Annotated in this window: 417 protein-coding genes, 2 tRNA genes, 13 pseudogenes and 1 riboswitch (1 of these 433 cut by a window edge); of the genes and pseudogenes, 190 read left to right on the top strand and 242 right to left on the bottom strand. The window is 62.9% G+C overall.

Features of this window, described 5'->3' with window-relative positions; genetic code table 11:
• Positions 1–392 precede the first annotated feature (392 nt).
• The 8 genes from ACNJX9_RS09675 to ACNJX9_RS09640 all read right to left on the bottom strand — a co-directional run bounded on the left by ACNJX9_RS09675 (position 393) and on the right by ACNJX9_RS09640 (position 5,980).
• Positions 393–653: a hypothetical protein gene (locus ACNJX9_RS09675; RefSeq protein ID WP_439408584.1), complete on the bottom strand. Its 261-nt coding sequence runs from the start codon at positions 651–653 to the stop codon at positions 393–395.
• A complete protein-coding gene (locus ACNJX9_RS09670) occupies positions 650–1,363 on the bottom strand; it encodes a DUF5677 domain-containing protein (protein ID WP_439408583.1) in 714 nt (237 codons plus the stop codon). The genes ACNJX9_RS09675 and ACNJX9_RS09670 overlap by 4 nt, the downstream gene beginning before the upstream one ends.
• 191 nt (positions 1,364–1,554) lie before the next feature.
• Positions 1,555–1,740 (bottom strand): hypothetical protein, encoded by a 186-nt coding sequence (locus ACNJX9_RS09665; protein ID WP_439408582.1) that lies wholly within the window; start codon positions 1,738–1,740, stop codon positions 1,555–1,557.
• 23 nt (positions 1,741–1,763) lie between these two features.
• The gene (locus ACNJX9_RS09660; RefSeq protein ID WP_439408581.1) at positions 1,764–2,648 is read right to left on the bottom strand and encodes a nucleotidyl transferase AbiEii/AbiGii toxin family protein; all 885 of its coding nucleotides are present in this window, start codon (positions 2,646–2,648) and stop codon (positions 1,764–1,766) included.
• On the bottom strand, positions 2,641–3,285 hold the full coding sequence (locus ACNJX9_RS09655) for a type IV toxin-antitoxin system AbiEi family antitoxin domain-containing protein (RefSeq protein WP_057744779.1): 645 nt from the start codon (positions 3,283–3,285) through the stop codon (positions 2,641–2,643). Before ACNJX9_RS09655 ends, ACNJX9_RS09660 begins: the two co-directional genes overlap by 8 nt.
• Positions 3,286–3,380: 95 nt before the next feature.
• Positions 3,381–4,727, bottom strand: coding sequence for a YiiX/YebB-like N1pC/P60 family cysteine hydrolase (locus tag ACNJX9_RS09650; protein ID WP_439408580.1), 1,347 nt, complete (start codon positions 4,725–4,727; stop codon positions 3,381–3,383).
• Position 4,728: 1 nt separating this feature from the next.
• Positions 4,729–5,556, bottom strand: coding sequence for a hypothetical protein (locus ACNJX9_RS09645; protein ID WP_439408579.1), 828 nt, complete (start codon positions 5,554–5,556; stop codon positions 4,729–4,731).
• Positions 5,557–5,569: 13 nt separating this feature from the next.
• Positions 5,570–5,980 (bottom strand): hypothetical protein, encoded by a 411-nt coding sequence (locus tag ACNJX9_RS09640; RefSeq protein WP_439408578.1) that lies wholly within the window; start codon positions 5,978–5,980, stop codon positions 5,570–5,572.
• A 323-nt stretch (positions 5,981–6,303) separates the two neighbouring features.
• Here ACNJX9_RS09640 and ACNJX9_RS09635 point away from each other — a divergent pair, with 323 nt between their 5' ends.
• The 3 genes from ACNJX9_RS09635 to ACNJX9_RS09625 all read left to right on the top strand — a co-directional run bounded on the left by ACNJX9_RS09635 (position 6,304) and on the right by ACNJX9_RS09625 (position 8,543).
• A complete protein-coding gene (locus ACNJX9_RS09635) occupies positions 6,304–6,645 on the top strand; it encodes a hypothetical protein (protein ID WP_057744766.1) in 342 nt (113 codons plus the stop codon).
• Positions 6,635–7,900, top strand: a complete 1,266-nt coding sequence (locus ACNJX9_RS09630) for a type II toxin-antitoxin system HipA family toxin (RefSeq protein ID WP_439408577.1) — start codon at positions 6,635–6,637, stop codon at positions 7,898–7,900. Before ACNJX9_RS09635 ends, ACNJX9_RS09630 begins: the two co-directional genes overlap by 11 nt.
• Positions 7,901–8,081: 181 nt before the next feature.
• Positions 8,082–8,543 carry a hypothetical protein gene (locus tag ACNJX9_RS09625; protein ID WP_439408576.1) on the top strand — a complete coding sequence of 154 codons (462 nt, stop codon included), beginning with the start codon at positions 8,082–8,084 and terminating at the stop codon, positions 8,541–8,543.
• Between the two features lie 409 nt (positions 8,544–8,952).
• On the opposite strand, the gene ACNJX9_RS09620 is transcribed toward ACNJX9_RS09625, so the two are convergent.
• Both ACNJX9_RS09620 and ACNJX9_RS09615 read right to left on the bottom strand, forming a co-directional pair.
• The gene (locus tag ACNJX9_RS09620) at positions 8,953–9,693 is read right to left on the bottom strand and encodes a hypothetical protein (RefSeq protein ID WP_439408575.1); all 741 of its coding nucleotides are present in this window, start codon (positions 9,691–9,693) and stop codon (positions 8,953–8,955) included.
• On the bottom strand, positions 9,674–9,784 hold the full coding sequence (locus ACNJX9_RS09615; protein WP_439410036.1) for a hypothetical protein: 111 nt from the start codon (positions 9,782–9,784) through the stop codon (positions 9,674–9,676). The genes ACNJX9_RS09620 and ACNJX9_RS09615 overlap by 20 nt, the downstream gene beginning before the upstream one ends.
• Between ACNJX9_RS09615 and ACNJX9_RS09610 the strand changes: the two genes are divergently transcribed.
• The gene (locus tag ACNJX9_RS09610; RefSeq protein WP_439410268.1) at positions 9,743–9,913 is read left to right on the top strand and encodes a hypothetical protein; all 171 of its coding nucleotides are present in this window, start codon (positions 9,743–9,745) and stop codon (positions 9,911–9,913) included. The genes ACNJX9_RS09615 and ACNJX9_RS09610 overlap by 42 nt on opposite strands.
• Before the next feature lie 199 nt (positions 9,914–10,112).
• Here ACNJX9_RS09610 and ACNJX9_RS09605 read toward each other — a convergent pair whose 3' ends face one another.
• Both ACNJX9_RS09605 and ACNJX9_RS09600 read right to left on the bottom strand, forming a co-directional pair.
• Positions 10,113–10,370, bottom strand: a complete 258-nt coding sequence (locus tag ACNJX9_RS09605; RefSeq protein WP_439410035.1) for a DUF6894 family protein — start codon at positions 10,368–10,370, stop codon at positions 10,113–10,115.
• 1,256 nt (positions 10,371–11,626) lie between these two features.
• Positions 11,627–11,860 (bottom strand): hypothetical protein, encoded by a 234-nt coding sequence (locus ACNJX9_RS09600; RefSeq protein ID WP_439408574.1) that lies wholly within the window; start codon positions 11,858–11,860, stop codon positions 11,627–11,629.
• 92 nt (positions 11,861–11,952) lie between these two features.
• Here ACNJX9_RS09600 and sorB (ACNJX9_RS09595) point away from each other — a divergent pair.
• A pseudogene (sorB, locus tag ACNJX9_RS09595) lies at positions 11,953–12,208 on the top strand (SorB family sulfite dehydrogenase c-type cytochrome subunit).
• Positions 12,209–12,478: 270 nt separating this feature from the next.
• Here the strand turns inward: sorB (ACNJX9_RS09595) and ACNJX9_RS09590 are convergent.
• Entirely contained in the window at positions 12,479–12,661 is a 183-nt protein-coding gene (locus ACNJX9_RS09590) for a hypothetical protein (RefSeq protein WP_439408573.1), read from the bottom strand.
• Positions 12,662–13,061: 400 nt separating this feature from the next.
• Between ACNJX9_RS09590 and ACNJX9_RS09585 the strand changes: the two are divergent.
• A pseudogene (locus tag ACNJX9_RS09585) lies at positions 13,062–13,502 on the top strand (transposase); the annotation flags it as partial.
• Positions 13,503–13,577: 75 nt separating this feature from the next.
• On the opposite strand, the gene ltrA (ACNJX9_RS09580) reads toward ACNJX9_RS09585, so the two are convergent.
• The gene (gene ltrA, locus ACNJX9_RS09580; RefSeq protein WP_439408572.1) at positions 13,578–14,831 is read right to left on the bottom strand and encodes a group II intron reverse transcriptase/maturase; all 1,254 of its coding nucleotides are present in this window, start codon (positions 14,829–14,831) and stop codon (positions 13,578–13,580) included.
• 556 nt (positions 14,832–15,387) lie between these two features.
• Here ltrA (ACNJX9_RS09580) and ACNJX9_RS09575 point away from each other — a divergent pair.
• A pseudogene (locus ACNJX9_RS09575) lies at positions 15,388–16,296 on the top strand (IS5 family transposase); the annotation flags it as partial.
• Between the two features lie 72 nt (positions 16,297–16,368).
• Here the strand turns inward: ACNJX9_RS09575 and ACNJX9_RS09570 are convergent.
• From ACNJX9_RS09570 to ACNJX9_RS09540, 7 genes are all read right to left on the bottom strand, one after another.
• Positions 16,369–16,797, bottom strand: a complete 429-nt coding sequence (locus ACNJX9_RS09570; RefSeq protein WP_083514073.1) for a DUF6527 family protein — start codon at positions 16,795–16,797, stop codon at positions 16,369–16,371.
• Positions 16,794–17,975 carry a ThiF family adenylyltransferase gene (locus tag ACNJX9_RS09565; protein ID WP_439408571.1) on the bottom strand — a complete coding sequence of 394 codons (1,182 nt, stop codon included), beginning with the start codon at positions 17,973–17,975 and terminating at the stop codon, positions 16,794–16,796. The genes ACNJX9_RS09570 and ACNJX9_RS09565 overlap by 4 nt, the downstream gene beginning before the upstream one ends.
• The gene (locus tag ACNJX9_RS09560) at positions 17,950–18,414 is read right to left on the bottom strand and encodes a multiubiquitin domain-containing protein (RefSeq protein ID WP_057744745.1); all 465 of its coding nucleotides are present in this window, start codon (positions 18,412–18,414) and stop codon (positions 17,950–17,952) included. The genes ACNJX9_RS09565 and ACNJX9_RS09560 overlap by 26 nt, the downstream gene beginning before the upstream one ends.
• Positions 18,415–18,416: 2 nt before the next feature.
• Positions 18,417–18,629 carry a hypothetical protein gene (locus ACNJX9_RS09555; RefSeq protein WP_245316817.1) on the bottom strand — a complete coding sequence of 71 codons (213 nt, stop codon included), beginning with the start codon at positions 18,627–18,629 and terminating at the stop codon, positions 18,417–18,419.
• A gap of 103 nt (positions 18,630–18,732) precedes the next feature.
• Complete coding sequence (locus tag ACNJX9_RS09550) at positions 18,733–19,452, bottom strand: ImmA/IrrE family metallo-endopeptidase (RefSeq protein WP_057744817.1); 720 nt, start codon at positions 19,450–19,452, stop codon at positions 18,733–18,735.
• A 1-nt stretch (position 19,453) separates the two neighbouring features.
• A complete protein-coding gene (locus tag ACNJX9_RS09545) occupies positions 19,454–19,789 on the bottom strand; it encodes a helix-turn-helix domain-containing protein (RefSeq protein WP_057744742.1) in 336 nt (111 codons plus the stop codon).
• 792 nt (positions 19,790–20,581) lie between these two features.
• A complete protein-coding gene (locus ACNJX9_RS09540; RefSeq protein WP_439408570.1) occupies positions 20,582–21,913 on the bottom strand; it encodes a tyrosine-type recombinase/integrase in 1,332 nt (443 codons plus the stop codon).
• 898 nt (positions 21,914–22,811) lie between these two features.
• Between ACNJX9_RS09540 and ACNJX9_RS09535 the strand changes: the two genes are divergently transcribed.
• The gene (locus ACNJX9_RS09535; protein ID WP_439408569.1) at positions 22,812–24,299 is read left to right on the top strand and encodes a hypothetical protein; all 1,488 of its coding nucleotides are present in this window, start codon (positions 22,812–22,814) and stop codon (positions 24,297–24,299) included.
• 2,399 nt (positions 24,300–26,698) lie between these two features.
• On the opposite strand, the gene ACNJX9_RS09530 is transcribed toward ACNJX9_RS09535, so the two are convergent.
• From ACNJX9_RS09530 to ACNJX9_RS09500, 7 genes are all read right to left on the bottom strand, one after another.
• The gene (locus ACNJX9_RS09530) at positions 26,699–27,610 is read right to left on the bottom strand and encodes a plasmid partitioning protein RepB C-terminal domain-containing protein (RefSeq protein WP_439408568.1); all 912 of its coding nucleotides are present in this window, start codon (positions 27,608–27,610) and stop codon (positions 26,699–26,701) included.
• A 1-nt stretch (position 27,611) separates the two neighbouring features.
• Complete coding sequence (locus ACNJX9_RS09525) at positions 27,612–28,493, bottom strand: plasmid partitioning protein RepB C-terminal domain-containing protein (RefSeq protein WP_439408567.1); 882 nt, start codon at positions 28,491–28,493, stop codon at positions 27,612–27,614.
• On the bottom strand, positions 28,490–30,046 hold the full coding sequence (locus ACNJX9_RS09520) for a recombinase family protein (RefSeq protein ID WP_439408566.1): 1,557 nt from the start codon (positions 30,044–30,046) through the stop codon (positions 28,490–28,492). Before ACNJX9_RS09520 ends, ACNJX9_RS09525 begins: the two co-directional genes overlap by 4 nt.
• A gap of 614 nt (positions 30,047–30,660) precedes the next feature.
• Positions 30,661–32,085 (bottom strand): nucleotidyl transferase AbiEii/AbiGii toxin family protein, encoded by a 1,425-nt coding sequence (locus ACNJX9_RS09515; protein ID WP_439408565.1) that lies wholly within the window; start codon positions 32,083–32,085, stop codon positions 30,661–30,663.
• Positions 32,082–32,894, bottom strand: a complete 813-nt coding sequence (locus ACNJX9_RS09510; protein WP_439408564.1) for a type IV toxin-antitoxin system AbiEi family antitoxin domain-containing protein — start codon at positions 32,892–32,894, stop codon at positions 32,082–32,084. The genes ACNJX9_RS09515 and ACNJX9_RS09510 overlap by 4 nt, the downstream gene beginning before the upstream one ends.
• A gap of 226 nt (positions 32,895–33,120) precedes the next feature.
• Positions 33,121–33,540: a hypothetical protein gene (locus ACNJX9_RS09505; protein ID WP_439408563.1), complete on the bottom strand. Its 420-nt coding sequence runs from the start codon at positions 33,538–33,540 to the stop codon at positions 33,121–33,123.
• A gap of 125 nt (positions 33,541–33,665) precedes the next feature.
• A complete protein-coding gene (locus ACNJX9_RS09500) occupies positions 33,666–35,096 on the bottom strand; it encodes a caspase family protein (RefSeq protein WP_439408562.1) in 1,431 nt (476 codons plus the stop codon).
• Positions 35,097–35,422: 326 nt separating this feature from the next.
• Between ACNJX9_RS09500 and ACNJX9_RS09495 the strand changes: the two genes are divergently transcribed.
• Positions 35,423–35,851 (top strand): GNAT family N-acetyltransferase, encoded by a 429-nt coding sequence (locus ACNJX9_RS09495; RefSeq protein WP_439408561.1) that lies wholly within the window; start codon positions 35,423–35,425, stop codon positions 35,849–35,851.
• A gap of 333 nt (positions 35,852–36,184) precedes the next feature.
• Here the strand turns inward: ACNJX9_RS09495 and ACNJX9_RS09490 are convergent, their stop codons facing one another.
• From ACNJX9_RS09490 to ACNJX9_RS09480, 3 genes and pseudogenes are all read right to left on the bottom strand, one after another.
• The gene (locus ACNJX9_RS09490; protein WP_439408560.1) at positions 36,185–36,541 is read right to left on the bottom strand and encodes a hypothetical protein; all 357 of its coding nucleotides are present in this window, start codon (positions 36,539–36,541) and stop codon (positions 36,185–36,187) included.
• A 155-nt stretch (positions 36,542–36,696) separates the two neighbouring features.
• The gene (locus ACNJX9_RS09485) at positions 36,697–38,055 is read right to left on the bottom strand and encodes a tyrosine-type recombinase/integrase (protein WP_439408559.1); all 1,359 of its coding nucleotides are present in this window, start codon (positions 38,053–38,055) and stop codon (positions 36,697–36,699) included.
• A 218-nt stretch (positions 38,056–38,273) separates the two neighbouring features.
• Positions 38,274–38,822 (bottom strand): annotated as a pseudogene (locus tag ACNJX9_RS09480) (IS5 family transposase); the annotation flags it as partial.
• 177 nt (positions 38,823–38,999) lie between these two features.
• Between ACNJX9_RS09480 and ACNJX9_RS09475 the strand changes: the two are divergent.
• Positions 39,000–40,430, top strand: coding sequence for an IS1182 family transposase (locus ACNJX9_RS09475; RefSeq protein WP_439408558.1), 1,431 nt, complete (start codon positions 39,000–39,002; stop codon positions 40,428–40,430).
• Between the two features lie 721 nt (positions 40,431–41,151).
• On the opposite strand, the gene ACNJX9_RS09470 is transcribed toward ACNJX9_RS09475, so the two are convergent.
• Both ACNJX9_RS09470 and ACNJX9_RS09465 read right to left on the bottom strand, forming a co-directional pair.
• Complete coding sequence (locus tag ACNJX9_RS09470; protein ID WP_439408557.1) at positions 41,152–42,174, bottom strand: IS110 family transposase; 1,023 nt, start codon at positions 42,172–42,174, stop codon at positions 41,152–41,154.
• A gap of 277 nt (positions 42,175–42,451) precedes the next feature.
• On the bottom strand, positions 42,452–42,943 hold the full coding sequence (locus tag ACNJX9_RS09465; protein WP_439408556.1) for a lipocalin-like domain-containing protein: 492 nt from the start codon (positions 42,941–42,943) through the stop codon (positions 42,452–42,454).
• A 271-nt stretch (positions 42,944–43,214) separates the two neighbouring features.
• On the opposite strand from ACNJX9_RS09465, the gene ACNJX9_RS09460 reads away from it, so the two are divergent.
• Together ACNJX9_RS09460 and ACNJX9_RS09455 are read left to right on the top strand one after the other, a co-directional pair.
• Positions 43,215–43,694, top strand: a complete 480-nt coding sequence (locus tag ACNJX9_RS09460; RefSeq protein ID WP_439408555.1) for a lipocalin-like domain-containing protein — start codon at positions 43,215–43,217, stop codon at positions 43,692–43,694.
• A gap of 154 nt (positions 43,695–43,848) precedes the next feature.
• The gene (locus ACNJX9_RS09455; protein ID WP_439408554.1) at positions 43,849–44,337 is read left to right on the top strand and encodes a lipocalin-like domain-containing protein; all 489 of its coding nucleotides are present in this window, start codon (positions 43,849–43,851) and stop codon (positions 44,335–44,337) included.
• A 236-nt stretch (positions 44,338–44,573) separates the two neighbouring features.
• Here the strand turns inward: ACNJX9_RS09455 and ACNJX9_RS09450 are convergent.
• From ACNJX9_RS09450 to ACNJX9_RS09430, 5 genes and pseudogenes are all read right to left on the bottom strand, one after another.
• A pseudogene (locus ACNJX9_RS09450) lies at positions 44,574–45,053 on the bottom strand (transposase); the annotation flags it as partial.
• Positions 45,054–45,349: 296 nt separating this feature from the next.
• Positions 45,350–46,156: pseudogene (locus ACNJX9_RS09445) on the bottom strand (IS110 family transposase); the annotation flags it as partial.
• A 117-nt stretch (positions 46,157–46,273) separates the two neighbouring features.
• On the bottom strand, positions 46,274–47,599 hold the full coding sequence (gene ltrA, locus ACNJX9_RS09440) for a group II intron reverse transcriptase/maturase (protein WP_271597919.1): 1,326 nt from the start codon (positions 47,597–47,599) through the stop codon (positions 46,274–46,276).
• A 582-nt stretch (positions 47,600–48,181) separates the two neighbouring features.
• On the bottom strand, positions 48,182–49,498 hold the full coding sequence (gene ltrA, locus ACNJX9_RS09435; protein WP_439410034.1) for a group II intron reverse transcriptase/maturase: 1,317 nt from the start codon (positions 49,496–49,498) through the stop codon (positions 48,182–48,184).
• 490 nt (positions 49,499–49,988) lie between these two features.
• Positions 49,989–50,237: pseudogene (locus tag ACNJX9_RS09430) on the bottom strand (IS110 family transposase); the annotation flags it as partial.
• A gap of 141 nt (positions 50,238–50,378) precedes the next feature.
• Here ACNJX9_RS09430 and ACNJX9_RS09425 point away from each other — a divergent pair.
• Positions 50,379–51,935, top strand: a pseudogene (locus ACNJX9_RS09425) (ISL3 family transposase).
• A gap of 130 nt (positions 51,936–52,065) precedes the next feature.
• Here the strand turns inward: ACNJX9_RS09425 and ACNJX9_RS09420 are convergent.
• From ACNJX9_RS09420 to ACNJX9_RS09400, 5 genes are all read right to left on the bottom strand, one after another.
• On the bottom strand, positions 52,066–53,535 hold the full coding sequence (locus ACNJX9_RS09420; RefSeq protein WP_439408553.1) for an amidohydrolase family protein: 1,470 nt from the start codon (positions 53,533–53,535) through the stop codon (positions 52,066–52,068).
• A 550-nt stretch (positions 53,536–54,085) separates the two neighbouring features.
• Entirely contained in the window at positions 54,086–54,268 is a 183-nt protein-coding gene (locus tag ACNJX9_RS09415) for a hypothetical protein (RefSeq protein ID WP_439408552.1), read from the bottom strand.
• A 132-nt stretch (positions 54,269–54,400) separates the two neighbouring features.
• Entirely contained in the window at positions 54,401–54,694 is a 294-nt protein-coding gene (locus ACNJX9_RS09410; protein WP_439410033.1) for a thermonuclease family protein, read from the bottom strand.
• Entirely contained in the window at positions 54,589–54,900 is a 312-nt protein-coding gene (locus ACNJX9_RS09405; RefSeq protein WP_439410267.1) for a thermonuclease family protein, read from the bottom strand. The genes ACNJX9_RS09410 and ACNJX9_RS09405 overlap by 106 nt, the downstream gene beginning before the upstream one ends.
• Before the next feature lie 42 nt (positions 54,901–54,942).
• Positions 54,943–55,437, bottom strand: a complete 495-nt coding sequence (locus tag ACNJX9_RS09400; protein WP_439408551.1) for a hypothetical protein — start codon at positions 55,435–55,437, stop codon at positions 54,943–54,945.
• 113 nt (positions 55,438–55,550) lie between these two features.
• Between ACNJX9_RS09400 and ACNJX9_RS09395 the strand changes: the two genes are divergently transcribed.
• The 4 genes from ACNJX9_RS09395 to ACNJX9_RS09380 all read left to right on the top strand — a co-directional run bounded on the left by ACNJX9_RS09395 (position 55,551) and on the right by ACNJX9_RS09380 (position 58,928).
• Positions 55,551–55,757: a hypothetical protein gene (locus ACNJX9_RS09395; RefSeq protein WP_439408550.1), complete on the top strand. Its 207-nt coding sequence runs from the start codon at positions 55,551–55,553 to the stop codon at positions 55,755–55,757.
• A gap of 86 nt (positions 55,758–55,843) precedes the next feature.
• Positions 55,844–56,875, top strand: a complete 1,032-nt coding sequence (locus ACNJX9_RS09390; RefSeq protein WP_439408549.1) for an IS110 family transposase — start codon at positions 55,844–55,846, stop codon at positions 56,873–56,875.
• A 261-nt stretch (positions 56,876–57,136) separates the two neighbouring features.
• A complete protein-coding gene (locus ACNJX9_RS09385) occupies positions 57,137–57,799 on the top strand; it encodes an SOS response-associated peptidase (RefSeq protein ID WP_439410032.1) in 663 nt (220 codons plus the stop codon).
• Positions 57,800–58,034: 235 nt separating this feature from the next.
• On the top strand, positions 58,035–58,928 hold the full coding sequence (locus tag ACNJX9_RS09380) for a 3'-5' exonuclease (protein ID WP_439408548.1): 894 nt from the start codon (positions 58,035–58,037) through the stop codon (positions 58,926–58,928).
• Positions 58,929–59,115: 187 nt separating this feature from the next.
• Here the strand turns inward: ACNJX9_RS09380 and ACNJX9_RS09375 are convergent, their stop codons facing one another.
• On the bottom strand, positions 59,116–60,432 hold the full coding sequence (locus ACNJX9_RS09375; protein ID WP_439408547.1) for a DUF5623 domain-containing protein: 1,317 nt from the start codon (positions 60,430–60,432) through the stop codon (positions 59,116–59,118).
• Positions 60,433–60,727: 295 nt separating this feature from the next.
• Between ACNJX9_RS09375 and ACNJX9_RS09370 the strand changes: the two genes are divergently transcribed.
• From ACNJX9_RS09370 to ACNJX9_RS09360, 3 genes are read left to right on the top strand one after another with little or no spacing between them, the layout of a single operon-like run.
• Positions 60,728–62,458, top strand: coding sequence for an ATP-dependent nuclease (locus ACNJX9_RS09370; protein ID WP_439408546.1), 1,731 nt, complete (start codon positions 60,728–60,730; stop codon positions 62,456–62,458).
• Positions 62,448–63,605 carry a UvrD-helicase domain-containing protein gene (locus tag ACNJX9_RS09365; RefSeq protein WP_439408545.1) on the top strand — a complete coding sequence of 386 codons (1,158 nt, stop codon included), beginning with the start codon at positions 62,448–62,450 and terminating at the stop codon, positions 63,603–63,605. The genes ACNJX9_RS09370 and ACNJX9_RS09365 overlap by 11 nt, the downstream gene beginning before the upstream one ends.
• Positions 63,606–63,618: 13 nt before the next feature.
• The gene (locus tag ACNJX9_RS09360) at positions 63,619–63,918 is read left to right on the top strand and encodes a hypothetical protein (protein WP_439408544.1); all 300 of its coding nucleotides are present in this window, start codon (positions 63,619–63,621) and stop codon (positions 63,916–63,918) included.
• 193 nt (positions 63,919–64,111) lie between these two features.
• Here the strand turns inward: ACNJX9_RS09360 and ACNJX9_RS09355 are convergent, their stop codons facing one another.
• The 9 genes from ACNJX9_RS09355 to ACNJX9_RS09315 form a co-directional block, all read right to left on the bottom strand.
• Positions 64,112–64,708, bottom strand: coding sequence for a hypothetical protein (locus ACNJX9_RS09355; protein WP_439408543.1), 597 nt, complete (start codon positions 64,706–64,708; stop codon positions 64,112–64,114).
• A gap of 582 nt (positions 64,709–65,290) precedes the next feature.
• A complete protein-coding gene (locus ACNJX9_RS09350; RefSeq protein WP_439408542.1) occupies positions 65,291–65,875 on the bottom strand; it encodes a hypothetical protein in 585 nt (194 codons plus the stop codon).
• Positions 65,844–67,451: a hypothetical protein gene (locus ACNJX9_RS09345; RefSeq protein WP_439408541.1), complete on the bottom strand. Its 1,608-nt coding sequence runs from the start codon at positions 67,449–67,451 to the stop codon at positions 65,844–65,846. The genes ACNJX9_RS09350 and ACNJX9_RS09345 overlap by 32 nt, the downstream gene beginning before the upstream one ends.
• A gap of 17 nt (positions 67,452–67,468) precedes the next feature.
• Complete coding sequence (locus tag ACNJX9_RS09340; RefSeq protein WP_439408540.1) at positions 67,469–69,613, bottom strand: B12-binding domain-containing radical SAM protein; 2,145 nt, start codon at positions 69,611–69,613, stop codon at positions 67,469–67,471.
• A gap of 581 nt (positions 69,614–70,194) precedes the next feature.
• Positions 70,195–70,668: a TIR domain-containing protein gene (locus ACNJX9_RS09335; protein WP_439408539.1), complete on the bottom strand. Its 474-nt coding sequence runs from the start codon at positions 70,666–70,668 to the stop codon at positions 70,195–70,197.
• A gap of 5 nt (positions 70,669–70,673) precedes the next feature.
• Complete coding sequence (locus ACNJX9_RS09330; RefSeq protein WP_439408538.1) at positions 70,674–71,261, bottom strand: 7-cyano-7-deazaguanine synthase; 588 nt, start codon at positions 71,259–71,261, stop codon at positions 70,674–70,676.
• Positions 71,258–71,971 (bottom strand): 8-oxoguanine DNA glycosylase, encoded by a 714-nt coding sequence (locus ACNJX9_RS09325; RefSeq protein ID WP_439408537.1) that lies wholly within the window; start codon positions 71,969–71,971, stop codon positions 71,258–71,260. The genes ACNJX9_RS09330 and ACNJX9_RS09325 overlap by 4 nt, the downstream gene beginning before the upstream one ends.
• Complete coding sequence (locus tag ACNJX9_RS09320; RefSeq protein ID WP_439408536.1) at positions 71,971–73,389, bottom strand: toll/interleukin-1 receptor domain-containing protein; 1,419 nt, start codon at positions 73,387–73,389, stop codon at positions 71,971–71,973. The genes ACNJX9_RS09325 and ACNJX9_RS09320 overlap by 1 nt, the downstream gene beginning before the upstream one ends.
• Before the next feature lies 1 nt (position 73,390).
• Positions 73,391–74,476, bottom strand: coding sequence for a PfkB family carbohydrate kinase (locus ACNJX9_RS09315; protein WP_439408535.1), 1,086 nt, complete (start codon positions 74,474–74,476; stop codon positions 73,391–73,393).
• A 348-nt stretch (positions 74,477–74,824) separates the two neighbouring features.
• Between ACNJX9_RS09315 and ACNJX9_RS09310 the strand changes: the two genes are divergently transcribed.
• Complete coding sequence (locus ACNJX9_RS09310) at positions 74,825–76,165, top strand: tetratricopeptide repeat protein (RefSeq protein ID WP_439408534.1); 1,341 nt, start codon at positions 74,825–74,827, stop codon at positions 76,163–76,165.
• Between the two features lie 112 nt (positions 76,166–76,277).
• Here ACNJX9_RS09310 and ACNJX9_RS09305 read toward each other — a convergent pair whose 3' ends face one another.
• A complete protein-coding gene (locus ACNJX9_RS09305; RefSeq protein ID WP_439408533.1) occupies positions 76,278–77,078 on the bottom strand; it encodes a hypothetical protein in 801 nt (266 codons plus the stop codon).
• 314 nt (positions 77,079–77,392) lie between these two features.
• On the opposite strand from ACNJX9_RS09305, the gene ACNJX9_RS09300 reads away from it, so the two are divergent.
• Together ACNJX9_RS09300 and ACNJX9_RS09295 are read left to right on the top strand one after the other, a co-directional pair.
• Positions 77,393–78,562: a patatin-like phospholipase family protein gene (locus ACNJX9_RS09300; RefSeq protein WP_439408532.1), complete on the top strand. Its 1,170-nt coding sequence runs from the start codon at positions 77,393–77,395 to the stop codon at positions 78,560–78,562.
• A 79-nt stretch (positions 78,563–78,641) separates the two neighbouring features.
• Positions 78,642–80,180, top strand: a complete 1,539-nt coding sequence (locus tag ACNJX9_RS09295) for a toll/interleukin-1 receptor domain-containing protein (protein ID WP_439408531.1) — start codon at positions 78,642–78,644, stop codon at positions 80,178–80,180.
• A gap of 136 nt (positions 80,181–80,316) precedes the next feature.
• On the opposite strand, the gene ACNJX9_RS09290 is transcribed toward ACNJX9_RS09295, so the two are convergent.
• From ACNJX9_RS09290 to ACNJX9_RS09275, 4 genes are all read right to left on the bottom strand, one after another.
• Positions 80,317–82,503, bottom strand: coding sequence for a KGGVGR-motif variant AAA ATPase (locus ACNJX9_RS09290; protein ID WP_439408530.1), 2,187 nt, complete (start codon positions 82,501–82,503; stop codon positions 80,317–80,319).
• Positions 82,500–83,141, bottom strand: a complete 642-nt coding sequence (locus ACNJX9_RS09285; protein WP_439408529.1) for a toll/interleukin-1 receptor domain-containing protein — start codon at positions 83,139–83,141, stop codon at positions 82,500–82,502. The genes ACNJX9_RS09290 and ACNJX9_RS09285 overlap by 4 nt, the downstream gene beginning before the upstream one ends.
• A gap of 189 nt (positions 83,142–83,330) precedes the next feature.
• Complete coding sequence (locus ACNJX9_RS09280; protein WP_439408528.1) at positions 83,331–84,656, bottom strand: tetratricopeptide repeat-containing protein; 1,326 nt, start codon at positions 84,654–84,656, stop codon at positions 83,331–83,333.
• A gap of 24 nt (positions 84,657–84,680) precedes the next feature.
• Entirely contained in the window at positions 84,681–85,265 is a 585-nt protein-coding gene (locus ACNJX9_RS09275; RefSeq protein ID WP_439408527.1) for a hypothetical protein, read from the bottom strand.
• 310 nt (positions 85,266–85,575) lie between these two features.
• Between ACNJX9_RS09275 and ACNJX9_RS09270 the strand changes: the two genes are divergently transcribed.
• Complete coding sequence (locus tag ACNJX9_RS09270; protein ID WP_439408526.1) at positions 85,576–86,583, top strand: TIR domain-containing protein; 1,008 nt, start codon at positions 85,576–85,578, stop codon at positions 86,581–86,583.
• A gap of 48 nt (positions 86,584–86,631) precedes the next feature.
• Here ACNJX9_RS09270 and ACNJX9_RS09265 read toward each other — a convergent pair whose 3' ends face one another.
• Positions 86,632–88,377, bottom strand: coding sequence for a TIR domain-containing protein (locus ACNJX9_RS09265; protein WP_439408525.1), 1,746 nt, complete (start codon positions 88,375–88,377; stop codon positions 86,632–86,634).
• A gap of 180 nt (positions 88,378–88,557) precedes the next feature.
• On the opposite strand from ACNJX9_RS09265, the gene ACNJX9_RS09260 reads away from it, so the two are divergent.
• Entirely contained in the window at positions 88,558–88,956 is a 399-nt protein-coding gene (locus tag ACNJX9_RS09260; RefSeq protein ID WP_439408524.1) for a TIR domain-containing protein, read from the top strand.
• A gap of 259 nt (positions 88,957–89,215) precedes the next feature.
• Here the strand turns inward: ACNJX9_RS09260 and ACNJX9_RS09255 are convergent, their stop codons facing one another.
• Together ACNJX9_RS09255 and ACNJX9_RS09250 are read right to left on the bottom strand one after the other, a co-directional pair.
• A complete protein-coding gene (locus ACNJX9_RS09255; protein WP_439408523.1) occupies positions 89,216–89,692 on the bottom strand; it encodes a hypothetical protein in 477 nt (158 codons plus the stop codon).
• Position 89,693: 1 nt separating this feature from the next.
• Positions 89,694–90,629, bottom strand: coding sequence for a toll/interleukin-1 receptor domain-containing protein (locus ACNJX9_RS09250; RefSeq protein ID WP_439408522.1), 936 nt, complete (start codon positions 90,627–90,629; stop codon positions 89,694–89,696).
• A 378-nt stretch (positions 90,630–91,007) separates the two neighbouring features.
• On the opposite strand from ACNJX9_RS09250, the gene ACNJX9_RS09245 reads away from it, so the two are divergent.
• Positions 91,008–91,376, top strand: coding sequence for a hypothetical protein (locus tag ACNJX9_RS09245; protein ID WP_439408521.1), 369 nt, complete (start codon positions 91,008–91,010; stop codon positions 91,374–91,376).
• Here the strand turns inward: ACNJX9_RS09245 and ACNJX9_RS09240 are convergent.
• From ACNJX9_RS09240 to ACNJX9_RS09225, 4 genes are all read right to left on the bottom strand, one after another.
• Positions 91,321–92,652, bottom strand: coding sequence for a tyrosine-type recombinase/integrase (locus ACNJX9_RS09240; protein ID WP_439408520.1), 1,332 nt, complete (start codon positions 92,650–92,652; stop codon positions 91,321–91,323). The two genes, ACNJX9_RS09245 and ACNJX9_RS09240, sit on opposite strands and share 56 nt — an antisense overlap.
• Positions 92,653–93,295: 643 nt before the next feature.
• Positions 93,296–93,778, bottom strand: a complete 483-nt coding sequence (greA, locus tag ACNJX9_RS09235; protein ID WP_439408519.1) for a transcription elongation factor GreA — start codon at positions 93,776–93,778, stop codon at positions 93,296–93,298.
• Positions 93,779–93,873: 95 nt separating this feature from the next.
• Entirely contained in the window at positions 93,874–94,380 is a 507-nt protein-coding gene (locus ACNJX9_RS09230) for a hypothetical protein (RefSeq protein WP_439408518.1), read from the bottom strand.
• 152 nt (positions 94,381–94,532) lie between these two features.
• Positions 94,533–94,904 (bottom strand): hypothetical protein, encoded by a 372-nt coding sequence (locus ACNJX9_RS09225; RefSeq protein ID WP_057744729.1) that lies wholly within the window; start codon positions 94,902–94,904, stop codon positions 94,533–94,535.
• A gap of 495 nt (positions 94,905–95,399) precedes the next feature.
• On the opposite strand from ACNJX9_RS09225, the gene ACNJX9_RS09220 reads away from it, so the two are divergent.
• Positions 95,400–96,941: a peroxidase family protein gene (locus ACNJX9_RS09220; RefSeq protein WP_057744726.1), complete on the top strand. Its 1,542-nt coding sequence runs from the start codon at positions 95,400–95,402 to the stop codon at positions 96,939–96,941.
• Positions 96,942–97,228: 287 nt separating this feature from the next.
• Here ACNJX9_RS09220 and ACNJX9_RS09215 read toward each other — a convergent pair whose 3' ends face one another.
• Together ACNJX9_RS09215 and ACNJX9_RS09210 are read right to left on the bottom strand one after the other, a co-directional pair.
• The gene (locus tag ACNJX9_RS09215) at positions 97,229–97,759 is read right to left on the bottom strand and encodes a hypothetical protein (protein ID WP_439408517.1); all 531 of its coding nucleotides are present in this window, start codon (positions 97,757–97,759) and stop codon (positions 97,229–97,231) included.
• Between the two features lie 180 nt (positions 97,760–97,939).
• Complete coding sequence (locus ACNJX9_RS09210; protein ID WP_439408516.1) at positions 97,940–99,487, bottom strand: acetolactate synthase large subunit; 1,548 nt, start codon at positions 99,485–99,487, stop codon at positions 97,940–97,942.
• A 329-nt stretch (positions 99,488–99,816) separates the two neighbouring features.
• Here ACNJX9_RS09210 and ACNJX9_RS09205 point away from each other — a divergent pair, with 329 nt between their 5' ends.
• Positions 99,817–100,314: a L,D-transpeptidase gene (locus ACNJX9_RS09205; protein ID WP_430648614.1), complete on the top strand. Its 498-nt coding sequence runs from the start codon at positions 99,817–99,819 to the stop codon at positions 100,312–100,314.
• 195 nt (positions 100,315–100,509) lie between these two features.
• Positions 100,510–101,319 carry a DUF2927 domain-containing protein gene (locus ACNJX9_RS09200; protein WP_057744716.1) on the top strand — a complete coding sequence of 270 codons (810 nt, stop codon included), beginning with the start codon at positions 100,510–100,512 and terminating at the stop codon, positions 101,317–101,319.
• A gap of 36 nt (positions 101,320–101,355) precedes the next feature.
• On the opposite strand, the gene ACNJX9_RS09195 is transcribed toward ACNJX9_RS09200, so the two are convergent.
• Positions 101,356–102,483, bottom strand: a complete 1,128-nt coding sequence (locus ACNJX9_RS09195; protein WP_057744808.1) for a threonine synthase — start codon at positions 102,481–102,483, stop codon at positions 101,356–101,358.
• Between the two features lie 302 nt (positions 102,484–102,785).
• Here ACNJX9_RS09195 and ACNJX9_RS09190 point away from each other — a divergent pair, with 302 nt between their 5' ends.
• The 3 genes from ACNJX9_RS09190 to upp all read left to right on the top strand — a co-directional run bounded on the left by ACNJX9_RS09190 (position 102,786) and on the right by upp (position 105,993).
• The gene (locus tag ACNJX9_RS09190) at positions 102,786–104,042 is read left to right on the top strand and encodes a GTP cyclohydrolase II (protein ID WP_057744712.1); all 1,257 of its coding nucleotides are present in this window, start codon (positions 102,786–102,788) and stop codon (positions 104,040–104,042) included.
• Positions 104,043–104,049: 7 nt separating this feature from the next.
• A complete protein-coding gene (locus tag ACNJX9_RS09185; RefSeq protein WP_439408515.1) occupies positions 104,050–105,288 on the top strand; it encodes a URC4/urg3 family protein in 1,239 nt (412 codons plus the stop codon).
• 75 nt (positions 105,289–105,363) lie between these two features.
• Positions 105,364–105,993: a uracil phosphoribosyltransferase gene (gene upp / locus ACNJX9_RS09180; RefSeq protein ID WP_057744709.1), complete on the top strand. Its 630-nt coding sequence runs from the start codon at positions 105,364–105,366 to the stop codon at positions 105,991–105,993.
• A gap of 8 nt (positions 105,994–106,001) precedes the next feature.
• On the opposite strand, the gene ACNJX9_RS09175 is transcribed toward upp, so the two are convergent.
• On the bottom strand, positions 106,002–107,135 hold the full coding sequence (locus ACNJX9_RS09175) for a M48 family metallopeptidase (RefSeq protein WP_057744706.1): 1,134 nt from the start codon (positions 107,133–107,135) through the stop codon (positions 106,002–106,004).
• Between the two features lie 3 nt (positions 107,136–107,138).
• The gene (locus ACNJX9_RS09170) at positions 107,139–108,287 is read right to left on the bottom strand and encodes a YjgN family protein (RefSeq protein WP_439410031.1); all 1,149 of its coding nucleotides are present in this window, start codon (positions 108,285–108,287) and stop codon (positions 107,139–107,141) included.
• 374 nt (positions 108,288–108,661) lie between these two features.
• Here ACNJX9_RS09170 and ACNJX9_RS09165 point away from each other — a divergent pair, with 374 nt between their 5' ends.
• Positions 108,662–109,927, top strand: coding sequence for a cytochrome P450 (locus tag ACNJX9_RS09165; RefSeq protein WP_057744703.1), 1,266 nt, complete (start codon positions 108,662–108,664; stop codon positions 109,925–109,927).
• A gap of 68 nt (positions 109,928–109,995) precedes the next feature.
• On the top strand, positions 109,996–111,270 hold the full coding sequence (locus tag ACNJX9_RS09160; protein WP_439408514.1) for a cytochrome P450: 1,275 nt from the start codon (positions 109,996–109,998) through the stop codon (positions 111,268–111,270).
• 229 nt (positions 111,271–111,499) lie between these two features.
• On the opposite strand, the gene ACNJX9_RS09155 is transcribed toward ACNJX9_RS09160, so the two are convergent.
• Positions 111,500–112,420 carry a LysR substrate-binding domain-containing protein gene (locus tag ACNJX9_RS09155; protein ID WP_439408513.1) on the bottom strand — a complete coding sequence of 307 codons (921 nt, stop codon included), beginning with the start codon at positions 112,418–112,420 and terminating at the stop codon, positions 111,500–111,502.
• Positions 112,421–112,545: 125 nt separating this feature from the next.
• On the opposite strand from ACNJX9_RS09155, the gene ACNJX9_RS09150 reads away from it, so the two are divergent.
• From ACNJX9_RS09150 to mdlC, 4 genes are all read left to right on the top strand, one after another.
• On the top strand, positions 112,546–113,715 hold the full coding sequence (locus ACNJX9_RS09150; RefSeq protein WP_057744694.1) for an acyl-CoA dehydrogenase family protein: 1,170 nt from the start codon (positions 112,546–112,548) through the stop codon (positions 113,713–113,715).
• Between the two features lie 9 nt (positions 113,716–113,724).
• Entirely contained in the window at positions 113,725–114,822 is a 1,098-nt protein-coding gene (locus tag ACNJX9_RS09145) for a CaiB/BaiF CoA transferase family protein (protein ID WP_439408512.1), read from the top strand.
• A 15-nt stretch (positions 114,823–114,837) separates the two neighbouring features.
• Positions 114,838–115,689, top strand: a complete 852-nt coding sequence (locus ACNJX9_RS09140) for an FAS1-like dehydratase domain-containing protein (RefSeq protein ID WP_439408511.1) — start codon at positions 114,838–114,840, stop codon at positions 115,687–115,689.
• Positions 115,690–115,839: 150 nt separating this feature from the next.
• Entirely contained in the window at positions 115,840–117,462 is a 1,623-nt protein-coding gene (mdlC, locus tag ACNJX9_RS09135; protein ID WP_439408510.1) for a benzoylformate decarboxylase, read from the top strand.
• A gap of 122 nt (positions 117,463–117,584) precedes the next feature.
• Here mdlC and ACNJX9_RS09130 read toward each other — a convergent pair whose 3' ends face one another.
• Together ACNJX9_RS09130 and trhA are read right to left on the bottom strand one after the other, a co-directional pair.
• Positions 117,585–118,379 carry an SDR family oxidoreductase gene (locus ACNJX9_RS09130; protein ID WP_057744682.1) on the bottom strand — a complete coding sequence of 265 codons (795 nt, stop codon included), beginning with the start codon at positions 118,377–118,379 and terminating at the stop codon, positions 117,585–117,587.
• 51 nt (positions 118,380–118,430) lie between these two features.
• The gene (gene trhA, locus ACNJX9_RS09125; protein WP_439408509.1) at positions 118,431–119,126 is read right to left on the bottom strand and encodes a PAQR family membrane homeostasis protein TrhA; all 696 of its coding nucleotides are present in this window, start codon (positions 119,124–119,126) and stop codon (positions 118,431–118,433) included.
• 197 nt (positions 119,127–119,323) lie between these two features.
• On the opposite strand from trhA, the gene ACNJX9_RS09120 reads away from it, so the two are divergent.
• A complete protein-coding gene (locus tag ACNJX9_RS09120; protein WP_057744680.1) occupies positions 119,324–120,793 on the top strand; it encodes a YcjX family protein in 1,470 nt (489 codons plus the stop codon).
• A complete protein-coding gene (locus tag ACNJX9_RS09115) occupies positions 120,790–121,818 on the top strand; it encodes a YcjF family protein (RefSeq protein WP_439408508.1) in 1,029 nt (342 codons plus the stop codon). The genes ACNJX9_RS09120 and ACNJX9_RS09115 overlap by 4 nt, the downstream gene beginning before the upstream one ends.
• On the opposite strand, the gene ACNJX9_RS09110 is transcribed toward ACNJX9_RS09115, so the two are convergent.
• Positions 121,727–123,301 (bottom strand): glycosyltransferase family 39 protein, encoded by a 1,575-nt coding sequence (locus ACNJX9_RS09110; RefSeq protein ID WP_439410030.1) that lies wholly within the window; start codon positions 123,299–123,301, stop codon positions 121,727–121,729. The two genes, ACNJX9_RS09115 and ACNJX9_RS09110, sit on opposite strands and share 92 nt — an antisense overlap.
• 444 nt (positions 123,302–123,745) lie before the next feature.
• On the opposite strand from ACNJX9_RS09110, the gene ACNJX9_RS09105 reads away from it, so the two are divergent.
• From ACNJX9_RS09105 to ACNJX9_RS09090, 4 genes are all read left to right on the top strand, one after another.
• The gene (locus tag ACNJX9_RS09105) at positions 123,746–125,482 is read left to right on the top strand and encodes an adenylate/guanylate cyclase domain-containing protein (protein ID WP_439408507.1); all 1,737 of its coding nucleotides are present in this window, start codon (positions 123,746–123,748) and stop codon (positions 125,480–125,482) included.
• A gap of 240 nt (positions 125,483–125,722) precedes the next feature.
• Positions 125,723–126,922, top strand: coding sequence for a SorA family sulfite dehydrogenase catalytic subunit (gene sorA / locus ACNJX9_RS09100; RefSeq protein WP_439408506.1), 1,200 nt, complete (start codon positions 125,723–125,725; stop codon positions 126,920–126,922).
• 12 nt (positions 126,923–126,934) lie between these two features.
• Positions 126,935–127,243: a SorB family sulfite dehydrogenase c-type cytochrome subunit gene (gene sorB / locus ACNJX9_RS09095; RefSeq protein WP_439408505.1), complete on the top strand. Its 309-nt coding sequence runs from the start codon at positions 126,935–126,937 to the stop codon at positions 127,241–127,243.
• Positions 127,244–127,438: 195 nt separating this feature from the next.
• Positions 127,439–127,639, top strand: coding sequence for a cold-shock protein (locus tag ACNJX9_RS09090; protein WP_008134691.1), 201 nt, complete (start codon positions 127,439–127,441; stop codon positions 127,637–127,639).
• A 167-nt stretch (positions 127,640–127,806) separates the two neighbouring features.
• Here ACNJX9_RS09090 and ACNJX9_RS09085 read toward each other — a convergent pair whose 3' ends face one another.
• Positions 127,807–128,268, bottom strand: coding sequence for an Lrp/AsnC ligand binding domain-containing protein (locus tag ACNJX9_RS09085; protein WP_057744667.1), 462 nt, complete (start codon positions 128,266–128,268; stop codon positions 127,807–127,809).
• A gap of 116 nt (positions 128,269–128,384) precedes the next feature.
• On the opposite strand from ACNJX9_RS09085, the gene putA reads away from it, so the two are divergent.
• Together putA and ACNJX9_RS09075 are read left to right on the top strand one after the other, a co-directional pair.
• A complete protein-coding gene (gene putA / locus ACNJX9_RS09080) occupies positions 128,385–131,384 on the top strand; it encodes a bifunctional proline dehydrogenase/L-glutamate gamma-semialdehyde dehydrogenase PutA (protein WP_439408504.1) in 3,000 nt (999 codons plus the stop codon).
• Between the two features lie 115 nt (positions 131,385–131,499).
• Positions 131,500–132,705: a CaiB/BaiF CoA transferase family protein gene (locus ACNJX9_RS09075; RefSeq protein WP_057744661.1), complete on the top strand. Its 1,206-nt coding sequence runs from the start codon at positions 131,500–131,502 to the stop codon at positions 132,703–132,705.
• 120 nt (positions 132,706–132,825) lie between these two features.
• On the opposite strand, the gene ACNJX9_RS09070 is transcribed toward ACNJX9_RS09075, so the two are convergent.
• From ACNJX9_RS09070 to ACNJX9_RS09045, 6 genes are all read right to left on the bottom strand, one after another.
• Positions 132,826–132,990: a hypothetical protein gene (locus tag ACNJX9_RS09070; protein ID WP_439408503.1), complete on the bottom strand. Its 165-nt coding sequence runs from the start codon at positions 132,988–132,990 to the stop codon at positions 132,826–132,828.
• A 26-nt stretch (positions 132,991–133,016) separates the two neighbouring features.
• Positions 133,017–134,555, bottom strand: coding sequence for a hypothetical protein (locus ACNJX9_RS09065; RefSeq protein WP_439408502.1), 1,539 nt, complete (start codon positions 134,553–134,555; stop codon positions 133,017–133,019).
• Between the two features lie 93 nt (positions 134,556–134,648).
• Complete coding sequence (locus ACNJX9_RS09060) at positions 134,649–135,686, bottom strand: hypothetical protein (protein ID WP_439410029.1); 1,038 nt, start codon at positions 135,684–135,686, stop codon at positions 134,649–134,651.
• A 264-nt stretch (positions 135,687–135,950) separates the two neighbouring features.
• Positions 135,951–136,448: a TPM domain-containing protein gene (locus tag ACNJX9_RS09055; RefSeq protein WP_439408501.1), complete on the bottom strand. Its 498-nt coding sequence runs from the start codon at positions 136,446–136,448 to the stop codon at positions 135,951–135,953.
• Positions 136,449–136,450: 2 nt separating this feature from the next.
• Positions 136,451–137,338: a TPM domain-containing protein gene (locus ACNJX9_RS09050; protein WP_439408500.1), complete on the bottom strand. Its 888-nt coding sequence runs from the start codon at positions 137,336–137,338 to the stop codon at positions 136,451–136,453.
• Positions 137,339–137,538: 200 nt separating this feature from the next.
• Positions 137,539–138,147: a LemA family protein gene (locus ACNJX9_RS09045; protein WP_057744646.1), complete on the bottom strand. Its 609-nt coding sequence runs from the start codon at positions 138,145–138,147 to the stop codon at positions 137,539–137,541.
• A 174-nt stretch (positions 138,148–138,321) separates the two neighbouring features.
• Here ACNJX9_RS09045 and ACNJX9_RS09040 point away from each other — a divergent pair, with 174 nt between their 5' ends.
• Genes ACNJX9_RS09040 through ACNJX9_RS09030 form a run of 3 tightly spaced genes read left to right on the top strand, consistent with a single transcriptional unit; the run spans position 138,322 to position 141,536 of the window.
• A complete protein-coding gene (locus ACNJX9_RS09040) occupies positions 138,322–139,173 on the top strand; it encodes an enoyl-CoA hydratase (protein ID WP_439408499.1) in 852 nt (283 codons plus the stop codon).
• 5 nt (positions 139,174–139,178) lie between these two features.
• Positions 139,179–140,327 (top strand): acyl-CoA dehydrogenase family protein, encoded by a 1,149-nt coding sequence (locus ACNJX9_RS09035; RefSeq protein WP_439408498.1) that lies wholly within the window; start codon positions 139,179–139,181, stop codon positions 140,325–140,327.
• 12 nt (positions 140,328–140,339) lie between these two features.
• Complete coding sequence (locus tag ACNJX9_RS09030) at positions 140,340–141,536, top strand: acyl-CoA dehydrogenase family protein (protein ID WP_439408497.1); 1,197 nt, start codon at positions 140,340–140,342, stop codon at positions 141,534–141,536.
• Positions 141,537–141,656: 120 nt separating this feature from the next.
• Here the strand turns inward: ACNJX9_RS09030 and ACNJX9_RS09025 are convergent, their stop codons facing one another.
• The 3 genes from ACNJX9_RS09025 to ACNJX9_RS09015 form a co-directional block, all read right to left on the bottom strand.
• Entirely contained in the window at positions 141,657–143,978 is a 2,322-nt protein-coding gene (locus tag ACNJX9_RS09025) for a xanthine dehydrogenase family protein molybdopterin-binding subunit (protein WP_439408496.1), read from the bottom strand.
• A 199-nt stretch (positions 143,979–144,177) separates the two neighbouring features.
• A complete protein-coding gene (locus ACNJX9_RS09020) occupies positions 144,178–145,053 on the bottom strand; it encodes a dihydrodipicolinate synthase family protein (RefSeq protein ID WP_439408495.1) in 876 nt (291 codons plus the stop codon).
• Between the two features lie 98 nt (positions 145,054–145,151).
• Positions 145,152–146,117, bottom strand: coding sequence for a VOC family protein (locus ACNJX9_RS09015; RefSeq protein ID WP_439408494.1), 966 nt, complete (start codon positions 146,115–146,117; stop codon positions 145,152–145,154).
• Between the two features lie 180 nt (positions 146,118–146,297).
• Between ACNJX9_RS09015 and ACNJX9_RS09010 the strand changes: the two genes are divergently transcribed.
• A complete protein-coding gene (locus ACNJX9_RS09010) occupies positions 146,298–147,164 on the top strand; it encodes a S1C family serine protease (RefSeq protein WP_439408493.1) in 867 nt (288 codons plus the stop codon).
• On the top strand, positions 147,161–147,532 hold the full coding sequence (locus ACNJX9_RS09005; RefSeq protein WP_439408492.1) for a response regulator transcription factor: 372 nt from the start codon (positions 147,161–147,163) through the stop codon (positions 147,530–147,532). Before ACNJX9_RS09010 ends, ACNJX9_RS09005 begins: the two co-directional genes overlap by 4 nt.
• A gap of 10 nt (positions 147,533–147,542) precedes the next feature.
• Here the strand turns inward: ACNJX9_RS09005 and ACNJX9_RS09000 are convergent, their stop codons facing one another.
• From ACNJX9_RS09000 to ACNJX9_RS08980, 5 genes are all read right to left on the bottom strand, one after another.
• Complete coding sequence (locus tag ACNJX9_RS09000; RefSeq protein ID WP_439408491.1) at positions 147,543–148,784, bottom strand: amidohydrolase family protein; 1,242 nt, start codon at positions 148,782–148,784, stop codon at positions 147,543–147,545.
• A 29-nt stretch (positions 148,785–148,813) separates the two neighbouring features.
• Positions 148,814–149,902: a sensor histidine kinase gene (locus tag ACNJX9_RS08995; RefSeq protein ID WP_271598397.1), complete on the bottom strand. Its 1,089-nt coding sequence runs from the start codon at positions 149,900–149,902 to the stop codon at positions 148,814–148,816.
• Complete coding sequence (locus ACNJX9_RS08990; protein WP_439408490.1) at positions 149,889–150,581, bottom strand: response regulator transcription factor; 693 nt, start codon at positions 150,579–150,581, stop codon at positions 149,889–149,891. The genes ACNJX9_RS08995 and ACNJX9_RS08990 overlap by 14 nt, the downstream gene beginning before the upstream one ends.
• Positions 150,582–150,678: 97 nt before the next feature.
• On the bottom strand, positions 150,679–151,179 hold the full coding sequence (locus tag ACNJX9_RS08985) for a hypothetical protein (RefSeq protein ID WP_439408489.1): 501 nt from the start codon (positions 151,177–151,179) through the stop codon (positions 150,679–150,681).
• Positions 151,180–151,444: 265 nt separating this feature from the next.
• Entirely contained in the window at positions 151,445–153,778 is a 2,334-nt protein-coding gene (locus tag ACNJX9_RS08980) for a Tex family protein (protein WP_439408488.1), read from the bottom strand.
• 700 nt (positions 153,779–154,478) lie between these two features.
• Between ACNJX9_RS08980 and ACNJX9_RS08975 the strand changes: the two genes are divergently transcribed.
• Both ACNJX9_RS08975 and ACNJX9_RS08970 read left to right on the top strand, forming a co-directional pair.
• The gene (locus tag ACNJX9_RS08975) at positions 154,479–155,588 is read left to right on the top strand and encodes a ring-opening amidohydrolase (RefSeq protein ID WP_057744603.1); all 1,110 of its coding nucleotides are present in this window, start codon (positions 154,479–154,481) and stop codon (positions 155,586–155,588) included.
• Positions 155,589–155,829: 241 nt separating this feature from the next.
• On the top strand, positions 155,830–157,299 hold the full coding sequence (locus tag ACNJX9_RS08970; RefSeq protein ID WP_439408487.1) for an amidase: 1,470 nt from the start codon (positions 155,830–155,832) through the stop codon (positions 157,297–157,299).
• 136 nt (positions 157,300–157,435) lie between these two features.
• Here the strand turns inward: ACNJX9_RS08970 and ACNJX9_RS08965 are convergent, their stop codons facing one another.
• Positions 157,436–157,753: a hypothetical protein gene (locus tag ACNJX9_RS08965; RefSeq protein ID WP_057744597.1), complete on the bottom strand. Its 318-nt coding sequence runs from the start codon at positions 157,751–157,753 to the stop codon at positions 157,436–157,438.
• A 132-nt stretch (positions 157,754–157,885) separates the two neighbouring features.
• Here ACNJX9_RS08965 and ACNJX9_RS08960 point away from each other — a divergent pair, with 132 nt between their 5' ends.
• Together ACNJX9_RS08960 and ACNJX9_RS08955 are read left to right on the top strand one after the other, a co-directional pair.
• Positions 157,886–158,794, top strand: a complete 909-nt coding sequence (locus tag ACNJX9_RS08960; RefSeq protein WP_057744594.1) for a PaaI family thioesterase — start codon at positions 157,886–157,888, stop codon at positions 158,792–158,794.
• 79 nt (positions 158,795–158,873) lie between these two features.
• On the top strand, positions 158,874–159,239 hold the full coding sequence (locus ACNJX9_RS08955) for a hypothetical protein (protein ID WP_271598390.1): 366 nt from the start codon (positions 158,874–158,876) through the stop codon (positions 159,237–159,239).
• Positions 159,240–159,248: 9 nt separating this feature from the next.
• Here ACNJX9_RS08955 and ACNJX9_RS08950 read toward each other — a convergent pair whose 3' ends face one another.
• A complete protein-coding gene (locus ACNJX9_RS08950; protein ID WP_439408486.1) occupies positions 159,249–159,881 on the bottom strand; it encodes a 2-dehydro-3-deoxy-6-phosphogalactonate aldolase in 633 nt (210 codons plus the stop codon).
• 13 nt (positions 159,882–159,894) lie between these two features.
• Positions 159,895–160,809 (bottom strand): 2-dehydro-3-deoxygalactonokinase, encoded by a 915-nt coding sequence (locus ACNJX9_RS08945; RefSeq protein ID WP_439408485.1) that lies wholly within the window; start codon positions 160,807–160,809, stop codon positions 159,895–159,897.
• Positions 160,810–161,028: 219 nt separating this feature from the next.
• Here ACNJX9_RS08945 and ACNJX9_RS08940 point away from each other — a divergent pair, with 219 nt between their 5' ends.
• Both ACNJX9_RS08940 and ACNJX9_RS08935 read left to right on the top strand, forming a co-directional pair.
• Positions 161,029–162,126: an LLM class flavin-dependent oxidoreductase gene (locus ACNJX9_RS08940; protein ID WP_439408484.1), complete on the top strand. Its 1,098-nt coding sequence runs from the start codon at positions 161,029–161,031 to the stop codon at positions 162,124–162,126.
• 55 nt (positions 162,127–162,181) lie between these two features.
• Entirely contained in the window at positions 162,182–162,736 is a 555-nt protein-coding gene (locus ACNJX9_RS08935) for a flavin reductase family protein (RefSeq protein WP_439408483.1), read from the top strand.
• A gap of 227 nt (positions 162,737–162,963) precedes the next feature.
• Here ACNJX9_RS08935 and ACNJX9_RS08930 read toward each other — a convergent pair whose 3' ends face one another.
• From ACNJX9_RS08930 to ACNJX9_RS08910, 5 genes are all read right to left on the bottom strand, one after another.
• Positions 162,964–164,814: a sigma-54-dependent Fis family transcriptional regulator gene (locus ACNJX9_RS08930; RefSeq protein WP_439408482.1), complete on the bottom strand. Its 1,851-nt coding sequence runs from the start codon at positions 164,812–164,814 to the stop codon at positions 162,964–162,966.
• 184 nt (positions 164,815–164,998) lie between these two features.
• Complete coding sequence (locus ACNJX9_RS08925) at positions 164,999–168,304, bottom strand: carboxyl transferase domain-containing protein (protein WP_439408481.1); 3,306 nt, start codon at positions 168,302–168,304, stop codon at positions 164,999–165,001.
• A 12-nt stretch (positions 168,305–168,316) separates the two neighbouring features.
• A complete protein-coding gene (locus ACNJX9_RS08920; RefSeq protein WP_439408480.1) occupies positions 168,317–170,038 on the bottom strand; it encodes an AMP-binding protein in 1,722 nt (573 codons plus the stop codon).
• A 153-nt stretch (positions 170,039–170,191) separates the two neighbouring features.
• The gene (locus tag ACNJX9_RS08915) at positions 170,192–171,874 is read right to left on the bottom strand and encodes a methyl-accepting chemotaxis protein (protein ID WP_439408479.1); all 1,683 of its coding nucleotides are present in this window, start codon (positions 171,872–171,874) and stop codon (positions 170,192–170,194) included.
• Positions 171,875–172,013: 139 nt separating this feature from the next.
• Positions 172,014–172,613, bottom strand: coding sequence for a TetR/AcrR family transcriptional regulator (locus tag ACNJX9_RS08910; RefSeq protein ID WP_439408478.1), 600 nt, complete (start codon positions 172,611–172,613; stop codon positions 172,014–172,016).
• A 156-nt stretch (positions 172,614–172,769) separates the two neighbouring features.
• On the opposite strand from ACNJX9_RS08910, the gene ACNJX9_RS08905 reads away from it, so the two are divergent.
• Positions 172,770–173,147, top strand: coding sequence for a tautomerase family protein (locus ACNJX9_RS08905; RefSeq protein WP_439408477.1), 378 nt, complete (start codon positions 172,770–172,772; stop codon positions 173,145–173,147).
• Positions 173,148–173,236: 89 nt separating this feature from the next.
• Here the strand turns inward: ACNJX9_RS08905 and ACNJX9_RS08900 are convergent, their stop codons facing one another.
• The 7 genes from ACNJX9_RS08900 to ACNJX9_RS08870 form a co-directional block, all read right to left on the bottom strand.
• Positions 173,237–174,106, bottom strand: a complete 870-nt coding sequence (locus tag ACNJX9_RS08900; protein ID WP_439408476.1) for an urea carboxylase-associated family protein — start codon at positions 174,104–174,106, stop codon at positions 173,237–173,239.
• Between the two features lie 67 nt (positions 174,107–174,173).
• Positions 174,174–175,100 carry a CobW family GTP-binding protein gene (locus tag ACNJX9_RS08895; RefSeq protein WP_439408475.1) on the bottom strand — a complete coding sequence of 309 codons (927 nt, stop codon included), beginning with the start codon at positions 175,098–175,100 and terminating at the stop codon, positions 174,174–174,176.
• Positions 175,101–175,103: 3 nt separating this feature from the next.
• Positions 175,104–176,594, bottom strand: a complete 1,491-nt coding sequence (locus tag ACNJX9_RS08890) for an amidohydrolase family protein (RefSeq protein WP_439408474.1) — start codon at positions 176,592–176,594, stop codon at positions 175,104–175,106.
• A gap of 457 nt (positions 176,595–177,051) precedes the next feature.
• Positions 177,052–177,822 (bottom strand): amino acid ABC transporter ATP-binding protein, encoded by a 771-nt coding sequence (locus tag ACNJX9_RS08885; RefSeq protein ID WP_057747007.1) that lies wholly within the window; start codon positions 177,820–177,822, stop codon positions 177,052–177,054.
• 13 nt (positions 177,823–177,835) lie between these two features.
• Positions 177,836–178,498 (bottom strand): amino acid ABC transporter permease, encoded by a 663-nt coding sequence (locus ACNJX9_RS08880; RefSeq protein WP_439408473.1) that lies wholly within the window; start codon positions 178,496–178,498, stop codon positions 177,836–177,838.
• A 6-nt stretch (positions 178,499–178,504) separates the two neighbouring features.
• Positions 178,505–179,167 (bottom strand): amino acid ABC transporter permease, encoded by a 663-nt coding sequence (locus ACNJX9_RS08875; RefSeq protein WP_439408472.1) that lies wholly within the window; start codon positions 179,165–179,167, stop codon positions 178,505–178,507.
• A 63-nt stretch (positions 179,168–179,230) separates the two neighbouring features.
• Positions 179,231–180,037, bottom strand: coding sequence for a transporter substrate-binding domain-containing protein (locus ACNJX9_RS08870; protein WP_439410028.1), 807 nt, complete (start codon positions 180,035–180,037; stop codon positions 179,231–179,233).
• Between the two features lie 1,053 nt (positions 180,038–181,090).
• Here ACNJX9_RS08870 and ACNJX9_RS08865 point away from each other — a divergent pair.
• A pseudogene (locus tag ACNJX9_RS08865) lies at positions 181,091–181,156 on the top strand (SEC-C metal-binding domain-containing protein); the annotation flags it as partial.
• A 516-nt stretch (positions 181,157–181,672) separates the two neighbouring features.
• On the opposite strand, the gene ACNJX9_RS08860 reads toward ACNJX9_RS08865, so the two are convergent.
• Both ACNJX9_RS08860 and ACNJX9_RS08855 read right to left on the bottom strand, forming a co-directional pair.
• Positions 181,673–181,747: transfer RNA gene (locus ACNJX9_RS08860), tRNA-Glu, on the bottom strand.
• A 229-nt stretch (positions 181,748–181,976) separates the two neighbouring features.
• Positions 181,977–182,321 carry a hypothetical protein gene (locus ACNJX9_RS08855; protein WP_439408471.1) on the bottom strand — a complete coding sequence of 115 codons (345 nt, stop codon included), beginning with the start codon at positions 182,319–182,321 and terminating at the stop codon, positions 181,977–181,979.
• Here ACNJX9_RS08855 and ACNJX9_RS08850 point away from each other — a divergent pair.
• From ACNJX9_RS08850 to ACNJX9_RS08840, 3 genes are all read left to right on the top strand, one after another.
• Entirely contained in the window at positions 182,320–183,327 is a 1,008-nt protein-coding gene (locus tag ACNJX9_RS08850) for an RluA family pseudouridine synthase (RefSeq protein ID WP_439408470.1), read from the top strand. The genes ACNJX9_RS08855 and ACNJX9_RS08850 overlap by 2 nt on opposite strands.
• Before the next feature lie 219 nt (positions 183,328–183,546).
• Entirely contained in the window at positions 183,547–184,446 is a 900-nt protein-coding gene (gene rpoH, locus ACNJX9_RS08845) for an RNA polymerase sigma factor RpoH (RefSeq protein ID WP_057747064.1), read from the top strand.
• 183 nt (positions 184,447–184,629) lie between these two features.
• The gene (locus ACNJX9_RS08840; RefSeq protein WP_439408469.1) at positions 184,630–184,971 is read left to right on the top strand and encodes a hypothetical protein; all 342 of its coding nucleotides are present in this window, start codon (positions 184,630–184,632) and stop codon (positions 184,969–184,971) included.
• A gap of 131 nt (positions 184,972–185,102) precedes the next feature.
• Here ACNJX9_RS08840 and ACNJX9_RS08835 read toward each other — a convergent pair whose 3' ends face one another.
• The 4 genes from ACNJX9_RS08835 to ACNJX9_RS08820 all read right to left on the bottom strand — a co-directional run bounded on the left by ACNJX9_RS08835 (position 185,103) and on the right by ACNJX9_RS08820 (position 188,623).
• On the bottom strand, positions 185,103–185,723 hold the full coding sequence (locus ACNJX9_RS08835; protein WP_439408468.1) for a peptidoglycan recognition protein family protein: 621 nt from the start codon (positions 185,721–185,723) through the stop codon (positions 185,103–185,105).
• A gap of 35 nt (positions 185,724–185,758) precedes the next feature.
• Positions 185,759–186,961 (bottom strand): GGDEF domain-containing protein, encoded by a 1,203-nt coding sequence (locus tag ACNJX9_RS08830; protein ID WP_439408467.1) that lies wholly within the window; start codon positions 186,959–186,961, stop codon positions 185,759–185,761.
• Between the two features lie 603 nt (positions 186,962–187,564).
• Positions 187,565–188,176 carry a LysE family translocator gene (locus tag ACNJX9_RS08825; RefSeq protein ID WP_220004634.1) on the bottom strand — a complete coding sequence of 204 codons (612 nt, stop codon included), beginning with the start codon at positions 188,174–188,176 and terminating at the stop codon, positions 187,565–187,567.
• Positions 188,177–188,248: 72 nt separating this feature from the next.
• Positions 188,249–188,623, bottom strand: a complete 375-nt coding sequence (locus ACNJX9_RS08820) for a response regulator (protein ID WP_057747088.1) — start codon at positions 188,621–188,623, stop codon at positions 188,249–188,251.
• A gap of 127 nt (positions 188,624–188,750) precedes the next feature.
• Here ACNJX9_RS08820 and ACNJX9_RS08815 point away from each other — a divergent pair, with 127 nt between their 5' ends.
• The gene (locus tag ACNJX9_RS08815; protein ID WP_439408466.1) at positions 188,751–189,575 is read left to right on the top strand and encodes an SDR family NAD(P)-dependent oxidoreductase; all 825 of its coding nucleotides are present in this window, start codon (positions 188,751–188,753) and stop codon (positions 189,573–189,575) included.
• 134 nt (positions 189,576–189,709) lie between these two features.
• Here the strand turns inward: ACNJX9_RS08815 and ACNJX9_RS08810 are convergent, their stop codons facing one another.
• Positions 189,710–190,516 carry a lytic murein transglycosylase gene (locus tag ACNJX9_RS08810; protein WP_057747076.1) on the bottom strand — a complete coding sequence of 269 codons (807 nt, stop codon included), beginning with the start codon at positions 190,514–190,516 and terminating at the stop codon, positions 189,710–189,712.
• Between the two features lie 156 nt (positions 190,517–190,672).
• On the opposite strand from ACNJX9_RS08810, the gene ACNJX9_RS08805 reads away from it, so the two are divergent.
• On the top strand, positions 190,673–191,197 hold the full coding sequence (locus ACNJX9_RS08805) for a hypothetical protein (RefSeq protein WP_439408465.1): 525 nt from the start codon (positions 190,673–190,675) through the stop codon (positions 191,195–191,197).
• 697 nt (positions 191,198–191,894) lie between these two features.
• Positions 191,895–192,131: a hypothetical protein gene (locus ACNJX9_RS08800; RefSeq protein WP_057747080.1), complete on the top strand. Its 237-nt coding sequence runs from the start codon at positions 191,895–191,897 to the stop codon at positions 192,129–192,131.
• Positions 192,132–192,299: 168 nt separating this feature from the next.
• On the opposite strand, the gene ACNJX9_RS08795 is transcribed toward ACNJX9_RS08800, so the two are convergent.
• Positions 192,300–193,049: a hypothetical protein gene (locus ACNJX9_RS08795; RefSeq protein ID WP_439408464.1), complete on the bottom strand. Its 750-nt coding sequence runs from the start codon at positions 193,047–193,049 to the stop codon at positions 192,300–192,302.
• A 230-nt stretch (positions 193,050–193,279) separates the two neighbouring features.
• Between ACNJX9_RS08795 and ACNJX9_RS08790 the strand changes: the two genes are divergently transcribed.
• Complete coding sequence (locus tag ACNJX9_RS08790) at positions 193,280–193,474, top strand: hypothetical protein (protein WP_439410266.1); 195 nt, start codon at positions 193,280–193,282, stop codon at positions 193,472–193,474.
• Here ACNJX9_RS08790 and ACNJX9_RS08785 read toward each other — a convergent pair.
• Positions 193,379–193,759, bottom strand: a pseudogene (locus ACNJX9_RS08785) (thiol-disulfide oxidoreductase DCC family protein). The gene ACNJX9_RS08790 and the pseudogene ACNJX9_RS08785 overlap by 96 nt on opposite strands.
• Before the next feature lie 564 nt (positions 193,760–194,323).
• On the opposite strand from ACNJX9_RS08785, the gene ACNJX9_RS08780 reads away from it, so the two are divergent.
• Positions 194,324–197,239 (top strand): HD domain-containing protein, encoded by a 2,916-nt coding sequence (locus ACNJX9_RS08780; RefSeq protein ID WP_439408463.1) that lies wholly within the window; start codon positions 194,324–194,326, stop codon positions 197,237–197,239.
• A 105-nt stretch (positions 197,240–197,344) separates the two neighbouring features.
• On the opposite strand, the gene rpoD is transcribed toward ACNJX9_RS08780, so the two are convergent.
• Positions 197,345–199,483: an RNA polymerase sigma factor RpoD gene (gene rpoD, locus ACNJX9_RS08775; protein WP_057753130.1), complete on the bottom strand. Its 2,139-nt coding sequence runs from the start codon at positions 199,481–199,483 to the stop codon at positions 197,345–197,347.
• A gap of 369 nt (positions 199,484–199,852) precedes the next feature.
• Positions 199,853–201,871: a DNA primase gene (dnaG, locus tag ACNJX9_RS08770; RefSeq protein WP_439410027.1), complete on the bottom strand. Its 2,019-nt coding sequence runs from the start codon at positions 201,869–201,871 to the stop codon at positions 199,853–199,855.
• 293 nt (positions 201,872–202,164) lie between these two features.
• Here dnaG and ACNJX9_RS08765 point away from each other — a divergent pair, with 293 nt between their 5' ends.
• Positions 202,165–202,728, top strand: coding sequence for a chlorite dismutase family protein (locus ACNJX9_RS08765; protein ID WP_439408462.1), 564 nt, complete (start codon positions 202,165–202,167; stop codon positions 202,726–202,728).
• A 79-nt stretch (positions 202,729–202,807) separates the two neighbouring features.
• Here ACNJX9_RS08765 and ACNJX9_RS08760 read toward each other — a convergent pair whose 3' ends face one another.
• Positions 202,808–203,206, bottom strand: a complete 399-nt coding sequence (locus ACNJX9_RS08760) for a gamma-glutamylcyclotransferase family protein (protein ID WP_439408461.1) — start codon at positions 203,204–203,206, stop codon at positions 202,808–202,810.
• Positions 203,207–203,213: 7 nt separating this feature from the next.
• Positions 203,214–204,239: a transglutaminase family protein gene (locus ACNJX9_RS08755; RefSeq protein ID WP_439408460.1), complete on the bottom strand. Its 1,026-nt coding sequence runs from the start codon at positions 204,237–204,239 to the stop codon at positions 203,214–203,216.
• Between the two features lie 89 nt (positions 204,240–204,328).
• Here ACNJX9_RS08755 and ACNJX9_RS08750 point away from each other — a divergent pair, with 89 nt between their 5' ends.
• Positions 204,329–205,135 (top strand): N-formylglutamate amidohydrolase, encoded by an 807-nt coding sequence (locus ACNJX9_RS08750; protein WP_439408459.1) that lies wholly within the window; start codon positions 204,329–204,331, stop codon positions 205,133–205,135.
• Between the two features lie 5 nt (positions 205,136–205,140).
• Here the strand turns inward: ACNJX9_RS08750 and ACNJX9_RS08745 are convergent, their stop codons facing one another.
• Together ACNJX9_RS08745 and ACNJX9_RS08740 are read right to left on the bottom strand one after the other, a co-directional pair.
• Positions 205,141–205,758, bottom strand: a complete 618-nt coding sequence (locus ACNJX9_RS08745) for a LysE family translocator (protein ID WP_057753136.1) — start codon at positions 205,756–205,758, stop codon at positions 205,141–205,143.
• Positions 205,759–205,856: 98 nt separating this feature from the next.
• Positions 205,857–207,302, bottom strand: coding sequence for an LVIVD repeat-containing protein (locus ACNJX9_RS08740; protein WP_271619470.1), 1,446 nt, complete (start codon positions 207,300–207,302; stop codon positions 205,857–205,859).
• A gap of 117 nt (positions 207,303–207,419) precedes the next feature.
• On the opposite strand from ACNJX9_RS08740, the gene ACNJX9_RS08735 reads away from it, so the two are divergent.
• Together ACNJX9_RS08735 and ACNJX9_RS08730 are read left to right on the top strand one after the other, a co-directional pair.
• Complete coding sequence (locus ACNJX9_RS08735; RefSeq protein WP_439410026.1) at positions 207,420–207,734, top strand: ArsR/SmtB family transcription factor; 315 nt, start codon at positions 207,420–207,422, stop codon at positions 207,732–207,734.
• Between the two features lie 63 nt (positions 207,735–207,797).
• Positions 207,798–208,310: an SRPBCC family protein gene (locus ACNJX9_RS08730; protein ID WP_057753123.1), complete on the top strand. Its 513-nt coding sequence runs from the start codon at positions 207,798–207,800 to the stop codon at positions 208,308–208,310.
• 106 nt (positions 208,311–208,416) lie between these two features.
• On the opposite strand, the gene ACNJX9_RS08725 is transcribed toward ACNJX9_RS08730, so the two are convergent.
• The gene (locus ACNJX9_RS08725; RefSeq protein WP_439408458.1) at positions 208,417–209,190 is read right to left on the bottom strand and encodes a DUF2189 domain-containing protein; all 774 of its coding nucleotides are present in this window, start codon (positions 209,188–209,190) and stop codon (positions 208,417–208,419) included.
• A gap of 241 nt (positions 209,191–209,431) precedes the next feature.
• Between ACNJX9_RS08725 and ACNJX9_RS08720 the strand changes: the two genes are divergently transcribed.
• Positions 209,432–211,660 carry an ATP-binding protein gene (locus ACNJX9_RS08720; RefSeq protein WP_439408457.1) on the top strand — a complete coding sequence of 743 codons (2,229 nt, stop codon included), beginning with the start codon at positions 209,432–209,434 and terminating at the stop codon, positions 211,658–211,660.
• Between the two features lie 8 nt (positions 211,661–211,668).
• On the opposite strand, the gene ACNJX9_RS08715 is transcribed toward ACNJX9_RS08720, so the two are convergent.
• The 3 genes from ACNJX9_RS08715 to ACNJX9_RS08705 form a co-directional block, all read right to left on the bottom strand.
• Complete coding sequence (locus ACNJX9_RS08715; RefSeq protein WP_057753120.1) at positions 211,669–213,279, bottom strand: acyl-CoA synthetase; 1,611 nt, start codon at positions 213,277–213,279, stop codon at positions 211,669–211,671.
• 150 nt (positions 213,280–213,429) lie between these two features.
• Positions 213,430–214,566, bottom strand: coding sequence for an epoxide hydrolase family protein (locus ACNJX9_RS08710; protein WP_439408456.1), 1,137 nt, complete (start codon positions 214,564–214,566; stop codon positions 213,430–213,432).
• 155 nt (positions 214,567–214,721) lie between these two features.
• Positions 214,722–215,177 carry a GatB/YqeY domain-containing protein gene (locus ACNJX9_RS08705; protein ID WP_271596891.1) on the bottom strand — a complete coding sequence of 152 codons (456 nt, stop codon included), beginning with the start codon at positions 215,175–215,177 and terminating at the stop codon, positions 214,722–214,724.
• 239 nt (positions 215,178–215,416) lie between these two features.
• Here ACNJX9_RS08705 and carA point away from each other — a divergent pair, with 239 nt between their 5' ends.
• Complete coding sequence (gene carA / locus ACNJX9_RS08700) at positions 215,417–216,607, top strand: glutamine-hydrolyzing carbamoyl-phosphate synthase small subunit (protein WP_271596890.1); 1,191 nt, start codon at positions 215,417–215,419, stop codon at positions 216,605–216,607.
• Positions 216,608–216,766: 159 nt separating this feature from the next.
• Positions 216,767–217,288, top strand: coding sequence for a cupin domain-containing protein (locus tag ACNJX9_RS08695; RefSeq protein WP_439408455.1), 522 nt, complete (start codon positions 216,767–216,769; stop codon positions 217,286–217,288).
• A gap of 139 nt (positions 217,289–217,427) precedes the next feature.
• Here the strand turns inward: ACNJX9_RS08695 and ACNJX9_RS08690 are convergent, their stop codons facing one another.
• Entirely contained in the window at positions 217,428–217,952 is a 525-nt protein-coding gene (locus ACNJX9_RS08690) for a Dps family protein (RefSeq protein ID WP_057741289.1), read from the bottom strand.
• Positions 217,953–218,056: 104 nt separating this feature from the next.
• Between ACNJX9_RS08690 and ACNJX9_RS08685 the strand changes: the two genes are divergently transcribed.
• Positions 218,057–218,758 (top strand): class I SAM-dependent methyltransferase, encoded by a 702-nt coding sequence (locus ACNJX9_RS08685; protein WP_439408454.1) that lies wholly within the window; start codon positions 218,057–218,059, stop codon positions 218,756–218,758.
• Between the two features lie 236 nt (positions 218,759–218,994).
• Here ACNJX9_RS08685 and ACNJX9_RS08680 read toward each other — a convergent pair whose 3' ends face one another.
• Complete coding sequence (locus ACNJX9_RS08680; protein ID WP_439408453.1) at positions 218,995–219,366, bottom strand: ArsR/SmtB family transcription factor; 372 nt, start codon at positions 219,364–219,366, stop codon at positions 218,995–218,997.
• A 113-nt stretch (positions 219,367–219,479) separates the two neighbouring features.
• On the opposite strand from ACNJX9_RS08680, the gene ACNJX9_RS08675 reads away from it, so the two are divergent.
• The 4 genes from ACNJX9_RS08675 to ACNJX9_RS08660 all read left to right on the top strand — a co-directional run bounded on the left by ACNJX9_RS08675 (position 219,480) and on the right by ACNJX9_RS08660 (position 225,502).
• On the top strand, positions 219,480–220,649 hold the full coding sequence (locus ACNJX9_RS08675; protein ID WP_439408452.1) for an MFS transporter: 1,170 nt from the start codon (positions 219,480–219,482) through the stop codon (positions 220,647–220,649).
• A gap of 142 nt (positions 220,650–220,791) precedes the next feature.
• Positions 220,792–224,256, top strand: coding sequence for a carbamoyl-phosphate synthase large subunit (carB, locus tag ACNJX9_RS08670; protein WP_439408451.1), 3,465 nt, complete (start codon positions 220,792–220,794; stop codon positions 224,254–224,256).
• A gap of 224 nt (positions 224,257–224,480) precedes the next feature.
• On the top strand, positions 224,481–224,954 hold the full coding sequence (gene greA, locus ACNJX9_RS08665) for a transcription elongation factor GreA (protein WP_018318257.1): 474 nt from the start codon (positions 224,481–224,483) through the stop codon (positions 224,952–224,954).
• Between the two features lie 152 nt (positions 224,955–225,106).
• Complete coding sequence (locus ACNJX9_RS08660; RefSeq protein WP_057741906.1) at positions 225,107–225,502, top strand: DoxX family protein; 396 nt, start codon at positions 225,107–225,109, stop codon at positions 225,500–225,502.
• Positions 225,503–225,513: 11 nt separating this feature from the next.
• On the opposite strand, the gene ACNJX9_RS08655 is transcribed toward ACNJX9_RS08660, so the two are convergent.
• A complete protein-coding gene (locus tag ACNJX9_RS08655; protein ID WP_057741909.1) occupies positions 225,514–225,993 on the bottom strand; it encodes an Lrp/AsnC family transcriptional regulator in 480 nt (159 codons plus the stop codon).
• 266 nt (positions 225,994–226,259) lie between these two features.
• On the opposite strand from ACNJX9_RS08655, the gene trxB reads away from it, so the two are divergent.
• The 5 genes from trxB to ACNJX9_RS08630 all read left to right on the top strand — a co-directional run bounded on the left by trxB (position 226,260) and on the right by ACNJX9_RS08630 (position 230,074).
• A complete protein-coding gene (gene trxB, locus ACNJX9_RS08650; protein WP_057741300.1) occupies positions 226,260–227,225 on the top strand; it encodes a thioredoxin-disulfide reductase in 966 nt (321 codons plus the stop codon).
• A 5-nt stretch (positions 227,226–227,230) separates the two neighbouring features.
• Positions 227,231–228,154 (top strand): LysR family transcriptional regulator, encoded by a 924-nt coding sequence (locus ACNJX9_RS08645; RefSeq protein WP_057741302.1) that lies wholly within the window; start codon positions 227,231–227,233, stop codon positions 228,152–228,154.
• A 432-nt stretch (positions 228,155–228,586) separates the two neighbouring features.
• Positions 228,587–229,474, top strand: coding sequence for a 4-hydroxy-tetrahydrodipicolinate synthase family protein (locus tag ACNJX9_RS08640; RefSeq protein ID WP_439408450.1), 888 nt, complete (start codon positions 228,587–228,589; stop codon positions 229,472–229,474).
• Between the two features lie 153 nt (positions 229,475–229,627).
• Complete coding sequence (locus tag ACNJX9_RS08635; protein ID WP_167353956.1) at positions 229,628–229,774, top strand: hypothetical protein; 147 nt, start codon at positions 229,628–229,630, stop codon at positions 229,772–229,774.
• A 132-nt stretch (positions 229,775–229,906) separates the two neighbouring features.
• Positions 229,907–230,074, top strand: coding sequence for a hypothetical protein (locus ACNJX9_RS08630; protein WP_157083341.1), 168 nt, complete (start codon positions 229,907–229,909; stop codon positions 230,072–230,074).
• A gap of 75 nt (positions 230,075–230,149) precedes the next feature.
• Here the strand turns inward: ACNJX9_RS08630 and ACNJX9_RS08625 are convergent, their stop codons facing one another.
• Positions 230,150–230,827 (bottom strand): ParA family protein, encoded by a 678-nt coding sequence (locus tag ACNJX9_RS08625; RefSeq protein WP_027575286.1) that lies wholly within the window; start codon positions 230,825–230,827, stop codon positions 230,150–230,152.
• A gap of 391 nt (positions 230,828–231,218) precedes the next feature.
• Positions 231,219–231,566, bottom strand: coding sequence for a hypothetical protein (locus tag ACNJX9_RS08620; RefSeq protein WP_439408449.1), 348 nt, complete (start codon positions 231,564–231,566; stop codon positions 231,219–231,221).
• A gap of 296 nt (positions 231,567–231,862) precedes the next feature.
• On the opposite strand from ACNJX9_RS08620, the gene ACNJX9_RS08615 reads away from it, so the two are divergent.
• Positions 231,863–232,807 carry an AEC family transporter gene (locus tag ACNJX9_RS08615; RefSeq protein ID WP_439408448.1) on the top strand — a complete coding sequence of 315 codons (945 nt, stop codon included), beginning with the start codon at positions 231,863–231,865 and terminating at the stop codon, positions 232,805–232,807.
• Positions 232,808–232,832: 25 nt separating this feature from the next.
• On the opposite strand, the gene tenA is transcribed toward ACNJX9_RS08615, so the two are convergent.
• Positions 232,833–233,507: a thiaminase II gene (tenA, locus tag ACNJX9_RS08610; RefSeq protein WP_439408447.1), complete on the bottom strand. Its 675-nt coding sequence runs from the start codon at positions 233,505–233,507 to the stop codon at positions 232,833–232,835.
• Positions 233,508–233,740: 233 nt separating this feature from the next.
• Between tenA and ACNJX9_RS08605 the strand changes: the two genes are divergently transcribed.
• From ACNJX9_RS08605 to ACNJX9_RS08595, 3 genes are all read left to right on the top strand, one after another.
• A complete protein-coding gene (locus ACNJX9_RS08605; protein ID WP_439408446.1) occupies positions 233,741–234,088 on the top strand; it encodes a hypothetical protein in 348 nt (115 codons plus the stop codon).
• Between the two features lie 247 nt (positions 234,089–234,335).
• Entirely contained in the window at positions 234,336–235,175 is an 840-nt protein-coding gene (locus tag ACNJX9_RS08600; RefSeq protein WP_439408445.1) for a hypothetical protein, read from the top strand.
• A 99-nt stretch (positions 235,176–235,274) separates the two neighbouring features.
• Positions 235,275–236,354 (top strand): C45 family autoproteolytic acyltransferase/hydolase, encoded by a 1,080-nt coding sequence (locus tag ACNJX9_RS08595; RefSeq protein ID WP_439408444.1) that lies wholly within the window; start codon positions 235,275–235,277, stop codon positions 236,352–236,354.
• Between the two features lie 91 nt (positions 236,355–236,445).
• Here the strand turns inward: ACNJX9_RS08595 and ACNJX9_RS08590 are convergent.
• Together ACNJX9_RS08590 and ACNJX9_RS08585 are read right to left on the bottom strand one after the other, a co-directional pair.
• A tRNA-His gene (locus ACNJX9_RS08590) sits at positions 236,446–236,522 on the bottom strand.
• Between the two features lie 332 nt (positions 236,523–236,854).
• A complete protein-coding gene (locus tag ACNJX9_RS08585) occupies positions 236,855–237,286 on the bottom strand; it encodes a phasin (protein WP_057741497.1) in 432 nt (143 codons plus the stop codon).
• A 657-nt stretch (positions 237,287–237,943) separates the two neighbouring features.
• Between ACNJX9_RS08585 and ACNJX9_RS08580 the strand changes: the two genes are divergently transcribed.
• A complete protein-coding gene (locus ACNJX9_RS08580) occupies positions 237,944–241,531 on the top strand; it encodes a PAS domain S-box protein (RefSeq protein WP_439408443.1) in 3,588 nt (1,195 codons plus the stop codon).
• 8 nt (positions 241,532–241,539) lie between these two features.
• On the opposite strand, the gene ACNJX9_RS08575 is transcribed toward ACNJX9_RS08580, so the two are convergent.
• The 13 genes from ACNJX9_RS08575 to ACNJX9_RS08515 all read right to left on the bottom strand — a co-directional run bounded on the left by ACNJX9_RS08575 (position 241,540) and on the right by ACNJX9_RS08515 (position 255,629).
• A complete protein-coding gene (locus ACNJX9_RS08575; protein WP_245316665.1) occupies positions 241,540–241,761 on the bottom strand; it encodes a hypothetical protein in 222 nt (73 codons plus the stop codon).
• A 259-nt stretch (positions 241,762–242,020) separates the two neighbouring features.
• Entirely contained in the window at positions 242,021–243,994 is a 1,974-nt protein-coding gene (locus tag ACNJX9_RS08570) for a methyl-accepting chemotaxis protein (protein ID WP_439408442.1), read from the bottom strand.
• Positions 243,995–244,190: 196 nt separating this feature from the next.
• Entirely contained in the window at positions 244,191–245,363 is a 1,173-nt protein-coding gene (locus ACNJX9_RS08565) for a thiolase family protein (RefSeq protein WP_439408441.1), read from the bottom strand.
• Positions 245,364–245,631: 268 nt separating this feature from the next.
• The gene (gene serA / locus ACNJX9_RS08560) at positions 245,632–247,221 is read right to left on the bottom strand and encodes a phosphoglycerate dehydrogenase (protein WP_057741507.1); all 1,590 of its coding nucleotides are present in this window, start codon (positions 247,219–247,221) and stop codon (positions 245,632–245,634) included.
• 152 nt (positions 247,222–247,373) lie between these two features.
• Positions 247,374–248,546 (bottom strand): phosphoserine transaminase, encoded by a 1,173-nt coding sequence (locus ACNJX9_RS08555; protein ID WP_271600613.1) that lies wholly within the window; start codon positions 248,544–248,546, stop codon positions 247,374–247,376.
• A 79-nt stretch (positions 248,547–248,625) separates the two neighbouring features.
• Positions 248,626–248,817, bottom strand: coding sequence for a hypothetical protein (locus ACNJX9_RS08550; RefSeq protein ID WP_439408440.1), 192 nt, complete (start codon positions 248,815–248,817; stop codon positions 248,626–248,628).
• 169 nt (positions 248,818–248,986) lie between these two features.
• Entirely contained in the window at positions 248,987–249,451 is a 465-nt protein-coding gene (locus ACNJX9_RS08545) for a GNAT family N-acetyltransferase (RefSeq protein ID WP_057741516.1), read from the bottom strand.
• 17 nt (positions 249,452–249,468) lie between these two features.
• Entirely contained in the window at positions 249,469–250,059 is a 591-nt protein-coding gene (locus ACNJX9_RS08540; protein ID WP_439408439.1) for a glutathione S-transferase family protein, read from the bottom strand.
• 74 nt (positions 250,060–250,133) lie between these two features.
• Positions 250,134–251,018: an outer membrane protein gene (locus ACNJX9_RS08535; protein WP_439408438.1), complete on the bottom strand. Its 885-nt coding sequence runs from the start codon at positions 251,016–251,018 to the stop codon at positions 250,134–250,136.
• Positions 251,019–251,185: 167 nt separating this feature from the next.
• A complete protein-coding gene (locus tag ACNJX9_RS08530; RefSeq protein ID WP_439410025.1) occupies positions 251,186–252,022 on the bottom strand; it encodes an outer membrane protein in 837 nt (278 codons plus the stop codon).
• A gap of 218 nt (positions 252,023–252,240) precedes the next feature.
• Positions 252,241–253,485, bottom strand: coding sequence for an MFS transporter (locus ACNJX9_RS08525; RefSeq protein ID WP_439408437.1), 1,245 nt, complete (start codon positions 253,483–253,485; stop codon positions 252,241–252,243).
• 409 nt (positions 253,486–253,894) lie between these two features.
• Positions 253,895–255,238 carry a phosphoglucosamine mutase gene (gene glmM / locus ACNJX9_RS08520; protein WP_439410024.1) on the bottom strand — a complete coding sequence of 448 codons (1,344 nt, stop codon included), beginning with the start codon at positions 255,236–255,238 and terminating at the stop codon, positions 253,895–253,897.
• Between the two features lie 220 nt (positions 255,239–255,458).
• The gene (locus ACNJX9_RS08515) at positions 255,459–255,629 is read right to left on the bottom strand and encodes a hypothetical protein (RefSeq protein WP_157083350.1); all 171 of its coding nucleotides are present in this window, start codon (positions 255,627–255,629) and stop codon (positions 255,459–255,461) included.
• 101 nt (positions 255,630–255,730) lie between these two features.
• On the opposite strand from ACNJX9_RS08515, the gene ACNJX9_RS08510 reads away from it, so the two are divergent.
• The gene (locus ACNJX9_RS08510) at positions 255,731–256,867 is read left to right on the top strand and encodes an alpha-hydroxy acid oxidase (RefSeq protein ID WP_057741527.1); all 1,137 of its coding nucleotides are present in this window, start codon (positions 255,731–255,733) and stop codon (positions 256,865–256,867) included.
• A 170-nt stretch (positions 256,868–257,037) separates the two neighbouring features.
• On the opposite strand, the gene ACNJX9_RS08505 is transcribed toward ACNJX9_RS08510, so the two are convergent.
• From ACNJX9_RS08505 to ACNJX9_RS08485, 5 genes are all read right to left on the bottom strand, one after another.
• Positions 257,038–257,664 carry a hypothetical protein gene (locus tag ACNJX9_RS08505; RefSeq protein ID WP_439408436.1) on the bottom strand — a complete coding sequence of 209 codons (627 nt, stop codon included), beginning with the start codon at positions 257,662–257,664 and terminating at the stop codon, positions 257,038–257,040.
• Between the two features lie 55 nt (positions 257,665–257,719).
• Positions 257,720–258,559, bottom strand: a complete 840-nt coding sequence (locus ACNJX9_RS08500) for a shikimate dehydrogenase (protein WP_439408435.1) — start codon at positions 258,557–258,559, stop codon at positions 257,720–257,722.
• A gap of 323 nt (positions 258,560–258,882) precedes the next feature.
• Entirely contained in the window at positions 258,883–260,931 is a 2,049-nt protein-coding gene (locus tag ACNJX9_RS08495; protein ID WP_439408434.1) for an elongation factor G, read from the bottom strand.
• 191 nt (positions 260,932–261,122) lie between these two features.
• Positions 261,123–261,605 (bottom strand): DUF992 domain-containing protein, encoded by a 483-nt coding sequence (locus ACNJX9_RS08490; protein WP_271600624.1) that lies wholly within the window; start codon positions 261,603–261,605, stop codon positions 261,123–261,125.
• 169 nt (positions 261,606–261,774) lie between these two features.
• Positions 261,775–262,977, bottom strand: coding sequence for a pyridoxal phosphate-dependent aminotransferase (locus ACNJX9_RS08485; protein ID WP_057741950.1), 1,203 nt, complete (start codon positions 262,975–262,977; stop codon positions 261,775–261,777).
• A 611-nt stretch (positions 262,978–263,588) separates the two neighbouring features.
• Between ACNJX9_RS08485 and ACNJX9_RS08480 the strand changes: the two genes are divergently transcribed.
• From ACNJX9_RS08480 to ACNJX9_RS08455, 6 genes are all read left to right on the top strand, one after another.
• Positions 263,589–264,239 carry a glutathione S-transferase family protein gene (locus ACNJX9_RS08480; RefSeq protein ID WP_057741539.1) on the top strand — a complete coding sequence of 217 codons (651 nt, stop codon included), beginning with the start codon at positions 263,589–263,591 and terminating at the stop codon, positions 264,237–264,239.
• Positions 264,240–264,394: 155 nt separating this feature from the next.
• Positions 264,395–264,571, top strand: coding sequence for a hypothetical protein (locus ACNJX9_RS08475; RefSeq protein WP_167353959.1), 177 nt, complete (start codon positions 264,395–264,397; stop codon positions 264,569–264,571).
• Positions 264,572–264,643: 72 nt separating this feature from the next.
• A complete protein-coding gene (locus ACNJX9_RS08470; protein WP_083513889.1) occupies positions 264,644–264,799 on the top strand; it encodes a hypothetical protein in 156 nt (51 codons plus the stop codon).
• Positions 264,800–264,928: 129 nt separating this feature from the next.
• The gene (locus tag ACNJX9_RS08465) at positions 264,929–265,741 is read left to right on the top strand and encodes a PAS domain-containing protein (protein ID WP_439408433.1); all 813 of its coding nucleotides are present in this window, start codon (positions 264,929–264,931) and stop codon (positions 265,739–265,741) included.
• Between the two features lie 78 nt (positions 265,742–265,819).
• Positions 265,820–266,275 carry a GNAT family N-acetyltransferase gene (locus ACNJX9_RS08460; RefSeq protein WP_439408432.1) on the top strand — a complete coding sequence of 152 codons (456 nt, stop codon included), beginning with the start codon at positions 265,820–265,822 and terminating at the stop codon, positions 266,273–266,275.
• 255 nt (positions 266,276–266,530) lie between these two features.
• A complete protein-coding gene (locus ACNJX9_RS08455; RefSeq protein ID WP_439408431.1) occupies positions 266,531–267,472 on the top strand; it encodes an aldo/keto reductase in 942 nt (313 codons plus the stop codon).
• Between the two features lie 35 nt (positions 267,473–267,507).
• On the opposite strand, the gene ACNJX9_RS08450 is transcribed toward ACNJX9_RS08455, so the two are convergent.
• The 3 genes from ACNJX9_RS08450 to ACNJX9_RS08440 form a co-directional block, all read right to left on the bottom strand.
• On the bottom strand, positions 267,508–267,831 hold the full coding sequence (locus ACNJX9_RS08450) for an antibiotic biosynthesis monooxygenase family protein (RefSeq protein WP_057741548.1): 324 nt from the start codon (positions 267,829–267,831) through the stop codon (positions 267,508–267,510).
• Positions 267,832–267,970: 139 nt separating this feature from the next.
• Entirely contained in the window at positions 267,971–269,188 is a 1,218-nt protein-coding gene (locus tag ACNJX9_RS08445; protein ID WP_439408430.1) for a DUF1501 domain-containing protein, read from the bottom strand.
• 2 nt (positions 269,189–269,190) lie between these two features.
• Complete coding sequence (locus tag ACNJX9_RS08440; RefSeq protein ID WP_439408429.1) at positions 269,191–270,738, bottom strand: DUF1800 domain-containing protein; 1,548 nt, start codon at positions 270,736–270,738, stop codon at positions 269,191–269,193.
• 114 nt (positions 270,739–270,852) lie between these two features.
• Here ACNJX9_RS08440 and ACNJX9_RS08435 point away from each other — a divergent pair, with 114 nt between their 5' ends.
• Positions 270,853–271,068 carry a cysteine-rich CWC family protein gene (locus ACNJX9_RS08435; protein WP_439408428.1) on the top strand — a complete coding sequence of 72 codons (216 nt, stop codon included), beginning with the start codon at positions 270,853–270,855 and terminating at the stop codon, positions 271,066–271,068.
• Between the two features lie 66 nt (positions 271,069–271,134).
• On the opposite strand, the gene ACNJX9_RS08430 is transcribed toward ACNJX9_RS08435, so the two are convergent.
• From ACNJX9_RS08430 to ACNJX9_RS08420, 3 genes are all read right to left on the bottom strand, one after another.
• Entirely contained in the window at positions 271,135–271,833 is a 699-nt protein-coding gene (locus tag ACNJX9_RS08430) for a glutathione S-transferase family protein (protein WP_439408427.1), read from the bottom strand.
• A 133-nt stretch (positions 271,834–271,966) separates the two neighbouring features.
• Positions 271,967–272,197 (bottom strand): hypothetical protein, encoded by a 231-nt coding sequence (locus tag ACNJX9_RS08425; protein WP_057741557.1) that lies wholly within the window; start codon positions 272,195–272,197, stop codon positions 271,967–271,969.
• Positions 272,194–272,973 (bottom strand): TSUP family transporter, encoded by a 780-nt coding sequence (locus ACNJX9_RS08420; RefSeq protein WP_439408426.1) that lies wholly within the window; start codon positions 272,971–272,973, stop codon positions 272,194–272,196. Before ACNJX9_RS08420 ends, ACNJX9_RS08425 begins: the two co-directional genes overlap by 4 nt.
• A gap of 171 nt (positions 272,974–273,144) precedes the next feature.
• Here ACNJX9_RS08420 and ACNJX9_RS08415 point away from each other — a divergent pair, with 171 nt between their 5' ends.
• The 4 genes from ACNJX9_RS08415 to uvrB all read left to right on the top strand — a co-directional run bounded on the left by ACNJX9_RS08415 (position 273,145) and on the right by uvrB (position 277,677).
• Entirely contained in the window at positions 273,145–274,056 is a 912-nt protein-coding gene (locus ACNJX9_RS08415; protein ID WP_439408425.1) for a LysR substrate-binding domain-containing protein, read from the top strand.
• A 111-nt stretch (positions 274,057–274,167) separates the two neighbouring features.
• On the top strand, positions 274,168–274,392 hold the full coding sequence (locus ACNJX9_RS08410; protein ID WP_057741560.1) for a hypothetical protein: 225 nt from the start codon (positions 274,168–274,170) through the stop codon (positions 274,390–274,392).
• Between the two features lie 59 nt (positions 274,393–274,451).
• Positions 274,452–274,682 carry a hypothetical protein gene (locus ACNJX9_RS08405; RefSeq protein ID WP_439408424.1) on the top strand — a complete coding sequence of 77 codons (231 nt, stop codon included), beginning with the start codon at positions 274,452–274,454 and terminating at the stop codon, positions 274,680–274,682.
• Between the two features lie 91 nt (positions 274,683–274,773).
• The gene (uvrB, locus tag ACNJX9_RS08400; protein ID WP_439408423.1) at positions 274,774–277,677 is read left to right on the top strand and encodes an excinuclease ABC subunit UvrB; all 2,904 of its coding nucleotides are present in this window, start codon (positions 274,774–274,776) and stop codon (positions 277,675–277,677) included.
• Positions 277,678–277,706: 29 nt separating this feature from the next.
• Here uvrB and ACNJX9_RS08395 read toward each other — a convergent pair whose 3' ends face one another.
• Together ACNJX9_RS08395 and ACNJX9_RS08390 are read right to left on the bottom strand one after the other, a co-directional pair.
• Entirely contained in the window at positions 277,707–278,093 is a 387-nt protein-coding gene (locus ACNJX9_RS08395; protein WP_439408422.1) for a hypothetical protein, read from the bottom strand.
• Positions 278,094–278,240: 147 nt separating this feature from the next.
• Complete coding sequence (locus ACNJX9_RS08390) at positions 278,241–278,477, bottom strand: hypothetical protein (protein WP_439408421.1); 237 nt, start codon at positions 278,475–278,477, stop codon at positions 278,241–278,243.
• Positions 278,478–278,756: 279 nt separating this feature from the next.
• Between ACNJX9_RS08390 and ACNJX9_RS08385 the strand changes: the two genes are divergently transcribed.
• The 5 genes from ACNJX9_RS08385 to ACNJX9_RS08365 all read left to right on the top strand — a co-directional run bounded on the left by ACNJX9_RS08385 (position 278,757) and on the right by ACNJX9_RS08365 (position 282,108).
• A complete protein-coding gene (locus tag ACNJX9_RS08385; protein WP_439408420.1) occupies positions 278,757–279,209 on the top strand; it encodes a nuclear transport factor 2 family protein in 453 nt (150 codons plus the stop codon).
• A 279-nt stretch (positions 279,210–279,488) separates the two neighbouring features.
• Positions 279,489–279,929, top strand: coding sequence for a nuclear transport factor 2 family protein (locus tag ACNJX9_RS08380; protein ID WP_439408419.1), 441 nt, complete (start codon positions 279,489–279,491; stop codon positions 279,927–279,929).
• Positions 279,930–280,140: 211 nt separating this feature from the next.
• Positions 280,141–281,061 (top strand): hypothetical protein, encoded by a 921-nt coding sequence (locus ACNJX9_RS08375; RefSeq protein WP_271600641.1) that lies wholly within the window; start codon positions 280,141–280,143, stop codon positions 281,059–281,061.
• A gap of 172 nt (positions 281,062–281,233) precedes the next feature.
• Entirely contained in the window at positions 281,234–281,659 is a 426-nt protein-coding gene (locus ACNJX9_RS08370; RefSeq protein ID WP_057741573.1) for a hypothetical protein, read from the top strand.
• 311 nt (positions 281,660–281,970) lie between these two features.
• On the top strand, positions 281,971–282,108 hold the full coding sequence (locus ACNJX9_RS08365; RefSeq protein ID WP_164933651.1) for a hypothetical protein: 138 nt from the start codon (positions 281,971–281,973) through the stop codon (positions 282,106–282,108).
• Positions 282,109–282,144: 36 nt separating this feature from the next.
• Here the strand turns inward: ACNJX9_RS08365 and ACNJX9_RS08360 are convergent, their stop codons facing one another.
• The 3 genes from ACNJX9_RS08360 to ACNJX9_RS08350 form a co-directional block, all read right to left on the bottom strand.
• Entirely contained in the window at positions 282,145–282,291 is a 147-nt protein-coding gene (locus ACNJX9_RS08360) for a hypothetical protein (protein WP_164938884.1), read from the bottom strand.
• A gap of 201 nt (positions 282,292–282,492) precedes the next feature.
• On the bottom strand, positions 282,493–282,972 hold the full coding sequence (locus ACNJX9_RS08355; RefSeq protein ID WP_057741575.1) for a MaoC family dehydratase: 480 nt from the start codon (positions 282,970–282,972) through the stop codon (positions 282,493–282,495).
• Positions 282,972–283,424 carry a MaoC family dehydratase gene (locus ACNJX9_RS08350; RefSeq protein WP_439408418.1) on the bottom strand — a complete coding sequence of 151 codons (453 nt, stop codon included), beginning with the start codon at positions 283,422–283,424 and terminating at the stop codon, positions 282,972–282,974. The genes ACNJX9_RS08355 and ACNJX9_RS08350 overlap by 1 nt, the downstream gene beginning before the upstream one ends.
• 153 nt (positions 283,425–283,577) lie before the next feature.
• On the opposite strand from ACNJX9_RS08350, the gene ACNJX9_RS08345 reads away from it, so the two are divergent.
• On the top strand, positions 283,578–283,874 hold the full coding sequence (locus ACNJX9_RS08345; RefSeq protein WP_092230128.1) for a DUF4282 domain-containing protein: 297 nt from the start codon (positions 283,578–283,580) through the stop codon (positions 283,872–283,874).
• 275 nt (positions 283,875–284,149) lie between these two features.
• Entirely contained in the window at positions 284,150–284,710 is a 561-nt protein-coding gene (locus tag ACNJX9_RS08340) for an acyltransferase (protein WP_271600644.1), read from the top strand.
• 186 nt (positions 284,711–284,896) lie between these two features.
• Here the strand turns inward: ACNJX9_RS08340 and ychF are convergent, their stop codons facing one another.
• The 4 genes from ychF to ACNJX9_RS08320 all read right to left on the bottom strand — a co-directional run bounded on the left by ychF (position 284,897) and on the right by ACNJX9_RS08320 (position 288,022).
• A complete protein-coding gene (gene ychF / locus ACNJX9_RS08335; protein WP_057741581.1) occupies positions 284,897–285,994 on the bottom strand; it encodes a redox-regulated ATPase YchF in 1,098 nt (365 codons plus the stop codon).
• A gap of 123 nt (positions 285,995–286,117) precedes the next feature.
• Entirely contained in the window at positions 286,118–286,723 is a 606-nt protein-coding gene (gene pth / locus ACNJX9_RS08330) for an aminoacyl-tRNA hydrolase (RefSeq protein WP_057741584.1), read from the bottom strand.
• Between the two features lie 62 nt (positions 286,724–286,785).
• Complete coding sequence (locus ACNJX9_RS08325; protein ID WP_057741585.1) at positions 286,786–287,511, bottom strand: 50S ribosomal protein L25/general stress protein Ctc; 726 nt, start codon at positions 287,509–287,511, stop codon at positions 286,786–286,788.
• A 259-nt stretch (positions 287,512–287,770) separates the two neighbouring features.
• The gene (locus tag ACNJX9_RS08320; protein WP_057741966.1) at positions 287,771–288,022 is read right to left on the bottom strand and encodes an accessory factor UbiK family protein; all 252 of its coding nucleotides are present in this window, start codon (positions 288,020–288,022) and stop codon (positions 287,771–287,773) included.
• A gap of 176 nt (positions 288,023–288,198) precedes the next feature.
• On the opposite strand from ACNJX9_RS08320, the gene ACNJX9_RS08315 reads away from it, so the two are divergent.
• The 8 genes from ACNJX9_RS08315 (at position 288,199) to ACNJX9_RS08280 (ending at position 295,918) form a co-directional block, all read left to right on the top strand.
• Positions 288,199–288,930 (top strand): dienelactone hydrolase family protein, encoded by a 732-nt coding sequence (locus tag ACNJX9_RS08315; RefSeq protein WP_439408417.1) that lies wholly within the window; start codon positions 288,199–288,201, stop codon positions 288,928–288,930.
• A 14-nt stretch (positions 288,931–288,944) separates the two neighbouring features.
• A complete protein-coding gene (gene lgt / locus ACNJX9_RS08310; RefSeq protein ID WP_057741589.1) occupies positions 288,945–289,790 on the top strand; it encodes a prolipoprotein diacylglyceryl transferase in 846 nt (281 codons plus the stop codon).
• Positions 289,791–289,811: 21 nt separating this feature from the next.
• Positions 289,812–290,930 (top strand): class I SAM-dependent methyltransferase, encoded by a 1,119-nt coding sequence (locus ACNJX9_RS08305; protein WP_439408416.1) that lies wholly within the window; start codon positions 289,812–289,814, stop codon positions 290,928–290,930.
• Positions 290,930–291,697, top strand: a complete 768-nt coding sequence (gene pgeF, locus ACNJX9_RS08300; protein ID WP_057741594.1) for a peptidoglycan editing factor PgeF — start codon at positions 290,930–290,932, stop codon at positions 291,695–291,697. Before ACNJX9_RS08305 ends, pgeF begins: the two co-directional genes overlap by 1 nt.
• A gap of 183 nt (positions 291,698–291,880) precedes the next feature.
• Entirely contained in the window at positions 291,881–292,498 is a 618-nt protein-coding gene (locus tag ACNJX9_RS08295; RefSeq protein ID WP_439408415.1) for a hypothetical protein, read from the top strand.
• Between the two features lie 215 nt (positions 292,499–292,713).
• On the top strand, positions 292,714–293,667 hold the full coding sequence (locus tag ACNJX9_RS08290; protein ID WP_057741970.1) for a ribose-phosphate pyrophosphokinase: 954 nt from the start codon (positions 292,714–292,716) through the stop codon (positions 293,665–293,667).
• Positions 293,668–293,858: 191 nt separating this feature from the next.
• Positions 293,859–294,887 (top strand): putative zinc-binding metallopeptidase, encoded by a 1,029-nt coding sequence (locus ACNJX9_RS08285; RefSeq protein ID WP_057741601.1) that lies wholly within the window; start codon positions 293,859–293,861, stop codon positions 294,885–294,887.
• Positions 294,884–295,918: a D-alanine--D-alanine ligase family protein gene (locus ACNJX9_RS08280; protein ID WP_439408414.1), complete on the top strand. Its 1,035-nt coding sequence runs from the start codon at positions 294,884–294,886 to the stop codon at positions 295,916–295,918. Before ACNJX9_RS08285 ends, ACNJX9_RS08280 begins: the two co-directional genes overlap by 4 nt.
• Positions 295,919–295,990: 72 nt before the next feature.
• Here ACNJX9_RS08280 and ACNJX9_RS08275 read toward each other — a convergent pair whose 3' ends face one another.
• The gene (locus tag ACNJX9_RS08275) at positions 295,991–296,539 is read right to left on the bottom strand and encodes a 6,7-dimethyl-8-ribityllumazine synthase (protein WP_057741973.1); all 549 of its coding nucleotides are present in this window, start codon (positions 296,537–296,539) and stop codon (positions 295,991–295,993) included.
• A 74-nt stretch (positions 296,540–296,613) separates the two neighbouring features.
• Positions 296,614–296,772: riboswitch (FMN riboswitch) on the bottom strand.
• A gap of 410 nt (positions 296,773–297,182) precedes the next feature.
• Here ACNJX9_RS08275 and ACNJX9_RS08270 point away from each other — a divergent pair.
• Positions 297,183–297,683, top strand: a complete 501-nt coding sequence (locus ACNJX9_RS08270; protein ID WP_057741605.1) for a YbjN domain-containing protein — start codon at positions 297,183–297,185, stop codon at positions 297,681–297,683.
• Between the two features lie 216 nt (positions 297,684–297,899).
• Positions 297,900–298,724: a pyrroline-5-carboxylate reductase gene (proC, locus tag ACNJX9_RS08265; RefSeq protein WP_057741607.1), complete on the top strand. Its 825-nt coding sequence runs from the start codon at positions 297,900–297,902 to the stop codon at positions 298,722–298,724.
• Positions 298,725–298,846: 122 nt separating this feature from the next.
• On the opposite strand, the gene ACNJX9_RS08260 is transcribed toward proC, so the two are convergent.
• The 5 genes from ACNJX9_RS08260 to ACNJX9_RS08240 all read right to left on the bottom strand — a co-directional run bounded on the left by ACNJX9_RS08260 (position 298,847) and on the right by ACNJX9_RS08240 (position 303,942).
• Positions 298,847–300,178 carry an IS1182 family transposase gene (locus ACNJX9_RS08260; protein WP_439408413.1) on the bottom strand — a complete coding sequence of 444 codons (1,332 nt, stop codon included), beginning with the start codon at positions 300,176–300,178 and terminating at the stop codon, positions 298,847–298,849.
• Positions 300,179–300,352: 174 nt separating this feature from the next.
• Entirely contained in the window at positions 300,353–300,745 is a 393-nt protein-coding gene (locus ACNJX9_RS08255; protein WP_439408412.1) for a thioesterase family protein, read from the bottom strand.
• Positions 300,746–300,857: 112 nt separating this feature from the next.
• Entirely contained in the window at positions 300,858–301,100 is a 243-nt protein-coding gene (locus tag ACNJX9_RS08250; protein ID WP_083513895.1) for a tautomerase family protein, read from the bottom strand.
• An 80-nt stretch (positions 301,101–301,180) separates the two neighbouring features.
• Positions 301,181–302,701 carry a histidine--tRNA ligase gene (gene hisS / locus ACNJX9_RS08245; protein WP_439408411.1) on the bottom strand — a complete coding sequence of 507 codons (1,521 nt, stop codon included), beginning with the start codon at positions 302,699–302,701 and terminating at the stop codon, positions 301,181–301,183.
• Between the two features lie 158 nt (positions 302,702–302,859).
• Positions 302,860–303,942, bottom strand: a complete 1,083-nt coding sequence (locus ACNJX9_RS08240) for a branched-chain amino acid aminotransferase (protein ID WP_439408410.1) — start codon at positions 303,940–303,942, stop codon at positions 302,860–302,862.
• Positions 303,943–304,282: 340 nt separating this feature from the next.
• Between ACNJX9_RS08240 and ACNJX9_RS08235 the strand changes: the two genes are divergently transcribed.
• From ACNJX9_RS08235 to ACNJX9_RS08225, 3 genes are read left to right on the top strand one after another with little or no spacing between them, the layout of a single operon-like run.
• Positions 304,283–304,822, top strand: a complete 540-nt coding sequence (locus ACNJX9_RS08235) for a MarR family winged helix-turn-helix transcriptional regulator (RefSeq protein ID WP_057741615.1) — start codon at positions 304,283–304,285, stop codon at positions 304,820–304,822.
• Positions 304,819–305,550: a response regulator gene (locus ACNJX9_RS08230; RefSeq protein ID WP_220006464.1), complete on the top strand. Its 732-nt coding sequence runs from the start codon at positions 304,819–304,821 to the stop codon at positions 305,548–305,550. The genes ACNJX9_RS08235 and ACNJX9_RS08230 overlap by 4 nt, the downstream gene beginning before the upstream one ends.
• 18 nt (positions 305,551–305,568) lie before the next feature.
• Entirely contained in the window at positions 305,569–306,957 is a 1,389-nt protein-coding gene (locus ACNJX9_RS08225; protein ID WP_439408409.1) for an ATP-binding protein, read from the top strand.
• A gap of 97 nt (positions 306,958–307,054) precedes the next feature.
• Here the strand turns inward: ACNJX9_RS08225 and ACNJX9_RS08220 are convergent, their stop codons facing one another.
• Positions 307,055–307,585, bottom strand: a complete 531-nt coding sequence (locus ACNJX9_RS08220; RefSeq protein ID WP_439408408.1) for a DUF3617 domain-containing protein — start codon at positions 307,583–307,585, stop codon at positions 307,055–307,057.
• A gap of 51 nt (positions 307,586–307,636) precedes the next feature.
• Complete coding sequence (locus tag ACNJX9_RS08215) at positions 307,637–307,942, bottom strand: hypothetical protein (protein WP_057741623.1); 306 nt, start codon at positions 307,940–307,942, stop codon at positions 307,637–307,639.
• Between the two features lie 182 nt (positions 307,943–308,124).
• Between ACNJX9_RS08215 and ACNJX9_RS08210 the strand changes: the two genes are divergently transcribed.
• The 4 genes from ACNJX9_RS08210 to ACNJX9_RS08195 all read left to right on the top strand — a co-directional run bounded on the left by ACNJX9_RS08210 (position 308,125) and on the right by ACNJX9_RS08195 (position 310,941).
• Entirely contained in the window at positions 308,125–308,586 is a 462-nt protein-coding gene (locus ACNJX9_RS08210; RefSeq protein ID WP_439408407.1) for a hypothetical protein, read from the top strand.
• A 162-nt stretch (positions 308,587–308,748) separates the two neighbouring features.
• Positions 308,749–309,450 carry a ribonuclease T2 family protein gene (locus ACNJX9_RS08205; RefSeq protein WP_057741630.1) on the top strand — a complete coding sequence of 234 codons (702 nt, stop codon included), beginning with the start codon at positions 308,749–308,751 and terminating at the stop codon, positions 309,448–309,450.
• A 161-nt stretch (positions 309,451–309,611) separates the two neighbouring features.
• Complete coding sequence (locus ACNJX9_RS08200; protein ID WP_439408406.1) at positions 309,612–310,472, top strand: 23S rRNA (adenine(2030)-N(6))-methyltransferase RlmJ; 861 nt, start codon at positions 309,612–309,614, stop codon at positions 310,470–310,472.
• Between the two features lie 253 nt (positions 310,473–310,725).
• The gene (locus ACNJX9_RS08195) at positions 310,726–310,941 is read left to right on the top strand and encodes a cold-shock protein (RefSeq protein ID WP_027534220.1); all 216 of its coding nucleotides are present in this window, start codon (positions 310,726–310,728) and stop codon (positions 310,939–310,941) included.
• A gap of 86 nt (positions 310,942–311,027) precedes the next feature.
• On the opposite strand, the gene ACNJX9_RS08190 is transcribed toward ACNJX9_RS08195, so the two are convergent.
• The gene (locus tag ACNJX9_RS08190) at positions 311,028–311,651 is read right to left on the bottom strand and encodes an outer membrane protein (RefSeq protein ID WP_439408405.1); all 624 of its coding nucleotides are present in this window, start codon (positions 311,649–311,651) and stop codon (positions 311,028–311,030) included.
• Between the two features lie 244 nt (positions 311,652–311,895).
• Here ACNJX9_RS08190 and uvrC point away from each other — a divergent pair, with 244 nt between their 5' ends.
• The 9 genes and pseudogenes from uvrC (at position 311,896) to ACNJX9_RS08145 (ending at position 320,694) form a co-directional block, all read left to right on the top strand.
• On the top strand, positions 311,896–313,980 hold the full coding sequence (gene uvrC, locus ACNJX9_RS08185; RefSeq protein ID WP_439408404.1) for an excinuclease ABC subunit UvrC: 2,085 nt from the start codon (positions 311,896–311,898) through the stop codon (positions 313,978–313,980).
• A 93-nt stretch (positions 313,981–314,073) separates the two neighbouring features.
• Positions 314,074–314,690 (top strand): annotated as a pseudogene (gene pgsA, locus ACNJX9_RS08180) (CDP-diacylglycerol--glycerol-3-phosphate 3-phosphatidyltransferase).
• Positions 314,687–314,938 carry a molybdopterin converting factor subunit 1 gene (gene moaD, locus ACNJX9_RS08175; protein ID WP_057741647.1) on the top strand — a complete coding sequence of 84 codons (252 nt, stop codon included), beginning with the start codon at positions 314,687–314,689 and terminating at the stop codon, positions 314,936–314,938. The pseudogene pgsA and the gene moaD overlap by 4 nt, the downstream one beginning before the upstream one ends.
• A 3-nt stretch (positions 314,939–314,941) precedes the next feature.
• Positions 314,942–315,424, top strand: a complete 483-nt coding sequence (locus tag ACNJX9_RS08170; protein WP_439408403.1) for a molybdenum cofactor biosynthesis protein MoaE — start codon at positions 314,942–314,944, stop codon at positions 315,422–315,424.
• Positions 315,424–316,383, top strand: coding sequence for a 50S ribosomal protein L3 N(5)-glutamine methyltransferase (gene prmB / locus ACNJX9_RS08165; protein ID WP_439408402.1), 960 nt, complete (start codon positions 315,424–315,426; stop codon positions 316,381–316,383). Before ACNJX9_RS08170 ends, prmB begins: the two co-directional genes overlap by 1 nt.
• Before the next feature lie 79 nt (positions 316,384–316,462).
• Complete coding sequence (locus ACNJX9_RS08160) at positions 316,463–317,050, top strand: phage holin family protein (protein ID WP_439408401.1); 588 nt, start codon at positions 316,463–316,465, stop codon at positions 317,048–317,050.
• Complete coding sequence (locus ACNJX9_RS08155; RefSeq protein WP_057741980.1) at positions 317,050–318,180, top strand: YihY/virulence factor BrkB family protein; 1,131 nt, start codon at positions 317,050–317,052, stop codon at positions 318,178–318,180. Before ACNJX9_RS08160 ends, ACNJX9_RS08155 begins: the two co-directional genes overlap by 1 nt.
• Positions 318,181–318,333: 153 nt before the next feature.
• A complete protein-coding gene (locus tag ACNJX9_RS08150) occupies positions 318,334–319,824 on the top strand; it encodes an EAL domain-containing protein (protein ID WP_439408400.1) in 1,491 nt (496 codons plus the stop codon).
• Positions 319,825–319,839: 15 nt separating this feature from the next.
• Positions 319,840–320,694 carry a TIGR01459 family HAD-type hydrolase gene (locus tag ACNJX9_RS08145; RefSeq protein ID WP_439408399.1) on the top strand — a complete coding sequence of 285 codons (855 nt, stop codon included), beginning with the start codon at positions 319,840–319,842 and terminating at the stop codon, positions 320,692–320,694.
• Between the two features lie 182 nt (positions 320,695–320,876).
• Here ACNJX9_RS08145 and ACNJX9_RS08140 read toward each other — a convergent pair whose 3' ends face one another.
• The gene (locus ACNJX9_RS08140) at positions 320,877–321,272 is read right to left on the bottom strand and encodes a response regulator (protein ID WP_027551917.1); all 396 of its coding nucleotides are present in this window, start codon (positions 321,270–321,272) and stop codon (positions 320,877–320,879) included.
• Between the two features lie 229 nt (positions 321,273–321,501).
• On the opposite strand from ACNJX9_RS08140, the gene ACNJX9_RS08135 reads away from it, so the two are divergent.
• From ACNJX9_RS08135 to arfB, 7 genes are all read left to right on the top strand, one after another.
• Entirely contained in the window at positions 321,502–322,473 is a 972-nt protein-coding gene (locus ACNJX9_RS08135) for a bifunctional riboflavin kinase/FAD synthetase (RefSeq protein WP_439408398.1), read from the top strand.
• Positions 322,474–322,692: 219 nt separating this feature from the next.
• Positions 322,693–325,701, top strand: coding sequence for an isoleucine--tRNA ligase (ileS, locus tag ACNJX9_RS08130; protein WP_439408397.1), 3,009 nt, complete (start codon positions 322,693–322,695; stop codon positions 325,699–325,701).
• Positions 325,702–325,709: 8 nt separating this feature from the next.
• Positions 325,710–326,204, top strand: coding sequence for a signal peptidase II (gene lspA, locus ACNJX9_RS08125; RefSeq protein ID WP_439408396.1), 495 nt, complete (start codon positions 325,710–325,712; stop codon positions 326,202–326,204).
• 109 nt (positions 326,205–326,313) lie between these two features.
• Positions 326,314–327,042, top strand: a complete 729-nt coding sequence (locus ACNJX9_RS08120; RefSeq protein WP_057741672.1) for a hypothetical protein — start codon at positions 326,314–326,316, stop codon at positions 327,040–327,042.
• 196 nt (positions 327,043–327,238) lie between these two features.
• The gene (locus ACNJX9_RS08115; protein WP_439408395.1) at positions 327,239–328,633 is read left to right on the top strand and encodes a M16 family metallopeptidase; all 1,395 of its coding nucleotides are present in this window, start codon (positions 327,239–327,241) and stop codon (positions 328,631–328,633) included.
• Positions 328,630–330,003 carry a M16 family metallopeptidase gene (locus tag ACNJX9_RS08110; protein ID WP_439408394.1) on the top strand — a complete coding sequence of 458 codons (1,374 nt, stop codon included), beginning with the start codon at positions 328,630–328,632 and terminating at the stop codon, positions 330,001–330,003. The genes ACNJX9_RS08115 and ACNJX9_RS08110 overlap by 4 nt, the downstream gene beginning before the upstream one ends.
• Positions 330,004–330,123: 120 nt before the next feature.
• Positions 330,124–330,540: an alternative ribosome rescue aminoacyl-tRNA hydrolase ArfB gene (gene arfB / locus ACNJX9_RS08105; RefSeq protein WP_057741683.1), complete on the top strand. Its 417-nt coding sequence runs from the start codon at positions 330,124–330,126 to the stop codon at positions 330,538–330,540.
• 170 nt (positions 330,541–330,710) lie between these two features.
• On the opposite strand, the gene ACNJX9_RS08100 is transcribed toward arfB, so the two are convergent.
• Entirely contained in the window at positions 330,711–330,902 is a 192-nt protein-coding gene (locus ACNJX9_RS08100) for a hypothetical protein (protein ID WP_439408393.1), read from the bottom strand.
• Positions 330,903–331,194: 292 nt separating this feature from the next.
• Here ACNJX9_RS08100 and mutL point away from each other — a divergent pair, with 292 nt between their 5' ends.
• Positions 331,195–333,009: a DNA mismatch repair endonuclease MutL gene (gene mutL, locus ACNJX9_RS08095; RefSeq protein ID WP_439408392.1), complete on the top strand. Its 1,815-nt coding sequence runs from the start codon at positions 331,195–331,197 to the stop codon at positions 333,007–333,009.
• A gap of 76 nt (positions 333,010–333,085) precedes the next feature.
• Here the strand turns inward: mutL and rsmD are convergent, their stop codons facing one another.
• Both rsmD and ACNJX9_RS08085 read right to left on the bottom strand, forming a co-directional pair.
• Positions 333,086–333,643, bottom strand: coding sequence for a 16S rRNA (guanine(966)-N(2))-methyltransferase RsmD (rsmD, locus tag ACNJX9_RS08090; protein WP_439408391.1), 558 nt, complete (start codon positions 333,641–333,643; stop codon positions 333,086–333,088).
• Position 333,644: 1 nt separating this feature from the next.
• Positions 333,645–335,564, bottom strand: a complete 1,920-nt coding sequence (locus ACNJX9_RS08085) for a pseudouridine synthase (RefSeq protein WP_439408390.1) — start codon at positions 335,562–335,564, stop codon at positions 333,645–333,647.
• A gap of 120 nt (positions 335,565–335,684) precedes the next feature.
• On the opposite strand from ACNJX9_RS08085, the gene ACNJX9_RS08080 reads away from it, so the two are divergent.
• Entirely contained in the window at positions 335,685–336,143 is a 459-nt protein-coding gene (locus tag ACNJX9_RS08080) for a nucleoside deaminase (RefSeq protein WP_057741698.1), read from the top strand.
• Between the two features lie 105 nt (positions 336,144–336,248).
• On the opposite strand, the gene ACNJX9_RS08075 is transcribed toward ACNJX9_RS08080, so the two are convergent.
• Positions 336,249–337,151 (bottom strand): alpha/beta fold hydrolase, encoded by a 903-nt coding sequence (locus ACNJX9_RS08075; protein ID WP_439408389.1) that lies wholly within the window; start codon positions 337,149–337,151, stop codon positions 336,249–336,251.
• Positions 337,152–337,346: 195 nt separating this feature from the next.
• Positions 337,347–338,630, bottom strand: a complete 1,284-nt coding sequence (gene purD, locus ACNJX9_RS08070; protein ID WP_439408388.1) for a phosphoribosylamine--glycine ligase — start codon at positions 338,628–338,630, stop codon at positions 337,347–337,349.
• 199 nt (positions 338,631–338,829) lie between these two features.
• Here purD and ACNJX9_RS08065 point away from each other — a divergent pair, with 199 nt between their 5' ends.
• The 3 genes from ACNJX9_RS08065 to ACNJX9_RS08055 all read left to right on the top strand — a co-directional run bounded on the left by ACNJX9_RS08065 (position 338,830) and on the right by ACNJX9_RS08055 (position 342,221).
• The gene (locus ACNJX9_RS08065; protein ID WP_439408387.1) at positions 338,830–340,323 is read left to right on the top strand and encodes a DUF5677 domain-containing protein; all 1,494 of its coding nucleotides are present in this window, start codon (positions 338,830–338,832) and stop codon (positions 340,321–340,323) included.
• Complete coding sequence (locus ACNJX9_RS08060; RefSeq protein WP_439408386.1) at positions 340,320–340,979, top strand: hypothetical protein; 660 nt, start codon at positions 340,320–340,322, stop codon at positions 340,977–340,979. Before ACNJX9_RS08065 ends, ACNJX9_RS08060 begins: the two co-directional genes overlap by 4 nt.
• Positions 340,980–341,879: 900 nt before the next feature.
• Entirely contained in the window at positions 341,880–342,221 is a 342-nt protein-coding gene (locus ACNJX9_RS08055; protein WP_439408385.1) for a hypothetical protein, read from the top strand.
• 155 nt (positions 342,222–342,376) lie between these two features.
• Here the strand turns inward: ACNJX9_RS08055 and ACNJX9_RS08050 are convergent, their stop codons facing one another.
• From ACNJX9_RS08050 to ACNJX9_RS08025, 6 genes are all read right to left on the bottom strand, one after another.
• Complete coding sequence (locus tag ACNJX9_RS08050) at positions 342,377–342,697, bottom strand: hypothetical protein (protein ID WP_439408384.1); 321 nt, start codon at positions 342,695–342,697, stop codon at positions 342,377–342,379.
• A 4-nt stretch (positions 342,698–342,701) separates the two neighbouring features.
• Positions 342,702–342,890: a DUF3606 domain-containing protein gene (locus tag ACNJX9_RS08045; RefSeq protein ID WP_439408383.1), complete on the bottom strand. Its 189-nt coding sequence runs from the start codon at positions 342,888–342,890 to the stop codon at positions 342,702–342,704.
• A 1,154-nt stretch (positions 342,891–344,044) separates the two neighbouring features.
• Positions 344,045–344,344, bottom strand: a complete 300-nt coding sequence (locus ACNJX9_RS08040) for a winged helix-turn-helix domain-containing protein (RefSeq protein ID WP_439408382.1) — start codon at positions 344,342–344,344, stop codon at positions 344,045–344,047.
• On the bottom strand, positions 344,344–344,898 hold the full coding sequence (locus tag ACNJX9_RS08035; protein WP_057741995.1) for a hypothetical protein: 555 nt from the start codon (positions 344,896–344,898) through the stop codon (positions 344,344–344,346). The genes ACNJX9_RS08040 and ACNJX9_RS08035 overlap by 1 nt, the downstream gene beginning before the upstream one ends.
• A gap of 11 nt (positions 344,899–344,909) precedes the next feature.
• Entirely contained in the window at positions 344,910–345,500 is a 591-nt protein-coding gene (locus ACNJX9_RS08030; protein ID WP_439408381.1) for an inner membrane-spanning protein YciB, read from the bottom strand.
• Positions 345,497–346,507, bottom strand: coding sequence for an alpha/beta hydrolase (locus ACNJX9_RS08025; RefSeq protein ID WP_439408380.1), 1,011 nt, complete (start codon positions 346,505–346,507; stop codon positions 345,497–345,499). The genes ACNJX9_RS08030 and ACNJX9_RS08025 overlap by 4 nt, the downstream gene beginning before the upstream one ends.
• A gap of 136 nt (positions 346,508–346,643) precedes the next feature.
• Here ACNJX9_RS08025 and xseA point away from each other — a divergent pair, with 136 nt between their 5' ends.
• Positions 346,644–348,266, top strand: coding sequence for an exodeoxyribonuclease VII large subunit (gene xseA, locus ACNJX9_RS08020; RefSeq protein ID WP_439408379.1), 1,623 nt, complete (start codon positions 346,644–346,646; stop codon positions 348,264–348,266).
• Positions 348,267–348,559: 293 nt separating this feature from the next.
• Here xseA and ACNJX9_RS08015 read toward each other — a convergent pair whose 3' ends face one another.
• Positions 348,560–348,787: a hypothetical protein gene (locus ACNJX9_RS08015; protein WP_439408378.1), complete on the bottom strand. Its 228-nt coding sequence runs from the start codon at positions 348,785–348,787 to the stop codon at positions 348,560–348,562.
• A gap of 69 nt (positions 348,788–348,856) precedes the next feature.
• On the bottom strand, positions 348,857–349,687 hold the full coding sequence (locus ACNJX9_RS08010) for a dienelactone hydrolase family protein (RefSeq protein ID WP_057741737.1): 831 nt from the start codon (positions 349,685–349,687) through the stop codon (positions 348,857–348,859).
• Positions 349,688–349,897: 210 nt separating this feature from the next.
• Here ACNJX9_RS08010 and ACNJX9_RS08005 point away from each other — a divergent pair, with 210 nt between their 5' ends.
• Positions 349,898–350,119 (top strand): DUF2093 domain-containing protein, encoded by a 222-nt coding sequence (locus ACNJX9_RS08005; RefSeq protein WP_057741740.1) that lies wholly within the window; start codon positions 349,898–349,900, stop codon positions 350,117–350,119.
• A 193-nt stretch (positions 350,120–350,312) separates the two neighbouring features.
• Here the strand turns inward: ACNJX9_RS08005 and lpxK are convergent, their stop codons facing one another.
• From lpxK to ACNJX9_RS07975, 6 genes are all read right to left on the bottom strand, one after another.
• Positions 350,313–351,329 carry a tetraacyldisaccharide 4'-kinase gene (lpxK, locus tag ACNJX9_RS08000; RefSeq protein ID WP_439408377.1) on the bottom strand — a complete coding sequence of 339 codons (1,017 nt, stop codon included), beginning with the start codon at positions 351,327–351,329 and terminating at the stop codon, positions 350,313–350,315.
• Positions 351,322–352,680 (bottom strand): 3-deoxy-D-manno-octulosonic acid transferase, encoded by a 1,359-nt coding sequence (locus ACNJX9_RS07995; RefSeq protein ID WP_439408376.1) that lies wholly within the window; start codon positions 352,678–352,680, stop codon positions 351,322–351,324. Before ACNJX9_RS07995 ends, lpxK begins: the two co-directional genes overlap by 8 nt.
• The gene (locus ACNJX9_RS07990; RefSeq protein WP_439408375.1) at positions 352,643–353,356 is read right to left on the bottom strand and encodes a lysophospholipid acyltransferase family protein; all 714 of its coding nucleotides are present in this window, start codon (positions 353,354–353,356) and stop codon (positions 352,643–352,645) included. The genes ACNJX9_RS07995 and ACNJX9_RS07990 overlap by 38 nt, the downstream gene beginning before the upstream one ends.
• On the bottom strand, positions 353,353–353,601 hold the full coding sequence (locus tag ACNJX9_RS07985; protein WP_057741752.1) for a DUF4170 domain-containing protein: 249 nt from the start codon (positions 353,599–353,601) through the stop codon (positions 353,353–353,355). Before ACNJX9_RS07985 ends, ACNJX9_RS07990 begins: the two co-directional genes overlap by 4 nt.
• A 62-nt stretch (positions 353,602–353,663) precedes the next feature.
• Complete coding sequence (locus ACNJX9_RS07980) at positions 353,664–354,476, bottom strand: 3'(2'),5'-bisphosphate nucleotidase CysQ (RefSeq protein WP_057741755.1); 813 nt, start codon at positions 354,474–354,476, stop codon at positions 353,664–353,666.
• Positions 354,463–355,860, bottom strand: a complete 1,398-nt coding sequence (locus tag ACNJX9_RS07975) for a TldD/PmbA family protein (protein WP_057741758.1) — start codon at positions 355,858–355,860, stop codon at positions 354,463–354,465. The genes ACNJX9_RS07980 and ACNJX9_RS07975 overlap by 14 nt, the downstream gene beginning before the upstream one ends.
• Before the next feature lie 281 nt (positions 355,861–356,141).
• Here ACNJX9_RS07975 and ACNJX9_RS07970 point away from each other — a divergent pair, with 281 nt between their 5' ends.
• Positions 356,142–356,660 carry a DUF6101 family protein gene (locus tag ACNJX9_RS07970; protein ID WP_439408374.1) on the top strand — a complete coding sequence of 173 codons (519 nt, stop codon included), beginning with the start codon at positions 356,142–356,144 and terminating at the stop codon, positions 356,658–356,660.
• Positions 356,661–356,764: 104 nt separating this feature from the next.
• Here ACNJX9_RS07970 and ubiA read toward each other — a convergent pair whose 3' ends face one another.
• Positions 356,765–357,697, bottom strand: coding sequence for a 4-hydroxybenzoate octaprenyltransferase (ubiA, locus tag ACNJX9_RS07965; RefSeq protein ID WP_439408373.1), 933 nt, complete (start codon positions 357,695–357,697; stop codon positions 356,765–356,767).
• Complete coding sequence (locus ACNJX9_RS07960) at positions 357,694–358,353, bottom strand: hypothetical protein (RefSeq protein WP_439408372.1); 660 nt, start codon at positions 358,351–358,353, stop codon at positions 357,694–357,696. Before ACNJX9_RS07960 ends, ubiA begins: the two co-directional genes overlap by 4 nt.
• A 207-nt stretch (positions 358,354–358,560) precedes the next feature.
• Between ACNJX9_RS07960 and ACNJX9_RS07955 the strand changes: the two genes are divergently transcribed.
• Positions 358,561–359,316, top strand: coding sequence for a 16S rRNA (uracil(1498)-N(3))-methyltransferase (locus ACNJX9_RS07955; RefSeq protein WP_439408371.1), 756 nt, complete (start codon positions 358,561–358,563; stop codon positions 359,314–359,316).
• A 25-nt stretch (positions 359,317–359,341) separates the two neighbouring features.
• On the opposite strand, the gene ACNJX9_RS07950 is transcribed toward ACNJX9_RS07955, so the two are convergent.
• A complete protein-coding gene (locus ACNJX9_RS07950; RefSeq protein WP_439408370.1) occupies positions 359,342–360,349 on the bottom strand; it encodes a helix-turn-helix domain-containing protein in 1,008 nt (335 codons plus the stop codon).
• A 10-nt stretch (positions 360,350–360,359) separates the two neighbouring features.
• Complete coding sequence (locus ACNJX9_RS07945) at positions 360,360–360,866, bottom strand: hypothetical protein (protein ID WP_057742001.1); 507 nt, start codon at positions 360,864–360,866, stop codon at positions 360,360–360,362.
• Positions 360,867–361,144: 278 nt separating this feature from the next.
• Between ACNJX9_RS07945 and ACNJX9_RS07940 the strand changes: the two genes are divergently transcribed.
• The 6 genes from ACNJX9_RS07940 (at position 361,145) to ACNJX9_RS07915 (ending at position 366,738) form a co-directional block, all read left to right on the top strand.
• Positions 361,145–361,336 carry a hypothetical protein gene (locus ACNJX9_RS07940; RefSeq protein WP_439408369.1) on the top strand — a complete coding sequence of 64 codons (192 nt, stop codon included), beginning with the start codon at positions 361,145–361,147 and terminating at the stop codon, positions 361,334–361,336.
• Positions 361,337–361,611: 275 nt separating this feature from the next.
• A complete protein-coding gene (locus ACNJX9_RS07935) occupies positions 361,612–362,763 on the top strand; it encodes an ATP phosphoribosyltransferase regulatory subunit (RefSeq protein WP_057742004.1) in 1,152 nt (383 codons plus the stop codon).
• Between the two features lie 3 nt (positions 362,764–362,766).
• Positions 362,767–363,744, top strand: a complete 978-nt coding sequence (gene hisG / locus ACNJX9_RS07930) for an ATP phosphoribosyltransferase (RefSeq protein ID WP_057741773.1) — start codon at positions 362,767–362,769, stop codon at positions 363,742–363,744.
• Between the two features lie 101 nt (positions 363,745–363,845).
• Positions 363,846–364,937 carry a glycosyltransferase family 2 protein gene (locus ACNJX9_RS07925; RefSeq protein ID WP_439408368.1) on the top strand — a complete coding sequence of 364 codons (1,092 nt, stop codon included), beginning with the start codon at positions 363,846–363,848 and terminating at the stop codon, positions 364,935–364,937.
• Positions 364,934–365,779 carry a ChbG/HpnK family deacetylase gene (locus tag ACNJX9_RS07920; RefSeq protein WP_439408367.1) on the top strand — a complete coding sequence of 282 codons (846 nt, stop codon included), beginning with the start codon at positions 364,934–364,936 and terminating at the stop codon, positions 365,777–365,779. The genes ACNJX9_RS07925 and ACNJX9_RS07920 overlap by 4 nt, the downstream gene beginning before the upstream one ends.
• 125 nt (positions 365,780–365,904) lie before the next feature.
• A complete protein-coding gene (locus ACNJX9_RS07915; RefSeq protein ID WP_439408366.1) occupies positions 365,905–366,738 on the top strand; it encodes a DUF2076 domain-containing protein in 834 nt (277 codons plus the stop codon).
• 586 nt (positions 366,739–367,324) lie between these two features.
• Here the strand turns inward: ACNJX9_RS07915 and ACNJX9_RS07910 are convergent.
• Positions 367,325–368,155, bottom strand: coding sequence for a L,D-transpeptidase (locus tag ACNJX9_RS07910; RefSeq protein ID WP_439408365.1), 831 nt, complete (start codon positions 368,153–368,155; stop codon positions 367,325–367,327).
• Between the two features lie 312 nt (positions 368,156–368,467).
• Here ACNJX9_RS07910 and ACNJX9_RS07905 point away from each other — a divergent pair, with 312 nt between their 5' ends.
• Positions 368,468–369,232, top strand: a complete 765-nt coding sequence (locus ACNJX9_RS07905) for a protein phosphatase CheZ (protein WP_057741789.1) — start codon at positions 368,468–368,470, stop codon at positions 369,230–369,232.
• Positions 369,233–369,395: 163 nt separating this feature from the next.
• On the opposite strand, the gene ACNJX9_RS07900 is transcribed toward ACNJX9_RS07905, so the two are convergent.
• Positions 369,396–369,914 carry a hypothetical protein gene (locus ACNJX9_RS07900; RefSeq protein ID WP_057741793.1) on the bottom strand — a complete coding sequence of 173 codons (519 nt, stop codon included), beginning with the start codon at positions 369,912–369,914 and terminating at the stop codon, positions 369,396–369,398.
• Between the two features lie 317 nt (positions 369,915–370,231).
• On the opposite strand from ACNJX9_RS07900, the gene ACNJX9_RS07895 reads away from it, so the two are divergent.
• The 3 genes from ACNJX9_RS07895 (at position 370,232) to ACNJX9_RS07885 (ending at position 373,728) form a co-directional block, all read left to right on the top strand.
• A complete protein-coding gene (locus ACNJX9_RS07895; RefSeq protein WP_014491914.1) occupies positions 370,232–370,528 on the top strand; it encodes a co-chaperone GroES in 297 nt (98 codons plus the stop codon).
• Between the two features lie 225 nt (positions 370,529–370,753).
• A complete protein-coding gene (gene groL / locus ACNJX9_RS07890) occupies positions 370,754–372,385 on the top strand; it encodes a chaperonin GroEL (RefSeq protein WP_057741796.1) in 1,632 nt (543 codons plus the stop codon).
• Positions 372,386–372,522: 137 nt separating this feature from the next.
• A complete protein-coding gene (locus ACNJX9_RS07885) occupies positions 372,523–373,728 on the top strand; it encodes a hypothetical protein (protein WP_439408364.1) in 1,206 nt (401 codons plus the stop codon).
• A gap of 116 nt (positions 373,729–373,844) precedes the next feature.
• Here ACNJX9_RS07885 and ACNJX9_RS07880 read toward each other — a convergent pair whose 3' ends face one another.
• Both ACNJX9_RS07880 and ACNJX9_RS07875 read right to left on the bottom strand, forming a co-directional pair.
• Complete coding sequence (locus tag ACNJX9_RS07880; protein WP_439408363.1) at positions 373,845–374,243, bottom strand: META domain-containing protein; 399 nt, start codon at positions 374,241–374,243, stop codon at positions 373,845–373,847.
• A gap of 135 nt (positions 374,244–374,378) precedes the next feature.
• Entirely contained in the window at positions 374,379–376,043 is a 1,665-nt protein-coding gene (locus ACNJX9_RS07875; protein WP_271600718.1) for an L-lactate permease, read from the bottom strand.
• A 313-nt stretch (positions 376,044–376,356) separates the two neighbouring features.
• Between ACNJX9_RS07875 and ACNJX9_RS07870 the strand changes: the two genes are divergently transcribed.
• Positions 376,357–378,120: an ABC transporter ATP-binding protein/permease gene (locus ACNJX9_RS07870; RefSeq protein WP_439408362.1), complete on the top strand. Its 1,764-nt coding sequence runs from the start codon at positions 376,357–376,359 to the stop codon at positions 378,118–378,120.
• A 150-nt stretch (positions 378,121–378,270) separates the two neighbouring features.
• Here the strand turns inward: ACNJX9_RS07870 and ACNJX9_RS07865 are convergent, their stop codons facing one another.
• From ACNJX9_RS07865 to ACNJX9_RS07845, 5 genes are all read right to left on the bottom strand, one after another.
• Positions 378,271–379,275 (bottom strand): TorF family putative porin, encoded by a 1,005-nt coding sequence (locus ACNJX9_RS07865; protein WP_439408361.1) that lies wholly within the window; start codon positions 379,273–379,275, stop codon positions 378,271–378,273.
• A gap of 416 nt (positions 379,276–379,691) precedes the next feature.
• Positions 379,692–380,066 (bottom strand): histone, encoded by a 375-nt coding sequence (locus tag ACNJX9_RS07860; RefSeq protein ID WP_439408360.1) that lies wholly within the window; start codon positions 380,064–380,066, stop codon positions 379,692–379,694.
• 69 nt (positions 380,067–380,135) lie between these two features.
• Positions 380,136–381,458, bottom strand: coding sequence for a glycolate oxidase subunit GlcF (gene glcF, locus ACNJX9_RS07855; protein ID WP_439408359.1), 1,323 nt, complete (start codon positions 381,456–381,458; stop codon positions 380,136–380,138).
• On the bottom strand, positions 381,455–382,690 hold the full coding sequence (locus tag ACNJX9_RS07850; protein WP_057741822.1) for an FAD-binding protein: 1,236 nt from the start codon (positions 382,688–382,690) through the stop codon (positions 381,455–381,457). Before ACNJX9_RS07850 ends, glcF begins: the two co-directional genes overlap by 4 nt.
• Positions 382,691–382,856: 166 nt before the next feature.
• A complete protein-coding gene (locus ACNJX9_RS07845) occupies positions 382,857–384,350 on the bottom strand; it encodes an FAD-linked oxidase C-terminal domain-containing protein (RefSeq protein WP_439408358.1) in 1,494 nt (497 codons plus the stop codon).
• A 226-nt stretch (positions 384,351–384,576) separates the two neighbouring features.
• On the opposite strand from ACNJX9_RS07845, the gene cycA reads away from it, so the two are divergent.
• Positions 384,577–384,972, top strand: a complete 396-nt coding sequence (cycA, locus tag ACNJX9_RS07840) for a cytochrome c-550 CycA (RefSeq protein ID WP_057741831.1) — start codon at positions 384,577–384,579, stop codon at positions 384,970–384,972.
• Between the two features lie 18 nt (positions 384,973–384,990).
• Here the strand turns inward: cycA and ACNJX9_RS07835 are convergent, their stop codons facing one another.
• On the bottom strand, positions 384,991–385,947 hold the full coding sequence (locus tag ACNJX9_RS07835; RefSeq protein ID WP_439408357.1) for an alpha/beta fold hydrolase: 957 nt from the start codon (positions 385,945–385,947) through the stop codon (positions 384,991–384,993).
• Between the two features lie 329 nt (positions 385,948–386,276).
• Here ACNJX9_RS07835 and ACNJX9_RS07830 point away from each other — a divergent pair, with 329 nt between their 5' ends.
• Entirely contained in the window at positions 386,277–386,459 is a 183-nt protein-coding gene (locus tag ACNJX9_RS07830) for a hypothetical protein (RefSeq protein ID WP_439408356.1), read from the top strand.
• A gap of 6 nt (positions 386,460–386,465) precedes the next feature.
• On the opposite strand, the gene ACNJX9_RS07825 is transcribed toward ACNJX9_RS07830, so the two are convergent.
• The 3 genes from ACNJX9_RS07825 to ykgO form a co-directional block, all read right to left on the bottom strand.
• Positions 386,466–386,726 (bottom strand): hypothetical protein, encoded by a 261-nt coding sequence (locus ACNJX9_RS07825; RefSeq protein WP_220002451.1) that lies wholly within the window; start codon positions 386,724–386,726, stop codon positions 386,466–386,468.
• A 125-nt stretch (positions 386,727–386,851) separates the two neighbouring features.
• The gene (locus ACNJX9_RS07820) at positions 386,852–387,490 is read right to left on the bottom strand and encodes a tetratricopeptide repeat protein (protein ID WP_439408355.1); all 639 of its coding nucleotides are present in this window, start codon (positions 387,488–387,490) and stop codon (positions 386,852–386,854) included.
• Between the two features lie 118 nt (positions 387,491–387,608).
• On the bottom strand, positions 387,609–387,734 hold the full coding sequence (gene ykgO / locus ACNJX9_RS07815; RefSeq protein WP_006611362.1) for a type B 50S ribosomal protein L36: 126 nt from the start codon (positions 387,732–387,734) through the stop codon (positions 387,609–387,611).
• 340 nt (positions 387,735–388,074) lie between these two features.
• Here ykgO and ACNJX9_RS07810 point away from each other — a divergent pair, with 340 nt between their 5' ends.
• Positions 388,075–388,959 carry an amidohydrolase family protein gene (locus ACNJX9_RS07810; protein WP_057741849.1) on the top strand — a complete coding sequence of 295 codons (885 nt, stop codon included), beginning with the start codon at positions 388,075–388,077 and terminating at the stop codon, positions 388,957–388,959.
• Positions 388,960–389,017: 58 nt separating this feature from the next.
• On the opposite strand, the gene ACNJX9_RS07805 is transcribed toward ACNJX9_RS07810, so the two are convergent.
• Positions 389,018–389,365 carry a MerR family transcriptional regulator gene (locus ACNJX9_RS07805; RefSeq protein WP_057741851.1) on the bottom strand — a complete coding sequence of 116 codons (348 nt, stop codon included), beginning with the start codon at positions 389,363–389,365 and terminating at the stop codon, positions 389,018–389,020.
• A gap of 84 nt (positions 389,366–389,449) precedes the next feature.
• On the opposite strand from ACNJX9_RS07805, the gene ACNJX9_RS07800 reads away from it, so the two are divergent.
• Complete coding sequence (locus ACNJX9_RS07800) at positions 389,450–390,460, top strand: zinc-dependent alcohol dehydrogenase family protein (protein ID WP_439408354.1); 1,011 nt, start codon at positions 389,450–389,452, stop codon at positions 390,458–390,460.
• Positions 390,461–390,562: 102 nt separating this feature from the next.
• A pseudogene (locus ACNJX9_RS07795) lies at positions 390,563–390,959 on the top strand (GFA family protein).
• A gap of 110 nt (positions 390,960–391,069) precedes the next feature.
• Here ACNJX9_RS07795 and ACNJX9_RS07790 read toward each other — a convergent pair.
• Both ACNJX9_RS07790 and ACNJX9_RS07785 read right to left on the bottom strand, forming a co-directional pair.
• Entirely contained in the window at positions 391,070–391,771 is a 702-nt protein-coding gene (locus tag ACNJX9_RS07790; protein WP_439408353.1) for an alpha/beta hydrolase, read from the bottom strand.
• Positions 391,772–391,929: 158 nt separating this feature from the next.
• Entirely contained in the window at positions 391,930–392,256 is a 327-nt protein-coding gene (locus ACNJX9_RS07785; protein WP_439408352.1) for a hypothetical protein, read from the bottom strand.
• Positions 392,257–392,520: 264 nt separating this feature from the next.
• Here ACNJX9_RS07785 and ACNJX9_RS07780 point away from each other — a divergent pair, with 264 nt between their 5' ends.
• Positions 392,521–393,258: a haloacid dehalogenase type II gene (locus ACNJX9_RS07780; protein WP_439408351.1), complete on the top strand. Its 738-nt coding sequence runs from the start codon at positions 392,521–392,523 to the stop codon at positions 393,256–393,258.
• A gap of 46 nt (positions 393,259–393,304) precedes the next feature.
• Positions 393,305–393,772, top strand: coding sequence for a YbaK/EbsC family protein (locus tag ACNJX9_RS07775; RefSeq protein WP_057741872.1), 468 nt, complete (start codon positions 393,305–393,307; stop codon positions 393,770–393,772).
• Between the two features lie 21 nt (positions 393,773–393,793).
• Here ACNJX9_RS07775 and ACNJX9_RS07770 read toward each other — a convergent pair whose 3' ends face one another.
• Positions 393,794–394,027, bottom strand: a complete 234-nt coding sequence (locus ACNJX9_RS07770; RefSeq protein ID WP_439408350.1) for a hypothetical protein — start codon at positions 394,025–394,027, stop codon at positions 393,794–393,796.
• A gap of 135 nt (positions 394,028–394,162) precedes the next feature.
• On the opposite strand from ACNJX9_RS07770, the gene ACNJX9_RS07765 reads away from it, so the two are divergent.
• Positions 394,163–394,987 carry an adenylate/guanylate cyclase domain-containing protein gene (locus ACNJX9_RS07765; protein WP_439408349.1) on the top strand — a complete coding sequence of 275 codons (825 nt, stop codon included), beginning with the start codon at positions 394,163–394,165 and terminating at the stop codon, positions 394,985–394,987.
• A 6-nt stretch (positions 394,988–394,993) separates the two neighbouring features.
• Here ACNJX9_RS07765 and ACNJX9_RS07760 read toward each other — a convergent pair whose 3' ends face one another.
• On the bottom strand, positions 394,994–395,341 hold the full coding sequence (locus ACNJX9_RS07760) for a hypothetical protein (protein ID WP_439408348.1): 348 nt from the start codon (positions 395,339–395,341) through the stop codon (positions 394,994–394,996).
• A 276-nt stretch (positions 395,342–395,617) separates the two neighbouring features.
• Here ACNJX9_RS07760 and ACNJX9_RS07755 point away from each other — a divergent pair, with 276 nt between their 5' ends.
• On the top strand, positions 395,618–395,875 hold the full coding sequence (locus tag ACNJX9_RS07755; protein ID WP_439408347.1) for a hypothetical protein: 258 nt from the start codon (positions 395,618–395,620) through the stop codon (positions 395,873–395,875).
• A 52-nt stretch (positions 395,876–395,927) separates the two neighbouring features.
• Here ACNJX9_RS07755 and ACNJX9_RS07750 read toward each other — a convergent pair whose 3' ends face one another.
• Entirely contained in the window at positions 395,928–396,449 is a 522-nt protein-coding gene (locus tag ACNJX9_RS07750) for an REP-associated tyrosine transposase (protein ID WP_057741892.1), read from the bottom strand.
• An 898-nt stretch (positions 396,450–397,347) separates the two neighbouring features.
• Between ACNJX9_RS07750 and ACNJX9_RS07745 the strand changes: the two genes are divergently transcribed.
• Positions 397,348–398,601, top strand: a complete 1,254-nt coding sequence (locus tag ACNJX9_RS07745; protein ID WP_439405121.1) for an IS110 family transposase — start codon at positions 397,348–397,350, stop codon at positions 398,599–398,601.
• Positions 398,602–398,837: 236 nt separating this feature from the next.
• Here ACNJX9_RS07745 and ACNJX9_RS07740 read toward each other — a convergent pair whose 3' ends face one another.
• Positions 398,838–399,773 carry a LysR family transcriptional regulator gene (locus ACNJX9_RS07740; protein ID WP_057752528.1) on the bottom strand — a complete coding sequence of 312 codons (936 nt, stop codon included), beginning with the start codon at positions 399,771–399,773 and terminating at the stop codon, positions 398,838–398,840.
• A gap of 128 nt (positions 399,774–399,901) precedes the next feature.
• On the opposite strand from ACNJX9_RS07740, the gene ACNJX9_RS07735 reads away from it, so the two are divergent.
• The 3 genes from ACNJX9_RS07735 (at position 399,902) to ACNJX9_RS07725 (ending at position 401,619) form a co-directional block, all read left to right on the top strand.
• Entirely contained in the window at positions 399,902–400,600 is a 699-nt protein-coding gene (locus ACNJX9_RS07735) for a pirin family protein (protein ID WP_439408346.1), read from the top strand.
• A 147-nt stretch (positions 400,601–400,747) separates the two neighbouring features.
• On the top strand, positions 400,748–401,347 hold the full coding sequence (gene wrbA, locus ACNJX9_RS07730; RefSeq protein ID WP_439408345.1) for an NAD(P)H:quinone oxidoreductase: 600 nt from the start codon (positions 400,748–400,750) through the stop codon (positions 401,345–401,347).
• Between the two features lie 119 nt (positions 401,348–401,466).
• Positions 401,467–401,619 carry a hypothetical protein gene (locus ACNJX9_RS07725; RefSeq protein ID WP_439408344.1) on the top strand — a complete coding sequence of 51 codons (153 nt, stop codon included), beginning with the start codon at positions 401,467–401,469 and terminating at the stop codon, positions 401,617–401,619.
• On the opposite strand, the gene ACNJX9_RS07720 is transcribed toward ACNJX9_RS07725, so the two are convergent.
• The 4 genes from ACNJX9_RS07720 to ACNJX9_RS07705 form a co-directional block, all read right to left on the bottom strand.
• Positions 401,606–402,490, bottom strand: coding sequence for a protein-L-isoaspartate O-methyltransferase family protein (locus ACNJX9_RS07720; protein WP_439408343.1), 885 nt, complete (start codon positions 402,488–402,490; stop codon positions 401,606–401,608). The two genes, ACNJX9_RS07725 and ACNJX9_RS07720, sit on opposite strands and share 14 nt — an antisense overlap.
• A gap of 75 nt (positions 402,491–402,565) precedes the next feature.
• On the bottom strand, positions 402,566–403,708 hold the full coding sequence (locus ACNJX9_RS07715) for a GNAT family N-acetyltransferase (RefSeq protein WP_439408342.1): 1,143 nt from the start codon (positions 403,706–403,708) through the stop codon (positions 402,566–402,568).
• Between the two features lie 93 nt (positions 403,709–403,801).
• Complete coding sequence (locus ACNJX9_RS07710; RefSeq protein ID WP_439408341.1) at positions 403,802–405,214, bottom strand: O-antigen ligase family protein; 1,413 nt, start codon at positions 405,212–405,214, stop codon at positions 403,802–403,804.
• A 60-nt stretch (positions 405,215–405,274) separates the two neighbouring features.
• Entirely contained in the window at positions 405,275–406,342 is a 1,068-nt protein-coding gene (locus tag ACNJX9_RS07705; protein WP_439408340.1) for a glycosyltransferase, read from the bottom strand.
• A gap of 250 nt (positions 406,343–406,592) precedes the next feature.
• On the opposite strand from ACNJX9_RS07705, the gene ACNJX9_RS07700 reads away from it, so the two are divergent.
• Entirely contained in the window at positions 406,593–407,546 is a 954-nt protein-coding gene (locus ACNJX9_RS07700) for a glycosyltransferase (RefSeq protein WP_439410023.1), read from the top strand.
• An 18-nt stretch (positions 407,547–407,564) separates the two neighbouring features.
• Here ACNJX9_RS07700 and ACNJX9_RS07695 read toward each other — a convergent pair whose 3' ends face one another.
• Positions 407,565–408,593, bottom strand: coding sequence for a glycosyltransferase family 2 protein (locus ACNJX9_RS07695; protein WP_439408339.1), 1,029 nt, complete (start codon positions 408,591–408,593; stop codon positions 407,565–407,567).
• 804 nt (positions 408,594–409,397) lie between these two features.
• Here ACNJX9_RS07695 and ACNJX9_RS07690 point away from each other — a divergent pair.
• Both ACNJX9_RS07690 and ACNJX9_RS07685 read left to right on the top strand, forming a co-directional pair.
• Positions 409,398–411,689 (top strand): exopolysaccharide transport family protein, encoded by a 2,292-nt coding sequence (locus ACNJX9_RS07690; protein WP_439408338.1) that lies wholly within the window; start codon positions 409,398–409,400, stop codon positions 411,687–411,689.
• Entirely contained in the window at positions 411,682–412,488 is an 807-nt protein-coding gene (locus ACNJX9_RS07685; RefSeq protein ID WP_439408337.1) for a WecB/TagA/CpsF family glycosyltransferase, read from the top strand. The genes ACNJX9_RS07690 and ACNJX9_RS07685 overlap by 8 nt, the downstream gene beginning before the upstream one ends.
• A gap of 140 nt (positions 412,489–412,628) precedes the next feature.
• On the opposite strand, the gene ACNJX9_RS07680 is transcribed toward ACNJX9_RS07685, so the two are convergent.
• A complete protein-coding gene (locus ACNJX9_RS07680; protein WP_057752557.1) occupies positions 412,629–416,192 on the bottom strand; it encodes a bifunctional diguanylate cyclase/phosphodiesterase in 3,564 nt (1,187 codons plus the stop codon).
• A gap of 417 nt (positions 416,193–416,609) precedes the next feature.
• Here ACNJX9_RS07680 and ACNJX9_RS07675 point away from each other — a divergent pair, with 417 nt between their 5' ends.
• Entirely contained in the window at positions 416,610–417,977 is a 1,368-nt protein-coding gene (locus tag ACNJX9_RS07675) for an LLM class flavin-dependent oxidoreductase (protein WP_439408336.1), read from the top strand.
• A gap of 15 nt (positions 417,978–417,992) precedes the next feature.
• Positions 417,993–418,778, top strand: coding sequence for a fumarylacetoacetate hydrolase family protein (locus tag ACNJX9_RS07670; protein ID WP_439408335.1), 786 nt, complete (start codon positions 417,993–417,995; stop codon positions 418,776–418,778).
• A 107-nt stretch (positions 418,779–418,885) separates the two neighbouring features.
• Here the strand turns inward: ACNJX9_RS07670 and ACNJX9_RS07665 are convergent, their stop codons facing one another.
• Entirely contained in the window at positions 418,886–419,341 is a 456-nt protein-coding gene (locus ACNJX9_RS07665) for an Lrp/AsnC family transcriptional regulator (RefSeq protein ID WP_439408334.1), read from the bottom strand.
• 150 nt (positions 419,342–419,491) lie between these two features.
• On the opposite strand from ACNJX9_RS07665, the gene ACNJX9_RS07660 reads away from it, so the two are divergent.
• Positions 419,492–422,941, top strand: a complete 3,450-nt coding sequence (locus ACNJX9_RS07660) for an indolepyruvate ferredoxin oxidoreductase family protein (RefSeq protein ID WP_439408333.1) — start codon at positions 419,492–419,494, stop codon at positions 422,939–422,941.
• 115 nt (positions 422,942–423,056) lie between these two features.
• On the opposite strand, the gene ACNJX9_RS07655 is transcribed toward ACNJX9_RS07660, so the two are convergent.
• Positions 423,057–423,968 carry a LysR family transcriptional regulator gene (locus ACNJX9_RS07655; protein WP_439408332.1) on the bottom strand — a complete coding sequence of 304 codons (912 nt, stop codon included), beginning with the start codon at positions 423,966–423,968 and terminating at the stop codon, positions 423,057–423,059.
• Positions 423,969–424,164: 196 nt separating this feature from the next.
• On the opposite strand from ACNJX9_RS07655, the gene ACNJX9_RS07650 reads away from it, so the two are divergent.
• The 4 genes from ACNJX9_RS07650 (at position 424,165) to ACNJX9_RS07635 (ending at position 429,085) form a co-directional block, all read left to right on the top strand.
• Complete coding sequence (locus tag ACNJX9_RS07650; RefSeq protein WP_439408331.1) at positions 424,165–425,346, top strand: HlyD family secretion protein; 1,182 nt, start codon at positions 424,165–424,167, stop codon at positions 425,344–425,346.
• Positions 425,347–425,466: 120 nt separating this feature from the next.
• The gene (locus ACNJX9_RS07645; protein ID WP_439408330.1) at positions 425,467–427,086 is read left to right on the top strand and encodes an MDR family MFS transporter; all 1,620 of its coding nucleotides are present in this window, start codon (positions 425,467–425,469) and stop codon (positions 427,084–427,086) included.
• 23 nt (positions 427,087–427,109) lie between these two features.
• On the top strand, positions 427,110–427,571 hold the full coding sequence (locus tag ACNJX9_RS07640; RefSeq protein WP_057752577.1) for a carboxymuconolactone decarboxylase family protein: 462 nt from the start codon (positions 427,110–427,112) through the stop codon (positions 427,569–427,571).
• Between the two features lie 182 nt (positions 427,572–427,753).
• A complete protein-coding gene (locus ACNJX9_RS07635; protein WP_439407697.1) occupies positions 427,754–429,085 on the top strand; it encodes an IS1182 family transposase in 1,332 nt (443 codons plus the stop codon).
• A gap of 132 nt (positions 429,086–429,217) precedes the next feature.
• Here ACNJX9_RS07635 and ACNJX9_RS07630 read toward each other — a convergent pair.
• The 6 genes and pseudogenes from ACNJX9_RS07630 to ACNJX9_RS07605 form a co-directional block, all read right to left on the bottom strand.
• Positions 429,218–430,077, bottom strand: a pseudogene (locus ACNJX9_RS07630) (D-amino-acid transaminase).
• Positions 430,078–430,259: 182 nt separating this feature from the next.
• Positions 430,260–430,991, bottom strand: coding sequence for an amino acid ABC transporter ATP-binding protein (locus ACNJX9_RS07625; protein ID WP_439408329.1), 732 nt, complete (start codon positions 430,989–430,991; stop codon positions 430,260–430,262).
• Positions 430,992–431,004: 13 nt separating this feature from the next.
• Positions 431,005–431,697, bottom strand: coding sequence for an amino acid ABC transporter permease (locus ACNJX9_RS07620; RefSeq protein WP_057752587.1), 693 nt, complete (start codon positions 431,695–431,697; stop codon positions 431,005–431,007).
• A 4-nt stretch (positions 431,698–431,701) separates the two neighbouring features.
• Positions 431,702–432,433 (bottom strand): amino acid ABC transporter permease, encoded by a 732-nt coding sequence (locus ACNJX9_RS07615; protein WP_439408328.1) that lies wholly within the window; start codon positions 432,431–432,433, stop codon positions 431,702–431,704.
• 155 nt (positions 432,434–432,588) lie between these two features.
• On the bottom strand, positions 432,589–433,542 hold the full coding sequence (locus tag ACNJX9_RS07610) for an amino acid ABC transporter substrate-binding protein (RefSeq protein ID WP_228749366.1): 954 nt from the start codon (positions 433,540–433,542) through the stop codon (positions 432,589–432,591).
• Between the two features lie 41 nt (positions 433,543–433,583).
• Positions 433,584–434,969 (bottom strand): M20 family metallopeptidase, encoded by a 1,386-nt coding sequence (locus tag ACNJX9_RS07605; RefSeq protein WP_271620632.1) that lies wholly within the window; start codon positions 434,967–434,969, stop codon positions 433,584–433,586.
• A gap of 262 nt (positions 434,970–435,231) precedes the next feature.
• Between ACNJX9_RS07605 and ACNJX9_RS07600 the strand changes: the two genes are divergently transcribed.
• A complete protein-coding gene (locus ACNJX9_RS07600; protein ID WP_439408327.1) occupies positions 435,232–436,611 on the top strand; it encodes an LLM class flavin-dependent oxidoreductase in 1,380 nt (459 codons plus the stop codon).
• A gap of 116 nt (positions 436,612–436,727) precedes the next feature.
• Here ACNJX9_RS07600 and ACNJX9_RS07595 read toward each other — a convergent pair whose 3' ends face one another.
• The 4 genes from ACNJX9_RS07595 to ACNJX9_RS07580 all read right to left on the bottom strand — a co-directional run bounded on the left by ACNJX9_RS07595 (position 436,728) and on the right by ACNJX9_RS07580 (position 442,024).
• A complete protein-coding gene (locus tag ACNJX9_RS07595; RefSeq protein ID WP_439408326.1) occupies positions 436,728–438,389 on the bottom strand; it encodes a thiamine pyrophosphate-binding protein in 1,662 nt (553 codons plus the stop codon).
• Between the two features lie 143 nt (positions 438,390–438,532).
• Positions 438,533–439,036 carry a GFA family protein gene (locus tag ACNJX9_RS07590; protein ID WP_057752601.1) on the bottom strand — a complete coding sequence of 168 codons (504 nt, stop codon included), beginning with the start codon at positions 439,034–439,036 and terminating at the stop codon, positions 438,533–438,535.
• A 246-nt stretch (positions 439,037–439,282) separates the two neighbouring features.
• Positions 439,283–440,410, bottom strand: a complete 1,128-nt coding sequence (locus tag ACNJX9_RS07585) for an alkene reductase (RefSeq protein ID WP_439408325.1) — start codon at positions 440,408–440,410, stop codon at positions 439,283–439,285.
• 117 nt (positions 440,411–440,527) lie between these two features.
• Positions 440,528–442,024 carry an aldehyde dehydrogenase family protein gene (locus ACNJX9_RS07580; RefSeq protein WP_057752604.1) on the bottom strand — a complete coding sequence of 499 codons (1,497 nt, stop codon included), beginning with the start codon at positions 442,022–442,024 and terminating at the stop codon, positions 440,528–440,530.
• A 186-nt stretch (positions 442,025–442,210) separates the two neighbouring features.
• Between ACNJX9_RS07580 and ACNJX9_RS07575 the strand changes: the two genes are divergently transcribed.
• Positions 442,211–443,056, top strand: coding sequence for an SDR family NAD(P)-dependent oxidoreductase (locus ACNJX9_RS07575; protein ID WP_439408324.1), 846 nt, complete (start codon positions 442,211–442,213; stop codon positions 443,054–443,056).
• A 9-nt stretch (positions 443,057–443,065) separates the two neighbouring features.
• Here the strand turns inward: ACNJX9_RS07575 and ACNJX9_RS07570 are convergent, their stop codons facing one another.
• From ACNJX9_RS07570 to ACNJX9_RS07545, 6 genes are all read right to left on the bottom strand, one after another.
• Entirely contained in the window at positions 443,066–443,272 is a 207-nt protein-coding gene (locus ACNJX9_RS07570; RefSeq protein WP_027562959.1) for a hypothetical protein, read from the bottom strand.
• 175 nt (positions 443,273–443,447) lie between these two features.
• Positions 443,448–443,861 (bottom strand): Rieske (2Fe-2S) protein, encoded by a 414-nt coding sequence (locus tag ACNJX9_RS07565; protein ID WP_271620637.1) that lies wholly within the window; start codon positions 443,859–443,861, stop codon positions 443,448–443,450.
• A gap of 7 nt (positions 443,862–443,868) precedes the next feature.
• On the bottom strand, positions 443,869–444,981 hold the full coding sequence (locus ACNJX9_RS07560; RefSeq protein WP_439408323.1) for an amidohydrolase family protein: 1,113 nt from the start codon (positions 444,979–444,981) through the stop codon (positions 443,869–443,871).
• A gap of 14 nt (positions 444,982–444,995) precedes the next feature.
• The gene (locus tag ACNJX9_RS07555) at positions 444,996–446,060 is read right to left on the bottom strand and encodes an amidohydrolase family protein (RefSeq protein WP_057752613.1); all 1,065 of its coding nucleotides are present in this window, start codon (positions 446,058–446,060) and stop codon (positions 444,996–444,998) included.
• Between the two features lie 208 nt (positions 446,061–446,268).
• Positions 446,269–446,544 (bottom strand): YiaA/YiaB family inner membrane protein, encoded by a 276-nt coding sequence (locus ACNJX9_RS07550; RefSeq protein WP_057752617.1) that lies wholly within the window; start codon positions 446,542–446,544, stop codon positions 446,269–446,271.
• 40 nt (positions 446,545–446,584) lie between these two features.
• Complete coding sequence (locus tag ACNJX9_RS07545) at positions 446,585–447,280, bottom strand: PspA/IM30 family protein (RefSeq protein ID WP_439408322.1); 696 nt, start codon at positions 447,278–447,280, stop codon at positions 446,585–446,587.
• 100 nt (positions 447,281–447,380) lie between these two features.
• On the opposite strand from ACNJX9_RS07545, the gene ACNJX9_RS07540 reads away from it, so the two are divergent.
• The 3 genes from ACNJX9_RS07540 (at position 447,381) to ACNJX9_RS07530 (ending at position 451,351) form a co-directional block, all read left to right on the top strand.
• Entirely contained in the window at positions 447,381–447,989 is a 609-nt protein-coding gene (locus ACNJX9_RS07540; protein ID WP_439408321.1) for a TetR/AcrR family transcriptional regulator, read from the top strand.
• Positions 447,990–448,120: 131 nt separating this feature from the next.
• On the top strand, positions 448,121–449,575 hold the full coding sequence (gene hydA, locus ACNJX9_RS07535; protein WP_220002399.1) for a dihydropyrimidinase: 1,455 nt from the start codon (positions 448,121–448,123) through the stop codon (positions 449,573–449,575).
• 153 nt (positions 449,576–449,728) lie between these two features.
• A complete protein-coding gene (locus tag ACNJX9_RS07530) occupies positions 449,729–451,351 on the top strand; it encodes an ABC transporter substrate-binding protein (protein ID WP_439408320.1) in 1,623 nt (540 codons plus the stop codon).
• On the opposite strand, the gene ACNJX9_RS07525 is transcribed toward ACNJX9_RS07530, so the two are convergent.
• Positions 451,348–452,691, bottom strand: coding sequence for a glycoside hydrolase family 3 N-terminal domain-containing protein (locus ACNJX9_RS07525; RefSeq protein WP_439408319.1), 1,344 nt, complete (start codon positions 452,689–452,691; stop codon positions 451,348–451,350). The genes ACNJX9_RS07530 and ACNJX9_RS07525 overlap by 4 nt on opposite strands.
• Before the next feature lie 188 nt (positions 452,692–452,879).
• Between ACNJX9_RS07525 and ACNJX9_RS07520 the strand changes: the two genes are divergently transcribed.
• Positions 452,880–453,670, top strand: partial view of a DUF4153 domain-containing protein gene (locus ACNJX9_RS07520; RefSeq protein WP_439408318.1) — the 5' portion only. Its footprint extends 712 nt past the window's final position; only the first 791 of its 1,503 coding nucleotides appear in the window; it begins with the start codon at positions 452,880–452,882; the stop codon falls past the right edge of the window.

Genomic DNA, 453,670 nt, shown 5'->3' with positions numbered 1-453,670 from the left:
AACCCATAATCGCCGCCGCCTTCACCGAATTTGGGCCGTCTGATATTCCTCAACTCCAGTCGCTTGACCCTGGATACTCACTTCGGTCTCGCATGCACCAGTCGCCGCCCAAAATTCGATGCATATCTGCTCTGGAGTATCCTTCACTACCGTCCACCTGGCTCGCCCAACGACAGCCTGATTGGTCACGCTGCCACTACCAGTCACGAGGCGCCCTCCCTTCTGCGGCATAACGCAGTCCTGCACAGTTCGCTTCTGACAATATGGACTATGACCGTCTGACGTACCGCCCGATATGATTCTGGACAACTTCGGGGAGACAACGACGCTGCGCGTGTACGGGGGAATCTCAGGCGTCTTTTCAGGAACAATCTTTGGCTTACCTATTGGTTCTACCAACAACGTTGATGGGTCAAATAAATATAAAGCGGGTGCCCTTCGATCTTCTGGGCAAAGCGGTGGTGGAACGTATAGCCGCACTGCGCGCTGCCACGGTCCTCAGCAATCTTGCGCGCGACGTTGCGAAAGCAATCGGTCGGCAGAGCCCATGGCTTGGGCTGGTGAGTCACCAGTTCGATTGGCTGCTGGCTCACTTCCTTGCCAATCGCGGCAAGAGTGGCGTCTGAGAGCGATCTGACGAGCATGGAGATCACGCGGCCTTCGGCGGCATATTGGGAAAGGCTCCTGGCAATGTCGCGAAGCGCTGCACCTCTTGCTTGATCCTGGCGGTGATGTCGGGACGGCCCGCGCTGCCCGCAAAGGGATCGGCCGCCCAGAGAAACAGCAGACAAGCCGCGCTCAGCGTCTCCACAAGCCCTTCCGGTCCCGGCGCGGACTTGAAAGAGGTTATCTGCCCCTTGGTGTCAGCTAAGACATAGCGGTCGAGAGTATTGAGGGTCGTGTGCGTGCCGTCGGATAACAGCGAGCGACACATCAACTGGTAAAGGTCGGGGCAGCATTTCAGCGCCACATCGGCCCAGTTGACATCCCGCAGCTTCGCGCCCTTTGCTTTTTCCATGGCGTCCACCGATGCGACCACGGCCTTCATTGCGGCCACATCCTCGGCCCTGTAAGCGGCAAGATAGGCTGGGTCGTCGAGAAGCACGCGCGCGGCGTTGCCCTGGTTGTAGTGGTGGGCCTCGATCAGCCGGTCGACGAAGGCGGCATCGGAATGCAGCGCATAGATCGCTACGGTCCCCTCGACGCCTGATCGGAGAACCGTTCGCGCATCACCGATTGCGAGCAGGAGCGCCGACTGGAATGACTGGTGAACCCGCACAAACAACCCGTGTATGGCGAAGGCTGCATTTTCTGAGCGCGCGGTGGTCGCGTTCCGCAGCAGATCGAACCCGATGCGGTTCAAGTCGAGCGCGTAGTCGAACCATGCCTTGGTCGGCGCGGTGGTGTGCGTACCGCGCGCTGAAACGGCTCAAGGTCGGGCGAGAAAAATCCATCAACTTCAAACGACATTCGAGCCTCCGGCCCACCGATGTAACTCCCCTAGATAGGACGATGGGGACCGCCTTCAAGGTCCAGCCGCCGGGATTTCAACGGTCATGCCGTGATGCCGATTATCGACATGTCGATGATGATCGGCATCCTGATGCTGATCATGATCCCGATGCCGGTAGTGCTGCTGGTCCGGCGGGCGCTGGTGATGCCGCCGGTGCCGATGATGATGATATTGATGCTGATCGTGCTGCTGGTGCTGCTGCTGGTCATCATGATGATCATCGGCATGATCATCATCATGGTCATTCCAGTTAGATCGCCTTCTCCCCGTCCTTCAGGGCGAGGGCTTCTTTCGCCTGCGGCATCAAGAACTCCGTGAGCGTCTTGGTGACTTCCGTCAACGAGCCGGGGTCAACGGCGACCTGCTTGGTGAACGCCGCCCACTGATCCTTCTTGCCGGCGTCCTCGGTGAAGGCCGCGGTGAACGCGTCCGGCAGCGCGGTCGGAATCTCGGTCTTACGGCGTTCGAATGTCGCCTTGATGGCGCTGGCCAGCGCGTCGCCCTCGAACTTGTAGGAGCGGGTCAGCACCCAGACGTCATAGAAGTCTTTCAGACGGCTGTTCGCGAGGCCAAGCGCGACCATCGCCTGGAACTTCTCGGCGATGACGGTCTCGCGCGGATAGGAGCGCAGCTTCGGCGCCGGAAAGTCCAACAGCACCGGCAGGTCGGCTTCCTGCACGCCCGGTTCCACGGCATCGCCAAAGGCGATGTCGATCACGACGCGAACGCGCGCGTTATCGACCGTGGCATTACCCTTGATCCGGACGCCGCCGTATTCGTTTTCGTCGCGGATGCGGTCGACGGTGAAGCTGGCCGGGTCGAAGATGACGCCGTCGGCGGCGTCGACGGCGGCGATCTCCTTGAAGATCGCCAACAGCACGTCGGGGTCGGGATCGCCAGAGCCGAGAAGGTCGAGGTCGCGCGTCGGCCGGAACTGGTTGTCGACCCAGGTCGCGAGCAACATCGCGCCCTTGAGAACGAAGCGGTTGCGATAATCCGTCGAGCCAAGGCGATAAAGAAGCCGCTCCAACACGTAGCGGGTGAGGAGAAGGTCGAATGGCTGGTTGCGCTCCTTGGAGAGCGTGAGCAGCCGCGCGCGAACCGAAGCCGCGACATTCTTGGGTGGGTTAGCCATTGGCGGTCATCGCGTCCATATAAGGTTGCATGGCCTTCCAAACCCCGGCCTTGCGCGCGAAATCCGCGATCTCCGAAGGCTTGGCCTTGCGGGTTCGCAGGGCCTCGCGCAGGCCTTCGAGCGCGAGGTTGAGGCCAGTACTGTGACGATAACGTGTCCCGGCGCTCCGCCGGTAGCGAAAAAGATCGACGACGGTCTTGGCGGGGCTGAAGATCTTCACCGGGCAACCTTCGATCGTATGAATCTCCACGCCTTCCTGAAGCCGCTCCGGGTTGAAGCGAACGAACTGCATGGGCGGGTTGGTCGGAAGCGGTTGCCGGTCTTTGGGACCGATGGCGAGCCAAACCATCGACGGAATGGTGTCGGTCAGGTCATGGAAAGCGAGCGCGGAGATCAGCGCGACGACCCCTTTGGGCACGCGCTTGGCGGCTTCGGCGAGGGAATGATGCGTGTCGATGGGCGCGTCGGGAAGTTGATAGAGGCCGCGGCCGAGTTGCACGACGAGGCCCTTTTGTTTCATGCGGGCGATGGTCGCCGCCGTGACGCCCGCCGTGGCAAGCTCAGAAAGGCGCGCAATACCGCGTTCCTTGAGGAACTCAATGGCGCGGTCCTGTTGTGTCGAAGATGGCTTGGCCATGGCTTATGATCCGATTTGTCGGATATGATCTATTTATATCCGACATTTCATATCATACGGAACTTCCGCTAACAACACGTAAACCACCACCCAAGCTAATGATAATATAAGACTTTTATCGAAACCCGAGCAAAACGAAAGAGAGCGGCGACGCTTCGATCAATGGCCGCCGTCCACGGGCGGGAGCCGTCGCTATAGTTTCTCATAGGGCTCTCCCATCGCCCTGCGGATTTCCAGACAATCGTCGCAGAGGCGCAACGTGCCCGTGGTGCCCGCCGGCCGAAACGGCTTTGCAAGTCGATAGTCTCATCCGCAGGATCATCGCCGCAGATCGAACAAACATCCTCGCGGCCGGCGGCGTCGACCACGAATTTCGTTTGCGCGGCTTGAACCGGGTCCCATTGATGAAGCGTGGCGAACCATTCGGACGTGTGTGGGACGTGAAAGCGCTCGATTGCAGGGGCGATAAGGCCGTTCGCTTCCAACCATCGGCGAGCCACCGTTACCCGCTGTCGATGCTCCGACGAAAGAAGATCGTAAAGCTCGAAGAACAGTTTGAAGGTCGCAAGGGGAAAACGGTGGCGGAGCCCTTTAAAGGCGCCACGGTTCACGACATACTGATGCGGGCCGTTTGCGTCATCTTCTACGATACCCCTGCAGTACTCTTCGCGCTGCTTGCGTGGCACCTCCGCGAGCAACACATCGTCGTACTGCCAAGGATTCCTTTCGATGTTGACTTGCCAGAGGTTGAGAAAATCCGAGGAGGTCAGCAAGTCCGCGATATACGCATCATCGGCGGGGTGATTGACGAGATGCAAGACAACATCCTCGATGGTTTGGATGCCCTTGTCCTTCTTCCTCGCCCCATCGAGAACCGTATTCGTTGCCTGACGCATCATCTCGGTTGCATCGCTGTAGGCCGCCCAACGTTCCGCCTCCTCGTCGGTTAGCGTTTCTGTCGCGTTCAGTACCGCGACCAGGAGGTTGCTTCGCGCGAGGTCGGCGGGCGCGCAATAGTTGGGGTCACTCACCAACTTGACGCCGGCTGCCACATAGGCCTGCGCGACCAGCCTTGAACAGAACTGCTTGCGCGTCCACTGGTCGCGGCCGCCTATCACCGTCCTAATGGCTTCTTTCGTGGAATATTCCGAGCCGATCTGTTGTCGGACGAACTGACAGACTTGGTCCGCTTGATCCGCCGTGATTCCCCCCTTCAACCGGAATACGTGCAGCCAACATGCCTCATCGAAAAACAGGCGTTGCGTATTTCGCGCGTGAACGCCTTGAGATGTTGCGTCGATCACCGAGCAATGCTGCACGTAGATCATCGCGTGCGAGATATCACTCTTTGTTGCAAAGCGTATCGCCTTGCTGACCGGCTCAGTCGTCGTCCTCAGGATAATGTCGCCGCGAGATAGCGAGGCAGCTCGTAGCCGTTTCATTCTATTTCGCTGCCTCGTCATCTTCTTTGGCGACGCGCTTGACGCCGAATCCTAGGACCCAATGCTCTCCGCACCCCTTGCACGTCCAGTGAACGCCGGGCTTCACTTCGTCGGACCAAATGGAAATGGATTCGGAGCAACCCTCGTTCCCGCAAGGCATCGGAACCATCTTCGGCGTTGCCAAAACCTGTTGATCCCCTTGAGGCGAAAGCACGTCCTGCGCTTTGCATTCGAAGCAGGTCACTTCGACTTCGCTTTTGCCATGTGGCATTCGCTTTCTGACCGGGCTCTCACACCGCCCGCATGCAAATTCGGTAAACACCCCGAACGTGGCATTCCAGATCGGCGAACCGAGGACGACTTCCAGCGCCGCAATCACTTTTTCGCAGCGCGCTCGAAGTTTTGTGCCGCCGGGCATCCCTCCCTTCATGAATTGGGCCAACGACGGAACGTGCAAGTAATTTCCGATGGCGTCGTAATGCTCCTTGAGATCGGCCAGGGTGAACACCGTGTCCGTTCCTAAGAACTGCAACTTGTCGGGCGGCGGTTCCACGCCGTAGGTTTCCTCTACGCCCACGGCGATGCTCGCGCTCATGCCGAGCGAGGGATCGATGTCATGAAGGACCTGCATGAGCTTACGCGATTGCCACGTTTTATACTCTTCCGGTGGCATCTCAGCTTTGAGTGCTTGTGCCCGGTCGTAGGTGACGGCCTCCATGGGAAATCGTAGCTCGAGCGCGGCATATTTGCGCTCGTCCTGTAACGCTGCGAGATCGGCTTTCGCCCGCACTAGGGCTTGCTTGGCCAAATATCGAAAATCTGCATTCATGAATCTGATCCCATCATCTGGAAAGCGCTGGTGCGGATACCTTGCACGCGGCAAAGCATCCGGCACGAACGCTTGCAGAGACGGCGTTGACGTGATCCGTGATGTAGATGTCGTTGTCAGCCGTGGTTGCAAGAATATAGGTGGTAAGTGGCGGCTCAAACTTTTTGGCTTCCTGGATTTCCGCGTCAATTTCGGGGATCGTCAGTTTGGTAGTTGGCCAATCGCGCTTGCCTTTGCACTGAACGGCCGCGTCAGCGCCGTCGTCCTTCCCGTAGATGTCGACGCCGTGTTGTCTCTGCCCGGCGCGACCGTAGCGGACGAGTTGATTGTCCTTCCAGATGCGCGAAAAGAGATCAGCGCAAATCTCCTCGAATTTGTCCCAGCTCGGCGGCGGACGAAGCTGTTCGTTGTTGGCGTCAGACATGTTTTTGAATTCCGACCCGCCTTGTTATTCGTGACTGGTGGCAGCCCTTGTGGTGGTCCGGTGGTATGCCTGCCGAGACCGAGCCATAAGGGCTCCCCGAATAGAACATTACAAGAACTATCGCAACTCATAGCTGCACCTTGGCGCTCAATAACCGGTTGATAAATCTGGGATATTGCTCAAAAGGGGCCTGATGGCGCGTAAATGCCCTTAAGAGCAATTTATTGGCAATTATAAGCTCTTAAAAGCAAGTCATTGCAAAATGCCGAACTTACCATATGCTCTTAAGAACACCATAAACCAACTATCTGGCCTTTAAGAGCATGGTAGCGACCAACAAACTTCAAAAGGCGCCGCCCTTCCACGTGTCGCGGGCCCTCAAGCAATTGGGAACCGATCTGCGGACCGCACGCATCCGCCGCAACATGACCATGGAGGACGCAGCCAGCAGAATCGGAACGGGCCTGCGCGCTGTTATGGACGCCGAAAAGGGCAAAGCCTCGACGGGTATCGTGGTCTATGCCGGGTTGCTGTGGCTCTACGATATGCTCCAGCCCCTCGAAGAACTCGCTGATCCCTCAAAGGACAAAGAAGGAATCGCATTGCAAGCGACGCGGGAGCGCAAGCGGGCTCGCAAACCCGGGGGGCTAGACAATGACTTCTAAAGGCAACACCGAATGTTTCGTCTACATCACGCTGCCCGGTCAGACTGAAGCGGTAACCGCTGGACGTTTCCAGCTCGCCAAGGATCGCCGCGGCAATGCTTTGGGCCGGTTCGTTTACGGCAAATCGTATCTCTCACGGGGCGATGCGGTCGCGATTGATCCTGTCGAGCTTAAGCTTTCGGGAGAGACCTACGAAACAGGCCGACTGAATGGCGTCTTTGGCGCGTTGCGCGATGCAGGCCCAGATTATTGGGGTCGCCGCGTCATCGAGAAGCATGCCGGGGTTCCTCAGCTTGGTGAACTCGATTGCTTGCTGAACTCAGCCGACGACCGCGCAGGGGCGCTTGGTTTTGGGCTTGGTCAACAACCTCCCTCACCACGTCGCAAATTCAACAAGATGCTCGAACTCGCAAAGCTTCAGGAAATCGCCGAAGCCTTGATGCGTGAGGAAGATGTAAAAACCGAGGAGGCCGCACAGGTCCAAGACTTGATGCTCCTAGGCACCTCCATGGGGGGAGCCCGTCCGAAAGCTGTCGTCGAGGACGACGACGGACTTTGGATCGCAAAATTCAACCGTCCGGACGACCGCTGGAACAACACGCGCGTCGAGCGCGCGATTCTTGAATTGGCCAAGGCTTGCGGTCTTCGCGTCGTTGAGAGCCGCGTCACCACCGTCGCAGCAAAGGACGTTCTTCTCGTCAAGCGGTTCGATCGAACGAAGACGGATAAGGGATATATGCGTTCGCGGATGATCAGCGGGCTAACCGTGCTGCGCGCTGAGGAAGCTGTCGAGATGCGAGACCGCTGGTCCTATGTATTGATGGCCGAGGAGATGCGCCGGGTTACGCAAGAGCCGGAAAAGGATGCCAAGGAACTTTTTCAACGCATGACGTTCAATGCGCTGATTTCCAACCTGGATGATCATCCTCGCAACCACGCGCTGGTCGCCAAAGAGCGGGAATGGCAGCTTTCGCCAGCCTATGACCTGACGCCGTCTCCGGTTATCTCGCAGGAACATCGCGATCTAGCCCTGGAGGTTGGCGACCAGGGACGATTTGCAAATGCAAAGAACGTGCTGTCGCAACACGCCCGCTTTCTGCTGGATGCCGAAGAGGCCAAGGCGATTGTCTCGAGCATGACCGAACAGGTGCGCGCCTCGTGGTACGATGTTGTTCGCGGTCAAGGGGTCAGCGAGAAGGACGCCGAAACGATCAAGGGCGCCTTCGTATATCCGGGCTTTCTGACTTTAGAGTGAGGGACGATTGCTTCCCACTGACTACTTGGATTCGATTGCGTCCCTGCGGCGAGATGCTAGGTCATCCTCCGTCCCTTGGCCAATGCCAGGAAAGCCCGATAGCTTTCCAAGCTTCGTTAGCTTTGCCGAATGGCGATCTTTTCTATTGCAATTCAATTTGAACGTCGGAATTCCGTACATCGTGAGCGCAAAGTTCGAACTCGCTCAGAAGCTCTACGTGCTCGCATGGCTTGATTTCGACTTGATCAAAGCCGGCGAATTGGTCGGATTAACAGCGCTAGAGCTCGCGCTGAACGACAGGTATGGCGGCAAAGAATTACTGAGGCGTCGACAATTCGTCGCTGAAAAGGCCGAGCAAGAAACGCGTCCCCTCAGGAAGGGCGAAAAGTGGTGGGTCGAGAACGCGACTTTTGCCGACTTGCTCAAGTATTTGGTCGAGCGTGATGGTCTAACGGATAGTCAGGTGCCGATGAACCAACGTTGCGGATCACCATCGAGCGTAATCGGGCTTCTGACGGGAACAACGAGGCCGAGCCTCGCCGAGATCCGTAATGACCTGGCGCATGGGATTCCGTTTCGTGAATTGCCCTGGGCTGGCTTGCTCGAATTGATACGAGATCTTATCAACTACGCCTATCGATAGCTACCCGTTTTCCGCACGGCAAAGATCGCCTAGCCTTCCGGCATGTACGCAACGCGATTCGCATCTTTGTTGGCCGAACAGATCGGCCAGACTGGCCTCTCATCGCGCGCGGCAGATGATATGTCGCAGCGCTTTGAGAGCTTGCGAGGCTATCGCTTACTTCCATTAGGTCGCCCGTAGAATGTAACACCTCTTACTCCTTCGCAGATGGCCGCAACAATCCTTGCAACGGTTACCTCCAAACCGTGCTTTGCCGGTCTTGGTGGGAAAACCTTGAGCAGCCTTCGTCCTGTCGGAGGTGCTGATTCTACGCAACTTAACATTCATCAATCTGGCGGTCGACACGCAGGTAACATGGCCACCCGTTGAAACTCTCGTTCATTTCGAGGGCTACCGCTTGATACTGATTCTACGTGCTCAGCAGCTTCAGAAGCTCCGCCAAGGTTACGAATTGAACTCCAAACTCAGTGGCGAGCCATGCTCTGTTTGCTGGATCGAAAATCGAAGTGCCCGCGGCACGCGCCAGATCGTTGGTGCACAGAATGTCGTTCCGATAAGCGATATGGCTGGCAACCAGTTCTCCATCAGCCCATTCAGCGCATGCTTTCGCGAACACTTTTTCATTGTAGGACGTGCCAGGATGCGCGTTCCAGCCGCCAGCAGCATCAAACGCAGCCTTGCCGACGCCCCGGGCTTCAATACGTGCCGCAGCGTCGATTTGACGTTGCTCACGTTCAGGATCGCTGGTCTGCACGAAAAGAGCAGGGTCACGGATATCCCCTGGCGAAGGTAATCCCAACCAGGCAAGGCCACGCATAAGCCGGACGCCAGCGGCGAGCGCGGCTTTCAACTTAGGGGCCTGCATTTCGGGTAAGCCTGGATGGATTGCGTCGTTCGGTCCGAACGACATGATTGGAATACAGGGCTTGCCGTTCCTAACCACGGTAGAATACGCAGACTGCACCGCCATCGCGGGTTCCGCAAAATAGGCGGCTCGCTCGCGTTTGCGAATCGCTTCAGTTCGGAAGCCCGCTTCGCAAATGAAACCTGTTATTCTTCCGCTCGAAATCGCCGACTGAACCGGCTCCCATTCACGATCGCTCGGATCAAAAACCTGCTCCCAAGAATTGCTATCGAAGGTAATTTTCATTGCCTGAATCCGAGCTAACGAGAAGCAGGATGATATCGTCGGTCTCGATATGTCGATCGATTTCTGCGGCGAAGTCCTGGCCGGCGTCGATGCGTCGGTCATGCCATACTTCAATAACTCCTTGACATTTCAGAACCGAAAGCTGCTTCTCGAGCTGATCGCGCAAGACCTCGTCAGCATGGAATACGAGAAGAGCAAGCTTGCCATGACCGCTCTATGAGAGCGAATCCGTTCGCCTGCCTGTCGCTAATGTCGGAGTTTTCACAGCACGGATCGCGAATGACGGCGAACCTCTGTGAACGGGGGCGGATTTTTCGTGGAATGATTATAGCAGAGTTCACCAAGGAGAAGCAGAAGCCCTGAGCGGACGATTGGGGACAAGCATGGATTCCACCACGTACGCGGTGATCGAAGGTTTTCTATGGTGATCTGGCAACAAAAGCTTCCGCAGCCGAAATATGCCTGTTCCGTTCATCTCCTGCTATCAATCGGCCTCCGAAATTGCATTTTCCGAGGCGCTGTTCGATCACGAAGCTAAATGTTGCCTCCAAGACCGGGCCCCGATCATCGCGAACTTCAACTGCCATGCGATGCTGTGGCCCGCCTCTGCCGCATTCGCGCGATATCTCCGAGAGCGCAGCAGTGGCCTCCTGCCGCGCAGACTCGATGTCCGGCAGCTCGACACCTTCATCGTCACGGATGAATTGACTGCCGTCGCGGATATCAAAAAATAGTCTCTCTTCATCGCAACCGATTCACGAGGCGACGATCGAACAACTCTCGCAGTTCCAGATGATCTGCCTGCGCGCTTGAGGTTCTGCTGCATGGTCCAGCGCCAATCGTTTCCTGCAAGAGTGTGGCAGGAGCTGTTTTGTCTTAGATCAAGGCAAGGCGAGCGGGATCGAGCAAAGCAGCGCGATCCGGCCGTAGCCAGGGACAGGATCGTGATAGGGCATGCAACGCTCTCGATTATCTCAAACGAGAGCAGCAGTCGCTGCGTCGCCGCTTAGCCGGCCAACAGGTAGATTGTTATTTGAATCGAGTGCACTATTCCTGCTGTTTGCTACGATCAGATGCAGTTTTCTAGCGCGCTGACGGGGCCCCTCGTCGCTTTGCAGCGAAGAAGTCTATTGTAGGACGGAGACGCATGAGCCGCGGCGTTTTGCGGGGAAGCTTGACCTTGGGGTGTGGATGTTGTCGAGGAGCTTCGTCGCGACTGCGGCACGTGGAGACGCGCCTAGAGCGATCAATGGTTGTTTAAGTGGCTCTAGAGTGACGGAAGAAATGGCGGACCAAAGGCAGATAGCGTGCAGCTGCGGAGCTATCTAACGCAATGAAATCAATCCACAAATTATATCAATTATCGAACAAGCCTTAGGTGCACCTTCTCCAGCGCTGCCACAAGTCCGGCGCGGCGCTCCTTCGTCAGCTTGTTAAGGTTTTCCTGCCGCTATTTAATCGCAGCAGGTCAGCCGCGCTCATCTTCAAACCAAGTTCCTAGTTTGAAAAACACACCCTTAAGACAAGCCGAACTAGACAAAATGCCGATATTGTAAACCACCAGAAGTGGGCATTCCAACGACGATCCGACGTTCGGAGTGGTTGCAGGAGCCGGATTTGAATTAGCGGACCGGCAAAAGCGCCCCGGGCACAGCCCAGATCAATCGAAGCGGTTCGTCCTATTTGTACGCCACAGCAACTCAGCAGCCGGGCCTGCGCACTTGATTTCTTTCTTGCTAGAGCAACCGTGCAGGCGCGTGAGCCGCTGATAAAGTGGGCATGCCTTCCGATCAACTGCGATTCCGTAGTTTCTCTCAAGCAGCTCCCGCAAGCGCTCGATGCGAGCGATCCGGAATGGATGGGCCGGGTTGGTCATCAGGGCAGGCCCGTCGAATCGAATGCGAAGAATCTAATTCCGTGCGACGAGCGGCGTTCATACGCCAGGCTGTCGGTCCTCTGCCGAATGCCAGTCCGCGCCGTGGAGGCGGATCATCTCGCGACGGGACCGCCCGATGAAGACGCGCTCAACGCAAAAGGCGGCGGTGACTGAAGCGGCCAGCGCAAGGCCGCAGGCAATATAGTCATTCATGAAATTCCAAAACATGTTGGTGCCGGCGACGCCGACAAAGGTAATTGCCATGACCGTATTGCGAAATGCCTTAACCATGTTGCTCCCCCAGCCGGTCGGCGGAAGTTTTAGCATTGCAACCATGACGTTTAGCAGCGTTTGATGGTTGTGATCCGCCGTCTTTCTGCTCGATCAGCTCGGTCCGGCCGCTGGTCAACTATCAGATCCCGGACGAGGTCGCCGCCTTCAAGGCAGACTCCAACCTCGAAGCGGCCAAAGAACAGTTGCACGGCCTGCCACTCGGCCGATTACATCGCCACACAGCCGCCAATGAAGGATAAAAAGGCCTTCTGGCAGGCCGTGGTCACCAAGATGATCAAGGTCTATGGCGTGCCGATCGACGATGCCGACGTCGGCAAGATCGTCGATTCTCTGGCCGCGACGTGAACTCCAGTGAGGCATCGTTTGAGGAGCCGTTGCCTGAATTGCACCAACTAGCCTCGACGCACGTGCTCGCGCGCGGAGCGAAGCATTGATCGTTCCGACCGAAGACCAGATCGCGACGGTGTTGGGACGGGCATCGGAATTGCCTGCGTCCTTTTGGGCCGCACCGCGGCATCATTCGGATCGAGGTGCTTGTGATTCAGCCGGAGGGCGAGTTTTTTTATGCCGACCACTACTTTCGAGCGGATTTCTGCCTCCTTGGACCTCACTATTTTAGTGCACCGCACGCTCGCTCGCGAGAACGACATCGCCAGCGTCGCCCAACAAATTGCGACGGCCCATGTTCGCCGAGCCGGTCTCATCGTTCTGGCTCCAGACCATCTGAAGATTGCCGAGAGCATCCGCCAAGCCCACATATCGGGCGAGGAAGTCGTACAGGTGCTGGACGCGCGCCACGATTGTGCAAGCGCGCCCTCACCAGCCCTTCGAGGGTTACCTTATGGGCACAAAGTAGACCCCTGTTGGGGCGAATAGACCGTCATGTGCTCCCGAATACTAGAAATCAGTCATCAAAAACGGTTACTTGCGCGGATTTGCCCGAGCCGCAACTAAGAGCTGAAGCAGATCATGCAGTATCCCCGGAGCGTGTGGAGCACCCGTATCCGGCAATGACTGCTCCAGGTACCTCGTCGTCCGTGAAGAGCGGCTAAGCGATTGAGCTGGGCTTGCATTGTTCGTTGTGGCCTGTTTTGGGATTGCAGGGTTTTGATGCTTCGGGCATCGGAACCCTGCAATTTCGTTTTGAGGATTCCATCGAATCGCCAGTCATGATTCCGTCCTCGCATCGGAGGTGGCGATGCGACCGAAGAAGCCCAAAGCGACGGGATCGGGTGATCTGTTCCGGGCCAGGCTGGACCAGATCATCAATATGAAGCACGAGCTGGTTCAGCTCGCCGGCAAGGTCGATTGGGACTGGATCGACGTGGAGATCGCGCCGCTCTACAGCGAGAACGGCCGGCCGGGCATCGCGACCCGCTTTGTGATCGGGCTGCTGCTGCTCAAGCACATTTACGGCCTGTCCGATGAGGGGGTCTGCGAGCGCTGGGTCCACGACCCGTATTTCCAGTACTTCACCGGCGAAGAGTTCTTTCAGCATGCGTTCCCGCACGAGCGCTCGGATTTGAGCCACTGGCGCAAGCGGCTCGGCGACAAGCTGGAGCTGCTGTTGGCCGAGAGCCTGCGGGTGGCGCACCAGGCCGGCGCGTTGCGCAGCCAGGATCTCAAGCGGGTCACGGTCGGTCGAGTCACCCCGGGGAATCTCACCCCGAGGTGCTCACGAAACCGGACGTGAATCTCCCGATTCATCCGGCTTCTATCTTCCAGCCGCAGGTCGAATGCCGACACGCCACAAATAAAGCAGGTTCGGATCGCGCTGCGCGAGCCGTCCCAACCAATATACTGAGGCGACTTTCCGGCCTTTCAACCGCTTGTATTTCCGCCTCGTCCAACGGGCGAGCGCGTCGTTTACGTGACGAAGGACGTTGACACATTCCGTCCGGTAAAACCGTCCGTAATAGTTCAGCCATCCTTGCACGACAGGATCAATCAGCTTGGCGAGTTCTTCAAGACTCCAGTGGTTTCGCGTCGAACCCAGTCGCCATGAGCGAATGGTTTGTCGGATTCCTTTGGCAGCCTTGTTGCTGATTGCCGGGAGGAAGTTGAGGAACTTCTCGCCCTTTCGATCGCGAGCGCTGCGCGGCTGGAAGGTGTAGCCAAGGAAGTCGAACGAGATGTGTTCGCATTCCTTTCTCCGTTTATTATCCTTGCAGTAGACGATCCGGGTTTTCTCCGGATGGAGCTCCAGACCGCATTCCGCAAGACGTTTTCGGATCGCCTCCATCACGGTTCGAGCCTCGCTTTCAGTTCTGCAATGGACTATCGCATCGTCAGCGTATCTTTCGAAACACAAACAAGGGAAGGTCCGCTGCATCCAGTGATCGAATGCATAGTGCAGAACCAAATTTGCGAGCAGCGGTGAAACCACTGAACCCTGAGGGGTTCCGCGTGTTCTCTCCACTAGGATTCCGTCTTCTTTCTCCACGGGAGCTTGCAGCCACCGCTTTACGTAGAGACGAATCCAGCTCAGTTCCGTGTGGTGGGCGACGGCCTTTTCGATCAGGTGCCAAGGAATCGAGTCGAAGAACGACTTGATATCAAGGTCGATAACCCAGTCGAATTTCCAGCAACGCTTTCGCGCTGTCCCCACTGCGTCAAGCGCCGAACGGCCGGGCCGATAGCCGTAGGAGTCGGGATGGAATATTCGTTCCATCGTCGGCTCCATAACCATCTTTGCAACCGTCTGAGCCACGCGGTCAGCTATAGAGGGTATTCCTAACGGACGCTTCCCTCCATTAGCCTTGGGAATTTCCACGAGACGGACGGGAGGCGGAAAGTATGTCCCCGACGACATTCGATTCCAGATCTTGTAGAGGTTTCTCTTCAAGTCCTTTTCGAATTCCTCGATGGAGACCCCGTCCACACCCGCTGACCCGCGGTTCGCTTTCACCTGTTTCCAAGCTTCCCAAACGAGATGTTTGGGGATCTGATACGACTTTGCCTCAGTCATCGGCTCCTCCCGTTTCCGGTTGGCCTGTGACTTTGGCTGGAAGATCGGGTCCCTTCGCTCCGCCCGTATTACCGGGCCTCATCACTATTACGAACCCGTCCGCCCCTGCGTCGCGCATTGGTACTCTGCCCTCGGCGGGTCCGCCGCCTTTGGGGTCTCCCTTGGCATCGCGACGCAGGTTCCCATGTTCCGCGCAAGAGCCTGCCATCGGGATCACGCCGCCTCTACACCGGTTGCCGCCCGGCCAATAGACAGGCTCTCGCCGCGCTTGATCCCAGGAGGTGGTATCGCCCCTGGTTTCGACAACACCTGAACTGTACTTTCGATGCATCATCGGCGGTTTACTTGCGTTCGTCTTCCCGTGGCTCACCTGACAGGCTGATTGCCCGCCTTTTCCAGCAACGCTCACCACCTCAGCCATTGAGCTAAAGCAGCTTGTGGCGGTTTGGACTCTGATCCTGCAATCCGAGTCCGAGGGGCCTGCCCTCATCTCTTGCGCAGCAAGTGCTCGGAAGATGGTCTACATACTCAACCTCCTTCTTCGCGCCGTCATGGCGCACATACCACCGTGCAGCCAAAGGCCATCACCTTCCCGACCGATGCCAAGCTGCTGCACGCGGCGATCAAGGGGCTCAACCGTCTGGCGAAGAGGCACGGGATCAGGCTGCGGCAATCCTATCTTCGCATTGCCAAGACCGCGGCGATGATGGCGGGGCGCTACGCCCATGCCAAGCAATTCAAGCGGCATCGGCGCCAGTTGCGCATCCTGCGCAGCCGGCTGGGCCGGATCATCCGCGATATCCGCCGCAAGATCGAAGGTCAGGCCGTGCTCGAGAACGCCTTCGCCCTCCCGCTCGGCCGGGCCTCGCAGATCCGCTCGCAGCAGCAGCGCCAGCGCGGCTGGAAGCTTTATTCCTTCCACGCCCCGGAGGTCGAGTGCATCGGCAAGGGCAAGGCCTCAGCTCCTTACGAGTTCGGTGTCAAAGCCTCCATCGTCACCAACAACCGCCGTGCTCCCGGCGGCCTGTTCGTGCTGCACGCCAGTGCGCTCCCCGATAATCCCTACGACGGTCACACCTTGCGCGACGTGATCGACCGCACCGAGACACTCACCGGCTGTCCGATCGAGCGGGCCTATGTCGACAAGGGATACCGCGGACACGACGCGCAAAATCCCCGACGCGTCTTCATCTCTGGCCAGAAGCGCGGCGTCTTCGGCGTCATCAAGCGCGAGTTGCGCCGCCGCTCCGCCATCGAACCCGTCATCGGACACCTGAAGACCGATGGTCACCTCGGCCGCTGCTACCTCAAGGGCCGCGCCGGCGATGCAGCCAACGTCATCCTCTCGGCCGTCGGTCACAACTTCCGCCGCATCCTCGCCTGGCTGAGGGCTCTTTGGTGCCTAATCCTGACCACCCTCATCGCGGCCGCCAGCGACTGCTCACCGCTCAAATCGGCTTCTTAACGGACGACTACCTCGCGGGATTTCGATCCCGACGAGGTGGCCCAGCGAACCTGCCAGCGCGCATTGGGCAGACTAGAGCCAACTCGTAAGTGCCCGCCACAGGCCTTTGATCGCATCCCAACGACGTCCCCAAAATCCTCGTTCGCTCCTGTAGCGATCGGCATGCGCCTGTTGCCGGACGCGTTGATCGCTGGTGCGGTTCGCAGCGATCTGAGCAGGAGTAAAGCCAAGCGCCCAATCTATGCGATTGCCCCTGATCCAGTAGTGAGATTGGCAGCCCGCGCTCCAATTGCCGATTGACGGATAGATACTTATGGACTCGCCCTGCGTCTCCAATCGCCACCGGCCTGGCTTGAGAGGAGTCACGATCTTGGTCCCGCATCCGCAACAGCAGTTATGCGCAGCCGTCGCGTACTTCTGGGAAATGTAGACGACTCCGTTTTCGAGGATTCTCGGTAGCCGGTCGACAAACTCGGGTCGGATGGAGTCGATCTTGTTCATACGATATCGCCCTTGGCGAGCAGGCTGTTTGCGATTGTATATGAAACAAAGCGCTCGTTGCCCAGATTGAAGTAAAAACTGCGAAGCTTCTTCCAGGCGATCACTGCGAGGCAAGCATTGAGTGCATTGAGGTCTGCGACCTGGATGTTCTTGTCGTATTCGTTATTGGCGTCGTCGGTAGCGAAAGGTATTCGCGCGCGAGCGCTTTCCCGAGCATCCGGCAGGCTCAGTACACTGCGGAGCATCCCGCCAATGGAATTGCGCTTGGCATACAGGCCCATGCCGACGTCGGCGAACGGTATCCCGAGCGCCTCAAGCTTGTCCACTATCGCGCGCTTGGCAGCTCCTCCTTCCATGCAGAGGAAGACAAAGGACATGCCATTCAGCTCGTCCACGTTCGTTGCATCAATATGGAAGGGATGCGGGACGATTCCGCGATGCATATGGGCATAGATCGATGCGAAATATTCTACCTTGAGAGGCTGCTCCCGCAATTCCTCAATTGCTGGCGCCCCAGGCGCGCGGAAAGCATTGTGCGTCAGGAAGCGGTCGGCATCAAAAATATGGATCTTTCTGACGGGCGTCTTGGCGACCATATCGAGCACGTAAGAGCCGGTCCCGCCAATCCCCACGATTGCTACCGCATCCTCCGCAAGCCTCGCAGTGATGGTGTTGATTTCCGCTCGCGCCGACGCCGTATCGAGATAATTGAAAGGTGAGTTGTCGTCTTCGGGCTCAATGACCCTGTGGGTTTTAGCTGTGACCAAGGGGTCAATGGCAGCGACGTGCTTGCCGAGAAGCGCGATGTAAGCCGTCATCTTCTCATAGTAATTCTCATAGTGCCCACAGGCCGGCTTTCGCGAGAAGGAATGCTGGGCGACAAACCCGCTCCCGAGATCGAACGGCCCGCTGGTATGCTGTAAGACAGTCAACGTGTTCCGCTGGCTATCGCAGGGATATTCGCCGATGAACTTGGCCGTATGATCCTGCGGTTGCGCAGTGATATCGCCCGCAAGATCGAGGTTTGACGCGAGCGCGCCAATCGCGATCTCGCGCTTGCTGTTGACGTAGGGTACGTCTTGAACAACCAGGTTGCCGGCGTTCGTTACCAGAACATTGTAGCCCTCTTTGCGCAGCCGCTGGAGATCAGGGCTACGATCGATTGGTATGATCGACATCGAAGATGGTACCGTGTTTCTTCACCGTGACAGACCCTCCCTGCGGGAGGTCGCCATGATGCGGGATGCTCTTGGCGTGTTCAAAGCTCACTGTGAATTCCGGGTCTGTGCCGGTCGGAAGAACTGGAAATGCGATCTTGACGAGTTCGTCGAATGTCAAAACGTCATGATCGACAACCACGGGATCGGTGTTGACGATGATGATGTAGTGCTTCTCGGGAGCGTCACCGCTATGGAAGTGCTCGTCTTCTGTAAGGTGGATCGTCGGGCTGTCGATCCGTACGAGTTGGCCTTCCTGGTCGCCCACGACCTCCTTGTAGAGCACCTTCCCTTCGGGGACCTGGCCGAGGTCATAAAGGTCGGCGCCGGTCGTTGGATTCGGCGAGTGCAGCGGCTTCTGATCGATGTGGATACGCACTTCGTGCTGGTGGTCCGACATACTCAGTCTCCCTTGAGGATCTTGGAGAGCGAAGTGCCCATACGCTCACGCAGCGTATCGAGCCTCATGTCGCTGCGAACGCCGGGCGCAAAGTCATCGCCATAAGTCTTGCGCAGCGTTCCAACCAAAGTATCGCCGCGCTTCTGGCGAATCTCGCCATCGCGGTCGCGGCAACGGTCATCAAGTCCGGTCTTGCAGTGCTTCGACATCAACATTCCCTTTCTCAGCTCGGCTGCTTATCCGCCGATCTGCTAATTAGCGTAACACAATGACGGAGGAGATACAACCCGGGACATTTCCGGCTTCGGCGCCTGTGGATTAGAAGTTGAAAAGTGAGGGACCGGAGCCTGTTGGGCCGAGAATTCCAAGCTTAATGAGCCGGATACGGGCGGCGTCGGCGGAAACTTCGAACCCATCCTTCACAATCTCGATCAGATCCTGTCCGTGCGGATCGCGCTCGCCGACAACACCGAACAGTCCCTGTCGCTCCATATACGATCTGATGAGTTGCCGAAGCGCCGATGCCGGCATCAGGAACGCACCGCACGCATATCCTGCCTGCCACTCCATCCAGTCGGTCTGCACGGCATCGAGCATGGTGTCGCGGTAGCAGATTTGCATGTTGGCGGTAGGTTTGCGCCTTAGCAGATCGGCGCTGGGAGGCTCCATATCCCAGAGAATGGCATGAAACCGGACATGCCCATACTCATGGGCCAAGGTCGTACGAAGGCGATTTTGCCGACGCTCGTCCTCAGCCAAACGAGCCGAGATTTTGACTTGCGGCTTACGGCCGGGCTGAAAGAGGGTCAGACCCTCGACATTCGGACCATAGGCCGAAAGATCAGCGAACTGATCGAGGGACTCTGTATCGCGCTCGATCAGCACCGTTAGCTCGTCTGTGGAAACAGGATACTTGGCTTCGCCGCGGCGCTCCCTCAGAAAGCCGGCAACGATGCTTTCGCACTCCCTATCAAGCTCCTGCGGCTTGAAGTGCGGGCGCTGGGAAAACCTGCCAGTCTTGTCGGGAACGTATCGCACCCTATCGCCGAGTCCTTCCCTTCGGCGGCCCACCTCTGAAAGCAAGCATCGCGTCAGTGACTTCTTTCTCCGTCAGATTCTTTACTCGAACGTCTTCCGGAAAACGTCCGGCCAAATAGTAGAGCCAATCACGATTAATACCGAGGATGTCAGCAAATTGCTGCACCATGCGATCAGAAGAGGGGCTGCGGCGATCATGTTCGATGTCATTCAGATATTGCGGCGAGATCGGCTCCTCGTCTTCGCGCAAAATCCGCGATGCCAGATCCTTTAGGCTCCAGCTCTTTGCCTTTCGGGCCTCGGCGATGGCCCCGCCGAAAGTCTTCTCAGTCGCCATAACACCCCTTGCGACGCGCTTTGAAACGCTAATACGCGGATTAGCGTAGTCTTATCCCGGATTCTCGTCAATTCTCTTATGTTCTGGCTCACGTGTTGGCTGACTGCCGTGGAGTGATTGAAACTATTTGGTAATCCGAGCCGGAATTGGCCTGACCCATTGCCAAACAATGGTTTTCCTTGAGAGCCTTCGGGAAGGCCTTGTATAGCATGAAAAAGCCCGCCAGAGGCTTGCTAATTGATTGATATAACTTAGAAAAATTTTGTTGTGGGATAGGATTTAACCCGTGACCTTCAAGTTATGAGGCCGAAGATCGGAAGCGAAAAGAGTTCCCGGGCGCGTCCCAGACCAATCGAAGCGGTTCGTCCTATTTGTACGCCACAGCGACCCAGCAGCCATATCTGCGCACTTGATTTCTTTATTGCTAGAGCAGCCTGCGATCTTATCGCCTCAGACCAATCGTGGTTCGAGACTGAGGCATGAGCGGCAGGGACGAGAAGGCTCCGATCGAGGCGTTAGGGTCGCCAAGTAGCCGGAAAATGCCACACGCCACGAAGCGCCATCGCAAGAACCGTGGCATGCCGCCACCCGCGACATTCGATATCGATACGCTACCGGGCAGCTCTAATTTGACGGCATTAGAGGCTGCCGCGGTCATCCGGCGCACGCCTGGAGCGCTGGAGCAGTGGCGGCGCGATCCGAATCACCCGCTGAAATGGCGCTACGTCGACGGCCGCCCGCTCTATCGTGTCGATGCGGTGCGAGACTATCTGGCCGGATACGATAAGGCAACTAAGCGCCCTCAGCCGCATAGTGCTCGCGGAGACGGCCGAGCAGCTCAGCCTTGATGGGGTCGAGCGGATTCGTCCGCTGCAGGCGCACAACCTTGCCGACCCGTGTCGCACCGAGCAACTCGGCGATGTAGTCATGAGCCGCTTCGAACGCCATCTTACGGATGATCCACTGTTCGTCGTGATTGTAGACCTGATCGATACCGCTCGGCTTTTGCCCGACACACAGCCGCTGGATTTCGTTGTCGTAGCCGCAGCGCGACATGATCGTGCGCAAGCTGCGCCTCAGGTCATGCATGGTGAACTTGTCAACACCCGCTTCCTTGACCAAACGGCTGACCATTTTGGTGAAGCCCGACATCTGGCCACCGGTCTTCGGTGACGGGAAGACATAGTCGGAAGTCGCGCGTTGAAAATGTTTCGCGGCTGCGAGCACCTCGTCGACGAGGTGAGTACGCGGCACGTCATGGTGCAGACCCATCTTGGTCCATGCCGCATCGAAGGTAATGCGGTCATCCATGATGTCCTTTTGCCACCTGATCATGGTTGGCTCGCTACGGCGCGGGCCACCTAGCAGGCACATGCGCGTCAATAGTCCCAAAGCCCCCAGCTTGCCGGATGCATGCCAGACCTTGATGATCTCCTCATCCGCCAGCGCGCGGCCCTTCGTTCGGCGCCCGCCCCTTTGCGCACGAGTTTCCTTGGGAGCGCGATAGCCGGCGAGCACGTTGTGATCGACGTAGCCTTCGCCGACGCACCACTCGAGGAAGGTATGCGTGTGCTTGCGGAGGTCTTTGGCTGCTCCGCGCTTACCAGTCTTGGCGACCTTGTCGACCGCCGCCATGATTTGCCGTCGCGTCAGCTCGGCGATGGCGAGATCGAAGTGATCCTTAAGACCGCGTCGCAGCGCCGACATTGCTGGTTTCCAGTTGACGACCTGACGTCCGGTCAGGGACTTTTCGTAGGGGCCATCTTCGATGATCAATGTTGCCAGCGTGGTGCACTGCGTCTCGGCCAGCTGTTGCCGCTTTGCCCCGCGCTTGGCGTCGTTCGGATCCACGCCCTTGAAGACCTCGCCCGCGGCGATGGTGGCGGCCTTGCGCGCTGCCTTCTCATTATATTTGGGCCACGCGCCGAGCGTCTTGCGCTGGGTCCCCCTCACCCCCGGCTTGGTGAAAAGGTAGACCCAGGTCCGGCCGCCGGTGGCGCGCATACGCAGGGCGAGGCCGGGCAGTTTGTCGTCATGGAGATAATACTGCGCCTTGCCCGGCGGCAGCGTGGCGTTGCGGATCACCGCATCTGTGAGTGTCAGCTGGTTGGTCGGCTCCGGCATGATCCCTGCGCTCCCTGTCGCGGTGTGCCCCCGCAGCCGCCCGGATCATCCGAGCGAAGGGAAAGTGATCATTGACTTTCCTTCGCTTTTCCGCCTCGGGGCACACCAATGTGGAAGGACGGCCCCTTGAAGAACAGAGCGAGCACAGACCTTCCCCGATCTGTGTGCCCCAAGGGAAGATTCCGCGGGGGCACAGCGGGGGCACACAAAATGTAGTTAGGTCAGCCATGGCCTGCTATGGCCACAAATGGCAAAAACACCTGCACTGCAAGCGCTTGTTCACTTTTTACTATGTCTGACTCACATTGGCTAGGGACTATGGATTGTGGTTCACACGGGAGAGGTCCAAGGTTCGATCCCTTGTGCGCCCACCATTTCAATGACTTAATAAAAAAATTCCCTCTGATATGCCCCAAAACTGAAGTCGTTGGGAACGACCAAAATCGTAGGTTTGGTGCCCAAGGAGGAATCACCGACGCGGTGGACTCGTATGGTCACATGAGTGCTGCTAGTGCGACGGCAGGATTCGCTAAATCGCAAAGTTCACTATCGCGGGAGCTCTGTTGCTATTGGCATTCGCGCCCAACGAAGGTCCAGTTTGTTGGCGTCTGGGATACTGTTGGATCGCTCGGACTTCCACCAACATCCCATGAGCTTCCGGAGGCACCGGAGCGTCCTTGCAGGAGGGAGAATCCGGGGCGGAGTTTTCAACCTTCTAAATCCCCGATGTCGTGTCCTATCGACTCACGTCAGCTGCCATATATATTCCGGCTAAGCATTTCCGAATTAAGGGCTGCACTGACAGTGAGGGCGAGAGAACGAGTGTACCTGGGCACGCATGGGAGGACGCATCTAGAACAATCTAATCGCGCTGCATCCGGCGTTGCCGAGGCAGTTCATGGCTGAATCGAATTCCGCCCCGCAAAGGCCAGATGAGCTCTCTCCTTCTAGTGGCGGACGGTCGCTCGAAGGCTATTTCTATCAGCTCGACGTCTCAATACTCACAGCCCTCGATCTCGTTCTTGCCAAGAAAGTGGCCTTCGAGATCGTGCTGGAGCCGGCGACCGAGGAAGACCTTGAAGCCGACATCGAACAGGAGCCAGGCGCGCTGTCGGAAAATGTTGCGCTCGATGGCTACCGCTTGGTTCTACAGTGCAAGCTTCGGAATACCGGGCCCTGGAAGCATGAGGACCTAAGCCGCCTTCTCGCCCATGGTAAAAGACGCAAGTCTGCTCGCGACCGGCTGGCCGACCCCAGCATCCGCTATCTCCTGGTCACCAGCGCTGACCTCGACGGTGTCGCCCGTCAGCTCAAGGTGGAAACAGTTGGCGTGTGGCCGCCTCCCAGCGATTTACCTCCCGACATGGCGAGAAGCCTACCCGCTGATGCTGGCGGTCGAATCGCTATTCTTGCTGCGATGGATCAGGAAAAGATCAATGCGCGTACCGAACGATTGCTGAGCCAGCGCTTTCGCGTACCCCATTCAAATCTTCAAAGCTGCCGGGACGCTCTGCGCAATGAAGCTCTTTTGCGCATGCGTGGCGCTGCTGAAGGGGTATGGACGCGTCTTGACGTTGAACGCCGGATTACAGCCGCGGGAGGCTATGTTGGGGAATCGGCCGACCTGGAAGGCTTCGTTCCTCCGAACAACTGGGACGAGTTCAAAGCTGCGATCGAGACCAAGCACGCTGTCGTCATCAAAGGGGCGTCCGGAACGGGAAAGACGCGCACAGCCAAAGCACTGGTCGCTCACTTGCGGGATCAGATACCCGGCATCAAACATGTCATAGTCCAGGGTGGTCCTGGGAAGATCGTTGATGAATCACCTTCTCGCCCCGTGGTCTACGAGATCGAAGACCCATGGGGCCGCTTTCGGCTGGAGCCAACCTCGGTGCCTTGGAACGGTGCGATGGCCGAGATACTCCAGTCCGCCGGTCCCGGCAGGAAATTCGTGATCACCAGCCGATCCGACGTGCTGCATGAAAGCAAGCTGCGCTTAAAGGACAAGTGGGTCGTCACGCTGGAAGACGAAAACTACGGCCCGGACGAGCGAGCGAGGCTTTTTGAGAACCGGCTACCCAGCCTTCCACCGGCTCTTCAACCCATCGTCCTAAACTCCCGAAATGACGCAATCGAGCGGCTCGCGACGCCACTTGAGATGCACCGGTACTTTGCCGTTCTCTCCGACGGGCTTGAGAAGGACGAAAACAACGGCCAATACATTGCGCGTTGCCTGTCCGATGCCCATCATACATCGATAAAGCCGCGCTTATTCATAATGTTCGGCAGCAAGAGAAATGGGCGTGGGCGGCCATTACGTGGGGCCTTTTCAAATCGGGCGCGCGCCAGACATTCAACGTCCTGCCATCCATTCAGGCAGGTCTGACAAAACGCTCGAGTGATCTCGAAGACGGCCTCGAGCCCTACCTGAATTTCCTGATCGCCGGCCGCAATCTGCGGCAATCAGAGGCTACGCTGACCTATCAGCATCCCCGGGTCGAATTAGGCCTCGAAGAGGCCCTCAAGGACAAGCCAGGCCTCTCGGCTCGAGTCCTGGCCTATCTCATAGAAGTGCTGATCGACCTCGATAAAAGCACGGATACGGATTGGGGAACGGAAGGCGCGGCGCGGCTGGTTTACGCTGTGCGAGAGCGTTCGATCGTTCAACTTGAGCTTTCTTCCGAGCGGCAGTCACAACTCGATGTCTGGATCAGTGCCCGATTGGCAGCGACGGGGCCTGATTTCAGGGAGGATCTGAAGCTTGCGGCCACGGTGGGCTCTGCGGCGTCGATTCCCGCTGAGGTTTCCAGATGGCTTACACATCAAAAGAAGGACGACGAAAGCTGGTGGTTCTTCGGTAAGTGGACTGCGCCGGATCGGTCGCCTGATTGGTTCAAAGCGGTGACGGCCGACCATAGGACGCGAGCGATTTGCGTCGCGTTCATCACGCGCGAACTGCCTCGCCACAATCCTTCTTACCCCACGCAATTTGCCGATCAAGTAGCGGAATTGTGCGGCGATCTCACGCCAGCCTTCATGGGTGCAGCGCTTTCGATTGTTCAAGACGGGTACAATCCGAACGCCGGCTTGATTGCTGCGGGCGCGTTTAGAGATGCCGATGGTTTTGAGGAGATTGTACGGCAGGCAGTTTCATATCGGGACGAACTCGCCGGAAAGCCGGACGAGGATTTCATCCTCAGGCTCGCGAACGGCGAGTACGACGGCGATTATGGTGACCATTACTACGAGAGTATCTCCGAAGATGGTCAGACGGCATATGAGTTCCTTGAATACTACGTTTCAGTGAGACGGGAGAAGGATGGTTGGAGCGCTATTCGCGATCACGCGCACGCTTTAGACTTGTTGTATTTTTGGATTCGGACTGCCGAGCGCGCAACTAACGTCACGATTGAAGAGTGGCGCGCCATTGCGGCAGCCGCCGTGGACAGGCCGGAGGAGCGTGACTTCTGGCAGGCTATGCGGAAATCGATCCCACAGGAGTTTCTTAGCGCCCTTAGGGAGCGGATGGTTGCGGGGAGTGCAATTCGAGAGGTGAGGCTTGAGGCGGTGGAAACGGCGCTTTCTGCCGCTCCGGCCGAGTTCTTTTCGGCGATCGAACGGGTGGTTACGGCCAGCCGCGCGCGGCGGGCGCTTGAACTGGCGCTCGAGTTTACCGCTGTGAGGGATGCGAACGCCAAGGATAACCGGGTCGACTTCGAAACGCTCCGACTCCAGTTTCTTGCAGCCTTGCCTGGCGAATTAGCGGAGGCGGCTAACGCCGTGTTCACATCCAGCTTCGAGGGGCTGAGTAAAGACGCGCTACTCCTACTGGAGCGGCTGGACGCTCAAGGGAGCGCCGAGATCAAGTCCGTACAGGCGGAGGCGCTCAGCAGGGCAGGTCTCGGCGTAGATCGGCTGCTGCATGAGATCTTCGGCTTACCCGAGAACGACGATAAGACTATCTCGATTGTAGCGGGCGCGGTCTCTATTGCAGCCCGATGCCAGATGTGGCCACTGGTTGAAGCTGCCTTGAGCCATCGATTTGCCGACGTGCGTGAAGCGGCCCTTGTTTCGCTTGCCAAGCGCTCACCCGGTCCGCTTTCTCCCGAATTGCGCAAGCTCGCCGAAGACAAAGAGCACCGGGTCCGCGAGAAAGTGCTCTCCCTTTTGCAAGAGCGTCCCAGCGCCGACAACATGGATGCGATCCTACAGTTGGCCGCGGACACCTGGGAACCCCAACGGCCCCATCATGAAGAGGAACGCAATTTCCCGATCGCTTATGACGCTGCTCAACTGTTGTGCGAGCCACCGCAAATCGACGATCGATATGTCTCCAGCATCGGAAAGGTATTCTTTCAGACCGATGATTACGACGTCAAACTGATGTTGTTGCGAGCCCTCGTCCGCAACGGGTCAGCCGGCGCAAAGCAGAGGGTCATGAAGCTTGCCCTGAAGAGGGGCAACCCGCCTCACCACCGCTTGGCGGCCGAGGCACTATACTTGGAACAGCAATGCGTCGGTATTTCTCTTGCCGCAGAGATTCCAGACAAGCAGCTTCTGGTTAGGACAGCGCTGGTCGCGCTTCCATTGACCCTTGTCGTCGGAGCCTGCGCCAGCAATTCTCACGTTCTCGCCACGGCACGGTTGTTGGCGGCAAAGGCTACGGTACCGCAACGCGGAGCTTGTGCTCGAGCGATAACCGATTCCTCAAACAGCGCTCAATTGCTTATTGTAAGCTCAATGACGTCGTGTATGGCAGGCCTGAGCCCGAAGTCGACCAGATCTTCAAGCGACGGCCGTTTCCTGAGATTGGCCGTCGAGCGAAGCAGACGAGATAATCGCTCGAAGTTTTTCGAGTATCTCTGGGCTGTTCTGCAATAGGTATTTCTCGACTTTTCGGTTCGCGACAAGCCGGGAGAGGTATCCAGATGCGATCACAAGATGCAGCACGTCTTCGCCATAGGAAGCTTCGACCGCTTTGAAGTCTCGATGCAGTGTCTCCATTTCCCGTTCCATCCTCGCCATCTGCTCGGCGGACATCCCGGAGATCCTCTTCGGGCGATCAGGTTTAGCCAGATCAGCTTGCTTGGTGGCAGCCAATAGCGCCTTTGCGTAACTAGACGAAAAATTCGAAACAGTCTGCATAAGTTCCGCGGCTTCGATTTGACGCATAGCCTTCATCTTGCGCAGGACGTCAAAGGTTACCGGGTTGACGGCCTTATCCTTGAGCATCTCCACAACTTCAGGACAGACTCCGTTCAACATCGTCCGTCGACGTTTGATATGGCCAATATTTACATCCAGGGCCTTTGCAAGCTTCTCCTCAGGAACTCCCCGTTCAAGAGCGCGCACGATCATGAAATGCTCTTGTACCGTAGCAAGATGATTTATTCGCTTGTTGTAGGTAAAAGCCTCGTCGTCCAAAGCAAAAATACAGCGGGCCGACGTTTGGCCCAGATCAAGCAAGATCGCGCGTCGAGCATGTCCGTCAAGAAGGAGATACGTGCCATCGTCGCAGGGCTCGCGGGCCACGACCAGCGGCTCAATAACGCCGATCTCAGTAACGGATTGAGCAATTCGCTTATACCGGGACGAGGCTTTAAAGGCCTCAGAAATCTGTTTGTGCGGCAGCAACTTGTCCAGGGGTAGAACGACGATGTCCTGCTCGAAAGCGATTCGAACCTCTGATTGCTCCATTTCATGTTCCCTTCGATGCAACACGTTCAGCTAGCGTGCGAGGAAGGGTTTGAAGGTTCTCAGCATGCAGAAGCTTCAAGAATGCAACGTCGTTCAGAAGGCTGCGGAGCGCATTGACAACAAACAGTAGCCGCTCTTGGGCTAGCGTTGCCTTCTTCACGATCAGTTTTTGACGATCCGCTTCCTTTCGATAAGCTCTGATGAGAGCCCCGGAAGTCACGCCCTTCTTAGGTTGCGGTCGGCGTCCCACCGAATGCACGCTTTTGCCCGTGAGATTACGTTGTTCGACAATTCGACGAATTGCAACAATCTGATTTCCAGGAAGCGATCCAGACTCGTAAGCTTCCGCCAGAGCCTTTTGGACATCTGCATCCTTTGCTCTCGCAATTTCCATCGCTATCGAATGAGGAATGATGCCTCGCTCGACAGCGGCCAATAGACGCTCCTCGCCATGCTCCAGAAGATAGCAGATGGCATAGACATATTCAGGGCTGAAATCGATCTTGGCTGCTATCTGACCAGTAGAATAGCCTCGCTTTTTGAGATCCCCAATCTCTGTAACCAACTCAAGCGGTGAATGGTGTCGACGCGCCAGGTTCTCAACCAAGCTCATCACGTAGCAATCTTCCGGCGAAGCATCGATGATAACCGCAGGGATTTCTTGTTGGCCAAGTGCGATGAATGCTTCTAGGCGGCCTTGTCCACAAACCAGATCGAATGTCCCACCATCTTTCCTTCGACTCACCGTGATCGGTTTCTTTAGTCCCAGATGGGCGATGCTCGTCACGAGTTCATTGAAAACGCGCTTGTTGCGAGCGCGTGGGTTCAGGACAGCAATCGAGCTGATGGAAATCATTCGGATTTCTGGCTTGATTTCGGTCATGCGGCAGCCCTCAGGTCTTCGCGTGAGCTAAGATGGAAAAGAATGTCCAAATCTTCAAAGCGATATGTATCGAGGTAGATGCCGTTGTCTTCGGCCAGGCGCAGCTGGTCACCGATCACGCCAATGCGTGGAAACAGATAGTAGTCGAGCACAGACGCATTATCTTCGTTCATGCGGAGAGCTATCGTAATGTCCGGTCGCAAGCTTGCGTCGAGTCGGATTTTCCAGCGGGGAAAACCAGACTGGGTCTTGAAACTTCGAGCGATGACAATCGACGCTGTAAATTCGTCGTTTATAGTAAGAAGGTCGGTTAGGGGATCCATGGAGACCTGCCCGCCCGCCTCCTGAATGCTCTCGATGGCTTTAGAAACCACTTCAGGGTATATCGAACGCAACGCACGGTTAGTTTCTACGTACCGGTAGTCTCGCGCTGGGTGATAGCCGATAAGCTCATAAGCTCTTAAGAGGCTGCCGAAGCGGGCTCGATAAGCGGCGCTCGATGGCATATCATCCCGTTCGTCGATCGTAAGTCCTGAAAGATAACCCGTGCTGCTTAGCAAGGACGAAAGGCGGTCAAGCATTTCCCCATCAGTGAAGCGCCGATTTCGTTGATCTATGATGCGTCTTGCAGCCGCGAAGAAGTCTGTTTCGACCACCGCTTCAAACGCATTGTCCCGCCGTACCCACATGTCCGGTGGATTTGTGATGCGCCTTTGCTTCAGCTTGAAAGAAACTCGATTGTAGACATTATTGCCGATGTATTTCTCGTTGGTGAGAATTTGGTGGACTGCTCCCCGGGTCCAAGGTCGCCCGAACTCATTGGATGCGCCTTCGCTATTCAACAAGGCAGCAATCTCAGTTTCGCTCTTTAACTGGAGAACGAAGAGGCGAAATATCCTACGCACGATCTCAACTTCGCTGATAGGACCTGGTCTCAATATGACTCGGTCGGTTTGCAGGCTCTTATACTCACCGGGTCTCAGCGGGGATTTGAAGTTGCCTTGTTCGTCGATGAGTTGTCGACGCAGGCCGTAACCTGGTGAACCGCCTTGCCGAAATCCCAAGCCTACGAGATGGCATTGCCCTCGGAAAACCTTTACAGATAGATCACGGCTGTATTCGCCGGCCATGACCCTCTTCATGTTCTTTATTATCGTCGAGGCCAAACTGCCGTCGTTGTCGAATTGCTCAGCGCAGTAGTGAACGATGATTCCCGCTTCCTTGCAGATATACTCGTAATAGGCGCTCTCGTCGGCGTCTTGAAATCGACCCCAGCGACTGACGTCATAGACGAGAACCGCGGAATAGTTCGCCCGGTGACCACGCACGTCCTCGATGAGGCGCTTGAGAGCATCCCGCCCCTCCAACTTAAGGCCGCTTCTTCCTTCGTCAGCATAAGTTTGAACAATCGCGAAGCCGCGGCGGGCGGCGTAAGCCGCTATCATGGATATCTGATTTTCGGTTGAGTACCTTTGATGCTCGGTAGACATGCGCACGTACTGTGCAGCTCTAACGGGGGTGTTTGATCCTTCAGTTTTTGCTGGAACAATCATTGCGCACTGCTGGGTCACTCAGCCACGGAACTACCCGATTTTTGCTCAAGTCTCCGAGCACCTGCAGGGTAGCGAAAGGAGACATGGAATGTCGCCTACAAAAACAGACCGAAAATCTCGGTCATCATCGGGAAACGGATTTCTTCCCCCTGGAGCCGACCTTCAAAATGAGAGATTCGCAGACGTCATCGCTCAAGCTCTAAGGCGACAGTTTGGAGAGACGCACGCTTCGGTAAAGACAGTCGTCGCGCTAACGAAAGCAAACGAACGAGCCGTAAAGAATTGGTTTTCTGCCAAGAATGGACCGACTGGGGAGCACCTTGTCGATCTAGTGCGGAGCTCTGATGAAGTTCTGGAGGCCGTATTGTTAATGTCCGGACATCGCGATCTTGTGCTCGCCAAGAAGTTTGGAGACACAAGGGCAGTTCTGCTTAAGATGCTGAAACTGATCGAGGATTTGCAGCCTAACAAGATCCCGCAGTGAAATCGATGCAACCAAGATTCGCGTGTATCTTGTTCGCATGAATATTGGTCTAGTAGTCTATCTTCACCAGGGAGGAGACGACGATCAAACGAGCCAAAACCTGTTGAAGCCGGATCATGAAGCCGCAGACCTATTTGGTGCGAACATGGGTTCCGTAGGTGCCGTAGCATCGATATCCGGCACGGTTCTTGTGAGGCCGAAGCGATCCGTCATAGGTCTTGCGTTCAAAAAGCTTCTGACAAACAGTACATCGGAAGACATAGGTGGGGCCGCCAGTCGATGCGCGCGATCGGCGACGCGTCGAACGTCGCGGTGTTACAATTCCTGCAGGTCGAGACGTTGGAGGAATTGATTGCAGGCCGGTCGGCGTCAGCTCAATTGGATAGCGCGGTGAAAAGACTGTCTGCGTCTGCGAGACGCCAAGGATGCTGTCAAGGCGATAGCTGCGCGGCTGCCCGTTGTCTGCACGAACCGCCATCAACAATACATCGCCCGCGCTGGATCGCCGCAGGGAGTAGGCCTCAATTGAGCGGGTGGATCGCTTGCCCTGCTGGTCACGGTAATCGAGTTCGACCAGGAGCCGGTTGGCAGCGGCGAACCGAATTGTCTCAATGAAGGTCTGGCCGTGCGATCCTGGCGGAAGACCAACGATACGTTCGCGGATGATGTCTGCGGTGGCGCCACCCATGAGCGGCATTGCCGGCAGAACCGGCGCCGCAACTTGGCCGTGGAGCCAGTCAAATATCTCCGGCAGCGCACCCCAGAACGAGCCGACAGGCAGCAAAGCCGGAAGTTGATGGTTCAGCATGCCGGACCAACCGGCTTCGACATCACCACGATGCACTTCGATGTCGGCAAGTTGGGGCAAGTGAATGCCTTTGAACGCGCATTTCTCCTGCATTACTGTGACAAACTGTCGCTGTTCGGGCCGCGCGTCGGCGTTTCGGTATAGATTGACGACATCATAGAGATCGCGCGGGCGGGTGCGCTCGGCCAGTGCCCTGAATTTTTCGGCGAAGGCCTCGACGTAGTCGTAGGCGAGCACCTCGATCCCCTCTTCCGGCGCATCGGAATACGGATGGAAGATCTCTACGGTTTCAGGCGGCAGGACGACGCGTTCGTCGGCGGTCAGGTCGAGCTTGATGCGGGGCAAAGGCCGGGTTGGCGAAACCGGCCCCTTGTAGCTGATCTTGCCTTGGCATGAGAGGTTGCCGCGTGGATTGCGGTAGATATCGAATTCCTGCTGGTCAACAGGGATTTCGATGCCGGTCTCGTCGTAAACCCAGGCGCCGACTTCGGCGAAGACTCGCTTCAGAAAGCCGCCGTCGAGATGCGCCTCGTTGCGGAGCGTAAAATCGAGGTCTTCGGAGAACCGGTAGGTCTCGAAGAAGCACTTCTTGAGGCAGGTCCCGCCTTTGAAGATCCAGCTTTCGGCAAGTTCCTCATGGGCATAGATGCCCGCGAGCATCCAGCCAAGGACATAGTCCTTCTCAATGACATGCGGCGTCAGCGACGTCTGTGTGGCGAGGTCGAGGATTTCGCGCTTGTCGATCAACCGGTGTCTCCGGGCACCCAGGATGGCGGAATGAGGAGCCGCCATCTTGAGATGAGTCGCTTGCAATTCAAAGCGGGATCGAGCTTGGCATTGCCTGCTGTCAGCCGCGCACGGCAGAGTTCAACGAGCGCGGCACTATCGTCACGCCTCTCCGCCAGGAAGCCAAGCCGCTTGAACACGGCGCCATTGCCGAGCCGATCGCCGTACTCGATGAGCTTTTGATCGCTGCGGTCCGCTCGTTTGAAATACGCCTTCAGGCAATCCGAAACCTGTTGAAGGCCGCCGCCGAGCGCGGGATCGTCTAGCATGTCGATGATCGTTCGGTGGACGTCGGAAACCGGCACCTTGGTGTGATGCCGCCAAACCGGCTTGGCGCCGAAAATCTTTTCCGGCCTCAGATGCTTCAGCGTAAATTCGAAGCCCTGTCGTTTCTGGTGTCTTTCGCGGATGTGTTGTCCGGTGACGACCACGATATCTTTGAAAATCTGCTCGGTGAGGTCCCAATGCTCCGCCGCGGTACGGCCACCGATATAGGCTGGCGCAAAGAGCGCCGGCACAAGAACCCATGCATCATCGAGGACGCGTTCAGAGCCGAGCGTATCAATCGATGCCGGGACGTAGGCGCCGGCGCCGACCCGGCTCATCCAGCCTTGTTCGCGCCAGCGCGCGAGCCGCTTGGCAGCTTCGGTGCGCGAGATGGCGAGCGCCTTCACCACGTCTGCGACGTGGATGACGTCCCCCGACTCAGCGAGAACTTGCCGAAGCTGCGCACGGCCGCGAGGTAGGCGAGAGGGGGTCAGTTCTTTCATGCGTTCAATTTCGCAAAAAATGAGAATTTAAACATATAGAATATAGTACAACATCTTATTTGCAAGAGCTATAATTCGCAGAAATCGTGAATTCTTGCAGATATAATATAGCGGACCGGACCACGCCAAGTAGGGGTCGCGAATAGTTCGCACTTGAATAGCGCGAGGAATTGGCGCCCCGCGGCCGCCCCTCGAAATAGGGCCGGTTATTGCGAGGCGGTTGGACTCAGAACATCAAGTGCTTCCGACAAAGCGGACACCAAGTTCTGTTGATCGCGCACACATTTCGTGCGGCTCTCAATTCCTCCAGACGCATCCTGCCCGCGTCGTCGATCTTTATGATGATTGACATATTGTGGGCGCTTCTGCGGCCAAGGAACACCTCCGACGAGATGCCCATGCTTCGGAGGGTGGCTTCTATTTTGTCTTCAACCGCCCGTGCCGACCCAAAAGCCGTGATCGCTTGCGCCAGCCGCAGCACACGACAGTAGGGGCGCTCTTCGACTTCGAAAAGCATGTCCCGTTCGGAATCCAGGTGCTCCTTCAGAAAGGCCACGCTCCACACATTACATCCGCTTTTTTGCGTCTTTGCAGAGCAATAACGGCCATCGCTTGCTCTGCCTTGGCTGATGAGACCGACCTCCATTCCGAGCGTATCGCTAACGGCATTGCTAACGATCTTGTTCTCGAGCAGCTGAGGCGCTTACCGCCTTAAACGACGACAAATCTCACGTTCGCTCCCTGTGGGGATTTCTCCCGGCAAAGTCGTTACTACGCATCGGCGCCCTTTTGGCCCGACAACCGCTTTTCTGCGCTTTCGAGCTGCTCGCGCACAACCTCTGCAATTTTCCGCGAGATTTGACTGACGATACCGCCCGTGCCATCGGCCCAAACGCATTTCCACCAACGGCGTGAAACTTCCGGACCATCGCGATCGAAAGTGCCAAAATCCTGGAGGAGATGTTGGGTTGCAGCTTCGAAGATGTAGCAGTGATCGAGGCTTGGTGCGCAAGTCACGACAAGCGTGATGCGCTGCAAGTTGGCAAATTTCGGCGTGAACGTGATTTTGAGCTGCGCGCGCTCCATGGAACAGTTGAGCTGCAAATCCCAGTATTCATCATAGATAGAATTTGGATTGAGGATGTCCCAGGCTGCCGCCCCAAAAAGCGGATTCGTCTTGCGAAGCTTCCGTTCGTATGAGGCTGTGACGAAATTGTCCGCACGCTTTTCTTTTGTGAGTACGCGGATAATGAATTGCTCCGCCGTCGATTCCGCGAAGCGAGAATGCTCGACCGTATCAAGGGTGAAGAACTCGGCAAACTCATCGGTCGAGATCTTTGCATTTAATTCGTCGAAGAACTTCCCGACGAAGGTCCTCATCAGCTCTGGCGTCACCACTTTTGCCTCAGCGGCTTGCAGGCGCTCAAGGAGAGTAGGAGGCACGATTGGAACGGCCTCGGGCTGAGCAACCGGTGGGAGCGTCACGGCGCGAGCGGCTTCCAGTGTTTTCCGGATGGAATCGAACTTCCGAGCGTCGTCGACGAAATGCTCCCGTCCAGTCGTTTGTAGGACGAAGAAAGGCGTCTGGGATTCATCGTCGATGAATGCATCCTTCAGGCCATTGATAATGTCCATGAAGGAGACGGGGCCTTCCGACTTTCTCAGCGCGGCGTCGCGGAATTTGCCGGTGAAAAGGCTCAAGGGATCGCCGGTAAGCGAGCCTTGCGTTTCCAACGAAGAGGCAATCTGGATGATGCTTTGGAAGCCATCCTTCGGCACGCCGAAGATACTCTCTTCTGACTTGATGAGCCGTGTTCCAGAGCAGCAGGCGTCGATGACCTTCACAACCAGCGCGGCATTCGCGGGACGCAAGATCGCGTGAAGCTCAGTCGTTGAGAGTCCTGTCAGGTTTGGCTGCTTGGCATCAAAGTTTGTGGTGCAGTAAAAGAGTTCACCCTCGTGGCCATATCCATGACCGGAAAAATAAAAGAAGAGTTCGTTGGGAGATGCGACCTTGTCGACCGCTTCCTGAAGCTGCTGCTTCAAGGTGTCGGCATCAACGTTTTCAACCGTGGTGATGTTGTCGAATTTCTGGGTTGCTGCCAGCAGCTCATGCATCGCGGCGAGATCGGCGCGGCAACAATCGAGGTCCTGCAGGTTTCGGTATTGGCTGTTGCCGATCAGAATAGCTGAATTTGCCATTTGGGTACCGTGTGGCGTGCGGCAGGCGTGCTGGGAAAGCCCGCACCCCCGGTCAGCTCAGTTGAGGTTGGCATGTATTGAGACATGCACTCGACCTCCGATTGAATCGTTCTTATCTTGTTTGTGCCACGACCAAGTGGCCTCGCCACAGAACGATAACGAACCCATCTCAAGTTTTTATGCATCATCGCCAGGATTGTAGCCCGGAAAGCTCGCCAGAATCATCATTAAGCCTATGATACTTTAACGACTTTAAGCAGGCCAATGGCATCAACGCTCTATCAGTTGTCTGACCTCTGGCGCTGCATCGGCGGTTAGGTGGACTGTTGGAAATACTGACAATCAAACTCGTCCCCGTTTCCTCGGCAGTAACATGCGGTGATGCCGAAATTCAGCAACGCATGGCCGAGAGCTCGAAAGGAAAACGTACGACACAGTACGTGGCCTACGAGCACGGGCGAGCGATCGGCTTTGTCTCGCTTGACGACATGATGAAGTTGGATTGCCTCGTGCTGTACGAGCTCTTTGTTCCTGCTCGGCTCCGCGGCGCGGGTCTTGGCAAGCGCATTCTTGCTGAGGTCGAAACGTTCGCAAGGCTCGAAGGCTATCGATATGTTAGACTTCGTCCCTGGCCGCTCGAATGCGGCTTCCCTGAGGAGCGCCTCATCGCGTGGTACCGGCGCAACGGTTATACCGCATGTGCTGATTTACTAACTGACGTAGAGAAAGAAATCGGGGCCGAGCCAGGCGCCTGAAAGAGAATCACAATTTTCTCGCCACACGCGAGACGGCCTACCGAGCGCTGAAGTCGAAATTTATTGGCCACCAGTCCTTATGATGCTCGTCCGCCACTGCCAGGTAAACGTCTGGAAGCTCCCATACCGGTGCGGATGCTAATTGAAAGAACGCCCCGTTACCACGTCGCCATCGACGTCACCTCCGGCGCCAAACTGCGCGATCATCATAACGAAGCCAGCGCTCACTGCGGCAAAGCAGTGCGCTAGCGTCACTCTCCCAAAGCTGTTTTCTCGGTCAGGCAAGATGAAATGCACGCGCACAGCCGTAACTCGCTCGAATCCCTCCGTGCTTCACGCTTCCGAAATAACCCCGAGCAGCCGCCAATCCCACGCACCGTTCTCAAAGACCGGCGCCAGCATGGGCCCGCCGGATGCGCCGCCAAGGTCATAGCCGACCAGCGGCAGCCCGAGCCCGCGCACATCGACCCAGTAATCCCGCTCGAGCTGGCAGCAGAGCTGGTGCTCTGTGAAGCTCGTCAGCATGGGCATAGCGGTATAGAGGCCGAACACCACCTCATGCGGCCCGATCTGATCGCGCTCGCAGCCCGGAAATGGGACAATGTCGCGTGATGTGAAACGTGGTCGCAAGAACCGTGGCATGCCGCCGCCAGCGATGTTCGATATCGATACACTGCCGGCCAGCTCCAATTTAACAGCATTAGACGTGGCCGCGGTATCCGGCGCACGCCCGGAGCACTGGAGCAGTGGCGGCGCCGTCCGAATCACCCGCTGAAATGGCGCTACGTCGATGGGCGCCCGCTCTATCGTGTCGATGCAGTGCGCGACTGGGTGCGATAAGCCTGCTAATCGCCCCGAGCCGCATAATGCTCACGGAGACGACCGAGCAGCTCGGCCTTGATCGTGTCGAGCGGATTTGTCCGCCGCAGGCGCACGACCTTGCCGACCCGTTTCGCACCGATCAACTGCGCGATATAGTCGTGAGCCGCTTCGAACGCCATCTTGCGGATGATCCACTGTTCGTCGTGGTTGTAGACCTGATCGATCCCCCTCGGCTTTTGCCCGACACATAGCCGTTGGATTTCGTTGTCGTAGCCGCAGCGTGACATGATGGTACGCAAGCTGCGCCTCAAGTCATGCATGGTGAATCTAGCGACACCCGCCTCCTTGACTAGACGGCTGACCATCTTGGTGAAACCCGACATCTGGCCGCCGGTCTTTGGTGACGGGAAGACATAGTCTGACGTTGCCCGCTGGAAGTATTTCGCGGCGGCGAGAACCTCGTCGACGAGGTGGGTGCGTGGCACGTCGTGGTGCAGTCCCATCTTGGTCCATGCTTCATCGAAGGTAATGCGGTCATCCATGATGTGCTTTTGCCACCGGACCATGGTTGGCTCCCCGCGACGTGGGCCACCGAGGAGGCACAGGCGTGTCAGGAGCCCGAAAGCCCCGAGCTTGCCTGAAGCGTGCCACACCTTGATGATTTCCTCATCGGTCAGCGCGCGGCCTTTGGATCGGCGTCCTACCCTCTGCGCACGGGTTTCTTTGGGCGCACGATAGCCGGCGAGCACGTTGTGCTCGACATAACCTTCGCCGACACACCATTCGAGGAATGTGTGGGTGTGCTTGCGCAAGTCTTTGGCTGCGCCGCGCTTGCCCGTCTTGGCGACCTTATCCACCGCCGCCATAATTTGCCGCCGCGTCAGGTCGCCGATGGCCAGATCGACATGGACTTTAAGACCCCGTCGCAGCGCCGACATCGCTGGTTTCCAGTTAACGACTTGGCGTCCAGTCAGGGACGTTTCGTAGGGGCCATCCTCAACAATCAGCTTCGCCAGGGTGGTGCGCTCCCTCTCGGCCAGCTGTTTGCGCTTGGCCTCGCGCTTGGCGTCGTTCGGATCGCTACCCTTGACCACCTCCCCGGCGGCGATGGTGGCGGCCTGGCGCGCGGCCTTCTCGTTGAACTTGGGCCATGCACCCAACGTCTTGCGATGCGTACCCCTCGCGCCAGGCTTGGTGAACAGGTAGACCCAAGTCCGGCCGCCAGTAGCGCGCATCCTGATCGCCAGGCCAGGCTGCTCTGTATCGTGGAGATAGTGTTGCGACTTGCCTGACGGCAGCGTAGCCGCGCGGATCGCTGCGTCAGTGAGCCTTAGGTAGTTCGTCGTCGCTCCAGCGCTGACGCCTTTATCGCTCGGTTCCATCGTCCCTGCCCTTCTCCTTGGAAACGGATCGCGACCCGTTCGCACCCTGTTCCCGGTCTGCTGTGCCCGGAGGGAAAATCCACGGAGGGGCACAGCGGGGGCATACAAGATATGGGATATCCAGCTATGGCCCATTATGGTCGCATATGGTCAATCAGCCCTATGCAACAAGGGCTTTTGTAATTTTACTATGGCGGAATTTGGTTGGCCGCGGCCTACCAATTGTGGTTCTTCATGGCAAGCTCTCTGATCCAATCGGCGTCGTAGCCACGGTCGGCAAGCAGCATTGATCCGGATTTGAGACGAGACAGCAGTTTTCCGGCAAGTCGAACGTCGTGCGCCTCGCCAGGACTCAACGCAAGTCGGACCGGTAGACCATTGCTGTCGACCACGGCGTGGATTTTGCTCGTCAGGCCGCCGCGTGACCTTCCCATCGATTGACGCCGGTTTCTTGTGATGCAGGCCCCATGTTGATGTACGCGAACAATGGAAGTGTCGATCATCTGCACGGCAGCATCCTGGGCGCCGGCCAGTGCGCTCATGAACTTGGCCCACACGCCGGCCCGTCGCCAGCGAACGAACCGATTGTAGCAAGTCGTGTACGGACCGAAGTTTTCTGGCAGGTCGCGCCATGGTGCTCCGGATCGCAAGACCCAGAAGATGCCGTTGAGGACACGGCGGTCATTCACTCGTGGCACGCCGCGCGACTTATTCGGCAGCATCGGCTTAATGGCAGACCACTCATAGTCCGTGAGTTCGTAACGCATGATTCGGCCCCTTCGGTTGGGTGGCTTGAATGATGGCTCGGCTGTAGGGCTTAACTGGTCGCTATGCACCCAAAAGCCGACCTATTGTGCTCATCTTGAGTTTTGTCGTTCATGACCCTGGCTGCGTGAAAACGACGAGTCAGATAGGGATCGTCTGGGGGTTTTTGGAGACGATCAATGAATCGGTTCATTGAAGGGGCGGACCGAGCGCAATCGACGCTGTTGCCCGAATGCCTCGACGACTGGGTCGAGGAGAGTAATCCGGTTCGCGCGGTCGATGCCTTCGTCGAAGCGCTCGATCTGGCAGAGCTGGGCTTCAAGGACGTCGAGCCTGCGGCAACCGGCCGGCCCGGTTATCACCCTGCGCCACTGCTCAAGCTCTACATCTACGGCTATCTCAACCGCATCCAGTCGAGCCGCCGACTGGAGCGCGAGGCGAGGCGCAATCTTGAGGTGATTTGGCTGTTGCAGCGGCTTTCGCCCGACGACAAGACGATCGCCGACTTTCGCCGCGACAACGGCCCCGCCATCAAGAAGGTGTGCGCGAAGTTCGTCGAGCTTTGCCGGCAGATGGGCTTGTTGACGAAGGCGAGCGTCGCCATCGACGGCTCGAAGTTCAAGGCGGTCAACACGCGTGACAAGAACTTCACGAAGGGCAAGGTCGAGCGCCGTCGCCAGCAGCTGGAGGAGAGCGTATCGCGCTATCTCGCGCAGCTGGACACCGCAGATCTGCAGGAGCCATCTGAGACTCTCGCCGCGAAGACGGCGCATCTGAAGGAGAAGCTCACCAAGCTCGCGAGCGAGATGCAGAAGCTCGAAGCCTGCGAACAGGCAATGCTGGCATCACCGGACCAGCAGATCTCGCTGACCGATCCCGACAGTCGGTCCATGGCCACGAGTGGCCGCGGCTCCGGTGTCGTCGGCTACAATGTGCAGGTTGTCGTCGATACCGAGCACCACCTCCACGAGGTGACGAATAGCGGCTCGGATCGTGCACAACTCGCCAACATGGGTAAACAGGCCAAGGCCGTGCTCGGCGTCGACAAGCTCGAGGCCGTGGCCGATCGCGGCTACTACACAGGCGAGGAGATCAAAGCCTGCGCCGACGCCGATATCGCTGTGACACTGCCGAAACCGAATACGACGGGCATGGAGGCGAAGGGCAAGTTCGGCAAGCACGACTTCGCATACCTGGCCAAGCAGGATGTATATCGCTGCCCGGCGGGCCAGTTGCTGGCGTATTGGCTTACAACAGTGGATGGCGAACGCACCATTCGGCGCTACGCCACGAAAGCTTGTGGAAGCTGCCCGCTTAAGGCGCGCTGCACCACGGCCAAGAACCGCGTCATCTCCCGTTGGGAACATGAACACGTCATGGAGGATGCCCAGAGGCGGCTCGACGCCGATCCTCAGGCGATGCGTCGTCGTCGCGAGACGGTCGAGCATCCGTTTGGCACACTGAAGATGCGCATGGGCGCGACGCACTTCCTGACGAAGCGGTTGCCGAAGGTCGCCGCCGAGATGGCGCTGCACGTGCTCGCCTACAATCTCACACGCGCAATGAACATCATGGGTGTCGGTGCGCTGATCGCGGCGATGCAGGCATGAGGCAGGAGCGCTGTCGTGCGCGTGCCGCCAACCTTTATCGATCGATCACAGTGACCAAGGGAAGCCAATGGACCGGCTTCCGGCACCTTGCCAGAAAATATGCCACTTTGGCGCCAGCTGGCCTCACAGGGGCCGTTCACGGCCGCGTCACCCCGCACTGAAGCGTTTTCACGCAACCAAGACCCTGAGCGGACCTTTCACCGTTCTCATTCCGTGCTGGGGTCGCTGTTTTGGCTGCTGTCCGTATTTAACTCCGAGTGTCCTATTTCGAGTTTGTGAGTGTCCTAATTCGTTGGAGGGGCGCATACTGTCGGCATGGTCAGAATTGCCATCGGTGTTGAGCTTACGGCCGTGCAGATACTTTCATGGCCCAGCCCTGTCCGTGATGCTCGATACGCGTGGGCCATTGCCATCGGCATATGCGTAACGGCAGCCGTCGCGCTTCACTTCGCTGCGCCATAAGGCCGCCTCATGTGTGGATGGCCCCCGGCTTGCAAGAATTTTTTGCGTGATGAGCAGTGGTCGCTTGCAGTCATGTGTCCGGCCTTTCTTCGCGGTCGTACATAACCGCTGGCCTTGATGGATTCCGCGGATCGAGGCCTTATCAGTTGGCCGGGTTCGAACGCCACTGAGGCGGTCAGGTTTCTCTCGATTCGTCGGGTAACCGACTGTGCCATCACGTGTTTTCACTCTCGCAAGCTGGCGGTACGCCCCTTAGAGGTCAGGCCGCCAATGTCGCATTTCGGTAGGTTTCCTGTCTGCTCATAATCGCCCAAGCTACACGTGCCGTTTTGTTGGCCAAGGCGACTGCGGCAACTAGTCTTGGCTTTCGACTGAGCAAGGAGCTTAGCCAAGGGTCGGTCTTGGCTTGTTTCGAACAGAGCAGCACGGTGTGAGCGCTATTGACGAGCAGGCGGCGGAGATAACAGTCACCTCGTTTGCTAATCCCGCCCAGACGCGCTTTACCACCAGTGGAGTTTTGTCGCGGCACCAACCCAAGCCAAGCGGCGAAGTCTCTGCCGCTGCAGAATGTCCCTGGATCGCTAACAGTTGCTGCAATGGCGGTGGCGATGATCGGCCCTATCCCCGGAATGGTGGCCAGTCGTTGGCTGACTGGGTTGTTCTTGTGCCATGCTAGGATCTGCCTCTCGAGCCCAGCGATCCGGGCTTGAGTATCTTCGATTTGGCTGACGATCATCTTCAGCACCTGGCGGGCAATATCCGATATGCGCCTGTCCTTCTCGTCCAGGACAATTGCAATCAGCTTCGCCACTTTGTACAACCCCTGCGCCTCGATAAGGCCGAACTCGGCCAAGTGCCCACGTAAGGCATTGACTAGCATAGTGCGCTGGCGGATCAGCAACTCGCGAGCCCGATGTATCATGAGGGCCGATTGTTGCTCCGTCGTCTTTATCGGTACGAAGCGCATCGATGGACGTCTAACCGCCTCGCAGATCGCCTCGGCATCGGCTACGTCGTTCTTGTTGCGCTTCACATAGGCTTTCACATAGGTAGGCGGCATGAGTCGTGGTACATGGCCAAGCGCAGTTAGCTCGCGCGCCCAATGATGCGCCGTCGCGCAGGCCTCCAGCCCCACGAGGCACGAGGGAATCTCCGCAAAGAAAGCAAGAACTTGGCCTCGTCGCAGCCGCTTGCGCATGACTACGCTGCCCGCCGCATCGACCGCATGCACCTGGAAAACGTTCTTTGCCAGATCAAGACCGATTGCTGTAATATTGCCCATGGATGGCTCCCGTTACTGGTGATCTTTGACGACCACCATTATGGCACTCGATGCCGCGAGAGGGGGCCATCCACCCCATCAGTTGGCGGCCCTCTTTCATTCAACCGACGTTGACTTCCGCTCTCGCCGCATCCAACGGCCGAGGATAGGTCAGCTGTCAGGGGTGGACCGGACCTAACTTAAACCGGGCTAAACCGTCGCGATTGACCCAAAAGGCGACATTGCGTGTTGGTGGCTACTTGAATGGGCAAGGATTGCGCTAAACGCTCCACCGCTGTCAGCGTTCGCGTTCCCAGGTCAGAGTGCCGACGACTTTCTTACCCTGATAGATGCCAACGGAGCTGACTTGTTCAGGCGTCCGGAGGCTCAACCGGTCCCCGTCCAACTTGAAAAACCTTACCTGATCCAGCCCGGTGAGGAGTTCGTTGCCCGATATGTCGACCTTGGTCGTGAACTTGTCTCCGTCGATGGTGAATTTGCCGGTGTAGACAAGCAATGACTTGAGCAGTGCCGCTGCCTCGTCGTTGTTTGTTGCAGGCTTGCGGTTCGCTCCGACAATAATGAAGGCCGCATACCCGTCTGGCGTGAAAGCTGCCCTACCTTTCGGGTTGGGACCGAATGGCTCGGTTGCGTCGCCACCGACAATTTGAATGGTCCATGAGGTCAGCTGCCAACTTCCGACCAGCAGCTTCGATGCGTCGTCTGCAAACGCGGGTCCAGACGGAAAATAGCAACAGAGAGCAACGAATAAGGCAACGAGACGCGCCATTGCAGTTCTCCCATGAATGGCAAGTCGGGCTCCGACAATGATCAGGATAGCCTGGGCGGTCAAAACTTACGAGCCTCGGAGGCAGGCTCGTCACCGGCCTGTCGGTGCTGGCCCATCGCTGCCCGGCGGAATGCTCACCCGGCGGTTTGGATCGACAATTTTGCTCCTAAGCGGAAATCAGCCACTCATGAGCCTAGTCTTTCCTGTAATCTGCCGGCTCAACAAGGCGGGAGGAGAAATGAGAAAGCGCCGTAGAGTTTTTGGAACGTGCATGGTCGCGGCTGTCGGGCTGTCATTGCATGCGAATAGTGCCTCTGGTCAGCAGCCATCGATGAAGGAAGGCCTCGTCGGAACATGGATCGTGGTTTCCTGGGAGCAGAAGAAAAACGACGGCACCACCTTACGGCAGTTCGGTGAGAACCCGGCGGGGATGGCCATGTTCGACGCCGGCGGGCGGTACATCATCACGGTCATGCGCTCAGACCGCGCCAAATACAAAAGCAATGCGCTGTGGCAGGGTACTCCCGAAGAAAACGAAGCAACAGCTAATGGGACCCAGACTTACTTCGGGACGTATACGGTGAACGAGGCAGACCGCAGCATCGCAATCCATGTTGAAGGTAGCTCCTTTCCCAATTGGAACGGCTCAGATCAGAAGCGCTTCGTTACGATCACCGGGGATCAACTCACACTGACCATTCGCCCTCCGAGCGGCGAAAGTGTCGATGTGACTTGGAAGCGACCAAAGTGACCATCGAAGGCCGCTTCCGCTGGCCCATCGCTGTCGCATCCACGGCCGCAGATATGTCGGCGGAAAAACCGACGGACATTCCAGCTTCTCAATTTCTGCGCTAATATCAGGCTACTGAGTGTCAAGAAGGGCAGAGCATTGGAGGGGACTTCCTATGTCGAAGTTGAAATGCCTTGTTGCCTTCGCCGGGTGCCTCATTCCAGGGTATCCGAGCTTCGCCGACGACCGTGAAAAGGTGATCGGCATCTGGAAACTGGTTTCTCAAGAGATTGAAATTCAAGCCACCGGGCAGAAAGAACCTGTCTTCGGACATTCTCCTACGGGATACGCGATCTTCACGGCTGAGGGCCGGGTCATGTTTGTCCTGACCGGAGAGGGGCGCAAGGCACCACAAACGGTCGAAGATCGCGCCGATTTGCTAAACAGCATGGCTGCCTACACCGGCATCTATCGTATCGACGGTGACAAATGGATTACGAAGGTCGATGTTGCCTGGAATCCTGAATGGGTGGGCACTGAGCAAACACGCTTCTTCAAATTAGACGGTGATCGCCTTCAGGTCACCTCGACGTGGCGAATCATGCCCAATTGGGCAGACAGGGGGATGCAGAGAAGCCTGCTTGTGTTCGAAAAAACGAAATAGAAGTTTGAAAAACCTACCTTCGCGAGCCGGGCGGCGCCCGATTGCATTGCATGGGTCTCTTGCTGGCCCATCTGCGAAGTTGCGCCGCGTCTGTCGGAGGTCCGCTCATCGCTCCAGAGCTGACCAGATTTGCTCAAGCTGAGTTCTTCGCATTTTGACCGATTCCGTTGAAAAAGGCCGGCAGTATTTCATTGTAGTGGCTCCGTCGCGACGTGGCCGAACTGCCTCTAGCGCCCCTATGCGAGCCGCGGGGTTGGCATCGGGATCAGCTTGGCCATCTTTCGAAGGTTCTGGGCGGTCGCTGCGAGGATGAACTCGTCGCGGGCGCCGTTGGGGCCTCGTAGACGCAAACGGTCGAGCTTGAGAATGCGCTTGAGGTGCGCGAACAACATTTCGATTTTCTTGCGGCGCGAGGTGCCTCCCTCCCACGATCTCGCGATCTGGCGCGCCATGTCGCGAGCGCCTTCGTAGATCGAGCGCGGCACCCTCCGTGATGCCTGCTTGGGGCAACACTGAGCCTTCAATGCGCATCGATCACAATCGCGCTTGCTGGCGAGGTAGAGCATGGTGGCACCGTCATTCACCAACGTTCCGGTCGTGGTAAGAACTTTGCCGCCAGGGCAACGATAGATGTCGGCAGCATGGTCATAGGTGAAGTCGTCGCGCGAGAAGATACCGTCTGTGCGTGCCGACTTGTCGAAGACTGTAACGTGCGGTGTGCTTCGGCATGGAATAAGGGCTCTGACTCATATGTGGAACGGCCCGGGCTGCAAGAGATTTCTCTGGTTGAACAAGGGATGACGGTGCGGTCATATGTTCGGCCTGTAAACGCGGCGCCTGGCCGCTGGCCACGATGATATCCGCGGAAGCAATCGCCCAATCAATTTCTCGCGCTCGAAGCGCAGTGAGTCAGGCGGTCTGATCGCTACCGGGAATGTGGTCATTCGGGGTTCATCCAGATTGCACCTTGCCTCCTCGGCAGCTTTCTTCTTCCGCCGGAGAGCTCTTAAGATTAGGTTTTCAGCATTGCAGCCGGCGCCCGATAGATGCCGCCTCTGACCAGCAAGGCCCAGATGGTGCGCGCGATCTTATTGGCGAGCGCCACCGAGACGACCTTGACCGGCCGTCTTTGCAGCATGGTCCGAATCCAGAGCGGGACTTTCAAGCCTCGTTTAGCCAGCTTGATGATCGAGGTCGCACCAACGATCAAGAGCGTCCGTAGTTGCCGATTTCCACGCTTTGATATCGCCCCGAGCTTTTCTTTCCCGCCGCTCGACCGTGCCCTCGGTGTTAACCCCGTCCAAGCCGCAAAATCTCGTGCAGTCGCAAAACCGCGAGCATCCGAGACCGATGTCCGAACGGTAGCGGCGATGAGAGGACCGACGCCCGGAATGCTCATCAGGCGCCTGGCATCGGGGTCCTTTCTGACGGCAACCAAAATCTCTCTGTCGAGCTTCTCTATGCGGGTTGTAAGAAGCTCAATCTGTTCAGCGAACTGGATCAGGGCAAAGCGGGCGGCGCCGGGGATCTTATTGTCTTTTTCGTCCCGGAGAAGCACCAGGAGTTTTGCGATGCTTGCCATGCCTGTGCCGGCGATAATGCCCAATTCGGCCATATGAGCACGCAGGGCATTTGCAGTCTGGCTGCGCTGCCTCATCAGCATCTCTCGCGTTCGCAAAATCATGCTGGCTGCTTGTTGTTCGGCAGTCTTCACCGGTACGAATCGCATTGTCGGGCGGGTGACCGCCTCACAAATGGCTTCAGCATCCGCCACGTCGGTCTTGTTTCGTTTGAGTGGAGTCGAGGAGAGGCGCGGCGGCTCAGTTACCTGTGCTCCGTTTCCTCTCCCACCGGGTCGCCGGAGGCAGTTGCCCGCCTCCGGCTCCCACAGAACGTAGCGTGCGGATTTACCGCACTACGCTCTTCGACAGTTGATTCACAGCACTGCAAGAGCCTGCAACTCCGCATATGGGAGGCGCAGCTTTGGTTTCAGTAGCGGCGTCCGTTCTTTGATCTGGTTGAACATGCTCCAGTTGAGGGCTCGTCCCGCCCAGCTACGGCTGCGCAACATCCGATGCCAGTAACGCTGCACGGCACGGTACACCTTTACGAGACACCGAAGATTTCCGGCGACCCCGTAATAAGCATAGTGGCCGCGCAGGAAGGCGTTGATTTCGCCGACCTGGTCACTGATCGCGTGATGTCGTATTTGCCGCATGAGCTCCTGCAGTGACAAAAGGCTGCGCCGCAAGCGAGATTTCTCGGTGCGCATCCCAACCTTGAAGTTACCCTTCTGGTTTCGCGTGCAATACAGCGTCAGGCCCAAGAAGTAGATGGTCTCCGGGCGTTTTCTGCTGCGTTTGCCTGCGTGTCGCTGCGCGAACCGGCCAAACTCAACCAATTTGGTCTTGGTCGGCTCAAGAGTGAGGCCGAACTTTCCCAACCGAAGGCGTAAGGCGTCCTGAACACGGATGGCGTCCGATCGATATTGGAAGCAGATCACAAAGTCATCGATATAGCGCACCAGCCGGGCTTCGCCCCGCAACCGGCTCTTCACCACGCGTTCGAACCAGAGGTCGAGCACATAATGCAGATAAAGGTTGCTCAAAAGTACGCTGATCGATCCCCCTTGCGGTGTTCCTTCCTCGTTCGGATGGACCTTTCCACCTTCCAAGACACCCGCTTTCAGCCAGCGCCGGATCAAACTGATCAGGCGTGGATCACCGACTCGATGCGCAACAAATCGGAGAACCCAATCATGATTGAGACTCCCGAAGAAGTTCTTCAGATCCGCCTCCAGCATCCAACCCATCTTGCCGCCGGCGATGGCCTCATTGAGGGTCGCCAAGGCATGATGAGCGCTGAGCTTTGGCCGGCCACCGAATGAGCAGGGCAGAAAGTCCCGCTCATAAATGGCAGACAATACTTCGGCCGTGCTGCGCTGGAGCGCCCGGTCGGCGACAGTTGGCACGCCAAGTGGCCGCTTTTCCGTCTTGCCGGGCTTGGGGATATAGACCCGCCGAATATCCGGCGCTCTATATCCTTCACGGTGAATGGACTGGAGCATCGGCTCTATCCATACATCGAAGCTCTTCTTCGCCGCCTCCACCGTCTGACCGTCCACCCCTGCGGCCGACGACTTCGGAATCTGTGACAGACTCCTCCATACCCGGTCGCGCGAGATGTGATGTGCCAGCGACGTGAAGCGGAGTTTCGGTTCACATCGAGCTTTCGCTGCTATCTGTTCAAGTTTCGTTTCCATGGTCAGCTGATCTTCTCGTTGCATAGAAGGCCGTGTCTCCCGTTGCATGGAGCCCATGTTGCCCAAGAACAATTCACCTACCGCTGACCGCTTCCCCATGTGGCCGGCTCTCCCGTCCTCCGAGTACTATCAGTCAGTATGACTTCCACTCGGTCGTCAGGCCTCCCTCACCTTGTCGGCTTGTCGGGCCCTACAAACTTGCGTTTGAACCGAATGGATCTCCCTTGTTCCCGTTGATCCCCTTGGTTGCATGCCGGCGGTACGAACCCCGGGAGCACCTCCGGCCACTCGCTCTGGCGCGGCCTGAGATTCCGCCTTCCCCTTTGAGCGACAGGGTCGGCTACTCCGATCACGTTCGATTTCGGGGCTATTTTCCCGTTCACTGCATTCCGGCCTACCACCTCCCTGTCTACGCTTCGCAGCGGCCGTTACCGGACGCCACGCAAGACTCGGTACGCGGCTGCTCGCTAGGCTTTACCGCGGCCGCCATCTCAAGCGGCAGAGTTCAACGCGCTTTCAAGGCGCAACGCTCATCAAACCGGACGTGCAGTTTTCCCGCATCCGGCTTCCCGACTGGTTTCTTCACAAGGCACACGTCGGCGACCCCCTACGCACGCGGTTCAGTACAAGCACGCCAGTGTCCCCACGGAACTCGTGAGAGAACTGTCTGACGCCTCGTCCTGGCGCTTTGTGTCGTCTGCGTAGAAACGCGAGCACGCGGTCATAGACGTGTCGGTCAACGGCTTGGCGAGCCGAGGCAAGTGAACCATAGCTGAAGTAAGCCGCCCAACCACCAAGGAGGCGATTGAGGCTTGCTCGAACTTGCGGCCATGCGCCCATGTTGCCCGGCACCAGCAGGTCGCTGATTTTCCTCTTGATCCGCTGCACGCTTTTCTTGGACGGCGCGGCTCCTAAATACCACCGCCCCCCGTTCGGGAATCGACGAGGTCCGAGGCTGTGGCCCAGGAAGTCGAAGCTCTCGCGCCGGGCGTCTTTCACCGAGGTTTTCTCCTCGTTGAGTGTCAACCCGAGTTTCGTCATCACCACCTCTGTCCATGCCAAAGCCTCTTCCGCATGCCCGCGGCTGAGGATGACAAAGTCATCGGCATATGAGACGACGTGTGCGCGGTATGCCTCGCACCGTCCGCTGAGACGCCAGTGCTTCAGGAACCGGTTCATGTAGATCACGGAGAGCAACGGACTGAGAACACCGCCCTGAGGGGTGCCACTCGTGCTGCTCTTGCCGCCACTCATGCGCCGGTCTCCTTTGCTATCCCGCTCTTCAACCGGTGTCTTCAGCCACAGCTTGATCAGCCATAACACATTCCGGTCGACGATGCGTCGGGCCACCGATTTGAGGAGGTCCGAATGCGGAATCGTGTCGAAGTATTTCGACAGGTCAGCATCAACAACGTCCGTGTAGCCCCGGCATAAAAGCCGGTGCACTTCCCTGACGGCATCGACCGCGCTGCGTCGCGGGCGATAACCATACGCGCTGTCCTCAAAGTCCGCTTCGAAGATTGGTTCCAACACGAGCTTGGCGGCAGCCTGAATCACGCGACACCGAACGGTGGGTATGCCGAGCGCACGCTCGCCTCCCCCCGGCTTTGCGATCATCACCCGCCGCACCGGATCGGGTCGGTACGTCTTCGAAACGAGATCTTCGCGCAGTCCCGCCAACCATGCTTCCACACCTGACGCTTCAATCTGCTCGAAAGTCACGCCGTCCACGCCCGGAGCTCCCGCGTTCGCGCGAGACAGCTCGTAGGCGTGGCGCAGCATGTCCTCTCGGCAGATCTTGTCGTAAAGCAAATAGAAGCGGAAGTCAGGCTCCGCCTTCGCCTTGCAATAGAGCTTTCTCTGAAGGGTCCTGATCTTTTCAGGTGTTGTGAGGCTCATCGCCAATCACCCTGTCCTCACCATCTTCAAAAGCACACCACAAGTCAGGGTCCTTTCCTCCGCCGGCATTACCCAGCATCAACGGTCTTACGACCCTGTCCGACTCCCGCCCGGTCCATCGACTTACTCGATGTCGAAGGTGCGACCTCCGACCGAGGCGGGTCTCCCCCGATTACCCGTATTACCTTTCCAACGTGCCATGCCCATTACCCCGGTGGACCAGACAGGTGCATGGGTCGATTGCTTCCCTGTCGGCGCGGCCTTCCCCGCCATACGATCGGGTCGGCGTCCACATCGTAACTTTCGAGGCTTGCTCAGGCTTCACTCACGTTACGGCCCGCTGGATTGCTCGGCCGCCCAAAGCGACCTTTGTCACGAGGCTTCGATCCGTCCGATTGCTCGTCCAGACCGCTCGTCAGCTACCAGATCAATCAACAACTCTCTGGGTGGATCCTTCCTCCACTGGCAATACGCGCCGTCGGGGCGCACCGTAAGGCTTCACGTAGGCTGGCGGCATCATGCGGACAGCGTGGCCCAGCGCCGCGATCTCGCGTGCCCAGTGATGGGCACTCGCACAGGCCTCCATACCTACCAAGCAAGTTGGAAGGCTCCGAAAGAAGGGCAGAACCTGCGATCGCCGCAATGTGCGACGAACCAAGACTTTCCCGCTTTCGGCGATGCCGTGAACTTGAAAGATTGACTTGGCCAAATCCAAACCCACCGTGATAATTTTCTCCATGGAACGGTCCTTCCTTTGTGGCGACTCTCTACGCGACCACGTTAGGCACTTTTGATGCCGGTTCGAAGGGCCGTTCCACACCATCACTTTTGATGCAGTTCGAGGGATGTCTGGCGCTTTGATTGGAGGAGAATCAGCGCCATGCAGCAAGCACTCCACCGCTCCAGTCTGGTGCCGCGTGGGTTTGTTGTTGAGAGTGCGTGCTACGAGGGTGATGAAGCCGTCATAAGGGTCCGGGCGTCCGGAAGCGTCGGCAGGTGTCCATCGTGCGGAACGGCTTCCCGACGTGTCCACAGCCGCTACCAGCGCCGTGTGACCGATCTGCCGCTTTCGGGGCGGGTCGTGAAGCTCCTGGTGATCGCACGTCGCTTCCGTTGCGACGCCGTCCTGTGTGGACGCCAGATCTTCACTGAGCGTTTCTCCGACGGGATATTGGCTCCATCAGCGCGACGCACGGCGAGGCTGGACTCCATCATACATCACCTTGGTCTGGTGCTTGGCGGTCGACCGGCGGCAGGCTTCGCCAAACGGCTGATGTTGCCGGTGAGCAAGGACACGCTTCTGCGCGTGGTTCGACGCCGTCACCGTCCGCCGGCTGACCCGCTCAAGATTATCGGCATCGATGATTGGGCCTGGCGGCGCAATCACCGATACGCCAGCATTATCTGCAACCTGGAAAGGCGCCGGGTAGTCACCTTGCTGCCGGATCGTGAGCCCGCGACGGCCCGAGCCTGGCTCGCTGCGCACCCCACGATCGCAATCGTCGCCCGCGATCGTGGCGGCGGATATGGCGAAGCGGCGGCCAAAGCCTTGCCGCACGCGGTGCAGGTCGCCGACCGCTGGCATCTAATGGAGAACGCCAGTCGGGCCTTCCTTGACGCCGTCCGCAAATCGATGCGCCAGATTCGCATCGTCATCGGTGCGACGACGATCAATCCCCAACTGCTGACAGCAGCCGAGCGCCTCCAGTATGATGGCTACTTGCGCCGCGAAGAGACCAATGCGGCCATCCTGGCGCTGTCGAAGAGCGGCATACCCATCAAGCAGATCGTGCGTCAGACTGGCTAGAGCAGGAAGCTGGTGCGGCAGGTGATCCGCGACGAACGCACCGATGTCTTTCGGACCCGGCAAAGTTCGTTGGATCTGCATTTGCCATGGCTCGATGATCAGTGGGTGTCCGGCTGTCGAAGCGGGGCTGAACTCTGGCGCCGCCTAGCAGCGCGTGGCTTCCGCGGCTCGCTCCGCGTCGTCAGCGAGTGGACGACCCGCAGACGACGAGCCGAAAAGGCCGATGCACAGAACCTCCAGCGGATTCCCTCAGCCAAAACAATCGCTCGCCTCATGACCATCGGGCGGGACCTGCTCACGAAAGCGGAGACCGTCACGATCGCGGCGATCGAAGCTGGCGTGCCGACTCTGGTCGAGGCACGCGAGATCATCGCCGAATTCCACCTGATGATCCGGCGCAAGACCGAGGCGGGCTTCATCCCATGGATTGAGCGCGCTCGCGCGAGCCTCGTCGCCTCGTTCGCCAGTGGCGTCGCGAAGGATGAAGCCGCGGTACGGGCGGCAATCACTTCACCATGGTCGAACGGACAGACCGAAGGTCAGATTACGCGCCTCAAGCTTGTTCGACGTCAAATGTACGGTCGAGGGAAAATCGATCTGCTTCAAGCCAGGTTGATCGGCGCAGAATAGTCGGCGCTGCACCAAACTTGCGTCAGAGCCCCTTTTGGATGCCGATAGGGGGTCCCAGTCAAACGCCGATTGACACCTACGGCACCGGCCTTGATCCCAACCTGCCCCGCGGCGCCTTAATCACTTCAGATCAATCGCATTCGATGTCGGCGAGTGACGTGCCGAGCGTCTCGAGAGCCTGCTTAAGGTGAGCCTTGACGTCATCGAGTGTCCATCCATGGGCGGCAGCGCCGGTGCCGGACAGATTCACGAGTTTATCTACTCCGCACACCTTCAATTCGCTCGACACAGCGCCGGCCGGCAACAATTGCTGCAGCAGGTTCTTGTCGCCGTAGACAGCTTGCCCGCCGACTACGACAAGCGACACATGGGCCGGGGTAGCCTTGACGACAGGGTCAAGAGGCTTGGGTTGGGTGGCGTCGATCGCGACGTTCAAAACGACAAAATCCGCGAACTGCCCGGGCACCAGCGCACCGATGTAATCGGATATTCTGACAAGCTTCGCCGGCGTCGACGTTGCCATGGTTACGAGCTCGTCGGAGCCGATGCCGTAGTGCCTGAACGCGTAACCCATTTCCTGCAGCATGCCCGCACTGCCGGACGGGCTCCAGTCGGGCGCAATGGCGATGTCGACTTTTGCCAACCTGGCGGCGGCAATGTTGGTGGTCGAGCCATAGAGTTCGTCATTACTGCGTGGCGACCAAATGAGTCCGACGTTGCTGTCCTTCATGCCGAGAAAATCGGCATCCCGCAGAGCCGTACCGTGAACGAGGGCAAGACCGTCCCGAGGGATAGGAATAGGCTTGGGCTTCCCGATGACGGGTGCGAGCAACACTTCCTTGCTGAGCATGCTGTATTCGCGGTGCGCGGCGGAATCGGTGTTTGCGCCCTCCGCAAGATGGACCACCATGCCCCGCAAGGTCTTATGGTCGAGCGCGCACAGAAGATACTCGAACCTCTCGTGCGTCAATTCCAGCGGAAAGACCTCATTATCGACGACATCAAGAATCTTGCGATCGGTATCAGGTCTTACCGTGGGGCATTTGTCGTCGAAGACCGGTTGTTGTTGCAAGAAGCCAGAATCCGTATCCAGATTTCGGGCAAGTCCCGCGACGCACTTATGGTTTTCAGAGGTCTTGTCACTGCTCAGCAATCCCCCAAGGACCGACGTCGCCCCACCGGCAAGCGCCTTGATCTCCGCATAGATCTCCGCTTCGCAGGCCACGGTTGGCATTGCCGCGTAGTGCGGGTTGTTCAGCAAGCGATCGTATTCCGCTGAATCCTGCCATTCATACCGGTTGTTAAACTTCCGGCCGGGCAGCCATCGTGGCTGGATATTCCAGGTGAGATGGTCATGGAGATCGATGAAGCCGGGCAGAATGATGCCCGACACCTTGACCGGAGACGTTGTTGGCTGCGCCGACGCGCTAGGGCCGACGCTCGCGATCTTGCCATCGCTAGAGATCGACAGCGTTCCATCCGCGAGGATGCCGCTTGGCGTCACCATTGCGCCGGCGATGCTCCAATCTGCGGCGAGCGCACTGGCGCCCGTCGAACACCAAACCGAAAGCGCTGCACAAGCCAGGGAATGAAGCCTCATTGTGCCCCCTCAACACCGGTGAAGACCTCGCGTAGGACCGAAAACCTACCCTATGATGGCGCGCCCTCTCAAGAGCAACCAAGACTTGTGCCGAAGAAAAAGCGCGGCGGCTGGCATATGGCGCACCTCCGCCAAGACCTTCGCAAGGTGGCAAAGCTGATCCCGATGCGAGTTTTCCTTCCGCCCCATCTCTTGACGCACTTGGCATCGAGGTGCCTAGGGCCGCAGGCCCGACAGGCGTGCGCCGGAGGCGCATCGCCTCAACGCAAAATGGCACCCGGAGAGCGTGAGCATAGCGACCCGAAGGGGCACGCGGGTCCGAGTGCAGCGACGAGACCGGTTCAACAGCGGCACCCGGGAACGGGGCAGTGATAGCGATCGCCGCAGGCGAGCCCCTTTCCCGAGTGCCCCCGGCGAGGAGCTCCGCATCCCTTTGCGCGAGGGATCGAAGCCGCACGGCGGCCGAGACGCAAAGCGGCTCGGTTCACGAGAGCCCGATGCGGCGGAAGCCGCACGCGCGCAAGCGGAAGAATCCGTCCAAACTTGATATCTAAATTTCCTCGCGCACATTCGTCTGCGCGTCATAGATCCGGATCTGAAGCATAGGAAAGCGCTTCTTTAGTTCTTCTCCACCTGCCCTGGCGCCGTCTCTGGTTGCAAATTCGGCTTTGAGTCGGCCATCCACTTCAAGCGCGTAGCCAGAGGCGGGCAGTTCACGGTTGGCTGCAACCATTTCATTCCCATTGTGCAGTGAGGTGATTGGGAATGATGGGTAGCGTGAGTCGCCCAAACCACGCTAGAGCCACCTGCGCAACTGTGGTGATCGGTCAGGGACGTTGTGGATTGAAGCTTCGCAGTGGAGTCTTCAAGGATGGGCATTTGCATCGTCCGAACAGGTCGACGGGTTTCCGTTTGCGCGGATACAGGCGCGATAGAGCCACGGCTCGACATAGCTCCCCTTCCAGAGCCCTCGACCGGCACGCTCGGCGTCGCGCTGAACGGCCCCATATCTACCTTTGGAGTATTGGGGCCAATCCAGTGCAAGACCGTTGCTCACAAGCCATTCCCCGAGATCCCTGCGTGCGACCGAACAGGTTGCCACTGTGCGGCCATATGGATCGAGGTTGAGCGGGACACAGTCGACGGGGCGCCGGACAATGTAAGCGTCGAGATCATTCGCCGCTTGCGAACCACAGGGTACTGCAAACTGTCCTCGCCGCGACATAGCTGTGTGCTTTCTGGAGCATCCACACCCCAAAGGCGGATCCGCGTTCCATGAATTTCCAGCGTGTCGCCGTCAATGACGCTGGCCTGACCGACAAAATTGTCGGCCAGAGCCGCGCTGGATAACAGCATGAGCATCAAGATAAGAGCTCGGCGTTTGCTCATGGCGTTGTGTACCAGCGATTACCGCAGATTGCGGGGATTGGATTTCGGCCAGTTCTCAAGCGGCTTCAGTACCGGCAAGTTCTCCGGCCGCTCGGGATAATGAAACTCCGTGCCACGGAGCCATCTGCCCTCGAAACGGTTCCAGAACAGGATCGCATCCATCTGCCAGGTAAACTCATAGACCTTCCAAACGCCGTCGCTCTTTATGACTTCACCAGTTGCGTTGAAGGGCAGGCTGTTGAGCTTGCAGAGCGCGTAGATCTCATCCCAGTGCTCGCGGATATAGCGATCTTCCAGGGCCACGTGATATGGCCGGTCGGCACGCCAGCGCGGGCCGCCGCCACGCGGATAGAAACCCTGGCGCGGCATCAGGAATTCGGGGATGCGCGCAATTGCCTTGCCGATCCGACGCGCCTCATCCGACGAAAGCTTGCCGACGCCGAAGCTGTAGCGCTGCGCGTCATCTCGGCAATAGAGCCACGCGAGGGTCACGCCGTTGGCGTCCCTGACCACGTAGCACTCGGAATTTTCCCGCACCAACGTCCAGGGCGGCTTGAAACGGCGGCTTGACTCCATAGGAACAAAATAAGAACATATGCCATCGACGGTCAATCTGGAACTGTGCCATGTCCTCGGCATCCAAGCCGAACGAACAGGACGATGGGCTGGATGCTGCCGTCGAGCAGGCGATCGCCGTTTCCGGTGGCGATATGCGCGGGGCTATTCGCGCGCTGATCGTTGCGAACAATTTCCTGGAGTCCGAGAATTCAGAGTTGAAGAAGGCCGTCTCGCACGCCTACACGCGGGGGCGCTTTCGGACCCACACGGGATAGGCGGCGCTGAATGTGCTGGTGTGGACGGCCTCTCATCCCCACGGTTCTATGGCGCTGTCAGCGTCACAGCTTGAGAGGAAAGTCTGATGAATCTTCCTGTTCGCATCGGTATGGACACTTCCAAGTCGGTTTTCCAGCTTCATGGTGTTGATGAGAATGAGGTGGTGGTGGTCCGCCGCCAGTTCCGGCGAGCCGAGATGATCCGCTACTTCGAGCGGCTTCCACCGGTTCTCGTCGCCATCGAGTCCTGCGGCAGCTCGCATCATTGGGCGCGCCTGCTGCAGTCGTTCGGTCACGAGGTGAAGCTGATCCCCCCTCAGTACGTGAAGGCTTACGTGAAGCGCGGCAAGAACGACGCGGCCGATGCCGAAGCGCTGTGCGAGGCGGTCACCCGGCCGAGTATGCGGTTTGTACCGATCAAATCGAGGGAACGGCAAGCGGCCTGCATGTTAATGACTGTGCGGGAACGCCTCGTCAGCGTGAAGTCGCAGCTTTCCAATGCTTTCAGGAGCTATGCGGCTGAATTTGGCATCGTCGGCCCCGCCGGTCGGCAGAATGTCGCGCAACTTATCAAACGGGTACTCGAGGATGATGACAGCTTGCCGGAAATGGCAAAGGATCTCTTCCGACTCCAAGCAGAGGAATATGCCGCGGTCGAAGCCCGCCTGGCAAAGATCGAAGCCAAGCTGATGAGGTGGCACCGCGACGATGATGTCAGCAGGCGGATCGCGACGATTCCCGGCGTCGGTCCGATTGGGTCGTCCATGCTAAGCATGAAAGCGCCGCCACCCGAGACCTTCAGATCGGGTCGCGACTTTGCGGCGTGGCTCGGGCTGACACCTAAGGATCATTCAACAGGCGGCCGGCAAAGGCTTGGCGGCATTACAAAGGCTGGAGATTCTATACTGCGATCGACGTTGATCGTCGGTGCGACCGCACTGCTGAGGCATATTCGAAAGGGCCGTCATAAGCCCACACCATGGCTCGCTTCGCTGCTGGAGCGAAAGCCGCCAAAGTTGGTCGCGGTGGCCTTGGCCAACAAGTTTGCCCGCATCGCTTGGCGCTTGATGATATCGGGCGGCGTGTACAAGCAGCCGGTAGCCGTCATGCCGACTTGATCTGAAATCGGCCCGCGAGCAGGTTGCTAGGCGGATTGCCCACGAACTTGCAGGACACAGTAGATGGAAGGACCGATCGGTCGATACGCGCGAGCTTCCGAAGATTACACTGGCAACAAGAATGTCGCCCATGTGCTTGGAGCGCGCGTAGCGAACACCATCTCGGCCAGCGGGCTTTGTCCGCGCAAACAGGCCGGACATCTGATAGCAAGCGATCTGGCCAAAAGTCTGCTACAATCCTGACAAGTGGGGGCCGTCCACATCTGCAATCTCTATTCGATCACGACCAACCAGGCAGCGATTGCCGGTCTGTTCAGGCGCATGAACCGCTATGTCGGCAATTTGGCGCCAATGCCCGGTGTGTTTCCGGACTATCCTGCACCGGTGATCCGCAATGTCGGCGACGCCGAAGAAATGGTGCTGATGCGCTGGGGCATGCCGCCCCCACCGAAGACGGGCGGGCCGCCGGTGACCAACATCCGCAATACGTCCTCGCCGCATTGGCGCGGCTGGCTAAAGCCGGAGAACCGCTGCCTCGTGCCGGCGAACAGCTTTGCCGAATACGCCCCTGAGCCAAATCCGGAGACCAAGAAGAAGGACGTCGTCTGGTTCGCACTCGAGGAAAGCCGGCCGCTGTTCTGTTTCGCCGGCATCTGGACCGAGTTCCAAGGCGACCGCGGAACCAAGTCGAAGCCGATCCCCGGCCCTCACCTCGTCTACGGCTTCCTAACGACCTCGCCGAATGTGGTCGTCCAGCCGATCCATCCAAAGGCGATGCCTGTGATCCTGACCACCGAGGAGGAGCGTGACGTCTGGATGCGCGCTCCCTGGGATGAGGCGAAGGCGCTGCAGCGCCCTTTGCCCGATGACGCGCTGAAGATCGTCATGCGCGGCGAAGACAAGGAAGACAAGATCGCTGCGTAGACTGTTTTGCACAGGGCAGCGGAACGGGCGAAAAAGCGCCTTCGGACGATTTGGACGCTCGCTCCAGAAGATTGGCGAAATTGTGCGAAGGTCACCGCGGCCGCAGCGCGGCAAGCCTACCCTGAACGCTGACTATAGCGAAGAGCTGTCCACAGGCTCAGATGCCTCGCCCGATCGCATCCGATAGAGTGCAGCCAAATGCGCACGGAGCGCGGTTCATCTGCTGACCACGAGTATGACCGATCCCTTAACCTTGGCCGAAATGGCGGCCGCGCTCGAGCAATCAACGGATTATCGCGTCTTGCGCCGGCTCGTTCCGCGATCAGAATTCGCTACAGACAACGGTGAAGCAGTCAAGACTGCTCTCCTGCTGGATGTCGAAACAACCGGCCTGAATCCGGCCCGCGATGAGATTATCGAGCTCGGAATGGTTAAGTTCGCCTACCTGCCGGACGGCGGGATCACCCGAGTTCTCGATACCTTCAGCTGCTTCAACCAGCCATCCGTGCCTATCCCCGCTGAAGTTACGGCTCTCACGGGGATCACTGACGAGATGGTCGATGGTCACAGCCTTGACCCGGATCGCGTTGCCGCCTTCGCGGCAGATGCTGTTGTCGTCATTGCCCACAATGCCGCTTTCGATCGCAAGTTCATGGAGCGCTACTGTCCGTCGTTTGAGGATCAAGCGTGGGCGTGTTCGGTCAGTGAGATTGAATGGCGCAGTCATGGTTTCGAAGGCTCACGACTGCCCTATCTGCTGATGAAGGCGGGCCTGTTTCATGAGGCTCATCGCGCCGTCGATGACTGCCTCGCGCTCCTCGAGATCCTGGCCTTGCAGCTCCCCCATCACAATCGGACTGTTCTTTCCGTGCTACTGGAACGCGCGCGGCGCAAGACCATCAGGGTCTGGGCTGAACATTCACCGTTCGAGCTGAAGGATGAACTCAAGCGGCGCGGATATCGCTGGAGTGACGGCAATGATGGACGGCCAAAGTCCTGGTACATCGATGTCGATGACGGCGATCAAAACGCAGAAATCGAGTACTTGCAAAAGACGATCTATCAACGGGAGCTTGAACCGCGCATTCAGAGCCTGACTGCATTCAATCGCTTTTCCGTCAGGGTCTAGTGGGGCGCGGTGCTGCTCGATGCCGAGATCTCGGCGAGATCGGCAATGGGTATTGAGAGGATTGCAAACACAACGCCGGATCAAACGCCCGGCGTTGTGCCTGTTCTTCCGAGAGCGATTTTTCGGTCAGAGACGCTCACCAATCGTCGGGATCCCGATTTCGATCGGTGTCCGAACTTTCTACTCCTCAAGTGAGCGTTGGCATGACATTCCAAGTGCGAAGAGATGAGATCGCCAGATCGGCCTTCTTCAGCAATTGGCGCAGCGGTGGGCACTCAGGATAATACCGGACGAGTGTAGCCTTAACCTCGTCAAGATTCACAATGTGCCGATCCCAGCTTGTGGGCACCGCAGCGAGTGCGTCCCCTTCGGGAAGCTCATGATAATAGAGATCGAAAAACACATCATCCGAAAGCTCGCCGCGCCCATACTCACACTGGACCCAGTTATCGAGCTCGCATCGGATCGCATCGACGCGCCGGTGAACACCTGCACGTGCTCTCGTCCCAATCAGGATCGACTTCAGCAGTCGCCCGACCAGTTTGTGCCCCTCAATCGGCATGCGCGTCTTCGGCCGACGCTGCGCTCCCGAAAGAAACATGCTATATGGGACGGAGTTGTTGGAGCCGCGCCGCTCGCCAGCTGTTTTGACCTCGCGCGCCTTTGCCTCGATCTTCGCCGCCTGCCCCGGGCTGACGAAGGCCGGCACGATCGGCCTCGACTCGCCATCCCAGGCCGACGCCACGATGGGAGCCGGTGCCGCTGCCAACCTTGAGATCATTGGCTCCAGCAAATACCCCTTGGACATATCGGCCAAGAGAAAGAGCGATGTCCCCCCGTCAGGGCGATACATTCCCTTCCACGGCGAAATCGCGACCGCCCAATCGTGTCGGTCAGCCCATTCTTTCTGCTCGCGAGTGATGCTGTGGGCATAAGGCTCATTGGTACGGATGAAGATCTTCGCTGCGGGGTCGAACCACGCTGCATCGTGATCGGAGCCCGGCATCCGATGCTGGAATTGTCCTCGGGGGAAAGATCGTTTCGCCTTTGACGGGACCAATCGGGCTGCCTCAATAAACTGAATAGTCCTGGCAGCCTCGCACGCAGCCTCCCGCGCCGCCTCCTGCGACGACGCTGTATATGTGTCTGCGAGATGATCAGGACCTTCTCGGCGCATCGTACCCAGCCCCCGCGATGCTTGGTATTGCGCCGGCTTAACAAGCGCGTCCAGAGGTCTGCCGAGCGGCATTTTCAGGATCTCGCAGCCCGTAACCTTGGTCGTACGATCCCGCCAAAGAACGGAGATGTACAGTTCGGCCGACGGCCTGGGGGCCGCGAGGCCGTCTCCAAGCTTGCGCAGTGCGTGCTTGTAATTTTCGAAGCCGGCCGCCTTTGATGCCTTGTCCAAGGCGACAGCATGCTGAATGCCGTCAGACTTCTTGAATCGCTTGGCGAGCTGCTTAATGCCCTCGATAGAGGACGGACGAATGTGATCGTTCGACACGTCAGGTCTCCCGGCCCTTAGCGAAGTGTCGCCCGTCAACCACCTCTCGAGCCCGACATGACATGGCGGGAACGATTGATCTGGACAGCGCCTCAACGGCTTCGCTACGACGGGCGGCAGGCTCCTGCCGGGAGCCGGCTCGAAATATACCACGACCGAGACCTTCGCGAAAGGATGCACCCAGGATCTGGGGGGACCTCAGGTTGCGCTACTGTATTACCTCTCCTGGACGGACCCGAGATCGTGGCAATCTCAAACTGAAGGATAGGTTGTGAGGCACGGCCTGGGGGAATGAATGCGCATCGTCTACTTGGAAATAGAAAATTTCCGCGGCATCAAAAGGCTGAAATGGGCACCTTCCCCCGGCATGAATTGCCTCATTGGCCCCGGGGACTCGACCAAGACCACCGTGCTGGACGCGATCGAGCTGTGCCTCAATCCCAGGTCCTACATTTTTGCTGACGACTGCGATTTCTTCGATCTCGAGATCAAGGCGCCAATCCGGATCACCGTAACGCTTTCTGACCTGCCATCGCACTTCAAAGCCGAAGATCGATACGGGCTGCACCTCCGCGCCTGGGATGTCTCGGCCAAAAAAATCATCGATGAGCCGGGAGCGGGTTTGGAGGAGGCTCTCTCGATCAACGTCGTTATCGATCAGACCCTGGAGGCCCGGTGGTCGATACATAATGACAGAATCGACGCGCTCGACAGCGATCCACCGATGGTCCGGTTCAAGGACGCCAAGCAGCTCGCGACGAATCGCCTCGGTCCCTACGCAGAGAGACATCTCGGTTGGGGCCGAACCTCAGTGCTTACTCGCATCGGTGAAGCAGGCGATGGCTTCAGCCTGCAACTCGCGGAAGCGGCGCGTGCCGCCCGTTCGTCGTTCAGAGCTGGCGACCGGAATGTCTTCAAGAGCGCAGTCGATCGAGCGGAGGAGCTGAGCAAGCTCTTCGCGGTCCCGGTGCGGGGCAAGTTTACGGCGGAGCTCGACGTACAGGGTGTCAGCATCACTTCAGGTGGTATCTCACTTCATGATGGCGATCTGCCATTACGCAGGCTCGGCACAGGCTCCGCACGTCTCCTTGTATCCGCTCTCCAGCACGACGCCGGTCCTCCGCATGTTGCGATCATCGATGAGATTGAGCACGGCCTCGAGCCGCATCGTATCGCTCGCCTACTGAGATACCTCAAGGCGGCCAAAGCCGCCCCCGACGCGGCTCAGCCTCAGATATTTGCAACGACACATTCCCCGGTCGTGATCCGCGAGCTGACTGCGGCCGATATCTTTTCAGTCCGGTCCGATGCCGGCATCACGACCGTCAAATCCGTTTCTGCCTTTGCAAGGGATTCCGACACAGCACAACGCCATCTCAGGGGAAATCCCGAGGCATTCCTCGCCCGCAAGATATTGGTTGGTGAAGGTCGCACCGAACAAGGATTCGCCCGCGGCCTGGATGAATGGTGGCAAGCATCCGGCAAGGACTCTTTTGCCCTGCAAGCGACCGTCGCAATCGATGGGGGAGGCAAGGACAATGCGCCCCTTGTCGCCGAACATTTGCGCGATCTTGGCTATGAGGTCTGGCTTCTCATGGATTCCGACGAAGAACCGAATGCGACAGATCTGGAACGCGCCAAGGGGAAAGGCGTGGTTGTTCACCAATGGCCTGACAGGTGCTCGACGGAGGAACGCCTATTTCTCGACCTCCCCTGGGCTTGTATACGTTCGATGATCGCACTCGCCATTGAATTCAGCAGCATGGAGAGCGTGAGAGCCGTCATCGACAACGCCCTATCCGCAGCTGGGCTTCCTACTGCCACAGCAGTCAGACTCGGCAGTGACCGCGATACCGCGCAGGTCCGACGCATCCTCGGCAAGGTCGCGAACGACAAGAAATGGTTCAAAACCATCGAGCGCGGCGAACGGCTGGCCGCGCTGATCGGGCCTCATCTTGGCGCGATTTCCGACAAGCCTCTCAGCGCAGGTATTGCCGCCATGAGGAAGTGGGTCGATGGCAAATGATGACGATATTGCGCGGCTCGCTGTTAGCATCCGTCGTGGCAGCATTGTCGCTGCAGCTGGATGCGGAAAAACGGAGCAGATCGCACTCGCTGTCGGAAGTTCCGACGGACGCCGGCTGATCCTCACGCACACACATGCCGGCGTCGATGCCCTGACCAGACGCCTGCGTAAGCACCACGTTCCAACCGCAAAGTACCGCATCGACACCATTGCCGGATGGTGTTTGCGATTTGCAGCGTCCTTTCCACAACGTTCGGGATTCTCTGGGGTTGTGCCGACGACAAGCGCCCACTGGGACAGTGTCTACCATGCCGGCGCGCGCCTGCTCGATAGCGGTGCTGTCGATGGCGTCCTGCTCGCATCCTATAGAGGGTGCTTCGTCGACGAATATCAAGACTGCACCAAACAGCAGCATCAAGTTGTTTCACGGCTCGCCAACCTTCTGCCGACTTGCGTGTTCGGCGATCCATTGCAAGCAATCTTCGATTTCGGAGATCAGCAGCCGGTCGACTGGGATAGCGACGTATTTCCCCTGTTTGAGCGTTCGGCCGAGCTTCTGACGCCATGGCGCTGGAAGAACGCGGAAAATCTAGAATTGGCCGAGTGGCTGCAGGGCGTCCGCACCGCCCTTGAGAACAGCAACTATCTCGACCTGCAATCAAGACCACGATGTGTAACTTGGACTTCTCTGCCCGCGGCAGCTCAACGCCGTCAGAGAGTCATCGTCGGGGAATGCCTCGCTTCCATGCGCGATCCCGTGCAAGGCAGCCTGATCGTCATTGGCGACAGCACAAGCGAGAACCGGCGTTCCGCACTGGCACAAAAACTTGCCAAACAGGGTTTTGGCAGCCTCGAAGCAAAGTTGCAAGACCCTCTACGCCGCCGCCAAGACGATCGACCGGACGACCGGGTTGGCCCGAGCAAAGGCAATCGTGGACTTCGCGTCCAAATGCCTGACGGGCCTCGAAAGGGCGGAGCTTCTCAAAGCGCTCGGAGCCCGCCAGCAGGGTCGGCGCCTGGGACAGGCCAAGTTCGGTTCGCTATTCCCACTCAGCGACGCCGTGATCTCCAGCGGTTCGGAAGCGAGTATTCTCGCCCTTCTGCAAACGCTCCACGACAGACCCGGCGTTTATCTGTATCGTCGTGAGATGTTCTATGCGATGCGATCAGCCCTGCAGCTGAAAGCGACCCGCCAACTTGCCACGCTGAGCATCGCGATCTGGGAAGCTCAAAATCGGATACGGCATGCGGGGCGCCGCCTCGGTAACCGAAGCATCGGCAGCACGCTGCTGGTGAAGGGCCTGGAGTTCGAACGCGCGATTATCATCGCAGAAGACGCGATGACGAGGAAGGATTGGTACGTCGCACTGACTCGGGCGACAACGAGCATTCGGATCATATCCCCGGCGGAGCGCTTCCTACCGTCGCGAGATCAAGCAGAAAATCGCCGCGCGCTGTAATCAGTCGGCGAGCGGGAGCATCGATCGATGTACATTTTGAGCGCTGGTTGAGCGTGCTCCTATATGCTGTAGAGTTTCGAAATGCGGGTCCCAGCGTAGGCAATCCGTCGCGACGATGGCCCCTCCGTGTAGGCCGCGGCGACGGATTGGAATGCTTCATGGATGTCACGAGATCGCCTCGGAACAAAGGCCCTCATTTCTCCGTCTTCCAGCAGATATTTCTCAAATTGAAGGTCCCGTGGAGTTCGCGCATTTCATAAAAACGAACGGGGCGTTGCCTACCATCCGTAACGATGGCGTACTTTACGGCTTGCTTGCAGCGCATTCCGAAAATCACCTCTTCGAGTTCCAGTAGGGAATGCAGCACCCCGCCCGGTCCAATCAAACGCCGTTCCTGCTCGTATAGCCAGCTCGCCGCCTTTCGCAACAGGACGACCTCGTCGACCTGACGACGAGCGTCCTTGTTGCCGTCGAGCATGGCCAAGATCTTGCTGGCATCGACCAGCCGCGTGCCACCGTACTTTACCTTGTGGAGATGACCGCGGCGAAGCACATAAAGCCTTCGCGCATCTTCGCTGTTATGCTTGAGGCAATGGACCAGAAGCCTCAATTCCTCCAGGCCCGTTTTGTCGATGACAATCAATGCTTCTGTCAGCGCTCCAACCAGATCGGCGTGGTTTGGCTTCTTTCTCGCCTGCGGCCCCCATCGCCGCGCACCACGCTCCCATCGGTGGTAGATTACGTTCACGAACGCCTTTCGAACCAGGAGGAGCGCGGCTTCAGCCTCCACGCGGCGCTCTCCGACCATTTCTCAGTCAAACCGCTCCACGATCGGTTGTTTTTTGCTGGCGAATGCTGCTGTCTACCCTTCTTCGGATATATGGAAGGAGCCCGCCGCGGCCGCGAGGATCTTGCACCATCAAGGCTTGACGTAAACGACGACACCAGGAGCGCTTAGCGAACTTTTGAGGGAGCCAGTTGCGCGGTGACAATCAAATGAGATGGTTAGTTCTTCTTTCCGCGGTTATTGGCAGATCGCTTCCACGTCCTTTTGATCGGCCTTTATGTCAATGAGATCCTTGAATGCATGAAAGGAATTCTTCCGCGCGACCTTTTAGGTCTTCGAAGTGGCATGAGCCCTGAATTGACGCTGTCATCTCGATTTATGAGGCCATTGAAAACTCACCTCGATTCCTCGGGCTAGCACCTCTATCGGAAAGGTCAGCAAGGTCGACATCTATCAAACTAGAATTTGGCCAGCCAACTGCATTGAAAGATCGCAAAATGAGCCCTCACGACCTACAGCGCAGTGCTGCTGCAGTCGCGGGCCTTAACACCAGCCCCTCGTTTGCCTATCTAGTTGCTCTGTTGTCTATCTAGGCGCCCTGTGCAAACACCACACTGTGGGACCATCTTCAAAACCGAACTCATGAACCACGTCGAAGCCCAATAACTTGTAAAAGTCGATTGAGTAGTAGACCGAGGTCTCCAAGTAGATAGGCAACCTGTCATGATCGGCGCGCTGAAGTCCCAACGATAGAACCATGGTGCCTCGCCCGCTTCTTTTAAGACTCGTGGCGGTGGCCACCGCGGCCAAGTACCAATATGGTTTACGGTACTCAAGTTGCGCTATCTTGCGATTCAACTGCATTTTGCGCGCCCAGCTGTCTGGCCGCAACAAGGAAAACGCTCCCAATAAACTCATTCGCCGTCTTGCCGCCCTTTCCGTCTGTTCCGGAGAAAACCAGACGGCAAAGGCCGAATTATCAGACAGCTTCGAAACAATTCCGTGTTTCAGCAAGTCTGCGATCCAAATCCTGGTGGCAATTCGCCCGTACAAAGAGTGACCATATATCCATTCCTGTACGGGCTCATCTTTGAAAGCCGTGAACAATATGTCTTTCGCCGACCTAAGATCAGGCTCTTTAGCCGCGAGCGCTGTCACTTCTTCCGGCATGTTGATCCCGCTCGCCACTAGATGACACCATTGTAGCTCCAACTTCACGCACGGCGGCAAGCGCCCTTCGGAGCCTAGAAGTCGCAACCTCGAGTTTGTCGACCCTGTAGATGACCACTCGTTTGTTGGCGAGATCGAACGGGATGTCGTCGAGGCTTTGACACACAAGGATTACCGGTTTCGCTAGACAGTGCGCTATACCGATTTCATACATGACGTTGGGGTTTCGACCCGTGAGATCTGCGACGACCGCCCGTGAACTACATATGCCCCTCCAAAGTCCGTCAACGACGTCGCGACTATCGAACAACTCGTCTCCACGAACCGGGATCCACCCAAAATCGGCCACGACCGACCGTATCCATTCGTCAATAGTATCCGACCACTCCAACGAATAGGGCATCGCAATAAATACTTGTTCTGTTTGTTTAGCGCGCCACGCATCGCTAAGCGAGAAAAGACGATCATCGTCGCAAGGGAGAACGTTCCCTTTAAAACTTAACAGTACGATTCTGATTCTTTCAAAAAGATCGGCAGTACCGAAAAGCCGCAAGATTTCATCCCATACGATTGCCGCCTCGTCGCTCCCAACCACCGTCATTGCCTGAATCGTGCGTAGCGCGCGAGATCTAGCTGCTCCATGCGCGCGCACAACAACGCTAATTACCAGCGCCGTTACCACGGATGCGAATAAATAACACGCCAGCGCTAGTGTTTGCGGCTGAACAAACAGCGCGATGAGAGCCCCAATCAATCCAGAGCCAAGTGTGATACTTAACAGGGGCACCGCAAAGTTGGCGCTGCTTAGCGTTTCCGACGGCTCATATCGACCTCGCAGTGCAAATGAGTGCGCTCTTACCCCGAGCGCAATTAGCACTTGTGAAACCGTCCACGGTATTTCCACAAGAGAGTTCTGCGGAACATCATTCCGGAGCTCGTTCGTGTTAAATATGAAATCGCAAGCGACAAGCAATGCGTAACCCACCGCGATCAATAGCGGATAAGGATGCACTTGGCCAATGCCGGAGCTAACGCAACAGATTAGCGCCGCAATTTCCAGACCTACGTATAAGAAGACAAACACTCTGTGAGGATTCGAGGAAAGTGCGGTCAGCAGTGGTTGATAATATTCGATCAGCAGGGCAGCTAGAAAGCCTCCTACTAAGATCGAGACTCCAAATAGTGCAATGCCAGCGTTGCGGTTGACGTTTCGCACAACAACTTCAAGCCAAGCCCAAACCCACAAGGCAAGGCATAGTAGATACGGTACGCGATAGCTCAGTGACACCAGTGTCGCCATTGGGTCCAGAGCCCAAATATTTATTACGAACCCCCAAGCGACGTTGGAGACAAGCATGAGCCCCGAAGCGGCGCAAATAGTCCCAAAAAAGCCTCGCCACTTTGGACCAGCAATGCGAGCTGCACTAAAGGCGAATACAGTGCCAGCAGCATCACTAGCCGCTTGCGCCGCGGTATTAAAATAACCCGCAAAATCTTGGTTTGGTAACAGGCGAAGAGCCAAATAAACGACGACGTAGATGAAGATTCCGAGGGCCGCTGGAAATATGCGATCCATGCGCCTTACCAATAGTCCTAATGACCGGGGATTGTAGTTTCCGATATCGCTTCCGGCGGTTGCGCGCAAAGTTCAGATATTTGTTTGCTATCAATTTTTTCACTTATCTTAGCCGGCTCTCTCGTCACCAACACCATCCCTTCCGCTACGAGCGCTTGCATTGCGCGTTTCAAAGATCTTTCAGAGATAGCGCTTTCAGCACGTAGACTTTCCATGATTGCTTTGATGGTAACTGAACCTTGACGGAGAGTTTCGATAAGTCGGGTTTGCCAGGAGGGCAGGAGCATCCAAGAGAGCGTGAAATAGTCTACGACCAACAAGCGACCTTTGAGGCTCCAATCACCTACTCTGGCAACCACGAGTGGCGACAATCGATATTGCGTTCCGGCCGATAGGCTACAAAAGTACCCACCTGTCACAAGTTGTGGGTTCTCGGACGGCGAGATGAGATGCCGCTTAGCGATTGCGTCAAGAATACCTATGGCCTTGCACGACGCGTTTAGTCCATCCCAATCTACATCTCCTTCGAGTCCTTCGATCTCGTCTTTCTCCTTTTCTGTCAAAATCAGCGCGAAAATCGAACCTGAATTGCTCTTTAAGCGAGCAATAAACCAGCCGCGATGGACATGCTCAAACTCGAAGCTAGATACGTTGAGATATTCATCCCCTTTGTAGTCGAAGAAATCTTCCCGAACTGCTGCATCAGATTCCATTGCCTCGGCAATTCGCAATCGCCCTATTCGCTCCGATCCCTGATTTGAGCCTTCAATTGCGCAGAGTACTTGCTGCGTGATGTCACCATATTGAGGCGCGATATCGATGGTTTGCTCATCCCACGGCTTCCCAACTAAACCAAATTCGTCAAGACGGCTGTAAATCGGTTGTCCAGGCGACACCATAAAAGGTTCTGAATTGACCCTGAGCAAACCACGATAGGATTGCTGTAACTCGTGGAGTCTTGTCGCGGTATGGCGGAAGGCCGTTCTATCATCTTTCGGAAATCCGGGAATAAGGCCTGCTATCACGTGAATACCCGCCTGCAGAAAGGCATGAAGAGCGGACATATTATTTTCTTCTGTCCTGCGTTTCTTCATCAATGCGAGCGTTTCGTTGGACATAGATTCGATGCCTACAAAGACGCTTTCGCAGCCGGACCGCTTTAGCAGTTGAGCCGTATCCGAATCCATCCTTGCGCGCATGAACCCGTCCCAACGAACGTTGATGTTTTCATCGATGAGACATTCGGCAAACTGCCTCAACTGGCCCGGATGGCCATTCACCAGAGAGTCGGTAAACGCGATATGTTCGGCGCCGTATTCCGCCTTTAGAACCTTTACTCCCTCGATCGCCTGGAGCGCTTCGCCGGGTCTAAAACGCTCCCAAAACGTCCATTCGCTACAAAATACGCACCGATCGGTACAGCCACGAGAAAGGTGAAATGGCACACTGAGCGCGCCACCTTGTTGGTAGGACACCAGTGACATTTGGTCGAAAGTTGGAACGGGAATTTCCTCGCTGCGAAGGAGCTGCCGGTGTGGCCCGTATAATATACTGCCCTCACTAGCTAGGATTGCGGTTCCTGGTGTCGGAGCGCCATCCCGACATCGATTCCCGTCGCTCTTTGAATATAGGTCCAAAAGTGCTGCTTCGCCTTCGCCGACGACAACGGCATCTGCAAGCTGGCTTCGTAGCGCAAGAGCCGCACTCGCCCGACTTTGCGTTACCTGGGGTCCGCCCAAAACCACCGTCGGCGGCTTCCGTAGCCGCTTCAAATGGGCGGCGAACAAAAGCGTAGACAAGAAATTTGAGGTCCAAGTAGAAAGCCCAACAAAACGCACTCCCGCAAGTTGGCTAGCAATACTTCTCAGATAGTTGTCCATGCAACGCAAATAGCGTTCTACATAGGTTGCGCGCATGCCACGCTCGTAACAATATCGCTCAGCGATCGGCGATATGCCTGCAAGTAAATCTAGTTGAGATTCAAAATTGTTCAGGACCTTTAAAAGGAGAGGCAGGTCCGGAATATCCATTACGAAATTTTCGCCGAAAAGACCGGTGTGATAGTAAGTTGGCGCATAGGCCTCCGGCACACCTAATCGAAAATCTTGGAAATCAAATTCGAAACATCCCATGCGCTTTGCATAAGCAAGCAAATATGCCATTCCCGCCGGCGGTTCGAGTATCGAATAGGGTGGAACGATGCAAAGGAGCGCCGGTTTCCGAACGTCTATTGATTGCAATACATCCTCCTCTGATAGCTACATTAGAGGCAAACCTTTGAAAACCAATCTCAGACCTAAGAATCCCAGCATAATCGAAGCCACCCCTCAGGCAATTGAAATTTTCCCCGGGTACAACTTATTGTTCATCCGGAGTTTGTCCGAATTTGACGAACGCTCGCTTAAGCGAGTCGTGACCGCGATACGCAAGGATCTCGGTGCGACGTGAATCGATACGGAATCCGAGCCCCCTTCACGACGCCGTAAATTTCGATTGGCAAACAAGGCCTTTTACTTGGCGTTAGCAGCACCGGTTCTTCTTAAGCATGCTGCAGCAACAAGACTTTGCGTCGATCGAACGATTGTTGCTTAGGCATTAATCAGACTCGCCGAATGCAACCCAAGCAGATACTTCTGCACCGCGCCACACGGATCCGGCACCGCTGTAGGCCGGCATGGCGGACTTCGCCCGTGGAGCGGCTTCGGTGCAGTACACTTGCGGACGTGCCGGCACGGGAGTTTCTTCAAAGCTCTCCGGCCAATTTACTCCAAGGTACAATTGAAATCCCCTTCGCGGAAATCCAAGTTGGAATGTCCTTTGGCGGATCGTTTTTGGAATGGGTTGCGATCACACGTTTTCCCAATTCCAAGCTTTTCTCAACTTCCCATTTCACCCAAGGGCTCGATGACGAGTGCGAGGTGAGATACACGATCGTAACGGAGGACTGATTTATCCGTTCAGCAAGGCGGCTTCGAATGTATTCGGCTCTCTCGCTATTATATGGCTCCTGCACAGAGCGGTCGTTAAATTCAAGATCAAGCCTGTCATTCTTCGCCTGTCCACGCAGCAAATTGACTGCGTCCAGATCCTCATGAGCGAAGCTGATAAATACGTTCTTGCGTCCAGGATCCAAGGCGCGCTTAGCCTTTTCCTCAAGGCTCCGCAGATCGCCAAGAGTGCTCCGACTTGCACCACCGCCGCCGCTGTTTCCGCCCATCACCGTCAATCTCCGAAGCGATACTCTAGGCATGCAATGCACTTACCGCATGGAGTATCTTCACCAAGATGGCAGGAGTAGGTACCCGTTAGCCCCTTCTGCTCGGCGAGCTCGACCACGTCCCGCTTATAAAACTCCTTAAGAGGGGTAATGATCTCGATTGGTCGTCCAATCGCCATCTTCAGCAAGCCTTCCGCGGCATTCAAAAAGTCCAACCTCTGATCATCGAAAATGCAAGTCTGATCGTGCAGCAGTCCGATGGCGACCGCTTCGGCACCCAGACGTTCAGCATATGCTGCACCAGCGAGGAGAAACAACATGTTTCGGCCGGGCGTGTATGCGTCCTCCAGGACCCGCAGGCCGCGATCAGTCAGGCCTGAACGAACGAGCTTACCAAATCCGGACAGTTCGGCCACTTCTGGTGAGCCAAGGCCGATCAGCGCCATGGCACGCCGACACGCATCGAGTTCTTTCTCTTTTGAACGCTGCCCATAGTCGATAAAGAGCGGATGTTGCGGATTGCCCGCCTCCTTCGCCAAGCAGGCGACGAGCGTGGAGTCCAATCCTCCCGAAACGAGGGTAACGATGCTCATATGACTTGGTCTCTTGATGTCATGCCTGGGTCGAGAACTCGCATGGTGATCCAGACGGCGTAGTCAAACAACCCGAGACGATACCCCATCGCGCTCGCGTGACCTCTAAGAACACTTTCGCTTCGGAGGTATCCAGCGTATCCGATGGGAGGCCGGCTTCCAATTTCCTCGAGGCCAGCAATATGCATGTAACCTAACACATGTCGATCGATGATTGCGAGGTCATACTCTCCACGGCAATTACGCAAAAACATGCTCGCTTGCTTGGGACCGAGACCGGGTACCTTTTGAACCAGCCATTGCCTTGCGAGTTCGGCATCGTCCAGCGAGGCGAGCGCCGCAGAGAGCGAGTCATAATTCTGCAGGATCGACGATTTTGCGAGCGAAAGCTGACGCGCTTTAGACTTAGGAAATCGATAGTGACGCGTCTTGCCTGCTATCGAAAGGGGCCTGCTAAGAGCTGATAGTAGTAAGCCCTCACAAGCTTTTACATCAAGCTCGAGATCAGGCGCGAGCGCGCGCGCTTTGCGGACCTCGACTGCCGCAGCACACGCAAGCGAGTACGGGACTTGGCTACTCAAGACACAACAGGAGAGCTCAAACCAGAGATCCTGCTCCGATAGATGCATGTTTAGGGCTGTGGCGCTTTGCTCGATATCGGGATAGATAGCCGCTATTGCTCCGTGTATGCGGTCGCAAACATAATTCATCACAAGACTCCCGGTAGCGCGTCGCGCGCGAGCGTCATGGTTCGTTTGGGCAGCAGTGTGGTCATAAATTCGACCAACCGTTTATCGTCGCCTAACGCCGAGCGTAGCTCGTCCATCCAGTTGGTGAAGAAATCTAGATTGTGAAAAATGGTGCGACCGGCGTAGCGAACGGCAGGGTCCTTCCTTGCTTCAAGAGTCACGGCAGACAGCGCGAAGTCGTCCTGCCACTTGAACAAGTCATAGTGTTGGAAGTGATGTAACGTTTTCGTTTCGTTATCCGCTACAAACCGACACCATTCAAGGCCGTCAAAACTATCTGCTCCTGCCGCAGCGAGCAGCGCAACGCTCACTGGAGTTCCGGTCCCTAGAACGTGGACCGGCTGATAGTAGTAAAGTTCGTTGAGGGTTTCTCGAATCCGCCGCATAGTCCGTGCACGCTCAATGATGCCGGAACCCAATTCCCGCTCAGGGATCGCAATTAAAATTGGCTTTGTCTCCAGCGCCACCAGTTTCATCAGTTCTAGAGCCGGATCGACCTTGTAGTTGCCGGCTCGATCGCGAGCAAGGTGGATGACTGGAATGAGAGGCTTCTTGGTGTGCTGTTGTTCCCGCCGGATTCCACTTACCAATGATCGAAGTGCCAGAGAAGTCTTCGAAGGAAGGTCCACGTCATCGAAGCAGAAAGCAGCGTCATGCGGGACGCGCTCCAGCACGTCGTGATACTTCCGAACGGTCCAGCTTTTGTCTGATCGACGAGCCTTTTCGTAAAAACCTGAATCCAGCAGTATGGTTGCACCGCGAGAGCGCAACTCCCTGATTGCTGGGACAAGGCCCCTTGGAGGCTTTCGGCTGGAATGCAAATCATATGCTGAGATCAGCGCCGTTGATGCACGGAACACATTCAAGGCATCTATGGCCGCCCCTGGACTGAGTTGCGTTTCATGGGAAGACACCGAGAAGAAGAGGGTTGGAAGCTGTATGCCGCAGCAAAGTGGGATTGCGGCAGGGCGCCTGACGTGGCTCCTGCGCTTTTCCAGCACTCTAGCGATCCGATCGACGAGCGCTATGACGTTCGTCGTGGGCTCATCACCATTCCAAGCAATCGCGTCCGTCGTCTGCTGTGCCCCAAATCCAAGAGGAGCATCGACGTCGTGGATCCGCAGGGGAAGAATTGGCACATTGCCCTTGATTGCAATTGCGAGTTCGTCATGCAGCACCGCGCTGAACTGCGCCGCCCCGGACCAGATTGGAATTACGCAACCGGCAAGCTTGAGCTGATTATGAATTTCTTGCCGATAGTCTCCGCTGTCGATCTTGTGATCCCACCAAACAGACCAGTTTGGCTCAAGAAGTTCGACGAGCTTCTTTGCTTGTCGGCGCGCGTCCTTCCTGGCGTAGAGGATGCAAACGTCGGCCACATTATCCTCGTTTGCGGCGAGAGGGATGGACAGATTGCGGGGCGCTTTGCTGCGGACGAGCTGCCATCCAGATTGCCCAGTACACAGCGGTGCAGAAGTCGTCTGTAAACTGCAGATTTCCCGCTGGGGTTGGCAGAGGAGCCCTGCTCTGCTGAAAAACGATCGTTGGGATGTTGGCGCGGCTCGCCTTTCTTGTGAGGGCCGAGGAAGATCGCAGGTTCCCGTCAGCGAGTATGAGAAGACTTCCTACAGAGTCTAAGCTCGGAATCTCGAGGCTCGGCACCTGTGAGGCGCGAACTCCCAGGTCAAGCAGAGCTGAGCAGGTCTCCTCGCGGAGCCAGATATCGGCCAGGGTGTTCCCAAAGCCAACGACCGCGACATTGACGTCCCTAGCCATGACCGGATCAGGTTTGATTGGCGAAATGCGCAGGCTTCGGGTCTGCGCGTAGGATGCGACAGCTTTGGAGGCGGCGAACGCTGCAGCCGCGGGAGGCTCACCCTTCTCGCACCAATAATGAGCAAAGATCGCACTAAAAACGTCGCCCGTTCCAATTTTAAAGACGGCTTCACTGCGAAAGGCGGGAACAAAAGCAGGAAGCTCTTCACCTGATGTGAAAACCCACGCCCCGGCCGCTCCGCATTTGACCACGACGACCTCGGCTCGATCTTGCTCCACTACCCGCTGAACCGCCTGTCCCATGTCGGCCGACTCACCCATGATCGCGAGCTCCGCCTGATTCAGCACGACCGCCAGGCGCGCGGCGTGCGAGCCATTGGCAGCAAAACGTACTGGGAGCAAACTCTGTGGGTCGTATACGGCTCGCTGGGCGGTCACAATTGAGTCACCTTCAACGAATCCGAAGCGGAGGACAGCCGAGCCGTCGACCTTGATTGGCGGATTTGCTTTAGGCTTCCTGGGAATGAGATGTGGGTTTGCCAATGGATGCAGGTAAGAAAACAGGATATCCTCTTCCCGAGAGGTGGCATCGATTGTTACGCCACACGTTTCGATACCATAAAGGCCCGCTAAACCGTCCTGTCGGAAGTAGGTTTGAAGCTTGACCTCCGAAGAATAGGCAGCCAGCACGGCTGCAGCCCGACCGCCCGATCCAAATGTGCTATCCCAATACGGCTGCTCGCAAAGCTCTCGATAACAGCCCCCCACAACAATCATTCTCGCTCCGTCTCCCTCGAAGCTGATGTGCAGAAATTTCGCAGTGCAACCAATGTCCGCTCAATCGCGCGGGACGACCTCAATTCGCAACTCGGCCCGCCCCCTATAAAACCAGAAGTAGATCAAAACAAAAGTGCAAAGTGTGGCAGACACATACTGATCCACATTCTATGCCTCAGTCACGGCCCAACTTGATGTTCGCGCAACTCCCCCGCTAGGATGCCCGGCATACTAACCCTATTCGCGGCAGGACCCAATCAGATGAAGCGCCTGTTCGTCGCAATGCCCTACGGAGAACGCAAGGCGCCATTGGACTATGAGGAGCCGGACAAAACCTGCGTCATCGACTTCGACGCGGTGTGGGAGGGCATACTTCAGCCTGCAATCCCGCCCGGATATCAAACCAAGAGGGCCGATGAGCTGAGACAACCGGGGCTGATCGACCGCATGTACAACGAGTGGCTTTTCGATGCAGATATCGTCCTCGCCGATCTGACGTTCGGAAACCCAAACGTCTACTACGAGCTTGGGATCCGCCAAGCCCTATCTAAGAAGGGCACGGTTCTTGTCGCCTGCAAGGGCTCCAAGCTACCGTTTGACGTCCGAAACCAATATGTCATCAACTACGATTACTTTGCCGCGCCAGCTCTTCGAGCTTTCCAGGCCGATCTGCGCCAAGCAATCGAGAATGCCTCCACTCTGGAGATGGACAGTCCAGTCCATGTCTTTCTCCCGGGCTTATCTATAGGGCGGTACTTGGGCGAGAAATCGCCCGAAGCAAAGGTGCAGGAATTATCGGTAAGGATACGTGATCTCGAAGATGCGCTTAAGGATCAGCGCTCGCAAGATACAGAAGACCGCCTCCTCGACAAGATCCACGCAGCAGCGACCCCCTCGCGCGTACTCAGCCTCTATCAGCTGGTCTCCACGCGAGTCATTAAATCGGCTCGCCTCCTCGAGCAGCTCGCAATCAGTCTGCGGGACGCCAGCTACTTCGATGAGGCGATTCAGACACTCGACCGAGCCTTGGAGATCGCCCCAGATGATCCCGAGCTCCTGCGAGAGATTGGATTTGCTTATCGCAAGAAGGGACCGCTATTCCATTCTCGGGCAGAAACTTACATGCTGCGAGCGCTGGAGCTCAATGACCAAGATTCCGAGCTGCATGGCATGCTGGGCGGCCTCTTGAGGCGGCGTGACGATTACGAGGGAGCTTTGATCCACTACAGGCGGGCCCACGAGCTTCAGCCACACGACCTCTATCCGATCGTGACTGTCGGGGCCATGTGCGGCGCCCTGGGAAAACTGGCAGAAGCTAAGGAATGGTACGGAAAGCTACAAACCACTTGTGAACGGCTTATCGAGCAAAAGCGCGCCGATCACTGGACGTTTCTTTGCCTCGGCGAGGCAGCTACTGCTCTGGGTCACCAGGAAGCAGCGCTCGCCGCCTATCGCAGTGCGCTCGAGATGACTCCCCCGATCGAGCATGTGCTATCGGAGATCGAAATGCTGGAATTTCTCGTCGAGAGAAATTTCGCGGCCGAAGATGCACTCTGCGCCCTTCCCATCCTTCGACAATACACCGAAAGCCAGAAGTCGTAATGCGCCCTTTTTGAACTATCTGCGCACGATTCCTGCGTCTTCGCCTCGTTCTGCGGTGCAAGTGCGTCGACCGGTATCGCTACAACCTCGATCGTCATATGCTACGTTGCACCTAACCCTTGGCTGCGTGTCTCCTGGCTTCCAGAATTCGCTTCAGTTTTCGAGAAGTGAGGCATTCCTTTTCGAACCGTACGCCCGACGGCCCCTGATGCGGAAGAAGAAAACATCCCTGGTCTGGAACGCCGGTCAGAAATTCGGAAAATCGCGTTGATCTCTCAATCCCGTGATAGAATCGATCGTTTTGCGATCGAGGAGGAAACAGTATCACTGCTTGATTGGCCCTTTTCTCAAGCAGAAAGTCATACTCCTGGCGCATTGAATCAGACGCTCCGGGGATGATGATGGTAACATCGGCCAACATGATTATGGGCTTCAGTTCGTCGAACCAATTGTCGCCTGAAATGACTTTGATCGGCCGAATTGGGCCAACGTTCCCGCCCCACGAAAACCACCGCCAATTCCGCGGCGAAGAGCGAATGATCCATTCCTGAACATCGATGATCGGCATTCCAAAACCGATTCCCACCGCCGGAAAAGGATTTAAATTATTTTGCATTCGTATTTGCGCGTCCATCTCAAACGGCCGGAGAACGAGGCCATAACCGAACTCACTTTCTGAAGATATTTTACGAGCCAGATCAGCCGCAGATATCTCGGCAGACCACGTCACTCGGGCACGGGTCAACTGATCGTCCGCGAAGGTGAACAAGCCGCTGAGCAGACCGCTGCAAACCCAACTGAGAGCGAACGTCCAATATCTTTCCGAATGGAAAGACGCGGCACCAACTAAGAAGCACGCGATTCCAGCCAATGCTGAGACGAGACGCAAAAGCCAGAAGACTACGATGCGCAATGAGGCTTTCCTGACGTCTTACATCATCGGTAAGTCGAAGCTCGAATGCTAGTCCAATGCAGATCTAGTGATGTCGTCGAACCGAAAACCTATCGACAGGCTTGGCTGACGGGACAGCACCGCACTCCACCCGGTCGATCCCATCATCGCCTGGATCACACCAATCCAACTAACCCTTGATCATACTACTACAGCGTGTTTAACTTCGGAAGCAGCAATGGCACTCATTTAAATTGACGATTTGAGATTCAGGCAACCATCGATGATGGGCCTACGCACGAACATCGGGACAATTGTGGCTGAGGGAGAGGACAATGGCTGGTCGCGCGCCGGAGCGTCGAGTAAATCTAAATGAGCGCCTCGCCCGCAAAGGCCCGCGTAAGCTGCTCGCAATCGACGGCGGTGGAATTCGAGGTGTGCTTTCTTTGCAAATCCTCCAATCGATCGAGAAGCTACTAATCCAAGGAAGCGGGCGCCATGATTATCGGCTCGCCGACTATTTCGACTACGTTGCCGGCACGTCTACCGGTGGCATTATTGCTGCCGGCATAGCCATCGGAATGTCTGTCCGGGAGATCTTGGATTTCTACCTCAATAACGGTGCTGCGATGTTCGACAAGGCAAGCATCCTCCGTCGTCTACAGTACCAATACAATAAAGAGCCGCTTGCGCTGCAGCTTCAGAACGTCTTTGGTCCCGCAACGACGCTTGGTGCGCCCGAAATTGAAAGTCTGTTGCTCCTTGTCATGCGCAACGCGACCACGGATTCGCCGTGGCCCATCTCAAACAATCCATACGCAAAATATAATCGCGACGGCCATGTTGCTTGCAATCTCCGGATTCCGCTCTGGCAATTGGTGCGCGCCAGCACGGCTGCTCCGACTTACTTCCCTCCTGAGGTGATCGATAGCGGCGGAAAGCCTTTCGTCTTCGTCGATGGCGGCGTCACCATGTACAACAATCCAACCTTTCAAATGTTTCTGATGGCGACAGTCGATCGCTATTGGCCTCATGCAGCGGTCGATAGCCGCGGTTGGCGGACAGGCGTCGACGACATGCTCATCATCTCGGTCGGTACAGGCACAAGTGCAGGAGAGAACTATAGCCTTCGCCCCGAGGAAATGAATCTGATCTTCAATGCAACCACAGTACCGTCAGCCCTGATGTATGCAGCGCTTAATGAACAGGATTTTCTCTGCCGTGTATTCGGGGACTGTGTTTCCGGCCCGCTCCTGGACCGTGAGGTGGACAGCATGCTTGGCTCGCGTGGTCCGCTGGAGCGGAAGCTCTTCCGCTATGCGCGCTACAATGCCGAACTCACTCGCGAGGGGCTGGCAGCGCTGGGTTGCGCCGATATTGAGCCGGCAAGTGTGCAGAAGCTCGATTCCATAGACGCGCTCGATGGCCTGCAACGGATCGGACAAGCCACCGCCGCGCAGAACGTCAAAGCCGAACACCTCAACTTGTCCGTGTTCAAACCTTAACTGTGCTTTTTAATGGCCGAGCGAGTCTCTTCTTCGCAATCAATTTCGAGACGTGAATTGATCATTTGGAGGGCCGGAAATGAGCCTGATCGATCGCTGGTTCGGACCGTCTCCGTCAACTGCGCCCCAACCCCTTCTAAGCCCGGACGGTGACACGAACAGAGTCGGTGTTTTCGTTTCCTACAACCACAGCGAGATGAGGGTAGCCGACGCCCTCGTGGAAACATTGACCTCGCTTTCGCCCGACCTCGACGTCTTCATTGATCATGCTGGTTTGGAAGCGAGCGATGACTACGAGGCAAAGATCTCGAGCTCCATTCGAGCGTCACAATGGTTCGTTATTATTTATAGTGGTGGCGCTAAGCCCGACAAGGACATGAGCTGGTGCTTTTACGAGGCAGGACAGTTTCGCGCAAAGTTGGAAGCTGCAGATCAGGTCAAATCGATTCGCGAGCGCATCTGCTACCTCTACGACGGTGAGCGCCCGAGTCAGCTGTCCCGCTACCAAGGATCTCTGATATCGACGACCGATCGAGCCAGAAATCCCCTAAATATCACCCTCGAAAGCGATGATTCTCTAGGTTACGAGAATACCGAGCTGTTCGACTTCTTGGAACTTGTTCTGACAAAATCAGAAGCTAAACCCCTGCGAGACTTACAGGATCCGGTCGTTCGTAAGCTCATGAGGGCCGGGGTCCGCAAAGTGACCTTGGCGTTTTGGCTGAACCGGATCAATGACATTGTAGGGGAAGAAGTCTTTCAGCCACGGATCAGCTTTCGAATTCCGCCGCCAGTTCTTCCGGAAGGAGTTGGACTGAGCGCAGACGCCATTGTCACCGGTGAATACCGCGCGCTACAGGATATTTTTTCCATCGCGAGCACTGACGCGGTGTGGTCCGACATCAAGGCCAAATCGGCCAAACGGATTGATAGCGGAATGGTTCCCCTGTGGATCAACGATCTCGAAGCTGCGGCGCGAGAGGTCGGTCGGGGAGATGTGCCGCATCAAACTGATTTTCTTTGTCTTGGAACTGATGGAAGATACTATCGCCCAATCATCGCGCGATATGAAAAATTCAGAAGCGGAGCAAAAAAGTGCTATGTCGCCTTCATACCGTCCCGCGATCGCCGGTTTAATCTGACCTTCAAGACGTCGCTTCTTCTGAGCGCGCTTATTCTTTCGATCCGGTTCCGGCAACGTGTGCTGCCGTTGGCCGATGATTTGAAGAAGGCCGGGCAGGCTCCTGAGCCTAAGAAGGCAGAGCTACTGCAAAAGTTTCAGAACGAAATCGTAATGGTCGAGGCCGAAGCAATGGAGTTCGGCCTTAGTCCGCCGAAAGACGAGCATGATGAACCGCCGCTGCTCAGCAGTTTCAGGGATGGGCCGGACAAGGAATTTCTGCGCGAGGAAATTATTAAGTGGTCCACGACCAGGCTGAGAATCTTCAGTACGATAGGGGATGCACGGGACCCGACAAAAACATTAAGTTGGTCGGAAGCTGCGACGACAGTGATCACGAATTTTGCAAATCTGTATCAGATTAATGGACGCTTTGTTGATCTGCTGTGCAACGAGTTGCTGTACGCGGAGAAGATCGAGAGGCCCGACGACAAGTAGGAGACAAGATGGTCCGCCGGATCCTGATCTCCTAGCTAAGATGCGACTAGTCCCCCGCTCAACCGCATAGCGCAGCTGAGCCCGAATGAGCACGATGAACTATCGCAAGCGTCGCAACTACACGCTCCTATCCTTCTCACCAGTTCAGCCAATTGAGGTAGAGGCGCAGCATTTCCCCACGGGGAAGCTCGATCGCACCTCTACCAAAGCTCATCCAGGCGCGACCACTCTTGGCGCCTTGCCAAATCAATGTCACACCGTCCAATCTGCACGCCTGAAGTGCTAGGAAGTCAAGGCGCTTTTCGCCGACAGCAACAGGTTGAGCAACCATTTTATCGACTTGTTGGTAGCCCGGCGCAAGGTAGAAGAAGTCGTGCTCCGTTGCCTCCATGAAGTCGGACGGCTTAACGATGTCAAGCGCGGCAATTGGCTGGCCTGAGATAGGGACGACACTTGATGCTGTTCCATCGGCCATTTCCGTCGCATCGAATTTGGCAGTGACCGCGTCCGGCCGTTCGTGCTCGCGGGCCTGGCGATAAGCCGTCTGCAATTGCGCGAGCGAATCCCGCGCTGCTCTAAGCTCGCGCTGGTCAATCTGACCAAGGACAAGGTGGTTTAAGGTTTCTATTGCCGCCCAACGCCGATCGACAGTTGTCTCACGCCGCCTTGCCAGCATCTCTTCGAGAATCGATTTCGCGCCTACGACGTCGCCTTGCTCGAAAAGCGTAAGAGCGAGGCTGTTCATCGTTTCGAGGGTCGACGGATCTGCAGGACCAAGCATCCTACGCCTGATCTGCAGCGCATTTTCATAGAGAATGCGAGCTTTGCTATAGTCATGCGAGCTGAATGCAGCCGATGCTAGCTGGTCCAACACTGTAAGTGTTGCCGGATGCTCATTTCCGAAGCTGTTAGTGAAACACGCAAGGCTTGCACTCAAAAGCTCTGCTGCCAACGTCCCCTCGCCGAGCTCCTGGCTCAGCGTGCCAGCTACTCGCAATGCCTCGCCCAAGCTCGATGGGTCAATTTCGTTCTCGGAAAGTGCCGACCTAGCCCATTCCCGAACGAGCGCAGATGCCGCGGAGCCGTTTTCTCGTTTTGCGGCTCGCGCCACTTCGAAGATAGTGTCTGACCAACGCTCGAACAGGTGCTCAGGGGGCATGCGCTCAATGAGCGCAAAGCTCAGTTTGATCGCTTCCTCAATAGACTTTTTCGTCAACTCGTGGTCGATCGCCTCACACCGCCGAACAACGTCACGTTCTTGGCGGATGGCAGTTAGCGAGTTCCATGGGACGTCCAGCTCGATCAGTCGATCCCGGAATGCCGAATAGCTGCGCGACAGCGAAATGCGGGAGTCGCCCGTTTCCAGCGCAACGGCAATTGGCTCCCCGTACGCGTAGTCGGGAATGTGCTGTAGCATGACCTCATTGAAATATTCCTCAAGGTGGACTGCTGAGCGCGCATACAGATTTTCAAATAGCCGCTCGAACATCGGCTGATAGCCTGACATGTTCGGAGGGAGCAATGTAGCTATTGAAGCATCTGCACTGCTGCCCCCGTTGCGCCAAGCCTCGAGGAGTTGGGGCCGCGCCATTTCGACCCGCGAAGGTAAAGGAAATATTGTAAGCGGTCTCCCATCAGGGGAACGCTTGCGATAGGCGACCGCCTCGGCCGCAAGAGTTTCGATTCCAGTGAGACTCTGCTGATTTGGGGTGAAGACGACAACGAGCTTGTCAGGAAGGAGCATCGTGCAGATGCCGCTCGTATCGGTCGTGCCGGTTCGAGAATCAACGAGGATATAATCAAATCGTGAGCGCAGGAAATCTACGAAGCCGGTGAACAGCCCAACTGTTTCATGAAAGAGGTTGTCCCAGCGGAATTCAGAAACCCGCCGGGGGTAGGTTGGGTCGAAACGACCGGCTTTCATCAGAGACAAACAGGGGAAGCTCGTCGGAACCACATACTGATCGAGATCCTGTGCCTCGAACCACAGTTTCGCTGTTAGGCGATTGGCTACAAAATCATTTGGATCATAAGGGTCATCGCTCGAACGCTGTTGGCGAAGCTGCTCGAAAAGCTCTAGGCAGCCTTGAGTATCTGTGAAGCTTTCCGCTGACTCTGGTTTCAAGTACCTTTGAAAATATCGGTGCAGACCAGGCGCCTCGAAATCCCAGTCGATGGCCAGCACTCGCGGCGCTCCTTCCGGCCCGCTCGGCGCATCGGGTCTGGCGAGCAGACAGGCAAGATTGGCGAGTGCCATGGTACGACCGGTACCGCCCTTGTATGAGTAAAATGTGATGATTTGGCCAAGGGGGCGCTCGGTCATGGCGTTCCACGCAAAGGCATGTCAAATGACCGAATTTGAGAGACCTGCGTTAACCAAGCGCTGATCTCCATCTCGTCTTCGAAGCTGAACTGACGGCAGTTCATGTTCTCAAAAACGCCAGCGTTGTTCAGGGCGACGTACCGTAAATAGATCTGGTTGGCTAGTTCCTTGATTCGCGCTTGGCAGTCGCGTTTCTTGAAATCGGACTCGCACACAACATGATTGAAGTTCTCATAGTGGCGGGTGCTGACGATCTCTGATGGGAGACATTCAACTCCGCGAAACACAACCGGAAAGATCAACCCTTTATTGCGGAGGTCGACAACCGCTGCGCCAAGACGTTGCTTCTCGAGGCGAAGCATGGCTCGATACTCTAGCGCGCAGTAGGGATGCCGCAGGTCAAAGTGGAGCGGTGAAAAGAACATCACCATGCTGGCGCTGCGGCAAAGTTGATACGCTAGCTCTGCATTGAAGCTGTCGCCGACTTTGAGGCCCTCCTCGTCGAAAAAAATTGGCGCGCTTGGGAGCAACCACATCAATTGCCTTTTCAGCTGGCGAACGAACGCCTTCACAAACCCATGGGCATCCCGATCTTTGGTGTGTCGGTAACTCACGAAGCAAGCGTTGATATCATTCATGCTAAGGCATGCTCCTTGACAGAATATTGTCTCCGGCGCGTTCGCCCAATAGCCAGCTTGAACTCTTATGAGATCATACGGCCAATAGCGCACCGCGGCAATTGAAGGCAATCAAGATCGTGATCCGACCTTTGCGCGTTGCTTGGATTCGTGGCGGCCGCACATCGCCCTAGTCGAGCGAAATGAACGTTAGGCTATCCTGATCCTTTCAATGATTGCATAGAGCCGAGAGCGCTTTGCAATATCGTCCACATGCAAAACGCTCGTCTCGAGGTCGAGAAGCACGCTTTGCACCTTCCAGGCGGCTTGCCCTTCGGCGATCACCTCGTCGGCCAACTCCTCTGCCTTGTCCGGATCACCGAGATCGAAGGCTGCGGCAAGCAAGGTTGGGCGAAGCCACTCGTCGGCGACGTTCAAACGTTTGGCCCGTTCGCATGCCGCGATCGCCAACCTCAAAGCTGTCTGCGCACGCTCTTCATCGCCGGCTCTTGCGCGGGCGCGATACATTCGGGGCAGGTTGCTGGAGCAATAATAAGCGTTGAGATCAAGCTCCATGCCTCGTTCGTAACATTCGATCGCTTTGGCAAGAGCTTGCCGTCTTTCGGACTCGGTTGCGGCCTCGACCTTGGCGAGGCGCTTATAGCGGCCACCCATTAGGCCGAGGCGCTCGGGCGTCGGCCCAGTCAAATCGATCAGCGTCTGAAGCTCGGCGATTGACTGCACGCTGTTGCCTCCTTGGGCAGCTGCAAATGCGCGAATTTCTAACACTTCTGGCTCGTTCGCAAAATGCTCGGGGAGCCCTCGCGCATACTCGACTACGAGGCTCCAATCGGAGAGGGTAACGACGCAGTCTCGAATCAGCAGCAAAAGGGCGAGAGCGATCGAGTAGGTCGCAGGCGGACGGCCTTCCGTAGCGATTAGATCCAATGCCTGTCGCATGCGATCAGCGGCCGGCGCGGCACGGACCGCGCGCACTTTCGTCTGAAAGGCCGCAAGTTCTGCGAGTTGATCGCGCATCGTCGACGCCTTCCGCGGATCGACATTCATCGGATATCCGGGGATCGACTGATGCATGGGCGAAATCCCAGCACACAGCGACCTAATATCGTCCCTAATTGCAGCCTGAACTGCGGCCGCCGTCGCGTCTGGGATATTGCCGTCGGCTAGCGGATATCGGATGGTCCGCATCTGAACAACGTCGAACAATTGCTTGGACCACTCGGCCGCGAGCAGGACACAACCGGTCTTCTGCGAGGCGTGGCGAATGCCAACCTCATAGTATACGTTTCCATTGGGAATCGTCATGTCGGCTAGCACGAGATCGGCAAAATAGAGCCTTTCGAGCATTTGGCTCACAATCAACGCGCCCGTGTCTTGATCGGCCCGTACCGGCTCGTAGCCCAAGGCCTTTATTGTCGGGACGTAAGCGCGATCCCAAAGCGCATTAAAATCGATCTCGGCCGGGCCGCGTCCAGGCTCAGCCTGAGTCGCTTTGCGGCCATAGGGCATGATCATGAAACACGATGGCATTCTTCCCCTCTACCCCCAGAGTGTCCTCGTATCCAGCCAATAAATCCGCGAAGTTTTGCGCTCCGCCTCCTCCATGAGGTGATGCGCGCCGCCCGGTCCGTCGCCCCCCTCTCCATTCCATAGACAGATGAAGGCAATCTTTTCATCACCGAACCGGCTCGCTTGCTTGAGCATCCATTGATTGTTGCGCTCGTAAGCATTCTCATCTGCCGACAATGGGCCCAGCTCATCCGGCATGATGTGGAGTTGTGCTCTCGATTTAACCGCAAGATACCGCTCGTGCCAATTGCCTTCAGCGAAATCCACTGAGTTCGCAAGAAAGGTCGTCTCCTCGAACGGAATATAGAGTTCAAGCCGCATGCCTCGCGCGAGGCAGGCTTCGGCGAATATCAGATCGCCTCCGCAAGCGCCCCCACAGATTGCAAGGTCCCCTCGCTGAACACCAACCTCCGAAAGGGCGTTGGTGATTGCCGCGGCCGCGATGGGCTCCTTGTTTGAAGGAAACCGTGGCGCCTTTCGATCGGGCGCGTCGATCATATGGCCGCTGAAAAGCGCGACTGTTCTGGGAGGTCTGCCGGGTTCTGATGTGGACATCGCGACACCTCAACCATTTGCCCCCCCGCCGCCCCGGCGCAGCCGGCAATTGTAAGCCAAGTCCCGGTAGGGTCAACATGCGAGCGCAAGATGTGAAGCGCGCCACGCCTGGGACGACTCCAAGGGAGCGACCCGCGCGGCGGTGGAGGGGCGCGACGCTCTCTGGTAGAACTATCGGGATCCGGCGCCCGAAAGCTTGCGATGACCGGAGCGCGGAAAAACGGTGCCACCCAATGAGTGAGACCCGAGGCGCCCGGAGTTGAGCTTCGGCAAACGGACGCGCGCATCAGAGCAAGCGGGGCGAATTCGCATGCCTATCAAGCCTTATCTGTTCGTTTCATACGCCAGGGAGGATCTGGCGCTCGTACGCCCGCTCGTGGATGCCGTCAGAGAGGAACTTGATTTCCGTTCCCTGCCAATCCAGTTGTGGATGGATATCGCCGATCTTAAGCCGGGAGAAGAATGGAACGCCTCGATCTCAGAGGCGCTCACGGCCGCAATTGGTTTTTTGTTCTTTCTGTCGCCGCGATCATTGCGCTCCGATTGGGTTCGACGGGAGATCGAGATTGCCGCGAGGGTACCGGGGCGATTGATCATTCCCGTTATTCTGCATGAGCCTTTGCCTTTGCCACCCGCCTTGGCATCACGGCAATGGCTACGGTTCGTCGGACGACCAAGCAAAAAGGATACAATCAGGGCCGCCACCGAGATCGCGGAGGCTGCTGAAAGGTACCTGCACGCAAGTCCAACGCCATCGCCTGTTGTGAGTAAGGCTGAGGCGCCGATCATTGCAGCGCGGCTTGCAAGTGACGTGCGCTCTTCGGCGGAAGGGCAGACGCCACAAGGCTCCCCTAAAACCGTGTTTGTGGTACACGGGCACGATTTAGAGCCGCTGACACAATTGGAAGACTTTCTCGGTTCGGTCAGCGTGGAAGCGATTGTTTTGTCCAGGCGAGATGAATCGCCTCAGTCGTTATTCCAAAAGTTCATGACGGTTGCGGGCCGCGCGCGGTTTGCGATCGTTCTCCTAGGCGCAGATGACTACGGAGCGTCGCGTCGTCAGTATGATACATCGGGCGTTGGCGACCGGGCACTTCAATTTCGGGCACGACAAAACGTACTTTTGGAGCTTGGCTTCTTTTATGGAAGACTGGGCTGGGAGAACGTCTTCGTCGTATATAAACATCCGGACGCTGTTTTCCCGAACTTCGAACGCCCCTCCGATCTGGACGGCGTCGTCTTTGACACCTTTGAAGACCCTAAGTGGCAGATAAAACTGCAGGCGAGATTGTCAGCGGCCGGCTTCGAGCTGAAATGAACTGAGCGAGAAAGCTTCGGGTCCATTCAAAGGAAATTGAGCCACGCTCTAGTGACGGCGAGCCCGCCTAATTCCCTCCAAACGGCGCGCGTGTTCGCGCAGCTTGGTAGCTCGTTCGCGCGTCTTTTCCGATTTGTCGGCAAGTCCAGCGGCGGCCAGCTCGTCGGCGGCTTGATCACACCTGTCGGCTAAATGACTGAATTCCCAGGCCCAATGCTCGAGTTGATGACGCCAGAGGTGCTGTCGATGGACGAGCGGTCGCAGTTGAGGGATGAGTTGCCGGAATACTCCAAGGCCACTCCTTTGTGGGCTTGGTGGGGGAGCCATCGATAGTCCCTCCTCGACGCGCTCCATCGTGGCCCGCGCAATGCCCTTGGCTTCCGCCCTGCGACGCGCGATTGCCTGAACCAATCGATGCACAGTCACCGCGTGGACGCCATCGTCGAACGGTTCATGTTTGACGAGCGATAGCTCGGCTAGGACCGCGATCGCTTCATCTCGATTGCCAAACGCTTGAAGGAAGTAGATTGGAATGCGTACTGGCGCGCAATAGCCTAGGAATGCCATAACCTGTCCGGCGGCGCTGCAGCGATCCTCCGCCTCAGCAATGGCCAGGTCGAATGTCACAGCGACGCTGCGTGGATACATCACGTCGCGCGGCGCATTGGTTATAAGTGTCGAGGCGCTCGACGCATATTCAGCAAAGCCCAGTTGTGTGCGTTTGCAATAGGCTGCGGCGTGGTCAAGAGCGAGTGGAAGATACCCCAGCGCCTCCGCAAGTAATCGCGCACCCGCCGCATCTTCACGGGCTGCGCGGCTCTGAAGGAAAGTTACAGCTTCTTCAGGGAACAGGACCGTCAGCGCCACTTCATCAGCGTGGCCGGTCCAGTCCGAGAATCGCGACGTGACCAGGACGCGGGCGCCGGCAGACGGTAAAAGTCCCACAATTTCGTTCGGACTCGCCACGTTGTCGTAAACCAGCAGCCAATTCGCGCGGTGCTCGGCAAGCCGCTGGAGCGCGGCTTTTGCCGCCTTTTCTGTATCGGCTTCCTCTGCCTCCGCGAGCCCTAGCGTGGCCGCTAGGCTTGCAAGCGCCGCCAACAGATCTGCCCGCGTCTCGGCAGGACACCAGCAAACGCCAGCATAGAGTTCTCGGTAGCGATGAGCATACTCGACGGCAAGCGATGTTTTTCCGACACCACCCATACCCTGCAGCGCAACCCGACCAATAGTTTGCGTGACAACCGCAGGCTTGTCATGGATCAGAATCGCGTCAAGACGATCAAGCTCGTCGACACGGCCAGTGAAACTTGGAACGCGTGGAGGAAGGGCAATAAATGGACGTGGAGGAGCTGGTGCTGACTGAGATTGACGTTCAGCGGCGGCAATAATGCGACGCTTGCGCTCGTCGCGGTCCTCGATCCCCACAAGATCCTGATAGGCAACGTCAGCGAGAAGCCCCTTCATCGGGGCGTCATCGCAACGAAGCACCACAATACTTCTTTCCCCCGGCTCGCTCAGCCGCTGTGCCTCGAAACTTGTAAATTCTTTCCGGCAATAGGGCGACTGCTCGTAGTCGATCGAGAATAGAACTATAAGGTCGCGCGCATCCCTGACGCTCTCATGCATCTTTTCGATTACGTTGTCACTGAGTCGGAAATCGTAATCCTGAACGACTACACTGTATCCCCGTTCGGTCAGAACATCGGATACTTCACGCGCAATTTCTGCGACCGCCCCTCGACGACTCAGGAAGAAGTCGTATTTGTATCGGCGGCGGTCCTTGTCTGTCATCGGACGTCCATCTCGGCCTTCCGCCCATTGAGCTCGCAGAAGTATTCTGATTAGCACTCGTCAGCTGGACCAACCTGAGATTGAAAAAAATCCCGAGTCTGGTAAAGTCTTGACTCCGACACCGAGTGTCTTGCGATCGGCTTGATCAGTCAGAGCCGATCGCCTCTACTGGAGATGATGATGCCAAAGAAGGTTGTGTTTATTAGCTTCGACTACGATAACGATTCGCACTATAAGAATCTATTGTTGGCTTGGGATAAGAACCGGGAGTTTGATTTTGAGCTATATAACGGTTCGCTGAAGGATGCCATCAATAGTACAAACGCCACCTATATCAAATCAAAGATCAAGCCCCTCATTTCTAAGGCCACACACGTATTGTGTATCGTGGGCAAGAGTGCTGCAAAAAGTGATTGGATCAATTGGGAGGTCCAAACGGGCGCCGATCTCAAGAAGAAGTTGATTGGCGTAAAACTCGAGAAGGCGTTCGACAGTCCAAAAGCACTGCTGAACAATGGCGCGAGTTGGGCCCTCTCATTCAACTTTGACGCAGTTAAGAAGGCTGTCGAGGCAGCTTGACGGTCCTGCAATCGAGCATGCGCTTGATCCGGCTCCAGACAGCATATCTCGATGGGTCCCAGCACCGGAAAGGGTGCGGGATCAATTTGCTCGTGGGATACTCAGTCGAACACGACGTGCGGTCTGATCCTTGCAAGGATTAGGGTCGACGAAGCCAACGATCAATTCCGACAGGATCTTGGCAGACTGCATCATCGCCGGATGTCTCGAGGCGCACGGCAGCAGCTTCCGCCAATGATCCCCACATACGGCAATGATTTCAGTTTGGCTTCGACTCTAGATCAATGATTTTCAGCGTTCGCTTATTGTGTCTGTCTCCGATTACGATCTGCCACCGGGTGAACCCAATCGCCATACTCGGTTCGCAGGCCACAAGCCCTCTTTGAAGCGCGACAAGCTGACTGCTGCCAGGCCGACGGTCCGTTCGCGTTGAGATGAAAAGCGCGTCATCGCGGCGGACGACCATGCCGGGCACTGCCCAGCGCCCTGCCGCGTCATGAACGCACGTTTCATCGAGTTCGATCCGGACATCAGGGATGAGAATTCCCTTGTAGTTGGTATTCGCCTGACAACCAAACGCCTCGAATTGGTCGCGGTCGTCCAACAGGATCGCCGTAGGCTCGGCGTGGACCGTCGTGACGAGGGATAAGTGGTCATAATGATCGACAGGCAAAACGAGGGTTAGCCCTCTGGCCGAGGCAATATGTCCCACGCTGAATTCGTCCGGTGACAGCATCTCAATTTCCTTGCAATCGTTCAATTAACATCGACCAGTAGTATTCGGCCGCTCCCTCTTGCGACAGATGGCTTCCAGTGCCCCGCTGCATTCCGAGGCTTGTGAGATAGAGATCGTGTTCGTCGCTCCGAATCGATAGCGATTCGTTCATCGCGTTGCTCTCCGTGCTTTCGCTTGCGAGATAAGCGATACCGTCTGCGCCGATGCCACCAATGAACACGGTGCAGCGGGAGATCGCTCGGCCGTTCTTGTAGACAGCGGCAGTAAATCGATTTGCATCGACGCGCCGGAAGCCCGTTTCGATCCCCGGGTTGCGACGTTCCAGCTCATCAAGCGAATTCTCGAAGAACTTCGCTATGTATTCGAAACTCTCGTGCTTGAACCGATCCCGATCGCGGTCAGTGAATTCCTTTGCGAGCCGAAGGTTGCTGGACCGAGGGGTTGATGCCCTTCTCGCCTGCGAACTCGGTCTCAGCGGCTCGCGGGTCAAGTGCGGCGGTTCAACGCGATTTGCAGCTGCGCGAACGGCCTTCGCGACCTCGAGCAGGGCCTGGTCTCGGTCGGGATACTGCGTAATCGGCTTGCCGTCGGGCGGAGTGGCGTTCAGCTTTCCGAACGGTGCGCCGCGCCAATCGCAAGCGCGAAGGATGACCGGAATGACGATGGCTTCTCCAGCGTCGTGCCTATCCATCGCCCGCTTCATTTCGATATCGTAACAATAGTCGGAAGCAAGGAAATCCGAGCTGACGAGGAGCAGGATGATATCGTCCGTCTCGATATGCCGATCGATCTCTGCGGCGAAGTCTTGCCCGGCGTCAATGCGTCGGTCATGCCAAACTTCGATAACACCCTGACGTTTGAGAAGCGAAAGCTGCCTCTCGAGCTGATCGCGCAAGACCTCGTCAGCATGGGAATATGAGAAGAACAAGCTTGCCAAATGCTCCCTCCACGAGCGCGAATCCGTTCGCCTGCCTGCGGCAAATATGGGAGATTTTGCGGCGAATGGAAGTCCGACAGGCGGGGAAAGCACCTGCAAAGTGCCGGGTCGAGGGAAAACCCGCATGTCCCAACCGACAAAACTTCAGAAAACTTAGCCAATCCATCGCCTGTCTGAACGCGAATATCGAGACCTCCAGGTTATTAGGCCGAAGGCCGGAATGACGCGGCCCCGGGCGCCTGTTAGATCAACCGAAGCAGTTCGTCCGTTTTGTACGCCACGACAACCCAGCAGCCATACCAGCGCACTTGATTTCTTTCTTGCTAGAGCAGCGTACGATCTTATCGCCTCAGATCGATCGTGGTTCGGGACCGAGGCATGAACGGCAAGGACGAAAAGACTCCGATCGACGCGTTAGGCGCGCCAAGTAGCCGGAAAACGCCGCCTGCCACGAAGCGCTGTCGCAAGAACCGTGGCATGCCGCCGCCCGCGACGTTCGATATCGATGCGCTGCCGGGCAGCTCTAACTTGACCGCATTGGAGGCGGCCGCGGTCATCCGGCGCACACCCGGGGCGCTGGAGCAGTGGCGGCGCGATTCGAACCACCCGCTGAAATGGCGCTACGTCGATGGCCGGCCCCTCTATCGTGTCGATGCGGTGCGCGACTATCTGGCCAAGTGCGATAAGACCGCTAGGACGGCTCAGACGCATAATGCTCACGGAGACGGCCGAGGAGCTCGGCCTTGATCGGGTCAAGCGGATTCGTCCGTTGCAGGCGCACGATTTTGCCGACCCGTTTCGCGCCGACCAACTCCGCAATGTAGTCGTGAGCCGCTTCGAACGCCATCTTGCGGATGATCCACTGTTCGTCGTGATTGTAAACCTGATCGATTCCGCTTGGCTTTTGCCCAACACACAGCCGCTGGATTTGGTTGTCGTAGCCACAGCGTGACATGATGGTGCGCAGGCTGCGCCTTAGGTCATGCATGGTGAACTTGGCGACGCTCGCTTCCTTGACTAGGCGGTTGACCATCTTGGTGAAGCCGGACATCTGGCCGCCGGTCTTCGGTGACGGGAAGACATAGTCGGAGGTTGCTCGCTGAAAATGTTTCGCGGCCGTGAGTACCTCGTCAACCAGGTGAGTGCGCGGCACATCGTGGTGCAGCCCCATCTTGGTCCACGCCGCATCGAAGGTGATCCGGTCGTCCATGATGTGCTTTCGCCACTCGATCATGGTAGGTTCGCTGCGGCGCGGGCCGCCGAGCAGGCACATGCGTGCCAGGAGACCGAAAGCCCCGAGCTTGCCGGATGCATCCCAGACCTTGATGATTTCCTCATCGGTCAGCGCGCGCCCCTTCGTTCGGCGTCCGACTCTCTGCGCACGGGTCTCCTTGGGCGCGCGATAGCCGGCGAGAACGTTGTGCTCGACATAACCTTCGCCAACGCACCATTCGAGGAAGGTATGCACGTGCTTGCGCAAGTCCTTGGCTGCACCGCGCTTGCCGGTCTTGGCAATCTTTTCGACCGCAGCCATGATTTGCCGTCGCGTCAGGTCCCCCACGCCGCTCTCGGCGTGATCCTTGAGCCCGCGCCGCAGCGCTGACATCGCTGGCTTCCAGTTGACGACTTGACGTTCGGTCAGGGACGTCTGGTATGAACCATCTTCAGCAATGAGGGTCGCGAGCATAGTGCGCTGCTTCTCGGCAACCTGTTGCCGCCTTGCCTCGCGTTTTGCGTCATTCGGGTCTAAGCCCTTGACGACCTCGCCTGCGGCGATGGTGGCGGCCTTGCGCGCGGCCTTCTCGTTATATTTGGGCCACGCGCCGAGGGTCTTGCGCTGGGTCCCCCTCACCCCCGGCTTGGTGAAGAGATAGACCCAGGTCCGGCCGCCGGTGACGCGCATGCGCAAGGCGAGACCGGGCAGTTTGTCGTCGTGGAGATAATGCTGCGCCTTACCCGGCGGCAGCGTTGCGTTGCGGATCACCGCATCGGTAAGTGTCAGCTGGTTGGCCGGCTCCATCACGATTCCTTCCCTCTCTCTGTACCCGGTGTGCCCGGCAAGAAGGGCGATCAGCCCTCGAACAGAACCGGGCCTCAGACCTCCCCCGCTTTTATGCCCCAAGGGAAAATCCGCGGCGGGCACAACGGGGGCATACAAAATGTAGCAAGGCCACCTATGGGCTCTTATGGTCGGATGCGTCCATAACCACCATCAATTAAAGGAGTTTTTATATCCCAACTATGGCCGGATTTGGTTGGCTCAGGTCTACGGATTGTGGTTCACACGGGAGAGGTCCAAGGTTCGATCCCTTGTGCGCCCACCACGCTTCGCCAAAAGGCTTCGCGTGGCTCGAAGAGCATGGACGGACTGACGTCTTGCTCCCGCTCCGTCGAAATCGTCAAAACAACCCCATGCACAGTAGCCGGCGCCGGCCGGACGGACTACGAATTTTCCGAATTTGTCTTGCTCCGTCGGGCAAAACAGGAGCATGATGCAATCATCAGAAAGGCGGGCGCTGCGGGCCGGACGCCCGCGAGCAAGCACTGCTCCAACCACGTCATTGCGAGCGCAGCGAAGCAATCCAGAATCTTTCCGTGGAGAGACTCCGGATTGCTTCGTCGCAAGGGCTCCTCGCAATGACGGAGGGCACGGCCAACGCGCTGCCTTAAGCGATCGCCAGCACCTCGATCTCCTGCGCGCCCGTGCCCACGACGTCACCCACCGCCTTCCCCATCAGCGACTTCGCGACCGGCGATACGAACGAGATCGAGCCCGCCTTCGGGTCGGCTTCATCCTCGCCGACGATGCGGTAGGTCTGCACGCGGCCGTCGGCACGGCTGAAGGTCACGGTGCTGCCGAAGGCGACGACATCGTTCGAGGCCGGATTGGGAACGAGCTGCGCGGTGCGCAGCCGTTCGCCGAAATACCTGATATCGCGCAATGGCACCGCCGACTGGCGGCGTTTTTCGTTGACGTCGTCGACGGCTTGCGCGGCTTCATAGGCTTCGCGCGCGAGATGGAGCTGCGACTGCAAGGCCTGCAGGCCTGCTTCCGTCACGAGGTTCGGATGCGGCGAGATCGGGCGATCCGGCAGCAACGTCTCGGAGGCGGTCTCGGCGCTCTCTTCCTTGGTAAAGGCAACGCTCAATTCAAAAATCCTGTCGAACGGTGAACACCCCTGCCAATCGGGGAGAGGTGGACGAGTTCCTGGGCTCGCATCGATCTAACCCAATCCATCGATCCTTATATCTCAAGTTCGACGAAACGACGGAGCTTGAAGACGAGGTCTGGCAGGGCCTGGCGGAACCGCGTCGCATTCTGGAAATTGGTCGAGAACGGCGCGAAGGCGATCATCGCATTCCAGTGCTTGTAACCGTAGACCGTGACCGAGACGCCGGAGGCGGGAAACCCCTCGATCTTTCTGAGCTCGCCAAGCACGAGATCGGCGATCGCTTGCGCCGGCAAGAGCCGCTTGCCGTCCGCCGTCAGGGGCTGACCGGCAGGCACGACCGGCTTCGCAGCCGCCGCCGCTGCATCGGATGCGCCGTTGGAGGGGTCACCGGGCGGGGTCTGGAGCTTCGGCGACTCCGCTTCGGGAATTTCGGGGATCGCTGCGGCGGGCGCCGGCGCCGACGCAGCCGGAAGGAAGTCGGCAAGCGGCGGCGGGCTGGCCGCATCTGCACGCTTGTTGCCGCCCAGGATGCTGCTGATCATCGCCACAAGGCCAGCATCCTTCGCATCGTCAACCATCTGATCATCCCCCTCGCCCTGGCCTAGTGTAACACCGGCTCCGGAGCCCGCCACTGGGGACGCAGATCAGATCATGCCATCACGCCTGCATGGCTCCCGTCAGGTTCCACCGCGGCGCGAGGCGGGTGCACATCGCGCCGCAGTGCAGTCCGTCACTTCTTCTCGAACGGAATGTATTGCTGGTACTCCTTCGGTACCGAGCTGCGATAACGCGCCGGAACGGTGCCGCTGTCGATCGAATGATCGATCTCCTGCTGCCGCGTCATCTTCTTCTTCGCCGGCTTCTTCTCGGCACTCTTCTTCGCGCCGGCCGGCGCGGTGGAGGTGTCGGTGCTTGCTGCCGGCGTCGAGGTCGCAGCCGGTGCGGTGGTCGCAGCAGGTGCCGTGTTGGCAGCAGGCGGCGTGGTGGCGGCAGCCGCCGGCGGTGTGGTCCCCGCGGCGGGCGCGCTCTGCGCCAGTGCAAGCGGTGTCTGCATGATGAGCGCCAGCGCCGCAGTCGCAGCCAGCAGATATGATCTTTGCATCACAACCTCCAAAATGTCTGATCCCCAATAGGGGAAGCGTAGTCCCGCAGGATCGACGCGTGCAAGTGCTGGGAAGATAGGCGGGACCGCGGCTGCAAACTGTGGCCGGGATCACATTGCCGAACGCAGCGCACGCTCCGGCACCAGGACACGAACGACAATGCGTCGGAGCAGTCCGGGAAGCCGCGACCGTCGCCGCGGCAGCATGCACTCAAATACAATTTTTACGCGAACAGCAAGTTCGCTTCGTCAAGCGTTCTCGAAGCGCTGATGGCGATGACGAGAATGTTATCCGGCATCTGCGTTGGAGAAATTTGCGATGCGCATCCGCAGCTTGCTCGCAGCACTTGCTGCTGGAACCGGATCGACACCGCACAATGTGTGAAGCAGCGCATTGAGACGCCGAACTGCTGCGTCTAGCCTCACCTGCATATTTCATCACGAACAACTTCAGCTTTAGTTGCTTTCCGTCGTAACTTTTCAAGGAGGTACTTTATGAGCAGTCGTCACGCCACTACGCCGCGCGGCCTCAACGCCACCCGTTCCCCACTGTCACAAGGCCGCTTCGGCCGCATGTTTCGCACGCTGACGCCGGCGACGTTCGGTCCGAACGAAGCCGACAACATTGCCAACCTCTCCGCCCTCGCCGATAACATGGTCGGCGATTTTGATCCGCCCAAGGACGGTCCCGATGCCGAGGAGAGCGGAATTCCCGCGCTCTACACTTATTTCGGCCAGTTCGTCGATCACGACATCACCTTCGATCCGGTGAGCTCGCTGGCCAAGCAGCAGGATCCCGACGGGCTCATCGATTTCCGCACGCCGTCCTTCGATCTGGACAATGTCTACGGTCGCGGGCCGAACGATCAGCCCTACATGTACGACGGCAACGGCAAGTTTCTGCTCGGCGACCCGCTCACCGGCACCGGCGTCTCCAACGCCAATGACCTGCCGCGCTTCAGGGGTCGCGCCCTGATCGGCGATCCCCGCAACGACGAGAACAGCATCGTCTCGCAGTTCCAGGGGTTGATGCTGCGCTTCCACAACCGCATGGTCGACGACAACGGCGGCCTCTCGTTCCAGGACGTGCAACAGCGTGTCCGCTTCCACTACCAGTATGTCGTGCTGAACGATTTCCTGCCGCGCATCGTCAATGCGACCGTGCTGAACGATCTCAAGACCGGCGGCCGCTACGATCGCAGCAAGCTCGCCTACTATCACTGGAAGACCTATCCCTACATGCCGGTCGAGTTTTCGGTCGCGGCCTACCGGCTCGGTCATTCCATGATCCGGCCCGGCTATCGGCTCAACGACGCCGCCAACATGCTGCTGCAGATCTTCCCCGACCCCAACAACCCCGACACCAACGCGCTGACCGGCTTCCGCAGCATGGGGCCGGGACGCGCCATCGACTGGGGTCGCTTCATCGACGTCGACACACGCGCCTATGGCGTCGAGGACGACAGCACCAATCCCGACAACAAGCGGCGCCTCCAGTTCGCCTATCGCATCGACACCTCGCTGGTCGATCCGCTGCGCCAGCTGCCGCCGGAGGTCGCCTCCAACCCGTCGTCGCTGGCGCTGCGCAATCTCGAACGCGGCTGGCGGCTTGGCCTGCCCTCGGGCCAGGCGGTCGCGAGGGCGATGCACCAGACGCCGTTGACCGACGAGCAGATCAAAATCGGCCGGGCCGTCGACAATCCCGGTGCCGGCGACCCGCAGGTTCCGATCGCGTCGATCGCGAACGGCGCGTTCAAAGGCAATTGCCCGCTCTGGACCTACATCCTGGCGGAAGCGCGTCAGTACGCGACAAAGGTCACGGTCGCCGCCACCGGCGCGCCGGCGACCGGAATCACGACGCCGCAGCTCGGCCCGGTCGGCGGCCGCATCGTCGCCGAAGTCTTCCTCGGCATGATGTTCGGCGACGCCTCCTCCGTGCTGTCGCTCGACCCGAACTGGGCGCCGGTGACCGGTCCCGATTTCAAGCTGAAGGATCTGGTGACCTACGCGCTCGGTAATGGTGCTCCGCTGCATTGAGCGGGTGAGGGTTCACGATGCGAGGCCGTCCGTGTCATGCGGGCGGCCTTTTTGTTTTCACGCGCGTGAATGATGACAAGGACTAGTGCGCCGACGAAGGTGCGTTCCCTCCCCCTTGTGGGGGAGGGCTAGGGAGAGGGGTAGCCCAGCAAAAGGTTTCGATTATTGACGATGAAATGAGGGCAGCTAAATCCCCGTGTGGTACCCCCCTCCCTGGCGCTCCCCCACAAGGGGGGAGGGAACGGAGAGAGCGGTGCTGTAGGCCCAACCCGTTCGGCTTCAGCACGTCACAATGCAGTCTTGTGCGCGGCTGTGAGGCCGCTCTCCGCAAGCCGCGCCGCGAGCCAGAGCGACTGCGGCGGATCGAGGACGCCGCTGAGATAGACTTCCGACATCGTCACGCCGTACTTGTCTAGCACCAGCAGCACGCCGATCCAATAGGCGAACCAGATGTGCGGATCGGTCAGCGCCATCAGCTTGTGCTGGTCGTGCTCGAGCGGCGTGTGATTGCTGGCCTTGCGGATCTCGATGGTGAGCAGATTGTTCGGGATCTCGCGCTGGTGCACGACGACGTCAGGATAGATCGACTTGCCGAGATGATCGTCGGTCGAGATGATGCTGCCGCGCGGCAGATGCAGCGTGCGCTCGCCGAGGCGGTCGTAGTTGCAGTCGACGGCCCAGCCCGAAAATTGCTGCTCGAGATAGACGGCGAAGCGGTGCGTGATGGCGCGTTCGCCGACGTCCTTCTCGAACAGGAATGTTTCCTGGGCATAGAACTCCCTGAGCGCCGCGATCACCTTGTTCAGCTCGGTCTGCATCGTGCCTCCGGGCCATCACGCGTGCGAGATAGTTCGTAGCCCGGATGGAGCGTAGCGCAATCCGGGGTTCTCGCAAATTGCACGAGTCCCGGATTACGCGGAGCCTGTCATCGGGCGGCGCTTTGCGCCGACCCGTTGGCTCCATCCGGGCTACAAGAGGGCCGGAGTTCGCGGCGCGACCTACATCTGCACCTCGATCAGCCGCGGGCCCGGCTCGGCGACGGCTTCCGCCAGCGCCTTGTTGAACTCGTCGGCATTTGTCACCGCGCGGCCGGGCACGCCCATGCCCTTGGCCAGCGCGACGAAATCGAGCGTGGGACGGTCGAGCCTCAGCATGTCGTTGGCGCGCTGGCCGGGCTCGCCGGCGCCGACATTGTCGAACTCGCCGCGCAGGATCTGGTAGATGCGGTTGGCGAACACGATGGTGACGATGTTGAGGTTCTCGCGGGCCTGGGTCCACAGCGACTGGATCGTGTACATCGCGCTGCCGTCGCCGACCATGGTGATGACCTTGCGATCCGGACAGGCGATCGCGGCGCCGATCGACAGCGGCGTCGAGAAGCCGATCGAGCCGCCCATGTTCTGCAGCCAGTCATGCGGTGCGGCAGCGGCCGTCGGCGGGAAGAAGCCGCGGCCGGTGGTGAGGGACTCGTCGACCATGATGGCGTTCTCGGGGATCGCACAGGCGATCGCCTGCGCGATCGAGGCGAAGCTGAGCGCACCGGTCGGCTTGACCAACTCCTGCAAAGCTTGCGGCTTGACGTCCCTGGCGCTGGCCTTGACGGCGCCGGCGAGCGCTTCCAGCGCCGCCACCGAATTCTCGCCCCAGGAGGTCATGCGATGGACCTCGCAACCCTCGGGCTTGAGCATGCTCGGCTTGTTCGGATAGGCGAAGAACGCCACGGGATCGTCGGACTCGACCAGCACGATGTGACGGAATTTTGCCAGCATCGGCAGCGCGTTCTCGATCACATAATGGATACGGTCGATCGAGTAACGGCCGCGGCCGCGCGCCATCTTCGGGCGGAAGGTCGGGCCCATCACGGTGCAGCCGGTCTTGCCGGCGATGCGCTCGGCCAGCGCCAGGCCGTGCTCGCTCAAGGCGCTGCCGGTCATCAGCAACAATGTCCCCTCGCCGTCCCCGTGCAGGATCCTTGCGGCCTTCTCGACCGCCTGCGGCGAATAGCTGGCGCGCTGCTGCTCGGCCGGAACCTCGGCGATGCCGTCGGCCTCGTTCCAGGCGGTGTCTGCGGGGAGGATCAGGGTCGCGATCTGCGGCGGCGCGCTTTTGGCGGCGGCGATCGCGGCGGCGCCGTCGGCGGCGACCGCCTTGGAATTCGGCGAGGTGCGGACCCAGGATGACATCGGCCGGGCCAGGCCCTCGATGTCGGAGGTCAGCGGCGCATTGTAGTCGATGTGGTAGACGGCATGCTGGCCGACGATGTTGACGATGCCGGAATTGGCCTTCTTGGCGTTGTGCAGATTGGCAAGGCCATTGGCGAGACCCGGACCGAGATGCAGCAGGGTGGAGGCAGGCGTGCCCTTCATGCGGAAATAGCCATCGGCCGCGCCCGTCACCACGCCTTCGAACAGGCCGAGCACGCAGCGCATGCCGGGCACGCGGTCGAGCGCCGCGACAAAATGCATCTCTGAGGTGCCCGGGTTGGTGAAGCAGACGTCCACCCCGCCCTTGACCATCGTCCGCACCAGGCTTTCCGCACCGTTCATCCCATACTCCCGCAAGGCCATTTCCGACGTTCCATCGGATCAATCATTGTTCGCGCGGCCCGTCAAAGCAAGTGCGGGCATTGCGGCCCTGTCCCGCGCCGCGATGCGCTTGTTTGGCTAACAGTGTTTTGAGGCGGTTTCCGATTTGGTAACGGCAACCACCACGCCTCACGCGGCCGTGGCTTGCGAAACGCCGGCAAATATGGCCTGTGTTTTGCCATTGAATCGATTTTTTTTGCTGGGGGGAATGAATGATCCGGTTTCTTGCCGCAACTGTCGCCACCATGGTGGCCGCGACGATCGGAGCGAGCAGCGCATCCGCCGCGGGGATGGTCGACTTCACGGGCACCAGTTCCACCGGCTATCTCGGTGGCGGCGCGAGCCCGATCCCACGTGCCACCGTCATGTATAACGGCAATTATGCCCCCGGAACGGTCGTGGTGAACACGGCCGAGCGCCGGCTCTATCTGGTGCTCGGGAACGGCCAGGCTTTGCGCTACGGCATCGGCGTCGGCCGCGACGGCTTCCGCTGGGGCGGGGTGCACAAGATCACCGCCAAGAAGGAATGGCCGGAATGGACGCCGCCGTCGCAAATGCTGGCGCGCCGGCCGGACCTGCCGCGCCACATGAAGGGCGGCATCGAGAATCCGCTCGGCGCGCGCGCCATGTATCTGGGCTCGACGCTCTATCGCATCCACGGCTCCAACGAGCCCGAGACGATCGGCCAGGCCGTCTCCTCGGGCTGCTTCCGCATGACCAATGACGACGTCACGGACCTCTACAGCCGCGTCAATGTCGGCACGACAGTGGTGGTGCTGAACAACTAGCCGCATCGACGGTGCCGTAGGGTGGGCAAAGGCGCATTTGCGCCGTGCCCACCATCTGTCTCGATCGCGAAAAATGCGTGGGCACGCTTCGCTTTGCCCACCCTACGGCACCGTGCCTGAAGCGGACGGAATCTGCTTGACGCGCGCATTTGCGGACTTGTGTGCACGCAGCGAATACGGCAGCGTTGCACGACGATGAGCGCATTGGTCCCACCTGCCCTACGCTTCGCCCTGCTGGCGTTTGCAGCGCTCACATCTGTGCCTGATACCGCTACCACGGCCACCGCCGGCGAATTGCCCGCGGTCGCCTCGCGCCAGCGCACCGAGAAAAAAAGCTTTACCGACGCCGAGATCGTCGACGGCTTTTTCAAGACTGCCTTCGGCGCCGAATACCATCTCGCCGGCCGCGTCGATCGCATCCGCAAGTTCGACGCCCCGGTGCGCGTGTTCGCCGAGACCGACCGCGCCGACCGCAAGGTGCAGCTCGGGAAGGTCGTGGCCGACATTGCCGCGCGCGTGCAGCATCTCGACATCGCCATGACGGACACGAGCGAAGCGGCCAATGTGCGGGTGAAGCTGGTGCGCGACCGCGACCTCTACCGCACCATCACAAGCTTCTACGGCGCGGAGAAGGCGCGCGAGATCCGCACCTCGCTCGATCCGCAGTGCCTGTCAGGATTCCGCAAGAACGAGCAATTCGAGATCGAGCATTCCGACGTCATCCTCACTGTCGACGTCAGCGACTTCACCTTCCTCGACTGCGCCTACGAAGAAGTGCTGCAGTCGCTCGGGCCGATCAACGACACCGCGAGCGTGCCGTGGACCATGTTCAACGACAATGTGTCGATGGGCTATTTCGACGTCTACGACCAGTACATCCTCAACCTGCTCTACGATCCCCGCATCAAGGCCGGCATGACCGTGCCGGAGGTGAGAGCGGTGCTGCCCGAGGTGCTCGTGGATGTGCGCGCCTGGGTGAGGCAGGTGAATGATTTGAAGGAGTGAGGTGGTCCGTCATTGCGAGCGTAGAGACGCCCCACCCTACCCCACCAAATCGGCCACCGTGGTCGCGGCTTTCAGCCCTGTGCCGGTGAGGACTGCGACGGTGGTCTCATTCGCCTTGATGGCACCGCTGGCGGCGAGCTTCTCCAGCGCCGCGGCCGCGCTGGCGCTGGTGGGCTCGGCGAACAGGCCCTGCCGCGAAAGACGGCGCAGGGCGGCGACGATCTCGTCTTCCGTGAGCGCAACGGTGCCGCCGCCGCTCTCGCGCAAGGCACCGATGATCTCGCGCAGGCGCAGCGGATGCTTGATCGCGGTGCCTTCGGCGATGGTCTTGCTCACCTCGCGCGCGACGGGCGTGTCGACGCCGGCCTTGAAGCTGGCATCGATCGGCGAGCAGTTGAGCGGCTGCGCCGCGAACAGGCGCGGCAGCTTTGCGATCTGCCCCGCCTTCAAGAGCTCGCGGAAGCCGAAGGCGCAGCCGAGCAGGCTCGAACCGGCGCCGACCGGGACGATGACATTGTCGGGCGCGCGAAAGCCGAGATCTTCCCAGATCTCATAGGCGAGCGATTTGGTGCCCTCGAGAAAGAACGGCTGCCAGTTATGGCTGGCGTAAAAGGTCTGGCGCGATTGCCTGATGGCTTCGGCCTCCGATTCCTCGCGCGGACCTTCGACGAGCTGCACTTCGGCGCCATAGGCGCGCACCTGCGCGATTTTTGCGGGAGAGGTCGAGGCCGGCGCCAAAATCTTCACGCGGATGCCGCCGGCGGCGCCAAGGCCTGCCATCGACGAGCCGCCATTGCCGGAGGAATCCTCCAGAATGGCGTTGACGCCGATCTGCCGGAGAAACGACAGCATCACCGCGGAGCCGCGGTCCTTGAAGCTGCCGGTCGGGTTGAACCATTCGAGCTTGAAGAACGGCCGCAGCTCGCCCCAATCCTGCGCGACCAGTGGCGTGCAGCCGGTGCCCAGCGAAATCGGATCCTTGATCTCCACCGGCAGCGCCGCGCGGTAGCGCCACAGCGACCGCGTGCCGCGATCGATGTCGTCGCGCGAAATCCCCGCCCCTGGTGTCACCAGCAGCGGCGTGCGCTCGTCCGAGCACCAGCGCGGCTCATGCAGGGAATAGAGCTTGCCATTGCGGGGATCGATGTAGCTGGCGGTGGACATGTTGGTTGAAGGCATTGGCGCACTCCGGGGGCAATCCGCCCGGTATGTCCGAATACGCCGGCTTTATCCAGTCGGCCGACGCGCCTCTTCAAAAAATTTAACAATTACATAGATATAGGGCGCATCCAGGCGCCTTCGCCGATCCGGGCCGGCCGGCGCGGCGGGCCGTCCCGCACGATTAACTTGTCTGTCGCCAAGGGCCGTTACAATATGGTGGATTGCGTCGCCGGGCTCCGCTCCGGCAACGCTGATAAGTCAGGCCCGTCCGAGCGGCGGGCCGTTGGCTTTTTGGGAGTTTGGCCATGAGCCGCGCGAACCGTACTGAGCATATCCGCCTCACCTCTCATCCGGAGCCGGGCAAGAAAGCCGCCTACCCGATTCATTGGGGCGCCGCCGACGCGCGCGCCCGCGGGCCGATCATCGGCACGGTGTCGCGCACCGGGGATCGCAACGTGATCGGCAGCCATGGCGGCTCCTATGCGATGTACCGCGCGCTCGCGGTCTCCGCCGGCGCGCTCGATCCGATCCGGCGCCCCGATCTCACCAACACCTTCCCCGCGGCGACGATCGGCCCGTTCGAGCAATGGCGCGATCCCGCCAAGATCGTCGCGCTCGATCCCTGGGGGCATCTGGTCGCCGAGAATTTCGGCAAGGACATCGCCGAGGGCGTCGATATCAGGCCGAGCATCGCGGTGACGCGGGCGCGGCTCGACCTGCCCGAGATCCGCGAGGCGCTGGCGGCCAAGCGCCTGCGCGCCGATGGCGAGGTCGTGCACGCCAATGGCAGCGTCTCGGTGGTGAAGATCGCGATCGATCCGGTCTGGTACCTGCCCGGCCTTGCCGAGCGCTTCAAGACCAACGAGACCGAGCTGCGCCGCACGCTGTTCGAGCAGACCGCCGGCATGTTCCCCGAGCTGGTGACGCGCCCCGACCTGAAAGTGTTCCTGCCGCCGATCGGCGGCACCACGGTCTACATGTTCGGCGATGTGACCAAGCTGCCGGACCATCGCACCAAGATCACTTGCCGCGTGCACGATGAGTGCAACGGCTCCGACGTGTTCGGCTCCGACATCTGCACCTGCCGGCCGTATCTGATCCACGGCATCGAGGAATCCGCGCGCGGCGCGCAGGAGGGCGGGCTCGGGCTCGTGGTCTACAACCGCAAGGAAGGCCGCGCGCTTGGCGAAGTGACAAAGTTCCTGGTCTACAATGCGCGCAAGCGCCAGGAGGACGGCGATGCGGCTGCCGCCTATTTCGAGCGCACCGAATGCGTCGCGGGTGTCCAGGACGCGCGCTTCCAGCAGCTGATGCCGGATACGATCCATTGGCTCGGCCTGAAGCGCATCGACCGTTTCCTGTCGATGAGCGACATGAAATACGACGCGCTGACCTCGCAGGGCATCGACATCGTCGAGCGCGTGCCGATCCCGCCGGAGCTGATCCCGGCCGACGCCTATGTCGAGATCGCCGCCAAGAAGGCCGCCGGCTATTACTCCACCGACATCGCGCCGGAGAAGGACGTGGGTGGCGTGGTCGGGCGTTCGCTGGAAAAATACTGATCTGGTAATGGCGGACGCTTCAGAACAAGAGGCACGCGCGCTGCTGACCGCGAAGGCGGTTCGCGCGCGTGCCGAGCGGATGCTCGAGATCGGCCTGAACGGCGGGCTCACGCATTTCACCGTCGATCTCGATCGCATGGATGGCGTTGCCGAGGCCGTGCTCGCGGTGACGCGAAAAGCCTATCCGACGCTCGACATTCCCTTCCACGCGCGCTGGCGGCATTTTGTGTCCGGCGGCGTCCACCGCTGGGCGCAATTGGCCGATGCGACCTCGTGGCCCGATCGCGCGGCGCGGGCGCGCGCGGAGTTCGACCTCGCCATCGTCAGCGTGCTGCTCGACGCCGGCGCCGGCGCGACCTGGCGCTATCGCGACGCGGTGACGGGACAAGGCATCGGCCGCTCCGAGGGGCTTGCGCTCGCGAGCCTCGACATGTTTGCCGGCGGGCTGTTTTCGCGCCATGCGCGCACCCCGTTCAGGGTCGATGCCGATGTGCTTGCAAAGCTGCCGCTTTCAGCTTTGACCGCGGCCTTCCAGGCAAGCGACGCCAATCCGCTGCTTGGCCTGGAGGGACGCACCGATCTGCTGCAACGTCTGGGCCGGCTGGTGGCCGCGCGCGCCGACATTTTCGGCCTGCAGGACACGCCGCGGCCAGGCGGGCTGTTCGATCACATCGCGGCACAAGCCACTGATGGCGCCGTCCCCGCGCCCGTGATCCTGTCCGCGGTGCTGAACCAGCTCGGACCGATCTGGCCATCGCGGCTCGAGCTTGCCGGCGTCCCGCTCGGCGATTGCTGGCGCCATCCCGCGATCAAGACTGATGATGCGACCGCCGGCCTCGTGCCGCTGCACAAGCTGTCGCAATGGCTGAGCTATTCGCTGATCGAGCCGCTGCAGCGCGCCGGCTTCGACGTCACCGACATCGACGGCCTCACCGGCCTCGCCGAATACCGCAATGGCGGCCTGTTCGTCGATCACGGGGTGCTGCGCCTGCGCGATGCCACCGAGGGCGATCGCGCGCATGCGGTGGATTCGCTTGTTGTCGTCGAGTGGCGCGCGCTGACGGTGGCGCTGCTGGATCGTGTTGCCGATCTTGTTCGCGCCAAGCTCGGCCGCACGCCGGATTCATTGCCGCTCGCCAGCATCCTGGAAGGCGGCACCTGGGCCGCGGGCCGCGCCATTGCCTTTGCGCGCCGTCCCGACGGCTCGCCGCCGCTCAAGGTGATCAGCGACGGCACTGTATTTTAGAGCATGGAAAGAGATTTGCGACCACGCGCGTCGTTGCGAGCAATGCCGGCTCGATAATTTCAGGAGCATCCGATCATGGAAGGCGTCACGATCGTCGATCATCCGCTGGTGCAGCACAAGCTGACCCTGGTGCGCGACAAATCGATCTCGACAAAGTCGTTCCGCGAGCTGATCAAGGAGATCGGCATGCTCTTGTGCTACGAGGTGACGCGCGACCTGCCGCTCACTGATACCGTGATCGAGACGCCGCTGGCGACGATGCATTCGGCCAAGATCGCCGGCAAGAAGCTGGTATTCGTGCCGATGCTGCGCGCCGGCACCACCTTCGTCGACGGCATGATGGACCTGGTGCCGACCGCGCGCGTCGCCCATATCGGGCTCTATCGCGAACCCGAGAGCTTTGCCGCGGTCGAGTATTTCTTCAAATCGCCGTCCGATCTCAGCGAGCGCCTCGCCATCGTGGTGACGCCTGTGGTCGCGACCGCCAACACGGCGGTGGCCGCGGTGGACCGGCTGAAGGAGCGGGGCGCCAAGGACATCCGCCTCGCCTGCCTGATCGCCGCACCGGAAGGGTTAGAGCGCCTGCGCGGCCTGCATCCCGACGTGCATATCTGGACCGCGGCGGTGGATGAAGGCCTCGACGAGAACGGCTTTATCCTGCCGGGCCTTGGCGATGCCGGCGACCGCGCCTACGGGACGCGGTAGTCGCGAAGCTAAATCTTCCCGCTGCCGCAGATGCCCTTCAGCGCCTGCCATTCCTTGTCCGTCAGCAGCGGCGGGCCGCTGGCGGGGCGGTCTTCCCTGGTCATGCGGGCAAGGCGGTCCTCGGTGAGCGGATGGCTCGCCAGGATATTCGCAAGGCCCGAGCCGCCCTCCTTGCCGGTGATGCGGAACATCAGCTCGGCCGCGGGCTTCGGCGAGCGGCCGAGCTTGTGCATGATCTCGATCGCGAACGTGTCGGCGCCGGTCTCGGCCTCGCGCGAATAGGAGGCCTCGACCACGCTGCGCGAGGCGAAGATCACGGCGGAGGAGCCGGTGACGTCGCCGAACAACAGGCCGATCAGGAACGAGGTGCCGCCGTTGTAGATCAGGCCGCGCATGTTGTCGTGATGCTTGAGGTGGCCGAGCTCATGGGCGAGGATGCCGGCGAGCTCGTCGGGAGTTTCGGCCTTGTCGAGCAAGGCGCTCAGCACGTAGACCTTGCCGCCCGGCAGCGCGAACGCATTCGGCACCGAGGTTCGCAGCACACCTGCCGTCATGGCATCGTCGTCGAGGCCGGCGGCATCGCGCAGGCGGTTGACGAGCTTGCGGAACGCCGCCTGACCGGCTGCGTCGCCGCAAGCCTCGCCGCGGAAGATCGTTTTCACCTGCACCTCGGAGGCATCGCCGATGCGCCGCTCGATCGGTTTCGGCACCAGCGGCGCGAGGCGATCGGCGGCCAGCGGCACGCCGAACAGCACGACGCAGACGATGGAAACGGCGGCGGCAACCGACCAGCCCACGATTTTTGCAACACCGCGACCGGTGGTCTGGTGCTCGTCGATGCGAGGGCAGCGTGCGATGAGATCGGCACTGAGCGCCGCGTCGCGAATCTCGAGCCGCGCCAGCGGCGGCGCAGATGTCGAGGTCAGGCGCAGGATGCCGGCCGGACTGTCGGCGCGGCGGATCTCGTCATAGGCCCAGCGCGTGACGGCCGGGCCTGCCTGGACGCCGCCGGGCTCGGCGATCTCGAGCGCGTCACCGAGCGTCAGGACGACCTGGCGCCGGCGGCTCGACAAGCCGTCGAAGAAGATCGCCGTCTGTCCAGGCCTGGACTCGGCGCCGGGCTCAGCGGTCACATCGCTCACGATCTAGAATCCCGCGACATCGAGACCATCGGCAAAACCTTCGCCGAGTGCGCTGGCGAGCTCGCCGCTGGCGCGGACGTCGGCCATGGCTCCGATATCGTGCACCTCGACGGTCTCCAGCACCATGGCCCAGAGATCGCGCTGAAGATAGACCCGCATGATGATGTTCATCGCAAGCGCCAGCGCGAAATAGCCGATCACCATGATCACCAACATCGGAATGCTCTTGGCGGCCTGGCCGGGTCCGAACAACTGCTCGGCCGGCACGCCGCTCAGCTTGACGGTGAGCACGGTGGCTCCGCCGAGATAGGCGCCGAACAGGACCGAGAGCAGCACCCACCAGCCGACCATCTTCCAGTAGAGGCCGTAGAAGGCGTTGTGCGGCAGCTCAGAGGACAGACTGACGCCGCCGATGCGGAGGCCGTTCAGCCACCAGCGCCATTCGCGCGCCTTGAACTCGGCATAGAGGAACGGCGCGAGCGGGAAGATCAACACTGCGATCGGAGTGAGCAGCCAGATCCACCAGCCGCGCTTGAAGAACTCCCAGCCGCTACCTTCGAAATCGCCTTGCAGGTCGCCGAAATGCGTGTGCTGCATCTTGTAGCGCTCCAGCGACGCCTCGCGCCATGGCAGCGCCAGGCCGAGCGTCAGGAACACCAGGACGCCCCACAGCATCGCGCGGAACGAATAGGCCCAGCCGGAGCCGTCCATCCAGAAGCGCACCCCGCGCCAGACCGTGCGCGTCAGCCGGTACCGGCGCGCGCGAAAGATCGCGAACTGGCCGAAGGCGTAGAAGGAGATGAACAGCGGCGTCGAGGCAAAGCCCTGCCAGCGCTCGAACTCGATGCCGACGAGGAAATAGGCGAGATAGATCGGCATCAGGATCGCGAGCGCGAACAGAAAGCCGACCAGCAGCTCCTTGGCGCGGCCGGTGTATTCGGCAGCGTCGCCGTCGATGGACGTGTTCGACCACAAATGGCGGCGGATGTCGGTAACGAGCCAGAACCGGTAGAAGCCGAAGGTCACGAGCTCCAGCATGGCACCCTTGGTCACCATCTTGCGGAACTCGGTGCGATTGCCGGTGAAATCGACCCGTGTGGGCGGCAACGGCGGCGGGACCGGTTCGGAAGGGCCGATGGGGGTCCATTGCATGTCGTTCACGGCTGCAACCTCTGGATGCGGAGCGTTCTCGCTCAAACTATAGATCAGAGATTAGTAGATCCCCAAGATGAGCGGGTTCGATTTACCTCGGTTTTGAGCGATTTCTGATAGGATTTCACTGGCTGAGCGTGCTGGAGATCACGTTCGTGGATGTCCCGTAGCCCGGATAGAGCGAAGCGCAATCCGGGGCAGCATCAATGGCGGCCAGAATCCCGGATTACGCTTGCGCTCCATCCGGGCTACGCACCTCATCTTGCGGCAAAACTGTCCCTTGCTCCGACGCACGTAACGCGTTGTAATTGCGGTTCAAATACCGCAGAGCAGAATTCACAAAAATCGCGCGGTCGACGTCAGGGAGAACGGTCATGCACGGGACCATGGAAAGCGCGGCAAAGCTCGACGCATTGCGCGAGCGCGCGTCATCGCTTCCGCTGGAGCAATTCGATCCCGGTGACCCCGAGCTGTTCAGGACCGATACGTTCTGGCCCTATTTCGACCGGCTGCGCCGCGAAGATCCCGTGCACTATTGCAAGGACTCCATGTTCGGACCGTACTGGTCGGTGACGCGTTACAACGACATCATGGAGATCGAGACCAATCATGCGGTGTTCTCCTCGGCGTCGGCACTGGGCGGCATCACCATCCGCGACATCGATCCGGACCTGCGGCGCGAAAGCTTCATCTCGATGGACCCGCCGCGTCACGCCGCGCAGCGCAAGACCGTGGCGCCGATGTTCACGCCGACGCATCTGGACAATCTCGCGATCAACATCCGCAAGCGCTCGGCCGAGTGCCTGGACAATCTGCCTGTGGGCGAAGTGTTCGACTGGGTCGACCAGGTCTCGATCGAGCTGACCACCCAGATGCTCGCCGTCCTGTTCGATTTTCCCTGGGAGGACCGCCGCAAGCTGACGCGCTGGTCCGATATCGCCACCACCATTCCCGGCCCCGATGGACTCGTCGCGACCGAGGACGAGCGACAGGCCGAGCTGACGGAATGCGCGCAATATTTCGCGCGGCTCTGGAAGGAGCGCATCGAGCAGCCGCCGAAGAGCGACCTCTTGTCGATGATGGCGCACAGCGACGCGACGCGCCATATGGACGCGAAGAACTTCCTCGGCAATCTCATCCTCTTGATCGTCGGCGGCAACGACACCACGCGAAACACCATGTCGGGCTCGCTTCTCGCGCTGAGCCAGCATCCGGAGCAATACCGCAAGCTACGCGACAACCCTGATCTGCTCGACAGCTTCGTGCCCGAGGTGATCCGCTGGCAGACGCCGCTCGCGCATATGCGCCGCACCGCGCTCACCGATTTCGAGTTCCGCGGCAAGCAGATCAAGAAAGGCGACAAGGTCGTGATGTGGTACGTCTCGGGCAACCGTGACGAAGAGGTGATCGAGAAGCCCTACGACTTCATCATCGACCGCGCCCGCCCGCGCACGCATCTGTCCTTCGGCTTCGGCATCCACCGCTGCGTCGGCCTGCGGCTTGCCGAGCTCCAGCTCAAGATTATCTGGGAGGAGATCCTGAAGCGGTTCGACCATATCGACGTGGTCGGCGAGCCGAAGCGGGTGTATTCGAGCTTCGTGAAGGGTTTGGAAACGCTGCCGGTCAAGATTGCGGCGTGAACGAAGAAGTCTCCCTTTCCCCGTTCCGACGGGGAGAGGCGAAGAAGGAACCAACCTGGAGCACCACAATGAACATCCAAGCGCCGGTTAAAGTGGACAAAGCCGAACGCATGCGGCGCGCGCGTGAGGAGGCCTATGCAACGCCGTTGTCGCAATTCCACCCCGGTGCTCCCAGGCTGTTCCAGGACGACACGCTGTGGCCGTGGTTCGAGCGGCTGCGCAAGGAAGAGCCGGTGCATTACTGCACCAACGCGCCGATCGAGCCGTACTGGTCGGTGGTGAAATACAACGACATCATGCATGTCGACACCAATCACGGCATCTTCTCCTCGGACTCGACGCTCGGCGGCATCGCGATCCGCGACGTGCCTGAGGGCTACGACTATCCGAGCTTCATCGCGATGGACCAGCCGAAGCACTCGGCGCAGCGCAAGACCGTGTCGCCGATGTTCACCCCTCAGCATCTGGACGAGCTGGCCAAGCTGATCCGCCGGCGTTCGCAGACCGTGCTGGACAATCTGCCGCGCAACGAGACCTTCAATTTCGTCGAGCGCGTCTCGATCGAGCTGACGACGCAGATGCTGGCGACCCTGTTCGACTTCCCCTGGGAGGAACGGCGCAAGCTGACGCGCTGGTCCGACGTCTCGACCGCGCTGCCCAAGAGCGGCATCGTCGCCTCGGCCGAGGAGCGCCGCCGCGAGATGGACGAGTGCTACGCCTACATGTCCAAGCTGTGGAACGAGCGCGTCAATTCCGAGCCGCGCAACGATTTGCTGTCGCTGATGGCGCACAACCCGGCGACCCGCTACATGGACCCCGACAATCTGATGGGCAACATCATCCTGCTCATCGTCGGCGGCAATGACACCACGCGCAACACCATGACCGGCTCGGTGCTGGCGCTGAACGAAAATCCCGAACAATACGACAAGCTGCGGGCCAACCCCGCGCTGATCGACACCATGGTGCCCGAGGTGATCCGCTGGCAGACGCCGCTGGCGCATATGCGCCGCACGGCGCTGCAGGACACCGAGATCGGCGGCAAGCAGATCAAGAAGGGCGACCGCGTCGTGATGTGGTACGTCTCGGGCAACCGCGACGAGGAGATGATCGAGCGGCCGAACGATTTCATCATCGACCGCGCCCGACCGCGCACCCATCTCTCCTTCGGCTTCGGCATCCATCGCTGCGTCGGGATGCGGCTCGCCGAGCTGCAGCTGCGCATCGTCTGGGAAGAGATGCTGAAGCGGTTCGACCGCATCGAGGTGGTCGGCGAGCCCAAGCGGATCTATTCCAGCTTCATCAAGGGATATGAGACGCTGCCGGTGAGAATTCCGGGGTAGGCTCTATCATCCGTCATTGCGAGCGCAAGCGAAGCAATCCAGAATCCCGCCGCGGAGAGACTCTGGATTGCTTCGCTGCGCTCGCAATGACGGGGCCTCGGGTGCAGTTGCCTGTCTCAGGCGCAGCGGCAACTCGCGGACACTCCAGCTATAAAATTCCGGCATGACAGCTCGCACAACATGCGATGGCCCCCCTACGCCCATCTGTCCTAAACCGCTCTGAAAGCATCTAACTCAGCTTGATGTCCCACACGCCGTCCTTGCGGCAGGCGGCGACCTCGTCGCGCAGGAGCGCGGTGATGGCGAGAGACGCTGTCGAAGGTGGGCGCTCGATCGGAGAGGCGAAAATGAGCTCGCGTGTCATCGGCTTGGAGACGACGGCGGTTTCCAGCCGCCCGTCGGCGACCTCGGCATGGACCGACGAGGGCGGCAGCAGCGCGAAGCCGAGGCCTTCCGCGACGAGGCTCGTCAGCACCCGGAACGAATCCGCCTCGAGCTGGACGTTGAGCTTGATCTTGCGCTGCGCGGCGGCGTGCTCGATCAGCGCGCGGAGGCCGTGGGAGTGACTGGGCAGCACCAGGCGCTGCCGCAGCAGCCAGCCGATATCGACGCTCTTCTTGCGCGCAAGGCCGCAGCCGCGCGGGCCGACCGCGACGATGTTGTCGCGTCCCAGGCTCTGCACATTGAGATGCAGATCGGCGGAGCGGCCGTAAAGGATGGCGAGATCCATCTCGCCGCGATGCAGCCATTCGACCAGATGGCCGCTGTAGCTCTCGACGATGCGCAGCGAGATGCCGGGAAACGTCTCGACGCAGCGCCGCGCAAAGCGCGCCGACAGCACGCAACTCACGGTCGGAACCAGCCCGAGCACGACCTGTCCCGAGGGCGGGCCCTTGGCCGACTGGATGTCGTCGCGGATCTGGTCGATCTGCCGCACGATGCCGGAGGTGCGCGCCAGCAGAAGCCGGCCGGCCTCGGTCAGCACCATGCCGCGGCCGTTGCGGGTGAACAGTTCCGTGCGCAGTTCGTGCTCCAGGAGCTTGATTTGCCTCGACAGCGCCGGCTGCGCCACGCGCAACGTGTCGGAGGCCTTGGAAAGGCTGCCGAGCTCCGCCACGCAACTGAAGGTCCTGAGCTGCCGGAAATCCATACTTGCCAATCCTGGAAGGCTACTCCATAGGCTATAGCAAATGAGCATAGGGGGCTGGCGATGTTTTCACAACGCCAGAGGATCGGCCGGCGTTATCTTGACTGCCGCACCAAACAGGAAACGCCATGAGCGAACAACACCACAGCGAAGATTACGCCGACATCCGCGAAGCCGTTGCAAAGCTCTGCGCGCAGTTTCCCGGCGAATACTGGCGCAAGCTCGATCGCGAGATGGCCTACCCGAAGGCCTTCGTCGACGCGCTGACCGAGGCCGGCTATCTCTCGGTGCTGATCCCGGAAGAGTATGGCGGTGCCGGCCTGAAGCTGTCCGCGGCGGCGGCGATCCTCGAAGAGATCCAGCGCGCGGGCTGCAACGGCGGCGGCTGTCATGCCCAGATGTACACGATGGGCACCGTGCTCCGGCACGGCAATGCCGAGCAGAAGGCAAAATATCTGCCGAAGATCGCCAGCGGCGAACTGCGGCTGCAGGCCTTCGGCGTCACCGAGCCGACCAGCGGCACCGACACCTCTTCGCTGAAAACCTTTGCGCGCAAGGAAGGCAACGACAGCTACATCGTCAACGGCCAGAAGATCTGGACCAGCCGCGCCGAGCATTCCGACCTGATGGTGCTGCTGGCGCGCACCACCCCGAAGGAGCAGGCCAAGAAGCGCACCGATGGTCTGTCCGTGTTCATCGTCGACATGCGCGAGGCCAAGAACAACGGCCTCGAGATCCGCCCGATCCGCACCATGATGAATCACGCCACCACCGAGGTGTTCTTCACCGACATGAAGGTGCCGGCGGAGAACTTGATCGGCGAGGAAGGCAAGGGCTTTCGCTACATCCTCTCCGGCATGAATGCCGAGCGCATCCTGATCGCCGCCGAATGCATCGGCGACGCCAAGTGGTTCATTGCCAAGGCCACCAATTACGCGAAAGAGCGCTCGGTGTTCGGCCGTCCTATTGGCCAAAATCAGGGCATCCAGTTTCCGATCGCCAAGGCCTATGCCTCGATGCGCGCGGCCGAACTGATGGTGAAGGAAGCGACGCGCAAATACGAGGCAGGGCTCGACTGTGGCGCGGAGGCCAACATGGCAAAAATGCTGGCGGCGGATGCGTCCTGGGAAGCGGCGAATGCCTGCATCCAGACCCATGGCGGTTTTGGCTTTGCCGAGGAATATGACGTCGAGCGCAAATTCCGCGAGACGCGGCTTTATCAGGTCGCGCCGATCTCGACCAACCTCGTGCTGTCCTATGTTGCCGAGCACGTGCTCGGCATGCCCCGCTCCTACTGAGGTCGCACCATGGGAGCATTGGACGGGATCAGGGTGATTGCGGTCGAGCAGGCGGTGGCGGCGCCGTTCTGTTCGTCGCGCCTTGCTGATGCGGGCGCGGAAGTGATCAAGATCGAACGGCCGGAGGGCGATTTCGCCCGCGGCTACGATGCGGCGGCCAAGGGCCAGAGCAGCTATTTCGTCTGGCTCAACCGCGGCAAGCAATCGGTCGTGGTCGATCTTGCCACCCAGGAGGGCCGCTCTGAACTGGAAAAGCTGATCGCCAGCGCCGACGTGCTGGTGCAGAACCTCAAGCCGGGCTCGATGGACAAGCTCGGCTTCTCGCGCGAGCGGCTGCTGAAGGACTATCCGAAGCTGATCTCGTGCACCATCACCGGCTATGGCGACGAGGGCCCCTACGCCCATCGCAAGGCCTATGACCTCCTGATCCAGGCCGAGAGCGGCCTCGCCTCGATCACCGGCAATCCTGATGGCGCTTCACGCGTCGGCATGTCCATCGTCGACGTCGCGACCGGCGCCACCGCGCACGCCGCGATCCTGGAGGCACTGATCGCGCGCGGGCGCACCGGCAAGGGCTGCGACATTCGCATCTCCATGTTCGACGTAATGGCGGACTGGTGCACCGTGCCGCTGCTCAATGCCGAGGCCGGCAATCCGCCGAAGCGCATGGGGCTGCGTCATCCCTCGATCGCGCCTTATGGCGTGTTCACGTCGAAGGACGGCAAGGACATTTTGATCTCGATCCAGAGCGAGCGCGAGTGGAAGACGCTCTGCGCCGAGGTGCTGGACCAGCCTGATCTCCCTGCGGATCCCCGCGTCGCCAACATGGTGGAGCGCGTGCGCAACCGCGATTTCACCGACGCAACGGTTGCGGAGATTTTCGGCAAGATGACGCGCGACGAGTTGTTGAAGCGATTGTCGGACGCCGACATCGCCTTCGCCGAGGTCAACACCATGGCCGACCTCACCAACCACCCGCATCTGCGCCGCATCGAGGTCGAGACGCCGAACGGCCGCGTCAGCTATCCCGCGCCGGCGCCTGTTATCGTCGGCGAGACGCGCTACTATGGCCCGGTGCCCGCGATCGGTGAAAATCCCAGGAAGTAACAAGAGCGAGGCATCATGACCGGAAAGCTCGACATCGATCACCTCAGGCAATGGATCGGACGCAGCTCCGAGGCCACAGACATCGTCACCGCGCAGCTCGTCAAAGGGCTGCGCGCGACGCTGTTCCAGGAGATCGGCGAACCAAAAGCGGGGGATGCGGCGCCGTTCACGGTGCATTGGTGCCTGGCGCAGCCGGTCTTTCCAATGTCGATGCTCGGGCCCGACGGCCACCCGACCCGCGGCGGCTTTCTGCCCCCGGTGCCGTTGCCGCGCCGGATGTGGGCCGGCGGCGAGATCGAGTTCCTGCAACCGCTGCGCGTCGGCGATGAATCGACCCGGACCTCACGCATTGCCGACGTGCAGGTGAAGACAGGATCGACCGGCACGCTCTGCTTCGTCTCGGTCGAGCATATCGTCACGTCCCCGCGTGGCATTGCCATTCGCGAGCGGCAGGACATCGTCTATCGCGAGGTGACGGGCAGCGCGCCGACGGCTGCGAAGGCGCCGGCTCCGCCGCCGAAGGCGCAGCATCGGACGACGCACGTCTCCGATCCCGTGCTGTTGTTTCGTTACTCCGCGCTGACCTTCAACGGTCACCGCATCCATTACGACCGCGACTACGTCACCAAGGTCGAGGGCTATCCGGGCCTGATCTTTCACGGCCCGTTGCAGGCGGCGCTGATCATCGAGATGGCGGCGAAACTTCGAGGCGGCTCGGCGCCGAAGAAATTCACCTATCGCGGCGTGCAGCCGCTGTTCGAGGGCGGCGAGTTTTCCGTCAACGCCAACGAGACCGAGGCGGGCATGGAGTTGTGGACCGCGAATGCGGAAGGCCAGCCGACGATGAAGGGGACGGCGGTGTGGTAAGCCATCCCTGCCTCCTCCTCGTCATTGCGAGCGCAGCGAAGCAATCCAGAATCCCTCCGCGGAGGCAGTCTGGATTGCTTCGTCGCAAGGGCTCCTCGCAATGACGGGGTGAGGCTGCTAGCTTCTATAAACAACAGGGCACGGAAACCAATGGCCAAAAACGGCAAGACCGGCAGCAAGTCCGTCACCGTCAAGCAGGCGACGCTCGACCTGCTGCGCGCCTTCGGCATCACAAAAGTGTTCGGCAATCCCGGTTCGACCGAGCTGCCGTTCCTCTCCGACTGGCCTGACGACATCGACTATGTGCTGGCGCTGCAGGAGGCCTCCGCCGTGGGCATGGCCGACGGTTATGCGCAGGCAACCCGCAATGCGGGCTTCGTCAATCTGCATTCGGCCGCCGGCGTCGGCAACGCGCTCGGCAACATCTACACCGCGCATCGCAACCAGACGCCGCTGGTGATCACCGCCGGCCAGCAGGCGCGTTCGATCCTGCCGCTGCAGGCCTTCCTCTATGCCGAGCGCGCCTCGGAGTTTCCGCGGCCCTATGTGAAGTACAGCGTCGAGCCGGCCCGGCCCGAGGACGTGCCGGCCGCGATCGCGCGGGCCTATTACACCGCGATGCAGCCGCCCTGCGGGCCGACCTTCGTGTCGATCCCGATCGACGACTGGACGCACGCAACCGCTCCGGTCGAGGCCCGCAGGGTCAGTCGCGAGATCGGGCCCGAGCTAGATGCGATGAAGGCGCTGGCCGCCGCGCTCGCTATCGCAAAGCACCCTGCCCTCGTCGTCGGCCCTGGTGTCGATCGCGCCGGCGCTGTGGACCTGATGGTGCGGGTTGCCGAGAAGGCCAAGGCGAGCGTCTGGGTCAGCCCGTTCTCGGCGCGCTGCTCGTTTCCAGAGCGGCATCCGCAATTCGCGGGCTTCCTGCACGCCTCGCCGGCGCAGCTCTCCGATGCGCTGCGCGAGCACGATCTCGTCGTCGTGATCGGCGCGCCCGTTTTCACCTTTCACGTCGAGGGCCATGCCGCGATCTTCGATGGCGGCGCCACCATCTTCCAGATCACCGATGATCCGGATGCGGCCGCGGTGACACCATCAGGCACCAGCATCATCGCCACGATGAAGCCCGCCCTCACCGCGCTGCTCGACCTGCTGCCCGAAAGCCAACGCGCGGCGCCAAAGGGACGCACACTGCCGCCGGCGCCACAGGCCGCCGATCCGCTGCCGGTCGAGTTCCTGCTGCACGCGCTGTCCCAGGCGATGCCGGAGGGCGCGTCACTCGTCGAGGAAGTGCCCTCACACCGCCCGGCGATGCAAAAGTTTCTGCCGATGCCCGGCCAGGATAGTTTTTACACGATGTCGAGCGGCGGCCTCGGCTATTCGCTGCCCGCCGCCGTCGGCATGGCGCTCGGCAAGCCGAAGCAGCGCACCGTTTGCCTGATCGGCGATGGCTCGGCGATGTATTCGATCCAGGCGCTGTGGACCTCCGCTCAACGCAAGCTGCCGCTGACCATCGTCGTCATCAACAATTCCGGTTACGGCGCGATGCGCTCGTTCAGCCAGGTGATGCAGGTGCGCAACGTGCCGGGGCTGGAGCTGCCGGGCATCGACTTCGTCCGGCTCGCGGAGGGGATGGGTTGCCATGCGGTGCGGGTGAGCAAGGCCGCGGAGCTGGGCGCGGCGCTGAAGCGCGGGATGACGTTTGAGGGCACGAGCCTTGTGGAGGTCGTCGTGGATTCGGCGGTGCCCGTGCTGTACGGGCAGAAGCATTGACAGTGCCGTAGCCCGGATGGAGCTGCATCTACAATGTCATTCCGGGGCGATGCGCAGCATCGAACCCGGAATCCCGAGATCCCGGGTTCGGTCCTGTGGACCGCCCCGGGATGACCTGACGGTCACTTCCCGAACTCCTCCCGCATCTTGGCCTGGATCTTGGCCATGCCGCCGATCCAGCGGTCGTAGTTCTCGGTCTTCTTGCGCATGTAGCCGAGCACTTGCGGGTGCGGCAGGATCAGGAACGTCTCCTGCTCGAGGCCGGCGAGCACGTCCTTCGCCACCTGCTCGGGCGTGAGGTCGCCGTCGCCGGATTGCGGGCCCTTCGGGATCGAGCGCAGCATGTTGGTGTCGACGCCCTGCGGGCAGAGGATCGAGACCTTGATGTTGTCGGCCTTGTGCGAGATCGCGAGGTTCTCGGCAAAGCCCACCGCGGCGTGCTTGGTGGTGGAGTAAGCCGGACTGCCGACCTGCGACAGCAGGCCCGCGGCCGAGATGGTGTTGAGGAAATAGCCGCCGCCGCGCGCCTTCATGCGGGGGATCAGATGCCTGGCAGCATAGACATGCGCCATGACGTGGATCGCCCAGCTGCGCTGCCACGGCTCGTCGGAGGCGCCGCCGGCGTTGACCGACATCGGATCGAAGCCGCCGCCGATGCCGGCGTTGGAGCAGAACAGATCAATGGGCCCGAACTGCCGCTCGCTCTCCTCGATGACGTGGGCGATCTCCTTTTCCTGCGCGACGTCGCATCTGAACGCCGCGCCGTCGACCGTGGCGGCGACGGCGCGCGCGTTGGCGGCATCCATGTCCGCAACCACGACCTTGGCAGCACCCGCCTTGTGAAAGGCCTCGCACAGCGCCTTGCCGATGCCGTTGGCGCCGCCCGTGACGACCACGACCTTGCCGGTCACCTGCATGCGACGTCTCCTCTTGTCTTTATTGGTATTATCCCGCCTCGCGGGACGTGCTCAGTTCAGCACAAGGTCGAGCACGGCCGTATAATGGCACGCCGCGCCGGCCAAGACAAAGCCGTGCCAGATCGCGTTCTGGAAACGCAACCGCCGCCAGGCGTGGAAGATCACGCCAAGACTGTAGAGCAGGCCGCCGGCAAGGATGAAGCCCAGCGCGAGCGCGGGCAGCGCCTGCACCACGGGCACGTAGAGCATCACGCCGCTCCAGCCCATGACGAGATAGATGCCGACCGAGACACGATCAAACCGGCCGGGGCAGAACAGTTTCAGCACGATGCCGAGAATTGCGACGCACCAGACGCCCGCGAGCAGCACCAGCGCGAACGCGCTGTCCCTCACCTCCAGAATGAACGGCGTGTAGGTCGCGGCGATCAGAAGATAGATCGCGGAATGATCGAGGCGGCGCAGCAGCCATTTGGCGGGTGAGACCGGCCAGAGATTATAGGTCGCGGACAGCACCAGCATCGAGAGCAGACCCGCGACATAGATCGAGACGCCGACGATGTCGGCGGTATCGGCATAGACCGCCGCCAGCACCACCAGCACGGTCGCAGCGATGATGCCTGCGAGCACGCCGATTCCATGGATGATGCCGTCGGCGATCAGCTCGGCGCGGTCGTAATTCCAGCCGATCACGTCGGCCGCGGCGTGGACGGAGCTGGATGCGAGCTGTTTCAATCTGAACACGGTCATGGCCATCCGCAACGTGAAGTGGTGCCCTGTGCTATCGGTCTTTCGGAACCAGCGCGTCGTTCAACCGGCTAATCGCCGACAAAGGCGGTGGAAGTATGAAGCTTGATTTTCCCCACTTAATTGCCACTTTTGTGAACAGCTTCACTGTTCTGCCCGCCCGAGATCGCTCGCCTCCAACATCCCTGCGTTAAGTCAAGATGGCATTCAGTTTCCAGGATATGGTCGAGGAGGCGCGCCTGTCGGCCCGGGCGCTGATCGACTATGGCGAGCACTTCTTCAATCCGACGGTGCGTCTTGGTGTCACCGGCCTGTCGCGCGCCGGTAAGACCGTATTCATCACCGCGCTGATCCACGGGTTGACGCGCGGCGGCCGGTTTCCGGTGTTCGAGGCCTATTCATCGGGCCGGATCGCGCGGGCGCATCTGGCGCCGCAGCCTGACGATGCCGTGCCGCGCTTCTCCTACGAGAGCCATCTGCGCGCACTGATCGAGGAGCGGCGCTGGCCGAGCTCGACCGTCGACATCAGCGAGCTACGTCTCGTCATCGACTACCAGCGCCAGAACGGCGCGGACCGCACGCTGACGCTCGACATTGTCGACTATCCCGGTGAATGGCTGCTCGACCTGCCCCTGCTGCAGAAAAGCTACCAGCAATGGTCGTCGGAGAGCCTGGCGCTGTCGCGCGAGACGCCGCGCGCGCATCTCGCCGCCGATTGGCACGCGCATCTGGCGACGCTGAAACCCGAAGCCCGCGAGGACGAGCAGGCAACGCTCACGGCTGCAAAGCTCTTCACAAAATATCTGCGTGCTTGTCGCGACGAGCGCTTCGCCATGAGCCTGTTGCCGCCCGGCCGCTTTTTGATGCCCGGCAGTCTCGCCGATACGCCGGCGCTGACCTTCGCGCCGCTCGACGTGCCCGCAGCCGGACAAGCACCCGAGGGATCGCTGTGGGCGATGATGGTGCGCCGCTTTGAAGCCTACAAGGACATTGTGGTGCGGCCGTTCTTCCGCGATCATTTTGCCCGGCTCGACCGCCAGATCGTGCTGGCCGACGCGCTCGCCGCGTTCAACGCGGGGCCCGAAGCGCTGCACGACCTTGAAGCGGCGCTGGCAGGCATTCTCGATTGCTTCAACATCGGCCGCAGCACCTTCCTCTCCAGCCTGTTCAGGCCGCGCATCGACCGCATCCTGTTCGCGGCGACGAAAGCGGACCATCTGCATCATTCCAGCCACGACCGCCTCGAGGCCGTGCTGCGCCGCGCGGTCACGCGCGCCGTCGCGCGCGCCGAAGACACCGGCGCTGCGATCGACGTGGTGGCACTTGCCGCCGTGCGCGCCACGCGTGAGGCACAGGTTGCACATGGCCGCGATAAATTGCCCTCGATCCTGGGCACGCCGGCCGCGGGCGAGAGCGCCAACGGCGAGTTCTTCGACGGCAACACCGAGGTCGCGACCTTTCCTGGCGATCTGCCTGATGATCCCGAACCACTGTTCAACGGCACCGATGCGTTCCGCGGCCTCGCCACCGAAGCCGCCGAGAAGAGCGATTTCCGCTTCCTGCGCTTCCGCCCGCCCAAGCTCGACCACGAGGGGACGGACGAGCCGGCGCTGCCGCACATCCGCCTCGACCGTGCCTTGCAGTTCCTGATCGGAGACAAGCTCGCATGAACGACCGCTCGAAGCCACGGCGGCCGGCGACGTTCCGGCTCGACGATCCCGATGTCGTCGTCACCGAAGCCGACGAGACCAGCCGGCTCGGCCGCGCCACGATCCAGATCACGCCGGAGCACGATCCACAGGCCCTGCCGGTGCCGATCGAAACGGCGCTCCCCGTGCGGCGCGGCTTTCGCTGGGGCGCGCTGTTCTGGTCCGGCGTCGCCGGCCTCACGCTGCTCGGCACCGGACTCGGCGTGGTGCGTCTGATCGAGGATCTGTTTGCGCGCAATGAAAGCCTCGGCTTTGTCGGGCTTGCGCTCGCGTTCGTCACCATGCTGGCACTCGCGGTTGTGATCGGGCGCGAGGCGTTCGGGCTGGCGCGATTGGCAACGATCGAAAAACTGCACGCGCGCGCCGCAGGCGTGCTGTTAAGCGACGATCGCAAGGAGAGCCGCGCCGTCGTCAAGGATCTGATCGCGATCGCGCACCAGAATCCGCAGCTCGCGCGCGCCCGTGCCGCGCTGGAAAGCCACGGCGGCGAGATCATCGACGGCGCCGACATGATCCGGCTCGCCGAGCGCGAATTGATGTCGCCGCTCGATGCGGAGGCGCGGCGGCTGGTATCGTCGGCCGCGCAGCGCGTGTCGATCGTCACGGCGGTGTCGCCGCGCGCGCTGTTCGACGTGCTGTTCGTGTTCGTGGCCTCGCTGCGCCTGATCCGCCAGCTTGCCCGGCTCTATGGCGGCCGGCCCGGCGCGCTCGGCATGATCCGCCTGCTTCGCCACGTCATCGCCCATCTCGCCATCACCGGCGGCCTCGCCGCCAGCGACAGCCTGGTGCAGCAGATGCTCGGCCACGGGATCGCAGCAAAGCTGTCGCAGCGGCTCGGTGAAGGCATGCTCAACGGCCTGCTGACGGCGCGGCTGGGCCTGGCCGCGATCGACGTTACGAGGCCGCTGCCGTTCGCCGCGCTGCCGCCGCCGAAACTGTCGGACCTGGCGACGGATTTGTTGCGAAAGAAAGAGGACGGGGACTAGCCCTTAGAGCCAGCACGCGCCACTGAAACAGCGGCGAGTCCTTTGGCGGGGTGAGCTCCGGGGTCCATCCGGTGAGCTTGTCGAGGGTATAGGTGTCGGTCAGGACACCGCGCCAGCGGCGCTCGACCTGGCCAAGCGGCTCGCGCCTGGCGGGGATCGTCGCCCACAGCGATGAACGATCGTCGGGCTGGCGGCCGATATAGAGTCCGGTATGGCCTTCGATCCTGTCCATGCCGGGATCGCGAAAATCCTGGAAGCGGCCGCGCTCATTGATTTCCACCACGGGCACGCGCCCCCTGAACAGCCAGCGCATCATGGCGTAGGTGCGGTAGTCCGTGGTCGCGATCCAGGTTGCACCGGTCTCATCGAGCGCGGCCTGCGCACGCGCGGCGACCTGCTCAAAGCCGGCCTCGGCGCCGATCGGATCCATCCTGCCGAGGAAATTCCAGGGCGCGGCGACGTAATAGAGGAACACGATCACGACGAAGGCGATCCCCGACACCAGCGCCGTGTTCACCCAGAACATGCCCGAGCGGATCGCCCGCGTCGACCAGCCTTCTCCAGGCATCATCGCAAGGTTCACCGCGGCGGCCGCGAAGCCAACCGGCCACATGAACATCGGCCAGGTGTCGCCGACCCTGAGCGTCAGCGACTTGAAGAAGAAATAGACGAACGGCACCAGCACCGCCGTCGACAGCAGGATCGCAACCGGCTCGCGCGAGCGATAGCCGCGCCACGCCGTCATCACCAGACCGGACAGCACCACCGGCAGCATGACGAAACCGACGAGGCCGAATTGCAGGCCGATATAATCGCCGAGGGTGCGCAGCGAAATGCCGTAATTGGCGGTGGCGCGCACGCCCTGGAAACGGAACGAGGCCCAGTCGTGCCGCGCGTTCCAGATCAGGACCGGCGAGAACACGGCGATTGCGATCAGCAGCGCAAGGTAAGGATACGGGCTGCGCAGCCAGCGCCAGCGCCACTCCGGCACCAGCAGAAAGGCGGCGACCGCAGGCGCGAACATGACGACGGTGAATTTCGAGAGCAGCGCCAGGCCGGCGAACAGGCCGGCCGCGAGCCACCAGCGGCCGTCGCCGCTTTGTGCAAGTCGCACCAGCGACCACATCATCGCCACTGCGAACGGAATCATGGCGACATCGGGCGCGACCTTGGCCATCAACAGGCCGTAATAGAGCGCAGCCTCCGGCATCAGCACCGCAATCGCGATCGCGCGCGCATCATGGGTGAGGCGGCGGACGATGTCGGCAAGCAGGCACTGCGTCACCAGCATCGCGACGATGCCACCGAAGCGGACGCCGAGCGCGGTGTCACCGAAAATGAGGGTCCCGAAGCGGATAAGCCAGGCGATGCCGGGCGGATGATCGAGGAAGCTCAGCGCTCCCTCCTTCGACCAGGTCCAGTAATAGGCCTCGTCGGTGCGCAGCTCGATGGCAGAGGCATAGACCATGCGCAGCACGGTCATCGCAGCGATCACCAGCGCGGCCACGATGAGCGGCCGGCGCGATGCGCCATCGGGTTTTGCGGTGATGTCGAAAGCAAGCGTCACGGCCGCGCTTTTCCCCGACTTGGGAGGGGGAGTCAATGTGGCCACCGATGCGGTGTGTGCCGTCTCGCAACAACCGTAGAACCCGTGGGGTGGGCAAAGGCGCTCGTGCGCCGTGCCCACGATTTTCCCTTACCTCCAATGGTGGGCACGCTTCCGCCTTCGCTCTTCGAGCTGCGGCTGAAGCTTTGCCCACCCTACAATACGTGTCCGGGACGACAGAGCGCCTTTGCCCACCCTACGCAAGCCGCGAATGCTTACCCTTACGTAACCTTGCCGCGCATGTGATCGGAGGATCCGATCAAGGGCGGAATTTAACTCTCCGCTGGCTGTTCTCATCGGTGAACTGGTACAACCCGAATCATGGCCACGACCGCGCTTTCACGATTGCCCGAACTCGTCCGTTCGACCAGCGCGCGGCAGGTGCGGCTGCTCTGCGGCGTCATCCTGTTCGCTTACGTGGTCAGCCATTTCCTCAACCATGCGCTCGGCAACATCTCGGTCGATGCCATGCAGGTCGGGGTCTACTACCACACCGCGTTCTGGCAGTTCCTCCCCGTGACGATCCTGTTCTATGGCGCGGCGCTCACCCATATGGGTCTCGGCGTCTATGCGCTGTACCAGCGCCGCCAGTTCCGCTGGCGGACGATCGAGCCGCTGCAGCTGGTGCTGGGACTGAGCATCCCAGCGCTGGTGATGGCGCATGTGATCGGCATCCGGCTGGGCCAGGCGCTGTACGGCCACGAGAAGCTCTATCCGCAGGAGCTCTATCTGTTCTTCGTCGCGGCGCCCGGTCGGCTCTGGACGATGACGATCCTGCTAATCGTCGCCTGGGTCCACGGCTGTATCGGCATCTATTTCTGGCTGCGGCTGAAGCCGTTCTTCGCTCGTGTGGCGCCGTACCTGTTGGCGGCTGCCGTGCTGATCCCGACGCTGGCGCTGCTCGGCATCTACCAGGGTGGCCGCAGTGTCGCCGCCGACAGCGAGGACGGCGATTGGCGCCGGCAAAATTACACGCAGCGCGAGGTCGGCACTTTCGCACAGGCCGATACGCTCGACCGCATCACCGGTGGACTGACGATCGCTTATTTCGGCCTGCTCGGGCTGGTGATGCTCGCACGCGGGGTGCGCGGCTGGCGCGAGCGGCGCGGCGGCATGATCTCGCTGTCCTACGGCAACGGCAAGACGGTGCGAGTCCCGAAGGGCCTCTCCGTGCTGGAAGCGAGCCTGCGCCACAACGTGCCGCATGCCAGCGTCTGTGGCGGCCGGGCCCGCTGCTCGACCTGCCGCATCCGCATCATCGGCGACCACGGCGCGCTGCCCGAGCCCTCGCAGCGCGAGGCCTTCGTGCTGGCCCGCGTCGGTACCGCCGATCCCTCGATCCGGCTTGCCTGCCAGCTGCGGCCGAACTGCGACCTCTCCTTCTTCCAGCTGTTCATGCCGCACACGCTAGCGGCCAATGCGCAGGCGTCCTCGCCGGCACGAATTGGCCAGGAGCGCTATCTCGTCAGCCTGTTCGTCGACATGCGCGGCTCGACGCAGCTGGCCGAGAAGCGGCTGCCCTTCGACACCGTCTTCATCGTCAATCGTTTCCTGGGCGCGGTATCGCAGGCCGTGATCGAGAATGGCGGCCAGCCGAACCAGTTCGTCGGCGACGGCATGCTGGCGCTGTTCGGCTTGACCTGTGATCCGCAAACCGCCTGCCGGCAGGCGCTCAAGGCCGTCGCCGGCATTGCGACCCATGTGGACGAGCTGAACGAGCTCCTGAGCCACGATCTGCGCCAGCCGATCCGCTTCGGCGTCGGCGTCCATGGCGGCGAGGTCATCATCGGCGACATCGGCTATCGCGACCACATCGTCTTCACCGCGCTCGGCGATGCCGTGAACGTTGCCGCCCGGCTCCAGGACATGACGAAAACGCTTCAGTGCGAGGCGATCGTCTCGGACGAGGTCCGCCGCACTGCCGGTCTTCACGAGGATGCGCTGCCGAACCAGGAGGTCGCGATCCGCGGTCGCGACGAGCCGATGATGGTGCGGGTGGTCGTGGACACCAGGACATTGTCCGCGGTCGTCGCCGGCGGCGAACGCGTCGCGGCCTGATGCGAGCCATGCGGAAGGTGCGCTCCCTCTCCCGCTCTTGTCCGCCGAAGCCTTGGCGAAGGCGGATGCGGGAGAGGTGAAGAAAAAAGAAGCATCTCGCCCAACACCGCCCTGCTGCAACGCAGCGACATGGGCTTGCTGCGAAAGCACGAATTGACTTCATATGACTCGTTGCGACAGATGAGCGCGGGTGTTGCGGTGATGACCGCGAGCCAACGAAAGCTCCGGGAGGAGACCTGAATGTTCGACCGACGCGACCTGCTCAAAGGAGCGGGCCTTGCCGCCGTGGCGGCCACACTGAATTCCACCAAGGCGCTGGCCCTCGACACCGTCACCCTGCCGTTCGCCAATGGCGAGCGGCCGCTGGTGAAATATCCGCAGAAGCGGCCGATGATCGGCCTCACCAGCCGCCCGCCGCAGCTCGAGACGCCGTTTGCGATCTTCAATGACGGCCCGATCACGCCGAACAACGCGTTCTTCGTGCGTTATCACCTGGCTGATCTCCCCTACAATCTCGACCCTGACAAGTTCACGCTCGAGGTCAAGGGCAAGGTCGACAAGCCGCTGAAACTGTCGCTGAAGGACATCAGGACGATGAAGGCGACCGAGATCGTCGCCGTCAACCAGTGCTCCGGCAACAGCCGCGGCTTCTCCGAGCCGCGCGTCGCCGGCGGCCAGCTCGCCAATGGCGCGATGGGCAATGCGCGCTGGCGCGGTGTGCCGCTCAAGACCGTGCTCGACATGGCCGGCGTGCAGGCCGGTGCCAAGCAGGTCGTATTCGGCGGCATGGATGGCCCGGTCAGCGACAAGACGCCCGACTTCACCAAGGCGCTCGATCTCGCGCACGCCACCGATGGCGAGGTGATGCTGGCCTATGGCATGAATGGCGAGGATCTGCCGTTCCTCAATGGTTTCCCGCTGCGCCTGGTGGTGCCTGGCTATTACGGCACCTACTGGGTCAAGCACCTCAACGAGATCACCGTCATCGACAGCGTCTATGACGGCTTCTGGATGAAGTCGGCCTACCGGATTCCGGACACCCCGGACAATTCGGTCGAGCCCGGCACGACACCGAAGGCGACGATCCCGATCAACCGCTTCACCATCCGCTCCTTCATCACCAGCGTGACCGATGGCGCCAAGCTGAAGGCGGGACGCACGACGCTGCGCGGCATCGCCTTCGACGGCGGCAAGGGCATCAAGGACGTCCAGGTCTCCACCGATGGGGGCAAGACATGGACCTCCGCCAAGCTCGGCAAGGATCTCGGCAATTATTCGTTCCGCGAATGGAAGCTGCCGGTGAAGCTCGCGGCCGGCCAGCTTGAGCTCAAGGTGCGCGCCACCAGCAATTCCGGCGAGACGCAGCCGGACACACCGCGCTGGAACCCCGCGGGTTATTTGCGCAACGTCGTCGAAACCACCCGCGTCACCGTCGCCTGAGGAAGAATGATCATGCAGCGCACCGTTCTCCTCGCCACCATGCTTGCATTTGTCACTGTGGTGGGCTCGGCCCTTGCCGCGCCGGTCAATTACAAGACGCCGGATGAGGTCGCGACCTTCAAGCCGGGGCCCAATCTCGAGGTGGTTCAGGGCAATTGCGCCGCCTGCCACTCGTCCGACTACATCGCCACGCAGCCGCCGATGAAGGACAAAAAAGCGTTCTGGCAGGCCGAGGTGACCAAGATGATCAAGGTCTATGGCGCGCCGATCGACGATGCCGATGTCGGCAAGATCGTGGACTATCTGGCCGCGACTTATTGACGGCATCGGGCTCAATTGACCGCGAAACGGGCAAATCAGCCAAAAACGCCGCGAAGTTGAGCGAATTTGGCAAAATGCGGATGTGGTTTGATCTACCAAGCCCGCCACATTCCGCGTATCCTGTAGGACCGAACCGGCCGGTTGGCGGGGACTGGCGGTTCGTGATCTCGGAGGAAGACCCGCGGAGAAGTCGTGATGGCTAAAGGTACGGTCAAGTGGTTCAACCCGACCAAGGGTTATGGATTTATCCAGCCTGCGTCGGGCGGCAAAGATGTGTTCGTGCATATCTCGGCAGTGCAGAAAGCCGGTCTGTCGTCCCTGAACGAAGGACAGACGGTGGAATACGAAGAGATCGCAAACCGGGGCAAGACTTCCGCAGAGAACCTCAAAGTATAAGCCGCCAGCTTTTGCTGCCTCCCGGATCTGTCCGGGAGTGAGGCCAAGAAAATTTCGAAGACGATCCGTGCATTCGACGACAGGCGTTGCGATTGCGCGCAGAGGGCTATTGGCCTCGAGAGATCGCCGATCGACGCCGCAGCAACGACAATCGCGACCGCATGTGGTCAGCCCACCGGCAACGGTGCGTCGCGCTTGATCTCCTCCATCACCGCATAAGTGCGCGTCTCGCGCACGCCCGGCATCGACAGCAAGGTCTCGCCGAGGAAGCGCCGATACGCGGTCATGTCGGCGAGCCGCGCCTTCACCAGATAGTCGAAGCCGCCTGCAACCATGTGACACTCCAGCACTTCGGGCGCGAGTTTGACCGCGCGCGCAAAGCGCTCGAAATTCTCCGGTGTGGTCTTGTCGAGCAGCACCTCGACGAACACGAGCAGGCCGAGGCCAAGCCGGTGCGGATTGAGCCGCGCCCCATAGCCTTCGACAAACCCCTCGCGCTGCAGGCGCTTCAGCCGCTCGCCGATCGAGGTCGGCGACAGGCCGATGCGCTCGGCGAGCTCGACATTGGCGATTCGCCCATCTTCCTGCAAAATCGAGAGGATTCTCCGGTCGATACGATCAAGTTCCATATTTTATCTGGCCAGAGTGCCTATCATCTTCATTTCTTAAGGCAAAATGGCTATCTTGTCTATCGAACTACGGACACGCGGGCCTTATCCTGGATCTCAGCCACAGGACATATGCCATGCCGAACATCCCGCCGCCCTTCTCCGCGCCCTACGCCCCTGATGATGCCGACATGGCGGCGGGGCTGTTTCCGTCGGCGCATCTCAGCCCGCCGCAGGAAGCGCGGATCGACCGCACGGCGAGGGGGCTGATCGAGGCGATCCGCAAGCGCGACGACCGGCTCGGCGGCGTCGAGGACATGCTGCGCGAGTTCGCGCTCTCGACCAAGGAAGGCCTCGCTTTGATGGTGCTGGCGGAAGCGCTGCTGCGCGTGCCGGATGCCCGCACTGCCGATCAGTTCATCGAGGACAAGCTCGGCGAGGGTGACTTCATCCATCACGAGACCAAGTCCACCGCGTTCCTGGTCAACGCCTCGGCCTGGGCGCTTGGCCTGTCGGCGCGGGTGATCCAGCCCGGCGAGACGCCCGACGGCACCATCGGCCGCTTGGTGAAGCGGCTCGGCGCGCCGGCGGTGCGCACTGCGACGCGCCAGGCGATGCGGCTGATGGGCAATCATTTCGTGCTGGGCGAAACCATCGAACAGGCGCTGGAGCGGGGCAAGCCGCGCTCCGGCCAGAAGCCGCGCTACTCCTTCGACATGCTCGGCGAAGGCGCCCGCACGGCGGAAGACGCCGAGCGCTATTTCGACGCTTATGCCAGCGCGATTCTGACCATCGGCAAGGCCGCCGGCAACCATGCCCTGCCCGACCGGCCGGGCATCTCCGTGAAACTCTCGGCGCTGCATCCGCGCTTCGAGGCAATCAGCCTCGATCGTGTGATGGCTGAGCTCGTGCCGCGACTGCTGGATCTCGCCCGGCGCGCCAAGACGTACGACCTCAACTTCACCGTCGATGCCGAGGAAGCCGACCGGCTGGAGCTGTCGCTCGACGTGATCGCGGCGACGCTCGCCGATCCCTCGCTGGCGGGCTGGGACGGCTTTGGGCTCGCGATCCAGGCCTATCAGAAGCGCGCCGGCGCGGTGATCGACTACATTCACGACCTGGCGCGGGCGCATGACCGCAAGCTGATGGTGCGGCTGGTCAAGGGTGCCTATTGGGACACCGAGATCAAGCGCGCGCAGGAACGCGGGCTCGACGGCTATCCGGTGTTCACGCGCAAGGCGATGACGGATCTGAACTACGTCGCCTGCGCCACCAAGCTGCTCGGCTTGCGGCCGCGCATCTTTCCGCAATTTGCGACCCACAACGCGCTCACCGTGGCAACGGTGCTGGAGCTCGCCGGCGCTAACGGCGGCTTCGAGTTCCAGCGCCTGCACGGCATGGGCGAAGCGCTCTACGAGCAGCTCGCCAAGGATCACCCCGAGATCGCCTACCGCACCTATGCGCCGGTCGGAAGCCACCGCGATTTGCTCGCCTATCTGGTGCGGCGTCTTTTGGAGAACGGCGCCAATTCGTCCTTCGTGGCGCAGGCGGCCGATTATCGCGTGCCTGTCACGGCGCTGTTGAAGCGTCCGGTCGATCTCATCGTGCGGCCCGATCACGCGCATCACGCCAAAATCCCGCTGCCGGGCGACCTGTTCGCGCCGGAGCGGCATAATTCTGCCGGCATCGAATTCGGCGAACGCGCAGCGCTCGATCGGCTGCTCGCGGACGTCAAGGCCGCGACGCCCGACCTCAAGCGGGTCGCGAATGCAACGCCGGATCAAGCAGGCGCGGCGATCGCCGCCGCCCGCGCGGGCTTTGCCGGATGGAGCCGGACGCCGGCAGGGACCCGCGCAGCGGCGCTGGAGCAGGCCGCGCATCTGCTTGAGAGCCGCGGCGCGCATTTCATCGCGCTGCTGCAGGCGGAAGGCGGCAAGACCCTCGACGACGCGCTCTCGGAGCTGCGCGAAGCCGCCGATTTCTGCCGCTACTACGCCGCGCAGGGGCGAAAACTGTTCGGCGGCGAGACGGCGATGCCGGGCCCGACCGGCGAGAGCAATGCGCTCGCCATGCGCGGCCGCGGCGTGTTCGTCGCGATCTCGCCGTGGAATTTTCCGCTGGCGATTTTTCTCGGACAGGTCACGGCGGCGCTGATGGCCGGCAACAGCGTGGTGGCAAAACCCGCCGAGCAGACACCGCGCATCGCGCGCGAGGCTGTCGCGCTGCTGCATGAGGCCGGCATTCCCAAAACCGCGCTGCATCTCGTCACCGGCGACGGCCGCATCGGCGCGGCGCTGACTGCACACCCCGATATCGCCGGCGTCGTCTTCACCGGCTCGACCGAGGTTGCGCGCCACATCAACCGGACGCTCGCCGCCAAGGACGGACCGATCGTGCCGCTGATCGCCGAGACCGGCGGCATCAATGCCATGATCGCAGATGCGACCGCGCTGCCCGAGCAGGTCGCCGACGATGTCGTCACCTCGGCGTTTCGCTCCGCGGGCCAGCGCTGCTCGGCGCTGCGGCTGCTGTTCGTACAGGAGGACGTTGCCGACCGCATGATCGAGATGATCGCGGGTGCAGCGCGCGAACTCAGGATCGGCGATCCCGCGGAGGTCGCGACCCATGTCGGTCCTGTCATCGATGCCGAAGCCAAGCAACGCCTCGATGCCCACATCGCGCGGATGAAGACGGAGGCGCGGCTGCACTTTGCGGGCATCGCGCCCGAAGGCTGCTTCGTCGCGCCGCACATCTTTGAGCTCCGCGATGCCAGCCAGCTCACCGAGGAGGTGTTCGGCCCCATCCTGCATGTGGTGCGCTACCGGGCCGAAACCCTCGCGCGGGTCCTGCAGGCGATTGAGCGCACCGGCTACGGGCTGACGGTCGGCATCCACTCGCGCATCGACGACACGGTCGAGGCCATCATCGACCGCGTCCAAATCGGCAACATCTACGTCAACCGCAACATGATCGGCGCCGTGGTCGGGGTGCAACCGTTCGGCGGCAATGGCCTGTCCGGAACCGGCCCGAAGGCCGGCGGCCCGCATTATCTGACGCGCTTCGCCACCGAGCAGACCGTGACCATCAACACGGCCGCGGCCGGCGGCAACGCCGCCCTGCTCGCCGGCGAGGAGTGAGGCCCTGCGTCTGGTGCCGTTGCATCCTCGCGAAACATCGGTCTAATGCCTCCGCGAGCGACCCGCAGAAATTCCAGCCGGCGGGAAACAACAAGAGCAAGGGAGCAACGCCGCGATGGAAAAAGGCATTTTTGCAGGACTCAAGGTTCTGGACTGCGCGAGCTTCATCGCGGCGCCCGCGGCGGCCACCGTGCTGTCCGATTTCGGCGCCGATGTCATCAAGATCGAGCCGCCCGGCGCTGGCGATCCCTACCGCAATCTGCCCAATCTGCCCGGCTATCCCACCGGCGAGCACAATTTCGCCTGGCTGCTCGAGGCCCGCAACAAGAAGAGCCTCGCGCTCGATCTCTCCAAGCCGGAGGCGCAGGCCGTGCTCTACAAACTCGTGGAGGAGGCCGACGTCTTCATCACCAACATGCCGCCGCCGGTGCGGACCAAGCTCGGCATCACCTATGACCATCTCGCCCATCTCAACGACCGGCTGATCTATGCCTCCTTCACCGGCTATGGCGAAAAGGGCGAGGAAGCCAACAAGCCCGGCTTCGACAGCAACGCCTATTGGGCGCGTTCCGGCCTGATGGACCTCGTCCGCGCCGATCCCAACACGACGCCGGCCCGCTCGGTCGCCGGCATGGGCGACCATCCCTGCGCCATGGCACTGTACAGTGCGATCGTCACCGCGCTTTATCAGCGCGAGAAGACCGGCAAGGGCTCGCATGTCGCCTCCAACCTGATGGCCAACGGCGTGTGGGCGGCAAGCGTGCTGGCGCAGGCAAAGCTCTGCGGCGCCAAGTTCGGCGAGCGACGCCCGCGCGAACGCGCGCTCAATGCGGTCGCCAACCACTATCAGTGCAAGGACGGCCGCTGGCTGATCCTGTCGCTGCTGAACGAGGAGAAGCAGTGGCCGACGCTCGCCAAATGCCTCGGACGAGAGGACCTGATCAACGATCCGCGCTTTGCCACCAAGCCCGACCGTCACGCCCGCTCGGTCGAGCTGATCAAGATCTTTGACGAAACCTTTGCGACCAGGGATCTCGCCGAATGGCGCAAGATCCTCGACGGCAATGGCCTGGTGTTCGGCATCGTCGCCATCCTGGACGACATCCCTGATGACAAGCAGATGCTCGACAACGAGGTGCTGGTGCCGTTCGAGAACGACACCATGCTCACCATCAACTCCCCGATCTGGATCGACGGCAGCAAAAAGGTGCAGCCGCGCAAGCCGCCCGGCGTCGGCGAGCACAGTGACGAAATCTTGCGTGGCGCGGGATACGACGAGGCTGAGATCAAGCAGCTGCGGGCGAAGGGGGCTGTGGGTTAAGGGGCGGATTTCTCCAACCCCGTAGCGCGGTATGATCATCGACAAAATCCAATGCCGCATGAGATCCCAAGCGGAGCGAGGCGAACTTGCGGCTCGGTCCGGGATTCAGTCGAAAGAGCTCTAACGCAGCGACAGCCATCCGAGCGTGAACAGGAGGCCGCAGATGATGACGAAGACCGCGACGGCCCAGGTGCTGACGCGGATGCTGCCGGTCACTTGCTTGGCTTCTTCATTGCGCGCAATCTGGCGATTGCGCTGCTTGTTGGCGTCGCTGGTGTCCGTCATGGATCATCCAAATCGGTTGGGGCGGCCTAACGCGTCTTGATGAAGCACATGCCAATGCGGTTTGAAGCCGCCGCAGCCTGACAGGTGAGACCTTTGGTACAGGTCCATGACGTAAAACTCTTGTCGGCCGTTCCCGATCCCACATTTTGCAGGGAACAATGCGCGCCCCAGCCGTCCTGATATTCGGTCCCGGCAAACTCCCGGCTGCCGCGTGTCTGCGGACGACTGGCAAATCCGCGTGAAAAATCAGGATGTTTGCCGGTCGCAAAGGCGGTCAGGATGTCGCGACGGCGGAGCTGGTCGCCGACAAAATGCGGCGAGGCCGGCACAATGGTGGCGGTCGACGCCCCCTCCGTCAGCCAATCCACGCCCGGAAAGTGAAACCCGCCGATGCCGCGGGTCTGATGGCAGCCGGAACAGGTGACATCGTTGAGACGGCGCTGGAAGCCCGCGACCGAGCGGATGTTCTCCATGCTGATGCCGCGCGCGGCCGCCTGTTTCAGCGCGCCGACGATGTCATCATCGGTGAAGACAGGATCGCTGTTGCGCTCGCCTTCAACCAAGCCGAACTCCGGCTGCAACGCTGAGCCATCGAGCCCGGCAGGCGTCGGCGCCACGGCCGCCTTGGCGAGATATTGCTCCGGGATCTGCACCGTGCCCCGGTCGAACGCGCGCAGATTCGCGGGCTCAAGCAGCCAGGCCTTGAAGTCGTGGCGGAGCGCGTCATCGGCCAGGATACGGTCGCGGTCGATCTGGTTCTCCAGCGTCGATTCCACGAAGGTCCTGGTGGCGCCGTCGTATTTGAACACCTTGAGCAGATAGTCGGAGCGGAAATCGTGCAGCGCCGATTTTGGCGCGATCGAGATCTGGATGTTGGTCTCGATGCGATCGATCATCGCATCGTAGGGCGCAGTGCGGCTGCCGATCAGGCTCTGCCAGTCGCCATTGTCGAGCCAGCGCCGCGCCAGTTCGGCGCAGGTGATGGGCTTGCCGCTTCCATCGGTCTGGCGCGCATCGCGCGCCTTCATCACCAGGTTCAACGTCATCGGCAGGCGCGTCGCGGTGCTGCCACCATCCGGCCCGGGCCCGAACCGCGCCAGGCGATAGATCAGCCGGATCTCGCCGCAGGATTCCTCCGAGACATAGGCGCGGTCCATGCGGTTGACGATGCCGGCCAGCACGAAGCGTGTGTCGGCGGATTTCAGACTGGAACGATCGAACAGCTGGACGTCGAAGCCGTCGCCGACGCCGATGGTCTCGCTCGCCGAAACCGCCTTGTGCCGGGCAATGTAGCGGTCGAACTCGGCATCGATGGCCGGCGGAATGTCCCTGAGCTGCGGCAGCCAGGCGAACAGCTGATCGTTCGTCAGCGGAAAATTCGCATTGCGTTCCGGCCAGAGCAGGCGCGAGATCGTCAGCACGTCGTCCTGATCGAGCCTCTTCAGCACATCAGGATCGGTGATCGCTGTGCCGCGGACGAGCAGCGCGTTCTCCGCTGCCGAGAGCGACATGACGCTGCCCAACAACAATATGCCAGCCAGGAGAATTCGCAGCGCGCGGCTCATGCCTCCACTAACACCGCGCCTGACAGCCTATTCAAGCAAAAAGGCGCCTCACACGGTGGTGAAGCGCCTCTTCGAAAGTCGCATATCGGACGTTTAGCGCGCGACGATCAGGCCTCGGGGCGTGACCACCACCCAGTGGCCGTCCTGGCGCCGGATCGCATCGACGCGGCCGAGACCGGGGATGGGATCGCCGGCATAAACCTCGTACAGGCCGCCCCGGCCTTCGATCAGCGCACCGCCATTGGCGACGTCGCGGAGCCTCCAGCCGTCGATCGTCGGCAGGCGACCGACTTCCGTCTTGACCTCGGTCTTGGGCGCGGCAGTCGCGGGAACCGGCACGGCAGCCGGCGCAGCAGCGGCCGTCGCGACCTGGGTCGGGGCCGGCGCGATCGTGCCAGTGGTCTCCTTCGCGGGCGCGGCGGCGGCCTGCACGGGGGCGGCCGGCGGCGTGGCGCGGAGCTTGTCGACGGTCTCCGACAGTTTCGCCAGCCTGGCCAACGGCTCGGCCTGCGCCTTCTCGAGCTTGTCGAGACGGTCATTGGCGCGGTTGAACTGGCTGAGGCCGGTCTTCGAAGTGTGCTCGACATTGGCCTTGAGCGCCACGATATCGGCATCGATCCGGGCGACGGAGGCATCCAGCGCGCTGGTATCGGCGACCTGGACCGGCGCCGGGCTGGCTGCGAAATGCATCATGCCGACGGTCGCAAGCGCGCCGCTGACGGCGCCGACGCAAGCCGCGATCGCGACGACCGCGGCCATCGCCGACAGGCGGCGCTTGCTGCCGGTGTCGCTGATCTCCTCGGCCTTGACATGCGGGGCGTACTCTTCGCGGTCCCAGGACCGCGCCGCCGGCGCCATCACGATCAGCCTGCCGGGATCTGCCTCTGCTTTGGTCTCAGTTCTGGTCTCGGGCTTGGGTTCGGCTTGAGCTTCGAACTTCGGGACCTCGATCTTTGGCGGCTCGACCTTCGGGGCATCCGCCTTGACCGGATCAGCCATTACCGGATCAGGTTTGGGCGGCGTCTCATGGTCGGGGGCGATCGAGGGGGCCTCGATGCCGGCGGCGGCGTCAACGGCGCCAGTCCGGTCGTTCGCCCGGTCATTGGTCCCTTGGCCGGCCAGGTCGGACATAGGTTCGCTCACGGCTCAAATACTCCAGTCTGGGTTGACCTTTTGGTAACTTTCATTGCTTGCGAATTCCTTACCTCGGGACCCGCTTACCGAAATTTTAGGAACTCGTCCGAGGCCGAATTGAGCCGGGAAAATGGAACCGGCGTGGCGGCGTGCAACAAATCGTCAGACGATGCTGCCCCGCGGCAGGCGGTGCGGGATTTGAACCAGCTGGATGTTTGAGGCAGGCTGTCGTCCTGGCTTTCGCCAGGACGACGTTGGAGCTCACATCACCACCGGCTTATCCGGCAGCTCGTTCGGATGCACCCCTCCCGGCGGGAAATGCTTCGCCAGTTCGCGCGACACCGCCGCGATGCCGGCGATCACGCCGCGCTCGAACTGGCCCGCGGCGAACTCGGCCTCCATCGCGCGGCAGATCGCTTCGCAGCCGGCCGCGCCCACCTTCGCATCGATGCCGCGATCGGCGATGATCTCGACGTCGCGGTCGGCGAGCAGCAGGTAGATCAGCACGCCGTTGTTATGCGCGGTATCCCAGATGCGCAAATGCGAGAACACATCGAGCGCGCGCTCGCGCGCGTGCTGATTGCGGAATAGCGGCCGGCCGTCGAGCGCGCCTTCGACGACGAAACGAACCTGGCCGGAATGCGTGGTTTCGCTTTGCTTGATCGCCTGCTCGATACGGTCGAGCACATCTTGCGGAAACACTTGCTTCGCGCGCCAATGGTGCTGGAGCAGATGCCTGGTGATACGCCCGATGCCCATGACTACCAGCTCCCCGAGGCGCCGCCGCCACCGAAGCTGCCGCCGCCCCCGCTGAAGCTGCCGCTGTCGCTGGACGACGACCCGCTGCTCCAGCCGCCGGAGGAGGAGCCGCTCGACCACGACCCGCCCCGCGACGGCCCTGTCGATGCCGGAAACAGATCGGCGATGAAGGACAGCACAAAGGCGATGATCCCGGCGAGCAGGGCCAGCGCACCGGATCCCAGAATGAGCAGTGCCAGGAGGCCGATCACGCCGCCGGTTGCGACCGAGCCCAGCAGCCGTCCCAGCAGCGAGCGCAGGATGCCGCCGACGATGAGTGAAGCAAACAGGGCGAACGGGGCAAGCGGCCCGATGTCGTCCAGATTGGCAAAATTCACGCTGCGCGAGGGAGCCGGCAGCGGCTCGCCGTCGACGACACGCATCATCCGGTCGACGCCGGCCGAGATGCCGCCGGCGAAATCGCCCTCCCGGAATTTCGGCGTGATGACCTCGTCGATGATCCGCCGCGACGTGACGTCGGTGAGCGCGCCTTCGAGGCCGTAGCCGACCTCGATGCGCAAGTGCCGGTCGTTCTTGGCGACCACCAGGATCGCGCCGTCGTCGACCTTCTTGCGGCCGATCTTCCAGGCCTCCGCGACGCGGATCGAGAACTGCTCGATCGTCTCCGGGTCCGTCGTCGGCACGATCAGCACCGCGATCTGGCTGCCCTTGCGCGTCTCGAAATCGCGCAGCTTCTGCGACAGCGCGGCGATGTCGCTGCTCGATAGCGTGCCGGTCTGGTCGACCACGCGGCCGGTGAGCTGGGGGACAGCGACGTCGGCGACGGCAAGTGAGGCGAAAGCTATGAGGAGCGTTGCGACGATCGCCGCACACCACACACGCAATGTCATCGCCCGGCTTGACCGGGCGATCCAGTATTCCAGATCCGCCGGCGAGATACGGAGAAGCCCCGGCGTACTGGATTTCGCGCGTGCCGCCTGCGCTAAAGCTTCGGCGCGCCCAAGACCGAAACCTAGGCGAAGCCTTGGCGTAGCCGGGTCGCGGGGAATGACGGCGGTGGGTGGGGTGAAGCCCATGCGTAACAGCGCGCCTACTTCGACGGCGCGGGCGCGGTGTTGAAGTCGACCTTCGGCGCGGTCGAGATTTCCTTCTCGTTCTCGACGGTGAAGTTCGGCTTTTCCTTGTAGCCGAACATCATCGCCGTGAGGTTGCTCGGGAATGAGCGAATGCTGACGTTATAATCCTGCACCGACTTGATGTAGCGGTTGCGCGCGACCGTGATGCGGTTTTCGGTGCCCTCGAGCTGCGACATCAGATCCTTGAACAGCGCATCCGACTTCAGCTGCGGATAGTTTTCCGTGACCACGAGGAGGCGCGACAGCGCGCTGGACAACTCGCCCTGGGCGGCCTGGAATTTCTGCAAGGCGGCGGGATCGTTCAGCACCTCGGGCGTCGCCTGGATGCTGCCGACCTTGGCGCGGGCATTGGTGACGCCGAGCAGCACGTCCTTCTCCTGCTGCGCAAAGCCCTTCACCGAGTTGACCAGGTTGGGCACGAGATCGGCGCGGCGCTGATACTGGTTCACCACCTCGGACCAGTTGGCCTTGATCTGCTCATCCTGGCTCTGGATCGCGTTGTAGCCGCAATTGGTGAGGCTGAGCGAGGCCAGCGCCGCCAGCACGGTCAGGATCTTGCGCATCAAATTTCTCCAGGTGGAATCGGCCCGCAAACTACCAGATCGAGCGCATACAACGCCAGATGTCCCGCGCGGACGCGCGCGACACGTAGCCGGCTGACGCAAGCCCCTTGCCTATCACCACGCGACATAGTCAACTCACGACAAACAAGACGAAAAACAGCAGGGGAGCGCGCCATGTCCTCGTTCGAGACCATCCTCGTGGAGCGGCCGGAGCCGGCGATCGCCCGGCTCGTGATGAACCGCCCCGACGCGCGCAACGCGCAGAATCTGCAAATGACCTACGATCTCAACGCCGCCTTCGACGAAGCGGTTCAGGACGATACGGTCAAGGTCATCATTCTCGCCGGCAACGGCCCGCACTTCTCCTCCGGTCATGACCTGCGCCCCGGGGCTAAGAATGCCGCGGGCACAGACTTTCCGCCGATAGGACATTGGGGCGGCTTTGCCGAGGCGAACGCCCACGGCCGCTTTGCGCGCGAGCAGGAAATATATCTCCAGATCACGCGGCGCTGGCGCAATCTGGCGAAGCCGACCATCGCGGAAGTGCACGGCAAATGCATTGCGGGCGGCCTGATGCTGGCCTGGGCCTGCGACCTCATCGTCGCCAGCGATGATGCGCAGTTTTGCGACCCCGTCGTCACCATGGGCGTTTGCGGTGTCGAATGGTTCGCGCATCCCTGGGAACTCGGCCCGCGCAAGGCCAAGGAATTCCTGTTCACGGCCGACAGCTGGAGCGCCGAGGAGGCGCACCAGCTCGGCATGGTCAACCAGGTCGTGCCGCGCGCGGAATTGCCCGCACGCGTGCTGGAACTGGCGCGGCGGATCGCGTCAAAGCCGTCCTTTGCGCTGAAGCTGACCAAGGAAGCGGTGAACCGTTCCGTCGACGTGATGGGGCAGCCCGCCGCAATCGATCAGGCCTTTGCCCTGCATCAGCTCTGTCATGCCCATAATCTTCAGGAGTTCGGCATGGTGGTCGATCCATCCGGATTGCATCCCTCAGTGCGCAAGCCGGCCGCCGCGGAATAAGCGCCATGGATCTCAATCTCAGTGACGAGCAAAAGCTGCTGCGCGAGAGCGCGGAGCGCTTCGTGGCCGAGAGCTACGATGCCGACCACCGCCGCAAGATGACGAACGATCCGCTCGGCTTCAGCCCTCATGTGTGGAAACAGTTCGCCGAGCTCGGCTGGCTGGCGCTGCCGATCCCGGAAGAGTTTGGCGGGCTCAGTGGCGGTCCGATCGAGATCGGCATCTTGATGGAAGCCTTTGGCCGCGGGCTGGTGTGCGAGCCCTATGTCGCGACGGTCGTGCTTGGCGCCGCGCTGATCGAGCGATGCGGCAGCACGGCGCAGAAGCAGGCGAGCCTGCCCAAGATCGCGGACGGCTCAATGAAGCTCGCCTTCGCGCATTCCGAGCGGGCCGCGCGGTTCGATCTCGCCAAGATCGTGACATCAGCGACCAAGTCAGCCAACGGCTGGCGCCTGACCGGCAGCAAGATCGCCGTGCTCGACGGCCATGCCGCCGACGAGATCATCGTCTCCGCGCATCTGCACGATCATCGCGGACCCTCGGGACGGATCGGCCTGTTCCTGGTGCCGGCGACCGCCTCTGGCCTTGCGATCTCCGACTATCCGCGCCTCGGCGGCGGGCGCGCGTGCAACATCGAGCTGTCCGACCTGCATTTGTCGGAGGATGCACTGCTCGGTGACGGCAACGACGCGCTGCCGGCGATCGAATGGGCCGTCGATCGCGCGATGGCTGCGCTTGGTGCGGAGGCCGTCGGCATCATGCAGACCCTGCTCGACACCACGCTCGAGTACACCAAGATCCGCAAGCAGTTCGGCCGGCCCCTGTCCGCCAACCAGGTGATCCGCCATCGCCTCGCCGATATGGCGATCCAGCTCGACGAGGCACGCTCGATGGCGCTGCGCGCCGCGCTGAAGGCGGATAGCGCGCCGGTTGAGCGGGCCCGCGCAGCTTCGGCCGCCAAGGCGAAGATCGGCAAATGCGCCCGCTTCGTGGGCGAGCAGTCGATCCAGCTTCATGGCGGCATGGGCGTCACCGAGGAGCTCGAGGTCGGCGCCTATTTCAAGCGGCTCGTCGCCTTCGACACGCTGTTCGGCGGCACCGCGCACCACTACAGCCGCCACGCCGAGCTTGGCCGCAGCACCGCTTCGGCCTGAGAGGAGCGCATCATGGACCTGTCGTTCAATGCCGAAGAGCGCGCCTTCCAGAGCGAGGTGCGCAGCTTCATTGCGAAGAATCTCACCGACGAGATGAAGCGCGCGACCGCTCTGACGCCGTCGGTGTTCTCCGATCCCGATATCGGCATGGCCTGGCAGCGCGCGCTGCACGACCGCGGCTGGGGCGCGCCGGGCTGGCCGGTCGAATATGGCGGTCCCGATTGGACCCCGGCGCAGCGCTGGATCTTCGAGAGCGAATGTGCACGCGCCGGTGTGCCGAATGTGAATGTGATGGGCGTGAAGATGGTCGGCCCCGTCATCATCGGCTTCGGCAGCCCTGAGCAGAAGAATTTCTACCTGCCGCGGATTCTCTCCGGCGAGGATTATTGGTGCCAGGGCTATTCCGAACCGGGCTCCGGCTCGGACCTGTCGTCGCTGAAGACGCGCGCTGTGCGCGACGGCGACGACTACATCGTCAACGGCACCAAGATCTGGACCACGCATGCCCACCACGCCAACCGCATGTTCGCGCTGGTGCGCACCAGCGACGGCCCGCGGCAGCAGGACGGCATCAGCTTCATCCTGATCGACATGAAGACGCCCGGGATCACCACGCGCCCGATCCTCACCATCGGCGGCGACCACGAGGTCAACCAGGTGTTCTTCGACGACGTGCGCGTGCCCGTGGCCAACCGGGTCGGCGATGAAGGCAAGGGCTGGACCTATGGCAAATACCTGCTCGAATTCGAGCGCGGCTCCGGCATTGCATCAGCCAAGCTGCGCGAGGGGCTGCGCGCGATCACCGAGCTCGCGGAGTCCGATCTGACGGGGCGCGCCATCGACAGCCCCGATATCGCGACCCGCATCTCCGAGGTCGAGATCGACATCGACGCGCTTGAAATGACCGAACTGCGCGTGCTCTCCGCGCTGCAGACCGGACAAAATCCCGGAGCGGTCTCGTCAATCCTGAAGCTGCGCAACAGCGAGATCCGGCAGGCCGTGACGCGGCTAGGGGTCGACGTGATCGGCCACGACGCGCTCGCCGTCGAGCCGATGCGCCCGCTCTACAAGCTCAATCACGAGCCCGCGCTGCCCGAGGAGATGTTGACGGTGGTGCCGGAATATCTCAACGGCCGCGCCTACACGATCTTCGGCGGCACCTCGGAGATCCAGCGCGATATTATCGCGAAGATGATGCTGGGGATTTGAGGGGCGCATCTCTCTCGCCCGTCATTGCGAGGAGCCCTTGCGACGAAGCAATCCAGACTGCTTCCGCGGAGGGATTCTGGATTGCTTCGCTGCGCTCGCAATGACGCGTGATTAAAAGTCTTAGCTCGCCTTCGCGTCCCTGATCGCCTTCCAGATCTTCTGCGGCGTCAGTGGCGTGTTGAGCTGGGTGATGCCGAGTTCGGCGAGTGCGTCCATCACGCCGTTGGTGACGCAGGGCGGGCCGCCGATGGCGCCGGATTCGCCGCAGCCCTTGGCGCCGAGCGGATTGGTGCGGCAGGGCGCGGAATCGTCCAGCGTCACCACGATCGGCGGCACGTCGTCGGCGCGGGGGATGCAATAGTCCTGGTAGCTCGCGGTGAGGAGCTGGCCGTCGGCATCGTAGGAGACGCCTTCATACAGCGCCTGGCCGATGCCTTGCGCGACGCCGCCATGGATCTGCCCTGTCACCAGCATCGGGTTCACGGCAACGCCGACATCGTCGACGGTGGTGTAGCGCACGACCTTGGACACGCCAGTCTCAGGGTCGATCTCGACCTCGCAGATATGGGTGCCGTTCGGCCAGCTCGGCCCGTCAACCTCACCTTCGGAATCGACGCTGAGCCTGGCGCCGGTCTCCTTCTCCGCGAGATCGAACAGGCTGATGCGGCGGTCGGTGCCGACCACGGTGAGCATGCCGCCCTGATATTCGATGTCCTCGATCGAAGTCTCCAGCACGTTGGCCGCCTTTTCGCGCGCCTTCTGGATCAGGTCGTTGGAGGAGACCGCAACGGCAGTGCCCCCGACGAACAGCGAACGCGAGCCGACGCTGCCAAAACCCATCGCGAGATCCGTGTCACCCTGCACGACGTCGATCTTGTCCATGGCGATCCCGAGCGTGTCGGAGATCATCTGGGTGTAGGTGGTCTGCAGCCCCTGCCCCATCGCCATGGTGCCGGAATGCAGGACGACGCGGCCCTGCGCGGTCGCGTGCAGGCTGACCTTCTCGGTATGGGCGCGGCCGCCGGTCCATTCGATGTACGACGTGAGGCCACGACCATAAAGCAGGCCCTTCTTCTTCGCGGCCTTCTTGCGCGCGACGAAGCCGTCCCAGTCTGCAAGCTTCGCGGCCCGGTCGAGCATGTGCGCGAAGGCACCGGAATCGTAAACCTGCCCGACTGCATTGGTGTAGGGCAGTTGACCGGGCTTGATGTAGTTTGCCTTCCGGATTGCGCGCGGATCCATGCCGATTTTTCGCGCGGCAGCGTCCAACAGGCGCTCGACGATGAAGACCGCTTCGGGGCGACCAGCACCACGATAGGCTCCGACCGGCGCAGTGTGGGTCATCACCGACTTGACCTCGAAATGCACCAGCGGCAGGTCATAGACGCCGGTCTGCACGAACGGTCCAAGCACCAGCGGAATGATGTTCGCGGCGCCCGACGAGTACGCGCCGGTGCAACCGATCGACTTGACGCGATAGGCCAGCACCTTGCCTTTCTCGTCCAGCGCGAAGGACGCGGTCGAAGTGAGATCGCGGCCATGGGTGCCGCCGACGAACTCGTCGGTGCGATCGCCGCGCCAGCGGATCTTCTTGTTCAGCTTGGTCGCGACATAGGCGACGATGCCGTCTTCCGGATAGAGGTTGGTCTTCTGGCCAAAGCCGCCGCCGATGTCGCCGACGAGCACGCGCACGCTGTCCTTGGGACGCTTCAGCACGGCTTCGGCGAGCACGTCGCGGGTCGAGGCCGGGGTCTGCGACTGCACATGCAGCAGGAGACGGCCGGTCTTCTTGTCGATCTCGGCAATGGTCGAGCGCGGCTCCATGGCGGAGGGCACCAGACGCTGGCTGACGAGATCGAGCTCGACGGTGTACGCGGCCTTGGCAAAGGCCTCATCCACCTTGGCGGCGTCGCCATAGCTCATCGCGCCGACAATGTTGTCGGGCGCGTCAGGCCACACCACCGGCGCACCGGGCTTGACGGCCTCGACGGGATCGACCACGGCGGGCTGCACGTCGTATTCGATCACAATCGCCTCGGCCGCGCTCTGGGCCTCCGCACGCGACGACGCCACCACTGCCGCCACCGCCTCGCCGGTGTAACGCACCACGTCATGAGCGAGCAGTCGCCGCGGCGGCACCGTCATCGGCTTGCCATCGGGCCGCTTGAAGATGCTGAGCGTCGGAATGGTGCCGATATCGTCCTTGATCAGATCGGCGCCGGTGTAGATCGCGGTGACGCCAGGCATCGACGCGGCAGCGCCGGTGTCGATCGAGATGATCGTCGCGTGCGCGTGTGGCGAGCGCAGCACGTGCAACCACAGCGCGCCATCTTCCGGCTTGTCGTCGATGAATTGCCCCTTCCCGGTGAGCAGCCGCTGGTCTTCCAAACGCTTGACGGGCTGGCCTGCTCCGAAACGCAAATTGCCGGGAAGAATGTTCATTCCGTGGGGTCCTCGGGGTGTCTTGAAACGCGGGCAGCCTTTTAGCGGATCGATCGGGAGCATGCCAGCCACGGTTTTAGGCGGTCGGACCACGGATTTGTCATGCCCCGAAGATCATCGTCATTCCGGGGCGTCCGAAGGACGAACCCGGAATCTCGAGATTCCGGGTTCGATGCTGCGCATCGCCCCGGAATGACGATCACCGCAGCTCTCGCAACGCCGCTTCCACCACCTTGCGCGCATCGGCCGTGAGCGGCGCCTGCGGCGGGATGGGATCGCCGACGTCGTAGCCCTGGATCGCAAGGCCAGCCTTGATGCAGGCGGCAAGGTTGAAGCGGGCGAAGGCCTCGTTGATGCGCCACAGCCGGCGCTGCAGCGCCATGGCCTCGCCCCAGCGGCCCGCCTGGCAAAGGTCGTAGAGCGCAACGCTCTGGCGCGGGATGATGCAGGCCGGCCCCGCCATCCAGCCGAGGCCACCGATCAGCATCACTGCGGCCGGGATATGGGCGGAGGCCGAGAACACGCGCAAGGAATCGCCGCAGCGGTTCATGATCGAGAGCAGCCGCCCGGTGTTGGTCGAGGCGTCCTTGATGTAGCCGATGCGCGGATGCTCGGCGAGGCGCGCGATGACGTCGAGGGTGAGGTCGGAGCGCTGGAATTGCGGATTGGTGTAGATGACGACGGGAATGTCCACGGCATCGGCGATGCTGCGGAAATAGGATTCGACCTGGGCGTCAGGAAGCGGAAAATAGGCTTCGAGGATTGCCAGGATGCCGTCGGCACCAAGCTTTTGATAGGCCTGCGCCTGCGCCACCGCATCGGCCGTCGAGGTTGAGGCGACGCCCGCCACAACTGGCACGCGGCGCTTCGCAGCCTCGATCGTGGTCTGCACAACCGCCATCCGCTGCGCGGCATTGAGATAGGCGAACTCGCCGGTCGAGCCGAGCGGTGTCAGCCCATGCACACCGGCGCCGATCAGATCGTCGCAGAGCCTTGCGAGCACATCGGTCCGCACCGCGCCATCAGCACTGACGGGCGAGACGAGATAGGGGAAGACGCCGCGAAAATCGGTCATGTCGGGAAAAAGTCCGGGGGAAGCTGAGTCCAGTCTGGCAGCGCGCGATCCATCGCGTGCTACCATGGGGTCCTATTGCCAGCAAGCACGCGGGCCGCTCACACCTTCAGCAATCGCACCCGCGTGCCCCAGGGGTCGACGGCCTCGATGCCGTCAGGCAGTTGCACGACGCGCGCGCCGCCCTTGCGCAGGCGTTCTTCCTGCGCGGCGAGGATGTCCTGCTTTTCCGTCACGAGCGAGAACCAGGCGAGTCCGGTCATCGCATCGTCGCGCTGGCCGGCGCCCTCGCTCTGCCAGACGTTCATGCCGAGATGGTGGTGATAGCGCCCGGACGACAGGAACGCGGCGCCGCCCCGGCTGCGGGTCGGGTCGAGGCCGACAGCGCCATGGTAAAAACTGTGCGCCTGCGCGAGATCGCCGACGCGCAAATGCATGTGGCCGACGCGCAGGCCATCCGGCGCCCTGGCATAGTCGCTGACGCGCGTGTTGGTCAGCGACAGCAGGTCGGGAATGTTGAGCTCGTCGGTCGCCATCTTCACGCTGCCCTCGCTCCACTGCCATTGCGCGGGATCGCGGTCGGCATAGACCTCGATGCCGTTGCCTTCGGGGTCGTCGAGGTAGACGGACTCGCTGACGAGATGATCGGCAAAGCCCGACAGCGGCACCCGATGCGAGGCAGCATGGACCAGCCAGCGCGCGAGGTCTTTTCGCGTCGGCATCAGGAAGGCGGTGTGATAGAGGCCGGCGGCGTTGCGCGGCTCGATCGCGGCGTCGGGACGGGCTTCCAGCACCAGCAGCGTGATACCTGACGTGCCGAGCTTCGCGGCGCTGCCTGAGCGCGCCATCACGGTAAGCCCGATCACGTCGCGGTAGTAATCGGCCACTTTATCGAGATTTTTCACCCGCAGCGTCACCATGCCGATCCGCATCGGCGTGCGACTGGCGTAGGTTGGCCCACCGCCTTGGGGATTGCCCTCGGCGCGCGCCGCGCCGGCCGCAGCCATCGCGAGCGAGCTGGCGCCGGCCAGTTGAAGCAGGGTACGGCGGGTGAGGTCGATGGTCATCGGTCGGGGCTCGCTGAAAATGGTTTGGGGCCGTCAGGCGCGATTGGCAGATTGCTACACGTTGCCATGAGGAGTTCCCAATCACATGTTGGTCGGCTACGGCCCTGAAGGACTGGCCACCCGGCCAGTTCCACAATTGGCCGCGAGGTACCAGATTGAGGACAGCTTAGGGAGCCCTCCATGACCGACCTCACCCCCCTCACCTTGCTGTCATCGGCGCTGGCGGATGTCGTGGCGCGGATCGCGCCGTCCGTTGTCTCAGTCCATTCGCATCGTTCCGGCTCGACCGGCTTCGTCTGGAAGCCCGGCCTGATCGTCACCGCCGACGAGGCGCTGGCCGACGAGGGCGATGTCCAGATCGTGCTCGCCGATGGCAGCACGGTTGCCGCCACGATCGTCGGCCGCGACCACACGACCGATATCGCGCTGCTGCGCGCTGAAACCAATATTGCCCCGGTCAAGCTGGCCGCGACTGTGCCCGCTCTCGGTGCGCTCTCGGTCGTGGTCGCCACCAACAGGGATGCGCCGAGTGCGGCGCTGGGGATGGTATCCGTCTCAGGCCAGGGCTGGCGCTCCTTGCGCGGCGGCGAGATCGATGCGCGGATCGAGCTCGATGTTCGCCTCCGTTCGAGCCAGGAGGGCGGCCTTGCCCTCGATGCTTCCGGCGAGGCCTTTGGCATGGCCGTGCTCGGACCGCGGCGCGTGCTGGTGATTCCGACGGCGACGATCGAGCGGGTCGCAGCCCAGCTGGAGACGCGCGGCCGCATTGCGCGGGGATATCTCGGGCTCGGACTGCAGCCGCTGCGGCTCGATGACGGCATCGGCGCGATGGTGATGAATGTCGACAAGGCCGGTCCAGCGGCCAGCGCCGGCATCCGCCAGGGCGACGTGATCGTGGCGGTCAACGACCAGAAGCTATCAGGCGTGCGCGCATTGTTGCGGACGCTGGGACCCGCCAGCGTCGGCCGGGTGGTCGATCTCGCGGTCCGCCGTGGCGGCGAACCGGCGAGCTTCAGGGTCACGATCGGCGAGAGGCCCGAGGCGTGAGCGCGGACATCTCGCCTGATATCGTGCTGTCGCTCGAGATCGACGATCCAGCGCTCGCCGACCGCCTCGCGACACTGCTCGGCAGTGTCGCGGGGCTTCGCGTTGCCGCGCCCGGCGAGGCCGCCAATGCGACGATCGTCGCCCGCGATCCGCGTGTCATGCCCGAGGATATCGCGCTGACGCAGCGCGAGCTCGACGTGCTGGCGCTGATGGCCGAAGGCGCCTCCAACAAGATGATCGCGCGCCGGCTCAACATCTCCGTGCATACCGTGAAATTCCACGTCGGCTCGCTGCTCGACAAGCTGGATGCGACCGGCCGCACCGATGCGGTGGCACACGCGGCGCGCCGCGGCGTGATCGAGCTCTGAGCAGCGCGCCTCAGGGGACAATTGCGGCCTCCGCGAGCGCGCGCATGCGGTCAGTATCGACAACGCGGCCATGGCTGATGACGACACGCGGCGGCGCATGAAAGCGCAATGCCTCGGTGACGTCGCCCTGGTCGAGGATGACGAGATTGGCTGCGCAGCCGAGGCCGAGGCCGTAGCGCTCGAGGCCGAGCGCCGCGGCGGCGCGCGTGGTGATCATGTCGTAGAGCGTCTCGAGCTCGCTCTTCTTCGTCATCCACAGCAGGTGCGAGGCCAGGAACGCCACCTCCAGCATGTTGTTGCGGCCGAGCGGATAATAGGCGTCGGAAATATCGTCCTGGCCGAGACAGACATTGATCCCGGCGCCCAGCAGCTGCTTGACCCGCGCATGCAGCGGGCCGGTGTGGGGGTCGCTGACGACGCTGACACGGGCCTTCCCGAGCAGGACCATCAGCTCGCGAAGATAGTTCTCGGGATAGAGCGCCATGGCGCGGCAATGATGAGCGAGCGCCCGGCCCTCCATGCCACGCGCGATCACCGCGCGCGCCATCATGTCGAGCGTGCGCATATTGGCATCGCCGACGTCGTCGAGCAGCATCGAGATGTCGGCGCCGTGCTCGGCGGCAAGGTCGAAGCAGAAATCGATGTGGCGGCGCATGTCCTGCTCGTTGGCCTCGATCCAGGGGATGCCGCCGACGATATCGGCCCCCGATGCCATCGCCTCGCACATCAGGCCGTCGGCCCCTCGCTCGCGCAACAGGCCGTCCTGCGGGAACGCGACCACCTGGATCTCGACGATGCCGCGAAACTCCTCGCGGATGGCGAGCAGCGCCTTGACGCCCTCGAGCCTCGCCTTGGTGTCGACATCGGCGAAGGCACGGATATGGAGATTGCCGTGGAGCGCCGCAAGCGCCACCGCGCGCCGCGCGTTCGGAATGATCCAGGAGGCGTCGTAGCTGCTCTTGACCACCGCCGCGAGCTCGATCGCCTTCGCCGCCTCGGTCATGTCGACGCCCTGATAGGCCTCCAGCGCCGCCTCCGACATCATCGGCAGGGTCCAGACCTTGCAAAGATGCAGATGCGGATTGACGAACGCCGACGTCACCAGGCCGCCTCGGGCATCGATGACGGATTGCGCGGCGTGATCGAGCCGGTCGCCGATCGCCGAGATCACGCCGTCGGTCATCGCGATGTCGACGAGCTCGCGGCTGCGCATGCGCGCGTTGGTGATGACGAGATCAGGCAGGCTTGGCATGGCAGGACTCTCACGCGATACATTTGCGATCATGCAAGTTGGGTGCCGGGCCGGTGCGGCGGAAAATCGAGGCGGACCTTCAAGCCCGGACCATTGTCATGCAACATGATCTCGGCGCCATGGAGGCGGGCCACGGCCGCGACCAGGCTCAGCCCCAGACCATTGCCCGGGGTGTAGCGGCTCTGCTCGAGCCGATAGAAGCGCTTGAATACGTGGTCGCGCTGGTCGGCCGGAATGCCCTCGCCGTCGTCGGCGATCGTAATCGAGGCGCCGCTCTCGGTGCCTTGGCAGATCACCGTCACCTTTCCACCTGGACGGCCATGCTTGATGGCGTTGTCGACCAGATTGGCGATCGCATCGAACAGCAGGTCGCGGTCGCCTGTGACGGCGACCTCGCGCTCGCCAGTGAGGCTCAGGCGCGTTGCGACCTGCTCGGCAGCGGCGTCGTAGAGTTCAACCACCTCGCCGGCGATCTCGGCCAGATTGAGCGGGCGAAACGCGCTGCGGCGGGCGCGGGTCTCGATCTCCGAGATCCGGGTGATCGAGGCGAACATCCCGAGCACGGCATCGAGGTCGGCGATGGTGTCGCCGATCAGGGCGGCGTCGGCCGCATCGTTGCGCGGAGCATGATAGGCCTTTTCCAGTCGGCCCCGCATCCGCGTCAGCGGCGTGCGCAGATCATGGGCGACATTGTCGCTGACCTGCTTGACCTCGCCCATCAGCGTCTCGATGCGATCGAGCATCTGGTTGAGGTTTTCGGCGACGCGGTCCCATTCGTCGTGGCTGCCGCGCAAGGGAATGCGCCGGTCGAGGCCCGAGAGCATGATCGCGCGGCTGGTGGCATTGATCTCCTCGATCCGCCCGACCGTGCGCCGCGTCACCAGCACGGCCGCGACGCCCGACAGCACGACCAGCAGCACGGCGACGGCGATCGTCGCCAGCTCGAGCATCGCGACGAAGCCGGAGTGGTCGCCGGCATCGCCGACGCGGCTGCGCACATAAGCGAGCGTGCCGACATAGACGTAGGCCATGATCGCCGCGACGATCAGGCCGAAGATCGCGATCGCGATCAGTGCCAGGCGGAAGGTCGAGGACCGGAGCGTGTTAGCCAGGAGCACGGAGGCAATATCCGATGCCGCGGATGGTGTGGATCAATGGATAGGCCTGGGCATCGTCGACCTTGCGGCGGACGCGTCCGACATAGACGTCGATGATGTTGGTGGAGGGATCGAAATGCAGGTCCCAGACGTGCTGCAGCAGCATCGCGCGGGAGACGACGCGGCCCTCATTGCGGACGAGATATTCGAGCAATTGGAATTCGCGCGGCAACAGCGGGATCTTGCGGCCGAGCCGGCTGGCATTGCGCGCGATCAAATCGACGGCGAGGTCGCCGACGCGCAGGATCGTTTCCTTGGCGATGGTCTCGCTGCGGCGGCCGAGGGCCTCGAGGCGCGCGAGCAGCTCGACGAAGGAGAACGGCTTGACGAGGTAATCGTCGCCGCCGGCACGCAAGCCGCGCACGCGCTCGTCGACCTCGCCGAGTGCGGAGATGATCAGGAACGGCGAGGCAACGCCGTCGTCGCGCATCTGCCGCATCACGGTGATGCCATCGATGTCGGGCAGCATGCGGTCGATGGTGATGACGGCATAGTCGCGTGCGGCGCCGTGGCTGAGGGCTTCGCGCCCTGTGGCGGCGAGATCGACCTCATAGCCTGATGTCGTCAGTTCCTCGACCAGCTGGCCTGCGGTTTCCGGATCGTCCTCGACGACAAGGATGCGGCGATGGCCTCCGGTCATGACAAACTCCGCGCGACGATCGCCACCAGATTATCCCGTTCCGGGGCTGAGCGGAACCACCCGGTGGCGATCGCGACAATGGTGCGGACCGGCGATGCTAGTACCAACTGTCCCCGCACACATTGACCCATTGCCAGCCATAGGGCGTCCAGCTCCTGCGCCAACAGCCGTCGTCGTAATAGTTGGCGTAGTAGAACGGCGCGCCGAACACGGCAAACCGGTGGAAGCGATGATGCCGGAAGAAGAAGGCGTGGCGGCCGATGAAGGGCCTGCCGTGCCAGCCGCCGCCGACGAAACGCGGCCCGATCGCCGCATGGGCGAAACGCACGCCACCGAAGCCAGGTCCGCCGGCATGGGCGAAGCGAGCCCCGCCGAAGCCTGGTCCACCGACGTGGGCGAAGTGTGCACCGCCCATGCCGCCGACATGCATGCCACCGAAGCCGCCGGCGCGCATGCCGCCGCCACCGAAGTGGCCACCACCGCCGAAGCCGCCGTGACCGCCGCCTCCGCCGCCACCTCGGGCCAGCACCGGTGAGCCCAGCGCCATCGCTGCAGCGATCGCTCCCGCAGCGAGGCCCTTGAGAAGCCTGTTGTCCATCGAAGCATCCTCCGTGCTGCGCGGCGATATCGCTGCCGCACCGGAGGGATCAGAGAGGAACGGACGGGCAGCTTCAACTTACAAGCGCGCCAGATTCTGACGCCGAAGTTAGGATGGGGCTCCCCCCGTCATTGCGAGCGTAGCGAAGCAATCCAGGGTGCTTCCGCGGAGGGATTCTGGATTGCTTCGCTGCGCTCGCAATGACGGCGTGGATAGGGCGCGATCCCATCTCTCCCCGCAGAACAGCGGCCAAGAGGTTAGAACATCACACCCGCTTGCCGTTGTTCTTCTCCGCGGCCCGGCGCATCGCCTCGGCGAGCGCACCGCCGCCGCTGGAGGATTCCTGCTTGCGCGGGGCCGAGGACATCATGCGGTTGGTGTTGCGCGTGTTGTCGCGCTGCATGCCGGGGGCGTCCTTCTTGGGCCCGACCTCGTCATCGAGGCGGAGCGTCAGCGAGATGCGTTTGCGGGCGACCTCGAAGTCCAGCACCTTCACCTTGACGATGTCGCCGGGCTTCACTACCTCGCGCGGATCCTTGATGAAGGTCTTGGACATCGCCGAGATGTGCACCAGGCCGTCCTGGTGCACGCCGATGTCGACGAAGGCGCCGAAGGCGGCGACGTTGGTCACGGTACCCTCCAGGATCATGCCCTTCTGAAGGTCCTTGATCTCCTCGACGCCCTCCTTGAACACCGCGGCCTTGAATGCCGGACGCGGATCGCGGCCCGGCTTTTCCAGTTCCTTCAAGATGTCGGTGACGGTCGGCAGACCAAAGGTCTCGTCGACGAAATCCTTCGGCTTCAAGGTGCGCACGATTTCGCTCGAGCCGATCAGCGCCTTGATGTCGCTCTTGGTCGCCGCGAGGATGCGGCGCACCACCGGATAGGCTTCCGGATGCACGCCGGAAGCATCGAGCGGGTCCTCGCCACCGAGGATGCGCAAAAAGCCCGCGCACTGCTCGAACGCCTTTGGACCGAGGCGCGGCACGTCCTTCAGCGCCTTGCGCGACTTGAACGGGCCGTTGGCGTCGCGATGCGCCACGATGCTCTGGGCGAGGCCCGAGCCGACGCCCGACACGCGCGCGAGCAGCGGCGCAGAGGCGGTGTTGACGTCGACGCCGACCGCGTTCACGCAGTCTTCGACCACGGCATCGAGCGATTTGGCGAGCTTGGCCTGGCCGAGATCGTGCTGATACTGGCCGACGCCGATCGCCTTGGGCTCGATCTTGACGAGCTCGGCGAGCGGATCCTGCAAGCGGCGGGCGATCGAGACCGCGCCGCGGAGCGTGACGTCGAGGCCGGGCAATTCCTCCGATGCGAACGCCGAGGCGGAATAGACCGACGCGCCCGCTTCCGACACCACGATCTTGCTCATCTTCAGCTCGGGGAGACCCTTGACCAGCTCGGTTGCGAGCTTGTCGGTCTCGCGCGAGGCGGTGCCGTTGCCGATCGCGATCAGCTCGACGCGGTGCTTGATCGCGAGTCGGCCGAGCGTTGCCAGCGACTCGTTCCACTGCCGCTGCGGCTCGTGCGGGTAGATCGCGGTGGTGTCGACCACCTTGCCGGTGGCATCGACGACAGCAACCTTGACGCCGGTGCGGTAGCCGGGATCGAGCCCCATGGTGACGCGGGTGCCGGCGGGCGCCGCCAGCAGCAGGTCGCGCAGGTTCGAGGCGAACACGCGCACGGCCTCGGTCTCGGCCGCGTTCCACAGCCGCATGCGCAAATCGATGTTGAGATGCACCTGGATCTTGGTGCGCCAGGCCCAGCGCACGGTGTCGATCAGCCAGCGGTCGCCGGGACGCTTGAGGTCGGCGATGCCGAACCGCTTCATGATCTTCAGCTCGTAGGCGCCTGGCACGCCGGCGGGCGGCGCTTCCTCGGCCTGGATCTGGAGATCGAGGATCTCTTCCTTCTCGCCGCGGAACATCGCCAAAATTCTATGCGAGGGGAGTTTCGTCAGCGGCTCTGAGAAGTCGAAATAGTCGGCGAATTTTTCGCCCTCGGTCTTCTTGCCGTCGCGCACCTTGGAGGCCATGCGCGCATTGCTCCACATGTCCTCGCGCAAGGCCCCGATCAAATCGGCGTCCTCGTCGAAGCGTTCGACCAGGATGGCGCGGGCGCCGTCGAGCGCAGCCGCGGCATCTGCAACGCCCTTCTCGGCATTGATGAAGCTTTCTGCGACGATCTTGGGATCGCTCGCGGGGTCCGCCATGAGCTGGTTGGCGAGCGGCTCGAGGCCGGCTTCCTTGGCGATCTCCGCCTTGGTGCGGCGCTTCGGCTTGAACGGCAGATAGATGTCTTCGAGACGAGCCTTGCTGTCCGCGGCCATGATCGAGGCTTCCAGCGCGGCATCGAGCTTGCCCTGCTCGCGGACCGATTCGAGGATGGCCTTGCGGCGGTCCTCGAGCTCGCGCAGGTAAACCAGGCGCTCCTCCAGGGTGCGCAATTGCGCGTCGTCGAGCGCACCGGTCGCTTCCTTGCGGTAGCGCGCGATGAAGGGAACCGTGGCGCCGCCGTCGAGCAGCGTCACTGCCGCCTCGACCTGCTCCGCCCGTACCCCAAGCTCCTGCGCAATTTTCTGGTTGATATTGGCCACGCGAGATTTCCTCTCTATTCCCAAGCACGCGACGCAGACCGAAATCCGGCCGCGGGACGCCGCTTATGGACCAACCGAGGTTGATTCATCAAGGTGCGGGGCGCAACCGTCGACAGAGGATTTTTTTGTTGCCTTGATGCGATCTCGCCACAATCGTTGGGGCGGCGAGGCCAGATAGCGGAAGTTGAGGCACAAGCTCCCTCCACTCGTCATTGCGAGGAGCTCTTGCGACGAAGCAATCCGGAATCCCTCCGCGGAAAGACTCTGGATTGCTTCGCTACGCTCGCAATGACGGAGCAAGGAGTTGCATTGCATTCTCCGACAGACATTTCGACTTGCAGGCACGCCATCGCGCTCCCGGGCGCATTTCGCCCGAGTTTTGCTCTGCATTCACAAATCCAAATTTCGGTAAAGTGGAATACTTTTGAGTAGATGGCTTGACGCATTGCGAAACAGGAGTCGACGGCAGCCGCTCCCACCCCGTCATTCCGGGGCGCGCCGCTTGGCGCGAGCCTGGAATCCATTCACCGTCACAGCGCGCTGCACGATGGATTCCGGGTTCGCGCTGCGCGCGCCCCGGAATGACGGTCGGGGCTTGTTGTCCCTGATATCGCTGCGCTCCGTCCGGCTACGGCCTTGACATCCACCTCGGTTCTGCGGCTGGCTGGCGCGCCGGCTACCGAACTTCATAGGACACTCCATGCGCACCACATCGGTCGGCGTCTTCAAGATCGCCACCAAGGGCCCCGGCGATGTCTCCGGACTGATGCGGCTGATCGAGCAAGGCGCGATCGATCCCACCTCGATCCTGGCGATCCTCGGCAAGACCGAGGGCAATGGCGGCGTCAATGATTTCACCCGGGAATATGCCGTCGCGGCGCTGTGCAACGCGCTGGCGCCAAAACTCGCGCTGACACCTGAAGCGGTCGAGCAGCGCATCGCCTTCGTGATGTCGGGCGGGACCGAGGGCGTGCTCAGCCCGCACCTCACGGTGTTCACGCGCCAGCAGGTCGAAACGCCGCCCGCCGGCATGCCCGGCAAGCGCCTGAGCATCGGCATGGCACAGACCCGCGATTTCCTGCCCGAGGAGCTCGGCCGTTCCGCACAGATCAGCGAGACCGCGAGCGCGGTGAAGGCCGCGATGGCGGATGCCGGCATCAGCGATGCCACTGATGTTCATTTCGTCCAGATCAAATGCCCGCTGCTGACCAGCGAGCGTGTCGAGGCGGCCGCCGCGCGCGGCCACAAGACGGCGACGATCAGCGCCTACAGCTCGATGGCCTATTCGCGCGGCGCCTCGGCGCTTGGTGTTGCAGTCGCGCTCGGCGAGATCGCGTCAGATATCCGCGATGAGGACGTGTTGCGGCGCTACGACCTGTTCTCGAAGGTGGCCTCGACTTCTTCAGGGATCGAGCTGATGCACAACGTCGTCATCGTGCTCGGCAATTCGGGGACCTCCGCGAGCGAATTCGAGATCGCGCACGCCGTGATGAGCGACGCCATCGATGCCGCCGCGGTGACTGAGGCGCTGGGTAGCGTCGGAATAAGGCCTGGCGCGCAGGCAAAAGCAGGCCGCGAGCTCGTCAACGTCTTCGCCAAGGCGGAGGCTTCGCCTGACGGCACCGTGCGCGGCCTCCGCCACACCATGCTCGAGGACACCGACATCAGCTCGACACGCCACGCCCGCGCGGCCGTCGGCGGCCTGATCGCCGGCCTTGCCGGGACCAGCGCGGTCTACGTCTCCGGCGGCGCCGAGCATCAGGGACCTGCCGGCGGCGGCCCGGTTGCGGTGATCGCGCGGCTCTCCTAAAGCGCGATTGACATCGCGCTTTAGCTTGTTGTTTGAGCATGATCTCAGCGCAAACGCGTTCCGCGTTTGTCGCGGGAAAACCGCTTCACACTTTGCGCTAACGCGGCCCTCCGGGTCCGGATCATGCTTTATGAGAGGCCACCCCTCCGCGCGGCGCAACCCTGCCCTTCGCGCCGGCTCAGTTGATTCAGGCGGGCCCTTGCGAAAAAGGTGACGCCGCATCTTAGGGGATTTTGACTTCATGACCTTGCCGATGAGCTGGAACGAATGGGCGCAGCACGATGGCGTTGGCCTTGCGGCCCGCGTCCGCAAGGGCGAGCTGTCGGCAAAGGAGCTGGCACGGCAGGCCGCGGCTGCCGTCGCCAAGGTCAATCCGACGCTGTCGGGCATGGTCGAGCTGTTCGACGACGTGATCGCCGATCCCGCCAAGGACGGCGCCAATCTTGCGGGTCCGTTCGCCGGCCTGCCCTTCCTGATGAAGGATCTGGGACCGACCATGAAGGGCCGGCTGCAGGAGATGGGCTCGCTGCTGATGCGCGGCAATCGCGCCGCGGCCGACACCTTCCTGACCGGCAAATTCCGCCAGGCAGGACTCAATCTGATCGGGCGCACCACGACGCCGGAATTCGGTGTGTGCTCATCGGCCGACAATCCCGCTGTTTACGTCACGCGCAATCCCTGGAATACCGATTACACCACCTGCGGCTCGTCGGCGGGCAGCGCCGCGATGGTCGCGGCCGGCGTGGTGCCGATCGCGCACGCGACCGACGGCGGCGGCTCGATCCGCATTCCCGCCGGCGTCAACGGCAATATCGGGCTGAAAGTCTCGCGCGGCGTGTTCTCGCTGGCGCCGCATATGTCCGACCTCACCGGCCTCGTCTCGATCCAGGGCTGCCAGTCGCGCACCGTGCGCGACACCGCGGCGTTCGTCGACCATGCCCGCGGGCCCGCCCCGGGCGAGTTCATGCCGTTCTGGACCACGGCGCAGCCCTACAGCGAGATGATCAAGCGCGATCCGTCAAAACTGCGCATCGCGCTGTCCCACACCTGGGGCGACTATACTGCGACATCAGAGATCAAAGCCGAGCTGGAGAAGACCGGCCGCTTCCTCGAAGGCCTCGGTCATCATGTCGACTACGCGCTGCCCGAGCTCGATTTCCGTGCCGCCTTCGCCGCGCAGACCACCTGCTACATTTCGAACTTCTCGGTCGTGATCTCCAACATGCTCGCCGCACGCGGGCTGGAGCGCCCGCCGGAAGACCTGATCGAGCCGATGAACATCCGGATCTGGCAAGCCGGGCTTCATACCAGCTTTGCCGACCGGGCGAAGATGCAGGCCGTGTTCAACACGACCTCGCGCGGCTTTGGCAGTTTCTTCGAGCAGTGGGACGTGATCCTGACGCCGATCACGGCGTTGCCGACGCCGAAGGTCGGCACCAAGCAATATCTCACCACCTCGGATAATCCTGACGTGCTCGACTGGTTCGGCAATCTCTGGCGCTTCTTCGCCTTCACGCCGCTCGCCAATCTCTGCGGCATCCCGGCGATCTCGCTGCCGATGGCTGCCCAAGATCACGGCCTGCCGCTCGGCATCCAGGCTATCGCCAAGCAAGCCAATGACGGCCTCCTGCTGCAACTCGCCGCCCAGATCGAGCGCGCGCTGGACGGCAAGTGGAACGGCGGCAAGAAGCCGAAGGTGCATGTCGGCTGAGGCAGAGCCGATCTGTGCAGCTTCGTAGCCCGGATGGAGCGAAGCGCAATCCGGGGGCGGCGGCAAGATTCCCGGATTACGCTTTCGCTCCATCCGGGCTACGCACCCTATCCTCTAGAACGTCTAAATATCGGCCCTAGTTCTTCACCGCCGGAATCGCGTCCTCCGGCTGCTGCTGACCGAGCTTGAGCATCGCGAGCGCCTTGTCGAGCGCTTCGCGCAAGGCCAGCGCCGCGGCCGCGCTGCAGCGTAAATGCGCGGTCTGGACCACGTCGACCCTGACGGCGGCGCCGATCGGCATCAGGAGATTTGCGGCCAGCTCGATCTGGATGGCGCCGTTGTGATGGCCAAAGCAGGACGCGCCGTCGAAATAGATGATCGGCGCCCGCTCCGAGCTCGAGGTCGAAATGGTGACGGGGCCCTCTTTGGCGGCTGGTGTTTCGGGATCGGCCATGGGGTACTCCTCGCGAGGCAGGGAACGGACGCCCACCTTCGTTGCTTCAGCGGGCGCTGTCGAGGCCAAAGCTGCCTGCTAGCTTTGCAGGCGGGGTTTTGCGCGGGGCCCCGACTGGTCTAGAACGTCACCATGTCCAACTCATCGACCACACGTCCCTTCGAGGAACTCGCCGAGGCCATCAAGGGCCGCCGTTCCGATTACGGCCATATCAGCGGGCTCCAGCTCGACCGGTTCGCGCCTGGCGAGGCCTGGTCGAGCCTGCCCTACCGCCCTGTCTTCGTCGGCAACACCGAAACCGGCGTGCTGCATGGCGGCGTCGTCACCGCGATGCTGGACGAGAGCTGCGGCATGGCGGTGCAGCTGGCGCTCGACGGCACCAGCGCGATCGCAACGCTGGACCTGCGCATCGACTACCAGAAGCCGGCGACGCCCGGGCTCGCCATCAAGGCGCATTCGGTCTGCTACCGCACCACGCGCTCGATCGCCTTCGTGCGCGCCACGGCCTACCAGGAGTCCGAGGACGATCCGGTGGCGACCGCCACCGCCTGCTTCATGATCGGCGCCAATCGCACCAACATGCTGGCGGATCGCCGCATGGACACGCGCAGCATTCCGACGCTGGAGGCGCCTGATGATCCGGACGGCCCGTTCGCGAGCAGCCCGTTCGCGCGCGCCCTCGGCATTCGCGTCAATGATGACGGCACGCTGACCATGCCGTTCTCGCCAAGGATCATCGGCAATCCGATCCTGCCCGCGATCCATGGCGGCATGACCGGCGCCTTTCTCGAGACGACGGCGATCTTTGGCGTGCGGCGCGAGCTCGGCATCGCGGCGCTGCCGAAGCCGATCGGGCTCACCGTCAACTATTTGCGCTCCGGCAGGGCACTGGACACCATGGCCAACGTCTCGATCGTGAAACAGGGACGGCGTATCGTCGCCTTCGAGGCGCGGGCTTGGCAGGACGATCCGGCCAAGCCGATTGCGTCCGCCTTCGGTCATTTCATGCTGCGTCCGACGCCGGGAAACGACGAGGAATAGGCGTATTTGACTTGACGGAACGGGCTTGACGTCGAACGGTGGGGCCTCACCATAGCGCGTTCCATCGAGAGGTATTCGCTTGCGGCATCCGATCGACATCATCGCCATGTTTGCCGCCATCTGGCTGCTGGCCTCGATGGTGCTCGACGCGGTGACGCCGAAGGAGCTGACGGCGGTCATGATCGCGATTGCGATTGCGCCCGCCATCGTCATCACCGCCGTGTTCTACTATCTGCGCTGCCCGCGCACGGATTTCGCGGTGATGTTCGCAGCGCTCTGGCTGATCTCCGACATCGCGATCGCCTTCATCTCGCCGAAGGAATTACCGCTCTGGCTGCTGCTGCTCGGCTTCGTGCCGGCGGCGCTGATCGGCATCGTGCTGCACTGGCAGCGCTTCCAGCGCCGCCATGAGCAGCTGCCGGCGCCGTCGGTAAAGCGCGGCTAGCGCGAGAAATCAGCCGCTCTGTGCGGCGAGATCGTAGGCCTCGATCGTCACCTTCGCGCGCGCGGCGACATCGGCGGCCGACATGCCGGGCTTATAGAGGCTGGAGCCGAGGCCGAAAGCGGTGACGCCGCCCTTGATGTACTCGGCAAAATTCTGATCGGAGACGCCGCCGACGGCGGCGATCATCACGCCTGCGGGCAGCACTGCGCGGATCGCGGCGATGCCGGAGGCACCGAGCACGCTCGCCGGAAAGAATTTCAGGCCCGATGCACCGGAGCGCGCCGCGAGCAGCGCCTCGGTCGGCGAGAACACGCCGGGCAGCGTCACCATGCCGTGCTGATGCGCGCGCGCCAGCACGTCGGTGTCGACATTCGGCGAGACCATGAGCCTGCCACCGACGTCGTTGAGGCGATCGACATCCGCCGCTGACAGCACCGTGCCGGCGCCGATCAGCACGCCCGATGGCGCGAGCTTTGCCGCAAAGCCGATGGAGCGGAACGGATCGGGCGAGTTCAAGGGGATCTCGATCGCGGTCATGCCGGCTTCGATCAGCACACCGACGACAGCCTCGGTCTCCTCCGGCTTGACGCCGCGCAGGATCGCGACCAGGGGCCGCTGCATCGGCGGAAAGGGAACGCTCATTTCAAAAATCCTTCTACTTCGTCCAGATCGCAGCAGCCGCCATCGACAGGCCGCGGCGAACTGCTTCATCGGCATCGATCGGAGTCACATTGACCGACAGTGCATCGAAAGCCTGCCGGTAAAGCGTCGCAAGGCGACCCGACGCAATCAGCGTGATGCCGGATTTCGGCACGCTGCCGGAAAGACCCGCCGCCAGCTCAGTGCCGATCAGCGTGCCCGACAACGTCTCGCGCGCGGCGGCCGGCGTGCCGCCGAACAGCAGCTGCCGCGATCGCGCCGTGAACAGGAGATTGGCTGCGAAGGCCGGCGCCGCGAACGCGGCTTTCACGGCCGTCTTGAAGCTCGCGGTGTCCTCGGCTTCATCGGCGCCGGCGACGGCGAGCGACAGGATGGTCTCGCGCGAGACGACGCTGAACAGCTCGCCGGTCATGAAGGTGGAGAAATGCGCGACGGTGCCGTCCTTGACCCGCACCCATTTGGAATGGGTGCCGGGCATGCAGACCAGTGTCTCGCCTTCGGTCTCGAGACCGAGTGCGCCGAGCAATTGCGTCTCCTCGCCGCGCATCACGTCGGGTGCTGCTCTGTCGCGCTGTGCGATGCCGGGCAGGATGCGGATGTCACGCGCCGCGCCGGGAACGCGCGCGGCCTGCTTCAGGATCGCCGCGAGCGGCGCCGGCGTGTCGACATAGCCGGCCTCGACCCAGCCGGTCTTGGCGCCGGCCATGCCGCAGACCAGGACCGGCAGATGATCGGGCGTGCTCACGGCAGCAAGATGCGCTTGCAGCACGCCGGAGAAGCCGGCCTTGGCCGCCGCCAGCATGCCCTCGTCGCTGCGGCGCTCGGCGAGCACGCGTCCGGAGCGATCGACCAGCCAGAGCCGGAAGCTGCTGGTGCCCCAGTCCACCGCGACATAAGCGGGTTCGGTCATTTCGAAACGTATCCTCGTCTCACGGCTGAGACGCCGTCTCACGACAACGCGACGGCATCCCGGCAAATCTGTCCCGGGAATATCGGCAATTGCCGCGCTAAACCAGCGTTTTCTCGCAAGGTCGGGCATGGGGCGCGCTGGCACACCGCTTGCTGAAGCTGTTCCTGTTCACGCCAGCGAACGCGCAGCAAGACGCGTCAACATCAGATGAGGAAACCCATGGAGATCGGATATTTCACGATGCCTTCGCATCCGCCGGAGTGCGGGTTGAAGGAAGGACATGACTGGGACCTGCAGGTCATGCGCTGGCTCGACGAGCTCGGCTATCAGGAGGCCTGGGTCGGCGAGCACCACACCGCGCCCTGGGAACCTAATCCCACGCCGGACCTCTTGATCGCGCAGGCCTTGATGCAGACCAAGCGCCTGCGCATCGGACCGGGCGGCTTCCTGCTGCCCTATCATCACCCGGCCGAGCTCGCCAACCGCGTCGCCATGCTGGACCATCTCTCCGACGGCCGGCTGAATTTCGGTGTCGCAGCTTCGGGGCTGCCGAGCGACTGGGCAATGTTCAACGTCGACGGCATGAGCGGGCAGAACCGCGACATGACGCGCGAGGCGCTGGAGATCATCCTGAAGCTGTGGACCGAGCCCGCGCCGTTCACCCACAAAGGAAAATTCTGGACGGTGACCAAGCCGGACACGATGTTCGATTTCCTGAAACCGCACATCAAGCCGCTGCAGGCGCCGCATCCGCCGATCGGCGTTGCGGGGCTGTCGAAGAACTCGGACACGTTGAAGCTCGCGGGCGAGCGCGGCTTCATTCCGATGAGCCTCAACCTCAACCCGGCCTATGTCTCCAGCCATTGGGACTCGGTCGAGATTGGCGCCGCGAAAACCGGCCGCAAGCCGAACCGGCAGGACTGGCGGCTGGTGCGCGAGGTGTTCGTCGCCGACACCGACGAAGAGGCCTGGAAGCTCTCGACCGGCGACATGATGGGCCGGATGATGAGCGAGTACTTCCTGCCGTTGCTCGGCCATTTCGGCTTCAAGGACTATCTCAAGCACGCCCCTGACGTGCCCGATAGCGACGTCACGGTCGAATATTGCGCCAAGCGGAACTGGGTCGTCGGCTCGCCTTCGACCGTCGCCGAGAAGATCGAAAAGATCTACGACGAGGTCGGCGGCTTCGGCGTGCTGCTGGTGTTCGGCTTCGACTACAAGCACAAGCCGGAAGCCTGGCACCGCTCCCTCGCGCTGCTGAAGAACGAGGTGATGCCGCGCCTGACGCATCTCGGCTCCGCGAAGAAGGCAGCTTGACGCATCGCGGGTGCGGCGTGAACCTGCCGCACCCGCCTCTGTTTCGGAGATTCGCGTGAGCGTCGACGCAAAGGAGTTCAAGCAGACGATGCGCCAATGCGCCGGCGCGGTTGCGCTCGTCACTGTCGGCGCCGAGCACGGCAAGCGCACCGGACTGACGGTGACGTCGGCGACCTCGCTGTCGGACGATCCGCCGTCGCTGATCGTCTGCGTCAACCGCAACGCCAGCGCGCACGCCCGCATCCGCGAGGAAGGCGCGTTCGCGATCAACTTCCTGCATGAGGATCACGCCCTGCTGGCGCTGACCTTCAGCGGCCAGAAGGGCGTCAATGGCGATGACCGCTTTGCCTTCGGCCAATGGACGCGCGGTGTTACAGGCGCGCCGGTTTTGACGGACGCTGTCGCGGCGTTCGATTGCGTGCTGGCGCAGGAGTTCGAAACGAAGACGCACTCGATCTTCGTCGGCGAGGTGCGCAGCGCGACGCATTCGGCCACGGCCGCGCCGCTGGTTTACCTGCGCAGCAGTTTCCACACGCCGCAGGAAATCCGCGAGACCGTCTCGGTCGGCGACCTCGATTCACGGCATCTGAGCTGGACGGATTTTTCGTGAGGGGGGCGCCTCTCGCCGCGAAAACAGGATCGTAGGTATCGTAGGGTGGGCAAAGCGAAGCGTGCCCACGTCCTGCAACATTCGCGAGAGATGGTGGGCACGGCGCAAGTGCGCCTTTGCCCACCCTACGATTCCTGCATACGTGGGCACGCTTCGCTTTGCCCACCCTACGATTCCGAGCCAGCGGAGAGATATCCCTCACTCCTCTCGCTGCATGCGGTTGGACGCTAGCGCGCGGTCTCGATCTTCAGCTGCTTGATCTTGCGATACAGTGTTGCGCGGCTGAGCTTCAGCGAGCGGGCGGCTTCGGTGACGCGGCCGCTGTGCTTGCGGAGCGCCTCGATGATCGTGGCGCGCTCGGCCGTTGCGAGATCGGTCTCCACAGTTCTCCCGCCGAAAGGCGGCAGGTCGAGATCGGCATCGGTGATGACGCCGTCCTCGGCCGTGCAGCCGGCGAGGCGCAGCACGTGGCGGAGCTGGCGCATGTTGCCGGGGTAGGAATAGGCCGAGAGCCGCGCCCAAGCCTCAGGCGAGAGGCGGCAGTTCGGCGCCTCCTCGCGCGCGATCTTGCTGATGATGTCGTCGCGGTCGGCGCGGTCGCGCAAGGCGGGCAGGTGCACCTCCATGCCGCGCAGGCGGAAATAGAGGTCGGCACGGAAAGCCCCCTCCTCCGCCATGCGGCCGAGATCGCGATGGGTGGCGCTGATCAGGCGGATATCGACGGCGACAGGCTTGAGCGCGCCGAGCGGCCAGACCTCACGGTTCTCCAGCACGCGCAAGAGCCGTGTCTGCAACGCGATCGGCATGTCGCCGATCTCGTCCAGGAACAGCGTGCCGCCATCGGCCTGCACGATCAGGCCCTTCGAGCCGTCGCGCCGCGCGCCGGTGAAGGCGCCGGCCTCGTAGCCGAACAGCTCGGCGTCGATCAGGCTCTCCGGCATCGCCGAGCAGTTCAGTGCGACGTAATTGTTGCGCGCACGGTTGCTGGCGGCGTGAATGGCGCGCGCGAACACATCCTTGCCGACGCCGGTCTCGCCATGCAGCAGCACCGGCAGATTATGATCGCCGATGCTCTTCAGGCGCTTCACGCTCTTGACCATCCCGGGATCCCGCCCGGCCAGCCGATGCAGCGCGTCGAAGCGATCGACGGGTGCATCGTGACGCAGCGGGGCAGATCTTGCGCGCAGCGGCGGGGAGACATGGCTCTGGCCCAGCGGCCGGCCATCAGCGCGGCGCAGCTCGACGATCTCGTCCGCGTTGCGCGTATGATCGTGCTTGATGTAGCGCGCCAGATCGATGCCTGAGGCAATCAGGCCGTCGGTGAGACCCAGCAAGGCGCGCGCGGAGCGGCAGGCGCCGACGATGCGGCGGTCATCGTCATAGGCGAGCAGGCCGCTGCCGCCGTCGCCAGGCACGGTCGCGATCCAGGCATTGCGGAAGTGTTCGCGGAAGATCGCGCCTTCCATCCGCCGGGTCGCTTCCATGGTCACCGCGAGCGCGAGCTGATGCGCGGCGCGCTCGAGATCCTCGCGGCAGGAGGTGATGTTCACGGCGCCGGCGAGGTGCCCGGCCTGGTCGAACAGCGGTGCAACGGCGCAGGAGAACATGTGCCACTGCGCGCGAAAATGCTCGTCGCGATGCACCAGGATCGGCTTCTGCTCGGCGAGGCAGGTGCCGAGGCCATTGGTGCCCTCGAAGGTCTCGGCAAAGTTCGAGCCGGTATAGATCTTCCAGTCCATGAACATCCGCGCGTCGGCCTCTCCAGGCAGGCGGCTGAACAGCATGGTCGCGTTGGCGTCGGCGAGATTGACGCAATAGCCGGCGTCGCGCAGCACGCGGGCGAGATCGTCGAGCTCCGGCGTCAGCAGCCGGATGGTCTCTTCCATGGGCTCGGCGACGTGACGGATCTCGGCTTCGGTGAGCGTCTGCGGCGGGCCCAGACGAGCGGGGTCCAGCTTGTGATTGATCAGGCAGCGCCGCCAGGAATTTTCGATGCGCGAGGAGGCATCGACCTCGGCCAATTGATTGGCCACGGACAAGACACGGGCGACATGGTTCGAGGCCGAAAGGCTGGCCATCGCGGCGTCTCCACCCTGTATTATTGTGCAAAGTCTGGCACCACAGGCTGGGATGTCAATCGAGAACCGGATCCGCTGTCATCCCGGGGCGGCTCGAAGAGCCGAACCCGGGATCTCGAGATTCCGGGTTCGATGCTTCGCATCGCCCCGGAATGACGGAATGTGGGCTATTGCTGCACCGCCCTCACCACGTGTCGATGCACGGCCGCTTCTTCTCCGTCCGCGCCGGCGGCTTCGGCACGGACCGCAGCCCCGCCATGATCCAGCGCCGCGTTTCGGCGGGATCGATAACGTTGTCGATCTCGAACACCGAGGCGATCGAGACCGCCTTGCCGTTGGCATAGAGCTCGGCGACCTTGTTGCGGTAGTAAGTCTCGCGCTCCCCCGGATCGGCGATCGCCTCCATCTCCTTGCGGAAGCCGAGGCGGACATAGCCCTCCAGGCCCATGCCGCCGAACTCGCCGGTCGGCCAGGCCGCGGTGAAGAAGGAGGCGTGGAAGCCGCCGCCGATCATCGACTGCGCCCCGAGACCATAGCCCTTGCGCAGCACGATGCCGAACAGCGGCACCGTGAGGCTCGCGCCCGTGACGAACATGCGCGAGACGTGGCGGACGATCGCGGTCTTCTCGGCTTCCGGGCCAACCATGAAGCCGGGCGTGTCGCAGAGCGAGACGACAGGCAGATCGAAGGCATCGCAGAGCTGGAGAAAGCGCGCCGCCTTGTCGCCGGCATCGGCATCGATGGCGCCGCCGAGATGGCGCGGATTGTTGGCGATCAGGCCGAACGGTTTTCCTTCGATGCGGATCAGAGCCGTGATCATGCCGACGCCGTAGTCGCGCCGCAGCTCCAGCACGCTGTCCTTGTCGGCGACGAGATCGATCACGCTGCGGATGTCGTAGACGCGCAGACGGTTCTCGGGGATGGCGCGGCGGAGCAGGCGCTGGTCGGCCGCTTCCCAATCCTTCACTGCGCCCTGAAAGTAGGACAGGTATTTTTGCGCGACCGAGGTCGCCTGCTCCTCGTCTTCGACGAGGATGTCGATGACGCCGTTCGGGGACTGGAACGAGACGGGGCCGACCTCGGCCGGGTGATAGACGCCGAGCCCGCCGCCCTCGATCATCGCAGGGCCGCCCATGCCGATCGAGGCGTTCCTGGTGGCGATGATGACGTCGCAGCAGCCGAGCATCGCGGCATTGCCGGCGAAGCAATAGCCGGAGACGATTCCGATGACGGGCACGAGGCCGGACAGCCTTGCGAACTGCACGAAGGACGGACCATCGAGGCCGGTCATGCCGAGCCGGTCGGTGTCGCCGGGCCGGCCGCCGCCGCCTTCGGCGTAAAACACCAGCGGCACGCGCCAGTCTTCCGCAAGCGTCAGCATGCGGTCGATCTTCTTGTGGTTCATGTGGCCCTGCGTGCCCGCGAGCACGGTGTAGTCATAGGCCAGGACGATGCAGCGCGCCCCCTCGGGTCCGAACTTCTCGGCGTTGACGGTGGCGAGGCCCATGATGAGGCCATCGGCCGGCGTGTTCTTGATGAGATCGTCGAGCTTGCGCCGGCGCCGCTGCGCCGCGATGGCGAGGCTGCCATACTCCATGAACGAGCCGTCATCGACCAGCTGCGCGACGTTCTCGCGCGCGGTGCGCTGGTTGGTGTTGCGGCGGCGCTCGACCGCGGCCGGGCGGTTTTCATCGAGCGTGTTGGCCTGGCGCGCAATCAGCTCGGCGAGATCAGGGCGGATGTGGTCGAGATCGATGTCGGCCTCGACATCAGCGCTATCGGCCGCCACGTCGAGCGGCTCCAGATAAAGGATCGGCTCGCCATGCAGCAGCGTGACGCCGTCGCCGGCCGCAACCTTCGTGACGCGGCCACCCTGCTCGGCCATGACGAGATGCTCCATCTTCATGGATTCGATCACGGCGAGCTGCTGGCCGGGGCGCACGATCTCGCCCTCCTTGACCTGAATGGTGACGATGGTGCCCTGCAGCGGTGCGGCCACCATGACCACGCCCTCGGGCACCACTTGCGCCACCTGCGCCTCGGCGGCGTATGCACCGCCGTGCTCGGTTGCGGCAAAATAGAGCGGCTTCGCCGCACCGTCGGCCGCCTCGACCAGCTTGGCAATGTTGCGATCGATGAAATCGGTCGCGATGCGGTTGGTCCGGAAATCGGGATGCGCCAGCACTGCCTGGAGAAAGGCGATGTTGGTGACGACGCCGTCGATCCGGAACTCGCGCAGCGCGCGCGAGGCCTTTGCGACCACGTCGTGCCAGGACTCGCCCGGCGTATGCACGATGACTTTTGCAAGCAGCGAATCGAAGGCCGCGCTGGTCTTGTAGCCGGCATAGCCAAAACTATCGACGCGGACGCCGGGGCCTGACGGCGGTTCGAACACCGCGAGCACGCCGCCGGTCGGATGCGTCGCCCCCGTCTCGTCGAGCGTCTCCATGTTGACGCGCAGCTGCATCGCATAGCCGCGCGGCTTCGGGATCGATGCTTGCGCAAGGCCGAGCGTTGCCAGCGCCGAGCCCGCCGCAATCGCGAGCTGGGCGCGGACCAGATCGAGGCCGAGCACCTCTTCCGTCACGGTGTGCTCGACCTGGAGCCGCGGATTGGCCTCGATGAAGGCGAAACTGTCCTCGGCGGTGCCGTCGATGAGGAATTCGAAGGTGCCGAGATTGTCATACGATGCCGCAGCCGCAAGCTGCTTCGCGGCCTCGATGATACGGCCGCGCAAGCTGTCACTCAATGACGGGCTCGGCGCCACCTCGATCAGCTTCTGGTGCCGGCGCTGGATGGTGCATTCGCGCTCCCAGAGATGCGAGATCGCACCGTGACGGTCGCCGATGATCTGCACCTCGATGTGGCGTGCCTGCCGGATCAACCTCTCGGCATAGACGCCGTCGAAGCCGAACGCCGCCTTGGCCTCGGACTGGCAGCGCGCATAAGCCTCGGCGAGATCGGCGACGTTCTCGACGACGCGCATGCCGCGGCCACCGCCGCCCGCCATCGCCTTGATCACAATCGCCGCATTGCTTCCGAGCGAGGTGAAGAACGCCGAAATCTCCTCCAGGCTCGAGGGACCGCTGGTGCCGGCGATGACGGGCACGCCGCAGCGCTTTGCCAGTTGTCGCGCCGCGACCTTGTCGCCGAACAGCTCCAGCGCGGCCGGTTTTGGTCCAACGAAGGCGATGCCGGCGTCAGTGCAGGCTTTTGCGAATGCCGCGTTCTCGCTGAGAAAGCCGTAGCCGGGATGCACGGCATCGCAGCCCGTGCTCTTTGCCGCCTTCACCACCGCCTCGATGTCGAGATAGGCCCTTGCGCCGCGGCCGGGGATTTCGACCGCCTCGTCCGCGACGCGCACGTGCAGCGAGAGCGAATCGTCAGCGGGATGGATCGCGACCGTGGCGATCCCGGCATCAGCCGCGGCGCGCGCGACGCGGATGGCGATCTCGCCGCGATTGGCGATGAGAAGTCTTTTGAACGACATCGTCTCTCTCGCTCAGACTGCGGCAGGCTGGTTCGGGTTGAGATCCTGCTTCTTCACCTTGCCCGTCGCCGTCAATGGCAATGCCTCGATGATGCGTATCTCCGGCACCTTGTAGACGGCCATGCGCTCGGCGCACCAGGCGCGAATGTCCTCGGCGGAGATAGTGCCTGATGCCTCCGGCTTGAGCTGGATATAGGCCACCGGCACTTGCCCCTTGTCAGGATCGTCGCGGCCGACCACGCCCGAGCCCAGCACCTTCGGGTGCTGGCCGAGCAGCGCCTCGATCTCCGGCGGAAACACGCTCATGCCCTTGACCTTCAGCATCTCCTTGCGGCGGCCGAGGAAGTGCAGAAAACCGTCCTTGTCGATCACGCCGATGTCGCCGGTGCGGAGCCAGCCATCGATCAGCGACTCCGCGGTGGCCTCCGGCTTATTCCAGTAGCTCTTGAGCAGTGACGGCGTCCGCACCCGGATCTCGCCTTCGGCGCCGAGCGGCAGCAATGCGCCAGTCTCGAAATCGGTGATCTTGAACTCGGCGCCGGGGACCGGCAGGCCGACGAAGATCGGCTGATTGTTGAGGTCGAAATCGTCGTCCTGGAAGCCCGCGGTGAAGGTGTTGGAGGTGTGGGTCTCGGTCATGCCCCAGGCCGCCTCCATCAGGATGGTGCCGGTGAGGTCCTTCCAGCGCTTGCGATAGCTGGCATTGAGCTTCTTGACGAAGGAGACCACGCGAACCTGCTGCAGCGATGACAGATCGAACTCGCTCCAGCGCGGATGGTCCATCAACTCGACCGCGCCATCGACCGGCATCGCCGTGATCGTGACCTTGTACTTGTCGATCGCGGCCATCGCGCCGACGGCGTCCCAGCGGGCCAGCAACACCAGCGTCGCGCCTGAAAACAGCGGGAAGATCAGGCCAAGGTTCTCGCCGGCGATCCAGAACTCCGGAAAGAACGACAGGAACACGCTGCTCTCATCCGACTGCATCGAGACGCCGTAATTGGCAGCGGCCGTGTAGACCATGTCGCGGTGGGTATGAACGCAGCCCTTGGGCATGCCGGTGGTGCCGCCGGTATAGTTGAGCGCCGCGACCTCATCGAGGCCGGGCGGCGGCAGCGGCGCCGGTGCGGGCAGCACGGCAAGCGCCGGCAGCAGGTCGGTCGCGCCTGCGACCGCGATGCGCGGCGTGCGGATCGACTCCGGCGTCGGAAAGGCCGGCGTTGCCGGCACGACATCGGCAAAGCTGGTGACGATGATCTCGCGCAGCTTCACCTCGCCCCTCACCTGCTCGACGACGGGCATCAGCTGATCCAGCGCCACAATCACTTCCGCCTGGGTGTCGTTGAGCTCGTAGGACAGCTCGAACGCACGGGACAGCGGGCTCACGGGAACGTGGACCGCGCCGAGCTTCAAAATGCCGAAGAACACGATGTGGAATTGCGGGCAGTTCGGCAGGAACACCGCGACGCGGTCGCCCTTGCGCACACCCTTGGCCTGCAGCAGCGCCGCAAAGCGCTCGCTCTGCTGGTCGAGATCGGCATAGGTCGTGACGTGACCGTAGAAGATCACCGCCGGGCGCGTCGGGCTCTGCTTCGCCCAGGCGCGCAGATATTCCGTCAGGGGAACTTCGCCATGCGGATAGTTCGGCGAGCGCGGCAGGCCCTTGGGCCAGGCCTTCTCCCACAGCCCGTGCAAGGTGGCGAGGTAGTCCTTTTCGTTGAGGCCTGCACTCATGACGTCTTTCCCGATGCTTTTTCTTTTCTGGCACAGATGTGCCTTCGATCGACGTGATTACACGTCGAGCACGGCGAACGTCATGTCAAGACAAACAGTTCATCCGCATCACGGGCGATGCCGTGACGCGGAAAAACGCCGAGCAGATGCGCGTCAGGCCGCCCGCACGCCGGAAACGAAGGCGCTGACCTCGTTCTCCAGCGATTGCAGTTTCTCGGCGAGCCGTCCGCTCGATTGCAGCACGCGGCCTGCGGCCTGACCGGTCTCGGCCGTCGCATCGGTGACGCGGGAGATGTTCTGCGAGACCTGGTCGGTGCCGGACGCTGCCTCCTGCACGCTGTGGGCAATGGCCTGCGTCGCCGCGCCCTGCTCCTCGACCGCGGCCGCGATCGACGAGGAGATCTCGTTGACCTCCATGATGGTGGCGCGGATGCTCTCGATGTTGCCGACGACCTGGTTGGTCTCGGCCTGGATCGCGGTGATCTGCGCGCCGATCTCGTCGGTGGCTTTCGCGGTCTGGCTCGCCAGCGACTTCACTTCGCTCGCGACCACTGCAAAGCCCCTGCCGGCCTCGCCGGCGCGCGCAGCTTCGATCGTCGCATTGAGCGCGAGCAGGTTGGTCTGCGAGGCGATCTGGTTGATGAGATCGATGACCTCACCGATCTTGTGGGCGGCCTGCGCGAGCCCCTGCACGGTGTCGTTGGTGCGCTGGCCGTCGGCGGCCGCCTTGTCGGCGACGGTCGCCGCCTGTGCGACGCGCTGGCTGATCTCGGTGATGGAGGCCGACAGCTGCCCGGCGGCGGACGCCACGGTCTGAACATTGTTCGAGGCCTGCTGGCAGGCGGTGGCGACGAAGCTGGCGCGCTCGGTCGCCTTGTCGGCGGTCTCCGACATGCCTTGCGCGGCCTGCTGCATCGCGCGCGCCTCGTTGAAGACGTCGCGGACCACGGCGTGGACGCTGGCCTCGAACTTGCCGGCGAGATCGGCCATGGTCTTGCGCTTCTCGTCGTCGGCCTTCTGCTTGGCTTCCTGCTGTTCGGCATGCATCCGCCCCACGGCCGCTGCATTGTCCTTGAACACGGCCAGCGCCTTGGCGAGCCCGCCGACCTCGTCGGCGCGGTCGGTGTAGGGCACCTCGAACGCGCTGTCGCCGGCTGCGAGGCGTTCGGTGAGGTCAGTGATTTTCGCCAGCGGCCGGGTCACGCTGCGGCCGATCACGAAGGAAGCGCCGAGCACGAGCACGAACACCGCGAGGCCAACCAGGCCAAACGTCGTCGCATCCTGGCGGAAGACGACGTCGACGTCGTCGAGATAGATGCCGGTGCCGATGATCCAGCCCCAGGGCGTAAAGCCCTTCACATAGGAGATCTTCGCGACCGGCTGCTCGAAGCCGGGCTTCGGCCAAAGATAGCTGTAGAAGCCCGCGCCCTGTTTCTTGACGACGTCAACGAAGCCGACGAACAGCGCGTTGCCGGACGGATCCTTCATTCCGGCGAGATCCTTGCCGTCAAGCTCGGGCTTGATCGGATGCATGATCATCTTCGGGGCCATGTCGTTGATCCAGAAATACTCGACCTTGTCGTAGCGAAGGCTCTTGATCTCCGCCATGGCACCGGCCTGCGCCTGCTCGCGCGTGAGCTTTCCGTCGCTCTCGAGCTTCTGGTAATGCGCGAGGATGCCGTAGCCGACATCGACCATGTGCTGGGTCTTGGCCTGGCGGTCGGCAATCATCTGGCTGCGCAGGGTCGAGAGCGCGATCGGCGCCAGCGCGATCATGCCGACGAGGCTGATGCCGACAATGAGAACCAGCTTGAAACTGATGCGTGAGAAAATCATCGGTGCTCGCAAGATTTGGCAGGGAGATATGCCAGATTATCCCGCTCCCCCCTTAGCAAAGCTTTAAGCATTCGGGTTCCCGAGGCGGATCTTCTGCGAATCGCTGGCACCGAAACCAGATCAATGCTGTTGGTTACGCCTAGCGGCCGCCCTTGCCGAGCACGAGGTCGATGGTGTGGGCGGCGATCTTGCGCAACTGGGGCTCCTCATCGAAGGCGCGTTCGAGCACGGCGAGGCCGCGCGTCACCGTGATGATGTGCAGCGCAGCGGCGGCCGGGTCGCCGCTGAACTCGCCGCGCGCGGCGCCTGCTTCCAATGCGTCCTGAACCAGCGCGGCGATGCGCGATATCAGGTTCGCAAAGGCCTCCCGCGCGTCCTCGTCAAGACCTTCACCTTCGACCGCGCCAAGCTCCATCAGCCCGCGCGTGGTAGGACAGCCGCGCGGCGGCGAGCCGGAGCGGAAATTGGTGATGGTGAGATCGAAAAACGACGTCAGTCGTTTGCGCAATGAGCCGGTGGCAAGCGCCTTTTGCAGGGCGAGCAGGTAGTCGCCGGCGTAACGCTCATAGGCCTGGAGGAACAGCGCCTCCTTGCTGCCGAAGGCGTTGTAGAGGCTGCCGCGCTGAACGCCTGAAGCGCGCGCGATGTCCGACAGTGAGGCGCCACGCACGCCTTTGCGCCAGAACTGATCGAACGCGATGCGCAGGACCTCGTCATGATCGAATTCGCGCGGCCTCAATGGACACTCCGGGTATTTGACACAGCGTCAAGAATGTGTTTTCTAGACATCGTGTCAAAAACCAGGCGGGATTGATAGCCCGTTTCGCCAAGGGGCCGAACGACCGGTGCGTGCATACACCGGGCCGGTCGGGGTCGCACGTAAAGGGACCAGCCGATGCCTCTGCTTCACATCTCGATGCGGGCCGGAAAGCCCGACGCCTATCGACAAGCGATCCTCGACGGTCTCTATCGCGCCATGCGGGAGGCGCTGAACGTGCCTGAGGGCGACGAGTTCATGACCATCAACGAGCTATCACCGGCAAACTTCCGCTGCGGCAACGCCTATGGCGTCGCACGCAGCGACGACGCCGTGCTGATCCAGATCACCGTGTTCGCCTCGCGCACCCCTCAGCAGAAGAAGGCGCTGTACCGCCGGATCGCCGAGCTGCTCGGCGACAACCCCGGCATCCGCCCCGAGGACGTGTTCGTCAACGTGGTCGACGCGCCCGCGGAGAACTGGTCCGTCGGACACGGCGTTGCTCAGTTTGCGTGACCGCTGAGGACCTGTCACCGCATGTCCTGTGGGCCTCGCGTGCGGAATGGTATGTGCACGGAGATGAATTGCCGGTCGAGGACGAGGGCTCAGCTTCCCGCAGGCGCGCCATGGTGGCGGTGATACGCGCTCGGCGCCGGCCAGGACCAGCCTTTCAATGTCGATCGATCCGGCTCGAAGATTTCGATCTTGAGCGGATGACAGGCCGCGGCATCGCTGGAATGGGTTGCGCTGCAGTCCCCGCCGGGACAGGCGGACAAGGCGCCGAGCAGGTCGATCTCGGCAAACAACTCGATGAAGTCGCCGGGGCGGACCGGACTTGCCTTCATGAAATATTGGTGCGTCTCGCGCGTAAAGCCGGTGCACATGAAGACGTTCAGCACATCGTGGACATGATGCTCCACCGCGGCGGGATCGCGCTTCAATTCGGCGGCGAGCGCGCGCGACAGGTTGGAGTGGCAGCAGAAATCGTAACTCGTGCCGTTCAGCAGGAGATTGGTGTAGGGATCGCAGCGCGTGCCGATGACATCATGGATGCCGGCGCCGTCGGCGTCGAAACCATACCAGCCCAGCGTATCGTGACTGATGGTCGCCATCGGCCGCAGATGAGGCATCGTGCTCCAGAGCCTGTCACCGAGGCCGACATGGGTACCGTAAAGCGCCCGCGTCTTGCCGCTGAAGAAGCGCTCGGAGAGATCAGCTTCGTTCCAGAGATTGAGGTCGCCGACCTGAGGGCCTTCGATGCTGACGATGCGGACAAACTGGCCGCGCGCGACGCGAAAGGCGCGCGCATCGCGCGGCGGCACGATGAGCTCGTGCGTCTTGACCATCGTCTGCCGCGCCGATTCGAGCGTGGTCATGTCAGGCCCGGGCATCGACCCCGCCGGATAGACGATGGCCGGCTTGGCAGCACGGCGTGAGTCCGCATCGGTGGGGGCGGATGAGTTCTTCAGGGACATGATGGCCTCAATCACGGGGCAAGACAGGCGGCGGCTGACACTGGAGAAGTGATTTTATCGCCTCAATTCAAGGCGAAGCAATGCACCCCTCCATCAGCGCGTCGAGCTCGGCCTTGGAGAGCACGCCGAGCTCGGCGATGAAGACGATGCGCGCGCGGGGCATGCCTGGTGCGGACGCGTCACCCGGCGCGAGCGTTGCGCGGCCGCCGGCGAACTGGAACACCATCTGGCGGCCGGGCTGCTCGACGGTTTCGAACAGGCCTTTGGCGCGCGCCAGTTTCGGTGCCAGCTTGCCGATGACCTGCTGCAGGCGCGGCAGCGAGAGCTGATGGTCAGAGGTCCAGCTCAGCGTCTCGAAGCGTTCTTCGGCCGGACGCTTCGGCCCCGGCTCGCGCGGCGCGGGCGCGCGATCGCTGGCGGGAAACAGCAAGGCGGATGGAATCTCGCCGTGCCTGGCATCGACCACGACGGCGGGCACGCGCTGGGCGCGGACGGCCTCGCGCATCCGCGCGCCTGCGCCTTCGCCGGCCAGATCCAGCTTGCTCAACGCCACGATATCGGCGACGCGCAGCTGCGAGCGCTGCAGCGCATCGTCCAGCGCCGCCGCCGGCGTTGCCGCGTCGATCACACACAGCACGGTTTCCAGCGGCGCCTCGCGCAAGATCACCGGATCCATCAGATTGCGCACGATGTCGGCGGGATCGGCGACGCCGCTGGTCTCGATGACGATGTATTCCGGCCTGGGATCACGCCGCAGCAAGGTGGAGAGCGTGCGGAGCAGATCGCCTTCGAGCGAGCAGCAGATGCAGCCATTGGCAAGACTGACGACGCCATCGCTTGCGTCTGCGATCAACTCCGCATCGATGTTGATCGCGCCGAAATCGTTGACGACGGCGGCGATGCGCCGTCCCTCCGCGTGAGCCAGCAGATGATTGACGACCGTGGTCTTGCCCGCCCCCAGAAAGCCCGTCACCAGCAGAATGGGGACCGGCATGGATCAGCTCGCAATGACGGGACGGCGGACGGGCTTTCCGGGCCGCGCCGCCACATCCAGCACCCCGTCAGTGATCAACGGCTGACCGCTGACGACGAGATGCCGCACGCCTTCCGCCGGACGATTCATCGCGGTGAAAGTCGCACGGTCCGACAGCTTCTCGTAGTCGAACACGACGATGTCGGCGTCGGCGTCCCTGGCGAGCCGGCCCTTGGCGCGCATCGCGGGCGTGCTCTGCGACAGGATCTCGGCGGGGATCAGCGCGCATTTGCGCACGCCTTCGAGCAGCGACACGGTCTTGCGCTCGCGCACCCATTCGCGGATGAATTTCGTGAAGCAGCCGGCCGAGCGCGGATGCGAGGTGGCATCGTCGGGCAGCGGCCAGGCATCGCCGGTGTAGGTCTTGCCGTCCGACGTCGTCCACGGCATCGCGTCGGAGGCGATCGCGCCGCCGGGATAGAGCACCGACATGTCGAGCAGATCGCGATGATGCGCATTGTGCTCGGTGTCGAGGATGTGCCAGAGCACCAGCGAGGACGGCTCCTCCGCCTGCGCCTTCAAGAGCTCCTCGCGGTCGTGGAAGCGGTAGCCGTCGGTCACGCGCTGCACGGAATCATAGCCGGTGCCGTTGCGCTCGACGAACTCGGGATCGCTGAAGAAGGCCGCCGCCAGCACCGTCGAGCCGGTGCCGTAAGGATAGGCCTCGACCGTGATGGGCAGGCCTTGCGCCTGCGCCTTCTCGATCAGCACGCGGCAGCGTTCGACGTCGGTCTTGCTCGACGAATTGAAATGGCAGATGTGCATATGCGCGCCGGTGGCGCCGGCATAGCCGATCAGGCGGATATAGGCTTCCGCCGCACTTTCAGGGTCGATGCGCGACATGTAGGCGACATGGGTGAAGGTCGGCACGTTCTGCTTGGCGGCGAGCTGGCAAACCGCGGTCAGCTCCTGCACGCCGGCGCCCGGGGCGTAGGCGTTCAGGATGCCGATGCCGATGCCGCCTTCGTTGAGGCCGCGCGCAAGCCGATCGAGGATACCCGTCACCTCGGCATCGCTCGCGACGTTATCCATCCAGCGTCGGTCGCGCATGGCATTGCCGAACGCCTCCAGCGAGCTCTCCGCATTGGAGCCGGTCATCGCGCCGATGCGCGCAAAGGCCCAATTGGTGGCCGCGCCGTAGTTCAGCACGCGACCCTTCCGCGCCTGACGCTCGTACCAGGAGCCGACCGGCAGCACGCCGGCCTCGAGATCCAGCGTCGTCGTGACGCCGTCGAACGCCTGCATGCGGTCGGCGGGAATCGACTGGCCATGGGCGTGCAGATCGATGAAGCCGGGCGCGACCACGAGGCCGGTTGCATCGATCACCCGCTCGGCGCCGCCGAGCGAGGCGCCGACCGCGGCGATCTTGCCGTCGACCACGGCCACGTCGCCGATGGCATCCATTCCGCTCGCAGGATCCACCACCCGGCCGCCCGAGATCACCAAACCGCTCATATCGCCACTCCGCCAAGCCATTTCCAAAGCCCCCAAAGGCCCGGCAGCAGCTTCGGAGGCGAGATCATCTCTATAGAGACAGATTTCCAAGCCAACGACCACCTCCACGGAAGCCGATGCATCATGCCCGGACCGGAGGTCCGGCCGCCGCCGCCAAGGATGTCAGGCCGCTACTCTCTTGGGCGCAAATGACACCACGATCACGTCTCGCGCACCTCCTGCCTGTATCGTTCCAGCAGGCCCTCCGCCTTCAGAGCAGAACCGAACTCGTATGTTGTTGAAATGAATCCAATCATCTTTATGAACACCGACCAATAACCAGGTCGAACAGGCCGAGTGCGCTGCCAGCGCTGCCGCTCCCACTTAGGTGCCCCTCGACCTTGCGAGATGATTTTCCGTTCGCCGCTCTCGCCGGCTCCATGGCACTTGCGGGTCGTGCTGTATGTATCCTGTCTTGTCAGTTGAAGCGGGAGGATTGGAGAAATGCGGCAAGGCGCTCGGTCTTCGGGGCGGCGAACATCTCGCGCGGGTTCCCCTCCTCGCCGATGCGTCCGCCGTTCATGAAGATGACGCGGCTCGATACCTCATAGGCGAAACGCATCTCGTGGGTGACCAGAAGCATGGTCATGCCATCGTCGGCGAGCGAGCGCACCACCTGCAGGACCTCCGCCACGAGTTCGGGGTCGAGCGCCGAGGTCACCTCATCGAACAGCATCAGGCGCGGGCTCATGGCTATGGCGCGCGCGATGGCCACCCGCTGCTGCTGGCCGCCGGAGAGCTTGGCGGGGTAGTAGTCCTTGCGCTGGAGCAGACCGACGCGGTCGAGCCAAGTTTCGCCGAGGGCGCGCGCCTCCTCGCGGCCCATCCTGCGCACGAGCGTCAGGCCGAGCGTGACGTTCTCCAGCGCCGTCATGTGCGGGAACAGGTTGAACTGCTGGAAGGCCATGCCGGTGAGCGCGCGCTGGCGGGCGATCTCCTTCTCGGCCTTGCGCTTGCGCTGGCCGCCGGCGGTGGAATAGCCGATCTCCTCGCCGTCAATGCGGATCGTGCCGCCCTCGAACTCCTCCAGCATGTTGACACAGCGCAGAATCGTGGTCTTGCCGGAGCCCGACGAGCCGATGATCGAGATCACCTCGCCGGCCCGCACGTCGCAGTCGACGCCCTTGAGCACCTCGACCGGACCGTAGCTTTTTCGTAGGTCCCGGATTTCCAGAAGGTTCGCGGTCATTAAAGCGCGCCTTTCACGCGAGGCTCACGCGGCGCTCGACGTACCGGCCGAGGCGCTCGATGGCGAAGTTGACGAGGAAGTATAGGAGGCCGGCGAGGAGATAAAATTCGAGGCTGTGGAAGGCGCGGCTGATGACCTCCTGCGTGCGCAGGAGAAGCTCGGCAACACCGATGACCGAGAGAAGCGTCGAGGCCTTCACCATCTCAGCCGCGGTGTTGATGAGCGGCGGGAGAGCCAGACGCAGCGCTTGGGGACCGAGTACGTAGCGAAAGGTTTGCCCGAACGTCAGGCCGATCGCCTTGGCGGCCTCCGTTTGTCCTTTGTGCAGGGTTTGCAGCGCCCCGCGTGTGATCTCGCCGACATGCGAAGCGCAAAACAGGGTGAGCGCAAGGACGCCAGCTTGGAAGGCGGACAGATCGAGGCCGACGGTGCCGAGAATGTAGAAGCTCGCCAGCACCAGGACGAGGACCGGCGTGCCGCGGATCACGTCGGTGTAGACGCGGGCGATTCCCCGCATGGCGCGGTTGCCGTAGGTTAGAGCGAGGCCGAGGCCGGTGCCGAGCACCGTGCCGCCCAGAATGGCGAGGGCGGAGATCGCGACCGTGGTGCCGAGGCCGTAGAGCAACGGCCAGCGCGCGAGCCAGACGATCTCGAAGAAAGAGAGAGGTGTGGTCACGGGGCCTTACCTCGCAACGGCGAGTCGCGCTTCGAGGCGGCGCAGAAAGGCGGCAAGGATCGCGCAGGTCGCGATGTAGAGCCCGCTCGCCACGATCCACGTCTCAATCACGCGGAAGGTCTCGACGTTGATCTTGCGCGCCTCGAAGGTCAGTTCGGGCACCGCGATCGCGGCGGCGAGCGAAGTGTCCTTGAACAGGCCGATGAAGGTGCTCCCCAGCGCCGGCAGGACGGCTCGGAACATCACGGGCAGGACGAGCCGCCGGCGGATCTGCCCTTCCGTCAGGCCGATGGCGAGGCCCGCCTCGCGCAGGCCTTTGGGCAGGCCCAGAAGGCCGCCGCGGAACACCTCGGCCAGATAGGCCGCCGAATACAGGGCCAGCGCCAGCACGAACGAGTTCGCCTTCGACAGACGCAGCCCAAGCTGCGGCAACGCGAAGAAGGAGAACAGGACGATAACGAGAAGGGGCAGGTTGCGGAACAGTGTGACGTAGGCACCCGAGGGCACCGACAGGAGCCGGGATCGGCTGATCCGCCCGAAGGCGAGAATCAGGCCGAGGGCGCAGCCGATCCCGATCGCCACAACGGCCAGGGTGAGGCTGAGGCCCAGACCCCAGAGGAGGTTGTCGAAGTTGCGCCAGACGGCGTCGAAGTTCAGGGTGTATCCCATCGGGATCACTCGCTTGGGCGTGGGGCGGTGCGGGCGCGGAGCCTGGACGGCCGGCTCAGCCGGTTACTTGAACTCGACCGGGAAGCCGATCGCCGGGGGCGGCAGATCCTTGCCGAACCACTTCTTGAAGGAGGCGGCGTAGGTGTCGAACTCGACGCCCGTCATCGCTTCGTGCAGGGCAGTGTTGACGAAGTTCAGCCAGTCCTGATCGCCTTTGGCAACGGCGCAGGCATAGGTCTGCGGGCTCCAACCGTAACCGGCGTCCTTGTACTGGCCGGGGTTCTGTGTGACGTACCAGGCGATGGACGACTGGTCGGTGGCGGCGGCATCCGCGCGGCCCGACTGAAGCGCCTGGTAGAGCAGGTCCTGCGACTCGTATTGGTCGACGCTCGCCTTGGGAAGCGCCTTGTGGACGAGTTCCTTGGCATAGACGTTCTGGAGAACGGCGATGGTCGCGGACGAGCCGGCCGCCTTCAGTGCGGCGTAGTCGGCGTACTGGCCGCCTTCCTTCAGCATCAGGCCAACGCCCTCACGGTAATACGGGATCGTGAAATTGACCTGCTGGGCGCGCTCGCCGGTCACGGTCATGAATTGGCAGGTTATATCGACCTTGCCGGTGGTGATGTTGGGGATGCGCGCGTCAGACGACTGGTTGACGAACTCGACCTTCTTCGCGTCGCCGAACAGTGCCTTGGCGATGATCTTGGCCATGTCGACATCGAAGCCCTGAAGCGTGTCGGACGCGTCCTTGAAGTGCCAAGGCGGGTTGGTCGAGCCGGTGCCCACCACGAGCTTGCCGCGTGCCAGCACGTCGTCGAGCTTGGCCGCCATCGCGCCGTTCGGAAGAAGGCCGACAGACGCGGTCGCCATGAGCCCCAGCACCACTGCCTTCGGAATCATTGCCATGCTCTACCCCTTCGTCCATTATAGTAGACACAAAAACGCTACAGCGGATCACCTTATCAATGGACATGCCCTGATCTTTGTCAACTGCTTTGGAGCACACGTGGAAGCTGGATCTCGGCGGTAGGTGATCGATTTCGCGTCGTGCTGCAGAACATCGCACGCGCACAAGGTCATTCGACCGGGCAGGTCTGGCCGTTCGCCCCCACATCAAGACCTATAAGCTGGCCAATCTCGCCGGTTGCGGCGGCGGGACCCGAACGAAGTCTTCGGCTGTCGCGGAATGCGCGATCCAATCGGGAATTCGTCGTTAGACAGTTCACGGCTTTCACAGCCTGTCTCGCCATAGTGCATCATGTTAATCTCTGGTTGATGATGCAGGCCATCGCATAATGTTGGCAGGCACATCCGGCACGACGGTTGTGACGACGATCTACCAATGCACTGCTTTGCATTGCGGAGACTTTTGGGCGGCGACGTCAGAGATATGCATTGGCAACACGCACTTGCTGGCGCGCTCTTTCAAGTTGCTTCGCAGTTCAACCTGTTGGAAATGGAACTCCGGAAGACGGCGTGACCATCTATCAGAGCGATTCAACGCAGGGCCCAGCCTGCGCGATCGCCGCCGGCGCGGCTACAATCTATCGAAATTACTTCGCGAAGGTCGCCGGTCGGTTGGGCCAAACGAAAGATCGCCAGATCGACGCCTTGGCTGATCTCGGTGAATCGAGAGAATGTTTGCTTAGCCGCTCAGCGGTGCGAAGAGTCACTGCAGCCGACGAACTGCTAAGCGCTTGTGGCATCAACTTGGTCATTAAGGAGCAAGGTTTGGTGCGCCCTTACCGCGTCTCCAATCCGAATTCGCCATGGAGAACGCACTCGTATTTCGGTGACGGCGCTCAGTTCGGCCCGCGGCCTGCGGGAGGGAGGGTTTCCCCGGCACGTCGAAATCGATATTGTCATGGGCGAGGACACCAGAGGACCGGGTCAGCGAAAGTCTCGATCATGAACTCGCATAAGGTCGGACGGAACGACCCGTGCCCCTGCGGCAGCGGCAAGAAGTTCAAGAAGTGCTGCCTCGACGCGCAACGGCTTGATGGGTCGTCGTCCGGATTGCTCCAAGACGATGCCCTGGATTTCGTCTCGTCGGCGCTCGAGGAAGCCGAAGGAAGGATGCTGGCGTACGACCCCTTCATCGAACCGGACCCGGAGCAATGGCTTGCCCTGGACGAGGAGGAACGGATCGATCTCGTGATGGATTACCATCAACGCGCGGGGATCCGCCTTCCGCGGCCAGAACTGCACGCGACCCTCCATGCCGTGGTCGAGAGCCAGATTGCCGATCCCGAACTGCCGGTGCGAAGCACGGTGGAACGACTGATGGACGAGGGGCTCGATCGCCACGAGGCCATTCATGCGGTCGGCTCTGTCCTTGCCGGACACATGAACGACCTGGTCCGCAACTTCGAAGAGCGCGGCGCGAAGCCTGGAACAGGAGCGGGCGAGGATCCGAATGTCAGATATTTCGAGCAGCTGAAGGCCCTGACCGCCGAGCAGTGGCTTCGATCCGGCTGAGCTACGCGTGAGGCGCGGCCTTGAAACTGGCGCTCCCTAGGGGAATCGAACCCCTGTTTCAGCCTTGAGAGGGCCGCGTCCTAACCGCTAGACGAAGGGAGCGTGAGGGAGAGGACATAGCCGCGAATTTTGCCGACGGCAAGGTGGGATTGACGGGTTTCGAACGTCTCCGCAGCCTCGTCCTGGCGAAAGTCACGACCCATTACCCCGAATGGTCGTGGTTAAGGCACATCGGAGTGCCAATCTCGTTCACGCAACCGAATTCGGTGGCTATGGGTCCTGGCCTTCGCCAGGACGATAGCGGGGGTTGGGGCGCCTATCCGGGCCGCCCTCACGGCTCGTTGGCAAATTTCAGCTTTCCGGCCGGCTTGAGCGTGTGGGCATCGAAGGTGCGGATCTCGGTGACGCCGCCGATATCCAGGGTCACCACGAGTCGGTCGCCGGCAACGCCCGTGGCCACGATTTTGGCGCCTTTCGGCAGGGTCGCGATGACGTCGCCCGTGGGCTCGGGCGCCCTTCCCTCCGACTTGAAAAGGCGGTAGCCCACCGCGATCAGGACGGCGCAGACGGCCAGCGCCGTGGTCAACCCCGCGATCAGCATCATCCGTCGCACCCGCGCGAACAGCGCGGTCTGCTCGGGGGTCGGGTCGGGAACAACGGTATCAGACGTCGTCATGGAAAGCCTGGGTTCAGCGCAGAGATTGGAAGTCGTGGTCGAAGGCGACGAGGGCTCGGCCCGGCTCGACCGCGTGCTGGCGGCGCGCCTGCCGGAGCTGTCGCGATCAAGGCTGAAAGCCCTGATTCTGGCGGGCGCGGTGAGCCTCAAGGACGCCGAGATCCGCGACCCCGCTTATCACGTCGCCTCAGGCGATACGATCAGAATCGACGTGCCGGAGGCAGCCCCGCCCGAGCCCAAGGGCGAGGATATCGCGCTGGATATCGTGTTCGAGGACGACGACCTCGTCGTTATCAACAAGCCCAAAGGCCTGGTTGTGCATCCCGCTGCCGGGCACGAGACCGGCACCTTGGTGAACGCCCTCATCGCCCATTGCGGCAGCTCGCTGTCAGGCATTGGCGGAGTGCGCCGGCCCGGCCTCGTGCACCGACTGGACAAGGACACGACGGGACTGATGGTGGTTGCCAAGAACGACCTCGCACACGCCTCGCTCACCGCCCAATTCGCCGATCACGGCCGGACGGGTGCGATGCGGCGCGGCTACATGGCGTTCGCCTGGGGGTTGCCGGGCCGGCATCGCGGCACCGTCGATGCGCCGATCGACCGCCATCCGCATGCCCGGGAAAAGATGGCGGTGCGCCAGGGCGGCCGCGAGGCGGTGACGCATTGGGAGCTGCTGGAGAGTTTTAACGGCCGCGACGGCAAGCCGGTCGCAGCGCTGCTGGCCTGCGAGCTCGAGACCGGACGCACCCACCAGATCCGCGTCCACCTCGCCCATATCGGTCACCCCCTGATGGGGGACGCGGTCTATGGCCCGCATTTCAAGACCAAGGCCAACCAGCTGGGGCCCGAGTCGCAAGCCGCTTTGACGGCGCTTGGGCGGCAGGCTCTGCATGCCTATCTGCTGGTATTAGAGCACCCCAGAACCGGAGAACTTCTTCACTGGGAGGCAGCTCTACCAGAGGATTTGCTTCTCCTTGAAAGCGCTCTGAAAGCGGCGCTATGACGCAGGGGCTTTAAGAAAAGCGTTACATTACAAAAAGTTATAGCTGCCACACGGGGACGTGACGTCAGCAATCCTTCCCTTTTTGACCCCCGATGGGGTATATTGCGCCTGCGTTGGAAGTGACCAACGTGGAACATCGCAGGTACGACCGGCTTTAACCAAGCGGTCGTCTGCCTGGCCCGCCGCTATCGGGGGCCTGAACCTTTGGAGGGCTTCATAATGGCCCGTACCGCTGCTTTGCCGGTCCTCAATGGAGAATCCGGCCTCTCTCGCTACCTCGCCGAGATCCGCAAGTTCCCGATGCTGGAGCCCCAGCAGGAATACATGCTCGCCAAGCGTTGGCGCGAGCATGACGATCGCGACGCGGCACATCAACTCGTCACCAGCCATCTCCGGCTCGTGGCCAAGATCGCCATGGGCTATCGCGGCTACGGCTTGCCGATCTCCGAGGTCGTCTCGGAAGGCAATGTCGGCCTGATGCAGGCGGTCAAGCGCTTCGAGCCCGAAAAGGGCTTCCGTCTCGCCACCTACGCGATGTGGTGGATCAAGGCGTCGATTCAAGAGTACATCCTGCGTTCCTGGTCGCTCGTGAAGATGGGCACCACCGCGAACCAGAAGAAGCTGTTCTTCAACCTGCGCAAGGCGAAGAGCAAGATCAACGCGCTGGACGAGGGCGATCTCCGCCCCGATCAGGTGAAGGTCATTGCCAAGCGCCTCGGCGTCACCGATCAGGACGTGATCGACATGAACCGCCGCCTCGGTGGCGACGCGTCGCTCAACGCGCCGATCCGGGACGACGGCGAGGCCGGCGAATGGCAGGACTGGCTGGTCGACAATACGCCCAACCAGGAAGCCATGATGGCGGAGCACGAGGAATATGACCATCGCCGTGACGCGCTGAATGGCGCCATGGGCGTGCTCAACCCGCGCGAACGCCGCATCTTCGAGGCCCGCCGCCTCGCCGATGAGCCGATGACGCTGGAAGACCTTGCCGCCGAGTTCGGCGTGTCGCGCGAGCGCGTCCGCCAGATCGAGGTCCGCGCCTTCGAGAAGGTGCAGTCCGCGGTCAAGGGCACGATCGCAAGGCAGGAGCAGGCCGCGCTGGAAGCCGCGCACTAAGCGCGGCATTTCCTGCGCCAGGAATTGGCGGATCGAGATTGACGAAAAGCCGGCGGCAACGCCGGCTTTTTGTTGTGTGAGCCGCAGTATGGTCGCCCGCTGTGGCGGCGAGGCTGTTGAACGCAGGTGACGGCTCGACCGACCAAAGATTGTCGGACCATATCCAGAGAACGGACACGCATTGTGTCGATCATCCTGCAATCCACCGCCGGCGGCTTCTCCGCCCAGTTCATGCGCAAGCTGCCGCTGGTCGAGCAGGCCATGCGCGACCACGGCCTCGATCCGGCAGAGTTCGTGATCTCCAAGGACTATGCCTCGACCGCGACGATTCCGTTGATGCGCCCGTTCTTCTTCAATTACAGCGTCTATTTCGGCGAGGAGGATTTCACCGTCACCGAGCCGAACGACATGGTGTTCCTGGATTACTTCCTCAATCGCGTGCTGGCCGCGGACGGCCCGCCGGTATTGCCTGAGCAGGCGGGATTGATCCGGCGCCTGTTCGGCTGGATGGCACAGCCGGTGTGAATGTCATTCCGGGGCGCGCGCAGCGCGAGCCTGGAATCCATCAGGCGACGGAGTTAGTGGATCAATGGATTCTCAGATGCGCAATTGCGCATTATAGTTCACGACTTCGTCGCGCCGCAGAATGACAGAGGCTACTCGCCCCAGATCCTGGCCAACGTCGCGAGCCAGCAGCCTTCGCAATAGCGGGCGTCCTTGAAGTCGATCCAGTTGTGGGCATAGACGTGATCGAGCGGGATGCCGTAGCGCGCGCGCAGGACCTGGACCAGGACCTTCCACGCCGCGACCTGCGCTTCGGTCGGACCGATCGCGACATCGGGATAGTTGCCGGCGAACTCGACGCCGATCGAATTGTCGCGCACGACCTGATGATAGGTCGTGCTGTTGTCGATGTATTTGTTGTCGTTGCGGTTGGCGCCGTCGGTATGGGTCGGCACCAGATTGTCCGCGACCGACCAATAGACCGTGCCGTCGGTCTCGACCCAGACCATCACGCCACGCCGGGTGGGATTCTTGAACTGCTCCTGCGCGCCGCCGCGCGCCGAGCCTGATGGACCTTCGGTCTGGTGCACGATGATGTTGCGCCAGGGATGGGCGTTCGCGACATCGCCCCACGGCGCCAGCCAGACGATCTTCAGGCCGGGAATATCGGGCGTGCCGCTGCTGCGCGCGAGCTTTGCGAGCTCGGCATCCATGGCAGCGGCAGGGACGATCAGGAGGGCGGCGAGAACCGCCGCAAGGAGGCGGGATATCATAACAGGATCCAACAACGGACCCCAGCGTAGCAGATTTACGCGAATTTGCGCGCGGGTTCGACCGGCTCGGGCGAGAGCGGCGGGGCCTGATCGTAGATCGCAAAATCGTTCTTGCCGTTCTTCTTGGCGGCATAGAGGGCATGGTCGGCGTGGGCGATCAGCCTGTCCGGGAACTGGCCGACGCCGCGATCCCATTCCGCAGCGCCGATCGAGATCGCGATCGGGATGTCGTTGCCCGAGCAGCCGGCGGCGTCCTGGCGGCAGACCTCGAGGATGCGGCGGGCGATCAGCGCGCCCTCGCGCAAGGAGGAGGACGGCAGCACGACGCAGAACTCGTCGCCACCGGTCCGGGCGAGCATGTCGCCGGGCCGCAAGCGCGTCTGCGCCATCAGGGTGAAGTGCTGGAGGCAGGCATCACCGGCGGCGTGGCCATAGGTGTCGTTGATGGTCTTGAAGCCGTCGAGATCGATCACCAGCAGCGAGAACGGCTCACCGCTGCGCTCCGAACGGGCGCATTCCTCGCTCAGCCGCTGCAACAGATGGCGGCGATTGGCGACACCGGTGAGATCGTCGAGCAGCGCAAGGTCGGCGACCTCGTTGCGGAGGCGATCCATCGCCATCAGCAGGAATCCGAAATTGAGCGTCATCGACAGGAAGAGCAGCACCAGCACCATGACGGCATGGTTCTGACCGCGCGCGACTGCCGAGAAATCGCCGCCAAGCGCGTTGCCGACCGTACGGGCCACGAACACCGCGATCATGGTGAGGATGACGATGCCGGCAAGCCGCGCGCCGGGGCTGGCGCGGCCTTCCGGCGGCGACAGCAGCAGGCGCAACGACAACACCAGCGGCCACCCCTGGCCGATGGTGTAGCAGAGTATTCGCAGCTGCATCTGGTCGAAGCCGAACTTAAAGAACATGACACCGGCGAGACTTGCGATCGCGGTCGCGGTCATAAGGCGCCAGGACGCCGGCCGATCGTAGAAACGCTGAATGCCCGCAGCCGCAAAACAGCTCGCGGCAATGATGCCGGCAGCCCCGAACAGCAGCGGCACCACGGAATTGACGAACAGGCCGGTCAATGCCGTGCTCGCGCCAGCTGCGCCGACGAAAGCCGACGCCATCCAGAACCGTGCAGCTTCGAATTTCGGATAAGAGCGCGTCACATAGGCCCAGATCAGACCGAGCGCCGAGAAGTTGACGACGAAGACCATCCAGAGCGTCGGTACGTTCAGCATTGCGTGCGCGATACGCGCAGCGTGCCGCCCCCTGTCTCCAGCAGAAGTTCGTCCATGACCCGCCCCCGCGTTCTTGCGGAGGATCATGCGCTGGTTGCACTTAACGGAACCTCACTGCGATTGTCGAAAGCGCGCCCTTGGTTTTGGATTCATGAACGCAGCGTCTCGGTCATCGATCGTTAGGCACGTCGCCGGGGTCGAGGCGCGATCGCGTCGACGCCGACCGCGAAGCGGATTCGCGGGCCAAAATCACCTGAAAACGCATCTGAGCTGTGGATAACGTGATGACGCAGATGTGACAGCGCGGGGCATAGACGCGCGAATCTGCTGAGTTCGTCAACGAGGATGTTGCGAGGCTGGCCCTCCGCCGAGCGATCCTCGTGTCGCGTTTCACCATTAACCCTTAAGAGGATCCTATGGCTAAGAAAGCGAAGAAGGCGAAGAAGGCGACGAAGAAAAAGGCCAAGAAGGCCGCGAAGAAGAAGTAGCGCGGATGTTCTTTGCCCGGGTGGAGCATGCTCCGCCCGGGCGTCGGGCAAAGCTACAGGCCACAAGGCTAAGAGAGTTTGAAGATGGCGGGCGCGAGGCCCGCTTTTTTATTGGCTACCGCTCGGCGAAGGCCAGCTTGGCACCCAGCAAGGCGAAGCCCGCCGCAAATGAGCGGCGCAGCCAGGCCATCACGCCGGGACGGGAGATGACGCGCTCGCGCACGGAGGCGGCGCAAAGGCCGTAGATGACGAACACCACAAAGGTCATCGCCATGAACGCGCCGCTCAATTCCAGCATCCGCGCCAGCACATGCGCTTCGTCCACCGCGATGAATTGCGGCAGGAAGGCGAGGAAGAAGATCGAGAGCTTGGGGTTGAGGATGTTGATCAGGAAGCCGGTGACGATGACCCGGCCGCCCGAGCGTTCCTTGATCTCGCCGTCGACCGCAAGCGCCCCCGTCTCCCGCAGCGCCTGCCAGGACATGTAGAGCAGATAGGCTACGCCGCACCATTTCAGTGCGGCAAAGGCGAGCGCGCTGGTATGGAGCACGGCGGCAAGCCCGAGCATCGCAGCACACATGTGCGGCACGATCCCGAGCGTGCAACCGAACGCCGCCGCCACACTGGCGCGCGAGCCGCGGGTCAGCGCTGCAGCCAGGGTGTAGAGCACGCCGGTGCCGGGCGAAGCGACGACGATGAGCGAGGTGAGCAGGAAGGACCAGGACATGCCTCGTCCCTACCACCCCTGCCGCTTGCCGAGAAGTCACGACACGGTCAGCGCTGCCGCGCCGGGCGCGCCTCAGTTCAGCTGGGCGAGCTCGGCTTCGCGCAGGACGTCCAGCGGCGCCCAGGGCTTAGCCCAGAATTTTGCACCGGCGGGCAACGCCTGCACCAGGGGGCGGCCGGAGGTGACGACGACGTCGAGCTTCGGATTGCGGTCCTTGGCGACGTGCGCCAGCTCGACGCCGTTCATGCGACCGGCCAGCTGCACGTCGGTCAGCATCAGGCAGAGCGCGCCGGCGTTCTTGTCCAGCACACGCTCGGCGGCCTCCGCGCTTTCGCACTGGATGACCTGGTAGCCGCTCTCCTCGAGCAGGAGGCAGAGCATCTCCCGCTGCATGAGGTCGTCTTCAACGACGAGGGCGGTGGCACGAAATGGTTCTGATTGTCCCATCGGCGGCTCCCAATGCTTGCCTCCGTTCAAGTAACGCATGTTAAAGATGGAGCGGGACAACGGTTCGGTTCCAAACTGAAAAAATGTAAATCCTTGTTCCCGCATGCGGGGCTTGACGGGGGGCATCATGACAATGATTCGCGGCGCGGCCGCTATCACGGGGGCGGCCAGCGGCATCGGCCGCGCGCTCGCCATCGAATTCGCTCACCGCGGCTGCGACCTCGCGCTTGCCGATCGCGACGAGGCCGGGCTGAAATCGCTGGCCGCCGAGATCGGCGCACAGCGCAAGATCAGCGTGCATCGCGTCGATGTCAGCGAGCCCGATGACATCGCGCAATTCGCAGCCGAGGCCATCGCTACGCATCCCGCGCTCAACATCGTCATCAACAATGCCGGCGTGGCGCTGATGGGGACATTCGAGGAGATCGACCAGGCGCAGATGGACTGGCTGTTCGACATCAATTTCTGGGGCGTGGTGCACGGCACCCGCGCCTTCCTGCCGCATCTGAAAACGCAAGCGGAGGCGCATGTCGTCAACATCTCCTCGATCTTCGGCATCATCGCGCCGCCGGGGCAATCAGCCTATGCGGCGGCCAAGTTCGCGGTGCGCGGCTTTTCCGAGAGCGTGCGGCATGAGCTCGCGGTCGCTCGCAGCCCTGTCAGGCTCTCGGTGGTGCATCCCGGCGGCGTCGCCACCTCCATCGCGCGCTCCTCGCGCACCGGGGTCGGCGTCACCGACAACGCGCGCCGCACCGAGGCGATCGACCGGTTCGAGCGTGCTGCAAAGACGACGCCAAAGGACGCGGCGCTGCGCATCATCAGGGGGATCGAGCGCAACGAGCCGCGCATCCTGATCGGCAACGATGCCAGGTTCATGGACATCCTGCAGCGTTTCCGCCCGGGGACGTATTGGGCGCCGTTGCAGCGGCGGCTGGAGAAGATGGGGAGGTAGGTCAGGGACGCGATGGCGTCTTCCCCGTCATTGCGAGGAGCTCTTGCGACGAAGCAATCCAGACTGTCTCCGTAGAGGGATTCTGGATTGCTTCGCTGCGCTCGCAATGAGGGGTGTGGTTGGCAGCGATGCCCCTACTGCCCCACCAGCCGGTCGGCAAAATACCCGATCGTCTTGCGGTAGACCACCGCCCTGTTCCACTCGCGCATGGCCTCGAAATTGGCCGAGCCCTCGCCATAGGGCTGGCCCATTTTGAAGCCGTTGGAGTGCAAGAGGTTCGCGGTCGAGGCCAGCACGTCGGCGACGCTGTGGCGGAGGTCGACATGGCCGTCGCCGTCGAAATCGACGCCGTATTTGATATAGGAGGACGGCAGGAACTGGGTCTGGCCGATCTCGCCGGCATAGGCGCCGATGAGGTCGCGCAAGGGCAGGTCGCCGCGTTGCACGATCTTGAGCGCGGCGAGCAGCTCGCCCTGGAACAGCTCGGTGCGGCGGCAATCATGCGCGAGCGTCGCCAGGGTGCGGATCACAGGCAGCCTTCCCATGTCGCCCTTGCCGAAATCGCTCTCCAAGCCCCAGATCGCGACCAGGATCTGCCGGGGTACGCCGAACTGCTGCTCGATGCGCGAGAGCAGCGCGGCATGACGCTGCAAGAGCGCGCGGCCGCCATTGATGCGGCCGGGGCCGACGCGGGTCGAGACATACTGCTCGAAGCTCTTGTTGAAGGTGTAGCGCTGGCGCCGGTCGAAGGCGAGCACGGCGGCATCAGGCGTGATGCCGCTGAATGCCGCGCTGGTCACGGCGGCCGAGACGCCGGCGGCTTGCGCCTCCGCGCTCATGCTGGCGATGAAGCTGTTGAAGTCGCCGCCGCAACGCGCGGCCTGCGCCGAGCCGCCGGCGAGACAAACCATGACGGCGGCGGCGAGAAGCGGTCTCAACATTCCAAAGATTCCTCATGGCGTGGGCGCGAAACAGAAGGCGATCATGCCCGGGAACGCGGGCACGGTCAAAGCAGCAGTGTTTGATCCGCATCAACGTGCCTCACGCTCCTGTTCATAAATTCGAGCAAACGGAGCGCCTGCCGAGGAGATCAGCCCATGACCGGAATCACCCTGACCACCGACCAGATCCGCAATGCACCTGCGCCGGTGCGGCAATGGATCGAGCAGGAGGTCCTCACTTCGCTCGGCCTGACACCGCGGGCGCCTGCGGCCATCCCGGCTCAAGCCGCCCATCTCGTCGCCTGCAGTGTGGACGACGTCGCCGGCGTGCTGGAGCACATCCGCGGCACCTTCCCGGCGGTGAACGTGCTGTTCGAATTCGGCCGGCCCGGCATCAATTACGGACAGCCCGCGGTGATGACGTTCCGCCTCGTGGACATCCTGCACCACACCCGGCTGCAGCAGATCGAGCAGGTCATGACCTGCCTCGAAATGATCAACCAGGCGCTGACCGTGGTCAGGAAGGACCCGTCCGCGCGGTTCTGCGGCTTCGACAATGAAGGCCATTGCCTGATCGCGCCGCAGACGCAGGCCAGCATCGCAACGCTGTGGCAGGACATGATGGCGCGTCAGCAGACCCAGCAGACCAAGGCGGACGACCACATCGCGCCGGCGGCGTGAGAGCCTGCAGGGGCGCGCGACCAGCTGCGCCGAAACAAGAACCGCAAAACAACCCCATGCACAGTAGGAGCCCGGCCACAACAGGATGCTCTTTTTCCGAATTTCCGTTTGACCCGTCGGGCAAAACAGGAGTATGGTGGCAGCATCGCAGACTCCGGGCGTAGGCGCCTGCCCCCAACGACAATCCGGCGATGCGACGTGCGATCCACCATCATGCCCGACGCCGCATGAGTCCCGGCACCGCATCCCGCCGCGCATGGTCGCTGGGCATAATCCCGGTCACCGCACGCGTTCTCGCTGCATTGCGAGAGCGCGGCAGGATGAACAAACTATTTCAAATCCCCAAGCATCTGCTGTCGAGATCACGGGAACCTGCTTGTGACATCTTCCGCATATCTGATGCGCCGGCTGCGATATCGTCGCCATCACGATTTGCCTTGCCATCATGGCGCACAAGCGATAGATTTCTATCTCAGGTTGTCGCCCCTTGCCAGCCCCCGGGCGACGCTGAGGACCCCAAGATAAGCGGCGGGCTTATCGGCCCGCTGCTTATCGAGGTGATGGCGCTCGCAGGCATCAGGCCGGGGCTTGGCTGAAAACTGGCACAATCCAACAGCTCCGCCGTTATTCCGTTCGCGAGGTGTCGATATCAGCCGAAGTCATTTGACTGCGGCGCCCTGATCGACGACAAGCCGCCATGGCCAAGAAACCCGGAACCAACCCGAAAGGCGAGTTCGCCTTTTTCAACGTCGTCTACGAAGACGGCTCCCAACGCTCCAACCGCCGCGTGCCCAGCGAGCTGCTCGGCGGTCTCGACGGCGACGAACCCGCGCGTAACTTCATCAGGGAGCAGGACCGCGAGATCGCGGAAAAGAGCGGGCGGCCGGCGCTGGAGATCGAGCGGATCGAGCGGGTCGGGGCGAAGAAGAAGTAGGCTGGCCAAGGCGCACGCTCCAGCTACTCCGGGCCGCCATAGGCAAGATCACAGAATAATCGCGTGAACGGCAGCGCCGCATTTCGAGAGCCAATTCATCTTGATTGTGCGCCCGACATCAGCTGTTTGCAGTGCCGGTCAAATTGCATACCGGCCAAAGTGTTGGCATCAGACGGCAGAGTGCGGAGGTGCCGGATCAATACTCGCTCCCTGGTTCCTTCGAAGACGTCCTCGCTCAAACTTCGAGCGAAGATGGTCCGCCCATTCGGTATAGTCACGATTTCGTAGGTCTCGCCGCGTCTGATCGAGTTGCTTATAGTGAGCATTAAAATCTCTCTCGAACGCGGCATTTCCAACTATCAGATCGTTTATGATCCGAGAGACCTCCTCAATTATCCTCTTTTTGAAGTTCGCCGATAGAGCGTTTTCAGTGTTCAACAGCGCCATCATCGGCGGAGAGATTTCCGTCAGATCGCTCGTTAGGACTCTGGCCCACTGTCCGTGCGCGAGACGGTTTCGAATCTCAATAATGGGCCGCAAGTCATTATCGATTAAAGATATGATGTCGTTAAACTGATGAGACGCCATTCGAGGCAGGGCATCAGGTGGAGCATTATATCGACGTCGAAAGCTAAGCTCGACCGCCAACTTCCATTGATCGAGCTTGGTACCTTTAGCTAGAATCTGGGCCCGTTCGACGTCAGAGAAGGCATTGGACTCATGAAGCATCTTGAGCAAGCGAACCTCTGACCACGCACCGACAAGTAGAACGAACGTTCTAAGAAGAGCTTTGGCAGGGGTTGTTTGTCGTTGAGCCAGGCAGTCCTTGAGTTCACGGTGGATATGCGTACAGGCCACGTCAAGAGCGCGCAGGTTTTCTACGTGTGCCTTGTATCTGTCCGCAACTGAAAGCGGCATATTCCTTTGTTCCCGGTCATTAAAGAGCGCTCATCGACGCCCTTTAATGACCGGGAATCGAACCCGGCTAGACTCCCTCGGAGAGGGCGTGTTTCCATTACACCATCATTCCGATTGTATTCTTACACTTGCACCCCCTTTTTGTACAAGGGGCGCCTCGCTGATCTAAGGGCTGCGCGTTCCTTGCAAGTTGCTCGGCGGCCTCAACGGCGACGAACCCGCGCTTCACCATGGAGCAGGACGGCGAGATCGCGGAGAAGAGCGGGTGGCCGGCGCTAGAGATCGAGCGGGTTGGAGCGAAGAAGAAGTTGGCCGACATCCGCAGGCGCTCACCCGCGGCGGTTCCGCCTGTTCCAGGCAAACAGCAGGTCGGCAAAGCGGTCATAGACAAACCGCGTGACCGGCACCGCCAGCGGGTTGCCTGATAGCGCTGCAAGCTACCCCTCGCCCGGCGTCATCCGCCACAGTGCGATCGCGACATCCGCACCGATGATCAGCCGGCCGGCCTCATCAGTCGCGCACAGGCGGCGCCTGATGTCGTCGAGCGAGGCGCCAAAGTGCGCCAGGGCATCGGGCTGCTCATTGACGTCCTTAAACTCGACCGCACCGCTGCGCACCACCGCCAACAGCTTGTTGCGCTGCCAGTCGATGCCGGCGTCGCAGACGGGGCAGCGGGTGTTGTAGTAGACGGTGAGGTTAGCCGACTTTATCGAGGCGTCTATCGCGTCGGAACTATAGTCCGAGAGAAAGCCGGGTAAACGTCTTCGGCTGAACGCTGCCGATGCGTTGGCAAAAAGAAAAGCGACCGACCTCGGTCCGCTGGATTGCTTGTCAGCCTCGACTGCGACGAACCCGCGCGACTTCATCATGGGGCAGGACCGCGGGTCGCAGAAAAGAGCGGCTGCCCGCAGCTGGAGATCGAGCGGGTTGGGGCGAAGAAGAAGCAAGAGACGCCTGCGATGGAGACGACCGTGCAAACAAAAACGGCGGGCCTTCGCTCGCCGTTTTTGTTTGCGCTCGTCCGGATCAAGTACGGCACGATCATGATTCCGCCATCTCGGAAGCTCGATAGCCCAGCTCTCGATAGAATTTGCGACTCCCTAACCGGCTTGCCGTCTTGGAGCAGATACCTTTCAATCCATGAGCTCCTGAGGAGATTGCGTGCTCTTCTACGGGAGTGCACATTCGACTAAAGTCGCCGCCCCGGGTCTAGTAAACAACCTAGCTGTATGAATAATTTGAACAATCAATAGTTTATTTGAGCGATTCGACAGATGAGAATTCCTGGGTTCCTCAACGCGACCTACTCAAATGATCTGAAGCTAACAGCATTTGTTGCACAAGCTCTGGGCCAGATAGAAGCTCACATCAATGGCAATCGTCCCGTATTCTTTCCCGAATACACTGATCATAGCATCAAGCACGTTGAGCTTACTCTACAAACCGCAATTGATTTAGCTTCCCCAGCAGCGCGAGGCCTACTTACTAGCGTCGACGCGGCCGCGCTAATGGTGGGCGTCTCGTTACACGATCTTGGAATGTATCTGACACGAGACGGATTCGAGAGTCTTCTCTCTTCGGACAGTCATTGGCTCGGTGTCCCGTTCTTCGATCGAAAGACATGGAAGGTTCTCTGGGAAGAGTTTTACGCAGAAGCGACCCGCTTCGATGGCCGAAAGTTGCGCCAGCTATTCGGGGAGCACTATCGTCCGGCGCGACCACTTCCGCCGCACGGGAGCGCTTGGGAAGATTTCGACTATCTGCTAGTAGGTGAGTTTCTTCGTCGGCATCATCCACGATTAGCACACGAGATCGCGCTGTACGGCCTTCCAGCACGGGCTGGTAACTCGATTGAGATTTGTCCCAAGGCGACAGAGGATCAGGTCTTCTTGGCGGATATCGCGGGACTCGTTGCTCGCAGCCACGGGATCGATCTTAGGACATGCGTAGATTATCTGCTCTTCAAATATAAGAACAAGATTGACCCTCGCGGATCTCACCCGATTTATCTAGGTGCCCTCCTCCGGATTGCGGACTATTTCCAAATACAAGCCTCGCGAGCGCCGACCGCTCGAACAGATGTTACAACCTTTCAAAGTGGTATTTCCGAAGGCGAATGGACTGTCCACCAGTCGGTAAAGGACATCAACAATACGGGCGGCGATCCTGAAGCGATAGTCGTTATCGCTGAGCCTAAAGATGTTGAGACGTTTCTCAAATTGAGAAAATGGATCATCGGACTGCAACGAGAACTGGATCAGACCTGGGCCGTCCTTGGTGAAGTTTACGGCCTCCAATTCCACACAGGACTAAATCTTCTCGGGCTAAAAATCCGACGCATCAAGTCAAACATTGATGACGTGGCGGAATTCGCAAGGACCGTTCAGTATGTACCAGCTCAGCTTGCCTTCGAAGCGGCCAACGCCGATCTACTGAAGCTCCTAATCGTTCCACTTTATGGAGATCGTCCTGAAATAGGGATCCGCGAGCTATTTCAAAACGCAATCGACGCCGTGCGCGAACTTAATGACCTGGCAATCAAGCAGCCGAGCTTGCTCGACTTAGACCGGTACGACCAGGAAGCTGACGTCACGTTGAGGATGAAAGTTGACGCGGAGAACGCACTAACGGAGCTGGTCATTACCGATCGCGGCATAGGAATGACGGCAGATATTGTCCGCGATTATTTTCTGAAGGCAGGCGCTTCCTTTCGAAAAAGTGACGCATGGCGCAAAGACCATGAAGATGCGGAAGGACATTCTCGTGTGTTGAGAACGGGGCGCTTTGGTGTTGGCGCACTGGCGGCATTTCTAATTGGTGATCGAATTGAGATAACGACCCGTCACGTCCTGGCAAAGCAAGATGAGGCGTTGAGATTCAGCGCCAGCCTTGATGACGAATTTATTGCTCTAGACCGCGTACGAGCTCCAATAGGGACGCAGATTCGAGTTCTAATTCCGAAGGAGATGAGATCAAACACTAGGTGGATTGCTCCCTCGTCTACGGACAAGGAGATCGAATATTACTCGCGCATTGGCCATTACTTCTTGAAAGAGCCCTCGCTCACTCGCTATCGGCCTGATGGAACTAAGATAGATGTGACAAAGTGGCTGCCCCAGCCAGATGACGAAGTGTTAGAGGATTGGCGCTGGTGCACAGCACGAGGCTTTGAGCGCCTTTTTTGGACCTACAAGCACGAGTATCCCGGCCTTGCTTGCAACGGCATTCTCATCGAGAACCGGAACTCCTCAAATTCCTGGCTTCATGGTTTTATTATCAAACCCAATATTAGTGTTTTCGATCGCGAGGGATCGCTACCAGTCAATCTTGAACGAAACGGACTTCAGGGGCCCATTCCGTTCAAAAATGAACTCCTGTCTAGCATAAGCGACGATTTGCTAGCCCATGCGTTGGTTGAGGCACCTAGTCGGTGCTCTTCGGAGTGGTTTGCTGGAAGGTACGAAGGTTTCCGTTGCGATCCAGAAAACTGGTCACCTTGGCTCATCGGCCGAGATGGTTTCCTGCTAAATGAGATGGGTCTAGTTGCAAACTTCAAACCCAAAACGATCGTGCTCGCTTTGGGAGGTCAGCGCGACCTCTCACCTTGGGCAGAGCAGATTCAGAGTAAATTGGGCGCGCATGATTTGATCGTGTTCCTTCAACCAGAGGCCTTCGATTACAGCGTACCGCGGGTAAAAGGTCTGTTGATTGAAGCGCTAGGTGGATACCTACGTGCACCATCATGGCTGATAGGCAGTTTAAGAGCGACCTACGTTCCTTCCAGGGTAATTGAGATGGTGGGGCGGCTGAGACCTGGAAAAGTTGTAACAAGAACTTTGGGCCGCTTAGAGAAGATTGCAGATCAGAATGGCTGGAAGTGTGTCCAGCACGCATCTGATCAGTCATCGGACCTGCACGATCAGATAATTTCTCTCACAGCAGATAAGGACCATCCGGTGATATTTAGTGTCTTTAATGTCGAGATAGATAGCGAGACAGAGGAGTCGTCTCTTTCTCGACGCTGGCTCGAGGTGGCCGGCACCTCCCTAGTTCCATTTGATGTGATTTCGCGGCGTCGGCTTGAGAATCATTGCTCTACAAAAATTGGAAAAGTAACCGAGGTTAGGCGACGCGCGAAGACAAAGACCAAACGACAAGCGGTCTTGAGCAAAGAGATCGTAAGGCAGTGATCGTCAGCTAGCGACGCTGAAGACCAAATGTATAACGGCGGGCTTTCGGCCCGCCGTTTTCGTTCAGATGGATGCCCGGGTCGAGCCCGGGCATGACGGTCCGAATTAGTTGTCCAAGAAGCTCCGCAGCTTCCTCGACCGCGACGGATGCTTCAGCTTCCGCAGCGCCTTCGCCTCGATCTGGCGGATACGCTCTCTGGTGACCGAGAACTGCTGCCCCACTTCTTCCAGCGTATGATCCGTGTTCATGCCGATGCCGAAGCGCATGCGCAGCACGCGTTCTTCGCGCGGGGTGAGGGAGGCGAGCACGCGCGTGGTGGTCTCGCGCAGATTCGACTGGATCGCGGCGTCGATGGGCAGGATCGCGTTCTTGTCCTCGATGAAATCGCCGAGATGTGAATCCTCTTCGTCACCGACGGGAGTTTCGAGCGACAAAGGCTCCTTGGCGATCTTGAGGACCTTGCGCACCTTCTCCAAGGGCATGCCGAGCTTTTCGGCGAGCTCTTCCGGGGTCGGCTCGCGGCCGATCTCGTTGAGCATTTGCCTCGACGTGCGCACGATCTTGTTGATGGTCTCGATCATGTGCACGGGGATGCGGATGGTGCGGGCCTGGTCGGCGATCGAGCGGGTGATCGCCTGCCGGATCCACCAGGTGGCGTAGGTCGAGAACTTGTAGCCGCGGCGGTATTCGAACTTATCGACCGCCTTCATCAGGCCGATATTGCCTTCCTGGATCAGGTCGAGGAATTGCAGGCCGCGGTTGGTGTACTTCTTGGCGATCGAGATCACCAGACGGAGGTTGGCTTCCACCATCTCCTTCTTGGCCTGGCGCGCTTCGCGCTCGCCCTTCTGCACGGAGTGCACGATCTTGCGGAACTCGACGATCTCGAGGCCCGTCAGCGCGGCGAGCTGATGCACCTCGTGACGGAGGTCCTTGATGCGATCCTTCTCGTGATGGACGAAGTTCTTCCAGCCCTTGGCCGAGAGTTTCGAAACGCGGTTGAGCCAGCGCGGATCGAGCTCCGAGCCGGTGTAGTTGCGCAGGAAGTCCTCGCGGGCGACGCCATGGCTGTCGGCAAGGCGCATCAGGCGGCCCTCATGCGAGACGAGGCGCTTGTTGATGTCGTAGAGCTGCTCGACGAGCGAGTCGATACGGGCCTGGTTGAGGCGCAGCGACTTCACCTCGACGATGATCTCGTCCTTCAGCTTCTTGTACTTGCGCTCCTGGTGCGGCGAGAGCGACTCGTTCTGGAGCTGGTTCTGGATGTCCTGCTCCTGAAGCTTGCGCAGCTTCTTGTAGCTGTCGGCGATCTTGTCGAAGATCTCGACGACCTTCGGCTTGAGCTCGGCCTCGATGGCCGCAAGCGACATCTGGTTCTCGAACTCGTCGTCGTCCATGTCGGACTCGGCCGCAGCCTCGGCCGGATCCTTCTCCTCGCCGGCCTCTGCGCCAGCGGCGGGAGCGGCGCGGAACGGGGTCGGTGCCGGGGGCGCCGCGGGCGGCGCGACATGCGCGGGTGCGCCAGCGACGCTAGCTGCCGCCTCGCCTTCGGCCGGCGCCTCGCCGTTCTCCCCAGTGGGACCTGCGATCATCGCGGTGTTCATGCCGCCCTTGGCCTCGGGACCGGCATAGGTCGCTTCGAGATCGATGATGTCGCGAAGGAAGATCTTGCCTTCGTTGAGTTCGTCGCGCCAGATGATGATGGCCTGGAAAGTCAGCGGGCTTTCGCAGAGACCCGCGATCATCGCCTCGCGGCCGGCCTCGATGCGCTTGGCAATGGCGATTTCGCCTTCGCGGGAGAGCAGCTCGACCGTGCCCATCTCGCGCAGATACATGCGCACGGGATCGTCGGTGCGCTCGCCCGGCTCGCTCTTCTTGACCTCGGTGACGGCCTTCTGGGTGACCTCGACGAGCTCGTTATCGGTCTCGTCGTCGGCCTCGTCCTTCTCTTCCTCGCCTTCGCTATCCTCGGCTTCGGTGACATTGATGCCCATGTCGGAGAGCATGGACATGATGTCCTCGATCTGCTCCGGCGAGGTCTGGTCGGACGGCAACACTTCATTGAGCTGATCGAAGGTCACGAAGCCGCGCTTCTTGGCCTGCTTGATCATCTTCTTCACTGCCGCGTCGGACAGATCGAGCAAGGGCGACGGCGCGTCCTGGGAATCCTTCTCGGGAGCGTCCGCTGCCTTGTCGTCTTTTTCCTTGTCCTTCGCCTGCAGCGTCTTTGCCTTGGTGGCCATCCATTGCTCCTAAACGCGTTTCATGCAGACGTGCGCTGCGCCTGCGTGAAATCACTTGAACCTGTTGCTCGACGCTCTCGCTTCGTCAGATCTCGACACGGAAAGGGCGGCGCGCACACATCTCGCCACCCCGACCTTTCTCTCGCCGGATTTGCCTAACGCTTCGTGAGCCTTTGTCGCGGCGGATGCAGGTGAAGTGCCAACAGCTGTTGCGCGGATACATTCCTGACGCGTCTGTTCTGCCTGCGGCCGCGAGGCCAAAGTGCTACAAGACCGTTAAGCCTCGATTAACCCTGTTTTTGCCGCCAAACCTTGGATTTGGCGAGTCTTTTAGCGATACCTAACCCGGCCGTCCGCATGAATCTTTCATCATACGCTCTTCTGGAACCTGCCCGACAGCTCGCCAAAACCCTCGATCAGGGCCTCGGTACCGTCGACCTCGCCTATCCGAGCCTTGACGTCACGCAGCCACGCCAAATTGGCCTCGCTGGGGTCCTCCCCCAAGGCCAGCTCGGCGTCTTTCAGCTCTCTAAGTAGTGAATGCCATTGCCGATGCAAGGCAACGAGCTGGTGCCAGGTGGCAAGAACGTCGTCCCTGGCGGCGCCCTCGCGGGCGCCCCACACCGCCGCGGTCGTGATCGCGCCTTCAACCCGTTGAAGAACCTGAGAAAATCCGCTCTTTTCGAGGTCGCCGCGCATCTTCTCGGCCTGCTCCTCGGGGTCCGGGGAGTGGTAATGATCGTTGACGAAGGCGCTGATAATGGCGGCCCGGAGCTTGTGGGCCTCGGGATGGGCGATCTCGAGGGCCGCCACCTCCTCGAGATGGTCATGCAGCAGCCAGGGGTGGTTGATCAGGCACTGCAGAATCAGCGCCTCCCGCCGGGAGATGGCGCTGCGCTGGCCGCGCATGATCGGGCTCGCCGCCAGCTGGGGGCTCGCCGCCTGGTAGGGGCCTGATGGCAGCGGGGCCGGCCCGGGCGGGCCGCCGCGGCGGCTGCCTCCAAAGCCCTGCCCACCGAATCGATTCGCCTGACCGCCGCGGAGCTGGAAGGAGCGGCCGCCTGCTCCATGGCCATGGCGGAAACCGCCCCTGCCAGCAAAGCCGCCGCGGCCGCCGTCCGGCGAGAAGGTGCGCTGCAGCCGCTCGATGAACTCGTCGCGATAATAGCGCCTGACAACCTCGTCGCGGATGCCGTTGGACAATTCCCTGATGCGCGCTTCCAGCGCGGCACGGCGCTCGGGCGTGGCAAAGTTGCCGCCTTCGAGCTCGCGCGACCACAGCATGTCGGCGAGCGGACGCGCCGCCGCGATCACCTCTTCCATCGCGCCGCGGCCGCCTGAGCGGACGAGATCGTCGGGGTCCTGCCCCTCGGGGAGCAGCGCGAACCGAAGACTTTTTCCCGGCGCGAGGAATGGCAAGGCAAGGTCCGCAGCACGATAAGCGGCCTTCTGTCCGGCGCGGTCGCCGTCGAAGCAGAGGATCGGCTCGTCCGCCATCTTCCAGAGCAGCGCGAGCTGGCTTTCCGTGAGCGCGGTGCCGAGCGGCGCGACCGCGCCTGCAAAGCCCGCGGTGACCATGGCGATGACGTCGACATAGCCTTCGACCACGATCAGCGGGCTGCCATCATGGGTGGCTTTGCGCGCGGTCTGGTGATTGTAGAGATTGTCGCCCTTGTGGAAGAGCGGCGTCTCCGGCGAGTTCAGGTACTTGGCCGGAACGTCCTTCTCCAGCGCGCGTCCGCCGAAGGCGATGACGCGGCCGCGCAGATCCGTAATCGGAAACATCACGCGATCGCGGAAGCGATCATAGGGCACGGGAATGTCGTCGCCGGCAACGAGCAGGCCGGTCTCGACCATGTCCTCGACGGACACGCCGAGCTTGCCGAGATGCTCTTTCAGCGCGAAGCGATCGGGCGAGGCATAGCCGAGGCGGAATTGCAATTGCGTCGCCGGGGAGATGGCGCGGTCGGCGAGATAGCCGCGCGCTTTGGCACCGACGCGCGAGGCCAGCGTCTCCGAGAAGAACTTGGCCGCAAGCTCCATCACGTCATGCAGCGTGCGGCGCCGCTCCTCGTGCCGCGCCGCATCCGGCGTCACCGCCGGTAGCGGCAGCCCGGCCATGCCGGCGAGCCGCTCGACCGCCTCGCCGAACGGCACACCGTCGGTCTCCATCACGAAGCTGATGATGTCGCCGTGCTTGCCGGAGGAGAAGTCGTGGTAAAAGCCCTTCTGGTCGTTGACGTAGAAGGACGGCGTCTTTTCTTGTTGAAATGGCGACAGCCCCTTCCACTCCCGCCCCGCCTTCTTCAGCTTGACGCGCTTGCCCACGACCTCGGAGACCGAAAGCCGGGCACGAAGCTCGTCAAGGAACTGGGGCGTGAAGCGCATGGCCATGGTGTAGCGCGAACCGGGGTGAGTCGGGCGAAGGATCTGGGATATAGCTGCGGGGCGGCCAGAAGTCAGGTTTACGCGGGTTATCCTGACTATTCGACCTATGCACAGGGGCCGTCATTCCGGGGCGCCCCGAAAGGGGCGAGCTATGGTGCGCAATTGCGCACCTGAGAATCCATCGCGCCGCCGGAATGCTGGGAGAAATCGATTCCGGGTTCGCCCTTCGGGCGCCCCGGAATGACGGTGGACGCCCCCCTTGAACCCCGCCCGGTTCCACGCTTCCATAGGCCATGTTCAGGACCTTTCGGGGTGGCCAGAGCGGGGGCTGGCGCGTGACTTCGATGTCGCCCGTGACGGGCGAGCCCCTGCCCTTCATGCCGGCGCTGTCGGTGACCGACGGCGAGGCCGTCGCGCTGCCGCTGGTGCCCTCGCGCAATGCCTGGCGCCTGGTCGGCGTGCCGAGCAACCTGCGCTATACCGAGCGGGCAGAGAAGCAGCAGCTCGAGAGCGTGCAGGCCGGCCTCGGCCGGCTGGAGGCGACGAGCGCGGCGCTGATTCCGATCCGGAAATCGCAGGCCTGGTGGGATCTCACGCAAGAAGAGCGGCGCAAGATCTTTGAAGACAGGTCGCACCATATCGCCAGCAGCATGCGTTTCCTGCCCGCCATCGCGCGTCAGCTGTATCATTGCCGCGACCTCGGCGAGCCCTTCGATTTCCTGACCTGGTTCGAATTTTCCCCCGCGCATGCCTCGCTGTTCGAGGAGCTGGTGGGGATGCTGAGGCGGACCGAGGAATGGAGCTATGTCGAGCGCGAGCTCGATGTGCGCGTGGTGAAGGAAGTGCTGTCGGCTTAACGCGCGATGAATCGCGCTTTAAGTTTTTGTTTGAGCATGATCTTGTCGGAAAACCGCTGCGCACTTTTCCGGATCAGGCTCAGTGGTCAAGAAAGCGGCCGGACTCGATGTGCGGCAGGCCCGTCACCGGCCAGTTGTAGACGTAGGTCCAGGCCATCTCCGCAACGCCATCCGCGCCTGATACCTCGATCAGCTGGCGCAGATATTCGGTCGGCTCCGGAAAGCCCTCGCCGCAGGCCTCGTACATGTCGAGCTCGCGCAACAGCTCGTCGCCGGCGCGCAAGGCGAACAGCTCGCCATGCACGACATCCGATGACACCTCGGACAGCAGCAATCCCGGATAATGCTTCACCAGCACCAGCCGGCCGCGGCAGGTGGCTTCACCGAGGAAATCCGCATGCTGCGAGAGCAGCCGCGCCATCGGATGGTCGAAGCCGCGCATCAGCGTGCCGTAGACGAAGAGACGGTTGGAGGTCATGGGGGGTCTATAGACTCTCCACGCCGTCATTGCTCCGCGACAAAATTGCGAAGCAATCCAGAGTCCCTCCGCGGAAACGGCCTGGATTGCTGCGCTTCGCTGGCAATGACGAAGGAAACAGCTCGTCTACACAACCGCCGCTTCCAGCCTCGCCGCGCGCCTCGGCCGCGACCACCTTGACGCTGACATCCATGACGTCGAACGCATCCTGGGCGCCGATGTAGATGCCGTGCAGCGGGATGGCCTGGCGCGGGTCGCGGGCGACGGCGACCCGGATGAGGTCGCGGGTGCCGAGGATGCCGTTGGTCGGATCGAACTCGATCCAGCCCGCGCTTGGCAGATACACCTGCACCCAGGCATGGGTCGAGCCGCCGCCGACATGGTGCTGCGCGATATCCTCGGGCACGAAGACGTAGCCGGAGACGAAGCGCGCGGCGATGCCGAGCCGGCGCAGCGCCTCGATCATGAACAGCGCGTAGTCGCGGCAGGTGCCGGTGCCCCGCAGCAAAGTCTCGCACGGGCTCTGCGTGCCCGGCGCGTGACGCCTTTGGTATCTGAACTGCTTGCGGATGGCGTGGGTGATGCGGCTGAGGATGTCGAAGGTTGGCGACGCCGCAGTCTCGTCGAGAAAGCCGCGCGCCCATGCCGCGATCCTGCCCTCGGGATCGGGATATTGCGCCGTGATGTACTGGACGAGATCGGGCAATTCCGCATCGTCATAGGCGAAGGGATAGAAATAAGCGGGATCGTCGGGCGTCAGCGCGAACTCGTCCACCGGATTGTGCTCGACGGTGACGTGCCAGTCGAACACCAGCCTGTCCGCGCGCGCGTCGAAATCGGCGATCGCGACCGAATTGCCGAACACATCGTGAATCCAGCGCAGCGACATCGGTTTCGGCGAGATATCGAGCCTTGAATCGAGCACGCGCAGATCATGGCCATCGCTCGGACGCAGCATGAATCTGTGTTCGCCGAAGGCCACGGGACGATAGTAGCGATATTCGGTCTTGTGATGAATCGTCAGCAGCGGCATCGTCGGAAGATCATGGTGATGTTGGGCAGGCCCATTGTTAATGTTTGCCCAATGTCCGGGGCGACTGCTTTTTCCACAGGCAATCAGGAATGGCTTTCAACACAGCCGAGGCGACGGATCAACTGCTGGGCGACGGCGATATTCCGCCAGTGCATGAGGTAAATGCAGAGGGCACATCACCCTTTTTGCTCACATCGGACCATTACGGCCGCATTCTGCCGCGCGCTCTCGGCGATCTCGGTGTATCGGAAGACGAGCTAACGAGGCACATCGCCTGGGACATCGGCATCGCCGGCGTCGCCGAGCGGCTGGCAAACATGCTTAATGCGCATCTGATCGCACAGCGCTATTCGCGGCTGGTGATCGACTGCAACCGTCCTCCTGGCGTGGCGAGCTCGATCCCCGTGATTTCAGAAGCGACCGCGATCCCGCGCAACGAAGGCATCTCGGATGGCGAGCGCGCGGCACGGCGACGCGAGATTTTTCAGCCCTATCATGATCGCATCGATGCGGTGATCGACCGCCGGAGCCGCGCGAAGCGGCCAACGGTGCTGGTGTCGCTGCACAGCTTCACGCCCGTCTATGCCGGCGTCGCCCGGCCCTGGCACATCGGCGCGCTGTACAATCACGACAAGGTGCTGCCGCAGCTGCTGCTGAAACACTTACGCAGCGAGGGCGATCTCGTCGTCGGCGACAACGAGCCCTATGCGGTGAGCGATCTCAGCGACTACACCATTCCCGTTCATGGCGAGGCGCGCGGTCTCGTCAACACCGGCATCGAAATCCGCCAGGATCTGATCGCGGACCAATCCGGCCAGCAGCAATGGGCGGAGCGGCTGGCAAGGATCTTTGCGGAGATCGAGGCGGAGCTGAGACCGGCGCTGCTGGTCGGCTAGCATCCTCATTTGGCCCGTATCAGCGCCAGCCAGATGCCGCCGCCGATCATGAAGCCGCCGGAGACGCGCGACACCAGACGGGTGCGGCGCGTCGAGAAGAAGCCGCGGACCTGGCCGGCAAGCAACGCGTAGATACCGTCGGTCAAGCCGGCCAGCACCATGAAGGTGATGCCGAGCACCAGGACCTGCGACAAATGATCCTTGCTCATGTCCATGAATTGCGGAATGAACGCACCGAAGAACACCAGCAGCTTCGGGTTCGACAAGGCGACGACGAAGCCCTGCAGGAGGAAGCCGCCGCGCGGCGGAGGCGGCGGCGCGTCGGCGCTGACGCCCTCGACCGGCGAGCGGATCAGCTTGATGCCGAGCCAGACCAGATAGGCCGCGCCCGCAAAGCGCACCCAGTTGAACCAATAGCCCATCGTCGCCATCAAGGTGGTGAGGCCGACCGCAAGGATGCCGATCACGATCAAGAGCCCCATCTGCACGCCCAGAATGTTGGTCAGCGCCGAGCGTGTGCCGTACCGCAGGCCGTTGGCGATGACGAGGGTCACGATCGGCCCCGGCAGCAGCGCCAGCGCAATGCAGGCGGCGACAAAGGCGAGATAGGCTTGCATGGACATCATGGGAGGACTCTGCGCGCTGGCGTTTCGCTTGTATTAATGCATGAGAGGAGCCGGAACGGCAATTGCAAGCGCGGTCGCCGCCGCGGGCCGTATCGTCAATTCTTCGGCAGGCCGGCAACGGCGCGCGCGGGGCCGGTCAGTTCGAGGATATGCAGGCCGGTGTTGGCGCGATCGACGATGTAGATATAGCCGCGGTCGTCGGTTTCGACATTGTTGGTCTGGATCGCGACCTTGCAGCGCTCGCCGCCCTCCACAGGAATGCAGCGCTTGTCGGTCGCGCCCGTGATCGCCGGGATGAAATAGCCGACTTCCCTTGGATGATAGGGATCGCGGACGTCGAGCGCGCGAACGCCGGCATTGAAGAAGGCGATGAAGGCCATCTTCTTGTAATAGACCGGCGCCATGCTCTCGTTCGAGGAATGCGAGCCGAAGCGGCCGCCGCGCTGGCAGAACTTTCCGCTCGCCTCCGGCACGGTGTAGCTCGAGATCATCATCGGCCGCGTCTCGGTGGTGACGTCGGCGAACCACACCATCTGCCTCGCCTCGCCGCATTCGTTCAGAATCGCCTCGTCCACGATCATGACGATGTCGCGGGTCTTGCCGTCCTTGTCCTCGGCAAATTCCGCCACGGGCATGTCGAGCATCGGGAACGTGGTGTGCGCGCCGTTGAAGGCGGACATCGGCAGCCGCGAGATCTCCGGAAAGCGCAGATTGTCCGGCGTCGGCTCCTTCGGCCCCGTCAGCAGCTTCTCGCGATCGACGATCTGCAGGATGCCGCCCTTGTTGGTGCCGTAACCGAAATAGACGCGGTTGCCGTCGGGCCCGGTCGAGATCGGTCCGTGCAATTCGGTCGGCACCGCGCCGGTCGAGCCGGGCTCCTGGCCGGGCAGGCCGAAATCGCGGATCTTCTGCGGATGAGCGGGATCGGAGAGATCGTAGACCTGCGTCATGCGCCGCGTGCGCCAGTCCGGCGCGCCCGAGACGAGATAGGCAATGCCGGTGTCGCATTCCCACCAGCTCTTGTGCGTGTCCTTCAAGCCGCCAAGGCGCGTGATCATCACGGGATTGGCGGGGTCAGCGACGTTCCAGATCTCGTGCGCCTGGCCGCCGAAGGTGCGCAGCATGTAGACCGCGTTGGGATCGCCCTTCGGCAAGGTCTTGCCGTCGCACACGCGCACCATCTGCGCGCCGCCGGATTCATATTTGCCCGCCTGTCCCGGCAGGTGCCTGAGATATTTGGGATGCGCGGGATCGGTGACGTCGACGATCGAGGTGCCGTTCGGCTCGGCATTGCCGGTCATCGGATTGACCGGAGCCGGCACGTCGTCGGTGCCGCCGTGGTGGCCGATATAGGCGATCCAGCGGTCGCCCTGATGATGGATGGTCGGCTGATAGGCGCTACGGGCCTGAAGATCGTTGCTGCCGACCAGCTTCATGTTCGACGCCTCGGGCGGCGCACCGATCGTCTGCTTCTGGGCGTGAACAGAAGCGCTGCCGGCGAAAAGAACGAGGGCGGCAGCAGTCAGGACGCAACGGAACATCAAAATCCTCCCAGGAACCAATCTGCGTTGGCTGAGCTTCAACGCTAGCACGGCCGCTCACACGCGCCAAAGACACCATCTTGACATGCAACCACTTGGTTGCCTATTATCGCCGCCATGGATGAGGTCTTCAAGGCGCTCGCCGATGCGTCGCGACGGTCGCTGCTGGACCGGCTCCACGCCAGGAACGGCCAATCGCTGAATGAGCTTTGCGAGGGCTTGGCGATGACGCGCCAGGCGGTGACGAAGCACCTGGTCATCCTGGAAGAGGCCAATCTGGTTACGACCATCAAGCATGGCCGCGAGAAGCTGCACTATCTCAACCCGATGCCGATCCACCAGATCGGCGAGCGCTGGATCAGGAAATTCGAGCGCGGCAAGCTCGCCGCACTCAGCGAGTTGAAACGCCAGCTGGAGAAGCGTGATGAGTAAGCCGCAATTCGTCTATGTCACCTCTATCCCGCGCGCAGCCCTCAACAAGGGATTTGATGCGAAATGAACCTCGACCAGTTCAAGCCCCTGACGGTCTACAGCATCTACATCGCCTCCACGCCGGAGAAGGTGTGGGAGGCGCTGACCTCGGCCGAGTTCAGCAGGCAATATTTCTTCGGCAATACCGTGGAGGTCGAGCCGCGGCTCGGCGGCGCCTTCATCGTGCGGACGCCCGACGGCGCCCTGCATATCAGCGGCGAGGTGCTCGCCTACGATCCGCCGCGCAAGCTTGCGGTGACCTTCAACGTCAACTGGCCCGAGCTGATCGAGAAGCTGGGGCCGACCCTCGTCACTTACGACATCGAGCAGGTCGGCGACGCTGTCCGGCTGACCATGAGCGAAGGCCACGATCGTCCGCTCAGCGACGACATCCTGTCAGGCGGACGCTCCGGCTGGCCCGCGATCCTGTCCAGCCTCAAGAGCTTGCTCGAGACCGGCAAGCCACTCGTCGTCAAGCTCGGCCCGCCACAGCGGATGCTGGATGCGCTGAAGGCGATGGGGATCAAGACGCCGTAGGGCACCGCGAGCTCGAAATGGTAGGGTGGGCAAAGCGAAGCGTGCCCACGTCTTTCCTAATTGATGGGAAGACGTGGGCACGGCGCAGGTAGGAGGTCCTACGGCATTACGGAAGAGGCACCACCAGGCGCCGGTAAAGATGCCATGTCGCATGCCCGAGCACCGGCAGCGTTACCACCAGGCCGAGGAAATACGGCAGCGCCGACACGATCAGCAGCATCACGATGACAGCGGCCCAGCCGACCATCGGCAGCGGACTGGTCACCACCGCACGCACGCTCGTCACCATGGCGGTGACGAAATCGACCTCGCGATCGAGCAGCAGCGGAAACGACACCACGGTCAGTGAAAACAGAATCAACGACAACGCCGCGCCGACCGCATTGCCGATCGCGAGGAACAGCAAACCCTCATTGGTGGTCAGCACCACCGTCATGAATTCCTGCAAGCTCGAGAACGAGGCGTGCAGGCCCAGCAACAATGCGATCAACAGCCGCACCTGGTACATCCAGATCACGAACACGAACAGCGTGACGAAGGCCATCCAGCCGATTTCGCTGCGCGAGCGTATCGCCGACCAGATCGCACCGAAAGAGACGGGCTGGCCGCGCTCGCGGCGGCGGCTCACCTCGTAGAGCCCGATGGCCACGAACGGCCCGATCAGCGCGAAACCGGCGGCCAAGGGATAGATGAGATAGACCATGCCGAAGGCGGTGAGGCAGAGCATGATGGTGATGCCGCCGGCGGCGTAGAGCGCGCCGAAGCAGAGCCCGTAAAGCGGCAGCGCCTGGAAATCGCGCAGGCCCTCCGCCAGCGCCTCGGCGATATCGGTCGCCACGACGGGACGCACCACCGGATCGACCTTGCCCGAGATGGACATCAGCTTCCTCCGCGCATCGGCGCGATCTTTTGTCGCGCGCAGGCCGCGATATTAGCGTCACTGCGTCCGGGCGCAACTTGACGCCGGATGGCGGGGCAATTGTAGCGTCGCCGCGATGCACGCGTGACAAAATCTTTAGCCATCCGGGCAATTTCGCGCCGATGCCTATGGACGGGGCCGACGATCGTGCCGCAAATTGTACCTCCAAACACATACACGCGAACAGCGGACCGGCCAATCGATGAGCCTGCGTACCCGGTTACTGATCCTCGTCATCGCGGCCATGCTGGTACCGGCGAGCCTCGTCGGCTTGCGCTTCGTGCAGAACCGCTCCAGCGAGATCAACGCTGCGCTGGCCAATCTCGTTGCCTCGGCCGATGACATCGCGAGTGATCTTGGCGAGAAGATCCAGGGCACGGCTCAGCTTCACTATGGCCTTGCTCGCGCCCGCGACCTCGACACAAGCGACAAGGCGGCATGCTCCGCCTTCCTGTCCGATGTGCGCGAAGAATATCCGCAGTTCACGGGAATCCTGACGATCAATCCGGACGGCAGCCTGTTCTGCGACTCGCTCCGGACCAACCGCAGGCTCGATCTAAATGACCGTGCCTATTTCAAGCAGGCCAAGGTCTCGCAAGGAGCCGTCGCGGTGGAGCCGGTGTTCGGCCGCCTGACCGGACTATCGGTCCTCCAGATTGCCTATCCGGTGCGCTCGGACGCCGGCGCGCTGAAATTCATCCTGCTTGCCTCGTTCAACTTGAACAAGTTCGCGGAGTTTCACGACAGGCGCTTGCTCGCCGAAAAGGAGATCCTGTTCCTCGACAGCAAGGGTACGGTGCTGGTGGCCCCCACCCGCGGCGGCTGGAGCGATCCGATCGGCGCGTCGATCGCTGGCTCTGATCTGTTCCGCTTTGCGGCAGCGCCCGACGGTGAACCTTCTCGCGAGCTCACCGATCGTGACGGCCGCGCGCAGGTCTGGGCCGTCGCCCGGGCGCCGTCGATCCGCAAGGCCGGCCTCTATATCCTGGTCGGGCGCTCCAAGGACGGGCTGGTCGCCGCCGCCAACCGCCGGCTCTACGAGGATTTGGCGATCCTCACTGTGGCCTCGCTGCTGCTGCTCGCCGGTGTCTGGATCCTGGCGACCGTCAGCGTCGGGCGCCAGGTCGGCCGGCTCGCGGCAATGGCCAAGCGGCTCGGGCTCGGCGATCTCAGCGCACGGATTCCGCCGCCGCATCCGGGCGGGGAGCTTGGCGGGTTGATGATGCTGCTCAACGGCACCGCCGAGTCGCTCGAGCAGCAGCGCGCCGCCATCGCAGATCTCAGCCACAAGCTCAGCCAGTCCCAGAAGATGGAGGCGATGGGCCAGCTCACCGGCGGCGTGGCGCACGACTTCAACAATCTCCTGACCGTCATCCTCGGCAACTCCGAGCATCTCGCCGACCGGCTGGCGGACAACAAGGAATTGCAGCGGATCGCCGACGATATCGCGACCGCGGCCGAGCGCGGCTCCGACCTGACGCGCAGCCTGCTTGCCTTCGCGCGCAAGCAACCGTTGCGGCCGCGCGAGATCGACATCGCCGAGCAGGTCGTCGGCATGGAGCAGTTGTTGCGGCGATCACTCGGCGAGCACATCGAATGCGGCTTTGCCTTTGGAGCAGATCTGTGGCGGGCCAGCGTCGATGCCGGCCAGCTCGCAACCGCCCTGCTCAACCTCGTGCTCAACGCGCGCGACGCGATGCCTGAGGGCGGCAAACTGACGGTCGAGGTGCGCAACATTTCGCTCGGTCCATCCGATCTCGACGTCAACGGCGAGCCGCGGCCGGGCGACTACGTCATGGTGGCTGTGACCGATACCGGCTGCGGCATGGCCGATGATGTCGTGAGCCGCGCGTTCGAGCCGTTCTTCACCACCAAGGAGGTCGGCAAGGGCACAGGCCTCGGCCTGAGCATGGTCTACGGATTTGCGCAACAGTCAGGCGGTCTGGTGCAGCTACAATCCGAACCGAAGCAAGGCAGCGTCGTCAGGCTATTCTTCCCGCGCATCGTTGCGGCCCAGGACGAAGCCTCGGCTCCGGCAGAACCGATCGCGGTCCCCGACGGACGCGAGACTATTCTCGTCGTCGAGGATGACGACATGGTGCGCGCCTATGTCGAGAATGAGCTGCGAACGCTCGGCTACCGCGTCATCACGACGTCGAACGGGCCCGCGGCGCTGGAAGTGCTGCAAAAGCCCGGCGACGTCCATCTGCTGTTCACCGACGTCGTGATGCCCGGCGGCATGTTCGGGCCGGAGCTTGCGCGGCAGGCGACGGCGCTGCGGCCCGGTCTCAAGGTGCTGTTCACCTCCGGCTACAGCCAGAATCCGGTCAAGATGCCCGACGGCGTCGACGCCCGCATTCTGACCAAGCCGTTCAAGCGGCAGGATCTTGCCGCGATGCTGCGGTCTACACTGTCGGCGCCGCCGCGCTAAAATACGCTCTAACCTCTCGCCCGCAATTCGCGCCGCAGCACCTTTCCTGTCGCGGTCATCGGCAAGGTCTCGGCGAACTCCACGTAGCGCGGATATTCGTGGGCGGCGAGCTGCACCTTGACGAACTGCTGGATTTCGCGCGCGAGCGCATCACCCGCCGCGAACCCCGGGCGCAGCACGATCCAGGCCTTGATCGATTCGGTGCGGATCGGATCGGGAATGCCGACCACGGCGGCCATCGCCACCGACGGATGCTTCATCAGCGTATGCTCGATCTCGGACGGTCCGACGCGATAGCCGGCCGTGGTGATGACGTCGTCCTCGCGGCTGACATACCAGAAATAGCCGTCCTCATCCTGCACGCCGAGATCGCCGGTCAACAGAAATTCGCCAGCATATTTCTTCGCTGTCGCGTCCGGGTTGCGCCAGTATTCGAGCATGGTGACGGGACATGGCTGGCGCACGCCGATGATGCCGCGCTGGCCGCGTGGCTGCTCCTCGCCCTTGTCGTTGACGATGCGGACGTCGAACCCTGGCGTCGCCTTGCCCATCGAGCCGGGCCGGATCGGAAACAGATTGGAGTTGCTGCCGATCACCAGATTGCACTCGGTCTGGCCGAACACTTCGTGCGCATCGATGCCGAAGGTGTCCCGCACCCAGCCGAGCAGCTCGCCGCCGAGCGATTCACCGCCGGTAAAGATGCTGCGCAGCTTGACGCTCGCGTGTTTCACACCCGCCTGTCGCATCAGCTTCAGCGCGGTCGGCGGCAGGAAGACGTTGCGGACGCCGAGATCGGCCATCATCTGCATCGCCGCCTGCGGTTCGAATTTTCGCGCGCGATGTCCAACCAGCGGAATGCCGTGATACCAGAACGAGAGCAGGCCGTTGATGAGACCACCGATCCAGGCCCAGTCCGCCGGCGTCCACATCAGATCGCCAGGGCGCGGCAGAAAGTTATGACACATTTCGACATTGGGAAGATGGCCGAGCACGACGCGATGCGCGTGCAGCGCGCCCTTGGGATTACCCGTGGTGCCCGAGGTATAGATGATCAGCGCGGGATCATCGGCGGACGTGTCGACGTCAGTAAAATCTTCAGACGCGGTTTCGATTGCCAACCAGAACGGTTTCGCGCCGGCGTGGACGGCACCGCTCGTGATGTAGATGTCCTGCAGATAGGGCAGCCGATCGCGGATCTTGGTGAGCTTCTCCCAGCCAGCCTCATCGGTGACGATCGCCTTCGCTTGTGAATCCGACAGGCGGAATTCCAGCGCGTCCTCGCCGAACAGCGCGAACAGGGGGATCGATATCAGCCCGGAGCGAAACGCCGCCATATGCGCGATCGGCAATTCCAGCGACTGCGACAGGAATACCGCGACGCGGTCGCCACGCGAAAGCCCATCCGCCTTCAGCACATTGGCGAAACGGCGCGACATCTCGGCGACTTCGTCGAACGAGGTGCGCGTGGTCGCACCGTTTTCGTCGACATAAACAAGCGCAAGCCGGCCGGTTCCGTCGGCATGGCGATCGCAGCACGCATCCGCGATGTTGAAGCGCGCCGGGATGTCCCAGCGGAAGTTGCGATAGAGCTCGTCGTAGGTTGCGGCTTCGGTGAGCATGATCGTTTCCCGGCGGCGGCGTCATGGCCGGGCTTGTCCCGGCCATGGCATCTCTATTTTACGTCATTCCGGGGCGGTCCGCAGGACCAAACCCGGAATCTCGAGATTCCGGGTTCGCGCTTTGCGCACCGCGGAATGACAGCGGAGAGCTCAGCGCACCGTCGCGAAGAATGTCCTGACATCGCGCACGTACAGCTCGGGCTGCTCGAAAGCGGCGAAATGCCCGCCCTGCTCCATCTCGCTCCAATGGGTGATGTTGGTGAAGTTCGGCTCCATCCAGCGCCGCACCGGCGTGATGATCTCCTTTGGGAACACGGCCACACCCGTTGGCACTTTCACGGCCGGCGTCGCGCGGCGTTTGCCAAAACTCTCCCAGTAGAGCCGTGCCGACGAGGTCGCCGTTTCCGTCGCCCAGTAGAGCATGACGTTGTCGAGCAGCTCGTCCTTGTCGAAAATGTTCTCGGGGTGGCCGTTGCAATCGGTCCAGGCCCAGAATTTTTCCAGGATCCACGCCGCCTGCCCGCTTGGCGAATCCGTCAGCCCATAGCCGAGCGTCTGCGGCCGGGTCGATTGCTGCTTGGAATAACCGGAGTCGAGATCGACGTAGTGCTTGAGGCCGGCGAGTGCGCGCTTTTCTTCCGGTGTCGGCTCGCCCTCGACCCGCGGCGCGGCGTTGAAGGCGAGCGTGATGTGGATGCCGGCACAATGCTCCGAGTCCTGCGCGCCCAGCGAGCTCGTCACTGCCGAGCCCCAGTCGCCGCCTTGCGCGCCGTAGCGCGCATAGCCCAGCCGGTCCATCAGCTTCGCCCAGGTCGCGGCGATGCGGTCGACGCCCCAGCCGGTGGTCGTTGGCTTGGCCGAGAAGCCGAAACCCGGCAGCGAGGGACAGATCACGTGAAAGGCGTCCGCGGGATTGCCACCGTGACCGGCAGGATCAGTGAGCGGCGCGATCACCTTCTGGAATTCGACGATCGAGCCGGGCCAGCCGTGGGTGATGATCAGCGGCAGCGCGCCCGCTTGCTTCGAACGAACATGCAGGAAGTGGATGTCGAGCCCGTCGATCTCCGTGGTGAACTGGTCGAAGCGGTTGAGTTTTGCCTCACGGGCACGCCAGTCGTAACCGTTGGCCCAGTAGCTGCACATCTCCTGGATCCATTTCAGCGGCGCGCCCTGGCTCCAGTCGTCGACCAGCTCCGCCTCCGGCCAGCGGGTGCGGGCGAGGCGTGATTTGAGATCGGCGAGGATGTCGTCGCTGATGGCGATGCGGAATGGTTTTATGGCGGACATCGGCGGCCTCCCCATTTTTCTTGCTTTCATTCCGGGGCGCGTCTCTTGGCGCGAGCTATGGTGCGCAATTGCGCACCTGAGAATCCATTTCGCAACAGAGCCGGAGGCACGATGGATTCCGGGCTCGGCGCTTCGCGTCGCCCCGGAGTGACGGCCTAGCCCGACAGCGCCGCCTTCACCAGACCAGACGCCTTGCCGAAATCCATCTGTCCCGCGAACTTGGCGCGCAATACCGCGATCACCTTGCCCATGTCCTTCATGCCGGCAGCGCCGGTCTCGGCGATGGCATCGGAGATCGCCTTCTTCACGTCGTCCTCTGCCATCTGCTTCGGCAAGTAAGCCGAGATCACCGCGATCTCCTCGCGCTCCTGTGCGGCAAGCTCGGCGCGGCCGCCCTTGTCGTAGAGCTCGACCGCCTCCTGGCGCTGCTTGATCATCTTCTGCAGCACAGCGAGCAGGTCGGCGTCGGACAGCGGCGGCTTGCCCTGGCCGCGGGCGTCGATGTCGGCGTTCTTGATGGTCGAATTGACCATGCGCAGCGTGGAGAGCTTGCGCTCGTCCTTGGCCTTCATGGCCTCCTTGACCGCATTGTTGATGTCGTCGCGCAGCATGATCGTGTCCTCTTAATCTGTCCCCTGATCTAAGCCGTTCGGGGGAAAGAGGCCAGTGCGGACCTGTCACCGGGGGTTCATTGTTTCCCGCCTGACGGCCAAAACGGCGCAAAATTTCAGGACCCACCCCAAGACCTGTCCTAAGTCCCTGAAGAGGCCTGTCAAATATGCAAAAACGCATGTGAATCCGCCGTTTCCCGCTTTGACGGGCGGGCGTGGGGGGCTTATGAAGCGGGCTCATGACACAACATGACAACGATCCCGCCTGGCCGGACCATAAACCGACCGCGCTCCTCGTGCTTGCCGATGGCACGGTGCTCGAAGGCTTTGGTCTCGGCGCCGAAGGCCAAGCCGTCGGCGAAGTCTGCTTCAACACCGCGATGACCGGCTATGAGGAGATCCTCACCGATCCCTCCTATGCCGGCCAGCTCATCACCTTCACCTTCCCGCATATCGGCAATGTCGGTACCAACGAGGAAGACATCGAGACGGTGAACATGGCCGCGACGCCGGGCGCGCGCGGCGTGATCCTGCGCACCGCGATCACCAATCCTTCGAACTACCGCGCCACCAGGCACCTCGACGCCTGGCTGAAGGCGCGCGGCATCATCGGCCTGTCCGGCATCGACACCCGCGCGCTGACCGCGCTGATCCGCAGCAAGGGCATGCCCAATGCCGTGATCGCGCACGCCAAGGACGGCGAGTTCGACCTGCATGGCCTGAAGGAAGAAGCGCGCGAATGGCCCGGCCTCGAGGGCATGGACCTCGTGCCGATGGTCACGTCAGGCCAGCGCTTCACCTGGGACGAGACACCCTGGCTGTGGAACAAGGGTTTTGGCCGTCAGGACCAGCCCGAGTTCAACGTGGTCGCGATCGACTACGGCATCAAGCGCAACATTCTGCGCCTGCTCGCCGGCGTCGGCTGCAAGGTGACGGTGGTGCCGGCGACGACCTCGTCCGAAGACATTCTGGCGATGAAGCCCGACGGCGTGTTCCTGTCGAACGGCCCGGGCGATCCGGCCGCCACAGGCAAATACGCGGTGCCTGTGATCCAGGACGTCATCAAGTCGGGCACCCCGACCTTCGGCATTTGCCTCGGCCACCAGATGCTGGGCCTTGCCGTCGGCGCGAAGACCAAGAAGATGCATCAGGGCCATCACGGCGCCAATCATCCGGTCAAGGACGAGACCACCGGCAAGGTCGAGATCACCTCGATGAATCACGGCTTTGCCGTGGACGAAAAGACGCTGCCCAAGGGCGCGACGCAGACCCACATTTCTTTGTTTGATGGGTCCAACTGCGGCATCCAGCTCGACGGCAAGCCGGTGTTCTCGGTGCAGTACCACCCGGAAGCCTCGCCCGGTCCGCGCGACTCCCACTATCTGTTCCAGCGCTTTGCCGATCTGATGCGGCAGAAGAAAAGCGCGTAAGGCTGCTCCTCGTCCTCGTCATTCCGGGGCGCGCGTAACGCGAGCTATGATACGCAATTGCGCATCATAGCTCGACGCTGCGCGTCGCCCCGGAATGACGGAGGAACACGCGTTCGCGCTCATCGTTAATTCCTGTGACCGTCGTGCAGGAGTTCTGTCATGTCCGTCGTTCGCGACTATGCCGAGCCGCTCGCCATCGTGTTCGAGGATGACGGGCTCGTGCCGAACAACATCCGTCCCTTCCTCATTTACCAGGGCGCGGTGACGCTCGATCCGAAGCAGCCCGAACAGACCATCGAAAACCTGTTCGAAACCAACGGATGGGGCGGCACGTGGCGCAACGGCATCTACGACTATCTGCATTACCACGCGACCGTGCATGAGGTGCTCGGCGTTGCGCGCGGCCATGCCCGCGTTCGCTTCGGCGGCGATCACGGCCAGGAGCTGGAGATCAAGGCCGGCGACGTCGCGATTTTGCCTGCTGGCACCGGGCATCAATGCATCACGGCGAGCGATGATTTCTGCGTGATCGGCGCTTATCCGCCGGGATCGAAGATGGAGATCACGCGGGCAACGCCGGAGAACCACGCCAAGGCGTTGCAGACGATCCCGAAGGTGCCGCTGCCGCCGGCCGATCCGGTGACGGGGAAGCACGGCGCGTTGATGCGGTTGTGGCAATAGCGACAAGCGCGGTTCCGGTAGGGTGGGTTAGCCCCGCAGGTGCGCAAAGCGCATCTGCTCGGCGTAACCCACCTCTTCCATTTCCGCTGAGACAGACGTGGTGGATTGCGCCTTCGGCCAATCCACCCTACAAGCTGGCTTACGCTTCGTTCGCGCCTTCCTGCCGTGTTGCCTCGAACAGGAACCACGTTCGTCGCTCGGTCTCGTCGATGAAGACCTCCAAGATGCTGGCGCTGGCGACGTCGCCGGCGTCGTCGCAGACCTCGTGCGCCTTGCGCATGCTGGCGGCGACATGCTTGTTGTCCTGCATCAGCTCGCGCAGCATCTCGCGCGGCGGGACGTAGTCCTCGTTGTTGTCCTTGATGGTCTGGAGCTTGGCGACCTGGCCGATCGACTTCAGCGTGGTGCCGCCGATCTTGCGGACGCGCTCGGCGAGCTGGTCGGTGGTGGCGAAGATCTGCTCGGACTGCTCGTCGAGCAGCAGGTGATAGTCGCGGAAATGCCGGCCGCTGATGTGCCAGTGGAAATTCTTGGTCTTGAGATACAGCGCGAACGCGTCGGCCAGAAGCACGTTGAGCGCCTCGGAGACCTTGTTGACCGCCTGGGGCTGCAGATCGGTGGGGGTATCGAGATCGGGCGAGACCTTGCTGGGGGCTTTGCTCACGGGAAACCTTCCTGTTAGGACGCGGACATTGACGGCGCGCCGTCGCACCCCTAACGCAAGGCGGGCAGCGCGGTTCCTGGACAGGAACCACTGGGCGGGATCTCATGGACGATTGGATCGACTATTACGACTCGACGCATACGATCTATGTCAGCAAATTGCATCGCGATTTGCACTTCCAGATCATCGCGCGGGACATCATCGGCTACATCACCTCGCCTGACGCGATCGTGCTCGACTATGCCTGTGGCGAGGCGCTCTCGGCGAGCCAGGTGGCGACCGCCTGCGGCCAGCTGATCCTGGCCGAGCCCGCGCCCGGTGTGCGCGGCCGCCTGATCGCCCGGTTTGCGCCCGACACCAAGATCCGCGTCCGCTCCCTCGACGACGTGCGCAAGATGCCGGACCAATCCATCGACCTCGTCGTGATGAACTCGGTCGCGCAATATATGACATCCGAGGAGCTCGATGCCGCGCTGCTCAATATCAGGCGGATCCTGAAGCCATCAGGCAAGCTGGTGCTGGGCGATATCCTTCAGCCGCATGTCGGCATGCTCAGGGACGTGGCGGCACTGCTGTCCTTCGGGCTGCGTCACGGCTTTCTGAAAGATGCGCTGATCGGGCTCATCAGCACCGCGCTGTCGGACTACCGTCATTTGCGCACGCGCATCGGATTGCAGCGCTACAGTGAGGACGAGATCACCGCCAAGCTGAAGGCGGTGGGTTTCGCCACCCAGCGTGCCAACACCAATATCGGCCACAACCGCTGGCGCATGACCTTCATCGCCCGGCCACCGCTGGTGCGTTAAGCATAACCACCACCTGAGGTGGCTTGTCGCAGCCCGATCGGGCAATGATCGCCGCGGCCCGGTGGCGGAAGCGTCTACGCGAGAGCGGTGCATCGCTCTTCATCCTGGTTCAAATCCAGGCCGGGTCTCCACGCTTCGCCCCTGCGGGGCTACGCGTGGCGCAGCCACGCGCAGGGGCGAAGCGTGTCCGGCGTAGCTGGAGCGCAGCGCAAGCGAAGACGGACTTTATCCGCAACTCACTTCGCGTCAACCACATCGCACTCCGCAACGAGCTGAAGCCTGTCCGCGTCCTTGGCCGCCGACTTGAGCACGGCATCGAGCAGGCCCGGAAAGCGCGCCTCGAGATCCGCGCGGCGCAGCCGCATGAAGCGGTTCGTGCCTGCCACGCGGGTCTGCATCAGCCCGCAATCGCGCAGCTTTGCGAAGTGATAGGTGAGGTTCGACTTGCCAGCGAGACCGTTGAAGTCGCCGCAGCAGAGCTCGCTGCTGACACGTTCCTGCTGTGCGAGCTGATACACGATCGCCAATCGGATCGGATCGCTCAGACAATCCAGGACCAGCGGCAGCTCGATCTGCTCTCGCGTGGGATGAGGAGGGGTGCGGCTCATGATGTGAGGAATCATAGCGAGGCGGGCGCAATGTTCAATAGTTCTTGAACCAATTGACTCCCAAATCGACTTATTCGATAGTTCAATAAACATTGAACATAGGAATTCGAGCAATGAGCGTGGTCTGGCTGGCCCTGGGGGCCTTTGCGATCGGTACCGAAGGCTTTGTCATTGCTGGCCTTTTGCCGGCAATCGCCGGCGACCTGTCGATTTCGGTCTCGGCCGCCGGCCAATTGGTCACCGCCTACGCCCTCACCTACGCGGTCGGCTCGCCGATCCTGGCGGTGGCGCTCAACAACATTGACCGCCGCACGGTGCTGGCGCTGGCGCTGTCGACGTTCATCGCCGGCAACCTCGCGGCGATGGTGGCCTCCAACTACGCGCTGCTGCTGGCCTCGCGCATGCTGATGGCCCTGGGCTCCGGGCTGTGCATGCCGACAGCGCTGGCGGTGTCGGTGGCAGTCGCCTCGCCCGAACGGCGTGGCCGCGCGGTTGCGCTGGTGACCTCGGGCCTCACGGTCGCGACCGTCATCGGCGTGCCCCTGGGTAACCTCATTGGCAGCCTGCTCGGCTGGCGCGCGACGTTTGCCATGGTCGCCATCATCAGCGCGGTCGCGCTGGCCGGCCTGCTGCTCGGCCTGCCCCGCGGCCTGCCGCGCAACACCGCTTCGCTCAGCGAACGGCTGGCGGTGGCGCGCCACAGCAATGTCGTGATTGCACTCGCCATCACGATTTTATGGGCGCTGGGCGGCTTCACCGTGTTCACCTATTTCGCGGTGCCGCTGCGCGGCCTCGGCTTCGATGCCTCGCAAATCAGCCTTGCCCTGCTGGTGTTCGGTGGCGCTGCCGCAATCGGGAACATGCTCGGCGGCTTCCTTGCCGACCGGCTGGGCACGATCACCACCGCCGCGCTCGCGCTTGCCGGCATGGCCAGCGCACTCATCCTGCATTCGCTGGTTCTGAAGCTGCTGCCCGGACAGGCGCACTACGCGGTGCTGGGCACGATCTTCCTCTGGGGGCTCTCCGGCTGGGCGTTCTATCCGGCCCAGATCGCCAGCATCATCCGGATCGATCCGCAGGCCTCGATGATTGCACTCTCACTCAATGCCTCCGCGATGTATCTCGGCTTCGCCATCGGTGGTGCCTTGGGCGGCGCCGTGCTGGCCACCCTCGCGCCCGATGATCTCGGCTGGATCGGCGGAACGAGCGTTGCGGCCTCGCTTCTGGTGCACCTCGCCCGCGGCTGGCAGGCCCGGCCGAAACCGGTCAAAATTGCTGGTTGATGGGCGTTTTTCGGGGTTTCGCCGCCCCGAAAACTGGTCTAAGACCCACCCGCGCGCGAGGGAGACCCCCGCGCTCTCGGCTTAGGGGACGCGCGGCAAGCGCGCCCTTTTTTTGTGCCCAAAATCCAGCCCGCGAGCGGTGATGCCTAAACGAACCGACATCTCGACCATCCTGATCATCGGCGCCGGTCCCATCGTGATCGGCCAGGCCTGCGAGTTCGACTATTCGGGCACGCAAGCGGTGAAGACGCTGAAGGAAGAGGGCTATCGCATCGTCCTCGTCAATTCCAATCCGGCCACGATCATGACCGACCCGGAATTGGCCGATGCCACCTACATCGAACCGATCACGCCCGAGATCGTCGCCAAGATCATCGAGAAGGAACGCCATGTCGCTCCCGGCGGCTTTGCGCTGCTGCCGACCATGGGCGGCCAGACCGCGCTGAACTGCGCGCTGTCGCTGCGCCGGCAGGGCACGCTGGAGAAATTCGACGTCGAGATGATCGGCGCGACCGCCGACGCGATCGACAAGGCGGAGGATCGCCAGCTCTTTCGCGAGGCCATGACCAAGATCGGGCTGGAGACGCCGAAATCGCGCCTCGCCAACGCCTCCGAGCTGAAGAAGGCGTTCCGCGACAAGTACCATGCCGAACGCGAGAAGCTGTCGGGCGCGGCCCTCGAGGAGCTCGACCGGCAGTGGACGCTCGGCGAGAGCGATCGCCGCAAGCGCTACCAGGAATATGCCTTCGGCCAGGCCATGATGGCACTGTCCGAGATCGGCCTGCCCGCGATCATCCGCCCCTCCTTCACCATGGGCGGCACCGGCGGCGGCATCGCCTACAACAAGGAAGAGTTCCTCGACATCATCGAGCGCGGTCTTGACGCGTCACCCACCAACGAAGTCCTGATCGAGGAATCCGTTCTCGGCTGGAAAGAGTTCGAGATGGAGGTGGTGCGCGACAAGAAGGACAATTGCATCATCGTCTGCTCGATCGAGAATTTCGATCCGATGGGCGTGCACACCGGCGACTCCATCACGGTGGCGCCTGCGCTGACGCTGACGGACAAGGAATATCAGATCATGCGCGACGCCTCGCTGGCGGTGCTGCGCGAGATCGGTGTCGAGACCGGCGGCTCCAACGTGCAGTTCGGCGTCAATCCGGAAGACGGCCGCATGGTCGTGATCGAGATGAATCCGCGCGTGTCGCGCTCCTCTGCGCTGGCCTCGAAGGCGACAGGCTTCCCGATCGCCAAGGTCGCGGCCAAGCTCGCCGTTGGCTACACGCTCGACGAGATCGCCAACGACATCACCGGCGGCGCGACGCCGGCCTCGTTCGAGCCGACGATCGACTACGTGGTGACCAAGATCCCGCGTTTCGCCTTCGAGAAATTCCCCGGCGCCTCCTCGACGCTGACGACCTCGATGAAGTCGGTCGGCGAGGTCATGGCGATCGGCCGCACCTTCCAGGAGAGCCTGCAGAAGGCGCTGCGCGGGCTCGAGACCGGCCTCACCGGCCTCGACGAGATCGAGATCGAAGGCCTCGGCCAGGACGACGACAAGAACGCCATCCGCGCAGCGCTCGGCACGCCGACGCCGAACCGCCTGCTCCAGGTCGCGCAGGCCATGCGGCTCGGCTGGTCGAACGAGGATATCTTCAACTCCTGCAAGATCGATCCGTGGTTCCTCGGCGAGATGCGCGGCATCGTCGACATGGAGGAGAAGGTCAGGAGGCACGGCCTGCCAAGCAATGCCTTCGGCATGCGCACGCTCAAGGCCATGGGCTTCTCGGATGCGCGCCTTGCGGTGCTCGCCCAGACGACCGAAGCCGACGTCACCGCCAGGCGCCACGCGCTGGGCGTCCGTCCGGTCTACAAGCGCATCGACACCTGCGCGGCCGAATTCGCCTCGCCCACCGCCTATATGTACTCGACCTACGAGGCGCCGTTTGCCGGCAGCGCCGCCGACGAGAGCACGCCGTCGGACAAGAAGAAGGTCATCATCCTCGGCGGCGGCCCGAACCGCATCGGCCAGGGCATCGAGTTCGATTATTGCTGCTGCCATGCCTGCTTCGCGCTGCATGACGCCGGCTATGAATCCATCATGGTCAACTGCAACCCGGAAACGGTGTCGACCGACTATGACACCGCGGACCGGCTTTATTTCGAGCCGCTCACCGCCGAGGACGTGCTGGAGATCATCGCCAAGGAGCGCAGCAACGGCACGTTGCACGGCGTGATCGTCCAGTTCGGCGGCCAGACCCCGCTGAAACTTGCCCGCGCGCTGGAAGCCGCCGAAGTGCCGATCCTCGGCACCTCGCCCGACGCCATCGACCTCGCCGAAGACCGCGACCGCTTCAAGCGGGTGCTCGACAAGCTCCGCCTCAAGCAGCCGAGGAACGGCATCGCCTATTCGGTCGAGCAGGCTCGCCTGGTCTCCGCCGATCTCGGCCTGCCGCTGGTGGTGCGCCCGTCCTACGTGCTCGGTGGCCGCGCGATGCAGATCATCCGCGAGGAGAACCAGCTCAACGACTATCTGCTCGGCACGCTGCCGGAGCTGGTGCCCGCCGACGTCAAGGCGCGCTATCCGAACGACAAGACCGGGCAGATCAACACCGTTCTCGGCAAGAACCCGCTGCTGTTCGACCGCTATTTGTCCGACGCCACCGAGATCGACGTCGACTGCCTCAGCGACGGCAAGGACACGTTCATCGTCGGCATCATGGAGCACATCGAGGAAGCCGGCATCCATTCCGGCGATAGCGCTTGCTCGCTGCCGCCGCACTCGCTCGACGCGAAGATGATCGCGGAGCTGGAGCGGCAGACCCGCGAGCTCGCGCTCGGCCTCGACGTCGTCGGCCTGATGAACGTGCAATATGCCATCAAGGACGGCGAGATCTACGTGCTCGAAGTCAATCCGCGCGCCTCGCGCACGGTGCCTTTCGTCGCCAAGGTGATCGGCACGCCGGTCGCCAAGATCGCCGCGCGCATCATGGCCGGCGAGAAGCTCGCCGACTTCAAGCTGAAGAAGGCAGATTTCAGGCATGTCGGCGTGAAGGAATCGGTGTTTCCATTCGCCCGCTTCCCCGGCGTCGACACGGTGCTGGGTCCGGAGATGCGCTCGACCGGCGAGGTCATGGGCATCGATCGCTCTTTCGCGGTTGCCTTTGCCAAGAGCCAGCTTGGCGGCGGCACAAGAGTACCGCGCAAGGGCACGGTGTTCGTCTCGGTACGCGAGAGCGACAAGGTTCGTATCGCCGAAGCCGTGCGCCAGCTGCATTCGCTTGGCTTCAAGGTGCTGGCGACATCAGGGACGGCGCGCTTCCTGACCGATCAGGGCATCCCGGCGGAGAAGGTGAACAAGGTGCTGGAGGGACGGCCGCATATCGTCGACGCCATCACCAATGGCGATGTCCAGCTCGTTCTCAACACCACCGAAGGCCCGCAGGCGCTCGCCGACAGCCGCTCGCTGCGGCGCGCGGCCCTCTTGCATAAAGTGCCATATTACACCACTCTTTCCGGGGCCGTGGCGGCCGCGCAGGGCATCCGCGCCTACCTGGGCGGTGACCTTGAGGTTCGGACCCTGCAGAGCTACTTTTCGGAAACCTGATCGTTAGCGAAAGGCCCGGCCCTGAGGGTTAAGCCTTGCGCTAAGTGATTGGCAATCAAGCCATAATGGCCGGAGGAACCGTCCGGCCACGTGGTTGTTTTGTTCCGGCGCCAGCCCACTTAACGTACCGGTGGCCGTGTGCTCGGATCTGGAAAGCACTGACGAATCAGGGTTGCCGCACCCTCCGTTTTCGGTGGGCGCGCGACTGGAAGACGAGAGAAAAGATGGAAAAGGTTCCGATGACTGCGAGCGGCTTTGCCGCGCTCGGGGAAGAATTGAAGAAGCGCCAGTCCGAGGACCGTCCGCGCATCATCGAGCATATCGCGGAAGCGCGCTCCCACGGCGACCTCTCCGAAAACGCGGAATACCATGCCGCGAAGGAAGAGCAGTCGCATAATGAGGGCCGCATCGCCGAACTCGAGGACAAGCTCGCGCGGGCCGACATCATCGACATTTCCAAGCTCTCCGGCGACACCATCAAGTTCGGTGCAACCGTGACGCTGGTCGACGAGGACACCGAGAAGAAGACGGTGTGGCAGATCGTCGGCGAGGTCGAGGCCGACGCCAAGAAAGGCCGGATCTCCATCACCTCGCCGCTGGCGCGCGCGCTGATCGGCAAGAAGAAAGGCTCGACCGTCGAGGTCAACGCCCCCGGCGGCGCCAAGGCCTACGAAATCACCAAGGTGGAGTGGCGGTAATCCACTCGACAAAGAGTGCCTGAAAGGCCGCGCGGGTTGCGCGGCTTTTCTGTTTCGCAATCTGTCCAGTTCGCAATCTGTCCAGGGCGCGATTGTGAACCGCACCGTCCTCCGTCATGCTCGGCGCTGCCGTTCGAGCACGGGAGGACAAGATGGACGTCGATCGCATCGCTGCGCAAAGCCAGCCCTATCTGCTCAGCCTCTTTCGCTTCATCACCGGGCTAGTGTTCTTTCACTATGGCGTAGCCAAGCTGTTCAAGTTTCCGCCGGTGGAAATGTTTGCCGACGTGACGCCGTGGTCGCTCTGGGGCATCGCCGGCATGCTCGAATTCGTGCTTGGCGGTCTCTTGATGATTGGCCTGTTCACGCGGCTGGCGGCCTTCATCCTGTCCGGTGAGATGGCCTTCGCCTATTTCATCGAGCACATGCCGCACAGCTTCTTTCCCGTCGTCAACGACGGCGCGCTTGCGATCGTGCTGTGTTTCGCGTGCCTGTTCCTCGCGGCCGCCGGAAGCGGTCCGATCAGCGTGGATGCGCTGCGGCGATAAGCGCTTCGTTTCTACCTTCTTCCCTTCACGTCGAGCGGCACCGCCGCCTCGTATTTCGAATTGTGCAGCACCAGCGAGGTGCGCACGTTGCGCACGTGCGGCGCCGCGGTCAGGTGCGTCACAAAGTCCTGGAAGGTCGCCATGTCAGGGGCGACACATTTGAGGATGAAATCGACCTCGCCGGACAGCATCCAGCATTCCCGCACCAAGGGCTCGGCGCGGACGAACTCCTCGAAGGCGCGCAGATCCGCCTCCGCCTGGCTGGAGAGGTGCACGGCGGCGAACACCGTGACGTCGAAACCGAGCTTTCGCGCGTCCAGCAGCCCGCGGTAGCCGTGGATGTAGCCTTCCTCCTCCAGTGCTCGGACCCGGCGCAGGCAGGGTGGAGGCGAAATACCGACCCGTTTGGCGAGCTCGACATTGGTGATTCGACCGTCGGCCTGGATCTCGGACAGAATCTTGAGGTCGATCTCGTCTAGGTTCCGCGACACGTGATTGGAACTCCTGGCCTTATCGGCGGTATTCGGTGGGTCTGTCGCAATCCTCATAGCCAGTCTGCACCAAATGAGCAATTTTATTGCGCGTGCAGCGCAATCGACTTTTGTTCCTTGTTGGAAAAATCCGCCGAGAGGGAATGCAATTCTTGCATAGCTCACCAGAACGCTTAGATTAGCTCTGATATTTCAGCGCCTCCGCGAGGCCTCCCGGCACGTTCCGCGCCCGCGCTGCAAATCCCCCGTGAAAGGCGTCCATCGAAATGTCCGCTCCTGTTCATGCAAAGGTCATCATCATTGGCTCCGGGCCCGCCGGCTACACCGCCGCGATCTACGCCGCACGCGCGATGCTCGAGCCGATCTTGATCCAGGGCATGCAGGCCGGCGGCCAGCTCACCATCACCACCGACGTCGAGAACTATCCGGGCTTCGCCGACGTGATCCAGGGCCCCTGGCTGATGGAACAGATGGAAAAGCAGGCAGTGCATGTCGGCACCAGGATCGTGACCGACCTGGTGATCAAGCTCGACACCTCGCAGCGGCCATTCCGCCTCACCTGCGACTCCGGCGATGTCTATCTCGCCGACACCGTGATCCTCGCCACCGGCGCGCAGGCGCGCTGGCTCGGGCTGCCCTCTGAAGCGAAATTCCAGGGTGGCGGCGTCTCGGCCTGCGCCACCTGCGACGGCTTCTTCTACCGCAACAAGGAGGTCGTGGTGGTCGGCGGCGGCAATACCGCGGTCGAGGAAGCGCTGTACCTGACCAACCACGCCTCGCAGGTCACCATCGTGCATCGCCGCGATCATTTCCGCGCCGAGCGCATCCTGCAGGAGCGCCTGTTCAAGCACCCGAAGATCAAGGTGATCTGGGACTGTGCGGTCGACGAGATCTGCGGCACCGAGAACCCGAACAAGGTCACCCATGTCCGCCTCAAGAACGTCAAGACCGGCGCGCTGACGGATGTGAAAACCGACGGCGTCTTCATCGCCATCGGCCACGCCCCGGCAACCGAGCTGGTGAAAGACAAGGTCAAGCTGAAACCGTCGGGCTATGTCGAGGTCGCCCCGAACTCGACCGCGACGTCCGTGCCCGGCTTGTTCGCCGCGGGTGACGTCGCCGACGAAACCTATCGCCAGGCCGTCACGGCCGCAGGCCTCGGCTGCATGGCAGCGCTCGAGGCCGAACGTTTCTTGGCCCTGCGCGCCAGCGAGCGCGCGGCAGCGGAATAACGATCATGCCCCGAACACGCGACGGATTCACGGATATGGACTGGGACAAGCTGAAGGTGTTTCACGCGGCGGCAGAAGCGGGCAGCTTCACGCATGCGGGAGAGCAGCTCGGCCTGTCGCAATCGGCGGTCTCGCGCCAGGTTTCGGCGCTGGAACAGGAGCTCTCGGTCTCGCTGTTCCACCGCCATGCCCGCGGCCTGATCCTCACCGAGCAGGGCGACCTGTTGTTCCGCACCGCGCATGACGTGTTCATGCAGCTGCAGGCGGCGCGCGCCAAACTGACCGACAGCCGCGAACGGCCGAGCGGCGATCTCAAGATCACCACCACGCCCGGCGTCGGCATCAATTGGTTGATCCCGCGGCTCGGCGAATTCACCGCGCTCTATCCGGAGATCCGGATCTCGCTGATCGTCACCGACGAGGAACTGGATCTGTCCATGCGCGAGGCCGACGTTGCGATCCGCACCCGCAAGCCGACCCAGCCGGACCTCATCCAGCGCAAGCTGTTCGCGATGGGCTTCCACGCCTATTGCTCGCCGGAATACATCAAGCGTTTCGGCACGCCGCGCACGCTGGAGGAGCTCGACTCCCACCGCATCATCACGCTGTCCGACGGCAACTTCGCGCCGCATCTGCAGAACCGCAACTGGCTGGTCGAAGCTGCGCGCAACGGCTCGGGTCCGCGCGAGGCCTATTTCAAGGTCAACAACATCCTCGGCCTGGTGCGCGCGTGCCAGCAGGGCCTCGGCATCGCCGCGCTGCCCGACTACCTCGTCGAAGACCAGAGCCGCCTCGTACAACTGTTCGGCGAATCGGATTCGATCCAGCTCGACACCTATTTCGTCTATCCGGAAGAGCTGAAGACGGTCGCGCGCGTGCAGGTGTTCCGCGACTTCGTGGTGAGCAAGGCGCAGCGCTGGCCGTCCTGATTTCCGCATGTCTGACATGCGACCTCGGCTGTTGCTGCATGGCGCTGGAGAAGCCCATAATGTTTGCACGCTGAGCCTTCGCGTTGCGCATTTGTCCCCCTCCTCCAGTGGCGCGGGAGTTCAGTAATCCCTCTTGGAAGGTGATTGTGTCGGCCTCACGTGGCCAATACCTAAGCCGGGCCCTCGGGTCCGGCTTTTTTTCTGCCCAATCAGGCATTCGCCCTCCGCGTGTATTGACAGTTTTGGGCATAGCCCGCATCATTTCCCAATGATCACGAAGTCGTGCGCAATCGTTTCGAAAAAAGGCCCCCATCCGGGGACCTCGGATTTTTGCGCGCGCTAGCTGACTTCGTCATCGCTGCCAAATCCCGAAAACCCCGCCGCCTGGACGGGGTTTTTTCATGTGCCCTCCGTCTCAGGTCCATCACCGAGATGCATGGGCTGTGGCTGCCGCTGGTGACGCCGTTTCGGAACGGTCGTCTCGACCAGAACTCGCTGCGGCGACTGACGCGGCACTACGCCGCGCAAGCCATCGACGGCTTCATCCTGGGGGCGACCTCGGGCGAAGGCATGACGCTGCGCGAGGCCGAGCTCGAACGCCTCGTTGCCATCGTCCGCGACGCGATGGCGGCGGGATGCCGCAACGTTCCGATCGGCCTCGGGCTATCCGGCGCGGACACCTCGCGGATGAAGGAGCGGCTGGACGAGACCGCGGACTGGCCGATCGACTTCTATCTGATCGCGAGCCCCTATTACGTGCGGCCGTCGCAGCGCGGGATCGTTGCGCATTTCGAGGCGCTGGCCGATCACGCCGCCTGGCCGCTCGCGCTCTACAACATCCCCTATCGCTGCGCGGTCGGGATCACCAACCAGACCATGCTGCGGCTCGCCGAGCATCCCAACATCGTCGGCTTGAAGGATTGCAGCGCGAGCCGCGAGCAGTCGGTCGCGCTGCTACGCGACCGGCCGAAGGATTTCCGCGTGCTCACCGGCGAGGATGCCAATTATCTCGAGGCGCTCAGCGACGGTGCTGACGGCGGCATCCTGCTGTCCGCCCATCTCGAGACCGCGACGTTCGCGGCAGTCTATAGCGAGCTGAAGCAAGGCAATGCCGACGCGGCAGAGGCGCGCTGGCAAGAGGTCGCCGAGCTGACGCGGCTGTTGTTCACCGAACCGAGCCCAGCGCCGGCGAAGTACTGGCTGTGGCGGACGGGCCTGATCGACAGCCCCGAGGTGCGCCTGCCGATGGTGGAGGTCAGCAGCGAGCTCGCCGCCACGCTCGACCGCGAGATCGAGCGGCGGATGAAGGTTGCGGCGTAACTCCTCGCTCGCCTCTCCCCGCGTGCGGGGAGAGGCGCCTTGGTTAACCCGGCACCAACGCGCTTCGCAGCTGCCGCATGGCGCATCCACGTCTCGTTTACGCAATGGCGCCTATCGTCCCCCGGCAACCGTCTTTCAAAAGGGGGAAGGACCATGAGGCAACGCGTTCGCCCGACTGCGGCGGAAATATTCGCGCCTGCCGATCTTTTGCGGGGAATTTTGGTGGTGTCGTCGTTCGGCTTCTGGGCCGTGATGCTCGGCCTGATGCCGGTGCTGCTATTCCGGCTCTGGCTCGCCTGATGAGGCAAGGCCGCGGCGATGGTTAATCCGTGGTGGCAAATGCGCTCAAAATGCGAGCGTGGCGCTGAGCCGGAATTTTAAAACATCCCGCGTATCGTTCTCCCCATAAGCGAAGAAATCGCGGGGGCGATCTTGAACAATCAGAACGATATGGTGCCGCATTACGGCGCCACGCCAAGCTTCGACGACAGCGAGCAGCAGGGCTTTTCCACCGGAGACATTCTCTGGGCCGCCGGCGTCTGGTCGGTGATCCTGACGTTGTCGCCGGTGATCGTGTTCTACATGCTGATGGTGGCGTAACCTCACCGTCAGCCCCTGAAAACGCAAAACGCGCGGGATGCCGCGCGTTTGTCGTCCGGGGAAATGATTGATGAATTATGCCGCCTGCTTGTGCATTGCGCCGGATGCCGACGCCGTGCCGCGAATAGCTTTTACTGAACGCTCGATCGCCGCCCACAGTCTTGCAATTTCCTGGGCCGCACGGCTTTCGGCCTGATACTCACGCGCGCCTTCGCCGTGGCTGAGTGCCATCAACAAATCCGAACGGTTGGTGATCTGACCGCCCCAAACAGGAGCGCGGAACTTGGCCAGCGCCTCGCGGGCGATGGTGACGATCGGGCTTTCGGCTTCGTCGCGGCGCGCCGGTGCGCCGTTGAGCACGACCGCGTAGGGCTTGCGCGCCGCGCGGCACATCTGGATGGTTTCCTGCACCGCGTTGACGTCGAACACGCCGGGCCGCGCCGGAATGATCACCATCGTCGCGTTGCGGATCGCATCATCGACCACGGCCGACAGGTTCGGCGGCGTGTCGATCAACACCCACTCGTAACCGTCGCGCTTGGCCGCGGAGACGATGCCGCTGACCGAATTCACGGCCGCCTTGATCGGCGGCTCGTTGGTGCCCCGCAGCTTGTGCCACAGCGTCAGCGAACCCTGCGGGTCCGCATCCACCAGCATCACCTGCTTGCTCGCCTTGATCTGCGCAGCGAGATGTGCAGCCAGGGTACTCTTGCCCGAGCCGCCTTTGCGCGATGCGAAAACAATTACATTCATCCTCTGGCCTCCAGATTGACCCCAGGCCGAGAAAATGAATCACCGCGCTGATTCGGGAAAGAAAAATTTATCGGCTGTCGTGCCGGCGCCATGAAATAACAAGACATGTTGGCTTTTGAGTCACACTGCCTTGCGCGGCTGATGACATCAACCATCATGAACTGCAGACCACGCCGGCAATTCCAAATCAGCACTCGCGCGGAAAGATCCGCGGGACAACCTTGCCGCGCAAATTCTCGCGATGCTTTTTTTCAGCAGAGCGAAGCGCGATGGCTGCAAGCCGGCGCGCTGACCTCGCGCGAACAAAACGAGTCCGGTGGCTGTTGCGTGGCTGGTGTCGCCCTTCGCGTCACGATGGCGCGCGGGACATGAGGAGGTTTCGCGAACCCGCCTAGCTCTCGTCGGTCTTTTTCTTCTTCGCCTTCGGCTTGGCCTTCCTGGCGGTCTTCGGCGCGATCCTGGTGGGCTGACCGGCAATCGGCTCCGGCCCGCGGCGGAAGAACACCGCGCATGGCGGCGACAGCTGCGCCTTCTTCTGGATCATGCAGGCGGTGATGGCATCGACGTTGGGCACGAACTCGCCGCACAGCCGCATCGCATCCGGCGTGCAGGCCTGCTGCTGCTCGGGCGTGTAGGCAAAGCCAGCGCCCGGCTGGAGCAGAACGGCGAGGGCAACCCCAAAGGTCGCAGCAGCCAAGAACTTAGCAGCCATGGACGTCGTGACGCGAGATACCGGCATCGATCCCCCCAATGTCGAACAGGACGGGAGTGTGGGTGAACGGGCGTTGGTTGGCAACGAGGGCCGAGGCGAAAACAGCGACCTGTGCGCTCCCGGCAACAGCGGTGGGTGTCCATCCCCAAAGCTCGAAAACAACCCCATGCACAGTAGCCGTGGCCCTGGGCCGCTTCGCGGATTCCCGCCACTTACGGATTTTACGAATTTTCCTTTGACTTGTCGGGCAAAACACCGGCATGATGGCAGCATCGAGAGGCGCGTGGGGTGGTCGGCCGAAATCCCCGTGAGGGGAGGACCGCATGGCCACCATGTTGATCGTCGCGCCGGTGTTTGCGCTGATCGCGGCCGGCTATGCGGCGGTGCTGTTTCGCTTCGTCTCCGAGGGCGCGCACAAGGGCATCTCCGAATTCGCCTTCAGCATCGCGATCCCCGCGCTGCTGTTCCGCACCATCGTCGTGTCGGAATTCCCCGACGTCAGCCCGTGGCGCATGTGGGGCGCCTATTACGGCGCGCTCGCCATCACCTGGATCGCGGCGCTGCTGATCTCGGCGCTGATCCGCCAGCGGCGCGAGGACCATGAGGACGGCGTCGTGTTCGCGATCGGCTCGGTCTACGGCAACATCGTCATGTTGGGGATTCCCCTGGTGCTCTCCGCGCTCGGCAATGAGGCGGCCGGCCCGATGTCGCTGATCCTGTCGGTGAACACGCCGCTGCTCTGGCTCTGCGGCATCCTGCAGATGGAGCTGGTCAGCCGCAAGCGCACCGGCTCGGTGCTCTCGGCGATCTGGCCCATCCTCGCAGACCTCGCCAAGAACCCGCTGATGCTGGGGATCGGCTTCGGCGTGATCTGGCGCTTCACCGGCCTTGGCCTTGCGCCCGTCGTCGACAAGACCATCGAACTGCTGGCGCAGGCGGGATCGCCGGCCGCGCTGATCGCGCTCGGCATCACCCTGTTCCGCTTCGAGGTGAAAGGCGAGATGACATCAGTCGCCGCGATCAGCGCACTCAAGCTGCTGGCGATGCCGGCGGTGGCCTTCGCGCTGGCCAAGCTCTTGAACCTGCCGCCTGTCGTGACAGGCGTCGTCGTGCTGTTCGCGGCGATGCCGACAGGCGCCAATGCCTACATCTTCGCGGTTCAGTATCAGCGCATGGTGAACCCGGTCTCGGGCGCGGTGGCGCTGTGCACGCTGCTGGCCGCAATGACGCTGCCGGTGGTGGTGATGGTGGTGGCGGGGGTGAGATAGCGGTGCCTGACGATGGCCGAAACCGCTATTCAGCAGGCTGGCCCGCGCGCCAGGCCATCTCCCAGAAGTCGGCCTCGAGCCGGGTGGCTTCCTTGAAGATCGCGATCAGCTCGGCCTCGCGGGCCGGCGTGGCGTAGAGATCGGCAAGATGCTCCAGATGCGCCCGCGCCTTGGCCGCGACCTCCTGGTACGGCAGGCCTGCGTACTCGGCGATCCAGACGCGGTAGGCGTTGGTCACAGCGTCCGCGAGGGGGAGCGAGGCGAGCCGCGTTGCGATCTCCGCGTAGCCGATCACGCAGGGCGCAAGCGCCACCTTGAGCGCCAAGAGATCGCCGCGCATTCCCGCATCGAGCACGTAGCGCGTATAGGCCAGCATCTCGGCCGCCGGCGGGGCGTGTTCAAGGTCATCAGGGGACAGACCCCAACTGGCACAGAGCTTCACATGCAGGTTCATCTCGACATCGAGGATGGCCGACAGGCCGGCCGCTGCTTCACGCATGTCGTCAAGCCCGGGCGACTTGTAGACCGCGAGCGCGTAGGCGCGGGCAAACTCGATGAGGAACAGATAATCCTGAACGAGGTAGTGGCGGAACGCAGCTTCAGGGAGCGAGCCGTCCGCCAATCCGTTCGTGAAGGGATGCTCGGTGTAGGCCCGCCACTCGGCGGATGCTGCTGTCTTGAGACGCTCGAAGAAACTCACGATGTTTCCCGCCTGGCTCGCCATGAAGTCTTTGGCTCGCTAGCGATAGCGCATTGCGTGGCGAGGAGCTACGGTGACCGTGGGGAAAACTGGCTTTGAGAAGCGTTGCGGATGGGCGCGCTCTGCGTCGAGAGTTTGAGGTTGTATGCGCAGCAGGACCTGCGCGCGCCACGCGATAGCCATTTTGGTCTGGCTCAACTCGGCCGGAAGACCGGTCGATGTGGTGGGCTAGAGTGATCATCCCGGGCAAATATTCCGTTTGGTTCAAGACGCCGGTCGGCGAAGGCGCTGGCGTCGTCGAGTTCGGCGCTGACGGGACACTCGCCGGCGGCGATTCCACGTTTGCCTATGCAGGATACTGGACGCAGCAGGGCGAGCACTTCAAAGCCAGTCTTTCCGCCCGACGCGTTGAACCGGGGCCACCCGGTGTGTTCGGACTGGATGAGATCGACATCGTGGTGTCGGGGCGGTCGGTGGATGACTCGTCGACTTTGTGCACGGGGTTTGCGAAACAAGCGCCGGGCTTGAGGCTCGAGGTGGAGCTCGTGCGGATCGCTGCCGATCATGGCGAACGTGCATAAATCGGTCTAGCCGGTGTTTGCGCGTGCTCGGGAGGATCAGGAGTTTAGGTTCTCGATCCGGCAATCACCCGTGAACCAGGACTGATCCGTCGTCGACAAATTGGCTGCATACGCGCGTTGCTGATGGCACGGCGTCCGTTATCTTGCGCTCGGTCGATGGCTGAACCGAAGGAGACCGATCTTGCGCCTGCCATGGCCGCTTCTGTTCGGATATGCCGTCATCACCAATTGGTTCGTGATCATACCGTTGGCGTTCGCGTTGGCATTTGCCGCCTGGTATGGCTCGCCCTGGTTGGGCGGACTGCGCTTTGTATTGATCGCTTGCGCCGCCTTTCTGACATTGCCATTTCCAGCGGCTGGCGCCCTCTATCTTTACCAGAGCTACGACGCAACCAAATACTGGCGCACTCTCGAGATCGCCGAGACCATCGCTGGTTTGCCTTTGCCGGCCGGCAGCAAAATCCAGTTCGCCGACAAGGCGCACTCCATCGTCGTCTTGATCGAGCTGCCGCACGCGACCGAGATCCTCGGCATGCGGCTCGCGGGAACGCTCAAGCCCTGGAAGAGACAGGGCAATGACGTCACGCATTGGGGTGGCGATCTGCACGGCTATCAAATCATCGATGGGTTGCCATGCAAAGGTGGACCCTACGCGAACGACCGCTTCGGCGGCGTTCTGTTCGACAAGGCCGGTACGCTCCACCGCTTCACGCTCGGTGCGCCGCACGAGCTGCTCGGGCTGAAGCTGCCGGCCCAGACGACGATCGAGCGCGGCAACGACACCGAACCCTGGAGCTTTCTGCTCTCGGCGAGTGAAGCCTATATCCCGATGCTGGACACGATGGCCCCAGTCGGAGTCACGCTGGAGGTTGCCGGTGACGGCCGGCTGGTGCGCATCCGCTCGGGACACCGCCAGACCATCGTCCTTCGCGGCGTGCCCTTGAACAGCGGGAGCTTCGAAGTGCGGGACGGGACCGTCGTCTCACAGCTTGCCGAACCATTCGCGGTCGCTGGAGAAATGCGACCAGCCGGCACCTCGGTGCGGATCGGTTTGGATACTGGGGAGATCTCGGTGATGAGCGAGTGATGAGATCCTCCGGTGTTCGGTGCCAACAAATAAGAGAGTTATTGCCTCCCAGCTTTTGCCTATGGGATGGTCTGGGCGCGACTCTCCTCAGGTCCCACCATGGCGTCCGCTCCCAAGATGCTTTGCGTCGGCTTCGTGCAATGCCGCGGCACGCCTTACGAGGTCGGTCGGGCTCAGGCCGCTGCCTTTGCGGCGACGCTTCGGGGCAAGGCGTTTCTCCGCCGCAAGAATGTTCGTCTGCCCTGGTGGTTCAATGTCCGCACCGAGGAGCGCGCGTTCAGGACCTACGCGCCTGCGCTGTGGGAGGAGATCGGTGGGATCGCCGAAGGGCTCGACATCCCGATGGAGCGCGCGGTCGCTTGTTTCGGCAATGATGGCTTGCGGATGCCGACCGGCGGCTGCTCGGCCGTCATGAGCGGCGGCGTCTACGGCCGCAACTATGATTTCTGGCCGCGCGGCTATGAGGCGCGCTTCGCGTTGATCCAGGTGCACGGCAGCTATGCCAGCATCGGCGCCAGCCACCAGCTGACGGGACGCCTCGACGGCATGAACGAGCACGGCCTGTCGATCGGGCTGCATCTCGTAAAGGCGCGGCCGCGATCGCCGGGCCTCACCAGCACGCTGTTGATCAGGCGGGTGCTCGACAGCTGCGCGACGACGGCGGAGGCGATCGCCTTTCTGCGCCGTACGCCGCACGCCATGAGTTACAATTATTCGCTGCTCGATGCCGGCCGGGTGGCGGCGGTGGTCGAAGCCGGGGCCGGCGCGGTGGCGGTACGCCTCGGCGACTGGCTCGCCTGCACCAATCATTTCCAGTCGACGCAACTGCGAGCCCTGAACCGCCGCGCGGCGCACTCGATCGACCGGCTCCCGCCGCTCGAAGGCTGGGCCGCGCGCGCCCTCAGCGCCGAACAAACTTTTAGCGCGCTGAACCTCTCGGCCTCGCCGGCCTTCCACAATTACGGCAACTGCCAAACGTTGCACACAATCGTCGCCGAGCCGGGCAAGCAACGGCTCCTCATCGGCATCGGCGGCGATGCCGCCGCGCTCGAGGAGGATATGCTGGATGTTGATTTCGGGCGGTGGGTGAGCGGGGAGGATCTGGCGATCGGGCAGCTGAAGGGGCAGCTCAATTTGGGGCAGCCGTTGGTTCGGCGCACCAGGAGGAGGGTGAGCTAGGAGTTGTGTGATGGGGCGTTCCTAGGCGGAGCGAGGAGATCACCCCGGATGATCCAGGCTTCAGCTCAATGGCTTTCCGGAGATGCAGCGCTGGTACAGTTGGGTGGGCTCGAACCACCGACCTCCTGTTCCACAGACAGGCGCTCTAACCAACTGAGCTACAACTGCATCCTTGCGAGCCGCGCCGCCGGCCGGCCTGAAAAGGCCTGCTGCCTAAGGGGGGCTGGACGGGGCGGAAACTAGGTGCAACGGGGGTTTTTGGCAAGGCCGCAGAGGGACGAAAAACCAGGGTAAATTGCGGTCTGCGCGATAAAAATCGGGGTTGATGGCGACTGTGGGGTTGTTCTGCTGTTCTCGCCTGCTTGTGGAGAAAATCCCCTAGCGGAGAGAGCCCTTACCCGCGCCTTCGGCGCGACCTCTCCCGCAGGCGAGAGAGGTAAGAAAAACCCGGGCCTTTTGGAGGCCCGGGTTTCTTGCTTGGTCGATCCGCCGTTCTTTTGTCAGGCAGCCGGGTAGAACTTCGAGGCGGAGGCCTTGATCGGCTCGGCAGTCGCGCTGGCGGTGCGCTGCGCGATCTCGAACAGCTCCTTGGCCTGGGCCTGGAAGGTCTCGAGCTGGGTCTTGGCGTGACCGGACCAGAGCTGGAAGGCGTCGGTCGGTGACTTGGTGCCGAGCAGCTCCTGGGTGAAGTCCAGATGGGCCGTGGCGTTGGCCTTGGCGAATTCCATCAGCTTGGCGGTGTACTCGTTCGCACCCTTCTGGGCGGAGGCGAACACGGCCTCGATGGTGCCGTTGTGGGTCTCAGCCGCGTCCTTGAACTTGGCATAGTTTTCGCGGGCCTGCGAAACGCCCTTTTCGGCGAATGCGCGCACCTGCTCGGGAACCTCGAACGGGATGATCGAGGCAGAAAACGGATCAGTCGCACCTGTCATGTTGGTCCCTCACGCTAAAGTAAAACGAAGTGAGCCTTCTGGCGCGCCCGCCGGGCCAACCGGGGCCGTTTCTTCTTTGAATGGCGGGTACGAAAGACTGGAAACGCAGAACATCGAGATCCTCTCGTCCAGCGCCAGCATTGTTGCTCACTAACATGTCAACATTGTGCAACGCAATGTGATCCGGGGGTGCGCTGCGAAAAATTTAATCCAGAGGGTGAGGTTCCCAGGATGGCGAACCAGGGGTTGAGGTACGCCCGTCAACGGGTTGAGGTATGTCCGTCATTCCGGGGCGCGACGAAGTCGCGAGCTATGGTGCGCAGTTGCGCACCTGAGAATCCATCCGTCCACCTTCCCTGTCGCCCGATGGATTCCGGGTTCGCGCTACGCGCGCCCCGGAATGACGGAAGTCAAATGCCGCGCCTTTATCGCGTCCTTGGCGGTGCGGCTGACGAGCCGGCCGACGAATCCTGCGGATGCAACGGAGAGGCGCCTTGCGGGTCCGGCCACATTAAGGTTATCGCGGCTTTAGGGTGCCCCCGTTAAGGTCCGGGCGTGGACCTGCCCGCGCCGGCGGGCGATAGTAACCCTTTCTTAAGGCTGCCATTCCCGGCGGGCCTGACGTGAAGCGTGGCGCGAAGAGTTGAAGCCGGTCGGATGACGAATTCGGATTTCCAGTTACGGGGCGTCGGCGATCCCCGGCTGTCCGTGCATGCCACCTCCCCCCTGCCGGCCTGGCTGTGGTCGCTCGACGGCTGCCGCGTGCTGTGGGCCAATCCGGTCGGCGCCAAATTCTTCGGCGCGGCCAATGCGGCTGCGCTGGCGCAAAAAACCTTCGGCCCCGCCGACAGCCATCGCCGCCAGATCGTCCGCCTCGCCCACCGGCTGCCGGCCGGCGGAGCTGTGAGGCTGGAGCGGTTGCGCGGCTTCGGCGCCGGGCTCGGCACGCTGATGACCTGCGCCTGCGCGCGGCTCGAGTTTTCCGATGGCTCATCCGGCGTGCTGGTCAGCGCGATGCAGGGTGCTTGCCGCAGCATGCCGCTGGTCGAGCGGCTGCATCGTCTGGTCGACGGCGCGCGGACGCCGATGGCGGCGTTCGCACCTGACGGCCTGTTCGCCGGCGCCAGCGAAGCGGCGCGCTCCCTGCTCGGCTTTCGCGATCTCGGCGAAGCCGGCCTCGACCAGGCGCGCAGCGAGGCGCTGGCGAAGGGCCGCGCCGAGCTGCCTGTCGGCATCGGCAAGATGGTGCTGCAGCGGGTCGGCGTCGGCGCCGATGTCGGGCTCATCGCGCTGATCGAGCCGGCGATGGCGCAAGCGGCGGTAAGCGCGCCGCCTCCCGCGGCCGAGCCTGCGCCGCCAGTGCACGGGCTCTATGCCGGGATCGCGATGTTCGATCCGTTTGCCGAACCGGACGAGACGCCGGTGACGACCGGACATGAGGCGACGAACATCGTCTCCATCCAGGACTCCATGAAGGCCGCGGCGGCTGCTCCGGAAACCCTTGCGCAGACGGCCGACGCCGCGCCTGAAACAGTGGTTGAAAACCTGCCTGAAGCCATCGTGCCGTCGCAAGCCGCGCCGATCACGTCAGCCATGGTCGAGCCGCCCCGACATGCCGAGACGCAGTCAGCACATGTGGAGCCGCCGTCAGGACACGCGGAGACGCGGTCAGCACACGCGGAGACGCGGTCAGCACACGCGGAGACGCGGTCAGCACACGGCGAGACACCGCGCCAGCATCCGCTGCGCTTCCTGTGGCAGATGGATGCGCAAGGCCGCTTCGTGCTCGGCTCGGATGAATTCATCCGGCTGATCGGCGCGCACACCGCCTCCCGCTTCGGCCGGTCCTGGCGCGAGCTATCGGAGGAATTCGCGCTCGACCCCGACGGCCGCGTCGCGCGGGCGCTGGAAAGCCACGACACCTGGGCCGGCATCACCGTGAACTGGCCGGCCGATGGCGGCGAACATCTGCCGGTCGAGCTGGCCGGGCTTCCGGTCTACGACCGCGCGCGCAACTTTGCCGGCTTCAAGGGCTTTGGCGTCTGCCGCGATCTCGATGCGCTCAACCGGCTCGATGCGCTGCGGCGCTTTGAGCTGTTCGCCGCGCAGGGCCTGTCGGCCGATTTGGTCGAGCCTCAGTCTCAGCCTGGTTCTCAGCCTCGGCCTGAACCGGAGCACAAGGCGGAGGCCAAACCGGAGGCAGAGCCTCCGCCGAGCGAGCCGCCGCCCGAGCCTGAGCCGCCAACTGCAACTGAGCCCGAACCGCCCGCACCGATCACCGAAGCGAATTCACACCCAACCGAACCGGAAACGCCCGTGGAAACGCCTCCGAATGTCGTGCCGTTCCGCGCACCCGGTGACCTGAGGTCACCAGGTGACCAGAGATCACAAGGTGACCAGAAGTCACTGGGTGACCAGAGGTCACAGGCTGACCAGAGATCGCCGACGCTGACGCCGGTCGAGAACAGCGCGTTCAACGAGCTGGCGCGGCAATTGTCCGAGCGGCTCGAACGCGAGCGCGAGCAGATGGCTTCTGATACCGCCGAGCCGCCGGCGGACGCGATCGCGCCCGACGCGGCGACACCACCCGAGCCCTTGATCTCCGAGCCGCCGATCTCGGAGCTGGAGACGCCGCCGGCCGCGGCCGAATGGCTGAGCGAGCCCGCACCGCCCGCTTACGGCCATAGCGCGCGCGACCGCGCGCTGCTGGATCTCATTCCCACAGGGATCCTGATCTACCGGCTCGATCGCCTGCTCTACGCCAATTCCGCCTTCCTCGACCGCATCGGCTATGCCAGCCTCGGCGCGCTGGAAGATGCCGGCGGGCTCGATGCGCTCTATGTCGAGCCGGGCGTTTCCGCGGCCAGCAGCACCTCGCAATCAGGCACGCCGGTGACGATCAGCGCGACGGTCGCCAATGGCGCGCAGAAGCTCGCCACGACCGAAGCGCATCTGCACACCATCGACTGGGACGGCGCCAGCGCGCATGCGCTGATCTGCGCGCTGCCCAATCCTGAACCTGTCGTGGCAACTCCCGTCGCCACGCCCGTCATCGTGGCGCCGGTGGCCGCGCCACAAATGGCCGCCGAGACCGAGGTCGACGAGCCCGTCCTGTTCGCGCCCGAGCCTGACGTCGGCGATGCCGATGCGGAAGATCTCGCCGCGATCCTCGACACCACCGCCGAGGGCATCGTGATGTTCGATGCCGACGGCAATATCCACGCCTGCAACCGCAGCGCCGAGGCGCTGTTCGGCTATGACGGCGAGGCGCTGATGCAGCAGAATCTGCTGGCGCTGTTCGCGCCCGAGAGCCAGCAGATCGTGCTCGATTATCTCGACAGCCTGAAGAGCCAGAACATCGCGAGCCTGCTCGATCACGGCCGCGAGGTGCTGGGCCGCGAGAAGAAGGGCGGCGTGCTGCCGCTCGCCATGATCATGGGCCGCACCCGGCCTGATGGCCCGAACTTCTTCGCCGTGTTCCGCGACCTGTCGCAGGCCAAGAAAGGCGAGAGCGAGCTGACGCAGGCGCGACGCCTGGTCGACGGCGCGGCCAATGCGAAAGCCGACATGCTGGCGCGGATCAGCCACGAGATCCGCACCCCGCTCAACGCCATCATCGGCTTTGCCGAGGTGATGATCTCGGAACGATTTGGCTCGCTGGGCAACGAACGTTACGGCGAATACATGAAGGACATCCGCGCCTCCGGCGAGCGCGTCATCACCATCATCGACGATCTCCTGGAGCTGTCGCGGATCGAGACCGGCAAGCTCGATCTCAGCTTTGCCGACCTCAACCTCAACGACCTGGTCGAGGCCTGCGTCGCCGTGATGCAGCCGCAGGCCAATCGCGAGCGCATCATCATCCGCACCTCGCTCGGCCATGCGCTGCCGCAGGTGGCGGCGGATCCGCGCGCGCTGCGGCAGGTGACGATGAACCTGATCTCGAACTCGATCCGGCTCGCCAGCGCCGGCGGCCAGGTGATCGTCTCCACCGCGCTCAACGACCGCGGCGAGGTGGCGCTGCGCATCCGCGACACCGGCCACGGCCTCAGCGACAGGGAAGTCGCCGCGGCGATGGAGCCGTTCCGCACGCCGCCGCCCGGCGATGCCGCGGACAATTCCGCGCTGAGCCTGTCGCTGACCAAGGCTCTGGTTGAAGCCAACCACGCCCGGTTCAACATCAAGAGTGCGGGCCAGGGCACGCTGATCGAAGTGACCTTCGCGCCGGTGACGGCAAGGGCTTAAGCGACGACCTACCGCTTCGCCGGCTCGCCGCTCTTGTTGCCGGGCAAGCCCTTGATGTTCGACGAATCCTGCTGCTGCACGGTGGAGTTCTGCGAGGCCGCGCCGACCGTTCCCTTCTGCGCGGGAGGACCGTTCTTGTTGCCGGGCGCTCCCGCGATTCCGGTGCCCGAATTCCGCGCGCTGGGCGATGTGGCAGCATCACTGGTGTTGTTGGTGCGATCACCGGGCATCTTTGCCGCCGCGCCGGGCTTGTCCTGGTCTCCGACATAGCCCGAGGCGCCGGAATTTTGCGTCTTGATGCCCTTGTCGGCCTCGTTCTGCACGTTCTGGTTCTGCGCGATCGCCGGCGCTGCCATGAGCGGGAGCGCCAGAAGGAATGCTGCGATAGATATCCGCATGAGCGTTCTCCTCGACCTGCCCCGTCGCGCTTAACGCGTGGAGCGGCAAAGATTTCCGATCGGGTTGCGAATAAGCCTGGGCAGATGCGCGTTACGCCGCGCGCACCGTATCGAGGAACTTGCAGACCTCGAATTTGAGGCGGTTGCTGTCGCCGGACAGCGATTTCGCCGCCGACAGCACCTGCGCCGATGCCGAGCCGGTTTCGACCGCGCCCTGCCTGACATTGCTGATATTGGCGCTGACCTGCATGGTGCCGGCCGCCGCGCTCTGGACGTTGCGCGAGATCTCGCCGGTCGCGGAGCCCTGCTGCTCGACCGCGGCCGCGATGGTCGACGAAATCTCGGACAGGCGCTCGATGGTGCCGCCGATGGTCTTGATCGCACCGACCGAGTCCTCGGTCGCGGACTGGATGCTCGAAATCTGCTGGCCGATGTCGCCGGTCGCTTTCGCCGTCTGCTCGGCCAGCGCCTTCACCTCCGAGGCCACCACGGCAAAGCCGCGTCCCGCTTCGCCGGCGCGCGCGGCCTCGATGGTGGCGTTCAGCGCGAGCAGGTTGGTCTGGCCTGCGATCGCATTGATGAGTTCGACGACGTCGCCGATGCGCGCGGCCGCCTTGGACAATTCGCTGACGCGATCGTTGGTCTGGCCGGCCTGGCTGACGGCCTCGCCCGCCATGCGCTCGGAGGCCTGCACCTGACGGCTGATCTCGTGGACGGAGGCGGTGAGCTCCTCCGTGGCCGATGCCACCGACTGCACGTTGGTCGCAGCCTCTTCCGAGGCCGCCTCGACCAGCGTCGCAAGCTCGGTCGACCGGCTCGCGGTGGAGGTGAGCGAGGTCGCGGAGACCTCGAGCTCGGTGGCGGCCGACGACACCGCCTCGACGATGCGGCCGACGGCGGCTTCGAAATGATCCGCCATCCTGATCATGTCGGCGCGGCGGCGTTCGGCAGCGAGCTTGTCCTGCCGGCTCTTCTCCTCCGCCTCCTCGCGCACCTTCCGCTCGGCGTTGATCTTGAAAGTCTCGACGGCCTGCGCGATCTCGCCGATCTCGTCGGGACGGCCGAGGCCGGGCAACACGATGGCGAAATTGCCGTTGGCGAGCTCGATCATCGCGGTGCGCATCGCCGACAGCGGCTTTGCGACCGAACGGCCGATGAAGACACCGAGGCCGAGCACGCAAGCTGCGATCAGCGCGATCGCAATTGCGATCCAGAACTGGATGCTCTCGCGCTCCGCCTCGTTCTGCTTGTCGGCTTCGATGCGGATGGTGTCGACCGATTTCGAGACCTGCTCGATGACGGGCTCGACGGTCGCAAACGCCTCCGACGTCGCCTTCAATTCGCCCGCGAGCTTGAGCGCCGTCTCCATCCAGGCGGAGAAGTCGCGCTGATAATCCGAGAGCTTCTGTCGCAGCTCGGCCTTGGCGGCATCGGGAATCGCGCCGGCATCGAGGCCGGCGAGGAATTCGGATGCGCGCTTCTGCATCTCGCCGCCATATTTGGCGTCGCGACGCAGCATGAAATCCTTCTCGTGCCGGCGCATCATCAGCATGATCACCTTGAGCGAGGCATCGTGGAGCTGATCGACCTTGCCTTCGATCTCGTGGACGGAGCCGCGCAGGCGGCCTTCGAGGCCTGAATTCTCATCCAGCCCGAGGCGCTGCCGCTCCTCGACCGCCGCGGCGAAGTGCGCCTGATAGGTCTTCAGCGACGCGTTCATCGCGTCGACCTTCTGCGCCAGCTCGGGCTTGCCGAGCGCTGCGATCCTGCCGCGCAGCGTCTCGATGTGCGGCGCGACCTGCCGCGAGATCTCGACCTGGCGCTGCGCCCGCGCGGGGTCGCTGCGCAGCAAGAAATCCTTCTCGGCGCGGCGCGCCTCCAATAGCTCGACCGCGATCCTGCTGTTCAGCTCGAACACCGCGCGCGCTTTTTCTGCGGCGTCGCGCGAGATTCCCATCGCGCGCTCGCCGTAGAGATGAATGCCGCCGATCAGGACGACGCCGACGACGCCAATGACGCCGATCGCAGTGATCTTGTGAGTAAGCCGCAGAGAGAAAAGCCGCATCGTGATCGCAAAGCCGGTGATGACAGATGCGGTTCATGAGGCCGTAATGCGTGAAAAGTTCCGTTAATTTGCGGGCACGTAGGATTACGTGCTTTGTGACACAATGCATGCAAGAGTGCACCGAGTGCATCTTGGCTGCACAACGAAAAGGCACGGCGCTTTTGGCGCCGTGCCTCTCACATCTCTGCGCGTCAGATCAGCTGTAGATCTCGAACAGGCCGGCGCCGCCCTGGCCGCCGCCGATGCACATGGTGACGACGCCCCATTTGGCCTTGCGGCGGGCGCCTTCCTGCAGCAGATGGCCGGTGAGACGGGCGCCGGTCATGCCGAAGGGATGGCCGATCGCGATCGAGCCGCCGTTGACGTTGTACTTCTCGGGGTCGATGCCGAGCTTGTCGCGCGAATAGAGGCACTGGCTGGCAAAGGCCTCGTTGAGCTCCCAGAGATCGATGTCGTCGATCTTCAGGCCGTGACGCTTGAGCAGCTTCGGCACGGCGAAGATCGGGCCGATGCCCATCTCGTCAGGCTCGCAGCCCGCGGCGGCCCAGGCGACGAAGCGGCCAAGCGGCTTGAGGCCGCGCTTCTCGGCGTCCTTGGCTTCCATCAGCACCACGGCGGCGGCGCCGTCGGAGAGCTGGCTGGCATTGCCGGCCGTGACGTATTTGCCGGGACCCTTCACCGGCTCGAGCTTGGCAAGACCTTCAAGCGTGGTCTCGGGCCGGTTGCACTCGTCGCGGTCGACGACGTAGTCGACGATGCTCTCGGCCTTGGTGGCCTTGTCGACCACCTTCATCCTGGTCTTCATCGGGACGATCTCGTCCTTGAACTTGCCGGCCTGCTGCGCGGCGGCCATGCGGCGCTGCGATTCCAGCGAATATTCGTCCTGGTATTCGCGGCTGACCTTGTAGCGCTCGGCAACGATGTCGGCGGTGTCGATCATCGCCATGAAGATGTCGGGCGCGGTCTTGAGCAATTCCGGATCGATCGACTCCTTCGGCGAGCCGCCACCGGGAATCGAGATGCTCTCGACGCCGCCGGCGACGATGCAGTCGGCGCCGTCGGAGCGGATCGAGTTCGCGGCCATCGCGATGGTCTGCAGCCCCGAGGAGCAGAAGCGGTTCACCGAGACGCCGGCGGTGCTCTTCGGCAGCCCCGCGAGCAGCGCGGCCTGGCGGCCGATGTTCGGCGCGCCATGGGCGCAATTGCCGAGATAGCAGTCCTCGACATAATCCTTCTCGACGCCGGCGCGATCGACCGCGTGGTGGATGGCGTGCGCCGCGAGCGACATTGGCGGCGTGATGTTGAACCCGCCGCGGCCGGATTTGGCGAGGCCCGTGCGCGCATAGGAAACGATGACGGCTTCACGCATTGTTTTCTCCCTTCTTTCGAACGACTGATACGGAGGCGTTGGTCAGAAACGCTCTTGCCGCCATTGGTACACAAAGTTTGCGGAGAGCGGGAGAAAAAGCGGGTCGATCCATCAACAAAAAACGCCGCCCCTTACGAGATGGGGCGGCGTTGTTCCGCGTGTCGGAATATATGATATGATGATCGTCATTCCGGAGCGGCTCGCAGAGCCGAATCCGGAATCTCGGGATTCCGGATTCTCGCTTCGCGAGCCCCGGAATGACGATTGCTCAGAACCTCAGCGCCTTGACCTGCTTGACCTGCGGCAGCGCCTGCACCTTGGCGAGCACGTCGGCCGGCACCGCGCCGTCGACCTCGATCAGCGCGATGGCATCGGAGCCCGGCGCGACGCGGCCGAGATGGAAGGTCGCGATGTTGATCTTGGCATCACCCAGGAGGCTCGCGAAGCTGCCGATGAAGCCCGGCTTGTCTTCGTTGGTGACGTAGATCATCGACTTGCCGAACTCGGCGTCGACGCGGATGCCCTTGACGTCGACGAGGCGCGGCTTGCCGTCATGATAGACGGTGCCGGAGACCGAACGCTCCTGGCGCTCGGTCGCGACCGTCACGGTGATCAGGCTCTCGTAGTCGCTCTGGGCGGCGCGGACGATCTCGTCGACCACCATGCCGCGCTCCTTGGCGACGACAGGCGCGGACACCACGTTGACCTCGCCCAGCATCGGGCGCAGCAGGCCCGACAGCACCGCCGAGGTGATCGCCTTGATCTTCATCTCGGCGACGTGGCCCTCATAGGTGATCTCGACCTTGAGGATGCCTGATTCGGTGAGCTGGCCGGCGAACGAGCCGAGCTTCTCGGCCAGCGCAATGAAGGGCTTGAGCTTCGGCGCCTCTTCCGCGGTGATCGACGGGAAGTTCACCGCGTTCGAGATCGCACCGGTGAGGAGGTAGTCCGACATCTGCTCGGCGACCTGCAGCGCGACGTTCTCCTGGGCTTCCGTGGTGGAGGCGCCGAGATGCGGCGTGCAGATCACGTTGGGATGGCCGAACAGCACGTTCGAGGTCGCGGGCTCCTCGACGAACACGTCGAAGGCGGCGCCGGCGATATGCTTGGCATTGAGCGCATCGACCACGGCCTGCTCGTCGACGAGGCCGCCGCGGGCGCAGTTGATCAGGCGCACGCCCTTCTTCATCTTGGCGATCGCTGATGCGTCGATGATGTTCTTGGTCTTCTCGGTCAGCGGCGTGTGCAGCGTGATGAAGTCGGCGCGCTTCAGGAGGTCATCGAGCTCGACCTTCTCGACGCCGATGTCCTTGGCGCGCTCCGGCGACAGGAACGGATCGAACGCGATCACCTTCATGCGCAGGCCGAGGGCGCGGTCGGCGACGATCGAGCCGATGTTGCCGCAACCGACCACGCCGAGCACCTTGCCGGTGATCTCGACGCCCATGAAGCGGTTCTTCTCCCACTTGCCGGCCTGGGTCGAGGCGTCGGCCTGCGGAATCTCGCGGGCCAGCGCCAGCATGAGCGTGATCGCATGCTCGGCGGTCGTGATCGAATTGCCGAACGGCGTGTTCATCACGATGATGCCCTTGGCCGTGGCGGCCGGGATCTCGACATTGTCGACGCCGATGCCGGCGCGGCCGATCACCTTGAGCCTGGTGGCCTTCTCCAGGATCTTGGCGGTCGCCTTGGTCGCCGAGCGGATCGCGAGGCCGTCGTAATTGCCGATGATCTCGGCGAGCTTGTCCTTGTCCTTGCCGAGGTTGGGCTGGAAGTCGACCTCGACGCCGCGGTCCTTGAAGATCTGCACGGCAGCGGGCGAGAGCGCGTCGGAAATGAGAACTTTGGGCTTGGTCATGGGAATGATCCGTTGGTGCGAGCTGCAGTTACGGAACGTCATCCGCGGGCAAAAGCGGAAAGCGCGTCTTCGCGCTTGAGACCCGCGGATCCATCTCTCTTGATGGATGGATGGCCGGGTCAAGCCCGGCCATGACGAGGATTTGGTTTGGCTTACGCCGCCTTGGCGAGCGTAGCCTTGGTCTCGGCAAAGGCCCAATCGATCCACTGCGTCAGCAGCTCGACGTCCCTCGCCTCGACGGTGGCGCCGCACCAGATGCGCAGGCCGGCCGGTGCATCGCGGTAGTAGGCGAAGTCGTAGCCGGCGCCTTCCTTCTCGACCAGCGCGACCAGCTTCTTGGAGAACTCCGCCTGGGCGTCGTCCGAGAGCGAGGTGATCGCAGGGTCGGTGAACTTCAGGCACACCGAGGTGTTGGAGCGGATCGAAGCGTCCTTGGCCAGGAAGTCGATCCACGGCGTCTTCGCCTTCCAGTCGGCCAGAACCTTGGTGTTGGCGTCGGCGCGCGCGATCAGCGCCTTGAGGCCGCCGATCGACTTGGCCCAGTTCAACGCGTCGAGATAATCCTCGACGCAGAGCATCGACGGCGTGTTGATGGTTTCGCCGACGAAGATGCCTTCGTTGAGCTTGCCGCCCTTGGTCATGCGGAAGATTTTCGGCAGCGGCCAGGCCGGCTTGTAGGTCTCGAGCCGCTCCACCGCGCGGGGCGAGAGGATCAGCATGCCATGCGCGGCTTCGCCGCCGAGCGCCTTCTGCCAGGAGAAGGTGACGACATCGAGTTTTGCAAAATCGAGCGGTTGCGCGAAGGCGGCAGACGTCGCGTCGCAGATTGTGAGACCTTCACGGTCTGCCTTGATCCAGTCGGCGTTCGGCACGCGTACGCCTGACGTCGTGCCGTTCCAGGTGAAAATGACATCGCTCTTGGGATCGACCTTGGAGAGATCCGGAATCTCACCGTATCCAGCGTTGAGCTTGGTGACGTCCTTGAGCTTCAATTCCTTGACGATGTCGCTGACCCAGCCCTCGCCGAAGGATTCCCAGGCGAGCGTGGTGACGGGCCGGGCCCCGAGCAGCGACCACAGTGCCATCTCGACCGCGCCGGTATCGGACGCCGGCACGATGCCGATGCGATAATCTGCCGGCACTTCAAGCACTTCGCGCGTCAGATCGATCGCGAGCTTGAGCTTGGTCTTGCCGACCTTCGCACGATGCGACCGGCCGAGCGCTGCGTCTTTGAGATTTTGGGCGTTCCAGCCGGGGCGCTTGGCGCAGGGGCCGGAGGAGAAATGCGGCACGGTCGGCCGCGAAGCGGGCTTCGCTACAGTCATGATCTACCCTTCCAGATAGTAAGCCTCCCGTTGGGGGGAGGTGTCCCGCCGCGGCTGATACGGGAAACAGGAAGATCAGTCAAGAAACTTCCGGTGGCTCACGGCGGAGTGCAGGCAATTCCGGCGCGATATCGGAGGATTCGACTGCGGCGAGCGCGTTCAGCAAGTCCGTGGCCTCGCTGATCAATTGCGCGGCGCGGCGGCGGCTGCTGACCTTCAAAATGCACTTGTCGTTGGCCTGCACAACGTAGTCGTTGCCGACCTTGATCATGGAATAGCTTGTCATTGAATCCCCGAACCGACCGAGCCCGGTACTGACGCTCCGTAGCACCGTTCGTTCCTCGATCCACGCGAACGACCAAGGGGTAGTTTATCAGCTGTTAAGATGAACGAACGCGCGATCCGATTTCGCTGATGGCGCAACGGCCATTCGAGCTGCATCAAAAACGCACAGTCATGCCGACATGGCTCGCCGAAAATCCAAGCCGCTTGTAGAAGCGCTGCGCATCGACGCGGCTCGAATGCGTGAGCAGTTCGACCAGACTGCAGCCGCGCGCCTTGGCTTCAGTAACAGCCCATTGCACCAGCTTTTCGCCGATGCCGCGGCCGCGGCAATCAGAGGCAACGCGAACATCTTCGAGCAACCCGCGGATGCCGCCTTGCGAGCTGATGCCGGGCAGAAGTGCAAGTTGCAGGCAGCCGACCACCCTGCCCTCGCTCTCGGCGACCACGAGCTGAAGATTGGGACTGCGTTCGACCCGTTCGAACGCTTCGTAATAGACCTCAGGCAGCGGGTCCTCCAACCGCTCGCGGGCACGGCCGAGTTGGTCATCGGCGAGCATCGCGATCATCGCCGCGACGTCCTCGCGTCGCGCAGGCCGGATGGAAACGGATCTTTCATTCATCGACGAGCACTCCAGGCTCAGCGCGCAGATGGCAGGCCGAGAAACGCCTCGGCCTCGCCGACCCAGCGGCGGGTGGCGGCACAGCGGCCGAGATCGAAGCCGCCTTCATGCGCAACGCGCGTATAGGCGAGCAGCGAGACGTCCGCCAGCGAGACCGCATCGCCGGCAAAGAAGCGGCTGGCGGCAAGATGCGCCTCCATGCGGTCCAGCGCCGCATAGCCGCGCTTGACCTTGTCAGGATCGAGCTCGAAGGCTGACTTGCCGAGATAGACCATCTGGAAACGACACACCGCGATGTAGGGCTCGTGGCTGTACTGCTCCCAGAACAGCCATTCGTCCATCTTGGCAGCGGCAAAGGCGTCGCGCGGAATGAGTGCGCTGTCGCGGGCGAGATAGCGGATGATGGCATTGGACTGCGCCAGGGTGCGGCCGTCGTCGAAGGCGACGGTCGGCACCTGGCCGGCGCCGTTCATGGCCAGAAATTGCGGCGTGCGCGTCTCGCCCTTGCGCGTGTCGATCTCGATCCAGCGATACGGCAATGCGAGATGATCGCACACCCATTTCACCTTCAGACAATTGCCGGAATTGCTGTCGCCGTAAATCTGCATTGCCGCCGCCTCATCAGAGGCGACAGAGCATCAGGCTGCAGCGAGCCTGTCAACCGCGACGCAGCGAAGTCGTGTCAGAACTTGTAGCCGAGCCCGACGCGCGCATTGTTCAGCGTCACAGAGGTGTTCATGACCGGCGAGAATTTCACGTATTCGTATTCGACGCGCGCGAACAGACCGTCCCAGATGCAATACTCGACGCCGAGACCGGCAACGAAGCCCGCCGCGAAGGCGTTGGTTCTATGCTGGGTCTGCGTCTGCGACTGCGCGGGAACGGGGTTCGGTCCGTTCACGAGGATCGTCGTGACGCCACCGACCGTCGTCGTCATCACCTGGGTTAACGTCACGTCGCTTGTCACGGTACGCGATACGTCCATGCGGCCGACAGCAGCGCCAGCGAACGCGTATGGCATGAAATCGCCGCCATCCCAGCCCACGCGGCCGCGGAGCGCAATCATGTCCTTGACCTGTGCCGCGGCGGTGCCGGTCAACTTTACGTTCCAATGATCGGTCACGTTGTCGGGGTGAATGTCACCGGCAGGATTGATGATGTCGAGTTGATTGGAACCGCTGGTCTGCGTGTAGAGGTTGTTGAAGTAGCTGTAGGTGCCCTCGAGACCGAGAATGGCATCGTACCATTGCCAATTGCGGCCGACGAAGGCGCCAAAGTTCGTGCCTTGCGTGTTGGTCTTGTTCATGAGCGACCAACTCGCCGTCGGCTGCTGCAGCACGCTGTTGCGGAAGATGAAGTTGGTCAGGCCGACCACGCTTTGGCTGAAATCGGTCGCGTCGGCCGTGTAGCCGCCATTGACGCCGAAATACGCGCCGTCCCAATTGTGGGACGTCTTGGACAGACCGTCGGTGAAGCCGCCGCGCAGGACGGGCAGATCGGGCATGTCGGCCGCCTGTGCGGCGGACACAGATCCGAACACCGCCGCAACCAACCAAAGCCTACGCATTGCAACGCTCCATCGGACTCGAACTCTTCAGCGTGATCATGGCTCGTTAACCTTAATCAATGGTTGCGTCCGAGGTTTTCGGCGCCGCTCGCCATGAAAAAATGCAAAGCAAAACGGCGCGGGATGATCCCGCGCCGTTAAGAGACGTTAAGCGATGAGGCTCGCGATCAGCCCTTGGTGACGAGCGGCGGCGGCGGGGCGTAGGCCGGCGGCGTGTTGAGCTCCCAGCGTACGCCGAGCTTCAGGTCGTTCGACGTGATGTTCTTGACCTGCCAGACATAGGGGCTGAGCGGCGCATTGAAGTTATGCGAGTTTGCCGTGACGCCGTCACCCAGGCTCACGTAGCTGTAGGCCAGTTCGAGCGTGGTGGACGGATTGATCTTGTAGGCGAGACCCGCATGCGCTGCCCACGCCAAATTCCATTTCGAGCCTGAACCAGCGAGGTTGACACCGTTTGTGGGCGTGTTGGTGTCCACGAGATTGTCGATGGTCACGCGAGCCGCACCGACACCGGCGCCGATGAACGGAGTGACACACCACCATGTACCGAGGTCGACGTAAGCGTTCGCCATCACCAGCCATTCGGACTTGGTTCCGGTGTAGGTATCGACTCCCGGCGTGACGACGCCGGCGTTCGTGAACGTATAGGAATCGGTGGCCAGGAAATTCGTCTTGCCGCGATATTGCCCGATGACGTCGGCCCTGAACCAGTTATTGACCCGATAGCCGACGCCGACATCGAAGATCCCCCCGGTGTTGACCGTCGAGGTCTGCTGGAAGGAAACCACCGGCGCGTAGAGCGCCGCGTTGGTGTTATGCAGATCCTTGAACTGCTGATTGCTGAAGCCGATATCGCCACGCAAATACCAGCCGCCGAAATCGGCGGGCGGGACGGGCGGCGCGTACATGGGGGGCGGAGCCGCGATCGGCATATCGGCGGCAAAAGCCATCGATGAAATCAGTGATGCCGCACCCGCGGCAAGGAGAGACTTAACGCAACGCATTGGCTTCGTCCTTATGGCCGGTGAGGCAAAATGCAGATGCCCCACGTTCTGGAAACTCACGGAACGGACGATGGCAGCAAATGCTTAAGCGCCACTTAACCCTAATTTTTAAGGTTGATTTTTTCTGAGCGGCCACGCGGATGCGGCGCGAGCGATGCGAAAATGCGGCACCAATTGCTAACGATGTATGAAGCCGCAACGCAGAGAAAGAAGGTTTGTTAACGCCTGTGCTGCGGCAGCCTGGGCAGGAACACCGCGAGCAGCCCGATCGCCGGCAGATAGGCGCAGACCTGGTAGACGAACGCGATGGAGGTGTGGTCGGCGAGCTTGCCGAGCACGGCGGCGCCCAGGCCCCCGATGCCGAAGGCAACGCCGAAGAACACGCCGGAGATCATGCCGAAGCGATGCGGCACCAGCTCCTGCGCGAACACGATGATCGACGATGTCGTCGAGGAGATGATGAGGCCGATGATGACCGACAGCACCGCGCTCGCGTAAAGCCCGGCATGGGGCAGCGCCAGCGTGAACGGCAGCGCGCCCAGGATCGAGATCCAGATCACGATCTTGCGGCCGAAGCGATCGCCCAAGGGACCGCCGAAGAACGCACCGACAGCGTTCGCGGCGAGGAAGACGAACAGATAGATTTGCGCCGCCTGCGTCGACACCCCAAAGCGGTCGATCAGGTAGAAGATGTAATAGCTCGACAGGCTCGAGACGTAGAGCTGCTTCGAGAACAGCAGCGCCACCAGCACCAGCAGCGCGACGGCGACACGGCGCCGGCTCGGTCCGCCGGGTTGCGCATGCGCGGGCGCGGCTTTCCTCGCGGTGATCTGCGGCGCGTACCAGCGGCCGATGCGCCAGAGGATGAGAATCGCGAGGAACGCGATCGAGGAGAACCAGGCGATGCTGCCCTGCCCGAACGGCACGACGATGAGCGCGGCCAGCACGGGCCCCATCGAGGTGCCGAAACTGCCGCCGAGCTGAAACACCGATTGCGCAAAGCCGTAGCGCCCGCCCGAGGCGAGCCTTGCGATGCGCGCCGATTCCGGGTGAAACACCGCCGAGCCGAGGCCGACCAGCGCAGCGGCAACGAGGATGACGAGATAGCGCTGTGCGACGCTGAGCAGCAAGAGGCCGAAAAAGGTCGAGGCCATGCCGATCGACAGCGAATAGGGCTGCGCCTTCTTGTCGGTATAATGGCCGACCACCGGCTGCAGCAGCGAGGCGGTGAACTGGAACGCCAGCGTGATCATGCCGATCTGCGCGAAGTCGAGCGCGTAGGTGTCCTTCAGGATCGGATACACCGAGGCGATCAGCGATTGCATGGTGTCGTTGAGGAAGTGCGAGAAGCTGATGCCGGCGAGCACGACATAGGCCGGCCCTGCGGCTTTGGCGGGCGCGACATCGCTGACGACGACGGGCTCGGTCAGGGTTTCCGCATGGACGACGACAGGCTTGTTCACTGGAGCATCCCGGCAGGGGCGGCAGATTGCCGCGATCTGCTAGGTACGATAATGGCGGCGGCCGAACCACCGTCAATCGCAAATGGCTGGGATGCGGGGGCCGGTCTTTCGAAGAAGCGCGTAGCCCGGATGGAGCGAAGCGCAATCCGGGGCCGTTATCGCCGTTGCACGAATCCCGGATTCCGCTTCGCTCCATCCGGGCTACGACCGCAGATATCGTAAGGTGGGCAAAGGCGCCCTTGCGCCGTGCCCACGATCTTTCCGATACGGCGACAGACGCGTGGGCACGCTCCGCTTTGCCCACCCTACGATACTTTTGTTTCAACGGTGGCAGAAGTGGTGGGTTACGCTCACGGGTCGCGCTTCGCGCGACCGCAAGCTAACCCCCCTACGGCAGTGTGCTTGGAGTTCAGGCCGCGGCCTGGCCCAGCGCGGTGACGATGGTGTCGACGATGTCCTCGACCAGGATGCGGTCCTCGCCCTCGCCCATGACGCGGATCACGGGCTCGGTGCCGGAGGAGCGGATCAAGAGCCGGCCGTGGCCGTTGAGGCGCTTCTCGCCGTCGGAGATCGCCGACTTGACGTCGGAATCGTCGAGCGGCTTGCCGCCCTTGTGGCGGACGTTCTTGAGGATCTGCGGCAGCGGATCGAAGCGGTGGCAGACCTCGGAGACCGGGCGGCGCAGCTTCTGTACCACCGCCAACACCTGCAGCGCGGCGACAAAGCCGTCGCCGGTGGTGGCGTAGTCGGACAGGATGATGTGGCCGGACTGCTCGCCGCCGAGATTGAAGCCGCCGCTCAGCATCTGCTCGAGCACGTAGCGGTCGCCGACCGGCGTGCGCACGAGATCGAGCCCCTGCCCCTTCAGGAAACGCTCGAGGCCGAGATTGGACATCACGGTGGCAACGATGCCCGGACGCGACAGGCGACCGTCTTCCTTCCAGCTCTGCGCGATCACCGCCAGCAGCTGGTCGCCGTCGACGACATGGCCGCGCTCGTCGACCAGGATGACGCGATCGGCGTCGCCGTCGAGCGCAATGCCGATGTCGGCGCGCATCTCGCGCACCTTCTTCGACAGCGCCTCCGGCGAGGTCGAGCCGCAATCCTTGTTGATGTTGAAACCATCGGGCTCGACGCCGATCGGCACCACGTCGGCGCCCAATTCCCACAGCGCTTCCGGCACCACCTTGTAGGCGGCGCCATTGGCGCAATCGACCACGACGCGCAGGCCGTCGAGCGAGAGATCGCGCGGCAGCGTGCGCTTGGCGAATTCGATGTAGCGGTCATGCACGCCGTCGATACGGCGGGCACGGCCGAGACTCGCGCTCTGCGCCAGCCGCTTCTCGATCGGCTCGTCGAGCAGCTGCTCGATCTGCTTCTCGACGTCGTCGGAAAGCTTGAAACCCTGCGGGCCGAACAGCTTGATGCCGTTGTCCTCGAACAGATTGTGCGAGGCCGAGATCATGACGCCGAGATCGGCGCGCATCGACTTGGTCAGCATCGCCACCGCCGGCGTCGGCATCGGGCCGACCAGCAGCACGTCCATGCCGACCGAGGTGAAGCCCGCGACCATGGCATATTCGATCATGTAGCCTGATAGCCGCGTGTCCTTGCCGATCACGACCCGGTGCCGGTGGTCACCGCGCTGAAACGCAAGGCCGGCGGCCTGGCCGACCTTGAGCGCGAGCTCCGGCGTGATCAGTCCGTTGGCGCGGCCCCGGATCCCGTCCGTCCCGAAATATTTGCGGCTCATCATCGTCCCCCACGCAACAACCAGGGATCCCCACGACAACCTCCGGGTGCCCGAACAGGCCCCGCATCCCTGATTTGCTGGGGACTTTATAATGCCTGGAGGGCTAAATTGGCTTCAAAAAATATGATGAATCATTACGGAACCGGGAACTGGGCTGTCCGGTAACCGGCTGTTAACATTATATTTCCGCTTTTGTCGCCGGAATGAGCCGGAACCGGCCTCACCCCTTCCGCTTCACATGACCATCCTCGCGGCTAGGCGCCGGCTGGGTGACGTTGACGGGATCGGAGCCCGGGAAGGTCTCCTCGAGGCCCTCTTCGAGCGCGTCGTCGAGGGCCTGCTTCTCCTTGATCTGTTCCGGCGAAGGCCCCGTGTGCGGCTTGGTCATCATGGTCCCTCTCGCAAACGATTTGGCTGCGCATCCAACCATGCTAGATGACCCCTCAATCTTCCGATGCAAGACTCTCAAGACAAGATGGGCCGGGAACGTTCATGAAGCACATCACCTGTATCGACGATCTTCGCGCGCTGCATAAGCGCCGCGTGCCGAAGGCATTCTTCGACTATTGCGACCGCGGCTCCTATGCCGAGGAAACGCTGCGGGCCAATCGCGAGGACATGCAAGCCATCAAGTTCCGCCAACGTATCCTGGTCGACGTCTCCAAGCGCGACACCTCGACGACTATTTTGGGCGAGCCCTCGACCATGCCGCTGATCCTGGCGCCAGTCGGGCTGCTCGGCATGCAGCATGGCGACGGCGAGATCCACGCCTGCCGCGCGGCGCAGGCCGCCGGCATCCCGTTCACGCAATCGACCATGTCGATCTGCTCGATCGAGGACATCGCGGCCGCCGTGGACAAGCCGTTCTGGTTCCAGCTCTACGTGATGAAGGACCGCGGCTTCATCAAGGAGCTGATCCAGCGCGCGATCGCCGCCAAGTGCAGTGCGCTGGTTCTCACGGTCGACCTGCAGGTGATCGGCCAGCGCCATGCCGACATCAAGAACGGCATGACGATCCCGCCGGAGTGGACGCTGTCGAAATTCCTGGATTTCGCCACCAAGCCGGCCTGGGTCTCGGGCGTGCTGCAGGGCAAGCGCCGCACCTTCGGCAACATCGCAGGCCACGTGAAGAACACCGAGGACCTCAACCGGCTCGCCGAATGGACGGCCTCGCAGTTCGACACGTCCTTGAACTGGAAAGACGTCGATTGGATCCGGAGCATCTGGCCGGGCAAGCTCATCATCAAGGGCATTCTGGACGTCGAGGACGCCGAGGAAGCGGCCAAGACCGGCGCGCAGGCGCTGGTGGTGTCGAACCATGGCGGCCGTCAGCTCGACGGCGCGCCGTCCTCGATCGAGGTGCTGCCGGAGATTGCGGACGCGGTCGGTGACAAGATGGAGATCATGTTCGACGGCGGCATCCGCTCCGGCCAGGACGTGATGCGCGCGCTCGCGCTCGGCGCCAAGTCGTGCATGATCGGCCGCGCCTATGCCTATGGCCTGGGCGCCGGCGGCCAGGCCGGCGTCGCCAAGGCGATCGACATCATCCAGAAAGAGCTGCTGACCACGATGGGCCTGTGCGGCGTCAACCGGATCGACGAGATCGACGATCACGTGATTGCGGTATAGCCGCAAGGGCGGTGCCGTAGGGCGGGTTAGCTCAACGGATGGGCGAAGCGCATCCGTTGAGCGTAACCCGCCAACTTCGGTCGGCATTTGCGGAAGCACGGCGGGTTACGGCTTCGCCTAACCCACCCTGCGATGCTAGCGCCCTCACATCGGCGGCAGCATGCTTCACTTCACATCGGCGGGGTCAGGCCGTCTCGGCCGACGCTGACGCGGTCGGTCTCGAACGAACCATCGGGCAGTTGCTTCATGAAGGCGATGACCTGGGCGCCGGCCTTCAGTTCCGATTTGTCGCCGGGAACGAAGGTCACCACGGGCGTCATATCGGAGACGAAAACTTTCTTCTCGCCGTCCTTGTACTTCACCAGCAGCGTATGACCGTCATTGCCGACCACGCTCTCCGACACCGTGGCGTTGGTCATGCTGGAATTGGGCTTGAGATCATAGGGCCGCGAGCCCTCGCCGGTGCCGCGCATGTTCTCCGGAAACACATGCACCTCGACGGCATTGTTGCCGCCATCAGGGCCCGGCACGGTGGTGGCGCCGACGAAGGAGCCGACCTTGATGTCGGCGAGCGAGATCCTGGTGACACCGACGACGCGCGCGTCCGGGGCGATATGCAGCTTGACCTCCTCGCCGCTGCGCGACTTGACCTGCAGCGTGTCACCATCGGCGTTCTCGATCGTGCCGCGCACGCGGGTCGGCACCGGCGCCTTTTGCGCGACGGCGGCAAAGGTGGAAGCAACCACCATCGCGGCAGCGATGAGCGGGCGCGTGAAACTGTCACGTTGGATCGTCATTGATGTCTCCGATTGTCCCCACGGGGTAGAACGCCGGAGACAGCGCACTATTCTCTCAAGTCTTTGTGAGGTCGGCCTCGACCAAGGCCCGGAGCTCGGCGGTCACCTCGGGCCGCCGGCCGAACCACAGCTCGAAGCCGCGCACCGCCTGGTGCAGCAGCATGCCGAGCCCATCGGCGGTCCGGAGCCCGCGGGCGCGGGCGGCCGCGAGCAGCGGCGTCACCAATGGAACATAGACGAGGTCGGCGACGACGGCGGCTTCCGGCAGACGCGCCACATCGACCTCGAGCGCGCCTTGGCCATGCATGCCGAGCGAGGTCGTGTTCACGAGAAGTTTTGCACGCGGCAGCACGTCATTGATGCCGTCCCAGGCCAGCGGATGCACGTTCGGCCCGAACTGCGCCGCAAGTGCCGCGGCGTTCGCCAGGGTGCGGTTGGCAAGATGGACATTGGCGAAGCCGCGGTCGAGCAGGCCGAATACCACCGCGCGCGAGGCGCCGCCCGCCCCCAGCACCAGCGCGTCACCGGCCTTGCCCCAGCCCGGCGCGGTGGCGTCGAGATTGCCGAGAAAGCCCTCGACGTCTGTATTGGTCGAGCGCAGCTCTCCATCTTCGAACCACAGCGTGTTGGCGGCGCCCACGGCCCTGGCGCGCGCGTCGGGGGTCGATAGCTCCATCACGCCGACCTTGTGCGGAATGGTGACATTTGCCCCGACAAAGCCGCGCAGCGACAGCCGCAGCACGAAATCGCGCAAATCATCCGGCGGAACGGCCTCGATGACATAGCCACCTGCGATGCCGAGCGTGCGCAGCCAGTAACGATGGATCAGCGGCGAGCGCGAATGCGCGGCCGGCCATCCGATCAGGCAGGCTGCGGGCGGTTTGGGCGTGGTCATCCTTCCCCCGGGTCGTGTTCGAGGGCGATCCATTTCGTGTCCGGCCGGTCCTGTCAAGCGCGCCGGCGCCACGGTGCCGATCAGGCCGCCGGCTCACGGTCTCGTCGGCGACGGGGGCAGCTGCATCTCGCGCGCCCCTGATATCGGCAACCGGACGCGCGATCGTCTCCCGAGAAAGACTTTGGATTGCTTCTAAACTCGCAATGACGTGGAGAGGGCGTGGCTCACATAAAGTGCCGCCCTCGTAGAGACAGTCCCTCACGCCTCCCCCTGCCCCTGAGAACGGGGGAGAGGGAGCGAGAGAGTGGGGCGTCCCTAACCGATCACGCCGCGTGCTGATGCGCGGCGATGATCTGGTCGGCGGCGCGGCCGGTAACTTCGGCCATGTGGTCGAACTGGCGCGTGAAGCTGCCGGCACCGGCGGTGGCCGAACGCAGCTCGACGATCAGCTCGCCGATCTCGGCTTCCGGCATCATGGCGCGAACGCAGTCCCAGCCGCTCCAGCCCTCGCGGGTGTCGAAGCCGAGGATCTGGCCGCGCCGCGCCGACAGGATCGCGTTGATCTTGGCGGTGGCATCGGTCGGACAGACGATCTCGACCATGTGGATCGGCTCCAGCAAGACCGACTGGCATTGCGGCAGGCCTTCGTTGAGCCCGATCCGCGCCGCCGTGCGGAAGGCGAGGTCGGAGGAATCGACGCTGTGATAGGAGCCGTCCGTCAGCGTCACCTCCACATCGGTGACGGGGAAGCCGAGCGGGCCGCGGGCGAGCCCGTCGACAACGCCTTCTTCCACCGCGCCGATATAGTTGCGCGGCACCGCACCGCCGACGACTTTCTCGGCGAACCTGAAACCTTCGCCGCGCGGCAGCGGCCTGATGTCGAGCACGACATCGCCGAACTGGCCGTGACCGCCGGACTGCTTCTTGTGGCGGCCGCGCTGGACGATCGGCTTGCGGATGGTCTCCTGGTAACCGATCGCGGGCGGATGCGAGGTGATCTTGACGCCGAAGCGGTCGCTGAGCCGCTCGCTGGCGACACGCAGGTGCATCTCGCCCTGCCCCCACAGCACGGTGTCGTGGGTCTGGGCATTCTGCACGATGACGAGGGACGGATCCTCCTCGTGCAGCCGCATCAAGGCCTGGCCGAGCTTGACGTCGTCCTTGCGGTCGGTGGCCGCAACCGACATGGCGAGCACCGGCGGCGTCGGCTCCGAGGCCTTGAGCGCAGCCGGCGCGATCTTGCCGCTCGAGACGGTGTCGCCGGTCTTGACCGGATCGAGCTTGGCGAGCGCCACGGTGTCACCTGCTTCGGCCGAGGCGCGCTTGCTGTCGTAAGCGCCGCTGACGGCGAGGATGCCGGAGACGCGGCCGGCACCACCGGAGGAGGATTGCAGCGTGGCGCCGTCGTCGAGATGGCCGGCGAGCAGCCGCGTCAGCGACAGCTTTCCGCCGTGCTGCGAGTGCAGCGTCTTGAAGACGAAACCGAGCGCATCCTTGCTTTCCGGCGCACCGAGACGTTTTGCGGTCTCGGCAATGCCCGGCGCCTCGTGGCGCAACGCCTTCATCAGACGCAGCACGCCGTTTTCGCGGGCGGCCGCGCCCAGAAGAACCGGGCAGATCTGCCCTTCGCGCAACTCGCGGGCGAGGTCGTCGAACACGGCATCGCGCGGCGGCTGGATGTCCTCGAGCAATTGCTCCATCAGCGCGTCGTCGTGATCGGCGAGCTTTTCCAGCATCGAGAAGCGGGCCTCCTTCTCGCGATCGAGATTGCCGCCGTCGAGCGCAATCACTTCGGAGGCCTTATGCTCGCGATAGATGAACGCACGTTCCAGCGCGAGATCGACAAAGCCCTCGATCAGCTCGCCCTTCCAGATCGGGATCTGGCGCAGCACCAGCGGCACGCGCGAGGCGGGCTGCAGCATCGCGAGCGTCTCGCGGATGCGCTTGTTGGCGCGGTCGATCTTGTTGAGGAACAGGAAACGCGGGATCTTCAGCTCCTCCAGCTCGCGCAGGATGATCTGAAGCTGCGGCAGCTTCTTCTCGTCGGCCTCGCACACCACGATGGCGGCGTCGACCGCGGGCAGCGCGGCGCGCATGTCGTGGGCGAACTCGACGGAACCGGGACAATCCAGGAAGGTATAGCTGTCGCCCATGAAACTCGTGGTGGCAGCAGTGAGCCCAACGCTCATCTTGTGATGACGGGCCTCAGGCGTGGCGTCGCCGACCGACGTACCGGCGTCGACGCTGCCGGCGCGCGGGATTGCGCCCGTCCGCGCCAGGATCGCTTCGAGAAGTGTGGTTTTACCTGATTGGAAAGGGCCCACCAGCGCAATGCACCGTGGACCTCGGGGACTTCTGACGTCTTGTCCCATTTCGCCGCCTCCTTGGTGTGGAGCTCGGCCCGTGATTGGGTCGGCAAACGCAGATGCTCTGCCCGTCCCCCAGATTTGGCAAGCGTCAAACGTCGCTGCGGTGCGTCGTCAGTTAGATTAGGTCTCAACGCCCCGTGTTCCAACCTCTCCCCGTCGGGGAGAGGTAAAGGCGGCAGCGCCGCTGGCGCAACTTAACGGCCCGGGCGGAGTTCCAGGCTCTCGAGTCCGGCGGCGACGTTGAGGCCGACCTGGCCCTGGACGCTAAGTGGCTGGAGCGCGATCGAATTATTTGAGCCGCCGACCAGCACGTTGCCGCCAAGGCCGACGCCGACCGAGGCGCTGCCCTGCGCGCCGGCGTAATTGCCGGCGAGATCGCCAGGACCGAGCCGGTTCACCGGTGCGAACACGCCCCAGGCGAGCGCCGTCTCCTGGGTGATGCCGAGGTCGAGGCCGACTTTGCGGATCGTCGCGACGTAGCGGTCTTCGGGCAGGCCCTCGGCGCGCAGCACGCAGCCGAGATTGGTGACAGACCCCACCACAAAGCCGACGCTGGCGCCGCCGCGACATTCGAGCACGCCGACCTGCACCATCCTCTGCTGCTGAGCGTCGCTGCTCGTGACGGAGGCAACGAGGCTGGCGGCAGCGAGCCCGGCGAAGATGAACGAACGGCGCATGAAATATCTCCGGCTAAGTGTGATGCGAGCAGAGAGAGCACCCCACCCGTGTTGCGCGATGGTCTATGCCACAACAGCCGCAATGGCGCCAGATCGCACACGATGATAGGCGTGCGAACAAAAAAGGCCCGCCAGAGGCGGGCCTTTCCTGAAGTCGGTCGCGACAGGCTCAGCGCAGGTTGCCGCAGAAGCGCTGGATGCGCTTGCAGGCGTCTTCGAGGTCCGAGGTCTTGGTCGCGTAGGAGATGCGGAACGCCGGGCCGAGGCCGAAGGCCGAACCCTGCACGACGGCAACGCCCTCGGTCTCCAGCAGCTCGGTGACGAACTGCTCGTCATTTCCGATCACATTCCCCGACGGCGCCTTCTTGCCGATCGTGCCGGCACAGGAGGGATAGACGTAGAACGCGCCTTCGGGACGTGGGCACTCGATGCCATTGGCCTGGTTCAGCATGGAGACGACGAGGTCGCGACGCTCCTTGAACACCTTGTTGTTGGCGGGGATGAAATCCTGCGGACCGTTCAGCGCTTCCACCGACGCCCATTGCGCGATCGAGCACGGGTTCGAGGTCGACTGCGACTGGATGGTCGACATCGCCTTGATGAGCTGGGCCGGGCCGCCGGCATAGCCGATGCGCCAGCCGGTCATGCAATAGGCTTTCGACACGCCGTTCACGGTGAGCGTGCGGTCGTAAAGGCTGGGCTCGACCTGCGCGACCGTGGTGAACTGGAAGTCGTCATAGACGAGGTGCTCGTACATGTCGTCGGTCATCACCCACACATGCGGATGCTTGACCAGCACGTCGGTGAGCGCCTTCAGCTCGGCGCGCGTATAGGCCGCGCCGGTCGGGTTCGACGGCGAGCACAGGATCACCCATTTGGTCTTCGGCGTGATCGCGCGCTCGAGCGCCTCGGCTCCGAGCTTGAAACCTGATGCCGCGGTACAGACCACCGGCACCGGCTCACCGCCGGCGAGCGCCACCATTTCAGGATAGCTGACCCAATAGGGAGCCGGGATGATCACCTCGTCACCCGGATTGATGGTCGCCATCAGCGCGTTGTAGAGCACCTGCTTGCCGCCGGTGCCGACGATGATCTGGTTCGGCTTGTAGGCGACGCCGTTCTCGCGCTGAAACTTCGCGATGATCGCGTCCTTCAGCTCGGGGATGCCGTCGACCGCGGTGTACTTGGTCTTGCCAGCCTCGATGGCGCGGATCGCCGCGAGCTTGATGTTGGCGGGCGTGTCGAAGTCGGGCTCGCCGGCGCCAAGGCCGATGACGTTGCGGCCCGCCGCTTTCAGCGCGCGTGCTTTATCCGTGACCGCGATGGTCGCGGACGGCTTCACACGGTCGAGCGCAGCGGCAAGGAAGGACATCGTCATCTCCTGACAAGCGTCGTGAACCCATGGGTCGCACGACTCTGATTGTGGGAATGGAGCCACCCTAAAACGTGTGCCGCTGCGCCGCAAGAAACTTCGGCCCGATCTTCAGAAAGTTTACGGGCTTGGAGCGTTTCAAGGCCGGATTTCCCGCAACAATCGGCAACTTTGCCGTCGAAATCGCTCATATCCGGGAAGGCTTGTCCTCGGAGCAATTTTGCGTGTTGCACGCAGATATAATCGAAACGTCGTCATGGCCGGCTTGTCCCGCCTGCGCGGCCGAAGCCGCTTCGGCGAGGCGAAGGCCCGGCCAGCCACGCCTTGCCACACTGGACGAAGAACGTGGAGTGCCCGGGACAAGCCCGGGCATGACGATGACGCGCGTGGTACACGATTGCGCGACGCGATGAGTCTTGCATGTTGACGCAAGCGTGATCTGATTTGCAGCGCGGCGCGAACATGATCTTCCCTCGTGATGCAGTGCGGTAGGGATTTCGAGTTTTTCTATTGCCGAGCCCTTGCGGCGGATTCGCATCGGCATCATTGTTTAGCCGCGGTGCGGGGCAACGCGCGCCGCGCCTTCCATCCTTCGGAATCGAACTCCCAGAATGTACAAGCTCTATTCGATGCAACGCTCGGGCAACAGCTACAAGGTCCGCCTTGCGCTGGCGCTGCTGAACGTACCTTACGAAGCGATCGAGGTGGACATTCTGCGCGGCGAGAGCAAGACGCCTGACTTCCTGGCCAAGAATCCGTCGGGACAAGTGCCGCTGCTCGAGGTCGGCGACAACCGCTATCTCGCCGAGTCCAACGCCATCCTCTGGTATGTCGCCGTCGGCACGCCGCTGGCGCCGGAGAACCGGATCGATCGCGCCGAGGCGCTGCAATGGATGTTCTTCGAGCAGCACGCGCTCGAGCCGAATATCGGCGCCGCCTATTTCTGGCTGTCGCTGGTCAAGGGCGGCCGCGACCTGCAGACCCACGCGCTGGAGGACTGGATGGAGCGCGGCTATGGCGCGCTCCAGGTGATGGAGAACCACCTCAGAACCTGCGACTACTTCGCTGCCCGCCAGCTCACGGTCGCCGACATTGCGCTGTACGGCTACACCCATCTCGCCGACCGCTGCGACTTCGACCTGCAGCCCTTCCCGGCGATCCGGAACTGGCTGAAGCGCGTCGAGGCCGCGCCCGGCTTCGTTGCCATGGATTGGCGCCCCGCCGACATCGACGACCCCGCCAGCATCGCCGCCGGAGCCTGAGATCAGGCGCGGCGTTAAGAAATAGCGGGCATGGCGTTAACCTTTGCCCAAATCCTGCCATATTCAGCGCGATCGCCGCCCCAATATTGCCGGTTGAAATTGTGAGATTGTTTGGCGTTGCGGGTGATTCGCTCGCACGTTGAAGGATTTAGACCATGATGCGGGTGTCCGGCACGGTCGGCTTTCAAGGCCAAACCGATACCGTTTCGTCTTCCCGGCTGACCAACGCGGTCGCGGCCTCGCTCGCCGTCGCCGCGCTCTCGCTGTGCCTGATCGTCACCCTCACTGTGCTGTCGACCAAGGCGACCATGGCGATGGGTCTGCCGGTCTGATCCCCGTTTCATCGCGGAATGGCTTCAAGGTGCCGCGCGGCCCCGCGCCCGATGCATCGTGACGGGACAGTGATGAAATCGCCTGTGGTCATCGTTGCAATCACCCTGACGGCGGCCATCCTGGTCGCGGCGTCGCTGTTGATTTTCGTCGGCACCCGCAAGGGGCCGGGGACGTCGACATGGAATGCTCCGGCCCTGCAGCGCATCGAGCACGCGCATTTGGCCTAAAATCATCCGAAAGCTTTGGCGGCGCGGGCAAGCCCTGATTCAGCGCGCCGCGCGAAATCGGGTTGCGCTTGCGCAGCCATGGGACAGTCTGGTGGCCTTATCTCGTTCAGGGAGGAATGAGCAAGGCCCATGCGGTTCGGATGGCGCGCCATGTCCGGTCCCGTGCTGACGGCAGCGATCGCACTGCTGGCGATCCTGCTCGATCGCGATGCTCCCGCTCTCTCGCTCGCGCCGCTGTTCGTCGGCATCGTGGCGCTGGCCGGGTCGCTTTCCGGCTTTGCATCCGCGCTCGGCAGCGCCGTTATCGCCGTGATCGGCGCGGTGCTGCTCGCGCTCGGCCATCGCGCCGCGCCGGGCTTTGCCGCGAGCGAACTCGTGCAGCTTTCCCTGCTCGCGCTGACGACCACCGGCACCGCGGCCGTCACCGGATTGGTGCGCGAGCGGCTGCTCGATGCCTTCGCTGCCGAGCGGCGCAACCACGCCACTGCCGCGCGGCTGTCGGCCGCGCTCGACCAGGTCGATATCGGCATCGTGCTGCTCGATGCGGAGACCCGCGCCGAATTCATCAACCGCGCATTTCGCAAATATTTTGCGTTGCCGGAGGAGATGGCCGACGACAAGCCGCCCTTCATCGCACTGATGTATCACGGCCGCGACACGGGCGCGTTCGAATTGCCGCAGGACGAGCTCGGCGTCTTCATCGCGCAGCGCATGGAGATGGTGCGGACCGGCGATGCCACGCCGATCAATATCGCCTTGCGCAATGGCAAGGTGCTGCGCTTCGTCTGCACTGCGCTGCCCGACGGCGGCCGCATGCTGAGCTACACGCCGGTGACCGACCTCGTGCGCCACACCGACGCGCCCGAACGCGCCGACTATTATCGCTCGCTGCGCGATCCGACGGGGCAGAAACTGATCCGCCATTTGGGCGTCGCGGAGTGATGATGCGCCGCGGCGCGATTGATCCGCACCGCGATGATCCCGTATGAAGGATGCCTCATCGCCCCACGGATTTCCTAGATGTCGCTCACCATTCGCTCCGTCGCCCGGCAGGACTACGACCAATGGCTGCCGCTGTGGAACGGCTACAACGCCTTCTACGGCCGCTCCGGTCCGACCGCGCTCGCGCCCGAGATCACTGAGATGACCTGGCAGCGCTTCTTCGATGCCTATGAGCCGGTGCATGGATTGGTCGCCGAGAGCGACGGCAAGCTGCTCGGGCTGACGCACTACCTGTTCCACCGCAGCACCACGGCGATCGAGCCCTCGTGCTATCTGCAGGACCTGTTCACGCTTCCAGCCGCGCGCGGCAAGGGCGTCGCCTCGGCGCTGATCTACGGCGTATACGAGCGTGCAAAACTCGCGGGATCGCCGCGCGTCTACTGGCAGACGCACGAGACCAACACCACCGCGCAGAGCCTGTACGACAAGGTCGCAGAACGCTCCGGCTTCATCGTCTATCGCAAGATATTCTGACTTTCGGGGCCTGTGGATAACTCCAGATGTCACCGGCGCGTAACACGCCGGGACTATCCTGCAGTCGCGTCTGATCAGGCCCCCCGTCACCGATCAAGCGCCCCAAGCGGCCCCCGTGAGTCGCCGCGTCTACGGGGGCCGCATTTTTTTGCCTGCCGCTTGTTGTCGGCATGGCTGCAACGCGAGGCGAGGCGCTTGCCGCTGCAGCGCACCGCGGTCACAATGGCCGCCGGCTCTCGTCTGACAGGATCTCCCATGGAAATTCGCAATCTCGGCGGCTCCGGCCTGCGCGTGTCCGCGGTCGGGCTCGGCTGCAACAATTTCGGCCAGCGCACCGATCTGGAAACCTCGCGCAAGGTGATCCACCGGGCGATCGACCTCGGCATCACGCTGTTCGACACCGCCGACATCTATGCCGGCATGGGCGGTTCGGAGACGGTGCTGGGCACGGTGCTCGGCGACCGCCGCAAGGACATCGTGCTCGCAACCAAATATTCCAAGCCGATGGCGACCGACGGCACCAAGCAGGGCGCCTCGCGCCGCTACATCATGAATGCGGTCGAGGCCAGCCTGACGCGGCTCAAGACCGACTACATCGATCTCTACCAGCAGCATGATTACGATCCGCTGACGCCGCTGGAAGAGACGCTGCGCGCGCTCGACGATCTCGTCCGCCAGGGCAAGGTCCGCTATATCGGCCATTCCAACTTTCCGGCGTGGCGGATCGCGGAGGCCGAGTTCACCGCGCGCGCGATGAATGTGAGCCGCTTCGTCTCGGCGCAGGACGAGTACAGCCTCGTGGTCCGCGACATCGAGAAGGATCTGCTGCCCGCAGCAACGGAATACAGGCTCGGCCTCCTGCCGTTCTTCCCGCTCGCAAGCGGCCTGCTGACCGGCAAATACCAGCGCGGCGCGACCGCCCCCGCCGACACCCGCTTCGGCAAGGTGCCGGCGCTGCGCGAGCGCTATGTCACGCCGCGCAACGAGGACGTCGTCGAAAAGCTGCAGGCCTTTGCCAAGGCGCGCGGCCATTCCATGCTTGAGCTCGCCTTCTCCTGGCTGGCTGCACGCCCGCAAGTGTCGAGCGTGATCGCCGGCGCCACCCGCGTCGAGCAGGTCGAGCAGAACGTCAAGGCGATCGCCTGGCAGCTCACGGCCGAGGATCTCGCCGAGATCGACCGGATTACGAAGGGGTGATGCGGCGCGTTACCTCGCGCCGTTACTTGGCGCCGCTACTTCGCGCCGCGTCCCACCGTCTGCATCACCTCAAAGCCCTCGAACTGGGGATGGCCGAGATATAGCGGCTTGTTGTCGCCGGCCCGGTGATGCGCGGCGCGAAACGCCTCCGACTTGGTCCAGGCGTCGAACGCGGCGTGATTGGCCCATACGGTATGTGACGCGTACAGCGTGTGGTCCTCGAGCTCGGGGCCACGCAGCAGATGGAATTCGACGAAGCCGGGCACCTTGTCCAGATGCGTGTCGCGCGTGAGCCAGACCTGCTCGAAGGCGGCCTCGGAGCCCTTGGCGACGCGGAAGCGGTTCATGGCGATGTACATGGGCGATTCTCCTGATGTTTCGCCAATCATGTCGTCATTCCGGGATGCGCCGCAAGGCGCAGGCCCGGAATCCATCTGGCGACAGAACCAGTGGATGAATGGATTCCGGGCTCGCGCTTCGCGCGCCCCGGAATGACAGTTAGGCGACCAGCCCCTTCATCGGCTTTGCGCCTGCACTGTCCGGGAACACGGTCTGGGCCAGCACCTGATCGGACAGGCCGAACTGGCCCTGCAGCACGCCTTTGATCACGGAGCGCAAATCGGTGGTGGGCTTGAGGTCGCGGCCCTCATAGAGGTTGGCAGGCCTGAGCCCGGGCCAGTCGGAGATGACGCGGCCGCCTTTCACGGCGCCGCCGGCGAGCAGGGCGATGGTGCCGGTGCCGTGGTCGGTGCCGTCGGTGCCGTTGATGCGCGCGGTGCGGCCGAACTCGGTGGCGACCACGACGACGGTGTCGCGCCAGCGATCGCCAAGGCCGCTTTCGAATTCGGCGAGCGCGCCGTCGAGACCGCCGAGCAGGAAGGCGAGGCGTCCGACCGGGCCGCCTTCGTTGGCGTGCGTATCCCAGCCGTCGAAGGCGAGCGCGGCGATGCGCGGGCCGTCATCGGCGGCCATCAGCTTGGCCGCGCCGCGCGCGACCTGACGCATCTGCGCGACCTGGTTGCCCGGCTTCGGCTTCATGTCGTCGCCGCTCGCGGCCTTCTCCAGCTGCAGGCCCTGCGTCAGCGCCGCGGCGAGCGCGGGATCGCGATGACGGTAGAGATCGACCAGGCGCATCGCGGTGTCGTCATCGGCCTGCGGCAGCGCGACCGGCGCCCAGCCGACGGTCGGCGCATTGCCGCGCAGCACCAGCGGCGTGGTGGGGCCGACCGCGAGCCCGCTCGACACGCGCTCGCCGCGCGGCAGCGCTTCCAGCGCGCGATTGAGCCAGCCGGACTGCACGCGGCCCGGCCCCGCATAACCGCTCTCGAGCACGTCCTGGCCGTCGAAATGCGAGCGGTCGCGATAGGGCGTCGAGACAGCGTGGATCACCGCGGCATGCTGGTCGCGATACATGCGCGCAAATTCCGGCATCGCCGGATGCAGTGCGAAGAAGGAATCGAGCTTCGTCGCGGCATGCGCGCCGTCCGCCGTCAGCGCGATCGAACCGTGCAGGCCGGCATAATCAGGGTCGCCGATCGGCGCGACGGTGGCGAGCCCGTCGAGCGCGCCGCGCAGGATCACCACGACCAGGCGCGGGTCGCGACCGCCGGCGGCGCGCGCGAATTTCGGCAAGTAGGCCCAGGCCGCGAAGGAGGCACCGCCGAGCAGAAGGCCGCGGCGCGAGGTGAGGAGCCGGTTTTCGACGCAGTCGATCATCTTCATCTCCTCTGCAGTTCGGGCGACATCAACAGCAGGGCCAGGGCCTGCTGGCGCGATTCGGCGCGCTCAATGGTTCGCCGCGTTTCGGCGGAGGCCGCATCAGCGGCGGCGAATCCAAGCAGATCGAGCGGATCGATGTTGGGCCCGAGCCGCGCGCCCATCTGCGAGGCGATGTCGAGCCGCAGCTTCATGCCCTCGGGCGCCGCCCAGGCCGCAGCCGTATCGGGGAAGCCATTGGGACCGGCCGGCGACCATAGCGGCTGGCCGAGCAAATTGAGGCTGTTGAGATACGGGCCGGGATCCTCCGGCACGCGCGCGAGCAGCCGGCCGCTCGCAACCAGGAAATCGTAAGGCGAGCGCATCTTGGTGAGCGGCGCCTTCCATGCCTCGTCGGAATCGACCAGCGCGGTCGCGAGCGCCTTGAGGTCGCCGTCGGTCCTGACGAAGACATCGCGCAAGCGCGCCACCAGCGCCGGCGGCGGATCGTCGGCGACGAAGTGGCGCACGAATTTTGTGGCGATGAAATTCGCGGTCGACGGATGGCGCGCAATGTCGGCGAGCGCGGCTTCGCCCTGCGCCAGACCGGTCGCCTCATAGGTCTTGCCGAGCAGCAGCTGCGGCCCGGGCTGATGCGCATTGGCGTTGAACACGAACGACCCGGGCGCCCCGAGCTGCCCCTGCCGGCCGGCAAAGGTCCAGCCGGTGATGATGCGCGCGAGCGAGGTGACGTCCTCCTGCGTATAGCCGCCGCCGACGCCGAGCGTATGCAGCTCCATGATCTCGCGCGCGAGATTTTCGTTGAGCCCGCGCTTGCGGTTCTGGCCTGCGCGCGAATCCGGCCCGAGCGATTGCTGATTGTCGAGGAAGAACAGCATCGCCGGATGCTGCTCCACCGCCTTCAGCAAGTCGGCGAAGCGCCCGAGCACATGTGGGCGGATCGCCTCGCGCTCGAACGCGCCGGCCCACATCCGCGCCAGCTCGCCCTTGCTCGCGGAGATGCAGAAATGATTGGACCAGAACACGACGAGGCGCTCGGTGAAGCCGCAATCGACCATCATCGCGCGCTGCAACCGCGCCAGCGCCTCAGCGCGAAACGTCTTCTGGATCACGTTGAGGGGCTGCTGCGGCTGTTTTGCAGCAGCAGGTGCCGCAGCGTTGGGCTGCATGGCCTCGGGCTTCGCCTCCGCCATCTGCCGACCTGATATCTCGCTCGCCACCGTGTTGAGCGAGAGATTGCGGCGCAATTGGTTGTCGGGCTTCTGGTCCGCGGGCGGCGTCGGCGCCGGCGCTTCGGTCGGCGCCACGGCCTTCGCGGCCTCGCGCGCCTGCTTGACCTCGTCCTGATAGGCGAACACGGCCTGCCCGAGTTGCGGCGTCGATTGCAGGCCCGGCGCCTCCAGCAGCGCGCCAAGGGGACGCGCCAGCTCCGCCTTCACGAAGCCGCGTGGATCGGAGGCCGCATTGATGAGATCGCCGGATGCGCCGCCGCGCGGACCGAAGCCGAAGCGGTTCAGCGCGACGAGAGCGGCTTGGGAATCGCGGGCCATCGATTTGTCCTCCGCGCCTTGCCAACCACTTCCATGGCCTGCGCGCGGCGCCTAATATACCGCGGCGAGAGATGAACCCGACATGAAAATGACGGCAAAGCTTCGACGTAAATCATGACAAATCCGAAAGAAATCACGATTGCGCAACCGGCTCCGCGCCGCCTTCTCTGTTCCCGCTGCGGCACCGAGTTCGGCTGCGATCTGTCGGGCAATTGCTGGTGCGCGGAGGAGACAGCCAAGCTGCCGATGCCGGTGAAGGGCGAGGATTGCTTGTGCCGGGAATGCTTGCGCAAGGCGGCGGTGCGCAGCCCGGATGGAGCGCGAGCGTAATCCGGGGCCGTCATCGCTTGTGGCGCGATTCCCGGATTGCGCTGCGCTCCATCCGGGCTACGAAACCTACACCGCATACCCTGGCGACTTCCTTGCCATGCCGTCGAATGCATCGAGCAGCTTCTCGCGCCAGGCATAGACCGGATCATCCGCCTCGAGCAGCTTGAACGGGCTCACCACGCGCGCCCATTGGAAACCGCCGAACACGATGTAGTCGGCGTAGTTCGGCGCGGCTCCGCCCAGATAGGGCTGAGACTTGAACGTCTGCCGCATGATCTCCAGCGATTTGCGGAACGCGACGACGCCGCTGTCGCGGCTCGCCATGATCTCTTCCAGCGTCTTGCCGCCGAAGCGGGCTTCACGCGACGAGCGGAAATAGGCGGCATCGACCTCGGCGAGGTTGTTCGGGATGTCGGCGATGATGAGCGGAAAGATGCCGCCGATGATGGCGATGTCGCCCCAAGCATTGATCATGCGCGCCATGGCGCGACCGCCCTCGCCGCCGAACAGCGAGGGACGATCGGGAAAATTGTCTTCGAGATATCCAGCGATCGCCCAGGAATCGACCACGGGCCTGTCGTGATGCAGCAGCACCGGAACCCTCTCCGAGCCGTGCGGCGCGATCGCGCTCTTCTCGGTGAAGCGCCACGGCAGCGATTGCGCCGTCAGCCCCTTATGGGCCAGCGCCATCCGCGTGCGCCAGCAATACGGGCTGAAGGGACGCGAGGCATCGGTGCCGACGAGTTCGTAGAGCTTGAGCGACATGCAGGGTCTCCACAGGCTCCGTCATTGCGAGGAGCTCTTGCGACGAAGCAATCCAGACTGCTTCCGCGGAGGCATTCTGGATTGCTTCGCTGACGCTCGCAATGACGATGTGGGGACAGAAGCGCTCTGCCAACTATCGCCCGTTGGCGCGCAGCAGCTTCTCCCCGTCTTCCGTCACGGCAATGACGAGCCCGAGGCCTGGCACTGTCTCGCGCGCGACGAAGCCGCGGTCGGCGGCGTCCTCCCAGATGGTGAGGCGCGGGCACGAGGTCTTCCAGGTCGAGATCACCTCGGCATAGGCGCGCGGCTCGCGTGCGATCCATTCGACGAAATCAAGCACCAGCGGGTCGGCCTCACAGCTCATTGCAAACCTCCCTTGTCGAAGGCGGCCAATACCGGCGTGCGAACCAAGAGCCAGCCGCCATAGGCGATGTAATAGCAGGCGATGGTGGTGATCAGCTTGTTCGACCAGGCGATGAATTGCTGGTCGGTCATGGCTTCGAGAAGGCGCCGCGCCAGCGTGGTGCCGAGCATCGAGGCGAGGATTGCGACGCCGGCCAGAACCGGATCGAGCGAGGCGGCCTGGTCGATGATGCCGCCGAAATAGATCAGCTTGGTGAAATGGCTGACGAGCTGGCACATCGCCTTGGTCGCCACCTTCTCGCGCCGGCCGAAATCGCCGCCGAGGAAGAAGGTGTCGAGCAGCGGACCGGAGACCCCGGTCATCAGCATCAGGCCCATGCAGATCGTGCCATAGACCGTGCCCTGCCAGAGCTGATCAGGATCGGGCTTGATATTCGCAGGCAACAGCCGCGCCATGAACGGCGTGGCGCCGAGCAGCAAAAGCGCCGTCGGCTTGCCCGGCACGTAGCGCGTGAGCGACCATGCCCCGAGCGCGATGGCAGCGCCGACCATGTAGTTTGCGACCGGCCGCCAGCGGATATGCGCCCGCCACAGGAACGCGCGCCAGCCATTCGAGGCCATCTGCGTGATCGCATGCAGCACCATGGCGGTCGGCAGCGGCATCAGGGCCAGCAGCACGCCGATCAGGATCAGCCCGCCCGCCATGCCGAACAGCCCCGACAGGAACGCGGTGGCGACCATCAGCAATCCAAGGGCAGCGATCATGATGGGCGTCACCTGGGGATTCTCCTGTGATGGGGCGGCGAAAGCGAGGGACGCAGACTGCCCATTCCCCCTCGCCACGCTTCTCTCCCCGCACGCGGGGAGGGGCAAGGTGAAGGTGCCTCGCTTGCCGCGGCTGCGCAAACTGAGTTATCTTGGCCTGGCATCAGCTTTCCTGAGGGTCCCTTGCGGCGGCTGCTCTTTCTCAACGGCATCAAGGCATTCGAGGCGGCGGCGCGGACCGGCAGCTTTGCCGCCGCCGGGGTCGAGCTGAACGTCTCGGCGGCCGCCGTCAGCCGCATGGTGCATCTGCTGGAGGAGCGGCTCGGCGTCGCGCTGTTCGAACGCAAGGCCAACAGGCTGGTGCTGACGCAGGCGGGCCGCGCCTATCAGAGCGGGCTGACGCCGATCTTCGATGCGCTCGCCAGCCTCACCGCGCAGGTGACGGCGCCTGCAAGCGTGCGCGTGCTCACCATCGGCGTCGGCCACACCTTTGCGATGCGCTGGCTGATCCCGCGGCTGTCGGAGTTTCGCAGCGAAGAGCCCGACATCGAGGTGCGCTTCACCACCGGCGGCGCCGAGGCGCCGTTCGGCGAGGACTGGAACTGCGGCATCAAGCTCGGCACCGGCGACTGGCCGGGCCTCGTCGCCGAGCCCCTGTTCGCGGGCGACCTCACGCCGGTCTGCGTGCCCCGCCTCGCCTCCGGCCTGAAGCGGCCGGCGGACCTCAAAGGGCCCGGTCTGATCCGCGTCACCCATTCGCCGGAGGACTGGCCGATCTGGCTGAAGGCCGCGAACCTCACCCGCATCAATGCGCGCGGGCCGGAGTTCCAGTTCTACGGCCAGGCGCTGCAAGCTGCTGTCGACGGACTCGGCGTCGCCATGGGCATCCGGCCCTATATCGACGACGACCTCGCCGCCGGACGCCTGGTGGCGCCGTTCGACCTCTCGGTGCCCAAGGGCATGCGCTGGTACCTGATCTACCGCAGCTTCCAGACCGAGCAGCGCGATTTTACCGCGTTCCGCCGCTGGATCATGCGGGCGGCGGCGGAACCCGCGGCCCGGCCGCGGCGGTCCGGACGCGCCGCACGGAACTGATGCCTCAGCCGTTCGGCTGAAAAAGCCGGCCTGATGTGAACGGCTTCACATATCGAAATCCGCAAACGTGGTCCTCTAACCCTCCGACATCTGAGCATTTGGGGACTTCCAATGACGACCCTCTACGACGGCTTTGACATCGAATCCTTCGAAGCTGGCAAGGGACTGTGGCACGCCCGTATCCGGCGCGCCGATTTCAGCCCGCTTGCCATCGACGGCGTGCTGTTTCCGACCATGGAAGTCGGCTTCGCCTGGCCGGATCCCGACGCTGCGATCGCAGACGCCAAGCATCACATCGACCGCTTCCGCCGGCACGCCGGCGACAGCGACGAATAGGCCGGCGGCACGGCAACAGGACTGAAGGACATCGCGCCACAGTAGGGGAACACCTGACCATGTCAGTGATCGAAATCGACGACGGTGGGCGGCCGCGAATTTATTCGCGCCAGGTGCTGTCGATCTGCCCGGAATGCGACGGCGATCTCGCGGTGGTCCGCGTGATCGGCGGCCGCGCCGGCTGCGAGTACTGGACCATGCGCTGCACCGATTGCGGCGGGATCCATCTCGATATCCTCGAGCCGCGCCTGACGGTCGTGGACGGCGACGGGCCGCTGCCGGCGGCGTAGTCCGGCGCTGCTGCCAACCTGCTGTCAGCAGCGTGCTCCGGGACTTAGCTTCGCCCTTTTCTGAAGGGCGGAGTCGTCCCATATTCGCCTCATGGCGAAGAAACCTGCTCCCCCGAAATCCCCCAAAACCAAGGCTCCGAACTCGAAGGCACATCGGCCAGATGTGCAGCCGATCGGGCCGGCGCTGGCCGAGCTGCTGAATCCTGCGATCAATCGCGGCGATGCGGGGCTTGGATCGGGCACCGGGCTGCAGCCGCCACCCGACAATTCGCGCGACCGCCGCGCCGGCGGCGAGGCTGCCGCGCATCGCGCGCGCGCCTCGACACCGAAGGATTTTCCGGCCGACCGGCTGGCCGGACTGCAAGAAGCGCCGCAGGCCAATTACGGAACCGCAGCCACGATCCCGACGCTCGATCCGGAACTGGCGCGACAGCTCGGTCTTCCCACCGAGGAGGACGATGCCGAAGCGCTGGCGCGTCCGCCGCGGTCAAAGATGGAGGCGCTCGGTGTCAAGGCGACTGCCGACGCGCTGGAATCGCTGATCCGCGAGGGGCGACCGGAGTTCCGCAAGGACGACGGCTCCATGAGGGTGTGGACGCCGCACCGGCCGCCGCGCCCGGAGAAGTCCGAAGGCGGCGTGCGTTTCGAGATCAAGTCGGAATACCAGCCGCGCGGCGACCAGCCGACCGCGATCAAGGAGCTGGTCGAGGGTATCGAGCGCAACGACCGTTCGCAGGTGCTGCTCGGCGTCACCGGGTCCGGCAAGACCTACACCATGGCCAAGGTGATCGAGGCGACCCAGCGTCCGGCGCTGATCCTGGCGCCGAACAAGACGCTGGCCGCCCAGCTCTATGGCGAGTTCAAGAACTTCTTCCCCGATAACGCGGTCGAGTACTTCGTCTCCTATTACGACTACTACCAGCCGGAAGCCTATGTCCCGCGCACGGACACCTACATAGAAAAAGACTCGTCGATCAACGAGCAGATCGACCGCATGCGCCACTCGGCGACGCGCGCCCTGCTCGAACGCGACGACGTCATCATCGTCGCCTCGGTATCCTGCATCTACGGTATCGGCTCGGTCGAGACCTACACCGCGATGACGTTCGCGCTGAAGAAAGGCGAGCGCATCGACCAGCGCCAGCTGATCGCCGACCTCGTCGCGCTCCAGTACAAGCGCACCCAGGCCGATTTCACCCGCGGCACTTTCCGGGTGCGCGGCGACGTGATCGATATTTTCCCGGCGCACTATGAAGATCGCGCCTGGCGCGTGAACCTGTTCGGCGACACCATCGAGAGCATCGAGGAGTTCGATCCACTCACCGGCCACAAGCAGGACGAGCTCGAATTCATCAAGATGTACGCCAATTCGCACTATGTGACGCCGCGTCCGACGCTGGTGCAGGCGATCAAGTCGATCAAGTCGGAACTGAAGCAGCGGCTCGACCAGCTCAACAATCAGGGCCGCCTCCTGGAAGCACAGCGGCTGGAGCAGCGCACCACCTTCGACCTCGAGATGATGGAAGCGACCGGCAGCTGCGCCGGCATCGAGAACTATTCGCGCTATCTCACCGGGCGCCGCCCCGGCGAGCCGCCGCCGACCCTGTTCGAATACGTCCCCGACAACGCGCTGATCTTCGCCGACGAAAGCCATGTCACCATCCCGCAGATCGGCGCCATGTTCCGCGGCGACTTCCGCCGCAAGGCGACGCTGGCCGAATACGGTTTCCGCCTGCCCTCCTGCATGGACAACCGCCCGCTCCGCTTCGAGGAGTGGGACATGATGCGGCCGCAGACCATCGCGGTGTCGGCGACGCCGAGCAGCTGGGAGCTGAACGAAAGCGGTGGCGTGTTCGTCGAGCAGGTGATCAGGCCGACCGGCCTGATCGATCCGCCGGTCGATATTCGCCCGGCGCGCACCCAGGTCGACGATCTCGTCGGCGAGGTGCGCGCGACCGCGCAGGCCGGCTATCGCTCGCTGATCACGGTGCTGACGAAGCGCATGGCGGAGGACCTCACCGAATACCTGCATGAGCAGGGCATCCGCGTCCGCTATATGCACAGCGACATCGACACCATCGAGCGCATCGAGATCATCAGGGATCTGCGCTTGGGTGCGTTCGACGCGCTGGTCGGCATCAACCTGTTGCGCGAAGGCCTCGACATCCCCGAATGCGCGCTGGTCGCCATTCTCGATGCCGACAAGGAAGGCTTTTTGCGCAGTGAAACGTCCTTGATCCAGACCATCGGCCGCGCCGCGCGCAACGTCGACGGCAAGGTGATCCTCTATGCCGACCAGATGACCGGCTCGATGGAGCGTGCCATCGCCGAAACCAACCGCCGCCGCGAAAAACAGGTCGAGTACAACACAGCAAACGGCATTACGCCTGAAAGCGTGAAGAAGAACATCGGCGACATCCTCAACTCGGTCTATGAGCGCGACCACGTGCTGGTCGAGGTCGGCGGTCACGACATGACCGACGACGTCATCTCGATCGGCCACAATTTTGAAGCCGTGCTCGCCGACCTCGAGACGCGGATGCGCGAGGCCGCCGCCGACCTGAACTTCGAGGAAGCCGCGCGCCTGCGCGACGAGGTCAAGCGCCTGCGCGCCACCGAGCTCGCCGTGGTCGACGATCCCACCGCCAAGCAGCGCGCCGTCACCACCAAGGCGGGCGCCTATGCCGGCACCCGAAAATACGGCGATGCCGCCAATCTGCCGGTCAGCGCGATGAAGAAAAAGACCGTGAGCTCCGCGCTGAAGGCAAGCGGCAGCGGCAGCGGCTCGAAGGTGCACAAGCCGCATCTCGACGAGATGCACGGCCCGGAATCGCTGCCCTACCGCGCGAGCCCAAGCCTGCCTTCAAAGCCGTTCGGCAGCACCAGCCGGATCATCCAGCCGACGGATTCAAGGCAGTCGGGGCCCGAGTTCGGGCCTGCGCCGAAATCGACCGGCGGGATGCCGGGGCGACGGGGCGGGTGGAAGAAGAGGTAGGATGTCGGATGTGAGGAGGGTCAACGCCCTCACCCCATGCTCGCCGTCACCACAGCCATCACCGACAGCATCAGCACGATCGCGACCAGTTGCAGCGAGGCGACCGGGTGGGTGCGCCATTCCGTGATCTTGTCGGAGAGCGACAGACTGCCATCGAAGAATGCCGGCTCGTAGAGCGTCTTGAACAGCGCCGGGACGCTCGGGCCGAGCGTCACGGCGATCATCGCGTGAAGCAGCGAGGCGAAGGCGACGAAAATGGCAACGCCGGGGTCGCCGACGAGGTCGTGGTTACCGCACAGCTTGAGCAGCAGCGCGGCCGCCGCGAAGGTCGGAAAGCTCTGCAGCATCGCGGTCAGCGCAAAGCCTTCGAGGGCGTTGCGCGGACGGGACTTTCTCGCGGTGGCGATGGTGGCCATGGCACGTCTCCCTGATGGCATGCGGCTGACGGTAGCCGCAGGGAGAGGCGCGCGATGTGAGGTGCCTCACGCCGCATTCCGCGACTGGAACAAGAGGCGTGATGGATGTACGGGTTCGCGCTTCGCGCGCCCCGGAATGACGATGAGCTACGGCTTGCCCTGACCGTTCGCCTGGCTCTGTTGTTGCTGCTGCCTGTCCTGCTCGTTGGCGCGATGGCGGCCGTAGAGGCAGCCGGCGGCGGCGCCGAGCATGCCGTGATGGCCGGCATAATGGCCGGCAACGCCGCCGACGATGGCGCCCTTGATGCAGCCCTTGGCGTTCGCAACGGAATTTGCGCCGAGCATGAGCAGCGCGGCGGTGACGGTGAGAAGCGGGAATTTCATCGATGTCTCCTGCGGTGTCGCCGTCTCAACGATTACGAGCCGGCGGGAGTTCCCGCGCTCGCCACATGGTGAGAGACGTCAGCCCTCATGCCTGCGGCGCCAGAACGCCCGTCCGATTGGGGGCACGGTCCATGTCAGCGCAACCCCGCCTTGCAGCCATGAACCCCATGCATTGAGGCGCGACCGTATGGCGAATAACCCCGGTGTTTTTGCGGATTGATGCAGCCGCGCGCCGCGCGATAGCGTTTACAATCCATGGCCAGTGAGGGCATCAGCGGCATGAGCGTGGAGTCGTTGAACAAGCAGCGCGTGCTGCATCTGCTCGACACCATCATGCGCGGCGATCTCGAGGCCGCGCTGTCGTGCTGCACCGAGGACGTCGATTTCCTCACCCACGCGCCGATCGACGTGATGACGCATATGGGCCCGCGCCACGGCAAGGCCGAGCTGCGCGAGTTCTGGCAGACTGTCTCCTCGCGTTACTCCGAGTTTCGCTACAAGGTCCCGCAGATCATCGCCGATGGCGACGAGGTCGCGATCTACCTGCAGGCCCATTTCAAGAAGCGCAGCAACGACCGCATCGTGCAGTTCGACATGGCGGTGTTCTACAGCTTCCGGAACGGACAGATCGCGCAGATCCGCGAGATCATCGATTCCTACGATCTGGTGCAGCAGGTGCTGGAGCGGGAGATCGGGCCGTTGATCGTGGGGGCGGGGATGGAGGCGGAGTAGGCGTTCCAACGTCGTCCCGGCCCCCCGCGGGCAATTGCGTGCTAGGCCGGGACGACATCGACGGTTGCAACTCCCCCGCTTCCCGGACCCGGTAAGATTACGGGGTCCTGTTGTAAATCTCACACTTTGCGCTCACTTGTGCCTTGCAAAAACGTGATTTGAGTTTTTCCAGAAATCCCGTACTTGTTCGCATACAAATGAATTCAGCAGCCCCTCGGCACCTTACTGTGCTTGGGGTTGTTTTCCGTTTTTACGCTTCAATTTCAGGACGCCCCCCAAATGACAGAGCACAGCCTCTGGCGTTTCTCGCGCGCGTTGCACCGTGCGATCAACGACCGGCATTTCGAGGATGTCGAGGCCCTGATCGACGACGACGTCGAATGGGCGATCTACGGCCCGATCGACATGTTTCCGTTCCTGGGCGCGCGCCAGGGCAAGGCGGCCGTGCTCCGGGTCATCCGCCAGCTCGCCGACAATTTCCGCGTCCACCGCTTCGAGCGCGAGAGCATCATGCTGGGCGTCGATTCCGCCTCCTCGATGCTGCGCTACTCGCTGACGGCGCTGGATTCCGACAAGCCGATCAGCCTGCGCGTGGCGCAGTTCGCGCAGTTCAGGGCTGATAGGCTGATCAGCCTGCGTGTGCTGGTCGACACCTTCGATCTGGTCGAACAGGCACTCGGCCGCGCCATTCATCTGCCAAAGGTGACCAGCGTCGGCTGACGGGACACCAACGGGCTCCGAGAATTCGGGACCGGTCGATTGAGGCTCCCATGACACGTGCTGGCCTCCAGCCCCGCCGGACGCCGTCATGGAGATGCTCGTCACCGGGCGCGCCATTTGCGCGCGGCCCGTTGGTTCGTCATTTTGGGCGCCACAATTTCGCAACGATAGTTCCGCATTTTCCGCGCGAACGGGGCTTGCGGGCAAGGCAATGGAATTCACGACAGGTTTCGGCTGGACCAGGCTGCCGCTGGCGGCCGCGTTCATTTTGGGTTCGGTGCTGACGGCTGCAGCGCAGATCATTCCGCCCTTCTCCCCGCCCCCCGCCGCGACCACGGCTGACGACGACGAGGCCGAGGTCGCCGAGGCCCCCAGCGTCAACGCCCCCGACGTGCTCAAAGGCATCGACGTCGACAAGCTCGACTGGAGCCAGCTCGCCATCGACGCGGGTACGCTCGACGACCTCGTCGCCGCCAAGAAGCGCGCGCAAGCCGCCGCCAAGGACGGGATGGACTGGTCGTCCAGCGCCAATGCCAACGGCTCCTCGGGCGTGAAGGTCAAGCAGTCGGTGTCCCCGTTCTGGGACACCCGCATCGGCGCCGACATGACGGTGACGAAAGAGCCCACCACGATGTCGGAGCTGCTGGCGCTGAAGGCCGAAAATGGCGGCAACCTGCCGCAATCCTCCGGCAGCGCCTGGGCCGCCGCGACCGCGCCGGGCGCAGGCGCGATCTGGGACAAGACTGCGGTCGAAGCCCGCGTCGATCCAGGCAGCGAACAGAGCAAGCTCGGGGCGTCGCTGACCAAATCAATGCCGCTGTCGGGCGACACCTCGCTGACGCTGCAGAACGGCTACAGCGTCAACCAGCAGGGCACCACGGCGCTGCCCGGCGTCGGCGGCCACGTCAGCCGCAATTACGAGACCGACCAGTCCGCCAAGGTCACGATCACCGACACCGGCACCAGCATCTCGGCGGGGCAGACCCTGTCGACCACCGACGACAAATGGCTGCGCAAGGTCGGCGCCGAGCAGAAGCTGTTCGACAACGTCACCGTCTCCGGCTCGGTCGGCGAAACCTCTCAAGGCGCGATCAACAAGAGCGTGACGGCCGGCTTCAAGAAGAGCTGGTGAGCCTTGTTTAGACTTCCCTAACCGTACGCCACGGCAAAGCCCCCGAATGGTCCGTCCTTGCCGCATCTCGGCCCTGTTCCGGTCAAAATCCGGCGCACAGATGCATCGGCCTGACACACATCGTCGTGCGGGGGACACTCGCGCTGCGCTCAACGCGAACAGGGGAATAACGATGAACGCCATGCGTCCGGAAAAGACCGAGACCACCGAGACCGAGACGGTCGACAGCGATCTCGCCGCCGTGACCGAAGTCGAGGCCGGTATCCGCGATTTCGTCCGCAACGACATCGCCTATCTGCGCCGGCCGGCCGCCGCCGCAACCACGGACTCGCCGCCACTCGATCCGAGCGCGGAAGCCACCGTGACCAACGTCAACTCGCTGATCCAGCGCGTCGCCGGCACCTCCCTCGGCGAGATCGAGAATCTGATCTCCGAGCTCGAGAGCCTGCGCGACCTGCTTCATGCCGAAGGCCAGCGCGTCCAGCGCGAGATCTCGGGCTACGCCCAACTCAGCCAGGCCGCGATGAAGTCGACCCGCATGATCGCCGACAACGTCGCCCAGTGGAAGCGTGCCGCCGACGGCCTGCGCAATAGCTGATCGGACGGAAGAAGCATCACCAGCCGCCGCGCTCCGGAAGGAGCGCGGCGGTTTTTGCTTCTGGGACGTGAGGAGTGCACACGCGCTCCACACGAAAAGTGTCATCACCCGCGAGGGCGGTTGATCCAGTATTCCAGAGACGGCAGCGATTGAACCGAGGGGCCGCGGCGTACTGGATGCCCTGCCCCCCGTGCGCAATTGCGCACTAGGCGGGCATGACAGCGGTGGGCGTGGTTTGAACCCACGCCCACTCCCGGCGACCAATGCCAAGCGCCCGTGCCGCTGACGGCCGGGCCTCGGGGACATCTCAGATGGAAAGCATTCGGCCCGATACCACGGACCCGATACCGCTGCGGCCCGCGCCGAGCCAGTTCGGGACCATCATGCTGCGCTTTGTCGGGCTGCTGGCGGTTGCGATCGCAATTTTGGCGTTCGTCTATAGCCGCTGAGGCCGGAGGCCGCTTCCCCGGAACGTAAACAGTCGCTTAACGGCTTGCGTCGACCGTCGAGGCTTCCAGGGTGTAGGCGCCGTCGGCGTAGCCCTTCACCACCATGCCGGCCACCAGCATCACGGCCAGCGTCGCGGTAGCGAAGATAAATCCGACCAATTTCAGTGCGCCGCGGTCTGCCATCGTTCTCGTTCCCTGTCCTCTGCCCAGTTCGTTCAAATAGACAGCGACAGGTTCATAATTGGTTAGCAACTCGATGGTTCCGGTTGCTGCTTCGCAGGCTCCCGGGCCATCTCGGGAGGCTTATGGCAGTCACCCTGAATCGCGTCCATAGCGCGCGGGCAACACTCGCGCGCTGTTTTGGCCGTTCATCCTGGAACTGGTCTAAGCGCTTTTCCGCATCGGCACGAAGGCGCTGGCGGTGATGGAATAGACCTCCTCGCCGCGCTGGTTGGTGCCGGTGGTGCGGGCGGTCAGGATGCCCCAGCCGGGACGCGAGGCGGAACTGCGCTTGTCGATGACGACGCTGGCGTAAGAAATGATATCGCCGGCGAGCACCGGCCTGATCCAGCGCAGATCGCGAAAGCCCGGCGACGGCCCCCAGACGGCAACCTCCTCGCCGCGTGAAGCTGCCTCACGCGCCAGACGTTGGCCGTCGGCGACCACCAAGCTCATGCAGGCCGAGCCGACATGCCAGCCGGATGCAGCAAGCCCGCCGAACAGCGAATTCTTGCCTTCCTCCTCGTCGAGGTGAAAGCGCTGCGGATCGAACTTGGCGGCGAAAGCCTTGATGGATTCGGCGGTGAAGCTGTAGCTGCCGAGTTCGCGGCGCTGCCCGATCTCGATCTGTTCGAAGAACCGCATCAGGCCGCTCCCGCGCGTCGCTCGATCAGGATCGGCGAGGTCATCTCGCACAGCGCTTCGCCTTTGGCGTTACGCGCGGTGCATTTGAACTTGACGATGCCGAGGTTCGGCCGGCTCTTCGAGGTGCGCGCTTCAACGACATCGACGTCGAGCGTGAGATCGTCACCCGGCCTGAGGGGCGAGAGCCAACGCACCTCGTCGACCCCCGGAGACCCGAGCGAGGCGGCGCGGGCGATGAAACCGTCGGCCATCATCCGCATCATCAGGGAGCAGAGATGCCAGCCCGAGCCCGACAGGCCGCGCAGCATGCTTTTGCTGGCGGCCTCTTCATCCAGATGCATCGACTGCGGATCGAACTCGGCGGCAAACGCCAAAATCTCGTCGCGGGTGACATGGCGCGGGCCGAACGTTCCATAGCGGCCTGGCGGGAAATCTTCGAAGGTCAGGGTCATCTTGGAAAAGCTTTGCGGGAAGGACAGATTGTGGCCGCACTTTGCGGCAATCTCAACCCGCCGGCCCGCATGGCTCGTGCTACATTCGGCGAGTCGGCTCGCCTCATTGTCCTGACGGCACGGCCGGGAGCGCGATTTGGCGGGGGGAGAGAGATGTTTTCATTCAGCGATCTGTTTCAGTGGGACCGCTTCATCACGCCGACGATCATCAAGACCTTCTACTGGCTGGTGATCGGCGTGATCTGCCTGTTCGGACTCTCCGGAATCTTCGCCGGCCTCACCGCGATGGCGATCAGCCCGTTCGCCGGTTTCCTGGTCGTGCTGGAATCGATCGCAGGCGTGGTCGTCGGCGTGGTGTTCTCGCGCATCGCCGCGGAACTGATCCTGATCGTGTTCCGCATCAACGAGCATCTCGGCGCCATCAGGGATCAGGGCGGCGGGATGCGATGAGGTCCTCGTCATTCCGGGGCGCCTCGAAGAGGCGAGCCCGGAATCCATCGGGCCTCAGAGCAAGCGGGTAAATGGATTCTCAGGTGCGCAATTGCGCACCATAGTTCGCGCCAAGGGGCGCGCCCCGGAATGACAGCGAGCCCTTACCAACATCGGCCTCCACCCAGACGGCTGCGCCAGGTGCCACCTCGTTCTTCACCGCGTATTTACGCGCGGATGACAGGCTCGGCACCGCATGAAAGGCGCGGGACGCCACAAGGGTCAGGAGCGGATTGGTGGGCAAGATCGAGAACCCGGTGCTGCGGGCCGGTGCGCTCCTGTTCTTCGCCTGTCTGCGCGCCTGGCTGACGGTGCGGTACGGGCGCCGGCTCCAGCTCGGACCCGGGATCGTGTTCAAGGGGCGGCTGGTGCTCGGTCGGGGCGTCCGGGTGTCGATCGGCGCGAACTGCCGGATCGGCAAGCGCGTGCTCATCACCGGGCATGGCCAGGTGACGGTCGGCAAGGACACCTTGCTCAATGGCTGCTGGATCGGCTGCGCGCAGAAGGTCGATATCGGGTCGTCCTGCCTGATCAGCGACTGCGACATCGTCGACACGGACTTTCACAACCTTCCCCCGCGGCTTCGGCACGAGCCTGCGGTTGCTCGGGCCGTCGCGCCGGTGCACATCGGGGACAATGTCTGGGTGGGCGCGCGCTCGATCGTGCTCAAGGGAGTGACGATCGGCGACCACTCGGTCGTGGGTGCCGGAGCGGTGGTGCGTGAGGACGTCCCACCCCGCGTGGTCGTCGCCGGAAACCCGGCGGCGGTCGTCAGGCAGTTCCGCGACGACGAATAGGCACCGACGCGGGCTCTGCGCGTCATCAGCGCGGCGCGGTGCAGTGAGGTTCGTCATTCCCGGGCGCGCGTAGCGCGAACCCGGAATCCATCGAGCGTCAGAGTGAATCGTGAAATGGATTCTCAGGTGCGCAATTGCGCACCATAGCTCGCGCCAAGAGGCGCGCCCCGGAATGACAGCGAGCCCTTACGTATTAAACCTGAAATGCATCACGTCGCCGTCGGCGACGACGTATTCCTTGCCTTCGAGGCGAAGCTTGCCGGCATCGCGGGCGCCGGCTTCGCCGCCGAGCGCGACGTAGTCGTCATAGGCAATCGTCTCGGCGCGGATGAAGCCCTTTTCGAAATCGGTGTGGATCACGCCGGCCGCGCCCGGCGCCTTGGTGCCGCGATGGATGGTCCAGGCGCGTGCTTCCTTCGGGCCCACCGTGAAATAGGTGATGAGCTCGAGCAGCTTGTAGCCGGCGCGGATCAGACGATCCAGACCTGCTTCTTCGAGACCCAGCGTCTCCAGGAAGTCGGCACGCTCCTCACGCGAGATCGTCGCGATCTCGGATTCGATCTTTGCCGAGATGACGACGGCAACCGCGCCCTCCTTGGCGGCCTGCTCCTCGACCGCCTTGGAGAAGGCGTTGCCGGTGGCCGCCGAGCCTTCCTCGACGTTGCAGACATAGAGGACCGGCTTTGACGACAAGAGGCCGAGCATCGAGAACGCCCGTTCCTCTTCGGCCTTGCGCTCGACGAGGCGCGCGGGCTTGCCCTCGCGCAGCAGCACCAGCGTGCGGTTGACGAGGTCGAGCTGCTCCTTGGCGTCCTTGTCGTTGCCCTTGGCTTTCTTGGTCAGATTGTCGACGCGCTTCTCGAGGCTGTCGAGGTCGGCGAGCATCAGCTCGGTCTCGATGGTCTCGATATCGGCAAGCGGTGCGATCTTGCCCTCGACATGGGTGATGTCGGAATCCTCGAAGCAGCGCACGACATGCACGATGGCGTCGACCTCGCGGATATTGGCGAGGAACTGGTTGCCGAGGCCTTCACCCTTGGACGCGCCACGCACCAGGCCGGCGATGTCGACGAAGGTCAGCCGGGTCGGAATGATCTGGCCCGACTTGGCGATCGCCGCCAGCTTGTCGAGCCGCGGATCCGGCACGGCGACCTCGCCGACATTAGGCTCGATGGTGCAGAACGGATAGTTCGCAGCTTGCGCCGCGGCCGTCTCGGTCAGCGCGTTGAACAAGGTCGACTTGCCGACATTGGGCAATCCGACGATTCCGCATTTGAATCCCATGGTGGTCCTGGCCTCCGCGCTCCGCGCGTAAATGTCTTCCGAACTCGTCATGCGCGGGCTTGACCCGCGCATCCATCGTCTTCGAAGAATGGATCGCCGGATCAAGTCCGGCGATGACTGGTGTTATTCCTTGCCGTTCTCGTCCTTGGTCAAAAATCCCTTCGCCTGCATCGCCAGATGCACCCGGTTGGCAAAGGTCGCGTCAGTGCCCTTGGCGATCAGTGCGGCGTGCTCGGCCACCGCGTCGCAGAGCGTCGTCACCCACTCACTGTCGGCCTTGGCGAAGTCCGACAGCACGTGGCCATGCACCAGCTCCTTGACGCCGGGATGACCGATGCCGAGCCTGACACGGCGGTACTCGTTGCCGATATGCGCCGAGATCGAGCGCAGACCGTTGTGGCCGGCGATGCCGCCGCCGATCTTCACCCGCACCTTGCCCGGCGGCAGCTCGAGCTCGTCGTGAAACACCGTGGTATCGCCGGGCGCGATCTTGAAGAAGCTCGCCGCTTCCTGAACGCTGCGGCCGGACTCGTTCATGTAGGTCGTGGGCTTGAGCAGGATGACGCGCTCAGGTCCGAGCGTGCCTTCCGACGTCTCGCCCTGAAAACGACGGCGCCATGGTGAAAAACCATGACGCCGCGCAATCTCGTCGACGGCCATGAAGCCGATATTGTGCCGGTTACGTGCGTATTTCGCGCCGGGATTGCCGAGCCCAACAAAGAGTCGCATGACGTCGGCGCGCCCCTCAGCCGGCACGCGATCGAAGACCGCGCACCAGCTCGTCTGAAGGATTACTTCTTCTTGTCGCCGCCGGCCGGAGCCTTGGCAGCAGCAGCCGGAGCAGCAGCACCCGCAGCCGGAGCCGCGCCAGCCGCCGGAGCAGCAGCGCCCGCAGCCGGAGCCGCGCCACCAGCAGCAGCCGCAGCCGCGGCCTTCTGCTCTTCGGCGTAGCCGGACGGCGGCACGATGGTGACGAGGGTCGCGTCCTCGCGGGTCAGCGCCTTCACGCCGGCCGGAAGCTTGATGTCCGACAAATGCAGCGAGTAACCGATTTCGAGCGCGCCGACGTCGGCCTCGAGGAACTGCGGGATGTTCTCGACCGAGCACTCGAGATCGATGGCGTGGGCGACAATGTTGACGGTGCCGCCGCGCTTCACGCCCGGGGAGGTTTCCGCCTTCACGATGTGCAGGGGCACGCTGATGCGGATGGTGGCGCCTTCGCCGAGCCGCATGAAGTCGACATGGATCGGGAAGTCCTTGACCGGATCGAGGTGGTAGTCGCGCGGAATCACGCGGTGCTTCTTGCCCTCGAGCTCGATGTCGACCAGCGTGGTCAGGAACCGGCCGGCGAGGATGCGCTGGCGCAGTTCACGATCTGCAATCGAGATCGTCAGCGGGGGCTGGTTGTTGCCATAGATCACTCCGGGCACGCGCCCGGCGCGACGCTCAGCCCGGGCGGCCCCCTTGCCGCTCTTCGGACGTGCGGTCGCCTTCAATTCCTTGACGGTCGTCGCCATAGTCTAAGTCCTTGTTTTTGCAAAAGTTAATGGGCCGCAGCGCGGCCCATGGCATGGTCCACAGCAAGCCTCCAGGGGTGCGGGGGCCGTGAACGTGGCGGGCTTTTACCCGGAAGATGCGGAAATGACAAGGAGAATGGGCGGGCGGCAGGTCCCGGGTCTGCCGCCATTCCGGGGCGGTCGCGACAGCGACCGAAGCCGGAATCTCGAGATTCCGGGTTCGATGCTACGCATCGCCCCGGAATGACGGCAAGCGGCATTACCCGCCGAGCTTGGCCTCCAGCGCCGCGATGCGCGCCTTCAGGGCTTCGTTCTCCTCGCGGGCCAGGCGGGCCATGTCCTTGACCGCCTCGAACTCCTCGCGCTTGACCAGGTCCATGTCGCGCAGGAATTTTTCGGCCTGGTTGCGCATGACAGTGTCGAACTCGCGCTTGACGCCCTGGGCCGCACCAGCGGCATCGTTCATCATGCGGCCGATCTCGTCGAAAAACCGGTTGGTGGTCTGGGTCATGTCGGTCTCCTGATCGGTTGGCGGCCCCGATAAACTTTGCGCGAACGCACCAAAAGACAATGGCAATCTGCGGTGACAGGTTCAAGGGCCGCACCGCGGTATCCTTGTCATGCCCCGGTTTCCTTGCAATCGTATTCAACGTCCCTGCATGTCAGGGAATCACAAGGCGGAAAGACATGATCGAGCAGCAGATCGCTATTCCCACCAAGGACGGCCACACCGCGACCTTCATCGTCCATCCCGAGCGTGGTGGACCATTCCCGGTCATCCTGTTCTACATGGACGCGCCGGCGATCCGCGAAGAGCTGCGCGACATGGCGCGGCGCCTTGCGACCTCGGGCTATTACGTGATGCTGCCGAACCTCTATTACCGCTCCGGCGTGATGGAGCTCGGCGCGCTGCCGGCCGATCCGAACGCACCGGAACGCAAGCGCATGTTTGCGCTGATGAGCTCATTGACCATTCCCCTGATCATGGACGACACGCGTGCGCTGCTTACTTACGCCGAAGGCCAGACGGCCGCGAACACCAAAGTGGTCGGCACCGTCGGCTACTGCATGAGCGGCCGCTACGCCGTGAACGCCGCCACGCATTTCCCTGAAACCGTCAAGGCCGCCGCCTCGATCTACGGCACGCAGCTTGCGACCGACCAGGCCGACAGCCCGCACCTCGCCGCCGGCAAGACCAAGGCCGAGCTCTATTTCGCCTGCGCCGAGACCGACATCTACGCGCCGACCGAGATCATCGAGCAGGTCAAGCAGGGCATGAAGGGCGCGAAGGCCGAGGTCGAGATCTATCCCGGTACCCATCACGGCTTCGCCTTCCCCAAGCGTCCGGTCTATGACCGCGACGCTGCCGAGCGGCATTGGGAGCGGCTGCTGGCGCTCTATCGCCGTAATCTCGTTTAAATCTAGAAGGCCTGATGCTTTTCCTGCTGATCGACTTCCCCAAATTCAACCCGATCGCCCTCGAGATCGGGCCGTTCGCGATCCGCTGGTATGCGCTGGCCTATATCGGCGGCATCGTCATCGGCTGGCTCTATGCGCGCTCTTTGCTGAAGAACGAGCGGCTGTGGGGCGGCCCTGCGCCGATGTCGCTGCTGCAGATCGACGACTTCATCCTCTGGGTTACGCTCGGCATCATCCTGGGCGGCCGCACCGGCTACGTGCTGTTCTACAACCTGCCCTTCTTCATCGATCATCCCGCCGCGATCTTCCGGCTGTGGGAGGGCGGCATGTCGTTCCATGGCGGCTTCCTCGGCTGCGTCGTCGCGGTGATGTGGTTTGCCTATCGAAATGGCATCTCGATCCTGTCGCTTGGCGACATCACCACCGCGGTTGCCCCGATCGGGCTGCTGCTCGGCCGGATCGCCAATTTCATCAACGGCGAATTGTGGGGGCGCGCCGCCGATGCGAGCCTGCCCTGGGCGATGATCTTCCCCAACGATCCCTCGCACCTGCCACGCCATCCGAGCCAGCTCTACGAAGCCGGCATGGAGGGCATCCTGCTGTTCACCGTGCTCGCGATCATGATCCGCCTCGGCGCGCTGAAGCGCCCGGGCATGATCCTCGGCAGCTTCATCCTGATCTACGGCCTGACCCGGATCATCGGCGAGCATTTCCGCGAGCCGGACGTCCAGCTCGGCTTCCTCTGGGGCGGGTTAACCATGGGCATGCTGTTGTCGATCCCGATGCTACTCGTCGGCAGCATACTTATTGTAATGGCTGTCAGGCGCGGTGCGCCGAAGCCCGCAACCTCCATTCGTTGATTCATTTCGAGACATCTGCTCGTGACCGAACAGGCACTGCTCAACGAGATCAAGGCACTGATCAAATCCTCAGGCCCCATGCCGGTCTGGCGATACATGGAGACGTGCCTGATGCATCCGCGCTACGGCTATTACGTCTCGCGCGATCCGCTCGGGCGCGAGGGCGACTTCACCACCTCGCCCGAAGTCAGCCAGATGTTCGGCGAGCTCCTGGGGTTGTGGACCGCCTCGGTCTGGAAGCAGATGGGCTCGCCGCCATCCCTGCGGCTGATCGAACTCGGCCCCGGCCGCGGCACCATGATGGCGGACGCGCTGCGCGCGCTGCGCGTGCTGCCGCCGCTCTATCAGGGGCTCAGCATTCATCTGGTCGAGGTCAATCCGGTGCTGCGCGAGCGGCAACAGGCGACGTTGTCGGGCGTGCGCAACAGCATCACCTGGCACGACAGCATCGACGACGTGCCTGATGGTCCCAGCGTGATCCTCGCCAACGAATATTTCGACGTGCTGCCGATCCACCAGATGATCAAGCGCGAGGACGGCTGGCATGAGCGCGTGATCGAGATCGACCCCAACGGCAACCTCCAGTTCGGCGCGGCATCCGAGCCGACGCCGCGCTTCGACGTGCTGCTGCCGCCTTTGGTGCGGGCGGCGCCGGTCGGTGCGGTGTTCGAATGGCGGCCCGATACGGAGATCATGAAGCTTGCCTCTCGCGTGCGCGACCAGGACGGCGCCGCGCTGGTCATCGATTACGGCCATTTGCGCAGCGATGCCGGCGACACCTTCCAGGCCATCGCGCGCCACACCTTCGCCGATCCCTTGAAGGCGCCTGGCCAGGCCGACGTCACCGCCCATGTCGACTTCGAGGCGCTGGCGCGGGCAGCCGAGGACGTCGGCGCGCGCGTGCACGGGCCGGTGACGCAGAGCGACTTCCTCAAGCGGGTCGGCATCGACACCCGCGCGGCCGCGCTGATGCAGAAGGCGACGCCTGAAGTTGCGACCGACATTTCCGTGGCGCTGAAGCGGCTGACCGATACCGGGCGCGGCGGCATGGGCTCGATGTTCAAGGTGCTCGGCATCTCCGAACCAAGATTGAGGGGCCTTGCCGGCCTCAGCGATCTCGAACAGGCCGGAGGCAATTGATGACCCTGACTTCGTCACTGCTGTCGGCCGTGCCCGGCCTGCGCCATTCCTTCTTCACGCGCGAGGGCGGCGTCTCCAGCGGCATCTATTCCGCGCTCAATGGCGGGCTCGGCTCCAACGACGATCAGGCCCTTGTCGCCGAGAACCGCCGGCGCATGGCCGAGCATGTCGGCGTCGCGGCCGACCGCTTCATCAGCCTGCATCAGATCCATTCGCCCGACGTGCTCGTCGCCGACGCACCCTGGCCGAGCGGGCCGCGGCCGAAGGGCGATGCGCTGGTCACCAAAACGCCGGGCATCGCACTCGGCGTCTCCACCGCCGATTGCGGCCCGGTGCTGTTCGTCGATCCCAACGCGCGCGTCATCGGCGGCGCTCATGCCGGCTGGAAGGGTGCACTGACCGGCGTGCTGGAATCCACTGTTGCAGCGATGGAGAAGCTCGGTGCCACGCGCGGCAGCATCATCGCCGCGATCGGGCCCTTGATCCGACAGGAGAGCTACGAGGTCGGCAACGAGTTCGTCGCCCGCTTCATCGAGGCGGATGCGGAGAATGCGATGTTCTTTATTCCATCTGTACGCGAGGGCCATGCGATGTTCGATCTCGCCGGCTTCATCCGCAAGCGGCTCGAAGGTGCCGGCATCCTGATGATCGACGATCTTGGTCTCGACACCTACGCCGACGAACGCTTCTTCAGCTATCGCCGCTCGGTGCACCGCAAGGAGCCGGATTACGGCCGGCACATTCACGCGATCGCGCTGGAAGGGTGAACACAAGGGCAACACGCCGTCATTTCGGGGCTCGCGAAGCGAGAACCCGGAATCCATCGTGCAGCAAACCATGCGGAGAGATGGATTCCGGGTTCGCGCCAAGTGGGCGCGCCCCGGAATGACGATGATCTGTGTCTCCCCCGCCCTAGACCTTAATCGATTTTAACGATATCGCTGCCCTCAATGAGGGAAGCGTCATCCAACTTGCGCCGCGCCGGCTCGCGCGTGCTGGCGGCCATGCTGCTGGCAGCAGCGACCGCGCTGGCCGGCTGCGCCGGTGGCAACGCACCCGCCAATTCCTATGCGATGGCAACACCGAGCGCCGGCTCCGGGGCGACGGTGGCCTTCGAATCCATCGACGGGCCGCCGCCGCAGGTGTTCGATCGCATGGTCGGCGTGCTCGACAGCGAATCCAAGCTGCGCAACCTGTCCGTTGTTTCCCGCGAAGGGACGGCTGCCTATCGCGTGCGCAGCTACCTCTCCGCCCAAATCGTGCGCGGCAAGACCGTGATCGCCTGGGTCTGGGACGTCTACGACGCCAACCAGCAGCGGGCGCTGCGTCTCTCCGGCGAGGAACCGGCCGCGGCCAAGGGCGGCAAGGATCCCTGGACTGCCGCGGACGACCTCGTGCTGCGGAAGATCGCCCAGGCCGGATTCAGCGGACTTTCCAATATGATCAACGGGACGCCGGATGCCCCTGGCTCGGTTCCGGGCCTGCGCGGCCCCGCGGTCGCAAGCGTGACGCCTGGGACTCCGGCGCCGGACATGCCGGCCACGGCGCTCGGCTACGCCCAGCAATAACCACCGCGAAACCACGGCCTCAAGTCTTGACCAAGTCTTGACCAAGTCTTGGCCAAACCGTTGGCCCGACTCAGGATTTCAGAGGGAAAACGTAGCATCCCGGGTTGCCATTGCGGCCTCTCGCCTGATATTTCCTCGCCCGTCGTAACCGTGCTGCCAGTGGGTATTCTCTGATGTTGAACGTCGTATCCAGCAAAGCGCGGGAGGAAGCGTCCATGTCGGCCAAGAACGGCTCCATCAAGCTTGTCGCCGGCAACTCCAATCCGGCCCTCGCCCAAGCCATCGCGCAGGGCCTCGACGTGCCGCTGACCAAGGCCGTGGTCCGGCGCTTCGCCGACATGGAGATCTTCGTCGAGGTCCAGGAGAACATCCGCGGCTCGGATGCCTTCATCATCCAGTCGACCTCGTTCCCGGCGAACGACAATCTGATGGAGCTCTTGATCATCACCGACGCGCTGCGCCGCTCATCGGCGCGCCGTATCACCGCAGTGATCCCCTATTTCGGCTATGCCAGGCAGGACCGCCGCTCCGGCTCGCGCACGCCGATCTCGGCCAAGCTCGTCGCCAATCTGATCACCCATGCCGGCGTCGACCGCGTCATGACGCTCGACCTGCATGCCGGCCAGATCCAGGGCTTCTTCGATATCCCGACCGACAATTTGTTCGCAGCCCCGGTGATGGTGCGCGACATCCGCGAACGTTTCGACCTCGGCAAGGTGATGGTGGTCTCGCCTGATGTCGGCGGCGTGGCCCGCGCCCGCGGACTCGCCAAGCGCATCAACACCCCGCTCGCGATCGTCGACAAGCGTCGTGAACGTCCGGGCGAGTCCGAAGTCATGAACGTGATCGGCGACGTCTCCGGCTACAGCTGCATCCTGGTCGACGACATCGTCGATTCCGGCGGCACGCTGGTGAACGCAGCCGATGCGCTGATCGCCAAGGGCGCCAAGGAGGTCTACGCCTACATCACCCACGGCGTGCTCTCCGGCGGCGCGGCCGCCCGCATCGCCGGCTCGAAGCTGAAAGAGCTCGTCATCACCGACTCGATCCTGGCGACGGAAGCGGTGACCAAGGCGCCGAACATCCGCACGCTGCCGATCGCCAGCCTGATCTCCGACGCGATCGCGCGCACCGCCGCGGAAGAGTCGGTATCGAGCCTGTTCGACTGAACACTCGATCTTGTAGGGTGGGTAGCGTAGCGTAACCCACCAAGTCTGGCTCCTCGTAAACCAAAGAGGTGGGTTACGCCTTCGGCTAACCCACCCTACGGTCTCGCGTTCTGACTCTCAGCGCGGGTTGTTGCCGGCTGCCGGGCATGACATCATCATGACGCCGAGTCATCTCTGCCTCTGGATACAAGATGCCCCGCCGGAAATTCGCTTGGGAAAAACTGTCGGATGACGAGTTGCTCCAGCAGCGCCTCTCCAGCCTGAGGGTTACGGTCGAAGGCACCTGGCTCGAGGATTGTGTCGCCACACTGCACGAAGAGCTCGACGAGCGCGGCATCCGGCTGCGGCCGCACACATGGATCTCGAGCGAATGGTTCAGTCCGGGAGACGTGCCCGGCATCGCGATTCCTTTCTATCTCGCTCATCCGCGCCTGATGAAGCTCGAGAAGAAGATGATGTTCGACGTCGAGGGCGGCACCTGGCGCGAGTGCATGGCCATCCTCCGCCACGAGGCCGGCCATGCCATCCAGCACGGCTTCCAATTGCAGCGGCGCCGGCGCTGGCAGCAACTGTTCGGGCCGTCGTCGAAGCACTATCCGCGCTACTACCGGCCCAATCCGGCGAGCCGGCGCTACGTCCAGCATTTGCGGCTGTGGTACGCGCAGAGCCACCCGGACGAGGATTTCGCCGAGACATTTGCGGTGTGGCTGCGCCCGCGCTCGAACTGGCGGACGCGATATGAGGGCTGGCCGGCACTGAAGAAGCTCGAATATGTCGACGAGCTGATGGGCGAGATCGCTGGAAAACGTCCGCTGATCACGACGCGCGAGCGCGTCGATCCCCTCAGCCAGCTCAGCCAGACGCTCGAGGAGCACTACAAGAAGAAGCAGGCGTTCTACGCTTTTACGCCGCCGAAGACCTACGACCGCGACCTCTCGCGGCTGTTTTCCACCGATCCACGGCATCATCGCTCGAAGCCTGCTTCGAGCCTGATCAGGCGGCACCGCGCCCAGATCAGACGGCTGGTCGCGCGATGGACCGGCGAGAACCAGCTCACGCTCGACGCCGTGCTCGACGACATGATCTCCCGCTGCCGCGAGCTGGACCTGCGCGCGGTGGGATCCGAACAGAAGCTCGTTCTCGATTTCACTGTCCTCGTGACCGCCAAGACGATGCACGCGCTGTTCGGCCCGTCGCGGCGCAAATGGATCGCGCTATGAGACGACTCCGTATTCTCGTGCTGATGCATCCGGACTTCATGCCTCCGGACTCCTCCGATGGATACACACCGCAGGAAATCAACAACTGGAAAACGGAATACGACGTCGTCAGCACATTGCGCGCGGCCGGTCATGAGGTCCGTCCGCTCGGCGCTCAGGAGGAAATCAGGCCGGTCCGTGAAGCGATCGAGGAGTTCAAGCCGCACGTGGTTTTCACGCTGCTGGAGGAATTCCACTACAACGTCGCCTACGACCAGCACATCGCCAGCTACCTCGAACTGATGAAGGTGCCTTATACCGGCTGCAATCCGCGCGGCCTGATCCTGGCGCGCGGCAAGGACCTGTCCAAGACGCTGGTGCATCACCGCCGCATCGCCGCACCCGCCTTCGCCGTCTTCCCGATGCGCCGCAAGGTGAAACGCCCGAAACATCTTGCGCTGCCGCTGATCGTCAAGGCGCTCAACATGGATGGGTCCGTCGGCATCTCGCAGGCCTCGATCGTCGACACCGACGAGAAGCTCGCCGAACGCGTCGCCTTCATCCACGAGCGGGTCGAGACCGCCGCCATCGCCGAGCAATTCATCGAGGGGCGCGAGCTCTATGTCGGCGTGCTCGGTAACAATCGCCTACGCGTGTTGCCGGTGTGGGAATTGAAATTCGGCAGCATGGGCGGGCGCAGCTCACGCCACATCGCCACCGAAAAGGCCAAGCACGACACCGACTATCAGGAACGCCTCGGCATCGTCGACGGGCCGGCGAAAGACCTTGCGCCCGAAGTCACCGCGCGGATCCGGCGCGCCGCGAAACGCATCTACCGGGCGCTTGGTCTCGATGGCTATGCGCGCATCGATTTCCGTCTCGCCGCCGACGGCACGCCGTATTTCATCGAAGCCAATCCCAATCCCGAAATCGCCAAGAGCCAGGAATTCGCCACCGCGGCCCAGCACGACGGGCTGAAATACGGGGATCTGCTCCATCGCATCCTGGCGCTCGGGATCAGCCGGGCGAAGGCGGGCGTGTCGCTGGGTTGAGGGCTTAGCGCGGTCGCCGCGGCCTCCTCCCGCCGCCGGCTTTGGAGACGGCGGCGGGATTGACAATCAGAGCTACACAATCCCCGCCGCAACCTGGCCGCGCAGGCGCTCGAGGCCGAGCAACGTCTCGGCGCAGGCGGCCGCGACCTCGACGCCCTTGATGGCAAAGTGCCTGCGGAAGAAATCGTAATGCACTTCGGTCTCGTGGAATTGCTGCGGCGTCAGCACGGCCGAGAACACCGGCACCTCGGTGCGGAGCTGCACGTCCATCAGCGCCTTGATCACGGTGTCGGCGACGAATTCGTGGCGATAGATGCCACCGTCAACGACGAGGCCAGCGGCGACGATCGCGGTGTAGCGCCGCGTCTTGGCGAGGACCTGGGCATGCAGCGGGATCTCGAACGAGCCCGGCACCTCGAACACGTCGACATGGGTGAGATGGCGTGCCTCCGCTTCCTTCATGAAGGCGATGCGGGCTTCCGCGACCACGTCGCGGTGCCAGCAGGCCTGCACGAAGGCCACCCGCTGCGGTTTTGCAAAACGCGGATGCTCGGTCGCCGCTGGAACCGGCGGCTGGGTCTGGGAAGTGCCTGTCTGGGGATCTTGCAACATCTGATTCATGGCTTTCCTCTTGGGGACCAGAATCAGGGCACACGGAACGACAAACAGCCGCATCTTGCGACGCGTCTGCCACCGACCGTTCTCTTTCATCCGGACTTTAACCGTCGGCTTCGGAGTTGCACCGAATCTGCTGACCCTTCCCTTCAGCAAAGACCTTGGGGAAGGCGCTCGCGGGCTTAGGCCTTTCGGCCCTTACCGCCGGTGGGGACTTTCACCCCGCCCTGAGAACATCGGCCGCCCGGGATTGAGCGACCTGGGCGGAAATATGCCGCCGGTCCGGGGCCGCAGGCAAGCCTGTTCCCTAGCCAAAAACCGCATGGTCCCATGCCGCCAGGGCGGTGCCCCCTCGCGCCGTGGAATTAACGGCAGGCGGTTTTCGGGAATCCGATTCCGGTTTGTTCTCAAGCGTTAACGATTATGGCCGAGATGAGCTGTGGACGAACGAGTCATGGCTTGTGGACGGACTCGCGACCCAGTTGCGCAGATTCCGCAAATCACATCAGTTGATCCGCGACAAGCCCGCGCTGATCCCGGGATCTCAACAGTGGCTCCCAGGGATCGCCTTCAGCGAAATTGAGGGAGCGCGCGCCGGACCAACCGCGTGCGTATCAAAGACAACAAGAAGGCAAGAGGTCGAGACGGCATGTCCCTGCTCGAAGGTACCATCGATTCCCGAAATCACCCGCTTGCGGTGGTCGAGGACATCGCTGCCAGCAACAACTGGCCGTTCGAACGCTCCGGCGAGGACGAGCTGACCATTGTCTCGAAGGGACAATGGACCGACTACCAGATCTCCTTCACCTGGATGGGTGAGATCGAGGCGCTGCATCTGGCCTGCGCATTCGACATGAAGATTCCGCTCGCGCGGCGCGGCGAGGTGCAGAAGCTCGTTGCCGCCGTCAACGAGCAATTGTGGATCGGCCATTTCGACCTCTGGACCAACACCGGCATGATCATGCACCGCCAGGCCCTGGTGCTGCCGGGCGGCCTCATCGCCTCGACCGCGCAATGCGAAGCCATGCTCGCCGGCGCCATCCACGCCTGCGAGCGTTACTTCCCGGCGTTCCAGTTCGTGGTGTGGGCCGGCAAGACCACCGCGCAGGCCATGGACGCGGCGATGTTCGATACGGTCGGCGAGGCGTAGGGCCGTGAGGGGGGCCGCAGCTCGCTCTCCACGTCATCCCGGGCAAGCGCGCCCAAAGCGTGCGCAGATCCGGGATCCATACCGCGTGATCTCGCTTGTGGCACGCGGCTTGTTGCTCAGCTCTCCATCCACTAGAACCAGTCGTGGTTATGGGTCCCGGCTCCCGTGCGCAATTGCGCACTAGGCCGGGACGACACCGAATTTGTGGTGACCACAGTGGCAAACAGCACTCTCCAAAACATCACCGGCACCATCCTGCTTGCCGGCGCCGGCAAGATGGGCGGCGCGATGCTGACCGGATGGCTGGCCGGCGGGCTCGATCCGCGCCGCGTCGCCGTGATCGATCCGCATCTCTCGCCTGACATCACCGCGCTCGCCGCCCAGGGCGTTGCGCTCAATCCTGATGCGAAGGCGACGGGCTTTGTCGAGACGATGGTCGTCGCGGTGAAGCCGCAGATGTTTCGCGAGGCCGGCGCCAAGCTGAAGGCGTTCGTCTCGGACAAGACCTCCGTGGTCTCGATCATGGCGGGAACCACGATTCTCTCGCTCGAGGAGGTCTGCGGCGGCGCTGTGGTGCGCGCGATGCCGAACACGCCGGCTGCGATCGGCCGCGGCATCACGGTCGCGGTTGCTGCGAAGAATGTCAGCGCGGGTCAGCGCGCCCTCGCCGATGCGCTGCTGCGTTCCACCGGCTCGGTCGAGTGGGTCGAGGATGAAGGCCTGATGGATGCGGTGACCGCCGTCTCAGGCTCAGGGCCCGCCTATGTGTTCCTGCTCGCTGAAGAGCTTGCGCGCGCCGGCGTCGATGCGGGATTGCCTGAAGCTCTGGCCACCAAGCTCGCGCGCGAGACGGTCGCCGGCTCCGGCGAGTTGCTGCACCAGTCGAATCTTCCCTCCGCGACGCTGCGTCAGAACGTCACCTCGCCCGGCGGCACCACGGCTGCGGCACTCAGCGTGCTGATGGGCGAGCCGGGCCTGCGAGACCTGATGATCCGCGCCATCGCGGCGGCGACGAAGCGATCGAAGGAGCTCGCGAAGTAAACAGGTGCCGTGGCTGCGTAGAGCCTGTGAGCCATTTCCGCGTTCGATATTAAAGAGTGGGTAGCGCCCGCGCTGATGTCGGGGGCCGTCGATGTCGAACCGCCGGGGGATGGCTGTGCTGTCTATGCTTTTGCCAGTTGGTGTCCTTGCAGGATGTTGTTGGTGAGGGCGTACCAGAGCACGACGGCACGGACCTTCTCGATGCCGCGCACGGTCAATTGCCTGAGGTCCCAGTTCCGCCACCGGGCATGGATGCATTCGCAGATCGTGCGGGCTTTGTACTGTGCCTTGCCGGCTTCGCTGGCCATGCGAGCCCGCCAGGCCGCGACGCCAGGACCGTCGCTGCTCCGAGGTAAAAAGGGATCGACACCGCTCCTGGAGTTGGGCGGAGGACAGTAGACCTCGACGCCTTCACCGTGCGCCCATTCGATGTCCTCGCCGCTGCAGAACCCGCCATCGGCGAGGTAGCGACGCGGCAAGCGCTTCAGCCGAGTGCGCGTTCGCTCCAGCATCGGCCGCATCAAGCCGCGATCTGATCCGTTGTTGTCGATGTCGACCGTGACCACGATCAGTTCGCCGGCCGCGCTGGCCACCTGCACATTGTAGGCGGGGCGGAAGCCGGCATCTGCCATCTTCATCACCCTTGCCTGCGGGTCGGTGGTGGAGGCCCGGGGCTCCTTCGGCTTTTTGCCATTGCCGCCTTTTTCGTCGAGTTGCTTGCGCTTCCGCTTGATCTCGTCCAAAGCCCTCTGCGCAGCCTGCACCCGCTCACTGCGTTCGCGTGCCGCGCGCTCTCTGGCCGCCCTGATACGCCGGTTGCTGGCTTCCGGATCCGCATCGACCTCGCGCTTGAGCTCTTCCACCACAGCCTTCGCTTGGGCCATCTGCCGGTCGAGCGTTGCCTCCCGCCGGAACGAGCCGGCCCCCGCATTCGCCCGTATCCGCAGCCCGTCCTGGGTCAGCTTCTCCAGATCAATCAGCCCTGCCTCATTCAGAGCCACCAGATGTTCGACCAGCAAACGGTCCAGCAGGTCCGCGCAGCCGACCCGGAAATCCGACAGTGTGTGATAGTTCAAAGACACGCCGCCGCAGAGCCAGCGGTAGACGTCGTGACTGTCGCAGAGCCGATCCAACGCCCGCGCGCTGCCAACGCCATCGCTCGTGGCGTACAGCCAAAGCGCCAGCAGCAGCCGGGGTGATGGCGCCGGATGGCCCGGCCTGTTTTCCCGTGCCTTAACCCGATCTTCCAGCTCGCTCAGCTCGAGCCCCTCGACATAAGCCCAGATCACCCGGGCCAGATGATCCTGCCCGATCAGGCTGTCGATATCGACCGCCCGCAATTCGACCTGATTGCGCACGGGCTCGCGCAGCCGAGGTGCACCCCGCGGCACCGCTTCGGTTCGTGGCGCCGACTGATCCGGCAATTCGCCAAAAAGTCCCTCGTCAGCCATCATCCTCTCCAGCAGATCAGTCTGCCTAGAGAATCACATTCGCCCGACACGCGGTACAAAAGATTCACAGTCTCGTAGGGTGGGTTAGGCGAAGCGCCCACGACCTGTATCCATCACGGAGAAAGGGTGGGCACGGCGCTTCGCGCCTTTGCCCACCCTACGGCATCGCGCCCTTGGCTAGGCGCCGAGCCGCTTGTTGAACAGCTCGACATTGACGAGCCCGCGCGCGTGGCGGCCTTCGCCGAGCTTGCGCGCGCCTTCGAATGCCTCGACCTCGAAGCGGATCACGCGGCGCTCCAGGGCGATCACTTTCGCAATGGTCCGCACCGTCGCGCCGACCAGCGCGGCGGCGAGATGGCGGATGTCGACCTCGGTGCCGACGGTCACCCAGCCCGGCTGAAGCGCCGAGCGTATCGCATCTCCCGAGGTCATCTCCATTTCCAGGATCATCATCGGGGTCGCGTAGACCATGGGCATGCCCGGCACGAAATGCCCGACTGTGCGCTCGGCCGGCACGACCAGCGTGCGCTCGGCGCTCATGCCGATCTTGATGAAATCGCGTGCGTCCATGGGGCCTGCTCGTCATTCCGGGGCGCGCGAAGCGCGAACCCGGAAGCCAGAGATTGTCGATCGATATTCCGGGTTCAGCCCTGACGGGCTGCCCCGGAATGACGCTAACGCGTCACTTCTTCGCCGCCGCCGCGCGCTCAACAAACGTCTTGCCACCCTTCATCTTGTGGCGGAGCGGGGCCTCGTTGATCTGGATGACGACGGCCTCGGCATCGACGCCGAGATTCTTCACCAGCGCCTGGGTGATGTCGCGCATCATGCCGGCCTTCTGCTCGTCGGTGCGGCCTTCGGCCATGCTGACGGTGATCTCAGGCATTGTTGTCTCCCTGCTGCTTCGATATTGCCGTTTCGTCATTGCCGGGCTTGACCCGGCAATCCATCATTTTGAAGATGGATGCGCGGGTCAAGCCCGCGCATGACGAATAGGGCGAATGGCTAGCCCCAGCTCACGTCATGGCGCGCGAGGACCTCGCGCACTTTTGCAACGAGATCGGCCTCGCTGCACGAGAACTGCGCCGGCCGCGTCTCGCGCCATTCCTGGTTGGATGCGATGGCGGCGGCCGCTTTCGCACCTTCAATCAGATCCTTGATCTGGAGCTCGCCGCGTGCCTTTTCATCCGAGCCCTGGATGATCACGCAAGGAGAATTGCGGCGGTCGGCATATTTAAGCTGGTTGCCCATGTTCTTGGGATTGCCGAGATAGAGCTCGGCGCGGATGCCGGCGGTGCGAAGGCTCGCCACCATCTTCTGGTAGTCGGCGACGCGGTCGCGGTCGAACACGGTGACGACGACGGGGCCGACTTCCGGCCGCGTGTCGAGCTTGCCGAGCAGCGTCAGCGCGGCCTGCAAACGCGAAACGCCGATCGAGAAACCAGTCGCCGGCACCGGCTCGCCGCGGAAGCGGGAGACGAGACCGTCATAACGACCACCGCCGCCGACCGAGCCGAAGCGCACGGGGCGGCCCTTGTCGTCCTTGGTGTCGAGCAGTAGTTCGACCTCGTAGACGGGGCCCGTGTAATATTCGAGGCCGCGCACGACGGAGGGATCGATCTTGATGCGGTCGGCGCCATAACCCGACGCCGTCACCAGTTTTGCAATTTCTTCCAGTTCGCTCACGCCAGCCTGACCGACCGGGCTCTTGGCGAGGTAGGTCTCCGCGGCGGCGATCGCCTCTTTCCAGTCCTCGCGCGGCCTGGTGATGGCGAGAACGACGTCGGCCTCGGCTGCATTCAAATTAGCGCCCTTCGTGAAGTCGCCCTTGCCTTCCTCACCGCCATCCCACCGGCCGGGACCGAGCAGCTTGCGCACTTCGTCAGCGGAAAACTTGTCGAGCTTGTCGATCGCGCGCAGCACGGTCAGGCGGCGCGCCGCATTCTCCTCACCCGCAAGCCCGATCGCCTCGAGAACGCCGTCGAGCACCTTGCGGTTGTTGACCTTCACCACGTACTGACCGCGCGCAACGCCGAGCGCTTCCATCGTGTCCGCCGCCATCATGCAGATCTCGGCATCCGCCGCCGGCGTTGCCGAACCGACCGTGTCGGCATCGAACTGCATGAACTGGCGGAAGCGGCCGGGGCCGGGCTTCTCGTTGCGGAAGACATAGCCGACGCGGTAGCTGCGATAGGGCAGGACCAGACCGTCGGTGCCGTAGCGCTCGCCGACATAGCGGGCCAGCGGCGCGGTCAGATCGTAGCGCAGGCTGATCCACTGCTCGTCGTCGTCCTGGAACGAGAATACGCCCTCGTTCGGACGGTCCTGGTCGGGCAGGAACTTGCCGAGCGCGTCGGTATATTCCATCGCCGGCGTCTCCACCGGCTCGAAGCCGTAGAGCTCGTAGACGGCGCGGATCTTCTCGACCATCTCGCGCGTCGCCCGGATCGCGGCGGGATCGCGATCCTCAAGCCCGCGCGGCAGCCGCGCCTTCAGTTTCTGGGGTCTTTTGGGTTTTTCGGCCATGCGGGCGTTTACCAGCCGACGCGCAATGCGGCAACTGCCGCAGCCGTCATTCCGGGGCGCGTCGAAAGACGCGAACCCGGAATCTCGAGATTCCCGGTGCGCAATTGCGCACCTGAGGTTTGGTCCTACGGACCATCCCGGAATGACGATGCTGGTCCTCAAAACACCTTGCGGATCCAGTGGTGCGGATCGTTGGTGCGGCCGTACTGGATGTCGACGAGCTGTTTGCGCAGGCCCATGGCGACGGGACCTGCGGCGCCGCCCGAGATCTCGAAATCGCCGCTGACCGAGCGCACCTTGCCGATCGGCGAGATCACCGCCGCAGTGCCGCAGGCAAACGCTTCCTTCAGCCGGCCTGAGGCCGCATCCTTGCGCCACTGGTCCAGCGAGTACGGCTCCTCGCGCACGGTCTTTCCGGCATCGCGGGCGAGCGCGATGATAGAATCGCGGGTGATGCCGGGCAGGATGGTGCCGAGCGGCGGCGTCGAGAGCGAGCCGTCGTCGAACACGAAGAACACGTTCATGCCGCCGAGCTCCTCGATGTAGCGGCGCTCGACCGCATCCAGGAACACGACCTGATCGCAGCCGTGCTGGATCGCCTCGGCCTGCGCGCGCAGGCTCGCCGCATAATTGCCGCCGCATTTGACCGCGCCGGTGCCGCCGACCGCGGCGCGCGTGTAGTTCTCCGAAACCCAGATCGAAACAGGCGCTGGGCCGCCCTTGAAATAGGAGCCGACGGGCGAGGCGATCACCGCAAAGATATATTCGGACGACGGCTTGACGCCGAGGAAGGTCTCGCTCGCGATCATGAACGGCCGCAGATAAAGGCTGCCCTCGCCGCCCGGCATCCAGGCGCGATCGATGCGCACCACCTGCTCGACCGCCTCGATGAAGACATCCTCCGGCAATTGCGCCATCGCCATGCGATCGGCGGAATCCTTGAAGCGGCGCGCATTGGCGTCGGGGCGGAACAGGTTCACGCCGCCGTCGTCGCGCTTATAGGCCTTGAGGCCTTCGAAAATTTCCTGGGCGTAGTGCAGCACCGCGCCGGCCGGATCGATCTGGAAGTTGGCGCGCGCCTCGATCTTCGCCTCGTACCAGCCGCCCTTGGCCTGGTTGTAGCGGACCACCGCCATGTGATCGGTGAAGACGCGTCCGAAGCCGGGGTCGACCAGCTTGGCGACCCGGTCCTTCTCGGGCGTCGGATTGGATGCGGGCTGGATGTCGAATTTCATGCTCATGTCCTTGCCTCCCGCTGCCGGTGGCGGCGCTGTTCTGGCGCCGGCCGCCCCTGTTTGGGCCCGGCTGGCTTGATGTGGTTTCTGGCCGAACCACCGCCAGCCTTGTTACGGCCGGTTTCCGTGGCCAGCATGTCCTCGGCAGGACATGCTTTTGCGGAAGGCGGAAGTCCAGTATGTTTTGCCGAAATGCCGCTCGACAATCGCACGGTAGATCCGATCCGGCCGTCGCCACCTGTCCGGCTAACTCCGGCCACCTGTCAGGAATGCCGCCCGATGCGAAACGATCTAAAATTTCGTGCGGGCTGATCGTTTTGTAACATTGAACCCAAGATACGTCAATATGCCTGACATAAATTTCGCAACTCCCTCTCAAGACGCTGCCGCGCCGCGGCCGGCAGCAGGCGATGGAGGCAATTTGCGCTGGGATATCATAGAGCTGCTGTTCTTCGCCTATCGCGACTTCGTCGGCGACCCCGACCAGGAGCTGGAGGCGTTCGGCTTCGGCCGGGCCCATCATCGGGTCATGCACTTTGTCTACCGCTACCCGGGCCTGAAGGTCGCCGACCTGCTCGACGTCCTGCGCATCACAAAACAATCGCTCGGCCGGGTGCTCAAGCAGCTGCTGGACGAGGGCTACATCGTGCAGAAGACCGGCGACAACGACCGGCGCCAGCGCCTGCTCTATGCGACGCCGAAGGGCGAGGCGCTGGTGCAGAAGCTCGCCGGCCTCCAGACCACGCGGATCACCAGGGCGCTCGCCGAGATGGCGCCTGCTGATGCCGAGACGGTCAAGCGGTTCCTGCGCGCGATGATCGACCGCGACGATCCGGACAAGGTGCTGGAGACGATCTTCGCCACCAATCAAGACTCAAAGGAGTGACCGTGCCGCTCGCTGCCACGCTCGCCCGCCCGCCGGCGCAACCGGCCGACGACGCCCCGCATCTGCTGCTGGTCGACGACGACCGCCGCATCCGCGATCTGCTCTCGCGCTTCCTCGCGGCCGAAGGTTATCGCGTCACCACCGCCGCCAGCGCGGGCGATGCCCGCGCCAAACTGCTCGGGCTGCATTTCGACCTCCTGATCCTCGACGTGATGATGCCCGGCGAGACCGGCTTCGATCTCGCCCGCTTCATCCGCACGTCGTCCTCGGTGCCGATCGTGATGCTGACCGCGCGGCACGAGGCCGAGGCCCGCATCGAGGGCCTGCAGATCGGCGCCGACGATTATGTCGCAAAGCCGTTCGAGCCGCGCGAGCTGGCGCTGCGCATCAACAACATCCTCAAGCGCGCCGCGCCGCCGGTCCAGGTCGCGGCGGTGGAGAAGATCGCCTTCGGCCCGTACGTCTATCACCTCGATCGCGGCGAGTTGCGCCAGGGCGAGGAGGTCATTCATCTCACCGACCGCGAGCGCGAGATGCTGCGCATTCTCTCGGAGACGCCGGGCGAGACCGTGCCGCGCAGCGCGCTCACGGGCAATGGCAGCGTCAACGAGCGCGCCGTCGACGTGCAGATCAACCGCCTCAGGCGCAAGATCGAGACCGATCCCGCCAATCCGTTGTTCCTGCAAGCGGTGCGCGGCATCGGCTACCGGCTGGTCGCCTCGCCATAGTCAAGTGAAGCGCGCCAGATGAGCACGATCGACACCGGCCTGACGCTGCTGAAAAGCGCCGCGGGGCGCGTCTCCGCCGCCAATGGCTGGATGGGCAATGCGTTCAAGGGCTGGATGCCGACCGGCCTCTATGCGCGCGCATTGCTGATCATGATCGTGCCCATGGTGATCCTGCAATCGGTCGTCGCCTTCGTGTTCATGGAACGGCACTGGAACACGGTGACGCGCCGCCTCTCGGCAGCCGTGGTGCAGGACATCGCCGCGCTGATCGACGTCTACAAGGGCTATCCGCAAGACAAGGATCGCGACCAGATCCGCCGCATCGCGCAGCAGCGTCTCGGCCTTGTGGTGGACTTCCTCCCCGCAGGCGACATGCCGCCGCCGGGACCAAAGCCGTTCTTCTCGCTGCTCGACCAGACGCTGTCGGTGCAGCTCGGCCGACAGATCGGACGCTCGTTCTGGATCGACACGGTCGGCCGTTCCAACCTCGTTGAGATCCGCATCCAGCTCGACGATGCCGTGATGCGCGTGTTCGCGCAGCGTAGCGCCGCGTACGCCTCGAACTCGGAGATCTTCCTGTTCTGGATGGTCGGCACGTCCTCGATCCTGCTGATCGTGTCGGTGCTGTTCCTGCGCAACCAGATCAAGCCGATCCTGCGGCTGGCGGACGCCGCGGAGAGCTTCGGCAAGGGCCGCGAGGCGCCGAACTTCAGGCCGCGCGGCGCGCGCGAGGTGCGGCGCGCGGCCGGCGCCTTCCTCGAGATGAAGTCGCGCATCGAACGCGCGATGGAGCAGCGCACCGCGATGCTTGCCGGCGTCAGCCACGACCTGCGCACCATCCTGACCCGCTTCAAGCTCGAGCTGGAGTTGATCGGCGACAGTCCGGAGCTCGAGGGCATGCGCAAGGACGTCGACGAAATGTCGATGATGCTGGAGGATTACCTCGCCTTCGCCCGCGGCGATTCCGGCGAGCAGTCGCAACCGACCGACATGGCGCAGGCGCTGGAAGAATTGCGCAGCGACGCCGAACGCCACGGTCACGCCGCGACCGTGACATTCACCGGGCTGCCCGTGGTGACGGTAAAGCCGGCCTCGTTCAAGCGCTGCCTCGCCAACCTGGTCACCAACGCCGCGCGCTACGGCAAGGCCATCGCCATCTCCGGCCAGCGCGACCACCGCTATCTGACCGTCACGGTCGACGACGACGGCCCAGGTATCCCCGCGCATCTGCGCGAAGAAGTGTTTAAGCCGTTCCTGCGGCTCGACAACGCCCGCAACCAGGACGAAGGCGGCACCGGCCTTGGCCTTGCGATCGCCCGCGACATCGCCCGTTCGCATGGCGGCGAGATCACGCTGGCCGACAGCCCGATGGGCGGGTTGAGGGCGAGCGTGAGGATACCCGTTTAGCTGCCGCAGCCCGGATGAACCGAAGCGCAATCCGGAATTCTTCTTGGCGGCGCCCCGGATTTCTCTGTGCTCGATCCGGGCTAGGATCTCACCGCCTTCACTTCGGCAGCAGCGCTTTCAGCTTGTCGACGTCGCGTATGTTCATCTTGAAGCCGCCGGGCATCACGATGTCTCCGGGCTTCTGGTCCGGCTTGCAGGCGCCGAGCCATTTCGCTTCCAGCGTCATGGAGGTGTCGCGCCCCGCGGTGCCGGCGGCGCCGCCTTGCGCATGGGACGAAGTCTTCACGGTGTAGGCCGAGTTGAAATCGCCTGATATCTCGGCATGCGAGGTCGTGTTGATGCCGGCGACGCTGCACTCGGAATCGCTGATATAGCCCGTTGCGGTTTTCTTGACGTCCTGCTTGGAGCAAATCTGCTTGGCCATCGGGGAAACGTTGTTGGCCATCTCCTTGTCGACGCTCTCGTCGGTGCAATGCTGCATGGTCATCTCCGGCATCGCCGAGCCTGACCTGGCCATCTTCATTTCCCAGAGGCCGGCCTTGCGCACCGGCAGATCGTCGGCCAAGGCGCTTCCTGCCGACACCAAAAGACAAGCGACTGATCCGAGCAAAGCAAGCTTGCGCGTCATAGGAGAGACTCCCGGCCGAGACGTCGTGGCTAGCGTTCGAAAGCGCCTTACTTAGTAGAGCGTGCGGAGCGGCCGGTCGGCAGCGCCATAGGGCACCCAGCGGCAGGAAAACGAGATGTAGCCGCCCTCATAGGCCTGCACTGCGAGGAATTTCGCCACCTTGCCATAGCGCGCGCAGTGATCGACCGCGACCTGACGCGCATCGACCTGCGTCGCCATCGAATAGGCGATGATGCCGCCGGTGTCGTTGCCCTTGAACGGCGGCACCGGCAGGATATCGGCGCGCGCCGACTGGCTCGCCATCATCCCCGAGACAACCAGGCTGGCAAGAAGGCCCGCAGCCGCAATGATTCGCATTCCCGTCACTCCGATTGGTTGGCCCCAGCTTACGGTGCGGGCGCGGCGGTGAAAAGAACGGAAGGCCTGCCGGATGCGACGTTGTGATCAACTCCTGGCCGAGTGTTGCCGCGCTGCACTTGACCTCTCCCGGCCTTCGCGGCACCGTCCAGCCTCCGCAAGACCAGCTGTCCGGATTGCCCATGCGCGCGCCCTCCCCGAAATCGTTCCGCTTTGCCGCCGTCCTCGGCCTCATGTTCGGAGCGCTGTCGCTCGGTCAGGCCAAGGCGGCCAATCCGCTCGAGCTGAACTTCTGGCTGAGCGGACCGCGCTACGACGGCCGCGTTGCCGAATGCGACAAGGCGCTGCCGACGATCTCGACCCAGTTCTGGGAGAAGGAAAGCTCGTTCTGGAATTCGCCGCTGCAGATCACGGGATTTTCGAACGTTCACGAGACCGCCTTCCGCCCCTGGGCGTCGGACAACATTCCGCGCCGCTACTGCACCGGCGAGGCCATGCTCACTGACGGCAAGATGCGCCGGGTGCACTTCTCGATCATCGAGGATGGCGGCTTTGCCGGTTACGGCCAGGGAGTCGAATGGTGCGTGGTCGGGCTCGACCGCAACTGGGCCTACAATCCGTCCTGCCGCGCCGCCAAGCCTTGAACTGAAGAGCCTTGAACTGAAGAGCCTTGAACTGAAGAGCCTTAAGCCGAGGCGCCTGATTCGGCCCGATCAAGCGACCTGCGCGGCTCGCTCGAAATTTGTTCTTGAAATGTTCTTGGTGGCTGCTAGGCTGATTGCACAGTCTAGTTGAGGGGCGTCGCCATGTTTTATTTTAGATTGAATTCGTTCTCCCGCCTCCTGATCTCGCTGACCCTTGCGGCGGGGCTGGTTTCGCTGGCGGGTGGCGCGAGAGCCCAGGACAAGCGACAGAACGCACCCGGCGAGTTCGACTTCTATGTGCTGTCACTGTCGTGGTCACCGTCCTTCTGCGAGGAAGCGGCAGAGCGCGGTCGCAGCGGCGGGCGTTCGAACATCCAGTGCGAGGGACGTCCCTATTCCTTTGTGGTGCACGGGCTGTGGCCGCAATATGAGAGCGGCTTTCCGGAATATTGCCAGCGGCCGTCACCGCGGCTGAACCGCAACATCGTCTCCTCGATGCTCGATCTGATGCCCGCGCCAGGCCTGATCTTCAACGAGTGGGACAAGCACGGCACCTGCTCCGGGCTCGACGGCCGCAACTATTTCGAGACGATCCGCAAGGCGCGCGCCGCGATCAAGATTCCGCCCGAGTATCTTGAGCTGTCGCAGGCCAAGACGGTGGCCCCCGGCGAGGTCGAAGAAGCCTTCATCAAGGCCAATCCGGGCCTGAGCAACGCAGCCGTCTCGGTCACCTGCAACCGGACCCGGCTCTCCGAGGTTCGCATCTGCCTCAGCAAGGACCTGCAATTCCGCGCCTGCGAGGAGCTCGAACGCCGCAGCTGCCGCCGGGACCAGGTGACAATGCCGCCGATCAGGGGTGGGTAGGATCAGTCTTCAGATCGTCATTCCGGGGCGCGCGAAGCGTGAGCCCGGAATCCATCTGGGCCGCATTGCCGGTGGCGAAATGGATTTCCGGGTTCGGTGCTGTCGCACCGCCCCGGAATGACAACAGTTACTTTCATCGCGCGATGTCGTAACTCTCCCCCATGAACTACCGCCACGCCTTTCACGCCGGCAACTTCGCCGATGTCATCAAGCACATCGTGCTGGTGCGTATTCTCACCTATTTGCAGGACAAGCCGGCCGCCTTCCGGGTCATCGACACCCATGCGGGTGCTGGCCTCTATGATCTCGACAGCGACGAGGCGCGCCGCAGCGGCGAGTGGCTGACGGGAATCGCTCGGCTGATGCAGGCGCGCCTGTCGAACGAGACAGTGGCCCTGACCAAGCCCTACATGGACATCGTTCGCGCCTTCAACCCGAAGGGCGAGCTCAAGGCCTATCCAGGCTCGCCCCTGATCGCCCGCGGCCTGATGCGGCCGCAGGACCGCCTCGTGGCCTGCGAGCTCGAGCCGAGAGCCCGCAAGGCGCTGATCGACGTGCTGCGGCGCGACGAACAGGCGCGCGTGGTCGATCTCGACGGCTGGATGGCGCTGCCGGCTTTCGTGCCGCCGAAGGAGCGGCGCGGGCTGGTGCTGATCGACCCGCCCTTCGAGGCGAAAGACGAGTTCGAAAGGCTGAGTGAAGCCTTCTCCACGGCCTTCGCGAAATGGCCGACCGGTATCTATGTGATCTGGTATCCCGCCAAGTCCAGGCGTGCCACCGATACGCTGGCGCAAGACGTGGCGCGCACCGCAGCTGCAGCAAAGACGCCTGGAAAATGTCTCCGCCTCGAATTCAGCGTCGCGCCGCAACTTGATGGCGCAGCCCTCACCTCGACAGGACTTCTGATTGTCAATCCGCCCTACACGCTGCAAGGCGAGCTCAGGACGATCCTGCCCGAGCTGGAAATGCCACTCGGCCAGGGCGGGGCTGCCAGATACCGGTTGGAGGTGCCGAGGCCGTAACACCCCGGCATTCATGGGAAAAATATGCAGTAGCGGTAGTCAATCTGCAGAGAACCGTATTATGCTGTTTCCGTGACTGGCTTTACGTTCCGCTTCCGCGAATGGTTGCGGCGGAGTGAAGGCCTAAGAAAGATCCCGGTCGGACCGATGGGTCCGCCCGAGGATGGCCAGCTCTCCCGGGCTTCGTAAGGCCCGGTCATGTCGCGACGCGCGTCTGCGTTGCGACGGAGGAGCAATGAGGGGGAGTTTCCCGATGGCCAATACGGGAACGGTCAAGTTCTTCAACGGCGAACGCGGCTACGGCTTCATCAAGCCGGACGACGGCGGTCGCGATGTCTTCGTTCACATCACCGCCGTGGAGCGGGCGGGACTGAAGGACCTTGCCGAAGGACAGCGTATCACGTTCGAAGTCGAGCCGGACAAGAAGGGGAAGGGGCCGAAAGCGGTCAATCTCGTGATCCTTTCGTAGCGACCCGACCTTAAAAAACCTGACGCAAAAAAGTCCCGGCCGCGAGCGGCCGGGAGGCTATTGTCCGGTATTTTCTTATTTGGCTGTCAGAAGTGATAGTTCACGCCTGCGCGCACAACGCTGGCGCTATAGCCATTTGACACGCCTGTAATTGCGAACAGGCTCGACGACAGATCGATGTAGAGATATTCGAGCTTCGCGCTCCAGTTCGGCGCAAGGCCGACTTCCGCACCGACGCCGGCGGTCCAGCCGGCCGTCGTGTGCGATTCCGTCCAGCCGAAAGTCTGCGCGCGCAGCTCACCGAAGGCGAGGCCGGCGGTGCCGTAGACCAGAACGTTGCTGAAGGCGTAGCCGGCGCGGCCGCGCAGGGTGCCGAACCAGGGATTGGAGAACTTCCACGGCGCGAAGGTGTCATCGGCACCTGCGGCCTGGATGTCGCCCTCGACGCCGAACACCCATGGACCGTTCTGGAAATTGTAGCCGGCCTGCACACCGCCGACGAAGCCGGAGGGCTTTGCGGGATTGTTGCTTACCGAGCCCCATTCGTAACCGAGATTGGCGCCGAGATACGGGCCGGCCCAGCTATAGGCATTGAGCGGCTGATTGACCGTATAGGGCGCTCGCTGCCCGTAATTGAGATCGGCGGCCCCTGCCGAAGCTGTCCAGCCGGCCGCAACCAACGCAGCCGCGCCCACAACGAGCCTCTTCATTCCACACTCCAACGCAACCGCCGTAACCGGACGCGATGCCCGCACCGCCGGGCCAGGCCAATGGTTACGGAACCACCACTATTTCGCGTAGGATTTATCGAGAGTTTTAAGTTAAAGGGCTGTTAAGACCCCTTACCGCGCTGTTAACAGACTTAAGGAAGCGTTACCGGGAACTGCGCGCCATCCTGTGCGCGCGGCATGGCCGGAACTTCAAATCGGTCCCCCCAGCGCCTAAATTCGCACAATGGTTCACGATTCCCCCGACAAGCCGGGCGAGGCACGCGCGCGCAAAACGCGGCAGGCCGCGACAGACGCCCCACCCCAAGACCCGGCGCAAGACACGGCGCAGGACACGGCGCCGCCGGACCTCGATCCCGCCACCAGCGGCGGCGACGACGAGGACGATGCGCGGCTGCCCGATATTCTGGAAGAGAGCGGCGCGATCGGCGACGAGCCGCTGGCCTCAGGTCACGAGGCGATCGAGCGCGCGGTCCGGCTCGCGCCGACCTCGCCCGGGGTCTATCGCATGCTCAGTGCGAACGCCGACGTGCTCTATGTCGGCAAGGCCAAGAACGTCAAAAAGCGCCTGTCGAGCTACGCGCGCCAGAGCGCGCCGCTGCCGGCGCGCATCCTGCGCATGATCGCGGCCACGGTGACCGTTGAGATCGTCTCGACCACGACCGAGACCGAGGCGCTGCTGCTGGAAGCCAATTTGATCAAGCAGCTGCGGCCGCGCTTCAACGTGCAGCTGCGCGACGACAAGTCGTTTCCCTATATCCTGATCACCGGCGACCATTGGGCGCCGCAGATCCTCAAGCATCGCGGCGCGCAGACCCGGCCCGGGCGGTATTTCGGCCCGTTCGCCTCCGCCGGCGCGGTCAACCGGACCATCACGGCCTTGCAGCGCGCGTTCCTGATCCGCTCCTGCACGGACTCCTTTTTCGAGAGCCGCACCAGGCCCTGCCTGCTGTACCAGATCCGCCGCTGCGCCGGCCCCTGCACCCGCGAGATCGACTTTGGCGGTTATGCGACGCTGGTGCGCGAAGCCACCGACTTCCTCTCCGGCAAGAGCCATGCGGTGAAGCAGGAGCTTGCCGCCGAGATGGAGAAAGCCGCCGGTGAGCTCGAGTTCGAGAGCGCAGCGCTCTATCGCGACCGCCTCGCCGCGCTGTCGGCGATCCAGTCGCAGCAGGGCATCAATCCGCGCACGGTGGAAGAAGCCGACGTGTTCGCCATCCACCAGGAAGGCGGCTTCTCCTGCGTCGAAGTGTTCTTCTTCCGCACCGGCCAGAACTGGGGTAACCGCGCTTATTTTCCGCGTGCCGAGAAGAGCTATACGCCTGAGGAGGTGCTCGGCTCCTTCCTCGCCCAGTTCTACGACGACAAGCCGCCGCCGAAGACCATCCTGCTCTCGCACGAGATCGAGGAGATGGAGCTTCTCGCCAATGCGCTGTCGATCAAGGCCGGCCACAAGGTCGAGGTGACAGCGCCCAAGCGCGGCGAGAAGAAGGAGCTCGTCACCCACGCGTTGACCAATGCGCGCGAGGCGCTCGGCCGCAAGCTCGCCGATACGGCAACCCAGAGCCGCCTGCTCGACGCCATGGCCACGACCCTGAACCTGCCGCATGCGCCCAAGCGCATCGAGGTTTACGACAACAGCCATATCCAGGGCACCAATGCGGTCGGCGCCATGATCGTCGCGGGCCCCGATGGCTTCGTGAAGAACCAGTACCGCAAGTTCAACATCAAATCGGAAGGGATCACGCCGGGCGACGACTTCGCCATGATGCGCGAGGTACTGGAGCGCCGCTTCAAGCGCCTGATCAATCCGCCTGAGGAAAGCGCGGCCAAAGCCGGGAACGACGACTTCCCGCAATGGCCCGACCTCGTGATCATCGACGGCGGCCGCGGCCAGCTCAATGCTGTCAGGGAAATCTTTGCCAATCTCGGCCTGACCCAGGTCTCGCTGATGTCGGTCGCCAAAGGGCCGGACCGGGATGCCGGCCGCGAGACCCTGTTCATGCCGGAGCGCGAGGCGATCAAGCTGGAGCCGCGCGATCCCGTGCTCTATTTCATCCAGCGCCTGCGGGACGAGGCCCACCGCTTCGTCATCGGCTCGCACCGCAAGCTGCGCAAGAAGGACATTCGCGAGGCCGGTTTGCAGGAGATTCCGGGCATCGGCCCGTCACGCAAACGTGCCTTGCTGCATCATTTCGGAACCCTGAAGGAGATCGAACGGGCCTCGATCGCCGATCTCGGCAAGGTTCCTGGGGTGAGCGCCGAGAGCGCCCGCAGGATATTCGACTATTTCCATCCCCAGCCGGGGTGAACTAAAGGGGCGGTAGTCATATGGTCGTCGCATCCTGTACCCCATCTGGGACGGACGGTTGACCTTCAGGCTTGAGCGGTATTGGTAGGACGGATGAACATCGCCACGACACGAGGGACGACCAGCCGCGCGATGTCCCTCCCGAACATCCTGACCTATGGCCGGATCGCCGCGATCCCGGTCGTGGTCGGATGCATCTATGCGCAGTCGATCATGGACTATCCGTTGTGGCTGCGCTGGGTCGCGGTCGCGATCTTCATCGGCGCGGCGGTCACGGATTATCTCGACGGCTATTATGCCCGCATCTGGAATCAGCATCGGCATTCGGCCGGATGCTCGACCCGATCGCCGACAAGCTGTTGGTCGCCTCGTGCCTCCTGATGCTGGCCGCCGACGGTATCATTCATGGCTGGTCGCTCTGGGCCGCCATCGTGATCCTGTGCCGCGAGATCCTGGTCTCGGGCCTGCGTGAGTATCTCGCGGCGCTCCGCGTCAGCGTGCCCGTGACCAAGCTCGCCAAGTGGAAGACGACTGTTCAGCTCGTCGCCATCGGCTTCCTGCTCGCAGGTCCCGCCGGTGACGAGGTCGTCCCCGTGGTCTCGCTGATCGGCCTCGGCCTGCTGTGGGCATCGGCGATCCTGACCATGTACACCGGCTACGATTATTTCCGCGCCGGCATCCACCACCTCATCAAGGAGGATGAGGGATGAAGCTGAAGTATTTCGCCTGGGTGCGCGAGCGCGTCGGCAAGGCCGAGGAGACGATCGACCCGCCCGCGACCGTACGCACCGTCGAGGAGCTGATCGCCTGGCTGTCCGCTCAAAGCGAAGCCTACGCCTATGCCTTCGAGAAGCCGAAGGTGATCCGCACCGCGATCGACCACGCCCATGTCAAGGCGGACGCCGCCATCGCCGGTGCCCGCGAGATCGCGTTTTTTCCGCCAATGACCGGCGGCTAGGCCATGAGCTCCGCTGCCACCACCTGCCCCGTCGCCATCCGCATCCAGCAGGACGATTTCGACATTGCGCGCGAGATCGCGGTCCTGACCAAGAGCCGCACCGACATCGGCGCGGTCGTCAGCTTCTCGGGCATCTGCCGCGCCGACGAGGACAGGTCCAAGATCGCGGCGCTGACGCTCGAACATTACCCCGGCATGGCGGAAGCAGAGATCAAGCGCCATGTCGACGAGGCCATCTCGCGCTGGCCGCTGAATGGCGTCACGGTCATTCATCGTGTCGGGCGGTTCGAGCCCGGCCAGAACATCGTGCTGGTGCTGACCGCCTCGCAACACCGAAGGGCGGCGTTCGAAGCCGCCGAGTTCCTGATGGATTATCTCAAGACCAGCGCCCCGTTCTGGAAGAAGGAAGAGAGCGCCACCGGCACCGGCTGGGTCGAGGCCCATGCCCGTGACAAGGAGGCCGCTGCACGCTGGACCAAATCCTGATGGCGAGAGTTGCGAAAAAGACCGCGCGCGGCGGCGCCGCGCCGAAACTTGCGAAAGTGGGACCCGGCGAGCTTCTCACTCTGCTCGACTTCGTCCGCTATGCGGTGAGCCGCTTTGTCGAAGCCAAGCTCGCTTTTGCCCATGGCACGACCGATCCGGTCGCCGAAGCCGCCTTCCTGGTCTGCGAAGCCCTGCATCTTCATCCCGACCAGTTCGAGAGCTTTGCCCACGCGCGCGTCACCGCGGCGGAAGGCAAGACCCTGCTCGATCTCATCCACCGGCGCGTCACGACGCGCAAACCGGCCGCCTATCTCGTCAACAAGATCTACATGCGCGGCCTGCCCTTCTATGTCGACGAGCGCGTCATCGTTCCGCGCTCCTTCATCGGCGAGCTCTTGGATTCGCATTTCGGCGGCGACGGCGAGGTGGGATCGCTGATCGACGATCCCGCCGCCGTCGAGCGCGTGCTCGATCTCTGCACCGGCTCGGGATGCCTTGCGATCCTCGCTGCGTATCATTTCCCTGATGCCACGGTCGACGCAGTCGACATCTCCAAGGGCGCGCTTGAAGTCGCCGCACGCAATGTCGGCGAGCATGGCCTCGACGAGCGGATCACGCTCCACCGCGGCGATCTGTTCGCGCCGCTCGGGGATAACAAATACGACCTGATCATTACCAACCCGCCCTACGTCGATGCCGAAGGCATGGCGGCATTGCCGCCGGAATGCCGGGCCGAGCCCAAGCTCGCCTTCGACGGCGGCGCCGACGGTCTTGATGTGGTCCGCCGCATCCTGCGCGATGCGCCCGATCATTTGACGGGCGATGGCGGCTTGATCTGCGAGATCGGCCGCGGCCGCGAGCTGGTCGACGAGGCCTTTCCGGAACTGCCCCTGCTCTGGCTCGACACCGAGGATTCCGAGGGCGAGGTGTTCTGGATCGCGGCCGCCGATCTCGGCTGATCGAACGCGCGCAACGGAACAAGTCAAATTCCGCCACGTTCACTCCCCGACGAACTTCTCGCTCTCGGAGGGTGTCCGCATGCTCGCGCCATCGGGCGAATTGCTACGCGCCGGCATGGCGCTGAAACTCAACCATCTCAAGCGCGCCGCGCGGTCCTACCTGCGTGATCGCGCCAGCCAGACCACCGGACGGGTGACGTCCTATGCGGTTGCGGCGGCATTGTTCGCGGTGGCCGGTCTATTCGTGATCGCGGCCTTCTTCGTCGGCCTGGTCGCGCTGTATCGCTGGGTCGCCATCAGCTACGGGCAATTCTGGGGCTTTGGTGCCGTCGCAGCGGTGCTGCTGGTACTGGCAGCAATCTGCGCCGGGGTGGCGATGGCGCAAATGAACCGCCGGACCAAGCCGATCGTGCCGCTCGCCAGCCGGATGCGCGTGGCGATTGCGACGCCACGGATCCCCCGCGGAACGGTCAAGCAGGCGGTGAAGGAGGTGGCGACGACGATTCCGTTGGCGCCGCTCGCACCGGGCGAACGCGGCCATGAGAGCAATGGTTCTTCGGCTCGCACCGTCAGGCCGGTGCAGCTAGGCTTGATGCTTGCGGCTCTCACTTTGGTCGGCTTCACCGCGGCGCGCCGGCGGCGCCCCGCCCGCAGCCAGGACGCATGATGCCGGCGCGGCAGACCGAGCAGCTCGACAGCTGGCTGCTGGTGGCCGCCACAGCCGTGTTCGTGCTGACCGCAGAGCGCTATTTTCAGGAGTCCGGGTTCATCCGGCCGGGACCATCAGAAGATCGTCGCAGCAACGAGGCGAATTCACCGGAAACGAACCCGGCAAGCGCCGCCATGCAGCCCGGCCATGGCCGCCGCTCGACCAGCCCGTTCAAAATCCCCTGGGCTGGCTGGAAGGATATTTTCTGGCGCACCTATCAGCGCATCGACGACGATCGTCTGCTGGCGACAGCCGGCGGCGTGGTGTTCTTCGGACTGCTCGCGATCTTTCCCGCGGTGACCGCGCTGGTCTCCTCCTACGGACTGTTCGCCGATCCCTCGACCATCAGCGGCAATCTCCAGACGCTGGCGACGATGCTGCCGGAGGGCTCGTTCCAGATCGTCGCGGACCAGGTCGCGCGCGTGGTCTCCAAGGGCAATACGGCGCTCGGCGCCACCTTCCTGTTCGGCCTCGTGCTGGCGATATGGAGCGCCAATGCCGGGGTCAAATCCATCTTCGACGCCCTCAATGTCGCCTATGAGGAACGCGAGAAGCGCAGCTTCATCAAACTTAATCTGGTGTCGCTGGCCTTCACGGTCGGCGGCATCGTGGCGCTCCTGCTGATGGTGGCCGCTGTCGTCGCCTTCCCGCTCGCGCTCGATCATCTCGGCCTTGCACCGGAGAGCAAGCTGATCGTGGCGCTGGCGCGATGGCCGCTGCTGTTTCTCATCCTGCTGGTGGCGCTCGCCATCCTCTACCGCTTCGCGCCGAGCCGCGACGCGCCGCGCTGGGAGTGGCTGAGCATCGGCGCGCTCACGGCCGCCCTGCTCTGGATCGCAGGCTCCGCGCTGCTGTCCTGGTATCTGTCGGCCTTCGCCAATTACAACGCGACATACGGTTCGCTTGGAGCTGCGATCGGCCTGATGATGTGGATGTGGATGTCGGCAATCGTCGTCATGTTCGGTGCCGAGCTGAACTCGGAGATCGAACGACAAACCCTGCGGGATACGACGACCGGGCCGCCCAAGCCGCTCGGCAGCCGCGAGGCGGTCTCGGCCGACACAGTCGGCGCCGCCGCGCAGTCCTGACCAACTCCCGCACGCCTGCGCAGTGCTATCCCCTCGAATCAACAATGATGTTAAGGTCATGCACGCTTGGGGGAGCATGAGGCGCGACGGCTGCGAATGGCAGCCCGTGTTTTCCCGGGTGAGGCAGTCAGCTCTTGAGGCGTAACGCGCGGCATGATTCGCATTTCGACGATCTTCATCGCCATCTGCATGGTCCTGGTCGCGGCATCGCTCGGGCTCGTGCTCTACTCGGTCGCCGGCATCAACGGAACCGAATCCGCGATCGTGGCGCTGACCGCGCTGACCTTCCTGATCCTCTACAACGCGGTGTCGATGCGGCTGCGCGACCGCAGCGACGTCGGCGGCCAGATCGCCGACTTGTCGCGCGGCACCGCCGACCTCGCCCGCCAGGTGGCCGAGTTCGGGCGGCGGCTCGCCGCGATGGAGGGCCGCATCGCCTCGTCCAACTCGACCAATTCCGATCGGGTCCAGTCGGTGGTCGGCGAGATCAACGAGCTCGGCGGGCTGGTCCGGCAGCTTGCCGCCACGGTATCGAGCCATGAGGACCTGCTGGCCGGTCATGCGCCGGCCCCTGCTCCGGTCGCAAGGCCGGCGGCGGAAGCACCGATCGACCTGATTGCGCCCTTTGATGAGCGGCCGGCCGCTCCTCCGCCGCTCCCTGCCGCACCGCCGCGGCCGACGCCGCCGGTCCCGCCCCAGACCGCCAGCGCCGTTCATGCGGTCAACGGCCGCAACCAGACCCAGATGCTGGCGACGTTGCGCGGCGCCATCGACGAGAACCGCATCGACATCTTCCTGCAGCCGATGGTGACGCTGCCGCAGCGCAAGGTCCGGTTCTACGAAGCCGTGACCCGGCTGCGCGACGAGCGCGATCAGCTGATTGCCGCCGAGGAGTTCATCAGCCTCGCCGAGGCCTCCGGGTTCATCGGGCGGATCGACAACATGGTGTTGCTGCGCTGTGTCCAGGTGCTGCGCCGGCTGATGGTGCGCAACAAGGATGTCGGCGTGTTCTGCAACGTCGCGGCTTCGACGCTCGGCAATTCCACCACCTTTGCGCAATGCCTGGATTTCCTCGAGGCCAATCGCGCGCTGGCGTCGTCGCTGGTGCTGGAGTTCAAGCAATCGACCTTCCGCGCGCTTGGTCCGGCCGAGACGGAGAATCTGGCGGCGCTGGCGCAGCGCGGCTTCCGCTTCTCGATCGACCATGTCACGGACCTCAGGATCGAGCCGCGCGAGCTTGCCGACCGCGGCGTCCGCTTCATCAAGGTTCCGGCGTCACTCCTGCTCGACCCGAAGCAGGCCTCGACTTCGGACATTCACCCCTCCGACCTGTCCGACCTGCTCGGCCGCTTCGGGATCGATTTGATCGCGGAGCGGATCGAGGGCGAGCGCGCAGTGGTCGACCTGCTCGACTATGACGTGCGGTTCGGCCAGGGCTTTTTGTTCGCGCCGCCCCGGCCATTGCGGCCTGAAGGGGCATCTGCTACCGGCGGGACCTCGCCGAACCAGGCGCAAGACATTCAGGGATCCAATGGCCCCGGTACCTCAAGCCCAGGCACGAGCTCAGGCGCAGTGTCAGCTGCGCCGCCTGCCGCACCGTCGCAGCGCATCACCGGCAACGCGGCGCTCGCGCGCCGCATCTGATCGGCCGCGCACGTCATGACCACGCTGCATTTTGCTCAAAGCCTGCGCGAGCTCGTGGGTGGAGTGGATGTCGTGCTCAGCGACATCTGGGGCGTGGTCCATAACGGCCTGGAAGCCTTCCCCGAGGCCTGCGAGGCGCTGCACACTTATCGCAGCCATGGCGGTACGGTGATCCTGATCACCAACGCACCGCGCCCGGCCGACTCCGTGCAGCGGCAATTGCGCAAGCTCGGCGTCGCCGACGAAACCTACGACGCCATCGTTTCCTCCGGCGATTTGACGCGGCTCTATGTCGCCGAGCATCCCGGCCGCAAGATGTTCTGGCTCGGCCCCGAGCGCGACAATTCGATCTATCGCGGCCTCGATGCGACGACTGCGCCGCTGGAAGAGGCCGACTACATCGTCTGCACCGGCCTCTACGACGACGAGACCGAGACCGCGGAAGATTATCGCGGCATGATGCTGAAAGCGCGCGAACGCAAGCTGACGCTGGTCTGCGCCAACCCCGATATCGTGGTCGAGCGTGGCGACCGGCTGATCTATTGCGCCGGCGCCATTGCCGAGCTGTACCGCGAGCTCGGCGGCGAAGTGATCTTCTACGGTAAGCCACACCGGCCGATCTATGAGCGCGCGATGGCGCTGGCCGGCGAACGCCAGGGCCACCCGATCGACCGGAAAAAGGTGCTGGCGATCGGCGATTCCGTCCGGACTGACCTCACCGGCGCGCGCGAATTCGGTATCGATTGCCTGTTCGTCACCCGCGGCATCCATGCCGAGGAGTTCGAGGGCCTCGACCAGCTCGATCCGAAGTCGGTGCTGGAATTGTTCGGCCACCCGCCGAAGGCGCTGATGCGCGAATTGAAGTGGTGATTTTCTGAAACGACATTGCGGGGCGCGCAAGGCGCGAACCCGGAACCTCGAGATTCTCAGGTGCGCAATTGCGCACCATAGTTCGGTGCTTCGCACCGCCCCGGAATGACGGAATGAACGCAGAAAGCCCGGGGACAATCGCCCGGGCTTTTCCAAAATCAGTTGATGGCTTTGACGCGCGCTTACGCGCTCGCCATGTCCGGGAAGACCGCCTCGATCTTGGTCTTCAGCGTCGCCGCGTTGAACGGCTTGACGATGTAGTTGTTTACGCCGGCCTTCTTGGCCGCGATCACGTTCTCGGTCTTCGATTCCGCCGTGATCATGATGAAGGGCGTGGTGGCGAGGTTGGGATCTGCGCGCACTTCGCGCAGCAGGTCGTAGCCCGTCATCGGCTCCATGTTCCAGTCGGAGATCACGAGCCCGTACTTCTTGCCGCGCATCTTGTTCAGCGCCGCCGAGCCGTCGCTGGCATCATCGATATTATCGAAGCCAAGCTGCTTCAGCAGATTCCGGATGATACGGATCATGGTGCTATAGTCATCCACCACCAGAACCGGCATCGACAAATCAACCGCCATCTCGACTCCCCCAACGCATACCTAGGAATATTCAAATTCGGACCCGACAGGCGGGGCCCCTCAGTTCCATCTCCCAAGCAGTAGCATCAAGGCGTTAAACAGCGCGTTAACTGCGGCGGCCCACGAGCGATCGAAATCGGGTTCCTTGCGGCAGCCGCGCCCCGCTTGACTTCATCGGCCGGGTCACGCCACGGTCGCGGCCGGTCCCGCCGGTTCGAGAATTCTCCTGATGGCCCCGCAATTTACCGTTATCCGCGATTCCACGCCGGATTCCGCCATCCTGAGCGGCGCGGTGGTCGCCATGGGCAATTTCGACGGGGTCCATCTCGGCCACCGGGCTGTCATTGCGGCGGCCCTAGAAATGGGCCGGGCGCATGGCCGCCCTGCCCTGGCGCTGACCTTCGAGCCGCATCCGCGCCGGTTTTTCAGCCCCAACACCCCGCAATTCCGCCTGACGGACGAGCGCGCCAAGCTGCGGTTGCTGGCCGGGACCGGGCTCGCGGGCGCCGTGGTCATGACCTTCGACAAGGCGAGAGCCGGGACCAGTGCGCAAGATTTCATTCATCATGAGCTGATCGGGCGCCTTGGCGTCAGCGGCATTGCGGTCGGTTACGACTTCCATTTCGGCAAGGGGCGGGTCGGCTCGCCGAGCCTTTTGGTCAACGAGGCGCCCCGCCTCGGCATCGAGGTCGACGTGCAGCCGCATGTCGATATCGACGAGCGGCCGGTTTCCTCCAGCGCCATCCGGATCGCACTCGCCGAGGGGCTCATCGACGAGGCCACCACCATGCTGGGCGCGCCCTGGTTCATCACCGGCGAGGTCATCCATGGCGAAAAGCGCGGCCGCGACCTCGGCTATCCCACCGCCAACATCCGGCTCGATGCCAATTGCGGCCTGAAACACGGCATCTACGCCGTACGGGTCGGCCGGGGATCCGAGCGGCTGGACGGGGTGGCGAGCTTCGGCCGCCGCCCGACCTTCGATAATGGCGCCCCGCTGCTGGAAATCTTCCTGTTCGACTTCAACGGCGACCTTTACGGGCAGGCGCTGGACTGCGCCTTTGTCGGCTTCATCCGCGAGGAGCTGAAATTTGGCGATATCGACGCCCTGATCCGCCAGATGGACGAGGATTCCGCTCGGGCCCGCGCCATGCTGGCGGCGGCCCCGGACGCATTTCCACGGCTCGGGACCGTCGATTGAGGGCCCAAACCGGGCCCGCCGGACCTTTGCGCTTCTACCTTTTGCGCTTCCCTTGGCCCCCTGCTATGGAGAGCCCATGTTTGCGCGGCGCATCATAGGGATTAGCAGCCCGGCTTCCGCCTGAGCCTCAAGGCTCGGCGCAAGACCGGGATCTTGTCGTTTCACCCCGCGATTCCGCATCGCCATCCGTTCCCGCGCCATTCCGAGCCAGTCAGCCTCATGTCCGAAAAGCCGCAAAAGTCCGCAAAGTCCGAAGCCAAGGACTATTCCAAGACCCTGTTCCTGCCGCAGACCGAATTCCCGATGCGCGCCGGCCTGCCGCAGCGCGAGCCGGAGATCCTCAAGCGCTGGTACGAGATCGGCCTCTACGAGAAGCTGCGCGAGACCGCGAAGGGCCGCGACAAGTTCGTGCTGCATGACGGCCCGCCCTATGCCAACGGCAACATCCACATCGGCACGGCGCTGAACAAGATCCTCAAGGATCTCGTCACCAAGAGCCAGCAGATGCTCGGCTTCGATTCCAACTACGTGCCCGGCTGGGACTGCCACGGCCTGCCGATCGAGTGGAAGGTCGAAGAGGAGAACTATCGCAAGAAGGGCAAGCAGAAGCCCGACTTCCGCGACAGTGCCGCGATGATCGATTTCCGGAAAGAGTGCCGCGCGTATGCAACGCACTGGCTCAACGTGCAGCGCGAGGAGTTCAAGCGTCTCGGCGTGATCGGCGACTGGGCCCATCCCTACGCCACCATGAACTATCCGGCCGAAGCCCAGATCGCGCGCGAGCTGATGAAGTTCGCCGCCAACGGCACGCTCTATCGCGGCTCCAAGCCGGTGATGTGGAGCGTGGTCGAGAAGACGGCGCTGGCCGAGGCCGAGGTCGAGTACGAGGACTACACGAGCGACATGGTCTGGGTGAAATTCCCGGTGACCTCGCCGGCGCATGGCGCCCTGGCTTCGGCCAGTGTCGTGATCTGGACCACCACGCCCTGGACCTTGCCCGGCAACCGCGCCATCTCGTTCTCGCCGAAGATTGCCTATGGCCTCTACAAGGTGACGGATGCGCCTGCGGACAATTGGGCCAAGAGCGGCGATCTCCTGGTCCTGGCTGACGCCCTCGCCGCAGAAGTGTTCAAGCAGGCGCGCGTGACCGCTTTCGAGAAGGTCCGCGATATCCCCGGCGACACCATGGACGCGATCGAATGCGCCCATCCGCTCAAGGGGCTCGCCGGCGGCTATGAATTCACCGTGCCTCTGCTCGCCGGCGACCACGTCACCGACGACACCGGCACCGGCTTCGTGCACACCGCGCCGAGCCACGGCCGCGAGGACTTCGACGTCTGGATGGCGAATACCCGTGAGCTCGATGCCCGCGGCATCAACAGTGCGATCCCCTACACTGTCGACGAGAACGGCGCCTATACCGTTCAGGCGCCGGGCTTCACCGGCAAGCGGGTCATCAACGACAAGGGCGAGAAAGGCGACGCCAACGAGGCCGTGATCAGGGCGCTGATCGAGGGCGGCAAGCTGCTCGCGCGCGGCCGGCTCAAGCACCAATATCCGCATTCCTGGCGCTCGAAGAAGCCGGTGATCTTCCGCAACACGCCGCAATGGTTCATCGCGATGGACAAGGATATCGCGGTTGACGGCAAGACCAAGCCCGGCGACACCCTGCGCGCCCGTGCGCTGCACGCGATCTCGGTGACGCAATGGGTGCCGCCCTCCGGCGAGAACCGCATCAACGGTATGATCGAGGCACGCCCCGACTGGGTGATCTCGCGTCAGCGCGCCTGGGGTGTGCCGATTGCCGTGTTCGTCCGCGAGAAGGGCGACGGCTCCGCCGAGATCCTCCAGGACGAGGCGGTCAACACCCGCATTGGCGATGCCTTCGAACAGGAAGGCGCCGACGCCTGGTACGCGACGGGGGCGCGCGAGCGATTCCTCGGACCGCGTGCCCACGAGGATTGGCAGAAGGTCGACGACATCCTCGACGTCTGGTTCGATTCCGGCTCGACCCACGCCTTCGTGCTGGAAGACCCCGTGCACTTCCCCGGGCTATCAGGCATCAAGCGCAAGGTCGACGGCGGCGCTGACACCGTGATGTATCTGGAAGGCTCGGACCAGCATCGCGGCTGGTTCCACTCCTCGCTGCTGGAGAGCTGCGGAACGCGCGGCCGTGCGCCCTACGACATCGTGCTGACCCACGGCTTCACCCAGGCCGAGGACGGCCGCAAGATGTCGAAGTCGCTCGGCAACACCATCGAGCCGCAGGCCGTCATCAAGGAATCCGGCGCCGACATCCTGCGGCTCTGGGTCGCGTCCTGCGACTACACCGACGATCAGCGCATTGGCCCTGAGATCCTGAAGAACACGGTCGAGACCTACCGCAAGCTGCGCAACACCGTGCGCTGGATGCTCGGCACGCTGCATCACTACAAGCCCGCCGACGCCGTTGCGCCCGCCGATATGCCGGAGCTCGAGCGGCTGATGCTGCACGAGCTCGCGCTCCGCGCCGAATTGGTCCGCAAGGCCTATGAGACATTCGACTACAAGAGCGTGGTCGCGACCTTGTCCGCCTTCATGAACAGCGAGCTGTCGGCGTTCTATTTCGATATCCGCAAGGACACGCTGTATTGCGATCCGCCGTCCTCGCTGACGCGCAAGGCGGCGCTGACCACGATCGACCTGCTGTGCGATTCGATCCTGAAATGGCTGGCGCCGATCCTGAGCTTCACCGCGGAAGAGGCTTGGCGCATGTACCGGCCGGATGCCGAACCGTCGGTGCATCTGACGCTGTTCCCGGAAGGCCTGGAAAAGCTGCGCGACGACAAGCTCGCCGCGAAGTGGGAGACGATCCGTGACATTCGCCGCGTCGTCACCGGCGCGCTCGAGCTCGAACGCGCCGCCAAGAACATCGGCTCCTCGCTGGAGGCCTCGCCGGTGATCTATGTCGCCGACCGCGACATGCTGGCGACATTGTTCGACACCGATCTCGCCGAGATCTGCATCACCTCGAATTACGAGGTGCGCGAGGGCGAGGCGCCGGCCAATGCGTTCCGTCTCGATGCGGTGCCCGGCGTCGCGGTGGTGGTCGAGAAGGCCGTCGGCACCAAATGCGCCCGCTCCTGGAAGATCTCGCCCACGGTCGGCGAGGACGCCGAATATCCCGACGTCACCCCGCGCGACGCCAAGGCGCTGCGCGAATGGAAGGCGTTGGGCGCGAGCTTTTGATCCGGTCGATGACCCCGCTCCGCGCCGGCATCATCGCGGCCGTGCTGACACTCGTGGCCGATCAGGCCTCGAAGCTCTGGCTGCTGAACGGGTTCGACCTCGCCCGCAAGGGCGTCGTGAAGGTGACGCCGTTCTTCGACCTGGTGCTGGCCTGGAACATCGGGATCAGCTTCGGCTGGCTGCAGGACGACAGCCAGTCGGCGCAGATCGCGCTGATGGCGGTGAAGGTCCTCGCGGTGATTGCGCTCGCGATCTGGATGGCGCGGTCGCAGACCCGGCTCGCCACCGTCGCGCTGGGACTGATCATCGGCGGCGCCATTGGCAATGGCATCGACCGTTTTGCCTATGGCGCAGTGGTCGATTTCGCCCTATTCCACATCGAAATCGGCGGAAGTACCTACAATTGGTACGTCTTCAACCTCGCTGACGTGGCCATCGTTGCTGGGGTGGCGGCCCTATTGTATGATTCCTTCCTTGGGGTACCCGCCGCAAAAGCGCCCTGATCCCGGCCGATACGGGCCGGAGGCGGAACCTTGCTTGGCGAGGCGTGGCCGCGCGGGACGCGGCAAGATTGCTACAATCAGACTGCCACAATATGGAACAGGTACAGGTATGCGCAGCTTCGAGACCGGCGGTTCGATGGGTCGAGACTCCCGACGGGGCCTTTGGCTGGCGCTGAAATTGTCGGCTGTCGCATTCGGCATCGGTCTTGTCATGGCGGCGGGCCCGGTCCGCGCCGGCGACGACGATGATGACGACGACATGACCTTCGAAGAGAAGCTCATCGACAATCTGATGTCGGGCCTCGGCGCCAAGAGCATGGAGAAAAAGGGCATCGAGTACCGCGAGCGGTCGCCGCTGGTGGTTCCGCCCAAGCTGGACCTGCCGCCGCCCGCCGGCACGGAAGCCAAGAATGCGCCGAACTGGCCGAAGGATCCCGACGAGAAGCGTCGCCAGGAGGCCATCGCCCAGCGGAAGAAGGTGAGCGGCACCAAGGCAAACGAGTTCTGGAAAATTGGCCAGCCGCTGTCGCCGGCCGAGTTGAACGCGCACAAATCGGGCCCCCAGCAGGCCAACAATGAGCCGCCCCCGCCGGGCAGCAACCCCAACAGCCCGACGATGAGCCCGGCCGAGATGGGTTACACCGGCGGTCTGTGGAAATTGTTCAAGGGCAGCGGGCCCGAATCCAAGCAGTTTACGAGCGAGCCGCCGCGCCAATCGCTGGTGGAGCCGCCGCCCGGATATCAGACCCCCTCGCCGAGCTACGCCTATGGCTCCGGAGAGGATACGACGCGGAAGACCTATTTCGACGTCCGATCGGGTAAGGAGAAGGAGCAGTAAGCTCCTTGTCCGTCGCCCGCAGGCGCGCACATGCCGCAATCGTCCGGTGTAGGCCGGATGCGGCAGATGACCTATTTTTAAGTACAACTCGACCGCGTTCTCTGCTTCGTGACCCGAAGCCCAAAGCCGCGCGGTGTAGCATGCCGTGCTTTCACGCCTGGACGTCATCAGGGTCCGGGCTTTCACAAGGATCGTGATGTCCTCACACCGATCGATTGCCTGCCTCTTCGCCGCGCTGCTCTCGACATCTGCCCTCGACGTCGGCAGCGCATTCGCCCAGACGACGGTCACCTCGGCACCGCCCGCGAGCTTCACGCTTCCCAACGGCCTTCAGGTCGTGGTGATCCCGGATCACCGCACGCCCGTGGTCACCGAGATGATCTGGTACAAGGTCGGCTCGGCCGACGAGACGCCCGGCAAATCCGGTCTCGCCCACTTCCTCGAACATTTGATGTTCAAGGGCACGTCGAAGCATCCCGTCGGCGAGTTTTCTCAAACCGTGCTCCGCGTCGGCGGCAACGAGAACGCCTCGACCTCGGTGGATTACACCAACTACTACCAGCGCGTGCCGAAGGAGCAGCTCCCGACCATGATGGAGTTCGAGGCCGATCGCATGACCGGGCTGGTGCTCAAGGACGAGAACGTGCTGCCCGAGCGCGATGTCGTGCTCGAAGAGTACAACATGCGCGTTGCCAACAGCCCCGACGCGCGCCTCAATGAACAGATCATGGCGGCGCTCTATCTCAACCATCCCTACGGCCGTCCGGTGATCGGCTGGCACCAGGAGATCGAGAAGCTCAATCGCGAGGACGCGCTGGCCTTCTATCGCCGGTTCTACGCGCCGAACAATGCGATCCTGGTCATCGCCGGCGATGTCGAGGCCGCCGATGTGCGCCCGCTGGTCGAGCGCAATTTCGGTCCGATCCCGTCGCAACCGTCGATCCCTGCCCGTCGCATTCGTCCGCAGGAGCCGGAGCCTGCGGCGCCGCGCACCGTCACCTTGTCCGACCCGCGCGTCGAGCAGCCGAGCCTGCGCCGCTATTATCTGGTGCCCTCGGCGACGACGGCCGCGGCTGGCGAAAGCGCTGCGCTCGACGTGCTCGCACAGTTGATGGGCGGCGGCAGCAACTCCTATCTCTACCGCGCGCTCGTCGTCGACAAGCCGCTCGCAGTCTCGGCCAGCGCCAGCTATTCCAGCATCTCGCTCGATCCGACCCAGTTCGCGATCTCGGCCTCGCCGAAATCAGGTGTCAGCTTCACCGAAGTCGAGCAGGCGATCGACCGCGTGGTCGCCGACGTTGCGCAAAACCCGATCCGCGCCGAGGATCTCGAGCGGGTCAAGACCCAGCTCATTGCGGAAGCGATCTACGCCCAGGACAACCAGGCGGTGTTGGCGCGCTGGTATGGCGGCGCACTGACCACGGGCCTGTCGATCGAGGATATCCGAAGCTGGCCCGACCGCATCCGCGCCGTCACCGCCGAGCAGGTCCGTGAGGCCGCGCAAAAATGGATCGAGAAGAATCGCTCGGTGACCGGCTATCTGATCAAGGACACCAGCACCGCTGCCAAGCGCGAGGAGAAGCGTTCGTGACCTATCCTATCCTTCGCGCGCGCCAGGTCGCGCTTTCCTTCGTCACGGGCGCTGCACTCGCGCTCGCCGCGGTCTCGCCGTCGCAGGCGGCAGCAAAGATCCAGCACCTGGTGTCGCCGGGCGGCATCGAAGCATGGTTCGTCCAGGACGCGACCGTGCCGCTGATTGCCATGGAATATTCCTTTGCCGGCGGCTCGGCGCAGGATCCCAAGGACAAGCCCGGCGTCGCCAATCTGGTCGGCGACCTGCTCGACGAAGGCTCGGGCGATCTCGATTCCAAGACCTTCCATGAGCGGCTCGACCGCCGCGCCATCGAGCTCTCGTTCAGCGCCACCCGCGATACCTTCCGCGGCAGCCTGCGCATGCTGCGCGACAACAAGGACGAAGCCTTCGACCTGCTCCGGTCCGCGCTGACCTCGCCGCATTTCGATACGGCCGATGTCGAGCGCGTCCGCTCGCAGGTCGTCTCGGGCCTGCGCCGCGACACCACCAACCCGAGCTCGCTCGCGAGCCGCAAATTCCTGGAGATGACCTTCGGCGATCATCCCTATGGACGACAGACCAACGGCACGCTGGAGAGCGTGCCGACCATCACGGTCGCGGACATGAAGGATTATGTCGGCCGCATCCTCGCCCGAGACACGCTGAAGATCGCCGTGGTCGGCGACGTCGATCCGGCGACCTTAGGCAAACTGCTCGACCACACGTTTGGCAGCTTGCCTGCCAAAGCCACTCTGACGCCGGTTCCCGACGTCGAGGCTGCAAAGCCACCGCAGCGCGCCTTCGTGCCGCTAGACGTGCCGCAGACCGTGATCACCTTCGGCGGTCCCGGCGTGATGCGCAACGATCCGAATTTCATGGCGGCCTATGTCGTCAACCATATCCTCGGTGGCGGCGGCCTGTCCTCGCGGCTTTATCGCGAAGTCCGCGAGAAGCGCGGACTGGCTTATTCAGTGTTCGAATCGCTGCTGTGGATGGAACATTCGGGAATCTTCATCGGCAACACCGGCACCCGCGCCGACCGTGCCGGCGACACCATGGATGCCATCGAGAAAGAGGTCCGCCGTATCGCCGACGAGGGTCCGACCCAGAAGGAGCTTGACGAGGCCAAGTCCTACCTCAAGGGCTCGCAGATGCTGGTGCTCGACACCTCCTCAAAGCTCGCGCAGGCGCTGCTGCAATATCAGCAGGACAAGCTGCCGATCGATTATATCGAGAAGCGCAACGCCATCGTCGATGCCGTGACCCTGGACGATGCCAAGGCCGCAGCCAAGCGGCTGTGGAGCCAGGGGCTCCTGACGGTCATCGTCGGCCGCGCACCGCAGGCTGCTGCGCAGCCGGCGGCGGCACCGGCGACGAAGTCGAACTGACGTCCGCTGACGTTTTCCTGAATGGCCGGGGCTCGCCCCGGCCATTTGCGTTTCCGCCATCCCACCATTGCCGAACATGGACGTTCCGCGATATGTCGGGGCATCACGAATGGTGCCATCATGCTGCGGATATCCCGCGATCTCGTCATCGACGAGGACGACATCGAGATCGGCTTTGTCCGCGCCTCCGGCCCGGGCGGGCAGAACGTCAACAAGGTCTCGACCTCGGCGCAGCTGCGCTACGACACGCGCAAGCTGACCATCCCGGAGGATGCGATGATCCGGCTCGCCCGCATCGCCGGCCAGCGCATGACCAAGGACGGCGTGATCGTCATTCACGCCCAGCGCTTTCGCACCCAGGAGCGTAACCGGCAGGACGCCATCGACCGGCTCGTCGAGATCCTCACCGAGGCCATGGTCCGGCCGACGCCGCGCCGCGCGACGCGACCGACCTTTGCTTCCAAGCAGCGGCGCCTCGACGGCAAGAAGCGCCGCAGCGACGTCAAGGCCGGCCGCGGCGGCCGCTTCGACGATTGATCGAAAAAACCTCCGGCCGACACGCGACCGGAGGTCCGTTCACTCAGATCTCGCGCGTCAGTAGCGCTTGCCGTTGGTGGTTGCCCCGCCCGCAGCCGAGCCGTCGGTTGCGCCCTTGTGCGCGGCACTTCCTGTCGTCCCGACCGTGCTCTTGGGGCTCCTGGCCGGCTTCATGCCTGTTTGGCGCCGCCCGACTGTGCTTCCAGCTCCTCCTCGCTGTTGCCTGCGACGCCGCCCTGCGTCGTCTTGCCTTGCGCGCCGCCTCGCAACTTGCTGTCAGATGACATTCCTTGCGCAAGGACGGGGCCCGCAAGCAGAGCGGAAAGTGCGCAAGCGATCACTGAGGTCTTCACCAACTTCATCCATGTCTCCTGGATTTTATTCGCGATGAGCGGTTCGGCCGTTCCCCACGCCGTTCGTCTGGACCGGACCGCCCCATCGCGCAAAGAGCTGAACGGCGCGTTCGCGATGCAATCCCGACCGTGTGGTCATCGTTTAGGAATTTCGCGGCACTTTCGCGGAATCGTGCTCCTCATATGCGGCGGCAAGGAACACGCGCGTGCGGAAAATCCAGATCTGATATGTGGGTAGCGGGACTTATCCCATGCATTTGCGTTCCGGCGGAGATAAACTGCGCCGTCATTGAGCGAATCCATGCCCGTCCGCCAGCTTCCAGAACAGGTCGTCAACCGCATCGCCGCCGGCGAGGTGGTCGAGCGCCCGGCGAGCGTGGTCAAGGAGCTCGTCGAGAACGCCATCGATGCCGGCGCGAGCCGGATCGACGTCTTCACCGATAGCGGCGGCCGACGGCGGATCGGCATTACCGACGACGGCAGCGGCATGACCGCGAAGGACCTCGCGCTCGCGGTCGAGCGCCATGCGACCTCCAAGCTCGACGACGAGGATCTGCTTCAGATCCGCACGCTCGGGTTCCGTGGCGAAGCACTGCCTTCGATCGGCTCGGTGGCGCGGCTCTCGATCACGACGCGGCATGCCAGCGAGCCGCATGCCTGGGCGCTCACTGTCGAGGGCGGCGAGAAGTCCGAGATCATGCCGGCCGCGCTCGCGCACGGCACCCGCGTCGAGGTCAACGACCTCTTCTACGCGACGCCGGCGCGGCTGAAATTCCTGAAGACCGATCGCACCGAAGCCGAAGCGATCCGCGAGGTGGTGCGACGCCTCGCTATGGCACGGCCTGACGTCGCCTTCAGCCTCGCGGGCGAAGAGCGCGCGCCTGTCACCTGGGCCGCCGCACTGCCCGGCGCGGCCGGACGGCTGACGCGGCTTGGCGACATCCTGGGCGCTGAGTTCCGCAGCCATGCCTTCGAGGTCCATGCCGAGCGCGAGGGAGTCGTCGTCGCCGGCTATGCCGCGGCCCCCGCGCTGACCAAGGCCAATGCGCTCGGGCAATATCTGTTCGTCAACGGCCGGCCGGTGCGCGACAAGCTGATCCTGGGGGCGGTGCGCGGCGCCTATGCCGATTATCTGCCGCGCGACCGCCATCCGGTGCTGGCGCTGTTCGTGACGCTCGACCCGCGCGAGGTCGACGCCAATGTGCATCCGGCCAAGACGGAGGTGCGCTTCCGCAATGCCGGCCTCGTGCGTGCGCTGATCGTGCACGGACTGAAGGAAGGTCTCGCGCGCGAAGGACGCCGCACCGCGGCCAATAGCGGCGAGAGCGCCTTGTCCTCGTTCCGTCCCGCCTTCACGCCGCCACGACCGGCAAGCTGGGACTGGCGAGCTTCGCCGTCTGCACCGGTTGCTTCGATGCCGACATTCGACGGCTCCGCCGCGCCCGCTTTCGCCGAACGCGCGCAGGCTGCGTTCGATGTCGGTGCGCCGAGCGCTGATGTGCGGTTCGACGCGCAGCCTGTCGCGGATCTCGTCGACCGCCCGCTCGGCGCGGCGCGCACGCAGCTGCATGAGACATACATCGTGTCGCAGACCCGCGACGGTCTGATCATCGTGGACCAGCACGCCGCGCATGAGCGGATCGTCTATGAGCGCCTCAAGGCGTCACTCGCCGAGAGCGGCGTGCAGAGGCAGATCCTGTTGATCCCCGAAATCGTCGAGATGGACGAGGCCACGGTCGAGCGGCTGCTCGAACGCAGCGAGGAGCTTGCTTCCTTTGGTCTCGCGATTGAATCCTTCGGCCCCGGCGCGATCGCGGTGCGCGAGACGCCCTCGCTGCTCGGCAAGACCAATGCGGGCGGCCTCTTGCGCGATCTCTCCGAGCACATGGCCGAGTGGGACGAGGCGCTGCCGCTCGAACGCCGCCTGATGCATGTCGCCGCCACCATGGCCTGCCACGGCTCGGTCCGCGCCGGCCGCAGACTGCGGCCCGAGGAGATGAACGCCCTGCTCCGCGAGATGGAGGAGACGCCGAACTCCGGCCAGTGCAACCACGGCCGGCCGACATACGTGGAGCTGAAGCTTGCAGATGTGGAGAAGCTGTTCGGGCGAAGGTGACGGTGCCGTAGGGTGGGTTAGCGTAGCGTAACCCACCGCTTTTACGTCCGTTGAGACGATGGCGGATTACGCTGCGCTAATCCGCCCTACGCAGAAACACGAACTCCGTGTCGTCATACGGCCGCCGCTCCAGCTCTTCAAAACCCTCCGGAGTCGTGAACTGCGCGGCCTTCGCCTCCTCCACCACCAGCAGCGCGCCAGGCGTCAGCCAGCCGCCATCGCGCAAGCTCGCGAGTGCCTTCTCCGCAAAACCCTTGCCGTAGGGCGGGTCGAGAAACACCAGCGAAAACGGCTCTACGGGATGCGCGGGGCCGAGGTCGGTCGCATCGCGGCGATAGACTTTGGTGACACCACCAAGGCCGAGCGACTCGACGTTGTTGCGCAGCAGCGCCCGCGCCTCCGCGCCATTGTCCACGAACAGCGTGAACTTCGCACCGCGCGAGGACGCCTCGATGCCGAGCGCTCCGGTGCCGGCGAAGAGGTCAAGCACGCGCGCGTCCGAGACCGGATCATCGTAGGCGTGCACGAGGATGTTGAACACGGACTCGCGCAAGCGATCCGCCGTGGGACGGACGTCGCGCGAAGACGGTGAAGCGAGATTGCGCCCCTTCAAGCGACCGCCGACGACACGCAAGCTAGTCCTCCCGCGGCGTCAGATCGCGCTTGCCGTGATAGCCGCGCTTGGGACGGCGCGGCGGGCCGTAGCCGCTCGCCTCTTCCTCGTTGCGCTCGCGCGCCTCCTCGCTGCCGGTGCGCTGCACCAGCACGCGGCGGCCCTTGCGGTCGGCGATCACGGCGCGCTTGGACGTCTTGGGGCCGGATGCATCACCCTCGGCAGGTTTCTTCGCTACGTCGAACTGCGCCCCCGACTTCTCGATCACCTTGTCGCCGAGCTGCTCGCGCAATACGCGCGCGCGGACTTCCTCGACCTGGCCCTCCGGCAATTCGCCGAGCTGGAACGGGCCGTAGGACACGCGGATCAGACGGTTCACCTCGAGCCCGAGATGGGCGCAGACATTGCGCACCTCGCGGTTCTTGCCTTCGCGGATCGCGAACACCAGCCAGACATTGGCGCCCTGGTCGCGCTCCAGCGTTGCCTCGATCGGACCGTATTTCACGCCGTCGACCTCGATGCCGTTCCTGAGCTGGTCGAGCTGCGCCTGGGTGATGTCGCCATGGGCGCGAACGCGGTAGCGCCGCAGCCAGCCGGTGTCGGGCAGCTCGAGCGTGCGCGCGAGACCACCATCATTGGTGAGCAGCAGCAGGCCCTCGGTATTGAAATCGAGGCGGCCGACCGAGATCAGGCGCGGCAACCCTTCGGGCAGATTGTCGAACACGGTCGGACGGCCCTCGGGGTCATCATGCGTCGTCATCAGCCCGCGCGGCTTGTGATAGAGGAACAGCCGCGTGCGCTCGCGCTCCGGCAACGGCTTGCCATCGACCAGAACGACGTCGTTCTTGGTGATGTCGAGCGCCGGCGAGTTGATGACGCGGCCGTTGACGGTGACGCGTCCCTGCGTGACCATCTCCTCCGCATCGCGGCGCGAGGCGAGACCCGCACGTGCCAGCGCCTTGGCGATGCGCTCGCCGGCCTTCTTGGGCTTCGGCGCCTCTTCGCGGCGCGGACGCCGCTCGAAATCACGCTCGCGCTCGCGATAGGCGCCGCGGCCGCCGAAGGCCGGACGCTTCTCGAAGATGCGGCCGTCGTCCTCGTTGTCGCGGCGCGGACGGTCGCGGAAGCGGCTTTCGCTGCGCGGATGCTCCTGCCAGTCCATGCGGCCTTCCGGCCGCTCGCGCGGACGATCGAATTTCGGACGCTCTCGGAACGGACGGTCACCCGACCCACGATCGTCGCGCGAGCGCGAGAAGCGCGGACGGTCCTCGCCGCGGCCGCTGTCGCGACGATCGTCGCGCTGACGCCAGGGTTTTTCCTCGCTGCGATCGCGGCCGCCGAAATCCCTGTCGAAGCTCTTGCGCGGACGGTCGCCATGCGGACGATCGTCGCGCTTCTGCCACGGCTTTGAATCGCTGCGCTCGCCGCGGTCGCGCGAAAACTTCCGCTCGCCGTCGAACTTGCGTTCCGGACGGTCCCCGCGCGGGCGCTTGTCGCCGAACTTCTTGTCGCCGAAGCGACCGGCGGGACGCGCATCGTCGCGATCGCGGCTGCGCGGCGGACGGTCGTCGCGGCCATAGGACGGACGATCTCCGCGCGGCTTGAAGGAGCGCTTCTCGCCATCGCGCGATCCACGATCGGAGAACGGGCGGTCGCCACGCGGCTTGAAGCTGCGCTCGCCGCGTGCCTCGCTGCTGCGATCGTCGCGCCTGAAGCGGGGACGGTCGGAAAAATCGCGGCGCGGGGCGTCGCCCTCCTCGCGGCGGCGGAAGGGGCGGCTGTCGCGGTCGCCGCGGGGCGGGCGGCTGTCGCGATCGCTTTTGCCTTCAAAGCCGCGCTTGGCGAATTTCTTCTCGGGGCCACGGGGCTTGCCGCTGCGGCCGCCTTTGGGCGGGCCTCGCCGGCCGCGGGAATCGTTGTCTTTGTCGCTGTCGCGAGGCATGAATAATCTCACTTACGGGGGTGGCCAGACGCATTGCGCGCGCTCGTTTCGAGCCGCATGCTCAGGCAAATCAGGTAAAGCACTTCTGCTGAAGGCGCAGCTACTAGCAGGTTTCTTCGGATGATACGAGGCTTGAAAGCTCCCTCCTTCATGGATTTGGCGCTCAAAACGGCCGAAAATGCCGGAAAGGCGGGCGAAGTTCCGATCGGGTGCGTGGTGGTCCGGAATTACGAGGTCATCGCCACCGCCGCCAACCGGACGCTGACCGATTACGACCCCACCGGCCACGCCGAGATCATTGCGCTGCGCGAGGCGGCGAAGAAGATCGGCAGCGAGCGGCTGATCGACTGCGACCTCTACGTGACGCTGGAGCCCTGCACCATGTGTGCGGGCGCGATCTCCTTTGCAAGGGTCCGCCGGCTCTATTACGGCGCGGCCGACCCCAAGGGCGGCGCGGTGGAGTCAGGCGTGCGGTTCTTTGCCTCCCCGACCTGCCACCATGCCCCGGACGTCTATTCCGGGGTCGGCGAGAGCGAGGCGGCGCGGCTGCTCAAGGAGTTCTTTCGCGAGCGGCGGTAGGGGTCTCTCCCCGTCATTGCGAGCGCAGCGAAGCAATCCAGGGTCTTTCCGCGGAGACAGGCTGGATTGCTTCGTCGCAAGGGCTCCTCGCAATGACGGTGTGGCTCACGCCGAGAAGAACGTACGCAGCGCCTGCGCGGTCACGTCGGGGTTCTCCTCGGTGAGGAAGTGGCCGGAGTCGACCGGCATGCCGTCGACATTGGTGGCCCATTGCTTCCAGACATCGAGCGGGGTCGCGGCGGCCTGGGCGATGCCGGCGTTGCCCCACAGCGCCAGCATCGGCACGGTGATCTTCTTGCCGGCCTCGAAATCGGCCTTGTCGAGGTCGTAGTCGATATAGGCGCCGGCGCGGTAGTCCTCGCACATCGCGTGGATGCGGGCGGGATCGCGGAACGGGGCGATGTAGTGCGCAAGCGCGCGCGGGTCGATCGCATCCAGATTCTTCGACTTGGTCTGGCTCGCCATCTTGAAACGCAGGAAGAATTCGCCTTGTCCTGCGATCAGCGTCTCCGGCAGCGGCGCGGGCTGGGCCAGGAAGGTCCAGTGGTAGATCTTCAGCGCGTAGGCGCGATTCATGCGCTCCCAGTAATTATAGGTCGGCAGGATATCGAGCACGGCGAGCTTTGACAGCCGGCCGGGATGATCGAGCGCCAGGCGATACGAGACGCGGCCGCCGCGGTCGTGGCCGGCCAGCGCGAAGTGGACGTGGCCGAGGCGCTCCATCATCTCGACCATCGCCTTGGCCATCGCGCGCTTGCTGTACGGCATGTGCAGCGCATCGCTCTCGGGCATGTCGGACCAGCCATAGCCCGGCAGGTCGGCGATGATCAGCGTGAACCGGTCGGCGAGCTCAGGCGCGACGCGGTGCCACATCCCATGCGTCTCGGAGAAGCCGTGCAAGAGCAGCAGCGGCGGCCCCTTGCCGCCGACGCGGGCGAAGATGCGGCCGAACGAGGTGTCGGTCCATTCGGAGGCGAAGCCGGGATAGAGGTCGGCGAGATCGGACATCTTCTGCATCCTTGTCTGGTCAGTCGCGGGGGTCCGACACACCAAAAGTCGAAAACAACCCCATGCACAGTAGCGGTATTATCAGCGGGGCGGCTAACCCCATCTGCTGATTGCGCATTTCTGCAATGTCGAGATGGGGCCCACAGCTCGAGATTCCGGATCGGCGCGCAGCGCGCGCCGTCCGGAATGACGGGCTTAAGTCTTCGTCTTCTCAGCTTCCACCGCCTGCCAGCCGATATCGCGGCGGCAAAAGCCCTCCGGCCAGCGGATCAGGTCGACCGCCTGGTAGGCGCGCGCCTGTGCCTCAGCCACGGTCGCGCCCAGCGCGCAGACATTGAGCACGCGGCCGCCATTGGCGAGGATGGCGCCGTCCTTGGCGACGGTGCCGGCGTGGAAGATCTCGACGGTGTCGACCTTGGCCGCGTCATCGAGCCCCTCGATCTCAGTGCCTTTCTGGTAGTCGCCGGGATAGCCTTTGGCAGCCATCACCACCGTCAGTGCCGATTCCGGATACCAGCGCAGGTCAAAGTTCTTCAGCTGGCCGTCACACGCCGCGAGCAACGCGGGCACGATGTCGCTCATCATGCGCAGCATCAGCACCTGGCACTCGGGATCGCCGAAGCGGACGTTGAACTCGAACAGCTTTGGGCCCTGCGTCGTCAGCATGATGCCGGCGTAAAGCACGCCGCGGAACGGCGTGCCGCGCTGCTTCATGCCCGCGACCGTCGGCAGGATGATTTTCGCCATGATCGCGTCGTGGATCGCGGGCGTGACCAAAGGCGTCGGCGAATAGGCGCCCATGCCGCCGGTGTTCGGCCCGACGTCGTGGTCGAACACGCGCTTGTGGTCCTGCGCCGAGGCGAGCGGAATGGCTGTTTCGCCGTCGCACAGCGCGAAGAAGCTGATCTCGCGGCCCGCCAGAAATTCCTCGATCACGACTTCAGCGCCGGCTTCGCCAAACGCGCCCTCGAACATCATGGCGATGGCGTCCTCCGCCTCGCGCACGGTTTTGGCGACGACCACGCCCTTGCCGGCGGCAAGGCCGTCGGCCTTGACCACGATCGGCGCGCCCTGGCTCTGCACATAGGCGCGCGCGTCATCGGCGTTGGTGAAGCGCTTGTAGGCGCCGGTCGGAATGCCGAACTCGGTGCAGAGCGCCTTGGTGAACCCCTTGGAGCTTTCGAGCTGGGCCGGGATCTTGTTCGGCCCGAACGCCTTGATGCCGCTAGCTGTGAGATCATCGACGATGCCGGCCGCCAGCGGCGTCTCCGGGCCGACCACGACCAGCTCGACCGCGTTCTTCTTGCAGAAGTCGATCACGGCGGCATGGTCGGCGACATCGAGCGCCACGCATTCCGCTTCGCGCGCGATGCCGGCATTGCCGGGCGCGCACCAGAGTTTGGTCACCAGGGGAGAGGCTGCGATCTTCCACGCCAGAGCATGTTCGCGGCCGCCGGAACCAAGCAGGAGAATGTGCATCGAAGGCTCGAGGATGAGGGGGTAGATGGGGCCGGAGGTCGCACGAATCGGGTTGGGGCTCAAGGGGTAACAATACCAACCAAACCGTGCCTCTTCGAAGCCCGGCAGTGCGCCTCCGCTGGTAAAGGATTTATATAAGAGCCTATCTTTAACCCTGAGTTGTGTGATTCTGCGTCACCCACAGAGATAGAGAGCGCAAATGACCTCGACAAACGACCACATCGCTCTTCGTGTAACGCCATTGAGTAAGCTCAAGCGCACCGGGCCACTTTTGCAAGGACCGATGAGAAAACTGGAGAATGTACAGTTTTCGTCTTGGATCGAAGACGCGCTACCTGAGGTCCTGTGGTGCACCCTAATTATCACTGAATTGCCCCGAGAAGACGGGCTTGCATGCTTTCGACGCATCTTACGCAAGGTCACTGAGCACAAGGATGTGCTTGGAAACCGACGGTTGGAGCACTCAAGATTAGCTGAGCTAGATGCTGCTTCATTTGACCTGTTCTTTGCGGATGAATGTAAAACGGCAACTGTACCCGCGGCCCTTGCACCTCTATTGCTACTTGAAGACCTTCCTGACCGACCCCACTGGCTGAGACTGCTGCCGGCGCCGCGTTCGGATGGTTGGGATAAGTTGGCTGATGCAATAGCTGGAACGTTTGACCATCAATCGCAAGCAGCCACAGACTGTCGGTGGTTTAAGGTCACAACGGTAGCCGCACTAGGAAACATAGTCCTTCCGCGAGAGATGGAGGAGCGCAGGAAGGAGCTCAACGAGTATCCCGACCGCGGAGACATGAGCTTTGTGCGGCCGTCGATCCGCGCGCTTGAAATGACTTTTCGTCCAGGAAGCGCTGGGGAAGTACGAACCGAGTGGCTGAACGACTTTTGGCAGGAAGGGTGGCGCAAGACAGAGTGCTTCCTGTTGAACCCAGACGACGGAGCGAAAATCGTTCAACACGAACAACTTTTCAAGCAACTGGTGGAGCTAAGCGAAGCGCTGACGCGGCATTTTGTAGAAACAATGGAACACACAGGCGTCGATGCCAAACATGATAGCAGCTTCGGTCTCGTTTTCTATATCACCCATCTCCTGTTCTTTTCTTTGAAGGGCATTGTTGGCCAGACGATACCGGGTCGCATCATCCTCAGAACGGCGGTCGAGTGCTACATCACGCTTGCCTATCTCGCGCATCACGACAATCCAACAGTCTGGATGCAGTATCGACACTATGGCGCAGGCCAGATCAAGCTGGCGTTCTTGAAGCGGATCAATGAGGACGATGTACCGTCATTTATCAGCACGGAGTTGCTCGAACAGATGGCAAATCACGATACATGGCTGGAATTTCAGGACATAAAACTGGGAGCGTGGGCAGATCGAAATTTGCGCGACATGGCTAAAGATGCTGGAGAAAAAGCATTTTATGACCGGTATTATGACCTGCTTTCCGGATACGTGCACGGCAACTGGTCAGCGGCGCTGCACTCCGTATTTGGGCAATGTCTCAACCCCTTGCACCGGTTTCATCGCATTCCTATGCCTCCGCGCATTCTGATCGACGATGCGGTCCCCGATTTGAAGAAGATTTGTAATCTGGCATTGGACAAACTTGCCCAAATGTATCCTCCTTTCAAGCCGCGACTTCGAGAAGCGCGCCCCGAAGCTGCTGCCGAAGAGGTCGTTAAATGAAGGCCACTACTAAGGGGAACAAAAAGAAGGAACAACGTCCGCCAATCCCAGTGGCAATTCAGTCTAAACTTCTAATCGACAATCGGCATGCTTGCTGTGTTTGCCAGAAAGCTCGGGTGCAAATACACCACATCGATGGAGACCCAAACAACAATGAGTTCGCCAATCTGGCGGCGCTATGCCTTGATCACCATGACATGGCTTCAATGCAGATAGGTCTGACTAAGAAGCTGAAGCCTAACGAGGTGAGAACTTACAAGAAGGAGTGGGAGGAGAGGTGCGCGGCCGATGTGAAGGCGCTCTCGCGTGACCGCGAGAATTTTTTTGTCACCCTCTATAAGAACCCACCTCGAATTCGAGAGCAATTTTCCCGATTATCCGAGAGCGTTCGAACTGCGGCCGCGGCGGATGTCGCCCGTGCTATTTCCGGCGAGGAAAAGAAGAAATCAAAAGAAGGCGGTTTCAACTTCCAAATGCTTCCTCGTCGTGATGACAAGACCTTGGCTTGCCTTGCTTCAGCGGAGAAGGGAGAGTTATGGCCGCAGTGGCTCCCGAGGGTTCAAGGACATCCAAAAGATCCCGACTATCCCACCGATCTATCGCCGCCTAACGGAATGACGCCTTTCACGGTTTCGATCTATATTGTCAGATATTGACTCGGGTTCTCACTGCTGCTTCGCCACCTGTGCCACTGGAGCAAATTTTGTCTCTAAAGAAGGTGGAGCTGATGAACACCCTATCGGGCAGTCTCGTGAGTTTTCGCGAACGGGCGATAGGCAAGGGGGTCACAGTGCCAAGTTTGGACGGTAGCCGTCCTACAGCTTCACTGCAGTTCAGACACCGCCAAGGAAAGAAGCTGCTCCGCACGAGGATGGAGCTTCGCACTATGTACGTATTCTCCGACACTGCTGCCATGAACCTAAGGTCGTCGCGAGTCTGCGGCATAGGTGTGTTTGGCGGGGCTGACGTTGACCGCGCGGATGCGGACATCACGCTGTCGATAGTTCCCCTGCTAATTGGAATGGGCGGCTTCGGCCAATCAGATGCGTCAGGACGGATTTGGAAACCTCGATAAGCGGCGGGATGTTGTTGTGGTAGACGGTGGCAGCTTGCAGCTCGTAGCGTGGGTTGAGCCGTTGCGAAACCCGCCACTTGTTTCCACGAAGCGTCCGTCGAATTCACCAACAGCGCTGAATCAGCGACGACAGTGTTGGTGGCGAAATGGATTCCGGGCTCGCCGCTTCGCGGCGTCCCGGAATGACGGTCGAGAGAGGCGCGGTGCGCGAACGCGACGAGGCTGCTCTTCCCTTCTCCCCTTGAGGAGAAGGTGGCATAGGCGGCCTACGGCCGCCGTATTTGAGAACGCCGAAGCGAAGCTTCGGCTATGGCGCCGGATGGGTCTCTATCCACGGAGAGACTTTTGATAAGGAGCGAACCCCTCACCCAAGTGACACTACGTCTACCGGCCTTGCTGCCCTCTCCTGCAAGGGGCGAGGGCGCATCAATGTCACCGCAATCCAGCACTGTCACTTTAATCGCAAGGAGAGAGTAGATGCGTGAGCGATACTGAACGGCAGATTTGCGAAGCGCTCTTAAATGTGTCTTCCTGCTTGATAGGAGGAACGGCTATGGGAAAATTCAATTCGGCGAAGAGTTCTAAGCTGTTTTTGGAGTCTATGGAGGAGGAAAAGAATCCCGAGCGCACGCGTATAAATAAGTTGTCGAGCCGTTTGACGCGTCGCTTGAAGAAGGATGAGCGTCTTACTGGTGATGTGTTGGAGTTTGCGTTGAGTGCTGTGCGTGATGACAAGATTGCGGAAAAGCTCAAGAGTGGCGCTCCGCTGAGCGATTATGAGAAGCATATGATCGATGGTTTAATTCGTATGACGCTTGCGTAGGCATGAACGTCGGGAGAGACTAATGACCGCGCGGCATCTGCGGCGACAGCGTTGGTGGCGAATGGATTCCGGGTTCGCCGCTTCGCGACGCCCCGGACGGTCTACTGAGACGACACAGTAATTGCCGTAATTGCGTCGTCGAGCTCGGCTCGACCTCACCGCCGCAGCCGTCCCAGCGCGTTGGCGCGCAATGAGAGCAGCCAATTCCAGAGGCGGGCGAACCATGGCAGCGTGAGGAGTTTTGGGCGGACGATCCTGAACAGTCTTTCGACCAGAAACAGGCTAGCCGCGTAGGCGCACAGGATGACGGCGGTGCCGGTGATCCAATGTCCTTCACCCGCAATCGCCACGGCACCGAGCTTCAGGGGCTCGACGATACTGGCCGGGATGAGAAGCAGCACGAGGGATTGGTAAGGCCCCAACCCCTCGATGTGGCGACGCAGCCACGATCGCTGATGTGACGAGGGCTGCGACATGGGACTATCGCCCGAGCCTCTTCTCCACCTTCTTCCTGGTATGGCCGACTTTTCTGACCGCCTTCTTGACGGCCGAGGCCGATCGTCCTGATTTCCTGGCCTCGTATTGGACTTCGTAGTCCTGCCCGCCGGCGACGCGGCTGCGGTCCTGCTCGCGCCCGCGGGCGGTTTGTTTCTTTGCCTTCTTCGCCATGACATTCCTCCTCATGGCGCAACGCAGGACTAAGTCGCCCGGTTCCGGGAGCCTTTCCTCGCTTTGATGACCGCGCGATGCAAGACGCGCTGCTCGCGGCGAGAGGCAAATTGGAACGACCAGACGGCGGATGGCTTGATGGCTCAAAGGAGTGCCATCATGAACATCTCCCGTTTTGCGCTCGTCATGGCCCTTATCATTCCCTGCTCGGCGTTCGCTCAAGGCGGCGGCGGAGGAGGAGGTGGTGGTGGCGCTGGAGGCGCAGGCGGAGCATCATCTTCGGCCGGCGGCGCGGCAGGCGCAGCTTCCTCGGCCGGGAGGGCGGGTGCAGCCGCAACATCTCCATCCGGTTCAGTCGGGACCGGTGCAAATGCGAACGCGACGACGGCACCTGGCGTTAACGCTGCCGACCCTAGCAATGGATCGACCACCGGAAACGTTGCGGGCGGCAGCCTCAACAGCCCCTCGCCCGCCCAATCAGGTGCAAATCTTCCAACAGGCAGCGGCAACGGACTGACAACGGGAGCGGCGCCCGGCACGAACACGGCCGGTACGGCAGCCCCATCGGGTTCGCCCGCGAACGCTCAAGCCACGGCCCCTGCGGGCGGCATCGGCCGGCCGATGACGACGGACGAAAAGGGCAGTGACGACAAGATCGATCAAGAGAACAACCGCGCCGATAGAATCGTGGGGAAGATTTGCAAAAATTGCTGAACTGCACCCTGTGCATCGCTTTCATCGCAGCGCTTGCGCTGAATGAGCCTGCCGAGGCCAGACACCACAGGCAGCATGCGCATCCCGTCGCATCCGGGACAGGCGAGCCCAACGCCACGAAGCCTGCCGCGGGTACGCCTCGCGATCCCGCCGACATCGCGCTGGAGAGGAAGATCAAGAGCATCTGCCGCGGCTGCTAGGCACAATGGGAATGGGTGACGGTGCTGGCGCTTTGTTGAAGTTCAGTGCAACTGTCACGGTAATCCGTAATTCGCGTAATTCCGTCATTCCGGGGCGCGCGTAGCGCAAGCTATGGTGCGCAATTGCGCAGCTGAGAATCCATCCGTCGGCAGCGTTGGGGCGAAATGGATTCCGGGTTCCTTCGCGACGCCCCGGAATGACGAAGGAAGGATGCGTGCGTGCCGTGACGACGGCGGATTCTACACCTGCTTCCCCGCGATGATCTCCTGCAGCGTCGCGACGTGCCGCGCGAAGGCGCCGCGGCCGGTCGCGGTGGCGGTCACCGTCGTCTGCGGCTTCTTGCCGACGAAGGCCTTGTCCACCTGGACGTAGCCGGCCTTCGCCAGCGTCTCGATATGGGCGCCGAGATTGCCGTCGGTGGCGCCGGTGAGTTTTTTCAGCCGGGCGAATTCCAGGCCTGAGGCGACCGGGAGTGCATTCAGGGCCGCCATGATCTTCAGCCGCAACGGCTGATGGATGATGTCGTCGAGCTCGGCCATCAGATCCGCCGCATCCAGAGGCCGCCGAGGATCAGGCCGCCGCCGTTGACGAAGGCCATCCAGAGCGGGAAGGCGGCGCCGATATAGAAGAAGCCGATCAATGTCAGCGCGGTGATGACAAGGCCGATCGCGACGAAGGCGGTGCCGAACCAGAGCCCCGCCAGCATGTAGAACAGCATGAAGTAGAGCGGCCAGAACGTGCCCTGCTGGCGCGGGCCGAATTGGCCGATCACGCTGGTGCAGAGATAACCGAAGGCGAAGAACAGCACGAAGACCAGCAGCAACCTGATATCGAAGGCGGCGCCATAGGCGTGATGCGGCGGATTGAAGACGCGAAGCGCGACCAGACCCGCGACGCCCACGACATCCACCGCAATCCAGGCGTAGCCCGCATAGAGCGGCCACGCCCAAGTTACCAGGTTGCCGGCGAAGACCAGAACGCCCCACCAGATCGCCGCGAGGCTCGCCAGTTCGTAGAGCCGCGATTGCCGCACGCGCTGGACGATGTCATCGATCTCGGCCAGCGCTTCAGCCGCCTGCTTGCTGTCGATCATGGCTGTCACCATCAACCCGGTATCACCGCAACATCGTCGGCGCGAGCGGCGGCACGCCGGCGCCGCGCAACGGCGATGGTGCGCATAGCTGCGTAACTGATCAGGAACATCACGGCCTTGCTGACGATGCCATAGATCGACATCGCCGCCGACCAGGTCGCGACGTCGAAGTTGAGCGCCACGATCACGTTGAGCGCGGCAGAGAAGAACATCAATGCCGCCCAGGCGTAGCCGACGATGATGGCGATGTCAGGCACCAGCTCGATCGCCACGGGCGGCAGATAGCGGTTCATCCAGCCGCGCTTCAGCATCACGATGCCGACGATGACGTAGATCACGCTCGGCTTGATCATGACGAAACGCGGATCGTTGGTGATGAGCGTGACGGTGCCGGCGCCGAGCACCAGAAACAGGCTCATCCATTGCATGATGTCGATCGGCTTGCTGCGCGCGAATTGCCAGCCGATCTGGGCGAGGCCGAGCGCCATGCCGAGCACGACCGACAGGGTCACGTTGTGGGTCAGCAGATAGAGCACGAGAAAGAACAGCGTCGCCGCCATGTCGAGCAGCAGCAATTTCCCTGCTTCGAGCAGATTTTTCATGATTGCCCCGCCCCTCTGGTCGCCACGTCCTCCGCGATCGCATTGACCGCCTTCGGATTGGTGACCATGCCCATATGGTTGACGCCGTCGATGATCTTGACGTCGATGGACGGCCTGATCGCCTGCACGACTTCCGCATATTTGCCTGAAATCATCATCTCGTCCTCGCCGCCGCCGAAGATCGTCATCGGATGCGTCACGGCGGGCAGATCGAGGCGATAGCCGTGCGTGGCGAAATTGCGCATCAGGCGGTCGGAATAAACAGCGGTGAGAATGCGCTCCGAATTCGCAGGCACGGCGAAGGCGAGCACCGGCAGCTGCGCGCAGCAATCGATGCCGAGCTTGCGCAGCGCGGTGAGGCCGAGGAAGCGCGGGATATCGGCATTGGCCCAGCCGCCGGAATGCGCGACGTTGGTCGGCGCGTCGTAGCCCAGATAGGGCGCGACCAGCACGGTGCGGACGAACAGATCCTGGATGATCGGGGTCGCGGCAATGCGCAGCGAGAAACCGGCGCCGGCGGAATGGCCGATCAGCGTCAGCGGCAGCTCCGGCGCACTTTTGCGGACATGGGCGACGAAATCGACGAGGTCGTCCTCAAGCTGGCCGACATAGCCGATATCGCCGCGCGTGCCCGAGGCACCGTGGCCGCGCGTGTCCAGCGCCCAGGTCTCGATGCCGTGCGCGGCGAGCGCCGCCGTCAGCGCGTGGTTGACCGTGCCGGAGGAGCCGGACGAGCCGTGGATGAAGATCGCACCGCGACCGGTCTCCGCGCGCTTCGGTTGATAGTGGCGGAAGCCGAGCCAGGTGCCGTCGCGGGCCTGGAAGCGCTCCAGCGGCGGCAGGGTGGACCAGTCGATGCCCTTGGCGGAGTCCGAGACCGAGCGCAGCTCGGGCGGCCGCTGCAGCGGCGTCGCGACCAGCGCGGTAAAGACCAGGGCGACGGCGCCGACCGCGCACAGACCCCATTTGAGCAAGCCCAGCACCCCTCGGAGCAGCCGCATCGCCATGGTCGAACTCCTTCATTGGAACATCAATAGAGAACTCTATATTACAGAGTACTCTTACGATCAAGAGGCGGATTCGCGCTCCGGAGCGAAAATCCTTAACGTCCTGATGACCCCAACATGCCGAATCGTTTGCCAGATGCCGCCTGCGGAACAACTTCACAACGCGCCTGAATTCACCGTTTCCGAGCTGTCCCAGTCGCTGAAGCGGACGGTCGAGGACACCTATGGCCATGTCCGGGTCCGCGGCGAGATCTCCGGGTTCCGCGGCGCCCATTCCTCCGGCCATTGCTATTTCGCGCTCAAGGACGAGAGCGCCAAGATCGAGGCGGTGATCTGGAAGGGCGTGCATGGCCGCATGCGCTTCAAGCCCCAGGAGGGGCTCGAGGTGATCGCGACCGGCAAGCTCACCACCTATCCGGGCTCGTCGAAGTACCAGATCGTGATCGAGGCGCTGGAGCCGGCCGGCATCGGCGCGCTGATGGCGCTGATGGAGGAGCGCAAGAAGAAGCTCGCCGCCGAGGGCCTGTTCGACGAGGCGCGCAAGCAGCTCTTGCCCTGGCTGCCCGAGGTGATCGGCGTCGTCACCTCGCCGACCGGCGCCGTGATCCGCGACATCCTGCACCGGCTCGAGGACCGCTTTCCCCGCCGCGTGCTGGTGTGGCCGGTGAAGGTGCAGGGCGAAGGCTCGGCCGAGCAGGTCGCGGCCGCGATCCGCGGCTTCAACGCGCTGCCTGAAGGCGGCAGAATTCCGCGGCCCGACGTGCTGATCGTCGCGCGCGGCGGCGGCTCGCTGGAGGATCTCTGGTCGTTCAACGAGGAGATCGTGGTGCGCGCGGCGGCCGAGAGCATGATCCCGCTGATCTCGGCGGTCGGGCACGAGACCGACATCACGCTGATCGATTTCGTCGCCGACAAGCGCGCGCCGACGCCGACGGCGGCCGCGGAGATGGCGGTGCCGGTCCGCAGCGAATTGTTCGTCGAGGTGGCTGATCTGGCGCGGCGCACGCGCGCCTGTTGGCAGCGTGGCCACGAAAACCGCCGCAACGAGCTTCGCGCAGCCGCGCGTGCGCTGCCGGCGGCATCAGACCTGCTGGCGATCCCGCGGCAGCGGCTGGATTCGGCGGGCGCGTCCCTGCCGCGCTGCCTCAAGGCCAACACGCATGCGCATTTCCGCAGGTTTAGCGCGGCTGGCTCGAAGCTGACGCTGCGGGTGCTGCACGGCCAGATCGCGCAGGCCGGGCACCGGCTCACCGTCTGCGGCGAGCGGCTCGGCCTGTCGGCGCGCTCGCTGCTCAGGCGGCGGCGCGACCGCTTCGCCGGACTTGAAGTGCGGCTGCGGGCCTCGAAGCTCTCCAACGCGCAGGCCCAGCGCAATGCGATTGCCCGCCAGCGCGAGCGTGCGCAGCGGCTTTCCGAGCGGGCGGGCCGCGCGCTGGTGACGTTGCTGCAGCGGCTCGATGCCCGCGTCGAGAACAGCGGCAAGCTGCTCTCCGCCCTGTCCTATCGCGGCGTGCTCGCCCGCGGCTTTGCCTTGGTGCGCGATGATTCAGGGCATCCGCTGCATTCGGCCGACGCGATCGGGCCCAGTGCACGCGTCGAGATCGAGTTCGCGGATGGCCGCGTCGGCGCGACTGCGGATGCCGATCGGCCGGCGGCGGTGGCGAGGCGTGCGCCGGTGCAGCCGAAGGCTGCGGCGCAGGAGACAAAGCCGGCACAGAGGCGCGTAGCCAAGCCGGTGGATCAGGGCAGTTTGTTCTGAGGTCGGGGGCGTTGCCTCTCGCTGCGAAGGCCGGGACCCATACTCCAGGGAGAAGTTCGGCGAAGACTTGTCGTTCGGTACGTAGACCGACCGCAACCGATCGATCGCGCGGTATCGGTCCCGTTCCCCGCGCGCAATTGCGCGCTAGGCCGGGACAACATTGGAGTTGGGAGCGCGCGCTCTCATCCCCGTCATTGCGAGGAACTCTTGCGACGAAGCAATCCAGAATCCCTCCGCGGAAAGATTCTGGATTGCTTCGCTGCGCTCGCAATGACGGCGTTGAAGCAGCCCGCTCAGCGGCAGGACAATCCCGCGTCCATCGTGGTCCAGAAGCCGCAATGTTCCGGGGCGAGCTGGGGTGCGCCGGCGTGGGCTTCGAACAGGAAGATCGCGACGGTGAAGATGGCGAGGGCCGATGAGAAGATGACGATGCGGTTGCGCATGGTGATGCGTTTAGCTGACATCATGGTCGAACTAAGGCACGTCGGCTGCTTGTAGCCCGGATGAAGCGCAAGCGTCATCCGGGATCTCTTGCTGCGGTGAGACCTTCCCGGATTGCGCTTCGCTCCATCCGGGCTACGACACCGTCCTCACCGCGCCAGCCACTCCGCGACTTCCTTCTGCGACTCCGCCCGCGCCGCGGAATCGGTGCCGAGATGGCCGTGCTCGGGAACGGCGGCATCAGGGCTGGCGCTAACTGCGTGCAGCGGCGTGTTGGCGCGGTCGAAATCGTGATAGGCGCCGGGATAGACCACGATGCGCGCGAGCGCGCTGCGGCCATGGGCGCCGTCCACCATCTGGCGGCAGGCCGGGGGCGAGGAGACGTCGTCATTGGCGCCGATCAGCACCAAGGTCGGCACCCGCGTGCTCCAGCCGAGACCGGCCGAGATCCGGCAATCCGGATAGAACGCGATCGCGGCGCGGAAGTCCGGGCCCGCATCGCGCGCGGCGGCTTGCGGCCGCACCGCCCAGAGCAGCGCACTGGCGCCATTGGCCCAGCCGATCAGGCTGACACGGTCGCGGGCCACCCAGCTCTGCTTCATCAGCCAGGCGCGTGACGCCGCGATGTCGGTGACACGCTCGCGCCGCGCCTTGACGTGGATGTCCTTGACGCGGCATTGCGGCCCGAGCTCGCGCGAGCCATAGCTGTCCGGAAGCAGCACTGCATTGCCCGCCTTGAGCAGGCGCTCGGCCCAATCGCGATAGCGCGGCTGGACGGAATCGGAATGACTGCCGAGGCCGCCGCAGCCGTGCAGCGCGATCACGGTCGGAAACGGCCCCTCGCCCTCGGGCTTGAACAGCTGCGCATGCAGGACGCCGGACGACAGCGGAATCTCGACCGCTTGCGGCACAGGCGCCGGCGCGGCCTGCGCGGCCGACATCAGCAGTGCCAGGAACAGGGCGGAAGTTAAGGCGCGCATCGGACTCTGTCGCAGGAGGTGCCGCACGGCCTCCAGAATTATCATGCGGTAACGGCGGCAAAACATCACAAACCGGTGGGTTTAACGGGCGGACAAGCCGTCCTATCTATGCTAGGTCAGGTCCAACACATCGTGCCCTCCAAGGTTCACCCATCAGGGGGTTGCCCTAAAGGTGTTCCTGGAAGCGGCCTCCCACGGAGACTTTCGACCGTGCTGAACAAGTTCGGCCCCTCGGGCCATGGCGAAGCCCAGGTACAATATCTCGACGGCGATTTCCGCGTGATCTCGCCCGGGACTTTCGTACGCTGCGCTGTGACCGACACGCGGATTCCGCTCGACGAATTGAAGTACTGGAGCGTGGACCTGCAAGAGGCCTACGCCACGCCCGCCGCCGTGCTGCAGCGGCATTTTCCCGGCGCGCCGAAGCCGTGATCTCGTAGCCATAGATGGCCAGCGATGAACGTCGGCTGAATAGCGAACTGCCGTAGGGTGGTTAGCCGCGCAGATGCGCGAAGCGCATCTGTGAGGCGTAACCCACCGTGCTTCAGCGAATGCGGGCGAAGTTGGTGGGTTACGCCCTGCAACTGCGCTTTGCGCAGTTGCAGGTCTAACCCACCCTAAGAGGTCATCGCTTGCTGAAGCGGCGCTCGCGGGCCTTGTAGAGATGATCGCTGATCAGCCGCTTGAGTCTGGCCGGATCGTCGAATTCGAGCGCTACCTTGAACGGCACGATGCCATCGGGCACGCCATCAATGCCGCGCAGGCGCGCGAGATCTTTTTCCGTCGTCACCAGGGTGAGCTGCCCGGCTTTCGCGTCGGCCGTGAGCGCGGCGAGCTCGTCGCGCGAGAACATGTGGTGATCGGCGAAGGGACGCGTGCGCGCGACGTCGATGCCGCCAGTGCAAAGGGTGCGGAAGAAACGCTCGGGATCGCCGATGCCCGCGAAAGCGAACACCGGCTTGCCCCGCAGTCTTGCAACCGAGTCCGCATCGGGCTTCAGCCGCGCGCGCAGCACCGGCTTGCCACGTTCGGCAATCTCAGCCGCGACATCGTCCGCGGCATGGCCGTCGCCGATCAGCACCAGCGCGTCGGTGCGCGATAGCTGTGGCTTGAGCGGCGCGCGCAGAGGGCCGGCCGGAAACACCTTGCCGTTGCCGAGGCCGCGCTCGCTGTCGATCACGATCAGCGAGGCATCCTTCAAGAGGTTTGGATTCTGGAAGCCGTCGTCCATCAGGATCACGGTGGCGCCTTGCGACTTCGCCAGCGCGACACCGTCGAGGCGGTCGCGCGCGACAGCGACCGGCACGTCGCGCACCATCATCAAGGGCTCGTCGCCGACCTCAGTGGCGGTGTGACGCATCCGATCGACCATGACCGGGCCGCGCAAGCGCCCGCCATAACCGCGGCTGAGCACGACCGGGCTCTCGCCAAGCTCGCGCAGCAGCTTGGTCAGGGCCAGCACGGTCGGCGTCTTGCCGGCGCCGCCGACATGGTAATTGCCGACGCAGAGCACGGGAATGCCGGCGTCAAATCCACTGCGCGCCATGCGGCGCGCCGTGATGGCGCCATAGAGTGCGCCGAGCGGGCTGAGCAGATGCGACTTCGGAGAGCGCGGCCGGTACCAGAAGGCCGGCTCACGCATTGGCGGCTCCCATCTCGATCCGCAACTGCATCAGATACGGCTCGAGCGCCGCCATGGTGCGATCGAGCGCGCCGCCGAGCTGCTCGACCACGCCGCTTCCCGCGCGCTGCATCTTGTCGCGCACGCTTGGCTCGGCCAGCAACAGGCCGAGCTGCTTCGTCAGCGCCTCCTGCGTGTCGACCTGGCGCGCACCGCCGCTCTGGTCGAGGGCCGCATAGAGTTCGCTGAAATTGGCAACGTTCGGGCCGTGGACGATAGCAGCGCCAAGCTTGATCGCCTCGATCGGGTTCTGGCCGCCCTCTCCCACCAGCGATTTGCCCATGAACACGATCGGCGAGAGGCGATAGAACAGGCCGAGCTCGCCCATGGTGTCGGCGACATAGACATCGGTCGTCGCCGCCAGCTGCTCGTCGCGCGAGCGCAGCGCCGGCTTCAGGCCCGACGCCGCGATCATGCCAGCGATCGATGAGCCGCGATCCGGATGCCGCGGCACGATCACGGTCAAGAGCTGCGGGAAGATGCCGACGAGGCTGCGATGGGCCGCGACCAGCATCTCGTCCTCGCCCGGATGGGTCGAGGCCGCGACGATGATCGGCCGGCCGCGCGTCATCGTCATCAGCCGTTCGAGCTTGGCGGGATCTGCCGGCGGCGCCGGCACGTCGAGCTTGAGATTGCCCGTGGTGACGACGTCACGGCCGCCGAGCGCGGCGAAGCGTTCGGCATCGGTCTTCGACTGCGCGAGGCAGATATCAAAGCGCGACAGCAGCGCCGAGATGGTGCCGTGCATCCGCCGCCAGCGCGGGAAGGAGCGCGGCGACATCCGCCCGTTGATCAGCACCATCGGCACGCGGCGCGCCGCGCCGGCCAGGATCAGGTTCGGCCACAGGTCGGATTCGATGAACAGCGCCAGCGACGGCTTCCAATGGTCGAGGAAGCGCGCGACATAGCGCGGGGAATCATACGGCACGTATTGATGGATGACGTCGGGCGGAAAGCGTCTTGCCACGACGGCCGCCGAGGTGACCGTGCCCGACGTGAGCAGGATGCGCAGGTTGAGATCGCGCAGGCGCTCGATCAGCGCCGCCGCGGCCAGCACCTCGCCGACGCTGGCGCCGTGGATCCAGACCAGCGGGCCGTGCGGCCGCACGTCCCTGCTGAGCCCCCGCCGCTCGCCGACGCGCGCGGGGTCTTCCTTGCCTTGCCGCAGCCGCCGCTTGATCAGCGCAGGCGCGAGCGGCACGAGGCTCGTCGTCAGGCGGCGATACATCCGCAGCGTCATTGGCAGCGACTTGGGAAGCGCGTGGGGCAACGAGCTAGCCATCTGCAGGCCCCTTGCGGCCGAGCTGCGCATAGGCGCGGCTGGTGGCTTGGTTCAGCGTGTCTTCCAGTTCCTGCCGCAGCTCTTCCATCTTCGCGGCATCCGCGTCCGCGGGAACGCGGATTTCCTTGATGCCGACCAGGACGCCCCGGCCGAACGGCAGGTTGATGGTGGTGCGGTCCCAGTTCCTGAGCCGGATGAAGCGGCTGGTCGCCATCGCAAAAGGCATGATCGGCCGCCCCGATTCCCGTGCCAGCATGATGATGCCGAGGCCGGCCACGCGCGAACGCTTGGGGACATCGGCGGTCAACGCGACATTACAACCGTCTTGCAGTGTGTACACCATTTCCCTGAAGGCGCCGACACCACCCTTGCGGTGGAACGCGCCGCCGTGATCCCCGGACCCCCTGATGGTGCCGATGCCGAGCCGCTCGGCGGCAACCGCGTTGAACTCGCCGTCGCGGTGGCGGGAGATCAGTACCTTGGCGCGGTACCAGTCCTTGTTCTTGATGAACGGGGTGAGGAAATGCTGGCCGTGCCAGAACGCGAAGATCGCCGGCATCTGCGGCTCGACCAGCTGATAGACGTCAGGCGGATCGAACGTGAACCTGTTGGTCCGCCACACCAGACGCAGATATTCGGCCGCCAGGACCCCGACGGCACGCTGAAACCAGCTGCTTCGCAGCGTATTGCGAAGCAGTTTTTTCAACGCGCCGGCTTCGTTTCTTGATTCGGGTCGAGCAGCCGGTGCAGGTGGACGATGAAATAGCGCATCTGCGCGTTGTCGACCGTGCTCTGCGCCTTGGCGCGCCAGGCGACATGGGCGGACGCATAGTTCGGGTAGAGGCCGACGATCTCGACCTCGTCGAGATTCTTGAAGGTGTTGTGCTCGAGGTCAAGCAGCTCACCGCCGATGACGAGGTGAAGCAGTTGTTGCGGGGCACTATCTGACATGAGTTCGGTTCCTAACAGGCTGCCCGGCAAAGCAGTGGTCGACAAGCACGCCGACGGGCGCTTCAGGGCAAGGGACGATTGCGAAAATGCGCGACAATGCTCGCATGACGATCGCGTCCCGCTGCCACCAGCACCCCGTGCGTCACTTCCCGGCGATTATAAAGGATGGGACCTCCAGAGAGGTCGCTCATCCTACCATCCGCTTCCTGCACGATCAAATCGGCCGCCGCAAGATCCCAATCATGGCTATTGCCGCCCGCAAAAGCCGCATCCAGGGCGCCATTGGCGACCCGGCACAGCCGTAGCGCGAGCGAACCGATTCGCGGATGCAGCTTGACGTCGCCGACCTTTGCATTGAGTCGCTCGACCATCGGCTTGGGGCCGGCCATGCGGGCGAAGTCGAGCAAGGAGCCGGGCGTCGCCCGGACCTGATTGCCATTCAACGTGGTGCCCTGGCCGCGGGCGGCGAAAAAGAACTCGTTCGTCGCGGGCGCGTAGACCGCGGCCAGCACCGGCGCTGAAACCTCGACCAGCGCGACGCTGACGCACCATTCGTCATGGCCATTGAGGTAGTTGCGGGTGCCGTCGATGGGATCGACCACCCAGGTCAGCCGCCGCGACAGCCGCGCCTGATCATCGGCGCTCTCCTCCGACAGCCAGCCATAGTCGGGCGTGGCACCGCGCAGGCGCGCTTCGAGCAGATCGTTGACGGCGATGTCGGCTTCCGAGACCGGCGAGGACGCGCCCTTGATCCACTTCTTCAGAGTGGTGCGGAACATCGACTGCGCCAGGCTTCCCGCCTCCCGCACCGTCTCCTGCAGCAGCGCTGCGTCACGCGTCAGTGTCGTCGTGTCGGAAAAGTCAGCGTCCGCCAAGCGTCAGTCCCTCGATGCGCACCGTCGGCGCATTGATGCCGTAGCGGAACTCGAGATTGTTGGCCGGCTGCATCGACTTGAAGATCTCGAACAGATGGCCGGCAATCGTCACCTCGCTGACGGGATAGGTGAGCGCGCCATTCTCGATCCAGAAGCCGGAGGCGCCGCGGCTGTAATCGCCGGTGACGCCGTTGACGCCGGAACCGATCAGATCGGTGACGTAGAAACCTTGGCCGATGTCGGCGATCAGTTCGGCCGGGCTCAGTGTGCCGGCTTCGAGATGCAGATTATACGGCCCGGGCGAGGGCGAGGACGAGACGCCGCGATGGGCGTGGCCTGTCGTGGTGAGACCGAGCTCGCGCGCGGTGGCGCAGTCGAGCAGCCAGGTCGTCAGCACGCCGTCGTCGACCAGCGCGGTCCGCTTCACCGCGACGCCTTCGGCGTCGAAGGTCTGCGAGCGCAGGCCGCGCTTGCGCAAGGGATCGTCGATGATGCGGATGTTTTTCGAAAACAGCTGCTGGCCGAGCCTGTCCTTCAGGAAACTGGTCTTGCGCGCGATCGAGGCGCCGTTGATGGCGCCGACGAGATGGCCGACCAGCGAGCCGGCGACGCGAGGATCGAACACCACGGGCACCTTGCAGGTCTCGACCTTGCGCGGATTATAGCGCGCCACGGTGCGCTCGCCGGCGGAGCGGCCGACGGCTTCCGGCGACAACAGATCGGCAGCGTGCGGCGCCGAGGTGAAGTCGTAGTCGCGCTCCATGCTGGTGCCTTCGCCGACGATGGCGGTCGCCGAGATGCCCTGGCTGGAACGCAGGTAAGAGCCGTGGAAACCGGTCGAGGTGACGAGCACCATGCCGCCCATGCCCGCGGAGGCGGATGCGCCGCCGGATTTCGACACGCCCTTCACGGCAAGTGCGGCGGCCTCCGCTTCGAGCGCGCGGCGCTCCAGCTCTGATGTTGCGGGCACGTTGGGATCGAGCAGATCGAGATCGGGGAAGTCACGCGCCAGCAGCGCGGGATCGGCGAGGCCGACATATTTGTCATCAGGCGCGACACGCGCCATCGCCACCGCACGTTCCGCGAGCTTGGTGACAGCATCGCCGCTCGCGTCATTGGTCGAGACCACGGCCTGGCGCTGGCCGACCAGCACGCGCAGGCCGACATCGTCGCCCTCGGACCGCTCGGATTCCTCGACGCGGCCGTCGCGCACCTCGACGCCCTGCGAGACGCCGCGCACCGCCACTGCATCGGCCGCATCTGCGCCGGCGCGCTTGGCCGCCTCGACCAGGCGTTGCGCCAGATCCGACAGCGCGGATTGGTCAAACAGGGCGCTGGTGGCTTTGGACTGAAGCGTCGAGCTTGCGGATGGTGAAGAGTTCACAAACGAAATCCTGTTGGGGCGCGCGGGAGGTTTCGGGGCGATCTTAGGCCCTGAACACCAGATGTGCCCAAATGGTGCGGACTTCAAGCATTTTCAGTCCGCAGAAGGCTCAGATTCGCTGCTTTCGCGCAACGTCTCGTCAATCATGCGCGCCAAGGTCTTGTCAATCATGGCGGGCGGTGAGGTTGGATTAACCAGCCTTTTTAAGCGGTTTCGGAAGCCGCCGCGCTAAGCTCCTCACATCGACCGGGAACATAATCCTGGCGGGGAGAACGAAGGCCGTGAGGCGTCAAACAGCAATATGCGGGGTCAACCCCGCCGGGTCGAGCCGCTCTCTGCGGCTCGACCCTCTTTCCCTTCCGGTCCGCTTCGATGCGCATGATCCGCGCGCCGACGGCTACACCAGGCAGATCGAACTTCATCGCGAGCGTGTCGTGCTGCGCCGTGCCGTCCGCGGCATGCAGATGGCGATCAATGTCCGCGTCAGCGACTTCACCGGGCTCGCGCTGCGCGGCAATGACGAGGCGCAGACCCTCGTCCTCGTGCATCGCGATCCCTCGCTCTCCGTTCCGCTGCTGGTCAGCGCCGATGGCGACGAACTCAACGAGGCCTGGGCGATCTGGAGCGATATCCTTGCGCTGCCGCAGCTCGACGAAGGCGCCCGCAAGCCGGCGCCGCGCCGCCGCCGCGCCAACGCGATCCGCGCGCGCCGTCCGAAATTCCTGATGCGCCGCCGCAGCGCCATGGCGCGCGAGCTGCCGGTTCATCGCGAGGAACGCGAGATCATCGCGCGCAATTGAGGTGCCGGAGGGTGGGTTAGCCGTAGGCGTAACCCACCTCTTCTGTTTCCGCGGATAGAGACAGTGGCGGATTACGCTTCGCTAATCCGCCCTACGCATCTGCGTCAGGCCGCTCGCATCACCGCATCCGCCAGCAATCCCGCGAACAGCAACAGGCCCGCGTCGCGGTTCGACTTGAACAGACGCAGGCAGAGCGCGGGATCGTCGATCCGAAGTCGTTGGATCTGCCAGGCCAGATGCACGGCGAAGGCCGCAAGGCCAAGCCAAGCCGGCCAGCGCGCATCGCCCGACGCCAGCGCAACGCCGATCAGCACCACCGCAAGTCCATAGAACAGGATCAACGCCTGGTGCGTATGCGCGCCGAACAGGCGCGCGGTGGATTTGACGCCGATCAGCGCATCGTCCTCGGAGTCCTGATGCGCATAGATGGTGTCATAGCCGATCACCCAGGCGATCGACCCCGCATAGAGCACCAACGCGGTGATATCGATGCGTCCGAAGGTGACGGCGAATCCCATCAACGCGCCCCACGAGAAGGCAAGACCGAGGAAGACCTGCGGCCACCAGGTGACGCGCTTCATGAAGGGATAGATGGCGACGATCACGAGCGAGGCGATGCCGGTCGCCACCGCAAAGCGGTTGAACTGGAGCAGCACTGCAAGGCCGATCAGCGCTTGCGCGATCATGAAGGCCAGCGCCTGCTTTACGGTGATCTGCCCGGCGGGCAGCGGCCGTGAGCGGGTGCGCTCGACCTTGGCATCCAGGTCGCGGTCGGTGATGTCGTTCCAGGTGCAGCCCGCCCCGCGCATCACGAAGGCGCCGACGAGGAACAGGACGATGGTAAGCGGCAGGGAACGGATATCGTGCGCCATCGCGCCGGCGAGCGCCGCCGACCACCAGCACGGCATCAACAGCAGCCAGGAGCCGATCGGGCGATCGAAGCGGGACACCCGCAAGTAAGGCCGTGCCCATTGCGGCGCGAGCGTATCGACCCAGTTGCCGGTGGAATCGGCAACGCGGGCGGATGTGTCGCTCATCGCGTGAGGACGTTGCCGTTGAGCGTGTCGAAGGTGCTGCCGCCCTTCTTGCTGGCATTGGCCTCCGGCGCCGCGCCCGAACCCACCACCTCGCTCAGCGACGGACCGGCCGGACCGCGCTGCCCGTTCGCCATCTGCTGCGCGACGTTGCAGACCTTGGTCTGCATCGACTCGGTGTTCTTGTGACCTTCCTTCATCTGCGCGGCGACGGTCGGCGGGATTCCGCATTTTGCGGCATGGGCCTCGACATACTTGATCATCTTGAGCTCGGCCTGGCCGAAGCCCCTGATCAATTTGCAGGCCTCGTCAGGCGGGGCGTGGCGATCGCTCGCGGCCTTGATCATCTTGCCGCGCTTCTCGGCGTCCTCGCGCAGCGGGATGAACGCCTTCATGCAATCCTCGCCGGGACCGGCCTGGGTCGGCGGAGCCGCGCTGAAGGCGCCCGCGCCACCGATCGGAGCTGCACCATTGACCGGGAAAGAGGCCTGCGGCGGGGCGCCGACGGAGGCGACCGGCGCCCGGCCGTTCACGGGAGGAAATGCGGAATCGGGTGCGGCCTGGTTCGGCAGCGGCGCCGGGAACCCCTGGGCGTGAGCGCCCGCGGCGCCCATGACGACCATGGCGGCAGTGATCGGAACCATCAAACGACGGATCATCAAAAGTGTCTCTCCGGCAGGAGCTACGGGTTCAGGCGTCTTCCCAATTGAAGCGCGACCAGCGTGCTGGCGTTTTTACGATTCACGCCGGCACTTAACAACCCGTTGAATTGGGCAGGAGCGCGGCGTGCCGACACACCAATCCGGGGATATTTACCCCCCAACTACCGCTTTCGGTTAAGAACGGCGACAAATCGGACCTGAAAGATGCCCTCCCACGATTTTCGCGCCCCCCGCCTGTTCGTTGACGCCCCCCTGGCCCAGGATGCCAGGATTCCGCTCGACCGCGACCAGAGCAATTATCTCGGCAATGTGCTGCGGCTTGCCGCTGGAGCCGAGGTTCTGGCCTTCAACGGCCGCGATGGCGAATGGCAGGCCGCGATCGAGGGCCGCAAGCGGCCCGAGAGCCTTGTGATCCTCCAGCAGGTCCGTCCCCAGGACCGGCTGCCCGACCTCGCCTATGTGTTCGCCCCGCTCAAGCACGCCCGGCTCGACTACATGGTCCAGAAGGCCATCGAAATGGGCGCTGCCAGGCTGCAGCCGGTCCTGACCCGGTTCACCCAGGCCTCCCGGGTCAACACCGAGCGGATGCGCGCCAACGTGGTCGAGGCCGCGGAACAATGCGGCATCTTGAGCATCGCCGCGGTTGCCGAACCGGCGCCGCTGGAGCGGTATCTCAGTCAGCGCCCTGTGGGCCGCCTGCTCATCTTCTGCGACGAGGCGGCGGAGGTCCAAAGCCCCATCCAGAGCCTGCAAGGCGCAAGCGTGGCGGGCCAAGGTATCGACGTGCTGATCGGCCCCGAGGGCGGGTTTGCCGAGGAAGAGCGCACCCTGCTGCTGCGGCAGCCGAACATCCTGCGGCTGGCCCTGGGCCCGCGGATCATGCGGGCCGACACCGCCGCCGTGGCGGCGCTGGCCCTGGTCCAGGCCGTGCTGGGCGATTGGGGTGGCGGAAGCGGTTAGCTCGTCGCCTGGCGAACGATCGCATCTAGCTGCGCTCGCGCAGCGATCGATGCAGGGTCTCGGACGGCAACTCTCCGAACGCCGCCCGATAGCTCGCCGCGAACTCGCTCAAATGCCAGAAGCCGTGCGCGATGGCGCAGGCCTTGACGCTGCGCCGTGCCGGGCCGGTGCGCAGCTGCCGGCGCACCGACCAGAGGCGCAAGACCCTGGAATAGCGATGCGGGCTCATGCCGCAGATGGCCTGGGTCGCACTCTGAAGAGTCCGGACCGACACGCCCACACGCTCCGCCAGTTCGGTGGTCTTGTGCCACATCGTCAGATCGTGCCGGATCAAGCTTTCCATCTCGGCGACGATCCGCAGATAAGTCGAGGTCGTCGCGTGTGCAGAACGGCTGTCTATGCTCGTTGCGATCGTGGCGTCCATCACGCTGAGCAGCGATCGTTCGACAGCCGCTCGCGACGCCGGCTCGTTCAGGACGTCCGGATCGTTGGCTGCAGTTTCAAGCGTCGCGGAAATCCGGCCGCGCAGGGCAGCAAGCATGTCCGATGCCGGGCTCAGCAAATGATAGCCATCCAGGCGAGACCATGGCTCGCATGCGGGCGGCGTGAAGTAGATGACACCGATCAGACGGCCGACCGGTTCATGGACAAGGCAGTCGGAGGCACCCTTCAGAACGACGATGGAGCTGCCGATTGACTGCCCATTGATGCGCGTCGAGGTCACATGATCCATCGGCACCACCACGGCCGCGGCATGTGCCAGATCGTACCCTCTGACAATCCGCGGGAAGGTCTTCACCAGCGACAGGCTCAGATTCGGCAGGCTCAGCCGTGCGCGCATGATCGCGGTCGTGCCTGAGGACAACGGCATGCTCGATGCACCGGCATATTTCTCGCTGTCGCCGAAATGATCGATGTCGTAGGTTTGCAGCTCGAGCGCCGAGGACGGCTTGAGATCCTGGAACGACAACAGGCGTTCCGCCGCACTCTTGTTCGCTCCATCGCGGGCGATGTCGAGAAGGCTTCGATCCATATCCCGTCGCTTACTTCGCTTCCTTTGCCGCGACCGCGAATTTGGCGGCGCTCAGATCATCCGGTCCGCTGATGCCGGCGCGCTTGAGATCGCGAAGCAATTTCGTCAGCAGCAGCATGTTGGTCTTCTGCAGTTCGTGATTGTTGCCGAACCTGAATGCGTTCTGCTCGGTCACGATCAGTCCGGCCTTGGTCTCGGCGAGAATCTTCCGCCGCTTCAGTCCCGCCACGCGACGGCGAACCGTCTCCAGCGGCAGGCTGAGGAAACGAGAGAGCGCCGCGCGCGACACGCCCTGCTTGATCGCGTCAGGCTCGACGGTGTGAATGCTCGAAAACTTCTCGTCCAGCGCAGGATCGTTCATCACATTGATGACGTTGGCATTGAGAATCGCATGAACGATCAGAAGGTCCATCGGATCGAATTCTTCGTAGTTCCGGAACATCTCGCTGATCGAAAACAGCATGTAGGCCAGCGTGTGCCGCGAGACCGTCCGGATGACATCAGAAGCATTGCGCATGAATCGGCAACCAGCATTGATCTTGTAGACGAAGGCAGCAGCGAACGTACCATTGGGCATACCCAAATTGAGTATGTGACAACTTGCCAAGCAGTCTCAATCTCTCATTGTGACTCACTGTGACGTTGGGGAGGGACGCGCGGGTCGGACGATGTCCCGGTCGACATCGCGGCTGCGAAACGATCGTCGGGTCGGCGGCTGCCGTGAGTTCGATTCAGGACAGCATCCAACTCTTTCGATGCTGCCCGCTCCGTTCAGCCGACCGTCTGACGGGATGAATGACGATGCACGATGATGTTTGCGAGCGCCAGGCACTAGGCCTGATCAAAGCTTTTCGCGGCATCGCGGACCCCCGCAAGCGGCAGAGAATTCTCGATCTCGCCGAGCGACTCGCCAATGACCCGGGGTCGGACACCGCAAAACCTGGCGTGCACGAAGCATCGACGGCGAAAGACCGTGGAGTTGAGTGAAGCAAGGCAGCTCCGGCAGGTTTGAGGACGCCGCGGAAGCCTGTATATAGGTATAATGATACTCTTAGCGCGAGCCTCTTCCGGTTTTGGAGAGCCGTGCAGGGGATCCGGGCGAGACAGGCTGCGCGGCTCCAAAGTCGTTAAGCGATTGATCCTTTGGAGGTCGAAACCGCTTTCCGGCCATGCTAAGGGCTGCGCCAATAGCGGTGCCTGCCTTTGGCGCCTCCCCTTGCCTCCCTTGCCTGCCCGGTTCTCCCGGGACGATGGACCCCGAGATGACCGCGACTGCCACCTCAAATGCTGCCGGCTCCGCCGCCTGGGCGGACACGCTGCTGTTGTCGTTCGCGCAGGCCGGCTATGTCAGGGCCGAGCCCGCCATTCTGCAGCCGGCCGAACCGTTCCTGGACCTGTCGGGCGAGGACATCCGCAAAAGCCTCTATCTGACGACGGACCTGTCGGGCGAAGAGCTTTGCCTGCGTCCCGACCTGACGATCCCCGTGGCGCGCGATTACCTCGCATCCAGCCGCGCCGGCCAGCCGGCCGGGTTCAGCTATCTGGGTCCCGTATTCCGCTATCGCAGCGGACAGGCCAGTGAATTCCTTCAGGCCGGAATCGAGTCGTTCGGCCGCCAGGACCGCGCTGCCGCCGATGCCGAGACGCTGGCGCTGGCGCTGGAGGCGACCGCCGCTTTCGGCGTGCGCGACATCGAGGTCCGTACCGGCGACGTCGCGCTGTTCAATGCGCTGCTCGACGCGCTCAATCTCTATCCGGTCTGGCGCCGCCGCCTGGTCAAGGACTTCAACCGCAAGATCAGCCTCGAGCAGGATCTGGAACGGCTGGCGGCCGAGACCACCGCTACCCGCAGCGAATATGAGGGCGTGCTGGCGGCACTGGCCGGCTCCGACCGCAAGGCCGCGCTGGCCTTCGTCACCGACCTGATGTCGATTGCCGGCACCACCAATGTCGGCGGCCGCACCACGGCCGAGATCGCCGACCGCTTCCTCGAGCAATCAACCTTGAAGAGCGGCAAGCTGCCGCGCGAGGCGATCACTGTCCTGAAGCGCTTTCTGTCGATCTCGGGCAACCCGGACGAGGCGGTCGCCGCGCTGCGCGCGCTCACCGCCGAGGCAAGGCTCGACCTGAATGGCGCGATCGACCAGCTCGAGAGCCGGGTCGGCTTCATGGCCGCGCGCGGTATCGACGTGAAGAGCACGCGCTTCTCGACCGCGTTCGGACGCGGCCTCGACTACTATACCGGGTTTGAATTCGAGCTGCATCACAGGGGTAACGGCGCCGGGCCGCTGGTTGCCGGTGGTCGCTATGATGGACTGATGACCCAGCTCGGAGCCGCCGCTCCGATACCGGCGGTCGGCTTCTCGGTCTGGGTGGATGCACTGACCAGCATCGGCCGCAAGGTGGGAGCTTAAGCCATGAGCGCGCCGTTCGTCCTGGCCGTTCCCTCCAAGGGCCGCCTTCAGGAAAATGCCGAAGCCTTCTTCGCCCGCGCCGGGCTCAAGCTGTCCAAGGCCGGCGGCGCCCGTGACTATCGTGGCACCATCGCGGGCCTCGACAATGTCGAGGTCGCCTATCTCTCGGCGAGCGAGATCGCCGCGCAATTGTCGCGGGGCTACGCGCATTTCGGCGTCACCGGCGAAGACCTGGTGCGCGAGAACATTGCGGATGCGGACAAGCGCGTGTCGCTGATCGACGGGCTGGGCTTCGGCCATGCCGACGTCGTCGTCGCGGTGCCGCAGGCCTGGATCGACGTCCGCACCATGGCCGATCTCGACGACGTCGCCACCGGCTTTCGCGAGCAGCATCACATGCGGATGCGGGTCGCGACCAAGTTCATCAATCTCACCCGCGCGTTCTTCTCGCAGCGCGGCATCAGCGACTACCGCATCGTCGAAAGCGCGGGCGCGACCGAGGGCGCGCCGGCGGCCGGCAGCGCCGAGCTGATCGTCGACATCACCACGACGGGCGCGACGCTCGCCGCCAACGGCCTGCGGGTGCTCGACGACGGTGTGATCCTGCGCAGCCAGGCCAATCTGGTCGCCTCGAAAGATGCCGACTGGTCGCCGCAAGCCCGCGAGACCGCACGCATCATCCTCGACCACATCGCGGCCCGAGCCCGCGCCAACAAATACCGCGAGGTCCGGACCCGCTTCCGGCAATGCGACGCTGCCCTGCTCGGCGAAGCCCACAGCCGCTTCGGCGTCGAGGCTCCGTTCGGCGGGCCGACCTCGTCGGGCATGCTCACGCTGCACTGCCCACCCGGGCAGCTCTATGCGCTGGCGAGCTTCCTGCGCGAACATGGGGCCGAGACCGTCTCGGTGGTCTCGCTCGACTACGTGTTCGACCGGGAGAACCCGCTGTTCGCCAAGCTCGAAGCGTTCTTGCGGCAGTGAGCCCAAAGTCTATTGAGCAGCTCCGTTCAGCGTAGCGACAGCAAGCTGCAGCTACCATATGCTGCCCCGATGACCTTGAACGCGCTCTGGAACCTTGATCGATGACGCTGGGCTCTGACGTTTCCGCCCTGACGACCACCGCAGTGAATGCCGCCGCGAAGGGGCTGTCGATTGTCGTCCCCGTCTATAACGAGGCGGCGGGCCTTGCCGCCCTGCACCAGCGTATCTGCGATCTCGCCAAGACCTTGCGGCAACGCTACCGCCTGTCCTGCGAGGTCGTCTATGTCGACGACGGCAGCAAGGACAGCACGCTGTCGATCGCACGCACGCTGCCGGCCGACGCGATCGACGTCCAGGTGGTGTCGCTGTCGCGCAATTTCGGCAAGGAGGCGGCGCTGATGGCCGGCCTCGACCATGCCCGGCTCGGCGCCGTCATGTTCATGGACGGCGACGGACAGCATCCGCCTGATCTGATCGAGCAATTGGTGCGGCACTGGATCGATGACGGCTATGACGTCGTCTATACCGCCAAGGCGCATCGCGACAACGAGCCGTTCCTGCGCCGCCTCGCCGTGCACGGCTTCTACGCGCTGATCAATTGGGGCGCGCGCCAGAAGATTCCGGAGGACGCCGGCGACTTCCGCCTGCTGTCGCCACGCGCGGTCACCGCGCTTCGGCAACTGCCGGAGCGCAACCGCTTCTTCAAGGGGCTGGCCAGCTGGATCGGCTTCCGCCAGATTCGCGTCGATTACGAGCCTGCGGCGCGCGCCCATGGCGTCACCACCTTCAACGCTGCACGCCTGCTCGGCCTGTCGATCGAGGGCCTGACCTCGTTCTCGGTGGCGCCGTTGCGCTTTGCCAGCCTGCTCGGCGTCGCGCTTGCCGGCGTCGCCTTCCTGTTCGGCCTCTCGATCCTCTGGGAGGTGTTCACGACGGGCAAGCAGGTGCCGGGCTATCCCTCGCTCGTGGTCGGCCTGATGACGATCGGCGGCGTGCAGCTGATCATGATCGGCATCGTCGGTGAATATATCGGCAAGATCCTCTCCGAGCTGAAGGCGCGTCCGATCTACTTCGTCGCCGAGCACAGCGAGAAGCATTTCGAGGCCGGCAAGGCCCAGGGCACTTCAAGTCAGGGCACTTCAAGTCAGGAAACTTCAGGTCAGGACGCATCCAACAGGACCGCGGCCGAATGAGCACGGCCGCGCGCCTGCGGCATGTCTGGCTCTGCGCCGACGATTACGGCATCAGCCCTGGCGTCAACCGTGCCATTCGCGACCTGATGGCGCGGGGCCGCCTCAACGCCACCTCGGTGATGATGGTGGGCCCCGCCATCGATCAGAGCGAGGTTGCGGCGCTTTCTGCCGCCGCGAAAGCAAGCGCGCGCTGCGCGATCGGACTGCACGTGACGCTCTCGGCGCCGTTCCGGCCGCTCACCATGCATTTCCGCCCGCTCGACGGCGACATGTTCATGGCTTTTCCAAAGCTGCTGCGCGCCGGGCTGATGCGCCGGCTCGACAGCGAGTTCTTCCGCAACGAAGTGAGAGCGCAGCTTCTGGCGTTCGCGGAAGCCTTTGGCCGCGCGCCCGACTTCGTCGACGGGCATCAGCACGTGCAGCTGTTTCCGCAGGTGCGCGACGGCTTTGTCGAGGCAGTCAGCGAGATCGCGCCAAAGGCCTGGGTGCGCCAGGGCGGGCGCGATTTGCCGCTGGCGCAGCGGCTGGCCTCTCCGAAAGCCCTGGTGCTCGATCTGCTCAGTGCACAATTCCGCCGCCGTGCGGGCCGCGCCGGCCTTGCATTCAATCCCGCCTTTGCCGGCGCCTATGATTTCACCCGCGCGGCCGATTTCGGCGAGCTGATGCGGCGATTCCTCGAGGGCCTGCCCGAAGGCGGCCTCGTGATGTGCCATCCCGGCTTTGTCGACGAGGTTCTCACCGGCCTCGATCCGATGACCGACGTCAGGGAGCGCGAGCATGGCTATCTCGCCAGCGACGCCTTCGCGCAGCTGCTCGCAACGAGCAACGTGACATTGGGATGAAACCGGCAGAGACAAGCCGGGCAGGCAGTCTGTCGCATACCGAAATTTAATCCGACCGGCACTGTTGGGGCCACATTGGAACCCTACATCCCGCTTGCGCTTGTTTCGCGCGAAGGAGACAGATCATGACGCCGCAGGAACGCCAGCTCGTCGACGACCTTTTCGACCGGCTTTCAAAGCTGGAAAATGCACCGCGCGATCCCGACGCGGTCGCCGCGATCTCCGAGGGCCTGCGCAAGGCGCCCGGCGCCGTCTATGCGCTGGTGCAGACCACGCTGCTGCAGGACGAAGCGCTCAAGCGCGCCCATCATCGCATCCAGGAGCTGGAAGCGGCCCAAGCGCCCGCGCAGCCGCAGTCCGGCGGTTTTCTCGACACCATGCGCGACACGCTGTTTGGCACGAGCCAATCGCGCGGCTCGGTTCCGAACGTGCCGCCGCGTGACTCCCGGCCGGTCTGGAACAGCGGTCAGGCGATGCAGCAGGGTCAGCCCGGCTATGGCCAGCCGCCTTATGGTCAGGCCTACGGACAAGGCCAGGGATATGGACAGAGCTACGGCGCGCCGCCGATCGGCGGCGGCGGCTCGTTCCTGGGCACGGCGGCGGCAGCCGCGGCCGGCGTGGTCGGCGGCTCGCTGCTGCTCTCGAGCATTCGCGGCATGATGGGCGGCGGATCGCATCAGGCCTTTGGTGACACCACCATCATCGAGGAGCGTGGCGGCAGCCCATGGGGCGGCAGCGGCGATCAGTCCGGCGGCTCGCTCGCGCGCGATGCCGGCCTCGATGACATCGGATCGAGCCGGGATTCGCGGCAAGATTCTCAACAAGGCTTCTTCGACCAGGCCTCGAACGATCGGGATAACGACGATCCGGGCTATGACAACAACGACAACGACAATGTGGACACGGCCGACGACAGCGACTTCGGCGGCGGCGACGACGGCGGCAGCGATTACGCGTAGGCCATTCGGCCGACAGGTGTGGAACGGCCGCCTCCGGGCGGCCGATTTCTTTTCAAGAACAGCTCAACGCGCGCTGCTCTGCACCACATGCCAAGAGGGCCGTTCGATATAATATGACTAGTGCTGCAGAGCGAAAACCTCCTTCGACACACGCTGCCGTAGACTCCCGGATTTCCAAATTTGGACAGGGGTGTTCAACTGGAAGAACACGTTGCTTATGCCACACGCCGTGGCTGCCTCTCTTGGCACAGTCGGGGGTTTTAAGAATGAGTCCACTTCAGCAGCGCATTGCGACCCTGAGCGACGTCGCAACACATCTCATCACCGAATTGCACGAGTTGGAGGGACTGCACGAGCGCCTCAGGAAGGCAGAGCTGTCGCTGCGGCGGCGGCTGAACCTCTCGGCTCGCGCACCGCATTCGGCTTCATCGACTCCTCGTCGCCGGTCCGCTGTCCCTCGTCTCGTGTCGAGGCACCGGATATAGACCATTCAGGCAGGCGTCCGGCGGCGGCAGTGTCCGCTTCGCTGCCGCATTTCGCGCCGACGCGGCACGCGGATTGATCGCCCCATCGAGCGCATGACGCTTCACATCACCACGACCTTGGTGCCGACATTGACGCGGCCATAGAGGTCGATGACGTCCTCGTTGCGCATGCGGATGCAGCCGGAGGAGACGTTGGTGCCGATGGTCCAGGGTTCGTTGGAGCCGTGGATGCGATAGAGCGTGGAGCCGAGATACATCGCGCGGGCGCCGAGCGGATTTTCCGGGCCGCCTTCCATGTGCCTGGGCAGATCCGGACGGCGGGCGAGCATTTCCGCCGGCGGCGTCCAGTCCGGCCATTCGCGCTTGGCGGTGATCGATTTCACGCCGGTCCAGGTGAAGCCCTCGCGTCCGACGCCGATGCCGTAGCGCAGCGCCCGGCCGTTGCCCTCGACGAGGTAAAGGAACTTGTTGTTGGAATCGACCACGATGGTGCCGGCGCTTTCCTTGCCGCTATAGTCGACCAGCTGTTTCTCGAATTTCGGATCGAACGGACGCTGCCGCGGATCGATCGCTTCCTGCTGGTAGCTTGCGCCTTGCTGATAACCGCCTTGTTGATATCCGCCTTGCATCTGCGGCTCGCCGACCGGCGGCAGGCGACGCGGATCATTGTAGGCGGGCTGCTGTTGATAGATCGGCTGCTCCGGCGCATAGGCCGGCCCGCGGCCGGGCCCGTCGCCGAACAGGAACTCGATGAAGCCGCCGCCCATATTGGCGTTGGAGGCGACGCGCACCGGCGCCGGGGCGACACGCGGCCGGTAGAGCACCGCGGGCGGATCGTTCGGCGCGCTATTGTCGAAAGCGCTGGCGCTGGTAGCGCCGACAATGAAGGCGCATGCGCTGCCGAGCAGCGCGACAGACATTTTCTTGAACATCGACGTACTCTGTACTGTTTCGTCTAGTTGCATTCGCCGCCGAACGCGCTGGCTGATCGCGTCCTCGACGTGGTCAATAAAGAGCAAACTCGGTTTCGTTTGGTAAACAGAACAGGCGTTTCGATTCACCACGTCGCGAGCAACGCTGCAATTTCCCGATCAGCGTTTATTTTCGATGAAAGGCAAAGCCTCATGGTTAATCGCGCGTTTGCGTGCCGTCGCGCGCGGCTGCACAACAGTTCCGGACGTGAACCTCGTGTTAAATCGCTTCTGTCTACAAAGACGCGTGAGTGAGGTGGGGGGAGTATCCTGATGGCTGTTCACCGCAAGCGTTTTCGTGTCGAGGATATCGCCGGTGGCGAGATGCCGATTCTGGACATGACTGAAGAGGCAGGCCCGATGCATAGCGAAATCATGGCGGAGTTGCGCGCGATCCGCGCCCAGATGGCGCGAGGCGGCCACGCCGCGCAGCCGCAGAGCGACACCGTCGTGGCGCACGAAGTTGCCGAAACGCGCGCGCTGCTGGAGACCTACCGCGCCCAGATCGAGCAGTGCGAAAAGCTGAAAGTCGAGCTCGACCTCATCCACGATGCCATCGACCGCACCAAGCGCGAGATCGCGACCTTGCACGGCAAGAGCTTCGACGGCGGCGAGATGGCCAAGGTCAACGGCGAACTCGGCGCGGTGGTCGGCGGCACCGAACAGGCGACCCAGCAGATCCTCGAAGCCGCGGAGTCGATCGACCAGGCGGCGAGCGCGATGTCCAAGGTGGACTCGATCGATCAGCAGAAGCGGCTCGCCGACGACATCCAGGAACGCGTCATCTCGATCTTCGAGGCCTGCAACTTCCAGGATCTGACCGGCCAGCGCATCAGCAAGGTCATGAGCACGATGAAGTTCATCGAGCAGCACATCAACGCGATGATGGAGATCTGGGGTGGCGTCGACGCCATCAAGTCCCACGTGCCGGTCCATGTCGACAACCGCAGCGAAGACGAAAAGCTGCTCAACGGCCCGAAACTCGCCGGCGACGTCGGCCACGCCTCGCAGGACGACATCGACGCGCTGTTCGACTGAGCGCGACGCGACAGAGAGAAAACAAAACGCCGGCCCGAGGGCCGGCGTTTTTTGTTGTCTTCATTTCCCTCAAACTGTCATTCCGGGGCACGCGAGGCGTGAACCCGGAATCTCGAGATTCCGGGTTCGGTCCTGCGGACCGCCCCGGAATGACGGAGAGAAATTACGCCCGCGGCGCGCAGCGGACGTAGACCATGTTGCCGTAGCGCGTGGCGGCGTCCTTGTCGACGAAGCGGGTGATCATGACGCGGCCGTCGAAGGAGACGATCTCGCGGTCCTGCTCGCCCGGCGTCGGGCCGGATGGGCCGATATAGTTCTTGCCGCTCGGCGAGCCCTTCAGCCGCAGTTCCTGCGGCGTGGCCTGGTCGGCCAGATGCATGATCACCCCGCCGGAGGAGCCGGCGCCGATGACGTAGGGGTTCTTGCACTGGGCCCGCGCGGCCGCCTCGGTGCGGGCGCGGTCGGCCGGGTTCTGGAACGAGGCAAGGCCCCAGCGGCCGACGATCTCGTCGGCGCGGATCGAGGCCGGCATTTCCGGCGCGACGCCGGGCTCGGCCTCGGGCGCCGGCTGGGACGAGAAGGACGGCAGGCTCATGCCGCCGCCGCAGGCCCCCAGCAGCAGCGCCAGGCCAGAGGCCGCCGCCAGATTGGCAAACGTGCGCGCGTGAGCTGAACTGATCATGGCATTCCCCCGAACAAGACCATGGCCGCATCCCTCCCGCAGCCAAGCGCAAAACCGCAGCCAGGGCAATGACGTCCTAAGATACGCCTCTGCCCCGAACGAGCTTCCAGTGCCACCATCCTATATCCGCCTCACCAATCGCTTAACCACCTTTGCTTGACAGGATCACAGCCAAGCCATATCCCCTGCGCCCTATTAGCACTCGGAAAGACCGATTGCTAAGCGCGCCGCTCGCCCTCGGCAAGAGGGAGAACGGCAGCGCCGCCCCCACTCACTTCCGCTGCTTATCGAAAAGCGAGCCTCCAAAGGGAAACGTCATGGCTAAGTCCAAATTTCGTCCGCTGCATGACCGTGTCGTGGTCAAACGTATCGACGCCGAGGAAAAGACCAAGGGCGGCATCATTATCCCCGACACCGCCAAGGAAAAGCCGTCCCAGGGCGAAGTCGTCGCCGTCGGGCCCGGCGGCCGGGACGAGGCGGGCAAGCTGATCCCGATCGACCTCAAGGTCGGCGACCGCGTGCTGTTCGGCAAGTGGTCGGGCACCGAGGTCAAGATCGACAACGAAGAGCTGCTGATCATGAAGGAGTCGGACATCATGGGCGTGATGGCCTAGAGCCATCCGTCTGAACGGCCGCTGAATATCTCATCGTCATGTCCGGGCAGAAGCGCGAAGCGCGTCTTCGCGCTAGATGATCCGGGCATCCATCCTTCTTCGCAGTGAGATGGATTGCCGGGCCTACGCCACGCCGAAGCGGCTTCGGCCGCGCAGGCGGGTCAAGCCGGGCAATGACGAACGGAGAGCGACAGACACATCACGGATTAAGAAGGATTGCAGACAATGGCTGCCAAGGACGTCAAGTTTTCCGGAGACGCGCGCGATCGCATGCTGCGCGGCGTCGACATTCTCGCCAACGCCGTCAAGGTGACGCTCGGCCCGAAGGGCCGCAACGTCGTCATCGAGAAGAGCTTCGGTGCGCCCCGCATCACCAAGGACGGCGTCACCGTCGCCAAGGAGATCGAACTCGAGGACAAGTTCGAGAACATGGGCGCCCAGATGGTGCGAGAGGTCGCCTCCAAGACCAACGACCTCGCCGGCGACGGCACCACCACCGCGACCGTGCTGGCCCAGGCCATCGTGCGCGAAGGCGCCAAGGCGGTTGCCGCCGGCATGAATCCGATGGACCTCAAGCGCGGCATCGACACCGCGGTCCATGCCGTCGTCAAGGACATCGAGAAGCGCGCCAAGCCCGTCGCCGCCTCCTCCGAGGTCGCCCAGGTCGGCACCATCTCGGCCAACGGCGATTCGGCCATCGGCAAGATGATCGCGCAGGCGATGCAGAAGGTCGGCAACGAGGGCGTCATCACCGTCGAGGAAAACAAGTCGCTCGACACCGAAGTCGACATCGTCGAGGGCATGAAGTTCGATCGCGGCTATCTCAGCCCGTACTTCGTCACCAACCCCGAGAAGATGACCGCCGAGCTCGAGGACGCCTACATCCTCCTGCACGAGAAGAAGCTCTCCGGCCTGCAGGCCATGCTGCCGGTGCTCGAAGCCGTGGTGCAGTCGGGCAAGCCGCTCGTCATCATCGCCGAGGACGTCGAGGGCGAGGCGCTGGCGACCCTGGTCGTCAACCGCCTGCGTGGCGGCCTCAAGGTCGCCGCCGTCAAGGCGCCCGGCTTCGGTGACCGCCGCAAGGCCATGCTGGAAGACCTCGCCATCCTCACCGGTGGCCAGCTGATCTCCGAGGACCTCGGCATGAAGCTCGAGAACGTCACGGTGAAGATGCTCGGCCGCGCCGGCAAGGTCGTGATCGACAAGGAGAACACCACGATCGTCAAGGGCGCCGGCAAGAAGCCGGACATCGAGGCCCGCGTCGGCCAGATCAAGGCCCAGATCGAGGAGACCACCTCGGACTACGACCGTGAGAAGCTGCAGGAGCGCCTGGCCAAGCTCGCCGGCGGCGTCGCGGTGATCCGCGTCGGCGGCGCCACCGAGATCGAGGTCAAGGAGAAGAAGGACCGCGTCGAGGACGCGCTCAACGCCACCCGCGCCGCGGTGCAGGAAGGCATCGTCCCCGGCGGCGGCGTGACCTTGCTGCGCGCCAAGAAGGCGGTCGGCCGTCTCACCAACGCCAATGCCGACGTGCAGGCCGGCATCAATATCGTGCTGAAGGCGCTGGAAGCTCCGATCCGCCAGATCTCGGAGAATGCCGGCGTCGAGGGCTCGATCGTGGTCGGCAAGATCCTGGAGAACAAATCCGAGACCTTCGGCTTCGACGCCCAGACCGAGGACTATGTCGACATGATCGAGAAAGGCATCATCGATCCCGCCAAGGTGGTGCGCACCGCCTTGCAGGACGCCTCCTCCGTGGCCGGCCTGCTGGTGACCACCGAAGCCATGGTCGCCGAGACGCCGAAGAAGGAAGCCGCGCCCGCCATGCCGGCCGGCGGCGGCATGGGCGGTTTCTAAAGCCCATCCTTCCCGCGGACACGATTGCGAAGGCCGCCTCCGGGCGGCCTTCTTTTTTGCCCACACTGGCCTGCGCTTCAACCGGCTGACAAAACCCATTACGGTGGCGCGCCGATTCTGATTTGAGGATTTCGTCAATGCGCGCGCTTTTTCCGACGGCTCTGTTGGCGAGCCTGCTCGTCATGTCTCCGGGACTCGTATCAGCCCAGATGAAGCTGTCGCCGAAGGCCGCGGCGCCCGGCGGCACCGAGACGCGCTATTTCACCTCGATCGACGGGCTGATGGACGGCAACGCCGACGTCATCCTGAAGGAGACGCGGCAGGGCAAGACGGTCACCGCGGCCGTGCTCGACGTTTGCTATCCCGTGGCGAAAAATTCCGATCGCAAGGACCGCTTCGTCGTCAATCTCCAGGTCTCCGGCCAGACCTTGACCGGCACGACCACGAGCCTCGGCGCCAAGGCGCCCGTCACGGTCAAGCTCACGCGCAAGCCCACCGGCGACACCTTTGAGTTCCGCGGCCAGATCGGCATCGGCCAGGCCGTGACCGAAGTGACCTCGCCGGACAATTCCGATCTCAGCGAGAAGGAGTTTCTGGACAACCAGACCACCGACGACGGCATTACGCCCCAGCCGAAGGACTTTACCGAAGTCTCGCCGGAGGCAATCGCGGTCAAGGTCAAGCTCGATGCCGCGACCGACTTCCTGAAGAGCCTCAAGGGCCAGGATGTCGAGGTGACGCTGGCAAGCCTGACGGTCGGCTGTGACGCGCTGCGCGCCGGCGAGCAGACCATCAACATGTCGGCCGATCCGGAGCGTGCGGCCGCGCTGCTGGCAAAATTCAAGACGATGCCGGGCGTCACCGCCGCCGGCTGGACCGCGGGACTGGTGGAAATGGATCGCACCATCCGCATTGGCGCCGCCGACTGGCGCGACGGCGACAAGATCAACCGCGACAAGCTCGCAGGCGCAATCGCCGGCGTGCTGAGCAAGACGCTTGCGGCCAAGCCGGTCTCGCAGAGCTTCAACGCCGCCACCGGCAAGCTCAAGCTGGTGTTCAAGCGGCCGAATCAGGACTTCCCGACGCTCGAGCTCACCGACACGATCGAGGTCTCAACCCTTGTCTCCGCCGACAAGCCGGGGACATCGGACAAGCTGATCGTCTGGATCGGCAGCCCCTCGACCACGACATCAGACGAAAGCAGCGGCGCCAAGCTCAACCTCTCGGATGAAGCGACGGCCGATGAGGAAGGCGACCAGCCCGACGACAACGGCTCGATCGAAGCGCTCGCCAAGGAGCTGAAAGGCCAGCGCTGGGACGCAGACAAGTCGGTGTGGAAGTGACGAAGTCATTCCGGGGCGACGCGCTAGCGTCGAACCCGGAATCCATCACGCCACCTGTTCCGTTGATCAATGCATTCCGGGGTTCGCGCTTCGCGCGCCCTAAAATGACGTAACGGTCAATTCCCGTTCTCGCGAAACCGCAGCGTCTTCGGGCCGATCAGCGTGAGCATGTCGCCCTGACGTTTCCAGGTTTCGACCGCGGCGAGCGCGGCGATGAGTTCGTCATCGGCCTGAACCTTGGCCGGCGGACAGGAACGATCCTGGATCTGGCCGGGGACGAAGATCACGGTGTTGCCGGCCACCGAGAACTGACCCTTGCCGCCCTTGCACCAGAGCTCGAGCACGACCTCGCCATTGTCGCCGATCTCGATGTTCGGAATCCGCTTCGAGCCGGGCTGCGGCACGGCCTCCAGCGTCATCTCGGCGCCGAAGGGAAAGCCCTCTTCCGAATGTGCGCCGACGGACATCACAAGCAACGCAGCCGCACCACACATTATCCGCTTCAACAACACCATAAGACCTCTCGACCACGCCGATTTGCCGGTCTTCTATAAGACGGCAAAGCCCTTGAGAAGGTTCGTCGGCGCTCGACGCAAAAATCCCCGCGGGACGATCCCGCGGGGATTTTGCCTCGAAGCGGGGCCTCGCTGCTACTTCAGGACGAGCTCCGTGAACGGATAGACATAGGCTTGCAGGGTCACGAACACGCCGACGAGGCAGGCCAGCACGATCGAGTGCCAGAACACGAAGCGCAGGATGGTGCCTTCGTGGCCGTACCAGTTGGTTGCGGTGGAGGCGACGACGATCGATTGCGCGTCGATCATCTTGCCCATCACGCCGCCGGACGAGTTCGCCGCCGCCATCAGGATCGGCGAGAGGCCGAGCTGCTGCGAGGTGATCTTCTGGAGGTTGCCGAACAGGATGTTCGACGACGTATCCGATCCCGTCAGCGCCACGCCCAACCAGCCGAGCAGCGTGCCGAAGAAGGGATAGAGCACGCCGGTCGCGGCAAAGGCGAGACCCAGCGTCGCGTCGACGCCGGACAGCCGCGTCAAGGTGCCGATCGCGAGCATCGCCGAGATCGTGATCAACGAGATCGCGCACAGCCTGATGGTGCGTCCGTATTCGACCAGCAGCCTGACAGGACCGACACCCATCAGGATGCCGGAGATGATCGCCGCGATCAACATGCCGGTGCCGGTGAAGGACAGGTAGGTGAAGCCGAACACCGCCGCTTCCTTGGTCGGCGCAGGCGCGACCGGCGGCATCTTGTTGATCATCTGGTGCAGCTCGGGAACCGGATAATTCCAGACGAAGATCCCGTTCGCCCAGGTCTTGAAGGCTCCGTTGCCCCAGATCAGCATCACGACGCAGACGATGATCCACGGCAGCAGTGCGCTGAACAGCTCGCTCTCGGTGAGCGGCGTCTTGTCGAGCGGCTTGGCCGTCGCCATCGTCGCGGCCGATTCATCATGTCCGCGCAGTGCCGGCGACAGCCAGAGCTGCTTCGGTCGCCAGACCCTCAGGAACAGAATCAGCGCGCCCATCGAGATCAGCGAGGCGCCGATGTCGACGATCCAGGGATTGACGAAGTTCGAGATCACGAATTGCGGGACCGCGAACGAGACGCCGGTGACGAGGATCGCCGGCCAGACGTCCTTCATGCCTCTCCAGCCCGCGAACGCCCACACCACCCAGAACGGCACGATCAGCGAGAACAGCGGCAATTGCCGTCCGACCATCGCGCCGAGGATGTAGGGGTCAAGCCCGGTGACCGAGGCGAGGCCCTGGATCGGGGTGCCCAGCGCGCCGAAGGCGACTGGCGCGGTGTTGGCGATCAGCGAGAGGCCGGAGGCCGCAAGTGGCGAGAAGCCGAGGCCGATCAGCACGGCGCCGGTGATTGCCACCGGCGTACCGAAGCCCGAGGCGCCCTCGAAGAACGCGCCAAACGAAAATGCGATCAGCAGCAATTGCAGCCGCCGGTCCTCGGTGACGCCGCCGACCGCGCGCTTGAGCAGCTCGAAGCGACCGGTGGTCACCGTCACCTGGTAGAGGAAGATGACGTTGAGAACGATCCAGCCGATCGGGAAGAAGCCGGTCACGATGCCGAGGATCGAGGCGCGGATCGACATGTTCGCCGGCATGGTGAACACGAAGATCGTGATCAGGTTGGTCACGATCACGGCGATGATGGCCGCGATGTGAGCCTGAACGCGCCCGCTCGCGATCAGCACCAGCAGCGTGACGACGGGTACCGCCGCCGCGATCGTCGACAGCACGGGACTGTGCAACGGATCATAGATTTGATTCCACATGGTCTTCCTCCCCCACGCATGTGTACGGCAGGTGACCCGCGTGGGCGGCCGGACCTGCTTGACGCTGGAAGCGATAACCCCCGAGTTGGACGCGAATTCCTCGGATCAGCAGCGGTTCCCGCCTGCTCACAAGGTCGCGAAAATCTGGAGGCCCCCACCCCACGCCGTTATGCCCATGCTAGGGTTGCAAGCTGCGGCTCGCCAACGCAAATTGCAGGCCTTGCGACTTTAGTCTAAGTGCGCCGCTTTTCCGCTACGGCCGAGCCGCTTGGCTTCGGGGCCGCTGTGAATATCCCTCAGGAGATCTCGCTCTGTGAACAACATCCGCGCCACGCTCGCGATCGTCTGGCGAATCGCCATCCCCTATTTCCGATCGGAGGACAAATGGGCCGGTCGCGGCCTGCTTGCGGCAGTCGTCGCCATGGAGCTGGCACTCGTCGCCATCGACGTGCTGGTGAACCAGTGGCAGAACCGGTTCTACAGTGCGCTCCAGGCCAGCGACTGGGATGCCTTCATCACGCAGATCTGGATCTTCGTCGGCCTCGCCTCGGTCTATATCGCGCTCGCCGTCTACAAGCTCTATCTGAACCAATGGCTGCAGATCCGCTGGCGGCAATGGCTGACCCGGCATTATCTCGGCGAATGGCTGAGCGGCGCCACGCACTATCGCATGCAGCTCAAGGGCGATGCCGCCGACAACCCCGACCAGCGCATCACCGAAGACGTCAAGAACTTCGTCGAGCAAACCCTGACCATCGGCCTCGGCCTGCTCTCATCGATCGTGACGCTGTTCTCCTTCGTCATCATCCTCTGGGGTCTCTCCAACGCCGCGCCGCTGCATTTGTTCGGCAGCGACTACATGATCCCAGGCTATCTGTGCTGGGGTGCCTTGATCTACGCGATCTTCGGCACCGCCCTGACGCACTGGATCGGCGCACCGCTGGTCAACCTCAATTTCGAGCAGCAGCGCTTCGAGGCTGACTTCCGCTTCAATCTCGTTCGCGTCCGCGAAAACTCCGAGCAGATCGCACTGCTGAAGGGCGAAGGCGCCGAGCGCGGTCGCCTGCTGGACCGCTTCGGCTTCGTGATCGGCAATTGGTACGCGATCATGAGCCGCACCAAGCGCCTCACGATGTTCACGGCGAGCTATCAACAGGCCGCCGTGATCTTTCCCTACGTGCTGGTCGCACCGGCCTTCTTTGCCAAGAAGATCCAGCTCGGCGACATGATGCAGACGGCATCGGCGTTTTCGAGCGTGCAAGGTGCCCTGTCGTTCTTCGTCACGGCCTATCGGTCGCTGGCGGAATGGCGTTCGATCGTCGCCCGTCTCGACGGCTTCGAGATGTCGGTCAATTCGGCAGCGAACCTGCCGGCGCATGAGGCCACGATCGAACTCAGGGCGGCCGGCGGCAGCCGCAATATCGGCCTCGAGAAGCTCTGCGTGTATCTTCCCAACGGCACGCCGCTGGTCGCAGCCGACGGCTTCGCGATCCAGACGCCGGAGCGCGTGCTTGTGACCGGGCCGTCGGGCGCCGGCAAGTCGACGCTGTTCCGGGCGATTGCCGGCATCTGGCCGTTCGGCACCGGCAGCATCGTCATCCCCGCCAAGGCGAAGCTGATGATGCTGCCGCAGCGCCCCTATTTCCCGGTCGGCGCGCTCGGCGATGCCGTGATCTATCCGGCCGCGCCCGGCGCGTTCCAGGCAGCCCAGATCCGCGATGCGGTGGTATCGGTCGGCCTGCCCGACCTCGCCGATCGGCTCGGCGAAGACGGGCACTGGAACCGGATGCTGTCGCTCGGCGAGCAGCAGCGGCTGGGGCTCGCCCGCGCGCTGCTGCATGCGCCGGACTATCTGTTCCTGGACGAGGCCACCGCCTCGCTCGACGAACCGTCGGAGGCCCGCCTCTACCGGCTGCTGGCGGAGAAGCTGCCGCAGGCCACCATCGTCTCGATCGGCCATCGCTCGACGCTCGATGCCTTCCACACCCGCAAGGTGGCGATGGTGAAGGACGGCCCGATCCACGTGCTGGGCAAGGACGGTGCCCCCGCCGAACCGGAGCCGAGCACGGCGCGCTGAGGGCGCGAGCCCGAGCTCAGCTGCGCTCGCAATGACGGAGCTTGCAGCAACCCGCCCGCTCGCCTTCTGCACTGTGAATTTCAGCCTCCCCAAAGCAAAAGGGCGGCAGATTGCTCTGCCGCCCCTTGTTAGTCAGTCTCGGGATAAAGCTTACTTCAGATTGGTCATCGCCGTCAGGTCGAAGGACAGCTTGGCGATACCCGCCGACCCGCACCAGTTGGAGCCAGCGCCGCCCGGGTTGATCGGGGTGACGTTGGTGGTGCCGGTGGCGTTGAAGGCGCTGGTGAAGGCGTTGCAATCACCCTTGTTCAGGTCGGTGCCGGAGTAACGCAGGTCCAGCGTGAACACCTTGTAGGTGAAGCCGACGCCGACGTTCCAGGTGTTGTAGTCCTTGTAGGGGATACCGTTGGCGAAGACGGTGAGCGGACCGGTGCCGTAGAAGGCATCCGAGGTGCCGAACCACTGACGGCCGAACTCACCCGACACATACATGCCGACGCCCGAGGCGCCGAACACCGTGCTCGGCGCGGTCCACTTCGCGGTCAACGACGCGTAGTTGCCCCAGGCACCCGAGTTCAGGAAGTTCGGCGAGTAGTACTCGTTCACGCCGACGGCCCAGTTGTCGTTGATGGTGTAGTTCATCTTGCCGTAGACTTCGAAGAAGCTGACGTCCTTCTTCATGACGTTGCCGTCGGCAAGGAAGATGGTCGTGGTGCTGACGGGACAAACGTTGCCGCCGGGAATGCCGCCGGGAGCGACGTTGTCGGCGCAGCTTCCACCGGGATACAGATAGCCCCAGATGCCGACATCGAAGGCGAAGGCGCCGAAGGTCGGGCGGATACCGCCATAGACGTCGACTTCAGCCGCAGCGCGGTTGGCGAAGGAGATGCTCTCGGCCGACACGCCAGCGTACAGCTGCAGGTCCTTGGTGACGTTGTAGCGCGGCTCGAAATAGGCGGCGACCGAAGGCTGGTGGTTGGACTGGGTCACGCCACGGAAGATGTAGTCGCTCATGATCGCGCCGCCGAAGGCGATATCCCAGGGATCGAACGCAGGCGCCGGAGGAGCCTTCAGGGCCTTCACAGGCATGTCCGCCGCGAAAGCCGACCCGGTCACCATTGCCAGCGCCGTTGCCAACAAAGTCACTTTCTTCATTTCGATCCCCATCACCAAGTTCTAAACCCCGGTCGAGCTCCGGAAGCCCCCCGGGGCACCCGACCTGATTGCAAATTTCATAACGGGGGCAATCTGGATGGTGGAACGCAAAGCGAGAAGCAAAAAACACAAGCATCTGCCGACTTTTTAGGCGTTCTGGCGATTCCACGAAAGGTTGTCCGCCGGTGTTGCTTCTCGATCACATTATTTTCACGCCAAAGTGCACAGCGGTGGCCGGACTACTACGGAGGCCCCGGCTCCGTGGCCCGCACGCCACGAATCAGGTGACTCAAAAACGGGCAACCTCCGGCAGCCTCTGACGGTGGCGGCAAAAAAGGCCGCAGCGTCGCCGCTGCGGCCTTCCTGCTGTCGACCCGTCACCCGAGGCGCCTGGTCCGGTGGGCCTGGCCTTCGGCCTAACCCTGCCCTTCGGCCGGCGTTGATTCCGCAGAAGACGAAGGCATCGCCCAGCTTGTCTCAGCGGCAGGCTCGGGGGCCGGCGCGGCTACCGGGGCCGCCGGCTTCGGCGCGGGAGCTGCCTTCGCCTTCTTCGGTGCCGCTTTCGTTGCGGTCGTCTTGGCGGCCTTCTTCGGCGCCGCCTTCTTGGCAGCGGCCTTCTTCGCTGTCTTCTTCGGTGCTGCCTTCTTGGCCGATTTCTTCGCGGCCTTCTTGGCAGACTTCTTGGCCGCCTTCTTCTTCGTCGCCTTCTTCGCCGCTACAACCTTCTTGGCCTTCTTGGCCTTTTTGGCCTTCTTGGCCTTCTTGCTTTTCTTCTTGCTCGCTTTCGCCATCGTGGTCCTCCTGTTGCCGCCGAACACTGGTCGATCGGGCGCCTTCAGCCGTCACCTCGGGACGAAGGTTCAGCTCGACGCATTCAATGCCGGCCGCGCCCCGCCCGTAGCCCAATCGAGAAGCTCAATCGTGTGTACGACCGGAACTGACGTGCCACCGGCAATCTGCACCATGCAGCCGATATTGCCCGCGGCAATCATGTCCGGCTTGACGCTTGCGATGTTGGCGACCTTGCGATCGCGCAACCTGCCCGCAAGCTCGGGCTGGAGAATGTTGTAGGTCCCCGCCGAGCCGCAACACAAATGGCTCTCCGGCACATCTTTCACCACGAATCCATTCTTGGAAAGCAATTCTTTCGGAAGCCCCGTGATTTTCTGCCCGTGCTGCAACGAACATGCGGAGTGATAGGCGACGACGATGTTGTCGCGTTGCGTGCTCGGCGCGAGGCTGAGACCGGCGACATATTCGGTGATGTCTTTCGCAAGCGCGGACACCTTTGCCGCATCCGCTGCGAACACGGCGTCCTCGCGCAGCAGATAGCCATAGTCCTTGATGACGGTGCCGCAGCCGGACGTCGTCACCAGGATGGCATCGAGGCCCTCGCCCGCGGCCTCCCTGTGCCACGCCGCGACATTGGCGCGGGCGCGCGCCAGCGCATCCTCGTCGTCTCCGAGGTGATGGGTGAGCGCGCCGCAGCATTGCTCGTCCTTGACCAGGACGACCTCGATGCCATGGCGGGTGAGAAGGCTGATGGCAGCCTGGTTGATGCGCGGCGCCAGCACCTGCTGGGCACAGCCCTGGAGCAGCGCGACCCGGCCGCGCTTCTTGCCGAGCGCCGCGAACACGCTGCCAGGAGGAGCACCCGGCGCCGGCAGCCGGCCGGGAGCCAACGCCAGCATCGCCTTGAGACGCTGGACCAGGCCTGGCGTGGCCGAAGGCCGCGGGGTCGGCAGGAATACGGCAAGAGGCCGGGCCAGCTGTGCCAGCCGCATGCTGATGCGAAACCATCGCGGGTCCGGCAGGACGAAGGCCAGCAGGCGGCGCAACAGCCGCTCGGCGAGCGGGCGCTGATAGCGCTGCTCGATCCGCACCCGGGCCTGGTCGACGAGATGCATGTAGTTCACCCCGGACGGGCAGGTCGTCATACAAGCCAGGCACGACAGACAGCGATCGACATGCTTGACCACCTCTGGCGTCGGCGCCTGGTCCTTCTCAAGCATCTCCTTGATCAGATAGATGCGGCCGCGCGGGCTATCGAGTTCGTCGCCAAGCAGGACGTAGGTCGGACAGGTCGCGGTGCAGAAGCCGCAATGGACGCAGGCGCGCAGGATCTTGTCGGCTTCCGCGATGTCGGGGTCAGCAAGCTGGACGAGTGAGAATTCGGTCTTCATGCCGTAGCCCGCCTTAGGCGTCCCCGGTTCAGAATCGACTTCGGATCGAAGCTGGCGCGGACCCGTTCGCTCAACGCGGCGACGCCGGGCGCCTGCGGATGGAACACGTCGACGCTGCGCCTGACGTCCTCAACCGCCCGGATCAGCGTGGCATGCCCGCCGACTGCATCAACACGCTGGCGCACGGAGGGGGCATGCGCGTCGGCCTTTGGCGGCAGCGCCGCCCAGATCAGCCCGCCGCCCCAGTCATAGATCACATCGCCTCCGGTCTCGCGCGCCAATTGCGTGCCGAGCAGCGCCCCCGAGGCCGGCGGGCAGACGATCCGCCACACCGGCCAGGCGCCGAGCGCGCCGCTGGCAGCAAACGGCAGCACATCGCGGATGGCGGCCCATAGCACTGACGAGGCGGCATCCTCGATCAGGGTCGCCGCGCCGAAGGGCGCCAGCAGTTCGCGCAACGATCCGGCCCGGTGAGTGGCGGAGGCCGTGATGCCCTCGAGCCGCAGCGCGGTCACCGCCTCGCCCTGGCCGGCAATATCGCCGAGCTCGTCAGTCCTGGTCCGCAGCGCCGATTTCGGCAGATGCGCGGCACCGGAGACGTCGTAGGGGGAGCCGAGGGCCACGGTCATCGCCTTGTTCGCGGCAGCATCGTCGAGGCCGCGGAGCAGCAGCGTCCGCTCCGCTTCCGGCTTCGGCATCACCTTCAGCGTCACTTCGGTCATGACGGACAGCGTGCCCCAGGAGCCCGCGAGGAGCTTGCAGAGGTCATAGCCGGTGACGTTTTTCACCACCCTGCCGCCGGTTTTAAAACTGTCGCCGAAGCCGGAGACGGCATGCGCCCCGAGGAGATGATCGCGCGCCCCGCCCGCCTTGATCCGGCGTGGGCCCGCAAGCCCTGCCGCGATCATGCCGCCGATGGTTCCTGAGACGGGGGTGCCGAGCAGCGGCGCGGTGTTGACAGGCTCAAAAGCGAATTGCTGGTTCTTGGCGTCGATCAGCGACAGCACGTCCGCCAGCGGCGCACCGGCCTGGAGTGTGACGATCAATTCGTTCGGCTCGTAGGATGTGACCGCATTCAGCGCGGAGACGTCGAGCACGGCATTGGTCGCCATCGCGTGCCCGATGCTGCGCTTACCGCCATGGCCGACAATCTCGAGCGGCTGCTCGTTGGCAATTGCCGCGCGCACCACCTCTTCGACGTCTTTGGCGTCTCTGACCTTGAGCGTATCCACGGGAGAAGGCGGTATCCAAGTTTAGAGCGGAAAGCAAATCTTGCGCATTGCAGCGACGATGAGCGCTAAAGCGCGATGAGATTGGGTTGAATCGTCATCGCGCTTTAGCTCTTTGTTTGAGCATGATCTTTTCGGAAAACCGCTTCACACTTTTCCGGATCATGCTTTAGAACCGCGGAATGTCCGGAAACGCCAGCTTGCCCGCGTGCACATGCATGCGGCCGAGTTCCGCGCAGCGGTGCAGGGTCGGAAACACTTTTCCGGGATTGAGCAGGCCTTGCGCGTCGAAGGCGCATTTCAACCGTTGCTGCTGGTTGAGGTCGATCTCGGTGAACATGTCGCCCATGAGATCGCGCTTCTCGATGCCGACGCCGTGCTCGCCGGTGAGCACGCCGCCGAACTCGACGCAGGCGCGCAGGATGTCGGCGCCGAAGGCTTCGGCGCGCTCGATCTCACCGGGCTTGTTGGCATCGTAGAGGATCAGCGGATGCAGATTGCCGTCGCCGGCGTGGAACACGTTGGCGCAGCCGAGCTGGTATTTTTCGCCGAGTTCGCGGATGCGCGCCAGCGCCTTCGGCAGCGCGCCGCGCGGAATGGTACCGTCCATGCAGAGATAATCGGGCGAGATGCGGCCGACTGCGGGGAACGCGGCCTTGCGGCCGGCCCAGAACAGGTTGCGCTCGGCCTCAGAACTGGAGATCTGCAGTGTCACCGAGCCGCAGCCTCTTGCGATGGTCTCGACGCGCGTGATCAGCTCGTCGACCTCGATCTTGGGACCGTCCAGTTCGATGATCAGCAGCGCCTCCACATCCAGCGGATAGCCGGCACGGACGAAGGCCTCCGCGGCGTGGATCGCCGGCTTGTCCATCATCTCCATGCCGCCGGGAATGATGCCGGCGCCGATGATGCGCGCCACGCATTCGCCGGCCGCCTCGACCTCGGCGAAGCCGACCATCAGCGCGCGCGCCGTCTCCGGCTTTTGCAGGATGCGCACGGTGATCTCGGTGATGACGCCGAGCAGGCCCTCCGAGCCGGTGATGACGCCCATCAGATCATAGCCGGAATTCTCGCACCCCTTGCCGCCGATGCGCAGGATCTCGCCGCTCATCAGGACAATCTCGCAACCGAGCACGTTGTTGGTGGTCATGCCGTATTTCAGGCAATGCACGCCGCCGGAATTTTCCGCGACATTGCCACCGATCGAGCAGGCGATCTGCGAGGACGGATCTGGCGCATAGTAGAAGCCGGCATGCGCGACGGCCTGACTGATGGCGAGATTGGTGACACCTGGCTCGGTGACGACGACTCGGTTGTCGAAATCGATCTCGCGGATGCGCTTGAACTTGCCGAGGCCGAGCAGCACGCCGTCCTCGAGCGGCAGCGCGCCGCCCGATAGCGACGTGCCCGAGCCGCGCGGCACCACCTTGATGCCATGGGCGGCACAATATTTCAGAACGAGCGAGACCTGCTCGGTCGTATCGGGCAGCACCACGACCATCGGCGGCTGCCGGTAGGCGGTCAGCCCGTCGGATTCATAGGCCCGCATCTCGGCAGGCGTATCGATCACGCCCTCGCCGGGCACGATTGCGCGCAAGGCGGCGACGATCTCGCTGCGGCGCGCCAGCACCGCCTGATCGCTCGCGGGCATCATGATGGCCATGTTGCAAACCTTTTTCGGGCATTGGAATTTGTTCCGGCAAATCAATCATGTCTGCCCACGTTTGGGTAGGGTCCTCCGAAGGTCGCATTGCTTTGTCGCAACGCAAGTTCTCTCTGAGGCAAGTCTGCTATCAGGAAACCTGTCAGGGTTTGGCGGCTTGTCCACGTGCATCGGACCTGCCAAAAACCACGATCCCCCCTCTGACCCCGGGAAGAGACGAAGAGCTATGAAAAAATTGACTTTCGGCGCGTTGGTTGCCCTTGCCATGACTGCCTCAGCCTCCACCGCGATGGCGCAGGATGTCGCGGCCGGCAAATCGTCGTTCAACAAGTGTCTGGCCTGCCACGCCATCGGCGAAGGCGCCAAGAACAAGGTCGGCCCCGAGCTCAACGGTCTCGACGGCCGCAAGTCCGGCACCGCGCCCGACTACAATTATTCCGATGCGAACAAGAATTCCGGCATCACCTGGAACGAGGCGCAGTTCAAGGAATACATCAAGGATCCGAAGGCCAAGATCCCCGGCACCAAGATGGCGTTCGCCGGCATCAAGAACGAAACCGAGATCAACAATCTCTGGTCCTTCATCTCCCAGTTCGACAAGGACGGAAAGGTCAAGCAGTAGGCGGACATACGGCGGCCGCTAATCGGCGGCCGCCTGCGCCGGGGCAATGCGGCCGATCATCGTCTCGATCTCGGTCTTCACCAGATCCGGCACGGCATTCTGCACCATGTGGCCGAGATCGGGCAGCACGATCAGCTTTGCATTCGGCACCGTCGCGGCGAACGGGCGCGCGTGGACGTCGGTCCTCACCGTCTTGTCGGGCGCGCCTGCTATGATTGTGACGGGCACTCTGATCTCGCCGTAGCGCGGAGCCTGCGCGGCCACCGATTCCTTGAGCGTCACAAGATCATAGGCATTGGCGATGAATTCGCGCGGCCGCAGCAATAGCGGCGTCGCGGACTCCTTCACGAAGCCATCAGGCATCGTCTGGGGCAGGAAGACGTTGCGTGCGCCCGATTCGGTGACGAACAAGCCCAGCGGCAGCGTGATGGTGGAGGCGAGCAGCGGGCCGATGACAGGTGTAGCGATGATCTCGTTGTAGCGGCCGACGCCGCCGCGCCAGGGATGGGTCACCGGTGCCAGCATGACGAGACCGGCGACGCGGCTTGCATGATCGAGCGCCAGCCGCGCGCCCAGCGCACCGCTCCAGGAATGCACGACGAAAACGGCGCGATCGATTCCGAGCTTGCCAAGCGCCTCGTCGATCATCCGCGCCTGAATCTGAGGCGTCGAATCCTGCCGTCGCGCGCGCGTGCTCCAGCCGTGCCCGGGCCGGTCGATCAGGATGACGCGATGATCCCTGGCGAGCATGTCGCCGAGCGGTCGCCGCATCACTTCGAGATTGGAGCTTGCTCCGTGCAGCATGACGATCGGCAATCCCGCATCGCGCGGGCCGATGTCGACGACGTGCAGCGTTGCACCCTCGACCTCGATCATCCGGCCCTGCGGCGGAAAGGAGCGTTGCACGAGGACGATTCCGGCCTGCGTGACCAGCGCGAGCAGGGCCAGCGCCGTCACGGCTGATAAAACGATCATGAGGACAGTCCGGGCGATCCTGGGCACATGGCAGTTACGAACGACGCAGACGGCAGTTTCGCGCGGGGAGGCTCAGGGCTTCCACCGGAAATGCTGCCCTGTGGATATGTGCATAATTGCCGAACTAAAAAACACAATAAAATCAATGCTGCAGCTGGACCACACACAAGCCTCCGACCAGCTTCATGCCGTCGTCATCGCGCCGTCCTTACAATCGCCACGGTCGGTTCCGCCATCTAGACGCGGATGGGCGCCGATCCCTCCTCGCATCCTCGGGCGATGCAGGAAAGACCGGCAAGATTGTCTTGGTTTGAACCGGAGGATTTTCGATGAGCTTCAGATCGAATGACACTGAAATCGACGAGATCGTCGCAAGCTGCAACGGCGATCTGCGCGGTGCGGTGCGGGCGCTGCTGCTTATCAACGAGCATCTCGAGACCGAACTCGCCAAGGCCTACGCTGCGGCGGCCGATCGCGGTTTCGCCGAGCGCGGCACCAACGTCCTGCACTAGCCCAGGCTAGCCGGCGCCGTCCTCGGCCTTCTGCTCGTCGGGCGTGAGCACGGGACAGGCGCGGATGGTCGAGCGCGCGAGCTTGGCGTCGTCCTTGGATTTGTAGGGACCGTCGCCGAACCAGATGTCGCCGTAGATGACCGGATTGCTGGTCACGATGTTGCATTTGCCGGTGGCGCGATTGCCGACCACCCAGAACAGCCCATTGGCGAGGCTGATCGTTCCCGACGCCAACAGCAAGCTACAAGCAAAGATCAAGCGCTTCATGGCTGTGCTCCCTGCCATGCAGGTAAACCTGCGGCACCGCCGGCAATAGTCCTTGCGACACTGCGCTTGCGATCGTGGTTAATCTCCACGCGCCGCAACCGCTCGAAAGATGATCGAAATATCGGCTAGATGTCGCGGCCTTCGACCTTCTCGGTCAAGGCCTTTACCTGTTCAGGGATCTTCTCCAGGTGCGGATTGACGGCGAGCGCCTTGCGATAGGCCTCGAGCGCGCGTTTCTCGTCGCCGACGTCCTGCATGATCATGCCGAGGCCTGCGAGCGCGCCGAAATGGCGGGGCTCGCGGGTCAGCACCTCGCGGATGTCGGCGAGCGAGCGGGCATAGTCGTTCTGCATGTAATAGAGCGTGGCGCGCCGATTCCAGGCTTCGATGTAGTCGGGCCGGAGCTTGATGACGGAATCGAGCAGCTTGATCGCGACGTCGATCTTCTGCGCATCGACCGCCGCCTTGGCCCGCGTCATCAAGAGAGCGGCGGTGTCGCTCGGGGTCTGCAGCCAGATCGCCCAGATCCGCGCCTCGACATGCTTGGCGCTGACTTCGTCGGGAGCGGCTTTCAGCGCGCCGAACAGGAAATCGAGATTCTTGGTGCGGTCGGCCTTGGGCAGCTTGGCCGGCGCCTCCGGGAGCTTCTTCTGCTGCTTCGCCGGCGGGGCCGCATCATTCTGCGCAAGCGCCGGCGCGAGGCCGGCAATGCCGAGAACCAGGGCCAGCCACAGCGTACGCGCGAAAGGGAATCTCACGGTCATGGTGAAAGTGTAAACGCGCAAAGCCGCCCTTGCAAAGCAAAGGCGGCGTCAAACTCGCGTGAGACCGTGGTCTTGCGGAGGCGCGCGGAAGGCGCTGCCGGGGATCAGCCTTCGCTGATCAGCCCTGGCGAGCCTTGAAGCGGCGCTGCACCTTGTTGATCACATAGACCCGGCCCTTGCGGCGGACCAGGCGGTTGGCGCGATGGCGACCGCGCAGCGACTTCAGCGAGTTACGGACCTTCATGGCAGAATCCTGGACGTTCGAAAGGCCGTGTTCGGCACTACCGTTTCGGCACGCGCGAATGTGGCAAAATGAGATCTTTCCCGCTGGCGGACCGGCCGCCCGGGACGAGGCGGTTCTTAAGGCATGGCGGGAGGTCATGTCAATGTTGACTGGCCGGTTCCCAACGACCAAATCGCGAAAACAACCCCATGCACAGTAGAAGCGGCCGGATCGGCCCGATTCTATCCAGCCGCGGCGAGACCCTGCAAAGATCTTCGCGGGCCGGCGATTTCCCGCCGGCGACGCCTTGCCAAATTCGTTATATCCTATAATCAATTTGGCAACCCCTCGGGAGGACACAATGCCCAAGCTGAAGCTGCCTGATATCGACAAGGTCGTCGCCATCGACATCCACACCCATGCCGAGGAGCCCTGCGGCACCCATCCCGACGACGGCTATGACGATTTCCAGGCGCAGATGGCGGAGTATTTCAAGTCGCCGCACAAGCATCCGCCGACCGTGCCGGAGACCGCGGCCTATTACCGCTCCAAGAACATCGCCGCGGTGATCTTCCCCGTCGATGCCGAGCGCGAGACCGGCTTCCGCCGCTACAAGAACGAGGAGATGCTGGAGATCGCCTCCGACCATCTCGATGTCCTCATCCCGTTCGTCTCGATCGATCCGCACAAGGGCAAGCTCGGGGTGCGTGAGGCGCGCAAGCTGATCGAGGAATACGGCGTGCGCGGCTTCAAATTCCATCCGACCATGCAGGGCTTCTACGCCAACGACCGCATGGCCTATCCGCTCTATGAAGAGATCAACAATGGCGGCGCGATCGCGCTGTTTCACACCGGCCAGACCGGCGTCGGCTCAGGGATGCCCGGCGGCATGGGCATGCGGCTGAAATATTCCAACCCGATGTACATGGACGACGTCGCGGCCGATTTCCCCGACCTCAAGATCATCCTCGCGCATCCTTCCTTCCCCTGGCAGGAAGAGGCGCTGTCGGTCGCGACCCACAAGCCGAACGTCTATATCGACCTCTCCGGCTGGTCGCCGAAATATTTCCCGCCGATCCTGGTGCGCTACATCAACTCGATCCTGCAGGACAAGATGCTGTTCGGCTCGGACTGGCCTGTGATCACGCCGGACCGCTGGCTGTCGGATTTTGCCAAGATCGACATCCGCGACGACATCAGGCCGAAGGTGCTGAAGGCGAACGCGCGCAAGATTTTGGGGATCTAGGGGCGACCCCACGACGCGCCGCCCATCGCCGAGAGCGGACGTCGGCGTGTCAGCGCGATCAGTTCACGCTCGCCAGAAAGTCGGCCAGAATCGACCGGCTCCGGTTGAGTGTCTCGATTCGTTCGTCGATCAGGCCGACCTGCTGAGCGAGTATTCTTCGCAGCGCGTTGCACGGCGTGAAGGCCGGGTCGTTGTTACGCACACATGGAAGCAGCTGCTGGATCGTCTCAAGCGTCATCCCGGCTGCGCCAAGCATCTTGATCCGCCGCACAGTCTCCTCTTCCGCCGGACCATAGTCGCGATAACCGGAGCCGGTCCGCTGCGGCGCTAGCAGCCCTTCGGCCTCGTAATATCGCAACATCCGCACACTGACCCCAGTCCGCCGTGAGAGTTCGCCAATTTTCATTTGAAAACCTCTTGACCCTGACAGTGCTGTCAGACCCTACAAACTGTGCCCATTCAAGTCATGCCACTTGTGAAGGGTGCAACGATGAAAGCCTACCATTTGAATGGCCATGCCGGGACCGGCCGCCTCGAACCCGTCGATCTCGGCAAACCTGAACCCGCCAATGGTGAGGTTCGCATCCGGGTCGAAGCGGCCAGCCTGAATTACCGCGACCTGATCACGCTCGACCGTGCAGGACAAACCGGGCTCAACGGCCGCGTGCCGCTCTCCGACGGTGCGGGCATCGTTGACGCAATTGGCTCTAACGTCGTGCAATGGCAGGTCGGCGATCGCGTTGCTGCGTCATTCTTTCGCGATTGGGTCTCGGGGCCATTCAAGTCGAGCTACGTTTCGTCGTCCCTCGGTGGCACCTCGACGGACGGAATGCTCGCAGAATATGTCGTGTTGCCTGCGACCGCGCTCGTCGCCGTGCCGCCGCATCTGTCCTCGGTCGAGGCGGCGATATTGCCCTGTGCCGGCGTTACGGTCTGGCACGGCCTGATCACACGCGGCGGGATGCGCAAAGGCGACACGCTGCTTGTCCAGGGAACTGGTGGGGTTGCACTGTTCGGCCTTCAATTCGCGACGGCGCTCGGCGCACGCGCAATCGTGATCTCGTCCTCGGACGAGAAACTCGCCCGCGCCAGGATGCTGGGCGGCTCGATCCTCATCAACTACCGCGACACGCCCGGCTGGGACGCCGCTGTGATGAAAGCCACTGATGGCGAAGGTGCCAGTCACATTCTCGAACTCGGCGGCCCCGGTACCTATGACCGGTCGCTGCGCTCCGTCGCTTCTGGCGGCAAGATCATCCAGATCGGCGTCTTGACCGGGTTCGGCCCGAAACCAGACCTCTCCCGCCTGCAATGGGAGAACGCCGACATCATCGGTGTCACCGTCGGATCAGTCGAGCATTTCACGGCGATGAATCGCTTCCTGACCGAACATGCGATTCACCCGATCGTGGATCGCGTCTACGGTTTCGCTGAAGTCCCTGAAGCCTATGCTCACCTGCGAAGCGGCTCGCATTTCGGCAAGGTCGTCGTGGAGTTCTAGAGGCCAAGGCGGCGCCTCGACCCGTACCGGCGATCTCCGCCGGCAACAAAATGGGTCGCGGCACGTTAGCTTCGCAGCACAATTTCCCCGAGCGGAGTGTTCATGACTAACGAGATCATCAGGGCAGGCGGATGCCTGTGCGGAGACGTCCGCTATTCCGTGAGAGGCGATCCCTTCAAGAGCGGGCTCTGTCATTGCGCCGATTGCCGCAAGGTGACGGGCTCGGCTTTTCTTGCCTACGCCGATTGGCGAGCGGCGCAATTTTGAATATAGCGGCAAGGTACAGACGTATCGGGGGCGAAGCTTTTGTCCGAATTGCGGATCGCGCCTGTTCAGCCGGAACGAACGTCAAGTCGAGATCTACATCGGCACCCTGGACAGCGTCCCCAGCGGCATTGCTCCGATCGACGAAGGTTGGATCATCCGGCGCGAGCCATGGCAGAGTCCGATCGAAGCAGCATCACAACATGAGAAGGACGTGCCTCCTCACTCTGAATAGGTCCAACAACTGCTGGAGGCTCCGTTCGTCAGGCGATGGGTTTCCCAAGGGCTCAACCCATCTACGGACTCGCCCATGCCAAGGACGCTCGGCAAGTACACGCGCTTCGATCAGCCTTCTTGAACGGCAACTGCCGCCTTGCGGATGACGTCGATCACGACGTCGGGCTGGGAGAGCATCGGCACGTGGCTGCTTGCCACCTCGGTGACCGTCGCGCCCATGCGCTTGGAGACCCAGCGTTGCAGGTCGGGATGCACGGTGTGGTCCTGCGTCGCGAGAATGTACCAGCTTGGCTTTGACCTCCAGGCGACCTTCTCTGCGCTCAGCTTCTGCTGCTGGAACAGATCGGCGACGGGTGCATAATGCGTGGCCCATACCAGCTTCTGCTCGGCCTCGGAAAGGTCTCCGGCAAAGAACTCGGTGCCGTTCGGCAGCATCCAGGCACGCCCGTCCGCGACCTCGACGCGCGAGAAGATATCAGACGGATATTTGTTGAGCTGGTCTTGCACGGTTTCGCCCGCATCGGGGGCCACCGCTGCGATATAGACGAGGCCAACCACGCGAGGATCAGTGCCGGCGCCGGTGATGGTGGCTCCGCCATAGGAATGACCGACGAGCAGGACCGGGCTGCCGACGCGGTTGAGCGTGCGCTTCACCGTCGCAAGGTCTTCTTCATAGGAGTCCAGACCATATTGGACGGCGATGACCTCGTGGCCATCGGCCTGCAACGCAGGAATGACCTTGCTGAAGCACGAGCCGTCAGCCCAGATACCGTGACAAAATACGATTGTCGGCTTCGATGTGACGGACATGGGCACCCCCTGGGGAGTCGCGATTGCAGCCCAATTCTGTCGAAGTGACGCACCTGCGTCTTTCTAAATCACCCGAATCGACAGAAGGAGACGCCTTAAACGGCGTCTCCTTTAGATGAGCGAGCGAAACGTCACGGCGTGCGACGCCATCGGTGCCGCTAAGGTCGCGGCGTTGGCTGCGGGGTCGGTGTCGCGGCAGGCTGCTGCGACGCTGGAGCAGACGGCTGCTGCTGCGGTGCTGTGACCGGCAACGAATCGCCGCCGCCGTGGGGGACGCACGTCCCCACATTGCTGAGCAGCCGTTTGGCCTCGATATCGCGGGCTTTCTTGTAGTCGCTGCGGCGGTCGATCCTTGCCGCAGCCGTGCGATCCCAGGCATCGAACGCGTCAGCATAGTGCTGCCGCATCTGCTCCTCAGCGGAAAGGCAATCACTGAACTTGTCGAACACCAGATCGGTGTTGACGGGTGAGATGCCGCCGACCAAGACGACCAACATCCATTTCATCGCGCCAGCCTACGTTCGTGCCCGCTAACGGGAACGAAGAGACACCGGCAAAGTTCCGAAGGGAGCCCAGGTGCTGACGATATGCGCGCGGGCCTATTCATCTTCTAGTGCGTACGAATCTCATGGGATGGCTGGATCGCAATCCCTTGCAGTGGCCAAGCTCCGCTGTCCTTTGGTAAGCTGACGATACACGCACTCTCCCAAGCGGGATTGTTGTGACCACACCACCCGAAAGGACAGCCCATGAGCATCAAAGCCGTCGTGTTCGATGCCTACGGGACGCTCTACGACATCCAGTCGGTCGCTGACATCACCGAAGAGGGCTTTCCCGGCTATGGCGAGATCATCACGCAGGTCTGGCGGATCAAGCAGCTCGAATACACCTGGCTGCGCTCGCTGATGCGGCGCTACCGGGATTTTGCGGCCGTGACGCGCGATTCGCTGGCTTATACGCTCCGCATGCTCGGGCTCGCTTATGACAACGAGGCCTTCGAGCGCGTCATCGAGAAATATCTGCATCTCGATCTCTATCCGGACGCGACCAGCGCGCTCGCCGCCTTGAAGCCGCGAAAGCTTGCCATCCTCTCCAATGGCAGCCCGGACATGCTGAACGCCCTGGTGCGCAATTCCGGGCTCGACCGCCTGCTCGATGCCACCATCAGTGTCGACGCCAGGAAGATCTTCAAGCCGAGCCCGGAGGCCTATGAGTTGATCGGCGAGGTGCTCGGCACCGGGCCTGAGGAGGTGCTGTTCGTCTCCTCCAATCCCTGGGACGTCGCCGGCGCCAAGTCATTCGGGCTGAACGTCGCCTGGATCGACCGGGTGACGCCCGAAGCCATGGCGCTGGCTTGCGTCGAGACCGAACTCGTGGCACCGCTGACAATGTTCAAGGCGATCCGCACCCAGATGGACGAGCTCGGCTTTGCGCCTGACTATCTGATGCGTTCGCTGTCGGACCTGCCCGGGATCATCAAGGGATGACCCGGACATTGCCGCCCGCCCGCAAGTCCTCGATGAGCCCATTGGAATGAGCCTTCAATCCGTTCGCGCCTTCTTCGCCGAGAAAGCCCCCGACATCACTGTCATGGAATCCCCGATCAGCTCGGCGACGGTGGCGCTGGCCGCCGAAGCCTATGGCGTCGAGCCCGGCATGATCGCCAAGACGCTGTCCTTGCGCGTCGGCGAGCGCGTGATCCTGATCGTCGCCGCCGGCACCTCGCGCATGGACAACAGGAAGGTGAAAGCGCAGTTCGGCGGCAAGCCGAAGATGCTGGGGCTGGAAGAGGTCGCCGATATCACCGGCCACGAGGTCGGCGGCGTCTGCCCGTTCGGGCTGAAATCCCCGCTGCCGGTCTATTGTGACGTTTCGTTGAAAGCCTACGAATTGGTGGTGCCGGCCGCAGGCTCGACCCACAGCGCCGTGCGCATCACGCCGGACCGGCTGGCCGAGCTGACCGGCGCCGAATGGGTTGACGTCTGCGAGGTCAGGCCGTAACGCGGTGCGCGGATCTCACATCTAGCCACCCCAGCCGCAATAGGGCCGGCAGCGATAGCCTGCACGATGCCAATGGCCCCAGTGCCAGCCGAAACGCGCCTGCGCCAGGTCGCTCTCCTGCACCATCGGCCTGGCGGCTCCGGACAAAGGCGTGACTGGAGCTGCCGTTGCAGGTGCGCCCAACAGCGCGCCAGTCATGAAAATTGAAGCGGGAATTCCGGTCATGAATTTGGTCCTGGATTTGGTTCTGGACATGACATTCCTCCGATCCACAGCTTGCGACCGCAATCAACTTGGCTCACGGCCATTCGTTGCACCGACATGACGGTTTCCGGACGGGACGACAAAACCGCTTCGCACTTTTCCGGATCATGCTTTAGGATAACGGCCATGCCCGACGACAAGGTGAAGCGACGACTGACCACCGTGCTGTGCGCCGACGTGTACGGCTACTCCCGTCTCATGGAGGCGGACGAGGCCGGAACGCTGGAGGCGCTGCGCCGCTCGCGCGCGGCCATCGCCCGACTGGTCGAGCGCCATGACGGCCGCATCGTGAATACCTGGGGCGATGCCGTGATCGCCGAGTTCGCCAGCGTGGTCGAGGCCGTGCAAAGCGCGATCGAGATTCAGCACGAAATATCCGATCAGGAATCGGTCGCGCCGCAAGCGAGCGCGATGCGGTTTCGCATCGGCATCAATCTCGGCGACGTGATGGTGGATGGCACCAACATCTATGGTGACGGGGTCAACATCGCATCGCGGCTGCAGGAGCTCGCCGACCCCGGCGGGGTCGTGATCTCGAGCTCGGTCTACGACCAGGTGCACAACAAATTGTCCGTTGGCTTCGACTGTCTCGGCCAGCGCCCGATGAAGAACATCGCGCCCCTGACCAGCTATCGGCTGACCCTGGGCGGCCAAGCCGCCGCGCAAGCCGGCATCCCGATGCCGGAAAACCGGACTCCATCACAGAGCGCGCGCGCTCCGGGGATCGACGACAGGCGCGAGCCATCATCGTCCACGAATGCCGTTTCGGATTGGCTGGGAAGGCTGCCGCGGCCGGTCGCCGTGGCGCTAACCGTCTCGGCCTTCCTGATCACGATCAATCTGTTCACCGGCGCGCATAAGATCTGGTTCCATTGGCCCGTCGCGATCATCCTGCTCGGCGCCGCCTTGCGGACGGTGCTCGGACGGCGACCGGAACGGGACAGAAGCTAGGCAGCGCTAATCATTGTCATAGGGCCGTGGCTGCACCTGCTGAGGGGGCGGCGCATTGTCATAGCGCGGCGGCGGCGCTGCGCGATTGCGCGGGACCTGCTGTTGCGGCGGCATCTGATTGTTGGACTGGAACACAGCGCGGCAGCCGCTGGAGAGTTGCGGCGTGTTCTGTCGCAGGCAAGCGGTGATGCGGCTCACATCCGGAATCTGGTCGCTGCACAGCCGCCAGACGTCGGGCGTGCAGGCCATCTGCTGCTCCAGGGTTCCGCGATATTCTTCAGCGGAGGCTGCGCCCTGTGCGACGATGCCGGCAATTGCAAGCGCTACACCCAACGCAATCCGCTCTGCTCGCATGTCTTCCTTCCTTCCCGAGTCCCGTCGAATTGTCGTTAAACAATGAGACGCAGGAAGGTTCGGGATCACAAAAAAATGTGAAGAGTGCTGGAACCTATTCCACCCTCCCGACCTGCTTGATGGCCGCGATCAGCCGCGTTCCTCCGCGGTGTTCGCCGACAGCGTGGCGGTCGGCAAGAGCACAAGCCGTTTACGAAGCGTTAGCCATGTTCGGTCCCGTCGGGAACGCATCTCTTCACCCTCCGTTGCTGACAGGGCGTGCGGAGGGAGTGTGTTATGGGAAAACTTGCGACCATTGACGCCGCCCTGGACGAGATGCTGGTGAACCTGGCGGCGATCGTCCTGCGGCTTTCAAAGCCCGAGATAACGCGAACGCCGGAAGCCCGCCGCGCCCTGACGCAATCGGTACACCAATACGCGGTGTGCGCCGCGCGCTCGACCGACCCGCGCGTGCATGAATTGAAGACGCAGTTGGAGAACACGATCAAGCCGAGCCTGCGCATCGTCGCGATCGACGGCGTGAAGGTGTCGTAGCGAGATCTCGTAGGGTGGGCAAAGGCGCGCTCTTGGCGCGCCGTGCCCACGGTCACTCGCCGAATTGCCCGGAAATATCACGCATGTCCCCGCCCCAATCCACGGGAAGCGTGCCCTGCTCCACGTAGCGATGGAAGCTGCTGAGAGACCAATCGCGCACCCGGGTGACGAGGCCGTGCTTCACGGGATTGAAGTGAATGTAATCGACGTGTCTCTCCAAATCTTCTTCATCACGGATCGCGTGCTCCCAATAGCGGCGCTGCCAGATGCCCTTCTCGCGTTTTTTCAATTTGCTCATTGAAGGCGAACCGGCCTCCATACCTCGCGAAAAGCCGCCCTTGATCAGATTCCAACGCGATGAAAAGTCGACGTCATGGTCCGGAAGCGACCAAATGGCATGGAGATGATCGGGAAGGACACAAATAGCGACCGTCTCGAACGGGCGGCGCTGCTGGACAGTCTGATAAATTCGTCTCAGGCGATCAACATGGTCCACGAGGAGAGTAGTTGAGCGATCAGCGAGCACGACAGTGAAGAAGAACGTGCTGCCCTGTGCGCGCCGATATCGAGACACTGGCGATCCCCCGAGGCAAAGACGTGGGCACGCTGCGCTTTGCCCACCCTACGATAGTTGCTCGAGGGATAGACTAGCGAGATCTCGTAGGGTGGGCAAAGGCGCGCTCTTCGCGCGCCGTGCCCACGATCACTCGCCGAATGCCGGGCTGTCGGGCATAGCCCTGCAAGCAGGGCGGTCCCTTGTGGGCGCCGATGGCGAGACGCTTGCGATCACCCCGGGGCAAAGACGTGGGCACGCTTCGCTTTGCCCACCCTACGATAGTTTGCTCGAGGGATAGACTAGCGAGATCTCGTAGGGTGGCAAAGGCGCGCTCTTCGCGCGCCGTGCCCACGATCGCTCGCCGAATGCCCGGCTGTCGGGCATAGCCCTGCAAGCAGGGCGGTCCCTTGTGGGCGCCGATGGCGAGACACTGGCGATCACCCCGGGGCAAAGACGTGGGCACGCTTCGCTTTGCCCACCCTACGATAGTTTGCTCGAGGGATAGACTAGCGAGATCTCGTAGGGCGGGCAAAGGCGCGCTCTTCGCGCGCCGTGCCCACGGTCACTCGCCGAATGCCCGGCTGTCGGGCATAGCCCTGCAAGCAGGGCGGTCCCTTGTGGGCGCCGATGGCGAGACGCTTGCGATCACCCCGGGGCAAAGACGTGGGCACGCTGCGCTTTGCCCACCCTGTACCCTTCTGACGTTCATGGCCGGCCTAGAGGTGTAGACTGGCCATTCGGGCCGATCCGTCGGGAGCAGCCTTGTCCACCCGTGCCTTGAGCACCCACGTAGGAACCGCGCCCCAGCGGAACGTCCGCGATCGAGATCCAGTAGGAGGTCATTGCGCCGAGAGCGCCAGTACAGGGATCGATCAGGATCGCGGTTGGCCCGCTTTGAGAGCGAGGAGATCCAACGATGGTCAAGGACGTGCAATGGTTCGTCGGGATCGATTGGGCAACGCGGAGTCATTGCGTTTGCCTGCTGGATGCGGAAGGACGGCCGGCCGGCCAGCGCGACTTTGCGCATGGCGGAGCCGGACTGACGGAGCTGTGTGATTGGCTGGTCGAAAAGACCAAGGCCGCACCGGGACAGATCGCGGTGGCAATCGAGACGCCGCATGGCCCAGTGGTGGAGATGCTGCTCGAGCATGGTTTTATGGTCTTTGCCATCAATCCCAAGCAACTCGACCGCTTCCGGGATCGCTTCACGGTGGCCGGTGCCAAGGATGATCGCCGCGACGCTCATGTGCTCGGAAGCTCATTGCGTACGGACTGTGCGGCCTTCCGCCAGCTTGCGGCCGACAATCCGCTGGTGATCGAGCTGCGCGAGTGGTCGCGCATGGCGGAGGAACTGCAGCAGGAGCGCACGCGGCTTGCCAATCGCCTGCGTCAGCAGTTGTGGCGGTACTATCCCCAAGCGGCCAAGCTGACCGACGATGTCGCCGACGACTGGTTCCTGGCACTTTGGCAAAAGGTGCCGACGCCGGACAGCGCGGCCAAGGCCAGCGACAAGGCGATCGCGCGCATCCTCAGCGCCTATCGTATCCGCCGCCTCGATGCGGCGACGGTGCTCAAGACTTTGCGCGAGACACCCCTGCTCGTGGCACCGGGCACGACGGAGGCTGCGTGCGTGCATATCCGCAGCCTCGCGGCCCGTCTGCGCCTGGTCAATCAGCAAATCAAGGAAGCGCAGCACAGCCTGGACCGCCTGTGCGCCAAGCTCGAAGAACAGGAGAGCCCCGCGGGGCAGAATCCCGAGCAGTGTGACGTGGCGATCCTTCGCTCCTGGCCGGGAATCGGCAGGATCGTTCTCGCCACACTGCTCGTCGAGGCCACCGAGCCTCTGCGCAGACGAGACTACCACGCCTTGCGCGCCTTGGCAGGGGTCGCACCGGTGACGCGGCAAAGCGGCAAGCAACGCTTCGTGATCCGCCGCCTGGCCTGCAACAGGCGGCTGCAAAGCGCCGTTCATCACTGGTCGCGCGGCGCGCTTCAATACGACGCCGCAGCCCGGCGACGCTATGATGCTTTGCGGCAGCGCGGACACGGCCATGCGCGTGCGCTGCGTGGTGTGGGAGATCGCCTGCTCTTTGCCTTGTGCGCGACGCTCAAGCACCAGACGCCCTACGACGCAGACCACAACAGCGCGAAGATCTCGGCAGCAGGCTGAGCCGTTCCTTTGTTCGGCCGCATGCGACCGTTCCTTCGTCCCGACCTGCCGAACGCAAGAGCGCCGCGCGCAGACGCTGTCCAGGATGCCATAGGCACCGGCAAAGCCGGCGCGAAGCGTCCTGGATAGCGTCGAGCACGGTGCTATGGTTATCTGTCAGGGACTTCCACCCTTGACGAAGGGTAGGAGGTCCTACGATAGCTGTTTGCAGGATAGACTAACGGCCTCCATAGTGGCTATCCCGCCTTCGCACGCTTCTGCGGCTTCCGCTTGCAGGTGCCGGGCAGCTTCGCCGCCAGGAAATCAGCGAGCGCTTCGACGCGCGCGGGGCGCGGGCCGCCGGGCGGAGTGACCAGGTGCACGGCGCCTTCGGCCTGCTTCCAGTCTTTCAGGATGACCTCGACGGCGCCGGACGAAATGGCTTCGCCGACGATGAACTCGGGCAGCTCGGCGATGCCGAGGCCGGCGATGAGCGAGGGCATCACGGCTTCACCGTTGTTGACGCGAAGCTGGCCGCCGGGACGGACGCTGGCCTGCTCGCCGGCGGCGTTGGTGTAGTGCCAGAGGTTCGGTGTCGAGAGATAGGCGTAAGCGAAGCATTTGTGCTCGGCGAGATGCATCGGATGCGTGGGACGGCCGTGTTTTTTCAGATAGGACGGCGCGGCCACGGTGAAGCGCGGCATGGTGAACAGCCGTCGCGCGATCAGCGAGGAATCCGGCAGGCGCGCGATCCGCACCGCCATGTCGAAACCTTCGCCGATCAGATCGACGGTCGCATCGCTCAAGTGAAGATCGACCGAGACCTCCGGATAGGCCTCGAAGAACTCCGGCAAGAGCGGCGCCACCGCCTTGATGCCGAACGTCATGGGCACCGCCAGCCGCACCAGCCCGCGCGGCGCCACCGATTGCGCCAAGGCCTCGTTCTCGGCTGCCTCGCCGTCGGCGAGCAGCCGCGTGGCGCGGTCGGCGAGCTTGTGGCCGGCATCGGTCAGCGCGAGCCGCCGCGAGGTGCGGTTGAACAAGCGGGCCCCCAACCGCTCCTCCAGGCGGGTGACAGCCTTGGACACTGTCGCCTTGGACATTGTGAGCTCGCTGGCGGCCCCCGCAAACGACCGTAGCTCCACGACTTTTGCAAAAATCGCGAGCGCCTCGAAATCGGGGAGTTTGGCCATGGCTGGGTCCGTCAGGGTTATCTTGGGAAACAATGTGTTTCGACAGTTTCTATTTCTATACCACAGGCGACGGCTTATCCAAGGTCCATCAGGAATTGAGGACTGCTCCAACCCAGGGAATGACGCAAATGATCGAACTCAGACCTTTCGATAAGCTCGGCGGCGCCGATCACGGCTGGCTGAAGGCCAAGCATCATTTCTCCTTCGCCAGTCACTACGATCCGAACAACATGGGTCATGGCGCGTTGCGGGTGTGGAACGATGACGAGATCGCGCCGAACACCGGCTTTCCCGCCCATCCCCACGCCAACATGGAGATCATCACCTATGTGCGCGAAGGCGCGATCACCCATCAAGACAGCCTCGGCAACGAGGGCCGCACGGAAGCGGGCGACGTGCAGGTGATGAGTGCCGGCAGCGGCATCCGCCATTCCGAGTACAATCTCGAGCCGACCAGGACCCGGATCTTCCAGATCTGGATCGAGCCTGTGGCGCGCGGCGGACAGCCGACCTGGGGCTCAAAACCGTTTCCGAAGGCGGATCGCTCCGGCAGGCTTGTCACCATCGCGAGCGGCCTTGACGGTGACACCGACGCGCTGCCGATCCGCGCCGATGCGCGGGTGCTCGCCACCACGCTGAAGGCCGGCGAGAGCGCGGAGTACGAGCCCCACAAGGCGCGGCACCTGTATCTGGTACCCGCGGCCGGCGCGGTCGAGGTCAACGGCGTGCGCGTCAATGCGCGCGACGGGGCCGCGATCCGCGACGAGAGCAAGCTGACCATCACGGCGCTCGAAGATTCCGAGTTCGTGCTCGTCGACGCGGCGTAACCACATCATCGATCGTTATTCCGGGGCGGCTCGAAGAGCCGAACCTCAGGTGCGCAATTGCGCACCGGAAAATCTCGAGGTTCCGGGTTCGATGCTTTGCATCGCCCCGGAACGACGGAGAAATCACGAACACCAACGGAGACCACCATGACCAAAATTCTCGTCCTCTATTATTCCGCCTATGGCCATATCGAAGCGATGGCGAATGCCGTCGCGGAAGGCGCGCGCGAAGCCGGCGCCACCGTCGACATCAAGCGCGTGCCTGAGCTGGTGCCGGCCGAAGTCGCGAAAGCCTCACATTACAAGGTCGATCAGGCCGCCCCCATCGCCAAGATCGAAGACCTCGCCAATTACGATGCGATCATCGTCGGCACCGGCACCCGCTTCGGCCGCATGGCCTCGCAGATGGCGAATTTCCTCGACCAAGCCGGCGGGCTCTGGGCCAAGGGCGCGCTGCACGGCAAGGTCGGTGGCGCCTTCACTGCAAGCGCGACCCAGCATGGCGGCCAGGAGACGACGCTGTTCTCGATCATCACCAACCTGCTGCATTTCGGCATGGTGATCGTCGGCATGAACTACGGCTTTGCCGGCCAGATGAAGCTCGACGAGGTCACCGGCGGCGCGCCCTACGGCGCCACCACGATCACCGGCGGCGACGGCAGCCGCCAGCCCAGCGCCAACGAGCTGGCCGGCGCGCGCTATCAGGGCCGCCAGATCGCGGAGACCGCGAAGAAGCTGCACGGTTAGGCCAGGTCTTCAATCCGCTGCATGGCAGATGCGACGCGGGCGGCATTCTCTCACGGGAATGCCGCCCCATCTCTATGAGCGACGACGAGACGACTTCCGGACAGGACCCTGCGATATCGATGGCTTTCGAACTTCTCTTGATTGCACAGATGATCCGCAGGCCGGCCCAGGCGCTGGCGCGCCGCTGGTATTGCCGCAGCCTGTTTCGCGCCTCGCGCGGCCGGTTTCACTGCGCCGAGTGCACCGGCTCGCAATCCGTCACGCCCGCGTGATGTCCGCGTGCGGCGGGATGCTGACATCAGGCGCAGATGCGGATGCCGTTGAAAGCCACCAGCCGTCGCCGGCGAACCAGCAGGTCTCGTCGGGCGCCTCGCCTCGCCGCAGCGACTGCACGCCCTCCCAGCCTTTTGCGAACGCTTCGGCCAGTCGCCGGCCCGCCTCCGCATCCTGAAGCCCGGCGCAGCCGATGAACTGGGCGCGGCTCAGGAATTTCGCGGGCCAGGCCGTGCCCTGCTGCGGGCGCGTGATCATCAACATGCCGCCGAGCACGCCCGCGGGCGCCAGCGGAAACACCAGCCGGCCGCCGGGCCGCAGCGCCCCCAGCCATTCCGGCGCCGGCTGCGCCGCGCCCGCACAGACGTAGATCACGTCGACATCGGGCAGATCGGAGGCAACGCCCGAGCGCGCGCGCAGCTCGACATTGGCGATGTCCTTCAGGTTCTCGCGCGCAAGCGCTGCGAGCCGTTCGTCGACCTCATAGGCATAGACGCAACCGCCAGGCCCGGCGAGCTCGGCGAGGATCGCGGTGTAATAGCCCGTGCCCGCGCCGATCTGCAGCACCGTCTCTCCTTCCTTGACACCGCAGCCGCTGAGCCAATGCGCGTGCGCGCCGGGCATGCCGATGTTGATGCCGCGCGCCGGATCCAGCGCCAGCAGCGTGTTCTGATAGAGGAAGGCGGGATCGTCATCGGGCGTCACGACATAGGGATGGCCGCCCAGCGTGATCGACCACGGCCCGGGCCCGGCGAAGGGCTCGCGCCTCACCTTGCGAAAGGCCTGCTCGAGGCGAGGGTCCGTGGCCCTGGCCGCGGCGCAGATCAATTGCGCAAAGAACGCGCGATATCTGTCCGAACGATCGTGCATGTCGCCTCCTGGCTGAGGCGGTCACGATAGCACAATTCATGCGATATTCGAGCGACCGCTGCAACCGGCGACGGTTCAGCGCGCCTTGCCCATGGCCCGCGCGGCCAAGGCCGCAAGCCTTGGATGACGGCGCAGTCCCTGCGCGGCATGGTCGCGCAGAACGAAAGGCAGCCCGCGCCAGGACAGCGCGACGGTGACATCGGTCAATGGCAACGGCTCGGCGCCGAAGCGGCGCTTGTAGTCGTGATTGCCGATGCTGAGATCGAAGCGCCGCACGCCCTGCGCATGCAGGGCCGCCATGGTGCGCTCGGTCACGAGCAGCCCCGGCGAGCAATTCGCCCATCGCTTGCCGGCATTGCCGATCCGCAGCAAATAGAAGGTCGCGCCGTATCTGACGCCGAACGCGGTCGCGACGATGCCCTCGTCGCAGACGAGCGCCGAAATCACCGCATAGCCTTCCACAACGCCGCGGCGGGCGACATCGCGGTAGAAGCGGGAATGGGCCGCGTCGTTGAGGACGAACCGCAAGCCGATCTGCTGCATGCGCTCCTGCTGCTGGATGTCGATCACGTCCAGAAGCTGGTGCGCGCGTTCGACGTCGGTCGCGATCTCGAAGCGGGCGCCGGCATGGCGGTTGAACACGCGCCAGCAGCGCGGCATCTGCATGCGCTTGATCGATGCCTGATAGTCCGCATAGTCATCGCCGGTCAGCACGAGATTGGCGTTCAGCGAGCAGGAGCCGGAGCGGCCGAGCGACACCAGCGGGTTCGGCTTGGCGCCGACATAGGACGGCATCTTCTTGAAGCGAAGCAGGTCGAAACGATCAGGCAAGGCGCGCAAGCCATCGACCAGCGCCGCACTGATCGCCTCGGCGCCGGCCGCATCGAAATTCGCATCCCCCGCAACGATCGGAGCGTTATTGTCGGAGACGCCTAGATCGGCAAACTCGACGATACGGATGCCGCGCCTGAAGTGGCTGAACATCGGCACGACAGCGATGTCCTTGGCCGTCGCCGCGTCGGTGATGACAGCGATCAGCGGCGCGACGCCTTCAAACGCCTCGTACCAGGCGCCCAGCCAGTAACCATGTTGAAACGCGGTGCGATGCCCACCGTTCAGGCGCAATGCCGCCTGTTGCCAGTCGCGCAGGAACTCGACCGAGATTCCCGACGCGCTTGAGGCCCGACCGTCTAGCTGCTCGACGCTGAGAAACGCCATTTGCGGGGCATACAGTTAATGAACACGTCCAGATAGATGATGTTTTGCCGCTGACTACAAGTTACGTTGCTGCTTATCGTTAAGCTGTTACCGTCAGCCCGCGCGCATGTTTTCAGCCGCGCCGCCATCCGGACGCGCGGCTGCGACAGATTGTCTGCGATCGGGTTCACCTTGCGCGACGCATTGGAACCTGGCCAGAAAGTGCAGCCCCGCGACCGCGAGCGCGAACATGAACCAGACCGGATTCTGCCGCTCGACCAGGAAGGTCTCGGTCGTTCCGAAGTAGAGGCCGAACAGCCAGATGGTCAGGAACAGCCTGCCCAGCGCATGGCTGCGATTGTGGGCCTGGACCTCCTGGAAATTGCGCAGCGGCGCGAGCACGAAGATGAGGATGACGAGCAAGAGGCCCGGCAGGCCGATGGTGACGGCAAGGTCGAGATAGCTGTTGTGGCTGTGCGCCGCGGTCACCGCCCATTCCGAGCCCTGGATGGTCTTCCCTTCCGCCGCGCCGTCCCAGAACGCCGCATAGCCATGACCGGTGATCGGCCTTTCCGCAACGGCTCCGAGCGCAAACTCCCAGATCTCGGAACGGCCGGTGAAGGTGGGGTCGATCGGAAGCGCCCGCGTGATGCCGCCGAGCACCGGGCTCGTGACGCTGCCGACCGTCAGCAGGTTCATCACGATCAGCGGCGCGAAGCAGATGATCCGCTTCAGCCACAGGCTTCTGATGGCATAGACCACCGACGCCAGCGCATAGACCGCAAGACACAGCACCGAGGACGTCTTGCCGCCGGTGAAGATCAGAAAGATGCCGGAAAGCAGCGCGATCGCCGGCCCCATCACGTAGGAGCCCACGGCCGTCAGGTAAATGCCTGTATAGACCAGGATCGACATCACCGGCGAGGCGATGTTCTTGTGGCCGAAGCTGCCGCGCCAGTCGCCGGCAAGCTGCGGCTCGGTGATGTCGAGCGCGGTGTGGATCGAATATTGCGGGGCAAGGATGATGCCGAGATAGCATATCACCAACAGCACCAGCGCGGCGCCGCCGAGGCACAGATCGAAGCTTCGCTGCGTCGGCGGCAGCAGCGGCAGCAGGATGGCCAGCGTGGTGGCGCTGGCCGCGAGCGCGAAGCGCTGGATCGAGATCTCGCGGCTCTCGGAGAATGCGAGATTGATCATCATCCAGCCGATCAGGCAGAGATGCAGCGGCGTGACCAGGCTTCTGAGCGAGGGCGCGTCGGTCGTGAAGGTGAGCAGCACCGCGACCGCGGCCAGCAATCCGAACGAGACGTAGGTCGTCGCCAATCGTCCGCTGACGATGGCGGCGACGTCGGGGTTGCGCAGATCGGCAAACGGATCGAGCGTGATCAGCACCAGCAGCAGGCTTGCAACGGCAACAAGACAACGCGCCGTGCTCGCGACGTCGAACTTCGCCAGCGCATCGCGCAGCGCCTCGCCCAGCGAGCGGGCCTCGACGTCGGTCATGTCTGCGGCGCTGCGATCCATGCCTCAAGGCCTGCCGGGACGATGGGGGACTCCAAGGGTCTACACCGGGCTACGCCGGGTCTAGCCCATCCCCGTTAACCATCCGTCAACCAGCACGCCCGAGGCGGCAGGGACCCGGCTCTGCCGCGCGACGCTACGCGCGATTTCGTAATATTGCAGCGCGCGCTGCTCCAGCGTCAGATTGTCCACAATATAGCCGCGCGGATCGAATTTTCCCGCGGTGCAGCCGGCCCAGAAATCGGTCCAGCGCTCCTCGAAGCCGGCGTGGTCGGTGAACTTGAGCCCGCAGCGATCATCCCAATAGGGCACCGACGAGACGGGCGCGAACTGGACGCGGTGCGGGTAATAGTCGGGATCCCGCCACGGACCGCCGGGATCCCAGGCAAACACCGGCACGCCGCAGGACAGCGCCTGCTGATAGGCAATGCCCTGGCTCTCGTTCTGACACAGGAAGATCATCGCGCGCGAGCGGGCCAACGCGGACCGGTAGTCCTCCTCCCTGTAGCTGCCGTAGCGCAGCTCGGTGAAGGAGCGGCCTTCCCTCGTCAGCCTTGCGCGAACCGGCTCGAGCAGCTCCGGCACGTGCCGCTCGCGATCCAGGCTGACCTTGTCGTAGATCAGGACGTCGACGGTCTTGTCGCGCGGGCGCGACGGCGCCCAGTGATCCGTGTCGATGCCCACGGGCCAGGCCTCCGTCTCAGGCCAATGCGGCCGGTACATCTCGGCATACCACGGACCGGGCACCAGGAATTTCCTGACTGGAAGCCGCCTGAACAGGTCAGGATCGTCGAACGGATGGTTATAGGCACAAACGCCAAGCAGGATCGGGTTCTTCCACGCAAACTTATTGAGCAGGAAGGCGCGGCCGATGATGCAGGCGACTTCTTCCTGATGTTGCGCGATGTAGCCGTAGTCGTTGACGCGATAGCGGATGCCGAGCCGGCCGAGCCCGGCGCAGAGATTGAGGAACACGCGCAGCTGCCCGCTCATGCGCGGCTCACCAAACAGCATCTTGCGCGCCATGCGACGCAGATGGCGGTCGCCGGGAAACCAGCGATCGTCCTTGTCCTCGTAGAACAAGTTGAGGATCATGTCGTCGGGATCGTAGTCGAACGTCTTTGCGGGCACTTTCATCCATCCGCGGCATCAAGGCCGGTAGTTTCGCACGAGACCGGTTGTCGCACCTGTCGAAATCAGCGACAGACTTAACGCCCCGGGTTTAACGCTAATCTACGAAACCGATGATTTGGACCGCGTTCGCAACACCGATCTGGTTCTTATCTGGGTATCATCTGCGCACGCCAGGACCGCGGCTGCAGGCCGCCTGGTTAACAGATCCTTAAACAGGACGAGCCCCCGCTTGCCTCTCACCGACGCCATGCTCGATGCAGCGACCACAGCCCCGGTGGCGGCGGACGCGCGCGCGACGTCGCCTGCGGTGTCGGTTGTCATCCCGGCGAAGAATGCCGCAGCCTATATCGGCGAAGCCATCGAGAGCGCGCTCATGCAGGGCGGCGTCGGCGAGATTATCGTCGTCGACGACGGCTCCACCGACGGCACCGACGCAATCGTCCGCGCCATCCGCGAGCCGCGGCTGCGCCTGATGCGGAACGACGCCAGCGGCGTGTCGGCCGCGCGCAACCTCGGTGCCCGCAACGCACGCGGGGACTGGCTGCTCTTCCTCGATGCGGACGATCGCCTGCGGCCCGACGCGATCAAGACATTGCTGGCGACGGCCAGGACCGCGCCGCAGGCGGTTCTGGTCTATGGCGACTACAACACCATCGACAGCGCCGGGCGAACGATCGGCCGCCGCGATCTCTTGAAGGGACGGCTCAAGCCCTCGGGCAATGTGCTGGAACGGCTCGCCGGCGGCAATTTCATCGTCAACGGCGGCATCATGCTGATTCGCGCCGATGCCTTCCGCACCAGCGGCGGCTTCGACGTTTCACTGCGCTATTGCGAGGACTGGCACTGCTGGTGCCGGCTCGCCGCAACCGGTGAGTTCGCCTATGTGCCCAAGCTTCTGCTCGACTATCGGCTGCACACGGCCAATACGATGAATGCGGCAGTGCGGACGCCGCAGGATTTCTTCCCGGCGGTGGCGCGCGTGTTCGGTAACGAGCTCATCCTGGGCAAGCTGCCATCGGGCGCGGCTGCGCGGCTGCGGCAGGCGGCCGAGATCCATCTCGTCACCTATGCTGCGACGCAGGCGGTGCGCTTCGGGCGATATCGCGAGGCGCTTGCCTATCTCGGCATGGTCGGGCAGCGATCGCTCAAGGCGATGCCGCGGTCAGCGATCAAGGTCGCGCTTTCCTGGCTTGGGATCTAGCGTCGCTGCGCCAGCCCGTCAGGAGACGATCTTCGAGGCCTCATAAGGCTTCGGATCGAAGCCGAATGCCGCGAGCGCGGACCCGACGGCCACCAGCAAGGGATGCATCGCCACGACGGCCCTCGATGACGTCAGCAGGCGGAGCGAGCGGACCAGAGACAGCGGCAGCCGTCCGAGCGTCTGCGCAAACAGACGCGCCCGTGCCGACGCACCGTGCGCGGCCTTGGATCGCACACGATAGTTGATGACCCCGATGCGCAGGCCCCGCCTGGCGATCCAGCCGAAGCCAGTGCGGCTTTGCGGCACGGTCTCGGTGATGACGGCTTCCGCGGTCCAGTGGAAGATCATGCCGGCATTGCGGCCGCGATAGAAGAAGTCGCAATCGCCGCCGCCGAGAAAATTGAACTGCAGATCGAAGGCGGGGCTGCCGAGCCGGTCGAACGCAGCGCGCGTGATCAGGCAATTGCCGCAGCCATAGATCATCGGCACAGCACCGGTATAGTCGTAGGCCGGGCAGAAGGCGGGATGACGCGCGAGCCAGGGCTGGCTGTCATCGTCAAACACGGGCAGCACCGGTCCGCCGACAATGTCGGCACCGGTCGCCTCCGCCGTGCGAACCATCAGCTCGAGCCAATCGGGCGAAGCGATCTCGTCGTCGTCGATCATCAGGAAGCGGGTCGCGGCAGGAAACACCGCCTGCGCCGTCTCGAACGCGGCGTTGATCGCCCGGCAATTGCCCTGCCGCTTCTCGACCAGACAGATGCCCTGGAGTTTGCCTGACGCGAGGTATTCCGCAGCCACCGGCGCGCTCGCGCGTGCTGCCGCATCGTTCTCGACCATGACCACCGCGAATGAGCGCGGGGTGCGCTGATTGACCAGCGAATCCAGCGTCAGCCGCAGATGTTCAGGTCGGCGGAAACAGGGAATGCAGACGACGATGCCGACCGAGAGGTCGATGACGCGCGAACTCGCCGCGATCTCCCTGAAGGGATCGCGCAAGCTTTCCGAGATCCGGCTGGCGGACAAATCTGTCGGGATCAGCGTCATTGCGTTCTCAATGCCTGAGATATGTTGAGAAAGCCCTGCCTCGACTGTCCCGCGACGGCACGGCCGCACGGGACAGAAGCGTCCCAGCATGAGCGGCCTGCCCGCGTGATCAAATTGCACCGCGACGTCGATGTCGCGTCCGTGGAGGCGTCCTGTCATGCGCTTGATCGCTTCGCGTGCTTTTTCCTGCAAATTCCGTCGCGCCTCACACTGCAATTCGCAGTCCATCACGCGCCAGCGGCGCAGGCACGAACGATGCCGTAGTTAACGCGGGGTCTGATTAACCCAGCTGTAAGCACCGCGATCGGCGATGCCCCGCGGCACCGGATTTGCTCTTCGAGGTCGCGAGATTTTTCCTGTAAATTTAAGTCGAACAAGCGCGGTTGGAAACAATGGGCAGGTCAGCCAAGATCGATCTCGCGACGGCGACGCGGCCGAAGCTCAAAGCCTTCGACGGTGCCGCCGATCTCCGGCGCGGCGACTGTCACGTCGTTCTGCGGAGGCGCTGAGCCATGCGCGCGCTGATCGGCCGTCAAGCGACGATGCCGGACCGGTGCGCGCCGCCGGGCACGCATGGTAACGAACCGTTAATCACTGCAGGGCTGCCGGCACCGAGGCGGCCCAACGACGCGGCAAGAGGCGGCGTGCCCTTAAACGCTTTGTTTGCCATTTCGGTGAATAGTCCCTCAATGAGTATGGTTAATTTTCCCTGTTGCGTTGATTGCGCACCTATATCCCCGGTGCGAGGCGTAAAGCGAAGAGTAACCCCTCAGCCCGCGACCGTTGCAATGAAAGCTGGGGACTATGCTTGACTACAACCAGCCGATCGATCGGGCCAAAAATCCGACCGGGTCGGAAGCCTCGCGGCGGAGATCCGAGTCCAGCTTCAACGTGCTGGAGCTCGCCGGCCTGCTGTGGCGGCGCAGGATCGCGATTGCCTCCGCGGCACTGATCGGCGCGTGCCTCGCCGTCACCGTCGGCAAGAGCCTGGCACCCCGCTACACCGCGACCGCGCAGCTCTATGTCGATCCGCGCGAGCTTCAACTGGTCGATCGCGAGCTGACGCCGCGCGCGCAGGACGTCTCCGGCATGTCCATGCTGGTGGAGAGCCAGGCGCGCCTCATCACCTCCAACAGCGTGCTGCTGCAGGTGATCCAGCAGGCGGGTCTCGACAAGGATCCGGAATTCGGCGGCAGCGACGGCAAGACCCTGGCTGCCTCCTTGCTCGGCCTGATCGGCCTCCAGCTCCGCACGCCTTCCGCTGCGGAAGCCAAGGAAGTGCAGCTCGCCGCGCTCGACGCGCTGAACAAGCACATCACGATCCGCAAGACCGAAAAGAGCTTTATCGTCGACATCGAAGTCTGGTCGACCGATCCGGCGAAGGCGGCGATGCTGGCCAACACCCTGACCAGCACCTACCTCACGGAATCCCGCAACTCCCAGGCCCTGGCGGCGCGGCGCGCCACCAGCGAATTGTCGGGCCGGCTGAAGGAGCTGCGCGAGCGGCTGCGCAACGCCGAGACCGCGCTTGCCAACTACAAGGCCCAGAACAATTTCGTCGGCACCCAGGATTCGCTGATCTCCGATCAGCAACTCTCCTCCAGCAACCAGCGCCTGTCCGCGGCCCGCGCGGCGACGATGGACGCCCAAGCGCGGCTGGACCAGATCGAGGCCAACAAGCGGACCGCCGCGGATGCTGGCGCAATCCCCGAAGCGCTGCAATCGCCGACCATCGCCAATTTGCGCGCGCAATATGCCGACGCCCGCAAGAAATATGCGGAGCAGACCGCCGAACTCGGCCCGCGCCACCCGGCGCTGCGGCAGACCGAGAAGCAGGTCGAGGATCTCAAGCGCACCATCAACGAAGAGATCGATCGCTTCGCACTGTCCGCCAAGAACGACCTGACCCGCGCCCGCGATTACGAAGCCTCGCTCAACCGGGCGCTGGAGGTGCAGAAGCGACAGAGCGTGCAGCTGAGCCAGGCGGCGGTGCGCCTGCGCGAGCTCGAGCGCGAAGCCGACGCAAGCCGCGATGTCTACCAATCATTTCTCAAGCGCTCGCGCGAGACCGAGGAACAGGAAGCCCTGAACACCTCGGCGGCCCGCGTCATCGGCGAAGCCACGATACCGCAACGCCGCTCGTTCCCGCCGGGCATGACCCTGTTCGCAATGATCGGCTTCGGCTTCGGCGCGCTCGCCGCCATCTTCTGGTTCGTCGCGGCCGAGCATCTGTTCAATGGCACGACCGCCCCCGAACCGAGCCGTCGCGAACGCAAGCCTGAACCCGAAATTGCGATGCCTGAGCCCGAAGCCACCGCGCCTCTGCCTGCGCTCGCGCTGGTCGAGAAGCCGCTGATCGCCCGGCTCCAGGAGGCGGACGTGATCCGCACGCTCGGCGCCATTCTCGCAACCGGCAGCGGCGTCGACCTGACCCGAATCGGCTGGCCGACACTCCGGCCCGGATTTCCGTTGACGACGCTGCTCAACGCGCTGCGCGACATGCGTGCGGCGATGGCGCGCCGCGCCGGCAGCAAGACGATGCCCGTGATTGCGCTGGTCGGGGCCGGGCAGACCTCGGAGCGCAGCGTGACCACGTTGAACTTCGCGCTCGCGGCCGCGCGCGACGGCAGCCGCGTGCTGATGGTCGATGCCGACCATCAATCCCACGCGCTCTCGAACAGAATCAAACGCCCGGGCAAGAGCGAAACCGGCAAGGTGGGCTGGTTCTCGATCGGCAGCAAGGCCGCGCGCGAGATCAAGACCGTGAACGGCATCTCGGTGCTGCCGGCGACCGAGACCGATGCCGGCAAGGCCACTGAGTCGATCCGCCAGGCCATCGCGCAGGCGCGCGCGGCCGGCGGTTATGACCTCGTCATTCTCGACGGCCCCGCGATGCCGCTCTCGGCCGCCGGCCGCAAGCTGCTCGATGGCGCTGACGCGCTGGTAGCGGTGCTGCCGACCAGCCACGACATCAACGACAGCATGGAAGAGATCCTGACCGCGCTCGGCGCCGCCCAGCGCAAGCTGGTCGGTGTCGTGCTCGACGAGCTCACCCCGGCAACCCAAACGCTCCAGCGAGGCAAACAATATGCTTGAGCGCCGCGTCAATCTCGAAGGTCGGGCTGCAACCGCCGACGTGCCCCGGATCACTGTCGGTGGCCTGCGCATGGCTGCGCTCGACCTGGAAGCCACCGCCGACTTCATGATCGCTGCGACCGATCAACGGCACCGCATCAACCGGCCGCTGTACCTGACCTCCGCCAACGGCGAGGTGCTGGCGCGCTGCTCGACGGAGCCGCAGATCGAACGTCTGTTCCGCGCCGCCGATCTGATCAATGCCGACGGCCAGCCGCTGGTGGCGGCCTCGAAGCTGCAGTCCTGGTTTCCATTGCCGGAGCGCGTTGCCACGACCGACCTGTTCCATGTCGTCGCGCGCAAGGCGGAGGTGACCGGTCGCACCTTCTACATGTTCGGCGCCAGCGATGAGGAGAACGCCGCGGCCGTCAGGCGCGTCCAGAACATGTATCCGAGGCTCAAGATCGTCGGATACAGCCATGGCTATCTCGATGGCGAGGCGCTGCGGGCCAAGGTCGACGAGATCAACGCGCTGGCGCCCGACTTCCTGTGGGTGGCGCTCGGCGTCCCCAACGAGCAGGCTTTTGTCGAGGAATACACGCCGCGGCTGACCAATGTCGGCGTCATCAAGACGTCAGGCGGCCTCTTCAACTTCCTGTCGGGCAGCCGCTCCCGCGCGCCGCGATGGATGCAGAGGGTCGGGCTTGAATGGGCCTGGCGCACCTGGCTCGAGCCGCGCCGTCTGTTCTGGCGCTATCTGACCACCAATCCCCGCGCGATCTATCTTCTCTTCAGCCGCAACCGGCCGGTCAATCGCTAAAGACCTAAAGCGCGATGTGATCAGGATGAATCACAATCGCGCTTTTAGGTTATTGTTTGAGCATGATCTTTTCGAAAAACCGCTGCACACTTTTCCGGATCATGCTGTAGCGCATCCGCCTCGATTGCGTTGCGCAGCCGTCAGACGATTGCGCGTTTCAACACCGGTCCCGCCTCGTCCACGGCCAAGTCCGTCTCCGGCTGGAGCGGCGGCGCGATCGGCAGCTCGATCGGCCGCAGCAGCTCGGCCACCTGCTTCGCCGGCAACGGCCGGGAGATCAGGAAGCCCTGCATCTCGTCGCAGCCATGGGTGCGCAGGAACGCCTCCTGCTCGGCATTCTCGACGCCCTCGGCGACCACCGTCATGCCGAGCGCCTTGCCCATGCTGATGATGGCCTGCGCGATCGCCTGGTCCTCCGAATCCTGCGGCAGGTCGCGCACGAAGGAACGGTCGATCTTGATCGTGTCGATCGGGAAATGCTTCATCAGCGACATCGACGAATAGCCGGTGCCGAAATCGTCGATTGCCAAGCGGATGCCGCGGCTCTGGATCGCATCGAGCACCTTCAGCGCACGCCCGACATTGCGCATCATCATGCTCTCGGTGACCTCGAGCTGGAGCAGCACCGGCGACATGCCGGAGGCCGCCAGCGCCTCGTCGACGTCCTGCAACAGATGCTCGTCGGCGAACTGCCGCGGCGACAGGTTCACCGCCATCGACAACGGCAGCAGGCCGCGGCGCTGCCAGGCCATCGCCTGCGCGCAGGCTTCCTTCAGCACCCAGCGGCCGATCGGCACGATCAGGCCGGTTTCTTCCGCGAGCGGGATGAACTGCGCCGGCGAGACGTTGCCGAGATCGGGGTGGTTCCAGCGGAGCAGCGCTTCCACGCCGGTGATCTGCCCCGTCTCAATGTCGACCTTGGGCTGGTAGTTCAGCGAGAACTGCTCCCGTTCGAGCGCCCGGCGCAACGCGCTTTCGAGCGACAAACGTTCGATCGACTGCGTCTTTACTTCCTTGGAGAAGAGGCGATAGCCGTTCTTGCCGTCTTCCTTGGCGAGGTACATCGCCATGTCGGCGTTCTTGGTCAACGTCTGTGCATCGGCGCCGTTGGCCGGATACATCGCGATGCCGATCGACGCCGTGGTGTGGCATTCGTGACCGGCGAGCTCCATCGGCTCGGCGAGTGCGGCGAGCAGCCCGGCGGCGATGCGCTGGACATCGTCGATCTCGCCGCACTGATCGAGGATCACCACGAACTCGTCACCGCCGAGGCGCGCCACAACGTCGCTGGCCCGCAGCGCGCCGCGCAAGCGATTTGCCACCTCGAGCAGGAGCAAATCGCCGGCCTCGTGTCCGAGCGAGTCGTTGATGACCTTGAAGCGATCGAGATCGATAAACAGCACTGCGAAGCGGTGATCATGGCGCTGCGCGTTGTCGATCGCTTCGCGCAACAGCCCGTTGAAGGTCTCGCGGTTCGGCAGATCGGTCAGGCTGTCATGCGAGGCGAGGTATTCGATCCGCTCGTCGGCTTTGTTCTTCTCGTCGGCGCGATCGAAATTCTCCATCGCGAAAGAGACGTTGTCGGCGAGACGCTGCAGCAACTCGACGAACTCGGATGTGAAGGTGTCCTGTTCCGTCGACATGTAGATCATGACGCCAACGGCCTTGTCGTGCGTGATCAGCGGAAATGCCGCGCCGGAGCGCGCGCCGTCGATCCGGACGACAGCATGGAAGGCGCTGACGCGGCCGTCGTTGACGTAGTCGTTAACGATGCAAGGCTGGCGGGTGCGGAACGCCGTTCCGCTCATGCCACGGCCTTCGGGCCGGTCGGCGTCGACGGAGAGACGGACGTTGCGGGTGGTCTCGGCGGAAGGTCCCGCGCTTGCGACGATCGCGAGCCGATCGCTGTCGGCACTGGCGAGCGCAATGGTCGTCGAGGTAAACTTGCCGCCGGTGGACGCGGCCCGGCAGACGAGCTCGAACAGCTCAGTGCGAGACTTGGCGCGCACAATCGCTTCATTGGTGGCGCTGAGTGCCGCGAACATGCGCGTCAGGCGCTCCTTCTGCGCTTCGGCCCGCGCACGTTCGTCGGCCCGATCGAAATTGTCGAGCGCAAAGGCGACATTGGCCTGCAGCCGCTGCAGCAGTTCGACAAATTCCGGCGTGAAGGTGCCGCGCTCCGGCGAGTTGAACACGAATACGCCCTCGATACGGTCGCCGCTGAACAGCGGCAACGCCGCGGCTGATCCGATGCCGTGGCGGCGGGCATTGTCCGCCCAGGGCTTGATCCGGTCGTCGGACAGCACGTCGTTGCTGATGCAGGGCTGACGGGTACGGAAAGCCGTTCCGGTCAACCCGCGGCCTTCGGGCACCTGATCCGAGGTCGAAAATCTGAAGTTGCGAACCGCATCTGCGTTCGGACCGTAACAGGCGGCGACGCGGAGCAGCTCGGCCTGGTGATCGACCAGCGCGATGGCGGCCGAGGTGAATTTGGCGCCTTTGGCCGTTGCTTCGCAAACGAGATCGAACAGCTCGGCACGCGAATGGGCGCGCAGGATCGCCTCGTTGGTCGCGCTCAGCGCCGCATACATGCGCGCCAGGCGTTCCTCCTCCTCGGCGATCCGGGCCTTCTCGGCCTCGCGGTCGAAATTGTCGATCGCAAAGCAGACATTCTCGGCGATGCGCAGCATCAGCCCGACCACTTCGCCGTCGGCGGCCCAGGACTGGCTGAGGAAGGCCAGGATGACGCCGATGCTTTGGCCGTGCTTGACCAGCGGCGCCGCGACAAGCGCGGCGACGCCGGTGTTGACGTTGGGCTGCTCCCACGGCGTTCCCTTGGTGCGACGTGCGAGATCACGCTCGACAATGGGCTTCTGTGTTCGAAACACTTCGCCGGAAATGCCGCGGCCGTAGGGATTGTCGGGATCAGTAGAGTAAAGTGTCTGCGCCACGGTCTCCAGATTCTCGCCGGTGCCGGCGACGGGCTTCAACCAGTGAGAATCCGGTTCCTTCAACAGAACGAAGGTCGCCAGCGACTTGCCGCCGTGCACGGAGGCGTCGCACACGAGCTGATACAGCTCCTGCTCGTTCTTTGCACGAAGGATGGCTTCATTGGTCGCGCTGAGCGCGCCGAACATGCGGTTGAGCCGCCGCGTCGTCCGCTCGCTGGCCTGCCGCGCGGCCTCGCGCGCAAAATTCTCCAGCGCGTAGGAAATGTTGGTCGACATGCGCTCGAACAGCGACACGATCTGCTCGTTCAGCGAGTTGGCCTCGCTGCGGGTCACGTACAGCACACCGACGCTGCTGCCGTTACATAGAAGCGGTAGCGCCGCCGCGGCGCCGATATTCGCTTTGGTCGCGCCCTCACGCCATGCCAGCGAGCGCGGATCATTCAGATAGTCGTTGCTGATGCAGAGCTTCTGGGTGCGAAACGCCTCGCCGCCGACACCCAAGCCCTCGGGCGCGCCGGCTTCGGTGGTGATCTTGAGCGCGCGCAGGCGAGCCACGTCGTCGCCACGACCGGCAGCGAAACGCAGGTGCTGGCCCTCCGGCTCCACCAGGAACACCGCGACAGCCATGAAGTCTCCGCTGGAAAACCCGGCGTCGCAGACCATCTGGTACAGCTCCTCCGGCGATTTCGCGTAGAGGATCGCTTCGTTAATGGCGCTCAGCGCCGCAAAGGTGCGCGCGAGTGACGTCGACACGATCTCAACTCCCGGGCATTTCTGCCGATTTTTCCCGGGTACCTTATGAATAGGGATCGCCTAAGTGGTCGTTATTGCGGCAGGGAAACCGCCAATCAGGGTGAACGAGCAGCGAATGATAGCTGAAAAATGTCCGGGAATACCGCCGCGCGGCAGGAGCCTTCGACCAAAGGCGCGCTCTGTCTACGAATTTGCAGCCCTGTATTGGTTTACGGGAGATTGATATCGCACCTCCGCTTTGAGACGATGGCATCCAACAACAGGTCCGTTAAGGGCACGAAAGCCGAGGGAACGCCATGCCGATCATCAAGGCCGACCGCCTCACGCGCGTCAGCGCGGCGCTGCTCCGAGCCGCCGGCGCCTCCGAGGACTTCCACATCGCCCTCGATCTGTCCTGACACATCCGGAGACAGCAGCATGGACAGGCAGATGGTCCTGGTCGGCTTCCTTCAGGCGCAGAACTGCACGAACTTGCCGAGCTCGTGGCGGCATCCGGACTCGCGCAGCGACTTCATGTCGGCGGATTATTACCAGGAGATCGCGAAAATTCTCGAAGCCGGCAAATTCCACATGGCCTTCTTCGACGATCGTCTCGCCATGCCGGACCGCTACGGCAACGACCACGCCCATACCGTCGAATACGGCATCCGCTGCGTGAAGATGGATCCGATTGTCGTGCTGACCACGATGGGCATGGTGACCGACAAGCTCGGCCTAGGGGCAACCTGCTCGACCACCTATTACGAGCCGTTCGACGTCGCGCGCCGCTTTGCCACGCTCGATCTGATGTCCGGCGGGCGCGCGGGCTGGAACGTCGTGACCTCGCTCAACGACGGCGAGGCGCTCAATATGGGACGCGACTCCCATCCGGAACATGATTCCCGCTACGACAAGGCCGACGAATTCATGGAGGTCGTGCTCGGCCATTGGGACACATGGGGGGACGGCGCGCTCATCATGGACAAAAAGACCGGCCGCTTTGCCGATCCGACCAAGGTGAAGCGGCTCGATCACAAGGGCGCGGCCTTCAAGTCCCGCGGGCCGTTCACCGTGCCGCGCTCACAGCAGGGCCATCCTGTCATCATCCAGGCCGGCGCATCCGGCCGCGGCCAGCGCTTTGCCGGACGCTGGGGCGAGGTCATCTTCACCGCCGCGCGCAATCTCCAGGGCGCCAAGGACGGTTACGCCGCCGTGCGCAACGAGGCCGCCAAGGCCGGCCGCGATCCTGATCAGATATTCATCTGCAATCTGACCACCCCGGTCTGCGCTGCGACCAAGGCGGAGGCCGAAGACAAGATGGCGCTGATCAACAAGCTGCCGCTCGAGATCGACGCACTGTCGCTGCTATCAGAAGCGCTCAATTACGATTTTGCTTCCAAAGGTCTCGACGAACCGCTGACGACGGACGACCTCAGGAGCATGCAGGGCATTCTGGGCATCCGCGACGGCGTGCTGAAGGCTTCGGGCAAGAGCAATCCGAGCGCGCGCGACTTTGTCACCTTCTCCGGCCGCGGCCACGTGCATGACGCCATGGTCGGCGGCCCCAAGGAAATCGCGGACAGACTGGAAGAAATGTTCGTCGAGCGCGGCTGCGACGGCTTTGTCATCGCGGCGACGTACGTGCCCGGCTCCTATGCCGATTTCGTGCAGCATGTCGTGCCGGAGCTGCAGCGGCGCGGCCTGTTCCAGAAGGACTATCGCGGCAAGACGCTGCGGGAGAATCTCGGCTTGGCGCGCCCGGCTGCCGGTGCCTGGAAAGTGCAGCCGCACGATGCCGCGGAATAACAACAAGGACAGAACATGCGCTGGCTGAAATTCACCGCCTCCGGCAAGACCTCCTGGGGCGTGGTCGAAGGCGATCAAGTGATCGCGGTCGACGGCGATCCTCTCAGTGAATGGCAGCGCACGTCGCGCACGCATCCGCTGTCGCAGGTGAAGATCGAGTTGCCGCTGATCCCCCGCACCTTCTACTGCGTCGGGCTGAATTATCTGAAGCACCTCAAGGAAGCCGCCGACAAGGCCGGTACGGTGCCGGCCGTGCCTGATCGCCCCGAGATCGGCTACCGCGCCCAGAATGCGCTGATCGCGCATGACGAGGATGTCGTGATCCCGTCGCTTGCGACGGAGAAGATCCATTACGAGGGCGAGCTCGTGGTCGTCATCGGCAAGAAAGTGAAGCACCTCAGCGAAGCGAACGCGATGGAGTGCGTGTTCGGCTACACCATCGGCAACGACGTCAGCGAACGTTCATGGCAAAAGGCCGATCGCAGCCTGTGGCGCTCGAAGAATGCCGACACGTTCAAGCCGATGGGTCCCTGGATCGAGACCGAGGCTGATCTTGCCAAGATGGAGACGATCGTGCGCGTCAATGGCAAGGAGACCAACCGCTTCGCGACGAACGACATGATCTTCGGCGTGGTGCCGTTCCTGGTCGAGCTGACGAAGTATTTCACGCTGTGGCCGGGTGATGTGATCTGGATGGGCACCGATGGTGCGTCACCTGACATCAAGCACGGCGATGTCGTGGAGATCGACATCACCGGTGTCGGGACGTTGCGGAACAGGTTTGTGCGGGAGCAACGGTAACCGGTGCCGTAGGGTGGGCAAAGGCGCTCTTGCGCCGTGCCCACCATCTTTCTCCGCCATGAAATAACGTGGGCACGCTTCGCTTTGCCCACCCTACGGCAGCTTCTTCAAAACGGCAGCGCGACGCTGGTCTTGATCTCCTTCAGCACTACATTGCTGCGGACGTAGCGAATGCCGGGGATGCGGAACATGAACTCGTCGAGAAAACGATTGTAGGCCGCCATGTCCTGCACGACGACGCGCAGGTGATAATCGGCATCACCGGTGGTCGCAAAACACTCCAGCACCTCGCGGCGCGTGGTGACGCGCGAGACGAACTCGTCGACGAATTTGGCGTCGTGCCGCTCCAGCGAAACATGGAGGATGGCCGACATCGCAAAGCCCGCCTGCTCGCGCGCGATGAGAGCGGCATAGCCGCGGATGACGCCGCTGTCCTCGAGCGCGCGCACCCGGCGCCAGCAGGCCGAGGTCGACATGCCGACCTCGTCGGCGAGCTGCTGGTTGGTGGCGCGACCGTCCTTCTGGAGGTGAGCGAGAATCCTGACGTCCTGGTCTTCAACCATCGAGAGCCTCAAATTGATAAAATATGCCACATTTCGTCGGAATTAGCAAAAATCTGCCGATATAGTAGCTTAACTGGGAAAAATAGGTAAGACCTACCAGTCCCCCGGGCCTAACCTTCGCTATCGGCAGGACGCCGCGCGAGGTCCACCATGGACGCCATTCCGTCACTCGATGCCTACGAGCTCTCCGACCGCTACGATCGCGAGGAGGGCCGGGTCTTCCTCACGGGCACGCAGGCCATTGTCCGCATCGCACTCGATCAGGTGCGACGCGACCGGGCGGCGGGGCTCAACACCGCCGGCTTCATCTCCGGCTATCGCGGCTCGCCGCTCGGCGGCATCGATCTCGAGCTCTGGCGCATCCAGCAGCGGCTTGAGAAAGACCGCATCGAATTCCTCCCCGCGGTGAACGAGGACCTCGCGGCGACCGCGGTGCTCGGCTCGCAACAGGTGGAGACGCAAGGAGAGCGCGAGGTCGATGGCGTATTCGGGCTGTGGTACGGCAAGGGCCCCGGCGTCGACCGCTCTGGTGACGCGCTCAAGCACGGCAACGCCTACGGCTCCTCGCCACATGGCGGCGTGCTGGTCGTCGCCGGCGACGATCATGGCTGCGTGTCGTCCTCGATGCCGCACCAGTCCGACGTCGCCTTCATGAGCTGGTTCATGCCGACGCTGCACCCCGCAAGCGTCGACGAATATCTTGAATTCGGCGAATATGGCTATGCGCTGAGCCGCTTCTCCGGCATGTGGGTCGGCTTCAAGGCGATCTCGGAGATCGTGGAGTCAGGCGCCTCCGTCGCGCTGCGCCCGCCGCGCCTTTTTCGCACACCCGACTTCAGGCCGCCGCCTGATGGACTGCACTATCGCTGGCCCGATCTGCCGGGCCCGCAAATCGAGGAGCGGCTGGAGGCGAAGAAACACGCGGTGTACGCCTTCGCAAAAGCCAATCCGATCGATCGCCACATCTACGACATTCCAAACGCCACCTACGGCATCGTCACCACAGGCAAGGCGCATCTCGACCTGATGGAGGCGCTGCGGCTGATGGGCCTCGACGAGGCCGCCTGCCGCAGTATCGGCATCGATATCTACAAAGTCGGCATGGTCTGGCCGTTGGCGCTGCACGACGCCATGGATTTCGTGAAGGGCAAACGCGAGATCCTCGTGGTCGAGGAGAAGCGCGGCATCATCGAGAGTCAGTTCAAGGAATATTTTTACGACTATCCCGGCGCCAAGCCCGAGCGCATGGTCGGCAAGCATGACGAAAACGGCGCACGACTGATCTCCTGGATCGGCGAGCTGTCACCACGCGCACTGGCTGGCGTGCTCGCCCGCCGACTCGATCCGATGTTTCCAGGGCTCAATCTTGCCGCGCGTGCGGCCGCCCTGATGCCGGAAGCTGCGCGCACGATCAACGTCTTGGGCGCAACACGTACGCCGTATTTCTGCTCGGGCTGCCCGCACAACACCTCGACAAAAGTGCCCGAGGGCTCAAAGGCGCTGGCCGGCATCGGCTGCCATTTCATGGCGAGCTGGATGGACCGCGAGACCTCGTCGCTGATCCAGATGGGCGGCGAGGGCGTGAACTGGGCGGCATCGTCGCGATTTACCGGCCACAAGCACGTGTTCCAGAATCTCGGCGAGGGCACCTATTACCACTCCGGCTCGATGGCGATCCGCCAGGCGATCGCTGCGAAAGCCAACATCACCTACAAGATCCTGTTCAACGACGCCGTCGCCATGACCGGCGGCCAGCCGGTCGACGGCCCCGTCAGCGTGCAGGCGATCGCGCACAGCGTCCGCGCCGAGGGTGTGAAGCGCATCGCGCTGGTGTCGGACGATCCCGCACAATTCTCGCCGGCGAACCTACCTGATGGCGTCACCATCCATCCGCGCGAGGAGATGGACGCGGTGCAGCGCGAGCTGCGCGAGGTCTCCGGCGTGTCGGTGCTGATCTACCAGCAGACCTGCGCCACCGAGAAACGGCGGCGTCGCAAGCGTGGGCAGATGGCCGATCCCAAGCGCTTCGCCTATATCAACGACCTCGTCTGCGAGGGCTGCGGCGACTGCTCGGTCGAGTCCAACTGCCTCAGCGTCGAGCCGAGAGAGACCCCGTTCGGCCGCAAGCGACAGATCAACCTGTCCGCCTGCAACAAGGACTTTTCCTGCCTTAACGGCTTCTGCCCCAGTTTTGTGACCGTCGAAGGCGCGACGCGGCGGAAGAAGAGCGCCAGCCAGATCGACGCGATCGGCCATGCAGCGACGCTTGCCCTTCCCACCCCCGCAACGCTCAATCGGCCCTACGACCTGCTCGTGACCGGTGTCGGCGGCACCGGCGTGATCACGGTCGGCGCGCTGATCGGCATGGCCGCTCATCTCGAGCGTCGCGGCGTCTCGGTGCTGGACTTCACCGGCTTTGCCCAGAAATTCGGTCCCGTGCTGAGCTACATCCGCCTGGCCGCAAGCCCTGAGGCGCTGCATCAGGTCCGTATCGACCAGGGTGCAGCCGACGCGCTGATCGGCTGCGACCTCGTCGTCAGCTCCTCGCCCAAGGCCTCCGGCACCTATCGCCGCGGCACGCGCGCGGCGATCAACACCGCAGAGATGCCGACGGGCGACGTCGTCCGCTTCCGCGACGCCGATCTCGCCTCGCCTGCGCGCCTGCGCGCAATCCGGCAGGTCATCGGCAACGACAATGTCGACAGCATCGACGCCAATGCGCTCGCCGAGCGCCTGCTCGGCGATGCCGTTTACGCCAATATCATCATGCTGGGCTTAGCCTGGCAGCGCGGACTGGTGCCGGTCTCGCTATCGGCGCTGCTGCGCGCGATCGAACTCAATGGTGTCGCGATCGAGCGCAACAAGCAGGCCTTTGCGTGGGGCAGGATCGCTGCCGCCGATCCGGGCTTCCTGCCGCAGACGAATGAAGCGCCGAAGGCCGAGACGCTCGACCAGATCATCCTCAGACGCTCCGATTTCCTTACGGCCTACCAGGATGACGCCTACGCGGCGCGCTACCGGGCGCTGGTCGGAAAAGTCCGCGAGGCCGAAGCCGGGCTCAACAGCGAGGCGCTGACCGAAGCCGTCGCGCGCGCCCTGTTCAAGCTCATGGCCTACAAGGACGAATATGAGGTCGCGCGTCTGCACATGCAAAGCGGCTTCCTCGACGAGCTGAAGCGCGAATTCGAAGACGGCTTCAGCGTGCAGTATCACCTCGCGCCGCCATTTCTGCCGTCCGGTCACGACGCGCGCGGCCGCCCGCGCAAGCGCGCTTTCAGCCAGTGGATCCGGCTGCCGCTCGCGGTATTGGCGCGGCTCAAGGTGCTGCGCGGAACGCCGTTCGATCCGTTCGGCTATGCGGCCGAGCGGCGAACCGAGCGCGAGCTGATTGCCTGGTACGAGAGCATCATCGCGCAAATGCTCGGCAAGCTCGATGCTGCGCATCTGCCCGATCTCATCGCCATCGCCAAAGCGCCGATGGAGATCCGCGGTTATGGGCCGGTGAAAGACGTCGCCATCGCGAAAGTGAAGCCCGAGGTCGAGCAGCTGCTGGCGCATCTTGCCGCATCTTCGCCGGCGAAGATGCGCGCCATCGGTTGACGCTCTTGTAGGGTGGGCAAAGCGGAAGCGTGCCCACCACCTCCATCAATCGGAAGAGATCGTGGGCACGGCGCAAGGGCGCCTTTGCCCAGCCTACCGCACCGACGTCTGCGTCTCACGAATACGGATTGATCAGCTTCTGCTGCTCGGCGCTGTGCTGTACCAGCATGTCGATGAAGGTGCGCACCTTCGCCGACAGATGATGGCGATGCGGATAGACCGCGTTCATCGACATCTCGACCGGCCGGTATTCCGGCAATAGGCGCACCAGCCGCCCGGAATCGAGATCGTCGCGCACCAGAAATCCCGCGAGCAGGCCGATGCCGGCGCCCTCGAACACCGTCCGTCGCAGTGCCTCGCCGCTGTTGGTGACAAGGCTGCCCGAGATCCGCACGGAGGCCGGGGCGCCCTTACGATCAAAGAAACGCCATTCGTCGCCGAAGGGATAGTTGAGGTGACGGGCGCAATTGTGCTCGGTAAGCTCGGCGAGCTGCTGCACCCTGCCGTGCTTCTCGAGATAGTTGTGCGAGCAGCACAGCACGTGGCGCCAGGTAGCGAGGCTACGGACGATCAGGCTGGAATCCGGCGGCGGCGTCATGCGCAGCGCAACGTCGTAGCCCTCCTCGATCAGATCGACATTGGCTTCCCCCATGCGTAAGTCGACCTTCACCTCCGGATAGGTCGACAGCAGCTTTGCCACGACGCCCGCCACGAATGGCACCATATGGGTGGCGACGTGGATGCGCAGCGTGCCGCGCGGCACCGACTGCAATTCGCCGGCGATGTCGTCGGCCTGTTCGATGTCAGCAAGGATCTGGACGCAGCGGTCGTAATAGGCCTTGCCGATTTCGGTCAGGTTGACCTTGCGCGTGGTGCGGTGAAGCAGCCTCACCCCGAGCCGCTCTTCCAGCGCCTGGACGTGGTTGCTCACCATGGTGGTCGACATGTTGAGCTTGCGGGCTGCTGCGGAAAAACCGCCGGTCTCGGCCACCCGGCTGAACACTTCAATGCTGGTCAATCGGTCCATGGCACCACCTCGGCAGCAATCGCGCGACAGGAACGGCAATCGCTCTGGGGCAGTCGCGAGCCTCACCCGGTAGACATCAGGCACCAAGCCGGCGGCCCCGATTATCCACCTTGAATGGATAATCCTTCCAGAATTTTGCCAATTATCACTTGCCCCGGCAAGACCGATAGTCTCAGCGAGCCGACCGGAGAGCGCCATGTCTGAAATGCCCCGCACCGAGACCTTCCAGCAAGCTACTGAAATTACGCGTGGTTACGCCAAGGCGCCGGCAACAATCGCGGCCCGCAAGATGGTTCGACGCGCGGCCCTGACGCTCGCGCTCATCGCCGGCGCTGCAACCATGGCCTATTACGGGCACGACTACTGGACCACCGGCCGCTACCTTGAAACGACCGACGACGCCTATGTGAAGGCGGATTCCACCATCATCGCCCCGAAGGTCTCCGGCTATATCGCGAAGGTGCTGGTCGGCGACAACGAGAAGGTCAGGTCCGGCCAGGTGCTGGCCCGGATCGACGACCGCGACTTCAAGGCGGCGCTCGGCCAGGCCCGCGCCGACGTTGCGGCAGCCGAAGCCTCCGTGCGCAACCTCGACGCCCAGCTCGAGCTGCAACAGCCTGTGATCGCGCAGAGCACCGCCGACGTCACGGCCGCCGATGCCAATCTGAAGTTTGCGCAGGAAGAGCGGGCCCGCTACGACGAGCTGATGAAGTCTGGCTCCGGCACGATCCAGCGCGCGCAGCAGACCGATGCGGCGCTCCGCGCCAGCAACGCGCAATTGCAGCACGCCCAGTCGGGCCTCGTTGCCGCACGACGCAAGGTCGACGTGCTGACCACCCAACGTGCACAGGCCATTGCGCAGCTCGATCACGCTCGCGCGGTGGCCGATCAGGCCGAACTGAACCTGTCCTACACCGAGATCACCGCGCCTGTTGACGGCACCGTCGGCGCGCGCAGCCTGCGGGTCGGCCAGTACGTGCAGGCCGGCACGCAGCTGATGGCGGTGGTTCCGCTCGATGCGGTCTACGTCGTCGCGAATTTCAAGGAGACCCAGCTCACGCATGTTCGCGCGGGCCAGCCGGTCGAGCTGCACGTCGACAGTTTTCGCAATCGCACGCTGCATGGCCATGTCGACAGCCTTTCGCCGGCCAGCGGGCTTGAATTCGCTCTGCTGCCTCCCGACAATGCGACTGGCAATTTCACCAAGATCGTGCAGCGCGTGCCGGTGAAGATCGTGCTCGACGATCACAGCCTCACGGGCCTGCTGCGCCCCGGCATGTCGGCGGTGCCGACGGTCGATACCAAAGCAACGGTAGTGGCCGAGCGCGAGACGGCCAAGCGCATCGCCGACAACGCGCCGCGGCCAAACGGAGGCTGATGTCGCCGAGGATCGCGGCAGGATCGTCAAGTCCTGCCTGATGATCCTTCCCGGACTTCCCTTGTTATCGAAACGTCCCGACCAACGCATCCTGTCTCCCGTATCAGAGACGAGGCTTCCATGAGCACGCTTCAACCGACACTCGATGCCGCATCGGCCGCCAACCTCCCGGCCCCACAAGCAGCCGCCGCAACGCCTGTCGTCTCCGCGAGAACCTGGATCGCCGTGGTCGGCGCCACGCTCGGCGCCTTCATGGCGGTGCTGAACATCCAGATCGTCAACGCTTCGCTGGCCGACATCCAGGGCGCGATCGGCGCCGGCATCGACGACGGCGGCTGGATCTCGACCTCCTACCTGATCGCCGAGATCGTGGTGATCCCGCTGTCCGGCTGGCTCGCGCAAGTGTTCTCGATCCGCATCTATCTGCTGACCAACGCGATCCTGTTCTTGGGCCTGTCGGCAGCCTGCGCGCTGGCGCAGGACCTGCCACAGATGATCGTGCTGCGCGCCGTGCAAGGGTTTAGCGGCGGCGTGCTGATCCCGATGGCCTTCACGCTGATCATCACACTCTTGCCGCGTGCCAAGCAGCCGGTGGGGCTTGCACTGTTCGCGCTGTCGGCGACGTTCGCGCCGGCGATCGGCCCGACGATCGGCGGCTATCTCACCGAGAACTTTGGCTGGCAGTACATCTTCTACGTCAACCTCGTGCCCGGCGCGATCATGGTCGGCATGCTCTGGTATGCGCTCGAGCCCAAGTCGATGAAGCTGTCACTGCTGCGCGACGGCGACTGGGCCGGCATCATCACGATGGCGATCGGCCTCTCCGCCCTTCAGACCGTGCTGGAAGAAGGCAACAAGGACGATTGGTTCGGCTCACCCTTCATCGTCAAGCTCAGCGTGATCGCGGCCGTGGCGCTGACCGTGTTCCTGATCATCGAGCTGACCGTGAAGAAGCCGCTGTTGAACCTGCGCCTGCTGGCCCGCCGCAATTTCGGCTTCGGCATGCTCGCCAATTTCCTGCTCGGCGTCGCGTTGTACGGCTCGGTCTTCATCCTGCCGCAATATCTGGCGCGCATCCAGGGCTACAATGCCGAGCAGATCGGCACGGTGCTGGCCTGGACCGGATTGCCGCAGCTGGTGCTGATCCCGCTGGTGCCGCGCCTGATGCAGAAGTTCGACGCGCGGATCATCATCGCCATCGGCTTCGTGCTGTTCGCCGGCTCGAACTTCATGAACATCTTCATGACCAACGACTACGCCGCCGATCAGCTGCTCTGGCCCAACGTCGTCCGCGCCGTCGGCCAGGCGCTGGTCATGGCGCCGCTCTCGGCGGTCGCAACATCGGGCATCGAAGCCGAGAACGCGGGATCGGCCTCCGGCTTGTTCAACATGATGCGCAACCTCGGCGGTGCCGTCGGCATCGCGCTCCTGCAGACCGTGCTGACCAAGCGCGAACAGTATCATTCCAACGTGCTGATGCAGTCGGTCTCGGTGTTCGAGCAGGCCACCCGCACGCGGCTGGAACAGCTCACGCAGTATTTCATCAGTCACGGCGTGCTCGACCGTGCGGATGCGTCGCATCGCGCCTATGTTGCGATCGGCCATGTCGTACAGAAGCAGGCTTACATCCTCGCCTTCAGCGACACGTTCTATCTGCTCGGCATGGCGCTGATCGTGGCCCTGATCGCGGTTCTCTTCCTGAAGAAGCCCGGCCATGTCTCGGCCGGGGAAGCCCACTGACCCCAAGCCAAAGGAGAACGACCATGAAGCCCCGCATGAATTTCTACCAGGCCGCCCCCGATACGATGAAGGCGCTGATGGCGCTGGAAGAGCAGATCCAGTCGACCGGACTCGAGAAGTCGCTGATCGAGTTGGTCAAGATTCGCGCCTCGCAGATCAACGGCTGTGCCTTCTGCATCAACATGCACACCGAGGACGCCCGCAAGCGCGGCGAGACCGAGCAACGCATCTATCTGCTCAACGCCTGGCGCGAGTCTCCGCTCTATACCGACCGCGAGCGCGCCGCGCTGGCCTGGACCGAATCTGTGACGCTGATCTCCGAGACGCACGCGCCCGACGATGTCTATGAGCAGGTCCGTGCGCATTTCTCCGATGCGGAGACGGTGAACCTGACCATGCTGATCGGCGCCATCAACGCCTGGAACAGGCTGGCGATCGCGTTCCGCGCGGTACATCCGGTGAAGGTGAAGGCGTCGGTGGCGTAAGCTCACCACAACGACGGTCTCGTAGGGTGGGCAAAGGCGCACTTGCGTCTTGCCCACCATCTCTCCATGCATTCAAGAAGACGTGGGCACGCTTCGCTTTGCCCACCCTACGAGACTGTGAATCTTTTGTACCGCGTGTCGGGCGAATGTGATTCTCTAGGCAGACTGATCTGCTGGAGAGGATGATGGCTGACGAGGGACTTTTTGGCGAATTGCCGGATCAGTCGGCGCCACGAACCGAAGCGGTGCCGCGGGGTGCACCTCGGCTGCGCGAGCCCGTGCGCAATCAGGTCGAATTGCGGGCGGTCGATATCGACAGCCTGATCGGGCAGGATCATCTGGCCCGGGTGATCTGGGCTTATGTCGAGGGGCTCGAGCTGAGCGAGCTGGAAGATCGGGTTAAGGCACGGGAAAACAGGCCGGGCCATCCGGCGCCATCACCCCGGCTGCTGCTGGCGCTTTGGCTGTACGCCACGAGCGATGGCGTTGGCAGCGCGCGGGCGTTGGATCGGCTCTGCGACAGTCACGACGTCTACCGCTGGCTCTGCGGCGGCGTGTCTTTGAACTATCACACACTGTCGGATTTCCGGGTCGGCTGCGCGGACCTGCTGGACCGTTTGCTGGTCGAACATCTGGTGGCTCTGAATGAGGCAGGGCTGATTGATCTGGAGAAGCTGACCCAGGACGGGGTGCGGATACGGGCGAATGCGGGGGCCGGCTCGTTCCGGCGGGAGGCAACGCTCGACCGGCAGATGGCCCAAGCGAAGGCTGTGGTGGAAGAGCTCAAGCGCGAGGTCGATGCGGATCCGGAAGCCAGCAACCGGCGTATCAGGGCGGCCAGAGAGCGCGCGGCACGCGAACGCAGTGAGCGGGTGCAGGCTGCGCAGAGGGCTTTGGACGAGATCAAGCGGAAGCGCAAGCAACTCGACGAAAAAGGCGGCAATGGCAAAAAGCCGAAGGAGCCCCGGGCCTCCACCACCGACCCGCAGGCAAGGGTGATGAAGATGGCAGATGCCGGCTTCCGCCCCGCCTACAATGTGCAGGTGGCCAGCGCGGCCGGCGAACTGATCGTGGTCACGGTCGACATCGACAACAACGGATCAGATCGCGGCTTGATGCGGCCGATGCTGGAGCGAACGCGCACTCGGCTGAAGCGCTTGCCGCGTCGCTACCTCGCCGATGGCGGGTTCTGCAGCGGCGAGGACATCGAATGGGCGCACGGTGAAGGCGTCGAGGTCTACTGTCCTCCGCCCAACTCCAGGAGCGGTGTCGATCCCTTTTTACCTCGGAGCAGCGACGGTCCTGGCGTCGCGGCCTGGCGGGCTCGCATGGCCAGCGAAGCCGGCAAGGCACAGTACAAAGCCCGCACGATCTGCGAATGCATCCATGCCCGGTGGCGGAACTGGGACCTCAGGCAATTGACCGTGCGCGGCATCGAGAAGGTCCGTGCCGTCGTGCTCTGGTACGCCCTCACCAACAACATCCTGCAAGGACACCAACTGGCAAAAGCATAGACAGCACAGCCATCCCCCGGCGGTTCGACATCGACGGCCCCCGACATCAGCGCGGGCGCTACCCACTCTTTAATATCGAACGCGGAAATGGCTCACAGGCTCTACGATAGCTACGGCAGCGGTGCGTGTCGCCTAAACCGCCGTCGCCTTGGCGAACTCCACATAGATCTCGCGCAGGCGCGTCGCCATCGGGCCGGGCTTGCCGTCGCCGATCGTCTTGCCGTCGACGGCGATCACCGGCTGCACGAATGCCGAGGCCGAGGTGATGAACGCCTCCTTGGCGGCGAGCGCCTCGGCGACCGTGAAGGAACGCTCTTCGACGCGAAGCTGACGCTCCTGCGCAAGCGCGATCACCGCCTTGCGGGTGCAACCCGGCAGGATCGCGTTCGAATTCTGTCGGGTGACGATGACGTCGTCCCTGGTCAGGATGAACGCCGTGGACGAGCCGCCTTCGGTGACGTAACCGTCTTGCAGCATCCAGGCTTCACCGGCGCCGGCTTCTGCCGCGGCCTGCTTCGCCAGCACCTGCGCCAGCAGCGCCACGCTCTTGATGTCGCGGCGCTCCCAGCGGATGTCGGGGACCGTGATGACGTTGATGCCGGTCTTTGCGACCGAGGCGTTGATGATGTCCTTTTCCGAGGTGAACATCACCAGGCTCGACTTGACGTCGGCCTTGGGGAACGGGAAGTCGCGACTCTTGTCGGCGCCGCGGGTGACCTGGAGATAGACGAGGCCGTTTTCGAGCTTGTTGCGGGCGATCAGCTCTTTCTGGATCTCGTGATGCGATCGAGCGTCTCCGGCAGCCTGAGCTTGATCTCGCCGACCGACCGCTGCAGCCGCGCCAGATGCGAGGCGTTGTCGACCAGCTTGCCGTCCAGCACGGCCGAGACCTCGTAGATGCCGTCGGCGAACAGGAAGCCGCGATCGAGCACCGAGATTTTCGCGTCTGCGAGCGGGACGAATGAGCCGTTGACGTAGGCGATCGGGTCCAAGGCGGGTCTCCTGGCGGGAAGGGGGATTTGGGGCGCTTATACGCGAAACGGGGGCACCAAGCACCCTCGTTTCGTCATTCCGGGGCGGCGCGTAGCGACGAGCCCGGAATCCATCTCACGCCATGGACTGCCGCCCGATGGATCCCGGGTTCGCGCGATGCGCGCCCCGGGATGACGACCGCTTAATGCGACAGAATCTTCGACAAGAACTTCTGTGCGCGGTCGCTTCTCGGCTTGCCGAAGAAATCGTCCTTCGGGGCGTCCTCGACGATCTCGCCGCGATCCATGAAGATGACGCGGTTGGCGACCTTGCGGGCAAAGCCCATTTCGTGGGTCACGACCATCATGGTCATGCCTTCGCGGGCGAGATCGACCATGACGTCGAGCACCTCGCTGACCATTTCCGGATCGAGCGCCGAGGTCGGCTCGTCGAACAGCATCACGATCGGGTCCATCGCGAGCGCGCGCGCAATGGCAACGCGCTGCTGCTGGCCGCCGGAGAGCTGTGCCGGAAATTTCTGCGCCTGCTCCTTCAGGCCAACGCGCTCCAAGAGCTGCATGCCCTTGGTGACCGAATTGTCGTGGGCCCGGCCGAGCACCTTCTCCTGCGCAAGGCAGAGATTGTCGATGATCTTCAGATGCGGGAACAGCTCGAAATGCTGAAACACCATGCCGACGCGCGAACGCAGCTTCGGCAGATTGGTCTTGGGATCGTTGACCTTGGTGCCATCGACACGGATGTCGCCGCTCTGGAACGGCTCCAGCGCGTTGACGCATTTGATCAGGGTCGACTTGCCCGAGCCCGAGGGGCCGCAGACCACCACGACCTCACCCTTGGTGACGCTGGTGGTGCAGTCGGTCAGCACCTGGAAGGTCGGGCTGTACCATTTGTTGACGTGGCTGATTTCGATCATGACCGGCTTTACTCTAGCGGATGATGGCGATGCGCGCCTGGAGGCGGCGGACGCCGAAGGACGCGATACAGGAAATGGTGAAATAGACGATTGCGGCAAACAGATACATCTCGACCAGACGGCCGTCGCGCTGCGCGACCTTGCTGGCGGCGCCGAGGAAGTCGGTGATCGACAGTACGTAGACCAGCGAGGTGTCCTGGAACAGCACGATGGTCTGCGTGATCAGCACCGGCAGCATGTTGCGGAACGCCTGCGGCAGCACGACGTAGCGCATGGTCTGCGCGTAGGTCAGGCCGAGCGCGCTGGCCGCGGCCGGCTGCCCGCGCGAGATCGACTGGATGCCGGCGCGCATGATCTCGGAGAAATAGGCCGCCTCGAACATGATGAAGGTGATCAGCGAGGAGGCGAACGCGCCGACGCTGATGGGGCGCGACGCTCCGGTCAGCCACTGGCCGATATAGGGCACCAGAAAATAGAACCAGAAGATCACCAGCACCAGCGGCAGCGAGCGCATGAAGTCGACGTAGACGCCGGCGATGCGGCCGAGCACCTTGTAGCCGGACAGCCGCATCAAGGCGATCGCCGTGCCGAAGACGAGTCCACCGAATGCTGCGAGGCCCGTCAGCATCAGCGTGAACGTCATGCCCTCGTAGAATAGGTAAGGCAACGCGCGGATGATGACGCCGAAATCGAAATTGCTGAACATGGCGCTATTTCCCCGTGATGTAGCCGGGGATCGCGACCCAGCGCTCGAGGAAGCGCATCGCGGTCACGACGACGGCGTTGACGAGGAGATAGAGGATGGTCGCGGCCGTGAAGGCCTCGAACACCTGGAACGAGAATTCCTGCATCGAGCGCGCCTGCCCGGTCAGCTCGATCAGGCCGATGGTGATGGCAACCGCGGTGTTCTTGATGGTGTTGAGAAACTCGGAGGTCAGCGGCGGCAGGATGATCCGGAACGCCATCGGCAGCAGGATGTAGCGATAACCCTGCATGGTGGTCAGCCCGAGCGCGGTGGCGGCCATCTTCTGCCCGCGCGGCAGCGAGGAGATGCCGGCCTGCAATTGGATTGCGACACGAGCCGACATGAAGAAGCCGATACCGATCGCCGCCGTCCAGAACGGCGCGTTCGGCAATTGCTTCAGCCACAGGCCGGCGGGCTTCGGCAACAGCTCCGGCAGCACGAAGAACCACAGGAACAGCTGCACCAGGAGCGGCATGTTGCGGAAGAACTCGACCCAGCAGAAGCCGAACCAAGACGCCGCCTTGGACGGCAGCGTTCGCATCACGCCGACGATCGAGCCGAAGATCAGCGCGATGATCCAGGCGAGCACCGCCGTCTTCAGGGTCAACACCAGGCCCGACAGCAGCATGTCGAGATAGGTGCCGTTCCCCATCGGATTCGGCTCGAAGAAAATTCCCCAGTTCCAATGGTAGTTCACGTGTCCCCCGCGCGAACGCGCCCGTCAGAGGTGTCCCGGGCGCTTATGCAAATGTCCGGCCACTCCCTCCAGAATGGCCGGAATTTCTTACCTCTCCCCGCATCCGGCTTCGCCAAGGCTTCGGCGGACAAGAGCGGGGAGAGGCGAACGGCATCCTACTTGTAGTCGTCCGGATTCGGCGAGTCCGTCGGCTTGGCGAACTCGTTCTTCAGCTCGGGCGAGATCGGCGTGTTCAGGTTCAGGCCCTTTGGCGGGATCTTCTGGGTGAACCATTTGTCGTAGATCTTTTCGCCTTCGCCAGAGGTGTAGAGCGCAGCCGTTGCCGCATCGACCACCTTCTTGAAGGGCGCGTCGTCCTTGCGCAGCATGATGCCATAGGGCTCGGGCTTGGAGAACGCATCCTTGGAGATGGCGTAGTCATCGGGCGACTTCGAGCCGGCGACGAGGCTGGCGAGCAGGATGTCGTCCATCACGAAGGCGACCGCCCGATCGGTCTCGACCATCAGGAAGGCTTCGGCGTGATCCTTGGCCGGGATGATGTTGGCGCCGAGGCCCTTTGAGACATTGGCTTCGGTGAGCTGCTTGATGTTGGTGGTGCCGGCGGTGGACACCACCGTCTTGCCCTTGAGGTCGTCGATCGACTTGATGCCGCTCGACTTCTTGAAGACGTAGCGGCTGGCGGTCAGGAAGTGGGTGTTGGTGAAGGCAACCTGCTTCTGGCGCTCGGCATTGTTGGTGGTCGAGCCGCATTCAAGGTCGATGGTGCCGTTCGCCATCAGCGGGATGCGCGTGGCCGAGGTCACCGGGTTGAGCTTGACCTCGAGCTTGTCGAGCTTGAGCTCCTTCTTCACGGCGTCGACGATCTTGTAGCAGATGTCCATCGCGAACCCGACGGGCTTCTGGTTGTCGTCGAGATAGGAGAACGGGATCGAGGAGTCGCGGAAGCCGAGCGTGATGGCGCCGGTGTCCTTGATGTTCTTCAGCGTGCCGGTGAGCTCCTCGGCCCCAGCCTGGCTCACAGCAAAGGTGGCGACCAGCGCGAGGCCGATGTGACGGAAATGTTTCACTTTTTCTCCCCTTTCGGATGATGCGGCCGGATGCAAGCACATCTCGGGCCGGATTAGAATGTGACTTTTGGCTGGATGCCAGCTCAGGTTAACGGCCGCGGTAATTCGCCGAGATCCCAGAACAAGCCGGCCATGACCGTCAAGGCCTCTTCTGTCAACGGCAGCAGAATGTGCTCATTGGGCGCATGCTGGGAGCAGCCGGGATAGGAGTGCGGGACCCAGATCGTCGGCAGGCCCAGAATTTCCGAAAACACGTCGTTCGGCAACGAGCCGCCGAAATTCGGCAGCACCGCCGGCGCCTTGCCGGTGGTGTTGTGGACCGAGTCAGCCGCCCATTTGATCCAGGGGCTGTCAAAATCGGTGCGCGAGGCGGCAAAGCTCTGGCCCGCCCGCACCTCGACCATTGGAAAGCCCTTTGCGACGAGGTGCGCCCTGATAGCATCGATCAGCCCATCGACCTTGGTGCCAACCACGAAGCGCAGTTGCAGCACGGCGTTGGCGTGGCCGGGAATGGCATTGGCCGGCTTCTCGATATTGCCCGACGACATCGCCAGCACTTCCAGCGTGTTCCAGGCATAGAGCCGCTCGGCCGCGGACAGCCCCTCCTCGCCCCAGTTCTCGGCAAGCTGTGGCTCGTCCGCGGTCGGCACCACCTGTACATCCGCAAGATAGCTGCGGATCTGGTTGGTCAGCCGCGGCGGCTTCAAGGCCTCGAACTGGAGACGGCCATGGCCGTCGACCAGCGTCGAAATCGCATTGACCAGGATGGTCGCGGGGTTGGCGAGCACGCCGCCCCAATTGCCGGAATGGTTGCCGCCGTCGCGCAAATTCACATCCAGATGAATGCGGATGCCGCCGCGGCAGCCCAGAAAAAGAGTCGGCCGATCCGCCGATAGCCGCGGCCCGTCCGAGGCCATGAACAGATCCGCCTTGAGCGCATCGCGATTGAGATCGCAGACCTTGCCGAGATCGGGCGAGCCGATCTCCTCGCCCATCTCGACGATGAACTTGGCATTGAAGCCGAGCTTGCCGCCGCGGGCCTCGCGCACCGCGCGGAGCGCCGCCATGTTGATGCTGTGCTGGCCCTTGTTGTCGGCCGTGCCGCGGCCATAGAGGCGAATACCCGCCTTCGTCGTGCGCCAGGGATCGCGGCCCTCGCGCCATTCGCCTTCCATGCCGTCGACGACGTCGCCATGGCCGTAGACCAGCACGGTCGGCGCGGACGCGCTCTCATGATGCTCGGCAAACAGGAACGGCGACTTGCCGCTCGGGGATTCGACGATGCGGCTCTCGAAACCGAGCGCGGCAAAGGCCGGTACCATCTCCTGTTCCAGATAGGCGCGCAGCTCGGGGCCGCGCGAGGCGTTCTGGCTCTCGGTCTTGTAGGCGACGCGGCGGTCGAGTTCGGAGAGGAACGCACCGGATTGGAAGTCGTCCCGGGCGCGGGCGATGGCGTCGGCTCTGGTCATCAGTATCGTCTTCAACGTCCTGGAACGAGGCAGCGTAGCGGACTACGCGGACGCTCGAAAGTGGCGGGGCTTGCGATTTCGTTCTTGCTCTCTCGAGCCTGACTTGCCAAGGGCGGGTGTGCCGCCGATTTTGGCCTTGCCAAGCTCGAGCCTTTCTATTCTTGGCCCTTGCCAAGGGCCAATTATATGCAAGAACTTCGCCAAGTTGGGGCGCACGTCTATCATTCAAAGAGCGCTCAGTACAGGGCGCCGAGGGACCAGCATGGCCAAGCAAATCAGGCTCAACGCATTTGCGATGAATTGCGTCGCGCATCAATCGCCCGGGCTGTGGACCCATCCGCGCGACCGCACCGCCGAATATAACCGCCTGCCCTACTGGATCGATCTCGCCAAGACGCTGGAACGCGGCCGTTTCGACGGCCTGTTCCTGGCCGACGTGCTCGGCGTCTATGACGTCTATGGCAACAGCCCTGACGCAGCCTTACGCAATGCAGCACAAACGCCGTCGAACGAGCCGCTGCTGCTGCTCTCGGCGATGGCGGCAGTAACGAAACATCTCGGCTTCGGCGTCACCAGCAATCTCTCCTTCGAGCCGCCCTACCCGTTCGCGCGGCGGATGTCGACGCTCGACCATCTCACCGAGGGACGGATCGGCTGGAACGTCGTCACCGGCTATCTCGACAGCGCCGCGCGCGGCGCCGGCAAGGACAAGCAGACCGGACATGACGAGCGCTACGACATCGCCGACGAATATATGGAGGTGGTCTACAAGCTCTGGGAGGGAAGCTGGGAGGACGACGCCGTGCTGCGCGATCGCAAACGCGGCATCTTCACCGATCCCTCAAAGGTTCATCGCATCAATCACGAGAGCGCGAACTACCGCGTCAACAACACCATTCATCTGAGCGAGCCGTCGCCGCAACGCACGCCCGTGCTTTATCAAGCAGGCACCTCGCCGCGCGGCCGGCAATTCGCGGCAAAACACGCCGAATGCGTATTCATGTCGGGACCGTCAGCCAAGATCATCGCGCCGCGCGTCGCCGCGATCCGCGAGCAAGCCGCCAGGCTCGGCCGCAACCCGGCCGAGATCCTGATGTTCAGCATGATGACCATCATCCTCGGCAACACCGAGGCTGAAGCCGCGGCGAAATATGCCGACTACCGCTCGCATATCAACCCGGAAGGCGCGCTCGCCCTGATGTCGGGCTGGACCGGCATCGACTTCTCCGGCTACGAGCTCGACCAACAGGTCCGTCACGTCCAGAACGATGCCGGCCGCAGCGCGCTCGACAACGTCACCCGCGGCGACCCCGACCGCGTCTGGACCGTGCGCGATGTCATCGAGCATGTCGGAATCGGCGGTGCCGGCCCGGTTGTAACAGGCACGCCCGAGAGCGTCGCCGACAAGATCGAGGACTGGTTCGAGAAGACCGACGTCGACGGTCTCAACGTTGCGTTTGCGATCTCGCCCGGCGATTTCGAGGAGATCAGCGATATGCTGGTGCCGGAGCTGACCAGGCGCGGGCGGTACAAGAAGGACTACGCCAGGGGGACGCTGCGGGAAAAGCTGTTCGGCGACGGCCGGGCGCGGTTAGACGCGCCGCATCCTGCGGCGGGGTATCGGGTGGGGAGGACGGGGTAGTTGCGCCCTCCTCGTCATTGCGAGCGAAGCGAAGCAATCCAGAAATGTATCCGCAAAAGCAGTCTGGATTGCTTCGTCGCAAGGGCTCCTCGCAATGACGGTGGAGGGAGCCCATCCTACACCTTCCCGTCCACCATCACCTCGATCAGCTTCGTCCCCGGCCGGCCAAACGCCGACGCCAGCGTCGCCCTCAACTCCCTGGGATCGCTGACCCTGATCGCCTCGCAGCCGAGCGCCTTCGCGACGCCCGCAAAATCAACCGGCGGATCGACGAAATCCATGCCGACATAATTGTCGTCGCCATGGAAGGCGAGCAGGCGCTGCTTGATGATGCGGTAGCCGCCGTTGTTGGCGATGACGACGTTGAGCGGCAGCTTGTGATGCGCGGCGGTCCACAGCGCCTGGATCGAATACATCGCGCTGCCGTCGCCGGAGAAGCACACCACCGGGCGATCCGGATTGGCGATGCTGGCGCCGACCGAGGCCGGCAGGCCCCAGCCGATGCCGCCCGAGGCAAGGCCATGATAGCCATAGCGATCGCGGTGTGGACGCAAGTTGGTGATCTGGCGGCTCGAGGTGAGACCTTCGTCGACGAGGATGGCATTCTCAGGCATCGCCTCGACCATCTGCAGTACGAGATAGTCAGGATCGATGGGGTTGCGGCCCGCGCTCTTGCCGATCTGCTCGACCAGTGCGGCACGCCGCGCTGTCCAGTTCTTCGGCGCAAGCTCGGCCAGGCGCTGTTTCGCGCGGCTCGCCAGCGACGCTCCGCCCATCTGCTTCAGCACCGGGATCAGAGCGCGCAGCGTTTCCTTCACGTCCGCCTTCAGCGCGATCTCGGCGCCGTAGTTCTTGGCGATCTCCCAGTCGACGAGACCGATCTGCACGATGCCGAGGCCATCAGGCAGCGCGTCGACTTCGCTATAGACCGACATGCGCAGGGGATCGCCGCCGAGCGCGATCAAGAGATCATAAGGCGCGAGCGTATCGCGCGCGACCTTCTGCACGCGGGCCAGCGTGCCGACGAAACCGGGACTCTCCGAGAGGAAGTGCGCGCCATAGGGCGTCGAGGATTGATAGGCGGCGGCGCCGAGCAGCTCGGCGAGTTCGGCGGCTTCCTTCAGCGCATCGCTCTTCACCACCTCGTCCATGGTGACGATGACAGGGCGCTCGGCCTTCAGCAGCCGTGCGGCAAATGCTCTGAGCGCGTCATCCGACGGCTTCACCCGCGTGTCGATGCGGGTGGAGCGGCCGAGATCGATGCCGGCTTCGCTGTTGAGGATGTCGCCGGGCAGCGAAATGAACACTGGCCCGGTCGGCGGCGTCATCGCCACCTTGGCGGCGCGGCGCACGATGCGCGGCAGGTCCTCCAGCCGCGTCACCTCCACCGCCCATTTCACCAGCGGCTCGGCCATGCGCACCAGCGGCCCGTAAAGCACCGGCTCCATCAGGCCATGGCCCTGCTCCTGCTGGCCCGCGGTCAAGATCATCGGCGTGCCGGTGAACCGGGCGTTGTAGAGCGAGCCCATGGCGTTGCCGAGGCCCGGTGCGACATGGACGTTGCAGGCGACGAGCCTGCCGGAGGCGCGGCTGTAGCCGTCGGCGATCGCGACCACCAGGCTCTCCTGCATCGCCATCACATAGGTCAGGTCAGGATGGTCCTTCAGCGCATGCATGATCGGCAGCTCGGTGGTACCAGGGTTGCCGAACAGATGCGTGATGCCCTCGTCCTTGAGCAGCGCGAGAAAGGCGGAACGGCCGGTGATCTTGTTCTTCATGTTTCCTCCAGGAGCGGACGTTGCCGCAAGGACGGAAGACATGATGGCCGAACTTTCGGGGCGCGCGCAAGGAAGCGCGGTCATGGCTGCGTTGCGCGTGAGCAGCGAACTGCGCTATCGTGTCCCGGCACGAGAGCGGGGCGTTACATCTCCTCGCGCCCGAGTTCGAATGGATCCTCGCCGCTAGCGCGCTTCTTCTTTTTCGAGCGCTGCCAGACCACGCCCGGAAAGCCCTTCAGCGGCACCAGCGGCTCGCCGGTATAGGCCCATTCCTGCAGCTCCTCGATCGCGATGTGATAGAGCGGCTGGCGCCCGGTGCGCTCTTTGAAGAGGGCGCGGGGAATGTTGACCATGTGCGGGCCGCGCGGGCGCTCATAAGTGATCGGCGTACCGCAATGCGAGCAGAAGCTGCGCGCGGTCTTGGTCGCCTTGTCCTCGTAGCGGGCCAGCGTGGTCTCGCCCGACGTGATGCGAAAACGCTTCTTCCAGCTGCCGACATAGGTCGCGTAGGCAGCGCCATGGGCGCGACGGCTGGCGGCGGAATGATCGTGCCAGGCCCAGCGCGCGGGGACGTCGATCTCGAAGGTGACCTTGCCGCAGAGGCATTGGCCCGTGGCGGTTCCTGCGGCGGCTGCGGCTTTGGCCATGGTAGGTCTCTCTGTCGTCATTGCGAGCGCAGCGAAGCAATCCAGACTGTCGCCGCGGAAAGATTCCGGATTGCTTCGCTGCGCTCGCAAACGGAATTTGTGGGTGCGGTCGCGCAACAAATCAAGTCTGTGATTCCGGGGCGATGCGAAGCATCGAGCCCGGAATCCATTCCACCTCAAGCTATGCGCCCTGATGGATTCCGGGTTCGAGACTTCGTCGCGCCCCGGAATGACGAAGGAGTGTGTCTACGCCGGCGTCAGCTCGTCGTAAGCGGGGTAGTCCGTATATCCCTTCTCCTCGCCGCCATAGAAGGTCGCGCGGTTGTACGGCGTGATCGGGTAGTCGTGCTCGAGACGCCGCGGCAGATCCGGGTTGGAGATAAAGATGCGGCCGAAGGCGATGATGTCGGCGTGGCCTTCGGCGATTGCGGCATTTGCCGTCTCGCCGGTGAAGCCGCCGGCGGTCATCAGCACGCCGCTGTAGTGCGGGCGGAACAGCACCATGGCGGAGGGCACGTTCTCCCAATGAACGTCGGCGCGGCCGGCGCCGCTGGAGCGCGGTTCGATCAGATGCAGATAGGCGAGGCCGAGCTTGTCGAGCGCCTGCACCACATGGGTGTAGAGCGGCATCGGATCGGGCTCGGCGGAATCATTGGCGATGCCATGCGGCGACAGCCGCACGCCGACGCGGCTCGCGCCCCAGACGTCGATCGCGGCCTGGGTGACCTCGAGCAGCAGGCGCGTGCGGTTTTCGACCGACCCGCCATATTGGTCGGTACGCTGATTGCTGCGTGACTGCAGGAACTGCTCGAGCAGATAGCCGTTGGCGCCGTGGATCTCGACACCATCGAAGCCGGCGGCGAGCGCGTTCTTCGCGGCCTGCCTGAAGGCCTCGACGATGCCTTTGACCTCGTCTGTCTCCAGCGCGCGCGGCGTCTCGTAATCGGCGATCTTGCCGTCGGCCGTCATCGCCTTCATGCCCTCGGCCCTGATCGGGATCGCCGAGGCCGAGACCGGAAGCTCACCGCCGTGAAAGGAGGAATGCGAGACGCGGCCGACATGCCAGAGCTGGAGGAAAATGATGCCGCCCTTGGCGTGCACGGCATCGACCACTTTGCGCCAGCCGGCTACTTGCGCCTCCGAATAGATGCCCGGCGTTGCCGGATTGCCGCGGCCCTGCGACAGCACCGGCGAGGCTTCGGCGATGATCAGGCCGCCCTTCGTCGCGCGCTGGCCGTAATATTCGGCGTTGAGCGGCCGCGGGGCGAAACCGTCGCGCTCGGCGCGCATGCGCGTCAGCGGCGCCATCGCGACGCGATGCGCAAGCTTGTACGGACCGACCTGCAACGGTTGAAACAACGCCGGAAACTTCATGAAGACCCCGAATAGCTATGGAAGGATGCGGATCATATAGCGAGAGGCAGCCACCGGAGAAGGCGCCGCCCCTCATAAAGCAGACATTCCCTCGCGCGGAACGTGAGAGAACAAGCCCTACGCCGTCTTGATCCAGACGGCCTTCACGTTGAGATATTCCTCGACGTGCTGCTTGCCGGATTCGCGGCCGTAGCCGCTCATCTTGTAGCCGCCGAAGGGCACGGCCGGATCCATCGCCTGGTAACAATTCACCCACACCGAGCCGGCCCGCAGGCGCTTGGCGACCGCATGCGCCTTGGTGACGTCACGCGTCCACAGGCCGGAGCCGAGACCAAAGGTGGTGTTGTTGGCACGCTTGACCAGCTCGTCCATGTCCTTGAATGCGATCGCGGAGATGACCGGGCCAAAAATCTCCTCCTGTGCGATGCGCATGTTGTCCTGGACGCCCGCGAACACCGTCGGCGAAACGAAGAAGCCTTTTGACAACGCGCCTTCGGTGACGCGGCCACCGCCGGCGAGCGCTCGCGCGCCTTCCTTCTGGCCGATGTCGAGATAACCGGTGACGCGCTCGAGCTGCTGCTCGGAGACCAGCGGGCCGATCTGCACGTTGGGATCGAGGCCGTTGCCGACTTGCAGCCTCTTGCCGAACTCGGCGACGCGGCCGACGAACTCTTCGTAGATCGCCTGCTCGACGAACAGACGGGTGCCGGCGCTGCAGATCTGGCCGGAATTGGCGAACACCGCCATTGCCGCTCCCGGTACGGCGGCATCGAGATCGGCATCGGCGAACACGATATCGGGCGACTTGCCGCCGAGCTCGAGCGAGACGCGCTTGAGGTTGCCGGCCGACGCACGAATGATCGACTGTCCCGTGATATGCGAGCCGGTGAAGGCGACCTTGTCGACGTCATGGTGCGAGGCCAGCGCGGCGCCTGCGGTCTCGCCATAGCCGGGCACGACATTGACGACGCCGGGCGGAATACCGGCTTCCATCGCGAGCTCGGCGATGCGCAGCGAGGTCAGCGGCGCTTCTTCCGCCGGCTTCAGCACCACGGTGCAGCCGGTCGCGATCGCCGGGCCGATCTTCCAGATCGTCGCAGTGAGCGGACCGTTCCAGGGAATGATGGCGCCGACGACGCCGACAGGCTCCTTCAGCGTGTAGGAGAAGATCTCGCCGGGCAGCGAGTTCTCGATGGTCTCGCCGTGAATCGCCGTGGTCTGGCCGGCGTAATAGCGCAGCATGCCGACGGCGCGCAGGCGATAGGCGCGGGTACGGCTGAGCGGTGCGCCCATGTCGAGCGTATCGAGCTGCGACAATTCGTCGAAATTCTTCTCGACGAGGTCGGCGAGCTTCAAGAGCAGGTTCTGGCGTTCGAACGGCTTGACCTTGCTCCAGGGGCCCTCGAAGGCGCGGCGGGCGGCCGCGACCGCACGGTCGATGTCTTCCTTGTCGCCTTCGGCAACGGTTGCGAGCAGTTCGCCGGTTGCGGGGTTATGGGTCTCGAAGCGCTTGCCGGAAGCGGCATCCACCCACTTCCCGTCGATCAGCATTTGCTTGTAGGACCCGTTGGCGAACGGATGGCGCGTGATCGGAATAGCCTGCGACACAGCCATGTCTGCACTCCCTGGGTTTATGATTTTGATGGGCTCGATCTGGCCGGGATCGTTAGGTCAGGCAGAATACAGCGAGGCCTGAAAGGCGTAAAGTCGGCGGGGAGCGAAGCCCTGCCATGCCGACTTGTGCAGGGTCGCGCGATGCCATGCTATAGCACGATCAAGAGCAGATCCCGGAGAACAGCCATGCCGCATCCTGTCATCGCCAAGGGCAATGTTGCCGTGATCACCGGCGGCGCGTCAGGCATCGGTCTCGCCGCAGCTACGGCGTTCGCACGCGCCGGGATGAAGGTGTGCATCGCCGATGTCGATGAGTCCAGACTAGCGGAAGCCGCAACAAGACTGTCATCGATCGCAGGTACGGCGAACGTGATGACATCAGTGACCGACGTCAGCCGGACCGAGAGCGTGACGGAACTGGAACGCGCCGTGGGCGCGCATTTTGGCGGCACGGACCTCCTGATGAACAATGCCGGCATCCAGCCGGGCAGCACAATGTTCGGCGAGCCGGACCATTGGCAGCACATCATCGGCGTCAACATGTGGGGCATCATCAACGGCGCGCGCATCTTCGCGCCGAACATGATCGCGCGCGGCAAGGCAGGCCTGATCATCAACACCGGGTCCAAGCAGGGCATCACGACCCCGCCCGGCGATCCCGCCTACAACGTCTCCAAGGCCGGCGTGAAGGCGTTTACCGAGGCGCTCCAGCACGAGCTGCGCAACACCAGGGATTGCCACATCACCGCGCATCTCTTGATCCCCGGCTTTGTGTTCACCGCCCTTACCGCCAAGGGCCGCACCGAAAAGCCTGATAGCGCCTGGACGCCGGAGCAGACGGTGGATTTCATGATGGCGCGGCTTGAAGCCGGCGATTTCTATATCCTCTGCCCAGACAACGACGTGCCGCGCGCGCTCGACGAGAAGCGCATGCTGTGGGCCGCCGGCGACATCGTCGAGAACCGCCCGCCGCTGTCGCGCTGGCATCCGGACTACGCCGATGCGTTCGCAAGGTTCGTGAAGGGGGAGTAGGCGAGAAACCTACAGCGTCTCTTGCTTGTGCCCGCAATTCTTGCAGGCGAACTTGACGCGGCTCTGGCCTTTTTCCGCCTGGACCCGGTTTGGCGCGCCGCATTTGCCGCAGACCGCCTCGATGCGGGTGGTGCCCTGCTTCACGACGATGGTCTTCTTTTCCATCGATTCGCGGATCAGGCGCTCGGCCTCTTCACGCAGGGATTGTTTCGACAAAGCTGGTCTCCGCCTCTGGAAGCGCGAGAGCCATATCGTAGTTGCGTTGGAATCACAATCGGCAAGCTGAAACATTGCGACCGACGAAGTCATTCCGGGGCGATGCACGGCCTCGCCCCGGAATCTCGAGATTCCGGGTTCGCGCTTCGCGCGCCCCGGAATGACGGAAGGGGGGTCAGACCTCGACGATCACATAGCTATCTTCGACATGGACCGGAAATGTCTCGGCGACATACGGCCCCTTCTGCAATTCCTCGCCGCGTTCCACCGCGACCGGATAGGACCGGATCCTGAAACGCTTCGGATCGAACCAGGACTGGCCGTTGCGCATGTCGAACTCCCAGCCGTGCCAGGGACAGCGCAGCATCTCGCCAACGCGCGAGCGCTCATAGACGCCGGGCTCGGGCGAGGTCAGCCGCGCCACACAGGCCGCTTTCTCCAGCGGCGCGCCTTCGTGCGGACAGCGGTTGAGCAGCGCGAAGAACTCCCCGTTGACATGGAACACGACGATATCGCGGCCGGCGACGTCGACGACCTTGTTGCCGCCGGGCGGGATCTCTGAAGTCGACGCGACGATGTGACGGGCCATACCAATCTCAGAACTTGTAGACCGCTCGTGCATTGGTGCTGAAGATCTTCTTCCGCTCGGCCTCGGTCAGCGGCGTCTTGAATGCGAAGCGCGGATCATCGAAGTCCCAGTGCGGATAGTCCGACGAGAACAGCAGCCGGTCGATGCCGACCCATTCGATCAGCGCACGCAGATGCCGCGCCTCGTCGGGCTCGTCGATCGGCTGGGTCGTGAACCAGAAGTTTTCACGCACATATTCCGACGGCTTGCGCTTGAGATGCGGCACCTCGCTGCGGAACCGCTCGAAATGCTGGTCCATCCGCCAGACCGCCGACGGAATCCAGCCGAAGCCGCCCTCGATGAACACGATCTTCAGTTTTGGAAAGCGCTCCGGCACGCCTTCGATGACGAGGCTGGCCAGCTGCGCCGCGATGGTGTGCGCGTTGGACTGATGCTCCTCGACATAATAGGACGGCCAACCACCGCCGGTCGGCGCGTGGCCGCCATAGCCGCCGACATGGATGCCGAGCGGCAGGTCGAGCGCCTGGGCGCGCTCGTAGATAGGCCAGTAGCGGCGGCGCCCCAGCGGCTCGTTGGCGCGCGGCGAGACGTTGATCTGGATGTATTCGCCCGTTTTGGCGCAGCGCTCGATCTCGGCGATCGCCAGATCCACCCCGTCCTGCCCGACCAGGATCGAGGCCTTCAGGCGCGGATCGCGATGCGACCAGAACGCCAGTTGCCAATCATTGATGGCGCGCTGAATTACGGCGCCGAATTCGAGATTCTGCTGCGAGAAGATGAAGAGATCGAGCACCTGCAGGATGCCGAACTCGACATCGAGCGGATCGAGATGCTGCTTCTGCATGAAGGCGAGATCGGAGCCGGGCGGCCCGCCGGTCGGCGGCCAGGCATCACGCCGCGCGATCAACGGCGAGGAGCGCGGATATGGCGTGGTGAAGAGATAGGGCGTGCGCAGATGGCTGCCATATTCCTTCAGATGCTGCTGCCAGCGCTTTGGCAGGAACTCGTTGAGATCATCGTGCGAATGCAGGCTCGGATGCACGTCGCAATCGACGATGCGCAGCCTCGAAACAGCGGGCTTCTCGTCGTCGCGCAGCGGGCGGTCGATGACTTCACTCATGCGAAACTCCTGAACTAGTTAACCAGGGACAGCCGCGGAAACGTCTCCAGCGGATTGTCGACGCACATTTTCGCAATGATGCTCTTTGGCAGATGCGGCGGGATCGGATCGTCGCCGTCGAACTGCCAATGCGGATAATCGGACGCGAACAGGAACATTTTTTCCGAGCCGATCTGGTCGATGATCGCCTCGACGCTTCTGGCATCACCCGGTGCATCGAACGGCTGCATGGTGACGCGGAAATTGTCGCGGATGATCGCGGCCGGCTCGCGCTCGACCCAGGGCACCTCGACGCGCACGCCGCGCCAGGTCTTGTTGGCGCGCCACATGAAGGCCGGCAACCAGCTCACGCCTGATTCCATCAGCACGACCTTGAGACCAGGGTATTTGCCGAACACGCCCTCATAGATCAGGCTCAAGATTTGCGCCTGAAACGCCTGCGCCTCGACAAAGTAATATTCGTAGCGGTGCGAGGGCCAGCCGGCCGAGCTCGGTGCCTGGCGATATTGCGTGCCGGCATGAATCGCGAGCGGCAACTTGTACTTCTCGGCGAGCTGGTAGACCGGCCAGAAATGCCGCCGGCCCAGCAAAGTCTCGCCCTGCGCCAGCACCAGGATGGACACGAACCTGTTGTCGCCGGCGCGGCGTTCGATTTCCTCGATCGCGAGATCCGGCGCCTGCATCGGCACCACAATCGACGCGCGCAGGCGCGGGTCGCGCGACAGCCATTCGGCGGCGATCCAATCGTTGATGGCCTTGCAGAAGTCGGCAGCCATATAGGCATCGAACACGGCCTGGGCGCCGTAGAGCACGTTGAGGATGGCGTGGCTGGCGCCGAGCTGGTCGAAGGCGCCCTTCTGCACCATGGCGAGGTCGGAACCCGGCCTCGTGCCATTGGCCGGCCGCCAGTCGGCGCGGCCCGACAGCGGCATGCTGGGCGGATAGGAAGTAAGATCGAGGCCGTCGATGGCGCGGCTGACCACCTGCTCTTTCCAGTGATCACTGAGATAGGGCAGCAGCGTCGTGCGCGTGCCACCAACCGCCGGATGGATGTCGCAGTCGATCCGCGTCACCGCCATGGGAAGCTTCCTCGGGCCTTCTTTGTTGGCGGCGTTCTCTGCACCGCCAGCGCAGAGTGCTCCGGCCGATGCCGCGGCGCAAGGCCGCAGACCTGTGCGATCCGTCATGGCTCGGTTGCATTTCGCAGGCGCGATATGCGGATCGAACGCGCGGTGGATGCGCCGGCACCCACCGGGTCACATTGCAAGCCGCTTCCAGGCGTTCGGCTCACGCGGCTTTGGAGACCTCCATCAGCAGCCGCTCGGCCTTGGCGTCCTCGATGCGGTTCACGAGGCGGCTGCTCTCGTGGTTGTCACGCACGGTCTTGGTCAAGGTGACGCAGGTCTGGATCAGCATCACGATGCCCATGGAGAGATAGCCCTTCATCCAGAGATCAATCGGCAGGAAGAAGACGCCGAGGGCGACGAGGAAGGCGGAGGCCGCGAAGGACACGTAAGTGAAGGTCACCCAGGCACCACTGTGGGGTTGGCCGTTCTGGTTCATGGTCGTCTCCTGTTGGTTCCGATGATGAGTGGGCTCGAGATCAGGCAGTCGGTGTGCGCTTGGACTTCAACCGGGCCAGCACGTCGTCCGCAGTTGTCTTGAGCCGGGGGCCAAAGCCCTGCTCGGCGAGTCTCTCGGCGGTGGCGAGCGGGCCGCTGGCCGCATCGAGCTCGACCAGCGCATCGTCGGCGGCCTGAGCCTCGATCTGCCGCTCGCGCAGACGCCGCAAGGTGCTCTCGGCCTCGGGCAGCGTAGACTCGTAAGGGCGCGCTGCCTCGATGCCGCTGCGACGGAGCGAGCGCACCGCCTCCGATGCGCGGGCGACACGGCGGCCGCGATCGAGCTCGGTGATGCGGGCCTGCGCGCTCGCGACATGGCGCTTCAACCGGGCAATCTCGGTTGCGAACAGCGCCCTCGCCGTCAACGCCGCGTCACGGTCAGCCTCGAGGCCCGCGATGGCTTCGGCAGCTTCCTTGGCCAGATCCCCGCGGCCACCATCGAGCGCCGCCACAGCGCGGGTCTCGAGGTCGGCGATTCGGGCGACAGTGGCTTCGAGCTTGCGGCCTTCCTGCTGATCCTGTGCGATCGCCAGCGCCAGCGTCCGCTTGCTGCGCTCGACGGCCGCAGCCGCATCGCGCATCTGCTGGTCGAGAATCAGCAGGGCGGTGCGGTCCTCCAGCTCCTCGCCGGCGGCGGCCACGCTGCCGCGGAAAAGTGTGACGACGGTCTTGAACATTGCTTGCTCCCTGTTATGAGCATTGCTCATAGCAGCTTTGTAGCACATCTTGAGCGTCGCTCAAGATAAATTTGAGCGACGCTCACGGAATTGATAGCGAATGACTAAAACCTTGGAACGGCGAGAGAAATTGCGGGCCGACCTGATCCTGGCGGCGGAGCGGATGATCGCGAGCCGCGGATTGGCGGGCCTGAAAACCCGCGATCTTGCCAGCGAGATCGGCTGCGCCAACGGGGCGGTCTACAATCTCGTCGCCGACGTGGACGAGCTGATCCTGCGGGTCGGCTCGCGCACGCTGCATCGACTGGACGACGCGCTCAGCGCCGCGGAAGGCGCCGGCGAGCCCGCGCCGCAGGAGAGGCTGGTCCGCATCGCGATTGCCTATTGCGATTTCGCTGCAGAAAATCTCCAGCTCTGGCGCGCGCTGTTCGAGCATCGCATGGCGGCCGACAAGATCGTTCCGGACTGGTCCGTTGACGACCAGATGCGGCTGTTCAGGCATATCTATGTGCCGCTCGCCGCGCTGTTTCCCCGACGCAGCCCGGAGGAGCTCGGCATCACCGCGCGCAGCCTGTTCTCGGCGGTGCACGGCATGGTGGCGCTCGGACTGGAGCAGAAGCTGGTCGCCGTGCCGCTACCGGCGCTGCGCAAGGAAATCGCCGGCCTCGTGCGCGCGATGATCGACGGATTGATCGCGCGGGCAGCCTAGCGGTCGCGAGGCGTAGCGAGGCCAAGGGCGGAAATCCAAGGGCGGCGGTTGACTAAAATTTCGCCTGTCACATCATGCCCGCTGTGCTTAGTTTTGCCGCGTTTCGTCCTCCCCTCCTTTCGGAGTTTCCCATGTCCCTCCTCATCCGCGGCGGCACCGTCGTCAATCATGATCATTCGCGCCGGGCGGACGTGCTGATCGAGGGCGACAGCATCGTCGCGATCGGTGCATCGATCGCAGCGCCCACGGGCGCGGAGATCCTCGACGCCGGCGGCGCCTATATCATTCCGGGCGGCATCGATCCGCACACCCATTTGGAAATGCCGTTCATGGGCACCGTCACCGCCGACGATTTCGAATCCGGCACGAAAGCGGCGCTGACCGGCGGTACCACCATGGTGGTGGATTTCTGCCTGCCTGATCCCGGCCAGTCGATGCTCGCCGCCTATCAGGAATGGCGTCACAAATCCGAGAAGGCGGCGAGCGATTACGGCTTCCACATGGCGGTGACGTCGTGGTCGAAACAGATCTATGACGAGATGGAAACCGTGGTCAAAACCTACGGCATCAACACTTTCAAGCATTTCATGGCCTACAAAGGCGCGCTGATGGTGAACGACGACGAGCTTTACAACTCGTTCGCGCGCTGCGCCCATCTCGGCGCCATGCCGGTGGTGCACGCCGAAAACGGCGATGTGGTCGCGCTGATGCAGGAAGCCTTGATCGCCCGCGGCGTCACGGGTCCGGAAGGGCACGCCTATTCACGGCCGCCCGAGGTCGAGGGCGAAGCCACCAACCGCGCCATCATGATCGCCGACATGACGGGCACGCCGGTCTATATCGTGCACACCAGCTGCCGCGAGGCCCATGAGGCGATCGCCCGCGCGCGGGCTGCCGGCAAGCGCGTCTATGGCGAGCCGCTGATCCAGCATCTCTTGCTCGATGAGCGCGAATATCAGAACAAAAATTGGGATCATTCCGCACAGCGAGTGATGTCGCCGCCGTTCCGCGACAAGTCGCACCAGGACAGTCTGTGGGCGGGCTTGCAGTCCGGCTCGCTGCAAGTGGTCGCAACCGACCATTGCGCCTTCACGACGGAGCAGAAGCGGTTCGGCCTCGGTGACTTCAGAAAGATCCCGAACGGCACCGGCGGCCTCGAGGATCGCCTGGCGCTGCTCTGGACCGCCGGCGTGGCCACGGGCCGTCTGACCAAGGAAGAGTTCGTCGCGGTCACCTCGGCGAACATCGCCCGCATCCTCAACATCTATCCGCGCAAGGGCGCGGTCGCCGTCGGCTCGGATGCGGACATCGTGGTGTGGGATCCGAAGGCGACGAAAACCATCAGCGCGAAGCGGCAGATGAGCCGGATCGACTACAACGTGTTCGAAGGCTTTGCCTGCACCGGCGGTGCGGCCGCAACACTTTCGCGCGGTCGCATCGTTTGGAAGGATGGCGATCTGCGTGCCGAGGCCGGCGATGGCCATTATGTCGAACGGCCGGCGTTCTCGCCGGTGCACGTCGCGAACTCGACCTGGAAGGAGCTGACCGCCCCGCGCGGCGTCGAGCGCGGAGCGGTGACGCCGTAGCGAGCCCGCGTCCCTCGACCAAGGTCCGAGCGCTGGTCGATTTCCTGTCCGAGGAGCTGAGATAGCGGCACGCAGATGCGACGCCGTGAAGCGCAGCTGATGGCATGCGCCTTGCCTCTTTAGGGCGCTGATCCCTTCGCAAAAGAGGCTCCGATGAGCGCATCACCTTTTGACATCAATCGCCGCGATTTGGTGCTTGGCGGCCTGAGCGCCGCCGGTATGGCAGCATTTGCTCCACGTCTCGCATCGGCGCAGGGGCGCAGCGAGACGCTGCTGGTGGTGCAGGAGCTTGGGCCGAACTCGCTGGACATGCAGGGCGTCGGTTCCAACCAGACGGTGAACGGCCTGTCCTGGAATTGCTATGACCGCCTGCTGACCTATGCGTCGAAGACGCTGCCCGACGGCACATTGTCTTACGACCGCGAAAAGCTCGCGCCGGAACTCGCCGAGAGCTGGGAGGTTGCCGCTGACGGCATGTCCTGCACTTTCAAGCTGCGGAATGACGCCAAATTCCACGACGGCACGCCGGTCACGGCCAAAGACGTCAAATGGTCTTTCGACCGTGCGGTGAAGGTCGGCGGTTTCCCGACCTTCCAGATGTCGGCGGGCTCGCTCGAAAGGCCGGAGCAGTTCGTGGTGGTCGACGATCACACCTTCCGCATCGACTATGTCCGCAAGGACAAGATGCTGCTGTTCAACGTCGCCGTCGTCGTGCCTTTCATCATCAATTCCGAGCTGGCGAAGAAGAACGCGACGGCGGAAGACCCGTGGGCGCTGGCGTGGCTGAAGAACAACGAGGCCGGCGGCGGGGCCTACAAGATCGAGAGCTGGAAGCCGGGCAGCGAGACCGTGCTGGCGCGCTTCGACGACTGGAAGAGCGGACCGCTGCCGAAGGTCAAGCGCGTCATCGCGCGCGACGTTCCTTCCGCCGGCACTCGGCGCGCCATGCTGGAACGGGGGGATGCCGATATTTCGAGCGGCTTTGCGCCGCGCGATTTCGAGCAGATCATCAGGGAGGGCAAGGTCAAGGTTTCGGGCGTGCCGATCCCGAATGCGCTTTGGTACGTCGCGCTGAATACGTCGAAGCCGCCGTTCGACAATGCCAAGCTGCGTCAGGCCATCGCCTGGGCGATGCCTTATGAGCAGATCCAGAGCAGTGCCTTCTTCGGCCGCGCCGTTCCCATGTATGGCGGCGCGGCAGACGTCTCGAAGCCGGTCTGGCCTCGACCGTCTCCCTACGTTACCGATCTCGACAAGGCCAAGGCGCTGATGAAGGAGGCCGGTTTCGAGTCCGGCCTGGAGACGTCGCTGTCGTTGGACACGGGCACGGCCACCGTCGGCGAGCCGACCGCGATCCTGATCCAGGAGAGCCTCGCCAAGATCGGCATCAAGACCTCAATCGAAAAGATCCCAGGCGCGAACTGGCGGACGACGCTGAACAAGAAAGAACTGCCGCTCGCGCTCAACCGCTTCAGTGGCTGGCTCGACTATCCCGAATATTACTTCTACTGGAATTTCCACGGCAACAATTCGATCTTCAACATCTCCTCCTACCAGAACAAGGAGATGGACGCGCTGATCGACAAGGCGCGCTTCACCACTGACGCCGCTGAATACGACAGCTGCGTGAAGAATTTCATAGCGCTCTGCATGCGCGACGTTCCCGTCATTCCGCTTAACCAGCCGATCCACGACGTCGCCATGCAGAAAAACGTCGGCGGCTACGAATTCTGGTTTCACCGCGAGCCGGACTATCGTCAGTTCGCGAAGGGTTAGTTCTTTTCGACAACGCGGACGGGGCCTGAAGCCGCCCTCGCCTGCGCGATCGGAAGACCCCGTTCCAGCCGCGCCGCGCTTGCGCGCAGCATGGCCGCATCGAGCTTGCCCTGCCGCGATCCGTCGAGCGCACAGCCGAAGATCCGGTAGAATTGCGCGCCGTCATAGGCGACCAGCAGCAGGTCGACGCCGGCGTTGACGGCCTCGACCACGGCTTTGCAGACGTCGTGCTGATAGATCGCACCCATCACGAGGTCGTCGGTCATGACCAGGCCCTGGTATTTCCAAGTGCTGCGGATAATGCCGTCGACGACGCGTTTCGAATGCGAGGCGGGGCGATCAGGATCGACAGCAGTCAGGGTGATATGGCCGACCATCAGCGCACTGTGCGACTGCGACAGCACTTCGCGGAACGGCAGCCAGTCGGTCGCTTCCAGCTCCCTGACCGGCGTATCGAGGTTGGCGTTGAAATGGTGTGTGTCGGTGCGCACACGTCCGATGCCGGGGAAATGTTTGAGCGTGGCGCCCACGCCGGACTCTTCGAGTCCGCGAACGTAGGCAGTAGCGATCGTGCTGACGACGGCGGGATCTGTAGCAATCGCCCGCTGGCCAATCAGCGTATGAAAGTCGAGGCGGTTGCGCCGCTGCGGCGGCTTCAGATCGAGTACGGGCGCGAGGTTGAGGTTGACGCCAAGGCCGGCGAGCTCGCGGCCATGGATGCGGCCGAACTCTTCCGCCCTGGCCTGCTGGTCTTCTGGAGCAAGCCCGGAGAGCGTCGCCAGGGCCGGCACTTTGGTCAGCGGCGGCGCGAGATGGCCGACGATGCCGCCCTCCTGGTCCGCGGCGACGATCAGGGGCGGCAGGCCGGCGGCACGCCTGACATCCTGGAGCGCCGCGATCTCGGCACGCAGCGCATCGACCGATCGGCCACGGATGTTGTGCCGGGTGACGTAGACGCCGCCGATCAGGCCCTGTTCGGCAAGGCGCGCGACCTCTGGAAAAGAGGAATAGCCGACCACGAAGTGCGGCCCGAGCTGACGTGCCTCGGCCACGTCAGCGCTGAGCACGTCGTGCTTGCGCAGCTCGAAGCTGAAATGCGCCGCCGCCATCAGCATCGGCGGCAGGCACCAGAGCATGACGAGCAACCTGCCGGAGAGGCTGTGCCAGCGCCCGTGGCGAAGGAGCAGGACGGCGATCGCGATACTCGCGATGATGAGCGCGATGTTTCCACCACCACGCAGCGGGACCAGATAGGGATCGTTCTTGTTCGCGGCCGCGACCGCGACGACAGGCGCGGCACACCATAGCAAGATCAGGCCGGCACGACGGAGGAACTGCATGATGCGTTACGTCCGAGGAATGGCGGATGATCCGCACCTACCAAAGCGATTTGCGATGCGCGAGAGGCAAAAGCGCGCCTGCACGAAATCTGCAAAAGACTCCTGAAACGGTGCAGACGTTGATCCCGCCTTCTGCACATCTGCCGGGCAGATTCGCGATACCACCCATCACGAAAGGTGTTCTGGACATGACGAGCCTGGCTTCGACGATCGCGGCGGACATCCAGCCGATCAGGCAATCCGCAATTCCAGCCAAGCTTGGCTGCGCGCTGGCGCTGGCTGCGCTCGCCGACTGGCTGTTCTATGGCCATCGCATCGGGCTGTCGCTGACGCTGTTTGCGATCGCGACGGTCTGCATGTCGATGCTGTTCAATTATGCCGCGCTTGATCGGCGTCGCGCCATGATCGGGGCCGTCATCCTCGTTGCGGGCCTGATACCGGCGATCGAGGAGCTCAACGCGCTGTCCTTCCTGATTCTCGTGGCGGCGCTCGCCATTGCCCTGCTGTTTGCGACCAGCCCGGAACCGAGCGGGCTTGCCGAACGTGCGCGTGCACTGCGCACCTTCTTTCTGCTCGGCCCCTTCAGGGTCTTCCTCGAAGCGCTTCAGGTCTTCAACATGTCCGCATTCACCCGCGGCATCGCACTCTGGCTGCTGCCGGCGACGCTTGGCACCGTCTTTGTCACCCTGTTCGCGGCGGCCAATCCGGTGATCGAGCAGTGGGTGTCCCTGCTCAACCCGAAAATCATCCTCGATCATGTCAGCCCCCCGCGCGTGCTGTTCTGGACCATGATGCTGGCGTTGGTCTGGCCGTTCATCCATGTGCGCTGGCGGCCCAGGAAACTTGTCATCACAGACGTCGCCGAGGCCCCCGTGCCACCGCCACTGCCGCCCGTCGTCTCGGTCGAATTCCTTGGCCCCTCCACCATCCTGCGCTCGCTGATCCTGTTCAATCTGCTGTTCGCGGCGCAGTCCGTTCT

The sequence above is a fragment of the Bradyrhizobium sp. BLXBL-03 genome, from assembly GCF_051853015.1.
Lineage (GTDB): Bacteria > Pseudomonadota > Alphaproteobacteria > Rhizobiales > Xanthobacteraceae > Bradyrhizobium > Bradyrhizobium manausense.
This window is presented reverse-complemented; position numbering and strand designations above follow the sequence as displayed.

Excerpts from the sequence above, each read along its gene's own strand:
- ACNJX9_RS09665 (WP_439408582.1), bottom strand. The coding sequence starts at position 1,740 with ATGCCGATGATCATCATGATGACCAGCAGCAGCACCAGCAGCACGATC.
- ACNJX9_RS09660 (WP_439408581.1), bottom strand. The coding sequence starts at position 2,648 with ATGGCTAACCCACCCAAGAATGTCGCGGCTTCGGTTCGCGCGCGGCTG.
- ACNJX9_RS09655 (WP_057744779.1), bottom strand. The coding sequence starts at position 3,285 with ATGGCCAAGCCATCTTCGACACAACAGGACCGCGCCATTGAGTTCCTC.
- ACNJX9_RS09650 (WP_439408580.1), bottom strand. The coding sequence starts at position 4,727 with ATGAAACGGCTACGAGCTGCCTCGCTATCTCGCGGCGACATTATCCTG.
- ACNJX9_RS09645 (WP_439408579.1), bottom strand. The coding sequence starts at position 5,556 with ATGAATGCAGATTTTCGATATTTGGCCAAGCAAGCCCTAGTGCGGGCG.
- ACNJX9_RS09640 (WP_439408578.1), bottom strand. The coding sequence starts at position 5,980 with ATGTCTGACGCCAACAACGAACAGCTTCGTCCGCCGCCGAGCTGGGAC.
- ACNJX9_RS09635 (WP_057744766.1), top strand. The coding sequence starts at position 6,304 with ATGGTAGCGACCAACAAACTTCAAAAGGCGCCGCCCTTCCACGTGTCG.
- ACNJX9_RS09630 (WP_439408577.1), top strand. The coding sequence starts at position 6,635 with ATGACTTCTAAAGGCAACACCGAATGTTTCGTCTACATCACGCTGCCC.
- ACNJX9_RS09620 (WP_439408575.1), bottom strand. The coding sequence starts at position 9,693 with ATGAAAATTACCTTCGATAGCAATTCTTGGGAGCAGGTTTTTGATCCG.
- ACNJX9_RS09610 (WP_439410268.1), top strand. The coding sequence starts at position 9,743 with ATGTCGATCGATTTCTGCGGCGAAGTCCTGGCCGGCGTCGATGCGTCG.
- ACNJX9_RS09600 (WP_439408574.1), bottom strand. The coding sequence starts at position 11,860 with ATGGTTAAGGCATTTCGCAATACGGTCATGGCAATTACCTTTGTCGGC.
- ltrA (WP_439408572.1), bottom strand. The coding sequence starts at position 14,831 with ATGACTGAGGCAAAGTCGTATCAGATCCCCAAACATCTCGTTTGGGAA.
- ACNJX9_RS09570 (WP_083514073.1), bottom strand. The coding sequence starts at position 16,797 with ATGAACAAGATCGACTCCATCCGACCCGAGTTTGTCGACCGGCTACCG.
- ACNJX9_RS09565 (WP_439408571.1), bottom strand. The coding sequence starts at position 17,975 with ATGTCGATCATACCAATCGATCGTAGCCCTGATCTCCAGCGGCTGCGC.
- ACNJX9_RS09560 (WP_057744745.1), bottom strand. The coding sequence starts at position 18,414 with ATGTCGGACCACCAGCACGAAGTGCGTATCCACATCGATCAGAAGCCG.
- ACNJX9_RS09555 (WP_245316817.1), bottom strand. The coding sequence starts at position 18,629 with ATGTTGATGTCGAAGCACTGCAAGACCGGACTTGATGACCGTTGCCGC.
- ACNJX9_RS09545 (WP_057744742.1), bottom strand. The coding sequence starts at position 19,789 with ATGGCGACTGAGAAGACTTTCGGCGGGGCCATCGCCGAGGCCCGAAAG.
- ACNJX9_RS09540 (WP_439408570.1), bottom strand. The coding sequence starts at position 21,913 with ATGCCGGAGCCGACCAACCAGCTGACACTCACAGATGCGGTGATCCGC.
- ACNJX9_RS09535 (WP_439408569.1), top strand. The coding sequence starts at position 22,812 with ATGGCTGAATCGAATTCCGCCCCGCAAAGGCCAGATGAGCTCTCTCCT.
- ACNJX9_RS09530 (WP_439408568.1), bottom strand. The coding sequence starts at position 27,610 with ATGGAGCAATCAGAGGTTCGAATCGCTTTCGAGCAGGACATCGTCGTT.
- ACNJX9_RS09525 (WP_439408567.1), bottom strand. The coding sequence starts at position 28,493 with ATGACCGAAATCAAGCCAGAAATCCGAATGATTTCCATCAGCTCGATT.
- ACNJX9_RS09520 (WP_439408566.1), bottom strand. The coding sequence starts at position 30,046 with ATGATTGTTCCAGCAAAAACTGAAGGATCAAACACCCCCGTTAGAGCT.
- ACNJX9_RS09510 (WP_439408564.1), bottom strand. The coding sequence starts at position 32,894 with ATGAAAGAACTGACCCCCTCTCGCCTACCTCGCGGCCGTGCGCAGCTT.
- ACNJX9_RS09505 (WP_439408563.1), bottom strand. The coding sequence starts at position 33,540 with ATGGAGGTCGGTCTCATCAGCCAAGGCAGAGCAAGCGATGGCCGTTAT.
- ACNJX9_RS09500 (WP_439408562.1), bottom strand. The coding sequence starts at position 35,096 with ATGGCAAATTCAGCTATTCTGATCGGCAACAGCCAATACCGAAACCTG.
- ACNJX9_RS09485 (WP_439408559.1), bottom strand. The coding sequence starts at position 38,055 with ATGGAACCGAGCGATAAAGGCGTCAGCGCTGGAGCGACGACGAACTAC.
- ACNJX9_RS09475 (WP_439408558.1), top strand. The coding sequence starts at position 39,000 with ATGAATCGGTTCATTGAAGGGGCGGACCGAGCGCAATCGACGCTGTTG.
- ACNJX9_RS09470 (WP_439408557.1), bottom strand. The coding sequence starts at position 42,174 with ATGGGCAATATTACAGCAATCGGTCTTGATCTGGCAAAGAACGTTTTC.
- ACNJX9_RS09465 (WP_439408556.1), bottom strand. The coding sequence starts at position 42,943 with ATGGCGCGTCTCGTTGCCTTATTCGTTGCTCTCTGTTGCTATTTTCCG.
- ACNJX9_RS09460 (WP_439408555.1), top strand. The coding sequence starts at position 43,215 with ATGGTCGCGGCTGTCGGGCTGTCATTGCATGCGAATAGTGCCTCTGGT.
- ACNJX9_RS09455 (WP_439408554.1), top strand. The coding sequence starts at position 43,849 with ATGTCGAAGTTGAAATGCCTTGTTGCCTTCGCCGGGTGCCTCATTCCA.
- ltrA (WP_271597919.1), bottom strand. The coding sequence starts at position 47,599 with ATGGAAACGAAACTTGAACAGATAGCAGCGAAAGCTCGATGTGAACCG.
- ltrA (WP_439410034.1), bottom strand. The coding sequence starts at position 49,498 with ATGAGCCTCACAACACCTGAAAAGATCAGGACCCTTCAGAGAAAGCTC.
- ACNJX9_RS09420 (WP_439408553.1), bottom strand. The coding sequence starts at position 53,535 with ATGAGGCTTCATTCCCTGGCTTGTGCAGCGCTTTCGGTTTGGTGTTCG.
- ACNJX9_RS09415 (WP_439408552.1), bottom strand. The coding sequence starts at position 54,268 with ATGGTTGCAGCCAACCGTGAACTGCCCGCCTCTGGCTACGCGCTTGAA.
- ACNJX9_RS09395 (WP_439408550.1), top strand. The coding sequence starts at position 55,551 with ATGTCCTCGGCATCCAAGCCGAACGAACAGGACGATGGGCTGGATGCT.
- ACNJX9_RS09390 (WP_439408549.1), top strand. The coding sequence starts at position 55,844 with ATGAATCTTCCTGTTCGCATCGGTATGGACACTTCCAAGTCGGTTTTC.
- ACNJX9_RS09380 (WP_439408548.1), top strand. The coding sequence starts at position 58,035 with ATGACCGATCCCTTAACCTTGGCCGAAATGGCGGCCGCGCTCGAGCAA.
- ACNJX9_RS09370 (WP_439408546.1), top strand. The coding sequence starts at position 60,728 with ATGCGCATCGTCTACTTGGAAATAGAAAATTTCCGCGGCATCAAAAGG.
- ACNJX9_RS09365 (WP_439408545.1), top strand. The coding sequence starts at position 62,448 with ATGGCAAATGATGACGATATTGCGCGGCTCGCTGTTAGCATCCGTCGT.
- ACNJX9_RS09360 (WP_439408544.1), top strand. The coding sequence starts at position 63,619 with ATGCGATCAGCCCTGCAGCTGAAAGCGACCCGCCAACTTGCCACGCTG.
- ACNJX9_RS09350 (WP_439408542.1), bottom strand. The coding sequence starts at position 65,875 with ATGCCGGAAGAAGTGACAGCGCTCGCGGCTAAAGAGCCTGATCTTAGG.
- ACNJX9_RS09345 (WP_439408541.1), bottom strand. The coding sequence starts at position 67,451 with ATGGATCGCATATTTCCAGCGGCCCTCGGAATCTTCATCTACGTCGTC.
- ACNJX9_RS09340 (WP_439408540.1), bottom strand. The coding sequence starts at position 69,613 with ATGGCATATTTGCTTGCTTATGCAAAGCGCATGGGATGTTTCGAATTT.
- ACNJX9_RS09335 (WP_439408539.1), bottom strand. The coding sequence starts at position 70,668 with ATGGGCGGAAACAGCGGCGGCGGTGGTGCAAGTCGGAGCACTCTTGGC.
- ACNJX9_RS09330 (WP_439408538.1), bottom strand. The coding sequence starts at position 71,261 with ATGAGCATCGTTACCCTCGTTTCGGGAGGATTGGACTCCACGCTCGTC.
- ACNJX9_RS09325 (WP_439408537.1), bottom strand. The coding sequence starts at position 71,971 with ATGAATTATGTTTGCGACCGCATACACGGAGCAATAGCGGCTATCTAT.
- ACNJX9_RS09310 (WP_439408534.1), top strand. The coding sequence starts at position 74,825 with ATGAAGCGCCTGTTCGTCGCAATGCCCTACGGAGAACGCAAGGCGCCA.
- ACNJX9_RS09300 (WP_439408532.1), top strand. The coding sequence starts at position 77,393 with ATGGCTGGTCGCGCGCCGGAGCGTCGAGTAAATCTAAATGAGCGCCTC.
- ACNJX9_RS09295 (WP_439408531.1), top strand. The coding sequence starts at position 78,642 with ATGAGCCTGATCGATCGCTGGTTCGGACCGTCTCCGTCAACTGCGCCC.
- ACNJX9_RS09290 (WP_439408530.1), bottom strand. The coding sequence starts at position 82,503 with ATGACCGAGCGCCCCCTTGGCCAAATCATCACATTTTACTCATACAAG.
- ACNJX9_RS09285 (WP_439408529.1), bottom strand. The coding sequence starts at position 83,141 with ATGAATGATATCAACGCTTGCTTCGTGAGTTACCGACACACCAAAGAT.
- ACNJX9_RS09280 (WP_439408528.1), bottom strand. The coding sequence starts at position 84,656 with ATGATCATGCCCTATGGCCGCAAAGCGACTCAGGCTGAGCCTGGACGC.
- ACNJX9_RS09275 (WP_439408527.1), bottom strand. The coding sequence starts at position 85,265 with ATGTCCACATCAGAACCCGGCAGACCTCCCAGAACAGTCGCGCTTTTC.
- ACNJX9_RS09270 (WP_439408526.1), top strand. The coding sequence starts at position 85,576 with ATGCCTATCAAGCCTTATCTGTTCGTTTCATACGCCAGGGAGGATCTG.
- ACNJX9_RS09265 (WP_439408525.1), bottom strand. The coding sequence starts at position 88,377 with ATGACAGACAAGGACCGCCGCCGATACAAATACGACTTCTTCCTGAGT.
- ACNJX9_RS09260 (WP_439408524.1), top strand. The coding sequence starts at position 88,558 with ATGCCAAAGAAGGTTGTGTTTATTAGCTTCGACTACGATAACGATTCG.
- ACNJX9_RS09255 (WP_439408523.1), bottom strand. The coding sequence starts at position 89,692 with ATGCTGTCACCGGACGAATTCAGCGTGGGACATATTGCCTCGGCCAGA.
- ACNJX9_RS09245 (WP_439408521.1), top strand. The coding sequence starts at position 91,008 with ATGAACGGCAAGGACGAAAAGACTCCGATCGACGCGTTAGGCGCGCCA.
- ACNJX9_RS09230 (WP_439408518.1), bottom strand. The coding sequence starts at position 94,380 with ATGGTTGACGATGCGAAGGATGCTGGCCTTGTGGCGATGATCAGCAGC.
- ACNJX9_RS09225 (WP_057744729.1), bottom strand. The coding sequence starts at position 94,904 with ATGCAAAGATCATATCTGCTGGCTGCGACTGCGGCGCTGGCGCTCATC.
- ACNJX9_RS09220 (WP_057744726.1), top strand. The coding sequence starts at position 95,400 with ATGAGCAGTCGTCACGCCACTACGCCGCGCGGCCTCAACGCCACCCGT.
- ACNJX9_RS09215 (WP_439408517.1), bottom strand. The coding sequence starts at position 97,759 with ATGCAGACCGAGCTGAACAAGGTGATCGCGGCGCTCAGGGAGTTCTAT.
- ACNJX9_RS09210 (WP_439408516.1), bottom strand. The coding sequence starts at position 99,487 with ATGAACGGTGCGGAAAGCCTGGTGCGGACGATGGTCAAGGGCGGGGTG.
- ACNJX9_RS09205 (WP_430648614.1), top strand. The coding sequence starts at position 99,817 with ATGGTCGACTTCACGGGCACCAGTTCCACCGGCTATCTCGGTGGCGGC.
- ACNJX9_RS09200 (WP_057744716.1), top strand. The coding sequence starts at position 100,510 with ATGAGCGCATTGGTCCCACCTGCCCTACGCTTCGCCCTGCTGGCGTTT.
- ACNJX9_RS09195 (WP_057744808.1), bottom strand. The coding sequence starts at position 102,483 with ATGTCCACCGCCAGCTACATCGATCCCCGCAATGGCAAGCTCTATTCC.
- ACNJX9_RS09190 (WP_057744712.1), top strand. The coding sequence starts at position 102,786 with ATGAGCCGCGCGAACCGTACTGAGCATATCCGCCTCACCTCTCATCCG.
- ACNJX9_RS09185 (WP_439408515.1), top strand. The coding sequence starts at position 104,050 with ATGGCGGACGCTTCAGAACAAGAGGCACGCGCGCTGCTGACCGCGAAG.
- upp (WP_057744709.1), top strand. The coding sequence starts at position 105,364 with ATGGAAGGCGTCACGATCGTCGATCATCCGCTGGTGCAGCACAAGCTG.
- ACNJX9_RS09170 (WP_439410031.1), bottom strand. The coding sequence starts at position 108,287 with ATGCAATGGACCCCCATCGGCCCTTCCGAACCGGTCCCGCCGCCGTTG.
- ACNJX9_RS09165 (WP_057744703.1), top strand. The coding sequence starts at position 108,662 with ATGCACGGGACCATGGAAAGCGCGGCAAAGCTCGACGCATTGCGCGAG.
- ACNJX9_RS09160 (WP_439408514.1), top strand. The coding sequence starts at position 109,996 with ATGAACATCCAAGCGCCGGTTAAAGTGGACAAAGCCGAACGCATGCGG.
- ACNJX9_RS09155 (WP_439408513.1), bottom strand. The coding sequence starts at position 112,420 with ATGGATTTCCGGCAGCTCAGGACCTTCAGTTGCGTGGCGGAGCTCGGC.
- ACNJX9_RS09150 (WP_057744694.1), top strand. The coding sequence starts at position 112,546 with ATGAGCGAACAACACCACAGCGAAGATTACGCCGACATCCGCGAAGCC.
- ACNJX9_RS09145 (WP_439408512.1), top strand. The coding sequence starts at position 113,725 with ATGGGAGCATTGGACGGGATCAGGGTGATTGCGGTCGAGCAGGCGGTG.
- ACNJX9_RS09140 (WP_439408511.1), top strand. The coding sequence starts at position 114,838 with ATGACCGGAAAGCTCGACATCGATCACCTCAGGCAATGGATCGGACGC.
- mdlC (WP_439408510.1), top strand. The coding sequence starts at position 115,840 with ATGGCCAAAAACGGCAAGACCGGCAGCAAGTCCGTCACCGTCAAGCAG.
- ACNJX9_RS09130 (WP_057744682.1), bottom strand. The coding sequence starts at position 118,379 with ATGCAGGTGACCGGCAAGGTCGTGGTCGTCACGGGCGGCGCCAACGGC.
- trhA (WP_439408509.1), bottom strand. The coding sequence starts at position 119,126 with ATGACCGTGTTCAGATTGAAACAGCTCGCATCCAGCTCCGTCCACGCC.
- ACNJX9_RS09120 (WP_057744680.1), top strand. The coding sequence starts at position 119,324 with ATGGCATTCAGTTTCCAGGATATGGTCGAGGAGGCGCGCCTGTCGGCC.
- ACNJX9_RS09115 (WP_439408508.1), top strand. The coding sequence starts at position 120,790 with ATGAACGACCGCTCGAAGCCACGGCGGCCGGCGACGTTCCGGCTCGAC.
- ACNJX9_RS09110 (WP_439410030.1), bottom strand. The coding sequence starts at position 123,301 with ATGACCGTGCTGCGCATGGTCTATGCCTCTGCCATCGAGCTGCGCACC.
- ACNJX9_RS09105 (WP_439408507.1), top strand. The coding sequence starts at position 123,746 with ATGGCCACGACCGCGCTTTCACGATTGCCCGAACTCGTCCGTTCGACC.
- sorA (WP_439408506.1), top strand. The coding sequence starts at position 125,723 with ATGTTCGACCGACGCGACCTGCTCAAAGGAGCGGGCCTTGCCGCCGTG.
- sorB (WP_439408505.1), top strand. The coding sequence starts at position 126,935 with ATGCAGCGCACCGTTCTCCTCGCCACCATGCTTGCATTTGTCACTGTG.
- ACNJX9_RS09090 (WP_008134691.1), top strand. The coding sequence starts at position 127,439 with ATGGCTAAAGGTACGGTCAAGTGGTTCAACCCGACCAAGGGTTATGGA.
- ACNJX9_RS09085 (WP_057744667.1), bottom strand. The coding sequence starts at position 128,268 with ATGGAACTTGATCGTATCGACCGGAGAATCCTCTCGATTTTGCAGGAA.
- putA (WP_439408504.1), top strand. The coding sequence starts at position 128,385 with ATGCCGAACATCCCGCCGCCCTTCTCCGCGCCCTACGCCCCTGATGAT.
- ACNJX9_RS09075 (WP_057744661.1), top strand. The coding sequence starts at position 131,500 with ATGGAAAAAGGCATTTTTGCAGGACTCAAGGTTCTGGACTGCGCGAGC.
- ACNJX9_RS09070 (WP_439408503.1), bottom strand. The coding sequence starts at position 132,990 with ATGACGGACACCAGCGACGCCAACAAGCAGCGCAATCGCCAGATTGCG.
- ACNJX9_RS09065 (WP_439408502.1), bottom strand. The coding sequence starts at position 134,555 with ATGAGCCGCGCGCTGCGAATTCTCCTGGCTGGCATATTGTTGTTGGGC.
- ACNJX9_RS09060 (WP_439410029.1), bottom strand. The coding sequence starts at position 135,686 with ATGTCCGACCTGGCCGGCCAAGGGACCAATGACCGGGCGAACGACCGG.
- ACNJX9_RS09055 (WP_439408501.1), bottom strand. The coding sequence starts at position 136,448 with ATGGGCATCGGGCGTATCACCAGGCATCTGCTCCAGCACCATTGGCGC.
- ACNJX9_RS09050 (WP_439408500.1), bottom strand. The coding sequence starts at position 137,338 with ATGACATTGCGTGTGTGGTGTGCGGCGATCGTCGCAACGCTCCTCATA.
- ACNJX9_RS09045 (WP_057744646.1), bottom strand. The coding sequence starts at position 138,147 with ATGCGCAAGATCCTGACCGTGCTGGCGGCGCTGGCCTCGCTCAGCCTC.
- ACNJX9_RS09040 (WP_439408499.1), top strand. The coding sequence starts at position 138,322 with ATGTCCTCGTTCGAGACCATCCTCGTGGAGCGGCCGGAGCCGGCGATC.
- ACNJX9_RS09035 (WP_439408498.1), top strand. The coding sequence starts at position 139,179 with ATGGATCTCAATCTCAGTGACGAGCAAAAGCTGCTGCGCGAGAGCGCG.
- ACNJX9_RS09030 (WP_439408497.1), top strand. The coding sequence starts at position 140,340 with ATGGACCTGTCGTTCAATGCCGAAGAGCGCGCCTTCCAGAGCGAGGTG.
- ACNJX9_RS09025 (WP_439408496.1), bottom strand. The coding sequence starts at position 143,978 with ATGAACATTCTTCCCGGCAATTTGCGTTTCGGAGCAGGCCAGCCCGTC.
- ACNJX9_RS09020 (WP_439408495.1), bottom strand. The coding sequence starts at position 145,053 with ATGACCGATTTTCGCGGCGTCTTCCCCTATCTCGTCTCGCCCGTCAGT.
- ACNJX9_RS09015 (WP_439408494.1), bottom strand. The coding sequence starts at position 146,117 with ATGACCATCGACCTCACCCGCCGTACCCTGCTTCAACTGGCCGGCGCC.
- ACNJX9_RS09010 (WP_439408493.1), top strand. The coding sequence starts at position 146,298 with ATGACCGACCTCACCCCCCTCACCTTGCTGTCATCGGCGCTGGCGGAT.
- ACNJX9_RS09000 (WP_439408491.1), bottom strand. The coding sequence starts at position 148,784 with ATGCCAAGCCTGCCTGATCTCGTCATCACCAACGCGCGCATGCGCAGC.
- ACNJX9_RS08990 (WP_439408490.1), bottom strand. The coding sequence starts at position 150,581 with ATGACCGGAGGCCATCGCCGCATCCTTGTCGTCGAGGACGATCCGGAA.
- ACNJX9_RS08985 (WP_439408489.1), bottom strand. The coding sequence starts at position 151,179 with ATGGACAACAGGCTTCTCAAGGGCCTCGCTGCGGGAGCGATCGCTGCA.
- ACNJX9_RS08975 (WP_057744603.1), top strand. The coding sequence starts at position 154,479 with ATGCGCACCACATCGGTCGGCGTCTTCAAGATCGCCACCAAGGGCCCC.
- ACNJX9_RS08970 (WP_439408487.1), top strand. The coding sequence starts at position 155,830 with ATGACCTTGCCGATGAGCTGGAACGAATGGGCGCAGCACGATGGCGTT.
- ACNJX9_RS08965 (WP_057744597.1), bottom strand. The coding sequence starts at position 157,753 with ATGGCCGATCCCGAAACACCAGCCGCCAAAGAGGGCCCCGTCACCATT.
- ACNJX9_RS08960 (WP_057744594.1), top strand. The coding sequence starts at position 157,886 with ATGTCCAACTCATCGACCACACGTCCCTTCGAGGAACTCGCCGAGGCC.
- ACNJX9_RS08950 (WP_439408486.1), bottom strand. The coding sequence starts at position 159,881 with ATGAGCGTTCCCTTTCCGCCGATGCAGCGGCCCCTGGTCGCGATCCTG.
- ACNJX9_RS08945 (WP_439408485.1), bottom strand. The coding sequence starts at position 160,809 with ATGACCGAACCCGCTTATGTCGCGGTGGACTGGGGCACCAGCAGCTTC.
- ACNJX9_RS08940 (WP_439408484.1), top strand. The coding sequence starts at position 161,029 with ATGGAGATCGGATATTTCACGATGCCTTCGCATCCGCCGGAGTGCGGG.
- ACNJX9_RS08930 (WP_439408482.1), bottom strand. The coding sequence starts at position 164,814 with ATGGCCAGCCTTTCGGCCTCGAACCATGTCGCCCGTGTCTTGTCCGTG.
- ACNJX9_RS08925 (WP_439408481.1), bottom strand. The coding sequence starts at position 168,304 with ATGTCGTTCAAAAGACTTCTCATCGCCAATCGCGGCGAGATCGCCATC.
- ACNJX9_RS08920 (WP_439408480.1), bottom strand. The coding sequence starts at position 170,038 with ATGAGTGCAGGCCTCAACGAAAAGGACTACCTCGCCACCTTGCACGGG.
- ACNJX9_RS08915 (WP_439408479.1), bottom strand. The coding sequence starts at position 171,874 with ATGATTTTCTCACGCATCAGTTTCAAGCTGGTTCTCATTGTCGGCATC.
- ACNJX9_RS08905 (WP_439408477.1), top strand. The coding sequence starts at position 172,770 with ATGCCTCTGCTTCACATCTCGATGCGGGCCGGAAAGCCCGACGCCTAT.
- ACNJX9_RS08900 (WP_439408476.1), bottom strand. The coding sequence starts at position 174,106 with ATGTCCCTGAAGAACTCATCCGCCCCCACCGATGCGGACTCACGCCGT.
- ACNJX9_RS08895 (WP_439408475.1), bottom strand. The coding sequence starts at position 175,100 with ATGCCGGTCCCCATTCTGCTGGTGACGGGCTTTCTGGGGGCGGGCAAG.
- ACNJX9_RS08890 (WP_439408474.1), bottom strand. The coding sequence starts at position 176,594 with ATGAGCGGTTTGGTGATCTCGGGCGGCCGGGTGGTGGATCCTGCGAGC.
- ACNJX9_RS08885 (WP_057747007.1), bottom strand. The coding sequence starts at position 177,822 with ATGACCGCGAACCTTCTGGAAATCCGGGACCTACGAAAAAGCTACGGT.
- ACNJX9_RS08875 (WP_439408472.1), bottom strand. The coding sequence starts at position 179,167 with ATGGGATACACCCTGAACTTCGACGCCGTCTGGCGCAACTTCGACAAC.
- ACNJX9_RS08870 (WP_439410028.1), bottom strand. The coding sequence starts at position 180,037 with ATGGCGACCGCGTCTGTCGGCCTTCTTCCGAACGGCGCGATGGCGGCC.
- ACNJX9_RS08850 (WP_439408470.1), top strand. The coding sequence starts at position 182,320 with ATGGAAAGCCTGGGTTCAGCGCAGAGATTGGAAGTCGTGGTCGAAGGC.
- ACNJX9_RS08855 (WP_439408471.1), bottom strand. The coding sequence starts at position 182,321 with ATGACGACGTCTGATACCGTTGTTCCCGACCCGACCCCCGAGCAGACC.
- rpoH (WP_057747064.1), top strand. The coding sequence starts at position 183,547 with ATGGCCCGTACCGCTGCTTTGCCGGTCCTCAATGGAGAATCCGGCCTC.
- ACNJX9_RS08835 (WP_439408468.1), bottom strand. The coding sequence starts at position 185,723 with ATGATATCCCGCCTCCTTGCGGCGGTTCTCGCCGCCCTCCTGATCGTC.
- ACNJX9_RS08830 (WP_439408467.1), bottom strand. The coding sequence starts at position 186,961 with ATGCTGAACGTACCGACGCTCTGGATGGTCTTCGTCGTCAACTTCTCG.
- ACNJX9_RS08825 (WP_220004634.1), bottom strand. The coding sequence starts at position 188,176 with ATGTCCTGGTCCTTCCTGCTCACCTCGCTCATCGTCGTCGCTTCGCCC.
- ACNJX9_RS08820 (WP_057747088.1), bottom strand. The coding sequence starts at position 188,623 with ATGGGACAATCAGAACCATTTCGTGCCACCGCCCTCGTCGTTGAAGAC.
- ACNJX9_RS08815 (WP_439408466.1), top strand. The coding sequence starts at position 188,751 with ATGACAATGATTCGCGGCGCGGCCGCTATCACGGGGGCGGCCAGCGGC.
- ACNJX9_RS08810 (WP_057747076.1), bottom strand. The coding sequence starts at position 190,516 with ATGTTGAGACCGCTTCTCGCCGCCGCCGTCATGGTTTGTCTCGCCGGC.
- ACNJX9_RS08805 (WP_439408465.1), top strand. The coding sequence starts at position 190,673 with ATGACCGGAATCACCCTGACCACCGACCAGATCCGCAATGCACCTGCG.
- ACNJX9_RS08800 (WP_057747080.1), top strand. The coding sequence starts at position 191,895 with ATGGCCAAGAAACCCGGAACCAACCCGAAAGGCGAGTTCGCCTTTTTC.
- ACNJX9_RS08795 (WP_439408464.1), bottom strand. The coding sequence starts at position 193,049 with ATGCCGCTTTCAGTTGCGGACAGATACAAGGCACACGTAGAAAACCTG.
- ACNJX9_RS08790 (WP_439410266.1), top strand. The coding sequence starts at position 193,280 with ATGGAGCAGGACGGCGAGATCGCGGAGAAGAGCGGGTGGCCGGCGCTA.
- ACNJX9_RS08780 (WP_439408463.1), top strand. The coding sequence starts at position 194,324 with ATGAGAATTCCTGGGTTCCTCAACGCGACCTACTCAAATGATCTGAAG.
- rpoD (WP_057753130.1), bottom strand. The coding sequence starts at position 199,483 with ATGGCCACCAAGGCAAAGACGCTGCAGGCGAAGGACAAGGAAAAAGAC.
- dnaG (WP_439410027.1), bottom strand. The coding sequence starts at position 201,871 with ATGCGCTTCACGCCCCAGTTCCTTGACGAGCTTCGTGCCCGGCTTTCG.
- ACNJX9_RS08765 (WP_439408462.1), top strand. The coding sequence starts at position 202,165 with ATGTTCAGGACCTTTCGGGGTGGCCAGAGCGGGGGCTGGCGCGTGACT.
- ACNJX9_RS08760 (WP_439408461.1), bottom strand. The coding sequence starts at position 203,206 with ATGACCTCCAACCGTCTCTTCGTCTACGGCACGCTGATGCGCGGCTTC.
- ACNJX9_RS08755 (WP_439408460.1), bottom strand. The coding sequence starts at position 204,239 with ATGCCGCTGCTGACGATTCATCACAAGACCGAATATCGCTACTATCGT.
- ACNJX9_RS08750 (WP_439408459.1), top strand. The coding sequence starts at position 204,329 with ATGGCTTTCAACACAGCCGAGGCGACGGATCAACTGCTGGGCGACGGC.
- ACNJX9_RS08745 (WP_057753136.1), bottom strand. The coding sequence starts at position 205,758 with ATGTCCATGCAAGCCTATCTCGCCTTTGTCGCCGCCTGCATTGCGCTG.
- ACNJX9_RS08740 (WP_271619470.1), bottom strand. The coding sequence starts at position 207,302 with ATGTTCCGTTGCGTCCTGACTGCTGCCGCCCTCGTTCTTTTCGCCGGC.
- ACNJX9_RS08735 (WP_439410026.1), top strand. The coding sequence starts at position 207,420 with ATGGATGAGGTCTTCAAGGCGCTCGCCGATGCGTCGCGACGGTCGCTG.
- ACNJX9_RS08730 (WP_057753123.1), top strand. The coding sequence starts at position 207,798 with ATGAACCTCGACCAGTTCAAGCCCCTGACGGTCTACAGCATCTACATC.
- ACNJX9_RS08725 (WP_439408458.1), bottom strand. The coding sequence starts at position 209,190 with ATGTCCATCTCGGGCAAGGTCGATCCGGTGGTGCGTCCCGTCGTGGCG.
- ACNJX9_RS08720 (WP_439408457.1), top strand. The coding sequence starts at position 209,432 with ATGAGCCTGCGTACCCGGTTACTGATCCTCGTCATCGCGGCCATGCTG.
- ACNJX9_RS08715 (WP_057753120.1), bottom strand. The coding sequence starts at position 213,279 with ATGCTCACCGAAGCCGCAACCTACGACGAGCTCTATCGCAACTTCCGC.
- ACNJX9_RS08710 (WP_439408456.1), bottom strand. The coding sequence starts at position 214,566 with ATGTCCGCCATAAAACCATTCCGCATCGCCATCAGCGACGACATCCTC.
- ACNJX9_RS08705 (WP_271596891.1), bottom strand. The coding sequence starts at position 215,177 with ATGCTGCGCGACGACATCAACAATGCGGTCAAGGAGGCCATGAAGGCC.
- carA (WP_271596890.1), top strand. The coding sequence starts at position 215,417 with ATGACACAACATGACAACGATCCCGCCTGGCCGGACCATAAACCGACC.
- ACNJX9_RS08695 (WP_439408455.1), top strand. The coding sequence starts at position 216,767 with ATGTCCGTCGTTCGCGACTATGCCGAGCCGCTCGCCATCGTGTTCGAG.
- ACNJX9_RS08685 (WP_439408454.1), top strand. The coding sequence starts at position 218,057 with ATGGACGATTGGATCGACTATTACGACTCGACGCATACGATCTATGTC.
- ACNJX9_RS08680 (WP_439408453.1), bottom strand. The coding sequence starts at position 219,366 with ATGAGCCGCACCCCTCCTCATCCCACGCGAGAGCAGATCGAGCTGCCG.
- ACNJX9_RS08675 (WP_439408452.1), top strand. The coding sequence starts at position 219,480 with ATGAGCGTGGTCTGGCTGGCCCTGGGGGCCTTTGCGATCGGTACCGAA.
- carB (WP_439408451.1), top strand. The coding sequence starts at position 220,792 with ATGCCTAAACGAACCGACATCTCGACCATCCTGATCATCGGCGCCGGT.
- greA (WP_018318257.1), top strand. The coding sequence starts at position 224,481 with ATGGAAAAGGTTCCGATGACTGCGAGCGGCTTTGCCGCGCTCGGGGAA.
- ACNJX9_RS08660 (WP_057741906.1), top strand. The coding sequence starts at position 225,107 with ATGGACGTCGATCGCATCGCTGCGCAAAGCCAGCCCTATCTGCTCAGC.
- trxB (WP_057741300.1), top strand. The coding sequence starts at position 226,260 with ATGTCCGCTCCTGTTCATGCAAAGGTCATCATCATTGGCTCCGGGCCC.
- ACNJX9_RS08645 (WP_057741302.1), top strand. The coding sequence starts at position 227,231 with ATGCCCCGAACACGCGACGGATTCACGGATATGGACTGGGACAAGCTG.
- ACNJX9_RS08640 (WP_439408450.1), top strand. The coding sequence starts at position 228,587 with ATGCATGGGCTGTGGCTGCCGCTGGTGACGCCGTTTCGGAACGGTCGT.
- ACNJX9_RS08635 (WP_167353956.1), top strand. The coding sequence starts at position 229,628 with ATGAGGCAACGCGTTCGCCCGACTGCGGCGGAAATATTCGCGCCTGCC.
- ACNJX9_RS08625 (WP_027575286.1), bottom strand. The coding sequence starts at position 230,827 with ATGAATGTAATTGTTTTCGCATCGCGCAAAGGCGGCTCGGGCAAGAGT.
- ACNJX9_RS08620 (WP_439408449.1), bottom strand. The coding sequence starts at position 231,566 with ATGCCGGTATCTCGCGTCACGACGTCCATGGCTGCTAAGTTCTTGGCT.
- ACNJX9_RS08615 (WP_439408448.1), top strand. The coding sequence starts at position 231,863 with ATGGCCACCATGTTGATCGTCGCGCCGGTGTTTGCGCTGATCGCGGCC.
- ACNJX9_RS08595 (WP_439408444.1), top strand. The coding sequence starts at position 235,275 with ATGGCGTCCGCTCCCAAGATGCTTTGCGTCGGCTTCGTGCAATGCCGC.
- ACNJX9_RS08585 (WP_057741497.1), bottom strand. The coding sequence starts at position 237,286 with ATGACAGGTGCGACTGATCCGTTTTCTGCCTCGATCATCCCGTTCGAG.
- ACNJX9_RS08580 (WP_439408443.1), top strand. The coding sequence starts at position 237,944 with ATGACGAATTCGGATTTCCAGTTACGGGGCGTCGGCGATCCCCGGCTG.
- ACNJX9_RS08575 (WP_245316665.1), bottom strand. The coding sequence starts at position 241,761 with ATGCCCGGTGATCGCACCAACAACACCAGTGATGCTGCCACATCGCCC.
- ACNJX9_RS08570 (WP_439408442.1), bottom strand. The coding sequence starts at position 243,994 with ATGCGGCTTTTCTCTCTGCGGCTTACTCACAAGATCACTGCGATCGGC.
- ACNJX9_RS08565 (WP_439408441.1), bottom strand. The coding sequence starts at position 245,363 with ATGCGTGAAGCCGTCATCGTTTCCTATGCGCGCACGGGCCTCGCCAAA.
- serA (WP_057741507.1), bottom strand. The coding sequence starts at position 247,221 with ATGACCAAGCCCAAAGTTCTCATTTCCGACGCGCTCTCGCCCGCTGCC.
- ACNJX9_RS08555 (WP_271600613.1), bottom strand. The coding sequence starts at position 248,546 with ATGACTGTAGCGAAGCCCGCTTCGCGGCCGACCGTGCCGCATTTCTCC.
- ACNJX9_RS08550 (WP_439408440.1), bottom strand. The coding sequence starts at position 248,817 with ATGATCAAGGTCGGCAACGACTACGTTGTGCAGGCCAACGACAAGTGC.
- ACNJX9_RS08545 (WP_057741516.1), bottom strand. The coding sequence starts at position 249,451 with ATGAATGAAAGATCCGTTTCCATCCGGCCTGCGCGACGCGAGGACGTC.
- ACNJX9_RS08540 (WP_439408439.1), bottom strand. The coding sequence starts at position 250,059 with ATGCAGATTTACGGCGACAGCAATTCCGGCAATTGTCTGAAGGTGAAA.
- ACNJX9_RS08535 (WP_439408438.1), bottom strand. The coding sequence starts at position 251,018 with ATGCGTAGGCTTTGGTTGGTTGCGGCGGTGTTCGGATCTGTGTCCGCC.
- ACNJX9_RS08530 (WP_439410025.1), bottom strand. The coding sequence starts at position 252,022 with ATGCGTTGCGTTAAGTCTCTCCTTGCCGCGGGTGCGGCATCACTGATT.
- glmM (WP_439410024.1), bottom strand. The coding sequence starts at position 255,238 with ATGAGCCGCAAATATTTCGGGACGGACGGGATCCGGGGCCGCGCCAAC.
- ACNJX9_RS08515 (WP_157083350.1), bottom strand. The coding sequence starts at position 255,629 with ATGATGACCAAGCCGCACACGGGGCCTTCGCCGGAACAGATCAAGGAG.
- ACNJX9_RS08510 (WP_057741527.1), top strand. The coding sequence starts at position 255,731 with ATGAAGCACATCACCTGTATCGACGATCTTCGCGCGCTGCATAAGCGC.
- ACNJX9_RS08505 (WP_439408436.1), bottom strand. The coding sequence starts at position 257,664 with ATGACGATCCAACGTGACAGTTTCACGCGCCCGCTCATCGCTGCCGCG.
- ACNJX9_RS08500 (WP_439408435.1), bottom strand. The coding sequence starts at position 258,559 with ATGACCACGCCCAAACCGCCCGCAGCCTGCCTGATCGGATGGCCGGCC.
- ACNJX9_RS08495 (WP_439408434.1), bottom strand. The coding sequence starts at position 260,931 with ATGGGACAAGACGTCAGAAGTCCCCGAGGTCCACGGTGCATTGCGCTG.
- ACNJX9_RS08490 (WP_271600624.1), bottom strand. The coding sequence starts at position 261,605 with ATGCGCCGTTCGTTCATCTTCGCCGGGCTCGCTGCCGCCAGCCTCGTT.
- ACNJX9_RS08485 (WP_057741950.1), bottom strand. The coding sequence starts at position 262,977 with ATGTCCTTCCTTGCCGCTGCGCTCGACCGTGTGAAGCCGTCCGCGACC.
- ACNJX9_RS08480 (WP_057741539.1), top strand. The coding sequence starts at position 263,589 with ATGTACAAGCTCTATTCGATGCAACGCTCGGGCAACAGCTACAAGGTC.
- ACNJX9_RS08475 (WP_167353959.1), top strand. The coding sequence starts at position 264,395 with ATGATGCGGGTGTCCGGCACGGTCGGCTTTCAAGGCCAAACCGATACC.
- ACNJX9_RS08470 (WP_083513889.1), top strand. The coding sequence starts at position 264,644 with ATGAAATCGCCTGTGGTCATCGTTGCAATCACCCTGACGGCGGCCATC.
- ACNJX9_RS08465 (WP_439408433.1), top strand. The coding sequence starts at position 264,929 with ATGCGGTTCGGATGGCGCGCCATGTCCGGTCCCGTGCTGACGGCAGCG.
- ACNJX9_RS08460 (WP_439408432.1), top strand. The coding sequence starts at position 265,820 with ATGTCGCTCACCATTCGCTCCGTCGCCCGGCAGGACTACGACCAATGG.
- ACNJX9_RS08455 (WP_439408431.1), top strand. The coding sequence starts at position 266,531 with ATGGAAATTCGCAATCTCGGCGGCTCCGGCCTGCGCGTGTCCGCGGTC.
- ACNJX9_RS08450 (WP_057741548.1), bottom strand. The coding sequence starts at position 267,831 with ATGTACATCGCCATGAACCGCTTCCGCGTCGCCAAGGGCTCCGAGGCC.
- ACNJX9_RS08445 (WP_439408430.1), bottom strand. The coding sequence starts at position 269,188 with ATGATCGACTGCGTCGAAAACCGGCTCCTCACCTCGCGCCGCGGCCTT.
- ACNJX9_RS08440 (WP_439408429.1), bottom strand. The coding sequence starts at position 270,738 with ATGGCCCGCGATTCCCAAGCCGCTCTCGTCGCGCTGAACCGCTTCGGC.
- ACNJX9_RS08435 (WP_439408428.1), top strand. The coding sequence starts at position 270,853 with ATGACAAATCCGAAAGAAATCACGATTGCGCAACCGGCTCCGCGCCGC.
- ACNJX9_RS08430 (WP_439408427.1), bottom strand. The coding sequence starts at position 271,833 with ATGTCGCTCAAGCTCTACGAACTCGTCGGCACCGATGCCTCGCGTCCC.
- ACNJX9_RS08425 (WP_057741557.1), bottom strand. The coding sequence starts at position 272,197 with ATGAGCTGTGAGGCCGACCCGCTGGTGCTTGATTTCGTCGAATGGATC.
- ACNJX9_RS08410 (WP_057741560.1), top strand. The coding sequence starts at position 274,168 with ATGACGACCCTCTACGACGGCTTTGACATCGAATCCTTCGAAGCTGGC.
- ACNJX9_RS08405 (WP_439408424.1), top strand. The coding sequence starts at position 274,452 with ATGTCAGTGATCGAAATCGACGACGGTGGGCGGCCGCGAATTTATTCG.
- uvrB (WP_439408423.1), top strand. The coding sequence starts at position 274,774 with ATGGCGAAGAAACCTGCTCCCCCGAAATCCCCCAAAACCAAGGCTCCG.
- ACNJX9_RS08395 (WP_439408422.1), bottom strand. The coding sequence starts at position 278,093 with ATGGCCACCATCGCCACCGCGAGAAAGTCCCGTCCGCGCAACGCCCTC.
- ACNJX9_RS08390 (WP_439408421.1), bottom strand. The coding sequence starts at position 278,477 with ATGAAATTCCCGCTTCTCACCGTCACCGCCGCGCTGCTCATGCTCGGC.
- ACNJX9_RS08385 (WP_439408420.1), top strand. The coding sequence starts at position 278,757 with ATGAGCGTGGAGTCGTTGAACAAGCAGCGCGTGCTGCATCTGCTCGAC.
- ACNJX9_RS08380 (WP_439408419.1), top strand. The coding sequence starts at position 279,489 with ATGACAGAGCACAGCCTCTGGCGTTTCTCGCGCGCGTTGCACCGTGCG.
- ACNJX9_RS08375 (WP_271600641.1), top strand. The coding sequence starts at position 280,141 with ATGGAATTCACGACAGGTTTCGGCTGGACCAGGCTGCCGCTGGCGGCC.
- ACNJX9_RS08370 (WP_057741573.1), top strand. The coding sequence starts at position 281,234 with ATGAACGCCATGCGTCCGGAAAAGACCGAGACCACCGAGACCGAGACG.
- ACNJX9_RS08365 (WP_164933651.1), top strand. The coding sequence starts at position 281,971 with ATGGAAAGCATTCGGCCCGATACCACGGACCCGATACCGCTGCGGCCC.
- ACNJX9_RS08360 (WP_164938884.1), bottom strand. The coding sequence starts at position 282,291 with ATGGCAGACCGCGGCGCACTGAAATTGGTCGGATTTATCTTCGCTACC.
- ACNJX9_RS08355 (WP_057741575.1), bottom strand. The coding sequence starts at position 282,972 with ATGCGGTTCTTCGAACAGATCGAGATCGGGCAGCGCCGCGAACTCGGC.
- ACNJX9_RS08350 (WP_439408418.1), bottom strand. The coding sequence starts at position 283,424 with ATGACCCTGACCTTCGAAGATTTCCCGCCAGGCCGCTATGGAACGTTC.
- ACNJX9_RS08345 (WP_092230128.1), top strand. The coding sequence starts at position 283,578 with ATGTTTTCATTCAGCGATCTGTTTCAGTGGGACCGCTTCATCACGCCG.
- ychF (WP_057741581.1), bottom strand. The coding sequence starts at position 285,994 with ATGGGATTCAAATGCGGAATCGTCGGATTGCCCAATGTCGGCAAGTCG.
- pth (WP_057741584.1), bottom strand. The coding sequence starts at position 286,723 with ATGCGACTCTTTGTTGGGCTCGGCAATCCCGGCGCGAAATACGCACGT.
- ACNJX9_RS08325 (WP_057741585.1), bottom strand. The coding sequence starts at position 287,511 with ATGGCGACGACCGTCAAGGAATTGAAGGCGACCGCACGTCCGAAGAGC.
- ACNJX9_RS08320 (WP_057741966.1), bottom strand. The coding sequence starts at position 288,022 with ATGACCCAGACCACCAACCGGTTTTTCGACGAGATCGGCCGCATGATG.
- ACNJX9_RS08315 (WP_439408417.1), top strand. The coding sequence starts at position 288,199 with ATGATCGAGCAGCAGATCGCTATTCCCACCAAGGACGGCCACACCGCG.
- lgt (WP_057741589.1), top strand. The coding sequence starts at position 288,945 with ATGCTTTTCCTGCTGATCGACTTCCCCAAATTCAACCCGATCGCCCTC.
- pgeF (WP_057741594.1), top strand. The coding sequence starts at position 290,930 with ATGACCCTGACTTCGTCACTGCTGTCGGCCGTGCCCGGCCTGCGCCAT.
- ACNJX9_RS08295 (WP_439408415.1), top strand. The coding sequence starts at position 291,881 with ATGAGGGAAGCGTCATCCAACTTGCGCCGCGCCGGCTCGCGCGTGCTG.
- ACNJX9_RS08290 (WP_057741970.1), top strand. The coding sequence starts at position 292,714 with ATGTCGGCCAAGAACGGCTCCATCAAGCTTGTCGCCGGCAACTCCAAT.
- ACNJX9_RS08285 (WP_057741601.1), top strand. The coding sequence starts at position 293,859 with ATGCCCCGCCGGAAATTCGCTTGGGAAAAACTGTCGGATGACGAGTTG.
- ACNJX9_RS08280 (WP_439408414.1), top strand. The coding sequence starts at position 294,884 with ATGAGACGACTCCGTATTCTCGTGCTGATGCATCCGGACTTCATGCCT.
- ACNJX9_RS08275 (WP_057741973.1), bottom strand. The coding sequence starts at position 296,539 with ATGAATCAGATGTTGCAAGATCCCCAGACAGGCACTTCCCAGACCCAG.
- ACNJX9_RS08270 (WP_057741605.1), top strand. The coding sequence starts at position 297,183 with ATGTCCCTGCTCGAAGGTACCATCGATTCCCGAAATCACCCGCTTGCG.
- ACNJX9_RS08260 (WP_439408413.1), bottom strand. The coding sequence starts at position 300,178 with ATGATGGCTGACGAGGGACTTTTTGGCGAATTGCCGGATCAGTCGGCG.
- ACNJX9_RS08255 (WP_439408412.1), bottom strand. The coding sequence starts at position 300,745 with ATGGACGCACGCGATTTCATCAAGATCGGCATGAGCGCCGAGCGCACG.
- ACNJX9_RS08250 (WP_083513895.1), bottom strand. The coding sequence starts at position 301,100 with ATGACGAAACGGCAATATCGAAGCAGCAGGGAGACAACAATGCCTGAG.
- hisS (WP_439408411.1), bottom strand. The coding sequence starts at position 302,701 with ATGGCCGAAAAACCCAAAAGACCCCAGAAACTGAAGGCGCGGCTGCCG.
- ACNJX9_RS08240 (WP_439408410.1), bottom strand. The coding sequence starts at position 303,942 with ATGAGCATGAAATTCGACATCCAGCCCGCATCCAATCCGACGCCCGAG.
- ACNJX9_RS08235 (WP_057741615.1), top strand. The coding sequence starts at position 304,283 with ATGCCTGACATAAATTTCGCAACTCCCTCTCAAGACGCTGCCGCGCCG.
- ACNJX9_RS08225 (WP_439408409.1), top strand. The coding sequence starts at position 305,569 with ATGAGCACGATCGACACCGGCCTGACGCTGCTGAAAAGCGCCGCGGGG.
- ACNJX9_RS08220 (WP_439408408.1), bottom strand. The coding sequence starts at position 307,585 with ATGACGCGCAAGCTTGCTTTGCTCGGATCAGTCGCTTGTCTTTTGGTG.
- ACNJX9_RS08215 (WP_057741623.1), bottom strand. The coding sequence starts at position 307,942 with ATGCGAATCATTGCGGCTGCGGGCCTTCTTGCCAGCCTGGTTGTCTCG.
- ACNJX9_RS08210 (WP_439408407.1), top strand. The coding sequence starts at position 308,125 with ATGCGCGCGCCCTCCCCGAAATCGTTCCGCTTTGCCGCCGTCCTCGGC.
- ACNJX9_RS08205 (WP_057741630.1), top strand. The coding sequence starts at position 308,749 with ATGTTTTATTTTAGATTGAATTCGTTCTCCCGCCTCCTGATCTCGCTG.
- ACNJX9_RS08200 (WP_439408406.1), top strand. The coding sequence starts at position 309,612 with ATGAACTACCGCCACGCCTTTCACGCCGGCAACTTCGCCGATGTCATC.
- ACNJX9_RS08195 (WP_027534220.1), top strand. The coding sequence starts at position 310,726 with ATGGCCAATACGGGAACGGTCAAGTTCTTCAACGGCGAACGCGGCTAC.
- ACNJX9_RS08190 (WP_439408405.1), bottom strand. The coding sequence starts at position 311,651 with ATGAAGAGGCTCGTTGTGGGCGCGGCTGCGTTGGTTGCGGCCGGCTGG.
- uvrC (WP_439408404.1), top strand. The coding sequence starts at position 311,896 with ATGGTTCACGATTCCCCCGACAAGCCGGGCGAGGCACGCGCGCGCAAA.
- moaD (WP_057741647.1), top strand. The coding sequence starts at position 314,687 with ATGAAGCTGAAGTATTTCGCCTGGGTGCGCGAGCGCGTCGGCAAGGCC.
- ACNJX9_RS08170 (WP_439408403.1), top strand. The coding sequence starts at position 314,942 with ATGAGCTCCGCTGCCACCACCTGCCCCGTCGCCATCCGCATCCAGCAG.
- prmB (WP_439408402.1), top strand. The coding sequence starts at position 315,424 with ATGGCGAGAGTTGCGAAAAAGACCGCGCGCGGCGGCGCCGCGCCGAAA.
- ACNJX9_RS08160 (WP_439408401.1), top strand. The coding sequence starts at position 316,463 with ATGCTCGCGCCATCGGGCGAATTGCTACGCGCCGGCATGGCGCTGAAA.
- ACNJX9_RS08155 (WP_057741980.1), top strand. The coding sequence starts at position 317,050 with ATGCCGGCGCGGCAGACCGAGCAGCTCGACAGCTGGCTGCTGGTGGCC.
- ACNJX9_RS08150 (WP_439408400.1), top strand. The coding sequence starts at position 318,334 with ATGATTCGCATTTCGACGATCTTCATCGCCATCTGCATGGTCCTGGTC.
- ACNJX9_RS08145 (WP_439408399.1), top strand. The coding sequence starts at position 319,840 with ATGACCACGCTGCATTTTGCTCAAAGCCTGCGCGAGCTCGTGGGTGGA.
- ACNJX9_RS08140 (WP_027551917.1), bottom strand. The coding sequence starts at position 321,272 with ATGGCGGTTGATTTGTCGATGCCGGTTCTGGTGGTGGATGACTATAGC.
- ACNJX9_RS08135 (WP_439408398.1), top strand. The coding sequence starts at position 321,502 with ATGGCCCCGCAATTTACCGTTATCCGCGATTCCACGCCGGATTCCGCC.
- ileS (WP_439408397.1), top strand. The coding sequence starts at position 322,693 with ATGTCCGAAAAGCCGCAAAAGTCCGCAAAGTCCGAAGCCAAGGACTAT.
- lspA (WP_439408396.1), top strand. The coding sequence starts at position 325,710 with ATGACCCCGCTCCGCGCCGGCATCATCGCGGCCGTGCTGACACTCGTG.
- ACNJX9_RS08120 (WP_057741672.1), top strand. The coding sequence starts at position 326,314 with ATGCGCAGCTTCGAGACCGGCGGTTCGATGGGTCGAGACTCCCGACGG.
- ACNJX9_RS08115 (WP_439408395.1), top strand. The coding sequence starts at position 327,239 with ATGTCCTCACACCGATCGATTGCCTGCCTCTTCGCCGCGCTGCTCTCG.
- arfB (WP_057741683.1), top strand. The coding sequence starts at position 330,124 with ATGCTGCGGATATCCCGCGATCTCGTCATCGACGAGGACGACATCGAG.
- ACNJX9_RS08100 (WP_439408393.1), bottom strand. The coding sequence starts at position 330,902 with ATGAAGTTGGTGAAGACCTCAGTGATCGCTTGCGCACTTTCCGCTCTG.
- mutL (WP_439408392.1), top strand. The coding sequence starts at position 331,195 with ATGCCCGTCCGCCAGCTTCCAGAACAGGTCGTCAACCGCATCGCCGCC.
- ACNJX9_RS08085 (WP_439408390.1), bottom strand. The coding sequence starts at position 335,564 with ATGCCTCGCGACAGCGACAAAGACAACGATTCCCGCGGCCGGCGAGGC.
- ACNJX9_RS08080 (WP_057741698.1), top strand. The coding sequence starts at position 335,685 with ATGATACGAGGCTTGAAAGCTCCCTCCTTCATGGATTTGGCGCTCAAA.
- ACNJX9_RS08075 (WP_439408389.1), bottom strand. The coding sequence starts at position 337,151 with ATGTCCGATCTCGCCGACCTCTATCCCGGCTTCGCCTCCGAATGGACC.
- purD (WP_439408388.1), bottom strand. The coding sequence starts at position 338,630 with ATGCACATTCTCCTGCTTGGTTCCGGCGGCCGCGAACATGCTCTGGCG.
- ACNJX9_RS08065 (WP_439408387.1), top strand. The coding sequence starts at position 338,830 with ATGACCTCGACAAACGACCACATCGCTCTTCGTGTAACGCCATTGAGT.
- ACNJX9_RS08060 (WP_439408386.1), top strand. The coding sequence starts at position 340,320 with ATGAAGGCCACTACTAAGGGGAACAAAAAGAAGGAACAACGTCCGCCA.
- ACNJX9_RS08050 (WP_439408384.1), bottom strand. The coding sequence starts at position 342,697 with ATGTCGCAGCCCTCGTCACATCAGCGATCGTGGCTGCGTCGCCACATC.
- ACNJX9_RS08045 (WP_439408383.1), bottom strand. The coding sequence starts at position 342,890 with ATGGCGAAGAAGGCAAAGAAACAAACCGCCCGCGGGCGCGAGCAGGAC.
- ACNJX9_RS08040 (WP_439408382.1), bottom strand. The coding sequence starts at position 344,344 with ATGGCCGAGCTCGACGACATCATCCATCAGCCGTTGCGGCTGAAGATC.
- ACNJX9_RS08035 (WP_057741995.1), bottom strand. The coding sequence starts at position 344,898 with ATGATCGACAGCAAGCAGGCGGCTGAAGCGCTGGCCGAGATCGATGAC.
- ACNJX9_RS08030 (WP_439408381.1), bottom strand. The coding sequence starts at position 345,500 with ATGAAAAATCTGCTCGAAGCAGGGAAATTGCTGCTGCTCGACATGGCG.
- ACNJX9_RS08025 (WP_439408380.1), bottom strand. The coding sequence starts at position 346,507 with ATGGCGATGCGGCTGCTCCGAGGGGTGCTGGGCTTGCTCAAATGGGGT.
- xseA (WP_439408379.1), top strand. The coding sequence starts at position 346,644 with ATGCCGCCTGCGGAACAACTTCACAACGCGCCTGAATTCACCGTTTCC.
- ACNJX9_RS08015 (WP_439408378.1), bottom strand. The coding sequence starts at position 348,787 with ATGACGCTTGCGCTTCATCCGGGCTACAAGCAGCCGACGTGCCTTAGT.
- ACNJX9_RS08010 (WP_057741737.1), bottom strand. The coding sequence starts at position 349,687 with ATGCGCGCCTTAACTTCCGCCCTGTTCCTGGCACTGCTGATGTCGGCC.
- lpxK (WP_439408377.1), bottom strand. The coding sequence starts at position 351,329 with ATGCGTGAGCCGGCCTTCTGGTACCGGCCGCGCTCTCCGAAGTCGCAT.
- ACNJX9_RS07995 (WP_439408376.1), bottom strand. The coding sequence starts at position 352,680 with ATGCGCAGCTCGGCCGCAAGGGGCCTGCAGATGGCTAGCTCGTTGCCC.
- ACNJX9_RS07985 (WP_057741752.1), bottom strand. The coding sequence starts at position 353,601 with ATGTCAGATAGTGCCCCGCAACAACTGCTTCACCTCGTCATCGGCGGT.
- ubiA (WP_439408373.1), bottom strand. The coding sequence starts at position 357,697 with ATGAGCGACACATCCGCCCGCGTTGCCGATTCCACCGGCAACTGGGTC.
- ACNJX9_RS07960 (WP_439408372.1), bottom strand. The coding sequence starts at position 358,353 with ATGATCCGTCGTTTGATGGTTCCGATCACTGCCGCCATGGTCGTCATG.
- ACNJX9_RS07955 (WP_439408371.1), top strand. The coding sequence starts at position 358,561 with ATGCCCTCCCACGATTTTCGCGCCCCCCGCCTGTTCGTTGACGCCCCC.
- ACNJX9_RS07950 (WP_439408370.1), bottom strand. The coding sequence starts at position 360,349 with ATGGATCGAAGCCTTCTCGACATCGCCCGCGATGGAGCGAACAAGAGT.
- ACNJX9_RS07945 (WP_057742001.1), bottom strand. The coding sequence starts at position 360,866 with ATGCGCAATGCTTCTGATGTCATCCGGACGGTCTCGCGGCACACGCTG.
- ACNJX9_RS07940 (WP_439408369.1), top strand. The coding sequence starts at position 361,145 with ATGACGATGCACGATGATGTTTGCGAGCGCCAGGCACTAGGCCTGATC.
- ACNJX9_RS07935 (WP_057742004.1), top strand. The coding sequence starts at position 361,612 with ATGACCGCGACTGCCACCTCAAATGCTGCCGGCTCCGCCGCCTGGGCG.
- hisG (WP_057741773.1), top strand. The coding sequence starts at position 362,767 with ATGAGCGCGCCGTTCGTCCTGGCCGTTCCCTCCAAGGGCCGCCTTCAG.
- ACNJX9_RS07925 (WP_439408368.1), top strand. The coding sequence starts at position 363,846 with ATGACGCTGGGCTCTGACGTTTCCGCCCTGACGACCACCGCAGTGAAT.
- ACNJX9_RS07920 (WP_439408367.1), top strand. The coding sequence starts at position 364,934 with ATGAGCACGGCCGCGCGCCTGCGGCATGTCTGGCTCTGCGCCGACGAT.
- ACNJX9_RS07915 (WP_439408366.1), top strand. The coding sequence starts at position 365,905 with ATGACGCCGCAGGAACGCCAGCTCGTCGACGACCTTTTCGACCGGCTT.
- ACNJX9_RS07910 (WP_439408365.1), bottom strand. The coding sequence starts at position 368,155 with ATGTTCAAGAAAATGTCTGTCGCGCTGCTCGGCAGCGCATGCGCCTTC.
- ACNJX9_RS07905 (WP_057741789.1), top strand. The coding sequence starts at position 368,468 with ATGGCTGTTCACCGCAAGCGTTTTCGTGTCGAGGATATCGCCGGTGGC.
- ACNJX9_RS07900 (WP_057741793.1), bottom strand. The coding sequence starts at position 369,914 with ATGATCAGTTCAGCTCACGCGCGCACGTTTGCCAATCTGGCGGCGGCC.
- ACNJX9_RS07895 (WP_014491914.1), top strand. The coding sequence starts at position 370,232 with ATGGCTAAGTCCAAATTTCGTCCGCTGCATGACCGTGTCGTGGTCAAA.
- groL (WP_057741796.1), top strand. The coding sequence starts at position 370,754 with ATGGCTGCCAAGGACGTCAAGTTTTCCGGAGACGCGCGCGATCGCATG.
- ACNJX9_RS07885 (WP_439408364.1), top strand. The coding sequence starts at position 372,523 with ATGCGCGCGCTTTTTCCGACGGCTCTGTTGGCGAGCCTGCTCGTCATG.
- ACNJX9_RS07880 (WP_439408363.1), bottom strand. The coding sequence starts at position 374,243 with ATGGTGTTGTTGAAGCGGATAATGTGTGGTGCGGCTGCGTTGCTTGTG.
- ACNJX9_RS07875 (WP_271600718.1), bottom strand. The coding sequence starts at position 376,043 with ATGTGGAATCAAATCTATGATCCGTTGCACAGTCCCGTGCTGTCGACG.
- ACNJX9_RS07865 (WP_439408361.1), bottom strand. The coding sequence starts at position 379,275 with ATGAAGAAAGTGACTTTGTTGGCAACGGCGCTGGCAATGGTGACCGGG.
- ACNJX9_RS07860 (WP_439408360.1), bottom strand. The coding sequence starts at position 380,066 with ATGGCGAAAGCGAGCAAGAAGAAAAGCAAGAAGGCCAAGAAGGCCAAA.
- glcF (WP_439408359.1), bottom strand. The coding sequence starts at position 381,458 with ATGAAGACCGAATTCTCACTCGTCCAGCTTGCTGACCCCGACATCGCG.
- ACNJX9_RS07845 (WP_439408358.1), bottom strand. The coding sequence starts at position 384,350 with ATGGCCATCATGATGCCCGCGAGCGATCAGGCGGTGCTGGCGCGCCGC.
- cycA (WP_057741831.1), top strand. The coding sequence starts at position 384,577 with ATGAAAAAATTGACTTTCGGCGCGTTGGTTGCCCTTGCCATGACTGCC.
- ACNJX9_RS07835 (WP_439408357.1), bottom strand. The coding sequence starts at position 385,947 with ATGATCGTTTTATCAGCCGTGACGGCGCTGGCCCTGCTCGCGCTGGTC.
- ACNJX9_RS07830 (WP_439408356.1), top strand. The coding sequence starts at position 386,277 with ATGAGCTTCAGATCGAATGACACTGAAATCGACGAGATCGTCGCAAGC.
- ACNJX9_RS07825 (WP_220002451.1), bottom strand. The coding sequence starts at position 386,726 with ATGAAGCGCTTGATCTTTGCTTGTAGCTTGCTGTTGGCGTCGGGAACG.
- ACNJX9_RS07820 (WP_439408355.1), bottom strand. The coding sequence starts at position 387,490 with ATGACCGTGAGATTCCCTTTCGCGCGTACGCTGTGGCTGGCCCTGGTT.
- ykgO (WP_006611362.1), bottom strand. The coding sequence starts at position 387,734 with ATGAAGGTCCGTAACTCGCTGAAGTCGCTGCGCGGTCGCCATCGCGCC.
- ACNJX9_RS07810 (WP_057741849.1), top strand. The coding sequence starts at position 388,075 with ATGCCCAAGCTGAAGCTGCCTGATATCGACAAGGTCGTCGCCATCGAC.
- ACNJX9_RS07805 (WP_057741851.1), bottom strand. The coding sequence starts at position 389,365 with ATGAAAATTGGCGAACTCTCACGGCGGACTGGGGTCAGTGTGCGGATG.
- ACNJX9_RS07800 (WP_439408354.1), top strand. The coding sequence starts at position 389,450 with ATGAAAGCCTACCATTTGAATGGCCATGCCGGGACCGGCCGCCTCGAA.
- ACNJX9_RS07790 (WP_439408353.1), bottom strand. The coding sequence starts at position 391,771 with ATGTCCGTCACATCGAAGCCGACAATCGTATTTTGTCACGGTATCTGG.
- ACNJX9_RS07780 (WP_439408351.1), top strand. The coding sequence starts at position 392,521 with ATGAGCATCAAAGCCGTCGTGTTCGATGCCTACGGGACGCTCTACGAC.
- ACNJX9_RS07775 (WP_057741872.1), top strand. The coding sequence starts at position 393,305 with ATGAGCCTTCAATCCGTTCGCGCCTTCTTCGCCGAGAAAGCCCCCGAC.
- ACNJX9_RS07770 (WP_439408350.1), bottom strand. The coding sequence starts at position 394,027 with ATGTCCAGAACCAAATCCAGGACCAAATTCATGACCGGAATTCCCGCT.
- ACNJX9_RS07765 (WP_439408349.1), top strand. The coding sequence starts at position 394,163 with ATGCCCGACGACAAGGTGAAGCGACGACTGACCACCGTGCTGTGCGCC.
- ACNJX9_RS07760 (WP_439408348.1), bottom strand. The coding sequence starts at position 395,341 with ATGCGAGCAGAGCGGATTGCGTTGGGTGTAGCGCTTGCAATTGCCGGC.
- ACNJX9_RS07755 (WP_439408347.1), top strand. The coding sequence starts at position 395,618 with ATGGGAAAACTTGCGACCATTGACGCCGCCCTGGACGAGATGCTGGTG.
- ACNJX9_RS07745 (WP_439405121.1), top strand. The coding sequence starts at position 397,348 with ATGGTCAAGGACGTGCAATGGTTCGTCGGGATCGATTGGGCAACGCGG.
- ACNJX9_RS07740 (WP_057752528.1), bottom strand. The coding sequence starts at position 399,773 with ATGGCCAAACTCCCCGATTTCGAGGCGCTCGCGATTTTTGCAAAAGTC.
- ACNJX9_RS07735 (WP_439408346.1), top strand. The coding sequence starts at position 399,902 with ATGATCGAACTCAGACCTTTCGATAAGCTCGGCGGCGCCGATCACGGC.
- wrbA (WP_439408345.1), top strand. The coding sequence starts at position 400,748 with ATGACCAAAATTCTCGTCCTCTATTATTCCGCCTATGGCCATATCGAA.
- ACNJX9_RS07725 (WP_439408344.1), top strand. The coding sequence starts at position 401,467 with ATGGCTTTCGAACTTCTCTTGATTGCACAGATGATCCGCAGGCCGGCC.
- ACNJX9_RS07720 (WP_439408343.1), bottom strand. The coding sequence starts at position 402,490 with ATGCACGATCGTTCGGACAGATATCGCGCGTTCTTTGCGCAATTGATC.
- ACNJX9_RS07715 (WP_439408342.1), bottom strand. The coding sequence starts at position 403,708 with ATGGCGTTTCTCAGCGTCGAGCAGCTAGACGGTCGGGCCTCAAGCGCG.
- ACNJX9_RS07710 (WP_439408341.1), bottom strand. The coding sequence starts at position 405,214 with ATGGATCGCAGCGCCGCAGACATGACCGACGTCGAGGCCCGCTCGCTG.
- ACNJX9_RS07700 (WP_439410023.1), top strand. The coding sequence starts at position 406,593 with ATGCTCGATGCAGCGACCACAGCCCCGGTGGCGGCGGACGCGCGCGCG.
- ACNJX9_RS07695 (WP_439408339.1), bottom strand. The coding sequence starts at position 408,593 with ATGACGCTGATCCCGACAGATTTGTCCGCCAGCCGGATCTCGGAAAGC.
- ACNJX9_RS07690 (WP_439408338.1), top strand. The coding sequence starts at position 409,398 with ATGCTTGACTACAACCAGCCGATCGATCGGGCCAAAAATCCGACCGGG.
- ACNJX9_RS07685 (WP_439408337.1), top strand. The coding sequence starts at position 411,682 with ATGCTTGAGCGCCGCGTCAATCTCGAAGGTCGGGCTGCAACCGCCGAC.
- ACNJX9_RS07675 (WP_439408336.1), top strand. The coding sequence starts at position 416,610 with ATGGACAGGCAGATGGTCCTGGTCGGCTTCCTTCAGGCGCAGAACTGC.
- ACNJX9_RS07670 (WP_439408335.1), top strand. The coding sequence starts at position 417,993 with ATGCGCTGGCTGAAATTCACCGCCTCCGGCAAGACCTCCTGGGGCGTG.
- ACNJX9_RS07665 (WP_439408334.1), bottom strand. The coding sequence starts at position 419,341 with ATGGTTGAAGACCAGGACGTCAGGATTCTCGCTCACCTCCAGAAGGAC.
- ACNJX9_RS07660 (WP_439408333.1), top strand. The coding sequence starts at position 419,492 with ATGGACGCCATTCCGTCACTCGATGCCTACGAGCTCTCCGACCGCTAC.
- ACNJX9_RS07655 (WP_439408332.1), bottom strand. The coding sequence starts at position 423,968 with ATGGACCGATTGACCAGCATTGAAGTGTTCAGCCGGGTGGCCGAGACC.
- ACNJX9_RS07650 (WP_439408331.1), top strand. The coding sequence starts at position 424,165 with ATGTCTGAAATGCCCCGCACCGAGACCTTCCAGCAAGCTACTGAAATT.
- ACNJX9_RS07645 (WP_439408330.1), top strand. The coding sequence starts at position 425,467 with ATGAGCACGCTTCAACCGACACTCGATGCCGCATCGGCCGCCAACCTC.
- ACNJX9_RS07640 (WP_057752577.1), top strand. The coding sequence starts at position 427,110 with ATGAAGCCCCGCATGAATTTCTACCAGGCCGCCCCCGATACGATGAAG.
- ACNJX9_RS07635 (WP_439407697.1), top strand. The coding sequence starts at position 427,754 with ATGATGGCTGACGAGGGACTTTTTGGCGAATTGCCGGATCAGTCGGCG.
- ACNJX9_RS07625 (WP_439408329.1), bottom strand. The coding sequence starts at position 430,991 with ATGATCGAAATCAGCCACGTCAACAAATGGTACAGCCCGACCTTCCAG.
- ACNJX9_RS07620 (WP_057752587.1), bottom strand. The coding sequence starts at position 431,697 with ATGTTCAGCAATTTCGATTTCGGCGTCATCATCCGCGCGTTGCCTTAC.
- ACNJX9_RS07610 (WP_228749366.1), bottom strand. The coding sequence starts at position 433,542 with ATGTGCTTGCATCCGGCCGCATCATCCGAAAGGGGAGAAAAAGTGAAA.
- ACNJX9_RS07605 (WP_271620632.1), bottom strand. The coding sequence starts at position 434,969 with ATGACCAGAGCCGACGCCATCGCCCGCGCCCGGGACGACTTCCAATCC.
- ACNJX9_RS07600 (WP_439408327.1), top strand. The coding sequence starts at position 435,232 with ATGGCCAAGCAAATCAGGCTCAACGCATTTGCGATGAATTGCGTCGCG.
- ACNJX9_RS07595 (WP_439408326.1), bottom strand. The coding sequence starts at position 438,389 with ATGAAGAACAAGATCACCGGCCGTTCCGCCTTTCTCGCGCTGCTCAAG.
- ACNJX9_RS07590 (WP_057752601.1), bottom strand. The coding sequence starts at position 439,036 with ATGGCCAAAGCCGCAGCCGCCGCAGGAACCGCCACGGGCCAATGCCTC.
- ACNJX9_RS07585 (WP_439408325.1), bottom strand. The coding sequence starts at position 440,410 with ATGAAGTTTCCGGCGTTGTTTCAACCGTTGCAGGTCGGTCCGTACAAG.
- ACNJX9_RS07580 (WP_057752604.1), bottom strand. The coding sequence starts at position 442,024 with ATGGCTGTGTCGCAGGCTATTCCGATCACGCGCCATCCGTTCGCCAAC.
- ACNJX9_RS07575 (WP_439408324.1), top strand. The coding sequence starts at position 442,211 with ATGCCGCATCCTGTCATCGCCAAGGGCAATGTTGCCGTGATCACCGGC.
- ACNJX9_RS07565 (WP_271620637.1), bottom strand. The coding sequence starts at position 443,861 with ATGGCCCGTCACATCGTCGCGTCGACTTCAGAGATCCCGCCCGGCGGC.
- ACNJX9_RS07560 (WP_439408323.1), bottom strand. The coding sequence starts at position 444,981 with ATGAGTGAAGTCATCGACCGCCCGCTGCGCGACGACGAGAAGCCCGCT.
- ACNJX9_RS07555 (WP_057752613.1), bottom strand. The coding sequence starts at position 446,060 with ATGGCGGTGACGCGGATCGACTGCGACATCCATCCGGCGGTTGGTGGC.
- ACNJX9_RS07550 (WP_057752617.1), bottom strand. The coding sequence starts at position 446,544 with ATGAACCAGAACGGCCAACCCCACAGTGGTGCCTGGGTGACCTTCACT.
- ACNJX9_RS07545 (WP_439408322.1), bottom strand. The coding sequence starts at position 447,280 with ATGTTCAAGACCGTCGTCACACTTTTCCGCGGCAGCGTGGCCGCCGCC.
- ACNJX9_RS07540 (WP_439408321.1), top strand. The coding sequence starts at position 447,381 with ATGACTAAAACCTTGGAACGGCGAGAGAAATTGCGGGCCGACCTGATC.
- hydA (WP_220002399.1), top strand. The coding sequence starts at position 448,121 with ATGTCCCTCCTCATCCGCGGCGGCACCGTCGTCAATCATGATCATTCG.
- ACNJX9_RS07530 (WP_439408320.1), top strand. The coding sequence starts at position 449,729 with ATGAGCGCATCACCTTTTGACATCAATCGCCGCGATTTGGTGCTTGGC.
- ACNJX9_RS07525 (WP_439408319.1), bottom strand. The coding sequence starts at position 452,691 with ATGCAGTTCCTCCGTCGTGCCGGCCTGATCTTGCTATGGTGTGCCGCG.